This window comes from Streptomyces sp. NPDC002386, from assembly GCF_053593175.1.
In genome coordinates this window covers 395,905-852,763 of record NZ_JBSFBX010000001.1, presented here as the reverse complement: position 1 = coordinate 852,763, position 456,859 = coordinate 395,905, and the positions used below count along the sequence as shown (strand labels likewise).

Here is a 456,859-nt window from a genome sequence, read left to right as displayed (position 1 = left end):
CGACCGCCTTCAACGGGCGTGACGGCGTGCAGTCGGTGCAGGACCAGAAGGGCATCCTGGACAACCTCTTCCAGTTGCTGAACCTGATGAACCGGGCGGCGCTCGGCGTGATGGCGCTGATGCTGCTCGTGGCGCTGCTGCTGATCGTCAACACCGTGCGCGTGTCCGCGTTCAGCCGTCGGCGTGAGACCGGGATCATGCGTCTCGTCGGCGCCTCGGGCTTCTACATCCAGGCGCCGTTCATCATGGAGGCCGCGGTCGCCGGACTCATCGGCGGCGGCCTCGCCTGCGTCTTCCTGGTCGTCGGGCGGTACTTCACGATCGACCACGGCATGGCCCTGTCCGACAAGCTCACGCTGATCAACTTCGTCGGCTGGGACGCGGTGTTGACCAAGCTGCCGCTGATCCTCGCCACCAGTGTGCTGATGCCCGCCCTTGCGGCGTTCTTCGCGCTGCGCAAGTACCTGAAGGTGTGACGCATCCCAAGAGGGCCGTACGGGCGTCCGCCCGTACGGCCCTTCGTCGTTGTCCTAGACTCACCGCCATGTCAGGCCGTGACCCGTTCTGTCAGCCCCGCCGCACCGGCCGTGGGGCCGCCCTGACATTGGTCTTCGCCTGCGCGCTGGTCGCCGGGGCCGCGACCGGGTCCTTCCCGGACACCGGCCTGGGCGCCCGCTCCGGCCCCAAGTCCGCCTCGGAGCCGGTGCCTTCGGCCACCCGTCACGAGGCGGTGCGGCGGGCCGCCGCGAAGGCGATGGCCGACGGCAAGTCGCCCATGGAGGCCGCCGAGCGGGCCGTCAGCCGCAGCGGGGACCGCTGGGGAGCCGTCTACTCCGAGGGCGAGTACCAGGAGTTCCAGGAGGCCCTGGACGGCCAGTACACCGGCACCGGGCTGTGGGCGCGGGCCGAGCCGGACGGCCGGATCGAGGTGACCCGGGTGCAGCCCGGCTCGCCCGCCGCCGGCGCCGGGATCCGCAAGGGCGACCGGCTGCGCAGCGTCGACGGCACGGAGGTGGCCGGCCGGCCGGTCACCGACGTGGTCTCGTTACTCCGCGGCGACGCCGAGGACGCGGCCGCCGGCACGACCGTGACGCTCGGCCTCCAGCGCGGCACGCGCGCGTGGACCGAGACCCTGCGCCGGGCCAGGCTGTCCACGGACCCGGTGACCGTCAGCGAGCTGCCCGGCAGGGTCACCGTCATCAAGGTCGCCGCCTTCACCAAGGGCTCCGGCGACTCCGTGCGCGCCGCGGTGCACCGGGCCCCGGCGGGCGCCGGCGTCGTCCTCGACCTGCGGGGGAACTCCGGCGGTCTGGTCACCGAGTCCGTGGAGACCGCCTCCGCCTTCCTCGACGGCGGCCTCGTCGCCACCTACGACGTCGACGGCGCCCAGCGCGCGCTGCACGCCGACAACGGCGGCGACACCGGCCGGCCCCTGGTCACCCTGGTCGACGGCGGCACGATGAGCGCGGCCGAGATGCTCACCGGCGCCCTGCAGGACCGGGGCCGCGCGGTCGTGATCGGCACCCGCACCTTCGGCAAGGGCTCCGTCCAGATGCCCACCGAGCTGCCCGACGGCTCGGTGGCCGAGCTGACCGTGGGCCACTACCGCACCCCGTCCGGCCGCGCGGTCGACGGCCGGGGCATCACCCCCGACCTGGACGCGGGGCCGCAGGCGCTGCGCCGGGCGCAGACGGTCCTGGGCGGTCTGGGCGACCCCTCGTAGCGCCCCTTTAATGCACTTCCCCCGCACCCCCTCCATGGTGCGAAAATGGTCGGCACTATGGCTAAGGAAAAAGGGCGCAAGCTGATCGCGCAGAACAAGAAGGCGCGGCACGACTACCTCATCCTCGACACGTACGAGGCCGGTCTCGTGCTCATGGGCACCGAGGTGAAGTCGTTGCGCCAGGGGCGGGCCTCGCTCGTCGACGGCTTCGTGCAACTGGACGGTCACGAAGCGTGGCTGCACAACGTGCACGTGCCCGAGTACAGCCAGGGCACCTGGACCAACCACAGCGCCCGGCGCAAGCGGAAGCTGCTGCTGCACCGCGACGAGATCGCCAAGCTCGAGGCGAAGTCCCAGGAGACGGGTCACACGATCGTGCCCCTCGCCCTGTACTTCAAGGACGGCCGGGCCAAGGTCGAGATCGCGCTGGCGAAGGGCAAGAAGGAGTACGACAAGCGCCAGACCCTGCGTGAGAAGCAGGACCGGCGTGAGGCGGACCGCGCGATGTCGGCCGTGCGGCGCAAGCAGCGGGCCTAGTCGCCGGACCGGCGCGACCGGCGGGAATAGGCTGGCACCGACCCGCGTTGGTCACGTACGATGGCAACGCACCCCGTCGAGGGTGCGAGCCCCCTCTCCGGAGGGATTGAAAAATCAACATGGGGATGATCGGTTTCGACAGCGGCTGTCGAAGCAGGGGAAGCGTGTCGAGGAAGCGGCCATGATCTCGTAAACCACAGGCCGAAAACAATAATCGCCAACACCAAGCGCGATTCCTCCCACTTCGCCCTCGCTGCCTAATTAGCAGCTAGCGAAGCTCTTACGGGAGTGTCAGCCCGGGCCTGTTCCCGTCCCGGATCCTGGCATCGACTAGGGGACTAAACCTTGATCCCGGTCACGGGGTGAAGAGGGAAATCAAACAGTGACTGAGCCCGTCGGCGACTTGTTCGCGTGATCGCTGGGGCCGAGAAAAGCGAAGCGAACTGCACACGGAGAAGCCCTGGTTCCGCACCGTTGGACGCGGGTTCGATTCCCGCCATCTCCACTCATCCCATGTGGGCAAGGCCCTGTCGCTTCCGAGCGGCGGGGCCTTTGTCATGCGCTCTGCCGGGCGAGCCGGGTCAGTGTGGCCGTGACCAGGGCCCGGGCACCCGTGTCCAGGGTCGGCTGGAGGACCGGCGCGAACCGGGAGCTGTGGTTGACCGGGATGTCCTGCGCCAACACCCCGCAGAGAGTCCCGTTGGCGAACACTCCGCCCAGGTCCAGCACCCGGGTCAGCTCGGTCAGATCCTCCGGGGACAACCAGCCGGCCACGCATCAGCACCTCCCTCCCTAACCCTCGCCGTCGACCCGACCATCGAACCAGCCGGAGCGCCCACCCGCCCGGTGAGCGCCCGCCTACCGGGCCGCCGCCCGCCCGGCCGCCCCGGTCCGGAGCCGCGACGAGCCGATCGCCAGGGCCACGGCGGCCGCGATCGCCGGCACCGCGAACCCCGTGGCCGGTGAGCCGTGCTCGGCCGCCCAGCCGCCGGCCGCCGAGCCACAGGCGATGCCGGTGAGCAGGCCGGTGACGACGAGGCTCATGCCCTCGTTGAGCCGGTCGGCCGGGGTGCGGGCCTGCACCAGGGTCATCGCGGTCACCATCGTCGGCGCCGTCGCCATGCCCGCCACCAGCAGCGCACCCGCCAGGACGACGAGGGAGCCCGTGGTGGCGGCGGCCAGCCAGGGCAGCGTCATCAGGACGGCCATCGCGAGCAGGCAGCGGGGCAGGCCGAGTCCAGCCGGTTTCAGGGCCCCGTACAGCAGGCCGGCCGCGCACGAGCCCGCCGCCTGCAACGCGAGCACCAGGCCGGCCGCCGCCCGGTGCCCCTGGGCGTCGGCGTACGCGATCGTGACGACCTCCATCGAGCCGAACACCATGCCGGTCGCCGCGAAGCAGGCCAGCAGCGCCGCAATCCCCGGGCTGCGCAACGGTGACCGGGCCTTGGAACGGGCCGACGGCGGCGGCTCGGTCGCCCGCTGCGCGGTGAACAGCAGCATGCCGGCCAGCAGCAGCACCGACCCGGCGAGCGTGCCCGCCTCCGGGAAGAACGTGCCGGTCAGGAAGGCGGCCAGCACCGGGCCCAGCATGAAGCACAGCTCGTCGGCGGCCTGCTCGAAGGAGTTGGCGGTGTGCAGGGCGGCGGGGTCGTCGCGCAGCAGGTGGGCCCAGCGGGCGCGGGACAGGCCGCCGATGTTCGGGGTGGCGGCGGTGGCGGCGTAGGAGGCGAACAGGGTCCAGTCCGGGGCGCCGAAGCGCACGCACAGCAGCAGGGCGAGGCTGCCCAGCACGGCCGTGAGGGTGGCCGGTACGGCGACCCGGGCCTGCCCGTGCCGGTCGACCAGCCGCGCGATCCACGGCCCGGCAACGCCGGTCGCCGCCAGACCGGCGGCGGTGACGGCGCCGGCCAGCGCGTACGAGCCGCGGGCCCCGGCGATCATCACGACCGCGCTCACGCTGAACATCCCCATGGGCAGCCGGGCGACGAGGTTGCCCGCGGTGAAGGCGCGCGTGCCGGGACGGGAGAAGAGCACCCGGTATCCACGGAGCTGCCCCGTTCCCCCGTCCTCGCGCTGCTCGTCCGGTATCCGGCTGTCCTCGGTGGTCTGTTCGGTGGTCTGTTGCGGCATGGCTCCACGGTGGCCCGGAGTGGATCACCCGGTCCAACACCTTCTCGGCGCCGACTCACGCGTCCGCGTTGTGAATCGAGGTTGTAGATTCGCCGCCATGCCCGCTCCCGCCGCCATAGAACCGCGCCTGCTGCGCGCCTTCGTCGCCGTCGCCGAGGAGCTGCACTTCACCCGGGCCGCGGCCCGTCTGTACGTGGCGCAGCAGGCGCTGAGCCGTGATGTGCGGCGGCTGGAGCGCGAGCTGGGCGCCGAGCTGTTCGTGCGGACCACCCGGCAGGTGACGCTCACCGCGGACGGCGAACGCCTGCTGCCGCACGCCCGGCGGGTCCTGGCCGCCCAGGACGATCTGCTCGCCGCCTTCGGCCAGGCCCGGCCGCTGCTGGTCGACCTCAACTCCGCCGGCCTGCTCACCGGCCGCCGGGTGCTGCACCGGGCCCGCGAACTCGCCCCGGACTGCGAGCTGATGGCCCGCTACGAGAGCGGTCTGACCGGAGCGGCGGCCGAGGTGCTGGCCGGCCGGCTGGACGTCTCCTTCGGGCGCTTCGCGGGCCTGGACCCGGCGCTGCGGACCGGGCTCGAACAGCAGCCGGTGCGCTACGAGCCGATGGCCGTCGTCCTGCCCGACGACCACCCGCTGGCCGACCTGCCGGAGGTCCCGCTGGCGGCGCTGGCCGGGGAGACGGTGTACGCCGGCGCGGGGAACCCGCGCACCCGGGAGTGGACCGACCTGGCACTTCACCTCTTCGAGGGGCGCGGCATCCGACTCGCCTCACCCCTTCCGCTGCCGGTCGGCGACGAGGAGTTCGAGCGGATCATGGCGAAGACCCGGAACGTGATCCTGGCCGTGGTGGACTTTCCGGCCATGCCCCGTTCGGTGCTGCGGCCGCTCGTCGATCCGGTCCCGCTCTCGCCCGTCTCGCTGGTCTGGCGCAAGGGGCTGGTACATCCCGGGCTGACGGCGCTCCGCAGGGCCGCGAGCGACATCGCGCGGGCCGAGGGATGGCTGCGGCGGCCGACCGACCGATGGATTCCAGCCGCTGATGATCGTGTGATGAGCGTCCCGGCTCCGGCCGGGTGCGACCTCTCAGCCGCCCCCGCCGCGAGGTGAGAGCAAAGTTCCCTACCGGTCACCCACAGCCACAGCCAGGAAACGCGCCCTCCCTACCTTCGGGACTCATCACCGCGAACCACCGAGTCCCGGAGCACCGTGGAGGCGTCATGACAGGTCCGGACCCCAACCGTCGCAGCGGTCGCTGGATCGAGCGCTGGGATCCCGAGGACGAAAGCTTCTGGAGGGCGACCGGGGAGAAGGTCGCCCGGCGGAACCTGTGGTTCTCCGTGCTCTCCGAGCACATCGGGTTCTCGGTCTGGACCCTGTGGTCCGTGCTCGTGCTCTTCATGGGCCCCGAGTACGGACTCACCCCCGCCGACAAGTTCCTGCTGACCTCCGTCGTCACGCTGGTCGGCGCGGTCGTGCGGGTGCCGTACACGTTCGCCGTCGCCGTCTTCGGCGGGCGGAACTGGACGATCGTCTCGGCGAGCCTCCTGCTCGTGCCGACGGTCGCCGCGTTCGTGGTGATGGAGCCGGGGACCTCCTTCTCCACCTTCCTGCTGGTCGGGCTGCTGGCCGGCATCGGCGGCGGCAACTTCGCCTCCTCCATGACCAACATCAACGCCTTCTTCCCGCTGCGGAAGAAGGGCTGGGCACTCGGGCTGAACGCCGGGGGCGGGAACATCGGTGTGCCGGTCATCCAGCTCATCGCCCTCGCGATCATCGGGGCGAGCGGCGGGCCGCGGGTCCTGCTCGGGATCTACATCCCGCTGATCGTGGTCGCCGCCGTCCTCGCCGCGCTGTTCATGGACAACCTCGCCTCGGTGAAGAACGACACCGGCGCCGCCAGGGACGCGGCGAAGGACGGCCACACCTGGATCATGGCCTTCCTCTACATCGGCACCTTCGGCTCGTTCATCGGCTACAGCTTCGCCTTCGGGCAGGTGCTGACCAACCAGTTCGGGCGCACCCCGCTGCAGGCCGCCTACCTCACCTTCATCGGCCCGCTGCTCGGCTCGCTGATCAGGCCCGTCGGGGGCTGGCTCGCCGACCGGTACGGCGGGGCGCGGATCACCCTGTGGAACTACGTCGGCATGGCCGCCGCCACCGCCGTGCTCGTCGTGGCCAGCATGGAGAAGTCGCTGGCGCTGTTCGTGCCGGTCTTCGTGGTGCTGTTCGTGCTGAGCGGGCTCGGCAACGGGTCGACGTACAAGATGATCCCCGGGATCTTCCAGGCCAAGGCCCTCGCCGGGGGACTCACGGGCGAGGCGGCGGCCGCTCACGGACGGCGGCTGTCCGGGGCCGCCATGGGCCTCATCGGGGCGGTCGGCGCGCTCGGCGGTGTCGGCATCAACCTCGCCTTCCGCCAGTCCTTCCTGTCCTACGGCTCCGGCACCGGCGCCTTCGTCGCCTTCCTCGTCTTCTACGGCGCCTGCTTCGCGGTGACCTGGGCCGTATACCTTCGCGGTTCGGCCACCCGGGCCGCATCCGGCACCACCGCCGAGGCGAAGCCGCAGCTCAGCTACGCCGAGGTGTGACGTAACACCGCGGACATCGAGCCGAACCGAGCCTGTCACGCGCCCTTGACAGGCTCGTTCGGCACGCGGGCAGGCCCTAGGGGGCGTCTCCCCGGTCTTCGTGGGTCCGCGACGCCCGGCACGGCGCCTCGCCGCACGGCCGAACCGCCCGCGTACGCCCGGTACGAGGGCGACTCGACCGCACGCCGAGGCGCCGCACCGGACGCCGCGGCCTGATCCACGAAGATCGGGGAGACGCCCCCTAGGAGAGCCATGGACGACGAACAGCAGCACCCCGAACACGGGCCCCTCGCCGGGTTCACCGTCGGCGTCACCGCCGCGCGCCGCGCCGAGGAACTGGGCGCGCTGCTCCAGCGCCGCGGTGCCGTCGTGCTGCACGCGCCCGCCCTGCGCATCGTGCCGCTGGCCGACGACGGCGAACTGCTCGCCTCCACCAAGGAACTCATCGACCAGGTGCCGGACGTCGTCGTGGCCACCACCGCGATCGGCTTCCGGGGCTGGATCGAGGCGGCCGACGGATGGGGGCTCGGCCGGCCGCTGCTCGAACGTCTGCGCGGCGTGGAGCTGCTGGCCCGCGGGCCCAAGGTGAAGGGCGCGGTACGGGCCGCGGGGCTGACCGAGTCGTGGTCGCCGGCCAGCGAGTCCATGGCCGAGGTGCTGGACCGGCTGCTGGAGGAGGGCGTCGACGGCCGCAGGATCGCCGTACAGCTGCACGGCGAGCCGCTGCCGGGGTTCGTGGAGGCGCTGCGGGCCGGGGGAGCGGAGGTCGTCCTGGTGCCGGTGTACCGGTGGATGCCGCCGGAGGACATCGGGCCCGTCGACCGGCTGCTGGACGCCGTCGTCGCACGCGCGGTCGACGCGCTCACCTTCACCAGCGCGCCCGCCGCCGCGTCCCTGCTGTCGCGGGCCGAGGAGCGCGGGCTGCTCGGCGAGGTGCTGGGCGCGCTCGGCCACGACGTGCTGCCCGCCTGCGTGGGCCCGGTGACCGCGCTGCCGCTGCAGGCGCGGGGCGTGGACACGGTGCAGCCGGAGCGGTTCCGGCTCGGGCCGCTCGTACAGCTGCTGTGCCAGGAACTGCCCGGGCGGGCCCGGGCGCTGCCCGTCGCCGGGCACCGGGTGGAGATCCGGGGGCACGCGGTGCTGGTGGACGGGGAGCTGAAGCCCGTGCCGCCGGCCGGCATGTCGCTGCTGCGGGCGCTGGCGCGGCGGCCGGGCTGGGTGGTGTCCCGAGCCGAACTGCTGCGGGCGCTGCCGGGGGCGGGGCGCGACGAGCACGCGGTGGAGACGGCGATGGCCCGGCTGCGTACGGCCCTCGGCACGCCGAAGCTGATCCAGACGGTGGTCAAGCGGGGCTACCGGCTGGCGCTGGACCCGGCCGCGGACACGAAGTACGCGGACGACTGAGGCGGGGCTGGACACGGAGGCGCCGGGGAAGCCGCCGCGAAGACCGTCAGAAGGGTTCCGCACGCCGGGCGGCACGGGCACTGTGAAGGGGAGCGACGCAACCGTTCCCCTGTCCTAGGCGGTGGCAGGCACATGACGCTGAGTACGGCCCCGGCCCCGCACGAGCCGCGGTTCGAAGCAGGGCGGATCTGCCTGGACCTTCTCGCGACCACGCATCCGGCCGAACGGCTGGGCGGGGTCGAGTCGTTGCGGTCCTGGATCACCGGTGCCGGACTGGTGCCGCCCGGTACCCCGCTGGAGCACGCCGACGCCTCCTGGCCGGAGCGGTTCCGGGAACTGCGCGCCGACGTCGCGCAGTTGCTGCGCGGCACCGGCGCGGCGGACCCGCGGCCCCACGACGGCGCGCTCGGCCGGCTCAACGAGGCCGCCCGCGCCGCGCTCCCGGCCCCGCGCGCGGTGCGCCGCGCCGACGGCTCCCTGGTGCGCGAGCTGGTCCGGGCGCCCGAGTGCGCCGCGCTGCTGGCGCTCCTCGCGCGGGACGCGGTGGAACTGCTCACCGACCCCGTGGCACGGGCCGCGGTCCGCGAGTGCGAGGGTGACAACTGCCCCCTGGTGTACCTGGACACCTCCCGCGGACGCCGGCGCCGCTGGTGCTCCAGCGAGGTCTGCGGCAACCGGGAGCGGGTGGCCCGGCACCGGCGGCGGGCGGCGCTCGCCCGCGCGTGAGGGCCCCGGAGGGCCCGGATCGCAGGTGATTTCGGTTACACCGCGTTTTCGTTGGCGCCTACACGGGTAGCTCACGGCCCCTTCGTCGGTGTGTCGGAAATGTAAAGATCACGCGGTGGGAATGTGCACTCAACCCCCCTCGTCACGTCACCTCGGAGAAATCTGTCGCTCCGGTTTGAACACCGGGCCCCTTCCTTCCGTACGGGTGGGCGAGCGACCGACTGGGGGAACCCCCGGACACCGGAGGTGGGCGTGCGCAAGGATGCGGCCGTGGCCAATGAACGTGGATCGAGGGCCCGACATCGCATGTCCTCACAGCCCTCGGAACCTGATGAGGAGCTGATGCGTGCGCTGTACCGCGAGCACGCCGGACCTCTGCTCGCGTACGTCCTCAGGCTGGTCGCCGGAGACCGGCAGCGCGCCGAGGACGTGGTGCAGGAGACGCTCATCCGTGCCTGGAAGAACGCCGGTCAGCTCAATCGGGCGACCGGTTCGGTACGCCCCTGGCTGGTGACGGTCGCGCGCCGCATCGTCATCGACGGCCACCGCAGCCGGCAGGCCCGGCCGCAGGAGGTCGATCCGTCGCCGCTGGAGGTCATCCCCGCGGAGGACGAGATCGACAAGGCGCTGTGGCTGATGACGCTGTCGGACGCGCTCGACGACCTGACCCCGGCGCACCGGGAGGTCCTCGTCGAGACGTACTTCAAGGGACGTACGGTCAATGAGGCGGCCCAGACGCTGGGCATCCCGAGCGGCACGGTGCGCTCCCGGGTGTTCTACGCCCTGCGGTCGATGAAGCTGGCACTGGAGGAGCGGGGGGTGACGGCGTGATGAGCAGTGGATACGGAGGAATGCAAGGATTCGGCCCGGGTGGTCCGGGTATTTCTGGACCCATGAGCCCCAGTCAGGGATCTTCGGTGCCGAGCGAGCACGAGACCGTGGGCGCGTACGCCCTCGGGCTGCTCGACGACGCCGAGGCAACCGCTTTCGAGGCGCATCTCGCCACCTGCGAATGGTGCGCCCAGCAACTGGACGAGCTGGCCGGGATGGAGCCGATGCTGGCCGCGCTGGCGGATCTGCCGGGTTCCGGCAGCACCCCGGCGATCGGCGAGTCGCTGTCCGCCAGGCCGAGCCCACGGCTGGTGGAGAAACTGGTCGACGAGGTCTCCGAGCGCCGGGCGCAGAAGCGGCGCAAGGGCTTCTACCTGGTCGCGGCCGCTGCCGCGCTGATCATCGGCGGCCCGGTGGCCGTCACGGCGATGAGCGGCGGCGGCGACTCGGGGCAGACGGCCACGCCGCTCGCGGCCACCGCCCAGACCACGTTCGAGCAGCTCCCGGACAAGGTCAGCGGAAGCGACGGCACGACGGGCGCCACCGCGACCGTCGCCATGGGGGAGAAGGACTGGGGCACCTCGGCCGTCCTCGAACTCAAGGGCGTCAAGGGACCGCTCAAGTGCTCGTTGGTTGCCGTCGGCAACAACGGCGACCGCCAGACCCTGGGCTCCTGGTCCGTCCCCAAGTGGGGCTACGGCATCCCGGACGCCAAGACCCCGGAGTCCCGCAAGCCGCTGTACATCGGCGGCGGCACGGCCCTGAAGCCCGACGAGATCGACCACTTCGAGGTGACCACCTTCGACGGCAAGAAGCTCGTGCAGGTGGATGCGTAGTCACGTAGCTTTGCCGGGTCCCCTTCGCGTACGGTTGACGGCTGCCCAGCACGTCAGAAGGGGGCCCGGTGGCCGCTCAGGTTCAGCAGTCCGCGGTCGGCTCGGTACACGGCGCACAGGACTCCGTGCGTGACCGAGAGATCAGCGTCGAACAGGAACATCTGGACCGGGTGTACCGGCGGCTCGAGGAGAAGATCCACGAGGCCGAGTTCCTGATGAACGACGCGGCCAAGCGCGGCCAGGTGGGCACACCGGGCGCGCTGGCCGAGCGGGACGCCCAGGTCTTCCGGGCCGGCATCCATCTGAACCGGCTCAACAACGAGTTCGAGGACTTCCTCTTCGGGCGGATCGACCTGCTGCCCGGCAAGGACGGCAGGAAGGGCCCCGACGGCGCCTACACCGCCGTCGAACCCGCCGAGGGCGCGATCCGGGCCGACAACACCGCCGACATCGCCGAGACCCTGCACATCGGGCGGATCGGCGTGCTCGACGCCGACTACGCCCCGCTGGTCATCGACTGGCGTGCCCCGGCCGCCGCCCCCTTCTACCGGTCCACCCCCAGGGACCCCGGCCGGGTCGTGCGCCGCCGGGTCATCCGCTCCAAGGGCCGCCGGGTCCTCGGGGTCGAGGACGACCTGATGCGCCCCGAACTGCGGGCGTTCCTCGACGGGCAGGCGCTGCCCGTCATCGGCGACGGCGCCCTGATGGCCGCCCTCGGACAGGCCCGCAGCCACACCATGCGGGACATCGTCTCCTCCATCCAGGCCGAGCAGGACCTGGTCATCCGCGCCCCCGCCGCCTCCGTCACCTACGTCGAGGGCGGCCCGGGCACCGGCAAGACCGCGGTCGCCCTGCACCGCGCGGCCTATCTGCTCTACCAGGACCGCAGACGCTACGCGGGCGGCATCCTGATCGTCTCGCCGACCCCGCTGCTGGTGGCCTACACCGAGGGCGTGCTGCCCTCGCTCGGCGAGGAGGGCCAGGTCGCGATCCGTGCCATCGGCTCGCTCGTCGACGGCGTCGAGGCCACGCTGTACGACTCCCCGTCCGTGGCCCGCGCCAAGGGCTCGCACCGGATGCTGAAGGTGCTGCGGAAGGCCGCCCGCGGCGCCCTGGAGCTGAACGATTCGCCGGAGCGGCTCCGGGTCGTCGCCTTCGGGCGCCGCCTGGAACTGGAAGCCGAGGAGCTGGCGCACATCCGCCGCACCGCCCTCGGCGGCACCGCCCCCGTCAACCTGCTGCGCCCGCGCGCCCGCAAGCTGCTCCTGGACGCCCTGTGGGCCAGGTCCGGCGCGGCCGGCCGGCACACCGACCCGGAGCTGGCCGCCGAACTGCGCTCCTCCTTCGACGAGGACGTGGCGGGCGAGGATTCGTTCATCGCCTTCCTCGACGCCTGGTGGCCCGAGCTGACCCCGAAGGGGGTCCTCGCCGCCATGGCGGACGAGAAGCGGCTCGGCCGCTGGGCGCGCCGCATCCTCAACCCCGGCGAGGTCCGCAAGGTCGCCCGCTCGCTGCGCCGGGAGGGCTGCTCGGTGCACGACGCGGCCATGCTGGACGAGCTCCAGTCGATCCTCGGCGCCCCGGCCCGGCCGCGCAGGAAGCGCGAGCTGGACCCGCTGGACCAGCTCACCGGCCTGGAGGAGCTGATGCCGGTGCGCGAGGAGACCCAGCGGGAGCGGGCCGAGCGCCTCGCCCAGGAGCGCACCGAGTACGCGCACGTCATCGTGGACGAGGCCCAGGACCTCACGCCGATGCAGTGGCGGATGGTGGGCCGCCGCGGCCGGCACGCCACCTGGACGGTCGTCGGCGACCCCGCCCAGTCCTCCTGGTCCGACCCGGACGAGGCCGCCGAGGCCCGCGACGAGGCGCTCGGCACCCGCCCGCGGCGCCGCTTCCAGCTCACCGTGAACTACCGCAACCCCGCCGAGATCGCCGAGCTGGCCGCCAAGGTGCTCGCCCTCGCCATGCCGGGCTCCGAGGCGCCCTCCGCCGTACGGTCCACCGGGGTCGAGCCGCGCTTCGTGACGGCGGCCGGCGGATCCGGCACGCCCGCCCGGGACTCCCTGGAGAAGACCGTACGCGCGGAGTCCGAGCGGCTGCTCGGGCTGGTGGACGGCACGGTCGGGGTGGTCGTCGCCATGAACCGGCGCGAGGAGGCCCGCCGCTGGCTGGCCGGGCTCGGCGACCGGGTGGTGGCGCTCGGCAGCCTGGAGGCCAAGGGCCTGGAGTACGACGCCACCGTCGTCGTCTCACCGGCGGAGATCGCCGACGAGTCGCCCGCCGGGCTGCGCGTGCTGTACGTCGCGCTGACCCGGGCGACCCAGCAGCTCACGGTGGTCTCCGGCGAGCGGGACGAGCCGGACCCGGCGGGGGTGCCGGATCTGCTGAGGGACTGATTTCCGAGGAAGTCCCCGCGCCAGGAATGGCCTTCGGCATCCGTTTGTTAGCCTTGACGTGGCACCGGCCCGATCCAAGCCCCCGGGCCCAACCTTCGTCCCTCAGAGGGACCACTTGCCGCGAGGCGAGCATGGCGGGTCGGTGTCATGAACGTGAGAGAGGCCCACGTCCGATGTGACGTGGGCCTCTTTCTTTGCCCGATCATCTCTCGTATTGTGGAAGTTGTTTTCCGAAAAGGCGTGCCGCCGTGAACACAACGTCCGCAATCCGGGGCGACTACCACGTACTCGGTGGTAGGTGCGACGATCGGACGGCACTACACGCGACACGGTGAAAGCAGAGGAAGTCGGCCATGGCAACGGCGCCCAGCGTCTCCTACTCGATGACCATCCGGCTGGAGGTGCCCGCGAGCGGAACCGCCGTCTCGCAGCTCACCAACGCCGTGGAGTCCTCCGGAGGCTCGGTCACCGGCCTCGACGTCACCGCGTCCGGCCACGAGAAGCTCCGTATCGACGTCACCATCGCGGCCACCTCCACGGCCCACGCCGACGAGATCGTGGGCAAGCTCCGGGGCATCGAGGGTGTCACCCTGGGCAAGGTCTCCGACCGTACGTTCCTGATGCACCTCGGCGGCAAGATCGAGATGGCGTCCAAGCACCCCATCCGCAACCGTGACGACCTGTCGATGGTCTACACGCCCGGCGTGGCCCGCGTCTGCATGGCGATCGCCGAGAACCCCGAGGACGCCCGCCGCCTCACCATCAAGCGCAACTCCGTTGCGGTCGTGACGGACGGTTCCGCCGTGCTGGGCCTCGGCAACATCGGCCCCAAGGCCGCGCTGCCCGTCATGGAGGGCAAGGCGGCCCTCTTCAAGCGCTTCGCCGGCATCGACGCCTGGCCGATCTGCCTGGACACCCAGGACACCGACGCCATCGTCGAGATCGTCAAGGCGATCGCCCCCGGCTTCGCCGGCATCAACCTCGAGGACATCTCCGCCCCCCGCTGCTTCGAGATCGAGGCCCGGCTGCGCGAGGCCCTCGACATCCCCGTCTTCCACGACGACCAGCACGGCACCGCGATCGTCGTCCTCGCGGCCCTGACCAACGCGCTGCGCTGCACCGGGAAGGCGATCGAGAACATCCGGGTCGTGATGTCCGGGGCCGGCGCGGCCGGTACGGCCATCCTCAAGCTGCTGATCGCCGCCGGTGTGAAGAACGCCGTGGTGGCGGACATCCGCGGTGTCGTCCACGCGAGCCGCGAGGACCTGGTGGACGCCCCGGCCGACTCGCCGCTGCGCTGGATCGCCGACAACACCAACCCGGAGAACCTCACCGGCACCCTGAAGGAGGCCGTGCGCGGCGCCGACGTCTTCATCGGCGTCTCGGCCCCGAACGTCCTCGACGGCGACGACGTGGCCGCCATGGCCGACGGCGCCATCGTGTTCGCGCTCGCGAACCCCGACCCCGAGGTCGACCCCGCGATCGCCCGGCAGACGGCCGCCGTCGTGGCCACCGGCCGCTCGGACTTCCCGAACCAGATCAACAACGTACTGGTCTTCCCGGGTGTCTTCCGCGGCCTGCTGGACGCGCAGTCCCGTACCGTCAACACGGAGATGATGCTCGCCGCCGCGAAGGCGCTCGCCGACGTGGTGACCGAGGACGAGCTGAACCCCAACTACATCGTTCCGAGCGTCTTCAACGACAAGGTCGCGGGCGCCGTGGCGGGCGCGGTGCGCGAGGCCGCGAAGGCGGTGGGCGCGGCGTCGTAGGCGCCGTACCGTATGGTGCAGGGGCTGTGAGGATGGACACGGCAGCCCCCGCACCGGCGCGTCGTGGAACCCCCCACCGGCGGGCGCCCTCTAGGGTGACGGCCGAGCAGGCGCTTTTCGTGTGACTCCCTAGGGTGTTCTCACGACTCCTACGGGTGCCGGATTGGCATTACCGCCGCAGGTAGGGGCAGGATGCGTCTTTGGGCGCGAGCGCATCGGCATCGATCTCACCTCACGCCTCAACGGCAAGAAGAACACGGGAGTAACAACATGAACCGCAGTGAGCTGGTGGCCGCGCTGGCCGACCGCGCCGAGGTGACCCGCAAGGACGCCGACGCCGTTCTGGCCGCGTTCGCCGAGGTTGTCGGCGACATCGTCTCCAAGGGCGACGAGAAGGTCACCATCCCCGGCTTCCTGACCTTCGAGCGCACCCACCGTGCCGCTCGTACCGCGCGCAACCCGCAGACCGGCGAGCCCATCAACATCCCGGCCGGCTACAGCGTCAAGGTCTCCGCGGGCTCCAAGCTCAAGGAAGCGGCCAAGGGCAAGTAAGCGCTCCGCTCAACGGGTGCTTCGGCCGAAGTCGTCGAAAAGGGCGGCCCCCCTCGTACCGAGGGGGGCCGCCCTTTTGCTTTCGGCCGCCGTCTAGCCGAGTGCCTTGCCCGGCAGCTCGACCTTCGCGCCCAGTTCCACGAGCTTCTCCATGAAGTTCTCGTAGCCGCGGTTGATCAGTTCGATGCCGTGGACGCGGGAGGTGCCCTCGGCGGCCAGGGCCGCGATGAGGTACGAGAAGCCGCCGCGCAGGTCGGGGATGATCAGGTCGGCGCCCTGGAGCCGGGTGGGCCCGGAGACGACCGCGGAGTGCAGGAAGTTGCGCTGGCCGAAGCGGCAGTCGGAGCCGCCCAGGCACTCGCGGTAGAGCTGGATGTGGGCGCCCATCTGGTTCAGCGCCGAGGTGAAGCCGAGCCGGGACTCGTACACCGTCTCGTGGATGATGGACAGGCCCGTCGCCTGGGTCAGGGCGACCACCAGCGGCTGCTGCCAGTCGGTCTGGAAGCCCGGGTGCACGTCCGTCTCCAGCGCGATGGACTTGAGCTGCCCGCCCGGGTGCCAGAAGCGGATGCCCTCGTCGTCGATCTCGAAGGCGCCGCCCACCTTCCGGTAGGTGTTCAGGAACGTCATCATCGAGCGCTGCTGGGCGCCCCGGACGTAGATGTTGCCGTTGGTCGCCAGCGCCGCCGACGCCCAGGAGGCGGCCTCCAGGCGGTCCGAAAGGGCGTGGTGGGTGTAGCCGCCCAGCTTGTCCACACCGGTGATGCGGATCGTGCGGTCGGTGTCCATCGCGATGATCGCGCCCATCTTCTGCAGTACGCAGATGAGGTCCTCGATCTCCGGCTCGACGGCCGCGTTGGACAGCTCCGTGACGCCCTCGGCCAGCACCGCGGTCAGCAGCACCTGCTCGGTCGCGCCGACGGACGGGTAGGGCAGCCGGATCTTCGTACCGCGCAGCCGCTGCGGCGCCTCCAGGTACTGCCCGTCGGCCCGCTTCTCGATGGTCGCGCCGAACTGCCGCAGCACGTCGAAGTGGAAGTCGATGGGCCGGCCGCCGATGTCGCAGCCGCCGAGGCCCGGGATGAACGCGTGGCCCAGACGGTGCAGCAGCGGGCCGCAGAACAGGATCGGGATACGGCTGGAACCCGCGTGGGCATCGATGTCAGCGACGTTGGCGCTCTCCACGTGCGTCGGGTCGAGCACCAGCTCGCCGGGTTCCTCACCCGGACGGACGGTGACCCCGTGCAGCTGCAGCAGGCCGCGCACGACACGCACGTCACGGATGTCCGGAACGTTGCGCAGTCGGCTCGGCGCACTGCCCAGCAGGGCGGCGACCATGGCCTTCGGTACGAGGTTCTTCGCACCGCGGACACGGATCTCGCCCTCCAGCGGGGTTCCGCCGTGGACAAGCAGGACATCGTCGTTGACGGTCATGAATCTCGCGTTCCGATGAGTCGGGCAGGGGCCGGCCGATCACTTTGCGCAGGGGCCGGAGAGACAGGGTAATCGCCTATTACCCCCGTCCTGTAAGCCCAAGTACCGCCCAGCCGCGTCATGGCTGTGTCACAACACGAACCGTTCACCGCCGGGCACAAGGGGTCACCGGCGCGGGCGCGCCCCCGTACGCCCTGAGCTGCGTTCACTCGCGCACCCCGATTGGCTCCCCACAGTGGGCGAAGATGCGGGATCATGTCTGGCATGACCGAGGTGTCCTCGCTCACAGGGCGGCTGCTCGTGGCAACCCCCGCCCTGGCGGACCCGAACTTCGACCGTGCGGTCGTGCTCCTCCTCGACCACGACGAGGAGGGCTCCCTCGGTGTCGTCCTCAACCGCCCCACCCCGGTGGGCGTGGGCGACATCCTGGAGGGCTGGGCCGATCTGGCCGGTGAGCCCGGAGTGGTCTTCCAGGGCGGTCCGGTCTCCCTGGACTCGGCGCTCGGCGTCGCGGTCATCCCGGGCGGCACGAAGGGGGACAGCGCCCCGCTCGGCTGGCGGCGGGTGCACGGCGCGATCGGTCTGGTCGACCTGGAGGCCCCGCCGGAACTGCTCGCCTCGGCCGTCGGCTCGCTGCGGATCTTCGCCGGTTACGCGGGCTGGGGCCCCGGCCAGCTCGAGGACGAGCTGGTGGAGGGCGCCTGGTACGTCGTGGAGTCGGAGCCGGGTGACGTGTCCTGTCCGGAGCCGGAGACCCTCTGGCGCGAGGTGCTGCGCCGCCAGCGCAACGAGCTGGCGATGGTCGCCACGTATCCCGACGACCCGTCGCTCAACTGATGCCCCCGCGCTTCAGTACCCTTGGCGACATGAGCACTCTCGAGCCCGAGCGCGGGACTGGTACGGGGACCCTCGTAGAGCCGACGCCACAGGTGTCCCACGGCGACGGCGACCACGAGCGCTTCGCCCACTACGTCCAGAAGGACAAGATCATGGCGAGCGCCCTCGACGGCACCCCCGTCGTGGCGCTGTGCGGCAAGGTGTGGGTGCCCGGCCGCGACCCGAAGAAGTACCCCGTGTGCCCCATGTGCAAGGAGATCTACGAGTCCATGGGCAGCGGTGGCGACGACAAGGGCGGCGACAAGTAGACGGCCGTCCGTCGTCCGCCTGACGAACCTCGGGCCCCCGGGACGCGCCGCAGACGCGGACCCGGGGGCCTTTGTGCTTTTCGGCCGTCAACTGGTCCAGACCTCTTGTCGGCATGCTCATGTCGGCAATAGCCTCCTCGAAGTCGCGCACGGCGAAGAATGCGCCGCGCCACGCGCGGTTCCCCCGTAGGAACGCTTTCCTTCCTCAAGGACCGATGTGACTGACAAGGCGGATCTGATCCCGGCTCCGGCGCGCTGTTCGCGGAACACCGCCGGGCACACCCGCATCGGCGCCGGCACCGCGCTGGAGGCGCGGCCCGGCACCGAGGGCGTCGCGCGGTGGCTGCGGGCCACCGTCGGCGCGGCGACCGGTCTGCCGCTGCCGGAGGCGGACGGCGGGGACGACCGCGTCGTGCTGAGCATCGAGCCCGGGCTGCCCCCCGAGGGCTACCGTCTCGTCGCCGACGGCTCTCCGGTGCGGATCCAGGGCGGCAGCGCGGCCGGTGTCTTCTGGGGCGCGCAGACCTTCCGTCAACTGCTCGGACCCGACGCGTTCCGCCGCGCGCCGCTGCGTCCCGGCCGGGATTGGCACCTGCCCCGGCTCACCGTCGAGGACGCCCCCCGGTTCGGCTGGCGCGGGCTCATGCTGGACGTCGCCCGGCATTTCATGCCCAAGGAAGGCGTGCTGCGGTACCTGGACCTGATGGCCGCGCACAAACTCAACGTCTTCCACCTCCATCTGACGGACGACCAGGGCTGGCGGATCGAGATCGCCCGGTATCCGCGGCTCACCGAGATCGCCTCCTGGCGGGCGCGGACGAAATTCGGCCACCGCGCCTCACCGCTCTGGGAGGAGAAGCCGCACGGGGGTCACTACACCCAGGACGACATCCGGGAGATCGTCGCCTACGCCGCCGAGCGGCATATCACCGTCGTCCCGGAAATCGACGTACCCGGCCACTCGCAGGCCGCCATCGCCGCGTATCCGGAACTCGGCAACACCGATGTCGTGGACACCTCCGCCCTCACCGTCTGGGACAACTGGGGGATCTCCGAGAACGTATTGGCGCCCACCGACACCACCCTCCGTTTCTACGAGGGGGTGTTCGAGGAAGTGCTGGAACTGTTCCCCTCCGAGTTCGTGCACATCGGCGGCGACGAATGCCGCAAGGACCAGTGGCGCCGGTCGCCGGCCGCGAAGAACCGGATCGCGGAGCTGGGGCTCGCCGGCGAGGACGAGCTGCAGTCCTGGTTCATCGGCCACTTCGACTCCTGGCTCGCCGCGCGCGGGCGCCGCCTCATCGGCTGGGACGAGATCCTGGAGGGCGGACTCGCGCCGGGCGCGGCGGTGTCCTCCTGGCGCGGCTACGGGGGCGGCGTCGCGGCCGCCCGGGCCGGGCACGACGTCGTCATGTGCCCGGAGCAGTACGTCTACCTGGACCACCGGCAGGCGCCCGGGGACGACGAACCCGTGCCGATCGGCTTCGTGCGCACCCTGGAGGACGTCTACCGGTTCGAGCCGGTGCCGGCCGAACTCGCCGCCGACGAGGCCCGGCACGTGCTGGGCACCCAGGCCAACGTCTGGACCGAGGTGATGGAGGACGCCGCGCGCGTCGACTACCAGGCCTTTCCCCGGCTCGCCGCCCTCGCGGAGGTCGCCTGGAGCCGGCTGCCCGCCCCGGCGGAGCGGGACTTCGCGGACTTCGAACACCGGATGGCCGCCCACTACCGGCGACTTGACGCCCTCGGCGTCGGCTACCGGCCGCCCACCGGGCCGCGGCCCTGGCAGCGGCGCCCCGGCGTCCTCGGCCGCCCGGTCGACGGCACGCCCCCGAACCGCTAGGAGCCGCCGGGCACCTGGGCCGCCCCCCCCCGGAACAGGTGCCCGTAGAACGAATGACGGAAAACGTCGTGGAGCCACCGAAGAGTGGCAATCGGCGCCCACCGGCGATGCCGTGCCAAAACGGAATATGTCGCCGATGAGGTGGGCGAATGCCTCCTAGCGGACCCCCGCGTCCGGCCCTTGCGAAGATGTGCCAGAGTTGCCACGTCCGCCCTGTGAGCACGTACCGTACGGCCACACAGGTGGGACCAGGTGGGGCAGCGGGAAGGGGCAGCCGGTTTGACCACGCACGCACCGCAGGCGGCGCAGGCCGTCACGCTGCCCACGACACTGGACGAGGCCGTGGCGGCCCTCACCGCCATGCCCACCGCCGTCCCCGTGGCGGGCGGCACCGACCTCATGGCCGCCGTCAACTCCGGCCAGCTCAGGCCCGCCGCCCTGGTGGGCCTCGGACGGATCAGCGAGATCCGCGGCTGGCAGTACCAGGACGGCCACGCGCTGCTCGGCGCCGGCCTCACGCACGCGCGCATGGGCCGCCCCGACTTCGCGGCCCTGATCCCGGCGCTCGCCGCCGCCGCGCGCGCCGCCGGGCCGCCGCACATCCGCAACGCCGGCACCCTGGGCGGCAACATCGCCTCGGCCGCCCCCACCGGCGACGCGCTGCCGGTGCTGGCCGCCCTCGAGGCCACGCTGATCATCGCGGGCCCGAACGCGGCCCGCCGGGAGATCCCGGTCTCGCACCTGCTGGCCGGCGTGGAGATGCTGCGCGGCGGCGAACTCATCGGCTACGTGCGCGTGCCGCTGCTGCACGCCCCGCAGGTCTTCCTGAAGGCGACCGGGCGCACCGGCCCCGGCCGGGCGCTGGCCTCGGTGGCCGTGGTGCTCGACCCGGCCCGGCGCGGGGTGCGCTGCGCCGTGGGCGCCATAGCGCCGATGCCGCTGCGCCCCCTGGACGCCGAGCAGTGGGTCGCCCAGCTCATCGACTGGGACAACGACCGCGCCCTCGTACCCGAGGCCCTGCAGGCCTTCGGGGAGTACGTCGCCGCCGCGTGCATCCCGGACCCGGCCCCCGAGCCGGACGGCTCCGTGGTCCCGCTGCCGCCCGCCGTACTGCACCTGCGGCGCACCGTCGCCGCGCTGGCCCGACGAGCACTGGGGAGGGCGCTGTCGTGACCGACGACCAGCACGGAGAGGGCACCCCGCAGGGCGGCGGCCGCTGGGACCCGCTGCCCCAGGGTGACTACGACGACGGCGCCACCGCCTTCGTCAAGCTCCCCGAGGGCGGCATCGAGGCTCTGCTCGCCGGCGACAGCCCGCTGGCCGCCCCCGGACACGGCTACGTCCCGCCGCGGATAACGGCGGCGCCCCCCGAGGGCCCCGCGGACGCCTGGCCCGCGCCCGACGGCGGCGGCCGGTGGCCCGAGCCGAACGCCGTGCCCCAGGAGCCGGGCAGCGGCGACCGGTTCACGTACCAGCCCGCGGCGACCCAGCAGTGGACCTTCGAGGAGCCCGCGGCGCCGCCCGCCCCCGGACACGACGTCACCGGACAGTGGTCCATCCCGGTCGCCGGCGGTGATCTCCCCGACGAGTCCGGCGAGTTCACCACGTCCTCGCTGGTCGAGCAGTGGGGCGGCACCCCGCCGGCCACCCTGCCCGGCGGCGCGCCCGCGCCCTGGGCGACGGAGGCCCCCGCGCAGCCGTGGGGGGAGCCGGAGCCGGACGCCGCGCCCCGCGCCGCCGACGCCTTCCCGGCGGCGGAGTTCGCGCCCCCCACCGCCGAAGCCTCCACCGCCCCCGAGTTCGCGCCCGAGCCGCCCCACGACCCGGCCCCGGCCGCGCAGGCCCCTGAGGGCCCCGCCGACGGCCCGGAACGGCCCGCCGGGCCCGCCGGTCACGAGACGGCCCCCGAGGCCCCGCAGACGCCGGACACGGCCACGGCGCCGGGCCCCGCGGACCCGGTGGACGGGACCGGCGCGCCCGAGGACACCGGACCGGCCGCGGACGCGCCGCCGGCCCAGGACCCGGCGGACGACGGAGACCCGGCCGTCCGGACCGCGGACCGGGAGGACGCGCCCGGGGACGAGCCCGCCGCCCTCCCGCCCCACGACGACCACCCGCTCGCCTCCTACGTCCTGCGGGTCAACGGCGCCGACCGGCCCGTCACCGACGCCTGGATCGGCGAGTCCCTGCTGTACGTCCTGCGCGAGCGGCTCGGTCTCGCCGGGGCCAAGGACGGCTGCTCGCAGGGCGAGTGCGGTGCCTGCAACGTCCAGGTCGACGGCCGCCTGGTGGCGTCCTGCCTGGTCCCGGCCGTCACCGCGGCCGGCAGCGAGGTGCGCACCGTCGAGGGCCTGGCCGCCGACGGACGGCCCTCCGACGTGCAGCGGGCGCTCGCCCGGTGCGGCGCCGTGCAGTGCGGCTTCTGCGTGCCCGGCATGGCGATGACCCTGCACGACCTCCTCGAGGGCAATCCCGCGCCGACCGAGCTGGAGACCCGCCAGGCCCTGTGCGGCAACCTCTGCCGCTGCTCCGGCTACCGGGGCGTCCTGGACGCCGTCAAGGAGGTCGTCGCCGAGCGCGAGGCGCACTCCGGCGCCGACGAGGGACCGGACACCGACGAGGCGCGCATCCCGCACCAGGCGGGCCCGGGCGCCGGCGGTGTCAACCCGGCGGCCTTCGAGTCACCGGGGCTCTTCGACAGCCCCGGCACCTTCGGCACACCGGGACCGCACGACCAGCAGTACGGCCAGGACGGAGGCCAGGCGTGACCAACGAAGCCGCCACCGCGACCGCCACCGCGGCGGCGCCCGCCGCCGACCCCGAGCCGCTGCCGCACGGCCTCGGCGCCTCGCTGCCGCACGCCGACGCCCGCGCCAAGACCGAGGGCACCTTCCCCTACGCGGCCGACCTGTGGGCCGAGGGGCTGCTCTGGGCCGCCGTGCTGCGCTCCCCGCACGCGCACGCGCGCATCGTCTCCATCGACACCACCCACGCGCGCGAGATGCCCGGCGTACGCGCCGTCGTCACCCACGAGGACGTCCCCGGCACCCCCCGCCACGGCCGGGGCACGCCGGACCGCCCGGTGTTCGCCTCCGAGGTCGTACGGCACCACGGCGAGCCCATCGCCGCCGTCGCCGCCGACCACCCCGACACGGCGCGGATGGCCGCCGCGGCCGTCATCGTCGAGTACGAGGTGCTCGACCCGGTCACCGACCCCGAGCACTCCTTCGAGGCCGAACCGCTGCACCCGGACGGCAACCTGATCCGGCACATCCCGCTGCACCACGGCGACCCGGAGGCGGCCGGCGAGATCGTCGTCGAGGGCCAGTACCGCATCGGCCGCGCGGACCCGGCCCCCATCGGCGCCGAGGCCGGCCTCGCCGTGCCCCGCCCCGACGGCGGCGTGGAGCTGTACCTGGCGTCCACCGACCCGCACACCGACCGCAACACGGCCGCGGCCTGCTACGGCCTGTCCCCGGAGCGGGTGAAGATCGTCGTCACGGGGGTGCCCGGCGCCACCGCCGACCGCGAGGACCAGGGCTTCCAGCTCCCGCTCGGCCTGCTCGCCCTGAAGACCGGCTGCCCGGTGAAGCTCACGGCCACCCGCGAGGAGTCATTCCTCGGCCACGCCCACCGTCACCCCACCCTGCTGCGCTACCGCCACCACGCGGACGCCGACGGCAGGCTGGTGAAGGTCGAGGCGCAGATCCTGCTCGACGCGGGCGCCTACGCGGACACCTCCGCCGAGGCCCTCGCCGCCGCCGTCTCCTTCGCGTGCGGCCCGTACGTCGTCCCGAACGCCTTCATCGAGGGCTGGGCCGTACGCACCAACAACCCGCCCTCCGGCCACGTGCGCGGCGAGGGCGCGATGCAGGTGTGCGCCGCCTACGAGGCGCAGATGGACAAGCTGGCCAGGAAACTGGGCCTGGACCCGGCCGAGGTCCGCCTGCGCAACGCGCTCGCGACCGGCGACGTCCTGCCCATCGGCCAGACCGTGACCTGCCCGGCCCCGGTGGCCGAACTCCTCCAGGCGGTCCGTGACTTCCCGCTGCCCGAACTGCCCGTGGACACCCCCGAGGAGGAGTGGCTGCTGCCCGGCGGCCCCGAGGGCGCGGGCGAGCCGGGCGCGGTGCGCCGGGGCGTCGGCTACGGCCTGGGCATGGTGCACATGCTCGGCGCCGAGGGCGCCGACGAGGTCTCGACGGCGACGGTGAAGGTGCACGACGGCGTGGCCACCGTGCTCTGCGGGGCCGTGGAGACGGGTCAGGGCTTCACCACCCTCGCCCGTCAGATCGTCCAGGACACGCTCGGTATCGACGAGGTGCACGTGGCGCCGGTCGACACCGACCAGCCCCCGGCCGGGCCGGGCTGCCGCGGCCGCCACACCTGGGTGTCGGGTGGCGCGGTGGAGCGGGCGGCGAAGATGGTCCGCACCCAGCTCCTGCAGCCCCTGGCCCACAAGTTCGGCATGTCCACCGAGCTGCTGCAGATCACGGACGGCAAGATCACCTCCTACGACGGCGTGCTGTCGACCACCGTCACCGAGGCGATGGACGGCAAGGAGCTGTGGGCCACCGCCCAGTGCCGTCCGCACCCCACCGAGCCGCTGGACGCCGCCGGCCAGGGCGACGCCTTCGTGGGCCTCGCCTTCTGCGCGATCCGCGCGGTGGTGGACGTCGACATCGAGATCGGCTCGGTCCGGGTGGTGGAGCTGGCGGTCGCCCAGGACGTCGGCCGGATCCTCAACCCCGCCCAGCTCACGGCCCGTATCGAGGCGGGCGTCACGCAGGGCGTGGGCATCGCCCTCACCGAGAACCTGCGCACCCCGCGCGGCCTGATCCGCCACCCCGACCTGACCGGGTACGCCCTGCCGACCGCCCTGGACGCGCCGGACATCCGGATCGTGAAGCTGGTCGAGGAGCGGGACGTGGTCGCGCCCTTCGGCGCCAAGTCGGTCAGCGCGGTCCCGGTGGTCACGTCCCCGGCGGCGATCGCCTCCGCCGTCCGCGCGGCCACCGGCCGCCCCGTCAACCGCCTCCCGATCCGCCCGCAGGCGGCCGTGGTGACCTCGCAGTGACCGCGCCCCCGCGCGCGGCGACGGCCGTGCGCGGGCAGGGCGGGCAACGGATCCGGCCCGTCCGGCGTCCTTCCTGGTGAGGGCCGTTGTCAGTGGTGCGGCGTAGTGTGCCGAGCAGTCGGGGGCACCCGCCCGGGCATCGCGCACGACGGCGCACGCACACAGGCACGCACGGGGACGATCGCGGGGGAGCGATGAGCACGACCGACGCCGGTATCCCGGCGATCACACTGACCGAGGCGGAACTGGGCCGGCACATCACCCACGCGCCCACCCGGGGACTGCTCACGGGCCCCGGACTGCCCGTGGACACCGCCCTGTTGACCTTCTCCCCGCTGCGCGCCCACGGCCTGCGCACCCTCGGCGACGCCACCGACGGCCCCTTCCGGCTGGCGGAGGAGCTGCGCGGCCGCCTGGTGATCGGCGAACTGCTGAACCCGGCCGGCATGGAGCGCGAGTCGATCCTGCTGGACGGCGACACCGGCGAGCTGACCACGGCCTGCCTCGTCGGCCCGTCCGCCCCGCGCCCCTTCGCCCCCTCGCTGGCCACCCTGCTGCGCTTCGCCGCGGTCACGGAGGAACTGGCGGGCCTGCGCGGCCGTTTCGCGTCCCTGGCGGGCACGTACGGCCCGAGGACGGCGACCGAGGCGTCGCGCCGCCTGCTCGCCCTGTTCGCGGAGGGCACGGACGGCCGGGTCCCGCCGTACTGGAAGGCCGCGGCCCTGATCCGCCCGCTGGCCCTCGTCGCGGGGCCGGGCACCACGTCCGGCCTGACCCTGGACGTTCCGGCCCGCCTGCTGGAGCAGGAGTTCGGCCACGGCCGGGTGGCCCGGTTCGAGGAGGTCGACTTCCCCGCCACGCTCACGCACGAGCCGACCCGCCGCTTCCTGCGCGAGACGGGCCTGCCGGAGGAGGCGGTCGTCTTCCACGCCGACACCGACGTCCCGCTGCCGACGCTCACCGAGTACTTCACCACCGAGCGCTGCGACGACTACCCCCTGGACGCCCTCCCGGCCCACGCCGGTCACCTGATCCGGCTCGGCCACCTCGTCGAGGACCACAGCCTGGTCGTCGACGGCAGAACGGGCGCGGTGCTCACGTTCAGCGAGCCCGAGGCCACGCTCCACCCCCTGAACACCGACGTGTCCACCCTGGCCTTCACCCTCTGGCTCCTGCACCACGAGCGGACCATCGACGAGCACCTGTCGAACGAGCTGACCACCGAGGCCTACGACCACCTGGCCGCGGCCATGATCCGCACCCTCACCGCGGTCGACCCCGCGGCCACCCTGCCGGACACCGCCTGGCACTACTGGACGCAGCTGTTCCAGGACGAGGCGGGCGGGGTGCTGTAGCTGGAGACCGTGGCGGGAATCGAACCCGCGTAAGTCGCTTTGCAGGCGACTCCCTGAACCACTCGGGCACACGGTCGTGTCGTGCTGTGAGAAGAACGTAGGGCGGGCCGGGGCGCCCGCTCAAGCAGAACCGCGGCCCCGCAACGGGACTGCCACACGCCGTTCATGAAGCCCGGGCCGGGGGTCTACGACCAAGGTCGGAGCACGGGCGGGACCACCGACAGGGGTCAAACCCGGCCGTGGACCTTACTCTGTCGACCATGAGTGCCCTCGAGTCCCGTGACACCGCTGTGGTGAGTGACGCCGTCGACACGGACGGCGGTGGTGTGCTGAGCCGGGAGCACCGGGCGCTCAGTGTCGGGATCGTGTCCGTCGTGCTGCTCATCGCCTTCGAGGCGACCGCCGTCGGGACCGCGATGCCCGTGGCGGCGCGCGAGCTGGACGGGCTGGCGCTGTACGCGTTCGCGTTCTCCGGGTACTTCACGACCAGCCTGTTCGGGATGGTGTTCGCCGGCCAGTGGTCCGACCGGCGCGGGCCGCTCGGCGCGCTGACCACGGGGATCGCCGCCTTCGCCGCCGGGCTCGTCGTCGCCGGGACCGCCGGGACGATGTGGGTGTTCATCCTGGGCCGGGCCGTGCAGGGCCTCGGCGGCGGGCTGGTCATCGTGGCGCTGTACGTCGTCGTCGGGCGCGCCTACCCGGAGCGGCTGCGGCCCGCGATCATGGCGGCCTTCGCCGCCGGGTGGGTCGTACCGTCCATCGTCGGCCCGCTCGCCGCGGGAGCGGTGACCGAGCACCTCGGCTGGCGCTGGGTGTTCCTCGGCATCCCCGCGCTGGTCGTCTTCCCGCTCGCCCTCGCGCTGCCGCAGATACGCCGCCGGGCGGCGGGCCCCGTGGACGGCACCGACGGCGCCGCCTCCTTCGACCGGCGCCGCATCCGGCTCGCCCTCGCCATCTCCCTCGGCGCGGGACTCCTGCAGTACGCCGCCCAGGACCTGCGCTGGCTCTCGCTGGTCCCCGGTCTCGCCGGTGCGGCGCTGCTCGGGCCCGCCGTCCTCGGACTGCTCCCGCGCGGCACCTACCGCGCCGCGCGCGGGCTGCCCTCCGTCGTGCTGCTGCGCGGGGTGTCCGCCGGGTCCTTCATCGCCGCCGAGTCCTTCGTCCCGCTGATGCTGGTCACCCAGCGGGGGCTGTCCCCGACGCTGGCCGGCTTCTCGCTGGCGGCCGGCGGGGTCACCTGGGCGCTGGGCTCGTGGGTGCAGTCGCGGCCGCGCGTGGAGCCGTACCGGGAGCGGCTGATGACGGCGGGCATGGTGCTGGTCGCCGCCGCGATCCTCACCGCGCCGAGCGTGCTGCTGCACTCCGTCCCGGTCTGGATCGTCGCCGTCGCCTGGGGCTTCGGCTGCTTCGGCATGGGGCTGGTGATCTCCTCCACCAGCGTGCTGCTGCTCCAGCTCTCCGCGCCCCGGGAGGCCGGCGCCAACTCCGCCGCGCTCCAGATCTCCGACGCCCTCTCCAACGTCGTCCTCCTCGCGGCGACCGGCGCGGCCTTCGCGGCCCTGGGCGGTGGCGGCGCGGCGGCCGCGTCCGCCTCGGCGGCCGGCGGGTCCCACCCCGCCGCCTTCGCCGCCGTCTTCCTGCCGATGACGGCGGTGGCGCTGGTGGGGGTGTGGGTGACGCGGCGGCTCCGGACTTCTGACTGACACTGGCTGGTACCGCGTAGTACCGTGACGGCATGGCTGGACTGAACCTGCGGTTTACAGACGAAGAGCTCGACGCGCTCAGGGAGCGTGCGGCGGCGGAAGGTCGCAGCATGCAGGCCTTCGCGCATGACGCTGTGGTCGCGGCCATAAACGAACGTTCACGGTTGTTCAACGAGGCGGCCGAGCATGTGCTGAAGGCCAGTGCCGAGCTGAACCGGAGGCTCGCCTGATGCACTACCTCACGCTCCCGGAGTTGCTGAATCTCGCCAAGCGGCTCGGGGCGGAAGAGGTGCGCGACTACGGACTTCTGGACTCGGCGCTGGCGCGACCCCAATCGAGCGTGTTCGGGCAGGATGCCTACCCGGACGTGTGGCAGAAGGCCGCAGCACTCATGGAATCCCTCGCTCGCAATTACGCCCTCGTGGACGGCAACAAGCGCATCGCCTGGTACGCGACCTGGGTGTTCCTGCACATGAACGGGCATCCGCTGGACGCGGACTTCGACGTGGACGAGGCCGAGCGCTTCGTGCTGGACGTCTGTCAGGGCGCCCTGGACGTGCCCAAGACCGCGGCTCAGTTGCCGGGCTTCGCGCGCCGACTGTGACGTGAGTCCCACCCGGGGGCGACCCGGCCCCGTTCGCGCGTCGGGTGTGCCGGGCCGCCGGTAGGGTGGCCCGGTTGTCATACGTAGCCGAGCCGCCCGACCGCCTGATCCACGGAGACCGTGACTACCACCGCCGCTTCCGCCGCACACTCCCACCACCTCTCGCCGGCCTTCCCCGGCCGGGCTCCCTGGGGCACCGCAAGCAAGCTGCGTGCCTGGCAGCAGGGGGCGATGGAGAAGTACATCCAGGAGCAGCCGCGTGACTTCCTCGCGGTGGCCACGCCGGGCGCCGGCAAGACGACCTTCGCGCTGACCCTCGCCTCCTGGCTGCTGCACCACCACGTCGTGCAGCAGGTGACCGTGGTCGCGCCGACCGAGCACCTGAAGAAGCAGTGGGCGGAGGCCGCGGCCCGGATAGGGATCAAGCTCGACCCCGAGTACAGCGCGGGCCCCCTCGGCAAGGACTACGACGGCGTCGCCGTCACCTACGCGGGCGTCGGCGTCCGCCCGATGCTGCACCGCAACCGCGTCGAGCAGCGCAAGACCCTGGTGATCCTCGACGAGATCCACCACGCCGGTGACTCCAAGTCCTGGGGCGAGGCCTGCCTGGAGGCGTTCGAGCCCGCGACCCGGCGGCTCGCGCTGACCGGTACGCCGTTCCGGTCCGACACCAACCCGATCCCCTTCGTCACGTACGCGGAGGGGCAGGACGGGATCCGCCGGTCCGCCGCCGACTACACCTACGGCTACGGCAACGCCCTCGCCGACCACGTCGTCCGGCCGGTCATCTTCCTCTCGTACAGCGGCAACATGCGCTGGCGCACGAAGGCCGGTGACGAGATCGCCGCCCGGCTCGGCGAGCCGATGACCAAGGACGCGGTCAGCCAGGCCTGGCGCACCGCCCTCGACCCGCGCGGCGAGTGGATGCCCAGCGTGCTGCGCGCCGCCGACCAGCGGCTGACCGAGGTGCGCAAGGGCATCCCGGACGCCGGTGCCCTGGTCATCGCCTCCGACCAGGACTCCGCCCGCGCCTACGCCAAGCTCATCCGGGAGATCACCGGCACGAAGGCGACCCTCGTGCTGTCCGACGACGCCGGCGCCTCGAAGCGGATCGACGACTTCAGCGGCGGCGACGACCGCTGGATGGTCGCGGTGCGCATGGTGTCCGAGGGCGTCGACGTGCCCCGGCTCGCGGTCGGGGTGTACGCCACCACCATCTCGACCCCGCTGTTCTTCGCGCAGGCCGTCGGCCGTTTCGTGCGGTCCCGGCGGCGCGGCGAGACCGCGTCCGTGTTCCTGCCGACCGTCCCGGACCTGCTGACCTTCGCCAACGAGATGGAGAAGGAGCGGGACCACGCCCTCGACAAGCCGAAGAAGGAGGGCGAGGAGGACCCGTACGCCGAATCCGAGAAGGAGATGGAGGAGGCGAACAAGGAGCAGGACGAGGACACGGGCGAGCAGGAGCAGTTCTCCTTCGAGGCGCTGGAGTCCGAGGCCGTCTTCGACCGGGTCCTCTACGACGGCGCCGAGTTCGGCATGCAGGCCCACCCGGGCAGCGAGGAGGAGCAGGACTACCTGGGCATCCCGGGCCTCCTCGAGCCCGACCAGGTGCAGATGCTGCTGCAGAAGCGGCAGGCCCGGCAGATCGCGCACAGCCGCAAGAAGCCGGACACCGAGGCCGACCTGCTGGAACTGCCCGCCGAGCGACGGCCGGTGGTCAGCCACAAGGAGATGATGGAGCTGCGCAAGCGGCTCAACACCCTGGTCGGCGCCTACGTCCACCAGAGCGGCAAGCCGCACGGCGTCATCCACACCGAGCTGCGCCGGGTGTGCGGGGGACCGGCCAGCGCGGAGGCGACGGCGGGGCAGCTGCGACAGCGGATCGCCAAGGTGCAGGAGTGGGCCACACGCATGCGGTAAAAGCCTGGGGTACGTGCGTATGCGGACGAATTCAGGCAGTCCGGATCCGGCCGTGACCGGATTCTGGACGGAGGCTTCCGCTCAGCGAACCGGCTTCGCTACTGTCCGGCTACGCACACGCCCCGTGGCAGCGCCGCCGCGGAGCGCAGCCGTGAAGCGACATGGCCCGGAGCCGCCGGGCGTCCTGCCGATCGGCGGCCTCTGAAGCGCGTCGCCGTCGGGACTCGGTGTCGCATCCGTCGCTCCGGTGTCCGCCGACCTCACCGCCGAAGGAGTGGGCGTCGTGACCGCGGAGACCTCCCAGACGCTCGACCGGGGACTGCGTGTCCTCAAACTGCTGGCCGACACCGACCACGGGCTGACCGTGACCGAGCTTTCCAACAAACTGGGCGTCAACCGGACCGTGGTGTACCGCCTGCTGGCCACGCTGGAGCAGCACGCGCTCGTACGGCGTGATCTGGGCGGGCGTGCCAGGGTCGGGCTCGGGGTGCTGCGGCTCGGCCGGCAGGTGCATCCGCTGGTGCGGGAGGCGGCGCTGCCCGCGCTGAGGTCGCTCGCCGAGGACATCGGGGCGACGGCGCATCTGACCCTGGTCGACGGGACCGAGGCGCTGGCCGTCGCGGTGGTCGAGCCGACCTGGACGGACTACCACGTGGCCTACCGGGCCGGTTTCCGGCATCCGCTGGACCGCGGGGCCGCGGGCCGGGCGATTCTCTCCGCCCGGCTGTCGCCGCAGGCCGACCCCGGATACACCCTGACCCACGGGGAGCTGGAGGCCGGTGCCTGCGGGGCCGCGGCGCCCCTCGTCGGGGTGACGGGGGTCGAGGGCAGCGTGGGCGTGGTCATGCTGGCGGACTCCGTGCCGGAGCGGGTGGGGCCACGGGTGATGGACGCGGCCCGGGAGGTCGCGGAGGCGCTGCGCTGAGCTGTGGTGGGCCGCCACCGAGGGGTCACGTAGATTGATTGCGTGCTCTCACGTCTCACGCGTCGCCAGGCCGTCGCCGTCTGCGCCTTGCCCGTCGTGGCCCTGATCGCCACGGCGGTGTTCGCGCCGCTGCCGTTCTCGGTGGCGCAGCCCGGGATGACGGCGGACGTGCTCGGCAAGAACCGGAACGCACAGGTGATCACCGTCTCGGGCGCACCGGCCCGGGACACCGGCGGGCAGTTGCGGATGACGACCATCGAGGCGACCGGCCCGGACACCCGGGTGTCGCTCGCGGACGTGCTCGGCAACTGGTTCCGCACCGACCGGGCCGTGATGCCCCGGGACGCGGTGTACCCGAGCGGGAACAGCGTCAAGGAGATCGAGAAGTACAACGCCAGGCAGATGCGGCAGTCCCAGGACGCGGCGACCCAGGCGGCGCTGAAGTACCTGGACCTGAGCCCCGACAAGGTCAAGGTCCGGCTGAAGCTCGCCGATGTGGGCGGGCCCAGCGCGGGGCTGCTGTTCACCCTGGGGATCATCGACACCCTGGACGGCGACGGCCACGGCGGTGATCTGACGGGCGGGCGCACCATCGCCGGTACCGGCACGATCGACGCGGCCGGCAAGGTCGGTGCGGTGGGCGGGGTGGCCCTGAAGACCCAGGCCGCCCGGCGGGACGGGGCGACCGTCTTCCTGGTGCCGAAGGCGGAGTGCTCCGACGCCAAGTCGGAGCTGCCCGAGGGGCTGCGGCTGGTCCCGGTGACCACGCTCCAGGGCGCGGTGAACTCCCTGGTGGCCCTGGAGAAGGGCAAGGGCGGGATCCCGAGCTGCTAGCAGGCGGCCGGGACCGGCCTGGGGGCGGCGGCGAGCCGCAGGCCGAGCTCGACCAGCGTCCAGCCGACGCGGGCACGCAGTTCGACCGGGGGCCTGGCCTCGGCGGTGAGGTGGTGCGCGGCGGCGGCCGCGCGCAGGTCGGTGGCGTGGTGCTGGGCAAGCCGGATGGTGAGCTGCATGGCGGGGCCTCTCGGTTCGTATCGGTTCGTCTCAGTCGGATTCGACGGGGAACAGGTGCGTGTGGATGCGCACCTGCTCGGAGCCGGGCGTGTCCGTGCCGGTCGCCCGGCCCCGGTACTCGTCGACCAGGGCGTGCATCCGCTCGACCAGCTCGGCGGCCAGGCCGGGCGTGAGCCGTAGCGTCGCGTCGCTCATGTCGGAGCCCCGGGACCAGTCCGCCGACCACTGGTCGCGGGTGCTGAGCCAGGTGGACAGCTCACGGGCGTGGGTTCCGGCCATCTCGTGCAGGAACGCCTCGGCCAGCCCGCGTACTTGCGGTCCGGCGCCCTCGAAGTCGGCGCTGTCGAAGACCAGTCCCTGGTCCACCGCCTGCCACCAGCGTTCCCGCCCCTTGCCGTGTCCGGGGGCGTCCTCGACGAAGCCGTGGGCGGCGAGCTGGCGCAGGTGGTAGCTGGTCGCTCCGCTGGACTCGCCGAGTCTCTCGGCCAGTTGGGAAGCGGTGGCGGGACCGCGTTGGCGCAGGTTGTCCAGCATCTGCATCCGCAGCGGGTGTGCCAGTCCCCGCAGGGAGCGGGCGTCCAGCCGGCGTTGTGCGCGTTCCTCGTGCTCCGTCATGCGTACAAAGGTAGCGATGCAAAGCTCTCTTTGCAACACCTCTTTTGCATCGAGTTCTTTGTACGCCGGTCCGGGGTGACCCGGCCGGCGGAACCCCTACTTCACGAACCCCTCCGCCTTCATCCAGTCCAGTGCCACCTGGTGCGGATCCTGACCGTCGACGTCGACGCGTGCGTTCAGCGTCTGCGCCACCGAGTTGTCCAGCCTGGCGTTGACCGGTTCGATGACCTTCGCGATGGCCGGCCACTTCTCCAGCACCCGGCTGTTGACCACCGGCGTCGCGTTGTAGTTGGGGAAGAACTTCTTGTCGTCCGCCATGACCGCCAGGTTCATCGACTTGATGCGCCCGTCGGTGGTGAACACCTCCCCGTAGGTGCACGCCCCCTTCGCCACCTGGGTGTAGATGATCCCGGTGTCCATCTGCGTGACGTTCTTCGCCGGCACGCTCATCCCGTACGCCTTCTCCATGCCGGGCAGCCCGTCCGCGCGGTTGGCGAACTCGCTCTCCACGCACAGGGTGACGGCCCCCGGGTCCCGCTTGGACAGCTCGGCCACCTCGGACAGCGTCCGGGTGCCGTACTTCTTGAAGTTGGCCTGGTTCATGGCGAGCGCGTAGGTGTTGTCGAGCCTCGACGGCTCCAGCCAGGTCAGCCCGTTCCTCAGGTCCGCCGCCCGCACCGCCTCCCACTGCTTGCGCGGGTCGGGGATGGGCCGGCTGTTGCCCAGGTAGGTGATCCAGCCGGTGCCCGTGTACTCGTACTGCGCGTCCGCGTCCCCGTTCTTGACCGCCTCCCGCGATCCGATGGAGCCCTGGATGCCGGTCCGGTCCAGGACGTCCGCGCCGGCGGCCTGGAAGGCGATCCCCATGATCGCGCCGAGGATGAGCTGCTCGGTGAACTCCTTCGAAGTGACGGTGAGATGGGCGCCCTTCAGCGGCTCGCCCGCCCCGATGGACCCCGGCCGGACGTCGTCGACCATCGGGGACCCGCTGGTCAGACCGCAGCCGGACGGCACGACGAGCAGCGCGGCCAGCAGCAGCGGCACCCGGCGCCTCATGCTCCCGCCTCCAGACCGCGCGGCCGGAGCATGACCTCCGCCAGCAGCGCCAGCCAGTCGACCAGCAGGGCGAGGGCGATGGTGAGGAGGGCGCCGAGCACCAGCACCGGCATGCGCTGGGTGGTGATGCCGGTGGTGATCAGCACACCGAGCCCGCCGCCCCCGCCGAAGGTCGCCAGCGTCGCCGTACCGACGTTGAGGACCAGCGCCGTACGGACACCCGCGAGGATCAGCGGGACGGCGAGGGGCAGCTCGATCCGGGTGAGGACCCCGAGCGGGGACATGCCGATGCCGCGGGCCGCCTCCAGCAGCGTGGGGTCGTTGGCCTTCAGACCGGCGATGGTGTTGGCCAGCACCGGCAGCACGGCGTAGACGATGATGCCGATCAGGGCCGCCCTCGTACCCGTCCCCAGCGCGATCACCAGCAGCGCCAGCAGGCCGATCGCCGGGGTCGCCTGGCCCATGTTGGCGATCGTCATCGCGAGCGGGGTCGCCTTCCGCATGGCCCCCCGGGTGAGCAGGATGCCCAGCGGGATCGCGATGATCAGCACGAAGAACGTCGAGATCACCGTCAGCTGCACGTGCTGCCACAGCGCCTTGGAGACCTGGCCGCCCGAGAGCGCGTTCCGCGAGATCGTGTCGAGGTCCGCCTGGCGGAACCACAGCCAGGTCGCCAGCAGCAGCAGGACCAGGAACGCGGGCAGGACGGTCAGCTGCTGCCAGGTCAGCCGGCGCCCGGGCGGGCGCCGCCGGGGCGGCGGGGCCTCCTGCTCCGCCCCGTCCTCGTCGGGGAAGGGCGGGCCGTCGGCCTCCGGCTCGCCCCCGGGCCGCTGCTCGGTGCTCACGCCTTCGTCTCCCCTCCGTGCCCCTCCTGCTCAAAATGGGTCTGCTGGCTTCGTGCCTCCTCCAGCTCGGCCTGCGCCTCCATGGCCTCCAGGCGGTCGGCCTCCAGCAGTTCGTGCACGGAGTTCATCAGCGTCTCCATGTCCACGACGCCGATGTAGGCCCCGCGCCGCCCGGTCACGGCCACCCGTCCGGCGTTGTCCGTGAGCACCGCCTCCAGGGCGTCCCGCAGGGTCGCGTCCCGGGTCACCGTGTCGTGCACCAGCGTGCCCGCGCGGGCCAGCGAACCGCGGGCCCGCATCAGGTCGCCGCGCCGCAGCCACTTGTAGGGGCGGCGCCGCTTGTCGAGCAGCAGGATCTCGTTGGTGCCGCCGCCGCGCAGCAACCCGAAGATCTGCTGCAGCGGGGTGTCCACGGTCACCGTCGGGTACTCCCGCATCTCCACGTCCCGGACCCGGGTCAGGTTGAGCCGCTTCAGGGCCGCGCCCGCGCCGACGAATCCGGAGACGAAGTCGTCGGCCGGGTTGGTCAGGATGGCCTCCGGGGTGTCGAACTGGGCGATGTGCGAGTGCTCGCGCAGCACGGCGATCCGGTCGCCCAGCTTGATCGCCTCGTCGAAGTCGTGGGTGACGAAGACGATCGTCTTGTGCAGCTCGCGCTGGAGCCGGATCAGCTCGTCCTGGAGGTGGTCGCGGGTGATCGGGTCGACCGCGCCGAACGGCTCGTCCATCAGCAGCACCGGGGGATCGGCGGCCAGGGCCCGGGCCACGCCGACGCGCTGCTGCTGGCCGCCGGAGAGCTGGCGCGGATAGCGGTCGTGGAACTCGCCCGGGTCCAGCCCGACGAGGTCCAGCATCTCCTCGACCCGGTCGCGCACCCGGCCCTTCGGCCAGCCGACCATCCGCGGCACCAGGGCGATGTTCTGCGCCACCGTCATGTGCGGGAACAGACCCGAGGACTGGATGGCGTAGCCGACCTTGCGGCGCAGCCGCACCGGGTCGATGCGGGTGACGTCCTCGCCGTCGATGCGGATGCGCCCGCCGGTCGGCTCGATCAGCCGGTTGATCATCTTCAGCGTCGTGGACTTGCCGCAGCCCGACGGCCCGACGAAGATCACCGTCTCGCCGGCCCGGATCTCCATGGTGACGTTGTCCACGGCGGGCTGCGGGTTGCCCGGGTAGAGCTTGGTCAGGTTCTCCAGCTCGATCGTGGCGCCGTGGGTGGAGGTCGTCTCAGCCACGGATTCCCCTGGGAATGGTCAGCCGGCCGAGCAGCACGTACGCGGCGTCGAACAGCAGGGCGAGGATGACGATGCCGATCGTGCCGGCGAGCACCTGGTTCAGGGCGTTCTTGCTGCCCAGCGAGGCCAGCCCGCGGAAGATCTCGTTGCCCAGGCCGGGGCCGGAGGCGTAGGCGGCGATGGCCGCGATGCCCATCAGCATCTGCGTGGCCACCCGGATGCCGGTCAGGATGGGCGGCCAGGCCAGCGGCAGCTCGACCCGCAGCAGCCGCGCCGTCCGCGACATGCCGATCCCGCGGGCCGCGTCCACCAGCGCCGGATCGACCCCCCGCAGGCCCACGATGGAGTTCCGCACGATCGGCAGCAGCCCGTACAGGGTCAGCGCGATCACCGTGGGCGCCACCCCGAGGCCCACGATCGGGATGAGCAGGCCGATCATCGCGAGCGAGGGGATGGTCAGGAAGGTCGCCGTGGTCGTGGTGGCCAGGTTCCCCGCCCAGTCGGAGTGGTAGGTGGCGACCCCGATCAGCACGCCCAGGACGGTCGCCACGACCATGCACTGGAAGACCGCGCTGGCGTGCTGATAGCCGTCCGCGAGCAGTTGCTGGTGCCGGCTGCCCAGGTACTCCCAGAAGCTCACGCGCGCTCACCCCGGTTCGTCGGACCCTTCCCGGCCGTCCGGGCCGCACGCGCCCGCCCCGGCTCACTCGCCGTCGGCGGCCTGCTCCACCAGCGGGATGATCCGCAGCGGAACGGGGTTCTCCATGACGATCGCCGTGGAGGCCCGGACGATGCCATCAAAACCGACGACCCGGTCGATCACCCGCTGGAGATCGGCGTTGGACCGGGCCACGAGCCGGCACAGCATGTCCCCGCTGCCGGTGGTGGTCAGCAGCTCCAGCACCTCCGGCACGGTCGCCAAGTGCGCCCGGACGTCGGCCCCTTGACCCTGCCGGATCTGCAGCGTGGCGAACGCGGTGACGGGGTAGCCGAGGGCCGCCGGGTCCACCTGGGGACCGAAGCCGCGGATGACTCCATTCGACTGAAGCCGGTCCAGACGCGCCTGCACCGTCCCCCGGGCGACCCCCAGCCGCCGGGACATCTCCAGCACGCCGATCCGCGGCTCCCGCGCCAGCAGCACGATGATCCGGCCGTCCAGGCGATCGATCGCCACAGCACCTCCCGGGGATGGTCATCCTGTACAGAAAGCCCGCCGAGGCGGCCACTGAGCTGAACACATTGCCCAGTGATTCCGCGAACTATTGCGCACCTTGCGGGTCCGGTCCACCCTTCCGCTATGACGCAGACCACAGACCACACTCCCGACACCGCACGGCAGGCCGACCCCTTCCCGGTCAAGGGAATGGACGCGGTCGTCTTCGCCGTGGGCAACGCCAAGCAGGCCGCGCACTACTACTCCAGCGCCTTCGGCATGAAGCTGGTCGCCTACTCCGGACCGGAGAACGGCAGCCGCGAGACCGCGAGTTACGTGCTGGAGAACGGCTCGGCACGGTTCGTCCTCACCTCGGTCATCAAGCCGAGCACCCCCTGGGGCCACTTCATCGCCCAGCACGTGGCCGAGCACGGCGACGGCGTGGTCGACCTGGCCATCGAGGTCCCGGACGCGCGCGCCGCCCACGCCTACGCCGTCGAGCACGGCGCCCGCTCGGTCACCGAGCCGTACGAGATGAAGGACGAGCACGGCACCGTCGTCCTCGCCGCCATCGCCACCTACGGCGAGACCCGCCACACCCTGGTCGAGCGCACCGGCTACGACGGCCCGTACCTGCCCGGTTACGTGGCGGCCGAGCCGATGGTCGCGCAGCCCGCCCAGCGCACCTTCCAGGCCGTCGACCACTGTGTCGGCAACGTCGAGCTCGGTCGGATGAACGAGTGGGTCGAGTTCTACAACAAGGTCATGGGCTTCACGAACATGAAGGAGTTCGTGGGCGACGACATCGCCACCGAGTACAGCGCGCTGATGTCGAAGGTCGTCGCGGACGGCACCCTCAAGGTGAAGTTCCCGATCAACGAGCCCGCGATCGCCAAGAAGAAGTCCCAGATCGACGAGTACCTGGAGTTCTACGGCGGCGCCGGCGTCCAGCACATCGCGCTGAACACCAACGACATCGTCCAGACCGTACGGACGATGCGCGCGGCCGGCGTCCAGTTCCTCGACACCCCGGACTCGTACTACGACACCCTCGGCGAGTGGGTCGGCGACACCCGGGTGCCCGTGGACACCCTGCGCGAGCTGAAGATCCTCGCCGACCGCGACGAGGACGGCTACCTGCTGCAGATCTTCACCAAGCCGGTCCAGGACAAGCCGACCGTGTTCTTCGAACTGATCGAGCGGCACGGCTCCATGGGCTTCGGCAAGGGCAACTTCAAGGCCCTGTTCGAGGCGATCGAGCGGGAGCAGGAGAAGCGGGGCAACCTGTAACGGCGTCCCTCAGGACATGTCGTCCGGCGGGGGCTCGTCGGGAACCTCCCCGAGCCCCCGCAGGGCCTCTCCCGCCGCCTCGGCCCCGAGCGGCGAGAAGTACGGGTTGATCCGCAGCGCCTCCCCGAGGTGCCGCCGGGCCGGCCCGTCCAGCCCCAGCTCGCGTTCGATCATGCCCCGGTGGTACGCGTAGGGGGCACTGATCACGCCGCCGCCCTTCGCCTTGTCCGTCGCGGCCGAGGCGTACTTCAGCGCCTCCGTGTCCTCGCCGGCCCGGTGCAGCGCCCAGCCGAGCGCGTCGGCCACCTCGATCCCCGGCTGGCGCCGCCACTCCTCCCGCAGCCGCTCCACCGCGTCCTCCGGGTCCGCGTGGTCCGCCTCGAACTGCCCGATCAGCAGCTCCTCGTCGACCCCGCCCGCCACCGAACGCCGGACCCGCTCGCGCAGCAGGGCGTAACTCTGCTCGGCGTCCTCGTACCGGCCCAGCGACTCGTACAGCTCGCCCAGTTCCAGCGCGTCCCGCGCGTCCGGCTGCCGGGCCAGGGCCGCCCGGTACGCGGCCACCGCCTCGTCGGTACGGCCCAGCGCGGCCAGTACCCGGCCCTTGCCGGACAGCGCCGCCCGCCGTCCCGGCTCCAGCCGTACGGCCGCCTCGAAGTGCCGCAGCGCGTCCTCCCGGTCGCCCCGCTCCCAGGCGAGCTGCCCCACCCCGGTCAGGTACGCGGCCTGTTCGGCGGGGGTGCGGGCGGCGGCCGCCGCGTCGGTGAGCTGGGCCACGGAGTCCTCGCGCCAGCCGCGGTCCCGGTAGACGGCCGAGGCCCGCGCCATCACCGCCGGCCGGTCGGCAGCCGCGGTGCGCAGGCCCAGCAGCTTGTCCAGCGCGCCCCGGGCCGCCTTGTAGTCGCCGAGCCCGGTGTAGGCGTCGATCAGCGGCGGATACGCCGACCAGAGCTTCGGGGTCAGCTTCAGGGCCTGCTCGCCGTACCGCTTCCCCGCCGGGAAGTCCCGCCGCGCGTTGGCCAGCGCGGCCAGGCCGCCCAGCGCCGCCGCCCGCTCGGCCGGCCGGGTGCCGGCCACCTCCAGCGAGGTCCGCAGCGCCCGGTCCGCCTTCGGGAAGTCCGCCGCGCCGTCGGCGTTCCGCCCCTGCTGCACGTACGCGGCCCCCAGGACCGCCCACGCCCGCGCGTCCCGGGGCCGGGCCCGCACCGCGCCCTCCTGCCGCCCGATGAACGCCGCCAGGTCCGGCGGCGCGGCCGGGACCCCGGAGGTGACCGCGGCGGCCGTCAGCGCCGGCGCCTGCGCCCGCGGGCCCGCGGCGGGCGGTGCCGCCCGGTGGTGCGCGGGCCGCGGCGGCAGCAGCACCAGCGCCCCGCCCGCCGCGGCGGAGCCCGCCAGCACGGTGACCAGCAGGCGGCGCAGCAGACGCCGGGTGCGGCGCGGCGGGGGCGGCTCGGCCACCAGGGACGTACCGGGGGCGGAGCTGCCGTACGGTCGGATCTCCATACCGCTCACTGTGCGGCAGCGCGGCGGGCACATCCGGGTGGCCCAAGGACGGCACGGACGGGGTTCACACCGATGGCCCCCGAGTGTCACGCTGTGATCGTGAGCCGTATCGAAGCGCCCCGCGACGAAGTGACGAGCAACCTCACCGACCGGCTCCTGGCCGGCCTGCCCCCCGAGGCGGTCCTGACCGATCCCGACGTCACGGCCTCCTACGCCAACGACATGGCGAGCTTCTGCCCGTCCGGCGCCCCGGCGGTGGTCGTGCTGCCGCGCACCGTCGAGCAGGTGCAGCACGTCATGCGGACCGCGACCGAGCTGCGCGTCCCGGTCGTCCCGCAGGGTGCCCGCACGGGCCTGTCCGGCGGCGCCAACGCCACCGACGGCTCCATCGTGCTCTCCCTGACCCGGATGGACCGCATCCTGGAGGTCAGCCCGGTCGACCGGATCGCCGTCGTCGAACCGGGCGTCGTCAACGCGGCGCTCTCCCGCGAGGTGGACAAGTACGGCCTGTACTACCCGCCGGACCCGTCCAGCTGGGAGACGTGCACCATCGGGGGGAACATCGGCACGGCGTCCGGCGGCCTGTGCTGCGTGAAGTACGGGGTGACGGCCGAGTACGTGCTCGGCCTGGACGTCGTCCTCGCCGACGGCCGCCTGATGTCCACCGGCCGGCGTACCGCCAAGGGCGTGGCGGGCTACGACCTGACCCGCCTCTTCGTGGGCTCCGAGGGCTCCCTCGGCATCGTCGTACGGGCCGTGCTGGCGCTGAGGCCGAAGCCGCCCCAGCAGCTCGTCCTGGCAGCCGAGTTCGCCTCGTCGGCGGCCGCCTGCGACGCCGTCTGCCGGATCATGGAGGGCGGGCACGTGCCGTCCCTCCTCGAACTGATGGACCGTACGACCGTCAAGGCGGTCAACGACCTCGCCCACATGGGTCTGCCGGAGACCACCGAGGCGCTGCTGCTGGCCGCCTTCGACACCCCGGACCCCGCCGCCGATCTCGCCGCCCTCGGCGCGCTGTGCGAGGCGGCCGGAGCCACCCAGGTGGTCCCCGCCGAGGACGCCGCCGAGTCCGAACTCCTGCTGCAGGCCCGGCGGCTCTCGCTGACCGCGCTGGAGGCGGTCAAGGGCACGACGATGATCGACGACGTGTGCGTGCCCCGTTCGAGGCTCGGCGCGATGCTGGAGGGCGTCGAGCGGATCGCCGCGAAGTACGGCCTCACCATCGGCGTCTGCGCGCACGCCGGCGACGGGAACACCCACCCCACCGTCTGCTTCGACGCCCAGGACGTCGACGAGTCCCGGCGGGCCCGGGAGTCCTTCGACGAGATCATGGCGCTCGGCCTGGAACTCGGCGGCACCATCACCGGCGAGCACGGTGTGGGGGTGCTCAAGAAGGAGTGGCTGGCGCGGGAGATCGGGCCGGTCGGCGTGGAGATGCAGCGCGCGGTGAAGGGCGTCTTCGACCCGCTCGGCATCCTCAATCCGGGCAAGCTCTTCTGAGCCGCCGGGCGTCACCCGGCGAGCAGCTCGTCGAGCGCCTCGTCGATGCCCAGCCGCTCGTCCTCGGTGCCCGGCGGCACCGCCCGCAGCGTCCGCTCCAGCCAGGCGGACACCGGTGTGGCCGGCAGCTCCAGCAGGGCGTCGCCGTCCGGTGAACTCAGTGCGATCAGGACGACGCCGCGGCCCTCGGCCTTCGTCGGCCACACCCGCACGTCCCCGTGCCCGCACGGCCGGAACACCCCCTCCACCAGGAGCTCCCGGGCGAACGTCCACTCGACGGGGTGCTCGGAGGTGGTGTGGAAGGTGAGGTGCACGGCGTAGGGGTCGTCGGACCGGTAGCCCAGCCGGGCCGGTACCGGGACGCTCCGCTCGGTCGACAGGACGAGCTGGATCTCCAGCTCCCGTTCCACCACGGTCTGCTGCATGACCTGTGTTTCCTCTCTCCTCCGGGGCCGCTTCGAACGGGCCCGTACCGGGGGAGAGGGGGCAGGGGCGCGGCCATTACGCGGGTTCGGGGAAGTTTCTCCGGCCGCGTGCGCGATCCGTGGACGGCGTTGCCCGGAAAGGGGTGGGTACGGCGGGACTGGCGGTGCGGCATGCCCCGGTCTGATAGATGTGGAGCCCCTTACCACCCCCGAGCAGATACGGGACGACGGACATGAGCGCCCCAACCCCGGCCCCCGGTGACGACAGGCCCCGCGAGGGCTACTACCCGGACCCGTCCATCCCCGGCTACGTCCGGTACTGGAACGGCGCCTCCTGGGTGCCGGGCACCAGCCGGCCGGCGCCGCGGGACGGCGAACCGCTCAACCCGCCGCCCGGGTTCCAGCAGTCGGTCCCGGCCGTGGAGGAGACGGGCCCGCACTTCTTCGACGAGGACCCGCAGCCGGCGCCCGCCGCCGAGCGGCCCGACCAGCGGCAGGCGTCCGCGTGGGGCGCCGACCCGAGGCTCCCCGCGGACACCCCGTCCCAGCCGGCCGGGCACGCCGCCCGTACCGACGGCACGGCGTCGATCCCGCCGGCCGAGGACGAGCCGGACCCCGGCGGCACCTTCATCTTCCGCCGTCCGGTGCCGGGCCCCGCGGCCGTCCGGGACTCCGGCACCATGACGTTCCGCCAGGTCCCCGGCCAGGGGCAGAACCCGGCCCAGGGACGGCCGTCGTCCGGCGCGCCCGCGGCCTCCGGCCCGGAGACGGGCGATGCGGCCGGCACCTCGGGCGCCCCCGGTTTCGGCCCGGCCGCCACGGGTTCCGGCGACCCGGCCTCCGGGGGCTTCGGCGGCCAGGGTCCGGCCGGGGCGCCGCAGGCGGGGCCGGGAGGCGCCGCCGGCACGGGTGCGCAGGGCCCGGCCGGGGGACCCGGCTTCGGCGCCGGGAAGGCCGCCGCCGCGCGGGCGGCTTCGGCGCCGGCCCCGCAAGCGCCCCAGGCCCCGGCGGCCGCGGCTCCTGCCGTACCGCAGCAGGCCGCGGCCCAGCCGGCCGCGCCGCAGCAGGCCGTGCCCCAGCAGTCGGCACCCCGCCGGCCCGGCGGTTCCGGTACCCCGCTGACCGCCGGGCCCGGTGGGGGGCAGGCGTCCTGGGCGCAGCAGGTGCACCGGTTGGCCGGGGGAGCGGACGAGCAGCCCGTGGCGCCCTGGAAGCCGCCGGTCGAGGACCTGTTCCAGGCGGCGGCCCGCCGGCAGGCCGCCGCCCGCCCGGCCGGCCTCGGCAAGCGGTTCGCCGCGCGTCTGATCGACAACCTGGTCCTCGGCGCCGTCACCGCGGCCGCCGCCGTGCCGCTCGGCACCCAGGCCGCCGACCACATCCAGGACAAGATCGACGCGGCCAGACTGTCCGGGCGCACCGTCACCGTCTGGCTGATCGACGGCACGACCGGCACCGCGCTCGGCATCGTCCTCGGCGTCCTGCTGGTCTTCGGCGTGCTGTACGAGGCGCTGCCCACCGCCAAGTGGGGCCGCACGCTGGGCAAGAAGCTGTGCGGGATCGAGGTCCGGGACATCGAGGGCCACGAACCGCCGGGGTTCGGCGCGGCCCTGCGCCGCTGGCTGGTCTACAGCGTTCCCGGTCTGCTCGGCATCGGCCTGCTCGGTGTGCTCTGGTGCCTGTTCGACCGGCCCTGGCGCCAGTGCTGGCACGACAAGGCGGCCCATACCTTCGTCGCGGACTGACCGGACCGACCGGACCCACGCGGACCGGCGCGGCCCGAAGCGGACCGGCGAGGCCCCCGTCACCCGTACGGCCGCCCGCCGGATGCGGCGCCGGTCCGTTCGCGGTCCACTCGGGCACATGAGCAGTGAACCGCCCCCCGGCTCCGGAGCGGAGCCCCCTGAGGACGACCCGTTCAGGAAGCGGCCCCCGTCGGACCAGGGGGCGGGCTCGCCGTACGACAGCCCGTACGGCGACCGGCAGCCCCCGCCGCCCGGCGGAGGGCAGCAGCCGCCCCCCTACGGCGGGGGCGAACCCCCCGGTGGCGGCGGCCCCTACGGGGGCGGGCCCTACGGCGCGGGCGGCCCCTACGACGCAGGGCCCCACGGTGCCGGCGGCCCCTACGGCGGCGGCCCGTACGGCGGCCCCGCCGACCCCCTCGCCGGCATGCCCCCGCTCGCCGACAGCGGCAGGCGCACCCTCGCCCGCATCATCGACATGATCCTCGTGGGCATCGTCGTCTGGCTGGTCACCTGGCCCCTGGGGGTGCACCAGTACGACGTGAACGGGAACCGGATGGAGGTCGGCCGGTCCCTCTGGCAGTCCTTCGTCGCCGCCGTGCTCTACGTCGCCTACGACACGATCCTGATCGCCAAGTCGGGGCAGACCCTCGGCAAGAGGTGGCTCAAGATGCGGGTGGCCAACCTGAACGACGGCGCCACGCCCTCGACGCAGACCTCGCTGATCCGCGCCCTGGTGCTGTGGCTGCCGTTCGCCTTCTGCTGCGCCTGCGTCTGGACGGTGATCTGCGGCGGCTGGAGCTACTTCGACAAGCCGTACAAACAGGGCCTGCACGACAAGGCCGCCAAGACGGTGGAGGTCGACACCCGCTGAGGCGCGGGGTGCTCGTACGACGGCGGCGGGTCCGTGGACGGCCACGGACCCGCCGCTCACGTGTGCGCCGTTCAGAGCGTGGTCGGGACCCGCTCGCTCTTCCGCGCCGGCTCGGCGGGCGCCACGTCGCCGCGCGCCCCGGGCAGGGGCACCGTCATCGCGACGAGCAGCCCCAGGGCGAGCGCGGCCAGCGCGATGAAGGCGATCGCGAGGCCCGAACTCGCCTGCGACAGCAACAGCATGGCGAGTGTCGACAGGATCACGGTGCACGAACCGTAGGCGAGCTGTGCGGCGGTCGGACGAGGCATGGCAATCGTGTCCTCGGAACATCTCGGGGGATTCGGGGTGCCGTTCGACTCTCTTCGCGGTGCATGCCCGAGCAGCGCGCCCGGTAAGCATGACCTAACCCACGGTACCGGTGCACAGGGGGCGCACGGAGTCATGGGGCCCCGGAAGCGGACGGTCCCGCGCGCCCGTCGAACGACGCCCGCGGACGTTCGCAAAGCGAACCTCGTCTCCGCATAGTGCACTTGTCCTGCTCAAGTCAAGGTCTGTTTTTTCTTCTAAACCTCTAGTCAAATGACGTCACTTGATACACGCGTTGAACGTGCGCGCACGGAACTCTCCATCAAATGGGAACCCCCTGTCCGTGCGCGCGGCGCGGGGGAGGAACTCAAGTGACCAGCAGACCCTGGACGTTCAGAGCAGCCGCCATAGGTGTGGCGCTCGCGACGGCCTCCGCCACCTACGCGACCTTCGCGGTCGCCGAGGCGAGCACCCAGGCCCCGTCGGCAGCCGCGAACCGGCACGACCCGGCCCCGGTGAAGCAGAAGGCCCACGACCTGGACGGCCCGCTGAGCAAGACGCAGCGCGCCCAGCGTCAGGAGGCCCTGAACCAGATCATTGCGGGCAAGGCGAAGGCCAAGGACCGCAACGGCTCGAAGGTCGTCCAGCTCAAGAGCAAGAAGGGCGACAGCAAGTACGTCGAGCTGAGCCGGGAGAAGACCGACAAGATCTTCACCATCCTGGTGGAGTTCGGCGACCAGACGGACCCCAAGTACGGGGGCACCGCCGGTCCGCTGCACAACAAGATCGCCAAGCCGGACCGCAAGAAGGACAACTCGACGGCCTGGCAGCAGGACTACAACCAGAAGCACTTCCAGAACCTCTACTTCGGCACCGGCTCGAAGACGGAGTCGCTGAAGAAGTACTACGAGAAGCAGTCCTCGGGCCGCTACTCGGTCGACGGCGAGGTCTCGGACTGGGTCAAGGTCCCGTACAACGAGGCCCGTTACGGCAACAACGCCTGCGGCCAGACCAACTGCTCCAGCGTGTGGAACGTCGTCCGCGACGGCCTCAACGCCTGGGTCGCCGACCAGAAGAAGGCCGGCAAGTCCGACGCCGCCATCAAGGCGGACCTGGCCAAGTACGACCAGTGGGACCGCTACGACTTCGACGGCGACGGCAACTTCAACGAGCCCGACGGCTACGTCGACCACTTCCAGCTCGTGCACGCCGGTGAGGACGAGTCCGCGGGCGGCGGCGCCCAGGGCACGGACGCCATCTGGGCGCACCGCTGGTACGCCTTCGGCACCGACGCCGGCGCCACCGGCCCCAGCGACAACAAGCTCGGCGGCACGCAGGTCGGCGACACCGGTGTCTGGGTCGGCGACTACACCATCCAGCCGGAGAACGGCGGCCTCGGTGTCTTCGCCCACGAGTACGGCCACGACCTCGGTCTGCCGGACGAGTACGACACCGCCGGCGGCGACAACTCCACCGGCTTCTGGACGCTGATGTCCTCCGGTTCCTGGCTGGGCACCGGCAAGGAGTCCATCGGCGACATGCCCGGCGACATGAACGCCTGGGACAAGCTGCAGCTGGGCTGGCTGAACTACGACACCGCCAAGGCGGGCGTCAAGTCCTGGCACAAGCTGGGCGTCGCGGAGTACAACACCAAGTACCGCCAGGCGCTGGTCGTCTCGCTGCCGAACAAGGCCGTGAAGACCGAGATCGTCACCCCGGCCGAGGGCGCCACCCAGTGGTGGAGCGGCAGCGGCGACGACCTCAAGAACACGCTGACCCGCTCCGTGGACCTCACGGGCAAGACGTCGGCCACCCTGTCGCTCGACGGCTGGTACGACATCGAGTCCGAGTACGACTACCTCTACACCGAGGTGTCGACCGACGGTGGCGCCAACTGGACCGCCATCGACGGCACGGTGGACGGCCAGGCCATCCCGCGTGACGCCTCCGGCAAGCCGGCCCTGACCGGCACGGTCGACAGCTACAAGAAGCTGTCGTACTCGCTGGACGCCTACGCCGGCCAGAAGGTGCAGCTGCGCTTCCGCTACCAGACCGACGGCGGTGTGGCCCTGAAGGGCTTCACGGCCGACGAGATCACGGTGACGGCCGACGGCACGCCGGTGTTCTCCGACAACGCCGAGTCCGCGGACGCCGCTTGGACCGCCAACGGCTTCTCCCGCGTCGGCGCGTCCTTCACCAAGGACTACAAGCAGTACTACCTCGCCGAGAACCGCCAGTACGTCTCGTACGACAAGACCCTCAAGGTCGGCCCGTACAACTTCGGCTTCTCGTCGCGCCCGGACTGGGTGGAGCACTACCCGTACCAGAACGGCCTGCTGATCTGGAAGTGGGACACCTCCCAGGCGGACAACAACACCAACGTCAACGGCCACCCGGGCACCGGTCTGATCCTGCCCGTGGACGCGCACTACAAGGCGCTCAAGTGGTCCGACGGCACGCTGCTCCGCAACCGGATCCAGGCCTACGACTCGACGTTCGGCCTGGACGCCACGGACGGCATCACGCTGCACAAGGCCGACAAGGCCCTCAAGATCAAGTCGCAGAAGGGTGTGCCGGTCTTCAACGACCACACCAGCACCTACTACGACGCGTCGAACCCGACCGGCGGTGTCAAGATCACTGACACCAACACCAAGATCAAGATCGTCAAGCAGAGCCACGGCGGCACGACGTTCGAGCTCGAGGTCGGCCCGGCGGTGAAGTAGCGGATATATCCGCAGGTCAGAAGCGTATCGGCGGTGACCCCCTGGCGGGTCGCCGCCGATCGTGTTTAGGTGCGTCCTGTGGCTCGCTTATTGACACCGACGGAAACGGGGATGTGACCGCATGGCCGCAGGAGGCTTCAGCAAACTGCCGAACGGCACGGTGGTGGTGGCACTCAACCTGCCCAGACCCGACCCGGCCGGCGGCTCCGCCGGGGTACGCGTCCTGGTGCACGCCCAGAACCGCGCACGAGCCCTGACCAGGCTCCGCAACCTGGGTCTGCGCGCGATCTACCTGCGGGGCAACACCGCCCCGCCGACCCCCGACGAGATCACGGCGGTGCTGCACCACCCCGACGGCCTGATATGGCGCACGGCACCGGACAACGGTGTCACCGTGACCGAGCTGTGGCACCCGATCCGTGCCCTGCTGCGCGCGCCGGCGGTGGCCCAGCGCGGCTGAGCACCCCGGCCGGGCGGCGGACGGGGGCGGGCTAGCCGCCGACCACCGGCTTGCCGGTCAGCTCCACGCCGGCCTCGCGCAGCTCCTCCAGGGCCCGCTCCGTCGTCTGCGGGGCCACGCCCGCGGTCAGGTCGAGGAGGATCTGCGTGCGGAAACCCTCGCGGAGCGCGTCCAGCGCGGTGGCCCGTACGCAGTGGTCGGTGGCTATGCCGACCACGTCCACCTCGTCGATGTGCCGGGCGCGCAGCCACTCGGCCAGCGGGACGCCGTTCTCGTCGGCCCCCTCGAAGCCGCTGTAGGCCGCCGAGTACGCGCCCTTGTCGAACACGGCGTCCACCGCCCCGGAGGCGACGGCCGGCGCGAAGTTCGGGTGGAAGCCGACCCCCTCGGTGCCCGCGACGCAGTGCGCGGGCCAGGAGTGGACGAAGTCGGGGTCGTCGGCGAAATGGCCGCCCGGGGCGATGTGGTGGTCACGGGTGGCCACCACATGGCGGTACCCGGTGCCCCCCGCCTGCCCGATCAGCTCGGTGACGGCGGCGGCCACGTCGGCGCCGCCGGCCACCGCCAGGCTGCCTCCCTCGCAGAAGTCGTTCTGCACGTCTACGACGATCAAGGCGCGGCGCATGGTGGGTGTCCTTCGACTGTCCGGTTGAGTAACTGAGCCTAGAGACTTCACGGTCCCCGCGGGAGGGGGCCGACGGGCGGGGGAGCGGCGGGCGTCCTGCTTTAGCTACCCGAGAGGCCCTGCGCGTACTCCGTCGGGAGGACGGGCTCGCCCCGGGAGAGCTGCGTCGCGGACAGCGGCAGGGCGGCGCGCGCCGCGATGTGCCGGTCGCGGGTCACGTCCAGCGGCTCGCGGGCGACGACGTCGCCGTCCTCGACCAGCCGCACCAGGAGCTGCTGTCCGGCCAGCTCGTCGGGGACCGGTCCGGTGCCCACGACCTCGGCCTCCGCGACGCCGTCCCGGTCCAGCCTGCGCGCCGCCCACTTGCGGCCGCCCACGGAGACCTTGCCCCCGCTGGACTTCTTCGCCACCGGCACCATCGGCGCCGCCGGGTCGGCGGAGTCGGCCCGTGCGACCAGCTTGTAGACCATCGAGCAGGTCGGGTGCCCGGAGCCGGTCACGAGCTGGGTGCCGACGCCGTACGCGTCCACGGGCGCCGCCGCGAGCGAGGCGATCGCGTACTCGTCCAGGTCGGAGGTGACGACGATCTTCGTGCCGGTGGCGCCCAGCTCGTCGAGCTGGTGCCGTACCCGGTGCGCGACCAGCAGCAGGTCCCCGGAGTCGATGCGCACCGCCCCCAGCTCGGGACCGGCCACCTCCACCGCCGTGCGGACGGCCTCGGCGACGTCGTAGGTGTCCACCAGGAGCGTGGTGCCCCGGCCGAGGGACTCCACCTGGGCCTGGAAGGCGTCCCGCTCCCGGTCGTGCAGCAGGGTGAAGGCGTGCGCGGAGGTGCCGACGGTCGGGATGCCGTACCGGAAGCCGGCCGCGAGGTCGGAGGTGGTCGCGAAGCCGCCGACGTACGCGGCCCGGGAGGCGGCCACGGCGGCCAGCTCGTGGGTGCGGCGGGCACCCATCTCGATCAGCGGCCGGTCGCCGGCGGCGGAGGCCATCCTGGACGCGGCGGCCGCGATCGCCGAGTCGTGGTTGAGGATGGACAGGATCACGGTCTCCAGCAGCACGCACTCGGCGAAGGAGCCCTCGACCCGCAGGATCGGCGAGCCCGGGAAGTACACCTCCCCCTCGGGGTAGCCCCACACGTCACCACTGAAGCGGTAGCCGGCGAGCCACTTCAGGGTCTCCTCGTCGACGATCCCGCGTTCCCGCAGGAAGCCGATGACGCCCTCGTCGAAGCGGAAGTTCTCGATCGCGTCCAGCACCCGCCCGGTGCCCGCCACCACGCCGTAACGGCGCCCGTGGGGCAGCCGCCGGGTGAAGACCTCGAAGACGCTGCGCCGCTCGGCCGTACCGGCCTTCAGGGCGGCCTGCAGCATCGTCAGCTCGTACTGGTCCGTGAAGAGCGCCGTCGAGGGAACGTCCACCGGCAGCCCAAGGTCCGCTGTGTTCATGACTGGGATGCTACCCCCATTTCGTCAGTGTGACGAATACTGTCGCCCGTGGCAGCATGGGCGGTGTGACGTCACCCGCGCCCGTAGAGATCGAACGCACCGAGTCGGCGGAGGAGGTCTTCGCCGTACCCGAGCCCGACGTCCCCTGGGTCACGATCGTGCACAACGACCCGGTCAACCTCATGAGCTACGTGACCTACGTCTTCCAGAGCTACTTCGGCTACCCGAAGGACAAGGCCACCAAGCTCATGCTCGACGTCCACCACAAGGGCCGGGCGGTCGTCTCCAGCGGTAGCCGCGAGGAGATGGAACGCGACGTGCAGGCGATGCACGGCTACGGACTGTGGGCCACCCTCCAGCAGGACCGGAAGTAGCGATCCCCTCCATGCCCGGAACCTTCGAACCGATTCCCGGTGGCGGCGCGGCCGTCGCGCTCGACGTTGTCGAGATCTCCATCATCCGGTCGCTGGCCGTGCAGCTCCTGGAGCTCATCGGTCCCGGCCCAGCCGAGGACGCCGGCGCCGACCCGCTGGCCGGGCTGTTCGCCGACGGGCCGAGCGAGCCGCCCGCGGACCCGGTCCTCAGAAGGCTCTTCCCCGACGCCTACGGCGACCCCGAGCGGGAGCCCGCGTCGCGGGCCGAGGCGGAGGAGCGGCAGGCGCACTCCGCCGAGTTCCGCCGCTACACCGAGAACGACCTGCGCGCCGGCAAGCGGGAGAACGCGCTCGCGGTGATCCGCACCCTGGACGCGCTGAACGCCTCGGACGAGGGCGGGGCGGTCCTCAAGCTGTCCCCGGAGGAGTCCCGCTGGTGGCTCGGCGCCCTCAACGACCTCCGGCTGGCAATCGGCGCCCGGCTGGAGATCACCGACGAGGACGACACCGAGCTGCTCTACCGGCTGCCGGACGAGGACCCGCGCAAGCCGATGGTGATGGCCTATCTGTGGCTGGGCGGGCTCCAGGAGACGCTCGTGACGACCTTGATGCTTTGATCGTCCCGATTTCGTGTTCGCTCAAAGAACACTCAAATCCGGATAACGATCGCGTCACCAATGTGGCCGGTTTTCACGCATTAGGGCGCTCTTTGTCCGCTTCTCCCTGTGTGGTGCGTCACAACCGCCTCCTGTGCCCGATATTGCGGCCGTGATAAATCTTCACGACCGCCCGGCCGACACCACCCATGTCCGGCCGGGTGCGCCACCGAGCCGGCAACCGCCGGCCAGGCACGGGCGGGCTCCCTGAGCCCGGCCCAGCTCCATCAATCCGGGGGGATCGAAACCCGATCCGAGGCCGACGAAAGGCCCGGGTCGGCATGGAGAAAGGCGCACCACACATGGCCTCCGAGAGGGTCACCGAAACCCCCGAAGAGGGGTACGAGCGCGGGCTCGGCAGCCGTCAGGTCCAGATGATCGCCATCGGCGGCGCCATCGGCGTCGGCCTGTTCCTGGGCGCCGGGGCGAACATCGCCAAGGCCGGTCCCAGCCTCATCCTCATGTACGCCCTCGCCGGCGTGATCATCTTCTTCATCATGCGGGCCCTGGGCGAGCTGCTGCTCTACCGCCCCGTCTCCGGCTCCTTCGCCGAGTACTCCCGCGAGTTCCTCGGCCCGTTCTTCGGCTACTTCACCGGCTGGACGTACTGGCTGATGTGGGTGGTCACCGGCATGGCCGAGCTGACGGCCGCCGCCATCTACGTCAACTACTGGTTCCCGGCCGTCCCGCAGTGGGTCACGGCACTGGTCTTCCTCGTGGTCCTGTTCGTGGCCAACCTGATCTCGGTCAAGCTGTTCGGCGAGATCGAGTTCTGGTTCTCCATGGTCAAGGTCACCGCCCTGATCGGCATGATCGTGATCGGCCTCGGCGTGCTCACCTTCGGCTTCAGCGCCGCCGGTGACACCGCGCACGTGGCGAACCTCTGGCAGTTCGACGGCTTCTTCCCCAAGGGTGTCGGCTCGTCGCTGATGACCCTGCAGGGCGTGATGTTCGCCTACCTCGCCGTCGAGCTGGTCGGCGTCACCGCGGGCGAGTCGGAGAACCCGGAGAAGACCCTCCCGAAGGCGATCAACACCCTGCCGTGGCGCATCGCCCTGTTCTACGTGGGTGCCCTCACGGTCATCCTGTGCGTGGTCAAGTGGACCGAGTTCGCCGAGGGCGTCAGCCCGTTCGTGAAGGCGTTCGCCGTCATCGGCATCCCGGCCGGCGCCGGCATCGTCAACTTCGTGGTGCTCACCGCGGCCCTGTCCTCCTGCAACTCGGGCATGTACTCGACCGGCCGCATGCTGCGCACCCTCGCCGACAACGGTGAGGCCCCGCGCGTCTTCGCGAAGCTGTCGGCCACCAAGACCCCCGCGCTCGGCATCACCGTCTCGATGCTGTTCATGGGTATCGGCGTGGTCCTCAACTACGTCGTCCCGGAGAAGGCCTTCGGCTACGTCACCTCCGTCGCCACCGCGGCCGGCATCTGGACCTGGCTGATGATCCTGGTCAGCCACGTCCTCTACCGCCGCGCGGTCGACGCGGGCCGGCTGCCCGCCTCCTCCTTCCCGGCGCCGGGCGGCGCGGTGTGCTCGTACATCGCCATCGCGTTCCTGCTCTTCGTCACCGGTCTGATCGCGTACGACGCCGACTCCCGCGTCTGCCTGTACGTGATGGCGGGCTGGGCGGTCGCGCTCGGCGTCGGCTGGATGGTCCTGAAGACCCGTACCCCGCAGATCGCGGACCGCGACGAGCAGGCGTACGAGAAGGTCGGCTGACCACCGCGGAAACCTTCCCTCAGGACGTCCGGCCGCCGGGGGTACTCGTGGCAGTCCCGGCGGCCACCGCTCAGGGCGTCCAGCATGTGGGCCGCTCCGTACCACACCTCGGTACGGAGCGGCCCCTCTGCTTATCCTGACCCCCATGCTGACCATCACCCAGGCCCTGTACGACCAGATCGTCGCCCACGCCCGCGAGGACCACCCCGACGAGGCGTGCGGCGTCGTCGCGGGGCCGGTGGGCGCCGGCCGCCCCGAGCGCTTCATCCCGATGCTGAACGCGGCCCGCTCGCCCACGTTCTACGAGTTCGACTCGCAGGACCTGCTCAAGCTCTACCGCGAGATGGACGACCGCGACGAGGAGCCGGTGATCATCTACCACTCCCACACCGCGACCGAGGCCTACCCCTCCCGCACCGACATCGGCTACGCCAACGAGCCCGGCGCCCACTACGTCCTCGTCTCCACCGCCGACACCGACGGCCTCGGCGACTTCCAGTTCCGCTCCTTCCGCATCCTCGACGGCGAGGTCACGGAGGAGGAGGTCAAGGTCGTGCAGGCGTACTGACCGACGTGCCGGCAGGTCCCTCCGGGTGCGCCCGAAGCCACCCCGAACGGCGCGCTGATCTCGGAAGTCTCAGCCAGTGGCCGGCGACCTTCCGAAGTGTGGGACGACACTCCGAGAGCGGGGGCGGGAATCGATACGATGACCTCATGGTTATCCGAGACGTGAGCGACAAGACGCCGGGCATGCTGCTCGTGGCGCGGCTGCACGTCGACCTGTGCAGGCTGGCCAGCGCCATCTGTTGACGCACCACCCCCCTGCCGCCGTACGGCCGTGAGCCGACGGCGTCCCACCCCGCGTACACGAGACGCCCGCGCTGTCGCGCCCACCGACCTGACTCATTCCGACAGGAGCCCTGACGCCATGGCCATCGAGGTCCGCATCCCGACCATCCTCCGCACGTACACCGACGGCCAGAAGGCCGTGGAGGGCACCGGGGACACCCTCACCGAGCTCTTCGCCGACCTCGAGTCCCGGCACCCGGGCATCCAGGCCCGCATCGTGGACGGCGAGCAGCTCCGCCGGTTCGTGAACGTCTACCTGAACGACGAGGACGTGCGCTTCCTCGACGGCATCTCCACCAAGCTGGCCGACGGCGACAGCGTGACGATCCTGCCGGCGGTCGCCGGAGGTTCCGCCGCGGCGGAGCCGCGTCCGACCGGGGTGGCGGTCGGGCGGCGGGCGGGAACGGTCTGATCCCCCATGCGCTACGACTCCCCGCTGGCCGCGGTGGGCAACACCCCTCTGGTGCGCCTGCCGCGGCTCTCGCCGTCGGACGACGTCCGGATCTGGGCCAAGCTGGAGGACCGCAACCCGACCGGCTCGGTCAAGGACCGTCCCGCCCTGCACATGATCGAGCAGGCGGAGAAGGACGGCAGGCTGACCCCCGGCTGCACCATCCTCGAGCCCACCTCGGGCAACACCGGCATCTCCCTCGCCATGGCCGCCAAGCTCAAGGGCTACCGCATGGTGTGCGTGATGCCGGAGAACACCTCGCAGGAACGTCGTGACCTGCTCGGCATGTGGGGCGCCGAGATCATCTCCTCCCCGGCCGCGGGCGGCTCCAACACCGCCGTGCGCGTCGCCAAGGAGCTCTCCGCCGAGCACCCCGACTGGGTGATGCTCTACCAGTACGGCAACCCGGACAACGCGGGCGCCCACTACGCCACGACCGGCCCGGAGATCCTCGCCGACCTGCCCTCCGTCACCCACTTCGTCGCGGGCCTCGGCACCACCGGCACCCTCATGGGCGTCGGCCGCTACCTGCGCGAGCACAAGCCGGACGTGAAGATCGTCGCCGCCGAACCGCGCTACGACGACCTGGTCTACGGCCTGCGCAACCTCGACGAGGGCTTCGTCCCCGAGCTGTACGACGCCTCGGTCCTCACCACCCGCTTCTCGGTCGGCTCCGCCGACGCCGTCACCCGCACCCGTGAACTCCTCCAGCAGGAGGGCATTTTCGCGGGTGTCTCCACCGGCGCCGCCCTGCACGCGGCGATCGGCGTCGGCAGGAAGGCCGTCAAGGCCGGCGAGAGCGCCGACATCGTCTTCGTCGTGGCCGACGGCGGCTGGAAGTACCTCTCCACCGGCGTCTACACCGCCGCCACCACCGAAGAGGCCATCGAGACCCTGCACGGCCAGCTCTGGGCCTGAGGGCTGTCCGGCCATTCGCGCCTGCCGCGCTCAGGGCGGACGACGGGAATGGTCAGACAGGCCCCAGGTCTCCCCGCCGTGCGGGGAATTTCGCCCTCCGTATGCGGGATCCGTCCGCGCCGGTGGTACGTCACATCCGTAACAGCGGCCGGACGGCCGGCCACGGACGAAAGGCGGACCCCATGCGTCGAACGACGACCCTCGCCCTCGCGGCAGCCGCGCTGCTCCTCGCGGGCTGCGGCTCACAGAGCGGTGGGGACGGCGGGGACGACACCGGGGGCGGCAGCGGCAAGGTGTCGCCGTCGGCGAGCGGCTCACCGTCCTCCGGTACCTGTGTCTCCCACGCGGAGCTGACCGCCGCCGACAACGGCCACACCGTTTGCCTGACCAAGGGCGGTGAGCTGCGGCTCACCCTCGACGGGACCAAGGACCGCCCCTGGAAGCCGGTCGCGGCGAGCGGCCCCGCCCTGGAGGCGATCAACTCGGGCTTCGTCATCCAGCCCGGCGACGCCACCGCCGCCTACCGGGCGAAGGCCGCCGGCACCACGAAACTGACGTCCTCCCGGCCCATGTGCCCCGAGCCCACGGCCTCCGGCCAGGTCTCCTGCAAGGGCGTCCAGGAGTGGGCGGTCACGGTGACGGTCCGCCAGTAGCCGTACGCCCCCGCTCAGCCCGCGAGGTGGCGGACCTGGTCCCACAGGACCGGGTCGACCACGCCCACCCGGCGCCGGAAGTCGCCCACCGGCACCTCCCGCAGCTCATCCGTCTGCAGGAAGCTGGGCCGCCCGTGCGCGTCGCCGACCGCGCCGGGCGGCAGCGGGATCACCCCGGCCCGCTCGTCGTGGTACTTGCTGGTGATCTTCGCGACCGTGGCCCGGTTGCCGCGCACGGCCAGCACCAGGCAGGGGCGGTCCTTGGACTCCGCCCGGTCCTCGTAGGGCACGTTCGCCCACCAGATGTCCCCGGGGTGCGGGCGCGTCAGGGCCCGGTCCCGGGGGCCCGGGCGTCCGGGCGGCCGCAGCCTGCGTCCGCCGGGCCGCCGGCCCCGCCCCCAACCGTCGACGAGCGTGGCGACCAGTGCGAGCAGTACGACCGCCGCGAGCGCCAGCCACCAGGACGTGTCCATGAGGACGACGTTACCGGCGCGCGCCCGGCAACGCGCGCCCTCCTCTGTACTTATGCGCTCCCGGACCAGCCGAACCGGTGACAGCACAGGTGAGTTCGCCCACAACGGCCCCTGGCGGAGGAGCGACCCGCGCTTTTGCGCCTTACGCTCGACGGACCGCACGACCCCCCTTCGCCATGCCCCGGCCCGTTGTGCCGGCTCCCCGCCCGCCGTCTTTCGCCAACGGAGGTTTCTGCTTCATGAAGCTCACCGTCGTCGGCTGCTCGGGGTCGTTCCCCTCCGCGGAATCGGCCTGCTCGAGCTACCTCGTCGAGGCCGACGGCTTCCGGCTGCTCCTCGACATGGGCAACGGCGCCCTGGGCGAGCTGCAGCGCCATTGCGGTCTCTACGACCTCGACGCGATCTTCCTGAGCCATCTGCACGTCGACCACTGCATCGACATGTGCGCCTACTTCGTCGCGCGCTACTACCGCTTCGACGGCGGCCGCTGCGCCCCGATACCGGTCTACGGCCCCGAGGGCACCGAGCACCGCCTGACCACGGCCTACGCCGACACCCCTTCCGCCTCCTCCATGAGCGAGGTGTTCGACTTCCACACGGTCAAGCCGTCCACGTTCGAGATCGGCCCGTTCACCGTGCACACCGACCGGGTGCGGCACCCCGTGGAGGCGTACGGGATCCGGATCGAGCACGGCGGCAGGGTGCTGACGTACTCCGGCGATACGGGTGTCACCGGGACGCTGGACGAGCTGGCCCGGGACGCGGACCTGTTCCTGTGCGAGGCCGCGTTCACGTACGGCAAGGAAGACATCCCGGACCTGCACCTCAACGGCCGCGAGGCCGGAGAGACGGCGGCCCGCGCGAACGCCCGCCACCTGGTCCTCACCCACATCCCGCCCTGGACCGACCCCCAGCTCAACGCGGCCCACGCCCGCGAGGTCTTCCCCGGCCGGGTGGACCTGGCGGCACCGGGGACGACGTACGAGATCTGACCCCCGGCGCACACGAAGAGGCCCCCGGAGCCGTGGCTCCGGGGGTCTTCGTCGTGCGGGGGAGGCTACTTGGCCTCCGCCTTCTGCAGTTCCGCCAGCTCCTCGTCGGACTCGCGGCCCGGCGTCGGCAGGTTGAACCTGATGATCGCGAAGCGGAAGATCACGTAGTAGACGACCGCGAAGCACAGGCCGACCAGGACCAGGCCCCAGGGGTTGGTCGCGATGCCCAGGTTCAGGCCGAAGTCGACCACGCCCGCCGAGAACCCGAATCCGTCCTTCATGCCCAGCGCCCAGGTCAGCGCCAGCGAGACGCCGGTGAGGACCGCGTGGATGGCGTACAGGACCGGCGCGATGAACATGAAGGTGAACTCGATCGGCTCGGTCACGCCGGTCACGAACGAGGTCAGCGCGATCGAGAACATCATGCCGCCGACGACCTTGCGGCGCTCCGGACGGGCGCAGTGCACGATGGCCAGGCAGGCCGCCGGGAGGCCGAACATCATGATCGGGAAGAAGCCGGTCATGAACTGTCCGGCGGACGGGTCGCCGGCCAGGAAGCGGGCGATGTCGCCGCTCTTGCCGTGGTAGTCGCCGGCCTGGAACCAGGGGAAGGAGTTGAGCAGGTGGTGCATGCCGATCGGGATCAGCGCGCGGTTGGCCACACCGAAGATGCCGGCGCCGACCGCGCCCGACCCCACCAGCCACTCACCGAAGTTGTGCAGACCCGTGCCGAGGACCGGCCAGATGTAGCCGAACACGATGCCGAGGATCAGACCGGCGAAGGCCGACAGGATCGGGACCAGGCGGCGGCCGCCGAAGAAGCCCGCCCAGTCGGGCAGCTTGGTGCGGTAGAAGCGCTGGTAGATCAGGGCGACCACGATGCCCATCACCACACCGCCGAGGACCTTGGCGTCCACCGGGGCGTCCGTCATGACGACCTTGCCGTCGACGGCGGTCGCCACCTTCGGCAGGTTCTTGTCGGTGAACGTGCCGAGCACGTTCTTGAAGACCAGGTAGCCGACGACCGCCGCGAGCGCCGTCGAGCCGTCCGACTTCTTGGCGAAGCCGATGGCGATGCCCACGGCGAACAGCAGCGCCATGTTGTCGAGGATCGCGTTCCCGCCGGCGGCCATGAACCCGGCTATCTTGGTCAGGAACGTGGGGAACGACGGGCGTCCCAGCATGTCGGTGTTGCCGAGACGCACCAGGAGGGCGGCGGCCGGCAGGACCGCCACCGGCAGCATGAGGCTGCGGCCGATGCGCTGCAGCACAGCCATCGCGCCGGCGCCCTTCTTCTTCTCGGCCGCGGGAGCGGCGCTGGCCGTGGTCACAACTTCCTCCATGTGGGCATGGCGCCGCCCGTGCGTGGGGGAGGGAGGACGGCGGCGTCTCTGGTCTACACCACTCAGTGGTGTAGACCTGTTGTAGCACGATGAAGGCGGTGTAAGGAACCCGCGATTCCCGTTACCGTCGCGCTACTCGCCGTGCCCCTCACGGGCGCCTATGCCTTGGTGACGTCCTCCACCTCCTCCGCCCGCTCCCGCCCCGGTGTCCTCAGGTCGAACCTGGTGATCGCGAAACGGAAGACCGCGTAGTAGACCGCCGCGAAGCACAGGCCGATCGGGATGACGAGCCACGGCTTCCTCGCCAGGTGCCAGTTGATGACGTAGTCGATCAGGCCCGCCGAGAAGGCGAAGCCGTCGTGCACGCCCAGCGCCCACGTCACAGCCATCGAGACCCCCGTCAGCACCGCGTGGATCGCGTACAGCGCCGGCGCGACGAAGAGGAAGGAGTACTCGATCGGCTCGGTGATGCCCGTCACGAACGACGTCAGCGCCACCGACAGCATCAGCCCGCCGACCTCCTTGCGCCGCTCCGGCCGCGCGCAGTGTGTGATGGCCAGCGCCGCCGCCGGCAGCGCGAACATCATGATCGGGAAGAACCCCGAGGTGAACTGCCCCGCGTTCGGGTCGCCCGACAGGAACATGTTGATGTCGCCGTGCACCACCGTGCCGTCCGGCTTGGTGTAGCTGCCGAACTGGAACCACAGGGGCACGTTCAGGAACTGGTGCAGCCCGATCACCAGCAGCGCCCGGTTGGCGACACCGAACAGCCCGGCGCCCCACGGCCCCGCCTCGCGCAGCCAGTGGCTGAAGCTCTCCAGGCCGCTGCCGACCGGCGGCCAGACCCACAGGCACAGACCCGCGAAGAGGATGGCCACGAACGACATGATGATCGGCACCAGCCGGCGGCCGTTGAAGAAGCCCAGCCAGTCCACCAGCCGGGTGCGGTGGAAGCGGGCCCAGAAGAAGGCGGCCAGCAGGCCCATCACGATGCCGCCGAAGACCCCCGGGTTCTGGAAGGTGAAGGCCGTCACCGATCCGTCCGTCACCTGGCAGCCGACGTGCTCGACCGCCTTCGAGCCGGCGGGGCAGTCCTCCGGGAACTCGTGCAGCACGCCGTAGTAGACGAGGAAGCCCGCCACCGCCGCGAGCGCCGTCGAGCCGTCGGCCTTCTTGGCCATGCCGATCGCCACACCCACGCAGAACAGCAGCGGCAGCCCCAGCGAGCCGTCGAGCAGCGCCCCGCCCGCGCCCAGCATCACCTTGGAGACCGCGGTCCAGCCGAGGCCGCCCTCGCCGACCACGCCCGGCTGGGCCAGCCCGATCAGGAGGCCCGCGGCCGGCAGCACCGCGATCGGCAGTTGCAGACTGCGCCCCATCTTCTGCAGGCCCTGGTACAGCCGGTGCAGCCGGACGCGCGCGGGGCCGGCCGTGTTCTCGGAGCTGTCGGCGCTCATCGGCGTCCTCCCTGAACCCCTCGGCCTCGGACACCGGCCCGGCGCCGAACCCCTCGGCACACAAGCCGGTTTGGCTACCGTCCCCCAGGTGGTGTAGACCAGTCGCGGACGGTTCCGCTGTGGTGATCGCCATCATTGGGCACGTACCGCACGGCCGCTCGCGAAGATGGGCCAACTGTGGGTTACTGCGACAAAGCGGTTCGGATCAGGGAGAAGCAACATGGCCAGCAAGGCTGAGAAGATCGTCGCCGGCCTCGGCGGCATCGAGAACATCGAGGAGATCGAGGGCTGCATCACCCGGCTCCGCACCGAGGTCTCCGACCCCTCGCTCGTCGACGACACCGCCCTGAAGGCCGCCGGCGCCCACGGCGTCGTCAAGATGGGCACCGCCATCCAGGTCGTCATCGGCACCGACGCCGACCCGATCGCCGCGGAGATCGAAGACATGATGTGAGCCTCCCGGTTCACCTGGAAGGGGCACTTCCCGAGGCGGGAGGAGCCCCTTCCGCGCGTACGGCTAGGCTCGTCCGCATGTCTCGAATCGACGGCCGCACCCCCGAACAGCTCCGCCCGGTCACCATCGAACGCGGCTGGAGCAAGCACGCCGAGGGCTCCGTCCTCGTCTCCTTCGGCGACACGAAGGTCTTCTGCACCGCCTCGGTCACCGAAGGCGTCCCGCGCTGGCGCAAGGGCAGCGGCGAGGGCTGGGTCACCGCGGAGTACTCCATGCTGCCCCGCGCCACCAACACCCGCGGCGACCGCGAGTCCGTCAAGGGCCGGATCGGCGGCCGCACCCACGAGATCTCCCGGCTCATCGGCCGCTCCCTGCGCGCCGTCATCGACTACAAGGCGCTCGGCGAGAACACCATCGTCCTCGACTGCGACGTCCTCCAGGCCGACGGCGGCACCCGGACCGCCGCCATCACCGGCGCCTACGTCGCCCTGGCCGACGCCGTCGCCTGGGCCCAGGGACGCAAGCTGGTCAAGGCCGGCCGGCAGCCGCTCACCGGAACCGTCAGCGCCGTCTCCGTCGGCATCGTCGGCGGCGTGCCCCTGCTCGACCTCTGCTACGAGGAGGACGTGCGCGCCGAGACCGACATGAACGTCGTCTGCACCGGCGACGGCCGCTTCGTCGAGGTCCAGGGCACCGCCGAGGCCGAGCCCTTCGCCCGCGACGAGCTCAACGCCCTGCTCGACCTCGCCGTGGCCGGCTGCGGCCGGCTCGCGGCGGCCCAGCGGGACGCCCTGGCGGCCACCCTCGCAGAGTAAAGGGACCGCCAAAAAAGCCGGTACCCGGGGGCAACCCCCGCATCCTTCCCGGCGTCCGTATGGGTACGGGCGCGCGGTCCACCACCGTGCGCCCGGCCAGCCGGACCAGGGGAGGGACCCACACCATGGCCGCCAGCCGACGCCGAAGCCGGCTCACCGCCGTCGCCGCCGCACTAGCGACCGCCGCGCTCACCGCCGGCCTCACCACCGGCTGCGACGCCGTGACCAAGGCCCTGGACTGCGTGCAGACCGCCGACTCCATCGCCGACAGCGTCACCGACCTCCAGCAGGCCGTGGAGAACGCCGGCGACGACCCCACCCAGGCCGACGCCTCCCTCGACTCCATCGAGAAGAACCTGGACAAGATCGGCGACAAGACCGACGACGCCGACGTCAACAAGGCGGTCGACGACCTCTCCAAGGCCGTCGGCAACGTCCGTACCGCCATCGCGAACGGCGACCACGCCCCCGACGTCAGCCCCGTCACGGACGCCGCGGGCGAACTGACCAAGGTCTGCACCTCGTAGCCGCGGACCGCCGGGGCCGGGGGAGCACGCTCAGCGCCCCCGCGCCCGGACCGGCGTCCGTCGCCCGCCCGAGCCGCCGGCCAGGCCCTAGGGGGCGTCTCCCCGATCTTCGCGGCGCGCCCGGTGCAGTTCGTGCCGGGTCCCCTTGCGCTCCAGCCGCTCCTGCCTGCGCTGCTCCTTCAGCCGCCGGCGCTCGGCCCGGGTCACCTTGCGCTCGACGCCCACCCCGCCCCAGAAGGCGAAGCCGCCGATGACGACCCGCGGGGCGCCCGGCTCCGGCGGACCGTCCTCCCTCGGGTGCTCGAAGCCGCCCATCACGCCGATGCCCCGCACGATCACCTCGACGCCCGGCGGCACGATCACCTGCACCCCGCCCATGATCGCCACGCAGTTGATCTCCACCTCGCGGTCGGCGAAGTCCGCCTCCCTGAGGTCGATCTCGCCGCCGCCCATGAACGCGAAGCAGTTGAACCGCTTCGGCACCGTCCAGCGGCCCCTGCGCTCGAAGCCCGACAGCACCGCGAAGGCGCCCGTCGGGGAACCCTCGCCCCCGACGATCCGGCCCGCCCAGCCAACCCGCTCCGCGGGCGCCTTCGAGAAGGAGACGGGAGCGGGCGCCGCCGCGCCGCCGGCCGGCAGATCGCGGGTGATCGGCGTCAGCTCACCGTAGGTGCGCGCCTGGTACGTCGCCTCCAACCGCTCCTCGAACTCCCCCATGTCCAGGCGCCCTTCGGCGAGGGCGTCCCGCAGGACCTCGGCCACCCGTTCACGGTCGGCGTCGGACGCCCGGAGGTCCGGACTTGCGTCGTCGGTCATGGCAGCAGCCTACGAGACCGCCTTCTCGGCGTACATCTTCGCGATGACCGCCTCGATGTCCGGCTCCCGCACCGACAGGTCCACCAGCGGGTACTCGGCCGCGATGTGCGCCACCAGCGGCGCCGCCGACTGCCCGGCCGGGAACGCCAGCCACTGCCGCGGCCCCGCCACCCGCACCACCCGGCACGACGGCGCCTCGATCGGCGGCAACTCCCGTTCCAGGTCCACCACCAGCGTCCGCTCACCCTCGCCGGCCTCGTGCAGCCCGGCCAGGGCGCCGTCGTACATCAGCCGCCCGTGGTCGATCACCATCACCCGCGAGCACAACTGCTCGATGTCCTGCAGGTCGTGCGTCGTCAGCAGCACCGTCGTGCCGCCCCCGGCGTTCAGCTCCTTCAGGAAGCCCCGCACCTTGGCCTTGGACACCACGTCCAGACCGATCGTCGGCTCGTCCAGGTACAGCACCTCCGGATCGTGCAGCAGGGCCGCCGCGATGTCCCCGCGCATCCGCTGCCCCAGCGACAGCTGCCGCACCGGCACGTCCAGCAGGTCGCCCAGCTCCAGCAGTTCGACACAGCGGTCCAGGTTCTCCCGGTAACGGGCGTCCGGGATCCGGTACATGCGGTGCGCCAGCCGGTAGGAGTCGATCAGCGGCAGGTCCCACCACAGCGTCGTGCGCTGCCCGAACACCACACCGATCCGGTGCGCCAGCCGGGTCCGCTCCCGCGACGGGTCGATCCCCGCCACCCGCAGCCGGCCGGCGCTCGGCATGAGGATCCCGGTCAGCATCTTGATCGTCGTCGACTTCCCGGCTCCGTTCGGGCCGATGTACCCGACCATCTCGCCGCGCGCCACGGTGAACGAGAGCGAGTCCACCGCCCGCACCAGGCGCCGCTCCCGCTTCATGAACCCGGTCTTCCGGCGCACCTCGAAGACCTTCTCGACCCTGTCCACCTCGATGAACGCGTCCACCGTCAACTCCCTGTACTCCGATACGACCGAAGGCCCGCCCGCCACGCCAGCCCCGCCGCCGCGCAGCACACCGCCGCCACCAGCGGCGGCGCGAAGGCCGCCCACTGCGGCAGCCCGCCCAGGGGATACGGCCGCCCCAGCACGTAGGCGGCCGGCACCCAGTTGACGAAGGCCAGCGGGAACATGAAGGTCACCCCCCGCACCAGCTCCTTGCCGAACACCGTCGGCGGGTACTGCAGCAGCGTCTGGCCGCCGTAGGTGAACGCGTGCTGCACCTCGGACGCGTCCTGCGCCACGAACTGGAAGGCCGCCCCCGCCACGAACACTGCGGAGAAGATCACCCCGCCGCAGACCAGCATCCCCGGCACCATCAGCGCCTTGACCGGTGTCCAGGCGATGTCCGAGGCGACGAGCGCGTAACCCAGCACCAGCGCTCCCTGGGCGATCCGGCCGACCCGGCGCAGCGCGAACCGGTCGGCGGCGACCTGCGCCAGCACCGGCGCGGGCCGCACCAGCAGGGTGTCGAGGGTGCCGTCGCGCACCCGGCGGCCCAGCCGGTCCGCGGAACCGATCACCAGGTCCGCGATCCCGAAGGACGTCGCCGACAGCCCGTACAGGAACGCGGTCTCGGGCAGCGAGTAGCCGCCGAGGACGTCGACCCGGGAGAACATCAGCATGATCGTCACGAAGTCGAGGCCGGTCACGACCAGCCCGCCGAACGCGGTCAGCGCGAAGGACGCCCGGTAGGTCAGCGTGGAGCGGATCCACATCCCGGCGATCAGCCGGTAGGCGCGCACCCCCTCGGCCAGTGGCCTGTACTCACCCACCCTGGACCACCACCCGCCGGGCCGCCGCCGTCTGCACCAGCCGTCCCACCGTCAGCAGCACCACCGCCCACGCCGCCTGGAAGAGGAACGACGGCAGCGGGTCGGCCGTCCCCATCAGCACGTCCGCCGGCACCTGGACCTGCGCCGCCCACGGCAGCGCCCGTACGACCTCGCCGAGCGTGCCGGGGAAGGCGTTCAGCGGCAGGGTCATCCCCGAGCAGAAGATGCCGGTCACCATCAGCACCTGCAGGGCACCCGTGCCGTCCATCAGCCAGAACCCGGTCAGCGCCACCAGGTAGCGGATCCCGAAGCTGACGATCATCGCGAGTGCGACCGAGACCAGGAACGCCAGCCACGTCCCCAGATCGCCGGGCAGCGCCGTCGGGAAGACCAGTGCCCCGAAGGTGAACGGGATCACCCCGCGCCCGAGCAGCTGGAACAGCGCCCGCCCCAAATCGTTCGCCAGCCACCACACTTGCAGGTCGACCGGCCGGTACAGGTCGATCGCGACCTCACCCGTACGGATGCGTTCCATGAACTCGGTCTCGAAGCCGCCCCCCTGGATCGCGAGCGTCGCGTACAGGGCCTGTCCCAGCCAGACGAACGTGACGGCCTGGGCCTGGTCGTAGCCGCCGAGGTGCGGCTTCTGCTCCCACAGGGCCAGATACGTGTAGACGAGGATCAGCCCGAAGACCGTGTTGGTGAACACCCCTGCCGCAGTGGCCGCCCGATACGTCGCGTACCGTCTGAATCCCCCCGTCGCGACAGCGGCGTACAACCGTCCCGCGCCCACGTCAGTCAACCTCCCCGGACCGCTCGACACCGAAGCGCAGGAGCCTAGTCCGGCGGTCCGGGGACCGGCGACACATTTTCGTGCCGGAAGCGTGCCGTAATCCGGGAACGGATCGCCAGGTGCGAGAGTCTTCAAACTTGGGGCACAGAAGGCGTACGAGGCGTACGGGAAACGTACGACGCGAAACAGGAGTCCGTGCACGACATGAGCGACGAGCCGCAGCCGCAGCAGCCGACCAAGGGCGGGGCACCGGGACAACCGCTGCCGGCTGCAGGGCCCGCACGATCCGGTGAGGCCGCCGGGGACACCCGACCCGGAGACGGTGACGACCGGGACCGGGGCAGCAGCGAGGACCGCCCGGGACCGGACCAGGGCCAGGGACGGAACCGGGGCCGGGACGGTTCGGCCGCCGGGCCGGGCCGGACCGGCCGCGAGGAGCGGGCCGCGTCGCCGGCCGACGGCACCTCGGGCGGTAAGCCGTCGCCGGGTGCCGGCGTGGACCAGGCCGCTCGGGCCCGCCGCGCGGCGCTGGCCGCCCAGATGGGACGGGCCGGCCGCGCGGGCGACGGAGGCACCGGGGCCGGGGCGCCCCGTGAGCCGCAGGGCGGCCTGCCCGCCCAGCAGGCGGGACAGTCGCGTGAGCCCGGAAAGCCGGAGGGCGCGGAGGGCGGCCGTCCCGGGGTGCCTCCGCGGGCACCGGGACAGGGTGAGGATTCCCGCAGGCCGGGCGCCGAGGGTGCTCAGCGTTCCAATGTTCCCCAGCAGTCGGGCAAGCCGCAGGGGTCCGGCAGGTCCGAGGGCTCCAACGGCTCCGAGGGAGAGGCGACCGGGCGTTCCGCCGGGTCCTCGCGTCCCGGCGTGCCCCAGCAGTCCGGGCAGCCGCGGGTGCCGGGGAAGTCCGGCCCGTCGGGGCAGCCGGCCCCCGCGGGGTCCTCGGACTCCGAGGCGCCGTCGGCCGAGCGGTCCGCGGGGTCCCGACGTCCCGGAGTGCCTCCGCAGGCGCCCGGTGAGGCCGAGGGCTCCCGCGAGCCGGGGGCCGGGCGGTCCCCGGGGTCCCGGCGTCCCGGGGTGCCTCATCAGTCGGGGCAGTCGCAGGAGCCGGGGAAGTCCGGGGGCTCCGAGCAGCGGGCGGCCGGGCGTTCCGGCGCGCCTCGGCGTCCCGGGGTGCCCGGTCCGGCGGGGGAGCCGCGGGATTCCGCCGAGTCCGGGGTCACCGGGGACCCGGCGGCCGGGCGTTCCGGCTCCACTCAGCGTCCCGGGGTGCCCGGTCAGGCGGGGCAGTCGCAGGGGTCCGCCAAGTCGCGGGGCCCGGAGAAGTCCGCGGAGCCCGACGCGGCCGAGAGCACCCAGGTGCTCGGGCGCGTCGACGCGTCCCGTGCCTCCGCCGCCGAGGGAGCCGAAGCGGCCCGCAGGCGCGGCGCCGGGAAGACGTCCGGTGGCCCGCAGGGGTCCGGTGACGCCGCCCAGGTACCCGAGACGACGCAGGTCCTCCGCAAGGTCGAGGCGCCCACCACGGCAGAGCGGAACCGCCCGGGCGACGGCACCACCACGCGCGGCGGCGCCGGGAAGGGCCCCCGGGCGGCCATGGCCGGCGGTGCCGCCGCGGCGGCCCAGGGCGCCCAGGCCGCGATGGCGAGTGGCGGCGCGGCCAAGGCCGGGGCCGCCGGAGCCACCGCCACCAGCGGGAACACTCCTGCCACCGAAGCCCCCGCCACCGCCAACGCGGACAGCGGCGGCGGAGCCGGTGGCGGAGGCGGCAAGGGCAAGAAGCCCAAGCGGCCCAAGCGGACCGGCTGGCGTCGCCTCGTCCCCACCTGGCGCATGCTGCTGAGCACCTTCGTGATCGGCGTCCTGCTGATCATCGGCCTGTTCTTCCTCGGCTACTCGCTGGTGCAGATCCCGTCCGCCAACGCCCTCGCGACCAAGCAGAGCAACGTCTACCTCTACGCCGACGGCTCCCAGCTCGCCCGCGACACCCGCGACAGCAAGGTCAACCGCGAGAACGTCAGCCTCGCCCAGGTCTCCAAGGCCGCCCAGCACGCCGTACTGGCCGCCGAGGACCGCGACTTCTACACCGAGTCCGCCGTCGACCCCAAGGCCATGCTCCGCGCCGGCTGGAACACGGCCCTGGGCAAGGGCAAGCAGTCCGGCTCCACGATCACCCAGCAGTACGTGAAGAACTACTACCTGGGCCAGGAGCAGACGGTCACCCGCAAGGCCAAGGAGTTCTTCATCTCGATGAAGCTGGACCGCGAGAAGTCCAAGGACGACATCCTCGAGGGCTACCTCAACACCAGCTACTTCGGCCGCAGCGCCTACGGCATCCAGGCCGCCGCACAGGCCTACTACGGCAAGGACGCCGCGGACCTCGACCCGGCCCGCTCCGCCTACCTCGCCGCCCTCGTCAACGCCCCCAGCGAGTACGACGTCGTCGCGCACCCCGAGAACAAGCCCGCCGCCGTCGCCCGCTGGAACTACGTCCTGGACGGCATGGTCAAGGAGGGCTGGCTCGGCAAGGGCGAGCGCACGGGCCTGAAGTTCCCGATGCCCAAGGAGCAGACCCTCCCCAACGGCCTGTCCGGCCAGCGCGGTTACCTCGTCGACGCGGCCAGGCAGTACCTGATCAACAACGACATCGTCACTTCCGACCAGCTGGAGGCCGGCGGCTACCGCATCACCACCACCATCCAGAAGAACCGGCAGAACGCCTTCGTCAAGGCCGTCGACGACCAGCTCATCTCCAAGCTGGACAAGAAGAACCGCAAGGCCGACAACTACGTCCGCGCCGGCGGTGCCTCCGTCGACCCCAGGACCGGCAAGGTCGTCGCCATGTACGGCGGCATCGACTACGTGAAGCAGTACACCAACGGCGCCACCCGGGGTGACTTCCAGGTCGGCTCCACCTTCAAGCCCTTCGTGTTCACCTCGGCCGTGCAGAACAGCTCCACCACCCAGGACAGCCGGCCCATCACCCCGAACACCATCTACGACGGCACCAGCAGGCGCCCCGTGCAGGGCTGGACCGGGGGCGGCTACAACCCCGCCAACGAGGACGAGAAGTCGTACGGCGACATCCCCGTCCGCAAGGCCACCGACCTCTCGGTCAACGCCGTCTACGCCCAGATGGCCGTCGACGTCGGCCCCGCCAGGGTCAAGCAGACCGCGGTCGACCTCGGCATCCCCGAGGGCACCAAGGACCTCCAGCCCTACCCGTCCATCGCCCTCGGCACCGCCACCGCCAGCGTCCTGGACATGGCGGAGGCGTACGCCACGCTCGCCAACCACGGTCAGCGCGCCGCGTACACCATGGTCGAGAAGGTCACCAAGGACGGCACCCAGCAGATCGAGCTGCCCCAGCGGCAGACCAGGCGGGCCGTCACCCGCGAGGCCGCCGACACGACCACGTCGATCCTGCAGAGCGTGGTCGACAACGGCACCGCCGTCGCCGCCCAGGCCGCGGGCCGCCCCGCGGCCGGCAAGACCGGCACCGCCGAGGAGGACACCGCCGCCTGGTTCGCGGGCTACACCCCGGACCTGGCCACCGTGGTGTCCGTCATGGGCCAGGACCCGGTCACGGCGGCCCACAAGTCGCTGTACTACGCCCTGGGCCAGCCCCGGATGAACGGCGGTGGCCCGCCCACCGCCATCTGGGCGCAGTACACCCGCGACGCGCTGAAGGGGAAGCCGGTCAGCGACTTCGACCTCCAGCTCCAGCCCGGCGCCGACCAGACCCAGGCCCCCGTCGACCCCTCCGGCGACCCCGGCACCGGAGGCCAGGACGACGGCGGCACCACCGGCACGCTCACCGACGGCGGCACCACCGGCGCCACCCCGACGACCGACGGCGGCACCACCGGCGGCACCCCCACGACCGACGGGGGCACCACCGACGGCGGGACGACGACCGACGGGGGCGGCACCACCACGGACGGGGGCACCACCGACGGCGGCGGAACCACGACGGGCGGGGGCACCGACGGCGGCCCGACGACAGGCGGGGGCACGGACACCGGCGGCGGCACACCCGGCGGCAGTACCGGAGGCCTGGACACGGGCGGGGGCACCGACACCGGGGCCACCGGCGGCCAACCGTAGGACCGCCCGTCAGTGACCGCTGGTCGCCTTGAGCCCCACCACGGCGACCAGCAGCAGGCAGACGAAGAAGACACGGGCGGCGGTGACCGGCTCACCCAGGACCACCATGCCGAGCACCGCCGCCCCGGCCGCCCCGATCCCCACCCACACGCCGTAGGCCGTACCGATCGGCAACGACTTCGCCGCGTACGACAGCAGCACCATGCTGGCCACGATCCCGGCACCCGTGAACACACTCGGTACGAGCCGGGTGAACCCGTCGGTGTACTTCATCCCCACCGACCAGGCCACTTCCAGCAGCCCGGCGACGATCAGCAGAACCCACGCCACGACGACACACCTCCGGCAGACGGAACCCATTCCTGGTGCGTCGTCTTTGCCTGCGTCCCGGTACGGCGCGTCTCGTCGGGCTCCTTCGAACATAGCAAAGCGACGGCGGGAGGGCCGGTGACCGTGGTCACCGGCCCTCCCGCCGTCGCCGGATCCTGCGGTACCCGGACCTCAGAGGTACAGGCCCGTGGAGTCCTCCGTGCCCTCGAAGCGGTCCGCGGCCACCGCGTGCAGGTCCCGCTCCCGCATCAGCACGTACGCGACGCCCCGCACCTCGACCTCGGCCCGGTCCTCCGGGTCGAACAGCACCCGGTCGCCCGGTTCCACGGTCCGCACGTTCTGACCCACCGCGACCACCTCGGCCCAGGCCAGCCGGCGTCCGACCGCCGCCGTGGCGGGAATCAGGATTCCGCCGCCCGACCGCCGCTCGCCCTCACCCGTCTCCTGCTTGACCAGCACCCGGTCATGCAGCATCCGAATGGGCAGCTTGTCGTGGTGGGGGGTGCTCTGCACGTTTCTGTTGGCGCTCACGCTTCGAACCTACCTGCCTTCGGCACGCCCGTACGAGCCCGGGGCGCCGCGCCGCTCAGCGGCCGCGCCGCCGCACACCCAGCGCCAGCAGCCCCACCAGCCCCACGGCGACGAGCGCCACCGGCACCACCCGCTCGAGGCGCGGCGCGCCCTCCTCGTCCACGAACTGTGCCCTGACGTCACTCACGACCCGGTTGACCTGGACATACGCCCGTCCAACCGTGTGGTCGAGGTTGGCGACGACCTTGGCCTTGGCGTCCCCGACGATCGTCTTCGGGTGCACCCGCACCCCGATCTCGTCGAGCGTCTCGGCCAGTACTTCGCGGCGGCGCCTGATGTCCGCCTCGATCTCTGCCGGGGTTCTGGTGTCCGACGTGTCCGCCACCGTACGGCCTCCGAAGTCTCCTGATGCTGTCCTGGACAGTCTGTCAGTTCCCACCCGGGCCGCACCGCAACGCCCCCCGTTACGCTGGACCGATGAGCGAGCGACTCCAGCCCGGCGACGTGGCCCCCGCCTTCACCCTCCCCGACGCCGACGGCAACCCGGTGTCCCTGTCGGACCGCAAGGGCCGCAAGGTCATCGTCTACTTCTACCCCGCGGCGCTGACCCCAGGCTGCACCAAGCAGGCCTGCGACTTCACGGACAACCTCTCCCTCCTGGCCGACGCCGGCTACGACGTCATCGGCATCTCCCCGGACCAGCCGGAGAAGCTGGCCAAGTTCCGCGAGAAGGAGTCCCTGAAGATCACCCTCCTCGCCGACCCCGAGAAGACGACCACCGAGGCCTACGGCGCCTACGGCGAGAAGAAGAACTACGGCAAGACCTACATGGGCGTCATCCGCTCCACGGTCATCGTCGACGAGGAGGGCAAGGTCGACCGCGCCCTCTACAACGTCCGCGCCACGGGTCATGTGGCCAAGATCATCAAGGACCTGGGGATCTGACCCCGAGGGACGTCCCGGGGTGCCCCGGGGGCTCGTTCCCGCCGTCCTGACGGCCCGCACCGGAGCCTCCGTTGCGGGCCGTTCGCATTTCCCGCTCTCAACTCGCGGTGCAAACGCCCCACTTCGCTCGTCGACCCCGGCAAACTCTTTGACCTCCGGTTGCGTCCGTGCTTAAGGTGCGTACCAAGTTCGGCCCGCCTGACCAGGCATGACCGGGCATCATCGACGACCGGGGGGACACGTCGCCATGGGGGTCCGTATCGTCACGCCTCCCCGTAGGTCGAGTTCACGCACGCCGTTCCGAGCCGAACCGTTCTGCTGACGCTCCACCTGTGCAAAGGGGAAAAAGATGCGCAAGATCATGCGTGCCGTCCTGACCGGCGGCGTGGCCGCCGGCATCGCTCTGACGTCCACCGCCGCCTACGCCGACACCACCTACACCGAGTACGCGGCGCCCGGCTGCGGAGCCAAGTCCGTCTTCAAGACGTACGGCGACCACCTGTACATCACGGACACCGAGGCGGACGGTCACTCCGCCGTGGGTGTCATCGAGAGCGGCACCAAGTACTTCTACTGGAACTCGAACGGCAACGGTACGACCCGGCACGTCGACCTCGACCTGCCCGAGAACATCGCGATCGCCCTCGGCGCGATGACCGGTGACTGGCAGGGCACCCCGACCGGCGGCCTGGACTTCTCCTGCCTCAGCACGCAGACGATCATGACTTCGTGACGACGCGATGAGGGCACGACACCTCGCGCGGCTGGGCGGCCTGATCGCGACGCCCCTCCTGCTGGCGGCCTGCGCCACGCACGATCCGGGCACGGCGGAGGCGAGCCGTGCGCCGATGCCCACCATGGGCTCGGCCGTCGGTGAGAAGCTCACGGCGGGCATCGAGGGCGCCAGGAAGGCCGGTCTGGGTGTCACGTTCATCGACACGACCGACCGGCACCGGTCCATCGACCTGGACTCCGCGGCGCGCTACACGATCTGCTCCCAGCGGCCGGACCCCGCCATGCGGGCCGTGAAGTTCTACGTCGTACCGAGTTCCAGCCGGTGCCCCAGCGGCACCGGTGGCGCCGGTTAGCGTTCCCGGACCTTCCGTCGCGCGGCCCTGGACACCTGCCGCGCAGGGGGCGGACGGCGCACGGCGCGGCACAGTAAAGTAGGCCGCGCCTCAGGCGGCCGTGATGGAACTGGCAGTCATGCTGGGTTTAGGTCCCAGTGGGTTCACACCCGTGTGGGTTCGAATCCCACCGGCCGCACCGCCCCCCACCTTCGAACCGAAGGCGGGGGGCGTTTCGCATGTCAGCCCAGCAGTTCCCGGACGACCGGCACCAGCGCCCGGAACGCCTTGCCCCGGTGGCTGATCGCGTTCTTCTCGTCGGCGCTCAGCTCCGCGCAGGTGCGGCTCTCGCCGTCCGGCTGGAGGATCGGGTCGTAGCCGAAGCCGTTCGTGCCGGCCGGGGCGTGCCGCAGGACGCCCCTGAGCTGCCCCTCGACCACCCGCTCGGTGCCGTCCGGCAGGGCCAGCGCCGCCGCGCAGGCGAAGTGCGCGCCGCGGTGCTCCTCCGCGATGTCGGAGATCTGGGCCAGCAGGAGGTCCAGATTGGCCTTGTCGTCGCCGTGGGCGCCCGCCCAGCGGGCGGAGAAGATGCCGGGGGCGCCGTTCAGGACGTCGACGCAGAGCCCCGAGTCGTCGGCGACGGCGGGGAGGCCGGTGGCCCGGGCCAGGGCGTGGGCCTTGAGGAGGGCGTTCTCCGCGAAGGTGACGCCGGTCTCCCGGACATCGGGGATCTCGGGGTAGGCGTCGGCGCCGATCAGCTCGTGGGGGAGGCCTGCTTCGGCGAGGATGGCCCTCAGTTCGGTGATCTTTCCGGCGTTGCGGGTGGCGAGGATCAGGCGGGTCATGGGGGCCAGTATCCCTTGGCGGACCCGGCCCCCACGCCGTCAGGGCCTGCTGGCCGCCGGCGGTGCCGAGGGCCCCTGGGGGCCGCGGGCCGGACGCGCCGCCGCCTTGGCCTTGCTCGCGGCCGCGGTCAGCGGGCGGGCGATGTCCTCCAGGGACCGGCGTTCGGCGTTCACGGCGAGGAACGCCGCGACGAGACCGGCCGCGCACATCAGCCCGGCACCGATCTGGAACGCCAGCACGGTGTCGCCGACCTTGCCGGTGTTGGTGAGGTCGGCGAAGAGCAGCGGGCCGCTGATGCCGCCGGCCGCGGTGCCGAGGGCGTAGAAGAAGGCGATCGACATGGCCCGGGTCTCCATCGGGAAGATCTCGGAGACCGTCAGATAGGCGCTGGAGGCACCGGCGGAGGCGAAGAAGAGCACCGCGCACCAGCAGGCCGTGAGGGTGCCCGCGCCGAGGGAGCCGCGGTCGAAGAGCCACGCCGTGCCGAACAGCAGCAGGCCCGACAGCAGGTACGTCGACGAGATCATCACGCGGCGGCCGACGGTGTCGAAGAGATGGCCGAGCAGCAGCGGGCCGCAGAAGTTGCCGACGGCGATGACGGCGAAGTAGTAGCCCGTGTGGTCGGCCGGCACGTCGAAGAACTTGGTCAGGATGGCGCCGAAACCGAAGGTGATGGCGTTGTAGAGGAACGCCTGGCCGATGAAGAGGGAGAAGCCGAGGACGGCGCGCTTGCGGTACCGGCCGAAGACGGTGCGCGCGATCTCCAGGAAGGTGACGCTCTTGCGCTGGTGGATCTCGAGTTCGCCCTCGGGCCGGGCGAGGGGCTCGCCCTTCTCCTCCTGGACCCGGCGTTCGATGCCGGTGACGATCTCCTCCGCCTCCTGGTCCCGGCCGTGGATGAGCAGCCACCGCGGACTCTCGGGAACGTGCCGGCGGACGAGCAGGATGACCAGGGCGAGGACGGCGCCGAGCGCGAAGGTGAGGCGCCAGCCGACGTCGGCCGGGAGCAGGTCGGTGTTGAGGGCGAGGATGGAGAGCAGGGAGCCGCCGACGGCGCCGAGCCAGAAGCTGCCGTTGATCATCAGGTCGACACGGCCCCGGTAGTTCGCCGGGATCAGCTCGTCGATGGCGCTGTTGATCGCCGCGTACTCGCCCCCGATGCCGAAGCCGGTCAGGAACCGGAACACGAAGAACCACCAGGCCTCGGTGGACACCGCGGTCAGCGCGGTCGCCGCGAGATACACCGCGAGAGTGATCATGAACAGCTTCTTGCGGCCGAAGCGGTCGGTGAGCCGGCCCCAGAACAGCGCCCCGACGCAGGCGCCGGCCACGTAGAGCGCGGCGGCGACGCCGGTGATCTGCCCGGAGCTGATGCTCAGCCCGCTGCCCGGTTCGGACAGCCGGCCGGCGATGTTGCCGACGACGGTGACCTCGAGGCCGTCGAGGATCCAGACGGTGCCCAGGCCGATGACGATCGACCAGTGCCACCTGGACCAGGGCAGGCGGTCGAGCCGGGCGGGGATGTTCGTGGTGATGGTCCGGCCGCTCTGCGATGCCGGTTCTGCGGCTGTGCTCATGGGCTCCCCTCAACGCCGAAGGACGGGGTACGGATGCCCTCGCGGCGCCGGAGTAGGCCCTGGGCGGGTCCGGGGCGGGCCGGCCTCAGGCGCCCACGGCACGCGTGACGACGTAGATGAGCAGGCCCGCGAGCGAGCCGACGACCGTGCCGTTGATGCGGATGAACTGGAGGTCGCGGCCGATGTGCGCCTCGATCTTGCGGGTGGTGTGCTCGGCGTCCCAGCCGGCCACGGTGTCGGTGATCAGCGAGGTGATCTCCTTGCGGTACGTGGTGACGACGTGCACGGCCACGCCCTCGACCCAGCCGTCGACCTTGTGCTGCACCTTCGGCTCGTTCGCCATCCGGGTGCCGAGCGAGAGCAGCGCGGCCCGTACCCGCATCCGCAGCTCGCTGCGCTCGTCCCCGGCCGCCGCGACGACCATGGAACGCACGGCGGTCCACGCGGAGGCGATCAGGTCCTGTACCTCGCCGCGGCCGAGGATGTCGCCCTTGAGCCGTTCCACCCGACCCCGGGTGTCGGTGTCGGACTGCAGGTCGGAGGCGAAGTCGGTGAGGAAGCGGTCGAGGGCGCCGCGGGCCGGGTGGGAGGGCATGTCGCGCATCTCGGTGACGAAGCGCAGCAGTTCCTTGTAGACGCGGTCACCGACCTTCTTGTCGACGAAGCGCGGGGTCCAGCCCGGCGCCCCGCCCTCCACGGCGCTCATCACGTCGGCCCGGTGCAGTTCCAGCCAGTCGTGGGCGCGGGCGACGACGAGGTCGACGACGCGGTTGTGGCCGCCGTCGGCGACGATCCGCTCCAGCATCTTGCCGAGGCCGGGCGCGATCTCCTGGACGTCGGCCCGCCGGGTGACGGCCTCCGTGACGACGGCCTGGACGTCCCGGTCGCGCATGACCGTGAGCGCGCCGCGCAGCGCGGTGGCGAGTTCGGCGGTGACCCGGTCGGCGTGCTCGGGCCGGGAGAGCCAGGTGCCCAGCCGGCTGCCGATGCCGACGGCGCGCAGCCGCTGCCGTACGACGTCCTGGGAGAGGAAGTTCTCACCGACGAACTCGCCGAGGGAGACCCCGAGCTGGTCCTTCTTGGTGGGGATGATCGCGGTGTGCGGGATGGGCAGCCCGAGCGGGTGCCGGAAGAGCGCGGTGACGGCGAACCAGTCGGCCAGCGCGCCGACCATGCCGGCCTCGGCCGCGGCGGCCACGTAGCCCGCCCAGGGGCCCGCGCCCTGATGCGTGGCGATCCGCGCGAGCACGTAGACGAGGGCGACGAACAGCAGCAGCCCGGTCGCGGTGAGTTTCATGCGCCGCACGCCCCGGCGCCGTTCCTCGTCGGCCGGGGTGAAGGCGTTCATGGTGCGGTGCGACACCGGCTCCTGCGCCGCCGTCCGGTCCGCTGTTCGTGTCTCGGTGCGTTCCATCAGCTCCACCCGTACTCCGCCCGTGCGGTGATCCCGCGCACAATTGTCCCTTCCTGACCGACTCCCGGAACGAAACAGGAGTTCCCGGCGTCTGTCTGTAGGGGGTTTCGGGCAGGGTCCTGTCAGGTCTCCCGAGCCCATGACGCATCATGGGTTCATCAAGATCGGAGCCCCGGGCTCCCATCTCCCGAGGAGAACAACGCAAGCATGACCAAGCGTCATGGTTATGCCGTACTCAGCGCGCTGGTCGCGCTGATCGTGGCCGTGTGTGCAGCCATCTACGTCACGGTGGCCACGGACGACGGCACCCCCAGCAGCACTTTCGCCGGCAGTCGCCCGCGCCATGGTTCCTCCGTCGCTCCCGCGTCGACCGGCACCTGGGTCGGTGCCTGGTCCACGGCGCCCGTGGGCGGCGAGCCCGGCACCGAGACCACCGGCCTGGCCGGCCGTTCGGTGCGCAACGTCGTGCACGCGAGCACCGCCGGAACGAGTGCCCGCATCACGCTGTCCAACCTCTACGGACAGTCCCCGCTGACCATCACGCACGCCTCCCTGGCCGTGGCGCTGGGTCACGACACCGCCGAGGCCGACGCGGAGACCATGCGGCGGCTGACGTTCAACGGCGCCCCGAGCGTCGTGATCCCGGCCGGTGGCCAGGTGCTCAGCGACGCCGTGCGCGTGGTCGTCCCGCACGACTCGGACGTGCTGGTCACCACGTACTCGCCGACCCCGTCGGGCCCGGTCACGTACCACCCGCACGCCCAGCAGATGTCGTACGTCGCCCAGGGCGACCGCACGGAGGACGCGACGGGCACCGCGTACACCGAACAGACGCCGTACTGGCGCTATCTGACGGCCGTTGACGTGCTGAGCAACGAGGCGACGGGCACGGTGGTCGTCTTCGGCGACTCCATCACCGACGGCATAACGTCCACGGTCGGCGCCAACCGCCGCTGGACCGACGTCCTCGCGGGCCGGCTGCACACGGCGGTCGCGGGCGGTGAGGCCCTGCCGCGCTACGGCATCGTCAACGAGGGCATCAGCGGCAACCAGGTCCTCGCGGACGGGCTGGGCCGGCCGGCGGAGAACCAGAGCGGCCTCGGCCGCTTCGGCCGGGACACCCTGTCCCGGACCAATGTGAAGGCCGTCGTCATCGACCTCGGCATCAACGACATCATCCGCAACCCCGCCCTCGCCGACCCGGACAAGATCACCGAGGGGCTGCGCACCCTGGTCCGCCAGGCGCACGCCCGCGGGCTCAGGGTGGTCGGCGCGACGCTCATGCCGTTCCGCGGCCACCGCGGCTGGACACCGGCCCGTGACGCGGTGCGGCAGCGGGTCAACGCGGAGATCCGGTCCGGCCGTGTCTACGACTCGGTCGTCGACTTCGACCAGGCCCTGCGGGACCCGTACGACGCGCGCCGGCTGCGCCCCGAGTACGACTCCGGTGACCATCTGCACCCCAGCGACCTGGGCTTCGCCAAGATGGGCGGCGTCTTCGACCTGAGCGCGCTGAAGGGCGCGGGCCAGGCGGAGCTGTAACGGACGGGCCCGTGGGGGCGCGTCCCCGCCGCGAGCGACCCCGCGGCGGGGCCGGGCGCGGCGCCAGGGCGGCACGACGGGGAGCGTCTGCCGCCGTAGGGCGTCGATGCCGCCCCGCCCGGGTTCGCCCCGCCCCGACTGCCCGGCCGGTGGGCCGGTCTCAGCCGCGCCGGTCGGCGACGGCCCAGGAGGCCAGGGCGACGGCGCCCGCGACACCGAGGACGGACGGCCAGGCACCGACCTTCCTGGCCAGCGGGTGGGACCCGGCGAACGCGGCGACGTAACCGGCGGTCAGCGCACCGGCGGCCTTCCCTCCGGCCTGCCTGCGCCACTGCTGCGCGGCGGCCGCGCCCGCGGCGGCCAGGACGACCCCGCCGAGCTGCCGCTTCCCTGTCCAGCGGGCGACGCCGTACCCGCCGACGAGTCCGGTCGCCGCGACCACCGCGCTGGGAACCCTGGCCATGAGCTGCCTCCACCTACGTCGATACGTTCTGGTCTGCTTCGTCTGCCTTTGTTGCCTGGTCCGAGGCTAACGCGCGCCCTTTCGGCTCCATCAAGCTGAGTCGAGGCTTGTCAACTTTCCGGCTCCGAGCTATATAAGTAGTCGAAGGGCATCGCACCCAGCACCTGACGAGAGGAGTGAGCCGTGATGCTCATGCGTACCGACCCGTTCCGCGACCTCGACCGACTCGCGCAGCAGGTCTTCGGCAGCGCGAACACCCCCGCCGGCCGCCCGTCCGCCATGCCGATGGACGCCTACCGCTCCGGTGACGAGTTCCTGGTCCACTTCGACCTTCCCGGCATCGACCCCGAGACGATCGAGCTGGACGTCGAGCGCAACGTCCTCAACGTCCGCGCCGAGCGCCGCGGCCCCGCGCCGGAGGGCGCCGAGATGATCGTCGCCGAGCGCCCCACGGGCACCTTCACCCGTCAGCTCTTCCTCGGCGAGACCCTCGACACCGAGCGCATCGACGCCTCGTACGAGTCCGGCGTCCTGACCCTGCGCATCCCGGTGGCCGAACAGGCCAAGCCGCGCCGCATCCGGATCAGCGGCGGCGACAGCGGCCGCAAGCAGATCACCGGCTGAGCGCGCCCAGGACGCGTTCTGCGCGCCCCGTGGCCCCGAGCGGGGGTCACGGGGCGCCGCCGTGCGCCGGCGCCCGCCCGCCGCGTCGGGGCGGATGCCGCCACACGAGCCGCACGCGCTGCACGGACCGCATGCCCCCACATGCCGCACTCTGGCCGAATTCCGGCTCATGCACGCCGCGTTACGGGGTACCGGGCTCCCGGTGCCCGAAGTGTCCCGGAGGAGGATCCACCACGATGACCGTCACGACCCCGCAGCCCAGAACGACCATCCCCGCCCCCGTCCCCGCCCCTGCCGCGGCCCCGTCGCAGCGCCCGCTCGCTCCCGAGGCCGGCGCCGACGCCGCCCGCTGGGAGGCGCTCACCGAGGCGGTGCGCGAGGCCGGCCGGTATTCGACGGCGGCCGAGGCCGAGCGCGTCACCCGTACCGTGCTCACCGCCCTGGGCGGGCACGTGACCGGCGAGGAACGAGTCGCCCTCGCCCAGGCCCTGCCCAGGCAGGCGGGCATCCTGCTCGCCTCCCAGATCCCGGCGAACACCCCGCTGTCCGCACGCGAGTTCGTCGAGTCCGTGGCGGACCACCTCGAGGACGCCACCCCGGCGACGGCCCGCTGGGACGTCAGCTCGGTCCTCGGCGTCGTGGCGGACACCGTCGGCGAGCCGCTGACGACCCGGGTCCTGGCCCAACTCCCGCCCGGCTACGCCCTGCTGTTCGGCCGCGCGGACCTGGCGGCGGCTGCATAGACCTCCGCCCACGCTCCGGCCCCCACCACGCCTCTCCGGGCGCCGCCCCGATCCGTCGTTGGTCCGGCGACTGCCGACAGCGGCGCCCGGCAGCCAGCCGTACGGCCCAGAAGCCAGAAGCCCGAAGCCAGGGGCCAGGGACCAGGGGCCACAATTCGGGGGCCGGAAGACGAACGGACGCGCGGCCGGACGACCGGGCAGCCGCACGACCGGGCTGCCGGACGCGATCGGGCGGCCGGTCGGTCAGACCCGTTCGAGCGCCCGGTGAAGCCCGTCGGGCAGCTCCACGGAGATCGCGTCCCCGGCACGTACGACGCCACCCACCCTCACCACCCCCATGACCCCGGCCCGGTACCGGACGTGCCCCTCCGCGTCCCGCCCCACGACCTGCTTCAGCAGCCCCCGCTGGAAGCCGTCGATCTGGCGGCACGGATTGCGCAGCCCGGTCACCTCCACGACGGCCTCGTCCCCGATCCGCAGCACCGCCCCGGTGGGCAGCCCCAGCAGATCGATCCCCCGGGTGGTGATGTTCTCGCCCAGCTCCCCGGCCGCCACCCGGAACCCGCTCGCCCCGACCTCCTCGAACAGCTCCTCGTGGATGAGGTGCACCTGCCGGAGGTTCGGCCGGGTCGGGTCCCGGGCGACGCGCGACCGGTGCCTCACGGTCACCCCCGCGTGCACGTCCCCCTCCACCCCGAGGCCGGCGAGCAGGGTGATCCGCTCCCGGTTGGGCTTGGTGAAGGAGTACTCGCCGTTGCTGCTCACGGCAGCGACAGTCGCGCCCATCGCGGCCCCCGTCTCGGCTCTTCGTCGCGGGATCCACCGGGAGCCCAGCGGTGGCGCTGGACACCCGGCGGTGCGGCGTACTTCGGGCCCCGGCCGTGCGACCGGCCCCGGCGTACCCCCAGCCTCCGTCACGACGCACACCCGCGCCACCGAGTTCGTCCGGATACCTGACACGGGCTCGGGTACCCGCATCGGAGCACGTCCCATGGCCGAGTCCGGCACGAGGTGACAGCAACGGAGACCCAGATGAAGGCCAGCCGATCAGCAGACCCGCAGACCGCCGGGCCGGTCGCAGCGGAACCGGCGTCCGCTCACGTCCTGTCCGGACGCTACCGGTTGGGCGCGAGAATCGGATCGGGAGGCATGGCCGACGTCTACGAGGGTCTCGACACGCGCCTCGAGCGGCCCGTCGCCGTCAAGGTCTTCCGGCCGGGGCCGGGCCCGCAGACCGAGGACCGGCTCACCGCGGAGGCCGTCCTCCTCGCCGGCCTCCAGCACCCCGGACTGGTCACGGTCTACGACTCCGGCCGCGAGGACGACCGCACCTATCTGGTCATGCAACTCGTCGAAGGCCCCACGCTGCACAGCCTCCTGGGCGGCGGAACCCTGCCCGAGCGGCGTGTGACGGCCCTCGGTGCCGCCCTCGCACGGGCGCTCGCCCACGTCCACCGGGCCGACATAGTGCACCGCGACGTCAAACCGTCGAACGTCCTGCTCGACTCGGCCGGCGAACCCCACCTGGCCGACTTCGGCATAGCGCGCCTGGCGGACGCCACCCGTCAGACGGCACCCGACGTGCTGACCGGCACCGCCGCGTACCTGGCGCCCGAGCAGGTCGAGGGCGGGTACGTCGGACCGCCCACCGACGTATACGCGCTCGGCCTGGTCCTGCTGGAGTGCCTGAAAGGTGGACTGGAATACCCGGGCACCCCCCTGGAGGCAGCGGTCGCCCGTCTCCTTCGCGCACCCGAGATACCCGCCTGGGTCTCCCCGGACCTGGCGGCCCTGCTCCGCGCCATGACCGCCAAGGACCCCGAGGACCGCCCCGACGCCGGACAGTGCGCGCGGACCCTGGCGGCCCTGGACGTCTCCGGCGCCCCGGACTCCCTCCCCTCGACGGCACCCTCCGTGGTCAGCCCCGGGACGCGGGCATCCGCGGCGATCCGCCCCGCCCGCACGGAAGGCCTGAGGACGGCGGCGAGGATCCGCCCCGCCCACGCGGCCGGACCGCCCGCCGCCCACGGCCACGCCCATGCCGACCGGCCCCCGCACAACCGCCGCCTGGCGGTGGGCACCGCCCTCGCCGCCCTGTCCGTGGCCCTCGGCACGACCCTCGCCTTCGCCCCGGGCACCAGCGGAACCGGCGACGACCGCGCCGACACGGCCTCCGCCGCCGCGACCTCCGGTCACCCGCCGCCCGGCAAGGCGACACCCGACGACAAGGCGGGCGCCGCAACGCCGGCCGGCGCCCGGCCCGACGCGAGGACCCCCGGCCCACCCGCTCCGGCCGCCACCTCCCTCGGCCCCCACATCCAGCCCATCTCCAGGACCCTGCCCCCGGCCGACCGGTCGACCCAGGCGCACCACACCCCGTCCGGCGGCAAGGGCGCCAACCCCCGCGGCCCCGCCGCCCACCACCCCCGCCACACGCAGCACCCGCCCCACGCCGCCCCGAACGCCCCCGGCCGGAGCGACAAGTCTTCGCGGCGCTGAGCGCCGGACAGCGAGGAGTGAGGCCCCGCGAGGCCGCGCCCGCGGCGCGGTGGAAATCCGGTGGACACGGCCGGCGGCCGCGTCCTAGCCTCGCCGAGGTTCCGAAGACCCGTACGTCCGGATGAGGTGCTTTCGATGACGGTCCAGGCAACGACGGCCCGCGGCAACAGGCCGTCCCCCGTACCTTCCACGACCTCATCGGACACAAGGAACCCCGACAGTGGATCTTCCACGTGAATTCACCATCCGCGAGAGCAGCCACCGCATCCACAACCCCCTCACCAGCGAGAAACTGGCTGCTCTGGGGCAGGCGCTGCACCTGACCCCCGGCACCCGTGCACTCGACCTCGCCAGCGGTTCGGGCGAGATGCTGTGCACCTGGGCGCACACCCACCGCATCACCGGGACCGGGGTGGACATCAGCACCGAGTTCACGGCCAGGGCCCGCGCCCGGGCCGCCGAACTCGGCGTCGCCCGCCAGGTGGACTTCGTCCACGGCGACGCGTCCGGCTACGTCGCCGACGAACCCGTCGACCTCGCCGCGTGCATCGGCGCGACCTGGATCGGCGACGGGATCACCGGCACCATCGATCTGCTCCGCCAGAGCCTCCGCCCCGGCGGCATGCTGCTCATCGGCGAACCGTACTGGCGCCGCGACCCGCCCGACCAGAACTGCGTCGAAGCGTGCCACGCCCGCACCGAGGAGGACTACCGGTCGCTGCCGGATCTCATCGAGCGGTTCGGTGAACTGGGCTACGACGTGGTCGAGATGATGCTCGCCGACCAGGACAGCTGGGACCGCTACCGGGCGGCCCAGTGGCTCAACATCCGCCGCTGGCTCGACCGGAACCCCGACGACGAGTTGGCCCCCGAACTGAGAGCGGAACTCTCCCGGGAACCGGTCAGCTACGCCCGGTACGAGCGCGAGTACCTCGGGTGGGGGGTCTTCGCCCTGCTTGGCCGCTGAGGGTCGGGGCGGGGTCGGGGTCGGCGGGTTGTCGCCGGCCCCGACCGGTTGGCGGCTCAGCCGGGTCACCAGCCGCGCACCTGCCATGTGACCGCGCCGGCTCCTAGCCAGCGGCCACTGCCGAATAGGTCCAGACGTCCGCCGGAAGGTCGTGCTCCAGGCGCCAGGTGATCGCCATCGGCTTGCTGCCGGTGTGGCTCTCGTAGGCGGCCGGGCCGAGGAGCATCCACGGCTGGGGCTTGCCTATGTCGGTGCTCTTGTAGCGGCGCATGAAGAGCAGGACGTGGCTGCCACGCTGCTCGTGGTGTCGGTAACGCAGGCCGGTACGGCTGTTCTCCGCCGTCGAGTTCTGGGACTCCCAGTGGAAGAGTGCCGGGCTCAGCGCGTAGTCCTTGTAGCGGACGGTGGGTGAGAAGTCCTTCTCGTTCTTCTCCAGCGTGATGAGCAGGGCATCCGTCTCCAGTTCCTCGACCCACTGCACGCCCTGGGCAAAGGAGCGTGGCATCTGCCCGCCGAAGCGGGCCACTCCGAGGGCGGCAAGGATCTCGGAGCGGTTGTACGCGCTGTGGACCCTCAGCGGAACATTGCTGAGACGTCCGGACAGCGGGATCGGGAAGTGGTCCGCCTGCTCCATGACGTGCGACAGTACCTGCCGCAACTCGTCGCGGAACGCCCGCTGAGCGCGTAGCGACTCAAGGCCCTCATGGAAGCTGGTGAACCCGCCCGCGTTGTCCCACAGGTTGAAGAACAGCATGCGGGCGTACGTCTGATCAGGCGGAGTCAGCTCCTCGTAGGACGGGGCGCCGTCTTCGAGGAGACGCAGATAGGCCGCTGCCCGCTCCGGGTCGTCGACGTGGAGGAACGCGTGGACCCGCTTGAGCAGCGCCGCCTCCCCGGCTGTCGAGCCCTCTTCGAGCAGACCGGCTCGCCGAAGGACGGTGGTCCAGGAGTTGTCACTATTGTAGAGCTCCTTGACCTCCCGGCGGCTCTCGCGAAGGTAGTCGGCGAGACGGCGAGTGCTGTACGCCTTCACCTCGTTCACCAGCGTCTTCACGGTGGCGCCCAACTGCGTACGGATGTTGTCCAGGACGAGGTCCTTGGACTTGCCCTCCAGGATGATCTGGCAGCCGGACGGCAACTGCGGGAAGTCGTGCTCTATGTGATCGACGAGCCGGTTCCGCGAGAGGTTGGTCAGTGCCCGGAACTGCTCCTCGAAACGGAACTCGGCACGGTGCTGCCCGATGAAGTCGAGGACGGTGAGCACGGGCTTCGTCTCGGTGCGCCGCAGTCCTCGTCCCAACTGCTGGAGGAAGACGGTGGCGCTGTTGGTGGGGCGGAGGAGGAGCAGAGTGTCCACGTCGGGGATGTCCAGCCCCTCGTTGAACAGATCGACCGAGAAGATCACCTGAAGCTTCCCCTCGCGCAGCTCGGAGAGGGCGCGGGCGCGCACTTCGGCAGGGGAGTCACTGTCGAGCGCCGTGGCCCGGAAGCCGGCCCGGCGGAAGAAGTCGGCCATGAAGTGGGCGTGGGCCTTGGTGACGCAGAAACCCAGTGCCCGCATGGCGCCCGGGTGGGAGACCTTGTCCCTGATCTGCTTCACGACGATCCGGGCACGGGCGTCGTTGCCCGTGTAGAGGTTGCCCAGTTCCCGGTCGGCGTACGTGCCCTTCTGCCAGCCAAGATTCGTCAGATCCGTACCGTCCGGAATGCCGAAGTAGTGGAAGGGACAGAGCAGGTCGTTCTCCAGGGCCTCCCACAGTCGCATCTCGGCGGCGATCCGGCCGTCGAAGAACTGGTCCTGAACGTTTCGACCGTCCATCCGCTCGGGCGTCGCGGTGAGGCCCAGCAGCTCCCGCGGAGTGAAGTGGTCGATGACCCGCCGGTACGTGGCGGCGGTGGCGTGGTGGAACTCGTCGATGACGATGACGTCGAAGTGTTCGGAGGCCAGTTGCTCAAGCCGTGAGACGTTCAGTGACTGGACGCTCGCGAACACGTGCTCCCAGGCGCGGGGTTCCGTGCCGGCGTGCAGCAGTTCGCCGAACGAGGCGTCGTCCAGGACCTCGCGATAGGTGCGCAGCGACTGCCGAAGGATCTCCTTGCGGTGGGCCACGAACAGCAGCCTCGGCCTGTCGCTCTTCGAAGGTCCGCACAGGCTCCGGTAGTCCAGGGCTGCCATCACGGTCTTACCGGTGCCGGTCGCCGCGACCAGGAGGTTGCGGTGACGTCCTCGGATCTCCCGTTCGACGCGCAGCCGCTCCAGCATGTCGCGCTGATGTGGGAAGGGCCGCACCTGGAGACCGGAAAGGTTGATCCTCAGGCCGGCGGCGGACGTGCCGCCGCCGGCCTGGGCCAGTGCCCCGTCAAGGCGCTTCGCGTGCAGATCGGGGTCGTACGTCTCGAAGGCGGTGTCGTTCCAGTACGCGTCGAAGGTCGCCTCGAACTTGTCCAGCACCGCGGGTGTCGCGATCGAGGACAGACGGACGTTCCACTCCACGCCGTCGAGCAGTGCGGCTCGGGAGAGGTTCGAGCTGCCGACGTACGCCGTGTCGAAGCCCGTCCTGCGCCGGAACAGCCACGCCTTGGCATGCAGGCGGGTCGAGCGGATCTCGTAGTTCACCTTGACGGTGGCACCGAAGTCGCGGACCAGACGGTCGAGCGCGTGGCGGTCGGTGGCGCCCATGTACGTGGTCGTGATGACGCGGATCGGTACGCCTCGCTCCTTGGCGGCGCGCAGAGCGTCCTCGAGAACACGGATGCCGTACCACTTCACGAAGGCGCAGAGCAGATCGATGCGGTCGGCCGTGGCGAGTTCGGCCCGCAGTTCCGAGCCCAGACTGAGGTCTTCCGGCGAGTTCGTGAGCAGCGACGTCTCGGAGAGCGGGGTGAGCGGCCGGATCGCGTACGCCCCAGGTGCCTCCTGCTCGGCCAGGGCGAGCAACTGCCGTGGGCCTTCCGCGACCTTCCTGACCGGCTCGGGTTCGCCCTGCTCAGGAATGGCGGTGCTCAGGGACGTCAGGATCTGGTTGGCGAACCGAACCTGCTGGGCCGGCGGGAGCTGATGGAGCTTGCGGGCGACCACCTCCCCGATATGACGGGCAAGCACGTGCGGCGCGGACTCCGCACTGACTTCCGCGTCGATGGCCTTCCACCCCAGGGCCTCTAGCTGCCCCAGCGTCTCGCTCACGTCGTCGGTAATCAGCTGTTCGTACACGCCAGCGACCGGCTGCACCTGTCCCCCCGGCTCCGCCACCTCGACCCCCTCGATCACTTGCGAAGTGCATCTGTTTTAACAGGGGGCACTGACAGACGTCCTCGCCTACAAAAGGGAGAAAACCCCTAAAGCAACTCCGAAGACCATGGAAAGCACACACCAAACCAGGTTCGCGGTAGGCGAGTACGACTTCGCCGTGCGGACCACCACCGTGCGCCGCGGGTCCTCCGGGTCGTAACGGAGGATCACAGGCGTGCCGCGGTACAGGGCGTTGGGGGAGTCGGGGTTCAGGGGGACCTGGCGGTAGGTCCGGGTGGCGGGGGCCGAGGGGTTGCCCGGGGGTGGGGCCTGGTAGCGGACCTGAGGCGGGTGGTAGGACGTGCCTACCCGGCGGGGGGAGTTGGCCACCTCGCCCCGCGTCCGGACGCCCCGCACGCCGAGCCGGTCCAGGGATCGGCGGGCGCGCAGGGCGGCGCGGGTGCCGTGGGCGCCGACGAACGTCCAGAAGGCGGCGAGGAGGAGGGAGAGGGTCAGCCAGGGTTGGGGCATGGCCGGGTCCGCCCCCTCCGTCTCGTTCCGACAGGCCGACCTTCTAGACGGCTACCGCGGGGTCCGGCGTTCCGTGGCACTCCCCGTACGCATGCCCCGAGCCGCACCAGCAGTGCGCGGTCCGCTGCGGGGGCCAGGCCACCGCGCGGCCGCGCGCCGCGAGGGTCGTGGCGTACTGGGGCAGGAGGGTCGCGTCGGACGGGCTCGAGCCCTCAGAGGCGGCGAAGGCCTCGTAGGACGGGACCGTGCCGGTGACGATGCCCAGGTTGGGCGTGCCCGAGGAGGCCAGTTCGCGGAGGGAGGCCTCTATGGTCGCCAGGTGGGCGTCGTGGGAGGGGTACTCCGCCGCCAGGTCGGCGTAGGCCGACAGCAGTTCCGTCAGCTCGGGGGCCGGCCAGTGCAGGACCGCCACCGGGAACGGGCGGGACAGGGCCTCGCGGTAGGCGCCCAGTTCGGCGTTGAGACGGGAGATCTCCGCGGCCAGCTCCGCCGGGTTGTCCGAGCCCAGGGACCAGACCCGCTTCGGGTCGTGGAGTTCGTCCAGCGGGACCGGGGAGGCGTGCAGGCCGTCCGCGAGGGTGTCCCAGTCGTCGTGGGGCAGGCCCAGCATGCGGCGGACGCGGTGGCGGCCGTAGAGCAGGGGGTGCGTGCCGTACGGGGGCTCCGCGCCGTCCGGGAGGAGGAGGGACGCCGCCTGCGTGAAGGTCTGCTCCGCCGCCTCCAGCTCGTCGTGCGACTCCAGGGACTCGGCGACGATCACCCAGGGGGCCGGGTCGCGGGGCGCGGACGCGCGGATGCCGTCGATGATCGCCCTGGCCTCCGCCTCGTGGTCGTACTCCCACAGGTTCGAGGCCTTCAGGGCGCGGACGAGGTGGGGGTTCTCCAGGCCGTCGGCGGAGGACAGCAGACGGTCGTAGAGCGTCGTCGCGGCGGGGCGGTCGCCGGACAGTTCCAGATGGGCCGCGGCGCGCAGGAGCAGGGCCTCGGTGTCCTCCGGGTACAGGCCGGCGGTCCGCTCCAGGCGTGCCGCTTCGGCGGTGTGGTCGACGTTCTCGGCAGGCGTGTCGGGGCGCATGGGTGACACCGTACTGCCGACCGGTGACACAGGTGGAGTACGTGGTCACCCGGCGCCGTCCCTCGTCCTCACATTCCGGTCATGCCGCCCCCGGTGAGGGCCGGGGCCAGCGACGGAACCCAGAAGACGGCGACGGCCAGCGCGAGTGAGGCGACGCCCACGGCGCGGGCCACCAGGTGGCCGGCCGGGGCCAGCTTCTCGACGGAGATCACGGCGGCCAGGACCACCATGGCCCACAGGTTCATCACGCCGAAGGCCGCCAGCACCACCATCAGCGACCAGCAGCACCCCAGGCAGAAGGCCCCGTGGTGGAGTCCGGCGCGCAGATCGCGCGAGGGCGCCGGGTACGAGGCGTAGCGCATGATCATCCCGACCGGCGAGCGGCACCTCGCCAGGCAGCGGTCCTTGAGGGGTGTGAGCTGGTAGACGCCGTTCACCGCGAAGACGGCCGCGGCCACCGCGGTCCCCGTCACGGCGGGCAGGCTCGTCACCCGGCCCAGGGCGGCGGCGAGGCCGTAGGCGGGCAGCCCGGCCGCGGCCCAGACCAGCAGGTAGGCGACGGTGAAGACGGCCATGCGCGGCGTCCGGTGGACGGTGATGGTGCGGGCGTACAGCCCGGCGACGGGCGCCGTCGCTGGCAGCATCATGGCCGCCATCATCAGCGTCCACACGGCCAGGAAGGCGGGCAGGCCCAGACCCATGGTTCCGGGCATCGCCGGCGTGCCGCCCCAGCGCGTCACCAGCCAGACCCAGGCGGCGGCCGCCGGGACCAGCAGCAGCGCGGAGGGGGCCGCCGTGCGGCCGACGGCGACCGGCCGACCGGTCACGCGGACCACGTGAAGGGCGCCGAGTGGGCGTTGCCGCCGGAGAAGTCCCAGGACCGGCCGTGGACGCCGGTGCCCGTCGCGCGGCTGGACCTGGCGATGGTCAGCGTGCTGTTCACCGGGTGGAACATGCCGGTGAGGCCCATGACCGGACCGTCCTCGCCGAACTGCGGTGCGACCTGGTCCTCGATCTCGATGTCGATGGCGTCACCCACCCGCGCCGAGTGGCGGCGGCCGTCGTCGCGGTAGTCGATGGGGAAGCGCTCCATGCCGAGGACCTCGCCGATGAGCGGGGTGAGCGCCGCCATCGGCCCCCCGGCGTGGCCGGAGAAGACCTTGCCCAGCGCCTCCGCCTGGCCGTCGTCGGCCGAGGCGTCGAGGTACAGCGCCACCTGCCAGCCGCCGTCGGCCATGACCCGGGGCGCGTCGATGAAGACGGCGACGTTGCGGCCGGCGACGTCGACGCCGTCCACGTTCCCGCTGTCCACGTGGAAGGCGAAGGTCACCTGGCAGCGCTCGTGGTCGGCCGGTGCGGTGAGGCCCGAGGTGGTACAGGGGCACACCACGTCGCAGTTGCAGCTCTCCAGGTACGTGCCGTTCAGATTCCAGGGCATGGCTCACGCCTCCCTCGTCACGTCCCCCGCGGTTATGCGTCCCCCTGGGTTCCACGTCACCCGTGGAACGCGCCGGAGGGCCCGTACGGTCGCGGCGCCGCTCCCCTCCCAGGCTATTCCCGGGAGTCCCCGCCCCGCAGGTCCGCCGTCGGCCCGGGGGCCGTGCCAACGGGCCGAGCATGGGACGGAGAACACGGCACGCGGAACGCGGAACCATTGTGGGGAGTGCGGGCGTTGTGATGAACAGGGGCCGGAAGCCGGTTCCGGCAGAGGGGACAGGGGGGTGCCGTGACCAGGGACAGCCGCAGCCGCGTCGCGCGTCCTCTCGCGCCTGCCGTTCTCCTGCTGACGCTCGTGCACCTGCTCGTGCTCCAGGCCGCACTCCTCGACACCGGCAGTCTGTCCGCCGCCGTCGCCCTCGCCGCGACGGCCGCCGCCGGGTCCGCGCTGGTCGCCTGCTCGCTGCTCGCCGGCCGCTGCGCGCCCGCCGTCCCGCCCCACGGGGTCCGCACCGCGATACGCGACCGGGCCCGCCGTACGGCCTTCCTGCCCCAGAGCGACCCGGACGCGGCGGGACGCCGCCGGCCCCGGGCACCGGGACACGCCCTCGCGACGATCCGCGCGTAGGGCACCCCTTCACTCACCTTCACCGACGAGACCGCCGGTCCCCACCGGTGCCCTCGCGCGGGTCGTCATGCCGCCCTGTCCTCTCCGGTCACACCGGCACCGACGCATCCCGTCCCGAAGGGTCCACCCATGTCCGTCTTCGCCCGTCTCGTCGAGCAGCTCGCCGACCTGCTCCAGCCGCTCTTCCACGCCTCCGCCGCGGCCGCCGCGATCATCCTGTTCACCGCTCTGGTACGGCTTCTCGTACACCCCCTGTCCCGGGCCACCGCCCGTGGCCAGCGGGCCCGCGCCGAACTCCAGCCGCGCATCGCCGAGCTGCGCGAGAAGCACGCCGAGGATCCCCGGCGGCTGCAGAAGGCGGTGCTGGAGCTGCACGCCGAGGAGAAGGTCTCGCCGCTCTCCGGCTGCCTGCCCAGCCTGCTCCAGCTCCCCGCCTTCTTCCTCCTCTACCACCTGTTCTCGAACACCACGATCGGCGGCGCGAGCAACGAACTGCTGACCCACTCGCTGCTCGCCGCACCGCTCGGTGGCCGCTGGGCCGACACCCTCGCCGATGGCGGGGTGTTCGGGGCGGCCGGGCTCGTCTACCTCGCTCTCTTCGCCCTCGTCGCGGCCGTCGCAGCCTTCAACTACCGGCTCACCAAGCTGATGGCGGCGAAGAACCCGGTCGCGGCGGCCGCCGGGGACGGCGGGCAGGTGCCGGGGCTCGCGGCGGTCGGCAAGGTGATGCCGTTCATGTCCTTCTTCACGCTCGTCACCGTGGCGGTCGTACCGCTCGCGGCCGCGCTCTACGTCGTCACCAGCACGACCTGGAGCGCGCTGGAACGGGCCGCGCTGTACCGGTGAGCCGGGGCGTTGTGGACGGCGGGGTTACGGTCCAGTACCTGAACAGGGTCTTGTGGAGTGGACAGGCGACTTGGAGGATCGACCAGTCCTGCGATGGCTGCACCCATCCGCCGGGCGCCCGCGATCGAGGGAGATTGTGACCATGAAGCTGCTGCGAGTCGGTACTGCCGGAGCGGAGCGCCCGGCGCTGCTCGACGCCCAGGGAACCCTGCGCGACCTGTCGGGGATCGTGGACGACATCGACGGCGCGCTGCTCGCCGACGACGGCGCGCTCGGCCGCGTCCGGGCGGCGGCCGAGGCCGGTGAGCTGCCCGCGCTGGACGCGGCGGGGCTGCGGATCGGACCTCCCCTGGGCCGGATCGGCAAGATCGTGTGCATCGGGCTCAACTACCACGACCACGCCCGGGAGACCGGCGCGGAGCCGCCCGGCGAGCCCGTGATCTTCTTCAAGGCGCCGGACACGGTCGTCGGGCCGAACGACACCGTGCTGGTGCCGCGCGGCTCCGGCAAGACCGACTGGGAGGTGGAACTGGCCGTCGTCGTCGGACGTACGGCCCGCTACCTGGAGTCGGCCGAGGAAGGGCTCGCGCATGTCGCCGGGTACGCGGTGGCGCACGACGTGTCCGAGCGGGAGTTCCAGATCGAGCGGGGCGGAACCTGGGACAAGGGGAAGAACTGCGAGACGTTCAACCCGCTGGGCCCCTGGCTGGTGACGGCGGACGAGGTCCCGGACCCGCAGGCGCTCGCGCTGAGGCTGTGGGTCAACGGGGAGCTGAAGCAGGACGGCACCACGGCCGAGCAGATCTTTCCGGTGGGGGAAGTGGTGCGGTACGTCAGCCGGTTCATGACGCTGTACCCCGGCGACGTCATCAACACCGGTACCCCGGCGGGGGTCGCCCTGGGGCAGCCCGACCCGAAGCCGTTCCTGCGGGCCGGGGACGTGGTGGAGCTGGAGGTCGAGGGGCTGGGGCGGCAGCGGCAGGAACTGAAGGACGCGTAGGCGCTCCGCTGGGTTGGGTCTTGGGTGCGGGTGGGTTGTGGCTTGTTGCGCAGTTCCCCGCGCCCCTGGGTGTTGAGGCTCGGGGGTTGGGTGCGGGTCGTTTGGGGTTGATCGCGCAGTTCCCCGCGCCCCTTTCGGGTGTTGAGGTTGGGGGTTGGGTGCGGATCGGTCGTGGCTTGTCGCGCAGTTCCCCGCGCCCCTGTGGGGGTGTTCGGGTGGGGTTCCGGGCGCGGGTGGGTTGTGGCTTGTCGCGCAGTTCCCCGCGCCCCTATGGGGGTTTCTCCGCGCCCCTTGGGGGGTGCTGGGGTCAGCGGAGTAGGTCGGACAGGTGGCGCCAGGCCTGGCGGGGGAGGGTGTTTCGGTCGTCGCCGTCGATGATCTGGAGCGCCACGTGGTCGGCGCCCGCCTCGTGGAAGGCGTTGATCCGGGCGCGGATGCGGTCCTCGGGGCCCCAGGCGTAGAGGGCGTCGACCAGGCGGTCGCTGCCGCCGGCCGTCAGGTCGTCCTCGGTGAAGCCCAGGCGCTGGAAGCTGTTGGTGTAGTTGGGCAGGGTCAGGTACATCGCGAGGTTCTCGCGGGCCAGAGTGCGGGCCGTGGCCGAGTCCGTCTCCAGGATGACCTTGAACTCCGGTGCCAGCAGCGGCTCTTCGCCCAGGATCTCGCGGGCCCGCGCCGTGTGCTCGGGGGTGACGAGATAGGGGACCGAGCCCGCCGCCCGGTCGCGGGACAGCTCCAGGGTCTTCGGGCCCAGGGCCGCCAGTACCCGGCGCCCGGCCGGGACACCGGCCTTGTCCAGCCCGTCCAGGTAGGCGACGAGCGCGGAGTACGGGCGCCGGTACTGCTCCGCGAGCTTGGCGTGGCTCACGCCGAGGCCGAGCAGGAAGCGGCCGGGATGGGCGGACTCCACCTCGGCGAAGGCGGCCGCGCTCTCCTCGGCCTCGTACTGCCAGATGCTCTGGATGCTCGTGCCGACGGCCAGCCGGGACGTCGCTGCAAGGAGCGGGAGGGCGTGCCGGGGCGCGCTGCTGCCGCCCAGCCAGGCCGCGCCGTAACCGAGTCGCTCCAGTTCCGCGGCGGCCTCGGCGATCTCGCCGTGCCGGGACGGGTCCTCCGAGCGCAGGCCCACGCTCCAGACGCCGTACCGGCCGACGGTCTTCCTGGCGGTGCTCGCGTCGTTCGTCGACTCGCTCATCGGGTCACTTCCCTCCGGACGGGTGGCGTGCCGTGATCATCGTGCACGTCGGTCCCAACCGGAGGGAGCGGCGCGGTAATCCCGCCGGCGGGCTACTGGCCGAGGAACCGCTCCAGCGCCTCCACGACGAACCGGTGGTCCTGGAGCTGTGGCAGGCCGGAGACCGTCACCGTGCCGACGACGCCCACGTTCTCGACGTTGACCGGGAAGGCGCCGCCGTGCGCGGCGTAGGTGTCGGCGTCCAGGCGGGAGGACTCCTCGAACGTGGTGCCCTTGGCCCGGAAGCGGGCGCCGACCAGGTACGAGGAGGCGCCGTAGCGCTCCACCACCCGGCGCTTGCGGAGGATCCAGGCGTCGTTGTCGGGCGTGGAGCCGGGCAGGGCCGCGTGGAAGAGCTGCTGGCCGGCGCGGTGGATGTCGATCGCGACCGGGGCCTGGCGTTCCCGGGCCAGCTCGACCAGGAGCGAGCCGAGCGCCCACGCGTCGTCGTGGGTGAACTGCCGGAAGACCAGGCGGCGTTCCTGCGCCTCCAGCTCCTCCACACTCGGGGTGACCTCGGGGGCGAACTTCGGGGTGATCTTGGGGTGGTGCATCAGAGGGTCACCGTCACCTTGTCGCGGGCGGACCGGCGGGCCGCCTCCAGTACGTCGAGGGCGGCGGCCGCCTCGACGGCGGGCACCGGGTTGGATCCCGCGCCGTTCAGGGCCGCGGCCACGGCCGCGTAGTAGGCGGGGTAGTCGCCGGCGAGGGTCGGTACGGGGCGGCCGCCGCCGGTCACCGGGGACTCTCCGGCACCGAGCCGCCCCCACAGGGACTCGGGCTCCGTACCCCAGTCGGCGCCCGTGCCGGGGCGCTCGTCCGCGCGCAGGGCCGCCTCCTGCGGGTCCAGGCCGTACTTGACGAAACCGGCCTGTGAGCCCAGCACCCGGAAGCGCGGGCCGAGCTGGGCCGTGGTCGCGGAGACGTGGAGGTGGGAGCGGACACCGTTCGCGTGGGTGAGCGCGATGAAGGTGTCGTCGTCGGTCTCCGCGCCCGGACGGCGGATGTCCGTCTCGGCGTACACCTCGGTGACCGGGCCGAAGAGGACCAGGGCCTGGTCGACGACATGGCTGCCGAGGTCGTAGAGCAGACCGCCGATCTCCGCCGGGTCGCCGGACTCGCGCCAGCCGCCCTTCGGACGCGGGCGCCAGCGCTCGAAGCGGGACTCGAAGCGCCAGACGTCGCCCAGTTCGCCCTTCTCCAGCAGGTCCCGCAGGGTCAGGAAGTCGTTGTCCCAGCGGCGGTTCTGGAAGACCGACAGCAGCAGGCCGCGCTCCTCGGCGAGGGCGGCCAGCTCCCGCGCCTCGGCCGCCGTGCCCGCGACCGGCTTGTCCACGACCACCGGCAGGCCTGCCTTCAGGGCGGCCGTGGCGAGCGGGACGTGCGTCCTGTTCGGGGAGGCGATGACGATCAGGTCCAGCTCGCCGGCGCGGCCGAACAGCTCCTCGGGGGTGCCGGCGACACGGACGTCCGGGAACTCGGCGCGGGCCTGCTCCTGCCGCTCCGGGTTCGAGGTGACCACCGTGTCCAGGGTGAGGCCCTCGGTGGCCGCGATGAGCGGGGCGTGGAAGACGGAGCCTGCGAGGCCGTAGCCGATCAGGCCGACGCGGAGGGGGGTACCAGTCATGCCCTCTACTTTCGCAACGCTGTTGCCAAAGTGCAAGCGGAGAGGACAATGGGGGAATGGGTGGCGTGAACAGCGTGAGCAGGACGAAGAGCGGACCGGTCGGAGCGAATCTGTTCGCCGTGCGGTCGCACAACACCGCGCTGGTGCTGGATCTGCTGCGCGGTGCCGGGACGGCGGGGATCAGCAGGCTGGAGCTGGCCGAGCGGACCGGGCTGACCCCGCAGGCCGTCAGCAAGATCACCGCGCGGCTGAGGGAGACGGGGTTCGCGGCGGAGGCCGGACGCAGGGCGTCCACCGGGGGCAAGCCGCGCACCGTGCTGCGGCTGGTGCCGGATGCGGGCCACGCGGTGGGGGTGCACCTGGACCGGGACGAGCTGCGGGCGGTGCTGGTGGACCTCGACGGGGCCGTCGTGGGCGAGCGGTGCGCCGCGCTGGACCTCGGAGGCGGGGCACAGGCGGTGCTGGGGGTGGTCGCGGGCGAGGTGTCGGAGCTGGTCGGGGAGGTGCTGGGAGGTCACGGCGGCTCCACGGGCCCGCCCGCGGGACTCGACGGTGCCGGCTCGCTGCTCGGGGTGGGCGTGGCGCTGCCCGGGCCGCTCGATCACGCGCGGGGGGTGCTGCACCGGGTCACCGGGTTTCCGGAGTGGGACGGGTTCCCGCTGCGGGACGCGCTGGTGGAGCGGCTGGGGGTGCCGGTGGTGGTGGACAAGGACACGAACGCGGCGGCGCTGGGCCTGTCGGTGGGGGTGTGCGGTGGTGCGGGGGCCGGTCGTGTGGGGGGCGCGGACGGGTCGTTCGCGTATCTGCACCTCGGCACGGGGCTGGGAGCGGGGCTGGTGATCGGCGGGGACGTGCACCGGGGGGCGCGGACCGGGGCGGGGGAGTTCGGGCACCAGGTCGTCCAGCTCGACGGGCCCGCGTGCGAGTGCGGGGACCGGGGGTGCGTGGAGGCGCTGTGCCTGGGGGCCGTGGCGCGGGGTGAGGTGCGGGAGGCCGCGCGGGTGCTGGGGGTGGGGGCGGGGAATCTGGTCGGGCTGCTCGACATCGATCTCGTGCTGCTCGGGGGGCGGACGGTGGCGGGGGCGCCGGAGGTGTTCGTGGAGGGGGTCGCTGAGGTGCTGGCAGCTCGGGCTCGGCGGGAGGGGGTGGCCGAGGGGTGTGTGCCGGTGCGGGTCGTCGGTGGGGAGCGGGTCGTCGCCGAGGGGGCCGCGCAGTTGTTGCTGGCGCCGGTTTTCGGGCGGGCGGCGGCTTAGGAGGCGCCGGGGGGCGTTGCGGTCGGCGGTGCTGTGGGTGGGCGGTGTCGGTCGGTGCCGGCTCCGGAGGTGTTCCGATCGCCCGCGCTCTGCTGGGTGCTCGGTGCCGGTGCGGGCCCCGGGGGTGTACTCGCCCGCGCTCGCGGGGTGCCGCTGCGCCCACCCGTGCCGCCCCGGGCGGCACGCATGCCCGCAGCCGGGTGAAAGGTGGTGGGGATCGGACGGGGGTGCGGAGTGGCGGGGCGGGTTTGGTGGGGGCTTCCGGGATGGTCATGTGTTCATGCGACTGTGTGCGTGCGTGTCCCTGTCCCTGGGTCTTGCCGCAGGCGCCGTGTCCGTGCCGGTTCCGTCGGCCGCTGCCCAGGCGGACGCGACGTGTGCGGCGTCCGGCGACCGCGCCTTTCCGCTGGCCACCCGCATCCACGGCGGGCCCGGCGCCTACGAGGCGGGCGGTGGATTCGGCACCTGGTACCTCGACCTCACCAACTCCACCGGCCGGACCTGTACCGACCTCCATCCGGTCGTCGTGCTCGTCGACGACAAGCGCGCCCTGAAGCCGTCCCAGCCCAAGCTGGAGTTCTACGACGGCACCCGCGCCCTGCCGGTCGCCTTCGAGAGCACCGACGCCCAGGAGCTGGTCGGCGTGCTGGACGCGGAGGGGTTCGACGGGTTCACCGTGCCGCCCGGCAGGACCGTCACCGTCAAGCTCAGGCTCTCCCTCACCTCCGACGCCGTGTCCGACCAGGTCACCGCGAACGCCGCCGTCGTCCAGCGCCGGGGCGAGGACGGCGACTGGGTCGGTGAGTCCAACGCCTACCGCTTCTCCGTCGCCGGCGGGGCGGACGGGCGGCAGCAGGACGAGGAGCAGCAGGAGGGGAGCGGGACTCCGACGCCGGGAGACGGTGACGCGAGCGCCGGTCCGGACAGCAGTGCCAGTCCGGGGGGTACGGCGAGCCCGGACGGCAGCGCCAGCCCGGAGGCGGCGGCGACCCCGGTCAGCTCCACGGACACCGGGACCGAGCCCCGGCCGACGGTCAGCGGCGCCGATCCGGGTACCAGCGCGCTGCCCTTCACCGAGGCCGCGCAGCAGGCCGGAGAGCGGGCCCGGGAGCTCGCGCGGACCGGGATCGGGCTCGCCCACGGGCTGCTCGCGGCCGTCACCGCGCTCCTCGTGGTGGGCGGCGCGGCCTTCCTGGTGGCCCGCCGGCGCCGCTGAGGGAGGGCTCCGCCCGCCCGCTCCACTGACCTGCGACCTGCCAGGGTCAAGATCCCGGCCACCTGATTAGGCTGGTGGCGTCGGTACGCCGTGGTTCCGGCGCCCCCGTTCTTGACCGTACGCATGTCAGGAGACGCACAAGCATGGCAGACCGCAAGCCCATCGAGTCGTGGCTCACCGACATGGACGGCGTCCTGATCCACGAGGGGGTCCCGATCCCCGGTGCCGACGCCTTCCTGAAGAAGCTGCGCGACTCGGGGCGGCCCTTCCTGGTGCTCACCAACAACTCCATCTACACCGCGCGCGACCTGCACGCCCGGCTCCGGCGGATGGGCCTGGACGTGCCGGTGGAGAACATCTGGACCTCCGCCCTGGCCACCGCCCAGTTCCTGGACGACCAGCGGCCCGGCGGCAGCGCCTACGTCATCGGCGAGGCCGGTCTGACCACCGCGCTGCACGACATCGGTTACATCCTCACCGACCACGAGCCCGACTTCGTGATCCTCGGCGAGACCCGCACGTACTCCTTCGAGGCCCTGACCAAGGCCGTGCGGCTGATCAACGACGGTGCGCGGTTCATCGCCACCAACCCCGACAACGTCGGCCCGTCCACCGAGGGCGACCTGCCCGCCACCGGCTCGGTCGCCGCCCTGATCACCGCGGCGACCGGCAAGAAGCCGTACTTCGTCGGCAAGCCCAACCCGCTGATGATGCGTGCCGGGCTCAACGCGATCGGCGCGCACTCGGAGGCCTCCGCGATGATCGGTGACCGTATGGACACCGACGTCCTGGCGGGCCTGGAGGCCGGGATGCGCACCTTCCTGGTGCTGAGCGGTGTCACGCAGCCGGCCGACGTCGACCGCTATCCGTTCCGCCCCTCGCAGGTCGTCGACTCCATCGCGGACCTGGTCGACCTCGTCTGAGGCCCGCCCGAGCCGGGGACCGAGCGGGCCCGAGCCCGGTGCCGAGTGGGACCGGGCTCCGGCCCGAGCGGACCCCGTGCGGACCCTGGTGAGGTCCTGAGCTGGGCTTTTCATATCGAACCCCACCCGTTCGGAGTAATCGCGCACCTTCCGAGGATGCGTAGGCGCGCGGTACGGGGGAGCCTCCCAGTATCTGGAGGTTCACGATGGGCTCACAACGCCTCACTCTCTGTTCCGGGACTCTCTGCGCCGGACTGGTCGCCGTCATCGCCTTCACCACGGCCGCCTGCGCGACCGACCGAGCCCAGGGAGTCGCCGACCGGGGAGTCTCCGACCAGGGCGTCTCCGTGACCCCGGTCTCTCCGGCCCCCGGCACCGATGTGTCCCTGCACGTGCGCGGCTGCAGCGCGTCGCGGGCCGTCGCCGCGTCGAAGGCGTTCGTCGCCGATGCCCGGCTGACGTCCGACATGGGCATCCTGAGCGGTGACACCCGTGTGAGCGCCTCGGTCGCGCCGGGTGTCTACGACGTGCGGGTCACCTGCGCCGACGTGGCGCTCAACAGCAGGATCACCGTCGGGCGCAAGGCCGCGGGCCTGTTGCAGCAGGGGGACGGCACCGGCGGCACCGCGCAGACCGGGGACCCGTCGGGCACGGTCGGCACGGCCGCCTCGCCCGTCGCGCCGGTCGCCGCGGGCGGTGGCGGTACCGCGCACTTCGCCACGGTGGCCACCGACGGGTCCGGCCCGGGCGCCGGCCAGACCGTGACCGGCCTGGCCCTCGCCGGGATCGCCGCGGCCGCCGTCGGGCTGCGCAGGGCCCGCCGGAGCCAGGGCGCGGACTGAGCGCGGGCGGCGGCCATGTCCGAGGAGTACGGCCACAGTTCGGCCGCCGGACGCCTGGTCACCGTCCTGGCCTGGACGCTGCTGCTCTTCGGGCTGTGGCTCTGGGGCAGGGGCGTCACCGGCGTTCCGCAGACCCCTGCGGGGCCCGCCACGGGCGACGTGGCCGGGATCGGCCGTGCGGACGTAGTCCGGCTGCCGCCCGCGGCCGAGCCGCTCACGGCAGCGGTCCCGCAGCGCCTGGACATCCCCCAACTGGCCGTCACCGCGCCGGTCGTGGCCCGGGGGCTGGACGCGCGGGGCGCCATCGAGCCGCCCCCGTTCGACCAGCCGGGAGTGGTCGGGTGGTACGGCGCGGGGACCAAGCCCGGCGCGGTGGGGACCGCGCTGCTGGTCGGACACGTCGACACGGAGACCCGGCCCGCCGTCTTCTACAAGATCAGCACGCTCAAGCCCGGCGAGAGCGTCCGGGTGGTCCGTGCGGACGGCCGGGTCGCCCACTTCACCATCGAGGACGTGCGCGTCCTGCCCCGCGACGGCTTCGACGCCAAGACGGCCTACGGCCCCCGGAAACCGGGCCGCGCCGAACTCCGGCTGATCACCTGCGGAGGCACCTTCGACCGGGCGAGCCGCAGCTACACGGCGAACGTGGTCGTCTCGGCGTACCTGACCGGCACCGGCCCGTGACCGCGGCCCCCGTCGCCTGAGCGGCCCCCGGGCGCCCCCTCCGGAGGGACCGTGCGAGCGGCCCCCGGCGGACGCCCGGCAGGCCCCGGCCCCCAGTCGGAGCCGCCTCCCGACCGGCTGCCCGAGCCGGGCACCGGGCGCCCCGGCCCCCCGCCCCCACGCCCGAACGACCTCGTGACCGGCGCGGGCGGTGTGCCACGATTGGCACTCGGAACGATGCGCCCAGGGGGGAAATCGCATGCACGACAGCAGGGGGGTCCGTACCGCGGCACGGGTACGGGCGTCCGCGGTGGTGCTGGGGGCGGCACTGCTGGCCGCCGGCTGCTCGTCCGGCGGGGACGGATCGGACGACGCGAAGGCCGACATCGGCCAGCGGCCCAAGTCCACCGACCCGTTCTGGGTGAACCCGGACGGCAACGCGGCCCGCCAGCTCGTCGCCTACCAGAAGGCCGGCAGGAAGCCCGAGGCCCAGCGGATCCGCCGGATCGCCGAGCAGCCGACCGGGGAGTGGATCGGCCCCGAGAACCCCGAGCAGGAGGCCCGCGGCTTCACCGAGGCCGCCGCGAAGGCCGACCGCACCGCACTGCTCGTCCTCTACAACATCCCGCACCGCGACTGTGGCCAGTACTCCCAGGGCGGCGCCACCGACGGGGACGGCTACCGCGCCTGGATCGACGGGGTGGCCCGGGGCATCGGCGACCGCGCCGCCACCGTCGTCCTCGAACCCGACGCCGTGCTGCACCTCGTCGACGGCTGCACCCCGGACGAGGTCCACGAGGAGCGCTACGACCTGCTCAAGGGCGCCGTCGCCAGGCTGAAGTCGCTGAAGAACACCAAGGTCTACCTGGACGCGGGCAACGCCGGCTGGGGCCACCCCGACCAGATCTTCCAGCCTCTGCGCCAGGCCGGCGTCGACCAGGCCGACGGGTTCGCCGTCAACGTCTCCAACTTCTACTCCACCGAGGACTCCATCGCCTACGGCAAGCAGCTCTCCGCGAAGGTGGGCGGCAAGCACTTCGTCGTCGACACCAGCCGCAACGGCAACGGCCCCTACACGGGCGGGGATCCGGCGCAGCGGTGGTGCAACCCGCCCGGCCGGGCGCTGGGGCGGACCCCGACGACCAGGACGGACGACCCGCTGGTCGACGCGTATCTGTGGGTCAAGCGCCCCGGGGAGTCCGACGGCACCTGCAAGGGCGGGCCGAAGGCGGGCCAGTGGTGGGCCGGCTACGCCCTCGGGCTGGCCGGGGCGGGCACGCGGTAAGGCGGGCCCACGGCACGGCGGAAGGGGCGCCCTCCGGTGCGGAGGACGCCCCTTCGGGACCGCGGGTCGCTGCTGCGCCCCTCGGAAGCGGCGGGACGCGGCTCAGGGGACCTTGACCCACTGCGCCTTGCTGGGCGTCCCCTGGCCGTCGTCGACGAACAGCATGTACCAGCCGGACTGCACCAGGTTCCGGTTCTTCGGCACCGTCACGGTGATCCGGTCGCCGGACGTGGTGAAGTCCAGCGCGATGGACCGCTGGTCCACGTCCGTCACGTGCGTCGAGGCGCTCGGCCGGATCAGCCGCACCTTCTTGATGCCGGAGGCCTGCGCCGAGGTGAACGTCCCCGAGGCGCCCCGCGCGATGGTCTGCGGTCCCCCGCCGAGCGACGGCCGCGAACCCCGGTACAGATACGGCGGGGTGTAGATCTCGATCCGCTGCTCGAACTTGCCCGGCTTGGTGTCGGCCGCGTCCGCGTACAGCGAGTCGGACCCGAAGAACATCACCCGCCCGTCCGGCAGCAGGATCGACCCGGAGTGGTAGTTGCGGCCCACCAGCGGATCGGCGACCTCGGTGAAGCTGTTGCTGTCCGGGTGGTACATCCGGGCCTGCAGGATGTCGGAGTCGCCGCGCCCCCGGTAGTCCTCCGAGCCGCCCGACACCAGCACGGTGTCGTCGGGCAGGATCGACGTCTGCGGATACCGGGTGCCCTTCGCCAGCTCCGGCCCGTCCACGAACGCGGGGTGCCGCGCCTTGAGATCGATCAGCCGGGTCTTCCTGCTGGACAGCTTCGACTCGCCGACCCCGCCACCGCCGACCACCATGAACTTCTCGTCCTGGGCCGGAGGCAGCAGCACTGTCCCGGACGTCTCCATCATGTCGGCGTCACCGAGCCCCGGCAGCTTGGTGAACTTGTTGGTCCCCACGTCCCACACGCCGGGCTTGCGGCCCACGTTGTCCGGCCCGTAGCCGGCGTTGGAGCCCGAGTAGAAGACCTTCCCGTTCTGCATCAGGAACAGCGCCGGGTACGTCGGGAACTGCCGGAGCTTCGAGGTGTACGACCACTTCCTGGTCTTGGGGTCGAAGATCTCGTTCTTGCCCGGCACCAGCTGCCCGATGTCGTCCAGCCCCGAGACGCTGAGGACCTTGCCGTCCGACAGGGTGGTGAGCGTCGGGTACCAGCGGGCCTCGTTCATCGGGTCGACCTTGATGTACCGCTCGGCGACCGGGTCGAACTCGTAGGCGTCGCGGATGCCCTGGAAGTCCTTCTTGTCGAGGGCGAGCTTCTGCGCGATGCCGTACGTGTTGCGCGCGTCGGCGCCGCTCAGCCCCTGGATGCGGTAGTTGTCCTGGGTGCCGGTCTCGTACTTGCTGCCGCTGCGCTGCGCCTCGACGTAGATGCGTCCCAGGCCGGGGTCGTTGCGCAGGAAGACACCGGTCTGCGGGTCGAAGACCTTCTTCGCGCGGGGTACCAGCACCGGGTCCTTGGAGACGAACGTCCTGCCGTTGGTCCTGCCGCTGAACCGGGTGCCCGCCGGCAGCGTGATCGGCTTGTCCGGGTTCTCGTTGTGGACGATCATCAGGCCGCCGGCCTTGGTGACGTCGCCCTTGAGCTTCTCGTACCGCTTGGTGCCGCCCGCGATCAGCAGGTTGCCGTTGGCGAGCTGCGTGTGCCCGGTGCAGAACAGGTCGGTGGGCGTGGGGATCTTCTTGATCGTGCCCTTGACCGGGTCCCAGATCCGGGTGTCGAACTGCTTCTTGTCGAAGTTGTCCTGGTTGTTGCCCGAACCCGCGACGAGCAGCACCTTGCCGGTGTGCAGCAGTGCCGCGTGGATGGTGTCCTGCCGGTACTCCGGTGGGAACTCGACGATGTCCCACTTGCCGTTGGAGGCCTTGTACTCCGGCTTGTTGATCTTGTACTGGTGGTACTGCTCGGTTCCGAAGCGGTAGAGCCACGGCCCGTTCATCCCGGCCAGCGCGACTACCACCGCCGTGCCTATCGCGAGTCGACGAGCACGGCGGCGGCCGGCCTGGTCCTTCATTCCTTACGTCCCCCAAGTCCACCAAGGGCGATCTGCATGGTCTGGTCGTTGCCCGCGGCCGGGCCGGCGTGGCCGGTCCGCTGCTGCGGGACCTGCGGCGGCCGGGCCGCGTACCCCGGGGGCACCGCGTCCTGCGGCTCGGCCGCCGGGACGGGTGCGGGCACGCCCGCGGCGTGCCGGGGCCTGTTCCTCTGCTGCCGCGTCTGCTGCCGCAGTTCGTGGCGCCAGACGAAGATCGGTGTCGCGGTGATGAGCAGGGCGAACGAGGCCCACGTGATCATCGCCGGGTGGGAGTGCCCGAGGCTGAGGCCCGCGACGATCGAGCCGCCGAAGATCGCGATGAAGTACCAGTGGTACCGGAAGGTGCCGAACCAGGTGTCCGGGCTGGCCGAGTCGCCCTTGGGCGTGACCACGAACTTGCTCTTGCGGCGCAGCACCGAGTCGATCAGCGCCTTGGCGTACAGCGGCGCGGACAGCGCCGACATCACCATGCCGGCCACACCGCCGGAGCCCTCCGGCTCGTGCGGGGAGACGTTGTGCCGCCGGTTCCAGATGTACAGGCCGATCTGGAGCGCGGAGGCGTTGCCGTAGAGCATCAGCCACACGGTCGGGTCGATGTTCACACCCGAGGCGCCCAGACCGAGGAACAGGGCGCAACTCAGCGCCGCGAGAATCCAGTTGAGGGCGGACATCGGATAGAAGATGATCATCATCGTGTAGTTGAAGAGCTTGCCGGGCGGCAGGCTGAAGAAGCCCTTCCAGTACTGCTTGAGGATCGTCTCGTAGGTACCCCGCGACCAGCGCATCTGCTGGGTGAAGAAGTCCGTCCAGGCGTTGGGTCCCTCACCGACCGCGAGCACGTCCGGGGTGTACACGGACTTCCACTTGCGGCCGGTGGCCGGGTTCTTGGCGCGGTGCATCTCGAACCCGGTGGCCATGTCCTCGGTGATCGAGTCGTACAGGCCGCCGATCTGCTTGATCGCCCTGATGCGCACGGCGTTCGAGGTGCCCACGAACATCGGGGCGCCGTACCGGTTGCCGGCCCGCTGGATGAGCGCGTGGAAGAGGAACTGCTGCGACTCGGCGGCCTTGGTGACGAAGGTGTCGTAGTTGCCGTACACCTGCGGGCCGATGACGAAGCCGACGTCCGGGTCGCGGAAATAGCCCAGCATCCGCTCCAGGTAGTTGGGCAGCGGGACGTGGTCGGTGTCGACGGACGCGAAGAAGTCGTAGTCGCCGCCGTGCGCCTCCAGCCAGGCGTTGTAGTTGCCGTGCTTGGTCTTGGCGCGGTGCGGGCCCTTGGCCTGGTTCCACCGGGCGACGCCCTTGCGGGAGAAGTGGTGGACGCCGAGCCGGGCGCAGACCTCCTTCACGGCCGGGTCGTCGCCCTCGTCCAGCAGCCAGACGTGCATCAGACCCCGGTGACGGAGCTTCACGGCCGCCTCCAGCGTCTTGGTCACCATCTCCAGCGGCTCCTTGCCGGGCACGAAGGAGGTGAGGAAGGCGACGCGCGTGCCGGTCTCCGGCACCACCGGGACCGGGTCGCGGGCGACCAGGGTGGCGTGCGCGTTCGACAGCACGTTCATGCAGCGGAAGAACTCGATCAGGCCGATCGCGACCAGCATCACGATGTCCAGCGCGGGCAGGAAGTCGTAGGCCGGGTAGTCGCGTTCGGTCCAGTGCTCCGGCTGGAGCAGCCAGAACAGCAGCACCAGCGAGAGCACCGGGGCCGCGCCGAGCATGAGCGCGGCCCGTACGCGGTGCGGTTCCTGCGAGAGCAGCGAACGGTACTGCACCTGGTAGGGCTTCGCCGGGTCGGGCTGGGTGAGGGGACCCGAGAGGCGGCTGTAGTGCTCGTAGTCGTATCTGGGCAGGCTCTTCCTTATTCGGCGGAACTGGCCGGTCCGATGCGTCACCGCACGAAGCTGCGTGGTCTGTGACGGGTCGTCTTGTCGTTCGTGGCTCTGTCCGGCGCCCGTCGGCGTCGACGTCATGAGTCATCCCCCCACACGCGAGTCACCGCGTGTTTCGTCGGTCTTCTACCGCCCGGTCGGGGTCCCCTCGGCCGTCACAGGCGGACACAGTGGTGGTCGCGGTCACCATGTCCTGCACACCTTATAGACACGGGATCACGCCCTTCCGGTTGCATGATGCCCCCCTCGGCATCCGCTCACTGAGCGGGGCCCCCTCCCCGCCGGCCGGCAACCGGTTGCTTCCCCGACAGCCGCTGACGCGCGGCTTCGTGGCAGACAGGGTTCTACGGCGTCCAGCGTGATCGCAAGACGGGAAACATGGAGTTCACCGGTCAAACCCGCTGGTTGTGTCGCGGGTGTTGTTCGGGGGGCTCGGGTGCGCCGGTGGGGGAGAGCCGGGCGCGGACATGGCCGAAGTGGTCCCGTATGGCCTCCTCCGCCCGCAGGGAATCGCCGGACCTGACCGCGTCCAGGATCTCCCGGTGCTGCCGGCAGGTGACCCGCGGGTCCTGCGGCACCTCCAGCAGATCCCGCCGGACGCGGTGGAAGGCGTCCCAGAACGCCTCCAGCACCTCGCTCAGCAGCACGTTGTCCAGCCCCCGGTAGAGGGCGGCGTGAAAGGCGCGGTCGGTCTCGGCGAGGCCCGCCCCTTCGGCGGCCTCCTGATCCATACGGGTGACGAGGGCTTCCAGTTCAACGAGGTCGGACTCCGGCAGCCGCCCGGCCAGCCGCGACACCAGTCCGGTCTCGACGGCCTCGCGCAGTTCCAGGAGCTGCAGCAGGGAGTCCTCGCCCCGGTAGTGCCCGGCGACCGTGCGGAAGGCGAGCCCCTCGATCATCGGGGCGAGCGACATCGGCCCCACGTAGGTGCCGAACCCGTGCCGGATCTCCACGATGCCCATCGCCTGGAGCGCCTTCAGCGCCTCGCGCACCGAGTTCCGGCTCGCCCCGAGGAGCTCCCTCAGTTCGGGCTCGGTCGGCAGCGGGGCGCCCGAGGGCAGCCGTCGGTCGACGATGAGCTTCTTGATCCGCTCCTGCAGGTCCCGGGCCGCCATGGCGAGAGGGTATCCGGCCAATCGGGGGGAGGGCCGGGTTCCGGTTCAGGGCGCCGGTCACCGCGGCGCGGGGGTGCGGGTGGCGGAGCCCCCGCGACGCGCGGCGAAGCCGCACAACAACAGAGATGGCGAGGTGGTTCGCGCCGTAACGCGAACTGCCTCGCCATCGTCATTGTGCGCCGCCAGGGACTCGAACCCCGGACCCGCTGATTAAGAGTCAGCTGCTCTAACCAACTGAGCTAGCGGCGCCTGCTGACGAGAGAACTCTACCCGACCGGCGCGGGTGCTCCCGACCATGTGCTGCGCACGGGGGAGCCGGTCATACGGGATGTACATCATTCGGACCGTCAACATGCGCACCGGGACGACAGTTGTGAAACTGATCAACGTGCACCTTGGCGGACATTTCCCCCCGAATGTGAGGCAGATCGCATGACGGCTCCGGCGTTCGAAGAGGTCGACCCCGGGCGCGACTGCGACTGTCCGGCCTGCGTCCACGCGCGGCGGGCCGGCCCCCGTCCGCTGTCCGGGCGCCTGGGCGGCCACCTGGCGGCCCGGGGGGTGGTGATCGTGGCCGCCGCCGCGTCCGCCGCGCTCGGCGCGCTCACCCCGGCCGCCGCCCTCACCGCGCCCCAGTCCCCGCACCGGCCCGGCGACCCCGGGGACGGCGAGCCGGCCACCCCGCAGGGCGCCAAGTCACCGCTGCACGGTCCGGCCGGCCCCCTGCCCGATCCGGCGACCACGCCGCCGGCCGCCCCGCCCCCCGCCACCCGGACCCAGATCATCAACCGGGCGAAGGTCTGGGTGGCCGCGCAGGTGCCGTACAGCATGGAGGACTACTGGACCGACGGTTACCGGCAGGACTGCTCGGGCTATGTGTCCATGGCGTGGGGGCTGGGCTCCAACGAGTGGACCGGCAGCCTCGACCAGTACGGCGTGAAGATCACCAAGGAGGAGCTGCTGCCCGGCGACATCCTGCTCTTCCACAACCCGGACAACCCCGAGAGCGGCTCCCACGTCGTGATCTTCGGCGGCTGGACGGACTACACGCACACCTACTACACGGTCTACGAGCAGACGCCCCCGCACGCCCGCACCCAGGCCACGCCGTACCCGTACTGGAGCAACACCTCGAAGTACGTCCCCTACCGCTACAAGGGCGTCGTGGCGGACACCGCGGGTGCCCAGGCGACGAGCGACGACAAGGCGCCGCGGCCGGTCACCGGCCGGGCGGGCCCGTCCCGGCCCGCCTCGCACGGGGTGCCCGGCTATCCCGGCCGGGCCCGGTTCCGCCCGGGCGAGGCCAACCCGTACGTGACCGAGCTCGGGGAGCGGCTGGTGCAGAAGGGGTTCGGCCGCTTCTACCCCGGCGGGCCCGGTCCGCGCTGGGGCGACGCGGACCGGCGGGCCGTGGAGGCCTTCCAGCGCGGCCAGGGCTGGCGCGGCGGTGCCGCGGACGGCTACCCGGGCCCGGAGACCTGGCGCCGCCTGTTCTCGTAGGCACCCGTTCCCCCGTCGTCCCGGCCGCTCGTCCCGCCGGGGTTCCCGTCCGTCCCGACCGTCCCGTCCCACCCTTTCTCACTGTCATGACGCATCTGGCGCGGAGGCTGGAGCACGCATGAGTACGACCACGTCACACACGTCGGAGTCCGAGGAGCAGCCGGAGAGCGGACGCCCGACGGGTGGCACGGCCACCCGTCCGGCCCGGCTGATCCAGAACGAGGCGACCACCGAGATCCCCGTCCATCTGCTGTTCCGCGACGAACCGGAGGCGATGTCGGTACCGGTGCGGCCCGCGGTGGTGGCCCGCCGGCAGGGCACCGGCGAGCAGCCGCGGCTGCGGCGCCCCGTCCCGGCCCGCAGCCGTACGGCGCCGCGGCTCGACCCGGAACTGGCGGAGCGCCCGGCGCGGGTGCTGCCCGGTCTGGCCGGGGTGCTGGCCGGGGCGGGCGGGCTCATGGGCGGCCTGGTCACCTCGTGGTGGGCGGGCGTCCTGCCGCCGCTCGCCGCGGGGGCGCTGCGTCTGCCGCCGTACACCGGCGCCGGGCTCGGTCCGGCGCAGTGGGCGGCGTTCGCCGGGTCCGGGGCGCTCGGTGCGCTCGGCTTCGGCGGGCTGGCCCGGGGCCGCACCGGACAGGCCCGGCTGCTCGGGCTGTTCGGCCGCTACCGGGGAACGGTCCGGCGCACCGGCCTGCTCTGGGTGAACCCGCTGCTGCGCCGCCGCCGGGTCGATGTGCGGCTGCGGCACTGGCGCAGCGAGGTGATGCCGGCGTCGGACGCCAACGGCGTGGCGCTGCGGGTGGTGGTGCTGGTGGTGTGGCGGGTGCGGGACACCGCGCGGGCCGTGCTCGGCATCGACGACCACGAGACCTACCTGCGGGAGTGCGTGGAGGCGGCGCTCGCCCGGGTGCCGGTGGAGATGCCGACCGGGGCGGGCGGCGGGGTGGCGGCGGCCGGGGAGGCGCTGACCCGTCTGGTGGTGGCGGACGCGGCGCCGATCGGGCTGGAGGTCTTCTCGGCGCAGCCGGTCCGGGTGGAGTACGCCCCCGAGGTCGCCGCCGCGATGGACCGGCGCCGGATCGCGGCGCTGGACGCCCGGGAGCGGGCCGGGATGCTCAACTCGGTGGTGGACTCCGTGGAGGACACGGTGACCCGGCTGACCATGCGTGGCCTGGTCGAACTCGACGACTACGAGCGCAAGGTGCTCGTCCGGGACCTGACGGTGGCGTTCTGCTCGGGGCGCGGGGAGCGAGTCTGACCGGTCGCCGGATCGGTCCGGACGCCTCTCTTGATATGGACACAGTCAAGTCACGGCAATAATCTGGGACTTGGTCTAGACCTACTGCACGGCTCAGCTCGGCTCAGTGAACATCCCCCACGTTCTCCAGGAGCGGCAGCATGCGCACCAAGACCAAGTTGACCGCAGTCGTGCTCGGTGCGGCGACCGCCGGAGCCTTCGCGCTCTCCACCGGCGGCGCCAGCGGGCACGGCTACACGGACCTCCCCATCAGCAGGCAGAAGCTCTGCCAGAACGGCACCGTGACGAACTGCGGCTCCATCCAGTGGGAGCCGCAGAGCGTCGAGGGCCCCAAGGGCTTCCCGGCCGCCGGACCCGCGGACGGCCAGCTCTGCAACGGCGGCCTCAGCCAGTTCGCCCAGCTCAGCGCACCGAAGACCCCGTCCGGCGCGGCCTGGCCCACCACCCGGGTGACCGGTGGTCAGTCGTACACGTTCCGCTGGCAGTTCACCGCCATGCACGCCACGACGGACTTCAAGTACTACGTCACCAAGCCGGGCTGGAACCAGAACCACGCCCTGTCCCGCTCGGATCTCAACCTCACCCCGTTCCTGACGGTGCCCTACAACGGCCAGCGCCCGCCGGCCACGCTCAGCCACAGCGGCACCCTGCCGTCCGGTCTGAGCGGTCACCACGTCGTCCTCGCGGTGTGGACCGTCGCCGACACGGGCAACGCGTTCTACGCCTGCTCCGACGTCACCTTCTGAGCATCGTTCCGGTACAGCACGGAAACTGAGGTTCCCTTGAGGCCGGCCGGCCCTACCGCCGGGTAGGTTCCCGCCACGCCGTTCGACCGACGGCGGCGTACCGACCTCGGGGGAACCTCATGATGGAACTGCTCTTCTACGTCGTGCCCTGTCTCATGATCGCGGGCTTCGGGTTCGCCGCGTACCTGCTGCTGCGCCGCGCCCGGCGGATCAGCAGGACGTGGAAGCACGGGCTGACCGCGGAGGCCCGCTGTCTGCGGATGTACACGACGACCAGCGGGGGCGGCGGGGACACGTCCGTGCGGACGACCGTCCACCACGTCTACGAGTTCACCACCCGTGACGGCCGCACCCGGCGATTCGAGGAGGAGGACGGTCCCGCGACCGTCCTCGAGGGTGACTTCGTCACCGTGCGGTACCTCGCGGAGCAGCCCCACCGGGCCACCGCGCTCCCGCCGTCCCGTGCCAGGCTCGCCGTCGGCACCGGCTTCGGGCTGGCCTTCCTCGGGGTGTGCATCGCCTTCTGCTCGGTCTTCGTCGTCGTGGCCCACGTCATGTTCACGGAGGCGGGCGGCCTGATGCCGTGATCCGTGCGGGCCGGCGGTGGACCGCACCCCGGCTCCGGGCGCGCCGGACACGCCGAAGGGCCCCTCGCCGAGGCGAGGGGCCCTTCATCTGTGCGCCGCCAGGGACTCGAACCCCGGACCCGCTGATTAAGAGTCAGCTGCTCTAACCAACTGAGCTAGCGGCGCATGACTCCCGCCTTCCGCTTACCGCGGCCGGCGACGAAGAAAATACTACCTGGTCCCGGGGGGTGCTCCTGACCACCCGGGAGCGGCTAGATCGCGAGGGAGAGCAGCACCGGCGCCGCGCTCCGGTTCAGGGTGTCCGCGGCCTGCTTCAGGCGGTGCGCGTGCTCCACCGGGAGCGAGAGCGCCAGGCAGCCGACCGTCGAGCCGGCGGTGATCGGGACGGCGGCGCAGACCGTGCCGATCGCGTACTCCTGGAGGTCCAGGACGGGCACCGTCGGCGGCTGCGACTCCAGGCGGGAGAGCAGCAGCTTGTCGCTGGTGATGGTGCGCGAGGTGAGCCGGGCCATCTTGTGCCGGGACAGGTGGTCGCGGCGGGCGTTGTGGTCGAGCTGGGTCAGCAGGCTCTTGCCGACGGCGGTGGCGTGGGCGGAGAAGCGGAAGTCCACCCACTCGTTGACCGCGGGCGTGCCGGGTCCGGCGGCGTACTGGGTGACCGTGACCTCGCCGTCCACGTACCGGCTGATGTAGACGGCGGCGCCCACGGAGTCCCGCAGCCGGTCCAGGGTGTGCTGGAGCTTGTCCCGCAGGGCGCCCTCGCGCTCGTGCGCCGAGGTGAGGCGGCGCAGGGTCTCGCCGGTGACGTACGCCCCGTCGGTGATCTGCTCGACGTAGCCCTCGCGGCGCAGCATGCGCAGCAGCGCGGTCAGCCGCTCGGGGTCCAGGGCGGTGCGGTGGGACAGCTCGGCCTCGGTGACGCCGGCGGGATGACGTGCCACGGTCTCCAGTACGCGCAGCGCGTCGTGGGCGGAGTGGTACGGAGCGGTCGGCTCGTTCATCAGCGCCACGGTGTCCCCCTGGCTCGCTCTGTGGCCGTGATTCCGGTCGGTCGGATCGATACCACGATAACGGGCAAAGGCCCGGCAGGGAGAGGGTGTTGGCGAGATTGTGCCGCCCGCACGCCCCTCCCATCTGGGACTCAGACCCTCTGGCATATGCCAGGGTCATCGCCCAGCGTCGGGACCTCGGCTGTTGCCGTTTTCACGGCGGAGGGTCACAGCACCGCGCTGAGGAATTCCCGCGTACGCTCCTGCTCCGGATCGCCGAAGATCCGCTCCGGCGGCCCCGACTCGATCACCCGGCCGGAGTCGAACATGAGCACCTGGTCGGAGATGTCCCGGGCGAAGTTCATCTCGTGGGTCACGCAGAGCATCGTGATGTCGGTGGTGCGGGCGATGTCCCTGAGCAGGTCGAGTACGCCCGCGACCAGCTCGGGGTCGAGTGCGGAGGTCACCTCGTCCAGCAGCAGCACCCGCGGCCGCATCGCCAGCGCGCGGGCGATCGCCACTCGCTGCTGCTGTCCGCCGGAGAGCATGGCCGGCCGCGCGTCGCACTTGTCGGCGAGCCCCACCAGCTCCAGCAGCTCCCGGGCGCGTGCCTCGGCCTCGTCCTTCGACAGGCCCAGCACCTGCACCGGCGCCTCGGTGAGGTTGCGCAGCACGGTCATGTTCGGGAACAGGTTGAACTGCTGGAACACCATCCCGATCTTCTTGCGGGCCTCCCGGACCTGCTTCTCCGGGGCGGGGAACAGCCGCTCCCCGTCCACGGTGATGGTGCCCTCGTCCGGCTTGGTGAGGGTCATCAGCAACCGCAGGATCGTGGTCTTGCCCGACCCGGAGGGGCCGATCAGCGTCACGTGCTTGCCGGCGTCGACGGAGAAGTTCAGCCGGTCGAGCACGGTGTTCGTCCCGAAACGCTTGGTGACCTCCTCCAGACGGATCAGCTCACCCCCGGCCGTGAGAGGGCCGGAGCTCGCGTCGGGTTCTTTCATCAGGGGGTCAGCGGACAAGACGTCGCTCCAGGGCTCGCAGAAGAAGGGAGGCCACGTAGGAAATGAGGATGAAGGCCACACCGATCACGGTGAGCGGCTCGGTGAACTGGAAGTGCTGCTGGGAGAAGAGCCGGGCCCGGCCGAGCATCTCCAGCACGGTGATCACCATCAGCATCGGCGTGTCCTTCAGCATGGAGATCACGTAGTTGCCGAGCGCGGGGATCACCCGGCGGATCGCCTGCGGCAGGATCACCGCGGTCCAGGTGCGCCGCCGCGGCAGGTTCAGTGCCGTCGCCGCCTCCCACTGGCCGACGGGCACCGCCTCGATGCCGGCCCGGTAGACCTGCATCGTGTACGTCGAGTAGTGCAGGCCGATCGCGACGACGCCGGTGGCCAGCGCCGAGAAGGTCAGGCCCCACTCGGGCAGCACGTAGAAGAGGAAGAACAGCTGGACCAGCAGCGGGGTGTTGCGCACGAACTCCGTGACCACCCCGACCGGCCAGCGCACCCACCGGGACGGCGCGCGCATCAGCAGCGTCCACACCAGTCCCAGGGTGAAGGAGAGCAGCGAGCCGAGGACCAGGGCCTGCAGGGTGACCAGCAGTCCGTGCCAGAAGTCCGGCATGAAGTCGCCGACGGCGTTCCAGTCCCACTTCATGCGACACCCCCGCCGACACCGGTGGTCTGCGCCCGCTTCAGCTCACGCGCCGACGACTCCGTCCCCGGGTCCTTGCCGACCCCGGCCTTCAGCCGCTTCTCCAGTCCGCGCATCAGCCTGGTGAGCACGAAGGCGATCGCGAAGTAGATCAGCAGCACGTACGTGTAGATCTCCGCGCTCTGCTGCAGCGCGAGCCGCACCAGGTTGGCGCTGAACGTCAGATCGCCCATGCCCATGACGGACACCAGCGCGGTGCCCTTGAGCAGCTCGATCAGCAGGTTGGAGAACGACGGGATCATCTCCGGCACCGCCTGCGGCAGGACGATGAGCCGCAGCCGCTGCCAGGGCGTGAAGCCGAGCGCGATCCCGCCCTCCCGCTGCGCCGGGTCGACCGCGTTCAGCGCGCCGCGCACGATCTCCGAGCCGTACGCGCCGTACGTCAGCCCGAGCGCCAGCGTGCCCGCCCACAGGGGTACGAGCTGCCAGCCGAAGGCGACGGGCAGCACGAAGAACACCCAGAAGATCATCACGAGGGCCGACGTACCGCGGAACACCTCGGTGTAGAAGCCGGCGAGGAAGCGCACGATCCACAGCCGGTGGGTGCGCGCGACGCCGACGACGAAGGACACCGCCGTGGCCAGCAGCGCGCTGAACACCAGCAGCTGGACGGTGGTCCATATGCCTTTCAGTACCAGATCCCAGAGCCCCGAGGTCATCCGCCGCACAGCTCCTTCGCGGTGAGGTCCGTCATCTCGGCCTCGGTGAAACCGAAGGGCCGCAGGATGCGGAACAGCTCCCCGCTCCGCTTCAGCTTGCGCAGCTCGGCGTTGAACGCGTCGCGCAGCCTCGTCTCGGTCGGCCGGAACGCGAACGCGCCCCCGTCGACGTGCGGCTTGCCCTTGACCTTCGGGGCGAACGGCTTGGTCGCCTCCGCCTTGGCGGACTTCTTCACGACCTCACGGGCGGTGAGCGCGGTACCGGCGAAGACGTCGACCCGCCCGGCCTCCACGGCGTTCAGCCCGGCCACCTGGTCGGGGACGATCAGGATGTCGCTCTCCTTGTAACCGGCCTCCACCGCGTACGCGATCTCGGCGTACCCGGTGCCGGTGGCGAACCTCGCCTTCTTCTCCACCACGTCCTGGTAGGAGTGCAACCCCTTCGGGTTCCCCTTGCGGACGATGAACGCATCCAGCATCTGGTAGTCCGGATCGGCGAAGATCACCTGCTCGCAGCGTTCGGGATTGACGTACATGCCGGCGGCGACGACGTCGAACTGCTGGGAGTTGAGACCGGGGATCAGCGAGCCGAACTCCGTCGGCACCGGCTGCACCCGGTCCACTCCGAGCCGCTTGAAGACCGCCTTCGCCAGCTCGGGCGCCTCACCGGTGAGATGACCGTCCCGGTCGATGTACCCGAAGGGGATCTCACCGGCGATCCCGAGCCGTACGACCCCCTGCGCCCGCAGCCGGTCGAGCAGTTCACCGCCGTTCTCGTCCGATGCCGAGGCCACCCGTGTGCAGCCCGTGGCACCCAGCGCGCCCACCGCACCGACCGCCGCGACGCCCGCGAGCAGAGAACGCCTGCTCTGTCTGTGTTTTGACCGGAATATGTGCGATTCGTTCCCAAGTGGTGGAGCCATGGCGGCGCGGCTACCCAGACGCATCCGCCCTATGCACCCTTGTTTCATGGCCGAACGATTCGTCACAGTCTCACTGGACCGACGGGGCGTGCGCTGCACGGCACGCCTCCTGGACGACCGCGCGCCCCTGACCTGCACGGCGGTGTGGGAGGCACTGCCACTGGCGGGCGACGTGTACCACGCCAAGTACGCGCGCAACGAGATCTACGCCCTCTTCCCGCCCTTCGCCTCCACCGAACCCCCACTGGAGAACCCCACGGTCACCCCGATTCCCGGTGACCTCTGCTACTTCTCCTTCGCCGGTGCCGAACTGGGCACCCGGGCCTACGGCTACGACCGCGAGGTCCGCCCCGGCACCACCCTGGTCGACCTGGCCCTGTTCTACGAACGCAACAACCTGCTGCTCAACGGCGACGTGGGCTGGGTGCCCGGGATCGTCTGGGGCCAGGTGACGGACGGCCTCGACCGGATGGCCGAGGCCTGCAACGACCTGTGGCGGACCGGGGCGGCGGGGGAGACGCTCAGCTTCCGCCGAGCGTGAGCCGCGCCCCGTAGAGCGCGTGGGCCGCGCGCAGCACCAGGTCGTCGCGGTGCCGCGCGGCCACGATCTGCAGACCCACCGGCAGTCCGTCGCCGTCCGCACCGACCGGGACGGTGGCGGCGGGCTGCTGCGTCAGGTTGAACGGGTAGGTGAACGGTGTCCACCCGGTCCAGCGCCGCAGCCCCGAGCCCGGCGGCACCTCCCGGCCCGCCTCGAACGCCGTCAGCGGCAGGGCCGGGGTCAGCAGCAGGTCGTACCGCTCGTGGAACAGGCCCATCCGGCGGCCGAGGTCCGTCCGGACGTCCACCGCCGCCAGGTAGTCCAGCGCGCTCGCCCGCGCGCCCGGGACGCAGATCTCCCGCAGGCCCGGGTCGAGCAGCATCCGTGTCCGCGGCGGCAGGTGCTCGGTGACCCGGGCCGCGCCGGCGAACCACAGGGTGTGGAAGGCCTCCACCGGGTCGCTGAAGTCCGGGTCGGCCTCCTCGACGTAGGCGCCGAGGTCCGCGAGCCCGGCCACCGCCCGCCGTACCGCGGCGGCGACCGCCGGCTGCACGGCCACCTGACCGCCCAGGGTGGGCGAGTACGCCATCCGCAGCCCGCGCACCCCGCCGTCCAGCGCGCCCCGGAACGAACGCGCCGGGGCGGGCAGCGCCGACCAGTCGCGCGGGTCGGGCACGCCGATGACGTCCAGCATCAGCGCCGCGTCCGCCGCGTCCCGGGTCATCGGGCCGACGTGCGAGAGCGTGCCGAACGCGCTCGCCGGGTACAGCGGCACCCGGCCGTACGTCGGCTTCAGCCCGAAGATCCCGCAGAACGCGGCCGGGATACGGATGCTCCCGCCGCCGTCCGTGCCCAGCGAGAGCGGGCCCGCGCCCAGCGCGACGGCCGCCGCGCTGCCGCCGCTGGAACCGCCCGCGGTGCGGGACGGGGCGTGCGGATTGCGGGTCACACCGGACAGCGGGGAGTCCGTGACGCCCTTCCAGCCGTACTCCGGGGTCGTCGTCTTGCCGATGAACACCGCCCCGTGCTCGCGCAGCCGTGCGACCGAGGGCGCGTCCTCGTCCCACCGTCCCCGCTCGGACACGGCCTTCGAGCCGCGCAGGGTCGGATGGCCGCGCAGCAGCAGGATGTCCTTCACCGTCACCGGCACCCCGTCCAGCAGCCCGGCCGGTTCACCGCGCCGCCAGCGCTCCTCGGACTCCCGGGCCCGCGCGTAGGCCTCCTCCTCCAGGAGCCGTACGAACGCGTTGACCTCCGGCTGGATCCGCCGGGCCCGTTCCAGCGCCTGCCCGGTCGCCTCCACGGGCCCGAACTCGCCCTTGCGGTAACCGTCGAGGAGCTGTACGGCGGTCAGGTCGGTGAGCTGCATGGACCCTCCTGGTGGGTCAGTGACCGGGCACGTATCCGCGCTTCTTGTCGACCACGTTCAGCAGTGACCTGCCCGCCGCCCACCGCTCGTACAACTCCACGAACTGTGAGCCCAGTTCGTCCCGCCAGCCGACCGTGTCGCCGCTCATGTGCGGGGAGACGACCAGTCCCGGAAGACCCCACAGCGGGCTGTCCGCGGGCAGCGGCTCGGCGGTGAACACGTCCAGCGCGGCGCCCGCGATCCATCGTCTGCGCAGCGCCTGCGCCAGGGCGTCCTCGTCGACGAGCTGCCCGCGGCCGACGTTCACGAAGACCGCCGAGGGCTGCATCACGCCGAACCGGCGGGTGTCGAACATGTGGTGCGTCTGCTCGGTCAGCGGCGCGGCGGCGATCACCCAGTCGGCACGGGCGATCAGCCGGTCGAGGTCGCCGGGCCCGTGGACGCCGGTGCGCGGCACCCGGCCGACCAGGGCCGTGGTCACGTCCAGTGCCTTCAGGGTGCGCGCGATCGCCCGCCCGATCGGCCCCGAACCGACCACGCACGCGCGCGTGCCCGCCACCCGGCGGGTCTCCCGGTGCCGCCAGGTCCGCTCCCGCTGCAGCTCCAGGGTGCGCGGCAGATCCTTGGCGACCGCCAGCACCAGCGCGGCCACGTACTCCGCGATCGGCTGGTCGAAGATCCCGCGCGCGTTGGTCACCACGGTGTCGGACGCGGCCAGCTCCGGGCACATCAGATGGTCCACCCCGGCGCTCGCCGTGTGCACCCAGCGCGGCCGCGGCCCCTCGCCCGGCCAGGCCTCGCGCACCGCGTGCGAGGTGAAGTCCCACACCAGCAGCACGTCCGCGTCCGGCAGCCGGGCGGCGAGGCCGGCCGCGTCCGTGTGCTCGATCCGGGCGCGGCCGGTCAGCCGGCCGAGCCGGGGCGGCGGGTCGGCGTCCAGCACGAGGAGAGTGGGCAGAGTCGACGTCATACGGGGCGGCTCCGAGCGTCTGACATGCGCGGATTGACCACGCTCGCACCCGAATCTACCTTCGTCAACACGGGCGTATCCAGCGACCGTTGCCCTCGTCTCCCCGCGTGAGGCAGGTGTGCCATGGACGTCTCCTTTCTCGGCGGTCCCCGCCCCCAGCGCGGTGTCGGGGTCGTGGCCCCGTTCGACTTCGCGCTGGACCGCGAGCTGTGGCGCTGGGTGCCGGACGGGGTGTCGCTGCATCTGACCCGTACCCCGTTCGTGCCGGTCGAGGTGAGTCTGGACCTCGCCCGGCTGGTCAGCGAGCACCAGACCCTCGGCGAGGCGGTGCGCGCGCTGAACGCCGTCGCCCCCGAGGTCGTCGCCTACGCCTGCACCTCGGGCAGCTTCGTCGGCGGCAGGGCCGGGGAGCGGGCGATGTGCGCGGCGATGAGCCGGTCCGGCGAGCTGCCGTCGGTGACGACCTCCGGAGCGCTCGTGGAGGCGCTCGGCGAGCTGGGGATACGGCGGGCCGCGCTGGTCACCCCGTACACGGTGTCCGTCACCCGGGCCCTGGAAGCGTTCGTCGCCGAGGCCGGCGTGCGGGTCACCGGGTGCGCCTTCATGGGGCTGACCCGGCACATCTGGCGGGTGCCGTACCGGGACGTGGTCGCGATGGCCCGGCGCGCGGTCCGGCCCGGCTCGGCCGACGCGCTGTTCATCTCCTGCACCAACCTCCCCACGTACGACGTGATCCCCCAGCTCGAGGCGGAACTGCGCATCCCCGTGCTCTCGGCCAACCAGGTCACGATGTGGGCGGCGCTGCGCCGACTGGGTACCCGAGCCGTGGGGCCCTATCAGGCGCTGCTCGACGAGACGGCGCGTGACTGGCCCGCACTGCCCGAAGAGACACAGGAACACGGAGAAGGGCTGACATGACTGCACTCGGATTCCTCTACCCGGGCCACTCCGGGGAGGACGACTACCCGCGCATCGAGCAGCTCCTGGGCAGCGACATCCGGGTGGACCTGGTGCACACCGACATCGGGGAGGACGCGCACCGCGTCGACGCGCTGCGCGAGATGGGGTCGCCCGAGCGGCTCGCCGCCGGTATGGAGCTGCTGCGGCTGAGCGGCGCCGAGACGGTGGTGTGGGCGTGCACCAGCGGCAGCTTCGTGCACGGCTGGGACGGGGCCCAGGAGCAGGTGCGGTCACTGGCCCTGATGGCCGGGATGCCCGCCTCCTCCACGTCCTTCGCCTTCGTGCACGCGGCCCGCGAGCTCGGTGTGAAGCGGGTGGCCGTGGGCGCGACGTACCCGGAGGAGGTGGCCGCGCTGTTCACGGACTTCCTGCGGGCCGGTGGACTGGAGGTGGTCGCGACCCGGTCGTCCGGGATCGTCACGGCGGCCGAGGTCGGCACCTGGGGCGAGGAGGAGGTGCTGACGCTGGCCAGGGCCGCGGACGTCGCCGACGCCCAGGCCGTGCTGCTGCCGGACACCGCGCTGCGCACGGCCGCCCACCTCGGCCTGCTGGAGAAGTCCCTGTCCAAGCCGGTGCTCACCGCCAACCAGGTGACCGTGTGGGAGGCGCTGCGCCTGGCCGACCGGCGGGTGAACGCCCCCGAACTGGGCACGCTCTTCACCCGCGAGCCGATCGTCCAGGCCTGACCGGGAGCGGGGGCCGGGAGGGGCCCCGGAATAAACGGGGACAGCCTCCTGTTGGCCCACGCTGGACAGCTCACGGCCAGAAACAGGAGGCACACACCGTGTCGGCAGACGAGATCCGGGGCACGACGCACGGCACCGCCCCCGTCCCCCTCTCCGTACTGGACCTGGTGACCGTGGGCGCGGGCAGCACCGCCACCGAGGCGCTGCGCACCAGCGTGGAGCTGTCCCGGTTCGCGGAGTCCCGCGGGTTCCACCGGTACTGGGTGGCGGAGCACCACTCCATGCCCGGCGTCGCCTCCTCCTCGCCCGCGGTGATCCTCGCCCACCTCGCCGCCCACACCGACCGCATCCGGCTCGGCTCGGGCGGCGTGATGCTGCCCAACCACGCGCCCCTGGTGATCGCCGAGCAGTTCGGCACGCTGGAGGCGATGGCCCCCGGGCGGATCGACCTGGGCCTCGGCCGCGCCCCCGGCACCGACGGCGCCACCGCGGCCGCGCTGCGCCGCACCGACGGCCTGAACGAGGGCGCCGACGACTTCCCGCAGCAGCTCGCCGAGCTCCTCCGCTTCCTGGACGACGACTTCCCCGACGGGCACCCCTACCGGCGCATCCACGCCATCCCCGGCCCCGTCCAGGGCAGCACCCCCGGCGGTGTGCAGTCCGCGCACCGCCCGCCCGTCTGGCTGCTCGGCTCCTCCGGCTTCAGCGCCCGCCTCGCCGGGATGCTCGGACTGCCCTTCGCCTTCGCGCACCACTTCTCCGCGCAGAACACCATCCCGGCGCTCGACCTCTACCGGCAGACCTTCCGGCCCTCCGAGCTCCTCGACCGGCCCTACGCCCTCATCGGCGTCTCGGCGCTCGCCGCCGACGACGAGCGGGAGGCCCGCCGGCAGGTGCGGGCGACCGCGCTGAACATGATCCGGCTGCGCACCGGCCGGCCCGGTCTCTTCCCCGACCCCGACGAGGCCGAGAAGTACGAGTTCAGCCCGATGGAGGAGGACTTCGTGGCGTCCTGGGGCGGCAACATCGTGCACGGCACGGCCGACGAGGTCCGCACCGGCCTCGACGACCTGCGGGGGCGCACCGGCGCCGACGAGCTGATGCTCACCACGCACGCCCACCGCGGCGAACTGCGCCTGCGCTCCTACGAACTGATCGCCGACGCCTACGGTTTGCCCACCGCGTAGTCCTGGGTCCCGAGCAGCTCGGAGATACGATCCGGCGGCACCGGACGGGAGTACAGCCAGCCCTGCCCGGTGTCGCAGCCGATCCGGCGCAGCCGGGTGGCCTGCGCCGAGGTCTCCACGCACTCGGCGGTGACGGTCAGGCCGAGCCGGTGGGCCAGCTGGATCATCGCCTCCACGATCACCTCGTCGGCCGGGTTGGGCGGTACCTGCGGTGCGTCCTTGGCCGCCTCCTCGTACTGGAAGCCGCGCACGAAGGAGCCGTCCAGCTTCAGGACCTTCACCGGCAGCCGGCTCAGGTACGCCAGGTTCGAGTAGCCGGTGCCGAAGTCGTCGATGGCGATGCGCACGCCCATGTCGCTGAGCGCCTGCAGGGCCTGGAGCGGCCGGCCGGCCGAGCCCATCACGGCCGACTCGGTCAGTTCGAGCTGGAGCAGGTGCGGGGCGAGTCCGGTCTCGGCGAGGGTCTGGGCCACGTCCGCCACCAGGTCGGAGTCCCACACCTGGCGCACGGCCACGTTCACGCTGACGAAGATCGGCGGCTCGTCGGGGTGGTCGAGCTGCCAGCGGCGGGCCTGCCGGCAGGCGGTCGCGAGCGCCCAGCGGCCGAGCTGCACGATCGAGCCGTCCTCCTCGGCCAGTGCGATGAACCGATTCGGCGTCAGCGTGCCGAACTGGGGGTGGTGCCAGCGCACCAGCGCCTCGACACCGCTGAGCCGTCCGTCCTCCATGCCCACCAACGGCTGGTACTCCAGGGCGAATTCGCCGCGCTCGATGGCGGGGCGCAGGGTGGAGGAGAGGGCCTGGCGGGTCATGCGGTGCGCGTTGCGCTCGGGGTCGAACAGGGTCCAGCGGCCCTTGCCGTCCGCCTTCGCCCAGTACAGCGTCGTGTCGGCCGCCTGCATCAGACCGGTCGCGGTCGTGCCGGCCGCGTGCCGCTCGACGACGCCGATGGAGGCGGTCAGCGACAGCCGCTGCCCGGCCAGGTCGAACGGCTCCTCCAGGGCCTTCAGCGCGGACTCGGCGAGATCGGCGACCTGCTCGGTTCCGGTGGAGTCCTCGACCAGCAGGGCGAACTCGTCGCCGCCGAGCCGCGCCACCAGCGGGGTCCCGGCGCGGGCGTGGCCGGCCTCGTCGGCGACCCGGGTCAGGCGTTCGGCGACCGTCGCGAGCAGCCGGTCGCCGACCCGGTGGCCCAGGGTGTCGTTGACGGCCTTGAAACCGTCGATGTCCAGGTAGCACAGGCCGATCCGGCCGGTGCCGCTGTGCTCGTAGGCCTCCGCATCCAGCGCGGCCGTCAGGCGCTCGAAGAACAGGGTGCGGTTGGGCAGCCGGGTCACCGGGTCGTGCATCTCCAAGTGCCGCAGGCGGGACTGGAGTTCGCGGCGGGCGCTGATGTCGGTGGCCGAGACCAGTACGCCCGGTCCGCCGTCGGCCAGCGGGGTCACGGTGACCTGCACCCACACCGAGTGCCCCTCGGGGTGCTTGATCCTGCGGGTGCAGCGCAGCTTCGCCTGCCGGCCGCGCAGGACCTCGCGGTAGGCGTGCCAGGTGCGGGTGTCCGAGGCCAGGTCCACCAGATCGGCGGCGGCGCGCCCGGTCAGCGTCCGCGGGTCGGCGCCGAGGAGTTCGCCGAGGGCGGCGTTGGCGCCGACGACGAGGCCCTCGGGGTCGACGACCGCCATGGACAGCGGGGCGGCCGCGAAGACACGGTGGTAGATGGTGTGATCACTGTCTGTGACGGCTGACCGGTCGAGGTCTGCCGCGGGCGTCGGCCCTTCGGACGTTCCGCTCACCGCTCGCTCCCGCAGTGCACTCGATCTCTGTCCGTGCCGGAAAGTGTGCCGATCATAGAGGCTGGCCCTTGGGCCTTCCAGCCACTTGCCAGTGTCCCGGACAGACCACAGGTTCTGACAGATCGTTTCTGCCCGCACCTGGACGGGTTCTTCAGGCCCTCGACCAGTTGTGACGTTCCGTGAGTGTTTCGGGGTGTCGGCCGCCGGTGCGCGCGCCGCGCAAACGGGCGCACTCACCCTTCTGGTTCAGGCAAACAGGACGAATCGCAATAATCTCCCACACTCTGGATGCGGTGTCCCGCGAACCGCCTCCGGAGGTCATTTCCGTGCCCAAGCTGCGCAGCACCGCCGCCGTGGCCACCACGATGTCGGCGCTCGCCGCCACCTCGATCCTCACCGGCCCGTCGGTCGCCGAGCCCTTCTCGACGACCCCCTGCGCACTGCACCGGACCGAGGCCCACCACTCGGAGGGCGTGGACACCTGGAACAGTGCCTACCCCCGGCCGGCCGGGACGCTCGACGCCGTCATGATCTTCCTGTCGTTCCCGGACGCCCACCCGGAGACCACGCCCGAGGAACTGGCCGCCGACCACTTCCCCGCCACCAGCCGGTTCTACGAACAGGCGTCCTACGGCAGATTCACCCTGCGCCCGCACCCGCTGAAGCACTGGCTGCGCATGCCGAGGCCGTCGACCGCGTACGCCATAAGGCGTGACTGGAGCGCCGCGGACCGGGCCGCCTACCTGCGCGACGCCTTCGCCGCGGCCGACGGGGAGGTGGACTTCTCCCGCTACGACGTGGTCTATCTCGTCGCCGATCCGGACGCGCCCGGTGTCGACTCGGACGCGACGAAGGTGGTCAACCTCCAGACGCCGATGCGGGTCGACGGCACCGACGTCCGCCGGGTCGTCACCGTGTTCGAAAAGCATCCGCCGGACCGCCTGGTGCTGGCCCACGAGACCGGGCACGTCTTCGACCTGCCCGACCTGTACCACCGTCCGGTCGACGGCAAGGGTGACTGGGACACCTATGTCGGCGACTGGGACCTGATGGGCAGCCAGTTCGGACTCGCCCCGGATCTGTTCGCCTGGCACAAGTGGAAGCTGGGCTGGCTGGACCCGCGCCAGGTGGCGTGCGTCCGGGGCACGGGCCCGACCCGGCTGACCCTGGAGCCGCTGACCGCCGGGGCCGGTGCGGGGGCGGGCGGAACGGGTGCCGGCGGGCCGGGTGCCGCGGGTGCCGCGGGCGCCCCGGCGTTCGGCCTGGGTCACGGGACCAAGCTGGCGGTGGTGCGCACCGGCCCGGACAGCGCGCTCGCGTTCGAGGCGCGCGGGCCGGCCGGGAACGATCAGGCGGCCTGCCGGCAGGGGGTGCTGGTGTACCGCGTGCGCAGCGGTGAGGCGTCCGGCGGCGGGCCGATCGAGGTGGTGGACGCCCATCCCGGCACCGAGGCCTGCTGGGAGAACTCGGTCTACCCGCCCCTGGCCGACGCCCCTGTCGCCCTCGGTGAGAGCTTCACGGTGCCGGGCGAGGGTGTGAAGGTCGAGGTGGAGGAGCGGACGACGTCCGGGGCCTGGACGGTGAAGATCACACCGGGGCTGGTCGGCTGACGTCTTGAGAAACGCCGGGTACGGCCGCCCTCTGGGGGTGTGGGTGGCGGAGCCCCCACGACGCGCGGCGAAGCCGCGCAACAACAGAGATGGCGAGGTGGTTCGCGCTTTACGCGAACACGCCTCGCCATCGTCATCGTGCGCCGCCAGGGACTCGAACCCCGGACCCGCTGATTAAGAGTCAGCTGCTCTAACCAACTGAGCTAGCGGCGCCTGCTGACGTCGTAGACATTAGCATCATGGTCGGCGGGAGGAAAAATCGATATCCGCACCGCCGCGCGGGCCGCCCGTACGGCCGCCCACAGGACCACCTCGGGGCCCGGCAGCCAGGGGTGGCGGGTGTCCGGCGCCACCAGCCAGCGGGAGCCGGCCGAGTCGGCGCCGCCGCCGGTCAGGGCCGGGACGGTCACCGCGTCACCGGTGCCGTGACAGAGCAGCGGCGGTACCGCCGCGGTGCGGTTGGACCCCCACTCCTCCCAGGTCAGCAGCGAGGGAAGCCGCTGGGCCGTACCAGGGGCGGTGAACAGCAGCATGCGGCCCCGGAACACCGCCACCGGCCCGGAACCCGCCCCCTCGTCCCACAGCCGGTCCAGCATCCGGCGCCCGAAGATCGCCGGGGCGCTCACCACGTCGAACACGGTGCCGCAGGGCAGCACCAGCGGGGCGTCGGGCCGCTCGCGCCAGAGGGCGAGCGTGCTGCGCGGGTACGTGACCGCCGAGGCGAGCCAGGAGGCTCCGTCGGCCGTGGCACAGGTGACGTTCGGCGTGCTGCTCATGCCAACCAGATTTACCCGCCGTGAGTGGGCGGTTCTCCTGAGTTGCGGAAATTCGGGACGGGAGGGGGCGGAGAGGAGTATCTTGCCCGCCTGGCATATGCCGGGCGGGATTGGTCAGATCGGATCGACGGACGGCCGGCCCTCGGTGTCGGCGCCGCGCATCAGGTCCCGGCCGAACTCGACCATCTTCTTGGCGTAGTCCTCGGTCCACTCCGCGCGTCCGGCGATGTCCGCGGGGGTGAGCCGGTCGAACCGGCGCGGGTCGGCGAGCTGGGCCGCCGCGACGGCCTGGAACTCCATGGCCCGGTCGGCCGCCGCACGGAACGCCTGGGTCAGCTCCGTCGCCCGCGCCAGCAGCTCCCGCGGGTCCTCGATCGACTCCAGGTCGAAGAAGTGCTCGGGATCGGTGGCCGCCTCCGCCGGCTCGAAGAGCAGGGGCGCGGGGCGTAGCCGCGGTTCGTTCCTGCGCGGCGTGGGCTCCGCCATGTCGCGTCTCCTCCATACGGTCGGTTCGCTGGGCACCGCCTTCGTGCGGCCCACCGTCCATTGTCCCGCGCCCCCGCAAGAGGCCCTCGGGAGCGATCCCCGCGGCCATCGCTCCACCCGGCGCTGGGCCACGTGGGTGACAGGGCGGGGTCGTGGGGGGTCATGGGCGCCATTCCACCCGGTGTTCGGCCAGGTGGGCCAGGACCGCGTGATTCGCCTCCCACCCGTCCGGGCTGTGTTCACCGGCCGCCTCCGGCGGCGTGCCGGACTCCGTCCGGCGGGTGGGCGGGACGGCTCGTGGGGCGGTCATGGGCGCCATTCCACCCGGTGTTCGGCCAGGTGGGCCAGGACCGCGTGATTCGCCTCCCACCCGTCCGGGAACTTCACCAGCGTGCCGAGCTGGACCGGCTCCGTGGACGGGTAGGCGTCCAGGAGGTCGCCGACCCCCGCGCGGCACACCACGACGCAGGCGTGGCGATGGCGGGAGGCCAGTACGCACAGGCGGCCGGTCTCCAGGTGGAAGGCCGTGGCGTCGGGGCGGCCGGAGAGCGGGTGGAGGACGACCGTGACGTCGTACTCGCGGCCCTGGAGCCGGTTGGCGGTGTCGACCGTGACGTCCGGGACGCCGAGTTCGGCCAGGGCCGCGCGCACCGCCGCGGCCTGGTCGCGGTGGGCGGTGCCGACGGCGACGCGGTCGGCGGTCAGCGGGGTCGCGTCCGGTGAGCGTTCGGACACCGCCGCGCCGCCCCGGTCCAGCAGACGCCGTACGACCGCCGCCACCGCCCGTACCGCCTCCGGGTCCGTGCGCGGGGTGTGGCGGGCGGGCAGCTGCAGCAGGCCCCAGCCGGACACGGCCGCCTCGTCGATCACCCGGTCGGGACCGGAGCCGTCGGAGGGGACCGCGAACGTCAGCCGGCGGTCGCCGTGGCCCGTGCCGCTGCGGAACGGCGTGTAGGGGTAGAAGGCGTCCGAGACCAGCGGGGCCGCCGACGCCGGCAGCCGCCAGGACACCGGCAGGCGGTGCTGCGGAAGCTCCGGGTTGTGGGCCAGCAGAGTGGTGACCGCCGAGGCCGACGGGTCGTACGACAGCCCCGCCCACTGCTCGCCGCCCACGATCGAGAACGGGTCGAGCTGCCCCGGGTCGCCGACGAACAGCGCCCGCTCGAACAGGCCGGCCACGGCCAGCAGCGAGTCCGAGCGCATCTGGTACGCCTCGTCCACGATCGCGTGCCGCCACGGCTCGTCCACCTTGACGTGCGCCCACTTCGCGGCGGTGGAGACGACGACCGGGAGGCCGTTCAGATCGGCCGCCTTCGCCGACGTGCGGACCCGCGGCAGGTCGTCCAGCGCCTTGTCGTACGGGTCGGCGTCGCTGCTGTGCAGGCGGCCCACGGGAAGGTCCGGGTCCTTCTCCGCGAGCCGCAACACCAGGTCGTCCACCTGGGCGTTGGTCTGCGCGACCACCATCAGCGGGCGCCCGGCGGCGGCGAGTTCGAGGGCCGCGCGCACCACCAGGGTGGACTTGCCCGCGCCCGGCGGGGAGTCGACGACCACGCCCCGCTCGGTGCCGTGCAGGGTGTCGTGGAGGATCGCCTCCGTGGCGCGTGCCGCCGCGGCTCCGGGGTCGAAGTCGACGGTCGTCACAGCACGTCCTCCTCGGTCACGGTGTCGGGCGCCTCGGGCGCCGCCTCGCCCGGCGGGCCGCCGTGCGTCCAGGGGGTCTCCTCCGGGTCCGGCAGCTTCGCGCCGCCGCGCTGCTCGTGCTCGAACAGCGTGAAGCAGACCGCGTCGCCCTTCTCCGGCACCGAACCCGGCTCGGGCTCCTTGCCGCGGCCCATCTTGTCCACGATCCGCAGGACGAGCACACCGTCCTCCGGGGCGCCCTCGTACCCGACGAACTCCGCCGCCTGCGGCTTGCCGCCCAGCCGGCGGAACACCTTCGCGCGCTCCGCCAGATGCGGCCGGTCCTCCGTGCGGACCGTCACCAGGGGGCGCGGGCTGGGCCGCTTGCCCTCGCTGTACGCCATGACGGCGTCGGTGACCTCGCCCGCGAAGGCCTCCCCGGCCAGCCGCCGCCCGGCCATCACCAGCGGATCGTCCAGCGCCTCCTGGGCCTCCAGCCGGGCCTGCTCGCGCTCGCGCGTGGCCAGCTTGTTGGCCGCGGTCACCGCGTCGTCCCGGCGCGGCTGCGGGGGTTCGCCGGCCAGGACCCGGTCGCGGTGGCCGGTGAACGACCAGCGGTCCCGCGTCCACCGCTCCTCGACGTGCGCGCCCTCCGGCAGCGCTCGCAGCAGGTCCAGCCCCTGCCACACCGAGTCCCAGGTCGGCCGTACGCGGCTCTCCACCAGATCGCGGACGTGCTGCTCGGCCGCGGACAGCGCGGCCAGCCGCTCGTCCGCCTGCACGGCGTCCTCGGCGGCGGCGAGGGCCGTACGGGCCCGGTCGTAGCGCTCGATGGCCGGGGCCAGCAGCTTGTTGTCGAACGCCGGATCGGTGGCCGGGCCGGCCGGCGGGCAGTGGAGCTGTCCCTCGTCGTCCCGGGCCAGCTCGGCCCACCGCGCGGCCTCCGCGCCGGTGCGTGCCCGCCGGGGCTCCTCCGCCGAGCCCGACGGCGGGGGAGGAGCGATCCAGGCGAGCAGGGCCCCCAGGTGCTGGTCCTCCAGGCCTGACTGGCCGGTCGCCCAGTGCCGGGACAGCACGTCGGTGAGGGCCAGCAGCAGGGAGGAGCCGGGCACCCGGGCCCGTTCCCCGTAGTGGGTCAGCCAGCGGCCGAGCAGCGGGACCCGGGGCGGCGCCGGGTGGGGCGCCTCCGGGTCCTGCTCGGCGGTGCGGCGGAACCGCATGGAACGGCCCAGCAGCCGTACGAAGTCGAGGCCGGCCCGGCTGGGCACGATGAGCTGGGGCGCGTCGGCGCACAGCTCGACCTCGACCTTGACCCGCTTGCCGGTCTCCGGGTCGGTCTCCGTGCGCTCGGCCGCCTCCACGTCCCCCGCGTAGGAGTCGAGGTACGGCAGGACCACGTCCGCCAGTTCGGCGAGGAACGCGAAGCGCAGGTCGCGGTCGCGGGGCTGCGGCACGACCAGCAGCCGCGGCGCGTCCCGGTCGGTGCCGACCAGCGCGCCCAGCGGGGCCCCGGCCTCACCGGCGGTGGTGAGCGGCACGAACACCAGGGGACGGCCGGACAGCCGACGGTGGCGGACGGTCGCCGCGGGCTGGGCGCGGCCGGTGCTCACGGCCTCGAGGCGGGCCAGGGTCGCGATCAGTGACACGCGGCCGCCACCTCCCGGCCGGCTGCCTCGGCCAGTGCCTCCGCGCGCAGGGCGGCCGCCCGGCGCAGGGCCGCGACCGCCGGGTCGTCCGGATCGCCGCTCTCGCCGCGGGCCGCCGAGAGGACGTCCTCGACCGTGGTCAGACCGCCGAGTTCGGCGCGCAGCGGGCGGCCGAGGCTGGTCACGGCACCGTCCGCGCGGGAGCGGTCACGGCAGTGGAAGGCCAGTTCGCAGGTGGACAGGCACTCGGGCGCGTACGCCGCCGGGACCGACTCGACGGCCGCCGTCAGCTCCTCGGCGGGCCGGTCCGGGGCGAAGCAGGTGCCCTCGGGCAGGGTGCCGGCGATGTCCTCCACGCGGGTGAGCCGGGCGAGCTGCCGGGCGGTGACCGCGCGCTGCTTGCGCACGTCGACGGCGGAGGCGGTGGGCAGGTTGGAGAAGTCCCTGGGGCAGACCAGCAGCACCCGGTGCCGCACCCGCGGGGCCGGGTCGAGCCGGGCGGCGACGTCCTCCAGGGCCAGCACGTACACCGCCGACTGCCGGGCGGCGGCGCCGACCTTCGCGGGGTCGGCCGAGCCGTCCAGCATCGGGAAGGACTTGATCTCCACGACCGTCCAGCTGCCGTCCGGGTGCACCACCACGGCGTCGGGCTCCAGGAACGCGAGCGAACCCGCCACGTCCAGCGCCAGCATCGGGTGGTCCAGCAGCGTCCAGCCGCCCGCGTCCACGGCCTCGCGCAGCGCCAATGCGGTCCGGGCCGTACGCCCCTCGGGGCCGTGCGCGGACAGGTCGGGAACCGAGGCCCCGGCGGGCGGTTCGGCGCCCGGATCGAGCCGGGAGTGGACCAGCCGCAGCAGCTCCGCGCCGCCGTCGGCCTTCACCTTCGCCTCGAACGCGTTGCCCCGGGTCAGCGCGAACTGCGACTGACCGAACCCGGACGGCGCGCCCAGCCGGTCGGCCAGCACCGCCTTGTCCACCCCGGCGCCGTCCAGGATCGCCCGCCTGCTGCACCCCGGGTTCGCGGCCAGCGCCGCGAGGGCGCGCGCGTCCAGGGCCTTGGCCGGTACGTCGGGACCGCGCAGCTCAGCGAGCCGCTGCCGGAGCCCCTTCTCCCGCGTCGCTGGGGGAGGCGTCCGGTTCGGCGGCGGAAGCGAGCTGCGACTCGCGCTGCCGTGGAATTCGCTCACCCGCGGAAGTCTGGCATCCGACACTGACAATCGGGGAACCGGCGGCCGCCGCGGGCCGCGGTGCCCGGGCGGCGAAGCGGGCCCGGAGCAGGTCGGTGGCCCGCATCAGGCGCGGCGCCAGCAGCAGGCCCACGCCCATCACGGCCACGCCCGCGACCGCGTCGAGGAAGTAGTGGTTGGCGGTGCCCATGACCACGACGGCGGTCAGCAGCGGGTAGGCGACGGCGAGGATCCTCGTCAGGCGCGTGCCGCCGTACCGCCAGAGCACGACCCCGCACCACAGGGCCCAGCCGACGTGCAGACTCGGCATCGCCGCGTACTGGTTGGTCATGCCGCCCATGCCGCGCGGCGCACTGGCCTCGCCGCCCCACCAGCCGTACGAGCTGTAGTGGGCCATCGTGTCGACGAAGCCGTATCCCGGGGAGAGCAGCCGGGGCGGGCAGGTGGGCAGCAGGGTGAAGCCGATCAGGCCGATGAACGTGGACGCCATCAGCCAGGTCCGGGCCGCCCGGTAGTGCTCGGTACGGGACCGGAACAGCCACACGAGGACGGCCGGCGTGACGACGTAGTGCAGGGAGGCGTACCAGAAGTCGGCCGGTATCCCGAGCCACGGCTCGCGCGTGAACAGCCGGTTGAGCGGGTGCTCGGCGTTCAGGTAGAGGGCCTTCTCCAGGCGCAGGATCGCCAGGCCGTGGTCGACGGCGGACGAGACGTCGCCCCGGGCGAGCAGGCGGCCGGCCGAGTAGCAGCCGTAGACCAGCAGGATCAGGGGCAGCTCGGTCCACCACCGCAGCCGGGCCCGCTGGGTCACCTCGATGCCCGGTGTGTCGGTCTGCGGCATCCGATCGCCCTCCCCCTTCTGCTGCGGCGCGCCACGGCGGCGCCGTGCCACTTTACGGTGTCCGCATCCCGGCCACGCGGGCGCTTCAGCCCTCAAAGACGCGGGTACCGCCCGCCGGGTTGCCCGTGGCCCGGCTGAGCGATGATGGGAGTACCGCGTCTTCCGCCCAAGATGCCCAAGAGCTGTTCCACCCGTCCCCGAAAGGTCTCCCATGGCACCGCGCATCCTGCTGGCCCGGCACGGACAGACGGAGTGGTCGCTGTCCGGCAAGCACACCGGCAGGACCGACGTACCGCTGCTCGAGGAGGGGCGGCGCGGGGCCAAGCTGCTCGGCGAGCGGCTGCACCGCGCTCCGCTGGACGGGTTGCCGGAGGCCGAGGTGCGGACCAGTCCGCTGGTGCGCGCGCGTGAGACGTGCGAACTGGCCGGGTTCGGTGAGCGCGCCGCCGTCTGGGACACGCTCATGGAGTGGGACTACGGCGCCTACGAGGGCATGACCCCCGCCGAGATCCAGGCCGGCCGGCCCGACTGGCTGATCTGGCGGGACGGCGTACCCGAGGGCGAGAGCCTCGCGGAGGTCACCGCGCGCGCGGACGAGGTGGTGGAGTGGGCCCGGTCGGCGGACCGGGACGTGCTGGTGTTCGCGCACGGGCACATTCTGCGGTCCATCGGGGCGCGTTGGCTGGGGCTGCCGCTGGCGTTCGCGGGGCGGATACGGCTCAACCCGACCTCGCTGTCGGTGCTGGGGTGGGCTTACGGGGAGCCTGCCATCGAGAGCTGGAACGACGTGGGGCACCTGGCCGGGTGACCAGGCGCCCGGTGCCGTGGCCGCGGGTCTACCCCCGCCCCGCCCTGGGGGTCGAGGCGTGGCGGTCCAGGAAGTCGGAGACTCCCGAGGCGCGGCGGTGCGGGAGCAGCACCCGGGCCGTGCCCGCCAGCATGGTCTGGATGCGGGAGGACTGGACCTGGGTGAGCAGGTCCAGGACGCGCAGGCCCGCCGCCGCCGCCTCGTCGGGGCGGCCCTCACGGGCCAGGTCGTCGGCCAGTTCGGCGGTGTAGAGGGCGATGTTGCGGGTGAAGTGGGGGTCCTGGAGACGGGCCGCCCGGCGGGCGTGCCGGGACGCGCGCCGCCAGTCGCCCAGCGTCGACCAGCACTGCGCCTCCAGGCCCTCCAGCTCGGCCTCTCCGTAGAAGCTCATCCACTCGGGGTCGGCGTCCGAGTGGCCCCGCTCGAAGAGGGCCTGCGCCCGGGCCAGCGCCTGTTCGCAGCCCGTGCGGTCGGCGAGCCCCGCCCAGCCGCCCGCCTCGCGCAGCGCGAGCAGGGACATCAGCCGCGGCGAGCCCAGGGGAGCCGCGGCCCGGCGTGCGGCCTGCGCGGCGCGCACCGCCTCCCGGGGGCGGCCGGCGTCCCGGGCCAGGAACGCGGTGTTGCAGAAGGCGTGCGCCTCCAGGGCCGGGTCGCCGGTCATCCGGGCGGTGGCCAGTGCTTCGGCGTAGTGCGAGCGGGCGTCGTCGAAACGGCCGGAGTCATGGGCCAGCCAGCCCACCGAGATGGCCAGTTCACCGGCGCCCGAGTGCAGGCGCTCGGCGGTCGTCTGCCGGGTCGCGCCCGCGTCCAGAAGCGCGTAGGCGGCGCGCAGTGGTGCGGCCGCGCGCTGGTACAGGCCGTCCGCGCCGTGCCGGTCGTCGAGCAGCCGGATGCGGCGGACGGCCTCCTCGAGCGCGGCCGCCTCGGGGGTGCCGACGCGGCGCGACGGGCGGACCGCCGCGGTGGCGTCGAAGGTGAGCCCCAGCGGGCCCAGCGTGGCGGCGGCCACGGTGGCGCCTCCGCCGGTCATGAATGCGCGACGCAGCACGTCGCTCTCCTCGTGGTTCAGGGGGTGGTTCTCGTACGGCTCGTGCGGGTCGTACGGGTCCTGCGTGTCATACGGCTCATGGGCCCCCCGCGTCTCAGTGGTACCGAAAGCCGGGGGTGTCCCGGAGGCCGTACGTGCCGCGCGCCCGCGGACGGACGAGCGCGGCGCGAAGCCGAGGTCGCTGAGCGTGCGGCCGGGGAACATGTGCAGGAACACCCGTTCGTACGCGTAGTTCGGGCAGCGGATCTCACCCGCCTCGACCCTGCCGACGTAGCGCGCGTCACAGCTCACCCGCTCGCCGATCTCGCGCGCGGCCCGCCGCACCAGCGCCGCGAACTCGGCCGGTGAGTGCCGGCCGCGCAGCTGCCGGAAGGCGAGGTTCGGCCGTGCGGGCCGTTCGGACTGTGACGCGGTCTCCGTTGACGACGCCATGGCCGGGTCCTCTCGTGCGAACCGTCGAACCAAGCCGGATCCGAGGTGGATTCGGTCTGAGTTGTCCGTGTGACACCCTGGTTCCGGCGGGCAAGAACGTACCCGCTGTGTCGGACCCGCCACGCAGTGTTTGGCTACAAAACGGATATCTCACCCACGATCTGCCATGAACTGCCATCCTTTGCGGCGCACTTGTGCCGTAGCCGTTGACGGGCTCGCGCGTTGGACTCCACGGACCGCAAACGTGCAGCGTGGTGGAGGCCGGCATGGAGACCAGCCAGAGCAACGATCCCTGTACACCGGGCGCGCCACCGTCCGCGTCGGGGAGTGACGCGACCTGCGACCTCGTGACGGTGCCGGCCCGTCAGGGACTGGAGGCCGTCGACATCCTGCGACGCGGCGCGCCGGAGAACGTGGGTCCCGTCCTGCACGACGACGGCTGCGACACCCTCGGCTTCCTGGTCCCCGCCGGCACCGCCGCCTGCTGGGACGTGCCGGGCAGCACCTGCACGGAGACCGACGGACGCGGACTGAGACTCAACCCCGAGCCGCCGGTGGAGGGCTCGGACTGGCTGCTGCCGCCCGGCGAGGCCGACCTCGCGACCGATCCCGCGGTGCTGCGCCGGGCCCTCGGTGAGGCGGCCCGGATGATCGAGGCGGCCGACAACTGCCGGTGAGGCACCCGCTCGGCACGCCTGCGAAAATGGCCCCATGGGCAGGTCGAGAACCAGCCGGCGCAGACCGGCCGACGCGCAGGCCGTCACGGAATCCGTCGACGGCGGGCTCGCACAGCTCGTGCCCGACCCCGACCGCCCCCGGGCCCGGACGCTGCTGATCGACGGGGCGCCCCAGTCGCACGTGGACCTGGACGACCCCGCGTACCTCTCCTTCGAGTACCAGCGCCGGCTCGGTCATGTCATCGACCTCGCCGCGCCGCCCGGCCGGCCGGTGCAGGCCGTGCATCTGGGCGGTGGCGCCCTCACGCTCGCCCGCTACGTCGCCGCCACCCGGCCGCGCTCCACCCAGCAGGTCGTCGAGCGCGACGCGGCCCTCGTCCAACTGGTGCGGCGGGAGCTGCCGCTCGACCCGAACGCGCGGATACGGGTGCGCTCGACGGACGCCCGCGAGGGACTGGGCAGGATCCCGGACGGCTGGGCCGACCTGATCATCGCCGACGTCTTCAGCGGTGCCCGGACCCCCGCCCACCTCACCTCCACCGAGTTCCTGGACGAGGTCCGCCGGGTCCTCAAGCCGTCCGGTGTCTACGCCGCCAACGTCGCCGACGGGCCGCCGCTCGCGCACCTGCGCGGTCAGATAGCCACCGTCGCCGCCCGCTTCCCGGACCTCGCGCTGATCGCGGACCCGGCCGTGCTGCGCGGCAAACGCTTCGGCAACGCCGTCCTGGCCGCCTCCGGGCTGCCGCTGCCGCTCGCCGAACTCACCCGCCGCGCCGCCTCCGACCCGCACCCCGCCCGGGTCGAACACGGGGGCCGGCTCACCGACTTCACCGGCGGCGCCGCCCCCGTCACGGACGAGGCGGCGGTGGCCTCCCCGGCCCCGCCGCCCTCGGTCTTCCGCTGACCGACCGGCCGACCTGCCCACGGCCCCTCAGTACGTGCCCACTTCGACGCGCGGCGGGCCGTCGTGCCAGGTGCAGAACACCGACACCCGGTCGGCGTCCCGGCTGAACTCCACCCGGATCCAGCTCTCCGTCTTCCACACCTGCATCGACCAGCCGGTGCCCGGCGTCGCCGAGACGAGCGTCGCGTCGGCCGTGCCCAGGTCGAAGACCGCCCGGCCGCCTTCGGTGCCGTAGGCCTTGACCCGGCCGGAAGCGGTGGGACCGGCGGAGGCGGACGGGGAGGCACCGGCGGTACGGGACGGGGTCCGGGAGGGCGTGCGGGCCGGCTGCCCGGCCGGCGGGCTCTTCGGCCGGGGCGGCCGGGCGGTGGGCGAACCCACCGGTTTCGAGCCCCGCGTGGTGGTGTCGGCCGCCGTGATCGGCAGGGCGCGCGGCGGGTCGTAGGCCGTGCCGGCCATCACCGTGTGCACACCCCACCACGACAGCGTGACCGCCGCGCCCGTGGCGAGCAGCCAGGCCAGTACGTGTACGAGTCCTCTGCGCATCGCGGCCATACTGCCCCAGGGGCACCGTGGTGCGCACTCGTCCCCGGTCATCCACAGGCGGGGCACCGGCGTCGGCCGCATGGCGTACGGTGCGGCGCATGGCAAGTGTGCTCGTGGTCGAGGACGACCAGTTCGTGCGCTCGGCGCTCATCCGGCACCTGACCGACGCCGCCCACACCGTGCGCAGCGTCGGTACGGCACTGGAGGCGCTGCGCGAGGTCGCCCATCTCCGTTTCGACGTGGTCGTCCTGGACCTCGGACTGCCCGACCTGGACGGCTCCGAGGCCCTGAAGATGCTGCGCGGCATCACGGACGTGCCCGTCATCATCGCCACCGCGCGGGACGACGAGGCGGAGATCGTCCGGCTGCTCAACGCGGGGGCGGACGACTACCTGACCAAGCCGTTCTCCGTCGAGCACCTGTCGGCCCGCATGGCGGCCGTGCTGCGTCGGGCCCGGGCCGCCGGCGGCGAGGCACCGCCCTCCAGCGTCCTGCGGGTCGGCGGGCTCACCGTCGATCCGCTGCGCCGCCAGGCCGAACTGGACGGGACCCGCCTCGACCTGACCCGCCGCGAGTTCGACCTGCTCGCCTTCCTCGCCGGCCGTCCCGGCGTCGTCGTGGCCCGCAGGGAACTCCTCGCCGAGGTCTGGCAGCAGTCCTACGGCGACGACCAGACGATCGACGTCCATCTGTCCTGGCTGCGCCGGAAGCTGGGGGAGACCGCGGCCCGCCCGCGCTATCTGCACACCCTCCGGGGTGTCGGCGTGAAGCTGGAGCCGCCCGGGGAAGGGGAGCCGACGCGATGAGATGGGCTCTGGTCAAGGTGTGCCTGGCGGTCACCACCATGGTCGTGATCGCCTTCGCGGTACCCCTCGGACTGGTCGTGAAGGAGATGGCCCGCGACCGGGCGTTCTCCAACGCCGAACGGGAGGCCGCCGCGGTCGCCCCCGCGCTGTCCATCACCACCGACCGGGACAAGCTGGAACGGGTGGTGGCGTCGGCGGGCGCCGACTCCGGGATGGCCGTGCACCTGCCCGCCGACGGCCGCCGCGGAGCACTGGACCTCGGCCGCCAGCGCGCCGCCGGCGAGGACATCGCCGCCGTCCGGAAACTGGGCCGCGCCTCCACCACCTCCGTCTCCGGCGGCTCCACGCTGCTGCAGCCGGTCGCGCTCGGCTCCGGCGCGATCGCGGTCGTCGAGGTGTACGTGCCCGAGTCCGAGACGAGCAACGGCGTCGGCACGGCCTGGGCGGTGCTCGCGGCGGTCGGTCTCGCGCTGATCGTCGGCTCGGTCGCGGTCGCCGACCGGCTCGGGGTGCGCGTGGTGCGGCCCGCCCAACGGCTGGTCGAGAGCGCGCACGAGCTCGGCGAGGGCAATCTGGGGGCCCGGGTGCCGGAAGACGGGCCGGCCGAACTGCGGTTCGCGGCGGTCGCGTTCAACTCCATGGCCGACCAGGTCGTGCAACTGCTGGCCAACGAGCGCGAGCTGGCGGCCGACCTGTCGCACCGGCTGCGCACTCCGCTGACCGTGCTCCGGCTGAACGCGGCCTCCCTCGGCGCCGGGGCCGCCGCCGAGCAGACCCGGGCGGCCGTGGCGCAGCTGGAAGGCGAGGTCGACACCATCATCCGCACCGCCCGGGAGGCCAAGCCGCAGACGGTGGCCGCCGGTCCGGGCGCCGGCTGCGACGCGGCCGAAGTGGTGCGCGAGCGGATGGAGTTCTGGTCCGCGCTGGCGGAGGACGAGGGCCGCAAGTGGCGGGTGGCCGGGGTCGAGCGGCCGGTGCGCATACCCGTGGCCCGCGCCGATCTGGCCGCCGCCCTCGACGCGCTGCTCGGCAACGTCTTCCGGCACACGGCCGAGGGCACCGCCTTCGCGGTCGACGTGCACAGCGCGGAGGACGCGGTGATCGTGCTGATCTCCGACGCGGGCCCCGGCATACCCGACCCCGACGCGGCGATGGCCCGCGGCCGCGGCTCCGGCAGCGCGGGCTCGACCGGGCTCGGCCTGGACATCGTGCGCCGCCTCGCCGAGGCCACCGGCGGTGACGTGCGCATCGGCTCCTCGGTGCTGGGCGGGACCGAGGTGCGGATCTGGTTCCAGATCGACGGCCGGAAGCCCGCCGGCCGGGGACACCGGGGGAGTGTGCGCCGACGCCGCCGGACGGCGGGCGCCCGCTGACGTTCCGTTCGCACCGGACCACGGATTGGTCTCGACCTTTAACCGTCCCCGATCCCTTCCTTAAGCGCACCCTAAGGACTACGACGGCCGTCCCCATCGGCCCGTTTGCCCGTTTCCGGCTCGCTAGCGTGCTGCCGCACCCCACCCCCCGTGAACAGCGAAGGCAGGCACGCGCATGAGCACGCACCGGCGCAGGATCAGTGGCAGGAACAAGGCGATCGGCTCCGTGGTGGCCGCGGCGGTGATCGGTGGCGGCGCCCTCCTGCTCACCGGTACGGCGAACGCGGCCGGGGTCAACGCCGCGTACACCAGGACCAGCGACTGGTCGACGGGCTACTCCGCGCAGTACGTCGTCACCAACAACAGCGGCCGGACGGAGAAGACCTGGACGCTGGAGTTCGACCTGCCCGCGGGCGCGAAGCTCGGTTCCCTGTGGAACGCCGAGGCCGGCGTCAGCGGTCAGCACGTGACCGTGAAGCCCGCGAAGTGGGACACCGAGGGCCTGGCCGTCGGCAAGTCGGTCACCGTCGGCTTCGTGGTCAACGGCACGGGCGACCCGACGGGCTGCCGGGTCGACGACGCGCGGTGTTCCGCGGACGACGGCGCCACCCCCGAGCCGAGCGGCCGCCCGACCCGGACCCCGACCCCCGGCGCCACGCCGAGCCAGAGCACCACGCCGAGCCAGAGCACCACGCCGAGCCAGAGCACCACGCCGGCCCCGAGCGCGACCCCGACCCCCTCGCAGAGCACGGGCACCGGCACCACCGCCTCGGCCGGCTTCGCCCCCTACGTGGACACCTCCCTCTACCCGGCCTTCGACCTCCTCGCCGCGGCCGACGCGACCGGCGTGAAGAACTTCAACCTCGCCTTCGTCACCGACGGCGGCGGCTGCACTCCCAAGTGGGGCGGTGTCACCGACCTCACCGGCGACGTGGTGGCCGCGCAGATAGGCTCCCTGCGCGCCAGGGGCGGTGACGTCCGGGTCTCCTTCGGCGGCGCCTCCGGCTCGGAGCTGGCCACCACCTGCTCCTCGGTGGACGCCCTGGCGGCCGCGTACGGCAAGGCCGTGGACGCCTTCAAGCTGACCAAGGTCGACTTCGACGTCGAGGGCGGCGCGCTGCCCGACACCGCGGCCAACACCCGCCGGGCCCGGGCCATCGCCAAGCTCCAGGCCCAGCACCCGGACCTGGACGTCTCCTTCACCCTGCCGGTGATGCCCGAGGGACTGACCCAGGACGGCGTGAACCTCCTGTCCGACGCCAAGTCGAACGGTGTCAGGATCGACACCGTCAACATCATGGCGATGGACTACGGGCCCGCGTACAGCGGTGACATGGGCACCTACGCCGTGCAGGCCGCCACCGCCACCCAGGCCCAGGTCAAGAGCGTGCTGGGGCTGTCCGACCCGGCCGCCTGGAAGACGGTCGCGGTCACCCCGATGATCGGTGTCAACGACGTCTCCACCGAGGTCTTCAAGGTCGACGACGCCACCCAGCTCGTGGACTTCGCCAAGTCCAAGGGCCTCGGCTGGCTCTCCATGTGGTCCGCGACCCGCGACAAGCAGTGCGACGGAGGCACCAAGCCCACCGCAGACGCCACCTGCAGCTCCGTCACCCAGGACAAGTTCGCCTTCGCCAAGGCCTTCGGCGCCTTCAACTGAGCCGGGCACGACGGCATGACGTGGGCGCGGCACCCCCTATCCGGGTGCCGCGCCCACGCCGTCCGGCGGTCCGGGCCGCCGGACGGTCCCTCAGACCGCCGGCTCCACCGCCGTCGGCAGCGCTCCCGCCCGGGCCACCTGGCCGTACCAGCGGGCGCTCGACTTCGGGGTGCGCTCCAGCGTCGCGTAGTCCACGTACACCGCGCCGAACCGCTTGTCGTAGCCGTACGCCCACTCGAAGTTGTCCATCAGGGACCACAGGTAGTAGCCGCGGACGTCGGCGCCGTCGGCGATGGCCCTGCGGACCGCGGCCAGGTGGCCGTGCAGATAGGCGACGCGCTCGGGGTCGTGCACCCGGCCGTCGGCGTCGGGCTTGTCGTCGTAGGCCGCGCCGTTCTCCGTGATGTACAGCGGCAGGCCCGGCGCCTCGCGCGAATAGCGCATGATCAGCTCGTGCAGCCCGGTCGGGTCGACGGTCCAGCCCATCTCGGTCCGCTCGCCCGGCGTCTGGTGGAACAGCACGTCGTCGGCGGCCGGCCAGGGGGAGTGCGCTCCGGCGCCGTGACCGTCCGCCCGCGGGCCCGCGGCCCTGCCGTCCGCCGCGGAGACCAGGGTCGGGGTGTAGTAGTTCAGGCCCAGCGCGTCCAGCGGCGACCTGATCGCGCGCAGGTCCCCGTCCAGTACGAACGACCAGTCGGTGACCGGGGCGGTCTCGGTGAACAGGGTCTCCGGGTAGGCGCCGTGCAGGACGGGGCCGTGGAAGACGCCGTTGGCCAGGTTGTCGATCCGGCGGGCCGCCGCCAGATCGGCCGGGCTCTGGGAGAGCGGGCGCACCACCGAGGAGTTCAGGCTGAGCGCGATCTCGCCGCGGGCCGGCAGCACAGACCGCAGGGCCGCCGCCCCCAGGCCGTGCGCCAGGTTGAGGTGGTGGGCCGCGCGCAGGGCGGCCGCCGGGTCGGTGCGCCCGGGGGCGTGCACGCCGGAGCCGTAGCCCAGGAAGGCGCTGCACCACGGCTCGTTGAGGGTGATCCACTGATCCACCCGGTCGCCGAGCGCCTCGCCGACCAGCCGCGCGTACTCGGCGAACCGGTGGGCGGTGTCCCGCTCCGGCCAGCCGCCGGCGTCCTCCAGTTCCTGGGGCAGATCCCAGTGGTAGAGGGTGATCGCCGGTCTGATGCCGTGCGCCAGCAGCTCGTCCACCAGGCGGCGGTAGAAGTCCAGGCCCACCTGGACCGCCGGGCCCCGGCCGGTCGGCTGCACCCGGGACCAGGAGACGGAGAAGCGGTAGGCGGTCAGGCCCAGCTCCGCCATCAGCGCGACGTCCTCGCGGTAGCGGTGGTAGTGGTCGACGGCGACGTCACCGGTGTCCCCGCCCGCGGTCCTGCCGGGGGTGTGGCTGAAGGTGTCCCAGATCGAGGGAGTTCGGCCGTCCTCCCGCACCGCGCCCTCGATCTGGTACGCGGACGTCGCGGCGCCCCAGAGGAACGCGGGAGGGAAGGGCGCGGACGGCAAGGGCTCTGTCATGGAGGGACTCCCCGGATCGGCTGCGCCCCATTGTGCATGGGAGCGCTCCCATGCGGAAGCCCCCACCCTTCCCGGTACGGGCTCTCACAGCCGGCGCCCGGCTCGCGGCAGGCTCGTCGCAGAGCCTGCCCCGGGCTCCGTCCCGGCGGCCCGCCTCAGGTTCCGTTTCGCCGCCCGTGCCCGATTCCGTTTCCCGGCCCGCGCCCGGTTCCGGTTCACGGCTCGCGGCCGCATCGCGCGGCGGCGCCGCCGCTCAGGCCGACTCCCGCACGACCAGCCGGGTCGGCAGGACCACCTGGCGGCGGCCGGCCCGTCCCGCTATCTCGTCCAGCAGCAGGTCGGCCATGGCGCGCCCCATCTCCTCCATCGGCTGGCGGACGCTGGTCAGCGGAGGGTCGATGTGCCGCGCCACGATCGAGTCGTCGAAGCCGACGACGGCCACGTCGTCCGGGACCCGCCGGCCCGCGGCGCGCAGTTCGAGCACCGCCCCGGAGGCCATCACGTCGGAGGCCGCGAACACCGCGTCGAGCCCGGGGCGCCTGCGCAGCAGCTCACGCATCGCCGCGCGCCCGCCCTCCTCGGTGAAGTCGCCCGGCTCGATCAGTTCCTCGTCCACCGCGACCCCCGCGGTCCGCAGGGCCTCGCGGTAGCCGTCGAGCCTGGTCCGGGCCGCGTCCATGTCCAGGGGCCCGGTGATGGTGGCGACCGTGCGCCGCCCCCTGCCGAGCAGGTGCTGGACCGCGCTGCGGGCGCCGCCGCCGTTGTCCGCGCGGACATGGCCGAGCGGTTCCGGATCGCCGCGCCGCCCGGCCAGCACGGTGGGCACGGACAGTTCGTCCAGCAGGTCCGGGAGGGTGTCGTCGCGGTGGACCGCCACCATCAGGACGCCGTCCACCCGCTGGGCGGTCAGGTACGAGGCCAGGCGCCGGTGTTTCCTGCCGTCCCGCGCGAGCACCAGCAGCAACTGCATCCCGGCGTGGGTGAGCCGGGTGGAGGCGCCCTTGATGATCCCCGAGAAGTACGGCTCCGCGAACAGCCGGCTCTCGGCCCCCGGAACGACCAGGGCCACGGCGTCGGTGCGGGCGGTGGCCAGGGAGCGCGCGGCGCGGTTGGGGACGTAGCCGAGTTCGGCGATCGCCTGCTCCACCGCGGCCCGGGCCCGGTCGCTCACCTGGGGGGAGCCGTTGAGCACCCGGGACACCGTGCCACGGCCGACACCGGCCCGAGCGGCCACGGCGTTCAGCGTCGGGCGCCGGACGCCGAGTGCTTCGGGCGGCTGGGCGTGGCTCATCGTTCACCTTCCGGTGTGCGGCAAGGGCGTGCCTCATTGTGTCCCAGTGCGGGGCGGGACCGGCCGCCCCGTTCGGGCCGTCCGCCGGGCCGGAGCGAAGATCATCCCTGTGACCAGCGTGGATCCACCGGGAGGCGGTCGGATGTCCAGAGTGGGGCAGGGGATTTCGTGACACGTTCACGTGACGTCTGGGACACGCTCAGGCAACAACGCTGTTTTCAAGTCTTGACACCCGACCCCCACAGCAAGGAGTCTTCCGGCATGCCGCGTGGGAGCGGTCCCACGGAAGGTTCCGGGGCTCGACTCGCGCGGATCAAAGCACTGATGGCCTTTCCCTCTACCTCGCATGACACACCGTTGACCAGCGCCTTTGCACCGCACGTCGCGTGCTGTGAGCCGGCCGCTGCTCGAAATCGAGAGGGCAGGTCCGGACCGCCGAGCCTTGGCGGTCTGTTTCCTGGGGTCCCGTTTCCCACCGGAACAAGGAGTAGTGGAATGCGCATCACCGGTACCGACGGCGGAGGCGGTCGCCGTCGCAGAGCGGCGGCCCTCGCCACCACGGTCCTGACGGCATCGGCCCTGCTGCTGACGGGCTGCAGCAGTGACGACGACTCGGACGCCTCGGCCGACGGCTCGATCACCCTCACCGTGGCCGACTTCGGGCAGTTCGGCTACAAGGAGGCCGGTCTGTTCGCCAAGTACCACGAACTCCACCCGAAGATCACGGTGAAGGAAGAGGTCACCGCCAACGAGCAGGACTACTACCCCAAGCTTCTTCAGCAGCTGAACACGGGCAGCGGGCTGGGAGACGTCACCGGTGTCGAGGTCGGCCGGATCAAGGAGGTCGTCGACACCCAGGCGGACAAGTTCGCCGACCTGAGCAAGTCGATCGACGTGAACGACTGGGTCTCCTGGAAGGAGAAGCAGGCCACCACGAAGGACGGCAAGGTCGTCGGCGCCGGTACCGACATCGGCCCGATGTCGCTGTGCTACCGCCGTGACCTGTTCGAGAAGGCGGGCCTGCCCACCGACCGCGAGGACGTCGCCAAGGCGATAGCCGGCGGCTGGGAGGACTACCTGAAGCTCGGCGAGCAGTACAAGAAGAAGGCGCCGTCCGGCACCTACTTCATGGACTCCGCGAGCGCCATGTTCAACGCGGTCGTCAGCTCCTCGGACAAGCAGTACTACGGCACCGACGGCAAGCCGGTCTACAAGGACAGCGCCTCGGTGCAGCAGGGCTGGGACCTCTCCGCCGAGGCCGCGTCCAAGAAGCTGACCCACGGTCTGCCGCAGTTCACCGACGCGTGGACGGCGGCGCTGCGCAAGGGCAGCGTGGCCACGGTGGCCTGCCCGGCGTGGATGGCCGGCCAGATCTCCACCAACTCCGGTGACGCCTTCAAGGGCAAGTGGGACATCTCCCGCGCGCCCGGTTCCACCGCGGCCAACTGGGGCGGCTCCTTCCTGGCGGTCCCGCAGGGCGGCAAGCACGTCAAGGAGGCCACCGAGCTGGTCAAGTGGCTGACGGCGCCCGAGCAGCAGGCGGCCGTGTTCAAGGCGATCGGCGTCTTCCCGTCCAACAAGGGCGCCTACGACCTGGCCGACGTGAAGAGCGCGAAGCTCCCGTACTTCAACGACGCCCCGATCGGTCAGATTTACGCGGAGGAGGCCAAGTCCATCCCCGAGGCGGTGCTCGGCCCGAAGGACGCCGTCATCAAGGACACGATCTCGACGCAGATCAACAACATGGAGCAGCGGGGCACCAAGCCCGCCGACGCGTGGAAGGCCGCGACCGAGTCGATCGACAAGGCGATCGGCTGACGAGCGCCGGGGCGGGCCGGTCCCCAGGACCGCCCGCCCCGCGCCCGCGCGTCCGGCCGGGTCCCGCCGCGCCGGTGCCGTGACCGCGAGGGCCCACCGGTGGCCGGGCGGCGACGCGGCACCGCCGACGCGGCGGCAACCGGCGTCCGGCGCCCGGGCGGTGGATCCGGTGCCCGGCACCGGAGGCGGACCCGGGCGCCGGCCCGGTCGGCGCACCGTCGAGGCGCCGGTCCGCGATCCGCGTCCGTGAGCCGCGCCCGGCGTACCGGGCCGGCCGGACCGGATCCGGGCCGCCGGGCCCTGGCCGCCCGGCCGGGCGGCTCGGTACCGTACCGGCCGCCGTGGCGCGCGGGACGGGGGCCGGCGCGCGGTCCGGCGGACGCCGCGCCCGCCCCGTATCCGGCCGAAACCCTGCAGATAAGGACTCCTCCGTGGCAACAGCAACCCCCACCCGGGGCGCGTACAGCCCGCCGCCCGGCGGTTCCGGCGCCGTGTCCGACGGACCCGGCCCCCGCACCTGGCGCAGCCGGCTGTGGCGCTTCGACGACCTGGCGTCGCCCTACGCCTACATCGCGCCCTTCTTCCTCATCTTCGGAGCCTTCGGGCTCTACCCGCTCCTCTACACCGGCTGGATCGCCCTGCACCGGGTGGAGATGACCAGCCTCGGCCAGTCCGAGTGGGTCGGCTGGGACAACTTCTCCAGGATCCTCCAGGACTCGGAGTTCTGGACCGCCGTCGCCAACACCTTCGTCATCGGCGTCATATCGACCGTTCCCCAGCTCCTCGTGGCGCTGGGCCTGGCCCATCTGCTCAACTACAAGCTGCGGGCCAGCACGTTCTGGCGGACGCTCATCCTCACCCCGTACGCCACCTCGGTGGCGACCGCGGCACTGGTCTTCGCCCTGGTCTTCCGCGCGGACGGCGGCATCCTCAACTGGGTGCTGCACTTCGCCGGCATCGACAACATCGACTGGGGCAACGGCGAGTGGACGTCCAAGATCGCCATCTCGGTCATCGTGATCTGGCGCTGGACCGGCTACAACGCCCTGATCTACCTGGCGGCCATGCAGGCCGTGCCGACCGATCTGTACGAGGCCGCCTCGATCGACGGCGCGTCGCGCTGGCAGCAGTTCCGCAAGGTGACGATCCCCTCGCTGCGGCCGACGATCCTGTTCACCATCGTCATCTCGACCATCGGCTCCATGCAGCTGTTCGGCGAGCCGCTGCTGCTGCAGGGCGGAACGCTGGGGTCCATCGGCGGCAGTGAGCACCAGTACGAAACCCTCAGCATCTACCTCTTCAACTACGGCTGGAAGCTGGGGCACCTGGGTCCGGCCGCCGCCGTGGCCTGGGCGATGCTCGTCCTGCTGCTGCTGATCGCCCTGATCAACTGGATCGTCGGCCGGTTCGTGCGCAAGAGCGCGGCCTGACGGGAGCGACTTCGATGACCACGACCAGTCCCATCAAGACCGCGGCCGACCTCACCCCGGCCCCTCCGTCCGCCCCCGGCAGCGGCGGCCGCGCCCGCCTCAAGCTCGGCGCCGGCCAGCAGCTCAAGGGCGGCCCCTTCACCTACGCGGCCCTCGTCGTCGTCGGCCTGGGATCGATCTTCCCGCTGTACTGGACCCTGGTCGCCGCCTCGCACGACCAGCAGCGGGTCCTGGACAGCCCGCCGCCGCTGCTGCCGGGCGGCAGACTGTGGAGCAACCTCCAGGCCGCCTGGGAGCAGGCCAACCTGGGCAAGGCCATCGTCAACAGCGTCGTCGTGGCCGGCTGCATCACCGCGGCGACCCTGTTCTTCTGCACGCTGGCCGGCTACGCCTTCGCCAAGATGCGCTTCCGCGGCCGCGGCTTCCTGATGACCGCGGTCATCGCCACGCTGACCATCCCGCCGCAGCTCAGCGTCGTCCCGCTGTTCATGATGATGTCGGACATCGGGTGGGGCGGGAAGCTGGAGTCGGTGATCTTCCCGACCCTCGTCGGCGCCTTCGGCGTCTTCTTCATGCGCCAGTACCTGCTGGAGGCCCTGCCCTACGAGCTGATCGAGGCGGCCAAGGTGGACGGCGCGACCAACTTCCGCATCGTGTGGAGCGTGGTCCTGCCCGTGGCCCGGCCCGCCATGATGGTGCTCGGGATGCTCACCTTCGTGCAGGCGTGGAACGACTTCTTCTGGCCCTTCCTCGCCCTGAACCAGCAGAACCCCACCATCCAGGTGGCGCTCGGCCAGCTCAGCGCCTCCTACACCCCCGACCAGAGCATCGTCATGGCCGGCGCGCTGATCAGCACACTTCCGCTGCTGCTGGTCTTCGTGGTCTTCGGCAAGCAGATCGTCGGGGGCATCATGTCGGGCGCCGTCAAGGGCTGACGGCACAGCCGTCCCGGGCAGCAGACCGACCTTTACACACGCCACTTTGGGAGCGCTCTCACCATGACCGCTGTACGACCCGAGCCGACGACCCGGCCGGCCGCGGACCTCTCCTTCCCGCCCGGCTTCGTCTGGGGCGCGGCCACCGCCGCCTACCAGGTCGAGGGCGCGGCCGCCGAGGACGGACGCACGCCCTCCATCTGGGACACCTTCAGCCACACGCCCGGCAGGGTGCGCAACGGCGACACCGGCGACATCGCCGCCGACCACTACCACCGCTACCGCGACGACGTGGCGCTGATGAAGGACCTCGGCCTGCAGGCGTACCGGTTCTCCGTCTCCTGGTCCCGGGTGCAGCCCACCGGGCGGGGGCCCGCCGTCGAACGCGGCCTGGACTTCTACCGCCGCCTCACCGACGAACTGCTCGAGGCCGGCATCACCCCCGTCGCCACCCTCTACCACTGGGACCTGCCGCAGGAGCTCGAGGACGCGGGCGGCTGGCCGCAGCGCGACACCGCGCAGCGCTTCGCCGAGTACGCCGAGACGGTGGGCCGGGCGCTCGGGGACCGCGTCGGGGTGTGGACCACGCTCAACGAGCCGTGGTGCTCGGCCTTCCTCGGCTACGGCTCCGGCGTGCACGCGCCCGGCCGCACCGACCCGGCAGCCACCCTGCGCGCCGCCCACCACCTCAACCTCGCGCACGGCCGGGCGGTCGGTGCGCTGCGCTCGGTCCTGCCCAGCACGGCGCAGCTCTCCATCACCCTCAACCTGCACCAGGTGAGCCCGCTCACCGACGCCCCCGGCGACCTGGAGGCGGCCCGCCGCATCGACGCGGTCGGCAACCGGATCTTCACCGGCCCGATCCTCGACGGCGCCTACCCCGAGGACCTGCTCGCGGACACCGCCCGCATCGTCGACTGGGACGAGCTGGTGCGCGCCGGCGACCTCGCCGAGATCTCCCGCCCGATCGACGTGCTGGGCGTCAACTACTACTCGCCGACCGTGGTCTCGCACCCCGCCGACGGCGCCGGCACCACCAAGAACGACGGTCACGGGGCCAGCGACCACTCGCCGTGGACCGGCTCCGAGGACGTCTCCTTCCACCTCGCCAACGACGAGCTGACGGCGATGAACTGGGCCATCGACGCCAACGGCCTGCACACCCTGCTGGCCGGCACGGCGGCGGCGCACCCCGGACTGCCGCTGATGGTCACCGAGAACGGCGCCGCCTTCGACGACTACGTCTCGCCCGAGGGGAAGGTGAACGACCCGCAGCGGATCGCCTATCTCCGCGGCCACCTGGAAGCGGTCCGGCGCGCCATCGCCGACGGCGTCGACGTCCGGGGCTACTTCCTGTGGTCGCTGCTGGACAACTTCGAGTGGTCCTACGGCTACTCGAAGCGGTTCGGCGCCGTCTACGTCGACTACGGCACCCAGCGCCGCATCCCCAAGGCCAGCGCCCACTGGTACAGCGACGTGATCCGCCGCAACGCGCTGCCGGACGCCGGCCCGCGGATGTGACGTCCGCCCGCCGCCCGGCCGGGGGAGCCGCCGTCCCGGCGGCACCCCCCGCGCCGTGGAGCCGGTCCGCCCACCGGGGGCCCGGCTCCACGGGCACCGCGGGCGCGGGATGATGAGAGCGGGTGCTGTGGGATCTCGGTTACATTCCTGGCCGGACGGTAGCGGACAATCCCCCGGCCGGTCGGTTGTGAGCGGGAGGCGGAGACCATGCCAGTCAACGGAGAGCGGAGCCGGAGCAGTCGGCGGCCGACGCTGGAAGAGGTCGCCGCGCGTGCCGGTGTCGGCAGGGGCACGGTCTCACGGGTGATCAACGGCTCGCCCCGGGTGAGCGAGGCGACCCGCGCCGCCGTGGAGGCGGCCGTCGCGGAACTCGGCTACGTGCCCAACACCGCGGCGCGCGCCCTCGCGGCCAACCGCACCGACGCCATCGCGCTGGTGGTGCCGGAGCCGGAGACCCGCTTCTTCTCGGAACCGTACTTCTCCGACATGCTGCGCGGCGTCGGTGCCGAACTCTCCGACAGCGAGATGCAGTTGCTGCTCATCTTCGCGGGCAACGACCGGGAGCGGCAGCGCCTCGCGCAGTACCTGGCCGCCCATCGCGTCGACGGTGTCCTGCTGGTCTCGGTGCACGCCGACGACCCCCTGCCGGACATGCTGTCCCAGTTGGAGATCCCCGCGGTGATCAGCGGCCCCCGCTCGGCCGCCGAGACGCTGACCTCGGTGGACTCGGACAACTACGGCGGCGCCCGGTCCGCGGTGGAGCACCTGATGTCCCGGGGCCGTCGCCGGATCGCCCACATCACCGGCCGCCTCGACGTCTACGGCGCCCAGCGCCGTGTCGACGGCTACCGCGACGCCCTGCGCGACGCGGGCCTGCCCGTGGACGAGGGCCTGATCGAACCCGGCGACTTCACCGACGAGGGCGGCCGGCGGGCCATGACGACCCTGCTCGAGCGCCACCCGGACCTGGACGCGGTCTTCGCGGGCTCCGACGTGATGGCGGCGGGCGCCCGGCAGGTGCTGCGGGAGGCGGGCCGCAGCGTACCCGGCGACGTGGCCCTGGTCGGCTACGACGACTCGGCCATCGCCCGGCACATGGACCCCCCGCTGACCAGCGTCCGCCAGCCGATCGAGGAGATGGGCCGCGCCATGATCGACCTGCTCCTCACCGAGATCGCCGGCCGGCGCCCGGCCACCCCCCGCGACCCGCGGCGCCACCACGCGGTACTGCCCACGGAACTGGTGGACCGCGCGTCGTCGTGACCGTCCGTCCTTCCGGGCGGGTGGCGTCCGTCGCCCGCCACAGGAGGCCGCAAAAACGAATCAGCCGGTGACTTCGTCTTCGGACGGAGTCACCGGCTGATTACTCAGGGTGAGTGACGGGACTCGAACCCGCGGCATCCTGGACCACAACCAGGTGCTCTACCAGCTGAGCTACACCCACCATGACCGGTAGTCCGAGGATTGCTCTCCCCGACCGGCCGAGAAGAAGTCTACAGGGTCCGAAGGGGTGCTCGCGCACGCCTTTTCGCGCGGGTCCCGAGCGGACCCCGGGGCACTGTTCGCGCGGTCCTACCGCGCGGGCAGGACGTGCTTGGCGGCGATCGCCCGGGCGGTGTCGGAGTCCGGGCCGGGCTGCGGGACGAAGACGGCCTCGCGGTAGTAGCGCAGCTCGGCGATCGACTCGCGGATGTCGGCGAGGGCGCGGTGGTTGCCGTTCTTCTCCGGGCTGTTGAAGTAGGCCCGGGGGTACCAGCGGCGGGCCAGCTCCTTGATCGAGGAGACGTCGACGATGCGGTAGTGGAGGTAGTCCTCCAGGGTCGACATGTCGCGCAGCAGGAAGCCGCGGTCGGTGCCGACGGAGTTGCCGCACAGCGGGGCCTTGCCGGGCTCCTTGACGTGCTCCCGGACGTAGGCGAGCACCTGCGCCTCGGCGTCGGCCAGCGTGGTGCCGCCGGCCAGTTCCGCCAGCAGCCCGGACGCGGTGTGCATCTCGCGCACCACCTCCGGCATCGTCTCCAGTGCCGAGTCCGGCGGGCGGATGACGATGTCCACCCCTTCGCCGAGCACGTTCAGCTCGGAGTCGGTGACGAGGGCGGCCACCTCGATGAGCGCGTCGTCGGACAGCGAGAGGCCGGTCATCTCGCAGTCGATCCACACCATGCGATCGTTCATGTGTCTTACCTTACGGCGCGCCGCCCCGCGCCGGACCGGGCGTGCGGCGACCTTGTCGGTGTGCGCGCGACGGGACGACGGCGGAAGAGGGACGGAGCCGTGCTCCGCCCCTCCCTTGCCGCTCCTCGCTCAACTCCCGCTGCGCGGTCCCGGCAGCAGGCTCACCGCCTGCCGGCGGCTCTGCATCGGCACCCCGCTCTCGCGGTCCGGGTGCAGCACCGGCGGCGCGTGGCCGACCGGCCCGGGATGGGCCAGGCCGGGCCCGCCCGGTCCGGGCTGCATCGGGATCTCCGTCTCACCCGGCCGTTCGCCCTGCGGCCGGCGGGCCCGGTAGGCCGCGCGGTAGGCGGCCGGGGACGAGCCGAGCTGGCGGCGGAAGTGCCCGCGCAGCGCGACCGGGGAGCGGAAGCCGCAACGGCCCGCCACCTCGTCCACGGAGTAGTCCGACGTCTCCAGCAGCCGCTGCGCCTGGAGCACCCGCTGGGTGATCAGCCACTGCAGCGGCGCGCTGCCGGTGAGCGAGCGGAACCGGCGGTCGAACGTGCGGCGGCTCATGTAGGCGCGTGCCGCCAGGGTCTCCACGTCGAACTGCTCGTGGAGGTGTTCCAGCGCCCAGGCGACGACCTCGGCCAGCGGGTCGGCGCCGATCTCCTCGGGTAAAGACCTGTCGAGGTAGCGCTCCTGGCCGCCCGACCGGCGCGGCGGGACCACCAGGCGCCGGGCGAGCGCGCCGGCCGCCTCGTTGCCGTGGTCCGTCCGCACGATGTGGAGACAGAGGTCTATCCCGGCCGCCGTGCCCGCCGACGTCAGGACGTCGCCGTCGTCGACGAACAGCTCCCTCGGATCCACGTGCACCGACGGATAGCGCTTGGCCAGCGTCGGCGCGTACATCCAGTGGGTGGTCGCCGGACGGCCGTCCAGCAGGCCCGCCGCCGCGAGGACGAATGCGCCCGTGCACAGCCCGACGATGCGGGCGCCCTCCTCGTGGGCCCGGCGCAGCGCGTCGAGCGCCTCCTCCGGTGGTGGCGAGGTGATCGAGCGCCAGGCCGGTACGACGACCGTCCCGGCGCGTGAGATCGCCTCGAGCCCATGTGGCGCGGTGAGTTCCAGGCCCCCCGTGGTCCGCAGCGGGCCCTCCTCGCCGGCGGACACCAGCAGTCGGTAGCGCGGTACTCCGGCGTCCTGGCGGTCGATCCCGAACACCGAAAGAGGTATGGAACTCTCGAAAATGGGGCCGCCGCTGAACAGCAGCACCGCGACGATCTCCTTGCGGCGTCGCCCGGACAGTTTCCGGCCCGCGGCTTCCGGCGTGGCAGTGGAGTCGTGGCTCATCCTGCTAAGCCCCCCTCGGTGGTCGCGGCTCCTCGGTTGTGTCGCTCCTGCACGTTTCCCCTCGGTCCTGCACGAGTCCCCCGCCGTAAGACATCAAGATCGAATCTACTGGCTACCGCGGTCTGACGGTGGCCAGTTCGACACGCCGGACATTGTCGACATGACAACTTGGCGTGAAGCATTCGATCACGAAGCGTTGCACTCGTGGGGCGTGCAGGGAAGTGCGCCTTGTCGCAGTGGCCAAACCGCGTAGGGTGCGGAGGCCGGCCCGGACCCTTTCCGTGCAGGTGGAACGGGGGTTGGGGGGTGGTCGGCACCCCTTCTGAGCGGTATCCGGAAGTTGGCCGAAAAGAAGCGTTCGAGGGTACGGAAACCGGTCAGTCGACCGGTGTCTCTCCCCGGGTGTGACGCCCGCCTCTTTGCGCGCCGCAACGTTCGGACCGGCGTAGCAGCACCCGGCAGGCGGCCGTGACGGCGGCGAGTCCGAAGGCGGTGCCGGCCGCCCCGGCGAGCGAGGTGCCGTACCAGACGAGGACCACGGGAACGAGGACGCAGCTGAAGGCCGCCCAGCGGATCACTTCGCTGGTGGTGTCCGGGGCGGGACGCGGGTCGGTGGTGGATCTCGGTCCGGGCAACTCGTACTCCCTGTGGCGGTGGCTCACGGAGATCAACGCCCGTTCGATCGGTCGGTCACCGGCCGCTGCTCCGTTCACGCTGTGCAAACCGCCTGTACGAGGCAGCAACCATTGCGTTACGGGCGCCGCTCGTGCATGCTCCGGGGAACCCCCACGGACATTCGGGGTCCCCGCTTACGGAGCGTGCGCGGGAAACGAGCGTAGGAGGCGTGTCGCCGTACCCTTGGGGGTATGGGGTTGGGAAGACGAATCCCGGACACAGCTCCGCCGCTCGATGTCACTCCCATCCACACAAGGATCACAACGCCGAGACAGCCATGGCCGGTCACGAATTCTTCGAACCCGCGGACCGCAAGCGGCCCGTCGCCGATCCCACGGCGGCCGAGCCCCTGGCGGTGCCAGAGCCACGCCCGTCCTGCGACCCCGCCTTCCTGCACGGCGTGGTCGTCGGCTTCGACGGCTCGACCTCCAGTGAGCGTGCCCTCGCCTACGCGATCGGCATGGCCCACCGCTCCGGCTCGGGACTGATCATCGTCCATGTGGCCAACCGGCTGCCCACCACCGTGTGGGCCGGCTGCGAGCCGCCCGTTTTCGTCGACGTCCCGGACCACCGCACCGAGGTGCTCGGGCTCGAGCTGGCCTGCGCGGACTATCTGGCCGAGGTGCCCTGGATCCTGGTCGAGCGCGGCGGTGACATCTGCCACGAACTCGAGGAGGTCGGGCGGGAGTACGAGGCCGACGCGATCGTGGTCGGCACCACCCACGGCATCGTGGGCCGGATCTTCGGCTCCGTGGCCGGGCGGCTCGCCAAGCGGGCGCAGCGGCCGGTCATCGTCATCCCCTGACGCGGCTCCCCGCCGACGCTCCGTCAACTTCCTTCGTACGGCGCGAAACTACCCGCGCGTAGAGGTGTTTGTGCCCTTGTGAAGGGCATACATCGGTCAGCGCACCGAGGCGTGTCGCGAGCCGGCGGGTGACGGCCGCCGGCTGATCACGGCGACACGGGAACGGACCCCCGCGTACGAGGTGGCAACGCGGGGGTCCGTTCTGCGCGCCGTCGAGCGGCGGGAGCGGCTACTCCACCGTGACGGACTTCGCCAGGTTCCTCGGCTTGTCGATGTCCCGGCCCAGGGCCTTGGCCGTGTGGTACGCCAGCAGCTGGAGCGGGATGCCCAGGAGGATCGGGTCCAGCTCGTCCTCGTTCTTCGGGACCACGATGGTCCGGTCGGCCTTCTCCTGCTCCTGGTGGGCCACCGCGAGGATCTTGCCGCTGCGGGCCTTGATCTCCTCCAGGGCCGCGCGGTTCTTCTCCAGCAGGTCGTCGTCGGGGACGATCGCGACCGTGGGCAGGGCGGGCTCGATCAGGGCCAGCGGGCCGTGCTTCAGCTCGGAGGCGGGGTAGGCCTCGGCGTGGATGTAGGAGACCTCCTTGAGCTTCAGGGAGGCTTCGCGGGCCACCGGGTAGCCCCGGACGCGGCCGATGAAGAGCATGGAGCGGGCGTCGGCGTAGCTCTCGGCGAGCTGCCTGATGTCCTCCTCCTGCTTGAGGATCTCGGTGATCTGCTCCGGCAGCCGGCGCAGGCCCTCGATGATCCGCTTGCCGTCGCGCACCGAGAGGTCGCGGGTGCGGCCGAGGTGCAGGGCGAGCAGGGCGAAGGCGACCGTGGTGTTGGTGAAGCACTTCGTCGAGACGACGCAGACCTCGGGACCGGCGTGCACGTAGATGCCGCCGTCGGCCTCGCGGGCGATGGCGGAACCCACCACGTTGACCACGCCGAGCACCCGGGCGCCCTTGCGCTTCAGCTCCTGCACGGCGGCGAGCACGTCGTACGTCTCACCGGACTGGGAGACGGCGACGTACAGCGTGTCGGGGTCCACGACCGCGTTGCGGTAGCGGAACTCGGAGGCCGGCTCGGCGTCGGCGGGGATGCGGGCCAGCTCCTCGATCATCTGGGCGCCGATCATGCCCGCGTGGTACGAGGTGCCGCAGCCGAGGATCTTCACGCGGCGGATCCGGCGCGCCTCGCGGGCGTCCAGGTTGAGGCCGCCGAGGTGCACGGTGGAGAACCGCTCGTCGATGCGGCCGCGCAGCACCCGGTCCACGGCGTCGGCCTGCTCGTGGATCTCCTTGTGCATGTACGTGTCGTGGCCGCCCATGTCGTACGACGCCGCCTCCCACTCCACGGTGGTCGGCTCGGCGCTGGTGCGGGTGCCCTCGGTGGTGTACGTGCGGAAGTCGTCGGCCTTGAGGGTGGCCATCTCGCCGTCGTCCAGCGTGACGATCTGCCGGGTGTGGGCGACCAGGGCGGCGATGTCCGACGCGACGAACATCTCCTTCTCGCCGATGCCGAGGACCACCGGGGAGCCGTTGCGGGCCACCACGATGCGGTCGTTGAAGTCGGCGTGCATCACCGCGATGCCGTACGTGCCCTCGACCAGGCGGACGGTCTCGCGGACCTTGTCCTCCAGCTTCTCGGCCGTGGAGCGGGCGATGAGGTGGGTGAGGACCTCGGTGTCGGTCTCGGAGAGGAACTCGACCCCGTCCGCCTCCAGCTTGCGGCGCAGGTCGGCGGCGTTGTCGATGATGCCGTTGTGCACGACGGCGACCTTGCCGTCGGCCGACATGTGCGGGTGGGCGTTCACGTCGGAGGGGGCGCCGTGGGTGGCCCAGCGGGTGTGGGCGATACCGGTGGTGCCCTTGAAGCGCGCCGGCACCTTGGCCTCCAGGTCGCGCACCCGGCCCTTGGCCTTGACCATCCGCAGGCCGGCCGTCTTCGGGGACGTGACGACGATGCCCGCCGAGTCGTAGCCGCGGTACTCCAGGCGCTGCAGCCCTTCGAGGAGCAGCGGAGCCACGTCACGCTTGCCGATGTATCCGACAATTCCGCACATGTAAAGGTATCTCTCAGTCTGGCGTCTCAGCCGTAGACCATGCGGCGCAGCTGCCTGAGCGTCAGCTCCGGCGGCGCCACCGCCCGGTATTTCAGGTCCGCCTCGATCCGGTCGAAGATCGCCGTGTTCGTCAGGCCCTGGGCCTGCAGCTCGCGGTGGCGGCGACGGACGTAGTCCTGCGTCGTCTCGTCGAAGTAGGCGAGCACGTCCTGCACCACCCGCAGCGCCTCGCCCCTGCTGAGGGGCGTGGAGCGCGTCAGGTGATCGACAAGTTCCTCGTGCACCCGGTAGATCCTGGGGTAAGAGCGCGAGTTTCGCAAGAATCCTGCCCGATTCCGGGCAGGAGGCTGTTGGAAGTCTTATGGGGCTCTGTTTGCGGGCTGTCCATCCTGTGTCCCGCGCCTCGTTGCCCGGCCGGACGAGTTTCAGACGTCATGGACATTCCTCGTATGGGAGTACCCGAGAGGCTGGCCGCGCGCATGAGCACGGCCGAGCAGCACGAGTATCTGCGCGCCAGGTTCTCGCGGCGCACGATGATCAGGGGCGGTGCCGTCACCCTGGGCGCCGTCACCGGCGGTGTGTTCGTGTCGGGCGCCGGCGCCCGGGCCACGGTGCCCACCCCGCGCACCGCGCCCGCGGCCGAATCGGTCGACGGCTCCCTGGTCGCGCCCTTCGGCCGCCATCTCGCCTGGGGCAACGACCCCCGGACCGAGATCAGCGTCTCCTGGCAGGTGCCGGTCGCGGTGCGGAGGCCGTTCATCCGGGTCGGGGTCCGTCCCTGGGACCTCTCCCGCCGGATCGACGCCGAGGTCCGCACCCTGTACACCCCGGCCGGGGTCGGCGCGAGCGGCGACCACACCCAGTACTACCTGCACGCCAAGCTCACCCACCTGCGCCCCGGCCGGACCTACTACTACGGCGTCGGCCACGACGGCTTCGACCCGGCCGAGCCCCACCTGCTGGGCACCCTGGGCACCTTCACCACCGCCCCCGCCCACAAGGCCCCCTTCACCTTCACCGCCTTCGGCGACGAGGGTGTCGGCTATCACGGCCTGGCCAACAACGCCCTGATCCTCGGCCAGAACCCCGCCTTCCACCTGCACGCGGGCGACATCGCCTACGGCGACCCGGCCGGCCAGGGCAAGACCGGCGACACCGGCTTCGACTCGCGCACCTGGGACCAGTTCCTGCACCAGACCGAGTCGGTCGCCAAGCAGGTCCCCTGGATGCCCGCCTACGGCAACCACGACATGGAGGCCTGGTACTCGCCCAACGGCTACGGCGGCGAGGACGCCCGCTGGACGCTCCCCGACAACGGCCCGGACCGCGAGAACCTGCCCGGCGTCTACTCCTTCGTCTACGGCAACACCGCCGTCATCTCGCTCGACGCCAACGACGTGTCCTTCGAGATCCCCGCGAACCTGGGCATATCCGGCGGAACTCAGACCACCTGGCTGGAGACGCAGCTCAGGAAGTACCGCGCCGCGAAGGACGTCGACTTCGTCGTCGTCTTCTTCCACCACTGCGCCTACTGCACCTCCACCGCGCACGCCTCGGAGGGCGGTGTCCGCCAGGAGTGGGTGCCGCTGTTCGAGAAGTACACCGTGGACCTGGTCATCAACGGCCACAACCACCAGTACGAGCGCACCGACGTCATCAAGGGCGGCCAGGTGAAGGAGTTGCCGATCGGCGGCACCGCCCATCCCGAGACCGACGGCGTGGTGTACGTCACCGCCGGCGCGGCGGGCCGCGGTCTGTACGCCTTCTCCGCCCCGGACTCCTACGAGGGCCACGAGCACGAAGTCGACTCGGTCGCCTCCTTCGTCAACACCGAGGAAGGCAGGCGGAACGAGACGGTCACCTGGTCCCGGGTACGCTACCTCGACTACTCCTTCCTCCGCGTGGACGTCACGCCCGCCGCGAAGGGCCACCGGACCACGCTGACGGTGTCGGGCATCGCCGAGACCGGCCGGCGGATCGACCACTTCACGGTGGCCCGCACGGCGAAGTAGGCGGCCCGCACGGCGAAGCGGGGTCCGGACGGCCGCACCGATGGCCCAACCGCCGTTCCGGCGGATGATTTCTGCAGGGCGGGGATTGATTCGCCGGATCTGCGGGAGAGTGGTCTTTACCACTCGTGAAGGGAGCGCATGTGAGACGGCACCAGGGCACGACTCCCCGGCTGACCCGCGTCCTCGGATCCCTGCTGCTCGTCGCGGCGGCGGGGTTGACCACCGTCGGCGCGGCCCCGGCGCCGGCGGCCGCCGCGGCGGCCACCCCACTGGCCCGGGTGGTCCCGGCGCCCGCCGAGACACGGCCCGGCGGGCGTCCGTACCCCGTCACCTGGGCCACCGGTGTCCGCGTGGACGGCTCGGACGAGGTCCGCCGGATCGGCGAGTACCTCGCCGGCATCCTGCGCCCGTCCACCGGCTACCGCGTGCCCGTCACCGAACAGGGCACCGGCGGCATCCGACTCCACCTGAGCGGGGACGAGTTCGGCGCCGAGGGCTACCGGCTGACCAGTGGACCCACCGGCGTCACCATCACCGCGAGCGCTCCCGCCGGCCTCTTCCACGGCGTCCAGACCCTGCGCCAGCTCCTTCCGGCGTCCGTCGAACGCAAGAGCGTCCAGCCCGGTCCGTGGCGGATCGCCGGCGGCACCGTCGAGGACCGCCCCCGCTACGCCTACCGCAGCGCCATGCTGGACGTCTCCCGGCACTTCTTCACCGTCGGTCAGGTCAAGCGCTACATCGACGAGCTGGCCCTGTACAAGATCAACACCCTGCATCTGCACCTCAGCGACGACCAGGGCTGGCGCATCGCCGTCGACTCATGGCCCCGCCTGACCACCTACGGCGGCTCCACCCAGGTAGGCGGCGGCAAGGGCGGCTACTTCACCAAGGCCGACTACCAGGACATCGTCCGCTACGCCGCCTCCCGCTACCTGGAGGTCGTGCCCGAGATCGACATGCCCGGCCACACCAACGCGGCCCTCGCCTCCTACGCACAGCTCAACTGCGACGGCACCGCGCCCCCGCTGTACACCGGCACCCAGGTCGGCTTCAGCTCGCTGTGCGTGCCGAAGCAGGTGACGTACGACTTCGTGGACGACGTGATCCGCGAGCTGGCCGCCATCACCCCCGGCCGCTATCTGCACATCGGCGGCGACGAGGCGCACTCCACCAGCCACGCCGACTACGTGAAGTTCATGGACCGGGTGCAGCCGGTCGTCGCCAAGTACGGCAAGACGGTCATCGGCTGGCACCAGCTCACCGGGGCCACCCCCGCCAAGGGCGCCCTCGCCCAGTACTGGGGCCTGGACGGCACCAGCGCGACGGAGAAGGCCCAGGTGGCCAAGGCCGCCCAGAACGGCACCGGCCTGATCCTGTCCCCGGCCGACCGGGTCTACCTCGACATGAAGTACACCGCGAGCACCAGGCTGGGCACCAAGTGGGCGGGCCTGGTGGAGGTGCGGCGCTCCTACGACTGGAACCCCGGAAGCTATCTGCCCGGCGCGCCGGCCTCGGCGGTCCGCGGGGTCGAGGCGCCGCTGTGGTCGGAGACCCTCACCAAGTCCTCCGACATCGAGTACATGGCCTTCCCGCGTCTGCCCGGAGCGGCCGAGCTGGGCTGGTCCCCGGCGGCCACCCACGACTGGGACACCTACAAGGTCCGGCTCGCGGCCCAGGCCCCGCGCTGGGACGCCCTCGGCATGAGCTACTACAAGTCGCCCCAGGTCCCCTGGCCGGCGGGCTGAGCACGGCACGACGGGCACCCCGCGGGACCGTACCGCGGGGTGCCCGTCGTGCCGTCAGGACATCAGAACCCGGCGACGGGGTTGTCCAGATGCCCCACGAGCTGCAGCGCTCCGGACGGATCGGCGAGGTCCACCATCTGCCGGTTGTCGCGCAGCTGGAGCCGGTTGAGGCAGGACAGCGCGAACCGGGGGGCGAACACGTCGTACCGCTCGAACCGGTCGGCCAGTTCGGGCGCCGACCGCTGGTACTCGCGAACGACCTCGGCGACCGTCCGCCAGAAGCCGTCCTCCGCCAGGATCCCCTCGGCGGCGAGGTTCGACGCCAGGAACCGGAAGAAGCAGTCGAACACGTCCGTGAAGACCGACAGCAGCTTCTGGTCCTCGGGCACCTCGGCACGGATCCGCCGCACCTGCGGCGGCAGCACCGCGTCGGGGTCCATGACGACGATCTCCTCCGCGATGTCCTTGAAGATCGCGCGTTCGACCACCCCGTCCCGCAGCACGAGGATCACGTTCTCGCCGTGCGGCATGAAGGCCAGGTCGTAGGCGTAGAAGCTGTGCAGCAGCGGGGTGAGGTAGGCCCGCAGGTAGCGCCGCAGCCACTCGGCGGGCGGCAGGCCGGAACGCTCGACGAGGGCGCCGACGAAGGACGCGCCCGCGTCGTCCACGTGCAGCAGCGAGGCCATGGTGGCCAGTGACTCGCCCTCGCGCAGGGACGGCACCGGACTCTCCCGCCACAGCGCGGCCAGCATCTTCCGGTAGGGCGAGTAGCGGTCGGTGGCCCGCTCGTACTCCAGGTGCCGGTAGCCGACGGCCGCCCGCTCCCGGATGACCGACAGACCGGTGGACCTCAGCACGGGATCGTTCTCGACGAGCTCGGCGAGCCAGTCGTTGATCGCCGGGGTCGCCTCCATGTAGGCGGCCGAAAGGCCGCGCATGAAACCCATGTTGAGGACCGACAGGGCCGTCTTCACATAGTGCCGGTGCGGGTCGGAGGTGTTGAAGAAGGTCCGTATGGACTGCTGGGCCAGGTACTCGTCGTCGCCCTCGCCGAGGCACACCAGATGGCGGCGGGCCACCTCGGCGGCGAAGGTGACGGCGAGCTTGTTCCACCACTGCCACGGGTGCACCGGGATGAGCAGGTACGCGGCGGGGTCGAGTCCCTGGCCGGTGAGGGTGGCCCGGAACCGCTCCAGGGCCGCCTCGCCCAGCTCCGCCCGCAGGAACGACTCGTACTCGACGCCGGCCCCCGCGGTGAACGCGGCCCGCGAGCGGTGCGCGGCCAGCCACACCAGGCGGACCGGGCTCGCGGTCTCCGGGGCGTAGGACAGGTACTCGTGGACGCCGAAGCCGAGCCGCCCGTTGTTGGCGACGAAGCAGGGGTGGCCCTCGGTCATCCCGGTCTCGATGTCCTGGAAGGAGCCTCGGGCGAGCTCCGCGGAGGTGACACGGGGCTTGGTCAGCTTGTAGCAGGTGCCCGCGAGGGTGGAGGAGATCTCCTCCAGGTAGACCGGCAGGATCTCGTCGCTCAGCCCCAGGGCGCCGCGCATCTCGATGAAGAAGTCCAGTGCGGCGAGCGGGAGTTCGGCGCCGTCACGGTGCCGCGTGATCGACTCCGCGTCGACCTGCCAGTGGTCGAGGGCGCGGCGGACCGCGGTGAACCGGTACCGGGTGAGCCCGTCGTCGCTGCGGACGGCGTACCCCTCGCCTTCCGCCTCCGGGTTGAGCAGCCGTTCGTGGGCGAACTCGGCGAGCGCCTTGCGCAGGAGCAGCCGGTTGGCCCGCTCCCAGCGCTCGGGGGAGAGGTGGGCGACGGCGTCGGCGGGGTTCACGCGGACACCGCCTTCAGGAACCGCTCGCGCGTGCAGAAACTCAGCAGCGCCCGCTTCTCCGGTTTCTGGATCTCGCGCTCGGGCACGAACCCGACCGCCTCGTTCAGGGCGTGCACCGCCTTGTTGGCCACGTCGGGCTCGACCACGACCCGCCGGGTCTGGGGGTCCTCGAAGAGGTGCGCCATCACGGCGGTGATGACGGCCCTGGTGAACCCGTGCACCGGGGTGTCGGTGGGAGCGACCAGGAAGTGCATGCCGACGTCGCCCGGCAGCGGCTCGTACAGCCCGGCCAGCTCGCGGTGGGCCGGATCGTACTTCTCCATGAGGAAGACCGGCTCCCCGTCGCGCAGCCCGAGGAGGGCGTGGTGGTGCTCGTCGGCCGCGATCTCCATGTAGGCCCGCTCGACGTCCTGCGGTCTCGCGTCCCGCATCATCCAGAACGCGGACTTGGGGTGGGTGACCCAGCCGTGCAGCAGCTCGGCGTCCCTCAGCGGGTCGAGGGGCCGGAGGGTGAACGTCATGGTGTCGCTGGTCATCGGGTCTCCTTCGTGGATACCCCGGCTTCCAGGCCGGGGAGGAATCGAAGCTCCCGCGTAGCGGGGCAGGGAAAGGCGAATGGTCGCCAGGGCGATTCGGCGTCCATGGCCACCGGCCGACACCCGCCGTCACATGGAAACTGATAGAATGTGAGGCATGACGCAGCAGGTCAAGCGGGCGTTCAAGCACCGCTTCTACCCCACGAACGAGCAGGCGGCAGAGCTGTCCCGCACGTTCGGCTGCGTCCGCCTCGTGTATAACAAGGCGTTGGAGGAGCGCACTCGCGCGTGGTACGGCGAGCAGCGCCGCGTCTCCTACGTGCAGTCGTCGGCGGCGCTGACGCAGTGGAAGAAGACCGAGGAACTGGCCTTCCTGGCGGAGGTGTCCTCCGTCCCTCTTCAACAGGCCTTGCGTCACCTTCAGGCCGCGTTCGCCAACTTCTTCGCCCAGCGAGCGAAGTACCCGCGCTACAAGAGCCGGAAGAAGTCCCGAGCGTCGGCCGAGTACACCCGCAGCGCGTTCAAGTGGCGTGACGGGAAGCTGACACTGGCGAAGACGGCCCAGCCACTGGACATCCGCTGGTCGCGTCCCCTGCCCGAAGGCGTGGAGCCGACGACCGTGACAGTGTCCCGCGACGCGGCCGGGCGTTGGTTCGTGTCCCTGCTGTGCGAGGACACCATCACGCCCGCGTCCGCCACCACGCAGGCCGTCGGCATTGACGCCGGGATCACGTCCCTGGTGACGCTGTCCACCGGGGAGAAGATCGCCAACCCGAAGCACGAGCGCCGCGACCGCGCCCGCCTCGCCCGCGCACAGCGCGAGCTGTCGCGGAAGGCGAAGGGCTCGGCCAACCGCGAGAAGGCCCGGGTCAAGGTCGCTCGCGTCCACGCGCGGATCGCCGACCGGCGCCGCGACTTCCTGCACAAGCTGTCCACTCGGCTCGTCCGTGAGAACCAAACGGTCGTGATCGAGGACCTCACCGTCCGCAACCTGCTGAGGAACCACTCGCTCGCGCGAGCCGTCTCCGACGCGTCGTGGACGGAACTTCGCTCCATGCTGGAGTACAAGTGCGCCTGGTACGGGCGCGAACTCGTCGTGATCGACCGCTTCTTCCCCAGCTCGAAGCTGTGCGGGGTCTGCGGCACGGTCCGCGAGAAGCTGCCGCTGAACGCCCGTGAGTGGACGTGCGACTGCGGCGCCGTGCATGACCGCGACGTGAACGCGGCACGCAACATCCTGGCCGCCGGGCTGGCGGCGTCTGCCTGTGGAGACGGTGTAAGACCTCAACGGGAGTCCTCCCGGACGGGGCGGTCGTCGGTGAAGCAGGAACCCCAGCGGGCGACCGCTGGAATCCCGCGCCCTTAGGCGGGGGAGGAAGTCAAACGGCGAACTCCTGGAAGGCGATGGTCTTCTCGACCGGGTAGTACTCGGTGCCGAGCAGCTCACGGATGATGTACGCGTTCCGGTACGCGCCCATGCCCAGGTCGGGGCTGGTGACGCTGTGGGTGTGGACGCCGGCGTTCTGCAGGAAGACACCGCGGCCCGTGACGTCGATGGCGTAGTTGCGGGCGACGTCGAAGCGGCCGTGGCCGTCGAAGTTCAGGCGCTCGCGCACCGGCTCCAGGAAGGCCGGCGGCCGGTAGTGGTAGCCGGTGGCCAGCACCAGGCCCTCGGAACGGATCTCGAAGTCCTTGCCCTGCTCGTCCTGGTGGAAGCCGAGCGTGTACGCGCCGTCCTCGTGACGGGCCTCGTTCAGCGTGGAGTTGGTGAGCAGCCGGGTGGGCACCGGGCGGTCGCCGCTCTCCACGTCCTTCTGGTAGAGCAGATCGAAGATCGAGTCGATCAGGTCCGAGTTGATGCCCTTGAACAGGCCCTTCTGCTGCTTCTCCAGCCGGTAGCGGGTCTCCTCCGGCAGCGCCCGGAAGTAGTCGACGTAGTCCGGGGACGTCATCTCCAGGGTCAGCTTGGTGTACTCCAGCGGGAAGAACCGCGGGGAGCGGGTGACCCAGTTCAGCTCGTAGCCGTGGACGTCGATCTCGGACAGCAGCTCGTGGTAGATCTCGGCGGCGCTCTGGCCGCTGCCGACGATCGTGAGTGACTTCCGGGCCTGCAGGTCGGCCTTGCGGTGCAGGTAGCGCGCGGTGTGGACGACGTCGTCGCCGAGGTCCCGGCAGGCCTCGGGGACGAACGGGACCGTGCCCGTGCCGAGGACCAGGTGCCGGGCGCGGAACGTCTCCCCGGCCGCGGTGCGGACGACGTACACCTCGTCCTCGTACCTCACCTCGGTGACCGTGGTGCCGAAGCGGACGCTGCCGAGCTTGCCGGCCGCCCAGCGGCAGTAGTCGTCGTACTCGACGCGCAGCGGGTAGAAGTTCTCCCGGATGTAGAACGGGTACAGCCTGCCCTTCTCCTTCAGGTAGTTGAGGAAGGAGTACGGGGAGGTGGGGTCGGCCAGGGTGACCAGGTCCGACATGAACGGGGTCTGCAAATGGGCGCCGTCCAGGAACATGCCGGCGTGCCACTCGAAGTCGGGCTTGGAGTCCAGGAAGACGCCGTTCAGTTCGGCGATCGGCTCGGTCAGGCAGGCGAGGCCCAGGTTGAAGGGGCCGAGCCCGATCCCCACGAAGTCGTACGGGGCGGTCGGGGCTTCAGGACGCGCGGTCAAGGGACTCTCCCAGGTACTGCTCGGCGTGGCCGGCGATCAGGTCCAGGACGGCGGCGATGTCGGCCACCGTCGTCTCGGGGTTGAGCAGGGTGAACTTCAGGTAGTGGCGGCCGCCGACCTTGGTGCCCGCGACCACGGCGTCGCCGGAGGCGAACAGGGCCTTGCGGGCGTACAGGTTGGCGCGGTCGATCTCGGCCGGGTCGGTGACCGCCGCGGGGACGTAGCGGAAGACGAGGGTGGACAGGCCGGGCTCGACGACCACGTCGTAGCGGGGGTCGCCGGCGAGCAGCCGCCACCCCTGCCGGGCCAGTTCGCACACCTCGTCGAAGAGCTGACCGATGCCGTCGGCCCCCATGGTGCGCAGCGTCAGCCACAGCTTGAGGGCGTCGAAGCGGCGGGTGGTCTGCAGGGACTTGTCCACCTGGTTGGGGATGCGCTCCTGCACCATGCGGCGCGGGTTGAGGTACTCGGCGTGGTAGGTGGCGTGCCGCAGGGTGGCCGCGTCCCGGACCAGCACGGCGGAGGAACTCACGGGCTGGAAGAAGGACTTGTGGTAGTCGACGGTGACCGAGTCGGCGCGCTCGATGCCGTCGATGCGGTCCCGGTGCTTCAGCGAGGCGAGCAGCCCGCAGCCGTAGGCCGCGTCCACGTGCATCCAGACGCCGTACTGGGCGCAGAGTTCGGCGATCTCGGGCAGCGGGTCGATGGAGCCGAAGTCGGTGGTGCCGGCGGTGGCGACGACGGCCATGGGCACGAGGCCGTCCCGCGCGCAGCGCTCCAGCTCGTGGGCGAGCGCCACGGTCTGCATCCGCTTGTCGTGGTCGACAGGGACGGTGACCACGGAGTCCGGGCCCAGGCCGAGCAGCTTCGCGGACTTCCGGACGCTGAAGTGACCGGCCTCGGAGGCGAAGACCCGCAGTTTCCCGAGGCCGTCGCTCTTCGCCTCCTCGCGGGCCAGCAGCAGCGCCTGGAGGTTGGACTGGGTGCCGCCGGAGGTGAACACGCCGTCGGCGCCCGGGCCGAGGCCGATGCGGGCGGCCGTCCAGTCCACGAGCCTGCGCTCGATGAGGGTGCCGCCGGCCGACTGGTCCCAGGTGTCCAGGGAGGAGTTGACGGCGGAGAGCACCGCCTCGCCGAGCACCGCCGGGATGACCACCGGGCAGTTGAGGTGGGCGAGGTAGCGCGGGTGGTGGAAGTACACGGCGTCGCGGAGGTAGAGGTCCTCCAGCTCGTCCAGCACCGCGGCGGTGTCGCCTAGCGGCCGGTCGAGGTCGATCGCGTCGACGCGGGGGGCGAGGGCGTCGACGGTGACACCGGTGAACGGACGTTCGGTGGTGGCGAGTTTGGCCGCCACCCGCTCGACTCCTTCGGTCACGGAGCGGCGGTAGTGCTCCGCCGTGAGGCCATTGAGCAGGTGCGAGCGCATGTGGGGGTCCTCCGAGGGGACTGTCCGTGCGGGATGGAAGAAGGCGAGATCCGTTTGACTTAGGTTAGCCTAACCTAAATTGATCACGCGAGGGCATACCTCCGCAGTGACCGGGGTCACGGGGGGAGCGGGTGGCGTCACTCCGATGCGCGGAGCTGTTCCTCCGTCATGCCTCGCCGCCAGTAGCCGACGAAGGTGACGCGCCGCCGGTCGACACCGCGTTCGCCGACGAAGTGCCGGCGCAGCTCCCTGACCCGGCCGGACTCGCCCGCCAGCCACACGTACGGCGCCTCGGCGGCGGGCAGGCCGGCGGCGCGCACGGCGTCGACGGCCGTCGGGCAACCCCCGTGAGCGCGGGGGTGTGCAGGGCGAAGTCGATGTCGATCTCGTCGGGGTCGCGGCGCAGGGCCCGGAGTGTGTACGACCGCATCACGGCCCGTACGTCGTCCGGCAGTTCACGCCGGCCCTGCCGCCATCCTCCGCCGCTCTCGGCTTCGCTCGAGCGGGGGGACCCCCATCCCGGTTCGAGGGGTACGGCGGGTTCGGCCTGCCCCGGGTGCGGCAGGAACAGCGACAGGGACTGGTCGCGCCCGTCGGAGTGGAAGGCGTGCAGATCGTCCCCGGTGAAGGTGACCCGGACCAGAGACGGCCCCGGCCGCCTCGTCCGCACGACCTGGAGGGAGAAGAAGCGTAACGGGGCGGCCACGGCCGTCGTCATGGGGGGCTCCTGAGGTTGCCGTTCAGGAATAGGGGTTGTCAGCGGACCTTCTTGGCCTTCTCCAGTGCCTCGGCCAGGCCGGTGAGCAGCGGTACGCACTTGTCGTAGGAGAGGATCGGCTCGGGGGAGCGGGCGATGACCTGTCCCGCCTTGACGGCGGGCAGCTTCCTCCAGGTGGCCTTGGTGATGCCGGCCGGCTGGATGGCCGAGGAGCGGTCGTCCATCATGATGATGTCGGCCGGGTACTTGTCGACGTTCTCCCAGCTCAGGGACTCGTACCAGCCGCCGCCCTGCTTCTTGGCGCTCTCCGGGGGCTCGACGAAGTTCACGCCGAGGGCCTTGAAGTACTCCAGGTCGACGGAGAGGTTGGTGCCGGAGACGTAGAAGAGCTGGTCGCTCGCGGAGCCGACCAGGACCTTGATGCCGGGCTTGGCCCTGGCGGCGGCGCGCAGCCGGGCCGAGGCGTCCTCGAACCGCTTCTTGGCGTCCGTCACCTTCGCGGCCTTCATGTCCGCGCCGAGCGACTCGGCCAGCTTCCACATGCGCTGGAGCGGCTGGGTGAGCTGACGGTCGTAGACGGAGACGCCGACGCCGGGTGCGAGCTGGGCGATCTTCTTCTTCGACTCGTCGGGGACGTACCAGAGGGTGCCCGCGTCGTCGAACACGGTGCTGATGAGCACGTCGGGGGCGAGGGCCGCGTACTTCTCGATGTTGAACTGGCCCCAGGTGTTGCCGAGGACCGTCACCTTGCTGATGTCCATGTCGCCGGCCTGGACGTCGGCCTTGCCCGCGGTGGTCCTCGTGGGGCCGAAGACGCCCTTGACCTGGATGCCGTAGTCGTACAGCGCGGCGGCGACGCCGGTGAAGGCGACGATGTTCGCGGGGACCCTGTCCAGCTTCACCGTCGTGCCGCGGTCGTCCGTGAAGCTCCAGGAGCCGGACCCGCCGCCCTCGGCCCGCCCGTCGGGCCCCGCGTCCTTGCCCTTGTCGTCACCGCAGGCCGCGAGCGCGGCGCCGAGTCCGAGGACGCCGCCCGCGGCGAGCAGACCGCGACGGGAGAAATGCGTGGAACGGGCTTGGGGCATGGGTATGGCTGCTTTCGACCGGGGCGTGGCCGCCCGCCGGACAAGTTCGAAGGTAGGTTAGCCTAACCTCAGTAGATGTCCAGGGGTGGGGCCCGCCGGGCCGGGTGACCGCCTGTCAGCCTCCGCCCTGTGCCGCCGGCGCCGGTCAGAATCGGTAGTCGGTGATGACGGCGTTGCCGTAGACGTCGTAGACGGAGGCGTGGCCCTGCCCGGAGTGCTTCCAGCCGGCGAACGCCTTGACGATCGCGGCGGCGGCCGCCCGCGGGTCCGGCGCCGAGGACGTGCCGCCGCCGATGTCGGTGGAGATGTAGGCGTCGCCCTTCCGCTCGTTCCACTCGCCGAGGATGCGCCGCACGAGCGGGGCGGTGGCCTTCTGTTGAGCGGTGCCGTGTTCCCGGACCCAGTTCCGGAACTCCCCGGCGGTCTTCTTCGACCGCGCCGCGTCCGTGTCCTTTGGCAGCTTCTCCATGACGCCGACGCCGTCCGGCCGGGCGGAGTCGCCGGAGGAGCACGCCGCGGTCCCGCCGACGAGAACGGCGCCGAGCACGACGGCGGCGGCGATGTGGGAGGTGCGCTTCACGGGGACTCCATTTGATTCACGGACGCGGAACGCGATGGCGTCGGCCCCGTCGTTCCGGTTTCCGGGGTGGCTGTGGTCGGTTTCTCCTGCGGGCAGCGGGAATGCGGGCACGTCGAAACATCCGGGCGGCCGGTGCGAAACCGTACGGCCGGGATGAAGGCGTGGTGACCGTCGGTGCGGCGCGTGGCGCACCGAATGCACGCGTCACGTCAACGGAATGCCGCGCACGACGAATCGCTCCCCGTTCTCCCTTTCCGGTCCCGCGTCTCCCCGGTGGTCAGCCGAGCGGTCATGGGCAAAGGTCCGGAATGGGAACGGAATCTAACATGATCGTCAAGTTGCGGGCAATCAAGGGCCTTTGAGGTGGCGTCAAGTGCGGAAACGGCGAACGCGGGGCGCCGGCGAAACCGCTCGCCGGTGCCCCGCGTTCCTCAGCGGTGGGAGACGCCTCAGCCGATCAGGCCCAGCTCGCGGGCCACCAGCATCCGCTGCACCTCGCTCGTGCCCTCGCCGATCTCCAGGATCTTGGAGTCGCGCCACATCCGGGCCACCGGGTACTCGTTCATGAAGCCGTACCCGCCGTGCACCTGCGTGGCGTCGCGGGCGTTGTCCACGGCGACGGTGGAGGAGTACAGCTTGGCCATCGCCGCCTCCTTCTTGAAGGGCTCGCCGGCCACCAGCCGGTAGGCGGCGTCCCGCCAGGCCAGACGGGCGGTGTGGGCCTTCATCTCCATGTCGGCGATCTTGAACTGGATGGCCTGGTTGGCGCCGATCGGCCGGCCGAAGGCGTGGCGTTCCTTCGCGTACTTCACCGACTCGTCCACACAGCCCTGGGCCAGCCCGGTCGCGAGCGCCGCGATGGCGATACGGCCCTCGTCGAGGATGCGCAGGAACTGCGCGTAGCCCCGGCCCTCCTCGCCGAGCAGGTTGGCGGCGGGCACCCGGACGTCCTGGAAGGACAGCTCACGGGTGTCGGAGGCGTTCCAGCCGACCTTGGAGTAGGGCGCGGCGACCGTGAAGCCGGGGGTGCCGGACGGGACGATGATGGCCGAGATCAGCGGCTTGCCGTCCGGCTTGCGGCCGGTGACCGCCGTGACCGTCACCAGACCGGTGATGTCCGTGCCCGAGTTGGTGATGAAGCACTTCGTGCCGTTGATCACCCACTCGTTCGTGTCCGGGTCCAGGCGGGCCGTGGTGCGGGTGGCGCCGGCGTCGCTGCCGCCGTCCGGCTCGGTGAGGCCGAAGGCGCCCAGGATCTCGCCGGAGCAGAGCCGGGGCAGCCACTCGCGCTTCTGCTCCTCGGTGCCGAAGAGGTGGATCGGCATGGCGCCCAGCGAGACGCCCGCCTCCAGCGTGATGGCGACCGACGAGTCGACCCGGGCCAGCTCCTCCAGGGCGATGCCGAGCGCCAGGTAGTCGCCGCCCATGCCGCCGTGCTCCTCCGGGAACGGCAGCCCGAACAGGCCCATGCGGCCCATCTCACGGACGATCTCGTACGGGAACTCGTGCCGCTCGTAGAAGTCGCCGATCTTCGGCGCCACCACGTCGTGCGCGAACTCCTCCACCGTACGGCGGAGTTCCTCGAGCTCGGGGCTGAGACGGTGGTCCATGCTGATCACTGGTCCTTGTGGGAGAGAGCGCGGACGGTACGGGACGGGCTGGGCCGGCCCAGTTGTTCGGCCATCCACACGCTGGTGGCGGTCAGACGGCCGAGGTCGACCCCGGTCTCGATGCCGAGGCCGTGCAGCATCCATACGAGGTCTTCGGTGGCGAGGTTGCCGGTCGCGGACTTCGCGTACGGGCAGCCGCCGAGGCCTCCGGCGGACGCGTCGACCGTCGTCACGCCGTGCTCCAGGGCCGCGTAGGTGTTCGCGAGCGCCTGGCCGTAGGTGTCGTGGAAGTGCACGCCGATCTCGTTCGTCGGCACGCCCTCCTCGTTCAGCAGGGCGAGCAGCTCAAGGACGTGGCCCGGAGTGGCGACGCCGATGGTGTCGCCGAGGCTCAGCTCGTCGCAGCCCATGTCGCGCAGCGCCGTGCAGACCCGGGCCACCTGGTGGAGCGGGACGGCACCCTCCCAGGGGTCGCCGAAGCACATCGACACGTAGCCGCGCACCTGCGCGCCCGCGTCCTTCGCCTGCCGCACCACTGGTTCGAACACGGCCAGCGACTCGTCCACGGTGCGGTTGAGGTTGGCCTTCGCGAAGGACTCCGTGGCGCTGGCGAACACCGCGATCCGCCGGGCGCCGAGCGCCAACGCCCGTTCCAGGCCGCGCTGGTTCGGCACCAGCACCGGGAGTTCGACGTCGAGGTCCGAGACGAGCGGGAACAACTGCTCGGCGTCGGCGAGCTGAGGCACCCACTTGGGGTGGACGAAGCTGGTCGCCTCGATCGTCGTCAGTCCCGCGCCGGCCAGGCGGCGGACGAACTCCGCCTTCACCGCCGTCGGCACGGACGTCTTCTCGTTCTGCAGCCCGTCGCGCGCCCCGACCTCGTGGATCCGCACCCGCGCGGGAAGATCCTGGGCCGGTACGACCATGGGCAGTCCCTCGGCGCTCACTCCGCGTCCTCCTTGGGCGTGATGACGGCCAGGACCTGGTCCATGGCGACCGTCGAGCCCGGGGTCACGTCCAGCTCGGCGACCGTGCCGGCGTGCGGGGCGGAGACGACGTGCTCCATCTTCATGGCCTCGACCACCAGCAGGCTCTGCCCGGCCGCGACCTCGTCGCCGACGGCGACCTTCACCACCGTCACCGTGCCCGGCATGGGCGCGGTGAGCGAGTCGGCGCCCGCGTGCGCCGACCGGGTCAGGGCGGCCTCCACCGGGTCGTGGTCGCGCACCTGCCAGGCGTCGCCGTCGCGGCCGATCCAGTCACCGGCCCGGCGGAAGGTGTGCCGGACGCCGTCGAGGGTGACGGACACCCGGTCGCCGGTGACGGTGTGCGTGCCGCGCGGGGTGTACGCGACCGCCTCCTGCGTCCGCAGGTGGACGACGGGTCCCTTGGGCGTGCCGCCCAGCCGCCAGCCGTTCGGCACCGAGAAGGGGTCGACCCAGCCGTCGCCGGCCGGCCGCAGCGCCTCCAGCCGTACGGCCGCCGCCGCCTCGTACACCTCCTCCGGCACGTCCGTGGTGACCAGCTCGTCGACCACCCGCTCCACCAGCCCGGTGTCCAGCTCGCCGGCCACCACCGCCGGGTGCGCCAGCAGCCGCCGCAGGAAGCCCGCGTTGGTCTGCACGCCCAGCGTGACCGTCTCGGCGAGAGCGGAGCGGAGCCTGCGCAGCGCCGTCTCCCGGTCGGGGCCGTAGGCGATCACCTTGGAGAGCATCGGGTCGTAGAGGCTGCCCACCTCGGTGCCCTCGCTGAGCCCCGAGTCGGTGCGCACGCCGTCGCCCTGGGGCTCGTTCAGCAGCCGCACCGTGCCGCAGGAGGGCAGGAAGCCGCGCGCCGGGTCCTCCGCGCAGATACGGGCCTCCACCGCGTGCCCGGTCAGCCGGACGTCCTCCTGCGCGAAGCCGAGCCGTTCCCCGGCCGCCACCCGCAGCTGCCACTCCACCAGGTCCAGCCCGGTGATGAGCTCCGTGACCGGGTGCTCCACCTGGAGACGGGTGTTCATCTCCATGAAGTAGTACGACGAGGGGTCGCCGCCCGGCACGATGAACTCCACCGTGCCCGCGCCCCGGTAGCCGCAGCTGCGGGCCGCCTGCACGGCGGCCTCGCCCATCGCGGCCCGGGTGGCCTCGTCGAGGAGCACGCTCGGCGCCTCCTCGATGATCTTCTGGTGCCGCCGCTGCAGCGAGCACTCGCGCTCGCCGAGGTGGACGACGTTGCCGTGCCCGTCGGCCAGCACCTGGATCTCGATGTGCCGGGGGCGGCCGACCCACCGCTCCACCAGCAGGGTGTCGTCGCCGAAGGAGGCACGGGCCTCACGGCGGGCGGCCGCGATCTCCTCCTCAACAACGGCGATGTCCCGCACCAGCCGCATGCCCTTGCCGCCGCCGCCCGCCGAGGGCTTGAGCAGCACGGGCGTCCCGATCCCGCGGGCGGCGTCGGCCAGTTCGGCGTCCGTGAGGCCGCTGCCGCTGGAGCCCGGCACGACCGGGACCCCGGCCGCCTTCACCGTCTCCTTGGCGCGGATCTTGTCGCCCATGAGCGCGATCGCGTCCGCGGGCGGGCCGATGAAGACCAGTCCCGCCTCCTCGCAGGCACGCGCGAAGCCGGCGTTCTCGGCCAGGAAGCCGTAGCCGGGGTGCACGGCCTGGGCGCCGGTGCGGGCGGCGGCCTCCAGCAGCCGCTCCACCGACAGATAGCTCTCGGCGGCGGGCGCCGGACCGATCCGTACCGCCGTGTCGGCCTCCCGGACGTGCCGCGCGTCGGCGTCGGCGTCGGAGAAGACCGCCACCGAGCGGACGCCCAGCGAGCGCAGCGTACGGATGACGCGTACGGCGATCTCGCCCCGGTTGGCCACCAGCACTGTGTCGAACACGGTTCCCCTCCTCACATCCGGAAGACGCCGAACTGGGGGTCTCCCAGTGGCGCGTTGGCACAGGCCGTCAGGGCGAGTCCCAGCACCTGACGGGTCTCCATCGGGTCGATCACGCCGTCGTCCCACAGGCGGGCGGTGGCGTAGTAGGCGTTGCCCTGGCTCTCGTACTGGGCGCGGATGGGGGCCTTGAAGGCCTCTTCGTCGTCGACGGCCCAGTCCTCGCCGCGCGCCTGCATCTGGTCCCGCTTGACCGTGGCGAGCACGGAGGCGGCCTGCTCGCCACCCATGACGGAGATCTTGGCGTTGGGCCACATCCACAGGAAGCGGGGGGAGTAGGCCCGGCCGCACATCGAGTAGTTGCCGGCGCCGTACGAACCGCCGACGACGACGGTCAGCTTCGGCACGCGCGTGCAGGCCACCGCCGTGACCATCTTGGCGCCGTGCTTGGCGATGCCACCCGCCTCGTAGTCCCGGCCGACCATGAAGCCGGAGATGTTCTGCAGGAACACCAGCGGGATGCCGCGCTGGTCGCACAGCTCGATGAAGTGGGCGCCCTTCTGGGCGGACTCCGAGAACAGGATGCCGTTGTTGGCGACGATCCCGACCGGGTGGCCGTGGATCCGGGCGAAGCCGGTGACGAGGGTCTGCCCGAACTCGGCCTTGAACTCGGCGAACCGCGAGCCGTCGGCCACGCGCGCGATGATCTCCCGCACGTCGTAGGGGGTGCGGGAGTCCACGGGCACGGCGCCGTACAGCCCGGCCGGGTCCACCTTGGGCTCCACGGCCGGGGTGACCTCCCAGGGGAGGGACCGCCGCGCGGGCAGCGTGGCGACGATGTTCCGCACGATCCGCAGGGCGTGCGCGTCGTCCTCGGCGAGGTGGTCGGTGACGCCGGAGGTCCGGGAGTGCACCTCGCCGCCGCCGAGCTCCTCGGCGGTCACGACCTCGCCGGTGGCCGCCTTCACCAGCGGCGGGCCGCCCAGGAAGATCGTGCCCTGGTTGCGGACGATGACGGCCTCGTCGCTCATCGCCGGGACGTAGGCCCCGCCGGCCGTGCACGAACCGAGGACGGCCGCGATCTGCGGGATGCCGGCGCCGGACATCCGCGCCTGGTTGTAGAAGATCCGCCCGAAGTGCTCGCGGTCCGGGAAGACCTCGTCCTGCATCGGCAGGAACGCCCCGCCGGAGTCGACGAGGTAGACGCACGGCAGCCGGTTGTCGAGGGCCACCTCCTGCGCGCGCAGGTGCTTCTTCACCGTCATCGGGTAGTACGTGCCGCCCTTGACGGTGGCGTCGTTCGCGACGATCACGCACTCGCGCCCGCTGACCCGGCCGATACCGGCGATCACGCCGGCGGCCGGTGCCTGCCCGTCGTACATCCCGTCGGCCGCGAGGGGAGCCAGCTCCAGGAAGGGCGATCCCGCGTCGAGCAGCGTGTCCACCCGGTCCCGCGGCAGCAGCTTGCCGCGCGCGGTGTGCCGGGCCCGCGCCTTCTCGCCCCCGCCGAGAGCGGCGGCGGCCAGCCTGCCGCGCAGTTCCCCGACGAGCGCGAGATGAGCCTGTTCGTTGGCCCGCCAGGCCTCCGACGCGGGATCTGCCGCGCTGTGAAGCTCCGGTGCCTCTTGCATCCTTGCGGTCCCCTCACCCAGTGGTGACTGTTAATGAGCGTTAACCATTTCCTTCAGGTTAACGACCGCTAACCTCGCTGTCTAGAATTGGTGGCATGGTCACCAGAACCGACGCCCCCACCCGTCGCGAGCAGATCCTCAAGGAGGCTGCCCGGCTCTTCGCCGAGCGCGGCTTCCACGGCGTCGGGGTGGACGAGATAGGCGCCGCGGTCGGCATCAGCGGCCCCGGCCTGTACCGCCACTTCCCCGGCAAGGACGCGATGCTCGCGGAGCTGCTGGTCGGCATCAGCGGCCGGCTGCTGACGGGGGCCAGGCTCCGGCTGGCCGAGGCGGACGGGGGGACGGGGGCCCCGGCGGTCCTGGACTCGCTCATCGAGGGCCACATCGACTTCGCCCTCGACGACCGCCCCCTGATCACCCTCCACGACCGCGAGCTGGACCGGTTGCGCGACAGCGACCGCAAGCTGGTGCGGCAGCTCCAGCGGCAGTACGTGGAGCTGTGGGTGGAGGTGGTGCGGGAGGTCTACCCCGCACTGACCGAGCCCAGCGCCCGCTCGGCGGTCCACTCGGTCTTCGGCCTGCTCAACTCCACCCCGCACCTCGGCCGCGCCGGCACCCTGCCGGGCCGGGCCGCCATGGCGGCCCTGCTGCACCGGATGGCCCGGGGGGCCTTCGGAGCGGCCGGGACGGCCGAGGACTGAGCCGCGGAGGCCGCTCCCGGCCGCCGGGTGGTCAAGGTCACCCTGGACGACTGAACGTACCCGCCAGTATCTTGGGCTCTGAGCAAGCGCTTAGACATGCCCGAATGTCATGCCGAGGTACGTGGAGGTGGCGGCGTGCGCCGTACGGTGTTCAACGAGGATCATGAGGCGTTCCGGGAGACCCTTCGCGCCTTCATCGAGGCCGAGGTCGTCCCCGTCTACGACGAGTGGTTCGCCGCCGGCCAGGCGCCGCGCGACTTCTACCACAAGCTCGGCGAGCTGGGCATCTTCGGGATCAACGTGCCCGAGGAGTTCGGCGGCGCCGGTCTGGACAGCCACAAGTTCGAGGCCGTCCTCTACGAGGAGACCGCCCGCGCCGGTGTGCAGTTCGGCGGCTCCGGCGTGCACGTGCTGCTCGCCCTGCCGTACATCAAGATGCTGGCCACGGACGAGCAGAAGAAGCGCTACCTGCCGAAGTTCGTCTCCGGCGAGGAGATGTGGGCCATCGCGATGACCGAGCCGGGCACCGGCTCCGACCTCGCGGGCATGAAGTCCACCGCCAAGCTCTCCGAGGACGGCACGCACTACGTCCTCAACGGCGCCAAGACCTTCATCACCGGCGGTGTGCACGCCGACAAGGTCATCGTCTGCGCCCGTACGGCCGCGCCGACCGCCGAGGACCGCCGCCACGGCATCTCCCTGTTCGCCGTGGACACCAAGTCCGAGGGCTACTCCATCGGCCGCAAGCTGGACAAGCTCGGCCTGCGCACCTCCGACACCGCCGAACTCGCCTTCGTCGACGTCAAGGTGCCGGTCGAGGACCTGCTCGGCGAGGAGAACAAGGGCTTCTACTACCTCGGCCACAACCTGGCCTCCGAGCGCTGGGGCATCGCCTTCGGCGCCTACGCCCAGGCCAAGGCCGCGGTCCGGTTCGCCAAGCAGTACGTGCAGGAGCGCACCGTCTTCGGCAAGCCGGTCGCCCACTTCCAGAACACCAAGTTCGAGCTGGCCGCCTGCCAGGCCGAGGTGGACGCCGCCGAGGCCGTCGCCGACCGCGCGACCGAGGCCCTGGACGCCGGTGAGCTGACCCCCGCCGAGGCCGCCTCCGCCAAGCTCTTCTGCACCGAGGTCGCGCACCGCGTCATCGACCGCTGCCTCCAGCTGCACGGCGGCTACGGCTACATGAACGAGTACCCGATCGCCCGCCTGTACGCGGACAACCGCGTCAACCGCATCTACGGTGGCACCAGCGAGATCATGAAGACGATCATCGCCAAGGACATGGGTCTGTAAGGTCCCCGCAATCACTGGCGGGTACAACCACCTCATGAGCCAGGCACTTCAGGACCTCCTCGATCTGCTCGACCTCGAGCAGATCGAGGAGGACATCTTCCGCGGCCGGTCCCGCTCCGCCGTCGTACCCCGCGTCTTCGGCGGGCAGGTCGCGGCGCAGGCGCTGGTCGCCGCCGGGCGTACGGTCCCCGGGGACCGGGCGGCCCACTCCCTGCACGCGTACTTCCTGCGGCCGGGCGACCCCGGCGCGCCGATCGTCTACAGCGTCGACCGCATCCGCGACGGCCGGTCCTTCACCACCCGCCGCGTGGTCGCCGTGCAGCACGGCAAGCCGATCTTCCATCTCTCGGCGTCCTTCCAGACGTACGAGGAGGGGCTCGACCACCAGGCCGCCATGCCGGCCGCGCCCGACCCGGCGGCGCTGCCCACCTCCCAGACGCGGATGCGCGGTTACGGCCATCTCGCGCCCGAGGTCGTGGAGCGCTTCCTGGAGGCCCGCGAGGCGATCGACCTGCGCTACGTGGACGAGCCGCCGTACGGCAGGTTCGGCGAGCCGCGCGAGCCGCACTCCCAGGTGTGGTTCCGCACCAACGGCAAGCTGGACGACGACCCGTTGCTCCACGTCGTGCTCGCCACCTACGTCTCCGACATGACCCTCCTCGACTCCGTGCTGCTCGCGCACGGTCGCGGCGGCTGGGCCGTCGGGGACGTCGTCGGGGCGTCGCTGGACCACGCGATGTGGTTCCACCGGCCGTTCCGCGCCGACGAGTGGCTGCTGTACGACCAGGAGTCGCCGTCCGCGCACGGCGGCCGGGGCCTGGGCCAGGCCCGCATCTACACCCAGGACGGACGGCTGGCCATCTCGGTCATCCAGGAGGGCGTGGTCCGCGTCCCCCGCTGACCCCGTCCCGCCGGCGAGGCCCGCTCGTGCCCCCGCACCGGGCGGGCGCGGGCGGGCCTCGCCGCGCCGGTCAGTCCCTGCGGATGAGCTCGGGGTCGACGCGCCGCCCCACCAGCGGCAGCGTGCCCAGCGTCGCGACGACGACCACGCCCAGCGCCGCGCACACCAGCACGGGGATCCCGGCGAAGTCCCAGAAGACCTCGCCGCCTCCGGTGATCAGGTAGCTGGACTCGGCGAGCTTGCCGGTGACCAGCGCGAGCGCGAGGCCGATGGCGAGCGGCAGCACGACCTGGACGCTCTGCACCGCGCGCAGCGTGCGGCTCCTCGCCCCGATCAGCGTGATGGCGGTGACCTGCGCCCGGCGCTCGACGGCCCGGTCGGTGACGGAGACCAGGAAGGCGGCGACACCGATCACCAGCCCCATGACCATGCCGAGCACCAGCAGCGTCTCGATGACCGCGATCTGCTGCAGGCTGTCGACGTTGACGCCGACCGGTTCTACGGAGACGGTGGGCGCGGCTGTTCCGATGCCGTCCAGGACGGCGCGGACGACGTTCGGGTCGGAGTCGCTGTTGAGCACGAGCTGCGCGGACGCCGGGCGGGCCCCCGTGGGCAGGGTGGAGGGCGGCACGATCACAGACGCGTCGCCGACCGCGGAGGGGTCGTACGGGCGCACGACGGCGGCGGCGGACGGGACCGTGAGGGACAGCGTGAGGTGCCGCTGCCCCTCACGCAGCCGGAAGGGGAAGGAGGCGCCGGGCCGGATGTCCGGATCGGGGGAGCTGTTCGGATTCACGAGCCGCATGACCCGTCCCTCCCGGCAGCCCTCGACGCTCCGCACCAGCCGCGTCAGTTGGGTGCAGGTGGCGATCAGCGCGGTGGCCTGCGGCGGAATGCCGGAGTCCGTCGGCTTGCTCCAGGACACCATCGTCAGGGCGTGCGCCCGCACCCCCGGCACCTCGGTGAGCCGCTCCTGCTGCCCCTCGGACAGGCCCGCGAGCGGCACGGAGTAGTCCTGTACGGGATTGCTCGGCCTGCTGACCTGCTCGAATTCGATCAGCACGCCCTGTGCCAGCGAGGCCGCGAACACCAGCAGCACCAGGCCGGTCACGACCCGCATGGTGCTGCCGGGCTCGACCTCGTTGCGGCGCATGGCCAGACTGAGCGTCAGGGACTGGGTGGTGCCGGCCACCTTGCGGGCGAGGAGGTACGACAGCCAGGGCAGGGCCAGTACGAGCCCCATCCCGGTCAGCAGCACTCCGCCCACCAGGAGGAGGCCGAAGACACCGTTGCTCGTGGCGGGATGGTCGGTGAGGCCGGTCGCGCAGAAGCCCGTGACGATGCCGAGCCCGGTGACCAGCAACAGGCCGCCCCACTTCGAGGGAGGCTTCGGCACGGCCGTGCGGCGCACCGCCAGCGGGTTGGCGGCGGCGCTGCGCGCGCTCGCCCGGCCCACGAACCAGGCGAGGGCCGGGCAGCCGAGCAGGCAGACCACCACGGTGGTCCAGGACAGGGCGCCGTCGGCCGGGTACCAGCGCAGCGCGGGCAGACCGGAGCGGGACATGACCTGGTTGAGGAGCCAGTACTCGCCGAGCCCGAGCAGAACGCCGAGCAGCGCGGCGGCCACCGTCTCGGCGGCGTTGACGCGCTGGGTGCCCTTGGTGCTCAGGCCCAGCAGCCGCAGCGACGCCAGGCGCCGGGTGCGGCTGGCGGCGGAGAGCCGGGCGCACACCGAGAGGAAGACAGTGAGCGGAAGCAGGACCAGAGTGGCGAGGGCGAAGCGCAGGTTGGTGAGCGTGGAGGGCTCGACGACCGAGACCGGGGCGTAGGAGTAGCCGAAGGACTGCAGCGCCCCGGTGTCCGCGTCGTGCGCGATCTTCGCGCGGGTGGTGCCGACATATGCGTACAGCTCGTCAGGGTCCGCGAGACCGGGGGCGCCGATCAGGCCCTTCTCCCGGCCCGGCAGCAGCCCCTTGATGCCGGGTTCGGAGTGCAGCAGGTCGTGCAGGCGGGGGGAGAGGTACAGCTCGCCGGGGGCCGGGAGCGCGTCGAGGCCGGGCGGCGGCTGCTGGTACGCGCCGCCGCGGGCGACGAACACCCGGGTGAACGGCCTGGAGCCGTGCGGATCGCGGCGCTCCAGGACGAGCGCCGAGCCCGCCGCTGCCTTTCCCACGGACGTCGTCTGCGGCTCACGGGCCGCAGCCCGTCCGTCGTGCGCGTCCAGGACGGCGGGGATCGTCAGCACCAGGGCGAGACAGCACACTCCGAGGGAACTGCCCACCGCCACGAGGAAGAAGCGCAGGCGGTTGCCCCGTCCGGCGCCGAACAGCAGCCGCAGTCCGAGCAGGAACTCCCTCACGCGGCACCTCGCGGGGAGAGCACGCCGTCGGCCATGGTGTAGTGGCTGTCGGCCCGTGCGGCGACGGCTGGATCGTGCGTCACCAGCACCACGGCGGTGCCCTGGGAGCGCGCCAGGTCGAGGAACTCCCGCAGAACGGCGTCGGCGTTGGCGCTGTCCAGCGACCCGGTGGGTTCGTCGGCGAAGACCACCGCCGGGCGGTGCACCAGGGCACGGGCCACCGCGACGCGCTGACTCTGACCGCCCGACACCTGTGCGGGCCGCCGCTCGCGCAACTCTCCGAGCCCGAGCCGTTCCAGCACCCGGCCGGCTTCCGCCAGGGCGGCCTTCTTGCGCTTCCCTGCCAGGCGCAGCGGCAGTGCCGTGTTCTCCTCGACGGTCAGCTCGGGCAGCAGCTCGCCGTACTGGAAGACGAAGCCGAAGCGCTCGCGGCGCAGCGAACTCATCTCCTCGTCGTCGAGGGCTCCGAGCACCGTCCCGTCGAAGCGCACCTGCCCGCGCGCGGGCGGCAGCACCCCGGCCAGGCAGTACAGCAGCGAGGACTTGCCCGAGCCGCTCTGCCCCGTGACGGCCGCGACCTCGCCTCGCGCGATCGAGAGATCCACGCCGCGGACGGCGAGGTGACTGCCGTAGGAGAGCTCGACGCCCGAGGCGGAGAGAATGTGTGACGTGGTGATGACTTCCCCCAGAAGTGGAAGAACCCAGGCTCGCACCTGGGCCCGGGACTCGCCGGTGTACCGCTACGGCCGCTTGTAGTGCTTGGTCACGGAGCAGTTGTCCGGGTGGAACGAGTTGTCCAGGGGGACGGTCTCAACTTCGCTCCGCCCGTTTTCAGCGTCGGAATCGTGTGCCAAGAGGCGGCGAAACGCGGTTTCTGCCCCCGTGGCGAACAGGGCTGCCGGTTTCCGCATGTGTTCTCCCGTTTCAGTTGTGTGATTCCTGGTGGTCAGGCCAGGAACTCGTAGAACGTAGCCGCAGGCGCCGTCGGGTCAGCTCGAATTTGGGTGAGGTATGGCGGTGTTTGGGGCTGTAGTTCCGGGCATACTTTGCCGTCACCTTGCCTGCCGCTGAGCGGAATATGATCTTCCGAGGTTTTTTCGAAGTTGCGGAAAATAGTTGCCTGCTCAAAATGACGTGTGACGCATGGGGGACTAGGCTCTGGAGTGAAAGCCGCAGTGCACGACATGCCCGGCCGGCGAGGTATCGGATGAGCCCGGACCTCAGCCGCGGCACCCCAGGACGCGATCGCGTACGGGCCACAGGCGCCGGCAAGGTGACGCACGTCGTGCCACATCAGATGCTGCGGTGCACTCTCCGACCGCCCCGCTCTCCCTCTTGATTCGCGGCGGCGGCCATCCACCCAGGGATGGAAGGGTATTTCCCATGCGAGCACAGCGCGCGAGGCGCCTTGTCGCCATCTCCGCCACAGGCCTGCTGCTGGCCGGCGGGGCAGCGGTCGGCACGGCGGGTACCGCCTCGGCCTCCGACAACGGCAACCACGGTTCCTACAGCCACAGCCGGGACTGGGGAGGCAACGACCACTACAACCACCACGGCAACTGGTGGTGGGACGACGACTACGGCGACTACGGCGGCTATGGCGGCTACGGCGACCACGGTGACCACGGCGGCTATGGTCACGGCGACCACGGTGGCTACGGCGACCATGGTGGCTACGGTGGCCACGGCGGCAATGGCGGCTACGGAGGTCATGGCGGCCACGGAGGTCATGGCGGCCACGGAGGGCGCTGAGCCGACCACCACCTGAGACAAGGATGTGCGGCCCCGGGCACGGAGCCGCACATCCGCCTTGCCCAGGGTCAGTCGATGCCCGCCGCCGCCAGCAGATACGCCGTCATGGGGTCGTAGTGGCGCGGGCTGACGACGTGGTCGTCGAGCGGGACCACCACCTGCACGGTGCCCTCGGACTCGGCCAGAAACAGTGCGGGATCGTTGCAGTCGGCGTACCCGGCGGAGTCGACGCCGTGCTGTCCGGCGTACCCGGCCCAGCCGTGGTCGGCGACCACCAGGTCCGGCAGCGGGCGTCCCTCGCGCTCAAGCCCGTTCAGAACGGCCCGCATCGGCTCGCCGGAGTGCGTGTGCCACAGCGAGGCGCCGTGCTCCAGGACGGCCACGTCCGCGAACTGCATGACGTAACCCTCGTCCGTCTGCAGCCCGTCCGGGATGACCACGATCTCGCAGCCTGCCGCGCGCAGCGCCGCGGCCGTGGCCCGGTGCACGTCCAGCAGGCCGCCCGGGTGACCGGTGGCGAACAGCACCCGCTGCCGTCCCTCGGCCGCCTTGCGCAGCCGGGCGGCGAGCCGGTCCAGCGCGTCCACGGTCAGCTCGGGGTCGATGGTGTCCTGCCCGTACCGGTACTCGGGGTCGTCGTTGACGCCCACCCGCTCGGCCATCACCGCGAGCACGTCCTGCTCGTCGGCCCAGCGGTCGCCCAGCTCGAGCCCCAGCCAGAAGTTGCGCTCGCCGTTGGCCAGCCTGCGGTAGTGGGAGAGGTTGTTCTCGCGGGGCGTGGCGACGTCCCCCGCGATACGGGTCCTCACCAGGTGGTCGACGAGCTGGGCGCGGCTGGGTGTCCCGGGTATCGGCATGCCTCCCATTGTGAGGGCAGCCGGGCGGGCGCGTCCTCGGCATACCGCACGCTGGGACTTGGATCACTGGGATCCACCGCGGCATCCGGCCCCCGCGCCCCGCTCAGCCCTGCCGCAGCGCGAACCACAGCTCCATGCGCACGTCCGCGTCGTCCAGGTCGGCGTCCAACAGGGCGGCGCAGCGGGCGATCCGCTGCCGCACGGTGTTGCGGTGCACGTCCAGCGCCACCGCCGTACGGTCCCAACTGCCGTGCAGCGACAGCCAGGTGCGCAGCGTCTCGGCGAGCGCGGCCTGGGCGCCGAGCGGCGCGAGCAGGGCGCGGGCGTGCGCCCGGGCGTCCGCGCGCGGCACCAGGTCCGCGAGGCCCGCCCGGGCACCGTGCCGGACCAGCGGGACACGGGTGGCGCGGGCGCGGGCCAGCGCGCGGGCCGCCTGGGTGTCGGCGGCGGGCCACTCCCCGGGGCCGGCCGCCGCGCTGACCCCGAGGGTCCAGCCCGGCTGCGGCACGGGCTCCCGCTCGGCGGGCGCCAGCACCCGTACGACGTCACGGTCCACGTCCACCAGCGGCGATCCGAGGGCGGCGCCCAGCGCGGAGGCGGCCACGGCGTCCGGTGACTGGGCCTCCGGCCGGGCGTGCACGACGATCCAGTGGCCGTCCCCGAGCAACGGCGCCACGTCTTCCGGGGGCGTGCCGAGCAGCAGCCGCACGAGCGCGGCCGACCGGGCCGCGCCGGACCCGCTCTGGTGCTCGCCGGTCAGCAGGGAGAGCAGCACGGCGGCGACGGAGGCGATGGTGTGGTCCCCGGGTCCGCGCTGTCCGGCGGCCACGCCGAGCACGAACCCCTCTCCGGCGCCGAGGGCGTAGGCGGCGAGGTGGGTGTCGCCGAGGGTGTCGGCGGCGGAGGAGGGCACCGGCCGGGAAGGAGCCTGAGCCGGTACGGCGGCCGCGGCGGCACCGGGCCGCCGGGCCTCGGCGGCGGGGCGTACGGCCCCCGCGGAGGCGGCCGTTCCGCCGGGCGGGGGAGCGGCGGAGCGCTCGCCCGCCCGGCGGGCCGTGCCGGCCTGCCCGCCGTCGGCGGGTCCGCCCGCGGCGTCGGCCGTCGGGCCGCCGGCGCCGGTACGGACGGATCCGGTGCCGCCCGCCCCCGGGCCGTCGGTGCCGGACCCGGACCGCCCGGCTCCGCCGTCGCCCTCCGGTGCGCGGTCCGGCTCCGGGCCCCGCGGAGCGCTGGGCCGGACCACCTCGGTCAGCTTGGCCAGGGCTTCCCGCACCTCGCCGGAGACCGTCCGGCCCGCCTCCGCGACGCCGGTGCCGTCCGGGCCGTAGAGGATCGCGTGGCCGCCCAGGCGCTGGGCGAGCTGGCGCAGCACCGAGGGCACCGGGTCCGGGCGGGAGGCCGCCGCCGCGAGGCTCTGCTGGGCGTCGGTCACTCGGCGCAGCTCGGCCAGCCGGGCCTGTGCCATGAGCTGCCAGACCGCGCGGGCCACGCCCGAGAAGGTGGTCCGGGGCGGGACTTCGAGCAGCGGCAGGTGCTGTGCCTCGCAGGCCGCGATCAGGGCGGGCGGCACGTTGTCGTGCACCGGGGCCAGCCCGAAGCCGAGGGCCGCGCCGCCCGCGGCCACGATCCGGGAGACGTAGTCGTCGAAGTACGTGCCCGTCTCCGCCCCCTGCGGGATGTGCACCCCGGCGGTCAGCAGCAGCTCGCCGCCCAGCAGATACGGGTACGGGTCGGCCATCTCCGAGGTGTGCGCCGCGTGGATCACCAGGGACGGGCCGGACGGGCCCGCGATCTGGCGCAGGGCGAGGTCCTCCCGGGACAGCAGGGCCGACAGCGCGATCGGCGGGGTCGGTGGGACGGCTGGGGCGACCGGATCCGGCATGGTGTGCGTTCCCTCCATCCAGCCCCGTTCATATGGATGAAACGTACACTTCGCAGTCGCTTTCCGGCCACCTAGTGTCAGGTCAGACCGGCAGCCGCGGGTACGGGCGGATGTCCCCGCGATCCGCTGCCGTCACGTCCCCATTGCAACCCGCACGACACGCCACCGGATGTGCGCGAAGGAGGGCCCCACATGGCCGTCGACTACACAGTGATCGTCGTCTATCTCGCCGGCATGCTGGCCATGGGCTGGTGGGGCATGCGCCGCGCCAAGTCCAAGAGCGAGTTCCTGGTGGCCGGCCGCCGTCTCGGGCCCGCCATGTACTCCGGCACCATGGCGGCGATCGTCCTCGGCGGCGCGTCCACCATCGGCGGTGTCGGGCTCGGCTACCAGTACGGCCTCTCCGGCGCGTGGATGGTCTTCACCATCGGTCTCGGCCTGCTGGCCCTGTCCGTCTTCTTCTCGGCGCGCATCGCCCGTCTGAAGGTCTACACGGTCTCCGAGATGCTGGACCTCAGATACGGCGGCCGCGCGGGCGTGATCTCCGGTCTGGTCATGTGGGCCTACACCCTCATGCTCGCGGTGACGTCCACCATCGCGTACGCCACCATCTTCGACGTCCTCTTCGACATGAACCGCACCGTCGCGATCATCCTCGGCGGCTCGATCGTCGTCGCGTACTCGACGCTGGGCGGCATGTGGTCGATCACCCTCACCGACATGGTGCAGTTCGTGGTCAAGACGATCGGCGTGCTCCTGCTGCTCCTGCCCATCGCGGTGGTCAAGGCGGGCGGCTTCTCCGAGATGAAGGCCAAGCTGCCGACCTCGTACTTCGACCCGCTGGGCATCGGCGGCGAGACGATCTTCACCTACGTGCTGATCTACACCTTCGGCATGCTGATCGGCCAGGACATCTGGCAGCGCGTGTTCACCGCCCGCGGCGACAGGACGGCGAAGTGGGGCGGCACGGTCGCCGGCACCTACTGCCTCGCCTACGCCCTCGCCGGCGCGGTGATCGGCACGGCGGCCAAGGTGCTCTACCCCAAGCTGGGCAGCCCGGACGACGCGTTCGCCACCATCGTCAAGGACGAGCTGCCCGTCGGCGTGCGCGGCCTGGTGCTGGCCGCCGCCCTCGCCGCCGTGATGTCGACGTCCTCCGGCGCCCTGATCGCCTGCGCCACCGTCGCCAACAACGACATCTGGTCGCGGCTGCGGGGCGTGGTCAGGCCCTCCGGCGAGGAGCACGACGAGGTCCGGGGCAACCGGGTCTTCATCCTGATCATGGGTGTCGGGGTGATCGGCACCGCGATCGCGCTGAACAACGTCGTCGAGGCCCTGACGGTCGCCTACAACCTGCTCGTCGGCGGCCTGCTCGTGCCCATCCTCGGCGGCCTGCTGTGGAAGCGCGGCACCGCGCAGGGCGCGCTGGCCTCCGTGGCCGTCGGCGGCCTCGCCGTGATCGGCCTGATGGCGGGCTACGGCATCCTCGCCAACGAGCCCGTCTACTACGGCCTGCTCGCCTCCCTCGTCGCCTACCTCGCCGTCTCCCTGGCGACCAGGCCCACCGACGAGGCCGTCCTCGCCGCCTGGCGGGAACGTCTCGCCGGCCGCTCGCCCGAACTCGCGTCCGAACCGGTGGCGGCTCACCAGTAGAGTCGTACGGAAAGCATGAAAGCGCTATGAAGCGCCAGAAAGAAGGCATTTGACCATGAGCAGCAACGAGACGCCCCGCGGCCCCGTCGACTCCTCCCGCGTCCCGCGGTACGCCGGTCCCGCCACCTTCGCCCGGCTGCCCCGCCTCGACGAGGTCGGCACCGCCGACGTCGCCGTGGTGGGCGTGCCGTTCGACTCCGGCGTCTCGTACCGGCCGGGCGCCCGCTTCGGCGGCAACGCCATCCGCGAGGCGTCCCGGCTGCTGCGCCCCTACAACCCGGCGCAGGACGCCTCGCCCTTCGCCCTCGCGCAGGTGGCGGACGGCGGCGACATCGCCGTGAACCCGTTCAACATCAACGAGGCCGTGGACACCATCGAGGCCGCCGCCGACGACCTCCTGGGCACGGGCGCCCGCCTGATGACCCTCGGCGGCGACCACACCATCGCGCTGCCCCTGCTGCGCTCGGTGGCGAAGAAGCACGGCCCGGTGGCCCTGCTCCACTTCGACGCCCACCTCGACACCTGGGACACCTACTTCGGCGCCGAGTACACCCACGGCACCCCGTTCCGCCGCGCGGTGGAGGAGGGCATCCTCGACACCGAGGCGCTCTCCCACGTCGGCACCCGCGGCCCGCTGTACGGCAAGCAGGACCTCACCGACGACGAGAAGATGGGCTTCGGCATCGTCACCTCGGCGGACGTCTACCGCCGCGGCGCCGACGAGGTCGCCGACCAGCTCCGCCAGCGCATCGGCGACCGCCCGCTGTACATCTCCATCGACATCGACTGCCTCGACCCGGCCCACGCCCCGGGCACCGGCACCCCGGAGGCGGGCGGCATGACCTCCCGCGAGCTGCTGGAGATCCTGCGCGGGCTGGCGTCCTGCAACCTGGTGTCGGCGGACGTCGTGGAGGTCGCCCCCGCGTACGACCACGCGGAGATCACCTCGGTGGCGGCCTCCCACACGGCCTACGAACTGACCACCATCATGAGCCGCCAGATCGCGGCGGCCCGGAAGGACGCGTAAGCGAAGTGACTCACGACCACGACCTGGTGCTCCGCCCGACCGAGGCACAGATCTCGACCGCGCTGAACCCTCCCTCCGGGCGCACCGGCGGAGACCTGGTCGTGGAGACACTGGCCGGGCTTGGCGCGACCACCGTCTTCGGCCTGCCCGGCCAGCACGCCCTCGGCATGTTCGACGCGCTGCGCCGCTCGTCGCTGCGCTACATCGGCCTGCGGGTGGAGAACAACGCGGGCTTCGCGGCCGACGCGTACGGCCGGGTCACCGGTGAGGCGGCCCCGCTGCTGCTCTCGACCGGCCCGGGCGCGCTGACCTCGCTGGCCGCGCTCCAGGAGGCCGCGGCGGCCTCCGCCCCCGTGCTGGCGATCAGCAGCCAGATCCCGACCGCCGGGCTGGGCGGCGGGCGCCACGGCTACCTGCACGAACTCCCCGACCAGTCGGCCTCGTTCCGGGGCGTGGTCAAGTCGGTCCACACCGTCCGCACCCAGTCCCAGATCCCGTCGGCGATCGCCGAGGCGTGGAAGTCGGCGCTCACCGCTCCGCACGGCCCGGTGTGGGTGGAGATCCCGCAGGACGTGCTGCTCTCCCCGACCCCGCTCCCGGTGGTGACGGCGATGGACGCCACCCCGGACGACCTTCTCCCGCGCCCCGAACTGACCGCGGTGGCGGCCGACCTGCTGTCCCGCGCGGCCCGCCCGGCGATCATCGCGGGCGGCGGGGTCGTACGGTCGGACGCCTCCGGGAAGCTGCTCGCGCTGGCGGAGAAGCTGGACGCGCCGGTGGTGACGACCTTCGGCGGCAAGGGCGCCTTCCCCTGGACCCACCCCCTCTCCCTCCAGTCCTGGCTGGAGGACCGCCACACCACCGACTTCCTGGAGGACGCGGACGTCCTCCTGGTCGTCGGCTCGGGCCTCGGCGAACTCTCCTCGAACTACCACACGTTCAAGCCGCGCGGCCGGGTCGTCCAGATCGAGGCCGACCTCGGCAAACTGGAGTCCAACCACCCGGCCCTCGGTATCCACGCGGATGCCCGCCTCGCCCTCCAGGCCCTGCTGGAGACGGTGGAGGAGCGTAACGACGAGTCGGCGCCGCGGCGGGTACGGGAACTCCTCGCCAAGGTCGCGGACCGCATCGCGGGCCAGGAACTCACCCTGGAACAGGACGTGCTGACCGCCGTCCGCCGCGCGCTGCCCGCCGGCTCCCCGTCCTTCTGGGACATGACGATCCTGGCCTACTGGGCCTGGTCGGCCTTCGATCCCCGGGGCACCAACTCCATGCACTCCGCCCAGGGAGCCGGCGGGCTCGGCTACGGCTTCCCGGCGGCCCTGGGCGCGGCGGCGGCCGACCCCACCCGCCCGGTCCTCGCGGTCTCCGGCGACGGAGGCGCCCTGTACTCGATCGCCGAACTGGCCACCGCCCGCCAGTACGACCTGCCGGTCACCTGGCTGATCGTCGACGACGGCGGCTACGGCATCCTCCGCGAGTACATGAACGACGCCTTCGGCCAGGCCACGGCCACCGAGCTGGCCCGCCCGGACTACGTGGCGCTGGCGGAGTCCTTCGGGGTGCCGGGAGTCCTGACGACCCCGGAAACCCTGGAGACGGACCTGGCGAAGGCGCTGGCGGCACCGGGCCCGTCGGTGGTCGTACTCCCCGCCCTGCTGCGGATGTTCGCGCCCACGCACCTGGGCGGCGACGACTGAGAGCCGCCGGCCCGGGGGTCCTCGGGGAAAGACGTCAGTTCAGCAGGCCGGGGAACTTCTCGCGGTACTCGGCCAGCTGGGCGTCGTAACCGGCACGGTGCTCCGCCAGCTCGTCGTCGTTGATGTTGCCCGGCGGGACCGGTCCGGCCGTCAGAAAGCCCGGTATCGACCGGAATATCTCCGACGCGGCCTTCCAGTGCTCGCCGCCGCAGTGCCGGCGGGCCGCCGTGAGCATCTCGTACAGGTCGCCCCTGACGCGCCGGATGCGTATCTCCGGGCTGTCCTTCGCGTTCGGCGCCGCGTCCGGGGTGAGGAGTTCCCGGTCCACCCGGGCGAGGAGACGCAGCACGGCCAGTGCCGCGAACAGGCGCCCGGACTGCTTCAGTCGACCTTCCGTCTGCGGCATGGGAGGAGTATTGCCACCCCCGTGACCGGCCACACGTACAACCGTCCTCCGCCCCGGTGAGTCAACGCATGCATGACTTCCCGCACATCCGTACGCACCGGAGCGCTGGCGGCCGCCCTCGGCGCCGTGGTGCTCATACCGGCGGTCGCCGCCACCCCGGCCGCGGCGGCGACCGCGCCCACCGTCAGCTGTACGTCCGCCAAGGCGGGCCTGGCCGACAAGCTGAAGAAGGACATCACCGCGGCGCTCGCGAACCGCAGGGGCACCGTCGCGATCGGTCTCTACGACCGGTCCACCAAGACCACCTGCACCCTGCGCGCCACCACCGCCTACGACTCGGCGAGCACCGTCAAGGTCACCGTGCTTGCCACGCTGCTGTGGGACGCCAAGAAGCACGACCGGTACCTGACCGACCGTGAGGCCTCGCTCGCCAAGGCCATGATCACCAAGTCGGACAACAGCGCGACCAGCACGCTCTGGAAGCAGCTCGGCCTGACGAAGATCAAGGGCTTCCTGTCCGCCGCCGGGATGACGAGGACGGTCCCCGGCGCGAACGGCTACTGGGGACTGACCCAGGAGAACGTCACCGACGAGCAGAAGCTGCTCAGGCTCGTCACCGCCAGGAACACCGTGCTGAGCGACAACTCGCGCGCCTACATCCTCAAGCTGATGAACCAGGTCGTCTCCTCGCAGCGCTGGGGCACGCCGGCCGGGGCGCCGTCCACGGTCACCGTGCACGTGAAGAACGGCTGGCTGGAGCGCGCCACGCACGGCTGGCGGGTGCACAGCCTCGGCACCTTCAACGGCGGCGGCCACGACTACATGATGTCCGTGCTGACGCAGGACAACAGCACCATGAGCTACGGCGTCACCACCATCCAGAACGTCGCCAAGGCCATCCACAAGGACCTGGTGCCGACGACGGCCGCCGTGGCGCGCTACACCCCGACCGGCACGCCGAGCGAGGCGTACGTGGCGGTGCCGCCGCAGGGCTGAGGCGACTCCACTACCCGTGGGTAACGTTCGCGGTGCCCGGCCCCGCTTTGTTGCAGGGGGATGAAATCCGCACGCCCCGGCGTTGGTGCCTTCCGGTAGAGCAGGACGACAGGAAGGCACCGGCGTGGCAGCGCAACGGGGATGGGCACGGCGACTGGCGGGCTACGCCTGGCGGTATCCGAAGGACGTGGTCCTCGCCCTCGGCTCCTCCCTCGGCGGCATGGCCGTCATGGCCGTCGTCCCGCTGTTCACCAAGGTGATCATCGACGACGTGATCGGCGCCCACACCCGCTCCATGGCCGTCTGGGCCGGGGCCCTGCTCGGCGCGGCCGTCCTCGTCTACGTCTTCACCTACATCCGCCGCTACTACGGCGGCCGGCTCGCCCTCGACGTCCAGCACGACCTGCGGACCGAGATGTACGGCACGATCACCCGGCTCGACGGCCGCCGCCAGGACGAGCTGTCCACCGGGCAGGTCGTCGGCCGCGCCACCAGCGACCTCCAGCTCATCCAGGGCCTGCTCTTCATGCTCCCGATGACGATCGGGAACGTCCTGCTCTTCGTGATGTCCCTGGTGATCATGGCGTGGCTGTCGCTGCCGCTGACCCTGGTCGCCCTGGCCGTGGCCCCGGCCCTGTACGCCATCGCCAAGCGCAGCCGCAGCAAGCTCCACCCCGCCACCTGGTACGCCCAGGCCCAGGCCGCCGCCGTGGCCGGTGTGGTGGACGGCGCGGTGAGCGGCGTCCGGGTGGTGAAGGGCTTCGGTCAGGAGGAGCAGGAGACCGGGAAACTGCGCGAGGTCGGCCGCCGGCTCTTCGCGGGCCGGCTGCGCACCATCCGGCTGAACAGCAGGTTCACCCCGGCCCTGCAGGCGGTGCCCGCCCTCGGCCAGGTCGCCATGCTCGCCCTCGGCGGCTGGCTGGCCGTACGCGGCCACATCACGCTCGGCACCTTCGTCGCCTTCTCCACCTACCTCGCCCAGCTCGTCGGCCCGGTCCGCATGCTCGCCGTGGTGCTCACCGTCGGGCAGCAGGCCCGGGCCGGCACCGAGCGCGTGCTGGAGCTGATCGACACCGAGCCGACCATGAAGGACGGCACGAAGACCCTCCCGGCCGACGCGCCCGCGACCGTCGAGTTCGACGACGTGTCGTTCGGATACGACGGCGCCCCCGGCAGCGGGGACGGCTCCGTTCTCGACGGGCTCAGCTTCGAGATCCGGTCCGGCGAGACCCTGGCCGTGGTCGGCTCCTCCGGCTCCGGCAAGTCCACCGTCTCCCTGCTCCTGCCGCGCTTCTACGACGTCACCCGGGGCGCCGTCCTGATCGGCGGGCACGACGTGCGCGAGCTGACCCTGGACTCGCTCAGGTCCGCGATCGGCCTGGTGCCCGAGGACTCGTTCCTCTTCTCCGACACCGTCGGAGCGAACATCGCCTACGGCCGCCCGGACGCCACCCGGGAGGAGATCGAGGCCGCCGCCCGCGCCGCCCAGGCGGACCGGTTCATCGGCGAGCTGCCCCAGGGCTACGACACCAAGGTCGGCGAGCACGGCCTGACCCTCTCCGGCGGCCAGCGCCAGCGCGTCGCGCTCGCCCGCGCCCTGCTCACCGACCCCCGCCTGCTGGTCCTGGACGACGCCACCTCCGCCGTGGACGCCCGCGTGGAGCACGAGATCCACGAGGCGCTGAAGCACGTGATGGAGGGCCGGACGACCCTGCTCATCGCCCACCGCCGCTCCACCCTGAACCTCGCCGACCGCATCGCCGTCCTGGACGGCGGCCGGCTCGCCGACCTCGGCACCCACGAGGAACTGCAGGAGCGCTGCGCCCTGTACCGCCGGCTGCTGACCGACCCCGACGAGCTGGGCGGCGTCTCCCCGGGCCACACCGGCCCCGCCGCGCCGCAGGAGGACACCAGCCTCCGCGAGGAGCTGGACGCCGAGTTCGACGCCGAGGCCGGCATCACCCCCCGGCTGTGGACGGGTGAGCGCCGGCCCAGGGACGCGGCCATGGCCGGCACCCCCGCCACCCCCGAACTCCTCGCCCAGGTCGAGGCACTGCCCCCGGCCACCGACACCCCCGACGTCGACGAGGCCCGCGCGGTGCGCGCCGAGCAGTCGTACGGCCTGCGCCGCCTGCTGCACGGCTTCGGCCTGCCGCTGCTGGTCAGCCTGCTGCTGGTCGCCGTGGACGCGGGTGCGGGCCTGCTGCTGCCGGTGCTGATCCGGCACGGCATCGACCAGGGCGTCAGCAGGGCGGCGCTCGGCGCGGTCTGGGCGGCCTCACTGCTGGGCCTGCTCACCGTGCTGGTGCAGTGGACCGCGCAGATCGGCGAGACCCGGATGACCGGCCGCACCGGCGAGCGCGTGCTGTACGCCCTGCGGCTGAAGATCTTCGCCCAGCTCCAGCGGCTCGGCCTCGACTACTACGAGCGCGAGCTGACCGGCCGGATCATGACCCGGATGACGACGGACGTCGACGCCCTGTCCACCTTCCTGCAGACCGGCCTGGTCACCGCGTTCGTCTCGGTCGTCACCTTCTTCGGCATCATGGCCGCCCTGCTGGTGCTCGACGTACAGCTCGCCCTGGTCGTCTTCGCCACCCTGCCCCCGCTGGTCGTCGCCACCTTCTTCTTCCGCCGGGCCAGCGTGAAGGCCTACGAACTCGCCCGTGAGCGGGTGTCGGCGGTCAACGCGGACCTGCAGGAGTCGGTGGCCGGACTCCGGATCGTGCAGGCCTTCCGGCGCGAGCCGGACGGCGCCCGGAGGTTCGCCGAGCGCAGCGACAGCTACCGCGCCGCCCGTATCCGAGGCCAGTGGCTGATCTCGGTGTACTTCCCCTTCGTCCAGCTGCTGTCCTCGGTCGCCGCGGCCGCCGTGCTGATCACCGGCGCCGGCCGGGTGGAGGCGGCCACGCTGACCACGGGCGCGCTGGTGGCGTACCTGCTCTACATCGACCTGTTCTTCGCCCCGGTCCAGCAGCTCTCCCAGGTCTTCGACGGCTACCAGCAGGCCACCGTCTCCCTCGGCCGCATCCAGGAGCTGCTGCGCGAGCCGACCTCCACCGGCTCCGCCGCCGAACCCCGCGAGGTCGCCTCCCTGCGCGGCGACATCGCGTTCGAGGACGTGCGCTTCGCCTACGGCGCCGAGGAGGAGGCGCTGACCGGCATCACCCTCACCATCCCGGCCGGGCAGACGGTCGCCTTCGTCGGTGAGACCGGGGCCGGCAAGTCCACGCTGGTGAAGCTGGTGGCCCGGTTCTACGACCCCACCTCCGGCCGGGTCACGGCCGACGGCACGGATCTGCGCGCCCTGGACCTGACCTCGTACCGGCACCGCCTCGGGGTGGTCCCGCAGGAGGCGTACCTCTTCCCGGGCACCGTCCGGGACGCCATCGCCTACGGCCGCCCCGACGCCACCGACGCCGAGGTCGAGGCGGCGGCGCGGGCGGTCGGCGCCCACGAGATGATCGCCACGCTCGACGGCGGCTACCTGCACGAGGTCGCCGAACGCGGCCGCAACCTCTCGGCCGGCCAGCGCCAGCTCATCGCGCTCGCCCGCGCCGAACTGGTCGACCCGGACGTCCTGCTCCTCGACGAGGCCACGGCCGCCCTGGACCTGGCCACCGAGGCCCAGGTCAACCAGGCCACCGACCGGCTGGCGGGCCGCCGCACCACGCTGGTGGTCGCGCACCGGCTGACCACGGCCGCGCGCGCCGACCGGGTGGTGGTCATGGACCACGGCAGGGTGGTGGAGGACGGCACCCACGACGAACTCCTGGCCCTGGGCGGCCACTACGCCGAGCTGTGGCGGACCTTCGTCGGCCGGTCCGAACCGGAGGAGCCGGTGGGCGCCACCCGCTGAGCACCCCGGAGGGCGGGCCCGCCGACGACCGTGCAACCATCCGACACATGTCCTGCGTCCGTACATCAGTACGGTCGTCGGTGACGTATGCCGGGGACGTACGACCGCGGTACGGGGAGGACGACGATGGACTGTGGTGCCATACGCCGGCGTCTGGTGCTCGGCGCGGCCGCGCTGGCCGCCTCCGGCGCGCTCGCGCTCGCGGTGCCCGGCGCCGCCCAGGCGGCCCCGGCCGGCTCCTGCGCCGGACACGAGGTACGCACCCTGCCCTTCAGCGCCGGCGTCGTGCACGTCTACAAGCGCAACGGCTACGTCTGCGCCGTCACCGTCGCCCGGCACCCCGGTGCCAGACGACTGATGTCCGTCAGCGTCCAGGCCCGCGGCAACCGGCCGGTCGTGGACGCGGGCCGGTTCAAGCACCACGCCGGCCCGGTGACCGTGCACGCCGGACAGCGCTGCGTGTGGGTGCGGGGCTCGGTGGGCCGCGCCACGGTCAGCTCCGGCTGGTTCCTGTGCTGAACTCCCGCGATCCCGGGCCCCTGAACCCCTGATCCGTACGGCCATCTGACCGCAGATCGCCCCAAATCGCACAACCCCCTCTGGTGTCACGGCAGTTGCTCCGCTAGCTTCCGGCGCACATCTGTCTCACAGGGGAGAGTGCGCATGCGCAAGGCGCTCAGATGGCTGCTGGCGCTCACGGTCTTCATAGGCACGCTGAGCACAGCGGGCGCGGCCACCGCCGCCCAGTCCGAGCCCGACATCAAGGACCGGCTCCTGGCGATACCCGGCATGAGCCTGGTCCAGGAGAAGCCGTACCCCGGCTACCGGTACTTCGTACTGAACTACACGCAGCCGGTCGACCACCGGCACCCGTCGCAGGGCACCTTCCAGCAGCGGATCACCGTGCTGCACAAGGACACCAGCCGCCCGACGGTCTTCTACACCGGCGGCTACAACGTCTCCACCACCCCGTCCCGCCGGGAACCCACCCAGATCGTGGACGGCAACCAGGTCTCCCTGGAGTACCGCTTCTTCACCCCGTCCCGGCCCGCGCCGGCCGACTGGTCCAAGCTGGACATCTGGCAGGCGGCCAGTGACCAGCACCGGGTCTACCAGGCCCTGAAGCCGATCTACTCCGCCAACTGGCTGGCCACCGGCGGCTCCAAGGGCGGCATGACGGCCACCTACTTCGAGCGCTTCTACCCGCGCGACATGGACGGCGTGGTCGCCTACGTCGCCCCCAACGACGTCGTCAACAAGGAGGACTCGGCGTACGACCGGTTCTTCGCGGGCGTCGGAACCAAGGAGTGCCGGGACCGGCTGAACGCCGTCCAGCGGGAGGCGCTGGTGCGCCGCGAGCCGCTGGAGAAGAGGTACGCGCAGTACGCCGCGGACAACGGCTACACCTTCGACACCATCGGCGGCCTGGACAAGGCCTACGAGGCGGTCGTCCTCGACTACGTCTGGGGCTTCTGGCAGTACAGCCTGCTGAAGGACTGCGACACGATCCCCGCCGACGCGGCGACCGCGGCCGACGACGCGATCTGGGACTCGGTCGACACCATCTCCGGCTTCTCGGCCTACACCGACCAGGGCCTGGAGACGTACACGCCGTACTACTACCAGGCGGGCACCCAGCTCGGCGCGCCCACCATCCACTTCCCGTACATCGAGAAGAAGCTGATCCGCTACGGCTACCAGCCGCCGCGCAACTTCGTGCCCCGTTCCATCCCCATGCGCTTCCAGCCGGAGGCGATGCGGGACGTGGACGGCTGGGTCCGGCGGCACGCCCGGCACATGCTCTTCGTCTACGGCGAGAACGACCCCTGGGGTTCGGAGCGGTTCCGTGTCGGCGCGGGCTCCCGTGACTCGTACGTCTTCACCGCCCCCGGCATGAACCACGGGGCCAATGTGGCGGGCCTGGTGCCCGACCAGAAGGCGCTGGCCACGGCCCGCATCCTGGAGTGGGCGGGCGTCGCGCCCGCCGCCGTCCGGGCGGACCCGTCCGCGGCCAGGCCGCTGGCCCGCCACGACGCGAAGCTGGACGTACGGGACGTGGAACGCGAGCCCGGCCTGCGTCCCTGATCCACCGGTGCCGGCCGCTCCACACGGAGGGGCCGGCACCGCCGGGGCGCCCGACCCGCGCCGGGCGCCCCGGTGTCACCTCCGCCAGAACAGGTGGTGCGTCACGCCGCTCGGGCTGGGCACGACCTCCAGGTGGAAGCGGTCCAGCAGCTCCTCCGGCGACTCCCAGAGCCGGAGGCCCGAACCGAACTTCACCGGCGACACCGCCACGTGCATGGTGTCCACCAGACCGGCGTCGAGGAACTCCCGGACGGTGGTCACCCCGCCGCCGAGCCGGACGTCCCCGCCCCGCGCCGCCTCGCGCGCCTGCTCCAGGACCGTCGCCGGGTCGCCGTCGACGAAGTGGAACGTGGTGTCCGACAGCGTGAACGAGGGGCGCCGGTGGTGCGTCATCACGAACACCGGCGTGTGGAAAGGGGGTTCGTCGCCCCACCAGCCGCGCCACTCGTAGTCCTGCCAGGGCCCGCGCTGCGGCCCGAACTTGTTGCGGCCCATGATCTCCGCCCCGATGCCGTTGGCGAAGTCCCGCGTGAAGTAGTCGTCGAGCCCCCGGCTGCCCCCGGGGTCGGTGCGATTGGGCCAGCTCGCCGTCGCGCCCGCCCAGCCGAAGAGGCGCTCGGCACCGGGCAGGCCGAAGGGCCGCTCGAAACTCTGGTCCTCGCCGGCGGCGATCCCGTCGCTGGACACATTGAAGTTCTGCACCCTCAGCAGTTGAGCCATGGTTCCTCCCGCGTCGTCGGCAACTGTGGTGCAGACTCCCCGCGCCGGCGGAACTCACCGGTGCGGCGGGAAGAACTCACCCGTGCGGCCGTCCGCCCGCGCGGACCCCGCGGCCGTCCGACGCCCGGACCGCCGGCGGGTCCGCGGTGCGGTGCCGGCTCCGGACCCGAGGCCGGCGCACCCTCTCCGCCGCACCGGGCCGGGCGGCCGCCGCCGTCGGCGCGCCCCCTCCCGACTGCCGGCTGCGGCCTCACCCCGGCTTCCTGTGCGTTCCCTTGACGGAAAGAAACTTCCCGGATATTGGTGGCTCCTTGGAAGTTTCCTTCAGCGGTTGTCCTCCGGAAGGAGCACGCGTGCACCACAGCAGCACGGGAAGCACGGGAAACACCCCGCGGCCGTCCAGACGGACCGTTCTCGCCGCCACCGCGGGCATCACCGCCGCGCTGACCGTACCGGCCACCGCCCACGCTGCCGCCTCCGGCGACACCAGGCTGCGCGCCCTCATCTCCCGCATGTCGCTGGAGGAGAAGGTCGGCCAGCTCTTCGTGATGCGGGTCTACGGCCACTCCGCCACCGCCCCCGACCAGGCCGACATCGACGCCAACCTCGCGGAGATCGGGGTCCGCACGGCCGCCGAGCTGATCGCGAAGTACCGGGTCGGCGGCATCATCTACTTCACCTGGGCCCACAACACCCGGGACCCGCACCAGATCGCCGACCTGTCCAACGGCATCCAGCGCGCGTCCCTGGAGCAGCCCCGGGGCCTGCCGGTGCTCATCGCCACCGACCAGGAGCACGGCATCGTCTGCCGGGTCGGCGCGCCGGCCACGCTGTTCCCGGGCGCCATGGCGATCGGCGCGGGCGGCCGCCCCGCCGACGCCCACACCCTGGGCCGCGTCTCCGGCGCCGAACTGCGCGCCATGGGCATCAACCAGGACTACAGCCCCGACGCCGACGTGAACGTCAACCCGGCCAACCCGGTCATCGGCGTCCGGTCCTTCGGGGCCGACCCGGAGGCGGTGGCCCGGCTGGTGGCGGCCGAGGTGAAGGGCTACCAGGCCTCCCGGGTCGCGGCGACCGCCAAGCACTTCCCCGGCCACGGGGACACCGCCGTCGACAGCCACACCGGCTTCCCGGTCATCACGCACAGCCGCGAGCTGTGGGAGCGGCTGGACGCGGTGCCCTTCCGGGCGGCGATCGCGGCGGGCATCGACTCGATCATGACCGCGCACCTGCAGTTCCCGGCCCTGGACGACGCCGGTGACCCGGCCACCCTCTCGCACCCCATCCTGACCGGCATCCTGCGCGGCGAACTCGGCTACGACGGCGTCGTGGTCACCGACTCGCTCGGCATGGAGGGTGTACGCACCAAGTACGGCGACGACCGCGTGCCGGTGCTCGCCCTGAAGGCCGGTGTCGACCAGCTCCTCAACCCGCCGTCGCTCGACGTGGCGTGGCACGCGGTCCTCAAGGCCGTCCAGGACGGCGAGCTGACCGAGGCCCGGCTGGACGAATCGATCCTGCGCATCCTGCGGCTGAAGGCCCGGCTCGGACTCCTCGACCGGCCGCCCTACGTCACCGGGGCCGGCGTCGACCGCACGGTGGGCACCAAGGCCCATCTGGCGGCCGCCGACCGGATCGCCGAGCGCACCACGACCCTGCTCGTCAACGAGGACCGCGTCCTCCCGCTCGACCACCGCGACCGGCCCAGGGTCCTCGTCGTCGGCGCCGACCCGGCCTCCCCGTCCGGCACCACGGGACCGCCCACCACGGTGCTGGCGGCCGCCCTCACCGAACTCGGCTTCACCGCCACCGCCCTGTCCACCGGCACCGCGCCCTCCGCGACGGTCATCGGCAAGGCGGTGACGGCCGCGCGGGACGCCGACGCGGTGGTCGTGGCCACGTACAACGTGACGGCGGCAAGCAGCCAGCGGACCCTGGTGGAGCAGTTGCTCACCACCGGGAAGCCGGTGGTGGCCGTCGCCGTACGGAACCCCTACGACGTCGCCCAGCTCCCCGCCGTCAAGGGATTCCTGGCGACCTACTCCTGGACCGACGTCGAACTGCGCGCCGCCGCACGGGTGATCGCCGGCCGGGTGGGGCCGCACGGCAGGCTCCCGGTGCCGGTGCAGCGGGCGGACGATCCGGCGCGGGAGCTGTATCCCCTGGGGTACGGGCTGACGTACTAGACGTAAGCACCCCGCCGGACGCACTCGCCGGTGGACGGCGGAACCCCGCCGTCCCACGGCACTCGGCCGGGCGAGCCCGACGGGTGACGGACCCGGCCGGCTCGCCGCCCCGCCCCCCCCCCGGGGGGCCGGCCGTCTCCGGCGTCAGGACCGGCCCGGTGGGCGGGGCGGCGGACGACGTCGACGAGGAATGCGCCTTGCGTGTCCGCCGTGTCCGGCGTGGCCCTGGTTCGGGGTCACGCCGGACGGGGGTGCCCAGGGGAGCCCAGCCGTCCTCAGTGGCGCGGGGAAGCGGCCGTGCCCCTCTCAGGATGTCTCCGGAACGGTGAGTTTGCCGGCCCCCGACCGCAGTTCGGGGGTGGCCGCCGCGACCGCCGCCACCGCGAGGACGCACATCAGGCCGCCGCTGACCAGGGCCGTCGCCCCGGAGCTGAAGCCCGCGAGCAGGCCGCCGCGCACGTTGCCGAGGCTGGGGCCCGCCTGGCCGACGATCTGCTCGGCCGCCGTGACCCGGCCGAGCAGCGCGTCCGGGGTACGGGTCTGCACGATCGTGGAGCGGGAGACGACCGCGGTGGCGTCCGCCGCCCCCGCGACGACGAGCAGGGCGAGACCGGCCCAGGGGCTGCTCGACAGCCCGAACAGAACCAGTGCCACGCCCCAGGTGCCGGAGGCACACAGCATCACCGCGCCGGGCTTGCCGAGCCGGGTCAGTGAGCCGGACAGGGTCGTCGCGGTGACGCCGCCCACCGCCAGGGCCGACAGGAACAGGCCCAGGGTGCGTGGGTCGTCGCCGAACCGTTCGGCGTTGACCAGCGGGAACAGGCTGACCGGGAAGGACAGCACGGTGGCGGCCAGGTCCGTGATCAGCGCGCCCCGCACCACCCGGTGCCCGGCGAGGAACCGCAGCCCGTCCAGCACCCCGTGCACTCCCGCCCGCGACGGCTCACCCTCCGGCGGCAGCGCGGGCAGCCCGAAGGCACCGTAGAAGGCGAGCCCGAAGCTGAGCGCGTCCAGCAGGTAGCAGGTGCCGATGCCCAGCCGGCCCAGCAGCACACCGGCCAGCGCCGGGCCGAGCAGCATCATCGTCTGGCCGGTGACGATGTTCAGGGCCAGCCCGGCGGCCACCTGCTCCTGGGGCAGCAGCCGGGGGACGAACGTGCCGGCCGCCGGGGCGCCGAGCGCGCCGAACGTCGACTGCACGGCGACCAGTGCGAGGACGACCACCACCGGGACGTGCCCGGTGAAACCCTGCACGGCCAGCAGCAGTGAGCAGGCGGCCTGGCCCACGGTGGCGGCCAGATAGATCCGGCGCCGGTCCGCCCGGTCCACCCAGGCACCCGCGAACAGCCCGAACACCACCAGCGGCAACGCCTGCGCCAGCCCGACCGCGCCGGTCCACGCCGTACTGCGGGTCATGTCCCACACCTGGTACATGACCGTCACCATGGTCATCATCCCGCCGAGCACGGACACGGTCCGGCCGATCAGCAGCCGCCGGAAGACGGGGGAGGTGCGCAGCGGCGTCACATCGATGAGCGAGCGGCGAAGTCTCATGAGAGAGAACGGGAACGCGAGGGCTGCACAATCACCGGGGGAGGCTAACCGCCCCCGCCGACCCCGGCCAGCGATTTAACCGCCGCCCGGCGGCGAGAAGGGGCTCCACCGGGGGCCGCCGAACCGGCTCACCGAGAGCGACGAGCCGGCCGGGACCCCGCCCAACCGCCCGGCGCGGCCGCCCGGCGCGGGGTGTCCACCCACGGAGTGGGCGGTGAGACGCGCGTGCCGGGCGGCCGTGGACGGGGCCGGTTCCGCTAGGGGGCGTCTCCCCTAGGCCGCCTCGCCGAGCAGGCGTACGAGGTGGTCGCGGCCCGCGGCCAGCAGGTCGGGAAGCGGGGCGGCGGACTCGTGCCAGCGCTTCTCGTACTCCCAGCACAGCCAGCCGTCCCAGCCGTTGCGGCACAGTACGTCCACGCATTCGGTGAGCGGCAGGACGCCCGCGCCGAGCGGCAGCGGGGTGCTGTCCTCGGCCGAGGAGATGTCCTTGACCTGGACATAGCCGAGGTGCGGGGCGAGCGCCGCGTAGCTGTCGGCGGGCTGCTCGCCGCCCAGCCAGGTGTGCATCACGTCCCACAGCGCGCCCACCTGCCGGTGCCCGACGGGGCCCAGCACGCGGATCAGGTCGGCGCCGGTGCGGTGCGAGTCGTGGGTCTCCAGCAGGATCCGGACGCCGAGCGCGGCGGCGTCCTCGGCGGCGGCACCGAGCCGCCGGGCCGCGAGGGCGTCGGACTCCTCGCGGGGCCGGTCCGGGTCGGCGCCGGGGAAGACCCGGACGAACGGGGCGCCCAGATCGTGGGCGAGTTGCAGGAGTAGTCGGATGTCGTCGAGGACGGGGGTGTCGTCGCCGGGCGCGGCGACGCGTGTGTATCCGGCAAGGCCGAGCAGTTCGATTCCGGCCGCTTTGAACAGCGCGGCCGTTTCCGTCCGCTCGGCGGGGGACAGACCCGGGTGCACGGGCTCCTCGGGATGGGCGCGCAGTTCCACACCGTGGTAACCGTGCGCGGTCGCGAGCGCCAGGACATCGGGGACGGGCAGCCCGGGGACACCGAGAGTGGAGAACGCCAGCTTCATGCTCGGACCCTACTCGTCAGGTGCCCGATCCGCGGAGATCCAACCGCCAGTCCTGGCCGACCAGATCCTTGCCGAAGGAACGGTGCGGTTTCTCGGCGACGAGCACGAAGCCGTGCCGCTGGTAGAGGCGCCGGGCCCCGCTGAGCACGTCGTTGGTCCACAGCACCAGGTCCCGGTAGCCGGCCTCGCGCGCGAAGGCGACGACGGCGCGCACCAGCCGGTCGCCGATCCCGTGCCCGCGTGCCGAGGGCTCGACCAGCAGCAGCCGCAGCCGCGCGGTGTCCGGAGCCGAGTCCCGCACACACATCACGCACCCCACCGCCCGGCCGTCCAGCTCGGCGATCCACACCCGCTCCAGACGCGGGTCGTGGTCCTCGGCGAAGTCGGCGACGATCCGCGCCACCAGCCCCTCGTACTCCGCGTTCCAGCCGTACTCGGCCGCGTACAGAGCGCCGTTGCGCTGCACGATCCAGCCGAGATCACCGGCCACCGGCGCGCGAAGCACGCCGTCGCCTTCGTCGGAAACCCTCGAAGCCACGCCCCCGAGCCTAGGCCCCCGAAGAAATACCGCTCACCTCAATGGGGGCGCGGAACTGCGCGACCAGCCCTCACGGACCCGCACCCGCCCGGCGCCCGAGCGACTGGGCACCCAATAGTCACCGCTCACCCCAGAAGGGGCGCGGGGAACTGCGCGACCAGCCCCACCCACCCGCACCCGCCGAACCCCCCAAGCCCCCGAGCGACTAGGCGCCCCGCGACCCCCCGGAGGACCCCCGCGGAACCCCGGAGGACCCCCGCACCATCAACTCCCCCCGCACCGAAGCGATCCCCCCGGGCGGAGCCTCCTCACGGCCCATGGCGATGCGCCCCGCCCGCGCACCCGCCTCGGACAGCGGCAACCGCACCGTCGTCAGCGCAGGCACCGCGTCGACGCTGAACGGCAGGTCGTCGAAGCCGGCCACCGAGACGTCCTCGGGGATCCGCAGCCCCGACTCCCGCAGCGCGGCACACGCGCCCAGCGCGACGGAGTCGTTCGCGGCGACGATCGCCGTCAGTGACGGGTCCCGGCGCAGCAGCTCCAGCGTGGCCTCGTGACCGGACCGGCGGTCGTAGCGGCCGTACACCGTCCACCGCGGGTCCTCCTCGACCCCGGCCGCCTCGAGCGCGGCGCGGTGGCCCTCCAGCCGGTGCCGGGTGGTGGTGCGCTCCTCGGGGCCCGCGATGTAGCCGAGCCGCCGGTGCCCGAGCCCGATGAGGTGGTCCGTCAGGGCGCGGGCGCCACCTCGGTTGTCGAAGGTCAGCGCGACGGCGTCGGTGTCCGCGGCCGGCGGCCGCCCGCACAGCACCACCCGGGTCCCGGCCTCCGCCAGCTTGCGCAGCTTGGCCGAGACGGCCGCCGCGTGCGGCTCGCTCTCCACGGCCCCGCCGGTCAGCACCACCGCCGCGGCCCGCTGCCGCTGCAGCAGGGTGAGGTACGTCAGCTCCCGCTCCGGTGAACCGCCGGTGTTGCACACGACCGCCAGCCGCTCACCGCCCGCCCGGCCACCCGGCCCCCCGATCTCGGCCTGTATCGCGCTCGCCATGATCCCGAAGAACGGGTCCGCGATGTCGTTGACGAGGATGCCCACGAGGTCGGAGGTGGCCGCCGCCAGCGCGCTGGCCGGGCCGTTGAGGACGTAGTCCAGCTCGTCGACCGCCCGCAGCACCCGATCCCGGGTGGACGCGGCCACCGGGTAGTTGCCGTTCAGTACGCGCGAAACCGTCGCGGGGGAGACCTGTGCGCGGGCCGCCACGTCCGCCAGGGTCACCGTCATCTCGTCGTCCTCCGGTCGCGCGGGCTGTCGCGCATTGGTGCTCGTACGTCCTCGTAGACAGGCCGGGCACGGTCACGGTTCCGTGCGTGCCGAGCAGACCATAAGGCCAACCAGGCGGTTTGTTCGCCCCCTCGAACAACTCGAAGAGGACACGGTCTTGTCCTGACGACGGTGCAGAGGCTAGCTTCTCGTCGCAGAAAGCGCTTGCTGCCCTGGCTGATGACGACGACGCCGGCCCCGCCGACCAAGGCCGTACCGGCGTTACGAAGGGGACTCACGTGACACGCAAGACGGTGCGCATCGCCATGAACGGCGTGACCGGACGCATGGGCTACCGCCAGCACCTCGTCCGGTCGATCCTCGCCCTGCGCGAGCAGGGCGGCCTCGACCTCGGCGACGGCACCGTGCTGTGGCCCGAGCCGATCCTGCTCGGCCGCCGCGAGCACGCCCTCCGGGAGATCGCCGGCCGGCACGGTCTGGAGCACGTCTCCACCGACCTGGACGCGGTGCTCGCCGACCCGGGCGTCGACATCTACTTCGACTCCCAGGTCACCTCCGCCCGCGAGGACGCCGTCCGCAAGGCGATCGCGGCGGGCAAGCACGTCTACACCGAGAAGCCCACCGCCACCGGACTCGACGGCTCGCTCGAACTCGCCCGGCTGGCAACGCAGAAGGGCGTCAGGCACGGCGTCGTCCAGGACAAGATCTTCCTGCCGGGACTGCTCAAGCTGAAGCGGCTCGTCGACGGCGGCTTCTTCGGCCGGATCCTGTCCGTCCGGGGCGAGTTCGGCTACTGGGTCTTCGAGGGCGACTGGCAGGAGGCCCAGCGCCCCTCCTGGAACTACCGCGCCGAGGACGGCGGCGGCATCGTCGTCGACATGTTCCCGCACTGGGAGTACGTCCTGCACGAGCTGTTCGGCCGGGTGACCTCCGTCCAGGCGCTGGCCACCACCCATGTCCCGCAGCGCTGGGACGAGAACGGCAAGCCCTACGACGCGACGGCGGACGACGCCGCGTACGGCGTCTTCGAGCTCGAGGGCGGCGCGATCGCCCAGATCAACTCCTCCTGGGCGGTGCGCGTCAACCGCGACGAACTGGTCGAGTTCCAGGTCGACGGCACCGAGGGCTCCGCGGTCGCCGGCCTGCGCGGGTGCCGCGTCCAGCACCGCTCGGTCACCCCCAAGCCGGTCTGGAACCCGGACGTCCCCGCCACCGAGGTCTTCCGCGACCAGTGGCAGGAGGTCCCGGACAACCAGGAGTTCGACAACGGCTTCAAGGCCCAGTGGGAGCTGTTCCTCAGGCACGTGCACACCGGCACCCCGTACCACTGGGACCTGCTGGCCGGCGCCCGCGGCGTCCAGCTCGCCGAGCTGGGCCTGCGGTCCTCGGCCGAGGGCCGCCGTCTCGAGGTGCCGGAGATCTCCCTGTGACCATCCGACTCCCGGCCGCGGACGGGGCCCTGCGGACCTACGAGCCCAGGACCGAGCCGCTCACGCTCACCCCCGGCACCCCGCTCACCTCCCGCACGGTCTTCTCGGCGGCGCACGTCGTGGCCGACCCGTTCGCCGACACCACCCCCGACTCGCCCGCCGCCGTCGACTGGGACGCCACCCTCGCCTTCCGGCGCCATCTGTGGTCCCACGGTCTCGGTGTCGCCGAGGCGATGGACACCGCCCAGCGCGGCATGGGCCTGGACTGGGCGGGCGCCGCCGAGCTGATCCGCCGCTCGGCGGCGGAGGCCCGGGCGGTGGGCGGCCGCATCGCCTGCGGCGTCGGCACCGACCAGCTCACCGGCGGCACCCTCGCCGGCATCCGCGCGGCCTACGAGGAGCAGCTCGCGGTCGTCGAGGAGGCGGGCGCGCAGGCCGTCCTGATGGCGTCCAGGGCACTGGCGTCCGCCGCCCGCGGCCCCGAGGACTACCTGGAGGTCTACGGCCACCTCCTGCGCCAGGCCACCGAGCCGGTGGTCCTGCACTGGCTCGGCCCCATGTTCGACCCGGCGCTGGAGGGCTACTGGGGCTCGTCCGACCTCGACGCGGCCACCGAGACCCTCCTGGAGGTCGTCGCCGCCCACCCCGGCAAGGTCGACGGCATCAAGGTCTCCCTCCTGGACGCCGGGCGCGAGGTCGGCCTGCGCCGCCGGCTCCCGCGGGGCGTCCGCTGCTACACCGGCGACGACTTCAACTACCCCGAGCTGATCGCGGGCGACGAGCAGGGCTGCAGCCACGCCCTGCTCGGCGTCTTCGACCCGCTCGGTCCGCTGGCGGCGGAGGCGGTACGGGTCCTGGACACGGGCGACACCGCCGGCTTCCGCGCCCTGCTCGATCCGACCGTGGCCCTGTCCCGTCACCTCTTCCAGGCCCCGACCCGCTTCTACAAGACCGGAGTCGTGTTCCTGGCCTGGCTGGCCGGTCACCAGAGCCACTTCATTATGGTGGGCGGCCTGCAGTCCGCCCGCTCCCTGCCGCACTTCGCCCGCGCCTACGAACTCGCCGACGGTCTGGGCCTGTTCCCCGACCCGAAACAGGCCGAGGAGCGCATGCGGAACCTGCTGTCGCTGTACGGGGTGAACCAGTGAGCACCGGTCTCGCCCGCACCGATCTCGCCCGCTTCTCCATCAACCAGATGACGGTCAGGCAGCTCTCCCTGCCGGAACTGGCCGACGCCTGCGTCCGGTTGGGCGTGCCGGGCGTCGGCCTGTGGCGCGAACCCGTCCGGTCGTACGGCGTGGAGGCGACCGCCAAGCTGGTCCGGGACGCGGGTCTGACGGTCACCACCCTGTGCCGGGGCGGCTTCCTCACGGCGACGAGCCCCGGGGAGCGGGCGGCGGCCCTCGCCGACAACCGCCGGGCGATCGACGAGGCGGCCGCCCTCGGCACCGACACCCTCGTCCTCGTCTCCGGGGGCCTGCCGTCCGGCTCGAAGGACCTGCGGGCGGCCCGCGAGCGCATCGCGGAGGCCCTCGCGGAACTCGGACCGTACGCCGGGGAGCACGGCGTACGGCTCGCCATCGAACCGCTGCACCCCATGTACGCGTCCGACCGCTGCGTGGTCTCCACCCTCGCCCAGGCCCTGGACCTCGCCGAGCGCTTCCCCGCGCACCAGGTGGGCGTGACCGTGGACACCTACCACCTGTGGTGGGACGACCGGGCGCCCGGGCAGATCGCCCGCGCCGGCGCGGGCGGCCGTATCCACACCTTCCAGCTCGCCGACTGGACCACTCCGCTTCCCGAGGGCGTCCTCAACGGCCGCGGGCAGATCGGCGACGGCGCGATCGACATGCGGGAGTGGAAGGGGTACGTGGAGTCGGCCGGCTACACCGGACCCATCGAGGTCGAGCTGTTCAACGAGGGACTGTGGGCCCGCGACGGCCGCGCGGTGCTGGCCGAGACGGCGGAGCGGTTCGTCGCCCATGTGATCCGGTGAAAAAAATTCCGGATCCCGTACAACCCTCCTTCCGCATCCCGTGTCGAACTCGTCGTCCGGAACTTCTGGGGAGGGAACCCGGGGGGGATTCGAGGAGTTCCGGCACGGAGGGGAAAGCCGAGGGGGTGCGCCCGGTCGACGGACCGGGCGCACCCCCTCGAAACGTCCGGGCGCCGCCGCCCGAGGCCCCGGAACCCGGGGTACTAGAAGAACACCCCGCACCGCAGCAGCACGTTCGCGTACGGCCGCGCCTCCCCGGTGCGCACCACCAGCCGGGCCCCCGCCGACAGCGCCTTCAGCCGCTCGTGCGGCACCAGCGCCAGCTCCGGGAAGTGGCCGTCCAGCAGCGCGCCGGCCGCCGGGTTGGCGGCCCGCACCTCCTCGGCGGCCGTGGCCCCCTCCACCACCAGCTCGGCCAGCAGCCCGTCCAGGACCTCCGCGAACGAGGGCACGCCCGCGCGGAAGGCGAGGTCCACCACGCGCGGCCCGTCCGGTATCGGCATGCCCGCGTCGCACACCAGCACCCCGTCGCCGTGTCCCAGCGCGGCCAGCGCACCGGCCAGATGACGATTGAGGATCCCCGCCCGCTTCACCGGTCACCGCCCCGCTCACCGAGCGCCTCGGCCTCGGCCGCCGTCGGGTACGACTCCTGCGCGCCCCGCCGCGTCACCGCCGCCGCGCCCACCAGGGCCGCGTAGGCCGCCGCCGCCGGCAGCGCCGCGCCCGATCCCAGCTTCCAGGCCAGGGCCGCCGTGAACGCGTCGCCCGCGCCGGTCGTGTCCACCGCGTCCACCCGCACCGACGGCACCCGGGTCACACCGGAGGAGTCGCACACCAGCGCTCCGGCCGCGCCGAGCGTCACCACCACCGAACGGGGTCCCCGGGCCAGCAGCAGGGGTGCCCAGTCCGCCGGTTCACCGCTCGCGCCCCGCGCACCGAGGAGCACCCGGGCCTCGTGCTCGTTGACGATCAGCGGATCGCAGGCCGCCAGCACCTCCGCGGGCAGCTCGCGCGGCGGGGACGGGTTCAGCACGAACCGGCTGCCGTCCGCCAGGTTCCGCACGACCTCCACGACCGTCTCCAGCGGGATCTCCAGCTGCGCCGACACCACCCGCGAGGCGCGCAGCAGACCGGCGGCCCGCCGCACGTCCGCCGGGGTGAGCCGGGCGTTGGCACCGGGCGACACCACGATGCTGTTGTCCCCGGACGGGTCGACGGTGATCAGCGCGACACCGGTCGGCGCCCCGCCCGCCAGCACGCCCGCCGTGTCCACCCCGGCCGCCCGCTGCGCGTCCAGCAGCAGCCGGCCGTGCGCGTCGTCGCCGACCCGGGCCAGCAGGGCCGTACGCGCGCCGAGCCGGGCGGCCGCGACCGCCTGGTTGCCGCCCTTGCCGCCCGGATGGACGGCCAGGTCGCCGCCCAGCACCGTCTCGCCGGCGGCCGGCCGCCGCTCGACCCCGATCACCAGGTCGGCGTTGGCCGAACCCACGACCAGGAGGTCGTAGTCGTACATGGAATTGACTCCCCTGAGAGATGACCGGGGCGGGCGGTCCCCGAGGACCGCCCGCCCGCTCGCCGATGTCAGCCGGTGAACCCGGCCACGTTCTGCTTCGTGACCACCTTCACCGGCACCTTGACGGCAGCCCCGACCTTCTTGCCCTGGACCGCCTTCAGCGCGTTGTCGACCGCGATCCGGCCGAGCTGGCTGGGCTGCTGCGCCACGGACGCGTACAGCGTGCCGCCCTCGACCGCCTTCAATCCGTCCGGGGTGCCGTCGAAGCCGACCACCTGGACCGACCGGCCGGCCTTGGCGCCCAGCGCCTTGATCGCGCCGAGGGCCATCTCGTCGTTGGCGGCGATGACGCCCTGCACGTCGGGGTGGGCCTGCAGCAGGTTCGACATCACGTCGAGCCCCTTGGTCCGGTCGAAGTCGGCCGGCTGCTGGGCCAGGACCTGGATGCCCGGGTAGGACTTCAGCCCCCGGGCGAAGCCCGCCGCCCGCTCGCGCGCGGCGGAGGTGCCCGCCTGGCCCTGCAGGATGACGATCCTGCCCTTGCCACCGAGCTTCTCGGCGACCGTCTTCGCGGCCAGTTCACCGCCTGCCACGTTGTCCGAGGCCACCAGGGTGTCCACGGTCGCCTTGTTGACCCCGCGGTCCACGGCGACGACCGGGATCCCCGCCTTGCCGGCGGCCTTCACGGAGTTGCCGGCCGCGTCGGAGTCCACCGGGTTGACGATGATCGCCCCGAGCCCGGAGCTGGTGAAGTTCTGGAGCTGGTTGGCCTGCTGGGAGGCGTCGTTCTGCGCGTCGGTGACCGTGAGGTCCACGCCCAGCTTCTTCGCCTCGGCCTGGGCGCCCGCCCGGATCTGCACGAAGAAGGGGTTGTTGAGGGTGGACAGGGACAGGCCCATCTTCGGGTTCGTGGACGAGGAGGAGCCGTTGTGCAGGAACGAGGTCGCGCCGACGATCGCCACGGTGACGACCGCCGCGAGCGCGTACGTCCCCGCCTGCCTGCCCTTGCCGCCGGGAGAGGCGCCGGCCGCCGCCGGGGCCGCCCCCGCCTTGCGGCGCAGCGTGTCGAAGAGGACGGCCAGCGCGATCACGACGCCGATGACGACCTGCTGCCAGAAGGCCGAGACGTTCAGCAGGTTCAGGCCGTTGCGCAGCACCGCGAGGATCAGCGCGCCGATCAGCGTGCCGGACGCCTTGCCGGTGCCGCCCGCGAGCGAGGCACCGCCGATCACGACCGCGGCGATCGCGTCCAGCTCGTAGCCGTCGGCGGCCTGGGGCTGCGCGGAGGACAGCCGGGAGGCGAGCACGACACCCGCGACGGCCGCGAACACGCCGGACAGGGCGTAGATGGCGAGCTTCTGCCTCTTCACCCGCAGGCCGGACAGCCGCGCGGCCTCCTCGTTGCCGCCGATCGCGTACATCGAGCGGCCGATGTAGGTCCGGCCGAGCACGAGGGCGGCGATCAGGCCCATCACGATCATCACGAGGACCGGCACCGGCAGCCAGCCGCCGAGCGTGTCCCCGAGGTGCGAGACGGAGTCGGGGAAGGGGATCGGGGAGCCGCCGGAGATCACCAGGGACAGACCGCGGGCCACCGAGAGCATGGCGAGCGTCGCGATGAACGGCGGGAGCTTGCCGTACGCGATGAGGAAGCCGTTGACGAGTCCGGCGGCGATGCCGGTCACGACGGCCAGCAGTACCGCCACGACGACCGGTACGCCGTGCGACGTGGCGGTCCAGGCGAGCACGGTGGCCGACAATGCCGCCACCGAGCCGACCGACAGGTCGATGCCCGCCGAGACGATGACGAAGGTGACGCCGAAGGCGAGGACGGCGGTCACGGCCGCCTGGACGCCGACGTTGAGCAGGTTGTCGGTGGTCAGGAAGTCGCCCGACAGCGCCGACATGGCGATGACGAGGACGATCAGCGCGGTCAGCGCGCCGTTCTCCAGGAGCAGCCGGCGCACCGCCGTGGCGCCACCGGCGCCCGTCGTGCTCTTGAGCGTGTCAGTGGCCACGAGCGGCCTCCCTGTCGGTCGTGGGGTTGCTGACGGCGAGTGCCATCACGGAGTCCTGGGTGGCCTCGTCGGCGGACAGTTCGCCCGCGATCCGGCCCTGGGCCATCACCAGCACCCGGTCGCTCATGCCGAGCACCTCGGGCAGATCGCTGGAGATCATGAGTACGGCGGCACCGGCCGCGGTCAGTTCGTTGATGAGCTGGTAGATCTCGACCTTGGCGCCGACGTCGATGCCGCGCGTCGGCTCGTCGAGGATCAGCACCTTGGTGTCCGCCAGCAGCCACTTGCCGATGACGACCTTCTGCTGGTTGCCGCCGGACAGGGTCCGCACGTGCTGACCGAGTCCGGCCATCCGCACGCCGAGCTGCCCCGCGATCCTCGCGGCGGCCTCGCGCTGGCCCTTGAGGTCGACGAGTCCCGCGCGCGTGGCGGCGCGCATGGTGACCAGGCCCAGGTTCTCCTCGACCGACTGGTCGAGCACCAGCCCCTGGCCCTTGCGGTCCTCCGGGATCAGTCCCACGCCGGCCGCCATGGCGGCGTTGACGTCGTGCCCCTTCAGGGCCGTACCGGCGACCTTCACGGCCCCCTTGTCGTACCGGTCCGCCCCGAACACCGCCCGGACGACCTCGGTACGGCCGGCGCCGACCAGCCCGGCGACGCCGACCACCTCACCGGCGTGCACCTCGAAGCTGACGTCGTGGAAGACGCCGTCCCGGGTCAGGCCCTCCACGCTGAGCAGCGCGTCGCCCCGGTCGGCCCGTTCGCGCGGGTACTGCTGCTCGATGGAGCGGCCCACCATGAGCCGGACCAGCTCGGCCTCCGGGGTGGCGGCCGGGACCTGTCCGACGCTCCTGCCGTCCCGGATGACGGTGACCCGGTCGCCGAGGGCGGCGATCTCCTCCAGGTGGTGGGTGATGAACACGATCCCCACGCCGTCCTCGCGCAGTTGGCGCACGATCCGGAAGAGCTTGTCGACCTCCTCGGAGGTGAGCACGGCGGTCGGCTCGTCCATGATCAGTACGCGCGCGTCCAGGCTGAGCGCCTTGGCGATCTCGACCATCTGCAGGCGCGCGATGCCGAGTTCGCGCACCCGCGCGCGGGGGGACACGTTCACGCCGACCCGCTTCAGCAGGACCTCGGCGTCGGCCTCCATCCGCTTCCGGTCGATCATCCCGAACCGGCGCGGCTGCCGGCCGAGGAAGATGTTCTCGGCGACCGTCAGGTCGGGAACGAGGTTGAACTCCTGGTAGATGGTGGCGATCCCGAGGCGTTCGGAGTCCTGCGCACCGTGGATGCGGACCTCCTCGCCGCCGACGACGATCCGCCCGCCGTCGGGCGTGTAGGCGCCGGAGAGCATCTTGATCAGCGTGCTCTTGCCCGCGCCGTTCTCGCCGAGCAGCACATGCACCTCGCCCCGGCGCAGGGAGAAGTCGACGCCGTCCAGCGCCACCACGCCGGGGAAGGTCTTCCGGATGCCCTCGATGCGCAGCAACTCGTCCTGGTCGCTCACGACTCGCTCCTGTTCGTTACGGGGTTCTCGGCGGGGGGCGCGCCGCACGAGCGGCGCACGACGAGACGGGCGGGGAGGGTGACGGACTCGCCGGGCCGGCCCTCGATGCGGTCCACCAGGGCCCGGACGGCCGCCCGGCCCAGCTCGCCCGTGGGCTGGGCGATCGCGGTGACCGGCGGATCGGTGTGCACGAACCAGCGGATGTCGTCGAACGCGGCGAGCGCGATGTCGTCCGGGACGCGCAGCCCGCGCGCGCGGATCGCGTCCAGGGCGCCGAGCGCCATCAGGTTGTCCGCGGCGAAGACCGCCTCGGGCGGCTCCGGCAGGTCGAGGAAGCCGTCGGTGACCCGCCGGCCGCTCTCGGCCTGGAAGTCGCCCTGACCGGTGTAGGCGTCCGGCAGGTCCAGCCCGTACTCGGCCAGGGCGGCCCGGAACGCCTCGACGCGTTCGCTGCCGGTGGTGGTGGCCGCGGGTCCGGAGATGATCGCCAGCCGCCGGTGCCCGAGCCCGTACAGGTGCGCGACGAGATCCCGCACGGCGCGCTGCCCGTCGGCCCGCACCACGGGCACCTCGACGCCCGGGATCCACCGGTCGACGAAGACCATCGGCGTCCCCGCGCGCGCGGCGTCCAGCATCAGCGGGGAGCCGCCGTCGGTGGGGGAGACCAGCAGGCCGTCTATGCGCCGGTCCAGCAGGGTCCGCACATGGTGGTCCTGAAGGTCCGGCCGCTCGTCCGCGTTGCCGATGATCACGCTGTAGCCGAGCGCGCGGGCCTCCTCCTCGACGGAGCGGGCCAGCTCGGTGAAGTACGGGTTCATGACGTCGCTGATGACCAGGCCGAGGGTGCGGGTCTGGTCGGTGCGCAGGGAACGGGCGACGGCGTTGGGACGGTAGCCCAGCGCCTCGACGGCGGCCAGCACGCGCATGCGTGCGTCCGCGCTGACCGACGGGTGCTCGTTCAGGACGCGCGACACCGTGGCGACCGAGACGCCCGCCGCGGCGGCGACGTCCTTGATGCTCGCCATCGCGGGCTCCACCTCCTTGTGGAACTCATGGAATCGATTACATCGACATGCACGAAGGATTGGAATCGATTACACGGACGTAAATCAACCCCCCGCCGGGTTCCTGAGACCGGATCGTGATGTCAGACCCGGCCGGTACCTTCGGGTCATGGCGCAACAGGCGGGGAACCCCACGGGCGAACGGCGGCTCGCCGTGCTCGAAGGCGTGCTGGAGCGGATCACCTACGCCAACGAGGAGAACGGCTACACCGTCGCCCGCGTCGACACCGGGCGGGGCGGCGGGGACCTCCTGACGGTGGTCGGCGCGCTGCTCGGCGCCCAGGTCGGGGAGTCGCTGCGGATGGAGGGCCGCTGGGGCTCGCACCCGCAGTACGGCAAGCAGTTCGTCTGCGAGAACTTCACGACCGTCCTGCCCGCCACCGTCCAGGGCATCCGCCGCTACCTGGGATCCGGGCTGGTCAAGGGCATCGGCCCGGTCTTCGCCGACCGCATCACCCAGCACTTCGGCCTGGACACCCTCGCGATCATCGAGGACGAGCCGAAGCGGCTGATCGAGGTCCCCGGCCTCGGCCCCAAGCGGACCAAGAAGATCGCCGACGCCTGGGAGGAGCAGAAGGCGATCAAGGAGGTCATGCTCTTCCTCCAGACCGTCGAGGTGTCGACGTCCATCGCCGTGCGGATCTACAAGAAGTACGGCGACGCGTCCATCTCGGTCGTGCGGGAGCGGCCCTACCGGCTGGCCGCCGACGTCTGGGGCATCGGCTTCCTCACCGCCGACCGGATCGCCCGGTCCGTCGGCATCCCGCACGACAGCCCCGAGCGCGTGAAGGCGGGCCTGCAGTACGCGCTGTCGCAGTCCGCCGACCAAGGCCACTGCTTCCTGCCGGAGGAGCGGCTGATCGCGGACGCGGTGAAGCTGCTCCAGGTCGACACCGGCCTGGTCATCGAGTGCCTCGCCGAGCTCGCCGGGCCGCCCGAGGAGGGCGAGGACCCGGGGGTCGTTCGGGAGAGGGTGCCCGGGCCCGACGGCGAAGCGGAACCCGTGACCGCCGTCTACCTGGTGCCCTTCCACCGCGCCGAACTCTCCCTCTCGGCCCAGGTGCTGCGGCTGCTGCGCACCCCGGAGGACCGGATGCCCGCCTTCCGGGACGTGGCCTGGGACAAGGCGCTCGGCTGGCTCAAAAGCCGTACCGGCGCCGACCTCGCCCCCGAGCAGGAGGCCGCCGTCCGGCTCGCGCTCACCGAGAAGGTCGCCGTGCTCACCGGCGGCCCCGGCTGCGGCAAGTCCTTCACGGTCCGCTCCATCGTGGAACTGGCCCGCGCCAAGCGCGCCAAGGTGCTGCTCGCCGCGCCCACCGGGCGAGCCGCCAAGCGGCTGGCCGAGCTGACCGGAGCCGAGGCCTCCACGGTCCACCGGCTGCTGGAGCTCAAGCCCGGCGGCGACGCGGCCTACGACCGCGACCGCCCGCTGGACGCCGATCTGGTGGTCGTGGACGAGGCCTCGATGCTGGACCTGCTGCTCGCCAACAAGCTGGTCAAGGCCGTGCCGCCGGGAGCCCACCTGCTCTTCGTCGGCGACGTCGACCAGCTGCCCAGCGTCGGCGCCGGGGAGGTGCTGCGCGATCTGCTCGCCGAGGGCGGCCCGGTGCCCGCGGTGCGGCTCACCCGGGTCTTCCGGCAGGCCCAGCAGTCCGGCGTCGTCACCAACGCGCACCGCATCAACGCGGGGCAGCACCCGCTCACCGACGGGCTGAAGGACTTCTTCCTCTTCGTCGAGGACGACACCGAGGAGGCCGGCCGGCTCACCGTGGACGTGGCCGCCCGCCGGATCCCGGCCCGGTTCGGCCTGGACCCGCGCCGGGACGTGCAGGTGCTGGCGCCCATGCACCGCGGTCCGGCCGGGGCCGGCACCCTCAACGGGCTGCTCCAGCAGGCCGTCACACCGGGCCGGCCGGAGCTGCCGGAGAAGCGGTTCGGCGGCCGGGTCTTCCGCGTCGGCGACAAGGTCACCCAGATCCGCAACAATTACGAGAAGGGGGAGAACGGTGTCTTCAACGGCACCGTGGGCGTGGTGACCTCGCTCGACCCGGTCGACCAGCGTCTGACGGTGCTGACGGACGAGGACGAGGAGGTCCCGTACGACTTCGACGAACTGGACGAACTGGCCCACGCGTACGCGATGACGATCCACCGGTCGCAGGGCAGCGAGTATCCCGCCGTGGTGATCCCCGTCACCACGGGCGCGTGGATGATGCTCCAGCGGAACCTGCTGTACACGGCGGTGACACGGGCGAAACGGCTGGTGGTACTCGTCGGTTCACGCAAGGCGATAGGACAGGCGGTGCGCACGGTGTCGGCGGGCCGGCGCTGCACGGCTCTGGACCACCGGCTCCGCGGTTCCTGAACGCCTCCGACCAGCGGCTCCCGCCCGCATCGAAAAAAATGATCGATCAAATGAGTCGTGAAGGTCACAGAGCACTTCCGGTTACCCGCCGAAGCGGGCAGGATGAGCAGGTTGGCGGCACTGAGTGCCGCCGATGGGCCCAATGGTCGACCCCGAGTGCACTCTCCTGAGCCAAATGGGGGATGGTAGAGACAGTCAGGGCACCTCGAAGATGAGGCACTACGTCGGTGAGGGAAGACGTGAGCGACAACTCTGTAGTACTGCGGTACGGCGACGGCGAGTACACCTACCCGGTGGTCGACAGCACCGTAGGTGACAAGGGCTTCGACATCGGGAAGCTCCGCGCCCAGACCGGTCTGGTGACTCTGGACAGCGGTTACGGCAACACGGCCGCCTATAAATCCGCCATCACCTACCTCGACGGTGAGGCGGGCATCCTCCGCTACCGCGGCTACCCCATCGAGCAGCTGGCCGAGCGCTCCACCTTCCTTGAGGTGGCCTACCTGCTGATCAACGGTGAGCTGCCGACCGTCGACGAGCTGACGACGTTCAAGGGCGACATCACGCGGCACACCCTGCTGCACGAGGACGTCAAGAACTTCTACAAGGGCTTCCCGCGCGACGCCCACCCGATGGCCATGCTGTCCTCGGTCGTCTCGGCGCTGTCCACGTTCTACCAGGACAGCCACAACCCGTTCGACGAGAAGCAGCGCAACCTCTCCACGATCCGCCTGCTCGCGAAGCTCCCGACCATCGCGGCGTACGCGTACAAGAAGTCGATCGGTCACCCGTTCGTCTACCCGCGCAACGACCTCGGCTACGTCGAGAACTTCCTGCGCATGACGTTCTCGGTCCCCGCGCAGGAGTACGAGCTCGACCCGGTCGTCGTCTCCGCGCTCGACAAGCTGCTGATCCTGCACGCTGACCACGAGCAGAACTGTTCGACGTCCACGGTCCGCCTGGTCGGCTCGTCGCAGGCGAACATGTTCGCGTCGATCTCGGCCGGCATCAACGCCCTGTGGGGCCCGCTGCACGGCGGTGCCAACCAGTCCGTCCTGGAGATGCTCGAGGGCATCCAGGCCAACGGCGGCGACGTCGACTCCTTCATCCGCAAGGTGAAGAACAAGGAGGACGGCGTCCGCCTGATGGGCTTCGGCCACCGGGTGTACAAGTCCTTCGACCCGCGCGCGAAGATCATCAAGGCCGCCGCGCACGATGTGCTCTCGGCCCTCGGCAAGTCCGACGAGCTGCTGGACATCGCGCTGAAGCTGGAGGAGCACGCGCTCTCCGACGACTACTTCGTCTCGCGCAACCTCTACCCGAACGTCGACTTCTACACCGGTCTGATCTACCGGGCCATGGGCTTCCCGACCGAGATGTTCACGGTCCTGTTCGCCCTCGGCCGTCTGCCGGGCTGGATCGCCCAGTGGCACGAGATGATCAAGGAGCCGGGTTCCCGCATCGGCCGCCCGCGCCAGATCTACACGGGCGTGGTGGAGCGCGACTTCGTTCCGGTCGAGGAGCGCTGAGCACCTGCCGGACCAGGGGTGCCGATCCGGTGCCCCGCCCGCCGCACAGGGCCCGCCGTCATGGGTGGGCCCGGAACCGACGGTGACGAACGCAAACGGAAGGCGCCCTGACGCCGGTCCCCCCACGGGCCGACGACCAGGGCGCCTTCCCATGTCCCGGTGCGGATTCCCCCCACGGGATCCGGCCGGGCGCTTGGAGAGGACAGCGCCTGAAATCGCTGTCTGAACACGACGGGCGGAACCCGCCGTGCTCCAGTGACGCGCTGCGATCTGCCGGGACAACGCACGCTGGGAGGGCCGCTCAAAGCTTCCCGGTGTACGTGCCCCGGCAACGCATCTCTGAGGAAGTCCCCCAAGACATCCCCAGATGTCAGTCAGCGCCCCCCAAGACGCTGGTCTGACATCGCCAACTTAGACCTTCGAACCCCTTCGATGGTTACGTTCGCGTCACTGTGATCTGCGTCTCTTGCATTTGTCCTTTAGGTGCGCAAGAGCCCCGATACGGCGATCGGGGCTCAAGCGTAAGGATGATGCGCGAGCCTTGTGAAGAGCTTATGTGAGGCGCGCGCCCGACTCCAGGGGGGCTGCCACTTCAACTGTGACTAACCGCCGGTAACCCCGGGTGAGTTCAGTGGAAGCCGCGCAGTCGCAGACTGTTGGTCACCACGAACACCGAGGAGAAGGCCATCGCGGCACCCGCGATCATCGGGTTCAGCAGGCCCGCGGCGGCCAGCGGCAGTGCGGCCACGTTGTAGCCGAAGGCCCACACCAGGTTGCCCTTGATGGTGGTGAGGGTGCGCCGGGAGAGCCGGATCGCGTCCGCCGCCACCCGCAGGTCACCGCGGACCAGGGTCAGGTCGCCCGCCTCGATCGCCGCGTCCGTGCCGGTGCCCATGGCCAGCCCCAGGTCGGCGGTGGCGAGCGCGGCCGCGTCGTTGACGCCGTCGCCGACCATGGCCACGGTCCGGCCCTCGTCCCGCAGCCGCCGTACGACGTCCACCTTGTCCTCGGGGAGCACCTCGGCGATCACCTCGTCGATGCCCACCGCCCGGGCGACCGACTCGGCGACCGTGCGGTTGTCCCCGGTGAGCAGCACCGGCGTCAGTCCGAGCGCGCGCAGCTCGCGCACCGCCTCGGCGCTGGTCTCCTTCACCGCGTCGGCGACCGCGAGCACTCCGCGGGCCCGGCCGTCCCAGCCGACGGTGACGGCCGTGCGCCCGTCCCGCTCGGCCGCCTCCCGGGCGCGTGCCAGCGCCTCGGGCAGCTCGTCGTACAGCCGCCCCACGGCCACCTCGCGGCCCGCCACACGCCCGCGTACGCCCCGCCCGGGGACGTTCTCGAAGTGCTCGACGGCCGGCAGCGCTCCGGCGCGTTCCTCGGCGCCCGCGGCGATCGCCCGGGCGACGGGGTGCTCGGAGGCGTGCTCCAGGGCGCCCGCGAGCCGCAGCACCTCCTTCTCGTCCTCGCCGACGGCGGTGTACACCTCCTGGAGCGTCATCCGTCCGGTGGTGACCGTGCCGGTCTTGTCCAGGACGACCGTGTCGACGCGGCGCGTGGACTCCAGTACCTCGGGGCCCTTGATCAGGATGCCGAGCTGGGCGCCCCGGCCGGTGCCGACCATCAGCGCGGTCGGGGTGGCGAGGCCCAGCGCGCAGGGGCAGGCGATGATCAGGACGGCGACCGCGGCGGTGAACGCGGCGACCGTGTCCCCGGTGACGCCCAGCCAGACGCCGAAGGTGCTGAGGGCGATGAGGATGACCACCGGGACGAACACGGCGGAGATCCGGTCGGCCAGCCGCTGCACCTCGGCCTTGCCGTTCTGCGCGTCCTCCACCAGCTTCGCCATTCGGGCGAGCTGGGTGTCGGCGCCGACCCGGGTCGCCTCGACCACCAGCCGGCCGCCCGCGTTCACGGTGGCGCCGGTGACCCGGTCGCCGGGGCCCACGTCCACCGGCACCGACTCGCCGGTCAGCATGGACGCGTCCACCGCGGAGACGCCCTCGGTGACGGTTCCGTCGGTGGCGATCTTCTCGCCGGGCCGGACGACGAACCGGTCGCCGACGGCCAGCGAGGACACCGGGACCCGCACCTCGCGCCCCTCGCGCAGCACGGCCACGTCCTTGGCGCCCAGCTCCATCAGCGCCTTCAGGGCGGCCCCCGCGCGCCGCTTGGAGCGGGCCTCCAGATAGCGGCCGAGCAGGATCAGCGCCACGACTCCGGAGGCGACCTCGAGGTAGATGGTGGAGGCGCCGTCCATGCGCGAGACGGTGAACCGGAACTCGTCGTGCATGCCGGGCATGCCGGCGTCGCCGAAGAAGAGGGCCCACAGCGACCAGCCGAAGGCGGCCAGGGTGCCGACCGAGACGAGCGTGTCCATGGTCGCGGCGCCGTGCCGGAGGTTGGTCCAGGCGGCCCGGTGGAAGGGCGCTCCGCCCCAGACCACGACCGGCGCGGCGAGGGTGAGCGAGAGCCACTGCCAGTTGTCGAACTGCAGGGCGGGCACCATCGCGAGCAGTACCACCGGGGCGGCGAGCAGCGCGGAGACCAGCAGGCGGTGCCGGAGGGCGCCCAGTTCCGGGTCCGGGCCGGCGGACTCGGGGGCCTCGGCGGCCGCGGGTTCGGGCTCCGGGGGCGGGGGTTCCTCGGCGGTGTAGCCGGTCTTCACGACCGTCGCGATCAGGTCGGCGACCTGGACGCTTCCGGGGTAGCTGACCTTCGCCTTCTCGGTCGCGAAGTTCACGGTGGCGCTCACCCCGTCCATGCGGTTGAGCTTCTTCTCCACCCGCGCGGCGCACGAGGCGCAGGTCATCCCGCCGATGAGCAGCTCGACCTCGGAGGTGTCGCCTATCGCGCTCGCCGGTGTGGCGGTGGTGCTGGTCATGTCCGGACTCCAGACATCGGACCGGGCCGTACGGATCCAGTATCAGCTGGTCGGAACGGCCCGGTCGGGGAAGGGAGGGGTTTTTTTGTCAGGCCCGGCCGGCGAGCTCGAACCCAGCCTCGTCCACGGCGGCGCGGACGGCCTCGTCGTCGAGCGGGGCCGCGGAGACGACGGTCACCTCACCGGTGGACGCGACGGCCTTCACCGAGCTGACGCCCGGGATCTCGGAGATCTCGCCGGAGACGGATCCCTCGCAGTGGCCGCAGCTCATGCCGGTCACCTTGTAGACGGTGGTGACGGAGCCCGAAGTGTCGGTCTGGGCGGTCATGTCGTTACTCCTCGTCGGGGCAGGTGGGGCCGGAGGGACTCACGGTGGGGTCCCCATGCTCACCACACTATACCCCTAGGGGGTATTTCTCCAAGCGTCTCCGGAGCTCAGCGACCACACCCAGGCGACGCCGAGCAGGGCCACGAGTGCCAGGCCGCCCGCCGAGAGCAGCGTGAACAGGTGCTCCTGCCCGGCGCCGGTCCGCGGCAGGTACGGCTGCCCGAACGGCCCCGGGGCGACGGCCTCGGTCCCGTACACCCGCGTCACCAGCCGGCCGGCGACCCCACGTGTGGCGTCCCACGCAGCGTGCAGCACGCAGACGCCGAGCCACGTGCCCACCACCGGCGCGGCGAGGCGGAAGTGCCCGTTCGGACGGCGCTGGGACAGCAGCGCGGCGCCCGCGATCGCGGTCCACAGCCCGTGCCCGAGCGGGGCGAGCAGTTCGCGCGGGAACTCCGTCTCCAGCACCACCCGCAGATCGGCGGCGTCGGAGAGGAGCACCGCGTCGAAGGCGCAGGCGCAGCTCTCCACCGCCGCGAATCCGAGGCCCACGGCCGCGCCGAGCACCAGGCCGGCCCGCGCCCCGCGCAGGCCCGGCTGCCGGCGCAGCGCGAACACCAGGGCCCCGAGCTTCGCCGCCTCCTCGGCCAGGGCGACACCGGTGAACCGTCCGAGGGAAGGGTGGAGCAGGTGCGCCTCCATCAGCACGGCGCCGGGCACCCCGAGGGCGCCGCCGGCCAGGAAGCAGCCGAGGACCGCGCTGACGCCCAGGTCCCGGCCGTGCCGCTCGTACGCCCACAGCACGAAGACGACGGGGATCAGGAAGCCGCCGAGCAGGACGAGCGCGGGCAGTGGCGCGACGCCGCGCGTGGTGTACGCCGCCACCGCGGTCAGCCCCCACAGGGCGAGCCCGCCCTTGAGGCAGCGCCGCCACAGGCCCGCGCCGATGCGGGGAAACGGTGGAGGCGGCTGCTGCGGGCCGGGGATGCGGGCCCGGGGCCTGCCGGGCGGCGGGGAGTGGGTCACGTGGGTCCCCCTCGGACTGCTGCGGGGCGATTCATCCGCACCCTACGCAGGTGTGCCTTTTGTCGCAGTCCGGGTGACCCTGTGGGGTCAGGCGCGGCCGAGCCGGTCGCCCACCAGGGGTTCGAGGTAGCGGACGAGCACGTTCTTGACCTCCCGCACGTAGGCCGCGCGCTCGGCGCCTTCGTGGGCCAGGACCAGTTCGAGGCCGGCCTTGTAGATGCCCAGGCAGACGTGTGCCGTACGGGTGAGGTCGGCCGGCGGGGCCTCGGGCAGCAGCGAGGCGAGCAGGCCCTCGACACGGCCGATCAGGGTCGCGTGCAACTGGTCGTGCGCCTCGGTGATCCCGCCGGGCAGGTCGGGGCCGTGCATCAGCGCGAAGAACACCGGGTGCTCGGTGTTGAAGGCCATGAACCGGTCGACGGCCGAGCCGATCGCCTCCTCCAGCGGGGTGGCGGGGTCGACGGGGGCCAGGGCCTCGCCGTAGGTCTCCCGCATCTCGTGCATCAGGCGGTCGCCCAGCTCGATCGCGATGGCTTCCTTGTTGGGGAAGAACTGGTAGAGCGTGCCCGGCGAGACGCCCGCCTCGCGGGCGATGGCGTTGGTGCTGGCTGCGGTGTAGCCGGTGGTGCAGAAGACCTGGGCGGCGGCCTGGAGGAGCTGGGCGATACGGCGCTCGCCGCGTGCCTGACGGCGGCGCGGCTGCTCGTTCTCCGAGGTGTCGGACACGCGTTATCCCCAGCCCTTCGAAGGCGATTGACAAACGCGAGTGGTCGCTCGCATTCTTATGAAACGCGAGCGATCTCTCGTGTTTGCCAGTTTATGGCAATGACCGACCCATGCCGCCTGCCTGCACGGACATGGGTCACGGTGAAGGGGACACCGCACGATGACCGAAGTCAACAAGGCGGCGCGCGACGGGGACGGACCTCCCCGGACCGGCGGCTGGACGAGGTTCGTCACCGCCCGCCCGCGCCTGTCACTGCTGGTGGCCCTGGTGCTGACCGCGCTCGCCGTGCTGGCAGGCGGCGGGGTCGCGGACCATCTGGGCAGCGGCGGCTGGGAGGACCCGGCCGCCGAGTCGACCTACGCGACCAGGGCGCTGGAGCGCGAGTTCCCCGACTCCCAGCCCAATCTGCTGCTCCTGGTCGACGCGGGCCGCGCCTCCGTCGACGACCCGGCGGTCGCCTCCGAGGCCCGCGACCTGGCCGAGCGACTGGCCGGGGAGCCGGGCGTGACCGGCGTCGGCTCCTACTGGCAGGCCGGTCCCTCGGCGGCGCCCGGCCTGCGCGCGAAGGACGGCCATGAGGCGCTGATCGCCGCCCGCATCACCGGCGACGAGAACGCGATGGGCCGCACACTGGACCGCCTGGCGCCCCACTACCGGGGCGCGCACGGCCCGGTGCGGGTGAAGGTGGGCGGCATCGTCGCCGTCCGGCACGAGATGCAGACCATCATCAAGGAGGACCTCACCCGTGCCGAGATGATCGCCCTGCCGATCACGCTGGTGCTCCTGGTGATGGTCTTCGGCAGCGCCGTGGCGGCCCTGCTGCCGCTGGGCATCGGCATCGTGGCGATCCTCGGCACCAACGCGGTCCTGCGCGGCCTGACCGCCTTCACCGACGTCTCGGTCTTCGCGCTCAACCTCACCACGGCCCTCGGCCTCGGCCTGGCCATCGACTACGCCTTGTTCATCGTCCGCCGCTACCGGGAGGAACTGTCCGGCGGGGCCGAACCCCTGACAGCGGTCGGCGCGACACTGCGCACGGCCGGCCGCACGGTGCTGTTCTCCGCCCTCACGGTGGCGGTCTCCCTGGCCGCCATGATGCTCTTCCCGCAGTACTTCCTGCGGTCCTTCGCCTACGCCGGCATCGCCGTGGTCCTGCTGGCCGCCGCTGCCGCCCTGATCCTGCTTCCGGCGGCCCTGATTCTGCTCGGTCACCGGGTCAACTCCCTGGACGTGCGGCGCCTGTTCCGCCGCGACCGGGAGAGCGCCGGCTCCGGCACCGAGGCGACCGGCGGCACCGGCTGGGCGCGCACCGCCACACTGGTGATGCGCCGCGCCCCGCTCTTCGCGGTCGGCACCAGCGCCCTCCTCGTCGTCCTCGGGCTGCCCTTCCTCGGCGTGAAGTTCGGCACCGCCGACGACCGCCAACTGCCCTCGGGCGCCGAGTCCCACGTGGTGCAGCAGCACCTTCGCGACGGCTTCCCGGGCACCCCCGGCGGCGGACTCGAGATCCTCGCCGAGGGCGGCGCCACCAAGGCCCAGTACGCCGCCTACAAGCAGCGGGTGGCCGCCCTGCCCGAGGTCGTCCGGGTCGACGGCCCCCTGATCGAGGGCGACACGGGCTACTTCACGGTCCAGCCGAAGGGGGAGGCCGTCGACACCGCGGCCCAGAGTCTCGTCGGCGACCTCCGCTCGCTGAAGGCCCCCTTCGACACCAAGGTGACCGGAACGGCCGCCGTCCTGGTCGACTCCAAGCACGCGATAGGCGAACGCCTGCCCTGGGCGGGGGCGTTCATCACGGTCGTCACCCTGCTGCTGGTCTTCCTGCTCACCGGGAGCGTGCTGATACCCCTGCAGGCCGTGGTGCTCAACGCGCTCAGCCTGACGGCGATGTTCGGCGCGGTGGTCTGGGTCTTCCAGGACGGGCATCTGTCCGGTGCGCTCGGCTTCACCAGCCCCGGCTCCATCGAGACCACCCTGCCCGTCCTGATGTTCTGCGTGGCTTTCGGACTCTCCATGGACTACGGCGTGTTCCTGCTCTCCCGCATCAAGGAGGAGTACGACCGCACCGGCGACCACAACGAGGCGGTCCGCCACGGGCTCCAGCGCACCGGCGGGCTGATCACCGCGGCGGCGGTCATCCTCGCCGTGGTGATGGTCGCCATCGGCACCTCCCGGGTGACCAACACCAAGATGCTGGGCCTCGGCATCGCGCTCGCGGTCCTGATGGACGCGATGGTCGTCCGCAGCCTCCTGGTCCCGGCGATCATGCGGCTCACCGGCCGCGCCACCTGGTGGGCCCCCGCCCCACTGCGCCGCTTCCACCGGCGGTTCGGACTCAGCGAGGGCGAGGCGCCGGCGCCCGCGCCGGAGAAGGAGACGGCCGGGGTGTGAGCCGACGGCGGGTGTGAAGCGGCGTCATCGCGTGCGAAGGTGGGCCGCATGAGAGCGGTGGTGTTCGAGAAGTACGGGGAGCCGGCCGAGGTGCGCGAGGTGCCGGACCCGGAGCCGGCCGAGCACGGGGTCGTGGTGCGGGTCGAGGCGACGGGGCTGTGCCGCAGCGACTGGCACGGCTGGATGGGCCACGACCCGGACATCACCCTGCCGCACGTCCCCGGGCACGAACTCGCCGGAGTCGTCGAGTCGGTGGGCGCCCGGGTGACCGGCTGGCGGCCCGGCGACCGGGTCACCGTGCCGTTCGTCTGCGCCTGCGGAAGCTGCCCGTCCTGCGCGGCCGGCGACCAGCAGGTGTGCGAGCGCCAGACCCAGCCCGGCTTCCATCACTGGGGGTCCTTCGCCCAGTACGTGGCCCTCGACCACGCCGACGTGAACCTGGTCGCGGTCCCGGACTCGATGGCGTACGGCACGGCCGCCGCCCTCGGCTGCCGCTTCGCCACGGCCTTCCGTGCGGTGGTGCGGCAGGGCCGGCTGGCGGCGGGGGAGTGGGTAGCGGTGCACGGCTGCGGCGGGGTCGGGCTGTCGGCGGTGATGATCGCGGTCGCCGCGGGAGCCCGGGTGGTCGCGGTGGACGTCTCACCCCGGGCGCTCGAACTGGCCCGGTCGTTCGGCGCGGCCGGGACGGTGGACGCCTCGGCCGTACCGGACACGGCGGCGGCCGTGAGGGAGCTGACCGGCGGGGGAGCCCATCTCTCCCTGGACGCCCTCGGCTCACCCGCCACCTGCGCAGCCTCCGTCGGCTCCCTGCGCCGCCGCGGCCGGCACGTCCAGGTGGGCCTGCTGCCCTCGGCGGACGGCACCACCCCGGTCCCGCTGGCCCGCGCCATCGCCCTGGAACTGGAGATCCTCGGCAGCCACGGCATGGCCGCCCACGCCTATCCCGGAATGCTGGAGCTGGTCGGTTCCGGGGTGCTGCGGCCGGACCTGCTGGTGACGCGGACGATCCCGCTGGACGCGGCCCCGGCCGCCCTCGCCGCCATGGGGACGGCGCCGGGTCCGGGCGTGACCGTCATCGAGCCGTGGCGCTGAGCGCGGCCCACTCACGGTCCAGGATCGCCATGATCACCTCGTCGGCCCACTCACCCTCGCGCACCTGCACCTCCCGCCGTACGCCCTCGACCACGAATCCGGCCTTCTCGTAGACCCGCAGCGCGCGGTGGTTGTGGGCCCAGGCGGCCAGTTCGACCCGGTGCAGACCGAGCGGCCCGAAGCCGTGGGCGACGATCAGCCGGGTCGCCTCGGTACCGATGCCGCGACCGCGGCCCCGGGGCCCGATGAGGGTGCGGAAGGTGCAGCTCCGGGCGGCCGCGTCGTACTCGTACAGCACGACCTCGCCCAACACCTCACCGGTCTCCGGATCGGTGACGGCGAGATCGAGGCGGTCAGGGGCGGTGGCCCGGGAGCCGTACCAGGTGCGCAGCCGCTCCGGGGTCAGTTCGGTGGAGGGCTCGAAGGTGAAGCGGACGACCTCGGGGTCGGCGACGATCTCCCCCATGGCGTCGGCGTCGGCCTCGGTGAACGGCCGGAGAACGGTCCTGCGGCCGGTCAGTACGGGTTTGACGGAGAAACTCATGGGGCGACTGTGCCCCACGCGGTGGGTGGGGCACAGGTGGTTTTTGGCGCTCAGTCCGCTCTTCGGCCCCGGTTGCCCGGCCGGGAGGCGACCCAGGCGCGGACGGTGTCGGCGTACCAGTACGGCTTGCCCGCCTCCACCTGGTCCGGAGGCGGCAGCAGACCGTGCTTGCGATAGGACCGCACGGTGTCCGGCTGCACCCTGATGTGCGCCGCGATCTCCTTGTAGGACCAGAGCCTTCGGTCGGTCATGCGTCGTACCTCCCCGCGCGCGCCGCGGCGCGGCCGGGGGACGGCCGTCGGGGGAGCCGGGCGGTGCGCTGGTGATCACCAAGCCTGTGCCCGGTGAACGACACCGGGAGGCGGCGGGCAAGCGGCTGTTGGCCGGGTGTGACCGAGAACCCGCGTAGGTGCGACATCTGTGACAGGAAGGGGGAGTTTGTGACACGGCCGCAGCAAAGGGGGCGCCTGTTGCGGCCGGTTCGGACGGCGAGGGGTGCGAGGGGTGCGAGGAGGGCCGGGGAGGCGGGGCGGCGGCCCGACCGTGTGAGGCTCAGGCTCCGCAGGACCTCAGGAACGCCCGGGTGCGCCGGGCGATCGGCAGCGGCCTGTCCGGGTCGCACGGGTACATGTCCTGCTCGACGATCGCGAACAGATCGGTGTCCAGCCGTCCGGCGGCCTCCAGCACCGGCCCCAGTGCGGGCACTCCGGACGGCGGTTCGCACATCACCCCCCGGGCGACCGCCGGCCCGAACGGCGTGCCCTTGGCCCGCACGTCGGCGAGGATCTCCGGGTCCACCTGCTTGAGATGCAGATAGCCGATCCGCTCGCCGTAGGTCTCGATCAGCTTGACGCTGTCGCCGCCGCAGTACGCGTAGTGCCCGGTGTCCAGGCACAGGGACACGAGATCCGCGTCGGTGCCGTCGAGGAACCGGGTGACGTTCTCCTCGGTGTCGATGTGCGTGTCGGCGTGCGGGTGGACCACGACCGTGAGGCCGTACCGCTCCCGGACCTCGCGCCCCAGCCGTTCGGTCAGCGAGGTCAGGTCGCGCCACTGCCCGGCGGTCAGCGTGTCTGGCTCCAGCACCTCGCCCGTCCGGTCGTCCCGCCAGAACGACGGGATGACGACCAGGTGGCGGGCGCCCATCGCCCGGGTCAGGGCGGCGATGCCGGAGACGTGTTCCCAGGTCCTCTCCCAGACATCGGCGCCGTGGTGCAGGCCGGTGAAGACCGTGCCGGCCGACACCTTCAGGCCGCGGCGGCCGGTTTCCTCGGCGAGCACCGCGGGGTCGGTCGGCAGATAGCCGTAGGGGCCCAGCTCGATCCACTCGTAGCCCGAGCCGGCGACCTCGTCGAGGAACCGCTGCCAGGGCACCTGCCGCGGGTCGTCCGGGAACCACACGCCCCAGGAGTCGGGCGCCGAACCGATCCGGATGCGGGAAAGTGAGGAGGGTGACAAGGACGTCATGGCCGTCAGCCTGCGGGCGCCCGGAAAGCGGTGTCAAGCTGTCGTCCGAATGTCCGGACAAAAGATTGACAGGGTTCGTCTGACAGGACTAGAAAGCCCGGGAAGAGATACGCGGGGTGAACCGGACAGCGCGGAAGGGAAGCCGATGGCGTACGACCTGATCACCATGGGGCGGATCGGAGTGGATCTCTACCCGCTGCAGACCGGCGTGCCGCTCGCCCAGGTGTCGGCCTTCGGCAAGTTCCTCGGCGGATCGGCGACCAACGTCGCCGTCGCCGCCGCCCGGCTCGGCCGCCGGACCGCCGTGATCACCCGCACCGGTGACGACCCGTTCGGCACCTATCTGCACGAGGCCCTGCGCGGCTTCGGCGTTGACGACCGCTGGGTCACCCCGGTCCCCGGACTGGCCACGCCCGTCACCTTCTGCGAGGTCTTCCCGCCGGACGACTTCCCCCTCTACTTCTACCGCCGCCCGAAGGCGCCCGACCTGGAGATCGACGCCGGCGACCTGGACCTGGACGCCATCGCCGCCGCCCGGATCTTCTGGGTCACCGGCACCGGCCTGAGCGAGGAGCCGAGCCGCACGGCGACCCTCACGGCCCTCGCCCACCGGGCCCGGTCCGGCACGACGGTCTTCGACCTCGACTGGCGCCCCGTTCTCTGGAACGGCCCGGCCCGGACCGATCCGGACGTGGCCCGGCCCTTCTACACCGAGGCGCTGCGGCACACCACGGTCGCCGTCGGCAACCTCGACGAGGTGGAGATCGCGACCGGGCTGCGCGAACCCCACGCGGCCGCCCGCGCCCTGCTGGCCGCCGGGGCCGAGATCGCCGTGGTCAAACAGGGACCCAAGGGCGTCCTCGCCGTCGACCGGGCGGGCGGGTGCGCCGAGGTCCCGCCCCTCCCGGTCACCGTCCTCAACGGACTCGGCGCCGGGGACGCCTTCGGCGGCGCCCTCTGCCACGGCCTGCTGGCGGGCTGGGACCTGGAGACGACCATGCGGTACGCCAACGCGGCCGGCGCCATCGTCGCCTCCCGTCTGGAGTGCTCCTCCGCGATGCCCGCCCCCGACGAGGTGGCCGCCGCGCTCGAGGCCGGAGCGGTGCTGTGAGGGCCGGCCGCGTGGCGGGGACGCACACCGAGGGCGGGTCGGGGACCCGGCTGCCACCGGTCGACGTCGCCGAACTGGTCCGCGTCCGCACCCACCGCCCCGAGGCCATCGCCGAGGCCGCCGCCCGCCGCGTCCGGCGCCCGCTGCTGGGCACGAGCGGCCGCCTGATGATCGTCGCCGCCGACCACCCGGCCCGCGGCGCGCTCGGCGTCGGCGACCGCGCTCTCGCCATGGCCAACCGCGCCGACCTGCTGCAGCGGCTCCGCCTCGCACTGTCCAGGCCCGGCGTCGACGGCGTCCTCGCGACCGCCGACGTACTGGACGACCTGCTGCTGCTCGGCGCCCTCGACCACAAGGTCGTCCTCGGCTCCATGAACCGCGGCGGACTCCAGGGCGCCCGCTTCGAACTGGACGACCGCTTCACCGGCCACCGCCCCGAGGACATCCAGCGCCTCGGCTTCGACGCCGGCAAACTGCTGCTGCGCATCGACTACACCGACCCGGGCTCGCTCACCACCCTGGAGTCCGCCGCCCGCGTCATCGACGACATGGCCGCCCGCCGGCTCCCGGTCTTCGTGGAGCCGTTCATCACCAGCCGCACCCCCGAGGGCCGGCTGGTCAACGACCTGTCCGCCGAAGCCGTCACCCGGTCCGTCGCCATCGCCTCCGGCCTCGGCGGCTCCTCGGCCTACACCTGGCTGAAGGTGCCGGTCACCGAGAACCCCGACGACATGGCCCGGGTCATGGAGACCTCGACCCTGCCGGCCGTCCTCCTCGGCGGCGACGTCGGCGACTCCCCCGGGGAACAGGTCGCCGCCTACGAGAAGTGGCGCGGCGCGCTCCGACTTCCCACCGTGCGCGGCCTGGTGGTGGGCCGTTCGCTGCTGTACCCGGCGGACGGCGATGTGGCCGCCGCCGTGGACACCGCCGCCGGACTGCTGCGGGGGGCCGCATGACCGGCACCGGACTGCACCTGCCCCGGGGAACCGCCGGGAACGGCGGGTACACCCTCGACATCGGCCCCGGGCGCGCCGGCTGGGAGTACAGCGCCCTGCGCGTCGTGGAGCTGACACCCGGCGGCAGCCATACGTTCACCACCGGGGGCAGTGAATGGATCGTGCTTCCGCTGCGGGGCGGATGTACCGTGCGAATCGAGGAAGACGAGTACCAACTCCTGGGCCGGGAGAGCGTTTTCACCGGGGTCTCCGACTTCGTGTACGCGCCTCGCGACGCCCGGGTCCAGATCGCCTCCGGCGCGGGAGGCCGCTTCGCCCTGGCAGGAGCGAAGTGCGAGCGACGACTCCCCGCCCGCTACGGCCCCGCGCCGGAGGTCCCCGTCGAACACCGCGGCAGCGGCACCTGCGCCCGCCAGGTGCGCAACTTCGCGGCGGCCGACACCTTCGACTGCGACCGGCTGATCGCCGTGGAGGTCGTCACCCCCGGCGGCAACTGGTCCTCCTACCCCTCGCACAAGCACGACGAGTACGTGCCGGGCGAGGAGTCCCGGCTGGAGGAGATCTACTACTTCGAGATCGACGGCCCGAACGGGTTCGGCTACCAGCGCGTGTTCCCCTCCCGAGAGGGCGGCTCCGACGTGCTCGCCGAGGTCCGCTCCGGCGACGCCGTCCTCGTCCCCGACGGATGGCACGGCCCGTCGATCGCCCAGCCTGGCCACGACATGTACTACCTCAACGTCATGGCGGGGCCCGGCGAGACGCGGGAGTGGCGGATCCGCTTCCACCCCGACCAAGCAGAGACCACAGGGGGCTACCGATGACGATCCGGCTGACCGTCGCCCAGGCACTCGTCCGCTTCCTCGCCGCCCAGCACACCGAACGCGACGGCGAGCGGCGGCGGCTGATCGGCGCCACCTGGGGCATCTTCGGGCACGGCAACGTCGCCGGGCTCGGCCAGGCGCTGGTCGAGTACGCCGAGGTCATGCCGTTCCACCAGGGCCGCAACGAGCAGGCCATGGTGCACGCGGCGGTCGGCTACGCCCGCCAGTCCAACCGCCTGTCCGCCCACGCCGTGACCACCTCCATCGGCCCCGGCGCCACCAACCTGGTCACCGGCGCCGCCCTGGCCACCGTCAACCACCTCCCGGTCCTGCTCCTCCCCGGCGACGTCTTCGCCGCCCGCCCCGCCGACCCGGTCCTGCAGCAGCTCGAGGTGCCGTACGCGGGCGACCTCTCGGTCAACGACACCCTGCGCCCGGTGTCGCGGTACTTCGACCGGATCACCCGGCCCGAGCAGCTCGTCCCGGCCGCGCTGCAGGCCGTGCGGGTCCTCACCGACCCGGTGGAGACCGGCGCGGTCACCCTCGCCCTGCCGCAGGACGTGCAGGCGGAGGCGTACGACTGGCCCGAGGAGTTCTTCGCCGAGCGCGTGTGGGTGGTACGGCGGCCCGGCGCGGACCCGACCGAGCTGGCCGAGGCGGTCCGGGCCGTCCGCCGGGCGCGCAGGCCGCTCGTCGTCGCGGGCGGCGGCGTCCACCACAGCCGCGCCGAGGAGACACTCGCCGAGTTCGCGGCGGCCACCCGCATACCGGTCGCCTCCACCCAGGCCGGCAAGGGCTCCCTGCGCCACGACCACCCGCAGGACGTCGGCGGCGTCGGCCACACGGGCACCGCCACCGCCGACGAACTGGCCCGCACCGCGGACCTCGTCATCGGCGTCGGCACCCGGTACACCGACTTCACGACCGCCTCCGGCACCCTCTTCGAGAATCCGGACGTCCGTTTCCTGAACCTCAACATCGCGCCCTTCGACGGCCACAAGCTCGCCGGGCTCCCGCTGGTCGCGGACGCCCGCAGCGGCCTGGCCGAACTGACCGAGGCGCTGGTGACGCACGGCCACCGGGCCGCCGGTTCCTACGTCACCGAGTACACCGAGGACAAGGAGCGCTGGGAGCAGCGCGTGGACGCCTGCTTCGAGGCCGACGAGCCCGACGTACGGCCGACCCAGCCGCAGGTCATCGGCGCTCTCGACGCCCTCGTCGACGAGTCCGACATCATCGTGAACGCGGCCGGCTCGCTCCCCGGCGACCTGCACAAGCTGTGGCGGACCAGGTCCCGGGACCAGTACCACCTGGAGTACGGCTACTCCTGCATGGGCTACGAGATCCCGGCGGCGATCGGCGTCAAGCTCGCCGCGCCCGGGCGGAACGTGTGGGCGCTGGTCGGCGACGGCACGTATCTGATGATGCCGACGGAGATCGTGACCGCCGTCCAGGAGGGCGTCGCGATCAAGGTCCTGCTGGTGCAGAACCACGGGTACGCGTCGATCGGCGGCCTGTCGGAGTCGGTGGGCGGCGAGCGGTTCGGCACCGCCTACCGCCACCGCGCGGCCGACGGCACCTTCACCGGCGCCCCGCTGCCCGTGGACCTCGCCGCCAACGCGGCCAGCCTCGGCATGCGGGTGCTGCGCGCGCGGACCGTCCGCGACCTGCGGTCCGCGCTCGCCGAGGCGCGCGCGGCCGACACTCCCACATGTGTCTACGTGGAGACCGAAACGTCCGACACTGTGTCGGGCGCGCCTCCGGCGCAGGCCTGGTGGGATGTTCCTGTGGCCGAGACCGCGACCCGATCGTCCGCGGTCAAGGCACGTGAGCTGTACGAACGGCACGTCTCGACCCGACGCCGCCATCTGTAGAAGGAGTCTTAGGGCATGACGAAGATCGTCAACCACTGGATCGGCGGCAAGACCGCCGAAGGCGCGTCGGGTACGTACGGGCCGGTCACGGACCCGGCGACCGGCGCGGTCACCACGAAGGTCGCCTTCGCGTCGGTCGAGGAGGTGGACGCGGCGGTCGCCGCCGCCAAGGACGCCTACACGACCTGGGGCCAGTCCTCGCTGGCGCAGCGGACCAACATCCTCTTCAAGTTCCGCGCGCTGCTCGACGCGCACCGGGACGAGATCGCCGAGCTGATCACCGCCGAGCACGGCAAGGTGCACTCGGACGCTCTGGGCGAGGTGGCGCGCGGCCTGGAGATCGTCGACCTGGCCTGCGGCATCAGCGTGCAGCTCAAGGGCGAGCTGTCCACGCAGGTGGCGAGCCGGGTGGACGTGTCGTCGATCCGGCAGCCGCTGGGTGTCGTCGCGGGCATCACCCCGTTCAACTTCCCGGCGATGGTCCCGATGTGGATGTTCCCGATCGCCATCGCCTGCGGCAACACGTTCGTGCTGAAGCCGAGCGAGAAGGACCCGTCGGCGGCGGTCAGGCTCGCCGAGCTGCTCGCCGAGGCCGGACTGCCCGACGGCGTCTTCAACGTCGTGCACGGTGACAAGGTGGCCGTGGACCGTCTGCTGGAGCACCCGGACGTCAAGGCCGTCTCCTTCGTCGGCTCGACCCCGATCGCCCGCTACATCCACACGACGGCCTCCGCGGCCGGAAAGCGGGTGCAGGCCCTCGGCGGCGCCAAGAACCACATGCTGGTCCTGCCGGACGCGGACCTGGACGCGGCCGCCGACGCGGCGGTCTCCGCGGCCTACGGGTCGGCCGGCGAGCGCTGCATGGCGATCTCCGCGGTCGTGGCGGTCGGCGCGATCGGCGACGAGCTGGTGGAGAAGATCCGCGAGCGGGCCGAGAAGATCAGGATCGGCCCCGGCAACGACCCGGCGTCCGAGATGGGCCCGCTGATCACCGCCGCCCACCGCGACAAGGTCGCCTCCTACGTGAAGGGCGCCGCGGACGACGGCTGCGAAGTGGTGCTGGACGGCACCGGCCACACCGTGGAGGGCTACGAGGACGGCCACTGGATCGGCATCTCGCTGCTCGACCGGGTGCCGACCGGCGCGAGCGCCTACCGGGACGAGATCTTCGGCCCGGTGCTGTGCGTGCTGCGCGCCGACACGTACGAGGAGGGCGTCGCCCTCATCAACGCCTCGCCGTTCGGCAACGGCACCGCCGTCTTCACCCGGGACGGCGGCGCGGCCCGCCGCTTCCAGCTCGAGGTCGAGGCCGGCATGGTCGGCGTCAACGTCCCGATCCCGGTCCCCGTGGGCTACCACTCCTTCGGCGGCTGGAAGGACTCGCTCTTCGGCGACCACCACATCTACGGCAACGACGGCACGCACTTCTACACCCGCGGCAAGGTCGTCACCACCCGCTGGCCCGACCCGGCGGACGCCCCCGCGGGCGTCGACCTGGGCTTCCCGCGCAACCACTGAGCGACCGCCGGGAACACCCCGTCGGGCCGTCCGGATACCGGACGGCCCGACATTTTTTTGTCGCGCTGCCTGCGGTTCCCGTTTTCGAGGATCAAACGGGCAAGCCATGAGGGATCTGTCGGATGCCTTCGAAAGCAAGGTCATCAATCCGGTTGGCTTACTGAATGATCTGTTGCGTGATCAGTGCCTGCGAAACTGATGTGAACTGCATCGCTTTACGAGTGCGGAATCCGAAGGTGAACCCCCATTGACGCGGCGGTTTTCGAAGGGGTTCTCTAAGCAGCGCCGGGAGCGGACGAGACGAACGCAGACGAGCCGCCGGAGGCGATAGCGCTCCCGACCCCCACCCTCAGTCGCACCAGTCGATCGGAACCCCGCCGCATGACCGACACGCTCCGCCCTGTCGACACCGCCGTCGCAGACGCTCCCGGCATCTCCGACGGTCCCCGCAAGCTCAAGCGTTCCATCGGCGTCGTCGGCGGCACCCTGCTGACGCTCTCGTGCGTCACGCCCGCCTCCACCCTCTTCGTGGTCATCCCGGACCTGTTCGGCTCCCTCGGCACCGCCACCGCCCTGACGATCGCCATCGGCTCCCTCCTCTGTATCGCCGTGGCGTTCTGCTACTCCGAGCTGGGCACCCTCATCCCCAGCGCGGGCGGCGAGTACGCCATGGTGTCGACGATGGCCGGGCGGCTCGCGGGCTGGCTGGTCTTCGTGCTGTCCCTGCTGGTGGTCATGATCGTCCCGCCCGTCATCGCGATGGGCACGGCCGACTACCTGGCCCCGATCGTCCACCTCGACCCGTCCCTGACGGGCGCCGGCGTCATGCTGCTCGCCACCCTCGCCGGACTGCTCGACCTGCGGGCCAACGCCTGGATCACCGGCATCTTCCTGGTTCTCGAGGTCATCGCGGCCGGCGTGGTCGCCCTGCTGGGCTTCTCGCACAGCCACCGCGGCGTCGGCAGCCTGGTCTCCATGCAGGTGGCCGGTCCGAGCGGCCACACCGACCCGGTGACGGCCATGCTCGTCATATCCGGGCTCGCCATCGCCCTCTTCGCCACCCAGGGCTTCTCGACCGCCGTCTACCTCTCCGAGGAACTGGAGCACCCGCGCCGCAACGTCGCCCGCACGGTGCTGGCCACCCTCGCCATCTCCTCGGTCGTCATCATCGTGCCGGTCGCCGCGATCACCATGGGCGCCTCCGACATCAAGGAGCTCACCGGCGGCGACATCAGCTCCATGGTCACCGCCTGGTCCAACTCCGCGGTCGGCACCTTCGTGAGCCTCTGCGTGGCCCTCGCGATCATCAACGCGGGCATCGTCATGGTCATCCAGAACTCCCGCGTCCTGTTCGCCTCCGCCCGCGACAAGGCCTGGCCCGAGCCGGTCAACAACGTCTTCTCCAAGCTCGGCCGCTTCGGCTCCCCCTGGGTCGCCACCCTGGCGGTCGGAGTCCCCGGCGCGCTGCTCTGCTTCGTCAACCTGGACACCCTGTACGGCGTCACCGGCGTCTCCGTGACCGGCATGTACATCCTCGTCGCGGTCGCCGCCCTGCTGTGCCGCCGCGGCCACCACAAGCACACCCCCGCCTGGCGGATGCCGCTGTGGCCCGCGATGCCGGTCCTGCTGATCGTGGTCCTCGCCTACATCCTCACCCAGCAGGAGGCGAGCTACCTGCTGTGGACCGGCGGCATCACCGCGGTCGCCACCCTCTACTGGGCCTTCTACCTCCGCCCGCGCCGCGACACCCGCTGGCTCGTGTCGATCCCGGAGGACGAGCAGGACTGACGGCTCGGCCGAAGTCCCGCGTCACCACCGAGCACGCCCCGTCGTCCTCGCCGCCCGCACCCCGACAGGCGGCGAGGACGGCGGCGTTCCCGCGCCCGGCGCCGCCCCGGTACCGCGCCTGGAGTACGGGGGAGGGGGCCCGTACGCCGCAAGGAGGGCGGCGGTTCACCCCCTGGGCCGCATGCGCCGTCGGTGGCGGCCCGTACCGTTGATGCATGGATCTTCGAGTGCCCGTACCGCGGGGACCGCTGAAGGGGCCGCGCCGGCTGCTGGCCGCCGCGGCCGCCGTCGTGGTGCTCGCCGGCGCCGGGACCTGGTCGGCCGTCGCGTCCGACGACCCGCCCCGGGTGCACCGGACCGACCGGGTCATGACCATGGCCGACGGCACCCGGCTGGACACCTCCTACTTCACCGGCGCCTCCGCCGGCCGCCGCCCCGCCGTCCTGCTCGCGCACGGCTTCGGCGGCAGCAAGAACGACGTGCGGCAGCAGGCCGAGGACCTCACCCGCGCCGGCTACACGGTGCTGACCTGGTCGGCCCGCGGCTTCGGCCGCTCCACCGGGAAGATCGGCCTGAACGACCCGGAGCACGAGGTCGCCGACGTCTCCCGGCTCATCGACTGGCTGGCCGGGCAGCCCCAGGTCCGCCTCGACGGCAGGGGCGACCCGCGGGTGGGCGTCACCGGCGGCTCCTACGGCGGCGCGATCTCCCTGCTCGCCGCCGGCCGCGACCGCCGCGTCGACGCCATCGCCCCGGCCGTCACCTACTGGAACCTCGCCGACGCCCTCTTCCCGGACGGCGTCTTCAAGAAGCTCTGGGCCGGCGTCTTCTTCAACACCGGCGGCGGCTGCGCCCGGTTCGAGCCCGCCCTGTGCCGGATGTACGACCGGGTCGCCGAGTCCGGCACCCCGGACGACGCCGCCCGCGAACTGCTCCGGGAACGCTCGCCCGTCGCGGTCGCCGACCGCATCGAGGTGCCCACCCTGCTGGTCCAGGGCCAGACCGACTCCCTGTTCACCCTCGCCCAGTCCGACGCCGCCGCGAAGGCGATCCGCGAGAACGGCGCCCCCGTGGACGTCGACTGGATCGCGGGCGGGCACGACGGCGGCGACATGGAGGACGGCCGGGTGCGGGGGCGGGTGACCGCCTGGTTCGACCACTACCTGAAGGGCGACGGGTCCACCGGCACCGGCCCCGCCTTCCGCGTCACCCGCACCGGCGGCGTCGACTCCACCGACGGCACCGCCCTGCTGCGCGGGGCGAGCGCCGGTGCCTACCCGGGCCTGCGCGACCACCCGCGCGCGATCGCCCTGACCGGCCGCGAGCAGCACGTGGCCAACCCGGCCGGCGCCAGCCCGCCCGGCGTCTCCGCGCTGCCCGGCCTGGGCGGCTCCGGCGGCCTCTCCCAGCTCTCCGCGCTCGGCGTCGGGGTCTCCCTCGACTTCCCCGGCCAGTACGCCCGGTTCGACTCGGCCCCGCTCACCCGCGACCTGCGGATCACCGGCTCGCCGACCGCCACCGTCCACGTCACCTCCACCACCGACGACGCCGTCCTCTTCGGCAAGGTGTACGACGTGGGCCCCGGCGGCACCCGGCAGGTGCTGCCCTCCCAGCTCGTCGCGCCCCTGCGGATCACCGGCGCGAAGGCCGGCAAGGACGTCACCGTCACCCTCCCGGCGATCGACCACGAGGTGCGCAAGGGCCACCGGCTCCGCCTGGTCCTCGCCTCCACCGACCTGGGCTACGCCTCACCGGCCGCCCCGGCCACGTACACCGTCTCCCTCAGGTCGGACCTGAGCGTGCCGACCGCGCCCGCCCTCACCACCGCGGCGGCGCCGCTGCCCGCCTGGGTGTGGTGGCTGCCGCTGGCCGGGGCCCTGGGCGCGCTCGCCCTGCTGCTCACCGGCCGCCGCCCCACGACCGCCCCCGCGCCCGACCCGGCGCTCGCCGACGTCCCGCTGCAGATAACGGACCTGAGCAAGCGGTACGCCAGGTCCACCGACCGGTACGCGGTGCGCGAGCTGTCCTTCCGCGTGGAGAAGGGCCAGGTCCTCGGCCTGCTCGGACCCAACGGCGCGGGCAAGACCACCACCCTGCGCATGCTGATGGGCCTCATCGGGCCCGACGACGGGGAGATCCGCGTCTTCGGCCACGCCGTCCGGCCCGGCGCGCCGGTGCTGTCCCGAGTCGGCGCCTTCGTGGAGGGCGCGGGCTTCCTGCCCCACCTGTCCGGCCGGGAGAACCTGGAGCTGTACTGGCGGGCCACCGGCCGCCCGCCCGAGGACGCCCGTCTCGACGAGGCCCTGGAGATCGCCGGCCTCGGCGACGCGCTCGCCCGCGCCGTGCGCACCTACTCCCAGGGCATGCGCCAGCGCCTGGCCATCGCCCAGGCCATGCTAGGCCTGCCCGACCTGCTCATCCTGGACGAACCCACCAACGGCCTCGACCCGCCCCAGATCCGCGAGATGCGCGAGGTGATGATCCGCTACGCGGCCGCCGGCCGCACCGTGATCGTCTCCAGCCACCTCCTCGCCGAGGTCGAGCAGTCCTGCACCCACCTGGTGCTGATGGACCGCGGCCGGCTCGTCCAGGCGGGACCGGTGCGGGAGATAGTCGGCTCCGGCGACACGCTGCTGGTCGGCACCGGCACGCCCGTGGACGAGCCGGTGGTGGAGAAGGTCACCGCCCTGCCCGGCGTGGCCTCGGCCGTCCGCACCGAGGACGGGCTGCTCGTCCGTCTCGAACCCGGCGGCACCGCCGAGGAACTGGTCGTGGAACTGGTGCGCCTGGAGGTGCCCGTCGCCTCGGTCGGCCCCCACCGGCGCCTGGAAGACGCCTTCCTCACCCTGATCGGAGGTGCCCCGTGAGCACGCTCACCGAGCCCGTCGAGGCCGCCCCCGGGTACCGCGCGGGCCGTACGCTGCCGCTGCGTGTGGAGCTGGTCCGCCAGCTCAAGCGGCGCCGCACGCTGATCATGGGCGGCGTCCTCGCGGTCCTGCCGTTCGTGCTGCTCGTCGCGTTCGCGATCGGCGGCGAGCCCTCGGGCCGCGACGGCCGGGTCACGCTGATGGACACGGCCACCGCGTCCGGCGCCAACTTCGCCGCGGTCAACCTGTTCGTCTCGGCGGGTTTCCTGCTGGTCATCCCGGTCGCCCTGTTCTGCGGGGACACGGTCGCCTCCGAGGCGAGCTGGTCCTCCCTGCGCTATCTGCTGGCCGCGCCCGTGCCGAGGACCCGGCTGCTGCTGTCCAAGCTCGCCGTGGGGCTCGGGCTGAGCCTCGCCGCGATGGTGCTGCTCCCGGTCGTGGCCCTGGCGGTCGGCACGGCCGCCTACGGCTGGGGTCCGCTCCAGATCCCCACCGGCGGCGCGCTGGACCCGGGCACGGCGGCGCAGCGGCTCGTGGTGGTCGTGGCCTACGTCTTCGTGTCCCAGCTGGTCACGGCGGGACTGGCGTTCTGGCTGTCGACGAGGACGGACGCCCCGCTCGGCGCGGTCGGCGGCGCGGTCGGCCTGACGATCGTCGGCAACGTCCTGGACGCCGTGACCGCCCTCGGTCACTGGCGGGACTTCCTGCCCGCGCACTGGCAGTTCGCCTGGGCCGACGCCGTGCAGCCGGACCCGGAGTGGTCCGGCATGGTCCAGGGCGCCGCGATCTCCGTGACCTACGCCGTGGTGCTGTTCGCCCTGGCCTTCCGGGGCTTCGCGCGCAAGGACATCGTCTCCTGAGCGCGGCCGGACCGGCCGCCGCGCGTACCGTTGACGTTTCCTTACTTACGAGTAAGTTGACCCGGCAGTAAGAACCTTCGCCACAGCCGCGACCGGGAGCCGTCATGGGCGTACGCAGGGATCTGAAGCGGGCACGGCGGCGCGCCGACCTGGCGGCACGCGGGTCGGTGGAGGTCGTCAGGGACTCCGGGGGCACCGTGCGTGAAGTGCGGGCGGCACCCCTGGCGGCACCGCTCACCGGCGGCTCCATGGCCGACCTCCCGTTCACCCACGCGGCCGGGACCCCGGACGCGGTGCTCCTGCGCCGCCGCGCCGAGGAGACCTGGCGTCCGGTGACGGCGGCCGCCTTCGCCGCGGAGGTCACCGCCGTCGCCAGGGGGCTGATCGCCGCCGGTCTGGAACCGGGCGGCCGGGTCGCGGTGATGTCCCGCACCCGCTACGAGTGGACGGTCCTGGACTTCGCGATCTGGGCGGCCGGCGGCCAGTCCGTGCCCGTCTACCCGACCTCCTCCGCCGCCCAGGTGGAGTGGATCGTCCGGGACTCCGGCGCCCGGTACGTGGTCACCGAGACCGCCGAGAACACCGCGACGGTCCTCGCCGGCACCGCGAGCCACGCCCGCCGGCCCCGCGTCTGGCAGCTCTCCCCGACCGGGGACACCGGGACGTCCGCCGTGCCGGGCGGCACCTTCGCCGACCTCGTCGCCCTCGGCCACGACGTCGGCGACGACGAGGTCGCCGAACGGCGCGCCGCCCTCACGCCCGACACCATCGCCACCCTCTGCTACACCTCCGGCACCACCGGCCGCCCCAAGGGCTGCGTCCTCACCCACGCCAACCTGCACGCCGAGGCCGCGAACACGGTCGAACTGCTGCACCCGGTCTTCCAGGCGGTCACCGGACGGACCGCCTCCACCCTGCTCTTCCTGCCGCTCGCCCACATCCTCGGCCGCACCCTGCAGCTCGCCTGCCTGATGGCCCGTATCGAGACCGGCCACTTCCCGAGCGTCAGGCCCGACGAACTGCGCCCCGCGCTGAAGGAGTTCCGGCCCACCTTCCTCGTGGGGGTGCCGTACCTCTTCGAGAAGATCCACGACACCGGGCGCGCCACCGCCGAGAGGATCGGCCGCGGCGCCTCCTTCGACCGCGCCGAACGGATCGCCGTGCGCTTCGCCGAGGCGTACCTCAGGAAGTTCCTCGGCACCGGCAAGGGCCCGGGCCCCGGCCTGTACGCCGCCTGGGCCCTGTACGACCTCCTGGTCTACCGGCGCATCCGCGGGGAGCTCGGCGGCCGCATGCGCTACGCCATCAGCGGCGGCTCCCCGCTGGACCGCGACCTCAACCTCTTCTTCAACGGGGCCGGAATCGTCGTCTACGAGGGCTACGGCCTGACCGAGACCACCGCGGCCGCCACCATCGTGCCCCCGCTCACCCCCCGCCCCGGCACGGTCGGCCTGCCCGTCCCGGGCGTGGCCGTACGCGTCGCCGACGACGGCGAGGTGCTGATCAAGGGCGGAGTGGTCTTCGGTGGGTACTGGAACGACCCGGCCGCCACGGACGCCGTTCTGGCCGACGAGTGGTTCGCCACCGGCGACCTCGGCCGCCTCGACGAGGACGGCTACCTCACCATCACCGGCCGCAAGAAGGACATCCTGGTCACCTCCGGCGGCAAGAACGTCTCCCCGGCCGTCCTGGAGGACCGGCTGCGCAGCCGCTCCCCGGTCGGCCAGTGCCTGGTCGTCGGGGACAACCGGCCCTTCGTCGCCGCGCTGATCACCCTCGATCCGGAGGCGGTGGCGCACTGGCTGACGGTGCGAAAGCTCCCGGCGGACACGCCGCTCGCCGAACTCGTCCACGACGAACGGCTGCGCCGCGAGGTGCAGAAGGCGGTGGACCACGCCAACGCGGCCGTCTCCCGCGCCGAGTCGATCCGCGCCTTCGCCTTGGTCAAGGGGGAGTTCACCGAGGAGAACGGGCTGCTGACCCCGTCGCTGAAGGTGAGGCGGCACGCGGTGACCGCCGCCTACGCGGAGCACATCGAGGCGCTGTACCGCGGCTGAGCACGCACGACGGCGGCGGGCACCGGAAGCAACCGGTGCCCACCGCCGCGAAGGGTGCGCTCAGCCGTTCCCGGTGCCGTTGCCGGACACGGCGGAGATGTCGTCGAGCACGTGCGACAGCGGCTCGTCGCCCTTGGCCTGCGTCGAGTTCTCGGTGCACTGCTGGGTCTGCGGCGAGGACAGGACCGGGATGTCCTGCACGCCGACGTTCCCGATGAGCGCCAGCACGGACTGCGCCTGGACCTTCGCGGGCAGGCCGACGCACGGCTTGTTCAGCGAGCCCTGGACCAGCGAGAGCTGCGGGCTCTGGTCACCGAAGGTGGCGGAGTTGCCGAACGTCGACTCGGCCTCGTTGCCGCTCAGCGACGTGGTGCCGTGGTCGTTGCCGATGGCGAGGGCCTGCGGGGCCGCCACGCCCGCGAGACCGGCGACGGAGGCGGCGACGGCCGCGGTCGCCCACAGCTTCTTCATGGTGGTTCCCTTTCGAGACGCGTGCTCCGCAAGGAGCCGCGGGAGAGTCGGCTGGAGGGGGAGGTCCCGGGTCACTTGTTGCCGGTGCCGTTGGCGGACAGCGCGGAGATGTCGTCCAGGATGTGCGACAGCGGCTCGTCACCCTTGGCCTGTGTCGAGTTCTCGGTGCACTGCTGGGTCTGCGGCGACGACAGCACCGGGATGTCCTGCACGCCGACGTTGAGCGCGGAGGCGATGGACTGCGCGTTGAGCTTGGCAGGCAGGCCGACGCAGGGCTTGTTGAAGGAACCCTGGATGAGCGCCAGCTGCGGGCTCATGGAGCCGTAGGTGGCGGAGTTGCCGAATGCCTGCGAGGCGCCGTTGCCGCTGAACGACGTGGTGCCGCTGTCATTGCCGGTGGCCAGGGCCGGCGACGCGGCGGTGGCGGAGAACCCGACGACGGAGGCGGCGACCGCGGCAGAGGCCAGAACCTTCTTGATCACTTGCGATTCCCTTCAGAAGACACCCCGTCCACCGGAGCCCCCTGGTCAACTCCCCTTCGGTCGCCGGGTTGCTCCCCTTCACTCCGATGGCCTACGCCACCCTCCGGGGCCCCGACCGGCCGGTCCCGCGGCGATTTCACGGGACGCGCGACGCCGGGCACACCGATCGGGTGACGCCCCGCAACCAATGGGTGCGGGCCGGGTTGATGCCAGCGCAGGAACGTGCGTCATGGCGAGAAGCCACGAAAGGAAAGCGAAATGCTGAAGAAGGCAATGGCCGCGGCGGCGGTCGCCGTGTCCGTCGTAGGTGTGTCGGCGGCGGCCGCCCCCCAGGCGCTTGCCATCGGCAACGACCACGGCACCACGTCGCTCAGCGGCAACGAGGCCAAGGAGACGTTCGGCAACAGCGTGACCTCGGGCAGCCAGAGCCCGCAGGCCACCCTGGTCCAGGGCTCGCTCAACAAGCTCTGTGTGGGCCTCCCGGCCAAGGCCGACGTCCAGTCCCTCCTCGCCGGCGTCAACGTGGGCGCGCAGGACATCCCCGTCCTGTCCTCGCCGCAGACCCAGCAGTGCGCCGAGAACTCGACGCAGGCCAAGGGCGACGAGCCGGTCTCGCACGTCCTGGACGACATCTCCGTACTCGCGGGCAACGGCGCCGGCAACAACTGAGCCGGCCGAACCCCGAGACCGCCCGGCGGGCACGCGGACGTCCGCGTGCCCGCCGGGCGGTTTCTCATGCTCCCGCGCGCGTGGAAATGGGCCGATGTCGGCCAAGGTGTCAATTCTGTGGGGGCGTTCGAGTGAATTGACGGGTGGTATGCGTTCCGTAGTTTCTTCCGCTGTCTATTCCTCGTTTTACAACTGCCGGTCATGGTGCGAGCCGTTGAAGCTGTGCTCGCTCGACCGAAGCCGCTCGTGGGTTTCGGCCGTCAAAAGGGCATGACCGCAGAGAAGGGAAAGTCTCATGAACAAGAGCGCTGTTGTGCTCGTCGGCGCGATCCTGGCTCTGGGTGGGGCGGCCCCCGCGTTCGCGGACTCCGGCGCGGAGGGCGTCGCCGCGAACTCGCCGGGCGTTGTCTCGGGCAACACCATCCAGGTGCCGGTGCACGTTCCGGTCAACGCCTGCGGCGACTCGGTGGACGTCATCGGGGCGCTGAACCCGGCGCTCGGCGCCAAGTGCGACAACGACTGAGTGCAGTAACCCGACGCCTCAGCCCACCGGCTGTGTCGTGGCCGGCCCCGGACCTCTTTTCTCGTTCCGGGGCCGGCTTTCCCATTTCTACGAGCAGGAAGACAACGACATTGCGACAGACCCTCAGCAAGGGCGTGATCGTGGCCGCCGCCGCGACGGGCATGCTGTCCTTGTACGGCGGCCTGGCACTCGCCGACTCGGACGCGCACGGCGCCGCACGGCAGTCGTCCGGGATGGTCTCCGGCAACACCGTCCAGGCCCCGGCCGACACCCCGGCCGACGTCTGCGGCGGCTCCGCGAACGGCACCGCCGCGCTGAACCCCGTCTCCGGCTCCTGTGCCGGCGGCCACGAGTCCGGCGGTGACGGGGACAAGGGCAGGGGCGCCACCAACGCCGACCCGGAGGACGAGGCCGACTACAGCGACGACGTGGCCCAGGCTCCCGCGCCCAACAAGGGAAACGATTCATCTGCGTCCTCGCACGGCGAGGAGGACAAGGCCGACGGTCCCTCGAAGGAGGAAGAGGAGCACTCTGCCGAACCCTCGTACGGGCACGAGGAGCCCGGCCAGGCGCCCTCGTACGGCGATGAGGAGCACTCCTCCCCGTCCGCGTACGGGGAGGAGAAGCCCACCAGCGCGCCCTCCTACGGCAAGGACGAGCACTCGGCCCCGCCCTCCTACGGCGACGACGAGCCCACCCAGAAGCCTTCGTACGGCGACGACGAGCCCACCCAGAAGCCCTCGTACGGGGACGACGAGCCCGCTCCGAAGCCCACGTACGGGGACGACGAGCCCACCCAGAAGCCCTCGTACGGCGACGACGAGCCCTCTCCCGAGCCGTCGTACGGTCAGGACGAGCCCACCCCGAAGCCCTCGTACGGGACCGACGAGCCTTCACAGAAGCCGTCGTACGGGGACGACGAACCCTCTCCCAAGCCGTCGTACGGCGACGACGACCATGCGAAGCCGCCCTCCTACGGCGACGACGACCACTCGACGCCGCCCTCGTACGGCGACGACGACACGCCTCCGCCCTACGGCGGCCACGGGCATCACCACCACCATCACGGAGGCAGGCCCCACCTCCCGCACACCGGTGGCAACGCCGAAGCCATGATCGCGGCCTCGGCGGCGAGCGCCGCGCTGATCGTGGCCGGGACCACCCTCTACCGCCGGGGCCGCCGCGCAGCGTCCCGTCGCTGACGTGCCGGGTGCCGGGTGCCGGTGCCCCCGTGCCCGGCACCCCGGCTGTTCGGCCGTACGGGGGGTGCGGCCACCTGTAAGACGTAACCGCGTTGGCGGAGCCCCCGTTCGTATGACTGGGTGTCAGTAACAGCAGCCGCCGGGCGAGCAGGCGGGCGTGCGGGAGAGGGAGGATCCCGGCATGGCTCCACAACGGCGAAGGGCCCGGTACCGGCTGACGCTGATCGCGGCCGGGATCACCGTCGCGGCGGTCCTGGCCGCGGGACCCGCCCCCACCCCGGTGACCTCCGCACCGGCGCCACCCGCACCCACGGCGCCCCCGTCCGCGGCCGGCGCACCCACGGCCTCCGCACCGGCGACGCTCCCCGGCGCGGCCTCGCCCCAGCCCACGAAGGGGGCCGCCGGGATCGCTCCCTTCGGTGCCTTCCTCGACTCGGGTCCGCTCGGAGTGGCCCGGATGTCGGGGCTGCGCCGCTGGCTCGGCGGCACCGAACCGAAGGTCGCCCACACCTATCTGCCCGGCGGCAGCTGGACCGACATCGAGGCCCCGCCCGGCTTCCTGGACGCGTGGGCGGCGTGGCGGCGCGCGCAGGCCGACCGCACGCTCGTGCTCAACGTGCCGATGCAGGAGCGCAACGAGGAGAACGTCTCCGACGAAGAGGTGCGCGAGCTGCTCCGGCAGGGAGCGGCCGGGGAGTTCGACCAGCACTTCCGGACGCTGGCCGAGCGGCTGGTGGAGTCGAAGGTGCCCGACACCGTGCTGGTCCTCGGCTGGGAGATGAACGGCATCACCTACACCCACCGCTGCGGGCCGGACCCGGCGGCCTGGAAGACGTACTGGAAGCGGATCGTCAGGACCATGCGGTCGGTGCCGGGACAGCGGTTCCGGTTCGACTTCACCCCGAGCCGCGGCCGGGACGCCGTTCCCTGGACCGAGTGCTACCCCGGGGACGACACCGTCGACATCATCGGCATGGACGCCTACGACCAGCCGGCCGGGCTGTCGTTCGACGAGCAGGTGAAGGAGCCCTACGGGCTGCGGCAGCACGTCGACTTCGCCAAGGCCCACCACAAGCCCGTCTCCTACCCGGAGTGGGGGCTCTTCCGCAACGGCGACGACACCGCCTACATGCGGGGCATGCTGGCCTGGATCGAGGAACACAAGCCGCTGTACAACACACTCACGGACTACTGTCCGCACGGCGTGTGGCAGTGCGCGCAGAACCCCCGCTCGTCCCAGGTCTACCGGTCCTTCCTGTACGGCCGCGGCGAGCAGCCGGCCGCTCCGGCACCGACGGCCTCCACGCCGGCCCCGCAGCCCACGAGGTCCACCGCGCCCGCACCGGAGCCGGCCGGCGACTGCCCGGCCCCGGACCCGCACGACTGGCTGGAGAACTGGCTCGGCCGGAAGTTCTGCCTCGACTGGTGAGCCCGCGGCCGGCGGGCCCCGGCGTCAGCCCGACGGCCGCTCCCGCCACCGGCGCAGCACGCTGCCGCCGCGCCGCCGGGCGGACGCGCCGAACAGCGTGGCCGACAGCAGCGGCGCGGTCCGCCGCCGGGCCATCAGCAGCCGCTGGTTGGCGACCGGTTCGGGCCGCCAGTGCATCTTGTACGGCTCGTTGCCCCGCAGCAGGCTCAGCGTGCCCGCTCCGTCCGCGCCGCCGGTTTGCGCGGCCTGCTCGCTGCAGGCGTCCAGCAGCATCACGGCCACGTCCGCCTTGCTCTCCCGCAGCCGCGGATGCGCGCCGTACAGGTAGCCGCCGGCCAGGCTCCGGGACCGCAGCGTCAGGTCGACGGCGAGCACGTCGGCGCCGATCCGGAACTCGGTGACGACCGCGTTCCCGGAGCGGACCAGCTCGGGGACCGCGCGCACCAGATGCTCGCGGAAGCGGGGCAGCATGTGCTCGGCCGTCACCTTGCGCTCCTGCCACTGCAGCCGGTGCAGTTCCAGCATCCGGTGCAGCGCCGCGGCCGCCTCGTCCGGCCGGGCCACGTGCCGCTCCACACCCAGCGACGTGTGCCGCCGCAGTTGCGCGCGCACCCGCTGGGCCCGCTTCGTGGGCAGCCGGGCGGCCAGTTCGGCCAGCGGGACGGCGGGCAGTTCCAGGCACAGCGAGTCGCGGATGGTGCGGCGCGGTCCGCGCCAGCGGTCGTAGACCCGCTCCACCGCACCACCGGGCCGCACCTCGCGGAAGTCGACCAGGGCGGTGCGGGCCGCGTCCCACAGGCCGTCGGCGAGGGCGTCGGCCGCGGGCCCGTCGTCGGCGTCGTCCAGCAGCACGTCCCCGTAGTCGGAGATCGCCCCGCCCAGCGGCACCAGCGCGGGCAGCGGGCGGTGGACCAGCATCAGCGGCGCCGCGCCGACCAGTTCGTCACCGGAGCGCACCAGCAGCACCCGGAGGCGGCCCGGGCCGCCGTAGGAGCGCCACCACGAGTGCAGCCAGGCGTGGTGCTGGAACGGCGTCGCGGTGGCGCACCGCTCGTACAGCCGCCCCCAGGCGGGGGCCAGCGCGGCGAAGGCGTCCGCGTCGGTGACCAGGTCGGTGGTGTGGGCCCGGACCGCCGGGCAGAGGGCCGTCACAGCTGGCCGTGGGCGTCGGAGGCGAGGGCCGGGCCGGGGACCGACGCCGGGCGCAGCTCGGCCCCGGCCTCGTCCTCGGGCCGGCGCCGCGGCCGCACCAGCAGCACCAGGGCGCCGAGCAGTCCGCCCGCGCTCGTCCCGACCAGGCCCGTGACCACGGGGGAGGCCGAGGTGGGCGCGGTCGGCCGCGGGGCCCGGGAGAACTGCACCAGCTCGACATGCGTGTCGGCCTTGGTGGCGTTGGCGTGCTGGGCGAGGGAGCGGGCGACCGCGTTGGCCATGTCGGCGGCCTTGGCCGGGCGGCCCGAAGTGGCGGAGACGGCCACCATCGGGGCGTCCGGCGAGGTGGCCGTGCGCACGCTGCCGCGCAGGGTGTTCACCGGCACCCCGGCCCACACCTGCGCGTCGCCGAGCACCGCGAGGTCGGTGGCGACCCGGCCGTAGGCCTGGGCGAAGCCGACCGCGGCGGCGGAGTCGGAGCTCTCGGTGGGCACGGCGATGACGTAGCTGGTGGCCGTGTACACCGGCGGCTTGAGCACGCCGTACGCGCCGCCGGCCAGCCCGCCCGCGAGGACGCCGGCCGCCACCAGCGACCAGGGCGGGAGCGCGCGCAGGCGCCGGAAGCGGGCCGGGCGGGAGTGCCGGGTGGGATTCTCGGTCATGGCGAGCTGACTCTCTCGGGAGATCGGGACCTGGGGAACGTGCCGGCGAGCGCCGCCGTGTAGACGTCCATGAGCCGTGCGGCGCTGCGGGTGATGCAGTAGTGGCGGGGTGCCTCGGGAGCGGTGCGGGGGCCGGGCCCGGCGGCGCGCACCCCGGCGAGCGCGCGGGCGTAGGCGTCGGCGCCGCCCGTGACGCGCAGCGCGTCCGGGGCGGCCTCGGGCGGCAGGTCCTCGACGGCCGGGCAGGAGGCGTAGCGCACCGGCAGCCCGGCCGCCAGCGCCTCGACGACGGCCAGCCCGAAGGCCTCCTCCGTGGACGGCGCCGCGAGCACGTCCATCGCCGAGGTCAGCGCGGGCAGTTCGGGACCGGGCGAGCCGTCCGGGGCGTAGGGCCGCTCACCGGTGAACAGCACCCGGCCGGTGACGCCGGCCCGCTCGGCGGCCCGGCGCAGGGCGGCCTCCTCCGGGCCGCCGCCGACCAGCAGCAGCCTGCAGTCGTCCGGGAGCTGCGCGAGGGCACGGATCAGGACGTCGAAGCGCTTGCCGGGAGCGAGCCGGCCGACGCCGCCGATGACGAACGCGTCGTCCGGCAGCCCGAGCCGGGCGCGGGTGAGCCGCCGCCGCACCGGGTCGAAGCGGAAGCCGTCCAGGTCGATGCCGTTGGGCACCACGGCGATGCGCGGCCGGGGCACCCCCCACAGGGCGAGGCGGTCGGCGACCGTGGGGGAGACCGCGACGGTGGTCCGGCCCAGCCGCTCGCCGGCCAGGTACAGCGCGCGCACGCCCGCCGTGAGCGGCCGCCCCTCCATCTGGGAGTCGCCGAGGGAGTGTTCGGTGGCCACCACCGCGCGCACCCCGGCCAGCCGGGCGGCGAGCCGGCCGTACAGACAGGCCCGGTAGAGATGGGTGTGCACGAGGTCGTAGCGGCCGCGCCGGATGACGCGGGCCAGGCGGGGCAGCGCCGCCACGTCCCGGTTGCCGCTCATCCCGAGGTGCGTCACCCGCACCCCGTCGGCGGCCAGCCCGTCGGCCACCGGCCCGGGGTTGGTCAGCGTCACCACGTCGCACCGCGCGGGCAGGTGCCGCAGCAGCAGCCGCAGTTGCTGCTCGGCGCCGCCCACCCCGAGCCCGGTGATGATGTGCAGCGCCCTCACCGCGGCCCCTCCACCGGACGGCGGCGCAGCCGGTGCAGCCGGTACTTCAGCGACAGACGCAGATCGGTGTCGTGCTCCCCGACGTACACCCGGGGGAGGGCGTACGGGCCGGTCAGCGCGCCGGGGGCGATGGCGCAGGCGTAGTCGTAGCCGGCCTCCCGCACGGCCTCGGCGGCGCGGGCGTCGACCCTGCCGTACGGATAGCAGAAGCCGGTGACCGGAGCGCCGGTCAGCGTCTCCAGCAGGGCCCGGCTCTCGACGGTCTCGGCCTTGAGGGTGAGGTCGTCGGCCCGGGTCAGGTCGACATGGGTCAGACCGTGCGAGCCGATCTCCACACCCGCCCGGGCCGCGCGCCGGATGCCGTCGGCGGTCAGCAGCGGCTTGCGCGGGCCCAGCGGGTCCCACGCGTTGTCGCCGCCGAGCCGCCCGGGCAGCGCGAACAGGGTGGCCGTGCACTCCCAGCGGGCCAGCACGTCGGCCGCGCCGGTGAGGAAGTCGGCGTAGCCGTCGTCGAAGGTGAGCCCGACCAGGCCGCGCCCCTGTCCGCGGGCCCGGGCGGCGAGCAGTTCGCGCACCGACACCCCCCGCAGGCCGCGGCCGCGCAGCCAGCGAAGCTGCCGCTCCAGCCGGCCGGGCGTGACGGTGATCCGGTACGGGTCGTCGGCGCGGTCGCCGACCGAGTGGTACATGGCGATCCACGGGACGCGGCCCGGTCCGGCGGCGGCGCGGCGGGGCGACTCAACGGAGGACGGCATGGGCGAGCCTTCCGGCGAGGGTGCGGACGAATCGGATGGCGAAGGTGCAGCCCTGGGCGCCCAGGGCGTGGCCGAGCAGGACGAACACGACGGTCACGGTGGTGCCGCCGGCCAGCAGGCCGGCGAGCGGGGCGGCGGGCAGGCTCGCGGCGAACGCCCCCGCGGCGGTGGCCGCCGCCGCGGCCCGCAGCGGCCGGCTCAGCTCGCGCAGCACGCCCCGGGCCCGCACCGGCACGCTGCGCGAGGCCGGCCCGGACAGCAGCAGCACGGCGGTGACGGTGATCCCGGCGGCGTTGGCGGCGGCGATGCCGAGGACGCCCCAGGAGCCGATGGCGCAGGCGCCGGTCCAGGAGGTGACGACGATGCCGGCGGCCATGGCGGCGAGCGGGTACCAGGTGGCGCGGCCCGCCGAGAAGTGGGAGCGGACCAGCACGCCCGTCAGGGTCTGGCCGAGCAGGCCGAGGGCGTACACCCGCATGACGCCCGCGGTGGCGGCGGTGTCGGCGGCGGTGAACGCGCCGCGCTGGAAGAGGAGCTGGATGATCTGCGGGGCGCAGGCGAGAACGGCCGCGGTGCCGAGCAGGACCAGGGCGGCGGCCACCGCCAGATCGCGCTCCACCCGCGTCCTGGCGCGCTCGGTGTCGCCGTCCGCGAGGGCCCGGGCCACCACCGGGAAGGTGACCGTGCACAGCATCATCGACAGCATCATCGGGATCTGCGCGACCTTCTGCGCGTAGTTCAGGTGCGAGATGGCTCCGGCGGGCAGTTGCGAGGCGAGGAACCGCTCGATGAGCACCTGCGACTGCCGGCACAGCCCGAACAGCAGCACCGTGGCCATCAGCGTGACGTCCACGGGCCGGGCGGCCGCGGCGTCCCCGGAGGCGGCTCGCGTCACCGTGCGATCACGCAACCGGCGGACCAGGTCCGGAAGTTGGACCAGGACCATCAGGCACCCGCCGGCCGCGACCCCGAACGCCGCCGAACGCACCCCCCAGTGGCCGCCGAGCGCGAACATCGCCGTGATGACGGCGATGTTGTACACGACGTAGATCGCGGCCGGGGCCAGGTAGCGGCCGTGGGCCCGCAGCGCCGCGCTGCAGTACCCGGCGAGCCCGAAGCTGAGCACGCAGGTCGCGGTGAGCCGGGTGCAGTCGACGGCGAGGGCGGGGTCGGGCAGCCCGGGCGCGAGCACCCCGACCAGTTGCGGCGCGGCGGCGGCGAGCAGCGCGCCCACCGCCGTGAAGGCCAGCGACAGCCGGGGCAGGCTGCCCGCCACCAGGGACCGCACGGGATCGCCGGGGGCGCCCTGCGCACGCCGGGCCAGGGCGGCGCTGAACGCCGGGATCAGCGCGAACGCCAGCCCTTCCTCGATGAGCAGCGTGGCCGCGAACTCCGGCACGGTCCAGGCGACCAGGAAGGCGTCGGTGTCCCGTCCGGCCCCGAAGAGCCGGGCCAGTGACTGGTCGCGTACCAGCCCGAGGAGGGCACCGGCGACCGAGAGGGAGGCGGTGACCAGGGCGGCGCGGGCTAGGAAACGGGGGACGGGCGGGGCGTGTCCGGGAGCGGCGGCGGACTCCCGGCCGGTCTCTGGAGCGGTTCCGGACGCCGGGGCGGTGCCGGCTCCGGCTGCGGTCCCGGCCTCGGCTGCGGTTCCGGCCTCGGCCCTGGCTTCGGCTCCGGGCGTGGCGTCCGCTCCGGGCGTCGCGTCCCCTCGTACGGCCGTCCGCGCGGCCGGTACGGACAGCCCGCCCGCCGGTCCCGCACCGGCGGATTCCGCCGCCGGCCCGGCCGGCCCACCGGCTTCGGGTTCCGCCGCCGGCCCGGCGGGTGCCCGGGGGTCCCGAGGTTCGCGGGACGGGATCGCCGTCACCGCGCGGCCGCCTCTCCCGGCTCCGGGTCGCGTTCCGCCGTGGCGGTGCCGGACAGCGCCCACCAGGCGGCCAGTCCGAGGCACACCGCGGTCAGCACGGTCGAGGGGCCGCCGATGTCGGCGTAGGCGAAGTCGACGAGCTGCCAGACCAGCAGTCCGCAGGCGACCAGCGCGCACTCCCGGCCCCCGCGCGAACGCCGGGTCCGCCACTGGTTCCGCAGCGCGCACACCAGCAGGGCCAGCCAGCCGCCCGCCAGCCCCAGCAGCCCGAGAAGGCCCTGCTCGCCGAGGACCAGCAGGTACATGTTGTGCGGGGAGAGCAGCGGCTGGCGGCGGAAGGCGGCGCCCGCGCCCGCGGTGTCGCTGCCCGAGGACAGCGCGAGCGAGGCGTGGCCGTCCCGGTACTCGGGGAAGCCCTTGAGACCGACGCCGGTCAGCGGATGATCCCGCCACATGTCGGTGGCCGCCGCCCACATGGTGTACCGGTCGGTGACGGACTGGTCGGGCGCGTCGGCGACCTGGGCGATGCTGTCGAACCGCTCCTGCAGCATCGCCGTGCCCACCCCGAACCCGCCCACCAGGACCACGCTCGCGGCCACCGCCGCCGCCCCCACCCGCAGCGCCCGGCGCGGACCGGCCAGGGCGAGCTGGACGGTGACGGTCACGACGGTGGCGATCCAGGCCCCCCGGCTGAAGGACAGGGCGAGCGGCGGCAGCAGGGCCAGGGCGCAGGCCGCCGCGGTCCACCGCTCGCGCCCCGTGGCCCGGCCCAGCGCCAGGCCCACCGCGCAGACCAGCCCGAAGGAGACCACCGTCGCCATTCCCATCACGTCCGACGCCCCGAAGGTGCCCACCGCGCGGACGTCCTCGCCCTCGTACGACGCCCCCGTGCCGGTGACGTACTGGTGCACCCCGAGGATCCCCTGCCACAGCGCGAGCGCCACCAGCGACCAGGCCAGCAGCCGGAAGTCGCGCCGGTCGCGGATCAGCAGGAGGACGGCGGCGGGTACGAGGACGAAGATCTGCAGGTAGCGGCCGAGGCCGGTGATCCCGGCGCCCGGTGACACCGCGCCCATCGCGGCGAGTGCGAGGCCGGCGACCGGCAGCCCGAGCACGACGGCGGCGGTGCGGGACAGCGGGCGCCGGCGCCCGCGCAGGAGCCGTACCGCGCAGTGGGCGACGACCACGGCGGACACGGCGTCGGCCGGGCCCGCGCCGCCCTCGCCGCCGGGCTGGCCCGGCAGCGCGAGCAGCGCGACCACGGCCACGGCGGACAGCACCGGTGAGGGCCGGAACGGGCGGTGGAGCGGCAGGGCGAGGCTCATCGGTCAGCTCCCCGCCGACCGCACGAGCGCGACCGCGGTGCGCAGCATGATGCAGACGTCCTGCCACAGCGACCAGTTGTCGATGTAGGCGTTGTCGAAGCGGGCCCGGTCCTCGATGGAGGTGTCGCCCCGCAGGCCGTTGATCTGGGCGAGCCCGGTGATGCCGGTCCGCATGCGGTGGCGGTCCGCGTAGCCGGGGTGGGCCTGGCTGAACAGGGAGACGAAGTAGGGCCGTTCGGGACGCGGCCCGACCAGGCTCATGTCGCCCCGGAACACGTTCCACAGCTGTGGCAGCTCGTCCAGCGACGTCTGCCGCAGGAAGCGGCAGAAGCGGCGCATGTCGCGCTCGCCCGCCACGCTCCACCGGGTGGCCGCCTCGTGCTGGTCGACCGGGCGGTGGGTGCGGAACTTCAGCAGGGTGAAGGGGCGGCCGTCCTTGCCGATGCGCTCCTGCCGGAACAGCACCCCGGGTCCGTCGGTGAGCCGGAGCACCACCGCGCACACCAGCAGCAGCGGGGAGACCGGCACCAGCAGGGCCCCGGACACCAGCACGTCCAGCAGCCGCTTGCCGAGGTCCCCGCGCCGCCCGGAACCCGGGTCCAGGCCGCGCACCGCGAACCCGGCGAGCTGGTCGCCGGACCCGTGCGCCGGGCTCTCCGGGTCGACCTCCCACACCGTGCAGCCCGCGTCGAGGAGCATGCGCAGCAGCGGTGCCCGCTCGGTGCGTACGGCCGGTGCGACGGTGAGGACGACGCCCACGCCGTTCTGGATGAGCGCCCGCCCCACCTCCTCGTCCGTGGTGAGCACGGGCAGCCCGCCCCGGCCCTCGTGGTGTCCGGCGACGACGCCCACCGGCCGTACCCCGCAGCGCGGATGCCGCAGCAGGGCCGCGGCCACCCGCTGGGCGGTCGCGGCGGGGCCGATGACCAGCGCCGGGCGCGGGCGGCCGGCCAGGACGGCGCGGCGCCGCCAGTGCACCGCGCCGCGCCCGGCGCAGGCCACGGCCGCGTGCAGCGTCCAGCCCAGCAGCAGGCTGCGGGCGGACAGCGCCAGAGCGGGGTCGCAGGCCGCCCGCAGCGTGGCCACGGCGAGCCAGGTGACCGCGATCCGGCCGCAGACGGCGGGCAGTTCGTCGAGTACGCCGAGCACCGGCCGCGCCGCACGCGGCCGCAGCAGTATCGTGCCCGCCACCAGGAAGGCGGCCATTAACGGGCGGTGGAAGACGCCTTCCAGGGCCAGCGCGCCCGCGCACGCGGCGAGCACGTCGGCGGCGAGCAGGGGCAGCGGCGAGGCGGGCCGCGCGGGCGGCCGGCGCACCGGGATCCGGGACCCGCCGGTGGCGCGGGCGGGCAGCACCGAGAGGGGCGAGAGTCCGTGGTCCCATGGCTGGCCGCCGGTGGAGGGGACGGTACTTTCCGCGGTCACGAGAGGATGGACTCCCTGCGCTCGAAGGACACGGGTGGCCGGGGTCCGAGGAGTTCGCGGTAGAGGTCCGCGACCCGCTCGGCGGTGTTCCGCACGTCGTGCGTGGACAGGACATGACGGCGCCCCTGGTCCGCCAGGGCGGCACGCAGGGGGGCGTCGGCGAGCAGCAGGGCGACGGCCCGGCCCAGGGCGACGGGGTCCGCCGCCGGCACCAGACACCGGGGCGCGAGGGCCGGTGGCAGGCTCTCCCGGGCGCCGTCGACGTCGGTGAGCACGACGGGCCGCCCACAGGACAGCGCCTCCAGCGGGGCGAGGGCCATGCCCTCCCAGCGCGAGGGCAGGACCACCAGGTCGGCGGCCCGGTACCAGGGCACGGTGTCGGCGACCGCGCCCGCGAAGCGGACGGAGGGGTGCGCCCGCGCGCGCAGCGCGTCCCGGTCGGGTCCGTCGCCGACCAGCACCAGCCGGGCGTCCGGCGCCGCGCGCCGGACCTGCTCCCAGGCGCGCAGCAGCACGTCCTGGCCCTTCTGCCGGCACAGCCGCCCGACGCAGACGACGAGCGGTGCGGACGGATCGAGGTCCGGCAGGAGCGCGGCGCGGGTGGATTCGGTGGGCGTGGCCGCGGTGGGCGCGGGGGAGAAGCGGGCGATGTCGATGCCGTTGGGGATGACGGCGTACGAGGCGTGCACTCCGGCCCGCACGCCGGTCGCGCGCTCCGCCTCGCTGACGCACACCACCCGGTCGGCCCACCGGGCGCCCCGACGTTCCCAGCGCAGAGCGAGGCCCGCGGTCACTCCGCCGACGGCCTCGAACGACCATGCGTGCGGCTGGAACACGGTCGGGATGCGGCCGCGTACCGCCAGCCGGGCGGCGAGCCCGGCCTTGGCGCTGTGCGCGTGCACCAGTTCGGGCCGCACCTCTTCGATCAGACGTGCCAGCCGCCGTACCTCACCGGCCAGCCCCGGCCCCGGTGACCGCGCGGCCCGCCAGGGGCGGAATCCGGCGCCCATCCTCCGCAGTTCCGCGCCCAGTTCACCGCCGGGACAGCCGGCCGTGACCCGTACGCCGGAGGCGAGCTGAGCACGTGCCAGGTCGAGCACGACACGGGCGACCCCGCCGTCGACGGGCTGCGCGAGATGCAGAACCCGCGGCCGAGGATCGGGTGCCGGCTGGTGCATTCTCGGGTTCCTCGCTCACAGGGGCGCTCGGGGCTGAGAGTTGGTACGCGTGTCGTGCCGGCGCGTCCACGGCCACGAGGTGTGCGCCGGTCCACGCCACGTCCCGCTGAACAACGAGCCGGAAGCCCGGCTGGTCACCACCGCGCCGCCGAGCCGGGCCTGCTTCGAACACTTCTGCGCGTTGGCGAGTCGGGGTACGCCGTACGGCCTCCCCGTACCTGGTGGAGAGGGCAGCAACTCTATGCGGCATGTGGATTAATCGGAAGAAACCGGACATGTGTGTCGGAATGGTGAACGGGTGCTTCGGCGGCACATCACCCCTTTGGCGGCGGAACCCCGGCGGCTGCCACGCGTTGACACAGCGCTGGGCATCCCGCCCGGATGTTTGTGTCGATCCCAAGGAGCACTTCTCCATGTCGCGTATCGCGAAGGGTCTGGTTCTGACCTCCGCCGCCGTCGCGGCCGTCGCCGGCGGTGTCGGCGTGGCCGCCGCCGACTCGGGTGCGGACGGCCTCGCCGCCAACTCCCCGGGCGTGCTGTCGGGCAACGTCATCGAGGCCCCGATCCACGTGCCGGTCAACGTCTGCGGCGACACCGTCGACGTCATCGGCCTGCTGAACCCCGCGTTCGGCAACGGCTGCGCAAACGACTGACACCCAGGCGCATCCCCTTCGCCGGCCGCCCGCCCGTGCAGCACGCACGGACGGGTGGCCGGTTCGCGTTCCGCCCTCCCCCGGATGCTCCACCCGGGCGCCGAGCGGTTGCGGTACGCCATCGGCGGTTCAACGGTGGGCTGAGACCCCAGCCCCATCGAAAGGAACCCGCATGCGTGTGCTGCCCCCACGGCGTCTCGCGTCCGCCACCCTCTGCGCCGCCCTCCTGGTCGGCGTCGCCGGCTCCGCCGCCGTCGCCACCGACCTGGCCGGAGAGCGCACCCAGGCGGGTTCCCGCTCGGCCGTCCCCGGCGCCGAACCGCTGCTCGCCCGGATCGAGGCCCTGAGCGGCACCGGCGCCGTCCCCGCACCCGTCAGGGAGCTGCTCGAACGGTCGCTCCACAAGGGCCGGCTGACCCCCGCCGAGGCCCGACGGCTCGGCGAGGCGGCCAAACGCTCCGTCACCGAGGCGGCCACCGGGACTCCGGCGACCGCCGCCACACCGGCCGCGCCGACGAACGCTCCGGCACCCTCCATGGACCCCACGCTGTCCACCGCCGCGTCGCCCTCCATGGCGGCCGTACCCGGGGCGGCCACGCCCTCCGCGGCGACGGGTCCCGCGGCTCCCGCCACGCCCGCGCTCCCCGCCGACGGCACCATGAGCCAGACCCTCGGCATGCACGTGCCCGCGCCGGATCCGCTGGCCGCCGACGGTGCCGCCCGGGTGGCGGCGCCCACCGCCCGGGACGCCGCGAGTGACGTGCTCGCCACACTGACCGGCGCGATCGACGCCCTGGTCAAGGCCGTCGTCGCCGGCCTCGACGACGTACTGCCGGCCGCCACCGGCGTGGTGAACGGCCTGCTGGGCCTGCTCAAGCCGCTCCTCCCCGGCACCGGGACACCGACCCTGGCGCTGCCCAGCGTGCCCGCCCTGCCCAGCCTTCCGGCGGTCCCGGCGCTGCCCACCGGGTGACCCTTTACCCGCCTCCGCCTCGGCCGTCCCGCGCACCGGCGCGGGACGGCCGAGGCGTCTTCCTACCCGAGGGCATCTCATATGCCTTTTCGCGACGGGGTTTCCGGTCCGACGGCAACTCGTTAGGCAGGACGTCAGAATTCCCCGGGGTGACGCGAGTTGCCGAAGGAAGGAACACGATGAAGTCCCTCAAGGCCGCCGCTGTCGTTGCCGGTTCCCTGGCCCTCGCCGGCGCCGCCGCACCCGCGTTCGCCCAGAACTCGGCCGACCTCAGGCCCACCAGCCTCAACGGCGCCGTGGACACGATCGCCCACCACCCCCTCACCGTGCACGACGTGATGCCGCTCAAGCACCAGTCGGACGCCCTCAGCACCGAGAACAAGGACTCCGTCCTGCACACGGTCAAGGACGCCACCACCACCGTGAACCAGCAGAACCCGCTGCTCGGCGGCATCCCCCTGCAGGGCTGACACACCGGCCACGCGACGAAGGAGGGCCGGTCCCGCACCACGCGGGACCGGCCCTCGGCGCGTTCGAGACCGCTTCCCTCGATCGTGTGGAGCGGTACCCGGCACTGGGCCGAAGGGGTGAGAGGCCCCCGAACCATGCCGTACCCCGTCGGTAGGGTCGCGCGGTGACCTCCACCTCAAGCGCGCCTCCCGCCCGCCTCGCCGACCTTGGCACGCTCGTCGTCCTGGCCTGGAGCGGCGAGGCACCCGACGGCACCGACATGCCCTATCTGCTGGGCTACTCCCTCGGGGACGCCGAGGGCGGCCCGGAGGCGACGTCCGCCGCGGTCGAGCGGTTGCTGGTCAGCAACGGGCTTCCGGTCGGCCAGGACGTGATCGACGGCGCCAGACGACCCAGCCTGCCCGTCAGCCTGCTCGTCGAGGCGGGACAGGCCGTCGTCACCATGCCCCAGCTGGTCGCGCAGGCCGACGCCCCGCCGGAGTGGCTCGCCGCCGTCGCCGCACGCGGCTACGCCTACCTGGTCTTCACCACCCGCGCGTGGCCCGAGGGCGCGCCCGGCAAGGTGGTGGAACCGGCCGTGCTGGCCGCGTTCGCCGGTGCCGAGGAGACCCTCACGGCCGCCGCGCACATCGTCCTGCCTGCCCGCCGTCTGCGTGGCTGATGCCGTGGGCCCGGTCCATGGGCCAGGCCGACTAGCCGATGAACGACGAGCCCAAGAATAACCGGATGATGAATGACGAGCGCATGAGCCCATGAACCGAAGAACGCACGAATGACGAAACGAAGAGTGATCGGCTGACGAATGACGAGCCGATGACCGACGAGCTGATGAATGAAGACCCTAGGAACGAAAACCCTAGGAAGGAAAGTCCTAAGAGCGAAAACCCGAAGAGCGAAAACCCCAAGAGTGAGGACCTGATGAGTGAAGAACCGATGAGCCGACCGGTCGCAGGGCGGCCGGCTGGGGCACCCGGCCGTATTCCGCGCGCCGCGTACCGCCGGATGGCCCTCATCGGTGACTCGGCCCGGGTCCTGTCGGTTACCGATACGGACATCTGATCCCGATCGAGGAGTGAGAGATGGTCGTCGGTGCCGGAGGCGTCGCGGTGGGGGCGAATCAGCAGGTCGCGGCAGGCGGCCGCAGAGTCTCCCGCAGAGAGGCGGCCCGGGCGCTGCTCGGCACCGGCGCCGCCCTGGCGCTCGCCCCGGTCGTCGCCGCCTCCCGCCCCCTGCCGGCCGGGCCCGGTCCCGGGGGCAGCTCCTTCGACGAGACCTACCGGGGCCGCCGCATCCAGGGCGCCCTGGTGCCGATCGCCGGGCGCCGCAAGGCCGACGGCGACTGGGAGGTCACCATCGACGGGCACCCGCTGCACCTCATGCGCCGGGCCGACGGCACCTGGCTGAGCATGGTCGACCACTACGGCTCGTACCCGACCGCGCTGGAGGCGACCCGCGCGGCGGTCGACGAGATCGGCCCCGGGCAGCAACTGCGCGACCTCGCCCCCGGCCCGGCCGTCGGCGAGATGGCAGGGCACCACATGGGAGGGCGTCATGGCGTACGTGCGTAAGGACGTCAGCACGCTGACCCGCACCGAGCGCCGCAGGTTCGTCAACGCGCTGCTGGAGCTGAAACGGCGCGGCGAGTACGACGAGTTCGTGCGCATGCACATCGACCACTACGCCGCCGACGGCGAGACCGGGCTGCGCTCCGCCCACATGGCCCCGTCCTTTCTGCCCTGGCACCGCCAGTTCCTGCTGGACCTGGAGCGGGCGCTGCGCCGGGTGGACTCCTCGGTGACGGTGCCGTACTGGGACTGGACCCGGAACCGTACGCGGACCTCCGTGCCGTGGACGGCGGACCTGCTCGGCGGCAACGGGCGGCGCTCCGACCGGCAGGTGACGACCGGCCCGTTCGCCTACTCGGCGGGGCACTGGACCATCAGGGTGGGGATCACGGACGGCAAGTACCTCACCCGGGACCTGGGCCGGGCCGCGAACCCCATCGCGCTGCCCACCAGGAGCCAGTTGCAGTGGGCCCTCGACGATCCGGTCTACGACGCCCGGCCCTGGGACTCGACGGCCACCACGGGGTTCCGCAACAAGCTGGAGGGCTGGGGGCCCGGCAGCGGCAGCGCGTCCTGGCGCAACCACAACCGGGTGCACCGCTGGGTCGGCGGTGTGATGCTCGGCGGCGCGTCCGTCAACGACCCGGTGTTCTGGCTGCACCACGCCTTCCTCGACCTGCAGTGGCACCGGTGGCAGCTCGCCCACCGCAGCCACCGCTACCTGCCCGCGAGCCCGCCACCTTCGGGCGACCGGCAGCACGGGCGGATCGTCGCACGGCACCAGAAGCTGCCGCCCTGGGACGTGACACCGGACCAGCTCGAGGACCTGAGCGGGATCTACCGGTACGCGTGAGCGGAGCGCGGACACGGCAAGAGCCCCGGCGCTCGAGGTGCCGGGGCTCTTCGCTGTCCGTGCGGCCGGATCAGTTGCCGTAGGCGCCGGGGCCGGGGTTGCCCGGGGTGACCTTGTGGTCGCCGCCGTTGCCGCAGACGTTGCCGAACGCCGGGTTCAGCGCGCCGATGACGTCGATCGTGTTCCCGCACACGTTCACGGGGACGTGCACCGGAATCTGGGCCGTGTTCCCCGACAGCACGCCGGGCGAGTCGAGGGTCCCGCCCCCGGCGCTCGCGTCGGCCAGGGCGAGGCCGGCGCCGCCGATCACCACGGCACTCGTGCCGAGGGCGACAGCGGCCGCCTTCGCGATGCGAGACATCAGGTTCTCCTTCTGGTCGGGGGTGCGGCAGCAGGACCAGCCGCCGCACTCCCCGTTCAACGGACCGGCAGCGGGCTGGTCACGCCGACCGGACGCGGATCACCCGTTCAACGGGGGCGCACCGGCCGCCACGGCGGGAGCAGAACGCCGGCCGCCGTACCCCGGGACGTCAGGGCAGCCGCCGTACCGGGGACCCGGCCAGGTAGGCCTGGATGTCCTCCACCGCCTGGCCGTAGTACGTCGCGTAGTTGGCCCGTGAGACATAGCCGAGGTGGGGCGTGGCGAGGAGGCGGGGCGCGGTGCGCATCGGGTGGGACGCGGGCAGCGGCTCGAGGTCGAAGACGTCGACGCCGGCCCCGGCGATCCGGCCCCCGCGCAGCGCGGCCAGCAGGGCGTCCTGGTCCACGATCGCGGCGCGGGAGGTGTTGACCAGGTAGGCGGTCGGCTTCATGAGGGCGAGTTCGGCCGCGCCGACCAGACCGCGCGTGCGCTCGCCGAGGGCCAGATGGACGGAGACGAAGTCGCTCGTCGCCAGGAGGTCCTCCTTGGAGGCGGCCGGTTCCACCCCGACTTCCTCGGCCCGCTCCCCGGTCAGGTTCCGGCTCCAGGCGCTCACCCGCATGCCGAAGGCGAGCCCGATCCGCGCCACCCGGCTGCCGATCCTCCCGAGGCCCAGCAGGCCGAGCCGCTGCCCGTGCAGATCGGCGCCGACGGTGGACTGCCAGGGCCCGCCCGAGCGCAGCGCCTCGCTCTCCTGGACGATCCCGCGGGCCAGGCCCAGGAGCAGTGCCCAGGTCAGCTCCACGGGAGGCGTCGACGAACTGGCCGTACCGCACACGGTGACCCCGTGCGCCTCGGCGGCGGTGTAGTCGATGACGCTGTTGCGCATCCCGGAGGCGACGAGCAGCCTCAGCCGGGGCAGGCGGGCGATCAGCGAGCCGGGGAAGGGGACGCGTTCGCGCAGCGTGACGACGATGTCGTAGTCGGCGAGGGCCGCGGCGAGGGCCTCCTCGCCCTCCAGGTGCTCGCGCAGCGCGACGACCTCCACCTCGTCCCCGAGCACCGACCAGTCGGCGGAGGCGGTGGCCACCCCCTGGTAGTCGTCCAGCACCGCGCAGCGAAGTCGCACGTGACCTCTCCCTTCCCCGCCGCGACTGTACCCGCCGGTCGAAGGCCCGAACTCAGTCGAATAGTCAGGGAAACGGAATCTGAACTGCTTCTTTCGATCCGGTGTACAACTCTTCGTCCTCTTGCTGAGTCGAACTGACGAACAACGGCGTTTGCCCCCAACGTGCACGCCTGCCCGGAAGAGGAAACCTTGCCCATGACGATCCGTCGGTTGTGCGGTGCCCTGCGTGTGCGCGGGGTGACCGAGCTGCTGCTCGTGCTCCTGCTCGGCGCGGGCTTCGCGGCACTGCCCGTCTTCGCGCTGCTGCCCGACTGGCGAGCCTTCGCCGTGGCGTCGGCGGTGACGTACGTGGTGGACGAGGTGCTGCACTCCAGGGCTCCGGGATTCGTGCGCAGGCTCGCCGCGCTGCAGCTCACCAGGCCGCTGCGGTTCGCGGTGCGCACGGTGATGCTGCTCGCGCTGGCCAGCCGGATGGACGCGCCGGAGGCGGTCCTGGTGGCGGCGCTCGCCGTCTTCAGCGCCCACTTCGCGATGATGATGCTGTACACGGCGGTGCACCACGCGATCCGCCAGCGCCGGGTGCTGCCGCTGGTCGTCCGCAACCTCGACATGGGCGGGCTGCCCATACCCAAGCAGCCGCCCGCCCTCCTCTACCGGCGGTTCCTGCGCAAGCTCCTCCACCTCGACCTGCCGGCCCACGCCGGACTCCTCGCCGCGCTGGCGGCCGGCTCCTGGCAGCCGGCGTACGCGGCCTTCGCCGTCACCGTCGGCGTGACCACCGCGGCCGTCGTCCTGCTGCTGGAGCAGTACCGCAAGGTCCGCCGCATGCCCGCGAAGGACGAGGTGTTCGCCGAGGTCAACCGGCAGCTCGCCGGATACCGCCCCGAGGTGGCGCTCTACTTCAGTTTCGCGGCCGTCTCCCGCGACTTCATGTACCAGGTCAACATGTGGATCGAGACGCTGGAGCAGCTCGACATGCGCCCGGTGATCATCCTCCGGGAGCGGGCCTCGTTCCGATACCTCAGCCGGACCTGGATCCCGGTGGTCTGCGTGCCGAAGGCCGACGACCTGGCCGAACTCGAACTCTCCGGTGTGCGCGTCGTGCTCTACCCGGGCAACGCGGGCAAGAACGTGCACATGCTGCGAGTGGCCGAGGCCAAGCACGTGTTCATCGGCCACGGCGACAGCGACAAGCTCGCCAGCAGCAACCGGGTCAGCAAGGTCTACGACGAGATATGGGTGGCCGGCCGGGCCGGCCGCGACCGCTACCAGCGGGTGCGGCACGCCATCAGCGACAGCGCCATCGTGGAGGTGGGCCGCCCCCAGCTCTCCCCGATCCGGCTGCACGCCGACCACATCCCCGGCCCGCTGCCCGTCGTCCTGTACGCGCCGACCTGGGAGGGCTGGAGCGACGACGACTGCCACACCTCGCTGATCCCGATGGGCGTCCGCCTGATCGAGAAGCTCCTCGCGGAGAACGTCCGCGTCGTCTACAAGCCGCACCCGCTCACCGGCAAGCGCTCGGCCGAGGCGGCCCAGGCCGACAAGGAGATCCGCGAGCTGCTGCGCGCGGACAACGAGCAGCGCGGCGCCGCCGAGGCGGAGGCCGCGGTCGCCGCCGCCAAGCCCCGCCTCAAGGAGATCCAGGCCCGCCTCGACGAGCTGGCCGGCCGGCACGGCGGCGACGACGCCGAGCAGATGCGCGAGGCCCGGGTGCCGGACCGCGCGGGGGCGGCCGAATGGCAGGAGCTGCGCGCCGAGTGGCACCGCATCTTCTGGGAGACCCGGGGCCCGGTCCGCCACAACGTGATCCTCAAGCAGCTCCCCACCCTCTACGAGTGCTTCAACCAGGCGGACATCCTCATCAGCGACGTCTCCTCGGTCGTCGCCGACTTCGTGGCCAGCCTCAAGCCGTACGTCCTGACCAACGCCCACGACCTGCCCGACCACGAGTTCCGGGCCGCCTACACCACGGCCGGCGGCGCCTACCTCCTCGACAGCGAGTGCGCCCGCCTGACGGAGATCCTGGACTCGGTCCGTGCCCCGCACACCGACCCCATGGCCCTGGACCGCCGCACCCTCAAGGAGTACGTCCTGGGTCCCGACCACCCGACCTCCATGGAGCGCTTCAACGCGTCCGTGAACGCCCTGGCGGCGAAGGCGGCGGCGGAGCGCGCGGAGGAGACGGCTCCGGAACTGGCGGCCTGAGCGGAAGACCCGGCGGACGGGGCGCTGATGTACTCGGGTGGACCTGAGTACCAGCGCCCTGTTCGCGTACCGGGGCGGGCCGCGACGCTGAACCCATGAGCAGAGAACCGCGGAAGCCCGCCCAGCAGCTGTTGTCGATCCTCGTCCTGGCCGGCGTGTCGATGGCGTTGTGGGCGGCCTGGCTGGGCTGGGACCAGCACCGGGACGTCCACCCCGACGGCTCGACGACCGGCCCGTACGAGGCGTGGCAGGTCATCGGGCTCGTCCTGTCACTCCTGGCACCGGTGTGCTGGGCAGCGTTCCGGCACCACGACGCGGCCGCGGTGCTCGGCACCTCGGCCGGCCTCACCATCGCCGCGTACTACGACTGGTCGGACGACTCCAGCGGCCTCTTCGTGGTCGGCGTGGGCATGGTGCTGATCGGAAGCCTCGTCGCGACCTCCGTCGTCTGCGCCGTGATCAACGCGGCGACACGGGACGGCCGGCGGGCCGGCGTCTGAGCGCGCGTCAGAGAGCGGCCAGCAGACCGTCGAGCGGCGCCGGTGCGCGATCGGCCTCGAGCGCCTCCACCAGCACTCGGCCGTAGTGGATCTTCCGCCCCTTCTTGGTGCCGAAGAAGCGCCGCAACTGCTGCTGCGCGGTACGGCCCTGCTGCGCGGGCTGACGCAGAAAGGTCCGCAGGGCCCGCTCGTCGCCCTCCGCCCGGACGAGCTCCGCCACCCGCGTCACGCCCAGGGCGCGGATGAGCTCGTCCTCCAGATCCGCCGCGCAGACGAAGAACCCCTGCCACGCGGCACCGGCCCGCTCCAGCCCACGGACGTAGAAACCACGTTCCGCCTCATCGCACAGACCCGTGAGCCGCAGCCCCAGCCCGGGCGGCCCGAGAACCCGGGCGAAATGCCCGACACTCATGGCACCGCCCATCGACACCACGCAAACCCCTTCGGCCGCCAGATCCCGCCCCCGGCGCGCCGCGAGAGCACCGACCGCGGCGACATCGCTGGGCCCTTCGAGCAGCACGGCCACCCGCACGGACAACGGCCCGGCCAGCTCCCGCGCGGGCTCACCGTCCCCACCGGCCGCCCACACACCGACCGCGTCCCGGAACGCCCCCATGTCAGCCACGCCCCGAGTCTCCGCCTCCGCGGGACCGGACCGCCAGGCAATTTAGCCCACGGTGGCGCACGGCTCCTGAGCCCGTGAGTTCCTGAGCGCTCGAGTTGCCGAGCCGGTGAGCCTCTGCCGCCGTACGAGATCCGCCGGGCGATGGTGCCCGCCTGGCGCCCGGCCTGCGGCAGGCGGGCCCGTATCCGAGCCGTGAAGGACGGATACGGGCCGCGCGTGAGGACGGGTGCGTCCCGGCGAGTTCCGGTCAGCCGGTCGAGCTGTGGGCCGGCGTCACGGGAGGCCGTACTAGAACTTGCCGCTGCACTGCAGCGGGTACAGGTCGCTGTCGAAGCGCACGCACACGCGGTACTTGTACTCCGGACCGCCGAGCATGTTCGACCAGTCGGTCTTGCCGTAGTTGGGCGTCCTCACCGACAGGGACTTGAGCAGCTTGCCGTCGAGGCTCCACTTCTCGATGGTCGCGGTCGAGTCGTAGACCGACGGGTCCGCGTTGTTCTTGACGCGTACCCAGCCGGCCAGGCAGTCGGCCGACCAACGCAGTTCCGCCACGCGGCCGTTGCTGTTCACCGTCCGCTTGGTCGAGCTGCTGTCGTCGCACTTGTAGGTGGCCGGGCCCTTGTTGTCGCACCCGGCACCGGAACAGCCGGCGGCGTACGACGTACCGGCCAGCGGAACCATCGACAGCGTCGCCGCCGCCACACCGACGAGCGCCAGTCTGGCTGTGGTCTTGCGCATGACTGAGTTTCCCCCTCAGGAGTGAGCGGTGTCCGGACACCCCGTTCGGCGCTGGGCCGTCACGCCGGAACCGCGATGGAGCGCAACTGGCTGGTCAGTGCCGTGTGCGCTGTCGGCCGATGATCTTCCCGCCGACCAGGTGAGCCTGATCCACATCGGACACTCCAGTCAACGAAATTCTTCCCAAACCTCAGCTATCAGGGCATGTTGGCCGAAAAGTGACTGGCCGCGGACGGCATCGAACACGGCCGCATGGACCTCGGACATCGCACGGAAGGCGAGCCGGCAGTGGCCACAAGGGGGTTGTCGGTGCCAGGCACTAACGTGCCCCGGGACACCCGACGATCTTCGTACACCCGAGGAGCCGCGATGCCCGGCGAGGCAACCGAGTCGCCCGCGAAGGACCTGCGCTCACTGATACCGGAGTACGCGAGTCTCGCCCGGGAAACCGTCCTCCTCAACCCGGAGCCGGGCGACCCCGGTCCACGGGAGAGCTCGCTCGGTGGCGAGTTGCTCTGGCCCGCGGACGAGCCGTGGCCGTACTGCGCGCAGGAGGACCACTGGACGTTCGGAACCGACTGGCGCAACCGCACCGAGATCGTCCCGGGCGCGGTGCCGATGGTGCCGGTCCTCCAGCTCTTCGCAAGGGACGTGCCGGGCCTGGAGTTCCCGGAGGGCAAGGACCTGCTGCAGCTCGTGTGGTGCGCGCTGATCCACGAGCAGGACCCCGGGCCGGTGATGCCGAGGCTGTACTGGCGCAACGAGGCGGAGGTCGTGAGGGGAGGGCTGCTGTCGGAGATCCCCGAGGCGGGCGAGGGCGAGTACGACGAGGACCACATGCCGGCACCGTCCACGCTGTCCCCGGCCGTCGCGCAGGACTACCCGAGGTGGCTCGATCTGCCCGGGGACGTCCGGGAGACCTGGGAACCCCGTCTCCGGCTGCCGTCGGGCGGCTCGAAATGGCCACCGGACTCCAACATCATCGGCACGAAGGTCGGCGGCTGGCCCGCCTGGACCCAGCCCGCCGACTGGCCGAACTGCGAGGGCGGCCACCGCATGGAGCACCTCCTGACCATCACCGGCGACATCCAGCTCGGCGACTGCGGCGGCGTCTACTTCTTCCACTGCCGCCGGTGCCCGGGCCAACCGTGGGATTGGCGCTTCGACTGCCACTGAGCGGCGAGGCTCGAGCCGCCGCGGCTGTACGTAGGGTCTGCCCCACCTCGTGTTCGGGGGCCCGCCGGAGTGCCTGGGGCCGACCGTCCGTGATCCGCTGTTCGCACGTGACACACATCGGTCGTGCGAGAGGGGACGGTCGGTTGAAGACCCGGATCGGGTACGCCGCATGGATCGTGGGCGTGGTGCAGTTCTTCGTGATCCACCTGGTCGTCGAGTCGGCCTGGGCGAGACCGTACAGCTGGGCCCGCAACAACATCAGCGACCTGGGCAACGCTCGCTGCGCCATGCAGCCGGATCCCGAACCGCGCTACATCTGCTCCCCCGAGCACGGTCTGATGAACGCCTCGTTCATCGCCCTGGGCGTACTGCTCGTCGTCGGCGTCGTCCTCACCGGTGCCGCATGGCGCAAGGGCGTCACCGCGATCGCGGCCCGGTTCCTGCTGGCCTGCGCCGGCGTGGGATTCACGCTGGCCGGGCTGGCACCTGCGGACGTCCACGAGAACCAGCACATCCTGGGCGCCCTGCTCATCATGGCGCTGGGCAACACGGGTCTTCTGCTGGCGGGAGCCGGCCTGGCACGCGAGGTGCCGAGTCCACCGCGATGGACGGCAGTCCTGCTGGGCGCGGCGGCGGTCACGGCCTTCGGCCTCTATCTCTCCCACCACTATCTCGGACTCGGCATGGGCGGCATGGAGCGAGTAGCGGCATTCCCCCTCCTCGCCTGGACCCTGGCGGCCGGCACCCTGGCCCTGACCCGCCGAACCCCCGACGACACCGAGCCCCACCCACCCGCACCGGCAACAAGCCCTGCGGAGCGCGAGGACGCAGCCTCACGCCCCCGACAGGATTCGAGCCAGTGGCCAAGCACTTGAGGATGCGCGACTCGTTGGGCACGGGCCTTTCGTCCTCGGCCTGTCCGGGGGCGGCTCGGAGACTCTTCCATGACCTGACCGACCGTCGGGCTTCGTCGATGGCCTAGAGATGACCTGCCGGCGCCGGCCGCGCACCTGGCGACCCGCGCCCGGCGTGTCGGTGGGCGGCTGCCGGCCGAAACGGCGACTGAAAGTCGCGGGCGACCGGGCTGCCGGACGCCGGCCGATCTTCCCGCGGCCGCGATCTTCGACACGTTTTCGCCACGGCCGCCCGCGAAACCCGGTGACAGCCACGTAGCCCCGGAGCCCGCCCTTGATCACCAGGGGCCCGACCGGGGCTTCGTCGTGTCGGCCGGCGCCCGTCCTGAGCAGCGAAAAGCCCTCCCGAGGGGAGGGCTGAGGGAGAGCGCCCCCGGCAGGACTCGAACCTGCGGCCAAGCGCTTAGAAGGCGCCTGCTCTATCCACTGAGCTACGGGGGCCTGGTGGCGGGACAAGGATAAAGCTCCTTGTTCCCTGACCCTGTCGCTTCGCCTCCGTGGCTCGATGTGGAGGTTCGGTGAAGCGGTCCTGATAATCGCAGGCAGGTACGAATCGTGCACCGCTTTTGGCCTCCGACGCACCGGGTGTTGTGCACTCGTTATGCCTGGACTGTGCCCTCGTACCAGTCGTCCCTTACGTCCGTTGTGTTCCATCGGCGCGCTGAGATGTCCATATGCTTCAGAATTCCCCTAAAATTGGGCATTCTTCACATGTGGTGACCTTGGACGTTCGGCCTCAGCTGCTCGACACACTCTCCGCTCTGCGCGACCGTGTCGCCGCCGCACGCTTTCCGCTCCCCCTGGCCGGGGCCCCACGCGCGCGTGCGAACCGTGACGAGCTGCTCGCGCAGCTCGACGACTACCTGGTGCCCCGACTAAGGGACCCCGGCGCCCCTCTGCTGGCAGTCGTCGGAGGGTCGACCGGGGCCGGCAAGTCGACCCTCGTGAACTCCGTCGTGGGGCGCCGGGTCAGTCAGGCGGGCGTGCTCCGGCCGACGACCCGGACACCGGTCCTGGTCTGCCATCCGGAGGATCATCACTGGTTCAGCTCGATGCGCGTGCTGCCCGACCTCACGCGCGTGTGGGGACACGAGCCGGACGCGGGAGACGACCTCCTGCTCCCCGGCGAGGCTCCCGCGCGCGTGCTGCGCGTCGAGACCGCCGAGAGCCTTCCGCGCGGACTCGCCCTGCTCGACGCCCCCGACATCGACTCGCTGCTCTCCGACAACCGGGTCCTGGCCGCCGAGCTGATCTGCGCCGCCGACATCTGGATCATGGTCACCACGGCCGCCCGCTACGCCGACGCCGTGCCCTGGCATCTGCTGCGCACGGCCAAGGAGTACGACGTCACCCTGGTGACCGTCCTCGACCGTGTGCCGCACCAGGTGGTCTCCGAGGTCTCCCGGCAGTACGGCGCCCTGCTCACCAAGGCCGGGCTCGGCGACGTACCGCGCTTCACCGTGCCCGAGCTGCCCGAGTCGGCCTGGGGCGCCGGTCTGCTGCCCAGCACCGCGGTGGCCGCCCTGCGGACCTGGCTCGTGCACCACGCGCAGGACGCCGCGGCCCGCGAACACGTCATGGCCCGTACGGCGCACGGCCTGCTCGACTCGCTCAAGTCGCGTATGCCCGAGCTGGCCGCCGGTGTCGCCGCCCAGTACGCCGCCGCCCTCCGGCTCACCTCCGCCGTGGAGAGCGCCTACGACGGCGAGCACGCGCGTGTGCGGGGCCGGCTGCAGTCCGGGGCCGTACTCGCCGGGGACGCCCTCAAGCGCTGGCGTGCCTTCCCCCTGGACTGCACGGCGGGTGAGCTGCTGGACGCCCTCGTGGAGAGCCTCGGCGCGCTGCTGCTGTGTGCCGTCACGGCCGCCGACGAGCGCGTCGACGAGGCGTGGCGGCGCGAGCCCGGCGCCGCCGCCCCGGTCCTCGCCGACCGGCACCCCTCACCGGAGAAGGCCGAGCACCGCATCGGGCTCGCGGCCCGTCGCTGGCGACGTGAGCTGGAGGAGTACGCCGAGGACGAGGTGCGCGACATCGAGCGCAACACCGCCCCCGACTCCGAGAGCGTCGCCGCGCTGGTCGCCACCGCGCTGCTGGGCGGAAGCCGGGCGCGTACCGCGGGCGAGCGGCTGGCCGAGCGGATCGGTGCCCATGGGGCGCTGCGGCTGCGCGACCGGGCCGAGCGGCTGCTCAACGACACCGTCGACCGCGTCGTGCACGCCGAACGCGAGCGGCGCCTGGCTCCGCTCGACGCCCTGGACCTCCGTGCCGAGCCCCAGGCGGAGCTCATCGCCGCGCTGTCCGTACTGCAGAAGGAGAGGTGAACGGTGACAGCCGTCACTGACCATGATCACACGGACCACAGGGACCACAGGGACCACACCGATCACATGACTCACATGGACCGCATGACGCACGTGGGCCCCTCCGACCACGCCGGTCCCCCTGCTGCCGGCACGGACGGCCGAGCGGGGGGAGAGGGCGACACGGCCGCCGGCCTGACGCCGGCCGGCGGCGGCTCCGCGCACGCGACCTCCGGCCCGGTGCGCGGCGCGGACGCCGGTGACGACACCGGAACCGGTCCCGGGGCCGGGGAACGGCGGGACGAGCGGGGCCCGGAGACGGCCGGCCGGCCGCACGCGCGCGTGCCCGCGAAGCGCTCCGACCGCGGGGAGGGCGAGCCCGCCCCTGAAAGCGGCGAAGAGGCCACCAATCCCGCGGGACACCGGGAGACCGACGCGCACGCGCGTACGGCGGAGGCGCGGATGGACCGGTGGGACGCCGGCGAGCCGCACGCGCGCGCGAACGCCACCGGCAACGGGGCCGGCACAGAAACCGACGGCGGCTCGCACGGCCTCACTGAGGACGAGGCGAAGGCCGCTCCCGACATGGACGCCGACGCGGCCGACGCCTGGGACGACGGACTCATCGCCCGCAGGGTGACGGAGGGCGGCGAGCGCGTCTCCGTCCTCGACAAGCCCGTGCGCGCCCCGGGCACCCACACCCCAGCGCCCCTGGCGTACGACGGCCCCCTGCGCTCCCGGCTCGACGCGCTGCGCGAACTCGTCGGCCTGTCCCGCGCCCGCCTCGACACCCGCACCCTCGCCGAGGCGGGCCGGGTCCTGGACGAGGCGGCCGCCCGTCGCAAGCTCTCCGGCGGACACACGGTCGTCGCCATCGCGGGCGCCACCGGCAGCGGAAAGTCGCAGCTGTTCAACTCCCTGGCCGGGGTGGCCATCTCCGAGACGGGGGTGCGGCGCCCCACCACCGCGGCGCCCATCGCGTGCAGTTGGAGCGACGGCGCCGCGGGCCTCATCGACCGGCTCGGCATCCCGGGCCGGCTGCGCCGGCGCCCCCTGCAGAGCGCGGAGGCCGAGGGACAACTGCGCGGACTGGTCCTGGTCGACCTGCCCGACCACGACTCCGCGGCCGTGGAGCACCGCGAGCAGGTCGACCGGATCCTGAAACTGGTCGACGCGGTCATCTGGGTGGTCGACCCCGAGAAGTACGGCGACGCCATGCTCCACGAGCGCTATCTGCGGCCCATGGCCGGCCACGCGGAGGTCATGTTCGTCGTCCTCAACCAGGTGGACCGGCTGCCCGGTGAGGCCGCCGACCAGGTACTGGACGATCTGCGCAGGCTGCTCGACGAGGACGGTGTCGCACTCGGCGAGTTCGGGGAACCGGGTGCCACCGTGCTCGCGCTGTCCGCCCTCACCGGCGACGGTGTCGGCGAACTTCGGGAAGCGCTCGGTCACTTCGTGATGGAGCGCGGCGCGGCGGCCCGCCGGGTCGCGGCCGATCTGGACGCGGCCGCCGCCCAGTTGCGGCCCGTCTACGCCACCGGCCGGCGCGTCGGCCTCAGCGAGGAGGCGCGCGAGGAGTTCGCCGCCCGGCTGGCCGACGCGGTGGGGGCCACCGCGGCCGGCGAGGCCGCCGAACGCGCCTGGCTGCGGAACGCCAACCGGGCCTGCGGTACGCCCTGGCTGCGGCTGTGGCGCTGGTACCAGAGCCGCGGCGGGCCCAGTACGGGCCGGATGGCGGTACGCCACCCGGCCGACGAGGAGGCCACGGCCCGCCAGCGCGTCGAACAGGCGGTCCGCACGGTGGCCGACCGGGCCTCGGCCGGCCTGCCCACGCCCTGGGCGCAGGCGGTGCGGGAGGCCGCCGTGCGCGGCTCGCACGGACTGCCGGAGGCACTGGACGATCTGGCGACCCGGGCCGGACTGCCGCCGGGACGGCCGCCCCGGCCGGGCTGGTGGCCGGTGGCCGTGCTGGTCCAGGCGGCCATGACCCTGCTCCAGGTCGTGGGCGGGCTGTGGCTCGTGGGGCAGATCGCCGGAGTCATGGCACCCAACCTGGGCGTCCCGGTGCTGCTGATGGTGTGCGGGATCGTCGGCGGGCCGTTCGTCGAGTGGGGCTGCCGGATGGCGGCCCGGGGACCCGCCCGCCGGTACGGCCAGGACGCGGAACGAAGACTGCGGGAGGCGTCCGCCAGCTGTGGCCGGGCCCGGGTGCTCGACCCGGTGGCGGCGGAACTGCTGCGGTACCGCGAGGTGCGGGAGCAGTACGGCCGGGTGGTGCAGACGGGAGTAGGGGTGGGCTGAGGCCTGGACGGTGCGGGGGAGTCCGTGGGCCCACCTCCTGACCCCGGCCTCTCCCTCACCCGTTCGGGTGGCGGGGTTTTCCACAGCTCGGGGGTGGTCCACAGCGCTCAGCGGGCCCGGCCCGGCGGAGGCAGTCTGTTCCCGCGGCGATCGTGCCGCGGGGCAGACGCCGCCGTACGGGACGGGCCCGTACGCATGTCCGCCCGGCCGTGAGCGGCCGGGCCCAGGGAGGGGTTCGCGATGAACGAGACCGTGGTGTGCGTGGTGGGCAACGTGGCGACGCCGCCGCTGTACCGGGAGACGGCGGCCGGGCCTTCGGCCCGGTTCCGGCTGGCGGTGACCGCGCGCTACTGGGACCGGGAGAAGAGTGCCTGGACGGACGGGCACACCAACTTCTTCACCGTGTGGGCCAACCGCCAGTTGGCGGTCAACGTGGCGGCCTCGGTGGAGGTGGGGCAGCCCGTCGTCGTCCAGGGCAGGCTGAAGGTGCGCACCCAACCGCGGGACGGGCAGCAGGGCCGCACATCGGCCGACATCGACGCGGTGGCCGTCGGCCACGACCTTGCGCGGGGGACCGCGCTGTTCCGCCGCGCGGCCCGGCAGGAGACGCCCGCGGCGCCCCGTCCGGAGCCGAACTGGGAGACACCGGCCACCGGGACCGTGGACGAGCGATCCGCTCAACCAGCTCTGGTCACAACATCGGTGACGTGACGTCAGCGGCGACGGCGTCGCCGCTGAGGCCCTGAAGCGACTGTCGCGCCTTGTCGACGGGCCGCCACCGAGCGTGCCGAACAGGCCGGTGAGGGCGATGTATTTGTCGACAAGCCCGGCCCGCGTGCCGTGCCGGCGATAACGATTCCGGATCGGATCGCCCCATGTGACGATCCGACCGGCAAGCGCGGTCCCTGTGATCCATAGGATGCCGGGCATGCCCCTCGGGGCAGCCGATTCTGCTGGTGGGACCGTCCCCCACATCCAACGGGTCCTGCTCGAAGGGGAATTCTGTGCTTGCTGCGTTCACTGGGTTCACTCGGTTCCGCGTGGCCCGCCTCGCGGCCGTGACGCTCGCGTCCGGCCTCGCGGCGACCACCGTGCTGTTCGGCGCGGGTGCGTCCGCGGCCGACGAGACACCGCAGACCCAGGGCGGCGCGACGGCGACGATAGGCGGCCTGAAGACGTACGGCCAGGCCGTGATCCACGAGGACGGCGGCGACCAGCAGGTGTCCGCGGGCCTGTTCGAGATGTCCGTGGACGGCGGCGGCACCCTGCAGACGTACTGCGTCGACATCCACAACCCCACCCAGCGCGACGCCCATTACCAGGAGACCCCCTGGAGCGGGACCTCGCTGGGCGCCAACAAGGACGCCGGCAGGATCCGCTGGATCCTGCAGAACTCCTACCCCCAGGTGAACGACCTCGCCACGCTCGCCAAGCAGGCGGGCGTGAGCGCCCTGAGCGAGCAGGACGCGGCCGCCGGCACACAGGTGGCCATCTGGCGGTACTCGGACGGGGCGAAGGTCGACGCCGTGGACCCGCAGGCCGAGAAGCTCGCGGACTACCTGGAGAAGAGCGCCCGCGGCAGCACCGAGCCGCAGGCCTCGCTGACCCTGGATCCGCCCTCCGTCTCCGGGCGCCCGGGTGACCTGCTCGGACCGGTCACGGTGCACACCAACGCGCGCAGCGTGACGGTCGGCGCGCCGGCGGGCGTGGGCGCCGGCGGGGTTCGGATCATCGACAGGACCGGCGAGGTGATCACCTCGGCCAAGAACGGCAGCCAGCTGTTCTTCGACGTTCCCGAGGGGGCGGCGGACGGTTCCGCCCAGCTGACCGTCCAGGCCTCGACCACCGTCCCGGTGGGACGCGCCTTCGCGTCCGAGAGCCGCAGCCAGACCCAGATACTGGCCGGCTCCAGCGAGTCCACGGTCTCCGCGACCGCGGGCGCCACCTGGGCGGACAAGGGTGCCATGGCGGTGTCGGCCCGGAAGAACTGCGCCAAGAGCGGCGTCGACATCACCGCGGCCAACAAGGGAGACCAGCCCTTCACCTTCGAGCTGATGGGCTCCGAGCACACCATCCCGGCCGGGACCACCCGCACCGTGACGGTCCCGCTCCAGGAGGACCAGTCCTACGACTTCACGATCACCGGCCCGAACGGCTTCAGCCACCGGTTCACCGGGGTCCTCGACTGCAAGACCCAGGGCACGGTCACCACCGAGTCCACCCAGACCCTCAGCGAGCCCAGCCCCGCGACGGTCGGCGGCAACAGCACGGCTCCCGACACCGACCTCGCCGCCACGGGCAGTTCCGCGATCACCCCGATGATCGCCGGGGTGGCCATCGGACTCGTCGTGATCGGTGGCGCGGTGCTGGTGATTCTGCGCAGGAAGGAAGCGGCGGCGGGCGAGTGAGCTCCGGCCGCGCCGTTTCCTCCTGACCCCGCCTGTCGGGCGCGCCGCTTGACGCCGCCCGACGGGCAGGGTGACGCCGCTCTGCGCGCCGCCTGACGCCGCCGGTCAGCCGACGCGCGGTGCGCCCTGACCCGCCCCGCTCTCCCCGGGCTGCGCCACGCACATGGCCCAGATGGCGACGCCGGAGAAGGCGATCATCAGGGTGGACCAGAGCGGGGAGTAGGGCAGGGACAGGAAGTTGGCGAGGATGATCAGTCCGGCGATGGCGATGCCGGAGATCCGCGCCCACTTCGCCGTCTGGAACAGTCCCAGGCTGATCACCACGGCGACGGCGCCCAGGATCAGGGTGACCCAGCCCCAGCCGGTCAGGTCGAACTGGAAGACATAGCCGCGCGTCGTGATGAACACGTCGTCCGCGGCGATCCCCATGATGCCGCGGAAGATGTCGATCACTCCGGCGATCATCAGCATGACGGCGGCGAAGAGCATCAAGCCGCTGGCCCAATGCTGCTTGCGGGCCTGTGTGGTGTGTGTCGTGGTCATTTCTGGGCCTCGATCGGTTGCGTCCGGCGATTGCGTCCGGCGATCAGTGAGGGCGCTTCCCTTCGTCCTTCCCCCGGCCTCGGACGACGTTTCCGAATCCACAGTGCGCCTGCGTTCGACCGGCGACATCACTCGGCCCGGGTGATTTCGCTCCGCCCGTCAGGCTCGGCGCGCGCAGCCACAGGGGGGTGCCTACGCTTGTTGCGCAACCGCCGTGCACTCAGGGGGGTCCGCATCCAGCGGATGGCGGCCGAACTCCTGGGGCGTCACCGCATGAACGACGGCAGGAAGACATCCCACCCGTCACCGCGCGCCCTCCTCCGGCGTGCGGACCAGATGTGGCAGGGCGCGTTCCGCAGGTTCGAGGAGAGCGGGCCGGGCCGGCTGTGGGTCCGGCTCTCGGCGGTCGACTTCTTCGGGCACTCGTTCCAGCTGGCCGCGCTCGCGCTCCTGTGCTTCTTCCCGTTCCTGATCATCCTCACGGCGGCGGCGGGGCAGGACACGGCCGCGGTCGTCGCCGGCTGGCTGGGGCTGAACGAGCAGGCGGCCCAGGCGGTGGCCACTCTGTTCGCGCCCACCACGACCTCCTACACCCTGACCGGGACGAGCGCCGTACTGCTCCTGCTCGGCGTCCTGGCCGTGGCGGGCACCCTCCAGAGCTGGTACCGGATGCTGTTCGACATCCCGGAGGACGCGAAGTGGAAGACCACGGCCCGGCTCACCTGGCTGGCCGGACTGTTCGCCTACGCCGCCGCGCAGGCCGCCTTCGGCAGGATCCTGCACGGCTGGCTCCTGACCGGCCTGACCGGCTTCCTCTGGGCGGTCGCCTTCTGGTGGGCCAGCATGTACGCGCTGCTCGCCGGGAGGGTGCCCTGGCGGGCCCTCCTCCCTCCCGCCCTGGTCACCAGCGTGTGCTGGACCGGCCTGGGCGTCTTCTCCACCCACTACTTCTCCGCGGCGATCGTGGCGAACGAGCAGAAGTACGGCCCCATCGGCGTCGTGATGGTCATCCTGTCCTGGCTGGTGGCGGTCGGCGTGGTGATCCACCTGGGCGCGATCGTCGGCCGAGCCCTCCAGTGACCCCCGGGCCACCGAGCCGCGGGCAGAGCCAGGACGGCCCGGCTCTGCCCGGCGCCTTGGGAACGACCAGGTCACCGGCGTGCGGACACCCGGTCGGCCGGCTCGCCGGCGAAGACCGTCACCCGGCAGCCACGACCTCGCCGGCCGTGACCAGAGGGGCATTGGGGAGCAGTGCGGCGAGGTTGTCGCGCACGAAGTCCGCCGCCCGCTTGACCGACTCGTCGGCCCCGGCCCGGTCCTCGTAGACGCTGGTGGAGAGCATCACTCCGCCCCCGGCGTCGACCCAGTAGTAGGCCACGAAGCCGGGGACCTGGCGGAGGAGGGGGATGAATCCCTCGTCCACCCGGCGTCCCGCCTCCGCGGGATCCGTCACCCCTTCGTACCGCCGGACCACTGCGTACATAGCTGATCTCCTCCTGGCTCCCGGGGACGCTCTGCCCGAAGCGACATACCCGCCGGCACGGGCCTCCCGCTCACGGCACGCCCGGAAGGCACCCGGACAGACGCACGGATCATCCGAACCGCGCATCACGGGTGCCCGCGGTCGGCCGAGGGCGGTCGAGGGTGACGAGGGGGCGCCGTCGACAGCGCGGAAAGCCCAGGTCAGGGCTGCCGGGTCATACGGGTTTCCGCCTGGGGGTGGCGGTACGGCAAGATAGTTACTTGCCGCGAGAGGGCATGAAAAGGCCCCTCACCAGCAGGTTTCCCACCGATGAGGGGCCGTCTCAGGCAGCCTGGGCCGTCTCTGGGCCGTCATGAGCGTGACCGGCGGCCCGGTACATCGCGGAGATGGCTTTCCGGGTCCGCGTCTCGCTGGACGGCATGAGGTGTGTGTAGACCCGAAGCGTGAACCCCGGATTGCTGTGCCCCAGGTACAGGCTCAGGGCCTTGATGTTCTCCCCGGCGTCCAGGAGCACCGAGGCGTAGAAGTGCCTCAGGGCGTGCATTCCGTGCTCGCGGGCCGCCGCGTAGCGCTGCCCTTTCTCGGGGGCCGGGATGATGCCGGCGGATGCCAGCGCGGGCTTCCACGCCTGATCGTTGAAGCCCTGGCTCCAGATGGCAGCACCGACACCGCTCGTGAAGACGAGCCGGTGTGTGACCTTGGGGCCAGTCGGGGTCAGCCAGGGCAAGGTCACGTCGACCGGCGGCACGGGTACGGCCCCGAAGGTCGAGCACCAGGACCAGGACGCCGAGCACGGCCGGGGCCTGGGCATGGTCAGCGTCATCGCTCACCGGGTCGTCGTGCACGACAGCGACCAGGGCCACACGCTCACCGCGGAGCTATACGCGGACGCACTGCGGGTAGGTCATCCGTGCTGAGTCATGAAACCCGCCGCGGCTTCTGGTGCGAGTGCTGGACAGAAGACCTCACCGAGCAGCGGGGGCCGGCACTCCTGGCATCCTTCGACGCCTACTCGGCACCACAGGCCGACCAATGGGTGGCGGTCGCACTCCGCACGATCTCACCAGCCTTGGACCCGGACGCTTCCGACGAGGCGTGGGAGTGGCTGCACGACGGCCGCGCCGAGACCAGACGAGCCCTACTGCGGTCGGAGCCCTGCACGGTGTCAGTCATACACGCTGGCACCCACGTCACTTGGACCATCCGACCGGTGACCTACCTACCGCTAGCCCATCGAACAGAGCTCCCGCCCTGCGCCTATGAGTTCAGCCCCAGAACCAGGGTGTCCGCTATCAACTGAGACTGAAGGCCCGGCCTCGTACCTGAAGCCGGGCCTCAGGCATGCTCGGACACATGAGCGCCTACAGCAGCGACCTGGATCTGACGGTCACCGACGCCACCGACAACGGCGTCGAAGTGGACGTGGCAACGAACCTGCTGAACGGCACCGTGCGGCTGTCCGTGCTGTGGACCCAGGAGATCTACCTGCACCCCGACGGTGCCGAATAGGTAGCCCAGTCACTGCTACGAGCTGCCGAACACGGCCGCCGCATCGCGGAAGCCCGAGACTCGGGAACTGACCAAACCACCAGCCATAGGGACTGAGTTACAACTTTCTCTACTGGTTCAAGGCGGCTCGCTCCGCTCCCCGAGCGCAGGCCCGGCCCCCGGCCGGGCCTGCGCTCCTGTCTCCGCCCCGCTCCAGCCCGGCCGGCACCCGTCCCGCGCTTTACAGCGATCAGTCGCTTGAAGTCAGGGCGGGAACACATCCTGGCTGTGGCGGTCGGCTCCACAGCTCAAGACAGCCACTGGGCGTGAGCCTCGAAGACCTTCCGCGTTGGGTAGATCGCTGAACCCCACACTCGGCTTCGGCGGAAGACATATGCGAGGGCGCGTGCGGGCCACAAAGGGCACGGACCCTTTGTGTATCTGCCTTTAAACGGCGCCTCCCTTAGCGCCTGGCGCTCTCACGAAGACTTGGTGACGATGTTAGCCGAGTAGAAAACTGTAAAGGGCGGGCAGTACACCTTCGACCAGCCGCTGGTAACCCAAGCAACCGCCTCGACGTCGACTTTGCCGCCGCCGTCAACGCGGCTGCAGAGGGCGCCGGCCTTGTAGTGACCACCGTTGCTGTGGGAGCACTTCGCCATCGCTCCATTGTCGTAGTTGGTCTGGTAGGTGCAGCCGGTCGGCCAGCCGGTTGCCGCACTAGGCGCTGCCGAGGCTGCTCCCTGGAAGCCGAAGGAGAGGGCGGCTACGACGCCACCCGTGAGGAGAAGCGACCATTTCTTCATTTTGGTGTACCTTTCGCTGCGACTGAATTCAGAGGTGTGTCGTGCGCGGGAGACTGACGCGTCGCCCTCAGGTCACCTTGGTTTCGACGCCAGCACTCGAAGCTCTGGTCGAGCCGGCGCAGTAGGCCTTGGACCACCCACCCGTCCGCCAATCGCCTTCAAACACCTTAATGACCCCAGTGTCCGGGTCCTTGCACAGCGCGAAAGCACGGTAGTGGCCGCCGTTACTGCTGCTACATTCGGCGACTGTGCCCCATGGGCCGGCAACTTGGTAGTGACATCCCGAAGGACGCCCAGTTGCCGCAGCAGAGGCATTAGGTGTCACCACACCCAACACTCCAAGGGTCATGACAGCACCCGCAAATGCTGCTCTCACCTTTTGACTCACGGTTTCCCCCTTCAAGGGTGATTGGTCGAGCGAGAGTCTTCCATGCGTACCTAGGTAACATCAGGGCACCGGGAAAAATTTGAGGAAGTTCTGAGCCTACAAAAAAGTTCGACGTTGAATAAAATGCACCTGCGACTGCTCGGGTGGCACGCAACAAGCCATTTTAAGTCTGCCGTCTGCACATTGCAGGAATCTCCTGGCCGAATTGTGGCTCGCTAAGCCAAGCGCCTGACCGGCGTTTCCGCTGGCCACTAGACCATTTCTGGCCAATTCAGAAGTCACCTAAAGGTGGAGGTCCAATCCGGACTACTTCGGGGACGAAGTGACCGTCCATCGTGATCGCGTTCGGATGAAGAGGTCATCCTCAAAGGTCTCACCGCTACGCTTCCGCCGGCGCCGATTGCCCCGGTCGACGGCACGGCAGCGTGGCTGAGGCCGGTGGGGGTCCAGCGAGGCATACGCGTGCGTGGTCGGGCGGCGCACCCGCCATCGTGGCTGACTGTCGTTGGCTGAGGCCCAGACGAAACCCGTATCCAACCCTCAGCAGGGGACACCACGCGGCAAGGGCTGGGCGTCCTGGGCGCCGTGACGAACTGTCTCTGGGCCGTCCAAGGCCGCTCGGCAGTGGCCGATGATGGCCAACGACGACCACCAGGAGCACGAGCCCATCGCTTTCCCGTTTCATACCCGTCACCCTCACCGGGATCCTGCTGTACAGCAGCCGGGTACAGCAACCACAGCAATCGGCCCCACCCCGTAGCGCCCCCTTGAGGCCAGAACGCAACCTGTATGACCGTCTCCGACCCATCTCTCTAGAGCTACGGATCAGAAGGGCACACGGCTGGCGGCGTCACGGTCGCCAGCCGCTGTCACGCTGGATGGGTCGTAGTAACGGTCGCCCAGGGGCCGAGCCTGCCTCTTATGAGCACTGTCATACTCCCCGCGTGACCCGCGACCAGGAGCTTGCCGAGCCGATCGATCCCGCGGAAGTACTGGCCGCGACGCACTGGGGTGCCTTGCAGCATGCTTATGGGCTGGCTGACGACGTCCCCGAGATGCTGATCGGGCTCACGGGCCTGGATGAGGGCGTACGGTCTCGGGCGCTGGACGACTTGCATCACGTGGTTCACCACCAGAACACCCTGTATACCGCTACGGCCCCGGCCGCCCTGTATGTGGCGGGGATTCTCAGCGATGAGCGCTCACTCCGGTCCGTCCAGAAGGACTCTCGCAGCTTTCCCGGGCCGATGCGTGCCGAGCTGCTGGGATGGCTTGACTCCGTGGCGAATGAGGCAGACGACGAAGCAGCAGCGATCAGTCGCCGTTTCGGCTTCCCTCCGGAGGACTACCCGCCGTTCGTCGAGATCTGCCGCATTCGACCCCAGCTCTTCCGTGCCACGTCCGCGTTTCTCGACGACCCTGACATCCACGTGCGCGAGGCAGCCGTCTCCACTTGCATCCCGTTGCTGGACGACCCGCGCCTGCTCCACCACCGAGTCGCCTTGGCGCCTCTCTTGCGGGACGTGCTGGCCGCAAGTGCGCTCTGGCAGTATCGCGAGCGGTCGATCGAGGCCCTGACGACCTGGGGTGAGGAGACCGCCGGGACGGAGGTCCGACACGAGCGGTACTCGTTCTGCGACTCGGAGCTCAAGCCCTCACCGTGGACCGACGAGCCGTGGAACGGTTACGACACCGATCCCCCTTTCTGATGGGCCTTCCCAGCCACGCCGCCGACAGAGGACCGTCTCAGTTTCCGTCTCATTCAGCGACGGACACCACCGTTCAGGTCCGTCCGGCCCGCGGCTCGTGATGAGCGCCCGGACGGTCATGAACGCAGGTGAATGCCCTGGCACGGCCCCTGGTGGGCCACCAACAGACTTGGAAAGCGTGCGTCTGCCTACTAGGTAGGGGGTGCACGGTCGGCTCTGGCAGGTCATCCGCTGGCCATCGACGAAGCCCGACCGTCGGTTAGGTCCCGGACGATTCTCCGGGCCGCCCCCAGACAGACCGGGGATGCAACCATTCACTTCAGAGCTGGAACCCCCGGAAGCCGACCGCGCGCTTGAGACCATAGACGCCAGCACTGACAACCGACTCGCCAGCGATCGACCGTCGAGCGGTGAGTGTCTAACTGCGTGACAACGCCGACGAACAGCGGCGGACGAGCGCGGACGTCAGCGGACCATCAGCGCAGGTGAGAGCCGCACCAGCCCAAGGCGGCACCGGCCTCCAAGTTGCTTCGGGACGAAGCAGTTACGGCCCCAAGCCCTGGTCGCAGTGCTTCCACCGTCTGGGTTTGCTCGCGTAGGCCAACAGCGCCGCTAACGTCAGTGGTGACTGCCTTGGCGCGCGCCTGATCGGTCGGCGCACCGAGGGTGGCCAACGGTTGCTTCCGTACCCGCAAGTGAGCACCCCTGGAGAGCTCAGCCAACTCCTCGGCAGGCCAGGTTCTCTCGTGAGAGAGTGCTCGGGCTGGATGCGCGGAGAAGTCGCAGTGACAAGAGATTGCACAGGTCAGACGCTCCCATCGACATCACTGCAGGTGCCCTCTATGTGAGCCAGAGTAGCCAATCTCAGCGAGAGTATTGACTGTCGTCGGTAATTGAGTACTCTCGTGGCTACAAGAACCGCCTGACTAGGGGGGTAAGAGTGGTTACCGAGGACCCCAAGGGAACGCCTCGTTCCCTGCGGATCAGCTTTGAGTTCCAGATCCCGCGAGGGTTGCGGTCCAATGTCCGCGACGCGAGTGTCCAGCGAGCATTGGACACGATCGCGGATCGCGTGATCGGCCTCGCGGAAACGCTAGTTCCTTGGGCCGCCCAGGTGGTCGTGAGGAAGCAGTGGGTCTACAACTGGACCGACTACGACGAGACCATCGCGCTTCCCGAGACCGACAAGAACTGCCTGCCGTAGAGCTCTGCGCTGAACCGCCGACCCAACGGACGGCCTCTGACATCCACAGCTGACATCAACAGTGCCGGACCGGGGGTGCACCAGCATCCCTGTCCGGTGGTCACGTCAGTCGCCGACGGCAGTCGGAGCAGTTTCGGATCGAACTCCTAAAGCGGGTGTCCCCTGCTTGAATCCTGGCCCCGCGCATACAGCTACGCCGTCACTTTTTACTGAATCCGGTTGCCTGCGCTGCCTTGATCTGCTCTCGGAAGACGGCGTACATCGTGGGGCCTTTGACTTGGCCCGCCGGCCTGCCGAGTCCGTAGTACCGGTCGATGAACCAGGTAAGCCGCTCTACGTCGTTGCCCTCGGCTGTCACGTTGTCCAGGTGGTCGAGCCATCCAAGGACGGTCTCATGCGCTGTCAGATACAAGTCCCTCAAACTCAAGTCTCGGCCTCCGCCACCGGAGCGAAGCGACCCGTCGCCGGACCAATTGCCCTTCATCATCACGCCGAGGTACCAGTTCACCGGATTGCGGCTTTGCTTCCTGCTGTTGCAGTCGTGGCAGGCTGGTACCAGGTTTGAGATGTCGTCTGCCCCGCCGTCAGCAAACGGTATGAGGTGGTCCATCGTCTGAGCTTCCTGACTGTCGCAGTACGCGCACCTCCCCTCATTGGCGCTGAGTACCGCTAGCCACTGCCAGACCATGAAGCGACGGCGTCGTCTCCCCACCCTCAGTCCTTCCAGACTCCGTCCGGTCTCTTGCAGACCAGGACGAATAGCGTCCCCTCATGATCGCGCAGGGAAGGTCGAGTCGGCTGCGCGGACTCGGAGGTCTAGAGACCTGCCAGGCCACCGGAGGCAGGCGCCGCCCCAGTGCTCGATCCGGGCCGTCTCTGGACCGTCCGAAGCCACCACCAGAGGCCGACGATCATCGATGACGACCTCTAGGCCGCTTCCTTCGGATTATCTCGCCGACCCTCACCATCACCGCCGTTTGATCCAACTCCCGGACGGAGAGCCCTCCCTGGTCGTACCGTCACCACACAGGCCAGCGCCACCCCGAACGGGAGGAAAAGGAGACCGTGACCAAACCACGCCTGTCCCTCGAAGAACACGAGGACCTCGGCCGCACTCTCGCGGCCATCCACACCGAACTCGTCCACCGCGTCACTCAGCTTGCCACCGCCTACCCGAGGAGCGGTGTGGAGGGCGAGCCCTACCACAAGCTCAGGGCCGCCGAACAAGCACTCAACCAGGCTCGGGCGAGCCTCGATCACGCTCTCTTCCGGGACCATCCGCGCACCGGGGAAACGACGATCTACTACCCGCATCCCGAGGACCGGGGCGTGACGCTGCCGACCGGTGGGCGACACCTGTAGGACGTCGAAGGTCACGACCAGTCGGGGCCCGTCCGAAGCGAGCCCCGGCCGTAACCACCAGTCTTCCCAGGCTCAGCTAGAAGAGTGGAGACGGCGCAGACCAGGTCATTCCACCGGTTTGAAGTTCGTCTTGCCGGGCCCCAGCCTTAATGCAGCGCGGCCTGCTGACATCCATCGCTGACGTTAACGTCGGCGAATGGCCCCGGAGCCCAGCGAGCGGGCGTGAGCTGGACAGCGCAGGCGGAAGTGGATCAGAGCATCCGCGAATCGAACTCCGAAAGCGGTGATCAACGCGACTGCTGTACAGCAGCGAAGTACAGCAACCACCGTAACCACAGCCGACCGTCGGGAACCGTCCATGACCGGCTGACCAGCCCACCCGACCTCCATAGCCACCCACCCGAGAGTTCGGGACGAAGGGGTCATCGCCCAAGGTGCCACTTATCCGCTTCGCCGTAGCGCCGCTCCGGCCGGCGGGGCACAGCTAGGTTGCCGAGCGCGCCGAAGCTGGGCCGTCTCTGGGCCGTCCGACGCCGCTCGACAGTGGCCAACGACGACCAATGACGACCACCAGGCGCACGTGCCCACCGCTTCTGAGCAGCGAAAACGCAGGTCGCCAAGATCCCCGGCAAGACCCAGGGCAAGAAGACATCTCAGGTTGCGTCGCCTGGCGGATCCGGCAGGTTGTGCCACGCGTGACAGCATCCGCCGGCACAGTACAGCGTTCGCCTGCGGGCGTCGGCGATGCTGAAGAGGGCGACCAGCAGGCGGAATGACTTGGTGAGTTCGTAGGCCGGAAGTGCTTCCATTCCAAAACGCCACTTCGTGAGCATCACTGCCGGCGTGTGAGTAGGGCGGATACCGGAACGCGCGATGCTCTCTGGCACGTCCTCTTCGCGGGCGCGTGCCTGCCCGCAGAACAGCACCAGGGCGTGCAGAACCTTGCGTTGGTCACCCTCTGAGAGACTCTCGAACCACTCGACGCCCTCGTCCACAGGTCTGAGGTCCTGTGCGAGCTCGTTCAGGATCACTTCGTGTGCGTACAGCAAAGACTTCCACCCCCATGGTTCAGACCGACGGTACGCGCACGGCCACCCGTAGGCGGCATGGTTCCCCGCGCCCTGATGACACAGCCGGTTGACGCAGGCAGCAGGCTCCCCAGTCGAACCCGCGCAGCGCCCTCAGGGTGGTCCGCATCCCGAGTGAGTGTCTAACTGCGTGACCACGCAGACGAACAGCAGCGGATAACCGCGGACGCCTGTGGACCGTTGCACCAGGTGAGAGCCAGATCAGCCCAAGGCCACACCCCCGCCGTAGTTGCTTCGGGGCGAAGAAGCCCCGAGCTAAAGGCCATCGCGCTCGATGAGCGAGCCGTCAGGGCTCATGGTGAAGAAGCGCGGCGGGCCCATGGCTTCCATGGCCCTCTGCAGCGCCGCTTGCTGCTCCGCGGGATCAGGGCCGTGCGGGTCCCGGACCCGGAATCCGTGCAGGTGGATGTCGTCCGCGTCAATGTCGTCCGGTTCGGGGTGGCCCTCCAGGACGAAGCCGCAGAGTGCTCGCAGTGCGTCTTCGCCAAGATCCAAGGGGTGGAACGGCAGTGGGTACGGCTCTTCGTCCTCGTCCGGCCAGGGGATGACGTCGGCCGGGCGTTCCCCGGACCAGTAGGGCAGCTCGAAGGGGAGTGGTTCGCCGATGTTCTCGATGATGCCGCTGTCGGGGGACAGGCTCAGGGAGCGGACGAGCCGGCCGTCCTCCCATACGGCGAACGCGAGCCAGTCCACGACGCTGTGCATGGCGTGCAGCACGAGCCGTCGGCCGGCGCTTGCCGCCACGAGGTGCTCCGGGAGTTCCGAGGGAACGTCGATCATCACCCTCTGGTCACCGATGAACTCCAGGCCGGGCCAGCCGGCCGCGTAAGCCGTCCCCTCCGGCGGGTAAACGCCGCTGCTGAGCTTCGAGCCCTCGCTCTCCTCGATTTCCCAGCCTGGGTAGAGCCGCCGCATCATGTTGGCGGTCTGTTCCAGATCCGCTGTGCCCACTTCGCGCAGCAGCCCCGGCACGTCGCCGTCGGCGTACACCAGAAATCCCGTCTTGGCTCCCAAAGCCCCTCCCCAGGGTGTTGCCCTCGCTGGCGGATGCACGGTAGCCGCCCACACCGACAACGAAGCCGACTCGGTCCGCGCGGGTCGGGCTGGGCCGTCCCTGGGTCGTGCGAGGGCGCCCAAGGCCGACCAAGGGTGACCAACAGTGACAGGCGAAGCGCAGCCCGCAGCCGCGAAACCCCAGGTCAGAGCCGCCCAGCCAGACGCGTTTCCGCCTAGGGGTGGCGGTACGGCAAGATGGGGTGTATCTGCCCACTGCCAGATTTCAAGCTGCCGGACGGTTTCTCTTGGCTGAGTTCATTTACACCATGCGCAAGGCGCGCAAAGCGCACGGCGACAAGGTGATCCTCGACGACGTCACCCTGAGCTTCCTGCCGGGAGCGAAGATCGGTGTCGTCGGCCCGAACGGTGCCGGTAAGTCGACCGTGCTCAAGATCATGGCCGGTCTCGAGCAGCCGTCCAACGGCGACGCGTTCCTGACGCCGGGCTACAGCGTGGGCATCCTGCTGCAGGAGCCGCCGCTGAACGAGGAGAAGACGGTCCTGGAGAACGTCCAGGACGGTGTCTCCGAGATCAAGGGCAAGCTCGACCGGTTCAACGAGATCGCCGAGCTGATGGCGACCGACTACTCCGACGCGCTGCTCGACGAGATGGGCAAGCTGCAGGAGGAGCTGGACCACGCCAACGCCTGGGACCTCGACGCCCAGCTGGAGCAGGCCATGGACGCCCTGGGCTGCCCGCCCGGCGACTGGCCCGTCACCAACCTCTCCGGTGGTGAGAAGCGCCGCGTCGCGCTCTGCAAGCTGCTGCTGGAGCAGCCCGACCTGCTGCTCCTCGACGAGCCCACCAACCACCTCGACGCCGAGTCCGTGAACTGGCTGGAGCAGCACCTGGCCAAGTACCCGGGCACCGTCGTGGCCGTCACCCACGACCGGTACTTCCTGGACAACGTGGCCGGCTGGATCTGCGAGGTCGACCGCGGACGCCTGCACGGCTACGAGGGCAACTACTCCAAGTACCTGGAGACCAAGGCCACCCGTCTGAAGGTCGAGGGCCAGAAGGACGCCAAGCGGCAGAAGCGGCTCAAGGAAGAGCTGGAGTGGGTGCGGTCGAACGCCAAGGGGCGTCAGGCCAAGTCCAAGGCCCGTCTCGCCCGGTACGAGGAGATGGCCGCCGAGGCCGACAAGATGCGGAAGCTGGACTTCGAGGAGATCCAGATCCCGCCGGGCCCGCGCCTGGGCAACGTCGTCGTCGAGGTCGACAAGCTCAACAAGGCCTTCGGTGAGAAGGTCCTCGTCGACGGCCTCAGCTTCACGCTGCCGCGCAACGGCATCGTGGGCGTCATCGGCCCGAACGGCGCCGGCAAGACCACGCTGTTCAAGATGATCCAGGGTCTGGAGACCCCGGACTCCGGCGACATCAAGGTCGGCGAGACCGTCAAGATCTCCTACGTCGACCAGAGCCGCGCGAACCTCGACCCGAAGAAGACGCTGTGGGAGGTCGTCTCCGACGGTCTCGACTACATCAACGTCGGACAGGTCGAGATGCCGTCCCGCGCGTACGTGTCGGCCTTCGGGTTCAAGGGACCGGACCAGCAGAAGCCGGCCGGTGTGCTCTCCGGTGGTGAGCGCAACCGCCTCAACCTGGCCCTGACCCTGAAGCAGGGCGGCAACCTGCTGCTCCTCGACGAGCCCACCAACGACCTCGACGTCGAGACCCTCGGCAGCCTGGAGAACGCGCTGCTGGAGTTCCCCGGCTGCGCCGTCGTCGTCTCCCACGACCGGTGGTTCCTGGACCGGGTCGCCACGCACATCCTCGCCTACGAGGGTGAGTCGAAGTGGTTCTGGTTCGAGGGCAACTTCGAGTCGTACGAGAAGAACAAGATCGAGCGGCTGGGCGCGGACGCCGCGCGTCCGCACCGTGCCACCTACAAGAAGCTGACCCGGGGCTGATCGGTCTTGCGCCACATCTACCGCTGCCCGCTGCGCTGGGCGGACATGGACGCGTACGGCCACGTCAACAACGTGGTGTTCCTCCGCTATCTGGAGGAGGCCCGTATCGACTTCCTGTTCCGCCCGGACAAGGAGTTCAAGCAGGGGTCCGTGGTGGCGCGCCACGAGATCGACTACAAGCGGCAGCTCGTCCACCGGCACCACCCGGTGGACATCGAGCTGTGGGTCACCGAGATCCGGGCCGCGTCCTTCACCATCACCTACGAGGTGAAGGACGGGGACCTGGTCTACGTTCGGGCCTCCACCGTCATCGTGCCGTTCGACTTCGAGGCACAGCGGCCGCGCCGGATCACCCAGGAGGAGCGGGAGTTCCTCCAGGAGTACACGGACGCCGCCGAGAACGCGGAGACCCCGGGGGAGGCCGTCGCCGCATGACGGTCCTGCACCTCGCCGACGAGACGGAGGCGGCCGACCTCGCCGCCTTCCTCTCCCGGCTGCTCCACTACGACCGTGGAGCCGCGGTGCGCCTGCAGGCGGCCGGGACGGCGCTCGCCGTGTTCGGCCGGCCGCCGTCCTTCGAGGTGCTGACGATCCGCGCGGTGCGGCTCGCCAAGCCGTACGAGAACGGGCTCGACGTCACGCTCGACGTCACCGTCTCGGCCGGTGAGTTCCTGGAGTCAGTGGACGAGCGGGCCGCCACGGCCGCCGTACCGGCCGCCGTCACCGGACCGCCGTGGGCCGGCGTGCTGCCCCCGCGCGGCGGCTGGCGGCCCGAGCCGGGGCTGCCCGTGCCGGACGCGCTGCGCACGACGGTCGCCGCGGCCGTCGCCGAATTCCGTTCCCGCACGGAGGAGTTGGCGCCGGAGCGGCGCACCCGTGCGGAGCTGGACCGGATCGGGCGGGACATCTGGGCCCGGGAGGTCGGGAACACCCCGCTTCCGGTGCGGGCCGTGCACGCGGCCCAGTCCCTCGGCTTCCTGCGGCCCGGGGCCGGTGCGGCCGACACCGGGCTGTTCTCCTCCGGGGCGTGGCTGCGGCTGCGGACGCCCTACGGGTCCGTCGCGGTGCGGCGGGCGGGGCTCGGCACGCTGGGTGTCAGCGTGCGCTGAGGCGTGTGACGGGGGTCCGGGCGGCTCTCCGGGGCGTCGGGCGCCCAGGGGGCGGTGCCTGTCTCAGGTGCCTCCGGCTCCGGCTCCGGCTTCGACCGCGGTTTCCGATTCGGCTTCGGTTCCGGTTCCGGCTTCGACTGCGGTTTCCCATCCGGCTTCGGCTCCGGTTCCGGCTTCGACCGCGGTTTCCGATTCGGCTCCGGCTCGGTCCGGTCGCCGGCTGTTTCCCTGTGCGGTCACCTCCCGTCGCTGTCGTCCGGCCATACCCCGATGTGGTCCGGTTCCAGTTCCAGGGCCACGCGGTCGCGCATGTTCAGGGCCCGGGTGTACTCAGCGGGCAACTGGAGGCGGCCCGCGCGGTCGAGCATGGCGTACTCGCGGGCGACCACCGTCTCGTGGCCGGTCGTGGCGTCCACCTCGCTGCGGCGCAGCACCTCGGTGGAGGTACGGCCGTCCCGGATGGCCACCGTGCGGCGCACCTCGCCGGCCACCGCCTGGTCGTGGGTGACGATGACGATGGTGGTGCCCAGGGTCTCGTTCGCGGTGCGGAAGGCGTCGAAGATCTGCGCGCCGGTGTGCGAGTCGAGTTCACCGGTGGGTTCGTCGGCGAGCAGGACCGCGGGGGCGTTCGCGAGCGCCACGGCGATCGCGGCGCGCTGCTGCTGGCCGCCGGACATCTCGTGCGGGTGGCGGTCGCGGCAGTCGGCCACCTGCAGCAGGTCCAGCAGTTCCAGGGCTCGTTCGGCGCGGGCGCGGCGGCGCATGCGGGTACCGGAGAGCTGGAGCGGGAGGGCCACGTTCTGGGCCGCGGTGAGGTACGGCAGGAGGTTGCGGGAGGTCTGCTGCCAGACGAAGCCCACCACCTCGCGGCGGTAGGCGAGGCGGTCCTTCGCGGTCATGGTGAGCAGGTCGCGGCCGGCGACGTTCGCTCCGCCGGCGGTGGGGGTGTCCAGGCCGGCGAGGATGTTCATGAGGGTGGACTTGCCGCTGCCGGAGGCGCCCACCAGCGCCATCAACTCGCCCTCACGGACCAGGAGGTCGAGGCCCTGGAGGGCCTGGACCTCGATGCCGTCCGCGGAGAAGATGCGGACCAGGCGGTCGCACGTGATGAGGGCGTCGTGCCCGTAGGCGGGGCTGTCGCGGGACTCCGTGACGCGGGTGGTGAGGTCGGCGAGGGTGGTGTCTTCTGCCGTGGGGTCGGCTGTCATGGGGTCTCCTGCTCGGGTGCCCTGCGCTGCCGGGGGGGGCGGGGGTGTTTCGCGTGCCGGTGTCCGTGGGGTGCGCGGTGCCGGTGCGGGCCGAGGGGGTCTCGCTCGCCCGCGCTCGCGGGGTGCCTCCTCCACTCTTGGCTTCGCCGAGCGGGGACCGCCGTCGCCCACCCGTGCCGCCCCTGGCGGCACGCACACCCGCAGCTGCGTAGGCGTGCGTGCCAGCGGCTGCGTAGGCGTGCGTGCCAGCGGCTGCGTAGGCGTGCGTGCCAGCGGCCGGGAAGGCGCGCGTGCCCGCGGCTGCGTGGGCGCGCCCGCCCGCGGCCACCGGGGCGCGCCTGCCCGCGGCCGGCGCCGTCACTGGGGGTCTCCCGCCCGTAGTTCTCGGGCCGAGCTCCGGCGGGTGGTCCACCAGGCCTGGGTGACGGCGACTCCCGCCGCCAGGGCCACGACCGCGAGGGCCGGGAGGGTCAGGGACCAGGCGTCCGGGCGGAGGACGGCCCTGCCCACCGGGGTCTGGGACGAGGCGAGGGCGATGGTCGTCAGGTCGATGCCGGGGGAGAGGACGTGAATGGCGGCCCAGCCGGTCAGCGTGCCGCCGGCCGCGGCGAGGAGGGCCTGCGGGAGCGACTCCAGGACGAGGAGGCGGCGGCCCTGGGCCCGGGTGAGCCCCATGGTGCGCAGCCGGGCGAGGAGCGCGGCGCGTTCCGGGGCCGCCCGCAGCAGCGCGAGGAGCAGGGCGAGCACGGCGAGGCCGGCGCCCGCCGCCACCGCCGCCGTGTAGACGTGCCCGGCGCCGCTCTGCAGGGGCGAGTCGGCGTATCCGGCGCGCTCCTCGGTGAGGAGCCGGACCGTGGCCGAGGCGGGGGCCGTGCGGCGCAGCGCCGCGGCGTCCGGGCGGGCACCGGTCAGCAGCAGCGTCGTCGGCCGGGCGGCGGACGACGGTAGCCCGGCGCGGTCCACGACCAGGAAGTCTCCGGCGGGCGCCGCCGGGGTGCGGTCGCGGACGGCGGTGATGAGGACGGTGATCGTGCTGCCGTCCGTGAGCCGCACCAGGAAGGGCCGCCGGATGCCGTAGTTCCGTGCGACGGCCCGGGAGGCGACGGCCGGGACCGAGTGCGCGTCCGAACCCTTCAACTGCCCTGCCGTGACGGCGCCGAGGCCGGTACGGGCCGTCAGCTCGGCGTACGCGGGCGGGTCCACGCCCACCAGCGGCACGGTGGCCACGCCGTCCGTCGGGGTCGCCTCGTAGGTGATGGCCGCCGGGGTCACCCCGCGCACCCCGGGCAGGGCGCGGACCCGGGCGGCCAGGCCGTCCGGCAGCGCGGTGGCCGAGTCCAGGCGGGCGTCGGCCCCGACGGTGAGCAGGGCCGCGTGGTCCCGGGCCTCGGCCACGCCCGCCAGGACGGAGCCGCCGAAGGCCGCCGTGGTCAGAGCGGTCAGCAGGGCCAGCAGCGGCAGCACCGAGGAGGCGCGGGTGCGGGCGGCGCGGGCCAGGGACAGCGGGGCCACCGCGCCCCGCAGCCGGCCGGCCGGGCGGGCCAGGCGGCGCAGCAGCAGCGGGTAGAGACGGAGCAGCAGCAGGGCCGCGATGACGCCGGTCAGTACCGGTGCCAGGGACACCAGCCGGCCTGCCGAGGCGCCCCTGTCGCGCAGGGTGGCCACCGCCCCGGCCGCCAGTGCCAGCAGGGTCAGTTCGGCGACCGTGCGGCGGCGGGAGGGGCGCACCGAGGCCATGTCCTCCCGGGGGCCCGTCAGCCGCACCGAGCGGTGGGCGAGCACGGCGTGCAGCGGGAGGGCGGCGCAGGCTGCCAGGGTGACGGTGAGGGCGGCGGCGACGGCGTACCCGGCGCGGGCGCCCGGGAGGAGGACGAGTGCCGCCGTGAGGCCCAGCGCCCCGGCCGGCACGGCGACCACGGCGGTCTCGGCCAGCAGCCGGCCGGTGAGGCCGGGCAGGGAGACGCCTCGGGCGCGCAGCAGGGCGAGCTCGGCACGGCGCCGGTCGGCGGCCAGGCCGCCCGCCATGAGCAGGACGACGGCGGCGACCGTGGCGGTGCCGGCGGCGGCCACCCCGACCAGGGGGGAGATGCCCGACCGCAGCCGTCCGAAGGCGACGGCCACGTCGTCCAGACCGGAACTCACGTCCAGGTCCGGATCGGTGAGGGAGCGGGCCCGCCGCAGGCCCGGGCCGGACTCCAGCGACGCGACGCCGGACCGCAGCCGGTCCAGCCCATGGGCCTGCCCGCCGCCGGTGTCCGGAGCGAAGTGCCAGTAGCGGAAGGGGTTCCTGCCGCTGCCCAGCACGGCGAGGGTGGCCTCCGGCGGGAGCAGGAGGGCGCCGTGCCAGTAGGTCTGCGGCGGGCCGGGCTCGGGCAGCCGTTCCAGCGCGGGCGTGCGCAGCAACGGCACCGTCGACCAGTAGGCGCCGGCCGGGTCGCGCGGGGCGAGGATTCCGGTGATCCGGACGGAGAGGGGGCCGCCGAACCTGGGCACGTGGATGACCGAACCCGGCTTGATGTGCAGGGTTTTGGCGGTGGCGGCGGAGACGGCGGCCTCGGCCTCGTCCCCGTCCGGCCGGGCCGGGGCCCGGGGCAGCCGGCCCGCGCTGACGCGGGCGTGTCCGGCCAGGCCGCTCTGCGCGACCAGCGTGACCTTGGCGGGCAGGCCGGTCGGGCGGGGGAGCCACGGTTCGAGCACCGCGGTGCTGTCGTCGGTGGAGGTGCCGTAAGCCGACTGGGCGCGGTCGACGGGCACCGAACCGTCCACCACGGGCAGCAGTTTCCCGAACTGCCGCTCGAGGACCTCGGGGCTGAACGAGACGTCCAGGTCCTCACCCAAGACGCCGCCCTCCGGTATCGGCGCGGTCGCCCTCAACGTGGTGCGCTCGGGGCCCGCCTGGGCGAGGGAGTGGCGCAGGCCCGCGTCCTCGTACCGGTCCACCGCGCGCGGCAGCGCTCCGGCCAGGCAGGCGGTCAGCACGACCAGCAGCGCGAGCGCCAGCGCGGCACCGGGAGCGGCCCGCAGCCGGGTCCGCACCCAGGGCGCGACCACGGCCGGTACGGAACGCACGTCACTCACCCCCCTGTTCACGCAGTGCCCGGGCCGGATCGGCCCGGCGCAGGGCCGTCACCACGGCCACCGCCAGCGGCGCGGCGGCGACGCCCGCCAGCAGCAGCGCCACCTGTCCGGGCGGCAGCAGCACCAGCAGCCCGGGTACCGGCCGGGTGGCCTCGCCGGTCAGCACGATCAACGGCAGTACTCCACGGGCCAGTACGGTGCCCAGGACGGCGCCCACCACGAGGGCCAGGCCCACCAGCACGGCGAGTTCGGCGGCGACCGTCCGGGCCAGCCGGCGGCGCGGGGCGCCGAGGGCGCGCAGTACCGCGAAGTCCGCCTCGCGTGCCCGCAGCGAACCGGCGGCGCCCACCGCGAAGCCGACCGCGGCGAGCGCGGCGGCCACCACGGCGGCCGCGGTGAACGCGGCCGTGGGTCCGGCGCCGAAGGGGTCCTCGCGCAGCTCGGCGGCGATCTCGTCGCGGACCACCACCTGTTCCGGGTCGACGTCCGGCAGCGCCCGGACCGAGGCGGCCACCCGAGCCGCGTCACCGGGCGCGGTCCGCAGCCACCACTCGTCGGGGGTGGCGTTCTCCCCGTACCGCGCCTGCAGCGCCCGGTTCGCGGCGCGCAGGTCGACCAGCACCGCGCCGCCGTCGTGCTCGGCGGCGGCCGGGGTTCCGGTGGTGGGCAGCGCCCGTACCGACCGGACGATCCGCACCGGCAGGCTCTCGCCGCCGACGGTGACGTCCAGGCGCTGCCCGGTGCGGGCGCCGGCCGAGGTCAGGAACCGGTCGGTCGCGACGGCCCGCACCTCGGGCGGCGCGGGCCGTGCCACCTGGAGCCGCACGGACAGCGAGGCGACCGTCCACATGTCGGCGTCGGGCAGGTAGCCGGTGCCGTAGGAGAAGGCCAGGGGGCGGGTGGAGACGGTCCGGGGCCGGGCGGGGTCGGTGCGCGGGGACGGGACGGCCGCGCCGCCGGTCTCCACGGCCGTGGTCCAGGACGCCGGCAGGGTGATCGGGTGCCGGGTCCCGTCGGTGCCCTCGGCGGTGAGGTCGCGGACCGTGAACCGGTGCCGCTCGGCGCGCTCGGCGGGCTGGGGCATGTCGAGCCGGAGCCCGGTCAGCAGGGCCGGGCCGTCGGCGGAGCCGAGGCCGAGGACGAGGGTGTGGGGGCGGCCGTCGGCGGGCAGCAGCCCGGCCGGCAACGAGTACGGCACTCCGGCCGCGTCCTCCAGCCGGACCGTGACCTCGGCGGTCGTCCCGGGTCCGGTGGAGCTGCGCAGGCTCGCCGTCAGCCGCAGCCGGGCGGTGTGGGCCGGCACCCGGGCCCCCACGGGGGAGTCCTCGGGCGTCAGCCCGGCCAGCAGCTCCGGCACGGGTTCGTCGGCGAGGTCCGGGCGCATCAGCAGCGCGTTCGCCGCGTGCGCGGTGTCCAGGGCCAGCACGGTCGCCGTACGGTCACCGGACAGGCCCTGCTCGCCGCGTGCGACGGGCACCGCCCCGCGGACCCGCGGCAGGGCCGCGTAGGCCTCCGTGCGCCCGAGTCCGCCCTGCCCGGCGTCCAGCACCCGCACCGGTGCCCCCGCGCGGAAGTCGGCCTGGTCGTCCTGCGAGCGGTTCCAGGAGGCACCCTGACCGATGGCCAGCATGCCGAGCGCGACGGCGAGCACCAGCAGCAGCACGGGTCCCGCCGCGCGCGCGGTGCGGCGGCTGAACTGCCAGCCGGCCAGCGCCGCCGGCAGCCCCCGCCCGGCCGCCGCCCACCGTTCCGCGAGCCGTGCCACCGGCGGCAGCAGCCGCAGCGTCAGCACGGTTCCGGCGAGCAGCGCCAGCGCGGGCGCGGCGACCAGCAGCGGATCCACGCCGAGCGACCCCGACCGGTCGGTGGCGAGGCCCCCCGAGCCCTGCTGGTGCACCTGCCAGTACGCGACGCCGGCCACGGCGAGCAGGCCCAGGTCGGCGCCCGCGCGGAGCGGGGTGGGGACGAGGCCGCCGCCCGCGCGGCGCGGCCGGGCACCGCGCGGGCCCGCCGAACGGCGCCCGCGAAGGCGGACGCGCGGTCGGTGCGTCCGGCCGGACTCCGCGCCGCGCCGCCCGCGACGTCCGGACGGTTCCTCGCCGGTGCCCGTCAGCGCCGGGAGGGTCACCGTCAGCGCGCAGCCCAGGGCCACCGCCACCGCCACCAGCCACACCCCGGGGCTCCCGGCGGGCGGGAGGTCGAGACGCAGATCGAGACGGGCCAGCGGGCCGTGGGCGGTGAGCAGGGTGGTGAGCGGTCCGGCGAGGAACGGCGCACAGAGGGCCGCGGGGAGGGCGAGCAGCAGGGACTCGGCCCCGGCGAGGGCCGCGATCCGGGGGCGGGACGCGCCGCGCGCCCTCAGCAGCCTGGTCCCGGCGGCCCGTTCGGCGCTCAGCAGCCGGGCCACCAGCAGCAGCGCGTACCCGCCGAGCAGCACCAGCTGGAGCGCGACGATCAGCAGGGTGGAGCGGGCGACGAGCAGCGAGCGGTCGATGCGGTCCAGCACGTCCGGCAGGGAGGTCGTCACCGCCGTCGCCCCGCGCAGGGCGGTGGCCTTGCGCAGCCGCCCGCTTCCCGTCCCCACGGCCTCGCGCAGTTCCCCCGTGCGCCCGGTCGTCATCGTGTCGAAGCCGGCCGACGCCAGCCAGGACGTACCGCCGGTGCTCACCCGCCCGGCGGCGAGGACCGAGGGATCGGCGAGCAGCGGACCGTACGTGGTGAAGCCGGCCTTCTTCACACCGCGGCCGAGCAGGTCGTCTAGCCGCCAGTACGGCGCGCTCGTGGTGCTGGGCCGGTACAGCCCGGTGACGCGCACCCGGACCCGGCCCTCGCCGAGCCGGTCGGCCAGGGTGAGGCGGTCGCCGGGCCCGAGCCCGAGCGCCCGGGCGGCGGTCTGCGGGACGGCCACCTCGATCTCGCCGGTCGTCCGCCCCGGGAGCCGTCCGGCGGTGGGCCGCACCTGGGTGTGGTCCAGGGCCGCGAAATAGGTCAGGTCCGGGTCGCCCGAGCGCCGCGCGGCCGGCCGCAGGGACCGGGGCAGCGCGTACGGGCCGGAGCGGCGCAGCGTGCGCACGGTCACCGGCAGCCCGTCGAAGGTCCTCCGGGCGCCCTCGCGTACGGCGGCGTCGGCGGCGGCCCGCTCCCCGACGGGGACGTCGGCCTTGACGACAAGCGCCGTGGCGGAGCCGTTGCGCGGGTCGTTCAGGACATGGCGCAGCGCGGCGTCCCCGATCGCGCCGGAGTAGGCCGTGAGCGTGGCCAGCACGGCGGTGGTCAGCAGCACCGTGAGCAGGGCGGAGCCGAGCAGCAGGCGGTGTGCCCGCGCGCGTGAGACGACGAACCCCGTCACCCGACCCCCGTGTCGTCCGGACTTCCGCAAGCGCTCTGTCGATCTCGGGTGATGCTCGCAGAGGGGACCGGTCGCGGGTAACCGGTTGCCGACCGGTCTATACCGGATCGTGACCGGAATGCGGCGCCGAACGACCGGAATTCGGGGTTCAGTTGGTCATTCGGGGGTGTTGATCATCGACTGCGCCGCGTACGTCAGGTAGTTCCACAGCGTCCGCTCGTGCTCCTCGGCCAGGCCCAGCTCGTCGACGGCGACCCGCATGTGCTTCAGCCAGGCGTCGTGCGCGGCGCGGTTCACGGTGAACGGCACGTGCCGCATGCGCAGCCTCGGGTGGCCGCGGTTCTCGCTGTAGGTGGTGGGGCCGCCCCAGTACTGCATGAGGAACAGGGTCAGCCGCTCCTCGGCCGGGCCCAGGTCCTCCTCCGGGTACATCGGCCGCAGCAGCGGGTCCCCGGCGACCCCCTCGTAGAAACGGTGGACGAGCCGGCGGAAGGTCTCCTCCCCACCGACCTGCTCGTAGAACGTCTGCTCCTGAAGCGTGCCGCGCCGAATCTCATTCACCCGTCCATGGTCTCAGACCCGGTGACTTGGGACTCCAGGCCCAGGGCCCCGTCCGCCCGGGCCTCCCGGGCGCCTCGCGCCCCTACTGTGGGGGTATGGGCGCCTACGACACCGGGATCGAACGTCTGGCCACCGTGGCGCGGGCCGCGATGGTGCGGGAGATCGACGCCGAGGGGGCCTGGGACGAGGACCCGGTGTGGCGGGAGGCGTTCGCGACGGTGCCCCGGCACCTGTTCGTGCCGTACTACTACGTCGGGGTCAGGGGCGGCTACGAACGCCGCTGGGGCCAGAACCCGGACCCCGAGGCCCGGGAGCGCTGGGTGCGCGGCGCCTACGACGACACCCCGCTGGCGACCCGGCTGCGCGACGGCGAACTGCTCTCGTCCAGCAGCCAGCCCTCCCTGATGGCGCTGATGCTGGCCGCGCTGCGCGTGGAGGACGGCGACCGGGTCCTGGAGGTGGGCGCCGGCACCGGCTACAACGCCGCCCTGCTCGCCCACCGGCTGGGCGACGACGGCCTCGTCACCACCGTCGACCTCGACCCGGAGATCACCGAGTCGGCCCGGCAGCACCTGGCCGCGGCCGGGTACCGCCCGGCCGTCGTCACCGGCGACGGCGCGCGGGGGGTGCCGGAGCGGGCGCCCTTCGACCGGATCATCGCCACCTGCGGGCTGCCCACGGTGCCGGGCGCCTGGCTCGTCCAGTGCCGGCCCGGAGGCCGGATCCTGACCCCGCTGGCCACCGGCCTGCTCGCCCTCACCGTCCGCGACCCCGGGCACGCCGAGGGCCGCTTCCTGCCGACGGCCGCCTACTTCGTGCCGCTGCGCGGCGCGGGCCGGGCGGAACCGGAGGCGGTGTCCCTGGACGGGCTGCCGGGCCGGGCCCGCGAGCAGGAGCCGTTCCGCTTCCTGCTCGACCTGACCCGGGGCGCGCTGGACCCGCGGGAGGCCCACGCGCTCTGGGAGCGCGAGGGCTGCCCCGACCGTGAGCGCTACGGCGTCACGGTCGGCGACGGACACACCCGGGCCTGGCTGGACGACCCGGCGGGGCCGTACGTCTGGCCCCTCCCGTGAGGTGCCTCAGCCCCTGCGGACGGTGATCGTCGTCCAGGCGCCCACGTGCACCCGGTCGCCGTCCTGCAGCGGCACCGGCACGAACGGCTGGATCGGCTCGTCGGAGCCGTTGACCGTGGTGCCGTTCGTCGAGTTCTGGTCGACGACCGCCCAGTTGCCGTCCGGCTGCTGCACCAGCACCGCGTGCTGGTGCGAGACGCCCGGGTCCTCCGGCGGCACCGACAGGTCGATGTCGGGGGTGTCGCCGGTGGAGTGCCGGCGGCGGCCGATGGTGACCTGGTTGCCGCTGAGCGTGCGCTGCTGCTCGGGCGAGTATGCGGGCAGGTTCAGGCCCGCGGCCTCGGGGCCGGAGCGCTGCATCATCGCCATGAAGTAGTCGCGGTCCGGGCCGATGGTCGCGGTCCAGGTGGCCGGACCCTGCGGACCCTGCGGGCCCTGCGGGGCCTGCGGGAAGCCGTGACCGGGCGGTGCCTGGGTGGCGCCGGGCTGCGGGTAGCCGTAGCCGCCGCCGGGGCCGTTCGGGCCGCCGGGGCCGCCGGGGCCGCCGGACGGCGGGGAGATCACCCAGTCGTCCTCGCCGCCGCCGAAGGGGCCGCCACCGGCCGGGGGCCGGCCGGTCTCCTGCGGGAAGGCGGGTGCGCCGGGCTGCTGGAAGGCCTGCGGCGGACCGCCGGCCGGACCGCCGGGACCCGCGGGCGGGGTCGGACCGGGCGGGGGCGGCACGGGACGCGAGGGGTCCCCGCCGAAGCCGGACGGGCCGGGGCCGCCGGGCTCACGGCCGAAGGGCGGCGGGCCGCCCGGGCCACCGGGACCGCCACCGAAGCCGGAAGGACCACCCGGACCGCCGGGACCGCCCGGGCCCTGCTGCCCCGGTACGCCGCCGAACGGCTGCTGACCGGCGGGCGGCCGCCCGCCGCCGAAGCCGGACGGGCCGCGCTCACCGGCGAACGGCGTCGGACCCGACGGCTCGCTGCCGAAGGACGGGATCGGCTCGGCGGGCCGGTTCACCTGGGAGGGACGCGAGCCCTGGTACTCGTACGAGTCACCGCCGCCGTACGTCGCGCTCGGCGGCTCGAAGCGGGGCTGCGGCGGGCGCGGGGCGGCCGGGGTGTAGGACGTGGCCGTGTTGGTCAGGAAGTTCCACCGGCACTCCTCGCAGAACGGGGCGCCGCCCTCACGGGGCGTACGGCACTGCGGGCACAGCTCCGGCTCGTGGCCGGGCGGGCGGCCGCCGGTCTGCGCGCCCTGCGGCGGGAAGCCGTAGCCGCCGCCGGGCGGGGGCGGCGGAGGGGGCGGGGGTACGGCACCGGCCATGCGGTGACCGCAGACCTCGCACCAGTCGTCGGAACCCGACTGGTGTCCGTTCGGGCAGGTCGGCATGTCGGCGCTTCCCCTTCTCCTGAGGGTCCTCCGGTACGTCCGGATCTCTTCTGGCTGTCCCGCGGTCTCCCGCGGGTCACTTCTTTACACGAACAGTCTTCGTGGACCGGGTCTCGAGGGTCATCTCGTCGGCCTCCGCGACCTTCGTCTTCAACCGCACAGTACCTGTCGCGGCGTCGACCACGTCCACCACCTTCGAAAGGAGTTTCGCGGTATCCGCGTTGCCCGAGACGCTCGCGAGCTGAACGGCACGCCCCAGTTTGGCCGTTGCGCGCTCGAAATCGCCCGCTTTGCGAAGGTCCAGACCCTGCTGGATGGCCTGGGCCAGCTCGGCCTGCCCGGTGTAGTGGGCGACCTGGGGGTTGATCGAGGTGGAGGCCGCCATGTCGTCGGTCCACACCGCCCTGACCAGCCCCTGACCGCCGAGGTTCCGCACCTGCCCGTCCGGCTGCGGCACGACCAGGGAGATCCGGGCGGCCAGCATCTCCTGGCCGAGACCGGCCGCCGGGACCTCCACGCACAGGTGGTAGTCGCGGGACTCGTCGCCCCAGGAGCCGGTGGGATAGTCCCCGGCCCGCGGTCCCGCCTCGGTGCGGCGGCCCGTCAACTCCTCGACGGCGGGCGCAACTTGCTTGACGAAACGGAGGTTCGCGCCGACCGGGGTCCACACCCGCAGGGCCACGTCGGCGACCTCCTTGCCCATCGCCGTCTCCATCATCCGCGTGAAGTCGGCGGCCAGCCCCGCCGGGTCGGCGACGATGTCGGCGGTGCCGAGCAGGGCGGAGGCGATGCCTGTGACTTCTTTCACTTCCCAGTCGGTGCCCACGCCACGCGCGTCACAGGTGAACCGTCCGGCGCACTCGTCCAGCGCCGCCCTCAGGTCCTGCGGCGACTCGTGCTCGTTGCGGCCGTCGGTCAGCAGGATGCCGTGCCGGATGGCCACGTCCGCCGAGGACAGCAGCCGGTCGGCGAGCCGCAGCCAGGTGCCGATGGCCGTGCCGCCGCCCGCGCCGAGCCGGCGCAGCGCCTGCTTGGCCTGCTCGCGCGTGGTGGCGTCGGCGACCGCGAGCCGCCCGCCGCCCGGATAGACCTCCTTGGCCACGTGCGTGCCGCCGACCACCGCGAAGTGCGTCCCGTCGCGCAGGGTGTCGACCGCGGCGGCCGTGGCGTCCCGGGCGTTGCGCATCTTGGCCGGCGGATAGTCCATGGAGCCCGAGCAGTCGACCATGACGACGACGGCCGCCGAGGGCCCCTGGCCGGGCGCGTACAGGTGCGGGGCCGTGACGGCGCCGCCCACCGTGCCGCCGCCGGTGGCGGTCACGGTGACGATGGCGTTGACCTCACGGCCGCCCTCGGGCAGGTACTCGTTCTGGTAGACCTCGACCGAGAACTGCGGCACGTCCGGCTTGGCGAAATTGGCCATGGCTGTTCAGATCCCCCTGTTTACGCCCCGCTGACGCGAGGCGGTGCCGGTGAACGGACCGGTCCCCTCCGGTCCGCCGGGACTTCCCCGTGGTGGTGCGGCCTCAGGCCGATCCTGCCCCCTGCGGCGGCGTGGGGAACGGCACGACGGCCACTGTTACGTTGTCGTGGCCCCCGCCGTCCAGGGCGTGGCCGACCAGGACCCGGGCGCTGTGCAGCGGACGGGCCGCCGCGTCCGCGGGGAGGACCTCGGCCATCTCCTCGGCCGTCTCGGCGTAGTTCCACAGGCCGTCGGTGCACACCAGCACGACTCCGGGCCGGTCCGGCTTGAAGGCGGCGGTGTGCGGTTCCAGTTCGTAGGCGTCCGCGCCGAGCCAGCCGGTGATCGCGTGGGCGCGCTCGTCGGCGTACGCCTGCGCCTCGCTCATCAGGCCGGCCGCGACCATCTGCGCGGCCCAGGAGTCGTCCTCGGTGAGCCGGGCCGGGGGCGCGGAACGGTCGTCCGGCACCCAGTAGACACGGCTGTCGCCCACCCAGCCGACCACCAGCAGCCCGCCCGTGACGATCGCGCCGACGATGGTGCACGCCGGGGAGTTCTGGTGCGGGTCGTGCTCGCGCGCCGCCTCGGGCTCCTCCGCGAGGGAGTTGACGGCCTGTGCGGCGGCGACGATCGCCTCGTGCATCGCCGCCTGCGGGTGGGTGCCGTGCGGCAGGGCGGCCAGCAGGGTGTCCACGGCCGCCTGCGAGGCGGCCATCGACGCCTCGTCCGGCCGGGTCGCCGAGGACACGCCGTCGCACACGATGGCCAGCGCCGCCGGGGAGCCGTCGGGCAGCGCGGTGTGGGCGACGCCGAAGGCGTCCTCGTTGCGGTGGTGGCGCAGGCCCCGGTCGCTGACGGCGGCGACCGGACCCGACTCCCGCTCCATGCGGTCGCGTTCCTGGGGCTGGGCGTGCCCGCAGTTCTCGCAGTAGCCGTCGTCGTCCACCCGGCCGGCCCGGCAGGCCACGCAGACCTGCGCGGGATCGGCCGTGCCGGGAGCGGCGGCCGGACCGGCCGGCGCCGAGGACGGGACGGGACCGGCCGAGGCGCGCGGGTCGGGGGCCTGCAGCGGGTACTCGTCGGGCTCCGGTCGCCGGTCGAAGCGGACGCCGGGCGCGGCCGGTTCCTCGTGGTGCAGCGCGTTGCCGCCCGAGTCGGTGCCGGGCAGGTCGGTCGCCTCGTGCGCGGCCGGCTGCGTGCTGTCGGAGCCGGGCGGTTCGGGCGCGGGCCAGTCCACGCCGTCCCCGGGACCGGCGGAACCGGTCATGGTGAGGGTCGGGTGGTCCCGCGGCGCTGCGGGCACGACGGACAGGTCGTATCCGCACGCGCCGCAGAAGAGGTCACCCGACTCGAGCGGTTCGGCACAGCTCGGGCACTTCGTCAGTGCGGCCTGCTGGGGCATCTGCGACATCAACTACACCCACGTCCGGGGGCGGTAACGGTTGGCCCGTTCCACCAGCTCGATCCTCTCCTCGCCGCCGGGCGCCAGCCTGGCCAGCGTGCGGTACGCGCGTTCCAGGCCGAAGCGCAGGCCCCGTTCGTCCAGACCGCTGCCGAGCACCATCCGTCCGCCGGCGGCAGGCGGGACGGTGTCCCGGCCTGTGGAGAGTACCCAGTCCAGCGCGCTGCCGAGCACTTCGGCGGACAACTGCTCGCGGCGCGCCGGGTCCAGACCGTACGCGTCCAGCGCCTCGACCTGCCCGGCGGCGGCCGTCAGGTCGTCGAGGAACGGTACGTCGCCGGCGCTCGGTGTCCGCCCGCGCAGCCGGGCCCGGACGGCGGCGACCCGGGCGGCCGTGCAGTGGACGGACGACTCGGGCACCGACTCCAGGGTGTCCACGGCGCCGCGCCGGTCACCGGCCGCCAGCCGCACCCGGGCCAGCCCGAAGGCGGCGCTGACGAAGCTCGGGTCGGTCGACCACACCAGGCGGTAGTACTCGGCCGCGTTGTCCAACTGGCCCAGCACCTCGGCGCACAGACCGAGCGCCAGCTTGGGGGCCGCCTCGCCGGGGAAGGCGTCGTAGATCGCGTCGAAGCCCAGCGCGGCACCTTCGAAGTCCCCGGTGGCCAGCGCGGCCACGCCCCGGTACCAGACCACCCGCCAGTCGTCCGGCCGTTCACCCTCCAGTTCGCGCAGGGCCGTGAGGGCGGCCGGATGGTCGCCGCTCTCCAGCCGGGCCCTGACCTGCCGCAGCCGCGACTCCACGCTCGGCGCGGGCGCCGCGTCCAGGGCGCTGATCAGCTCGGCCGGCGCGGACGCCATGAGCCCGGCCAGGAAACCGGCGTTGGGGTCGTTCGGGTCGACCAGCGGTACCGGCAGCGCCAGGGCCGCGGCGGGCGTGTCCACGGACCGGACGACGGCCGGCGCGGGCAGCGCGGGGGCCGGCACGGCACCGCGCGCCGGACGCGCCCCGAGCAGCGACACGTCCCCGTGCGCCCTGGGGAACAGCTCCGTGTCGACGACCTTCACCTCGGGCCCGAACAGCGTGGACAAGGCGGGTCTGGCCTGCCCGGACTGCAGGGAGACGACCTCGCGGAGCACGCCGGTCAGCTGCTCGGACATCTCCTGCGCGGAGGCGAACCGGCGGGCCGGGTCGGGGTCGGTGGCGCGGACGAGGAGCCGGTAGAAGGACTCGTAGCGGTGGAAGACCTCGATGTTGTCCGGGTCGGGCAGGGAGTCCACGAAGACGTTCGTGTAGCCCTGGAAGTCGAAGGCGAGGACGGCGAGCGTACGGCCCACCGTGTACAGGTCGCTGGCCACCGACGGGCCGACGTCCGCGACCTCCGGCGCCTGGTAGCCGACCGTGCCGTAGATCGCCGACTCGTCGTCGTCCATGCGGCGCACGGCACCCATGTCGATCAGCTTGAGCTGGTCCTCGGTCTGGATGGCGTTGTCGACCTTGAAGTCGCAGTACAGCAGGTTGCGGCTGTGCAGGTGGCCGAGCGCCTCCAGGGCCTCGATGCCGTACGCGCAGGCCTGCTCCACCGGCAGCGGGTCACGCCTGCCGTCGGGCGTGCGACGGGCGTTGGCGATCTCCTTCAGCGACTTGCCGCCGACGTACTCCATGACGATGTAGCCGTCGAGGGAGCCGGTGCGCTGGTCGAGGTGCTCGACGAAGTTGTAGATCCGCACGATGTTGGCGTGCTCGATCTCCGCGAGGAACCGCCGCTCGGAGATCGCGGCCGCCATCGCGTCCTGGTCGCCGGTGTCCAGCAGGCCCTTGAGCACGACCCATCGGTCGGACACGGCGCGGTCCACGGCGAGGTAGACCCAGCCGAGGCCGCCGTGCGCCAGACAGCCCGCGACCTCGTACTGGCCGTGCACGATGTCGCCGGACTTCAGCTTCGGCACGAACGAGTACGGGTGCCCGCACTTGGTGCAGAACCCCTCCGTGCGCCCCTGCCGCTCGCCCCGGGCGCGCCCCACCGGCGCCCCGCAGTCGGACCGCGAGCAGAACCGCTTGCGCTCGGGCACCTCCGGGTTCTCCAGCACCATCGCGCGCGGGTCGGGCCGCGGCACCTGCGGCACCGAGACCAGCCCGGCGCCGAGCCGTCCGCGGGTCGAGGTGCCGGAGGACGAGCCCGAGCTGCGCACCGACACCGAGCGGGCGCTCGAGCCGCCCGACAGGGAGCGCGACAGCCGCCCGGACACCGAGCGCCGCGACCGCGACGACTGCGAGGAGGTGCGTGAACTGCGGGAGCCGGTGCGGGAACCGCCGCTCGCCGCCGAGCCCCTAGTGACGCCCGTGGCCGGCGAGCCGACCATGCCTCCCGACGACACGACCGGGGCGAGGCCGCAGGTGTCGCAGTACAGCTCGCCGCCGCCGACGTCCTCGTAGGAGCCCTCGCAGCCGGGCCGCTGGCACGTCCGCTGTGCCTGACTCATGACGGTTCACCTCTACGGTCCTCGGGTCCGCCCTGACGGGGGACGCCCGGTGCGCCGAGCAGCTCGGCCGCCGCCTGCTGGTAGCGCAGTACGGCCTGTTCGGCGACGCGCAGGTCGCAGGGGGCGCTCCACAGCATGCGCCGGGCCGCGTCGTACCGCTCGACCAGCAGCGGGTCCTCGGCGAGGCCGTTGCGGGTGGTCTTCGCCCGGTACGCGTCCAGCCGTCCGCGCAGCTCGGCGCGGACCGCGAGCGGGGCGGTGACGGCGGTCAGCGACTCACGCGCCCGCAGCAGTTCGTCCTCGGCCTTCTGCTCCAGGGACTCCAGCAGCGGGGAGAGCCGGTGCCACTGCGCGTGCCGCCGGTACTCGGCGGCCGCGGCGAGCTGCTCCTGGAGCGCGGTCGGCGGCCCGCTGACCACCGGGACCTCGGTCGCGGCGATCTTCGCCAGCACCTCACCGCGCGCGGTGCGCGCCTCGGCGAGGGTGCGGTCCGCGCGGGAGAGCACGTCCCGCAGCCGGATCAGCCGCGCCTCCGCGTCCTGCCGGACCGTCAGCACCGCGTCGATCTCCCGCCGCACGTCCTCCAGGGCGCGCGCCTCGCGGTCGTACACCGTGGTGTCCGGGCGGCCGCCGCCGGGCGCCGAACTGCCCTCGGCCCGCACCCAGAAGGCGAGCGGGTCGGAGACCACGTCCGCGCGCAGCGCGGTCAGCGTGCGCGTGATGCGCTCCAGGTCGTCACCGGCCGGGTGCTCGCCCGGGCGGACGCCGACGGAGTGCGCGAGCCTGCGGGTGCGCTGGAGCTCCGCGGCGAGTAAATCGATCCGGGCGGGCAGGGCCGACCAGACCGCGTCGGCGGTGACGACGAGGTCGAGCGAGGACGCGTACAGCTCGTTCATCCGGTCGACCAGGGTGGTGAGCGAGAAGCTCTCGCTCAGCTTCGCGGCGGCCGTGGGGCCGGTGCCCCCGGGCACGGTGACGGACGCGCCGCGCAGCAGCTCGGTCAGCTCCGCCAGGTCCTCGCGGCTGGACCAGCGGCGCCGGGCGCGGATGTCCCGGGCGGAGCGCAGCGCCGCCGTGTAGGCGTCGAAGTACGCCCACAGCAGGGTGATCGACGCCTCCGCCGCCTGCCAGCGCTGCCGGGTGACGCCGGTCAGCTCGGCGCCTTCGAGGAGTCTGCGGCCCGCGTGGTCCTGGAGGGCGAGCAGCGAGGTCTCGATCGCCTCGTGCTCCGCGCCGAGCCGCGCCAGCGCACGGTCCACCTCGTCCCGGTCCATCACCGGCCCGGCGGGGTCCGTGACGCCCATCGATCACCTCTCGCTGCTGTGTGGTTGGCCTGGGTCGGGTCGGGGTCAGCTCTTGCGCAGGTACTGCGGCGCGGGCGGCTTGGACGGGTCCGAGTCCTTCCCCAGTGTGGCCGACAGCCACCTGTCGTACGACGCCTGCCAGCCGTCCTCGCGGTAGTCGACCAGGATGCGGTTGACCCGGCGTACCAGATCGGTGGCGTCCTTCTTCATCGCCACGCCGTAGTACTCGGTGGTGAACGCGTCACCCTTCAGGGCGACCGTCGGGTCCTGGGCGGCCTGGCTGGCGGCGAGGGCGCCGTCGGTGACCACCGCGTCGACCTCGCCGAGCTGCAGCCTTACCAGGCAGTCGAGTTGGTTGGGGACGGTGGTGGAGATGTCGGTGGAGGCGGGCAGGTCGCCCGCGTCCCGGTCGGCCTTCAGCTTGCCGTAGGCGGTGGAACCGGACGCCGTGCAGATCCTCTTGTGGGCGAGGGTGCCGTCGTAGCCCTTGACGGTGGAGGACTTGGGGGCCAGCACCTGCTGCCCGGTCTTGAAGTAGGGCGCGGAGAACGCCACGTCGGCCAGGCGCGCGCAGGTGATGGTCATCGTGCGGACCACCATGTCGACCCGGCCGTCCTTGATCGCGGGTATGCGCTGGCTGGTCGGGATGGCCTTGAACTGCACCGCGTCCGGGTCGCCGAGGATGTCCTCGGCGATCCTGTGCGCGAGGTCGATGTCGAAGCCCTCGAGCTGGGCGGTCTCGGTGTTCGGGTTGCGGTAGCCCCAGTGGTAGCTGTTCTGGTCGACGCCGACGACCAGCTTGCGCTTGGCGCCCGTACGGGCCTTGATGGCGTCGATGGTCGGGCCGTCCGCGCCGGACGGGGAGAGCGTCTGCTTCTGCGCCTCGGAGTCCTCGCAGTCCCCGGCCCGCGCCTGGCTGCCGCTGGTGACGCCCGGGCCGGCGGTCCGCGCGCCGTCGTCGTCCTGACGCGGTTGCGTCCACGGCAGGAGCAGCGCGAAGGCCAGGGCCAGCACGCACAGCACCGCCATCGCGCCGACCCCGCCCCAGCCCCGCAGGGAGGCCCGTACACGGCTCGCGTACATCGTCACGCCCCCTGTCACCGGTACTCCGAAAGCCTGCGCCCGACGCCGGCCACCGCGGCCGCCGCGCCGAGCACGCCCAGCACGGCGGCGCCCACGGACAGCCCGGTCATCGCGTCCCGCCCGTCACCGGCGGCCCGCTGGAACTCGGTCTGCTCGTGGCCTATGGCCAGGGCGAGATTGCGGTCCACGCTGTCGAAACAGGCGCCGGTGGCGTCCGCGCCGCCGATCACCTTGTCCAGCGCCTGCTGGTAGTTGCCGTTCTCGTCCTCGGTGCGGGCCGAGGCGTGGCGCTGCTTCCACACCGCCATGTTGCCCTGGGCCGCCTTCACCGGCCCGGTGCCCGCGTCGTCGTCGGCGAGCCGGCGGGCGTCGGTGAGGCCCTTGGCGAGCACGCCCATGTCCCGGTCGAAGTCGTAGTAGTAGGCGTCGTACGTCTGTCCGTCCACCGTGACGGTCTCCGCGCCGCGCGCCACCAGGCTCAGGTTCTCGTTGCCCCGCGCCTTCAGGGACGCGATGCGGGCGTCGTGCAGGACGTTCAGCGAGCGGACGCCGTTGTCGTAGGAGCCGTTCAGGCCCGACCTGGCGAGCGTGTGCCCGGCGACCAGCCACAGCAGCGCCACCGCGGTGGCGGCGGAGGCGGCCACCAGGCCGTGGTTGAGGACGCGGTTGGTGTGCCGGTAGGTGCGGTGCTGGGCCCAGCCGAGCGCGGCCAGGGCGAGCACGCCGAGCGCGATCGCCGCCCACGGGTAGGGTGTCGCGTCCCCGTAGTCGGCGTTCAGCCGCTGGTTCTCCTTCTTGTAGAGGTCCTCCGCCGCCGGGAGCATCTCCTTCTGCATCTTCTCGTTCGCGTACCGCAGATAGGCGCCGCCGACCGGATAGCCCTGCCGGTTGTAGGTGCGGGCGCGCTCAACGAGCCCCTTGTACTCGGGCAGCAGCTTGTTCAGCCTGGCGACGGACGCCTCCGACGGCGAGCCCGGCTCGGAGTTGGCGGCGGCGGTGACCAGGCCGGCGGCGGCGGTGCGGATGTCCTTCTCGTACCGGTCGCGCGAGTCCGCGGTCTCCTGACCGCCCGCCAGGAAACCGCTGGAGGCGGCGGTGTTGGCGTCGGCCAGCGAACGGTAGATGTCGGCGGCGCCGGAGCTGAGCGGCTGGCTGCTGTGCAGCACGTCGTCGGCGGCGGCCGCGCGTTCGGCGGTCTGCCAGGCGGTCACCGCGCCGAACGCGACGACCAGCACGGCGAGGACGGCACCGATGACACGCAGCCGGCCCGGCTCGGTGGTCGCCGCGGACCGCAGCCGGTCGACGCCCTCGGCGAAGGCGGTACGGCGGGGAGCCGGGGGCGGGCCCGGCCGGGCGGCCGGAGCCGGCGGCGCGGGCTGCGGGGGGATCGCGGGCACGACGGCGCCCGCCGATGGCGGTGCCGTGCTGCTCTTCGGCGGGTGTGTCACCTGACCTCCCCCGTGGTCATCCGTTCGCCGCCCAGTATTGCGGCCCGGACCGACATCCGCACCGGCCTTCGCTGGATCTTGATCGGATCGCAGTGTCCCCTGCCCATGAACACGCCGTGGGCACCTGTTCGGTTCCAGCGGCCACCTGCCCCGGAGCGCCCCGGCGGGGGTCAGCGCCGGCCGGTGTCCCAGTGGGCCCGGGCCCGTTCAAGTGCCTCCTCCTCCGCGCCCAGACGGTCCAGGCCCAGGAGGGCCGCGCCCAGCACCGGGGCGGCCGTGACCACGCGGACGTCCGCCTTGGGGGCGCGGGACGCCAGCAGGTCGCGCACCCCGTCGTCGAGCCGGGTGTGACCGGCGCTCAGCACGCTGCCGCCCAGCAGCACCGGGGTCTGTTCGCCGAGCAGGTCGAGCCGGGTCAGGGCCACCGCGGCCATCGTCGCGACCTCCTCGGCGAGGCGGTCGACGAGGGAGCGGGCGATCCGGTCCCCGTGCGCGGCCGTGCGGAACAGCACCGGCGTCAGCTCGTGCCGCCGGCCGTGCTCGACCCGCCCCAGGTGCAGGGCCTCGATCAGCGCGTACATGGACCCCAGCCCGAAGTGCGCGGGCAGGGCGCGGGCCAGCTCCGTCGCCTCCCCCCGGCCGTCCTCCGCGCGGGCCGCGTACCACAGGGCCTCCTCGGCCAGGCCCCAGCCGCCGCCCCAGTCGCCGGAGATCCGCCCGATGGCCGGGAAGCGGGCGGTGCGGCCGTCGGGGCGCATGCCGACGCAGTTGATGCCCGCACCGCACACCACGGCCACGCCCCGGGGTTCGGGCACCCCCGCCCGCAGGACGGCGAAGGTGTCGTTGCGGACCGCCACCGAGGCGGCCCACGCGCGCTCGCCGAGCGCGGCCGCCAACTGCTCCTCCTCCACCGGCAGATCGGCGTTCGCGAGGCAGGCGGAGACGTGCGAGGCGGTGGTCACGCCCGCGTCCGCGAACGCCCGCGCGACCGGTTCGGCGAGGGCGTCCACCGCCGCCCCGACACCCACCACCGGCGGACGGAATCCGCCGCCGCGGGCCGTGGCCAGCACCTCGCCCCGGGCGGTGACCACGGCCACGTCGGTCTTGCTGTTGCCCGCGTCGATGGCGAGGACGGTCGGGATCAGGCCCACGCGAGGTGCTCCCGGTTGTGCGCGACCAGCAGGTCGGTGAGGGCGTCGGCGTACTCGTACTGCCCGATGAGCGGGTGGGCCAGCAGGGCGCGGAAGACCCGGTCCCGGCCGCCCCGCAGCGCCGCCTCCAGCGCCAGTTCCTCGTACGCCGTCACGTTCGCCACCAGGCCCGCGTACAGCGGGTCGAGGTCCGGCACGGCCAGGGGCGCGGCACCGGACGGGCCCACCGCCGCCTGCACCTCGATCACCGCGTCGTCCGGGAGGAACGGCAGGGTGCCCCGGTTCAGCGTGTTGACCACCTGGTACGGGCTTCCCGTGCCGCCGCCCAGCAGGGCCGCCGCCAGGTCCACGGCCGCCTCCGAGTAGAAGGCGCCACCCCGCTTGGCGAGCAGCGCCGGCTTCTCGTCCAGGGCCGGATCGGCGTACATCGCCAGCAGCTCGCGCTCCATGGCCGCGACCTCCGCCGCCCGCGAGGGCTTGGTGCGCAGGTCCCGCACCACCTCGTCGTGGGCGTAGTAGTAGCGCAGGTAGTAGGAGGGGACGACACCCAGGCGGTCCAGCAGGGGCCGGGGCAGGCGCAGGTCGCCGGCGATGGCGTCGCCGTGCCGGGCGAGCAGTTCGGGCAGCGCGTCCGCGCCCTCGGGGCCGCCGAGCCGCACCCCCGTCTCCCACGTCAGGTGGTTCAGGCCCACGTGCTCCAGGTGCACGTCCTTCGGGTCGGTGCCCAGCAGGGCCGCGAACTTGCGCTGCAGCCCGATCGCCACGTTGCACAGGCCGACCGCCCGGTGCCCGGCCTCCAGCAGGGCCCGGGTGACGATGCCGACCGGGTTGGTGAAGTCGATGATCCAGGCCCGCGGGTTGGTGCGGCGCACGCGCTCGGCGATGTCCAGCACGACCGGGACCGTCCGCAGCGCCTTGGCGAGGCCGCCCGCGCCGGTCGTCTCCTGGCCGATGCAGCCGCACTCCAGCGGCCAGGTCTCGTCCCGCTGCCGGGCAGCCTGGCCGCCGACCCGGAGCTGGAGCAGCACGGCGTCCGCGCCGTCCACGCCCGCGTCCAGGTCGGAGGTGGTGACGATGCGGCCGCCGTGGTCCTGCCGGGCGAAGATCCGGCGGGCCAGGCCGCCCACCAGCTCCAGGCGTTCGGCGTCCGGGTCCACGAGGACGAGTTCCTCGACCGGCAGGGCGTCCCTGAGCCGGGCGAAGCCGTCGATCAGTTCGGGGGTGTAGGTCGAGCCGCCGCCGACCACGGTGAGTTTCATATGCGGTTAACCCTTGACTCCGGTGAGGGTGACGCCCTCGACGAACGCCTTCTGGGCGAAGAAGAACACGAGGATCACGGGGGCCATGACCAGCACGGTGGCGGCCATGGTGAGGTTCCAGTCGGTGTGGTGGGCGCCCTTGAAGGACTCCAGGCCGTAACTCAGTGTCCAGGCACCGGGGTTCTCCGAGGCGTAGATCTGCGGGCCGAAGTAGTCGTTCCAGGCGTAGAAGAACTGGAAGAGGGCCACCGCGGCGATGCCGGGCCGCGCCATCGGCAGCACCACCCGCACCAGGGTCCTGAGGTCGCCGCAGCCGTCCACCTTCGCCGCGTCGACGTACTCGTTCGGGATGGTCATCAGGAATTGGCGCAGCAGGAAGACGGAGAACGCGTCCCCGAACGCCATCGGGACGATCAGCGGCCACAGGGTGCCCGACAGGCCGAGCTGCTTCGCCCAGAACAGGTACATCGGGATGACGACCACCTGCGGGGGCAGCATCATCATCGAGATCACCAGCATGAGTGACAGATTCCGGCCCCGGAAGCGGAACTTGGCCAGCGCGTACGCCACGGGGATCGAGGACGCCACGGTGAGCACGGTGCCGAGCCCGGCGTAGACCAGGGTGTTCCGCCACCAGGTGAGGAACCCCGGGGTGGCCAGGACCTTGTGGTAGTTGCCCCACTCCCAGGTGTGCGGGACCAGATCCCGGCTCAGCGCCTGGCTGTCGGTCATCAGGGAGGTGAGGACCACGAACACGAAGGGGAGGGTGAAGAAGAGCGCGGCGGCGACACCGAGGGAGTGCACCGCGATCCACTCCAGCAGCGCCCGGCGACGTGCCGTGCGCTCGGCGCGCGGCACGGCCGGGGGCGTCCTCAGGGGCTTCTCCAGTACCTGGGTCATGGTCAGTCACCTGCCTGGACGAGGCCGCCCCGGCGCCGCATCAACAGCGCGGTGAACGCCATCGACAGGGCGAACAGGACCAGTGCGACGACACACGCCGAACCGTAGTCGAAGCGCTGGAAGCCGAGGTTGTAGACGAGCTGGGGGAGGGTGAGCGTGGACTTGTCCGGGTAGCCGGGCTCGAACTGGGTGCCCGCGCCCTGGATCACGCCCGAGGCGACCTTTCCGGCGATCAGCGGCTGCGTGTAGTACTGCATCGTCTGGATCACGCCGGTGACCACGGCGAACATCACGATCGGGGAGATGTTCGGCAGGGTGACGTAGCGGAAGCGCTGCCACGCCGACGCGCCGTCCAGTTCGGCCGCCTCGTACTGCTCCGCCGGTACGTCGAGCAGCGCGGCCATGAAGACGACCATCAGGTCGCCGATGCCCCACAGGGCGAGCAGCGTCAGGGCCGGCTTGGACCAGGCGGGGTCGTTGAACCAGGCGGGCGCCGGGATGCCGATGCTCTCCAGGGCCGAGTCGACCGGGCCCGTGCCGGGGTTGAGCAGGAAGGCGAAGGCCATGGTCGCGGCGACCGGCGGGGCCAGGTAGGGCAGGTAGAACAGGGTGCGGAAGACACCGGCCCCCGTCCTGATCCTCGTGATGAGCAGCCCGATCCCGAGCCCGAAGACGACCCGGAGCGTCACCATCACCACGACCAGCCACAGGGTGTTGCGCAGCGCGGGCCAGAACAGGGGATAGTGCGTGAAGACGTAGGTCCAGTTCTTCGTGCCGCTCCACGTCGGCGGCCGGAAGCCGTCGTAGTGCATGAAGGAGAAGTAGACCGTCGAGATCAGCGGGTACGCGAAGAAGACCGCGAAGCCGATCAGCCAGGGCGACATGAACGCCGCCGTGCGCAGCGCCGCCCTGCGGCGCCTGGAGCCCAACGTGGTGGCCGCCATGGCTACTTCGCCTGCGCGATGTCCGTGTCGATCTGCGCGGCCGTCTTCCTCAGGCCGGCCTTCAGATCGGTGACCTTGCCGCTCTCGTAGTCGTACCCGAACTGCTGGATCGTCACCAGGTACACACCGCCGTTGACCGAGGCGGGGGTGGTGGTGGAGTGCGGGTCGGCGGCGATGTCCAGGAAGGTCTTGAACCGCGGGTCGTACCGGAGCTTCGGCGACTTCAGCGCGGCCAGGGTGGAGGGCACGTTGTGGATGTCGTTGGCGAAGCCGACCACCGCGTCGGTGTCCGTGGTCATGTACTTCACCAGCTCCCAGGCCGCGTTCTGCTTGTGGCTGGTGGCGGCGATACCCGTGATGGTGCCGGTGATGTAGCCCTTGCCGTACTGGTCGGCCTGGTCGTCCGGGACGGGCAGCGGGGCCACCCCGATCTCGAACTTCGGCTTGGCCTCCGCGGCCATGCCCAGCCGCCACTCGCCGTCGAGCTGCATGGCAACCTGTCCGGTGTGGAAGGGGTGCCTGGCGCCCCACTCGTCGCCGAGCGTGGCCCGGAACCTCTCCAGCTTCTGGAATCCGCCGAGTTCGCCGACGAGCCGCTTCTGGAGCGTGAAGCCCTGTTCGAAGGCGGGGTCGTCGGCGAGGTCCGACTTGCCGTCCTTGCCGAAGTAGACCGGGGAGAACTGGGCGAAGTAGTGCTCGGTGGTGGACTCCCAGCCGTGGTAGTTCGGCATGAAGCCGAGCTGCTCGTACCCCTCGCCCCGCGTGACGGTCAGCTTCTTGGCGTCGGTCTCGAACTCCGACCAGGTCTTCGGCGGGGCGGTGATGCCGGCCTTCCGGAACGCCGTCCGGTTGTAGTAGAGGCCGTAGGCGTCGCCCAGCAGCGGAGCCGTGCAGCGGTCGCCGTCGAACCGGGTGTACTCGTTCATCGCCTTCGGGAAGGTGGTCTCCGGGTCGATGCCCGCCTTCTCGAAGAACGGGTTCAGGTCGATCAGCGCGCCCGACGAGCAGAACTTGCCGACGTTGTTGGTGGTGAAGGAGGAGATCACGTCGGGGGCCCGGTCGCCGCCGGCGCGCAGGGCCTGGTTGATCTTGTCGTCGGTCATGTTGCCGACGACGTTCACATGGATGTTGGGGTGCGCCTTCTCGAATCCGGCGACCAGCGACCTCACCGCCTTGACCTCGTTCGGCGCGCTCCAGGCGTGCCAGAAGTTGATCGTCGTCTCCTTCGAGGCGTCGTCGGTGGCGCCGGAGCCGGACTGGCCGGTGCAGGCGGTGGCGAGCAGGGCGAGGGCGGCGGTCAGGGCGAAGGCCGCTTTCCGGGCGGTTTCGGGTACGGCTGTGGGCATGGCGAGGTCTCCCTGGGACGGGGTGGGTGTGGAGGGAGTGCTTCGGGGTGGGGCTCGGGCGCTCAGCGCGAGGTGTCGAAGACCTCGTCGCGGGTGGTCGCGAGCGCGGACTCCAGCGCGCCGCGCAGCACGGGGTGTTCCGTGACGTCGCCGACGACCAGCCGGGGGCGGGCCGCGGCGAGTTCCTCCAGTTCGGCCTGGACGAGGGCGCGCAGCACCTCGCCGCCGGCCGTCAGGGCGGAGCCGCTGAGGACGACGAGTTCGGGGTCGAGGACGGAGACCAGCGAGGCGAGGCCGGTGGCCAGCCGGGTCGCGTAGGTCCGCAGCAGTTCCCGGTACGGGCCGCCGGCGTGGTCGGCCGCCCGCGCCAGGAGGGTCGCGGCCGCGTCGGTGTACCGACCAGCCGGCACGTCGGCGACACCGAGTTCACGGGCCAGCTTCGGTACGGCCTGGGAGCCGGCCAGCTCCTGGTAGCCGCCGCTGTTGGCCTTGGTCACCTGGCGCACCAGCGGGGTGCCCGGCACCGGCAGGAAGCCGACCTCGCCGGCGCCGCCGGTCCAGCCGCGGTGCAGCCGCCCGCCGAGCACCAGGGCGGCGCCCATGCCCTCCTGGTTCCACAGCAGGACGAAGTCCGCGTGGCCGCGGGCCGCGCCGAGGCGCTGTTCGGCGATGGCGACGAGGTTGACGTCGTTCTCGTACTCGACCGGCATGGGCAGCGCGGCGGCGAGTTCGTCCAGCAGGCTGGGGGAGTGCCAGCCGGGCAGGTGAGAGGCGTAACGCAGCCGGCCGGTGCCCGGATCGAAGGCGCCCGGGGTGCCGATGACCAGGCGGTGCACGTCGGACCGGGCGAGCCCCGCGGCCTTCACGGCGCCGTCGAGGGCCTCGGTGACCTGCTGCACGACGGGCCGGGCCGGACGCCGGCCCGGGGTGGGCAGCTCGTACTCGCCGACCGTGCGGCCGGTGACGTCGGCGACGGCGGCGCGGATGCGGTACGGGCTCACATCGAGCCCGGCCGCGTGGGCGGCGACCGGGTTCACGGCGTACAACTGGGCGTTGGGACCCGGCCGGCCCTCGCTGGTGCCGGTGACCCGGACCAGTCCGGCGGCCTCCAGGCGGGCCAGGAGCTGGGACGCGGTCGGCTTGGACAGACCGGTGAGCTTGCCAATGCGGGTGCGGGACAGCGGCCCGTGCTCCAGGAGGAGATCCAGCGCGGCGCGGTCGTTCATGGCGCGCAGGACGCGCGGGGTGCCCGGCGTACCGGGGGTTCCTGCCATGCGGTCGACACCTGCCTTTCCAGCTGCCCAGCTTTTCAGCGACCCGGGCACGACGTCCAGCCTTGATCAACGGGCGCCCGGGAAGATCACTGTTAGGAAACTTTCCTATTGGCGTGGGAGGAACGTAAGCCCAGGACGAAGAGGGCGTCAATAGACGACGCCCCCGAGGCAACGGAGTCGTTACCTCGGGGGCGTGGGGTCCGCGCGCCCGCGGCGCCGCGTGGTGCGTTACTTGGCGGGCGGGGCCGGGCGCTGGGAGGCGATCGGGGTCGCCGCCACCGACTGCGGGGACTCGGCGTTCGCGTACACCGACGGCGCGGCCACCGCGGCGGCCGGATCCGGGGCGTCCTCGACGTCCTCCACGGCCGTCGCGCCGCCCACGATGCGGATGCTCGCCGCGTCGAAGGCGCGCTTGACCCGCCAGCGCAGCTCGCGCTCCACGGCCACCGCCTTGCCGGGCATGGTCCGCGCCGTGAGCCGCACCACCATGGAGTCGATCAGCACGCTGTCCAGGCCCAGCACCTCGACCTGGCCCCACAGCAGCTCGTTCCAGGGCTCTTCCTTGCTCATCTTCTCGGCGACCTCGTCCAGGATGGCCTTCACCCGGTCCAGGTCCTCGCTCGCCCGCACGGTCACGTCGACCCCGGCGGTGGCCCAGCCCTGCGAGAGGTTGCCGATCCGCTTGACCTCGCCGTTGCGGACGTACCAGATCTCGCCGCCGTCACCGCGCAGCTTGGTCACCCGCAGTCCGACCTCGATCACCTCGCCGGACGCCACACCCGCGTCGACGGTGTCGCCGACGCCGTACTGGTCCTCCAGGATCATGAAGACACCGGACAGGAAGTCCGTGACCAGGTTGCGGGCGCCGAAACCGATCGCCACGCCCGCCACACCGGCCGAGGCCAGCAGCGGCGCCAGGTTGATCTTGAACGTGGACAGCACCATCAGCGCGGCCGTGCCGAGGATCAGGAAGCTGGCCACCGAGCGCAGCACGGAGCCGATCGCGGCCGCCCGCTGCCGGCGCCGCTCGACGTTGACCAGCAGCCCGCCCAGCGCGCTGCCCTCCGAGGCCTGCGCCGCCCGGGTCATGCGGTCGATCAGCTTGGTGATCGCCCGCCGCACCACCGCTCTGAGCGCCACGGCCACGACCACGACCAGCACGATCTGCAGGCCCATGGCCAGCCAGGTCGACCAGTTCTGCTCCACCCAGCTCGCGGCGTTCGTCGCGTGGTCCTGGGCGTCCTGCAGGGTGGGAACGGGCGGCGCCGTCGAACCGGAGGGGGACGGCGAGGGGGACGCACCGGCGGCCGCAAGGACGACGGGCAAGGACACGGCGGGTACCTCCAGGGCGCTGCGCGGTCCGCTCCGGCGGGGCGGTCAAGGTCTTCGGGATCACGAAAAGGTCACCGGACGGACAGAACCAACACACTAACGGGGCAGCGTGTGTGCTCCGCGCCGTTCCGTCCAAGGGAGACGGGTCTCACCTGGGCTTGAACACGCCATGATCCGGGGGACGCATGAGGTGTGGTCGAAAACACTCCCAGCCCGTTACCGGGACATGGTGGCGCGTTCACCAGGCATGAGGGGAGACTGACTGCAGATCGTCCCGGCGCGAGCCACGCGCCGCCGACGCCCAAGGAGGCACCCGTGCCGCACGTCCTGGTCCTCAACGCGTCGTACGAGCCGCTCGGCGTCGTACCGCTCCGCCGCGCGCTCGTCCTCGTCCTGGAGAACAAGGCCGTCTCCCTCGAGGAATCCGGCGCCTTTATGCACAGCGCGACCGTCACAGTCTCCGCACCCAGCGTGGTCCGGCTGAAGCGTTTCGTGCGGGTTCCCTACCGGGGGCCCGTTCCTCTCACCCGCCGGGCGCTCTTCGCGCGCGACGGGGGCCGGTGCATGTACTGCGGTGGCGTCGCAACCAGCGTCGACCACGTCATCCCGCGCAGCCGCGGGGGCAAGCACGTCTGGGACAACGTGGTGGCCTCGTGCCGCCGCTGCAACCACGTGAAGGCCGACCGTCACCTCGTCGAGATCGGCTGGCGGCTGCGCCACAAACCCGCCCCGCCCACCGGTCTGGCCTGGCGCATCATCGGCACCGGCCACAGGGACCCGCGCTGGCTGCCCTACTTGCAGCCGTACGGCGCGGACGACGCCATGGCCCGGATCGACGGCATCTCAGCCTGACGGTTCCGGGCCTTCACGCACCCCGTGGCCGGACGGCCGGCCCGTCCGGCCACTGCGGCGCGGCCGCCCTCCGGGCGGACGACGGAAATGGTCGGACAGCCCCTAGCCGCGGGGTCCTTCGGCACGCGCCCCGCGCGCCGCGTACAGCGCGGCGCCCACCACGAACACGGTCAGCGCCGCGGCCCAGGCGCCCGGTTGCGCGCCCGGCTGCATCGGCCACGCCCACACCGTGACCGCGCGCCCGCGCGCCCCCGAGGAGGCCAGGTAGACGGCCGTCACGTAGCCGAAGGCGGGCAGCCAGCTCAGCCGGGCGCCCAGCAGGACGGCCGCGGCGGCCGTGACGCCGGTGCAGCCCAGCGTGTTGCGGACGACCGCGGGCGGCCCGAAGGTCTCCGCGTGCCCCAGCACCGCCAGCGGCAGCACCAGCGCCGCCAGCGCGGTCAGCGCACCGAGCTGCACCAGCCGCCGCGGCCACCAGGGCCGCACGGCCGTCCGGTCCAGCTCGTCGGACGCCGAGTACAGGCTCGCGCCGATGACGGCGGCCGCCAGCAGCGGGGCCAGCGCGACGACCGGCACCCGGCGGTAGGGGTCGAGATAGGCGTCCAGGCGGTCGGCGGCCCACACCGCGAAGACCGTGGTGCCGGCCAGCGCGAGCAGGGTGAGGGGCAGGGCGCGGGAACGGGCGTAGAGGAGGGGACCGGTCACAGCGCGGGCACCCCCCGCACGTCACAGGTGCCCGCCGTCGCGAAGTACGCCGACAGCCAGTCCCGGCGCTCCTCCTCGCCCATCGCGGCCAGCGCGGCCCGGGCGGCGAGGCGCTTGCGCAGGCCGGCGCGGTGAGCCGCGTCGCCGCGGGCGTCGATGTCGTCGAACGTCTTCCGCGCCGGGCTGGGGGCGAGGTACCCCGCCACGGCGTCGTCGGCCAGGGACATCCGCTCCGTGGGGTGCAGGCAGTCGGGGCGCCGCTGCAGGGCCGCCGTCGCCTCCCACGCGAACTGCTCCGGATCGGTGAGCCGGCCCCGTACGACCGACCAGCCCAGCGGTGTGAGGCCGGGCAGCTGGGCCTCGGCGTCGTGCGACTCGTGGTCGCGTTCCTCCCACCGCACCGGCAGGTTCCGCACCCCTTCGAGCCTGCCCGTGATGCCCGACAAGGCGTCCGTGACCTGCGGCAGCATCCCCGCGTACCGCGCGTTCACACAGACCGCCGGCGTGGTGGAGGTGTCGCAGACCTGTCGGCGCGCGAGCGGGGTCTCGTGCCACAGGCCGTCCCCGGTCTGCGTCAGCACCGCCCCCGCGGCCACCGCGGCGGCCAGCGGCAGCAGGGCGGTCACCCGGCGCCGCGCGGCGTACGCCAGCACGGCCGCGAACGCCAGGCCCGCCGTCCACACGGCCATCGAGAGCGGCTGCCACCACACCGGGACATCGGTGTCCATGATCGGGAACGCCGGGTCGAGATGCCGCGCGGGCCCGGAAGTGCTCGCCGACAGCACGCCAAGCCCCACGTACCCGGCGATCGCCAGCAGTGGTGCGGCCAGCCGGGTGGGGACGACGCGGCCCACCACGTGCCCGAGCAGCGCGGCCGCCGCCACCGCGACGGTGTCCCCGGGGAGCAGCCCGGGGTGCGGGCGGTCGCCCTGCGCGTAGGGCCAGGTGGCGAGCATCGCCAGGCCCGCCGCGGCCAGGTAGCCGGCGGCCGTCCAGAGCGCGACGGGCAGGGCCGCGGCCAGGAGCCGGGCGAGGGGTGACCGGACGACCGTCCCCCACAGCTCCTCGGTACGGCGTCGCCGCTCCCGCCCGCCCTGCCAGCAGCCCGCCGCCGCGGCCAGCGGCCCGGCGATCAGCCCGGTGACGTGCGTCTGGGCGGCGGTCTCCGCCCAGCCGCCCTGCCAGCGGGCGGCGGAGCCCGCCAGCAGGACGCCGAGGGTCAGCAGCACGGCGGCCCCGGCGCAGGGCGCGAATCCGCGCAGGACCTCCGCGCGCAGCGGACGGGGTGCCGGTGCGGCGGGTGCCCTCCGGTCGGTCAGGAGGCTCATCGCACCGACTCCCTCGTCCCCGCGCCGTCGCGGTGGGCCCGCAGCGCGGCCGTGTAGCCGCGCTCGATCGGGTGGTCGCCCGGACCGTCCGAGGTCTCGCCCATCAGCGTGAGCGAGTGCGGGGTGCCGCGGTAGGCGATCCGGCCCGCTTCGAGCAGGGTGACCTCCGTGCAGGCGGCGGCCACGTCCTCCACCAGGTGGGTGGAGACCACCACCGCGGCCGAGGCGCCGAGTTCGCGCAGCAGCTCGCGGAACTCCACCCGCTGTTCCGGGTCGAGACCGGCGGTGGGCTCGTCCAGCAGCAGCACGCTCGGCTCGTTGACGATGGCCTGGGCGATGCCGACCCGGCGGACCATGCCCCCGGAGAGGGTGCGGATCTTCGCGTCGGCGCGGTCCGCGAGTCCGACCCGCGCCACGGCGTCCGCCACGGCGGCCGGGACGCGTGCGGCGGGCATCTCCTTCAGCCACGCCACGTACGCGACGAACTCCCGCACCGTGAAACCCGGGTAGTAGCCGAACTCCTGCGGCAGATAGCCCAGCCGGCGCCGTACCGCGGACCGCCCGCGATGGCCGGCGGTGTCCTGGCCGAGGATCTCCACCCGCCCGGCGGACGGCCGGGCCACCGTGGCCAGGACCCGGATCAGCGAGGTCTTCCCGGCACCGTTCGGGCCGAGCAGCCCGTGCACACCGGTGCCGAGGTCCAGGTCCACGCCGTCCAGCGCGAGGTTCTTCCGGTGCCGGACCCGCAGGCCGGACACGAGCAGGGAACTCAAGGGGTCTCCAGAGGTGGTGTGCCCGGGCGGGGCGGCCGGGACGGCCGGGGCCCGGGGGCGGACAGCCCGGGTCCCGGGGCCGTGGGGCCCCGGTCCGGGCGGTGTCCGCCGGGTCGGTTCGAGTGGTCGTGCGGGGTGCCGTCAGGGGGCGGGCGGTACGGCGGGGCCCGGGATCACCGGCGGAGCAGGCGGTCGTAGGCCGGACGGCGGGCCGCGAGGAGGGCGCCGCTCAGGACGGCCGCCGCCGCCCACGCGCCCTGCGCCCCCGCGCCGTCGAAGCAGCGGGAGAGCTGCTCGGCCAGAGGCGTGGTGGCGGCGCCCGGTGCACCGGCCACGGGCACGCCGACGGCGCACAGCCAGCCCCCGGCCGTGACGCCGGCCGCCGCACGGCAGCCGGTGAAGGAGGCCAGGGCCAGCGTGCCCAGGGTCAGCGCCAGCCCCGGCAGCAGCCAGGCCGCGGCGGCCGGGGCGCCGGAGGCGGGCAGCAGCAGCCCGGTCAGGGTCAGCAGCGGCAGACTCACCCCGAGCACGGCGGCCGTCCGGGTCAGCGCCAGCCGCAGCCCGCCCGCCGGGCTGGCCGCCGCCACCTCGTACAGCGGGTCGGCGTGCGGCCCGTAGGACAGCGCGACCCCGGCCACGGGCACCACGGGCGCGATCGCCAGCAGCAGCGCCCGCGCCCCGGGCACGACGCCCCCGTACTCCAGGGCCACCGCTCCCACCGCGACGAGCAGCACGGCCGGCAGCCACGCGCCCCGCACGGCGGGCCCGGCGGCCCAGAGCAGCCGGGCGAGCCGGGACAGCGCGGGGGCCGGTCGCGCCGCGGAGCGCGCCGCCCCCGCGGGCGCCGCCCCCAGCACCGCCCTGCGTACCTCGTCCAGCACCGTGCCCGCCGCCGTGCCGCGCACCGCCCGCGACACCAGCGCCGCGCATCCCGGGCAGCTCTCCAGGTGCCTCTCCAGGGACCACGCGTCCGGCTCCGCGAGGGAGCCGTCGGCGTAACGGGCGACGAGGCCGGCGTCGGCGTGCCAGACGTGCGCGTTGCCGTGGGTCATGCCGTACCTCCCAGCGGGGACGGGTTCAGATGCGCCAGCGCGGACCGCAGCTCCGTACGGGCGCGCCGGGCGCGGGACTTGACGGTGCCCTCGGGTATGCCGAGCAGCCGGGCCGCCTCCCGGGTGCTCAGTCCGTCGACGACGGTCGCGCGCAGCACCTCGCGCAGCTCGGGGGAGATCCGGTCCAGCGCGGCACCGACGTCCCCGTACTCGAGACCCGCCAGCACCCTGTCCTCTGCGGAAGGCGCGGCGCTCCGCTCAGGGGCGCCGTCCGCCGACTCCAGCGGCACGCCCGACACCCGCGCGGCCCGCTCCTGCGCCCGCCGCGCGTCCACCAGCCGCCGTGCCGCGATCGTCCACAGCCAGCCGCCGGTCTCCTCCCCGCGGTGCCCGGCCGCCGAACGCCACACGGTGACGAACGTGTCCTGCAGCACCTCCCGGACGACCTCCGGATCGGCGCAGCGCCGGGCCAGCCGCGCGTGCAGCCAGCCGGCGTGCCGGTCGTACAGATCGGCCATGGCCGCCGGATCGCCCGCCGCGACGGCCCGCAGCAGTGCCGCGTCCCCGTCGCCGTCCTTCTCCCGCTGGCCCCCCACGGGGCGGAACAGTCTCACACCCCCTCTATCGATCACACCCCCCGCATCGGTTCACGGGGTGCGCACACGCGTACCCGGGCGGTGTGGTGAGTGGCTTCGGCGTCGCGGGGTAGGCCTGCCCTGACCACCGCTAGCCGCGGCAAGCGATCCAGAGAGAAGGAGGCCCCCGTGGCCGCACCTGCTCATCCCACCATCCCGGCCCAGTGGAAACCCTTGGCGGAGCCGTCCGCCGAGACCGACGACGCGCGGCTGTGCGTCTTCAGCGCGGAGAGCGCCTGCGTGGAGGCGCCGCTGACCAGTGAGCCGCCCCTGCCCGACGCCGAGCCCCTGACCAGCGAGCCGCCGCTCGCCGAGGCCGCCCCGCTGACCAGCGAGTCCGACCCGGTCCCCGACTTCTTCGGCGCGGGACTGTAGATGGCCGCGGCCGCCGACGAGGATCTGGCCCGGCTCGCCGCACTGCACGGGGTGGACACCTCCTACCGCCCCGCACCGGACCGCACGGTCCACGTCCCCGCCTCCGCCGTGGTGGCCGCCCTGGCCGCCCTCGGCGTGGACGCGGGCACCCCCGACGCGGTCCGCGCCGCGCTCGCCGAACGGGAGCGCGAGCTGCGCGAACGCCTGCTCCCGCCGACGGTCGTGCACTGGGCCGGCGACCCGGACGGCCCGGCCGCCCTCGCCGCGCTGCCCCCCGGCACCCGCCTCACCGTCGAGACGGAGCAGGGCGAGACGTGGGACACGGCCGAAGGGCTGCCGCTCGGAGCGCACCGGGTCACCGCCGCGGCGCCCGACGGCCGCACCGGGCACGCCCATCTCGTCGTCGCCCCGGACCGGCTGCCGACCCCGGCCGCCCGCTCCTACGGCCTGCTCGTCCAGCTCTACTCGCTGCTCTCCCAGCGCTCCTGGGGCATGGGCGACCTCGGTGACCTCGCCGAGCTGGCGGGCTGGGCCGGACGCACCGCCGGCGTCGGGTTCGTGCAGGTCAACCCGTTGCACGCGGCCGTGCCCGGCGCCCCGACCGACCCCTCGCCCTACCGGCCCTCCTCCCGCCGCTTCCCCGACCCGGTCCACCTGCGCGTCGAGCTGATCGACGAGTTCGCCCACGCCGAGGACCAGGACCGCCTCCGCGGCCTGCTGGAACGCGCGGCACGGCTGCGCGCCGACGTCCTCGACAAGGGCGCCCTCATCGACCGGGACGCGGTCTGGGAGCTGAAGCGGGAGGCGCTGGAACCGGTCCTCGCCGTCCCCCTCGGACCGGGCCGGCAGGCCGCCTACGACGCCTTCCGCGCCGAGGAGGGGCAGGCCCTGGAGGACCACGCCACCTGGTACGCGCTGGCCGAGGCGCACGGCTCCGACTGGCACCAGTGGCCCGCGGGCCTGCGCGACCCGCGCTCCGCCGAGACCGCCCGAGCCCGCGCCGCGCTCGCCGACCGCGTCGCCTTCCACTCCCGGCTCGCCTGGCTCACCGACGGCCAGCTCCGCGCCGCCCAGCGCGCCGCGCGGGAGGCCGGCATGCCCGTCGGGATCGTGCACGACCTCGCCGTCGGCGTGCATCCCCAGGGCGCGGACGCCTGGGCGCAGCAGGACCACTTCGCCGCCGGGATGTCGGTCGGCGCCCCGCCCGACGCCTTCAACGCCCACGGTCAGGACTGGGGGCTGCCGCCCTGGCGGCCCGACCGGCTGGCCGCCTCCGGCCACGCCCCCTACCGTCATCTGCTGCGCGCCCTGTTCCGCTACACCGGCGCCCTGCGCATCGACCACGTGATGGGCCTGTTCCGGCTCTGGTGGGTGCCCCAGGGCAGCCCTCCCACCGAGGGCACCTACGTCCGCCACGACGCCGAGGCCATGCTCGCCCTGCTCGCCCTCGAGGCCTTCCGGGCCGGGGCGGTGGTGATCGGCGAGGACCTGGGGACCGTGGAGCCCGGGGTGCGCGAGAAGCTGCAGCGGCGCGGGGTGCTCGGCACCTCCGTGCTCTGGTTCGAACGGGACTGGGAGGGCGACGGCCGCCCGCTGCCCCCGGAACACTGGCGCGCCGACTGCCTGGCCACCGCCACCACCCACGACCTGCCGCCCACCGCCGCCCGGCTCACCGGCGACCACGTCGGTCTGCGTGACCGCCTGGGCCTGCTCACCCGTTCCGCCGCCGAGGAGAGCGCCGAGGCGGCCGCGGACACGGCGGAGTGGCTCGCCCTGCTGGGCAGCCTCGGCCTGCTCGACAGCCCGGTGGCCGGGCCGCCCGGCAGCGACGAGGAGGCGGAGATCCTGGGCGTCCACCGCTTCCTGCTGCGCACCCCGGCCCGGCTGGTCGGGGTCTGGCTCCCGGACGGCGTCGGCGACCGCCGCCCGCAGAACCTGCCCGGGACCTGGGACGAGTACCCGAACTGGCGGCTGCCCGTCGCCGATTCGCAGGGCCGCCCGGTGACGCTGGAGGAACTGACGGCCTCGCCCCGGCTCCGGGCGCTGCTGGACGTGCTCAGGGCGGAGACGGGGCGGTGAGGGCCGCGTAGGGGACCCCGGGCGCGCGGCCGTTCGGGTGGTTCGCTAACTTGAGAGTGTGGACAAGAAGAACGCCCTGCGCGCCGGCGCCCTGGCCGCCGGTACGACGCTGATGATGCTGCTCATGTCGTCCCCCGCGCTCGCGCTGACCCGCGACGACGGTGACGACCCCGGCCCCGGCCTGAGCGTCATCCAGACGCTGGGCCTCTACGTGGTGGCGCCGATCGCCCTGTTCGTGATCATCGCGGGCCTGGTGATGGCGCTCGACAAGTCCCGCGCCAAGAAGGACACCACGACGTCCAACATCAACGTGAGGGGCGAGGCCAAGGCCTGACCGGCCGCCCCGTCCCGCCGAGGGCGCCGTCCTCACCTCCGGTACGCGCACACCGCGTGTACCCGGTGAGGCCGGCGCCCTCGGCGTTTCCCGGCGGGCTCAGGGGCCGGGCGCGGTGAGGTACCGCTGCACGGTCGGCCCGAGCCGGGCCACCACCTCGCCGGCGACGCCGCGCACGAACAGGCACCCGGGTCCCGGACGTCGCCCCGGCCGGCGGCGGCCGCGTGCCTCGGGGGCCGGCCGGCCGCCTAGCGCGTCCCGGAGAGCAGCTCCCGCAGCAGGCCGGCCAGTTGGCCGGCCTGTTCGTCGTCCAGGTGGGACAGGGCCTCCGTCTGGACGGCGAGGCCCGCGCCGACCGCCCGGTCGATGACGTCCAGCCCCTTCTCGGTCAGGGTCACCTGGAGCCCGCGGCGGTCGTGCGGGTCGGGGGAGCGGCGCAGCAGGCCGGCCCGCTCCAGTTTGTCCAGGCGGCCGGTCATGCCGCCGGTGGTGAGCATCAGGGTCGCCGAGAGCTGGCGCGGGGACAGGGTGTAGGGCTCGCCGGAGCGGCGCAGGGTGGCCAGCACGTCGAACTCACCGCGGGAGACGCCGTAGGGCTCGTAGGCCTTCTCCATGAGGTCGCCCATGGCGCGGGAGAGGCGGTGGATGCGCCCGAAGACCTCCATCGCCCGGGTGTCGAGGTCGGGGCGGACCGCCGCCCACTGGCCGATGATCGCGTCGACGGGGTCGTGGGGCTGCTGCCGGCCTGCGTTCATGTGCTGAGTATCGCCACTCGGGACAGTCGTCGGCAAGAAAGTGGCTTGACGGTAAGTAGCTTGGCGCTAAGCTACTTACTACTTGCCGAATTCCGTGAAAGGGCCCGTGATGAAGCGACCCACGACCGTCCTGCTCACCGCCCTCGCCCCCGTCTCCTGGGGCACCACCTACGCCGTCACCACCGAGTTCCTGCCGCCGGACCGGCCCCTGTTCACGGCTCTGGTGCGCGCCCTGCCCGCCGGGCTGCTGCTGCTCGCCCTCACCCGGGTGCTGCCGCGCGGCATCTGGTGGGCGAAGGCGGCGGTGCTGGGCGCGCTGAACATCGGTGCCTTCTTCCCACTGCTGTTCGTGTCGGCGTACCGGCTGCCCGGCGGGATGGCCGCCGTGGTCGGCTCGGTCGGGCCGCTGTTCGTGGTCGGTCTCTCGGCGCTGCTGCTGCGGGAGCGGCCGGCCGTCCGCACCCTGGTCACCGGTGCCGTGGCCGCGCTCGGCGTCAGCCTCGTCGTGCTCAGGGGGGCCGGTGCCCTCGACGCCGTCGGGGTGCTCGCGGCCGTCGCCGCCACCGCCTCGATGGCCACCGGGACCGTACTGACCCGGCGCTGGGGCCGGCCGGACGGCGTGGGCCCGCTCGCCCTCACCGGCTGGCAGCTCACCGCCGGCGGCCTGTTCATCGCGCCGGTCGCCCTGCTGGCCGAGGGGGCCCCGCCCGCGCTCGACGGCCGCGCGGTCGGCGGCTACCTCTACCTCGCGCTGGCGAACACGGCCGTCGCCTACTGGCTCTGGTTCCGCGGCATCGGCCGGCTCGGCGCCACCCGCGCCGGTTTCCTCGGCCCGCTCTCCCCGCTGACCGCCGCCGTGACCGGCTGGGCGGCCCTGGGGCAGGCGCTCACCCCCGTGCAGGTGCTCGGCATGGCCCTGGCGTTCGCGGCGACGGCGGCCGGGCAGCTCGGGAGCGGGGCGGTCTACGGGCGTCTCACCTCGTACAGGAAGCACCCGTACTCCACCGCCCGCACGTGCACCAGCGCCACCTCCGGGTCGGCGAAGGCCTCCGTGAACGCCGCCCCGTAGGCGTCCGCCTCCTCGACCAGGCGGCCGCCGAGGATGCGGCCGTCCGCGGAGTAGCGGCGCAGTGTGCGGCGGGCGTCCGTGAACGGGAGCGCGTCGCCGTCCGGTCCGGCGCAGTCGCCGGCGTGGATGAAGACGGGGCCCTGCTCGTCGTAGGCTCCCGGGTCGGCGCCCGTCGCGGCCGCCCAGCGGCGCAGGGGCGCGTACGACACCAGGGCGACGCGCTCGCCCGGCGCGCTGCGGCGCAGGCAGCAGCGCAGCGGTGCACCGCCCTCGGTGTCCTCGAAGGGGGACATGGGGCGGGCCGCGTCGTCCGAGAGGCGCAGCTCCGCGAGGGCCGCGGGCGGCAGGGGCCGTGCGGTGTAGGTCGTCATACGGCCAGCGTGGCCCGCCGACGGCGCCGCGCACCGGCGGAATCCGGACGTCGAACCCGGCGCACCGGCCGCACCGGCCGCACGGAAACCACATGGAAGAGGGCGCCCGGTGCGAGACCGGGCGCCCTCGTGGCCGTGACCGTGTTACGCGGTCGCCGCGTCCGCCGCCTGGGCCCGCAGCGCGCGCTCGACGCCCGAGCGGGACTCCGAGACCAGCCGGCGCAGGGCCGCGCCGGGCTCGGCCGCGGCCAGCCAGCCGTCGGTCCTGCTCAGCGTCTCCTCGGAGATCTGCACCGCCGGGTACAGACCGACCGCGATCTGCTGGGCCATCTCGTGCGAACGGGCGTCCCAGACGTCCTTGAGGACCTCGAAGTACCGCTCCGCGTACGGCGCCAGCAGCTCCCGCTGGTCGGTCTGGACGAAGCCGCCGATCACGGCCTCCTGCACGGCGTTCGGCAGCTTGTCGGAGTCGATGACCGACGCCCACGCCTCCGCCTTGGCCTCCGGCGTCGGACGGGCCGCCCGGGCGGTGGCCGCGTGCCGCTCACCGGCCGCGGTCCGGTCCCGCTCGTACTCCGCCGCGATCTCCGCCTCGTCGAAGCGGCCGACCGCCGCGAGCCGCTCCACGAACGCCCAGCGCAGCTCCGTGTCGACGACCAGGCCGTCGATGGTCTGCGAGCCGTCCAGCAGCGCGTCCAGCAGGTCGAGCTGCTCCGGCGTGCGGGCCGTCGCCGCGAACGCCCGCGCCCAGGCGAGCTGGTGGTCGCTGCCCGGCCCGGCCGAGCGCAGGTGGGCCAGCGTGGCGTCGGTCCAGCGGGTCAGCAGGGTCTCACGGGCGGCCGGGTCGGCGTACAGGTCGATCGCCAGCTTCACCTGGCGCTGCAGCGACTGCACCACGCCGATGTCGGACTCCTTGCCGATGCCGGACAGCACCAGCGACAGGTAGTCCCGGGTGGCCAGCTCGGCGTCGCGGGTCATGTCCCAGGCCGAGGCCCAGCACAGGGCGCGCGGCAGCGACGCCTCGAAGTCGCCGAGGTGCTCGGTGACGGTCCGCAGCGACTCCTCGTCCAGCCGGACCTTCGCGTACGACAGGTCGTCGTCGTTGAGCAGCACGACGGCCGGCCGGGGCCGGCCCGCGAGCTGCGGCACGGCCGTCAGTTCGCCGTCGACGTCCAGCTCGATCCGGTCGGTGCGCACCAGCTTGCCGGCGCCGTCCAGGTCGTACAGGCCGATCGCGATGCGGTGCGGGCGCAGCACCGGCTCGCCCTGGGCGCCGGCGGGCAGCGCCGGGGCCTCCTGGCGGACGGCGAAGGAGGTGACGACACCGTCCGCGTCCGTCTCGATCTCCGGGCGCAGCACGTTGATGCCGGCCGTCTCCAGCCACTGCTTCGACCAGGTCTTCAGATCGCGGCCGGAGGTCTCCTCCAGGGCGCCCAGCAGGTCGGACAGGCGCGTGTTGCCGTACGCGTGCCGCTTGAAGTAGGCCTGCACGCCCTTGAAGAACTCGTCCTCGCCGACGTACGCGACGAGCTGCTTGAGCACGCTCGCGCCCTTGGCGTACGTGATGCCGTCGAAGTTGACGAGCACGTCGTCCAGGTCACGGATGTCGGCCATGATCGGGTGCGTGGAGGGGAGCTGGTCCTGCCGGTACGCCCACGTCTTCATGGAGTTCGCGAACGTCGTCCACGCGTGCGGCCAGCGGGAGCCGGGCGCGGCGGCCTGGCAGGCGATGGAGGTGTAGGTGGCGAACGACTCGTTCAGCCACAGGTCGTTCCACCACTCCATGGTGACCAGGTCGCCGAACCACATGTGGGCCAGCTCGTGCAGGATCGTCTCGGCGCGCACCTCGTACGCCGCGTCGGTCACCTTGGACCGGAAGACGTACTGGTCGCGGATGGTGACCGCGCCCGCGTTCTCCATCGCGCCGGCGTTGAACTCGGGCACGAAGAGCTGGTCGTACTTCTCGAACGGGTACGCCAGCCCGAACTTCTCCTGGAACCAGTCGAAGCCCTGCCGGGTGACCTCGAAGATGGCGTCCGAGTCCAGGAACTCGGCCAGCGACGGGCGGCAGTAGATGCCGAGCGGCACGCTCTGCCCGTCCCGCTCGTACACGCTGTGCACCGAGTGGTAGGGACCGACGATCAGCGCCGTGATGTACGACGAGATGCGCGGCGTCGGCTCGAAGACCCAGACGTTGTCCTGGGCCTCCGGCGTCGGCGAGTTGGAGATGACCGTCCAGCCCTCCGGTGCCTTCACGGTGAACTGGAAGGTGGCCTTCAGGTCGGGCTGCTCGAACGACGCGAAGACCCGGCGGGCGTCCGGCACCTCGAACTGGGTGTACAGGTACGCCTGCTCGTCCACCGGGTCCACGAAGCGGTGCAGGCCCTCGCCGGTGTTGGTGTAGGCGCAGTCGGCGACGACGCGCAGGATGTTGCGCCCGTCCAGCAGACCGGGCAGCGCGATGCGCGAGTCGGCGAACACCTCGGCGGGGTCGAGCGCGTCCCCGTTCAGGGTCACCTCGTGGACGGCCGGGGCCACCAGGTCGATGAAGGACGTGGCGCCCCTGGTCGCCACGTCGAAGCGCACCGTGGTCACGGACCGGTAGGTGCCGCCCTCCTGCGCGCCGGAGAGGTCGAGATCGATCTCGTACGAGTCAACGGTGAGCAGCTTCGCCCGCTGCCGCGCCTCTTCGCGAGTCAGGTTTGTGCCAGGCACGCGGTCATCTCCTCGTTATGTGTGGGTTGCGCCATCCTTCCATGGCGGCCACGGGGAAAGCGATGAGCCCGGGCATGCGAAAGGGGCGGTCACGCGCACGTGACCGCCCCTTTCGCACCGGGTGCCTACTTCTCGGACAGCTCGGCCGCCACCAGCTCCGCGATCTGGACCGCGTTCAGCGCGGCGCCCTTGCGGAGGTTGTCGTTGGAGACGAACAGCGCCAGGCCGTTGTCCACGGTCTCGTCGCGGCGGATGCGGCCGACGTACGACGGGTCCTGGCCGGCCGCCTGCAGCGGGGTCGGGATGTCGGAGAGGGCGACGCCCGGGGCGCCCGCGAGCAGCTCGGTCGCCCGCTCCGGGCTGAGCGGCCGGGCGAAACGGGCGTTGACCTGGAGGGAGTGGCCGGAGAAGACCGGGACGCGCACGCAGGTGCCGGAGACCTTCAGGCCCGGGACCTCGAGGATCTTGCGGGACTCGTTGCGCAGCTTCTGCTCCTCGTCGGTCTCGTTCAGACCGTCGTCGACGATGGAGCCGGCCAGCGGGAGCACGTTGAAGGCGATGGGGCGCTTGTAGACCTGCGGCTCGGGGAAGTCGACCGCCGCGCCGTCGTGGGTCAGCCTGTCGGCCTCGGCGGCCACCTTCTGCACCTGGCCGTGCAGCTCGGCCACGCCCGCGAGGCCCGAGCCGGACACCGCCTGGTAGGTGGCGACGACCAGCGCCTCGAGGCCGGCCTCCTCGTGCAGCGGCTTCAGGACCGGCATCGCGGCCATCGTGGTGCAGTTCGGGTTGGCGATGATGCCCTTGGGCCGGTCGGCGACGGCGTGCGGGTTCACCTCGGCGACGACCAGGGGCACCTCGGGGTCACGGCGCCAGGCCGAGGAGTTGTCGATCACCACGGCGCCCTGGGAGGCGACCTTCTCGGCCAGTGCCTTGGAGGTCGCGCCGCCCGCGGAGAAGAGCACGATGTCCAGGCCGGAGTAGTCGGCGGCCGCCGCGTCCTCCACCGTCACGCCGTCCAGCACGGTCCCGGCCGAGCGGGCCGAGGCGAACAGGCGCAGCTCGGTGACCGGGAAGTTCCGCTCCGCGAGGATCCTGCGCATGACCGTGCCGACCTGACCGGTGGCTCCGACGATTCCGACCCTCACGGCGACTCCCTCTGTGTGTCTGTTGCTGCTTGCCTTCGCATGACCGGGGCTTTTCCATCATGCGGCCAGTCCCGGTCCACCTGTCCAATTCTTTGCGGTGCCTGCCCGGAAAGTGGGACACGATCATGTGGCGTCCGGTTCCGGACCTCCGTCGTGCACCGCGCTGAGCTGCAGATGTTTCCCCGGCGGCGGCCCCGCGCCGGAAGCTGTGCTGTGCCGCCCCTGCCCGCCGGGCCTCCGTCCACACGGCGGTGTGACGTACGCCTCCCGGGTCCCCGGCGCCCGGCCGAACGTTTCCGCCCCCTCGTGCGTCGTAGGGGCAAACGCGTGAGGGGGTGGCTTGTGCTGCGCGGAGGGGCGCGCCGCGACCAGAGGGCGTACGCCGGTGCGGACCGTACCGGCGGGGACCCACTGGACGCGGCCCAGGAACGCCGGGTGCGGGCGGTGCTCGCGCTCGGCGGGGTGCCGCAGGCGGACCTGCCGGACGGGGTGCAGCAGGTCCGCCTGCGGCTGCTGGAGCGGGCCGCGAGCGGGCGCGAGGCGCCGCGGGACGTGTCGGCGTGGGCGGCGGTGGTCGCCTCCAACCTCGCCATGGACTGGCACCGGGCCAAGCGGCGCCAGGAGCGGCTGGGGGAGCGGCTGGCGTCCCTGCGCGAGCCCGCGCACCCCTCGGGCGAGGAGACCAGCGTGCTCTCCCTCGCCGTCGCCCGGGGACTGGACGAGCTGCCCGACGCCCAGCGCCAGGTCCTGATCCTGCGCTTCTTCGCCGATCTGCCGGTGCGCGGCATCGCCGAGGAGCTGGGCGTTCCCGAGGGCACGGTCAAGAGCCGGCTGCACACGGCGGTCCGCGCCCTGCGCCGGCGACTGCACGAGGACGAGGTGGTGTGAGATGCCCGCCGGACACGAGGACACCGGGGAGCACGGCGGCATGGACGCCCTGATGGCCGCGATCACGGGCACCCCCCTGCCGCCGGACGCCCACGACGACCCGGCCATCCTCGCGGAACACCGTTCGGCCGAGGCGGACGTGGCGGTGCTCAAGGAGCAACTGACGTGGCTAGCCGAGGCCCTGACGGGGGAGCCGCGGCCGGAGCCGCCGGCCCCCGCGCGGGGGCCGGCGGCCGCGGACGAGCGTGGCGGTGCCGCGTCCGGGCCGGCCGCCGCCGGCTCCGGTCCGGACGGGCCCCCCGCCGCCGGCTCCGGCCGCCCGCGGAGCGTCAGGCGGCCGGGCGGCGCCGGACGGCCCGCGCGGGCGGGTGGTGTCCGGCGCGGGGTGCGGGTGGTGCTCGGGTCGGTCGCCGGGGTGCTGGCCCTCGGGCTGGTGGCGGGGCTCGGCTGGGTGGTGGTGCGGTCGGGCGGCGGAGCCTCGATGAGCTCGGACAAGAGCGCCGACGCGAAGAGCCGGGCGGATGCCCCGGCCCAGGCCGCGACCGGCCCGGTGCTCTCCTGCTACCGGCTGCTCGCCGAGGGCACCGTGGAGCGGGTGGACCGGCGGACGCGGGCCCCCCGGATCCGCGTCGTGCTCACCGTGACCCGTTCCTACCGCCCCGCCCACGGCCCGTCGGAGGTCTCCTTCCTCCTCGACGACGCCGCGAGCCCGGCCCCGCGCCAGGGACAGCACGTGCTGGCCGGGGTGGACCGGGGCGGGCAGGAGGCGACCCTGTGGGCCGTCGGCGACGCCGGGGTGGCCGCGGAACGCGCCCGGATCAACGGCACCGCGCCCGGGTCCGCGCCCGCCCCCTGCGACGAGCCGTGAGCGGGGCACCGTGAGGCGGTGGCGCCGGACTCTCGTCGCGGTGGCGATGCTGCTGCTCGCCGTGGTCGCGGCCGCCGTCCTCGTCGTGTCGGAGCACGGGCACGCGGACGTGGACCCCGCCTGCGGAACGGCCGGGACGGACTGCGCCGAGGGGTGGTGACCCGGCGCACGGCCGAGGACCTGACCCGGTGCACGGCCGAGGGGCGGGCGCCCGTGTCCGGACACCCGCCCCTCGCCTGCGATCACCCCGTTACGGCGTGACCTTCTCGATCTTCACGCTGCCGGTGCCCGCGGCCGTGCCGCGGCCGTTCACCAGCTGCACCTGGCCGAAGAACTCGCGGCCCGCGGGGGCCTCGGCGGCGGCGGTGACCTGCCCGCTCACCGTGGCCGAGTCGCCCGTGCCGAGCTTGACCACGGCCGAGCCGTCGACCGTGACGTTGCCGAGGGTGCCGGCGAAGAACACGTCCCGGTAGTCGTACGCGGTCGAGCCGGAGGGAACGGAGTAGCCGACGACCTTGACGGTGTACGTGCCGGCGGCCGGGGACGGGACGGAGACCGCCTCCTCGGAGTCGCCGTCGGCGGACTGCGCGACCTGCGTGCCGTTCGCGTCGTACACGGTCAGGTCCAGGTCGGCGGCCGCGTCGGAGACACCGCCGATCGCCACGTCCAGGGACTTGGCGCCGGCCGGGACGTCCACCGTGGTGGTCTGCGTCTCGCCCTCCTTGATGGCCGGGCGGGCCGACTTGGCGGAGCCGAGCGGGCCGCCGACCAGCTTGCCGTCGAGCGCCGCGTACTTGTTGGTCACCTTCCAGGAGACGGTGGCCGGCGTGCCGACCTTCGCCTCGGGCACGGTCACGGTCTCCGGGTCGAAGACCGCGCCGAGCACGGTGACGTCCAGCTTGTACGGGTTGTCGAGCAGCGGGGAGGTGCGGCGGGACTCGACCTCGACCTCCCAGACGCCGGGCTGCGGGTCGGCGTAGGAGCGGACGTCCGGCTTGCAGCCGTTGCCGTCGAGGTAGTTGTTGTAGCAGTACGGGGTGCTGGTGTTGTCCACCGGAGTGCCGTACGGGTGGATCGAGATGAACCGGGTCTGGCTCTTGTCCTTCAGCCCGCCGATCGCGACCTCCAGCGACCTGGCACCCTCGGGCACGGTCACGAAGTACGACCGGGTGCTGTTGCGCTGCACCGAACCGGACGCGGAGTAGGTGTAGTTCACCGGGGAGGCGACCACGACCGTGGTGAGGATCTGCTTGTCGACCCCCTCCGTGCGCGGGTCGTCGACGTCCAGGATCGCGCTCTTGAGGCCCGCGGAGCCCGGGGCCGCCTGGACCTTCACCGTCACCGGCTGGTTCAGCGGCAGCCGCACGTCGTCGTCACCGACGATCCGGAAGGTCCGGCCGGCGTTGTTCTCGAAGCTCAGCTCGTGCCGCAGGGCACGGTCCGGGCCGGAGGTGCGGGTGACGGTGACGTCGTACGTCTTGCGCTGGCCGGCCTTCAGGCCGCCCTCGCGGTCGTACAGACCGGTGCCGAAGCCCGGGGTCTTCAGCGCGTAGTCGATCGCGGTGTCGACCGGGGCCTTCACGGTGTAGTCGTGGGCGGCGGCGCCGTCGCGGATCGCGTCCCAGGCGTCCAGGATGTCGATGAGACCGGCGCCCTCCTCGTAGGCCTGGACGCCGCCGATGTGGTCGGCGGTCGAGGTCAGTGCCGTGCGCAGCTTCGCGGGCGTCAGGTCGATGCCCTTCTGCTTCGCGGCGCTCAGCAGCAGCGCGCTCGCGCCCGCCGCCTGCGGGGAGGCCATCGAGGTGCCCTGGAGCATGGAGTAGCCGGCCGGCAGCGAGTAGCCCGCCTCGGCGACCGGGGAGCCCGGCAGCCAGGTCTGGGTGGTGTTGATCGAGGCGCCCGGGGCGCTCAGGGTCGGGGTGAAGCCGCCGTCCTCACGCGGGCCGCGCGAGGAGAAGGGCATCATCGCGTACCTGGTCTCCACGGCCGAACCGTAGTTGGCGGCCCAGGTGTCCTTGGAGATGGTGGCGCCGACGGAGATCACCTTGTCGGCGAGACCGGGGTCGCCGATGGTGTTGGCGCCGGGCCCGGAGTTGCCCGCGGAGATCACGAGCTGGACGCCGTAGGTGTCGATGAGCCGCGTGTACAGCTCGGCGCGGGCGTTGTTGCCGTCGTTCAGTGCCGGCAGACCGCCGATGGACATGTTGACGATGTCGACACCGCGGTTCGCGACGAGGTCGATCATGCCCTCGGTCAGCGCGACGTTGGTGCAGCCGCCGCTCCAGGTGCAGGCCCGGGAGGAGACGATCTTCGCGCCCGGGGCCGCGCCGTTCATCCGCCCGCCGAACAGGCCGTTGGCGGAGGTGATGCCGGCGACGTGCGTGCCGTGCTCGGACTCGATGACGCCGATGTTGACGAAGTCGGCCTTCTTGCCGACCCAGTCGCCGCCGTACGGGTCGGTCGGCACGTCCTTGCGGATCTGGACGACGAACGGCTGCCGCTCGACCACGTCGGTCTTCGGGTCGTCGGTGCCGAAGTACCCGACCTGGTAGCCGTCCCTGTACGGCTTCATCGGGGTGTCGTCGGTGAAGTCGAGGTTGTTGTTCAGGTCGACGCGGACGGTGCCGGCGGCCGGGTCGTAGAGGACGCCCCAGACGTCGGTGGTGTCCCCGTCCCGGTTGGCGTCGCCCTTGGCGTCGCCGCCGGCCGTCGACGACTCGCGGAACAGGTTGACCTGGTAGTCGCCCACGGGCGCCTTCCAGGTCGCGCCGCCGTAGGCGAACGACGGGCCGCTGACCGGGTTGGTCATCCGGCGCCAGGTGCCGTCGCCGTCGATGATCGGGTCGGTGGCGGTCACCCAGTCGGTGATCTTCCGCTCGCCCGTGGTGGTCTTCTGCAGCGCCGGGTGGCCGAGGTCCACGCCGGAGTCGAGGATGCCGATGGTGATGCCCCGGCCGTCCGCCTTCGGGTGGTCCCGGACGAAGTCGACGGCACCGGTCTCGAAGGACGGGTTGTACGGGTTCTCGGCCGGGGTGCTCTTGCCCGGTCCGGAGTAAGTGCCCGCCGGTCCCTTGCTCTTGGCCCCCTGGGCGGTGTCCGCCGCGGGCGTCGGGTCGTCGAGCGCGATCTCCTGGCGCAGGTCGATCGCGTGCACCGAGGACAGCTTCGCGGCGGCCGCGATCGCGGAGTCCGCCTTCGCGGTCGGGACGGTGGCGCGGACGTAGCCGAGCCTGTCGTAGGTGCGGCCCACCGAGCCGCCCTTGACCGCGTCCAGCTCCGAGGCGACCTGCTCGGTCTGCCCGGGCGCCGTGGCGATCATCATCGTGACGTTCTTGTCGCCGTCCGCCTTGGCCTCGGCGAGCCGGTCGGCGTCTTCCGAACCGAGCTTGTCGTGGGCGGACTTGACGGCGGGATCGGCCGTGGCGGGCGGCGCGTCCGCGCCGAGGGCCAGCGGTACCGGCCCGGCCGCGGAGAGGGCGGCCACCACGCCGACGGCCACGGCTATGCGGGCCAGGCGTCTCGGGCCGGATATCGGGTCGCGCTCGGGGGTGTGGGTCATCGGCATCCCTTGCAGGTGAGTTACCAGTGCCGGACGAGCGCACAGCTTTACCCAAGGCAAGGGAATTTGGGGACCGTTGACCTGAACGTAATCAATGTATGGGGAAAACCCCCGGTGGGATTTGGCGGGATGAATCCCGTCGTGTCCCGGATTGGCTCAACTCTCCTTGGAGCGGGCGTAATGCCGGGACGCCTTGGCGCGGTTTCCGCACGACGCCATCGAGCACCAGCGGCGGGTGCCGTTCCGGGAGGTGTCGAAGAAGTGCAGGACGCAGGCCTCGTGGGCGCAGCGCCGGATCCGGTCCGGGGCCCGGTCGAGCAGGTCCAGGTAGTCGCGGGCGGCGAGCCAGGCCGGCGCCCAGGAGGGGTCGGTGAACTCCGGCTCCTCGAAGGCCCCCTCGCCGGTCAGCCGCGCCCTGATGCGCCCGTGCGCGAGCACGGCGTCCACCAGCGGCGCGCCCTGCTCCAGTGACCCGTCCACAGCGGCGGCGAGCGCCTCGCGCGCCTGCCGCAGATGACGCAGTACGTCCGCGTCGGCCGGGTGTTCGCCGTCCAGCCCGTTGTCCGCGAGCCACCGCGCGAGGCCCTCGGTGCCGTCGAGCAGGTCCTGGGTCACGCCCTCCCTGTTCCACCGGGTGTTGAGCAGGTCGAGCGCGAGGGGCTCACCGGTGAGCGGGCGGGGTTCGCGGGCGGTGGGCATGAGGGGCTCCTTCACTGCTAACCGGTCAAGCGTACGTGACCGGTTGACGCTGCGCAGCCTAACCCTCTAATGTTACTTACGAAGGTTAGACAACCCGAAGGGGAGAGCCATGAGCCTGCGCACCGGCCACACCGGCCTGAACGTCACCGACCTCGACCGTTCCCTCGCCTTCTACCGGGACGTCCTGGGCTTCGCGCTGCTCGCCGAGGGCAAGGAGGACGACCGCCGGTACGCGTTCCTCGGCGAGGCCGGGGGAGAGGGGCCCGTCCTCACCCTCTGGCAGCAGGCCCGCGATTCCTACGACGGCGGCCGGGCCGGGCTGCACCACCTCGCCTTCACGGCCGGCTCGGTGGACCGGGTCCGGGAGTACGAGGCGGCGCTCAGGGCCGCCGGGGTGGAGTTCGCCCACGAGGGCGTCGTCGCCCACCGGGAGGGTTCGGCCTCGGGCGGGATCTTCTTCCACGACCCGGACGGCATCCGCCTGGAGATCTCCGTCCCGCACGGCGCCGAGGGTGCGCCCGCCCCGCATGCCGCCGCCCCCACCTGCGGCTTCTTCTAGGACTCGCGCCATGAGCGTCTATCACGCCGGTTCCCGCGCCGTGCAGGACCTGGTCGGCGTGCGGGACCGCGCCGACCACGTCGGCCGCTCCCTCGGGGCGGACATCAAACAGGTCGCGGCGGTTTTCCTGGAGCTTCAGCCACTGCTCGTCGTGGGCGCCGCCGACCCTGCCACCGGCCGGGTGTGGGCCTCACCGGTCACCGGCACCCCGGGCTTCGTCCGGGCCACCGGACCCCGGCAGATGTCCGTCACGGCCGGGGTGCTCCCGGCCGACCCGCTAGCGTCGGCCCTGACCACGCCGGGCACCTCCGTGGGCACCATCGCCCTCGATCCGCGCACCCGGCGCCGGATGCGCCTCAACGGCCGGCTCCGGCCCACACCCCGCGGGTTCGCCGTCGGGGCGGAACAGGTCTTCGCCAACTGCCCCAAGTACATCCAGCGCAGGGAGACCTTCGAGCGGGTGCCGGACCGCGCGCCGGGCACACCCCGTCCCCTGGACCGGCTCGGCGAGGAGCAGGCCGGGCTCGTCGCGGCGGCCGACACCTTCTTCCTGGCCACCGTGCACACCGACGGCGCCGACGTCAGCCACCGCGGCGGCAACCCCGGCTTCGTCCGGGTCGTCTCACCGAGCGAACTGGCCTGGCCGGACTACCCGGGCAACGCCATGTTCCGCAGCCTCGGCAACCTGCACGCCGACCCGCGTGCCGGACTGCTCTTCCTGGACTGGACTACCGGCACCACCCTCCAGCTCACCGGCTCGGCCCGCACCGGCTTCGGCGCCGGCGGTGAGCGGACCGTCCGCTTCACCGTCACCCGCGCCGTGCACACCCCGGCCGCCCTGCCGCTGCGCTGGTCCGCGCCGGAGTATTCACCCGCCAATCCGGACAACCCGCGCTAACGTCCGGGCATGCGAGAGAAGTTGAGGGTGGCGGCCTACGCCGTGTGCGTCCGTGACGGACAGATCCTGCTGGCCCGGTCACCCGCCCCCGGCGGCACCCACGAGTGGGTGCTGCCGGGGGGCGGCATGGAGCACGGCGAGGACCCGTACGACACCGTCCGGCGCGAGGTCGCCGAGGAGACCGGCTACCGGGTCGAGGTGACCCGGCTGCTCGGCGTGGACTCCTCCCGCCACGTCTTCCGCGGCGGCCGGCCGCCGCGCCGCACCGACCACCAGGGGGTGCGGATCGTCTACGAGGCCGAGATCACCGGCGGCGAACTCCGCCACGAGATCGGCGGCTCCACCGATCTCGCGGCCTGGCAGGACCTGGACGCGGTGGCCGGCCTCACCCGGATCCGCCTCGTCGACGTGGCGCTGCGGCTGTGGCGCGAGCGCCCGGAGACCGGACATCTCGGACCCGCGGCCCATCCCCTACCCCGGCAGATGAACGAGGAGTGACCGTCCCCCGGCCACCCGCGTTCCACTCCATGACCGCGCTCCGCGCCCCGTGATCCACGTACGGTGATCGGTGTCGCGCGTTGCCACCCTGTTCACGCACAGGTCATCCCCGGTGCCAACCATCCAGAGCGAGCGGGGCGTTCGCGCCTGCGACGGCCCGCGACCACCGCCGACGCGTTCGCACCCGGGGAGATCGCGCCATGTCGCGCATACGCTCTGTCGCCACCTCCACGCAGGGGGTCCACCGCCGTACCGTGCTCGCCGCCGCCGGAGCGGTCTCGCTCTCCGCGGGGGTCGGCTACGCCCTGCGCCCCACCGACAGCCAGGCCGCCACCACCGCCGAGCAGCCCGTCGCCACCTCCCGCAGGGCGGCGCCGGCCCCGCTCGCCCCCTACACCAGGGGCACCACCCTCGCCTCCGTCGCCGCGCCGCTGAGCGGCTCCGGCTACCGGCGGCTCGGCGACGGCCCCGGCTGGAAGCGGGTCGTACGGGACGAGCTGGCCGCCCCCAAGTCCGGCCGCGCGGGCCGCCGTACCACCCTCGCGGCGTTCGTGCAGTTCACCGACCTGCACCTGATGGACGTGCAGCACCCGCTGCGCCTCGAGTTCCTGCGCGCCCACGACCCGCACGCCTGGCGCCCGCACGAGGCGCTCACCGTGCCCGGCGCCGTCTCCCTCGTCGAGCGGGTCAACGCGCTGCGCGGCGCCCCCGTCACCGGCGCCCCGCTGCACTTCGTGATGACCACCGGCGACAACACCGACAACAACGCCCACTCCGAACTGGAGTGGTTCATGAAGGTGATGAGCGGCGGCCGCATCACCCCGGACTCCGGGGACCCGCGCCACTACGAGGGCGTGCAGAACAGCGGCCTGAAGCTGTACTGGCAGCCCGGCTCCACCGCGCGCGACGGCGACAAGGCGCTCGGCTTCCCCTACCTGAAGGGCTTCCTGGCCGCCGCGACCCGCGAGGTCCGCAGCCCCGGCCTCAACCTGCCCTGGTACTCCACCGTCGGCAACCACGACTCCCTCCCGCTCGGCTGCTACGGCTCCCACGGCGACCCCTACCTCACCGAGGCGGCCATCGGCGGCCGGAAGCTGATGAGCGTCTCCGCCGCCGACGCCAGGAAGCTGCAGGACACGATCAAGAAGGCCACCGACCCCAAGGGCGTCGGCTACCGCGACTTCCTCAAGGCCCACGCCCGCTCCACGCGCCAGGTCACCCCGGACGAGAAGCGGGCCCCGTACACCCGGGCCGACTACCTCAAGGCCCATCTCGACCCCGCCCACCAGGGCCTCGGCCCGGCCGGCCACGGCTACTCCTCGGCGAACCTGGACGCGGACACCCAGTACTACGCCTTCCGCGTCTCCGAGGACGTCATCGGCATCAGCCTGGACACCACCGACCCCGGCGGCCACTACGAGGGGTCCGTCGGCACCGCCCAGCTCAAGTGGCTCGACCGGACGCTCAAGGACAACAAGGACTCCTACGCCGTCGTCTTCAGCCACCACACCAGCAGGACCATGACCAACACCCGCCCCGACCCGGCCCGCCCGGGGGAGCGCCGCCACAACGGCGCCGAGGTGGTCTCGGTGCTCTCCTCCCACCCTCGGGTGCTCGCCTGGGTGAACGGCCACATCCACCGCAACGACATCACCCCGCACCAGGCCTCCGGCGGACGCTCCTTCTGGGAGATCTCCACCGCCTCGCACGTCGACTTCCCCCAGCTCGCCCGGGTCGTCGAACTCGTCGACAACAAGGACGGCACGCTCTCCGTCTTCACCACCCTGGTCGAATCCGCCGCCCCGCACCGAACCGATCACGCCGACCTCTCGCAGACCGGCCTCGCCGCCCTCTACCGTGAGCTGTCGTACAACGCCCCGGGCGCGAACAGGGCGCTCGCGGGCGACGCGGTGGACCGGAACACGGAACTGGTGCTCAAGAAGGGCTGAGAGTCACTCAACCGGGTTACGGGCAGGCACGATCGCGCGCACTGACGGGTATCTCCCCCCGACCGCACCGAACACCACACGTTGGGGGACAGCATGCGCGTCCGCACCGCCCTGGTGGGCACCACCGCCCTGCTCCTGTCGGCGGCCCTGGCGGGTCCGGCCGTCGCGGCCGGACCCGCCGCGTCCGGCCGCGACGCCGGCGGCCACCAGGCCACCCGCCGGGCGATCGAGGCGGCGGTCGCGGCCGGTGTGCCCGGGGTGACCGTCACCGCGAAGGACGCCCGGGGCACCTGGTCGGCGACCGCCGGCGTGGGCGACGTCGTCACGGGCGCGCCGCGCTCGGCCGCCGACCGCTACCGGGTCGGCAGCGTCACCAAGACCTTCGTCGCCACCGTCCTGCTGCAACTGGAGGCGGAGGGCCGGCTCACCCTGGACGACACCGTGGACACCTGGCTTCCCGGCCTGCTGCGGGGCCACGGCCACGACGGCCGCCGGATCACCCTCCGGCAACTGCTGAACCACACCAGCGGCGTCTACAACTACACCTCCGACGCCGAGTTCGTCCGCGCCTACTTCCTCAGGGACGGCTTCTTCCGGCACCGCTACGACACCCTCACCCCGCGCGACCTGGTGGCGACCGCCATGCGGCACGAGCCCGACTTCGCGCCGGGCACGTCCTGGAAGTACTCCAACACCGACTACGTCGTCGCCGGCATGGTGATCGAGAAGGTGACGGGCCACTCCTACGCCACCGAGATCCGGCGGCGGCTCATCCGGCCGCTGCGGCTCACCGCCACCTCGCTGCCCGGCACCCGGGTCACCGTCCCCCGGCCCAGCGGCCGCGCCTACTCCAAGCTCGCCCTGACGGCCACGGGCCCGACCTACGACGTCACCGAGCTCAACCCCTCCATCGCCTCCGCGGCGGGCGAGATGATCTCCGACTCGGCGGATCTCGGCCGCTTCTACTCCGCGCTGCTGAGCGGGAAGGTGCTCCCGCCCCGGCAGCTCAAGGAGATGAAGACCACCGTGCGGACCGACGGCTCCGCCAACGCCGGTTACGGCCTGGGCCTGATGGACACCAGGCTGAGCTGCGGCGTGCACGTCTGGGGCCACGACGGCGGCATCCACGGCTCCGCCACCTCGGCGGTGACCACGGCCGACGGCCGGCACTCCCTCGCGCTCAACTTCAACGGCGACTGGGTGGGCGGCACCGACACCGTCACCGAGAAGGAGTTCTGCGGAGGCTAGCCCTCCGCGCCGGCCGGCCCTCCGGGGGCCGGGGCTACCGCGGCAGCACCACGACGTACGCCGCCGGATCACGGTCGCCGGACGCCATCAGGGCCGTCCGGACCACCGCCGCCTGCTGCTCCATGGACTCCCTGAGCTTGCGGGGGGTGATGTGGACGACCGTGATCCCCAGCCGCTCCAGGTGCTCCCGCTTGCGCGCGTACTCCGACCACATCGCGTCCTCGTCCTGCCGGGGCGCGCGGGTGTCGAGCTCCACCGCGACCGCCTGCTCGGGCCAGTACGCGTCCAGGCCGCCGAGGTGGGGCCCGCCGGGCAGGCGCAGGTCCACGTTCCACACCGGGTCGGGCAGTCCGTGCTCGCCGACCATCCGGTACAGCCGGTCCTCCGCGACCGTCCGGCCCTCGGCCACCAGCGAGTCCACCGCGCCCACCACGTGCGGGCGGTTCAGCAGCTTCGCCCGGGTCAGTTCGCGCACCACCGCCGCGGGCTCGCAGTGGCCGTCGCGCACCGCCTCGGTCAGCAGCCGGCGGACCGCGCCCGCGTCGGTCAGTCCCGCCACCGCGTCCGCCAGCGCGCGCGGCACCGGAGCCACCGGCAGGCCCGTCACCGCCACGGGCGTGGGCAGGTCCGGGGCGCGCAGCACGCGGACGTAGCCCGTGGTGCGCAGCCGGCGCAGCCGCGGGACCAGGACCTCGACGTGGTCCAGGGAGAGCAGGGGCGGGGTGGCGGAGAAGCCGTACAGGGTGAGCGCCGCCAGACCCGTGATCATCGTCTCCGGGTACACCGGGCGGTGCGGGTCGCCGGCCGTGGGCTGCGTGGGGACGCCCGGCGCCGACTCCCGCGCCGCGTACAGCAGCGCGCCGTGCAGCCGCTCCTCGCTGGTCGGCGGGCCGGGGTGGAGCAGGACCACGTTCGGCAGCAGCAGCTGCCAGGTGCCGCCGGGCCGGCACTGCTCGTTCAGCTCGGCCGTGGAGACCCCGTGGGAGCGGAGCTGAGCGGCCGTCATGATGCGCCGGCGGACGTCGGGGAGGTGGCGCAGGGTGCGGGGGGAGAGCGGGGTGTCGTGCGTCATGGCGTCGACGTTCCCGCGCCGCGTCCCTCCTGTAACCGCTGTTACACGTCCGTCGAGAAATGCGGACAACGCGGTATTAAAGGACGGGTGTTCGGGTGCCGAGTAGGGACCGGAAACCCCTGGTCCGATCAGGTGCGGACCAGGGGTTACGGCTGCTATTGACTGAATTCCGTAACGGTCACCGAAAGCGGAATCCGTGGCCAAGGATCAGTGGCCGGCCGCCGCCGCGTCGCACTCCTGTCCGCGCAGCGCCCGGGCCAGGTCGTCCCGTGCCTCCAGCACCAGCCGGCGCAGCGCCGGGGCCGCGTCCGCGTGCGCCTCGAGCCAGGCGTCGGTCGCCTCCAGCGTCTCGGGCCGGTCCTGGTGGGAGGGGTACAGCCCGCGCACCACGTCCATGCCGATCTGGATCGACCGCTCGCGCCACACCCGGTCGATCACCGCGAAGTACTTCTCCGCGTACGGCGCGGTCAGCTCCCGCTGCGAGGGCAGGCCGAAGCCCGCGATGGTCGCCTCCACGAGCGCGTTGGACAGCGTGTCGGACTCCACCACCTGGGCCCAGGCCTGCGCCTTCACCGCCGCCGACGGGCGGGCCGCCAGACAGCGGACCTGGTGCCGCTTGCCGGACGCCGTGTCGTCGCGGGCCAGTTCGGCCGCCAGCACCGCCTCGTCCGCCACCCCGTGCGCCGCCAGCGGCTCGAGGAACGCCCAGCGCAGCTCCTGGTCCACCGCCAGCCCGTCTACCGTCTCCGTGCCGTCCAGCAGGCCCTTCAGCAGGGCGAGGTCCGCCTCCGACGAGGCCACCGCGGCGAAGAAGCGCGCCCAGGCGAGCTGGTGCTCGCTGCCCGGCCCGGCCGCCCGCAGCTCGCGCAGCGCCCCCTCGGCCACCAGCCGCTCGCCGGCCGCCCGCCACTGCGGCGCCACGTAGTGCACCAGCGCCGAGTTCGCCCAGGCGTGCAGCATCTGGAGCACGCCGATGTCGGACTCGCGGCCCGCGAACCGCAGCACCAGGCCGACGAAGTCCCGGGCCGGCAGCAGGGCGTCCCGGGTGAGGTTCCACAGCGCCGACCAGCACAGGGCCCGGGCCAGCGGGTCGGTGAGCGCGCCCAGGTGCTCGCGCAGGGTGGCCAGCGAGGTCTCGTCGAAACGGACCTTGCAGTACGTCAGGTCGTCGTCGTTGACCAGCACCAGCTCCGGCGCCTGGGCGCCGGCCAGCTCCGCCACGACCGTACGCGGGCCCTCGACGTCGGTCTCCACGCGCGCGTACCGCTCCAGCGCGCCCTCGGGCGTGCGCCGGTACAGGCCGACCGCGACCCGGTGCGGACGCAGCTCCGGGTGGGCCTCGGGCGCCTCCTGGAGCACGGCGAGCTCGGCGATCCGGCCGCCCTCGGTGTCCAGCAGCACCTGCGGGGTCAGCGAGTTGACGCCGGCCGTCTGCAGCCAGGACCGGGCCCACACCGTCATGTCCCGGCCGCTGGTCTCCGCCAGCACCGACAGCAGGTCGCCCAGGCGGGTGTTGCCGTAGGCGTTGCGCTTGAAGTAGCGGCGCGCGCCCTCGAGGAAGGCGTCCTGGCCGACGTACGCCACGAGCTGCTTGAGCACCGAGGCGCCCTTGGCGTAGGTGATGCCGTCGAAGTTGAGCTTGGCGTCCTGCAGGTCGCGGATGTCCGCCGTGATCGGGTGCGTGGAGGGCAGCTGGTCCGCGCGGTAGGCCCAGGCCTTGCGGCGGTTGGCGAAGGTGATCCAGGCGTCGGTGAAGCGGGTCGCTCCGACGTTCACGAACGTGCCCATGAAGTCCGCGAAGGACTCCTTCAGCCACAGGTCGTCCCACCACTCCATGGTGACCAGGTCGCCGAACCACATGTGGGCCATCTCGTGCAGGATCACGTTGGCCCGCGCCTCGTACGACGCCTGTGTCACCTTGCCGCGGAAGATGTACTCCTCGCGGAAGGTCACCAGACCCGGGTTCTCCATCGCTCCCAGGTTGTACTCGGGGACGAACGCCTGGTCGTACTTCCCGAACGGGTACGGGTAGTCGAAGTGGTCGTGGAAGAAGTCCAGGCCCTGCTTGGTGACCAGGAAGACGTCCTCGGCGTCGAAGTGCGGGGCGAGCCCCTTGCGGCACATCGCGCCGAGCGGGATCTCCAGCTTCGTGCCGTCCTCGAAGACCCGCTCGTAGTGGTCCGTCACGTAGTGGTACGGCCCCGCCACCACGCAGGTGATGTACGTCGAGATCGGCTTGGTCTCCGCGAACCGCCAGACACCGTCGGTGAGTTCACCGGCGCCGTTGCTCCACACCGTCCAGCCCTCGGGCGCCCGCACCTCGAAGCGGTACGGCGCCTTCAGGTCCGGCTGCTCGAAGTTGGCGTACACCCGGCGGGCGTCGGCCGGCTCGTACTGGGTGTAGAGGTAGACCTCGCCGTCCTCGGGGTCGACGAAGCGGTGCATGCCCTCACCGGTGCGGGAGTAGGCGCACCGGGCGTGGACCGTCAGCTCGTTCTCCTCGGCCAGGTCCTCCAGCAGGATGCGGGAGCCGTCGAAGACCGCGCCGGGGTCCAGGTCCCTGCCGTTGAGCGTGACCGAGGTCACGCTCGGCGCGATCAGGTCCGCGAAGCTCGACGCGCCCGGCTCGTTGCAGCGGAACCTGATCACCGTCACGGAGTCGAAGGTGCGCGGCTCGGCGCCCCCGTCCCCGACGGCGGACCGCAGGTCCAGCGCCACCTCGTAGCCGTCCACCGACAGCAGGGCGGCCCGCTCCCGGGCCTCGTCGCGGGTCAGATTCTCACCGGGCACGTCGTGGCACTCCCTCGTGGTCGCTTGGACACCTCACAACAGGACCGATCCTGCCATGCGCACCTGACACGGCACATCAGGGGAAACCCTCGACACGGCCGGGGCGGGAATGGCGGGAGCGGCGGGGCTGTTGCCGCTTCAAAAGACCTTCGCTGAGGAGAAGCATGTCCGAGACCGCGACCCCCTCCGGCAAGACCCCCGTTGATTTCTGGTTCGACCCGCTGTGCCCCTGGGCCTGGATGACCTCCCGCTGGGTGCTGGAGGTCGAGAAGGTGCGGGACATCGAGGTGAGCTGGCACATCATGAGCCTCGCCGTCCTCAACGAGAACCGGCTGGACGAGCTGCCGGAGGAGTACCGGGACATGCTCGCCACCAAGGCCTGGCAGCCGGTACGCGTGGTCACCGCCGCCTGGCAGAAGCACGGGGCGGACGTCCTCGGCCCGCTCTACACCGCGCTCGGCACCCGCATCCACAACAACGGCGAGGGCCCCACCGTGGAGGCCGTCGCCGGCGCGCTCGCGGACGTCGGCCTGCCGGCCGAGCTGATCGAGTACGCCGAGCAGGAGGACTTCGAGTTCGACGCCGAGCTGCGCGCCTCCCACAAGGAGGGCATCGAGAAGGTCGGCCAGGACGTCGGCACCCCGGTCATCGCGGTGCCGGGCCCCGACGGCGAGCAGATCGCCTTCTTCGGCCCGGTCGTCACCCCCGCCCCGAAGGGCGAGGAGGCGGCCCGCCTGTGGGACGGCACCCTCGCGGTCGCCTCCGTCCCCGGCTTCTACGAGATCAAGCGGACCCGCACCAAGGGCCCGGACTTCAGCAACCTGTAGAGCCCGCGCACAGCAGGAGGGCCCCCGCGAGTCACGTCCTCGCGGGGGCCCTCCCCCATCCGCCCGCCGTCGTGAAGGGTGAGAAGACGATCACGAGGCGGGACGTTCTCAGGGGATGAGCGGCAGCACGTCCGCGCGCGACCTGGCGGCCTCGTGGCGCCGGGCCACGTCCTGCCAGTTCACGACCTGCCACATCGCCTCGACGAAGTCCGCCTTCTGGTTGCGGTACTGCAGGTAGAAGGCGTGCTCCCAGGCGTCGAAGACGAGGAGCGGGGTCGAGCCCTGACCGACGTTGCCCTGGTGGTCGTAGACCTGCTCCACGATCAGCCGGCCGCTCAGCGGCTCGTACGCCAGTACGCCCCAGCCCGACCCCTGGGTGGTGGCCGCGGCCTTGGAGAGCTGTGTCCGGAAGGCGGCGAAGGAGCCGAACGACTCCTTGACCGCCTCGGCCAGCTCACCCACGCCGTCCGCCGCGAGGGGCTCGCCGCCGCCCTCCTTCGGGCCGGTCATGTTCTGCCAGTAGATCGAGTGCAGGATGTGCCCGGAGAGGTGGAAGGCCAGGTTCTTCTCCAGGCCGTTGACACCGCCCCAGGCCTCCTTCTCCCGCGCCTCGGCGAGCTGCTCCAGCGTGTCGTTGGCGCCCTTCACGTAGGCCGCGTGGTGCTTGTCGTGGTGCAGCTCGATGATCTCGGGGCTGATCACGGGCGCCAGCGCGGAGTAGTCGTAGGGCAGGTCGGGCAGCGAGTACACGGGCATGGGCGGGTTCCCCTCCGAACCTTATTGCAAGTCTCTTGCAACTACACGCTAGCAACAACAAGGCGCGGGCAACACAAAGGCCCCCGCGTGTCGTACGCGGGGGCCTTCGGGGTGGCGCGGGGCGGGGCGGGTCAGCTCCTGGTGCGGGCTCGCTGCCAGGCGTAGCCCACGGCCGCGAGGAACAGCGTCATGCCGCCGGTGGACAGGAGCTGGAGGCGGGTGTCCGGCTCCCGGGCCATGAGGACGAAGATCGCCGCCATGCCGGCCAGGGCGACCCAGGTGAGGTACGGGAACGCCCACATCCGCACGACCAGCTTCTCCGGCGCCTCCCGCTCGATGCGGCGGCGCAGCAGGAGCTGGGAGACCGCGATGAAGATCCAGACGACCAGGATCACCGCGCCGATCATGTTCAGCAGCCAGGGGAAGACGTCGTCCGGCCGCCAGTAGCTGAGCAGCACGCACCCGAAGCCGAAGACCGACGAGACGAGGACGGCGATCCGCGGCACCCCGCCGGAGACCTTCGCCAGCACCTTCGGGCCCTGGCCGCGCTCGACCAGCGAGTAGGCGATGCGCGAGGAGCCGTAGATGTTGGCGTTCATCGCCGACAGCAGTGCCACCAGGATGACCACGTTCATCACCTGGTCGGCGCCGGGCAGGCCGATCTGCCGCAGTGCCGCGACGTAGGGGCCGTCCGTCACGACCGACTTGGCGTTCCACGGGACCAGGGTCACGATGACCGCCATCGAACCGATGTAGAACAGGGCGATCCGCCACATGGCGGTGCGCACCGCGCTCGCCACGCCCTTGACCGGGTCCTGGGACTCGGCCGCCGCGATGGTGACCGTCTCCAGGCCGCCGTAGGCGAAGACCGAGGCCAGCAGGCCGACCACCAGCCCCTCGCTGCCGTTGGGCAGGAAGTCGCCGAGGTGGGAGGTGCCGGGGGAGCGGGTGCCGGGCAGGACGCCCGCGATGGCCAGTCCGCCGAGGACCAGGAACAGGCTGATCGCGCCGACCTTCAGCGCCGCGAACCAGAACTCGAACTCGCCGAAGTTCTTCACGGCCGTGAGGTTCGCACCGCAGAACACCAGCATGAACAGGGCCACCCAGGGCCACTGCGGGGTGTGCGGCAGCCAGCCCTGCACGATGTTCGCCGCGCCGATGCCCTCCAGGCCCACCGCGGTGCACAGCAGCACCCAGAACGACCAGCCGGCGGCGAACCCGGCCCACGGCCCCATGGCCCGCTCGGCGTGGGCGGAGAACGACCCCGAGGACGGGTAGGCGGCGGACATCTCGCCGAGCATCCGCATCACCAGCATCACCAGTACGCCGGAGACGGCGTAAGCGACGACGATGGAGGGTCCGGCGGCCGCGATACCGGCGCCGGAGCCGACGAACAGGCCGGCGCCGATCACTCCGCCGAGGGCGATCATCGACAGGTGGCGCTGCTTGAGACCGTGGGAGAGGGAGTCGCCGGACCGCTGCCGCGGTGGCGTCTCGAGGGTGCTGTGGGGCATGGGCGCGGCTCGTCCAGTCATCGGCGGGCAAAAACCCGGCCAGTCTGGGCGGCCCGTTCGCTCCGGCGAAGGGGCCGCCCAGCATCCGGACACGCGCTGTACGAAGGGTGAGACTCCGGTTACGCGGCGACCGGCGTGTAGTGCGAGGCGTCACCCTCGATCGAGTAGCTCTCCTTGCCCTCGACACCGACCGGGACGTCACCGGCGGCGGTCACCCGGTGCAGCCGGCGCGGCCGCCCGTCGTAGTTGTCGATGGCGTAGTGCTGGGTGATGCGGTTGTCGAAGAGCACGAGCTGGTTCGGCGACCAGCGGTGGCGCAGCACGTTCTCCGGGCGGGTGACGTACGCCTGCAGCAGGTCGAGGATCTTGCGGGACTCGCCCACCGAGAGCCCCACGATCCGCTGCGCGAACCCGCCGATGAACAGGCCCCGCTCACCGGTCAGCGGGTGGACGCGGACCACCGGATGGGCGGTGCGGTACTTGATCGACGTGAACCGGGCGCGCTGGGCGGCCTTCTCCTCGTCGATCGCCTCGTCCGGCACCGCGTAGTCGTAGTCGTTGGTGTGCTCGGCCCACAGGGTGTCGGCGAGCCGGCGCAGCGGTTCGGGCAGGTCGCGGTACGCGCCCGCCGCGTTGGCGATCAGGGTCTCCCCGCCGTACGGCGGGACGGTGATCGAACGCAGGGTGCTGGCCTGCGGCGGGTTGAGGACGAAGGTGACGTCCGTGTGCCAGTGGTTGGCGCGGCCCCGTTCGCTGTCCACGGGCAGCACGTTCGGGGAGCCGTCGACGGCGCCGACCGTCGGATGGGCGGTGGTGAGGTCGCCGAGGTGGCGGACGAAGGCCTGCTGGCCGGCGTCGTCCAGGCGCACGTCGTCGAAGACGAGCGCCTTGTGGGCGTTCAGCGCCTCGCGGATGCCGGCGACCTCCTCGGCGGCGAGCGGCCGGGAGATGTCGACGCCGGAGACCCGGGCGCCGATGCGAGCGGTGACCTTGGTGATCTCGAGAGACATGTGCGGTGGTCCTTTCAGACGAGGGCGGGCGTCAGGTACTGGTTGGCGGGGCGGGGCAGTCCGTAGCGCTCCCGCAGGGTCTGCCGGGGGCCGTAGTCGGTGCGCAGCAGGCCGCGCTCGCGCAGGATCGGCACGACGTGCTCGACGAAGGCCTCCAGGCCGGAGGGCAGCACGGCGGGCATGATGTTGAAGCCGTCGGCGGCGCCCTGGGTGAACCAGGTCTCGATCTGGCCGGCGACCTGTTCGGGCGTCCCGGCGAAGGTGAGGTGCCCGCGTCCGCCCCCGAGCCGTCCGATGAGCCGGCGTACGGTCAGCCGCTCGCGGCGGGCCAGCTCCACCACGAGGGTGTAGCGGCTCTTGGCGCCCTCGATGGCGGACTCCGGCGGCAGGTCCTCTGGCAGGTGCCGGTCCAGGTCGAGGGTGCCGGGCTCCAGGTGCAGCAGGTTCTCCAGCCGGGCCCGGCCGTGCTCGGGGACGATGTGGTCCTCCAGGAGCTGCTCGCCGGCCCGTGCCTCGGCCTCGGTCGAGCCGAGCACCGGGACGATGCCGGGCAGCACCTTGACGTGCCCGGGGTCCCGGCCCGCCCCGGCCGTGCGGGACTTGAGGTCGGCGTAGAAGGCCTGGGCGTCCGCGAGGGTCTGCTGGGCGGTGAACACCGCCTCCGCGTACCGCGCGGCGAAGTCCTTGCCGTCCTCGGAGGAGCCGGCCTGCACCAGCAGCGGGTAGCCCTGCGGTGACCGCGGCACGTTGAGGGCGCCCTCGACGCCGAAGTACGTCCCCTTGTGCCGGGGCGGGTGGATCTTGCTGTCGTCGCCCCAGACGCCGGCCGCCTTGTCGGCGACGATCGCGTCGTCCTCCCAGCTGTCCCAGAGCTTGAGGGACACGTCGAGGAACTCGGCGGCGCGGGCGTACCGCTCGGCGTGCGCGGGTTCGGCGTCCAGACCGAAGTTGCGGGCGGCCTCCCGGCCCGCCGTGGTGACGATGTTCCAGCCGGCCCGGCCGCCGCTGACGATGTCCAGCGAGGCGAACCGGCGGGCCAGGTTGTAGGGGGAGTTGTAGGAGGTGGAGGCGGTGGCGATCAGCCCGATGTGCTCGGTGGCCGTGGCCAGCGCGGTGAGCAGGGTGAGCGGTTCCAGGGCGCCGGCCGGGCGCTGGGCGAGGTTGCTCCACAGCTGCGGGCCGTCGGCGAGGAAGAGCGAGTCGAAGGTGCCGCGCTCGGCGATCCGGGCCAGCCGCACGTAGTGGGCGAGGTCGACGTGCGCGTACGGGTCGCTCTCCGGCAGCCGCCACGACGCCTCGTGGTGGCCGGTGTTCATCAGGAACGCGTTGAGGTGCAGCTCTCTCGTGGTCACTCGTGGTCCTCCGTGACACCGAGCGCGGCCAGCAGCCGCTCGCGGTACTCGCCCAGCACCGGCTCCCGGTAGGAGCGCGGGTGGGGACGGTCGATGGTCAGGTCGAGGCCGATCCGGCCCCGGTCCAGGACGAGGACCCGGTCGGCGAGCACGATCGCCTCGTCCACGTCGTGGGTGACGAGCAGCACCGAGGGCCGGTGCCGCTTCCACAGCTCGCGCAGCAGGTTGTGCATCCGGATCCGGGTCAGCGCGTCCAGCGCCCCGAACGGCTCGTCCGCCAGCAGCAGTTCCGGTTCGCGGACCAGGGAGCGGGCGAGGGCGGCGCGCTGCGCCTCGCCACCGGACAGCTCGCCCGGCCAGGCCCGCTCACGGCCGCCGAGGCCCACCTCCGCCAGGGCGGCCCGGCCGCGTTCTTCGGCGTCCTTGCCGTCGGTGCCGAGCAGGACGTTGTCCAGCACCCGGGCCCAGGGCAGCAGCCGGGAGTCCTGGAAGACCACCGACACCCGCTCCGGGGCGCTGAGCCGCCCGCTGCCCGCCACTCCGTGATCGAGTCCGGCGACGGCCCGCAGCAGGGTCGACTTGCCCGAGCCGCTGTGCCCGAGCAGGGCCGTGAACTGGCCTGCGGGCAGGTCGAGATCGATGTCGTCGAGGACGGTCCGGCCGCCGAACGACCGGGTCAGGCCGCGCAGTCGTACCGCGGGCCGGGTCAGCTGCTCAGTGTGCGGCGCCACGACAGCACCCTCCGTTCGATGAGTCGGACCACGCTGTCGGAGATCAGGCCGAAGACGCCGTAGATCAGCAGGCCGACCAGGATGACGTCGCTCTGGCCGTAGTTCTGCGCCTGGAACATCAGGTAGCCGAGGCCGCTGGTGGCGTTGATCTGCTCCAGCACCACCAGGCCCAGCCAGGAGCCGGTGACGCCGAGCCGGAGACCCACGAAGAATCCGGGCAGCGCCCCGGGGATCACCACCCGCCGGACGAAGGCGAACCTCGACAGGCCCTGCACCTCGGCGAGTTCGACGAACCGGGTGTCGATACCGGACAGCGCGGCGTGCGTGTTCAGGTAGACGGGGATGTAGACGACGATCGCGATGATGGCGATCTTGAAGGTCTCGCCGATGCCCAGCCAGAGGATGAACAGCGGGATCAGACCCAGGGTCGGGATCGCCCGGTTGAGCTGCACGGTCCCGTCGATCAGCGCCTCCCCGGCGCGGCTGAGCCCGGAGACCAGCGCGAGCAGCACCCCGGCGGTCAGGCCGATCGCGAAGCCGTAGGCGGCCCTTCTGAGCGAGGTGAGCACGTCCGTGGGCAGCGTGCCGGCGGTCCACAGGTGGCCGGCGGTCCTCAGCACCGTCCAGGGCGCCGGTATCGCGCCCGGGTCGAGCGCGCCCGCCGCCGAGGCGACGGCCCACAGGGCGACGACGGCGAGCGGGCCGGCGAGCCGGGCGGCGGGCAGCCGGCGCCCGGGGGAGAGCCGCCGGCGCCGGCGGACCTGGGGCAGTTCCTCAGCGGCGGCCGGTGCCGCCACGGCGGTCGTGGTCGTGGTCACGGCGCTCACCTCCGGTACTCCGCCGGTACGGCCCGGGCGGCGATGGCCTCGAAGCGGTGGTCGAAGAGCGAGGAGACGTCGAACTTCTTCACGAACCCGCCCTCGGCGAGCAGATCGGCCGTCTCCTGCTCCCACCTGATCGCCTCGTCCCAGCTCGGCGGGAACAGCGGCTTGTTGGCGAGCGCGGTGATGGACTTCGCCTGGTCGAGGGTCAGGTTCTGCGTCTTGACGTAGAACTCCTCGTTCCACACGTCCGGGTGCTCGTAACTCCACACCTGGCCCCGGGCCCAGTGCGGGATGTACGCGGCGACCGCGGCGGCCTTCGCCGGGTCCGCGAGCACGGACCGCGGCGCCCACAGCAGGTTGAGCAGGTCGACGACGTCGGTCCTGATGACGCGGGCGCCCTTGTCCCCGTACTGCTTGAGATAGGCGGGCGCCTGGCTGTTGCCGAGCGGCGCCACGTCGACCTGGCCGGACTGCAGGGCGGTCAGGAACTGGTTGCTGGTCAGCGGGACCAGCGTCACCTGGTCGTACTTCAGGCCCGCCTTCTTCAGCGCCCGCAGCAGCACGACACCCTGGGCCTGGCCCTGCGAGAAGGCGAGCTTCCTGCCGCGGAAGTCCTCGGCCGTGCGGATGTCGCTGCCGGGCTTCGTGGCGAAGAGGTAGTTGGGCTTGCGGGTCACGTTGATCGCCACGATCCGCGCGTCGAAGCCCTGGTAGTGCGCCTGGATCGGCGGGATGCCCGCGTTGTTGGCGAGATCGAGGGACTTGGCGCGGAAGGCGTTGATGACGTCCGGGCCGGCCCCGATGTTGAGCCAGTCGGACACCTCGAACGGCAGCGCGGGCAGCTTGGCCAGCTTGAACTGGAGCTGCTGGACGTTCTGGTAGGAGGAGATCTTCAGGCTGGTGCCGGCCGGGACCTTGGCCGCGAGGGGGCGGGTGAGGGCGCCCTCGGTGTCGGCGGCGGCACTGCCGCCCGCGCAGCCGCCGAGGCCCGCGACGGCGGCGGACGCGCCGAGCAGGGAGGTCAGGAACAGGCGGCGGTCGAGGCCGGTGACAGGCGGAGCAGACATGGGAGGACTCCCTGGGTACGCACAGCGGAAAGGCAAGCCGTAAGGCAGCCGGAATTACCGGCGGAAAGCCGGAAGAAAAGCTCATGGGAGAGCTTGTGGAAAGAGAACTCACGCAGACGGAAACACGCGCTTCATGCGCGGCAACATGTCAGCAACAGAGGGTGCGACAGCTCGTGAGCGGGTTCATGACCAGCATGTTCGTCGCCATCTCCGCCCCCTGTCAACATTCCGAGTTTCTGAATTAAATAGCCTCAGGTGACACGCCCAGCGGATCCCGGAACAGCACGTCCAGCATCACCGAGCCGCCTGCCAGCGCGAGCACCGAATCCGGGAAACTCGTCGGCAGCACGGACGCCGCGCGCCGCATCCCGGCCGCTTCCCGCAGCGCGGTCAGGCAGTCGTCGAAGCGCATGGAGCCCACCTCGGTCACCACGACCGTCTCCGGGTTGAGCACGTCCAGCAGCAGCCCGGCCGCCCGACCCGTCGCCCGCGCCCGCTCCACCAGCAGCCGCCGGGCCACCGCGTCACCGGCCGCCGCCGCGGCCACCACGTGCATCGGGTTCTCCGAGTCGCTCACCCCGGCCGCCCGGGCCCGCCGGCACAGCGTCCGCTCGCTCAACTCGGCCTGCAGGCAGCCCGTACGGCCGCAGACGCAGGGCTCGGTGCCGCCCGGCACCGGAAGGTGGGCGATCGCACCGGCCTGCGAGCGGGGCCCGTGGTGCACCTCGTCGTTGGTGGCGAACGCCGCGTCGACCATGTTGCCGACGAACAGGTGCAGCACGCTGCGGCTGCCCCGGGCCCGCCCGAACAGCCGCTCACCGCTCACCAGCGCCCGCGCGTGCCCGTCGACGTGGACGGGCAGGCCGGTGCGGTCCGCGAGCGGCTTCCGCACCGGAACCTCGCGCCAGCCCAGGAGTTCGTGCTCCACGACGGTGCCGGACTCCCGGTCCACCCAGCCCCCGGCGGCGACACCGACCCCCAGCGGCCGGCGCTCCGGCGCCCGCGCGAGCAGCGCCGCCAGCGCGTCGGCGGCGCGGGCCAGCACCCGTCCCGGGTCCGGCCGTTCGTGCTTCAGCTCGCGCCGGGCGACGACCCGGCCGCGCAGATCGAGCAGCGCGACCGTGGTGTACGGCACGGCCACGTGCACCCCGCCGACCACGAACCGCCCGGTGTCGAGGTCGACGGGGACGTGCGGCCGCCCCACGCCGTTCGAGCGGCGCGGCGCCGCCTCCTCACGGAGCAGCCCGAGGCCCGTCAGCCGGGCGCAGTGCTCGGTCACGGCCGCGGGGGACAGCCCGGTCAGCCGGGCGACGGTGCTGCGCGCCACCGGGCCGTGCTCCAGCACGGACCGCAGCACGACGCTGGCGCTCGTGCGCCGCCGGTCGCTGTCGGCGGCGCGGGGAACGGGTGAGACAAGGGTGGATGCCGCGGTACGGGGCATGGGGGACCGTCCTCGGGAACGGGGCCGACACGTCTCGGAGGGCGAGGCGCGCCGGGGGTGCGCCCTACCCCGGACGGTGACAGGTGGCCGTGCCCTGCCGTCGCAGGTCGACGTAGCGACGCGACGTGAAGTACCGGGCCTGGGCAACCATGCCGGAAGCGTAGGGCAGGAAGGGGGAATCCGACCAGTCCACCAGGGTTCGTTGGCGGGGTTCCACAGTCCCGCCGGCGGCCCGCCGAGTGAGCCGCGCATCCCCGCCTCAGTGACCGTTGTCACGCCGTACCGGGTGTAACCGCCACCCTTTGTCGGGTGCCCACCAAGCCCTCGTTCCCCCCTTTGTCGATCGCTGACGGTGATCACCGCGAGGCCGCCGGGATAGCGTCACGGTGTCCCATCTGCCCTCGCCCCACGCGGAGTCCCCATGAGCACCGCCACCGCAACCGTCCGCCCCGGTGAAGTCCTTTCCGACCTGCTGCCCGCCTCGCGGACCCGCGACATCGCGCTGGTGCTCGGCGGTGCCGTGCTCACCGGCCTCGCGGCCCAGATCGCGGTGCCCGTGCCCGGCTCCCCGGTGCCGGTGACCGGCCAGACCTTCGCCGCGCTGCTCGTCGGCACCGCCCTCGGCGCCCGCCGCGGCTTCCTCTCCCTCGCCCTGTACGCGCTCGCGGGCGTGGCCGGCCTGCCGTGGTTCGCGGAAGGCGGCTCCGGCGCGGGCGCCGTCTCCTTCGGCTACGTCCTCGGCATGCTGCTCGCCTCCGCCGCCGTCGGCGCCCTGGCCCGCCGTGGCGCCGACCGCTCCCCGCTGCGCATGGCGGGCACCATGGTCCTCGGTGAGGCGATCATCTACGCGGTCGGCGTGCCCTACCTGGCCCTGGCCGCCCACCTGTCCTTCTCCCAGGCCGTCGCCGCCGGCCTCACCCCGTTCCTGATCGGCGATGCCCTGAAGGCGGCCCTCGCCATGGGCGCGCTGCCCGCCGCCTGGAAGCTCACCGGCCGGCGCTGACGCCCCGCCCCTGCGGGGGCCGGGCCCGCGAACGACGAAGGGGAGGGAGTCCCGTGCGGGACTCCCTCCCCTTCGTCATGGCCGTGGGCCGGGTGCGGTCAGCCGACCGACACCTTCTCCGCCGTGTCCTCCACGGCCGGAGCAGGCCGGCGGCCCGCGATCTTCTGCTTGACCAGGGAGGCCGCGATCACGACGGCGGCCACCAGCAGGGAGAGCTCGACGGTCGTGCGACCGCTGCTCTCACCCTCGGTGTCGGTCAGCATGTAGCCGAAGATGCCGATGATCAGGATGGCCGTCGCCCAGGTCAGGTACGGGTACAGCCACATCTTCACGACGAGCTTCTCCGGCGCCTCCCGCTGGATGATCCGCCGCATCCGAAGCTGCGAGAAGCAGATCGCCAGCCACACGAACAGGGCGACCGCGCCGCTCGAGTTGAGCAGGAAGAGGAAGACCGTGTCCGGGAACTTGTAGTTGAAGAAGACGGCGGCGAAGCCGAAGAGCACGGACGCGAGGATCGCCGCCCGCGGCACACCGCGGGACGTGGTCCGCGCGAACGCCTTGGGCGCGTCACCGCGCTGGCCGAGCGAGAAGGCCATCCGGGAGGCCGTGTACAGACCGGAGTTCAGGCAGGACAGCACCGACGTCAGCACGATGAAGTTCATGACCTGGCCGGCGTGCGGGATGCCCAGCGAGCCGAGGGCGGCGACATACGAGCCGTCCTTCTCGATGGCCGGGTCGTTCCACGGCAGCAGCGTGACGACGATCAGGATCGAGCCCAGGTAGAAGACGCCGATACGCCAGATGATGCTGTTGGTCGACTTGGTGACGGCGCGCTGCGGGTCCTCGGACTCGCCGGCCGCCAGGGTCGCGATCTCGCTGCCCATGAAGGAGAAGACGACCAGCAGCACACCCGTGAGGATCGCGCCGGGGCCGTGTGGCAGGAAGCCGCCGTGCGAGGTGAGGTTGGCGAAACTCGCCTTGTCGGTGTGCGCGCCCGGCAGTACGCCGAACACGGCCAGCAGGCCGACGACGATGAACGCGCCGATCGCCACGACCTTGATGCCGGCGAACCAGAACTCGAATTCGCCGTAGGAGCCGACCGAGACCAGGTTGGTCGCGGTCAGGACGAACATCACGATGAGCGCCCAGCCCCATTGCGGCACGGCCGGGATCCAGCCCTCGAGGATCTTCGCGCCGGCGGTGGCCTCCACGGCCAGCACGACGACCCAGAAGAACCAGTAGAGCCAGCCGATGGAGAAACCGGCCCACGGTCCCAGCGCACGGTCGGCGTGCGCGGAGAACGAACCGGAGGTGGGGTTGGCGGCGGACATCTCGCCGAGCATGCGCATCACCAGCACCACGAGGGTGCCGACGAGGGCGTACGACAGAAGGATGCCCGGTCCCGCGGTAGCGATACCGGTACTGGAGCCGACGAAGAGGCCGGCTCCGATGACGCCACCGATCGCGATCATCGTCAGGTGGCGGTTTTTCAGTCCTGCTTGAAGGCCCGAACCAGGGGTCATGGACGGATTTCCTTTACGCCAGGTGGAGCTGCCCGCACGAGCGGTGTACGAGCCGGTCCAGTGAATCCGAGGTGAACAGATTCAGGAACCTCTGAATCCAGATTGTTACTTGAGGTTCTCTTGAGGATCTATGGCCGGATTCACATTCCGTCCTTGTCACACCCGCGGCTGCTTCCCGGAAACCGGCGTGTCACACTCGTCCCATGCGCGTGTATCTCGGCTCCGACCATGCGGGCTACGAACTCAAGAACCACCTCGTCGACTGGCTCAAGGCGGCGGGGCACGAGCCCGTCGACTGCGGGCCCCACATCTACGACGCCCAGGACGACTACCCGCCCTTCTGCCTGCGCGCGGCCGAGCGGACCGCCGCCGACCCCGACGCGCTCGGCATCGTGATCGGCGGCTCCGGCAACGGGGAGCAGATCGCCGCGAACAAGGTGAAGGGTGTGCGCGCCTCGCTGGCCTGGAGCGAGGAGACGGCCGGCCTCGGCCGCCAGCACAACGACGCCAACGTCGTCGCGGTGGGCGCGCGCATGCACAGCACGGAGGAGGCGACGAAGTTCGTCGAGGTGTTCCTCAACACCCCGTTCTCCGGTGACGAGCGTCACATCCGCCGCATCGACATGCTCGCCGGCTACGAGACGACGGGCGACCTGCCCCCGATCCCGGCCCACCACCCGCAGCAGTAGCGCCGTCGGGGCCCGGTCCGGTGCCGGGCCCCCGCGGCCTCTCCACCGGCCGGGACGGGCCGGCGGCAGGAAAGGACACCTCAGCCGTGCCAGAAGGGCACACCATCCACCGGCTGGCCCAGGACTACGCGGAGCGCTTCCAGGGCACCGCTCCCCGGGTGACCAGCCCCCAGGGCAAGTTCTCCGACGCGGCGGACCTGCTGGACGGTGCCCCCCTGACCGGCACCGAGGCCCACGGCAAGCACCTCTTCCTCCGGTTCCGGGACGCCGACTGGGTCCACATCCACCTCGGCCTCTTCGGCAAGGTCGCCTTCGGCCCGGCCCCCGCGCCCCCGCCCACCGACACCGTCCGGCTCCGGCTCGCCACCGGCACCGACTACGTCGACCTGCGCGGCCCCACCACCTGCGCGCTCGTCACCGACGCCGAGAAGCGGGCCGTGCACGACCGCCTCGGCCCCGACCCGCTCCGAGCGGACGCCGACCCCGACGCCGCCTACCGGAGGATCTCCCGCAGCCGCACGACCGTCGCCGCGCTGCTGATGGACCAGAAGGTCATCGCCGGTGTCGGCAACGTGTACCGGGCCGAGGTCCTCTTCCGGCACGGCATCGACCCCTACCGTCCGGGCCGGGACCTCACCCCGGCCGAGTGGGAGGCGATCTGGTCGGACCTGGTCGCGCTCATGCGCGAGGGCGTGCGCCACAACCGCATCGACACCGTCCGCCCCGAACACACCCCCGAGGCCATGGGCCGCCCGCCCCGCGTGGACGACCACGGCGGCGAGGTGTACGTCTACCGCCGGGCCACCCGGCCCTGTCACATCTGCGGCACCGGCATCCGCACCGCCGGCCTCGCCGCCCGCAACCTCTTCTGGTGCCCCACCTGCCAGAAACCCTGACCGGAGGCACGAGCGGGGCTCAGCCCCTCCCGGTCAGAAGCCGTGCGGCAGCCAAGGCGCCACCGGCGAGCCGAACGCCACCGCCGCCTCCGCCAGCGCCCCCGGCCGCAGCTCCCGCACCCGGCCGGCCGCCGCCAGCGACAGCAGCGACACCCCGCCCAGGTACGCCGACCCCAGCTCCCGCACGGACAGCTCCAGGTCGGCGGCCTCCCGGGTGCGCTCGCAGGACGCGCCCTTGGCGTCGCCGGTCAGCCGCCAGCGCCCCGCGTTCCAGGGGCAGAAGGCGTCCTCCACCTCGAACACGACGTCCACCGGCGCCTGGTAGGTACGGGCCGACAGGGCCGCACCGACCTCGACGAGCCGGAGATGGCAGGCGTCCCGGAAGCGCGGCCGGCAGCGCCGGATGTCGGAGACCAGGTACTGCCAGGCGTCGTCGACCGGCCGCCCGCGCACGTTCAGGGTCGTCATCAGGTCGATGTCGAACAGGAAGCGCCACAGCGCCGCGTCGGTCGCCGGGTCCAGCGCGGCCAGGTCCTCCAGCGACACGGTGCCGTCGTGCCCGCTCGGACCCCAGCCGAGCTTGGTGCGGAACCGGGCGAACCCGGTGACCGCGCCGTCCCGTTCGGCCACCACGCACTGCAGCGCCGACGCGCCGTCCCGGCCGCTCGCCGGGTCGACCAGACCGGCCTGCTCCCAGTTCGGCTGCCGGGCGAGCATCCCGGGCCTGCGGGGCACCAGTGCCGCGTACACCGCCTCGCACTCGGCCAGCACCTCGGCGGGCTGCGCGTACCGCAGCCGCACCTCCCCGCTGCCCGCGACCGGGGCCAGGGCCACCCGGGCCGTGTCGATCTCCGCGTGCAGCTGGAAGGTCGCCGCTCCGTACCCGAACCGGCCGTAGATCGCCGGCTCGGAGGCGGTCAGCGCGGCGAGCGGCTCACCGAGCGCGCGCACGTCGTCGAGCTGGCGGCGCATCATCGAGGTCAGCACCCCGCGCCGCCGGTGCGTGGCGGAGACGCTCACCATGGTGACGCCCGCGGTGGGCACCTGCGAGCCGCCGGGGACGGTCATCCGGAAGCTGAACGCCCCGGCCGTCCCCACGAGCGTGTCCCCGTCCCGGGCGGCCAGCGATCGGTCGAACTCGGTGACCGACCGGTCCAGTTCGCGCTCCTCCGCGGAGGTCTCGCCGGCGCCGAAGGCGCGGATCAGGTGGTCGAACCATCCGCCCCACTCCTCGGGGCGCAGCACTGTCAGCTCGGTCACACGCTCGGTCGCCATGGGCCATGCCTACCAGCGCGTCCCGGGACGAGCCAGCGAATTTCTCCCAGGCGGCGGCGCGAACGCCGTTCGTGCCGTTCACTGTGAAGTCGAACCGCGAAGCGGAGCCTCGCACGGGGGACAAGTGGGACCTCCCGTGCCAAGGGGCTGGTCCGATGGATAGGGTCCCGAACTGATGGCAGCAGGACGAGCGCGGCGCTCGAAGGCCGAGACGTTCACGGCCCGGTGGAAGATGCAGTGGCACCGGGTCCGCGTCGGCCTGCGCAGAAGCGCCGTGGACTACTTCCGCGGTGACGGCTCGGACTGGATCGCGCTCGTCGGCCTGCTGCTCACCATCCCCGTCCTGACGGCACTGACACTCGGCAACTCGGTGTGGTTCTCGCCGGGCGCGCTGGTGCTGCCGATCGTCGCGGGCGGCCTGGTGCTGCGCCCGGCCAGCCTGCTCGGTCTGTACGCCACCGCCGCCACCGCGCTGATCGTGGAGTCGGTGCGGCTCGGCCCGTACACCGAGGGACCCTCGCGGGTCACCCCGGGCGTGGTCCTGGTGGTCGCCGCGTGCGGCTTCTTCGGACTGCTCACCGCGCAGTTCCGCAGCCGGGTCGGCGTGCCCTGGCGGCGCGGCGGCACCATGCTGTTCGACCTGCGCGAGCGGATCCGGGTGCAGAGCACGCTGCCGAAGCTGCCGCAGGGCTGGCACCACGAGATGGCGCTGCGCCCGGCGGGCGGCCAGTCCTTCTCGGGCGACTTCGTGGTCGCGGCCCGCACCAACGGGGGCCGCACCCTGGAGGTCGTCCTCACGGACGTCTCCGGCAAGGGCATGGACGCCGCGTCGCGCGCCCTGCTGCTGTCCGGCGCCTTCGGCGGCCTGCTCGGCTCCCTGCCGCCGCACGCCTTCCTCCCGGCCGCCAACGGCTACCTGCTCCGCCAGGACTGGGACGAGGGCTTCGCCACCTCCATCCACCTGGTCCTGGACCTGGACTCCGGTGACTACGAGCTGTACTCCGCGGGGCACCCGCCGGGCCTCCAGCTCAGCGCGGGCAGCGGCCGCTGGGAGGAGAAGGCCGCCGAGGGCCCGCTGCTCGGGGTCTACGACGGCGCGCAGTTCGACTCCATGAAGGGCTCGCTGCGGCCCGGCGACGTGCTCATGCTCTTCACGGACGGCCTGGTGGAGACCTCCGACCGGGACATCGTCGAGGGCATCGACCGCCTCACCGGCGAGGCCGACCGCTATGTGGCCGGCGGCTTCCACGGCGCCGCCTGGCACCTCATCGAGGCGGTCGCCAAGGACGTCAACGACGACCGGGCCCTGCTGCTGATCTGCCGCGACGCCACGCAGGCTCCCCGCTGACCCGCTACCGGACGCCCCGCGCACCGGGGACACTGGGGCGATGAACGGGACGCCACTCGGCCCCGGCGAGGTCGAGAGCCTCGCGCGGGCCGCGCACGAAGGACAGACCGACAAGGCGGGGCGGCCGTACGCCGAACACCTCGCGGCCGTCGCCGAAGGGGTACGGGCCCGGGGCGGGGACGCCGAGCAGATCGCGGCGGCCTGGCTCCACGACGCCGTGGAGGACGGCGCGCTGAGCGAGGAGTGGCTCGAGGGGGCGGCCCTGACGGAACGGACCAAGGCCGTCGTGCGCGCCGTCACCAAACGGGCCGGCGAGGAGCCCGGAGAGTACGCGCGGCGCATCCTCGCCACCCCGGGCGCGCTGCTGGTGAAGGAGGCCGACCTCGCGCACAACGCCGACCCGGCCCGGCTGGCGGTCCTGGACGAACCGACCCGGAAACGACTGACCGAGAAGTACGCGCGGATGCGGGCACTTCTCGGTCTGGGCCAGGGCGGGGCCGGGTGCTGAGCGGGAGACCTAGGCGCTGACCTTCTCGCGCTCGCGCTCCTTCTGCTGGCGTTCGCGGGCCAGTTCGGCCGCGTCCTGCTTGAACGCCCAGGACATCTTCGGCTCCATCGCGAACCGGAACAGCCGCCGCACCGGAGCGGTGCACAGCAGCGTGACGACGGCGGCCGCGACCAGGGTGACCAGGATCTCGCCGAGCGGGTGGTGCAACGCGGAGTGGTCGAACCAGCCGCGGTAGTCGGCGAACTTCACCAGGAAGCCGTGCAGGAGGTAGCCGTACAGGGTGCCCGCGCCCAGGGCCGTGAACCACATCCTGCGGCGCGGCACCCAGGCGAAGAAGCAGGCCGTCAGCAGCAGCGAGCAGCCCATCATCGCGAGCACCATCACCGGGCCGATCCACCACGGCGCGCCCAGCTCCTGCGCGGAGTCACGGTGGTAGAACCACGCCGTGTTCATGCGCGGCACCGCCCACCAGCCGAACGCGAGCGCGGCCGCGAACACCGGCACCGAGGCGACCCGCACCCAGCGCCGGCGCACCATGTGGAAGTGCTCGGGCTTCATGCACAGGCCGAGCACGAAGTAGGGCAGGAACTGCAGCACGCGCTGGAGGTCGAGGTCGTCACCGATGCTCGGGGCGACGCTGGCCAGCATGGCGATGCCGATGGCCACCGGAAGCGGCCAGCGCACCAGCTTCCACACGGGCGTGGTGAGCCGCCAGACGAACAGGGCGACCAGGAACCAGGTCAGGTACCAGGGATCGAGAAGGCTGATCTCCTCGTCGGAGTGGTCGACGAGGTTCTTGAAGAGCGGGTACGCCGTCTCGAAGAGGACGTACGGCACGGCCACACCGGTGATCAGCCGCTTCAGCCGGTCCGGACGCATGTCGAAACTGCGCGAGAAGAAGCCGGAGATGATGATGAAGGCCGGCATGTGGAAGGTGTACACGACCGTGTACAGGCCTTCCAGGATGCGGCTGTCGCCCTTCAGCGGCTCCCAGGCGTGGCCCATCGCGACCAGCACGATGGCCAGGTACTTGGCGTTGTCGAAGAACGAGTCGCGCTGTTTGCCCGGTCTGTCCACCGGCGTCCGCCCCTTCTGCTCGCTCATCGGGGTACGCGGACCGGGCACTCCGTCGGCCGGCGACTGTGCCGGGGGGAGTGGTCTGCGGTTCTGGCCGGGGGACGAGGCGGCTTCAAACATCTCAGGCACCCTAGCGTCGACTGCGGGATTCCGTAAAACCCCGCCTGTTATTCCTGGTTATCGCGTTCGGGTACCCGTTGATTTACATAACTTGCCTGCCCTGTCCACGTGATGGTGGGCACAGCGACACCCCATGTTCGCCCCCGATGTACCGATTCATCCTGACTAATTGGGTCATACGACGTCTCTGTGTCATCAATTCGAATTACCTGCGCATGTGATGTGTGGACATGGAAACCAAGCTGCGCAATTCCCTGTGCCGCAGGTGCCGGTGTGCGCGTCGAATTACTGTGCGGGGTCTCGTCGGCGGCGGACCGGCACCCCACGTTGCGTCACGGCCCGCATACAAGGGCCGGGTTGGTGGCACGATGGTTCTGGCTGGGGTGCGCGGGGCCGCGTCCCAGGGCCGGGAGAGCGGACCGACCGAAGGTGTGATCAGTTGTGGCCATTTCACTGTCCGTGGTGCTGCTGTTGGCGATCATCCTTGTGGTGCTGATCCGAGGGGGGAACATCAAGGCCGGCCCGGCCATCGTCGCCGTCCTCTTCGGCTTCTTCCTCGCCTCGACCGGCATGGCGCCGTCGATCAACCGCTTCATGAACTCGATAGCGGAGACGATCAACCAGATCAGCTTCTGATCCTCGCCCGCACCTCCGCCCTGCCCGAGCGCGGCTTTGGCCGCGCCCGACGGGTGGGCAGGCGCGCGGGCGAGGCCGCCCGAGGTGCGGCGGTCACTGCGCGGTGGGCGGCGGGGCCTGCGCGGAAAACGATCAGGGCCGGGTGGGGGGAGTGACCCTCGCACCCGGCCCTGAGCCGTGTGGAGCGGGCGACGGGAATCGAACCCGCGTAGCTAGTTTGGAAGACTAGGGCTCTACCATTGAGCTACGCCCGCGACAAGGCGCCGCCGGTCTGCGACCGTGGCACTGGAGAGCATCGTAGCGGGTCGCCCGCCGCGGAGGCCAACGTGTTGGACTGCGGCGATGCCGTACGCGCGGCGGCGGTGAAACCGGCCGACGGAATCGGCCGGGACATGTACCCTACGTGTCGCACCAGACGGGGTGTGGCGCAGCTTGGTAGCGCGTCCGCTTTGGGAGCGGAAGGCCGTGGGTTCAAATCCCGCCACCCCGACCACCGGCTCACGGCATCCTGATGATCGCCTTTTGGGGCGCTGACCGGCTGCGGTTACTATGCAAGCTGCGCGCCCGTGTGTCCCGGCCCACTCGGCCTACGAACTCCTCCGGGCGGCGAAATCCGCCGGACCAGTCTGGCTCCGGCAGAAACCAAGAAGTCAGCCACAAGGAGACCGAACCGTGAAGAGCGCCGTGGAGACCCTGAACCCGACCCGGGTTCGGCTCACTGTCGAGGTGCCCTTCGAGGAGCTCAAGGACAGCCTCGACGCGGCGTACAAGAAGATCAACCAGCAGGTCACGGTGAAGGGCTTCCGCAAGGGCAAGATCCCGGCCCGCGTCATCGACCAGCGGTTCGGCCGCGGTGCGGTGCTGGAGGAGGCCGTCAACGACGCGCTCCCGAAGTTCTACACCGAGGCGGTCAACGAGGCCGAGCTGAGCCCGCTGGGCCAGCCCGAGGTCGACATCACCGACCTGAAGGACGGCGAGACGCTGAACTTCACCGCCGAGGTCGACGTCCGCCCGGCCCTGGAGATCCCGGACTACTCCGGCATCGAGGTCGAGGTCGACGCCGTCGAGGTCACCGACGAGGACATCGAGAAGTCCGTCGAGCAGCTCCGTGAGCGCTTCGCCTCCACCTCCCCGGTGGAGCGCGCCGCCGAGGACGGCGACGTCGTCACCATCGACCTGCAGGCCAAGGTCGACGGCGAGGTCCTCGAGGACGGCGTCGCCGACGGCGTCTCCTACACCATCGGCTCCGGCGAGCTGCTGGACGGCATCGACGACGCCGTCAAGGGCCTGTCCGCCGGCGAGGAGGCCACCTTCACCTCCGAGCTGAAGGGCGGCTCGGCCGCGGGCAAGGAGGCCGAGGTCACCGTCAAGGTCACCCAGGTCGCCGCCCGCGAACTGCCCGAGCTGGACGACGAGTTCGCGCAGCTCGCCTCCGAGTTCGACACGCTGGAGGAGCTTCGCGCCGACAGCCGCAAGCGCCTGGCCAACATGAAGCAGTACGACCAGGCCACCCAGGCCCAGGAGCGCGTGCTGGAGAAGCTCCTCGAGCTGGTCGAGGTCCCGGTCCCCGAGAAGCTGCTCGAGGACGAGATCAACACCCGCAAGCACAACCTGGAGCACCACCAGCTCGGCCAGATGGGCCTGGACCTCGACAAGTACCTGGAGATCCAGGGCAAGACCGCCGAGGAGTTCGAGGCCGAGACCCGCGAGGCTGCGGTCAAGGGCATCAAGACCCAGTTCGTCCTCGACGAGCTGGTCAAGAAGGAGAACCTCAACGTCAACCAGGAGGAGCTCACCGAGCACCTCATGCGGCGTGCGGCCTCCTCCGGCATGTCCCCCGACCAGTTCGCCCAGGCCGTCGTCGAGGGCGGCCAGGTTCCGCTGCTCGTCGGCGAGGTCGCCCGCGGCAAGGCCCTGGCCGTCGTGGTCGACGCCGCCACGGTGAAGGACACCAACGGCGAGGTCGTCGACCTGGACGACGAGGAGGAGGAGACCGAGGCCGCCGAGGCGTCGGAGACCTCCGAGGAGAACGCCGAGGGCTGAGCGCCCACACGGCGCCTCACGAGCGCGTAGGACGGGCCCCCGGGGAGTGTGCTTCCCGGGGGCCCGTGCCGTTATCCCCCGGGATCCGCGCCCGGCCCCGCGGCACGGCCGCTACGCCCCCGGCGAACACTGTCATCTCCGGGATTCCCCGAGGGGACCTGAGCGTTAGGGTCCATGAATACGGGGGCAGGGGAGTCTCCTGAAACCCCCAGCCAAGCCTCCGGCAGGACGACGTGAGACGGCCCGGCGCCGTCGTAAGACGAGCAGGTGGATACGTGACGAATCTGATGCCCTCCGCCGCCGGCGAGCCTTCCATCGGTGGTGGCCTCGGCGACCAGGTCTACAACCGGCTGCTCAACGAGCGGATCATCTTCCTCGGTCAGCAGGTCGACGACGACATCGCCAACAAGATCACCGCACAGCTGCTGCTCCTCGCCGCGGACCCCGACAAGGACATCTACCTCTACATCAACAGCCCGGGCGGCTCGGTGACGGCCGGCATGGCGATCTACGACACCATGCAGTTCATCCCGAACGACGTGGTCACGATCGGCATGGGCATGGCGGCCTCGATGGGCCAGTTCCTGCTCACCGGCGGCACCGCGGGCAAGCGGTTCGCCCTGCCGCACACGGACATCATGATGCACCAGGGCTCCGCGGGCCTGGGCGGTACGGTCTCGGACATCAAGATCCAGGCCCAGTACCTGCTGCGCACCAAGAAGACCATGACCGAGCTGACCGCGCTCCACTCCGGCCAGTCGGTCGAGACGATCCTCCGTGACGCCGACCGCGACCGCTGGTTCACCCCGGAAGAGGCCAAGGAGTACGGTCTCATCGACGAGATCATCAGGAACGCCTCGGGTGTTCCGGGAGGCGGCGGCACCGGTGCCTGACCGGCCCGGCCACGCCACGCACCGCCGAGACACCAGCCCCCCGAACGCCACCAGGACGGTGAACACCCTCATGAGCAACTTCCCCGGCGCCGCCAGCGGCATGTACGAAGGGCCCCGGCCCGACAGCCGCTACGTCATCCCGCGCTTCGTCGAGCGCACCTCCCAGGGCATCCGCGAGTACGACCCGTACGCGAAGCTCTTCGAGGAGCGCGTGATCTTCCTGGGCGTCCAGATCGACGACGCCTCCGCCAACGACGTCATGGCGCAGCTGCTGTGCCTGGAGTCGATGGACCCCGACCGGGACATCTCGATCTACATCAACAGCCCCGGTGGTGACATGACGGCCCTCACGGCCATCTACGACACCATGCAGTTCGTGAAGCCGGACATCCAGACGGTGTGCATGGGCCAGGCGGCCTCCGCCGCGGCCATCCTGCTCGCCGCCGGCACCCCGGGCAAGCGCATGGCGCTGCCGAACTCGCGCGTGCTGATCCACCAGCCCGCCGGCTCCACCGGCCGCGGTCAGCTCTCCGACCTGGAGATCATCGCCAACGAGTTCACCCGGATGCGTGAGCAGCTGGAGAACATGCTGGCCAAGCACTCCAACCGGGCGATCGAGCAGGTCCGCGAGGACATCGAGCGCGACAAGATCCTCACTGCCGAGGAAGCGCTCGAGTACGGCATCGTCGACCAGATCATCTCCACCCGGAAGATGAACAACGAATCGGTCCGCTGACACCGGGCGGCGTACGCTCAGGCCCCCTTGGCAGGGTTCACGTCAAAGTGAACCCTGCCAAGGGGGACCCGAACACGGGGCCCGGCAAGGTACCGTCGGACATAAGGCAGCACCAGGAGCCGCTGGACTCGAAAGCGTCCAGTCGTCTCCCAGGCGAAGGGGAAGCACACCGTGGCACGCATCGGTGACGGCGGCGATCTGCTCAAGTGCTCGTTCTGCGGCAAGAGCCAGAAGCAGGTCAAGAAGCTCATCGCAGGTCCCGGTGTGTACATCTGCGACGAGTGCATCGATCTCTGCAACGAGATCATCGAGGAGGAGCTCGCGGAGACCAGCGAGGTGCGCTGGGAGGAGCTTCCCAAGCCCCGCGAGATCTACGAGTTCCTCGAGGGCTACGTGGTCGGCCAGGAGGCCGCCAAGAAGGCCCTATCCGTCGCGGTGTACAACCACTACAAGCGGGTCCAGGCGGGCGAGAACGGCGGCGCCCAGGGCCGTGACGACGCCATCGAGCTGGCGAAGTCCAACATCCTGCTGCTCGGCCCCACCGGCTCGGGCAAGACGCTCCTCGCGCAGACCCTGGCCCGCATGCTGAACGTGCCCTTCGCGATCGCCGACGCGACGGCGCTGACCGAGGCGGGCTACGTCGGCGAGGACGTGGAGAACATCCTCCTCAAGCTGATCCAGGCGGCCGACTACGACGTCAAGAAGGCCGAGACCGGGATCATCTACATCGACGAGATCGACAAGGTCGCCCGCAAGAGCGAGAACCCGTCGATCACCCGTGACGTCTCCGGCGAGGGCGTCCAGCAGGCCCTGCTGAAGATCCTCGAGGGCACCACGGCCTCGGTCCCGCCGCAGGGCGGCCGCAAGCACCCGCACCAGGAGTTCATCCAGATCGACACGACGAACGTCCTGTTCATCGTGGGCGGTGCCTTCGCCGGCCTGGAGAAGATCATCGAGTCCCGGGCGGGCGCCAAGGGCATCGGCTTCGGCGCCACGATCCACTCCAAGCGCGAGCTGGAGGCCAAGGACCAGTTCGAGGACGTCATGCCCGAGGACCTGGTCAAGTTCGGCATGATCCCCGAGTTCATCGGCCGCCTGCCGGTGATCACCTCGGTGCACAACCTCGACCGCGAGGCCCTGCTCCAGATCCTGGTCGAGCCCCGCAACGCCCTGGTCAAGCAGTACCAGCGCCTCTTCGAACTCGACGGCGTGGAGCTGGACTTCGAGCGCGAGGCCCTGGAGGCCATCGCCGACCAGGCCATCCTCCGCCAGACCGGCGCCCGCGGCCTGCGCGCCATCATGGAGGAGGTCCTCATGTCGGTGATGTACGAGGTCCCGTCCCGCAAGGACGTCGCCCGCGTCGTCATCACGGCCGACGTCGTCCACTCCAACGTCAACCCGACCCTGATCCCGCGGGACGCCCGCGGCCGGGGAACCGGGGAGCAGAAGACGGCGTAGCCGCCGCTGCGGAACACGCGAAAGGGGCCCGGTCACCAGACCGGGCCCCTTCCGACGCTGTCGAGGGCGAGTCGAGATCCGCCCGCCGCGTCATCAGGCCTTGACGCGAACCGCGTTGCGGAACTTGGCGGTCAGCTCGGCGTCGGCCGCCGGGTCGCTGCTCCGGCCCGCGGCGAGGTTCGCGATGTCCATCGGCATGACGAATCCGATGGTGCTGTGGTCGCCCCAGATGCAGATCGTCATAGTGACGTCCTTCGGCCCGCCACTGGTCGAGTCGGTGGGAGCCTTCGCCTGCTGGCACTTGAGGACCGCGCCGTCGAGACCGGCGGGCTCGTACGACTTCGGCTCACCCTGGAGAGCGACGTCCTTGCTGTCGCTGTCCTTCTGGGACTCGCTCTTCATGTAGGCGAACATCGCGTCGACGGTCTTCTCGGGATCGTCGATCGTGCCGTAGACGCCGCCGAACTGGACCATCTTCTGGCTCAGCGGATTGTCGACGTCCCCGGACTTGTACCCGGCGCTGACGTCGTGGGGGTCCTGCACACCCCACTTCTGCGCGTCCTTCATGTCCTTGTCGGTCATCGTGCCGGTGTCGCCCTTGGACTTCTTGTACTCGCCCAGCACCGTCGCCGGCGTCGTCAGCTTGTGGGGGCCGTCGTCCGCGACGTCCGAGCCGCCGCTGCCGCCCAGTGCGAAGGACGCGCCCACCGCGATCGCCGCGACGACGGCCACCGCGCCGATGATCAGGCCCGTCTTCTTCTTGCCGCCGCCCGGGGCGGGCGGCTGCGGGACGCCGTAGGGCTGCTGGGGGTAGGTGCCCGGCTGCTGGCCGTACGGGCCCGGCTGCTGCGGCGCACCGCCCTGCTGCGGGTAGCCGTACCCGGGCTGAGGCGGGACCGGGGGAGTCTGCTGGGGGTAGCCGTAGCCGGGCTGGGGCGGGACCGGGGGAGTCTGCTGGGGGTAGCCGTAGCCGGGCTGGGGCTGGGGTGCCTGCGGCTGCTGGCCGTAGGGACCCGGCTGGCCGTAGGGCGGCTGCTGGCCGTACGGGCCCGGCTGGTTGTTGCTCATTTCTGGGTTCCCCCTCGGATGTTTACGCGTTCCTGACATCCTGACGCAGGCGCCGGGGACACACGGCACCGGGGGCCGCACCGTTACAGAACAAACGCGTTTCGGGACCGCCCCGTGACACCCCTAAACTGACCCCCGTGACCGAGAACGCTCAGCAGCAGCCACCCGCGCCCGACTCCGAACTGCCGACCCAGTACGCGCCGGCCGATGTAGAGGGGCCGCTGTACGAGCGCTGGGTGGAGCGGGGTTACTTCGAGGCGGACGCGAAGAGCGACAAGCCGCCGTTCACCGTCGTCATCCCGCCGCCGAACGTCACCGGCAGCCTCCACCTGGGCCACGCCTTCGAGCACACGCTCATCGACGCCCTCACGCGCCGCAAGCGCATGCAGGGCTTCGAGACGCTGTGGCAGCCGGGCATGGACCACGCCGGCATCGCCACCCAGAACGTCGTCGAGCGCGAGCTGGGCAAGGAGGGCAAGTCCCGCCACGACCTCGGCCGCGAGGCCTTCGTCGAGCGCGTCTGGCAGTGGAAGGGCGAGTCCGGCGGCCAGATCTCCGGCCAGATGCGCCGCCTCGGTGACGGCGTCGCCTGGTCGCGTGAGCGCTTCACCATGGACGAGGGCCTCTCGCAGGCCGTCCAGACCATCTTCAAGCGGCTCTACGACGACGAGCTGATCTACCGCGCCGAGCGCATCATCAACTGGTGCCCCCGGTGCCTGACGGCCATCTCCGACATCGAGGTCGAGTACCAGGACGACGACGGCGAGCTGGTCTCCATGAAGTACGGGGAGGGGGACGACACCATCGTCGTCGCCACCACCCGTGCCGAGACCATGCTCGGCGACACCGCCGTCGCCGTGCACCCCGAGGACGAGCGCTACAAGCACCTCGTCGGCAAGCTCATCAGGCTCCCGCTGACCGAACGCTCCATCCCGGTCGTCGCGGACGAGCACGTCGACCCCGAGTTCGGCACCGGCGCCGTCAAGGTCACCCCGGCCCACGACCCGAACGACTTCGAGATCGGCCAGCGGCACGACCTGCCGTCCCTCACCGTGATGGACGAGCACGCCGTCATCACCGCGCACGGCCCCTTCCAGGGCCTGGACCGCCTCGAGGCCCGCTCCGCCATCGTCGCCGCGCTGCGCGCCGAGGGCCGGATCGTCGCCGAGAAGCGGCCCTACGTCCACTCCGTCGGCCACTGCTCGCGCTGCAAGACCACCATCGAGCCGCGCCTGTCCATGCAGTGGTGGGTCAAGGTCGGTCCGCTGGCCAAGGCCGCCGGTGACGCCGTCCGCGACGGCAAGGTCAAGATCCATCCGCAGGAGATGGAGAAGCGGTACTTCGACTGGGTCGACAACCTCCACGACTGGTGCATCTCGCGGCAGCTCTGGTGGGGCCACCGCATCCCGGTCTGGTACGGCCCGAACGGCGAGGTCGTCTGCGTCGGCCCCGACGAGCGGCCGCCCGGCACCGAGGCGGAGGGCTGGAAGCAGGACACCGACGTCCTCGACACCTGGTTCTCCTCCGGCCTGTGGCCGTTCTCCACCCTCGGCTGGCCCGAACAGACCGAGAGCCTCGCGAAGTTCTACCCGAACTCCGTCCTGGTCACCGGCTACGACATCCTCTTCTTCTGGGTCGCCCGGATGATGATGTTCGGCCTCTACGCCATGGACGGCACCCCGCCGTTCCACACCATCGCCCTGCACGGCATGGTCCGCGACCAGTTCGGCAAGAAGATGTCGAAGTCCTTCGGCAACGCGGTCAACCCGCTGGACTGGATGGACAAGTACGGCTCCGACGCGCTGCGCTTCACCCTCGCCCGCGGCGCCAACCCGGGCGTCGACGTGCCCATCGGCGAGGACTGGGTCCAGGGCTCCCGCAACTTCGCCAACAAGATCTGGAACGCCACCCGCTTCGCGCTGATGAACGGCGCGACGGTGGACGGCCCGCTGCCGGACCCGGCGAAGATGTCCGCCACCGACCGCTGGATCCTCTCCCGCCTCAACTCGGTCGTCGCCGAAGTCGACGCGTTCTACGACGACTTCCAGTTCGCCAAGCTGTCCGACGCCCTCTTCCACTTCGCGTGGGACGAGGTCTTCGACTGGTACGTCGAGCTGTCCAAGACGACGTTCCAGGCGGGCGGCGAGGCGGCCGAGGTCTCCCAGCGCGTCCTGGGCGAGGTCCTCGACGTCACGCTCAGGCTGCTGCACCCGGTCGTGCCGTTCGTCACGGAGACCCTGTGGACCACCCTCACCGGTGGCGAGTCGGTCGTCATCGCCGAGTGGCCGGCCGACAGCGGCTTCCGCGACCGCGCGGCCGAGCAGGAGATCGAGACCCTGCAGTCCGTCATCACCGAGGTCCGCCGCTTCCGCGCAGACCAGGGTCTCCAGCCGGGTCAGCGGGTCCCGGCCCGGCTGACCCTGGACGGTACGGCGCTGGCCCCGCACGAGGCCGCCATCCGCCAGCTGCTGCGCCTGCAGCCGGAGGGCGAGTCCTTCACGGCCACGGCCACCCTGCCGGTCGCCGGCGCCGAGGTCGCCCTCGACCTGTCCGGCACCATCGACGTGGCCGCCGAGCGCAAGCGCCTGGCGAAGGACCTGGCCGCCGCCGAGAAGGAGAAGGCCCAGTCCACCGCCAAGCTCGGCAACGAGGCGTTCCTGGCGAAGGCCCCGGAGAACGTGGTCGACAAGATCCGTACCCGCCTGGCCAAGGCCGACGAGGACATCACCCGCATCCAGGCCCAGCTGGACAGGCTCCCGCAGGCGTAGCGACGCGGCCGGCGCGCGGGCGCCGGTCCGCGCGAACGGCACCCGAAGGCCCCCGGAACCCACAGCTCCGGGGGCCTTCGCCCGCCCATGTCACCGCGCCTCCGTAGACTGGCACCGTGAGCGACCACCCCGGCACCAGCGACACCCCCGACCCCCTCGACGGCTTCGACGAGATCATCGAGGCCGAGACCACCCGCGACCCCGACCTCGCCGTGATCGAGGCCGGCAGCCGCACCCTGCGCACCCAGGGCGGCCCGCCCGAGGCCGGCGTACCGGCCCGGCCGGAGGACCCCGAGGTCGACAGGGCCCTGCGCGAGGTCGAGACGGAGCTGGCCACCCGCTGGGGCGAGACCAAGCTGGAGCCCTCCGTCAGCCGGATCGCCGCGCTGATGGACGTCCTCGGCGAGCCGCAGCGCTCGTACCCCTCGATCCACATCACGGGCACCAACGGCAAGACCTCCACGGCGCGCATGATCGAGGCCCTGCTCGGCGCCTTCGAGCTGCGCACCGGGCGCTACACCAGCCCGCACGTGCAGTCGATCACCGAGCGGATCAGCCTGGACGGCGCGCCGATCGCCGCCGAGCGGTTCATCGAGACGTACCAGGACATCAAGCCGTACATCGAGATGGTGGACGCCTCGCAGGAGTACCGGCTGTCCTTCTTCGAGGTGCTCACCGGGATGGCCTACGCGGCCTTCGCGGACGCCCCGGTCGACGTGGCCGTGGTGGAAGTGGGCATGGGCGGCTCCTGGGACGCCACCAACGTGATCGACGGCGACGTCGCCGTGATCACCCCCATCGGCCTCGACCATACCGACCGGCTCGGGAACACGCCGGGGGAGATCGCGCAGGAGAAGGGCGGCGTCATCAAGCAGGGCGCGACCGTGATCCTGGCGCAGCAGCCGGTGGACGCCGCGCAGGTGCTGCTGAAGAAGGCCGTCGAGGTCGACGCCACCGTGGCCCGCGAGGGCCTGGAGTTCGGCGTGACCTCCCGGCAGATCGCCGTCGGCGGCCAGCTCCTCACCCTGCGCGGGCTCGGCGGTGAGTACGAGGAGGTCTACCTCCCGCTGCACGGCGCCCACCAGGCGCACAACGCGGCCGTGGCGCTCGCCGCCGTGGAGGCGTTCTTCGGGGTTGGCGCGCAGCGCGCGGAGCGGCTGGACATCGACGCGGTGCGCAAGGCCTTCGCGGCCGTCTCCTCGCCGGGGCGCCTGGAGGTCGTGCGGCGCTCTCCCACCGTCGTCCTGGACGCCGCCCACAACCCGCCGGGCGCCGAGGCCGCCGCCGAGGCCGTGCGGGAGGCGTTCGACTTCAGCCGGCTGATCGGTGTGGTCGGGGCGAGCGGCGACAAGAACGTGCGCGGGCTGCTGGAGGCCTTCGAGCCGATCTTCGCCGAGGTCGTCGTCACCCAGAACTCCAGCCACCGCGCCATGGACGCGGACGAGCTGGCCGCGATCGCCGTCGAGGTGTTCGGCGAGGACCGCGTCCAGGTCGAGCCGCGGCTGCCCGAGGCCCTGGAGGCCGCGATCACGCTGGCCGAGGAGGAGGGCGAGTTCGCCGGCGGCGGGGTGCTGGTCACCGGCTCGGTCATCACGGTGGGCGAGGCCCGCCTGCTCCTGGGAAAGGGCTGAGGAGTCCGTCGTGCGTACGCTCTGTTCATCGACGCTGATCGGCGAGTTCTTCGTCATCGGCTTCGCCGCGCTCGTGGCCATGAAGGACCCGGACCTGTCCACCTCCACGGTCTGGCTGGTCAGCGGCATCGCCATGGTTCTGTGCGTGCTGCTGTGCGGCATGGTGACCCGGCCGGGCGGTGTCGCCCTCGGCTGGGCGCTGCAGCTCGCCCTGATCGCCTCCGGGGTCTTCGTCCCGACGATGTACTTCATGGGCGCGGTGTTCGCCGCCCTGTGGTGGGCGTCGGTCCACTACGGGCGGAAGGTCGACGAGGCGAAGGCCAGACTCGCGGCCCAGGGGGAGTCCGCGGACCCCGGCCCCTCTACACCTGACGCTGCGTAACGGCGACGGTGACACGCCCTGTAACCTCGTGCCACCGCACATGCCAGTCGTAAGGAGCCCCTCGTGAGCCAGCGCACCCTCGTCCTCCTCAAGCCCGACGCCGTCCGTCGCGGCCTGACCGGCGAGATCATCAGCCGTATCGAGCGCAAGGCCGGCTGGCAGATCACCGCGCTGGAGCTGCGCACCCTGGACCAGGACACGCTGGAGCAGCACTACGGCGAGCACAAGGGCAAGCCCTTCTACGAGCCGCTGGTCGAGTTCATGGCCTCCGGCCCTGTCGTGGCGCTGATCGTCGAGGGTGAGCGGGTCATCGAGGGGCTGCGCGCGCTGGCCGGCCCGACCGACCCGATCGCCGCCGCGCCCGGCTCCATCCGGGGCGACTACGGCGTGATCGTCCGGGAGAACCTGATCCACGCGTCCGACTCGGAGGAGTCCGCCGAGCGCGAGGTGAAGATCTTCTTCCCGGGCCGCGCCTGAGCGTCCACCTGGCGGAATTTCCGCGAATTTTTCTGAGGGGCCGTCAGGTCCGCTCGGAGTCCTGACCTGGGACGGCCGTACCTTTTCGGCCGTCCTTCGGCATATGCGTTGCCGATCGGGGGAACGTGTGCCCCCGATGGGCCGTCTCCAGAAGCGGGGCGGCGCGCCATCTGATGACAATGGCGGAGACCCTCGCGCAGTGTTCGCGCAGGCGCGTTTACGATGGAAGCCTTCACGTCACAGCACCCGCCTCGCCGACCTGATATGCCCTCAAAGGCGCAGGAAGGCCAGATGAATCCGGATGGGGAACTCAATGTCGTTCATCGGCCGTGACATGGCTGTCGACCTCGGGACCGCCAACACGCTGGTGTACGTCAGGGGTCGCGGCATCGTGCTCAACGAGCCGTCCGTCGTCGCCATCAACACCAACACCGGTGGCATCCTCGCGGTCGGTGCCGAAGCGAAGAAGATGATCGGCCGCACGCCGGGCAACATCGTCGCCGTGCGTCCGCTGAAGGACGGCGTGATCGCCGACTTCGAGATCACCGAGCGGATGCTGCGCTACTTCATCCTCAAGATCCACAAGCGGCGGTACCTCGCCCGGCCCCGGGTCGTGGTCTGTGTGCCCTCGGGCATCACGGGCGTCGAGCGCCGCGCCGTCATCGAGGCGTCCTCCCAGGCCGGTGCCCGCCAGGTGCACATCATCGAGGAACCCATGGCGGCCGCCATCGGCTCCGGTCTGCCGGTCCACGAGGCCACCGGCAACATGGTGGTGGACATCGGCGGCGGCACCACGGAGGTCGCGGTCATCTCGCTCGGCGGCATCGTCACCGCGCAGTCCATCCGGGTCGCGGGCGACGAACTGGACAACGCGATCATCCAGTACATCAAGAAGGAGTACAGCCTGCTGCTGGGCGAGCGCACGGCCGAGCAGATCAAGATCACGATCGGTTCCGCGTACGAACTCGACGCCGACGAGCACACCGAGGTGCGCGGCCGCGACCTGGTCTCCGGGCTGCCGAAGACCGTGGTCATCTCCGCCGCCGAGGTCCGCAAGGCCATCGAGGAGCCGGTCAACGCCATCGTCGACGCCGTCAAGACGACCCTCGACAAGTGCCCGCCGGAGCTGTCCGGCGACATCATGGACCGGGGGATCGTGCTGACCGGCGGCGGCGCCCTGCTGCGCGGCCTGGACGAGCGGCTGCGGCGCGAGACCGGAATGCCGATCCACATCGCCGAGGACCCGCTGGACAGCGTGGCGCTCGGCTCCGGCAAGTGCGTCGAGGAGTTCGAGGCGCTCCAGCAGGTACTGGACGCCCAGCCCCGCCGGTGAGGCCGTTCCCGGGAGCCGCCCGGCCGGGCGGCTCCCGGGAATCCGCCGTACGGGACGATCCCTCGCGTGCGGCGGGTCGTTGACACAGATGCACAAGTACCCGCAAATGGACCCCCAGGATTTGCGCTTCACCATCGGCGCACCACCGGGGGTCCCCGAATTCCACTCGAGGAAGGGCACGGCCGCCGCACGTGAGGGACACGAAAGAGAGCCGGCTGCTCCTGGTCCTGCTGATCGCCATCGCGTTCGCGCTGATCACGGTGGACATCCGAGGGGGCCGGAACTCCCCTGTCGACGGCGCCCGGCAGGCCGCCGCCGCGGCGTTCGGCCCGATCGAGAACGGGCTGTCCTCGGCGGTCGACCCGGTCGGCGACGCCGTCTCCGCCGTCCGTGACTCCGGTACCCGCCACGACCGGCTCGCCACACTGGAGAAGGAGAACGCGGCCCTCAAGGCGAAGCTCGGCAGCGACGACCGCAACCGCAGCCGCCTGAACCAGCTCGACAAGATGCTGAAGGTCGCGGGCGAGGGCCAGTACGGCATCAAGGGCGCCCAGGTCATCGCCATAGGGTCGGCGCAGGGCTTCTCCTGGACCATCACCATCGACGCCGGCGCCAACGACGGCATCGAGCGGGACATGACCGTGCTGAACGGCGACGGACTCGTCGGCCGGGTCACCACCGTGGGCCCGGACACCGCCACCGTGCTGCTCGCCAACGACCCCGACTTCACCGTCGGCACCCGTATGGAGAACAGCGACGAACTCGGCTTCGCCTCCGGCCAGGGCGACCGCCCGCTGCGGGTGGAACTCCTCAACGGCAAGGCCGAGGTGAAGAAGGGCGACCGGCTCGTCACCTTCGGCTCGCAGGCCGACAAGCCCTTCGTGCCCGGCGTCCCGGTCGGTGTGGTCTCCCGGATCGACCCCTCCGGCAGCGGCCTCACCCGCACCCTCTACGTCACGCCGTACGTCGGCTTCACCAAGCTCGACGTCGTCGGCGTGGTCGTCCAGGGCCCGAAGCGGGACCCGCGCGACGAGGTCCTGCCGACCAAGCCCAAGCCGACACCGACGCCGACCGTGACCGTCACGGTCAGCCCCTCGGCCCAGGCCGGCGCGCCCGACACCAACGAGCAGCAGTAGGAGCCGAATCCCATGCGTCTCAACCGGATCCTGCTCTCGGCCGCGCTGGTCGTCGTCGCCCTGGTGATCCAGGTGAGCGTCCTCGCCCGCCTGCACCTGCCGGGTGCCGTCCCCGACCTGCTGCTGCTCACCGTCCTCGGCCTGGCCATGGTGTACGGCCACGTCGGCGGCGCCCTCGTCGGCTTCGGCGCCGGACTGCTCGCCGACCTGGCCCCGCCCGCCGACCACGCGGCCGGCCGCTACGCCCTGGTGCTCTGCGTCATCGGCTACTTCGCCGGACTCATCAAGCCGGAGAACGGCCGGCTGAAGTCCGCCACCGGCCCGATGGCCGTCGTGGTCGCCGCCGCCGTCGGCTCCACCCTGCTGTACGCGGGCGTCGGCGCCCTGGTCGGCGACACCGCCGCCCGCCATGTCGGCCTGCCCGGACTGCTGTTCTCCGCCGCCCTGTACGACCTGCTGCTGGCCCCCTTCGTGGTTCCCGCGATCATGTGGCTGGCCCGCCGCTCCGACAACGACCCGCTCGCGGAGACCAGCCCCGCCACGAAGGGCGGCGACATCTCCTCCGGCTGGCTCTCCTCCGGCACCGGCCTGCGCATCGGCGGTCAGCGCGGCCTCGGTTCCCTGAAGGCCAAGGCCCGCACCCGCTCCACCAGGGTCGGCCGCATCAAGGGGGTCAAGCGGCTGTGAACGCGCCAGAGTTCACCCGAACGGGGCAAGACCGACGGAACGGCGCCGCACCGGCGGATCGTTCACCATTCGTCGGCGCACACACGTCAGCGCACTGAGAGGGGGAGACAGCCGCAGTGACCAACATTCCCGAGACCGGACGGACCCCACGGGTCCAGATCCGCCTCGTCGTCATCCAGATCCTCGTCCTCTCCCTCCTCGGCACCCTCGGCGGCCGCCTGTGGTACCTGCAGATCCGGGAGGGTGCCGCGTACCAGAAGGAGGCCTCCGGCAACCACGTCCAGCAGGTCGTCGATCCCGCCGTGCGCGGCGACATCCTCGACGCCCGGGGCGTGCCGCTCGCCGACAACGAGACCCGCCTGGTCGTCTCCGCCTCCCGCACCGACCTGCTCAAGCAGGCGGACGACGGCAAGGCCGTCCTCACCAAGCTGGCCGGCGTCCTCGGCATGGAGGCCGCCGACGTCATGAGCAAGGTCCGGCTGTGCGACGCCGAGACCCCGCAGCCCTGCTGGAACGGCTCGCCCTACCAGCCCATCCCGATCACCGACGAGGCCACCGCCAAGCAGGCCCTGCAGATCCGCGAGCGCGCCGAGGACTTCCCCGGCATCACCGCCGAGCCGGAGGCCGTGCGCCGCTACCCGGGCCCGGGCAAGTCCAACACCTCCCAGGTCCTCGGCTACCTCTCGCCGGTCACCGACGAGGAGATCCAGAAGGCCAAGGACACCGACTCGCCCTACCTGCGCTCCGACATGGTCGGCCGCTCCGGTCTCGAGCGCCAGTACGACAAGGCGCTGCGCGGCAAGGCGGGCGTCACCCGCTATGAGGTGGACAACCTCGGCCGGGTCATCGGCAAGGCCCACTCCGACGCGGCCGAGTCCGGGTCCACCCTGGTCACCAGCATCGACTCCCGGGTGCAGCGCGTCGCCGAGTACGAGCTGGACAAGGCGATGAAGGTCGCCCGCCAGCAGTACGACAAGATCACCGGCGAGAACTACAAGGCCGACTCCGGTGCCGTCGTGGTCATGGAGGCCAAGACCGGCCGGATAGTCGCCATGGCCTCCGCACCGACCTACGACCCGAACGTCTGGGTCGGCGGCATCTCCGCCAAGGACTACAAGGCCCTCACCGGCAAGAACTCCGACTACCCGCTGCTCAACCGGGCCATCCAGGGCCAGGCCGCACCCGGCTCGACGTTCAAGGTGGTCTCCACGGCCGCCGCGGTCGAGGCCGGCTACCCCTTCGACGGCCGCTACCCCTGCACCAGCTCCTACTCCGTGGGCAGCCAGGTCTTCAAGAACTTCGAGGGCGAGAACTTCGGCCCGATCTCCCTCGGCCGCGCCCTCGAGGTCTCCTGCGACACCGTCTTCTACGGTCTCGCCGACCGGGAGTGGAAGCGCGACGGCGGCATCAACCCGAAGAAGGGCAAGCCCAAGGACTACTTCTACAAGGCCGCCCACCAGTTCGGCCTGGGCAAGGAGACCGGCGTCGACCTGCCCAACGAGGTCACCGGGCGCGTCCCCGACCGCCAGTGGAAGCTCGACTACTGGAAGGCCAACAAGGACGCCTGGTGCAAGTCCGGCAAGAAGGACGGCAGCTACGTCGAGAAGATCGCGTACGAGAACTGCCTCGAGGGCAACAAGATGCGCGAGGGCGACTCGATCAACTACTCCATCGGACAGGGCGACACCCTGGTCACCCCCATCCAGGAGGCCGCGATCTACGGCGCCGTCGCCAACGGCGGCACCATGTACCAGCCCACCATCGGCAAGGCGATCGTCAGCGCGGACGGCAAGAGCGTCACGGAGATCAAGCCGAAGAAGAACGGCAGGCTCCCGGTCTCCCAGGCCACCCTCAAGGGCATGAACGACGCCTTCGCCGGCGTCATCACCCGCGGTACCGCCGCCTGGAAGTTCGGCGGCTGGCCCCAGGACAAGATCCCGCTGCACGCGAAGACCGGTACCGCCGAGGTCTACGGCAAGCAGACCACCTCCTGGCTGGCCACCTATTCCAAGGACTACACGGTGATCATGACGATCGCCCAGGCCGGTACGGGTTCCGGAGCCTCCGGTGAGGCCGTGCGCAACATCTACAGCGCGCTCTACGGCGTCGCCGGCGACGGCTCCGTCGACAACAAGAAGGCCCTGCTGCCCGAACCGCAGAAGAGCCTTCCCAAGGTCCGCCCCGACGGCACCATCGCCTCTCCGAAGGTCGCCGGCGACCCGGCCAAGGACGTCGAGGCATCCCAGAAGGACAACCCCAGCAACGACGACGGCCAGACCCCGGCCACCTCGCCCTCGCCCACCACGGGCAACCGCGACACCCGCAGACGCCGCCGCGGGAGGGGAAGCCGGAGGATGCGCACATGACCAGCTCCAACAGCTTCTCCGTCTCCGGTTACGGACCCGAGCGGGCCGGCTGGACCAGGCTCTTCGCCCGCGACTCGCTGGCCCGCAGGCTCGACTGGCCGATACTGCTGTCGGCACTCGCCCTCTCGGGCATCGGCTCCCTGCTGGTCTACTCGGCCACCCGCAACCGCACCGAGATCAACCAGGGCGACCCGTACTACTTCCTGCTCCGGCACCTGATGAACACCGGCATCGGGCTGGCCCTGATGATCGCCACGCTCTGGCTCGGCCACCGGGCCCTGCGCAACGCCGTGCCGATCCTCTACGGCCTGTCCGTCTTCGGCATCCTCGCCGTGCTGACCCCGCTGGGCTCCACCGTCAACGGCGCCCACTCCTGGATCGTGCTCGGCGGCGGCTTCTCGCTGCAGCCCTCGGAGTTCGTGAAGATCACGATCATCCTGGGCATGGCCATGCTGCTGTCGGCCCGGGTCGACGCCGGGGACAAGACGTATCCCGACCACCGCACGGTCCTGCAGTCCCTGGGGCTGGCCGCAGTGCCCATCCTCATCGTGCTGCTCATGCCCGACCTCGGGTCGGTCATGGTCATGGTGGTCATCATCCTCGGCGTGCTGCTCGCCTCCGGCTCCTCCAACCGCTGGGTCTTCGGCCTGATCACCGCCGGCACCGTCGGCGCGATCGCGGTCTGGCAGCTGCACATCCTGGACGAGTACCAGATCGCCCGCTTCGCCGCCTTCGCCAACCCCGACCTCGATCCGGCCGGCGTCGGCTACAACACCAACCAGGCCCGCATCGCCATCGGCTCCGGCGGTCTCACCGGCGCGGGCCTCTTCCACGGCTCGCAGACCACCGGCCAGTTCGTCCCCGAACAGCAGACGGACTTCGTCTTCACGGTCGCGGGCGAGGAACTGGGCTTCGTCGGTGCCGGACTGATAATCCTCCTCCTCGGCGTCGTGCTGTGGCGCGCCTGCCGCATCGCCCGCGACTCCACCGAGCTGTACGGCACGGTCGTCGCCGCCGGCATCATCGCCTGGTTCGCCTTCCAGGCCTTCGAGAACATCGGCATGACGCTCGGCATCATGCCCGTCACCGGCCTGCCCCTGCCCTTCGTGTCCTACGGCGGCACGTCGATGTTCGCGGTGTGGATCGCGGTCGGCCTCCTGCAGTCCATCAAGGTGCAACGTCCGATGTCCGCGTAACCGAACCGCACGAAAGGGGACTGAGCAGGCGTATCGCGGCTAGATTCTGTTCATGGCGGATACGAAACGCGAGATCGAGCGCAAGTACGAATCCGATGAGAGCGGGCTGCCCGACCTGACGGGCGCCGGCAAGGTGGCGGGCGTCCTCGACATGGGCGTGGTCGAGCTGGACGCCACCTACTACGACACCGCCGACGAACGCCTGGCCGCCGCCTCCCTCACCCTGCGCCGCCGCACCGGCGGCTCGGACGACGGCTGGCACCTGAAATTCCCGGTCGCCCCCGGCGTCCGCGACGAGATCAGGGCACCGCTGTCCGACACCGTCCCCGAGGAACTGGCCGCCCTGGTCCGCTCCCGGGTCCGCGGCGCCGAACTGGTCCCCGTCGTCCGGCTCCGCTCCGCCCGCGACGTGAGCCACCTGGTCGACGCCGACGGCACCCTGCTCGCCGAGGCCAGCGTCGACACGGTCACCGCCGAACGGCTCAACCGGGCCGGCGGCACCACCCGGTGGACCGAGATCGAGGTGGAACTGGCCGACGACGCCGACCCGGCCCTCCTCGACAAGGTGGACAAACGTCTGCGCAAGGCGGGCGTACGGCCGTCCGCCGCACCGTCCAAGCTGGCCCGGGCGCTGGAGCGGACCGGCGGCACCCGCACCCGGTCCGCCAAGCCCGCACCGCCCGTGACCGCCGGCGACCACGTCCTCGCCTACCTGCGCGAACAGCGCGACGAGATCCTCGACCGCGACCCGGCCGTCCGCCGGGACATCCCGGACTCCGTGCACCGGATGCGGGTCGCGACCCGCCGTATGCGCAGCACCTTCCGCACTTTCGGCACGGTCCTCGACCCCGCCGTCACCACCCCGGTCGCCGCCGAGCTGAAATGGCTGGCGGGCGAGCTGGGCGCCGACCGCGACCAGGAGGTACTGGCGGAGCGCCTCACCACCGCCCTGGACGAACTCCCCTCCGAGCTGGTCCTCGGCCCCGTGTCCCGGCGGGTCGCCTCCTGGGCCGACGCACGGCACGGCAGCACCCGCGGCCACCTCATCGCCGTCCTCGACTCCGCCCGCCACCAGGCCCTGCTCGACACCCTCGACGCGCTCCTCGCCGACCCGCCACTGCGCGGGAAGGCCGCCGGGAAGCCCGCGAAGGTGATCGCCAAGGCCGTGCGCAAGGATCTCGCCAAGGTCACCCGCCTGATCACCCACGCGCTCGACCTGCCGCCCGGCCAGGAACGCGACGTCGCCCTGCACGAGGCCCGCAAGAAGGCCAAACGCACCCGCTACGCCGCCGAGGCCGCCGTCCCCGCCCTCGGCGCCCCGGCCGGCTCCCTGGCCAAGTCGATGAAGTCCCTCACCTCCCTGCTGGGCGACCACCAGGACAGCGTCATGGCCCGCCACGCCCTGCGCGAGTTCGCCGCGGTCGCCCACGCGGCGGGGGAGAGCACCTTCACCTACGGGCTGCTGTACGGCCGGGAGGAGCGGCGCGCGGCGGCGGCGGAGGCCGAGCTGCCGGGCCTGTGGGCGAAGATCAAATCGGGGGCGTCCGTCTGAGCGTACGGGGGAGCCCTCCGGGCGGGTTACGCTGAATGGTCACCCCTGTCAGCTCATGAAGGTTCGCGAGATGCCTGTCGAGTCGGTTTTCCCGCAGCTCGAAGCTCTGCTCCCCCACGTGCAGAAGCCGATCCAGTACGTCGGCGGAGAGCTCAACTCCACCGTCAAGAACTGGGACGAGTGCGATGTCCGCTGGGCGCTCATGTACCCGGACGCCTACGAGGTCGGACTGCCCAACCAGGGCGTCATGATCCTCTACGAGGTACTCAACGAGCAGGAGGGCGTCCTCGCCGAACGCACCTACAGCGTGTGGCCGGACCTCGAGGCGCTGATGCGGGAGCACGGCGTCCCGCAGTTCACCGTGGACACCCACCGCCCGGTGAAGTCGTTCGACGTGTTCGGCCTCAGCTTCTCCACGGAGCTGGGCTACACGAACATGCTCACGGCGCTCGACCTCGCCGGGATCCCCCTGGAGTCGAAGGACCGGGGGCTGGACGACCCGATCGTCCTGGCCGGCGGCCACGCGGCGTTCAACCCCGAGCCGATCGCCGACTTCATCGACGCGGCGATCATCGGCGACGGCGAGCAGGCCGTTCTCGACATGACCCGCATCATCCGCGAGTGGAAGGCGGAGGGCCGCCCCGGCGGCCGTGAGGAGGTCCTCCTCCGCCTGGCGAAGACGGGTGGCGTCTACATCCCCGCGTTCTACGACGTGGAGTACCTCCCCGACGGCCGTATCGGCCGTGTCGTGCCCAACCGGTCCGGCGTCCCGTGGCGTGTCTCCAAGCACACGGTCATGGACCTGGACGAGTGGCCCTACCCCAAGCAGCCCCTGGTCCCGCTCGCCGAGACGGTCCACGAGCGGATGTCGGTCGAGATCTTCCGCGGCTGCACCCGCGGCTGCCGCTTCTGCCAGGCCGGCATGATCACCCGCCCGGTGCGCGAGCGTTCGATCACCGGCATCGGCGACATGGTGGACAAGGGCCTCAAGGCGACGGGCTTCGAGGAGGTCGGCCTCCTCTCCCTGTCCTCGGCGGACCACTCGGAGATCGGTGACATCGCGCGGGGCCTGGCCGACCGGTACGAGGAGGACAAGATCGGCCTGTCGCTGCCCTCCACCCGCGTCGACGCCTTCAACATCGACCTGGCGAACGAACTGACGCGCAACGGCCGCCGCTCCGGCCTCACCTTCGCCCCCGAGGGTGGCTCGGAGCGCATCCGCAAGGTCATCAACAAGATGGTCTCGGAAGAGGACCTGATCAGGACCGTCTCCACGGCCTACGGCAACGGCTGGCGCCAGGTGAAGCTGTACTTCATGTGCGGCCTGCCGACGGAGACCGACGAGGACGTCCTGCAGATCGCCGACATGGCGACCCACGTGATCCAGAAGGGCCGCGAGGTCTCCCGGTCGAACGACATCCGCTGCACGGTCTCGATCGGCGGTTTCGTCCCGAAGCCCCACACCCCCTTCCAGTGGGCGCCCCAGCTCTCCGCCGAGGAGACCGACGCCCGCCTCGAGAAGCTCCGCGACAAGATCCGCGGCGACAAGAAGTACGGCCGCTCGATCGGCTTCCGCTACCACGACGGCAAGCCCGGCATCGTCGAGGGCCTGCTCTCCCGCGGTGACCGACGCATCGGCGCCGTCATCCGCGCGGTCTACGAGGACGGCGGCCGCTTCGACGGCTGGCGCGAGCACTTCTCCTACGACCGCTGGATGGCGTGCGCGGACAAGGCCCTCGCCACCTTCGGCGTGGACGTCGACTGGTACACCACCCGCGAGCGCACCTACGAGGAGGTCCTGCCCTGGGACCACCTCGACTCCGGCCTGGACAAGGACTGGCTCTGGGAGGACTGGCAGGACGCCCTCGACGAGACCGAGGTCGAGGACTGCCGCTGGACGCCCTGCTTCGACTGCGGCGTCTGCCCCCAGATGGACACCTCCATCCAGATCGGCCCGACCGGCAAGAAGCTGCTGCCCCTGACGGTCAAGAACGCGGGTCCGGCGCCGGCTGCCGGCGGTCACACGCACTGAGTCGCGCGCACCGGGCGAGGACGGGGGACGTGCCGCTCCCGGCCTCCGCCGGACGGCGTGACCCGACGAGCCCCCTCCCCGACCGGGAGGGGGCTCGGCCGTGTGCGCCCGTCTCTCTCCTCAGCCGCCGCCCTGCGCCACGCGCAGGTGGATCGGGCCGCGCAGGATGGGGCTGCGGCGGTACGGCGGCGGGTCGGTGACCAGGCTCGGCCGGTCGAGGCGGCGGACCAGTTCGGTCAGCGCGATCTGGGTCTCCCGCCGGGCCAGCGGGCCGCCGAAGCACAGGTGGATGCCGCTGCCGAAGCCCAGGTGCTGGTTGTCCCGGCGGTCGGGGTCGAAGCGGTCGGGATCGTGGAAGCGGTCCGGGTCACGGCTGCCCGAGGCCAGCATGAGCATGATCTGGGAGCCCTTGGGGATGACGGTGTCCGCGACGGTGATGTCGCTGTACGCCGCCCGCCACGGAATGATGTGCACCGGGGGCTCGTAGCGCAGCAGTTCCTCCACCAGCGGTACGACGAGGTCCGGGTCGTCGCGCAGCCGCCGCAGCACCTCCGGGTGGCGCAGCAGGGTGAGCATGCCGTTGGTGATGAGGTTGACGGTGGTCTCGTGGCCGGCGATCAGCAGCAGGTTGGCGGTGGCCACGATCTCCTCGTCGGTCATCCGCCCGTCCGGGCCGTCGTCGTTGGCCAGCCGGGCCAGCAGGTCGTCTCCCGGCCGGCCGTGGCGCTGCTCCAGCAGGCCGCCGAGATACTGGCGCAGGTCCTGACGGGCCCGCAGACCCTTCTCCAGCTTCTCCTTCGGGTCGGTCTTCGGGTCGTAGGCGATCGCGTCGATGATGTCGTTCACCCACAGGTGGAACCTCGGCTCGTCCTCGCGCGGCACGCCGAGCAGGTGGCAGATCACCGTGACGGGGAACGGGTAGGCGAAGTCGTCGACGATGTCGATCTCCTCCTTGTCCGCGCAGTCGTCGATCAGCCCGGTGACGACGGCGGACAGGTCCGAGTCCAGGCCGGCCACCAGCCCGGGGGTGTGCGGGGGCCCGAAGTGGCGCATCGCCATGCGCCGCAGACGATCGTGCTCGGGCGGGTCCATGTTGATGAACGCCGGCGTGGTGGATCCCTCGGCCGAGGGCATCGGGTGGGTCAGATTGCGGACGTCGGAACTCAGATGCGGGTCGTGCAGCAGGTCCGCGATCTCGCGGTAGGTGCTGACGACGTAGCTGCCGTCCTCCTGCCGGGCCACCGGGGTCCGGCGCAGTTCGGCGTACAGCGGGTACGGGTCGGGCCGGGAGGAGTAGTCGAGTATGCGGTGGAGGGTGTCGGGCATCTCGGTCGTCGTCATCGCGCTCTCCCTCCTACCGGTGGTGCTGCTGCGCGGCCGTGACGCGCCGCTCGCCGGGGTCGTGACCGGTCACGACCACGGTGGCGCCCTGGGCGAGCAGTTGGGGTCCGGGGAAGTCGACGGGTACGGGCTTCATGTCGAGGGGCTGGTCGGGCGTGGAGCCCGGCGGCGGGAACGGAGCGGCCGTCTCGATCAGCCGCCGGTAGTGGTCGATCCACTTCGCGTTGTTGAAGGTGACCGCCGCGGTGACGCGGCCCCGGTAGCCGTACGCGGCGACGAAACGGCGGTCGGCGACCGACCCCTGGGCGACGACGACCTCGTCGGCGAAGGTCGGTACGCCGACGGACTTGATGTTGACGCCGAACTGGATCGACCAGAACACCGGCAGGGTCAGGTGGGGCCAGCGGTCCGCCTGGCCGCTGACCATGTTGTGTGCCGCGACCTCGGCCTGTTCCACGGCGTTGGCCCAGTGCTCCAGCGAGATCAGCCGGTACTCGTAGACCGGATTCGGGCAGCGTGCCACGTCTCCGGCGGCGAAGATGTCGTCGGTGATCAGCCCGTCCAGGGTGAGGGCGCGGCAGCCCGTGTCGCAGGCGATGCCCCAGACACCGGCGGCCAGCCCGGAGCCCCGCAGCCACTCGGTGTTGCGGATGCCGCCGAGCGCCACCACGGCCACGTCGGCGTCGACCGTACCGCCGTCGTCGAAGTGGGCCCGGCGGAAGTGCCCTTGCGCGTCGCCCTCCAGCCGGGTGACCTTGACCCCGCAGCGCAGATCCACGCCGTGGGCGCGCTGCATGTCCGCCGCGACCTCACCGATCATGGCGCCGAGCGCCCCGACGAGGGGGGACGGCGCGAGCTCGGCGACGGTCACCGGTATGTCCCGCTCACGGCAGATGGAGGCGATCTCGGAACCGGTGAATCCGGCACCGATGACCAGCACGCGGGACGGACCTGCGGCGAGCGCCTGCCGCAGGCCTTCGGCGTGCTCGCGGGTGCGCAGGACGAACACGCCGTCGAGGGCCGCCTCGCTCTCGACGAACCAGGGCCGGGCCCGCACACCGGTGGAGATCAGCACCCGGTCGAAGGGGATCTCACGTCCGTCGGCGAGACACACGTGGTTGGCCGCCAGGTCCAGCCCGCTCGCGGGCACGCCCAGCAGCCACTCGGCGTCGACGTCGCGGCGTCGGGGGAGCGTGGTGTTTTCGGCCGGGACCCACCCGCTCAGTACCTGCTTGGACAGCGGCGGGCGGTCGTAGGGCTCGCCCCGCTCGTCCCCGATCATGGTCAGCGAGCCGGTGAAACCCTCGTCCCGCAGGGTCTCCGCGGCCCGCAGGCCCGCCAGTGACGCGCCGACGACCACGATGCGGCCGTCACGCCTGAACGCTCGCAGGGTGTCGGCGCTGGTCATGATGCCGACGCCTCCACCGGTACGTCCCGGCCCTCGCGCCGTCCCTCCAGCCGGTCGACCAGGATCGCCTGGACCGGACAGGCCGCCGCGGCGCGCAGCACCTGTTCACGGCGGGCGTCGTCGGGCCGCGGGTCGTACATCAGCGCTTCTTCGCCGTGCATCCGGAACGCGTCCGGAGCCAGGAACGCGCACTGCGCGTACCCCTGGCACCGGGAAAGATCAACGACAACTCTCATCCCGACCTCCACAGGGACTTCGGACTGCGGACCCTGGAAGCCGGCTCCACCGCGGCACGCACAGCGCGGGACAGACATCGACGAGTGGACGCGGCGCTCGGCCGCCCCGCGAACCGCGAGGGGGCGCACCGCGCCCGTCGGGTCTCTGCAGCAGGAACTGATCGTCGTGAACAGGGGGAACGGCGCCTGTGAGACCGCCCGGAGAACCTGGCCCTGCCGTTGAGAAAAAGCCTAGCCCCAGCACATTTCACCCGCACACCGGGCCGGGAGTTGACTCGCGGGTTCGCGTTCCTCACCCGCTCGGCGACGTCCGGGTGCCGTGGCCGGCCGCCGTGGCGAGTATGGAACGGGTGCCGGGCGTGCCCCTGAGGGCGGGCGAGTGCGAGGTAGCTGGATCATGGCGCATCGGAGTCGCGGAAGAACGCTGTGGCGGCGGTCCCGGGTGGGCGCCGCGGCGGTGTACCTGGGTGCGCTCGCGGCCGCCCTGCCGGGTTGCACCGCAGTCGACGCGGCCACCTCCAGTCCCTCCGCCGACGCGTCGCTCGCCCCGACGCCGCCGAAGCAACCGCCACCCCAGTTGACCCGGGCGCAGGTGGACACGGCGGTGGGCCGGCTCGACGGCCTGGTGCGGGACGCGATGCGGAAGACGGGGGTGCCGGGGGTCGCCGTGGGCGTGGTCCACCGGGACGAGGTCGTGTACGCGAAGGGCTTCGGCGTCCGTGAGCTGGGCCGGAGCGAGAAGGTCGGTCCCGCGACGGTCTTCCAGCTCGCCTCGTTGTCGAAGCCGCTGGCGTCCACCGTCGTCTCCGGGGCCGTGGGCCGCAAGATCGTCGGCTGGGACGACCGGATGGCCGTCCACGATCCGGGCTTCGCCCTCAAGAACCCGTACGTGACGGCGAACGTGACGGTCGCGGACCTGTTCTCGCACCGCAGCGGACTGCCCGACCACGCCGGTGACCTGCTGGAGGACCTGGGCTACTCACGCGACTACATCCTGGGGCACCTGCGGCTGGAGCCGCTGACCCCGTTCCGCGCGAGCTACGCCTACACCAACTACGGCTTCACCGCGGCTGGGGTGGCGGTGGCCGACGTGGCGGGGAGGAGCTGGCCGCGGCTGGCGGCGGACACGCTGTTCAAGCCCCTGGGCATGGACCACTCCAGCTACGAGCGCGCCGACTACGACAAGGCCGCCGACAAGGCGTCCGCCCACGTCGAGGCCGACGGCCGCTGGAAGCCATCCACCACCGAGAACGCCGACAGCCAGGCACCCGCGGGCGGTGCGAGTTCGAATGTCGACGACCTCACCAAGTGGATGCGCCTGCAACTGGACAACGGCGCGTACGGAGGGAGGCGGCAGATCGACCCGGCAGCCCTGGACCGGACCCGCATCCCGCACTCCGTCGCCATGGACCCCCTCGCGCCGGCCGGTGAGCCGGGCTTCTACGGGCTCGGCTGGAACGTCGGGTACGACGAGCGCGGACGGCTGCGCCTGAACCATTCCGGCGCCTTCGACCTCGGCGCCGCGACCGAGGTCACCCTGCTGCCGGGCGAACGGCTCGGCATCGTGGTGCTGACGAACGGCCAGCCCATCGGTGTGCCCGAGGCGGTGGCCGCCGCGTTCTTCGACATCGCCCAGAACGGCAGGCAGACGGTCGACTGGCTGGACTTCTACGGGAAGGTGGTGCGGGCCGCCGCCTACACCGGCGTCTCCCCGACCGACTACGCCGAGCCGCCCGCCGACGCGAAGCCGGCCAAGGCCGCCGGTACCTACACGGGCACCTACGCGAACGACTACTACGGACCCGTCACCGTCACCGGCGACGGCAGGGGCGGGCTGAGCATGACGCTGGGCCCGCGCGGGATGTCGTTCCCCCTGAAGCACTACACCGGTGACACCTTCAGCTACCTGACCCGGGGCGAGAACGCCGCCGGCCTGTCCGGCGTCACGTTCCACACCGGTTCCGGCAGGGCCACGAGCGTCACCGTCGAGCACCTCGACGCAGACGGACTGGGCACCTTCCGCCGCTGACCGGCGGGCCGCACCGCGCGTACCGGCTTCCCGCCCCGCTGGTGCGAGGCCGGGCTCCGGGCCGTCCCCGAGCCGCCGCCCGGATGCCCGACGCCGCTCACGGCGCAAGGATCGTGTGGGGGAGCGTGCTCCGCCCCGCGGAGACCCCCTGTCACCGGTTGCTCGGTGTCCGGCCGAGCTGGGGGAAGACGCCCGTTCCGGCGTTCCGACCGGAGCACTGCCATGTTGACCAAGCACATACTGAACCGCCCTGATCGTTCCGAGGAGGCGGCGGCGCGTCCCGTCACCGCCGCCGATGCCGGCCTGCTGCTCATCAGACTGGCCTTCGGCCTGCTGATGGCAGCCCACGGGGCCCAGAAACTCTTCGGGCTCTTCGGCGGCCCGGGTCTCACCGCGACCGGCAGGGGCTTCGCGGGCCTGGGCTACCGCCCGGGCAGGCTCTACGCCGTGATCGGAGGTCTGTCCGAGTTCCTCGGCGGCCTCGGTCTGGCTGTCGGGCTGCTGACACCGCTGGCCGCCGCCGCCCTGATCGGCGTCATGATCAACGCGATGGTCACGGTGACCGGCGCGCACGGCCTGTGGGAGGCGGACGGCGGTGTGGAGTACAGCGTCTGCATCGCGGTCGTCGCCCTGGGCGTGGCCGCCATCGGTCCCGGCCGGCTGGCGGCCGACCGCCTCTTTCGCTGGGGAGGGGGCGGCTGGAAGGAGGCGGCCTTCGCCCTCGGCCTGGGCGGCCTCGGCGCCGCGATCACGCTGAGCCTGTGAACCGCGCCGGCCCCTCCGCCCCCGGCACACGGCGGCGCGCTCCGGCCCTCGGGCCACGACCGGCCACCTGCGGCGGAGAGTGAACTCCGCATGATCGCTTCGCCGTTCGACGCGTCACACGTCCCGCTGAAATGACGGCGACACGGCGGCCGCCGCTCGCGCGTGGCTCCCCCTTCATCAAGCTGGTGTCTTCTGCGAAGGAGACGCCACCGTGCGAATTTCTGACATCCAGCGCTGCGACGTCCGGCCCGGACGACTCGTCGAGTGGACGTTCAGCCCTGCGACCGTCGAGGCCGCGGCGGTGCTGCCGCCGGACCCGCGACCGCCGGCGTACATCCAGGAGTCGCACATCCGGACGGCCCGATCGGTGCGGGAGGACGGACTGTTCGTACCGACCTGGCTGGGCACCGCGTTCGACCTGCCGGGGCCGGCCGACCTCGACGCGCTGGAACGGGCGCTGCGCCGCTGGACGTTGCGTCACGAGACACTGCGCAGCGGATTCCGCTGGGCCGACGAGGAGATGCACCGTTTCACCCTCGACGAGGACGACGTGTCCCTGCACCGCCAGGTGGTGGGCGACTTCGCCGACACCAATGCCCTCGTCCGGTACCTGCAGGACCGATTCGACGTGGCGGCCGACGCGCTCGGCTGGCCGAACCTCATCTACGCGGCGGTCGTCCGGGAGGACTCCACCAGCGTGTACATGGCCTTCGACCATACCAACGTCGACGCCTACTCGCTCCAGCGCATCCCCGGCGAGATCCGCGAGTTGTACACCGCGGACGTCACGGGGCGGCCCGCCGCCGGCACGCCCCCGGGTAGCTACGTCGACTTCTGCGAGCAGGAGCGGACGAGCGCGGACGGGATCGACGACACCCACGCGATCGTCGACCGCTGGCGGGAGTTCATCGGCCGGTGCGACGGGCGGCTCCCGGAGTTCCCCGTCGACCTCGGCCTGCGGCCCGGTGACCCGCTGCCCACCCAGAAGCTGGTGTGCGAGCCCCTCGTCGACGCGGACGCCGCCGCCGCGTTCGAGGACTACTGCAGGCCCTACGGCGGCAGCCTGGTGGGCGTCCTGGCCGCGACGAGTCTGATCGTCCACGAGCTGGGCGGGCAGCCGGTCTACCGCACGGTCGTACCGTTCCACACCCGGCTGAAGTCCGCGTGGTCGGACTCCGTCGGCTGGTACGTGGGCGGCGCCCCGATCGAGGTGCCCGCGGCACGGGACCTCGACGGCGCGCTCGCCACGGTCCGCGCCGAACTGCGGGCCAACCGGTCGCTGGCGCGCATCCCGCTGGCCCGCGTACTGCGCCTGCTGGGCGCGGACTTCCGGCCGACCTCGCCCGACATGTACTCGATCGTCTCGTACGTGGACGCCCGGCCCACACCGGGCTCGGACCACTGGGCCGAGCAGAACGCGTACGGGCTGATCCGGGTGTCGTACGGCGACCAGGTGTGCGCCTGGGTCAACCGCCTGCACGAGGGCCTGTGGTTCGCCTGCCGCTACCCGGACACCGAGGTCGCCTACAAGAACGTCCGGCTGTATGTGGAGGCGCTGCGGGACCTGATCCTGTCCGTGCCCGCGCACCGGCGTCTGCGGGTCGCGGAGCCGGCCTTCCTCTGACGAACTTCCGTCGACCGCACCCGAGTTCGGCAACCCGGCGCCCCGTGAGGTCAATTGGCGTCCTCGCGGTGACCTCTGCGGGGCTATCCGGCCCCGGCCGGACCGGCGATGTGGAATGTCGCACACCGCTACTGCTAGTGTCTGGCCAGTCACGCTAGGCAATCAATTTCGTTGTTCAGGCAAAGGACCGAGGGTTCCATGCGCAAGTTTCAGCAGGTCGTGATCGCAGCAGTGGCGGCCGGTGGCCTGTCCGCCATCGGCGTCGGCACGGCGGTCGCCGACACCTCCGACAACGGACCGAAGGTGTCCGACTCCTACCGCCCGTACCAGGAGTGCAGCCCCCAGACGGTGGCCGAGAACAGCATCCCTGTCGGTGTGCTCGGGATCGCCGGCACCCTCGACACCACCTGTGGCCAGTACAACACCGCGTTCAACGGCTGAGTCCGGTCCGGTGCGGCCGGTTCCCGGGCGCCCCCTGCAGAGAAGGACGCAACACATGTTCAGCAGGATGAAGATCGCGGCTGTCTCGGGGTTCGTCGGCGGCCTCGCGGTGGCCTGCGCCGGCGTCACTCCGGCGTTCGCCGCGGCGGGTCCGGCGCCCTGTTTGCCCGACCTCCAGGGCAACATCAGCTGTTCGCAGCGGATCACGGGCGAGGTGCCCGAGGACGGCGTCATGCCCCACCAGGAGACCTGCGCGCCGGTGCAGCCCGTGCGGCTGCCCGCCGCTCTCGGCACCGGGGTGACCCGGGTCGGACCCGAGATCACCTGTGCTCCCACGACGATGGGCGTCGCGCCCGAAGAGGGCGACGGGGAGAAGGGGTTGTTCGGCCTGATGTCCTGAGTGCCGGGAGGCCGCCGCCGCTCGAGTTGCGGATGCGACATGGGGAGTGTAGATCCTCGGCAACTACGTAGAGTGTGTATATCCTCACACCACGTAGTCGATCCGGGCGTTCCGTCCGGGTAAGAAAGGGTCAATCCATGCGCAAGTTTCAGCGAGCTGCAATCGTAGCGGCGGCGGTGGCCGGACTGTCCGTCCTCGGGGCCGGGGCCAGCTTCGCGGGCGAGAACGACGCGCCTCCGGCGATCAGCGCCGTGGCCAACTCGTCGGCCAACGCCGTCGCCGTCGGCGGTGGCTACTACGTCCAGCCGCAGGGCCAGCCGGAGGAGCAGCCGCAGGCCCAGCCGCAGGAGGAGCAGCCGCAGGGCCAGCCGCAGGAGGAGGAGAAGAACTCCGAGCCCGAGCAGGGTTACGGCGAGCACGGCGAGGACCAGTAACGACGTACCGCGTCGAGCGGTGTCCTCGTGACACCGCGGCGAAGGCAGCCCGGGTGCGCGCCGGCCGTAACGGCACGCGCCCGGGCTGCGGTCATCCCGCCCTCGGTCGCGCCGGGCACCAAGTCCGGCCGCCGAAGGCGCTGTTCAGATTTGCCGGCCCGGGTGCGCGCCAGTCGCAGGCGCAGGCGTCCGGGCTGTCGTCATGAGAGAGGAGACACAACACATGTTCAGTGCAAGGAAGATCGCAACCGCCTCGGGGCTCGCGGGAAGTCTTGCCGCGCTCTGCCTCGGCGCCGGCCAGGCGCACGCCGCCGGGCTTCCCGGCGGCTGCCAGAGCACCGCGCAGGGTGGCACCGTGTGCGTCCAGAAGAACGATTCCCGTGTCGACAAGGACGGCACGCACGTCATCCAGCAGAAGCAGGACTGCTCGACGGTCGACCGCCCGAACGTGATCTTCTCGGGGGACGAGGCCACCGGCGAGGAGTCCGCGAGCACCGGGCAGGTCGTGGACTGCTCCAACACGGCGAAGCTCCCCAAGGGCTTCAAGAAGCCGCATTTCGACTTCTGAACGCCGTCGGCACGGAGCGTGCGCGGGGTGAACGGCAAGCCCCGGTGTCCCGATCGCGGGTCGGGACACCGGGGCTTGCCGTTCGGCCTGTCGGCGGCCGGTACCGGGGGGAACGCCGATGGTCCCGGCGCGCAGCGTGGGCCGCGGTGCCGGGACCATTCGCTCCGTGGCGTCGGTACGCCGGAGCCGGGCTCAGAAGGCGGAGTTGTTGCAGCCCATGGTCGAGCCGATCTCGGTGGCCTGCGCACCCGGGTTGCCCTCGCCGTTCAGCAGGTTGCCGCCCAGGCCGTTGGCGATGCCGACCTCGCCGAGGATGTCGGCGTTGAGGTCGTGCGAGGTGCAGGTGCTGCTCTGCTGGATGTTGAACTCGTCGCCGCTCTTGCCGCCCCAGCCCTCACCGGCGTGGGCGGCACCGGCGCCGAGGAAGGCGGTGCCGGCGATGGTGGCGATGAGGAGGGCGGTCGTGCGGAGCTTGCGCATGTGATCTCCCGATGCGTGAGAGGGGGTGAGGTTCGTGGGGAACGTCATCGGTCCCGGCACCGGGCGCGTGGCCGCGGTGCCGGGACCGTTCACACTCCGGCGTCGGTGCGCCGGACCGGGGCTCAGAAGGCGCTGTTGTTGCAGCCCATGGTCGAGCCGATGTGGGTGTTCTGGGCGCCCGGGCTGCCCTCGCCGTTCAGGCCGTTGCCCAGCAGGCCGTCGAGCAGGCCGACCTCGCCGAGGAGGTCGAGGTTCAGGTCGTGCGACTTGCAGTTCGAGCTCTGCGTGATGTTGAACTTGTCACCGTGCTCGCCGCCGTGGCCGCCCGCGGCCTGGGCCGTGCCGCCGACGAGTCCGATGCTGCCGATGGCGGCGACCAGGACGGCGGCATTACGAAGCTTGCGCATGTCATCTCCGGTGGAGTGGGGGTGCGATCTGTGGCAGATCGACGTTTTACAGTTACGGGAGATTAGTGCGAAATATCCCAAAACGGGCGACGACGCGCCGCTCTGCTGGTCGCACGCTGGAAAAACCCTTATTCCGCATCGGATATGACGGACCGTCGGAAACCGGGGCGTGTGGACCCAGGCGGCGCGCCGGCGTCCCGACGTCAGTACTGCTGGGCGCTGGCCAGGGAGTTCGACTGGCTGTTGGCCTGGGTGCAGTCCACACCCCGGGTCTGCGCGGCGGCGAGCAGGGCGACCGGCACGTTCGCGTCGAGCAGGTTCTGCGGGCTGCACTCCTGGTACGGACGGAACAGGTTGCTCTGGCTCACCGCGCCGCCCTGGTTGACCGTCTGCGGGGCGCCCTGCGGGGCCTGCTGTGCCTGGGGCGAGATCTGGGGACTGATCTGGGGGTTCAGCTGGGGGTTGACCTGCGGGGCGACCTCGGTGCCGCGCTGCGGGGCCGCCTCCTGGCGCTGGGCCGGCGAGCCGTAGGTCTGCGCGGTCGCCTGGGACGAGGTGGCCGAGGCGGCCTGGGCGTCCGGCTGTGAGACGGGTGGCGGAACGGTCCCGTTGTAGGCGACGGGGGCGGCGGAGCTCGGGCCGGCGCCGACGGCGGACAGACCGCCCGCAGCTGCGATGACGAGCGCGACGTGCTGAAGCTTGCGCATGGAAATCCTCGGCCCTTCGTTGACCTGTGCGCGGAACCTGGTGGAACGTGACGGGGCGGCGCACGGCCTTCGCTGTCCCGCCGCCCGGTGCGGCGCGACGGCTGTGGTGGACCGTCGCGTCCGGCCCGTGGGGAACGAGACGACGAAGGCGGCGGATACGGCCGCCGGCGCGGGGTCACCCATTCGACGCAAAGGCGATGGACCGGCATATGCCGTAATTCCGCGTCCGGGGATGTGGCAAACGGGTGACAGGCCTTCGGACGCCGTGACCACGGCGCGGAAATCCTCGTTCCGACGGGGAGAAGGCAGCGACGTGGACTCGTGGACTCGAAGGGCGAGGAATTTCGCTGCCCGCTCCCACACGACGTCCGTGTGCCGGTCAGAAGTAATGCTGCTGACGGTGCGGTGTGAATATCGCACCGATTTCACGCGGGACGGCACCGAACGCAATTGCTTTCCCTTTTCAGGTATCGAAGGGCCGAGGGTTTCATGCGCAAGCTTCACAAGGCCGCGCTCGTTGTAGCGGCGGCCGGCGGTCTGTCCGTCATCGGCGTGGGCGTCAGCCATGCCGATTCCCCAGTCGGGCAGGGCAGCGCCGCTCCGGCGCCGAGTCCCGATCAGCAGGCCCCGCAGGCCTATGCCCCGGCCCCCGCTCCACAGCAGGCGCCGCAGGCCTACGCGCCGGCACCGGCTCCGGCGCCGCAGCAGGCCCCCCAGGCCTACGCGCCGGCCCCGCAGGCCTACGCCCCGGCCCCGGCGCCGCAGCAGGCGCCCCCGGCCTACGCGCCGGCCCCCGCACCGCAGCAGGCCCCCCAGGTCTACGCGCCGGCCCCGGCCCCGCAGCAGGCTCCGCAGACCGGCTACGCCTCGGCGTCGGCCGTGTCGCACGGCTCGGCCCAGGCCACCGCGGCGCCGTACGCGCAGCAGCAGTACCCGCAGCAGCCCTACGCGCAGCCGGCGCCGTACCAGCAGCAGCCCTACCAGCAGCCGGCGCCTTACCAGCAGCCCGCTCCGGCCCAGCCGGCGCAGGTCGTCCCGCAGGTCATGCCCCAGGTGATGCCGCAGGTCGCGCCGCAGGTGGCCATGCCCCCGGCCGTCAGCCAGGAGCCCCCGGCGCATGTCGCCCCCCAGGTGAACCCGCAGGTCAACCCTGAGGTGAACCCGCTCGTCAACCCGATCATCGCGCCCCCGAGCGCCCCGGGGCTGTCTCCGGTCGGCCTCGGTCAGATCGCGGCCCCGCCGGTCGGCCAGCTCGGGCTTCCCCGACTCGGCTGACCGCCCTGCCGCGGGGCCCCGCGGTCACCACCCGATCCACCGATCCGTAACCGTCGCAGATTTCGACCCCCCAACAACGGAGAACCCATGCGCACGTTCCACAAGGCGGTCCTCGTGGGCGCCCTGCTCGGCACCGTCGGCTCGTTCGGCGCCACCACCGCCTTCGCACACGGCGAGCCCGGCCACGACATCGACGTCACGCAGGGCGTCGAGTGCCGCTCGCACGACATGAACATCGAGGTGCTCGGCAGCGTGGGTGCCCTCACCGGCGCCGCGGGCAACCTGCTGAACGGCGAGGGCAACCCCGGGGCGCAGCAGAGCCACCTCGGCTCGGACATGGGCTGCAACAACCAGGCGTTCTGACCCGACCAGGTCAGCGGCGGACCGGCCCGGGCCGCCCGCGGGGCGTCCGCGAATCACGGATTCGCGGACGCCCCGCGCTGTTGCGGGGTGAGTGGCCCGGCGTTGGAATCGAGTGTGTGGCATTTTGGCGGCGCGGAGTCCGCCGACCGCCCCGCTCCCGGGACGGGCGCCGGTCGCAAGGGGCTCAAGAACGACGCGCTGGGCCTGTTCTCCTCGGTGGTCATCGGGCTTGCCTCCACCGCCCCCGCCTACAGCCTCGCCGCCACACTGGGCCTGATCGTCGCGGCGGTCGGCCTGCAGGCGCCGATCGTCATCGTGCTGTCGTTCGTCCCGATGCTGCTGATCGCTTACGCCTTCCGGGAACTCAACGCGAGCAACGCCGACTGCGGAACGACCTTCACCTGGGCGACCCGCGCCTTCGGCCCCCGCACCGGCTGGATGGGCGGCTGGGGCATCGTCGTCGCCAACGTCATCGTCATGGCGAGCCTCGCCGAGATCGCCGGCACGTACAGTTTCCGGCTGGTGGGCCTGGACGGGCTCGCCGAGGACCGATTGTGGACCACCGTCGCCGGCGTCGTCTGGATCGTGGTGATGACCACGGTCTGCTACGTCGGCATCGAGTTCTCCGCCGCCGTGCAGCGCTGGCTGCTCTGTCTCGAAGTCGGGATGCTCGTCGTCCTCGCCGTCGCCGCGCTGGTCAGGGCCTACACCGACGCCCCGGCCACCGCGATCCACGTCTCCGCCTCCTGGTTCAACCCCTTCGAGGTGTCCTCGGTGAAGGCCCTCACCTCGGGTCTGCTCGCCGGGGTCTTCATCTACTGGGGCTGGGACACCGCCGTGTCGATCAACGAGGAGACGGTCGACAGCACCCGGATCCCCGGCCGCGCGGCGGTCCTGTCCACCGTGCTGCTGCTGGTCCTGTACGCGCTGGTGTCCACCTCGGCGCAGGCGTTCGCCGGGACCAGCGGCTCGGGGGTCGGGCTGGGGAACGCCGACAACTCGGACGACGTCTTCTCCGGGCTCGGAGAGGCCGTCTTCGGCAGCGGTGACACGGGTCTCGTGCTGTCGAGACTGCTGATCCTCATGGTGCTGACCTCGGCGCTGGCGTCCACCCAGACCACCATCCTGCCGCTGGCCCGGACGGTCTTCTCGATGGCGGTCCACAAGGCCGTCCCCGCCCGGTTCGCGCGGGTGCACCGCAGGTTCCTCACCCCCACCTGGTCGACCGTCGGGATGGGCGCGGTCTCGATCGCCTTCCTCGTGATGCTGACCTCCTTCAGCGGGAACGTGCTGGCCGACTCGATCGACTCGGTCGGCCTCGCGATCACGTTCCACTACGGCCTGACCGGCTTCGCCTGCCTCTGGTACTACCGCAAGATGCTGGACCGGAGCACCAAGGACCTCGTCTTCAAGGGCGTGCTGCCGGGCCTGGGCGGCCTGATCATGCTCGCCCTGTTCCTCTACGCCACCTGGGTCTACGCGTCCCCCGGGTACGGCGCGACCAGCGTCGACCTGCCGCTCTTCGGCCCCACGGGCGGGGTCACCGTCATCGGTCTGGGCGCCCTGCTGCTCGGTCTGCTGCTGATGCCGGTGGTCACCCGCGGACACGGGGTCGCCCTCAAGCTCCAGCGGAGCCTGCTGCCGCGCCGCCTGCCACCGCACACCGCCCTGGACTCGGCGAGCCGCTACCTGCCCGCCGACAACGGGTCAGGCATCGGCGGCGACTGGTACGACGTGATCCCCCTGTCGGGCACCCGGGTCGGCCTGGTCGTCGGGGACGTGCTCGGGCACGGCCTGGGCGCCGCCGCCACGATGGGCCGCCTACGGACGGGGGTGCGCGTCCTGGCCCGTCTCGACCTGACCCCGGACGAGCTGCTGTCCCGCCTGGACGACCTGGTCGAGCAGACCGCGTACGAGCGCGGGAACGGCCACGGCGGCCCGAGCCCCCCGAAGTCGCACGCCGACGAGGCCAGGGGCGTGACCTGCCTGTACGCGGTGTACGACCCGGTGTCCGGGCAATGCAGCCTGGCGCGCGCCGGGGATCCGGTGCTGGCGGTCGTCGACCCGCACACCGGCGCGGTCAGCTGTCCGGAGCTGCCCCCCGGACCACCGCTGGGCATCGGCGGTGCGCCGTACCAGAGCGCGGAGCTGCGGCTGCCCCCGGGCAGTGTCGTCGCCCTGTGCACGGACGGCCTGCTGCAGGCCACCTCCGGCCGGGCCGCCGGGCTCACGCGGCTCTCCGGGGTCCTCGCCGGTGACCGGACGTCCCTGGACCAGCTCTGCGACCGCGCGGTGACCGCCCTGCTGCCCGGGCCGGTGGACGTGGACGCCACGCTGCTAGTGGTCCGCACCCGGCTGCTCGACCGGAGCCAGTTCACCCAGTGGGAGCTGCCGCCCGATCCGGCCGGCGTGGCCGGCATCCGCACCGCCGTCGGCAAGCAGTTGCGGGACTGGGGGCTGGAGGACCTGGCGTTCACCACCGAGCTCATCGTCAGCGAACTGGTCACCAACGCCATCCGCTACGTCGGCGGCCCCATCCAGGTGCGCCTGATCCGCGACCGGACGCTGATCTGCGAGGTCTCCGACACCGGCCACACCACCCCCAATCTGCGCCACGCCGCGAGCGACGACGAGGGCGGCCGGGGCCTGTTCATCATCGCCCAGATGACCCACCACTGGGGCACCCGCTACACCCCCACCGGCAAGACCCTCTGGACCGAGCAGGACCTGCCGTCGCCGGACGGCGAGTCCCCCGGGGTTCCGGGGGACTGAGCGGCCCCGGGCGCCCCCGCCGGCCGGCTTCTCGACCGGAGAGGGCGCCTCGTGCCGTTCGGACCGGGACGGCAGCGCGAAAGGCCCGCCGGAGGGATCCGGCGGGCCATGTCCAGGCTGATGTCCGCTCAGGCGGCCTGGGCGTACTTCGGGTTCGGGCCGTACTGGTTGGTCTCCGGCTTGCCCTCGGTGGCCAGGAAGACGATCAGGATGATCGTGCCGACCAGCGGGACGAGGGCGATCAGAATCCACCAGCCCGAGCGGCCCGTGTCGTGCAGCCGGCGGACGGCGACACCCAGGCCGGGCAGCAGGGTGGCGAGCGCGTAGATGATGCCCAGGACGCTCGAGCCGATGGCCTGGTCGACGATCGCCAGCACGATGCTGATGATGATGTTGAACAGGAAGAACATCCAGTATTCCTGCCGCCGCGCGCGGCCGCTGAATACGGCGTACTTCTTCAGGACGTCGATGTACCAGTGCATGTTTGTCCCCCCAGGTGAAAAAGCTCAGTTGGCCCTCCATCGAACCAGTCACGGTGACCGGAAACCATGTCTTTGGCGTGGGCGGGTCAATGTGTTACCCGGCTGTGGTCGTTCGGTGACAGGGGAGTCCCGGCGGCGGCGACACGGGCCTCCAGCCAGTCGAAGACGCGCTGTTCGAACAGGGCCCGGCCCAGGGGCTCGCAGTGCAGGTGCGCACCCTCCTCCTCGGTGAAGCGCACCAGGTGTTTCGGGCCGGGCAGCAGATCGAACAACTCCCGCGAGGCACCGGGCCAGAAGTGCTCGCCGTCCGGGTCGGTGATCAGCAGCGGGGTGGTGATCCGGCCGGCGACGGGCGCGACGTCGTACCGGGAGACCTCCGCCAGCAGATCGGACGGCGATTCGATGCCGTACGGCTTGGCCCGCCAGCGCCATGTCGCGGCGAGCGCCGGGTCCTGGCTCAGCCCCTCCCCGAGGAAGCCGTCGAAGGCCTCGCGGTCGCCGGACTCCCACAACTCCCGCAGTTCCGGGCCCAGGTTGTGCCACCAGCTGTCCACCACGCGGACCACGCCCGGGTCGACGACCGCGGCGGCGATCCGGTGCTCGAAGGCGAGGGCCCGCGGCACCCAGTACCCGGCCTGGCTGATGCCGGCCAGGACGTTCCGCCGCGCGTCGACGTCCGGGCGGGAGCGGAGGAAGTCCACGACCGGGGTGACGACGTTCTCCCAGTCCGGCCGGAAGGTCGTCCCGCGTTCGAAGAGCGTCGACTGCTGCCCCGGCCCGTCGAAGAGCAGGACCCGGTAAGCGCGGGCCACCGCGGGCGCGCCCAGCAGCGCCCAGGCGGAACTGACCGGTCCGTCGCTGCCGTTGTTGGCGATCAGCGTCGGCAGCGGACCGGTGGCGCCGGGCGGGCCGACGAGGTACGGACAGGCCGTGACGGCACCCCCGCGTACGTCCCCGACCGCGCCTCTCACGGTAGGGGCCGCGTGCCCGCCGTGCACGACGAGCGGCGGGCGACCGGCCACGGGACCATGGGGGAGGGGGCGCGGGTCCCGACATCCGACGGGAGGACTCCCATGGCGCAGCAGACGGCGACGAAGGCGCCGACACAGAAACCCGTGGGCACGGGCGGCGTGTTCTTCTCCTTCGCCCCCTGGATCATCTTCGGAGTGGTCGCCAGCCCCAGCACCTGGGAGTACGCGGCGCTCGCCGCGCTGATCGCCGCGATCGTGCTGTCGGGGAAGGACATGCTCCGGGGCAGGTTCTTCCTCCTGGACATGGTCGGCATCGTGTTCTTCGCGGTCATCACGGTCCTGGCGCTCGCCCTGGACCGTTCGCAGCTCATCTGGCTGGAGACCTACGCCCAGGTCATCTCCAACGGTGTCGTGGCCGCCGTCGCGCTGGGCTCGCTGTTCGGCGATCCCTTCACCGCGCAATACGCCCGCCAGCAGACACCCCGCGAGTACTGGGACTCGCCCGTCTTCGCGCACATCAACCGGGTGCTGACCGCGGCCTGGGGCGTGGTCTTCGCCCTCATGGCGCTCTCCACCTGGCTGGCCATCCGGAACCCGTCCATGGACGACTGGTTCAACTGGGTCGTCCCGATCGTCCTGCTGGTCGGGGTCATCAAGTTCACCGAGCGCTACCCGGAGTCGTACAAGGCACGCGTGGCCTAGGGGGCGTCGCGGACCCGTGAAGATCGGGGAGACGCCCCCTGGCGCATCCGCGGGGGCGTCCGCTGCGTCCGTAGGGGTATGGACCTCGACAAGCCGCCCGCCCAGCCGCCGTACCCGGAGGGATGCCTGGCCGTGGCGATCCGCGTGCCGGTGCGGGTCGTCGTGCTCGTGCTGGTGGTGCCCGTGCGGCTGGTGTGGGACGCGCTGACCGTCGCCGGGCGCTTCCTGGCCCGCACGGTGCTGCGTCCGCTCGGCCGCGCGCTGCGGTGGCTCGGCCGGGCCCTGTTCGTGTGGCCCCTCGTCGCGCTGTGGCGGTGGGTCGTGGTGCCCGCCGGGAAGGCGCTGGGGTGGCTCGGGAACGTGCTCGTCGTCGTGCCGGCGTCATGGCTGTACCGGCACGTGCTGACGCCCCTCGGGCGTGGCCTCGCCCGGGTCGCCCGGGTGACCGGAGCCGCGCTCCGGTGGCTGTACGCGCGCGTGCTGGCTCCCGTCGGGCGGGGGATCGCCCGGCTGCTGAAGGGCGCCGGCCTGCTGCTCGCCGCGGCCGGGACGGGGGTGTGCGCCGTCGTGGCCCGGCTGGGGTGGTATCTGCTGCTGGTCCCGGCGCGGTGGCTGTACGCGCGCGTGCTGGCTCCCGTGGCGCGGGCCCTGGCGTGGCTGGTGACCGCCGTCGTCACGGGGACCGGCGCCGTCCTGTACTGGACGGCCCGCGTCCTGCTCGTGCTGCCCGCCCTCGCCCTGTGGCGCTGGGTGCTGGTGCCCGTGGGCCGGGTCCTGGCCGTCGTCGCGCGGGAGACCGGGGCGGCCCTCGGGCACGCCTGGCGGATCGCCGGGCGGATCTCGCGAGCCGTCGGGCGGGTGCTCGGGGCCCTCGTGCGGTGGATCCTCGTGGAACCGCTGCGCTGGGTGTACCGGACGGTCCTCACCCCCGTCGGGCACGCCCTCCGGGACCATGTGCTGCGGCCCGCCGCCGGGGCGGCGCGCGTGGTGGGGCGGACCGTGCGGCAGGCGCTGGCCACCGCCCGGGACACCGTGCGGCAGGCGCGCGCGGACCTCAGGCGGACGCTGCTCGGCGAGCCCCGGCCGCCGGCCGCCGTGGACCGGCGGGAACCCGGGGGCCGCGCGGCACGTACTCTTGGTAGGAGTACCACCGCACTCACGAAGGACTAGGACACTGGGCAAGCGACAGCCCGAAGGCCCGCCGCCCGCACCCGCGGTGCAGCGCATCCGACTGCGCTACACCAAGCGCGGCCGCCTCCGGTTCACCAGCCACCGTGACTTCCAGCGCGCCTTCGAGCGTGCGCTGCGCCGCGCCGAGGTGCCCATGGCGTACTCGGCGGGGTTCACACCGCATCCGAAGGTGTCGTACGCCAATGCCGCACCCACCGGCACGGGCAGTGAGGCGGAGTACCTGGAGATCGCGCTGACCGCGGCGCGGGACCCCGAACCCCTGCGCGTCCTCCTCGACGAGTCGCTGCCCACCGGGCTGGACATCGTCGACGCGGTCGAGGCACGGACCTCGGGACTCGCCGACCGGCTCACGGCCTCCGTGTGGGAGCTGCGGCTGGACGGCGTCGACCCGCTCGACGCCCGGCGCGCGGCCGCGGCCTTCATGAAGGCCGACGCCGTCGAGGTGCAGCGCATGACCAAGAACGGCGTCCGTACCTTCGACGCCCGCCCGGCGGTCGCGAACCTGGAAACGCGCAGTTCGCGGGCTGATGGGCCGACCGACCAGCCCTGTGCGATACTGCGGCTGGTTGTTCGGCACGTGACGCCTGCCGTACGACCCGACGACGTCCTGTCCGGTCTCCGCGCCGTGGCCGACCTGGCGCCGCCGGTCCCCGCAGCGGTGACCAGGCTGGCGCAGGGGCTGTTCGATGAAGAGACCGGCACGGTGACCGACCCGCTCGCGCCCGACCGCGAGGCAGCCGAGGCCCTGACGGCCGCACCGGCCGCCGCCGCGACGACGCCGACGCCGGAAGGTTCCGCGTAGGGACGGACGTCGTAGCGCCGCCCTCGGACTCGGGAGCCACCTGGGTCGGGCAGCGCACCGACCAGAAGACTTTCGCCAGGCCGTACCGACAAGGCGTACGGAACCGGCGAGACAGGACACAGAGTGCTCCCGTGCGGCGCCCGCGCCCCGGACGGCGGTCACCGCGCATCGCGCGGACCGCGGACGTCAACGGTGAACGGTCCCTCGGGACCGGCGCCGGACCAGGCGCGGCGCCCGGGAGCCTGACGGGAGAAACGCCCGCATGCTCGAACCGACCGAACCCAACGAGGGTTCCGAACTGAACACGCCGAGCGACACCCTGCCGCCGCGCAGGCGTCGCCGTGCCGCTTCCCGCCCGGCGGGCCCGCCCGGCGCGGCCGAGGCACCCGCCGAGGTCACCGTGCCGGCCATACCGGCCGCGGAAGTGGACGAGATCGCCGAGGCGGAGGACGTGGCGGCCCCCGCCGCGGCCGAGGAGCCCGCGCCCCCCGCGCGGACCCGCCGCCGGGCCACCCGTCGCGCCGCCGCGCCGGCCGGGGCACCGGCCGCCGCCGAGGCCGCCGAGACGGTCGTACCGGCCACCGAGGCCGCCGGTTCCACCGAGCCGGCCGAGGCCGTCGAGGACGCCGGCACCACCGAGGAACCCGCACCGCCGCGTACCCGCCGCCGGGCTACCCGCCGTGCGTCCGCGCCCGCCGGAGCCCCGGCCGAGACGGAGGCCGTGGTGCCCGCCGCCGAGACCCAGCCCGCCCAGACCGAGGCGAAGACGGAGGAGCCCGCGGAGTCCGAGGCCGCCGCCCCGGCCCGCCCGCGTCGCCGTGCCACCCGGCGCGCCGCCGCGCCCGCCGGTGAGCCGAAGGCCACCGAGACCCCCGAGGCCGCTCCGGCCGCCGCCGAGGCCGCCCCCGTCGCGGAGGCCCCGGCCGCCGCGGAGACTCCCGCCGCGACGGAGGAGGCCGCACCCGCCGGCCGTACCCGCCGCCGCGCCACCCGCCGCGCGTCCGCGCCCGCCGGTGCACCGGCCGCCGCCGAGACCGCCGAGACCGCCGAGGCCGCCGAGGCCGTCGTACCGGCCGCCGCCGCTCCCGCCCCCGAGGCGGAGGCCGCCGCGGAGGAGCCCACGGCCGCCCCGGCCGCCGAGGAGGCCGCTCCGCGCCGTACCCGCCGCCGCGCCACCCGCGGTGCCGCCGCGCCCGCCGCCGAGGAGGCCACCGCGACCGCCGAACCGCCCGCCGAGGAGACCAGGGCTCCCGAGGCGCCGAAGGCCCCCGCCGCCGAGACCCCCGCCGAGGAGGGCGGCCCGCGCCGCCGTCGCCGGGTCGTCCGGCAGGCCGCGACCGGATTCGCCGCGCCCGCGCGGACCGAGGCCGACGAGGCCGGGTCGCCGCGCCGCCCGGCCCGGCCCGCCGTCGCCGTGTTCCAGGCGCCGGTGTTCGCCGAGCCGCAGTTCCAGACCCCGCAGCGGGCCGCCGCTCAGGCCGCGGCCGAGGCCGCGGGCGCGGAGGAGCCCGAGGAGGAGACCGAGGCGTACCCGGAGGAGCGCGCCGAGGCCGGCGCCCGCCGTCGCCGTCGCCGCCGCGGTGCCGCCGCCGAGGAGACGCGGCCCGCCGAGGCCGAGGAGCCGGAGGAGGCCGAGGCGGCCGCCGAGGACCTCGCCGAGGGTGACGAGGGCGACGAGGCCGAGGGCTCCGAGGAGTCCGGTTCGCGCCGCCGCCGTCGCCGGGGCGGCCGTCGCCGTCGCCGTGGTGACGCCGCCGACGGCGAGGCCGGTGAGGGCGCGGACGCCGAGTCCGACGAACTGGCCGCCGAGCAGGCCGCGCAGGACGCCGAGGACACCGCCGAGCAGGAGGACGAGGACGCCGAGGAGGCCCGGGACGAGGAGTCCGGGGGCTCCAGCTCCAGCCGTCGTCGGCGCCGTCGCCGTCGCCGCGCCGGTGAGAGCGGCGGCGAGGCCGAGTCGGGCACCGACGACCCGGAGCGCACGGTCGTCAAGGTCCGCGAGCCCCGCAAGCCCGCCGAGCCGTCCGACGAGGTGCAGTCCATCAAGGGCTCGACCCGTCTGGAGGCCAAGAAGCAGCGCCGTCGCGAGGGCCGCGAGCAGGGCCGCCGGCGTGTCCCGATCATCACCGAGGCCGAGTTCCTGGCCCGCCGCGAGGCCGTCGAGCGTGTGATGGTCGTGCGCCAGCACGGCGAGCGCACCCAGATCGGCGTGCTCGAGGACGACGTGCTGGTCGAGCACTACGTCAACAAGGAGCAGTCGACCTCGTACGTCGGCAACGTCTACCTGGGCAAGGTCCAGAACGTGCTGCCGTCGATGGAGGCCGCCTTCATCGACATCGGCAAGGGCCGCAACGCCGTCCTGTACGCCGGTGAGGTCAACTTCGGGGCGCTCGGCATGGGCAACGGGCCGCGCCGGATCGAGGCCGCCCTCAAGTCCGGCCAGTCGGTGCTCGTCCAGGTGACGAAGGACCCCATCGGTCACAAGGGCGCCCGCCTGACCAGCCAGGTCTCCCTCCCGGGCCGCTACCTCGTGTACGTGCCCGAGGGCTCGATGACCGGCATCAGCCGCAAGCTGCCCGACACCGAGCGGGCCCGGCTGAAGACCATCCTCAAGAAGATCGTCCCCGAGGACGCGGGCGTCATCGTGCGCACCGCCGCCGAGGGCGCGAGCGAGGACGAGCTGCGCCGTGACGTCGAGCGGCTCCAGGCGCAGTGGGAGGAGATCCAGAAGAAGGCCAAGAGCGGCAACGCCCCGACGCTGCTCTACGGCGAGCCGGACATGACCGTCCGGGTCGTCCGCGACATCTTCAACGAGGACTTCTCCAAGGTCGTCGTCAGCGGCGACGAGGCGTGGCAGACCATCCACGGCTACGTGTCGCACGTGGCGCCCGACCTCGCCGAGCGGCTGTCGAAGTGGACCAGCGAGGTCGACGTCTTCGCCACCTACCGGATCGACGAGCAGCTCGCCAAGGCGCTGGACCGCAAGGTCTGGCTGCCGAGCGGTGGTTCGCTGGTGATCGACCGGACCGAGGCGATGGTCGTCGTCGACGTCAACACCGGCAAGTTCACCGGCCAGGGCGGCAACCTCGAGGAGACGGTCACCAGGAACAACCTGGAGGCGGCCGAGGAGATCGTGCGCCAGCTCCGGCTGCGCGACCTCGGCGGCATCATCGTCATCGACTTCATCGACATGGTGCTCGAGTCCAACCGGGACCTGGTGCTGCGGCGCCTGCTGGAGTGCCTGGGCCGGGACCGGACCAAGCACCAGGTCGCCGAGGTGACCTCGCTGGGCCTGGTGCAGATGACCCGCAAGCGGGTCGGCCAGGGCCTGCTGGAGTCGTTCTCCGAGACCTGCGTCCACTGCAACGGCCGCGGTGTCATCGTCCACATGGAGCAGCCGGTCGCGGCCGGAGGCGGCGGCGGTGGCGGCAAGCGCAAGAAGCGCGGCCGGGGCGGCGACGCGCAGGAGCACGTGCACGAGACCGCCGCCGTGGCGGTGGAGACCGGCGAGGCCGTCGAGCCCGAGGTGGAGACCGCCGTCGAGGTGGCCGCCGAGCTCGCCGAGCCCGTCGCGCTCCCCGGACCGGACTTCGCGCCGGACGAGGAGCTGTACAGCAGCGTCGCCGAGGCGGAGGCGGCCGCCGGCCGCGGCCGTTCCCGCCGCCGCGCGAGCCGCCGGGCCTCGGCACCGGCGGGTGCGCCGAAGGCGGAGAAGGCCCCGAAGGCGGAGAGGGCCGCGCAGGCCCCGGAGCCCGAGAAGGCCCCGAGCACGGAGGCGGCCGTGGCCGCCGCCGCGCCGACCGCCCAGGACGTCACCGCCGAGGAGGCGGCCGCGCGTCCGGTGCGGCCCGAGCCCGCCGCCGAGGCGCTGGCCGAGCCCATGGCCGCCGAGGACCAGACGGTTCCGGAGCCGAAGGCCGAGCCCGCCGCCGAGGAGGCCGCGCCCAAGGCCCGTACGCGTCGCCGGGCCACCCGGAAGGTGTCGGCGCCCGCCGGTTCCCCCGCGGGAGCCGAGGCCGCCGTGCTGACGGTGTCCGAGACCGCGCCCGCCGCCCCGGTGGAGCAGCCCGCCGCCGAGGCCCCGGCCCCGGCCGCGGAGGCGGAGAGCGCGGCCCCGGCCCGCCCGCGCCGCCGTGCCGTGCGCAAGGCCACCGCGCCGACCGCGTCCGAGGAGACGGCCGTGACGGTCGTCCCGTCGGCCGCGCCGGAGGAGACCCCGGCCGAGGTTCCGGTGACCGAGGCGCCGGCCGCCGAGGAGACCGTCGAGGAGGCGGTTCCGGCCAAGAAGGCGGCCCGCAAGACCGCCAAGAAGGCCACCGCGAAGAAGGCGGCCACCAAGAAGACCGCGGCCAAGAAGACGGCCGCCAAGAAGACGACGGCCAAGAAGGCGGCCAAGACCGTCAAGACGGCCGCCGCCAAGACGACGGCGAAGAAGACCACCACGGTCCCCGCCGGCGACGAGGGCTGACGCCCTCGGGTGTGGGGCCGGTCCACGTGACCGGCCCCACACCCGCCGGGCCCGGTTTGACCCCTTCGGCCGTGGCCCCGTAACCTTGACCGTCGGCGTGTCGACTGGCACGCCACATCCCCGTAAACCTCTTCCTCCCGGGTGCCTCGGTGGCCGGGAGAGGCTGTCCGTGTTCATGCCCGGCCGGCTGGACTGCGGGGGTGCCGTTCCCGAGCGAGAGAGTGAGATCCGCGTGTACGCCATCGTGCGCAGCGGTGGTCGCCAGCACAAGGTTGCTGTCGGCGACATCGTTGAGGTTGACAAGATTTCCACCGCCAAGGTTGGCGACACGGTCGAGCTCTCGACCCTGCTCGTTGTCGACGGCGACGCTGTGACCAGCGACCCGTGGGTGCTGGCCGGCATCAAGGTCCAGGCCGAGGTCGTGGACCACCACAAGGGCCAGAAGATCGACATTCTGCGCTACAAGAACAAGACGGGCTACCGCCGTCGCCAGGGCCACCGCCAGCAGTACACGGCGATCAAGGTCACTGAGATCCCCGCGGCTGCGAAGTAAGGGACTGAGGAGAAATGGCACACAAGAAGGGCGCATCGTCCACCCGGAACGGTCGCGACTCCAATGCCCAGCGGCTCGGCGTGAAGCGCTTCGGCGGTCAGGTCGTCAACGCTGGTGAGATCCTGGTCCGCCAGCGCGGCACCCACTTCCACCCGGGCGCCGGCGTCGGCCGTGGCGGCGACGACACGCTGTTCGCGCTGCAGCCGGGTGCGGTGGAGTTCGGTACCCACCGTGGCCGCAAGGTCGTGAACGTCGTTCCGGTCGCCTGACCCGAGCGTTCCGTTCGAACCTTTCGCGAGGCGGACCTCACTTCCCGGTCGGGAAGGCGGGTCCGCCTTTCGCGTGTTACGCAAGAGACATCACCGTAGTTCTGGAGGCATGAACCATGACCACCTTCGTGGACCGCGTCGAGCTGCATGTCGCCGCGGGTAACGGAGGCCACGGCTGTGCCTCCGTCCACCGTGAGAAGTTCAAGCCGCTCGGCGGCCCGGACGGCGGCAACGGCGGCCGTGGCGGCGACGTGATCCTGACTGTCGACCAGTCGGTCACCACGCTGCTCGACTACCACCACTCCCCGCACCGCAAGGCCACCAACGGCAAGCCCGGCGAGGGCGGCAACCGCTCCGGCAAGGACGGCCAGGACCTGGTCCTGCCCGTGCCGGACGGCACCGTCGTCCTGGACAAGGCCGGCAACGTGCTCGCCGACCTCGTCGGCCACGGCACCTCGTTCGTCGCGGCCCAGGGCGGCCGGGGCGGCCTCGGCAACGCGGCGCTGGCCTCCGCCCGCCGCAAGGCGCCCGGTTTCGCGCTGCTCGGCGAGCCCGGGGACCTCCAGGACATCGTCCTGGAGCTGAAGACGGTCGCGGACGTGGCCCTGGTCGGCTACCCGAGCGCGGGCAAGTCCTCGCTGATCTCGGTGCTCAGCGCGGCCAAGCCGAAGATCGCCGACTACCCGTTCACCACCCTGGTGCCCAACCTGGGTGTCGTCACGGCCGGTTCCACCGTCTACACCATCGCCGACGTGCCGGGCCTGATCCCGGGCGCCAGCCAGGGCAAGGGCCTCGGCCTTGAGTTCCTGCGCCACGTCGAGCGGTGCAGTGTGCTGGTGCACGTGCTGGACACCGCCACCCTGGAGTCCGACCGCGACCCGGTCTCCGACCTCGACATCATCGAGGAGGAGCTGAAGCAGTACGGCGGCCTCGACAACCGTCCCCGCATCGTCGTCCTGAACAAGGTCGACGTGCCCGACGGCAAGGACCTGGCCGAGATGGTCCGCCCCGACCTGGAGGAGCGCGGCTACCGCGTCTTCGAGGTGTCGGCGGTGGCGCACATCGGCCTGAAGGAGCTGACCTACGGGCTCGGCGAACTGGTCGCCGGCGCGCGGGCCGCTAAGCCGAAGGAGGAGGCGACGCGGATCGTCATCCGGCCCAAGGCCGTGGACGACGCGGGCTTCACCGTCACCCGCGAGGAGGTCGGCGGCGAGCCGCTGTTCCGGGTGCGCGGCGACAAGCCGGAGCGCTGGGTGCGGCAGACCGACTTCAACAACGACGAGGCCGTCGGCTATCTCGCCGACCGGCTGAACCGCCTCGGTGTCGAGGACCAGTTGATGAAGGCGGGCGCCCGCAACGGCGACGGCGTGGCCATCGGTCCCGAGGAGAACGCGGTCGTCTTCGACTGGGAGCCGACCGCCATGGCCGGCGCCGAGATGCTGGGCCGGCGCGGTGAGGACCACCGCTTCGACGCCGCCCGGCCGGCCGTCCAGCGGCGGCGCGACAAGCAGGCCGAGCGGGACGAGGCGCTGCGCGAGTACGACGAGTTCGACCCGTTCGAGTAGGACCGGGCGGACAGGGAGCGGTGAACGCCGGGAGAGGTCCCGGCGTCCGGCGGGGCGGACCCGGCGCTCCCGGGTGAGCCGGAACCGTGCGACCCGGAAGGGGACCGATGTCCCCTTCCGGGTCGCACGGTTTCCACGGCCGGCCTCGGCCGGGGACGTCCGAGCAGACGGCCGGGCCGCTGATCGGCGCCCCTCCGGAGGGCTCCGGCGCCGGTGCTCGGCACCGCGTTCGCGCGGACCGGGCGTACGGTCCCAACTCCACTGCTGAGCAATCTTTCTGACTCCCCGTGACCCGTCGCGGCATCACCACGTTCTCCACGTGGTCCCGGTGCCGTGGCGGGTCTTCTGTTGTCCGCCTACTTGTCACACATGCGCTTGCTGCCGTTCGGCGGCCGGGCCGTCCGGCCGTGGGAGCTTCCGAGGGTCCGCGAGTGAAGCCCAAGAGGCCCGTGTGGCAGGGGAGTCAGCCGAATGACCGGAGCAGCACCGCAGTCCGACCGCCGCCGCTTCCTGACCGCGGGTGCCGCCGTCCTCGGCGCCGCGGCCTCCGCCCAGCTCTGGCTGCCGGGCACCGCCCGCGCCGCCGGAAACCCGCTGCCCGACGGCCTGTTCACCCTCGGTGTCGCCTCCGGCGACCCGCTGCCCGACGGCGTCGTGCTGTGGACCCGGCTCGCCCCCGACCCGCTGAACGGCGGCGGGATGCCGGACGAGATCGTCCCGGTGGAGTGGGAACTCGCCGAGGACGAGCGGTTCCGCCGGACCGTCCGCCGGGGCACCGCCCAGGCCCGGCCCGAGTTCGGGCACAGCGTGCACGTGGACGTACGGGGGCTGCGCCCGGACCGCCGGTACTGGTACCGCTTCCGGGCGGGCGGACAGCTCTCGCCCTCCGGCCGGACCCGCACCGCGCCCCACCCGCACCAGCGGGGCGGCTCCCTGCGCGTCGCGCTCGCCTCCTGCCAGAACTGGCAGCACGGCTACTTCACGCCGTACGCCGACATGCTCGTCCAGGACCCGGACATCGTCCTCTTCGTCGGCGACTACATCTACGAGTCCACCCCGTCCGCGACGGCCGTACGGCGGCACGAGGGCACCGGGGAGCCGTACACCCTCACCGAGTACCGCAACCGCTACGCCCAGTACCGCACCGACCCCGACCTCGCCGCGATGCACGCGAACGCCCCCTGGGTGGTCACCTTCGACGACCACGAGGTCGACAACGACTACGCCGGCGAGGTCCCGCAGGACCCCGGCAAGCAGTCGCACGACGCGTTCACGTCCCGGCTGACCGCGGCGTACCAGGCCTACTACGAGCACATGCCGGTCCGCGCCACCGCCGTCCCGGACGGCCCGCACATCCAGATGTACCGCCGCCTGGACTTCGGCCGCCTGGCCCGGCTCAACGTCCTGGACACCCGGCAGTTCCGCAGTGACCAGGCCACGGGCCAGGCCGGTGCCGAGGACCCGTCGCTCACCATGCTCGGCGCCGGGCAGAAGCGGTGGCTGCTGGACGGGCTGCACGGCTCACCGGCCCGCTGGAACCTCGTCGCCTCGCAGATCATGATGGCCGAGACCGACCTGCTGCCCGGCGACGGCAAGCTCTGGTACTACGACGCCTGGGACGGCTACCAGGCCGAACGCAACTCCCTGCTGGAGGAGTTCGCCGCCGTGCGCAACCCGGTCGTGCTCAGCGGCGACCGGCACCTGACGATGATCAGCGATCTCAAGAAGGACTTCGCCGACCCCGGGTCCGCGGTCGTCGGCGCCGAGTTCGTCGGCACCTCCGTCTCCAGCAACGGCGACCAGGACCAGGCCGCCTTCCACGCCCAGTGGGACCCGCTGAAAGCGGACAACCCGCACTGGAAGGTGATCGACGCCCACCGCGGCTACCACCTCTTCGACATCGCCCGCGACGGTCTCGACGCCCAGGTGCGGACCGTCGACACGGTCCTGACGCCGAAGTCCGCCGCGAGCACCCTGGCGCGGCTGCGGGTGGAGGCGGACGAGCCCGGCGTGCGGACCGTGTGACGCGGCCCGCCCGCCGGCGAGGATCACCGCGACCGCCGAGGGCTGATGCGCATCTTCGGGACACTGCTCGGGCTGCCGGAGAATCCTCTGCGGCCGGTCCGGACACCGCGAATCGATCCCTTACCCTGCCCGAGACCGAAATGCTGCGGAATCTTGATGTCGAATTCCGCGGCAATGGGCTGCCCGGCGAGCTGTATTCCCGGCTGGTCCGCAACGGCGCCGTGACGCATATGAAGAACATGTGCGCTCCCACGCCCGCCGACGTGAGGAGCGCCACCCCCCGCCGGGCGGCCGAGGCGGCGGCCGCGATCGGCGCCTCGGCGGGGGAGCGGATCGGCGCGCTCGGCGCCCGGTTCCTCGGCGACCCGGGGCCGCTGTCCATGGTGCCCGAACAGCCGGTACCGTCCTCGCGGGCGGTGCGCACCGGACGCCGTCGAAGGAGCTCGTACGGGTCCTCGGCCACCGCTGTCCGAAACGGCTGTGGCGCCGCCGAACACCCCTCCCGCAGGGGTCTGTGAGGGGCCTGTGGACTTACTCACAGCAATTCCACGGAGGTTCACGGCGGCCCTCGCCCAATCACCTGGGGCGCAAGGTGAATGACAGGTGGCGCGCACATATGCATGGGACGTCACTCACCTTGCACAGCGGTTACCCGAAGTGGGACCATTTCGAACGTTCCCTGTCGCCCCAAGGTAGGTCAGCCTGTGTCACAGCACATAGCCAAGCCCCGAACCACCGCAGTCGTCCTGGCCGGTGGCACCGGTCAGCGGGTGGGTCTTTCGATCCCCAAGCAGCTGCTGAAGATCGCCGGCAAGGCAGTCATCGAGCACACGCTGAACACTTTCGAGAACGCCGACTCGATCGACGACATCATCGTGCTGATGGCGCCCGGTTATGTGCCGGACATCGAGAAGATCGTCGCCAAGGCCGGCTTCACCAAGGTCAAGAAGGTCATCGAGGGCGGCTCGACCCGGAACGAGACCACCGAGCGCGCGATTTCCGCCCTCGGTGAGGGCCTGGCCGAGGGCGAGGACGTCAACGTCCTCTTCCACGACGCCGTGCGCCCCCTGCTCTCGCAGCGCGTCATCGACGACTGCGTGACCGCGCTGGAGCGCTTCCAGGCCGTGGACGTGGCCATTCCGTCCGCGGACACCATCATCGTCACGCGCACGCACGGCGAGGACGGCGAGTTCATCACCGAGATCCCGGACCGCTCCCGGCTGCGCCGCGGCCAGACGCCGCAGGCGTTCAAGCTGTCCACGATCCGCCGCGCCTACGAGGTCGCCTCCGGTGACCCCAACTTCCAGGCCACGGACGACTGCTCCGTCGTGCTCAAGTACCTGCCGGACGTGCCGATCCACGTCGTCGCGGGTGACGAGTACAACATGAAGGTGACCCAGCCGGTCGACGTCTTCATCGCCGACAAGCTGTTCCAGCTGGCCTCGACGGCCGCCCCGGAGCAGAACGGCGAGGAGGCCTACCGCGAGCTGCTGACCGGCAAGACGGTCGTCATCTTCGGCGGCTCCTACGGCATCGGCAAGGACATCGCCGAACTCGCCGAGTCCTACGGCGCCTCCGTGTACGCGCTGGGCCGCTCCACCACCGGCACCCACGTGGAGAACCCGGAGGAGGTCGACGACGCGCTGTCCAAGGCGTACGCGGAGACCGGCCGGATCGACTACGTGGTCAACACCGCGGGCGTGCTGCGCATCGGCAAGCTCGCCGAGACCGACAACGCCACCATCGAGGAGGCGCTGAAGGTCAACTACCTGGCCCCGGTGCAGATCGCGCGCTCCTCCTACAAGTACCTGTCGGAGACCAAGGGCCAGCTGCTGCTCTACACCTCCAGCAGCTACACCCGCGGCCGCGCCGAGTACAGCCTGTACTCCTCCACCAAGGCCGCCATGGTGAACCTCACCCAGGCGCTGTCCGACGAGTGGGCGTCCGAGGGCATCCGCGTCAACTGCATCAACCCCGAGCGCACCGCGACCCCGATGCGCACCAAGGCGTTCGGCCAGGAGCCGGCCGGCTCGCTGCTCTCCTCCGAGGCGGTGGCCCGCACCTCCCTGGACGTGCTGCTGTCGGAGCTGACCGGCCACGTCATCGACGTCCGCCAGCAGGACCCGACCGCGGGCGCCGCCAAGGCCTCCGGTTTCGAGCAGGCTCTGGCCACGGTGCTGGACCGTCAGGACGGCGTGTAATAATCGCGGTAAATAGCTTTTGGGAATTCAGGCCTCTGCGCTCGCTCATTCACTGGGCGTCCACAGAGGCCTGAGTCCGTACACCTCTTGAATCGGTAAGGCCCGCGATCCCCGCTCGATTCCGGCAATACCGAACAAAACCGGCACTCCCCCCTCCCAGAGCAGGTTTCTCCGTGATATCCACCGCTATTCGCGTCGCCCGGGTGGGCAGCGCGGCCGAGCTGGCCGCGGCGGCCCTCATGATGCTGGGCTTCCCCTGCCTCATGCTGGCCGCGCTCCTCCCCAGCGTGTACGCCTTCGTGGTCGCGGCCGCCGTGACGTACCTGGCGGACCACTTTCTGCACCGCAAGGGCAGCTATCTGATCAACCGCCTGAGCAAGGTCCGGGCCGGCCTGTCGATCCGCTTCCTGATCCGGCAGCTGCTGCTCATCCTGCTGCTGGCCCGGATGTCCCTGGCGGACAACCTGGTCTTCTACGCCGCGGTCGCCTGTTTCATCGCCTTCTACGGTCTGCAGGCCCCCCACGGCGCGCTCGTGACGCTGATCCGCAACCGCCGCCGGATGCCGGTCGCCACCCGCAACATCGACCTGAAGTCCCGCATCCGCATCCCCGACGCGCCGCCGCGCCGCCTGCTGCACCGCTCCGCGGAGAAGATGCTGCACCTCGACCTGTTCGCGGTCGCCGGCCTCCTGGTCGCCGCCGCGCTGGACGACGCCCTCGCCGGCTTCGTCGGCGCCGGGGTCACCGTGGCCCTGGGCTGCCTCTACGTCGCGGTGCTGCTGCCGTACGTGCGCGGCCGGCGGACCCCGCCGAGGGCCGATGCCGTCCTCGCCGCCGTGGACGACTGGCTGGCCGCCTACAAGCCGGAGACGGTGCTCTACTTCTCCGGCTCCAAGGACTCCGCCTACCAGGTCAACATGTGGCTGGAGACGATGGAGCAGCTGGAGACCCGGCCGCTGATCATCCTCCGCGAGCGCGCCATCCTGAACAACCTCGCCCCCACCACCGTCCCCGTCATCTGCGTGCCCGGAGGGGTGCACCTGATGAACCTGGACCTGTCGACGGTGCGCGTCGCGCTCTACGCGGCCAACGTGGGCAAGAACATCCACCTGCTGCGCGTGCCCACCATGAAGCACGTCTTCATCGGCCACGGCGACAGCGACAAGCTGGCCAGCGTCAACCCGTACAGCAAGGTGTACGACGAGGTGTGGACCGCCGGCCGGGCCGGCCGCGACCGCTACGCCATCGCCGACGTCGGCGTCCGCGACGAGGACATCGTCGAGGTCGGCCGTCCGCAGCTCGCGCCGATCACCACCTGGCAGGGCGTGCCCGAGGGCCGCATCCCGACCGTGCTGTACGCCCCCACCTGGGAGGGCTGGGACGGCAACCCCGGCAACACCTCGATCGTGCTGGCCGGCGAGAACATCGTGCGCAAGCTGGTCGAGGCCGACCCGCCGGTGCGTGTCCTGTACAAGCCGCACCCCTTCACCGGGACTGTCAGCGCCCAGGCGGGCGCCGCGCACCGGCGCGTCACCGTCCTGGTCGAGCAGGCCGCCGCCGAGCGCGCCGCGGACTCCCGCTTCACCGCCGACACCGCCGCTCAGGAGCGGGCCCGGGCCGAGCTGGCCCGGATCGAGGCCCGCCTCGCCGAGCTGGCCGGCGCCGGCGGCGACAAGGGCGACGAGGCCGAGGCCACCCGCGACGGGATCGTCGACGTCGAGCGGCACCGGGAGATCGCCCGGCTGCGCGCCGAGTGGAACGCCGCCTACTGGGACTCCTTCCCGGCGTACGAGCACAAGGTCATCACCGGTGCCGAGCCGCGCCTGTACGACTGCTTCAACGTATCCGACGCGATGGTCTCCGACATCTCCTCGGTGGTCTCCGACTTCATCGCGAGCGGCAAGCCGTACGCGGTCACGGACTCCGGCGAGCTGGGCGTGGAGGAGTTCAAGCGCCAGAACACGGCCGTGCGCGCCGCGACGATCCTGTCCAACAGCGCGGCCGAGCTGGGCGGGCTGCTGGAGGCGGTCCGTGTCCCGTCCGCCGACCCGCTGGCCGGGGACCGCAAGGAGCTCAAGCAGTACCTGCTGGGCCCGGACGAGCCGAAGTCGATCGACCAGTTCAACACCGCGGTCGCCGACCTGGCGCTGAAGGCCGACACCCGCAACGTCGGCCAGCAGTCGCGGGTGGGGGCGGCCAACGTCGACCCCGCCGAGGCGGCCGAGCTGACCACCGCGCTGCCGGGCCAGCGCACGGCCTCCGCCGGTGAGACGGACGATGTGAACGCGGTCTGACGACCGAGCCGCCCGCAGGGCCGGTCCCCGGAGAACCCCGGGGACCGGCCCTTTTTCACGTCTCCCTTACCGCACCCCTGCCGCAAGGATGAGCAGCTCTTACCGGCCGTGCGTACCTTCGGTTGCGGCCGCCCCGCCCCGTGTGGCGTGCCTCACTCATCACTCGGCGTCAGGCAACCGCTTCCGACGGGACCCCGTCTAACAGGTTGCGAATGATGTGATTCGGGGGAAATGTTCTGTGACCAAGGGGGAACCGTGACCGTCGTGACGCAGCCTGATGTGACCGTGATCATCGGTGCGTACGAAGCGATGCCGTATCTGGTCGAGTGCCTGGCGTCGGTCGAGGCGCAGACCATCGGCCCGGACCGGATGGAGGTCATCGCGGTCGACGACGGCTCGACGGACGGCACGGGGGAGTACCTGGAGGAGTTCGCGGCCCGCGCCGGGATGCCGGTCACCGTCGTCCGCCAGGAGAACTCCGGCAGCCCCAGCGGCCCGCGCAACGTCGGCCTCGGCAAGGCGGCCGGACGCTACGTCTTCTTCCTCGACGCCGACGACCGGCTCGGGACCGAGGCCCTGGAACGCATGGTCGCCATGGCCGACCGGAACGGCACCGACGTCGTCCTCGGCCGGGTCGAGGGCGTCAACCGCACCCCGCCGAGGTCCATGTTCGGCCGGACCCTCGAACGGACCGACGTCTTCTCCTCCAACATCAAGTTCACGCTGAGCGCACAGAAACTGTTCCGTCGCGCACTGCTGGAGCGGCACGGCATGCGGTTCGACGAATCGCTGTGGACCGGCGAGGACGCGCTCTTCACCCTGGAGGCCTACCTCCGGGCGGACGGCGTCTCCGTGCTCGCCGATCACACCTGCTACTACCTGGTGGGCCGCGAGGACGGCAAGCACGTGACGAAGACCGGCAGCTACACGCTGCGCTTCGACTCCGCGCGCGCCCTGATGAAGCTGATCGCCGACATGGTCCCGGCCGGCCCCCGGCGCGACGACCTGATGGTCCGGCCCTTCCTGATCACCCTGCTGCCGCAGTTCGGGCCCAAGTTCCTCAAGGACACCGAGGAGGTCCGCCGGAACAAGCTCGAACTGGCGAAGCCGCTGATGGATGCCTACTGGACGCCGGGGGTGGCCCGCCGGCTGAAGGTCCACGAGCGGCTGCGGCTGCACCTGGTGGCGGAGCAGCGGACCGAGCCGCTGATCGAGGTGGTGGAGTTCGTACGGGCCGGGAAGCAGGCCGCCGCGCTGCTGGAGAAGCGCGGCACCCGCCTCTACCTCGCGTACCCGCACTTCCGTTCCGGGACGGAGGGCATCCCCGACGACGTGTATCTCGCCGAACCCCGTGAGGCCCGCGCCTTCCCGGGGTACCGCGAACCGGCCGCCCGCTCCCTCCCGCGCCGGGCGCTGCGCAGGATCAGGCGGCTGCTGCCGAGCGGCGGCGTCGGCGCGGCGGCGGCCTGACGACCGCCGGTGCCGCGCCGACGCGCCCCGCTACTTGCCCGAGTGCAGCGCCCGGCCCACCACACGGCGGGCGCGCCGGTAGACGGAGGCCGCGGGCGCGGGGACGGCGTCCTTGACCCGCTTCGACCGGGCCAGCTCCCGCCGCAGCCGGTCGTTGTCCCTGGACAGCTCGCCGACCTGGGTGTGCAGCCAGCCGAACCGGGTGGTGAGCGAGGACAGGTCGGCGTCGTTCCAGGGGCGCACGCCCGGCGGGAACGCCAGCGACCGCATCCGCTCCTCGAAGGCCACGCCGCCGTCGCCGTGCGTGAAGGTGTTCTGCAGCCCGTTCTTGTCCAGGAAGCGGGTGAACCGCTCGAAGCGCTCGGCGTGGTTGCCGGTCAGCCCGCTGAAGTCGGCCTGCTCGTACAGCCGCGCCGGGTCAGCCGCCGCGGGGTCCTTGGCGACCTTGTCCAGGCGCTGGTGCGGGATCTCGAAGTAGCGGCACAGCTCCAGCGTGCGCGAGTCCCCGCACAGCACCGTCGCGGGGGTGCCGGCGAGCAGCGCCGCGATGTTGCCGTGGATGCGGGAGCCGAAGGAGAAGTCGAACGGGCGCAGCTCGTCGATCCAGGTGATCGGGTCGACGTACACCCGCACCTTGTCCTCCCGGTACATCGGGTGGTCCGGGTGCGTCGGTATCGCGGTCACCGCGGCGTTCGGGTCCGACATGTCCCGCCAGTGGAGCTGCCGCGCGTCGCTGAGGTTCTGGCCGATGAAGCGCAGGTTGGGGTAGTGCTCGTGGGTGCGGCTGATGATCCGGCCCAGCCCCTGCTTCTTCACCGCGCTGTGCGAGCCGTTGATCGCGATCCGCGACTCGGCCGTCAGGGCGGGAAGCTGCTTGCGCACGTCGAGTTCGCGGCCGTACATGAACAGCGACGGACAGCCGATGACCTCTACGTCCTTGAAGCCCATGTCCCGCAGGTACGTCTCGGTGAACTCACCGCGCACGCCGATCGAGGCGCTCCGGTCCAGCACCGCCGAGCAGAACGCGCGCACGGTCGGCTCGATCCGCTTCAGCCGCGCCGCGTCGTAGCCCACCCCGGTCTGCGCGCCCACACCGAGCACCACCACGGGGATGCGCAGCTTGGAGATGAGACGGGTCAGCCGCTGCAGCGCCACCTCGAAGGACGGGCGGAAGGCGTTGGCGAGCGGCACGACGAACGCGTCGTACTCCGCGTTGATGCGCGCCGCCGCGGCCACCTCGGTACGTCCGCCGTTCGAGATCACCTCGGTGTCCGGTGTCTCGAGGATCTTGTGCGCGGCGTCCTGGAAGATCAGGTTGCCGGAGTTGGTGGCGATGACGTCCTGGTGGAGGGCCTGCTCCACGGAGAAGACGTCATAGGGACTCTTGCCCGATCGGAGGAGGATGCGCTTCTGGGGGCGAACGGTAGGTGACACAACAGTCAATTTAAATTGGTGAAGGGTTTAATTTCTATAGGCAACGGGTACAACCTTTTTGCCGTAAGCGAACTGTGAGCAAACGGTTACCGTGTGCCTGTCCGCAAACTGGACCGATGCGCACCCCACGGCCCCCTTCGCGTAGATTGCCGCACAGGCAGCGTGGCCGCTCAAGGCATCCGGTACGGGGCGAGGGGACAGCAGGCAAGGTGACCGAGGCAAGGCAGGCCGTTGGTGCGGCCCGCAGGATCGTAGTCAAGGTGGGCTCCTCCTCGCTGACCACCGCCGCGGGCGGTCTGGACGCCGACCGGGTCGACGCCCTCGTCGACGTCCTCGCCAAGGTGCGCAGCGGAGGCGAGCGGGAGGTCGTACTGGTCTCCTCCGGTGCCATCGCGGCCGGACTCGCCCCGCTGGGGCTGCGCCGCCGCCCGAGGGACCTCGCCCGCCAGCAGGCCGCCGCCAGCGTCGGCCAGGGTCTGCTCGTCGCCCGCTACACCGCTTCCCTCGCCCGTTACGGGGTCCGGGTCGGCCAGGTGCTGCTGACCAGCGACGACATGAGCCGGCGCGCCCACCACCGCAATGCCTCCCGCACGCTGGACAAGCTGCTGGCGATGGGCGCCCTGCCGGTCGTCAACGAGAACGACACCGTCGCCACCGACGAGATCCGCTTCGGCGACAACGACCGCCTCGCCGCCCTGGTCGCCCACCTCGTCCACGCCGACCTGCTGGTGCTGCTCTCCGACGTCGACGGCGTCTACGACGGGGACCCGAGCAAGCCCGGCACCTCGCGGATAGCGGAGGTGCGGGGCCCCGGCGACCTCGCCGAGGTCGAGATCGGCAGCGCGGGCAAGGCCGGGGTCGGCACCGGCGGCATGGTCACCAAGGTCGAGGCCGCCGGGATCGCCGCGGCCGCGGGCATCCCGGTGGTGCTCACCAGCGCCGTCCACGCCGCGGAGGCGCTGAACGGCGGCGACACCGGCACCTACTTCCACCCCAGTGGCAAGCGCTCCGCCGACCGGCTGCTGTGGCTCCAGCACGCCTCCACCCCGCAGGGCTCCCTCACCCTCGACGACGGGGCGGTGGAGGCTGTCGTGAAGGGGCGCAAGTCGTTGCTGCCCGCCGGCATCGCCGCGGTGGAGGGCGACTTCAGCGCCGGCGACCCGGTCGAGCTGCGTGACGGCGGGGGGCACGCGGTGGCCCGGGGGCTCGTCAACTTCGACGCCAAGGAGATCCCCCTCCTGATCGGACGTTCGACCCGGGAGCTGGCGCGCGAGCTGGGTCCGGCGTACGAACGCGAGGTCGTGCACCGGGACGACCTGGTACTGGTGCGCTCGTCGCACGCGTGAAGCCGGTCCCGGAACGGGGCGTACGGAACGCTCCCGGTGGGGGACGTTCCGTAAAACCGCCACATGGAGCCCGGCGGCCTGCTCAACTTTCTCTCGGGGACATGTTGATGGGACACGTTCCGTCAAGGGTCATGCGAGAAGGAGGCCGTCGTGAGACGAGCGCGCCCCGGGACGGCGTCCCGCGGTGCTCTGACGAGCGTCGCGGCCGGAGAGACCTACGAGCGACGTGAGGGACCCAGGGACCTGCCCAGGCTGTGGCACGTCACCCTCAGCGTCTCCGGGGCGGAGGTGCCGCTGCCCGATCTGCGGCGCGCCCTGGAGCAGCTCGCCCACGACCACCCCTTCCTGCTGACCAGCAGATACGCGGGCGACCACGCGGAGATCCGCTACTGGGAGGAGGCCCGCGACCTCCATGACGCGGCAGCCGTGGCGCTGCGGCTGTGGGGCGAGCACCGGCAGACCGCCGGACTGCCCGCCTGGGAGATCGTCGGCCTGGAGGTCATCGACCGCGAGACGTACCACCAGCGCATCGCCGAGGGGTACGGCCCCGCGCCCGCGACTCCGGTGGGAGTGCACCCGTTCTGAACGGCCGCCCGGGGCCGCGGGGCCCCGGCTCCACGAGTGAGGTCGACGGCGGGATTCACCCCCCTTTGACCCGTCTCGCGGTGTGGGACGACGGCTGAACGGCCCGGTGCCGCGCACTACCCTTCCCCCATGACCACGCTCTCGCCGTACGACTCCATGTCCCCGGTCACCCAGGCCGCCTACCGGGCCAAGGCCGCCGCCGCCGATCTCGCGCCGCTCCCGCGCGCCGTGAAGGACGACGCGCTGCTCGCCATCGCCGACGCCCTGGAGGTCCGGACCGGCGAGATCGTCGAGGCCAACGCCAAGGACGTGGCCAAGGCCCGGGAGAACGGCACCAGCGAGTCCGTGGTCGACCGGCTCACCCTCACCCCCGAGCGCGTCCGCGCCATCGCCGCCGACGTCCGCGACGTCGCCAAGCTGCCCGACCCGGTCGGCGAGGTGGTGCGCGGCTCCACCCTCCCCAACGGCATCGACCTGCGCCAGGTCCGCGTCCCGCTCGGCGTGGTCGGCATCATCTACGAGGCCCGGCCGAACGTCACCGTGGACGCCGCCGCGCTGTGCCTCAAGTCCGGCAACGCCGTCCTGCTGCGCGGCTCGGCCTCCGCCTACGAGTCCAACACCGCCCTGGTCCGGGTGATCCGGGACGCCGTCGGCGGCGCCGGGCTGCCCGCGGACGCCGTCCAGCTCGTGCCCGGCGAGAGCCGCGACTCCGTCCGCGAGCTGATGCGCGCCCGCGGGCTCGTCGACGTGCTCATCCCGCGCGGCGGCGCCTCGCTGATCCGGACCGTGGTGAGCGAGTCCGTCGTCCCCGTCATCGAGACCGGCACCGGGAACTGCCACGTCTACGTCGACGCGCAGGCCGACATCGACATGGCGATCGACATCCTGATCAACTCCAAGGCCCAGCGGGTCAGCGTCTGCAACGCCGCCGAGACCCTCCTGGTGCACCAGGACATCGCCGCGGAGTTCCTGCCGCGGGCCCTCGACGCCCTGGCCGAGGCCGGGGTCACCGTGCACGCCGACGAGCGCGTGCTGGCCCACGCCAAGGACTCCAAGGCCACCGTGGTCGAGGCGACCCCGGAGGACTGGGAGACCGAGTACCTGTCGTACGACATCGCCGCCGCCGTCGTGGACTCCCTGGACAAGGCCGTCGAGCACATCCGGCTGTGGACCTCCGGGCACACCGAGGCGATCGTCACCACCTCCCAGCAGGCGGCCCGCCGGTTCACCCAGCTGGTCGACTCCACCACCGTCGCCGTGAACGCCTCCACCCGGTTCACCGACGGCGGCCAGTTCGGCTTCGGCGCGGAGATCGGCATCTCCACCCAGAAGCTGCACGCCCGCGGCCCGATGGGCCTGCCGGAGCTGACCAGCACGAAGTACATCGTCACCGGCGACGGGCACGTACGCCGCTGACACCGGCCGCGGGCACGCCGGCGGGCGGGCCTGGCGGAAAGGCGTCTCGGCAGGCGGATGAATTTCCGTACCGTCTGCCCAAATTGACCCCCCAGGTCTACTCTGGATCCGTGCCGGAGGACGTGGGGGGCACGCCGTTCTCGGACGGCTGGGAGCCCGACGACGACCAGGACCGCGGGGTGTCGGACGAAGAGTTCGCCTCCGTGGTCTTCGACGAGGCCTTCGTGCAGGCGGCCGTGGTGCACGAGCCGACCGCCGTCGAACGCCTCCTGGCCGCCGCCCAGGCCAGAGCCGAGGCCTCCGAGGCGGAAGCCCGCCGCGCCCGCGCCGGAGGCGACCGCTACGACGACGGCTACGGCCTCGACGGCGCCGGATTCGGTCATGATCAGGACGACGACGAGTTCGACGACGACCATGCCCACGGCGACCAGCACGGCTCCTTCTGGCCCTACGGCAAGCAGGTCCGCTGGCACCGGCCCGTCGCCTGGCTGCTCGCGCTGGTGATGGGCGTCGGCATGGTCGCGCTGGCCTTCGCCGCCGTCTACCGGGGCGCCTCCTCCGGCACCCGCGACCGGATGCCGTCCCCCGCCTCCACCGGCCTGGAGCAGGGCGCGGCGGCACGGCCCTCCGCCCCCGCCGGCACCGCACGCCCCGCGGTCTCGGTGATCCCGCGATCCCCCTGAAAGCCGCCCCGCGTTTCTGGTGAGAACCTGTCAGAAGTTGTCGCGCAGCGGTGCGTTTACCGGAGGCCCCCGAGACCTACCCTGAAAGTATGGGCGGGCCTGGAGACCCACCGGAGGGGACACCCGAGGGCGGCCCCGCAGGTGGCGAGGACGAGTACCGATCCGTCGTGTTCGACGAGTCGTTCGTCCGCGCTGCCCGCCTCCAGGAGTACTCCGCACAGGAGCGCATGACCGACCACTCACCCGCCGTGCGCCGCCGCCCGCCGCTGCGCCGCGGGCTGACCCGGCAGCTCCTGATCCTCCTCCTGCTGATCGCCGTCGCCTTCGGCACCGCGGTCTACATGGGGGTCCGCCACCCCTACGGCTCCCCGCAGGCCCGGCCCACCGTCGAACCCCTGCGGATGACCGTCATCCCGCTGGTCCCGCAGGGCAGGGTGCCGGGCGCCACCGACGCCGAGCACCTGTACGCGCACAGCCCGGCCGCCCAGTTCGAGGTCGGCGCCGCGGGAATCCCGCTGCCCGCCTCGCGCAGCACCGCGCACTTCTCGGACAGTCAGGTCACCGCCGCCCTCAGCATCGCCAGGAACTACCTGGTCCGCTCCTCCCTCGACCCCGACGTGCTCACCGGCCGCCAGGTCCGCCCGGTCCGGGCCCTGCTCGACGCCGACCAGCTCGCCCAGTTCGACCGCGGCTTCGACCACCCGGCGGCGGACGGCCGCCACGCCCCCACCGGCTGGCTGGTCCGAATCGACCCCTCCCGTGCGCGCCTGGCCGACGACCGGATCCGCGCCCAGGGCACCCTGCGGGCCGCCGAGACCGACGCGGCCACCCTGGAGATCAGCGCCGACACGATCTTCGTCTACGCCCTGCGCCCGGCCGGTGCCGCCGCCGACGCGGCCGCGTCCCTCTTCACCGTCCGCCGCGAGCTGGCCTTCCGCTTCACCCGCGACGACCTGCGCGTCGGCCAGCTCCGGCTGTCCGGCTCCTACACCCAGGCCGGCCCGCTGTCCTGCGCCGAGGACGCCACGTCGTACCTGCGCCCCCTGCTGCCCGGCCAGAGCGCCCGGGGCGGCGGCCCGGCGGGCACCAACCCCTACGCGGCGGACAGCACCACGGCCCTGTGCGGCACGCTGGCCGACGCGGCCCAGCCGAAGGTCTGACACCGGAGGCCGGACGTGTCCGGCCTCCGGCTCCGGGGCCGGGGGGCCGGCTACTGCCCGTCGTGCCCGGAGGTGCCCCGCGGCCCGTCCGTCCCGTCCGCCGGTCCGCCGTCCGGTCCGTCCTTCGGCGGGGCCGGGCTCCGGAAGCCGTCGAAGCCGCGGCGGACCCGGCCGCCGATGTCACCGGCGCCGCCCGCGAGGTCCGTGACCAGCTTCATCAGCGGGTCCTTGGACGTCTTCACATCGCTGGCGTAGCTCGCGGCGGACTCCCGGAATGAGTCGCTCACCGAGGCGTCCTTGTCCTCGCTGCGCCGCGGGTAGTGGCCGTCCATCAGGCGCTGGTGGTCCCGGGACTCCGCCCACTTCTTCAGCTCCGCGGCCCGGATGGTGGCGAAGGGGTGCGAGCGGGGCAGCACGTTCAGGATCTTCAGCACCGAGTCGCGCAGATCGCCGCCGGCCTCGTACTCCTCGGCCTGCTCCAGGAACGCGTCCACGTTCATCTCGTGCAGGTGGTTGCCGCCCGCCATCTTCATCAGGCCGCGCATGGAGGCCCGCAGATCCTGCCCCACCAGCAGCCCGGCCCGGTCCGCCGACAGCTCCGACTTGCGGAACCACTCCCTGAGCGCGGTCACCAGCGCCATGACCGCTATGTTGCCCAGCGGTATCCAGGCCACCTTCAGGGCCAGCGTCGTCAGGAACAGCAGGATCGTGCGGTACACCGAGTGACCGGACAGCGCGTGCCCCACCTCGTGCCCGACGACCGCCCGCATCTCCTCCTCGTCGAGCAGCTCGACCAGGCCCGTGGTGACCACGATGACCGGCTCGTCCAGGCCGATGCACATCGCGTTCGGCTGCGGGTCCTGCGTGACGTACATCGGCGGGACCTTCTCCAGGTCCAGGATGTAGCAGGCGTCCAGCAGCATGGTGTGCAGGTGCGCGAACTGCCGCTCCGAGACACGCACCGAGTCGGACAGGAACAGCAGCCTCAGGCTCCGCTCCGGCAGCAGTCCGCTCAGCGCCTTGAACACGGTGTCGAAACCGCTCAGCTTGCGCAGCGCCACCAGGGCCGACCGATCGGCCGGATGCTCGTAGGCGCGCGAGGAGATCCCCGGGAAACGCCTGCGCTGCCTGCTCGGCACGTGCTCGTGCCCGGTCTGCTCACGGCCGTCGTCGGACATGTCTTCCCCCATGTGCGTGTCAGTGCCACTGTCGCCCCCGAGGCAGGGGCCAGCCTAGGCGGAGTTACCGTGGACGGGCAGTACAGCGAAGGAGACCACGTCATGGAGTACCGCCCCCCGGCCACCTGGCTGACCGAGGCCGCCGGCGCCGCCGCCCAGCAGCACGGATCGGGCAACCTGCTCCGGATCGTTCTGATCGTGATGTTCCTCGGCTGCGCACTGACCGCATGGCTCCTGCTGCGCGGCTACAAGCAGAAGGACGACTGACCGGCCGCCGGAGTTCCCCGCCCGCGGCGCGCTCGACGCCCCGCGTCCGCCGCAACGGCGGAGTCGGGGTGATCGCCGCCGGGCCGCCCGCTTACGATGAGCCGACATCTCCATCCCGCCCACACGCGATTGGTCCTGCCGATGAGCCTCCACCTCGCCGCCGCCCAGCTGGTCACCCTCGCCGCCGAGGGTGGGGAGCACGGCGGCAACCACAACAGCCTGAACCCGGCGGTCACCGGCGGCGGCGCCCTGATCGTCCTGCTGCTCCTGCTGTGGATCACCACCCGCTTCAACCGCGACCGCTGAACCGGGACCCCGTCCCCGGCCAGGGCCCCCGGACCGGGCCGGTAGGGTCTGCACGCATGGAACAGCAGGACAAGCCCACCGGTCCGGTGCGCACCCCGGCGCCACGTCCGGGCAGCGGCCCCGCCCACCCGGGCAAGCGCCGCCTCGGCGTCATGGGCGGAACGTTCGACCCGATCCACCACGGGCACCTCGTGGCGGCCAGCGAGGTCGCCGCCCAGTTCCAGCTGGACGAGGTGGTGTTCGTGCCCACCGGCCAGCCGTGGCAGAAGTCCCACCGGAAGGTGTCCCCGGCCGAGGACCGCTACCTGATGACGGTCATCGCCACCGCCGAGAACCCGCAGTTCTCCGTCAGCCGCATCGACATCGACCGCGGCGGCCCCACCTACACCGTGGACACCCTGCGCGACCTGCGGGCCCTCAACCCCGACACCGACCTGTTCTTCATCACCGGTGCCGACGCCCTCGGCCAGATCCTCACCTGGCGGGACTCCGAGGAACTGTTCTCCGTCGCGCACTTCATCGGCGTCACCCGCCCGGGCCACCACCTGACCGACCAGGGGCTGCCCGAGGGCGGAGTCTCGCTCGTCGAGGTTCCCGCGCTCGCCATCTCCTCGACGGACTGCCGCGCGAGAGTCGCCAAGGGCGACCCCATCTGGTACATGGTGCCGGACGGAGTCGTGCGTTACATCGACAAGCGCGAGCTGTACCGCGGCGAGTGAGCCGAGAGGGGCCACCGGTGAACGACCGATACGACGCGGATGACGCCGCCCAGGGCGCCGCCCCGTACGAACTCGTCGGCTACGACGAGTACGGGCAGCCCGTTTACCGGCAGATCCCGGCACAGCAGACGCCGCAGCAGGCCTACGACCCGTACGCCCAGCAGGGCTACGGCTACGACCCGTACGCGACGGGCCCCCAGCAGCCCCAGTCCTACGACGCCTACGGAACCGGCCGGCAGCAGCCCGCCACCCCCTCCTACGACCCCTACGGCTCTCAGGCCCCGTACGACGCCTACGGCGCCGGTGCCCAGGAACCCGCCGCCCCGTACGACCCGTACGGGCAGGCGGCGACCAGCGGGCAGCACCCGCGGGTCGCCGAACAGACCGCCTACATCCCGCAGCAGGCCGGCCCCGGCGGCACCACCGCCCCGCGGGAGCCCGAGGCCCCCGAGCCCCCCGCCGCCCCCGGTGAACCGGACGGCGGCGGCGACCAGTTCGCCTTCGTCGAGGAGCCCGACGGCGACTCCGAGGACGTCATCGACTGGCTGGCGTTCACGGAGAACCGCACCGAGCGCCGCGAGGAGGCCCGCCGCCGCGCCCGCAGCCGGATCACCGCCCTCGTGGTCGTCCTCGCGCTCGTCGCCGTGGGCGGCGTGGGCTATCTCTGGTACGCCGGGAAACTGCCCGGCCTGTCCTCCTCCGGGTCCAAGCCGGGCACGGCCACGCCGGTGGGCGCCCAGAAGCGCGACGTGATCGTCGTCCACCTGCACAACACCGGGAAGTCCGGCACCTCCACGGCACTGCTGGTCGACAACACCACCACCAAGCAGGGCACCACCGTGCTGCTGCCCAACTCCCTCGCGCTGAGCGGCGACGACGGCTCCACCACGACGCTCGCCAAGTCCGTGGACGACGACGGCGCCTCCGGCACCCGCGACCAGCTCGACACCGTCCTCGGGACCAGCATCCAGGGCACCTGGCGCCTGGACACCCCCTACCTGCAGAACCTCGTCGACCTGGTCGGCAACATCGACGTCGACACCGACACCGACGTGCCCGACCCGGATGCCAGGAAGAAGGGATCCGCCGCGCTGGTCCACCGGGGCAAGGCGCAGACCCTCAGCGGCAAGATGGCCGTCGCCTACGCCACCTACCGCGCGTCCGGCGAGTCCCAGAACGCCCAGCTCGAGCGGTTCGGGCAGGTCATGCAGGGGGTGCTCCGCAAGCTCTCCTCGGAGCCCGCGGCCGCCACCACCACCGTGCAGACCCTGGCGCAGATCCTCGACCCGCCGCTGACCGACAAAGACCTCGGCTCCTTCCTCGCGGGCCTCGCCGACCTCGCCAAGGGCGGGGACTACCGGACGGCCCTGCTGCCCGTGCAGAGCGACGGCACGCTGAGCGCCGCGACCGGCGACAGCGTGGTCAAGAACATCCTGGGCGGCACCGCCAAGAGCCCCGACGCGGGATCGGCGGTGCGGGTCTCCGTCCAGAACGCCACCGGCGTGAAGGACGACACAGAGAAGGCCCGCGTCGTGCTCCTGAACGGTGGTTTCACCTTCCTGGAGGGCGGCACCGCGGCCGGCGCCCGGACCACCTCCCAGGTGCTCTACGCCGACGCCGCGGACAAGGCGGACGCCGCCGAGGTGGCCAAGACACTGGGCCTGCCGGCCGGCTCCGTGGCCAAGGGCACCGTGTCCTCCGGCGCCGACGTCTCGGTCGTCCTCGGCGCCGACTACCGGCCCGCCTCCTCCTGACCGCGGCCCGGGCACCCCACGCGACGCCGTAATCGCGTGGGGTGCGCCAGGCGGTCCGTGAGACCCTTGAGGTCAACAGACCGCCGACCGAAAGCCGCGTAGTGACCGCCACCGATCGTTCCCTCGACCTCATCAACACCGCCGCCCAGGCGGCGGCCGACAAGCTCGCCCACGACGTCATCGCCTACGACGTCAGCGACGTGCTGTCGATCACGGACGCATTCCTGCTGGCCTCCGCGCCGAACGACCGCCAGGTCCGGGCGATCGTCGACGAGATCGAGGAGCGCCTGCTCAAGGAGCTCAGCGCCAAGCCCGTTCGCCGCGAGGGCGACCGCGAGTCCCGCTGGATCCTGCTCGACTACGTCGACATCGTCGTCCACGTCCAGCACAGCGAGGAGCGGGTCTTCTACGCCCTGGAGCGGCTGTGGAAGGACTGCCCCGAGCTCGAGCTGCCCGCCGACGCCAAGGCCACCCGCGGCAAGGCCGAGGAGCACGCCAAGCTGCAGGCCGCCGAGGCCGCGGAGGAGCCGGACGGGGACTGGCGATGAGTGCCACCGGCGAAGTGACCGACCGCAGGGGCCGGGGCCGCCGCATCATCCTGTGGCGGCACGGCCAGACCTCGTGGAACGTCGAGCGCCGCTTCCAGGGCAGCACGGACGTCGAGCTGACCGAGACCGGCGTCGGCCAGGCCCGCCGCGCCGCCCGGCTGCTCGCCTCCCTCGCTCCCGACGCGATCGTCTCCTCCGACCTGCGACGGGCCGCGAACACCGCCGCGGAGCTGGCCGCCCTCACCGGGCTCGACGTCACCCGTGACGAGGGCCTGCGCGAGACCTACGCGGGCGTCTGGCAGGGGCTGACGCACGACGAGATCATCAGCCGCCACGGCGAGGAGTACGCCGCCTGGAAGCGCGGCGAGGCGGTCCGCCGCGGCGGCGGTGAGCTGGAGACCGAGGTCGCCGACCGGGCCGCCCCGGTCGTGCTGCGGCACGCCGACAAGCTGCCCGAGGACGGCACCCTCGTGGTGGTCAGCCACGGTGGCACCATCCGCACCACCATCGGCCGGCTCCTCGGGCTGCAGGCCCCGCACTGGGAGAGCCTCGGCGGCCTGTCCAACTGCTGCTGGTCCGTGCTCGGCGAGGGCGCCCGGGGCTGGCGCCTGCTGGAGCACAACGCGGGCACCCTCCCGGAGCCCGTCCTCGGCGACGACGACTGAGCGGCTCCCGGGGCCGCGTTCCCCACCCGGGGGCCCGGATTTCACTTTCCGGCAGGTCACAGGCTAAAGTTCTTCTTGTTCGCCCCGCCGAGCGGGGCGAAACACCATGCGGCTCGCCGCGTGGGACAAGGGGCTATAGCTCAGTTGGTAGAGCGCCTGCATGGCATGCAGGAGGTCAGGAGTTCAATTCTCCTTAGCTCCACGGATCGACACTCTGTCGAGTTGTCAGAGATCGGTGATGAGGATCCCGTCCCCCTCGGGGGGCGGGATCCTCTGTGTTCCGGCGACTGTTGCGCGCGACCCACCGGATGGCCTGTTCCTCGCGTTACCGGCTGGTCCGGCTGACCCGGCGGGGCGATGTTGTGCAGACTGGTCCCGTTCCGGCTTGAGTCACCCGGGGTCCCGCGGGCGTATACCTCCACGGAGGCGTTCCCGGCGGGCGCGCGGACACCGGTGGACCCGGCCGTGAGGGGCGCCGTGTCCGGACCGGTACCGAGGCGTCGCTGACCGTATTGGCCCGGCCGTGGCAGAATCAAACGGCCGGAAGGGGGCGCGGCCCGACGGGAGGAGTAGCGATGCCTGCGAGCATCCTTGGGGAGGTCGGCCACCTCCTCGGTGCTGCGTTGATACGGGACACGACCACCCGGCTCAGCTGCCCCTCCTGCGGTTCCGGGCATGTGGCGCAGGTCCTCGGCGACAATGGCGGTATCTCCTACGTGTGCACGGCCTGCGGCCACAGCTGGAGCTGATCGATGGGTGCACACAGGCGAAAGTGCGACTGGTGCGGCAGTGGTACGCCGATCGTCCGTGACATGGAGCCGATCAATCCCGACTACCAGTACTGGTGCGAGGAATGCGCGCGGGCGCTGATCATAAAAGGCGACCCGATCGAGACGTACCGCGAGCTGGAGGGCGAGCCGATCTACGGCCGTCTGCTCGAGGAGCACTGCACGCTCAAGAGGTTCTACTCCTTCGTCACCGCTTGACGTATCGCTGACCCCTGCCGCCGCCCCGGCAACGATGTCGAGCCCCCGGCCAGCGCCAGGCACAGCGCCGCGGTCCCCGCGTAGAGGGCCGAGAGCGTCATCTGGACGCCGTTCTGGTGCAGTTCGGGCCGTGCCGGACCGTGCGGCACCCACCAGGGGACGTACGCGCAGAACACCAGGGCCGTGCCCGCGGCCGCCACCCGGTGCCCGCGCGTCCACAGCAGCAGCACCAGGGGTACGCACCACACCCAGTGGTGCGTCCACGACACCGGGCTGACCAGCAGCGCCGTGACCGCGCAGCAGCACACGGCCCAGGCCCGCAGCCCGCGCAGCTCCGCCCGCACCGCCACCGCGAGCCCCACGGCCGTCACCACGGCCGCGCAGGCCGTCCAGGCGGCTCCCGGGTCCGGAGTGTGCAGCAGACGCGCCAGCACCCCGCGCAGGGCCTGGTCGGCGGTGTCCTCGGCGTGCCCGACCCGGTCCGAGCGGAACACCGTGTCCGTCCAGAAGCGCCACGAGTCGTACGGCAGGACGGCGGCCGCGAGCAGCGTGGCACCGGCGAACGCGACGGCCGCCCCGCGCGCGTGACGCAGCCACGGCTCCCCGTCACCGCCCCGCAGCCGCGCCACGACCCCCGTGGTCAGCAGGAACACCGGGAACAGCGCCGGCGTCAGCTTCACCGCGGCGGCGAGCCCGAGCCCCACGCCGGCCCAGCGGCCGCGGCCGTCGGCGCGGTGGCGGGTCAGGTCCCGGAGCACCACCGTGGCCAGCAGCAGGTTGACCTGGCCGTAGCGCAGCGTGGTCCACACCGGCTCGCACCAGACGGCCGCCGCCGCGACCCACCAGACCGTCTCCGCGCGCGTGTGGCCGACGAGTCTCAGGGACAGCCGCACGAACACCAGCAGCAGGACCAGGTTCCCGGCCGTGGCCAGCGTGCGCAGGACCGCGGTGCCCGGCAGCGTCAACGCCGTGAACAGCAGGGCCGCGAACGGGGGATAGGTGGTGGGCAGGTGCGCGGCGGTCGCCCGCAGCGCGTACAGATCACCGCCCGCGCGGACGGTGGCGCCCTCGGCCCGGTACACCATCAGGTCGATCATCGACACGTGCGCGGCCCGCTGGGCCAGCCAGAACGCGGTGAACGACACCAGGCACGCGCCCGCCGCCACCGGTACGCGACGCCGGGCTCCGGGGAACGCTGTCAGGGTCACGAAAGCAGACATTAGCCTCCGTACGGGAGCCAAACGGAAACCGATTTGGTACTGCACCCCGGGGAGCGTGTAATGTTGGCGTCGCCGCCGGGGAAACCGGGCGGAACAAAGCAAGGGGCTATAGCTCAGTTGGTAGAGCGCCTGCATGGCATGCAGGAGGTCAGGAGTTCAATTCTCCTTAGCTCCACAGAAATCGAAGGCGGACCATCCGAATGGATGGTCCGCCTTCGACGTGTTTCCTGTCACGTTCCTCGTCGCGGACGTGTCCGCCACCGCGGCCGGCTCGTACGCGCGCGTGTGCTCCGGCAGACGCGCGCGGGGGGACCCGGTTCGGATCCCCCCTCCGTCACGCGCGGCCGAGTCGTCAGCGGCCGAGGGCCCGCCGGCCCCGGCCCTGGGAGAGGACGGGCAGATTGCGTGACGGCGCCTGGCCGCGGGTGTCCTCCTCGATGCGTAGCGCCAGGGCGGGGCAGCGGCGCACCGCGCGCAGCGCCTTCGCCTCGGCGTAGCGCGGCACCTGAGCCTGCGCCACCGTCGGGAAGCCGTCCGCGCCGAGTTCGAAGACCTCGGGGAGGATGTCGGCGCAGAGGCCGTGACCCCGGCACAGCGTCCAGTCGACGTGGATCTTCTGGCGGCTCCCGCCCGTCTCCTCGGGTCCCGCGCCGCCCGCGATGCCCGAGGGGGCCCTGCCCCCCTCGAAGAGCGGCAGCACGCCCTCCACGGGCCGTCCGCAGCCGTTGCCGAGGACGTGCGCGGCCAGGTCGTCGGTGAACGCCTTGATGGTCGACTCCAGGAACATCGCGGAGCCGTCGGGGTGCGAACACGCCCCGCGCCGCTTCACGTTCTTCGCGACCTGCTTCAGTGCCTCCAGGGCGGCCGGTCCGCCGCCGTTCAGGATGTCCTCCAGGCCGCGCGCGGCGGCGGGCAGCCCCAGGTAGCAGGGCCCGCACTGGCCGGCGCTCTCCTCGGCCAGCCACTGGGCCACCCGCAGCGACTCGCCGAGCGGGCAGGTCTCCTGGCTGATCGGCAGGATCGCGCCCGCCCCCAGCGAACCGCCCACCGCGTCCAGCGAGTTGCGGGAGACGATCGCCTCGTTGACGGTCGCGGCGTCGATCCACTTGCCGTGGTAGCCGCCGGTCAGCACGCCCTGCGGCACCGGCGGGGCACCGGCCAGCTGCAGGACGTAGCGCAGCGGCACGCCGGTGGGGACCTCGAGCACCATCGGCCGGGCGACCGCTCCGGAGACGGTGAGCATGACGGTGCCCGGCTCGTCGTACAGGCCGGTGTTGCCGTAGCGCTCCGGGCCGATGCGGGCGGCGATGGCGAGCTGCGCGAACGTCTCCGCGTTCGACAGCAGGGTGGGCGCACCGCCGACGCCGCTCTGCGAGGCGCTGATCTTGCGGCCCGGCGGGATGGCCGGCCCGCCGTCGACCGAGCGGATCAGCGACGCGGCGGCGCCGGTGACCATCCGGACCGGGTTGCGCTGCACCCACGCGCGCAGTGCCGACCTGCGGCTGTTGCTCAGGCCGCGTTCGGCGAGCGCGGCCTCCATGGAGCGCTGGGTGGACTCCCGGGTGACGCCGATCACGAGGGTGCGCGCGCCGAGCGCCTCGGCGCACAGCAGGGCGCCGTCCAGGATGAGGTGCGGGGCACGGTTGATGAGCACCGTGTCCTTGCGGCAGGCCGGTTCGTCCTCACTGCCGTTGACGACGACGACCGGCCGCACCCCGCGCTTGATCGCCGACTCGGCGACCGAGCGCAGCTTCCTGTGGAAGGGGAAGCCCGCGCCGCCCCGGCCCTTGAGGTTGATGCGCTCGGCGAGCTGGGCGAGCTGCTCGCCGCCCAGCGGGTCGAGCGGCCCGTGCACCTTGAGGTGCATGGGCAGGTCGAGCCGCTCCACAAGGTCGAAGCCCGAGGTCAGCTGGGGAAGGCCGACCACGCGGACTTCCGGGACGTCGGGCAGGGCCTCGTTCACCTATAGCCTCCGGAAGGCGTGTTCCAAGGTTCGCCCGAACCCGGCGTGTCGTACATGCCGGGGTTTGTTTCGGTGGCGGGACCGCTGTTGAACGTGTCACCCGAGTTGTACGTCCCGTAGGCGGCGTTCGTCTCACCGGTGTCGTACACGTCACGTCCGCCGTATCCGCCCGTGCCCGGATTGCCATAGGCCGGGATGTTGTATCCCGTGTCCTGGAGCGGGTCGTACGCCGACGGCGGGGCCTCGCCGACCGGCGGCGGGGACGGGATCGGCCAGCTCCCCGAGGTGCTGGACGGCCCGTCCACGCGCGGCATCGCCTCCGTGGCCTGCATGTCCAGCGGCAGGTCCATGCGCGCGGTCCGGTCGGCCGTGTACGGCTGCTGCGGCCGGCCCGGCGTGGACACCGCGCGGTAGGCGGCCGCGAAGCCGGAGGCGGGCTCGGCGGCCGGCGCGGCGGGGGTCTGGTACAGCGGCCCGGGGCCGGCCGGCGGGCCGGCGGGCGACGGCCTCTGCTCGCGCCGGGACTCGAAGCCCGGCAGGGCGGACTCGCCGGCCCGGGAGCGGCTCGCGTCCAGCTCGTCCAGCCCGCGCCGCTCCGAGCTGCCCAGCACGGCGACGAGCCGGTCGGCGACCCTGCGCTTGACGGGGCGCGGGGCCGAACGCAGCGCCAGCGCGCCCATGACGCCGAGCAGGGACAGGCTGTAGAGGATCACGAAGACCGGCTTGGCCTGGCGACCCGCGTAGAGCCCGTGCACCAGCGCCGCGCACCAGGCCGGATAGGCCAGCATGTGCATCGCCCGCCAGCGGGCGGCGACCGGGGCCGGCGTGGCGAAGTTGCTGCGCAGGGCGCCGGTCACGCCCACGAAGATCATCAGCAGGCCCGCCAGCGAGCCCAGGCCGATCAGACCGCCGCTTCCGGTGACGCCGAGCGAGAACGGGATGACCGCGGCGATCAGCTTGGTGTGGTCCAGGGCGATCTTGGTGGTGATGTGCAGCAGCAGGAACGCGATGGAGGCGACCGCGGTGGTCCGGTGCACCGCCTGGCCGACGATCCGCTGGCGCGTGTTCAGGAAGATCCGGTCCTGGGCGAACAGCCCCCAGATCACCGAACAGCTCAGCGAGACCAGGGACAGCACGCCCGCTCCGAAGTTCAGGAACTCCTGGAACTGGCTGCCTCCGACCAGCACGATCACGGGTATGAGCAGCAGGACGACGGCGGACGCCACCCCATAGGCCGACCGGCCCGGCTTGGGGAGCGAGCTGTTACTACGACGAGGGTTCATGGGGGCAACTCCGAGCAGTTTCGGGAAAGCGGTCCCGCTGCCGAACTCTAAGTGGCGCCATACCGATCAGTAGGAGCTTTGAGTTATTGCGTTGTTATCAAAGGACAATGGGACTGGGACGGTGTCCCTTAGTGGCTGTTACGCGAAGTAATCTCTGACCTTGGTTCAGTTGCGGGCGGGCGATGTGACATGTCCACCAGGCATACGGAAGCGCGTCGCGGCTTGCTCAAGGGCTGCGGTACCCTAGCGCCATGCGTGCCGTACGCCTTCTGCTTAGCGGGCCGCGCTGATCAGTACCGACCCACCGGTCGAACCGTGTGGTCGGCATCGGCGCGGCGTCCCCTCCTGTGCGAGGGGATTTTTCGTTTCCTGAGTGTCACAGCCGCAGGCAGCCGCAGGCAGAGACGATCGATGGAGCTTTGAGGATCATGAGCGAGACGAACCCCGCTGCCACCGCCGAGGTGGCCGCGCCGCACCGCTACACGGCCGCCATGGCAGCCGAGATCGAGGCACGCTGGCAGGACTTCTGGGACGCCGACGGCACCTACGCGGCGCCGAACCCCAAGGGTGATCTGGCCGGCGACCCCGAGCTGGCGGCCCGGCCCAAGAAGTTCATCATGGACATGTTCCCCTATCCCTCGGGCGCGGGCCTGCACGTCGGTCACCCCCTGGGCTACATCGCCACCGACGTCTACGCCCGGTTCCAGCGGATGACCGGCCACAACGTCCTGCACACCCTGGGCTTCGACGCCTTCGGCCTGCCCGCCGAGCAGTACGCCGTGCAGACCGGCACGCACCCGCGCGTGTCCACCGAGGCGAACATCGAGAACATGAAGGCCCAGCTGCGCCGGCTGGGTCTGGGCCACGACAAGCGCCGGTCGTTCGCGACGATCGACCCGGAGTACTACAAGTGGACCCAGTGGATCTTCCTGCAGATCTTCAACTCCTGGTACGACGACGAGGCCGGTGCGGCGCGCCCGATCTCCGAGCTGGTCGCCCGGTTCGAGTCCGGTGAGCGCGCGGTGCCCGGAGGGCGCCCCTGGAACGAGCTGAGCGCCGTCGAGCGCGCCGAGGTCCTGGGCGAGTACCGCCTGGCCTACGCCTCCGACGCCCCGGTCAACTGGTGCCCCGGGCTGGGCACCGTGCTGGCCAACGAGGAGGTCACCGCCGACGGCCGCTCCGAGCGCGGCAACTACCCGGTCTTCAAGGCCAAGCTGCGCCAGTGGAACATGCGCATCACCGCCTACGCCGACCGGCTGCTGGAGGACCTGGAGGCGCTGGACTGGCCCGAGGCCATCAAGCTGCAGCAGCGCAACTGGATCGGCCGCTCCGAGGGCGCCCGCGTCGACTTCCCGATCGACGGCGAGCGCATCACCGTCTTCACCACCCGCCCCGACACCCTGTTCGGCGCGACCTACATGGTGCTGGCCCCCGAGCACCCGCTGGTCGAGAAGTTCACCCCGCAGGCCTGGCCCGAGGGCACCCACCAGGTGTGGACCGGCGGCCACGCCACCCCCGCCGAGGCCGTCGCCGCCTACCGCGCGCAGGCCGCCTCCAAGTCGGACGTCGAGCGGCAGGCCGAGGCCAAGGACAAGACCGGCGTCTTCATCGGCGCGTACGCCACCAACCCGGTCAACGGCGAGCAGGTCCCCGTCTTCATCGCCGACTACGTCCTGATGGGCTACGGCACCGGCGCGATCATGGCCGTCCCGGCGGGCGACCAGCGCGACTTCGAGTTCGCGCGCGCCTTCGAACTGCCGATCCACTGCGTCGTCGAGCCCACCGACGGCCGCGGCACGGACACCTCCACCTGGGAGGACGCCTTCGGGTCGTACGAGGCGAAGATCATCAACTCCGCCAACGACGACATCTCCCTGGACGGCCTGGGCGTCACCGAGGCCAAGGCCCGCATCACCGACTGGCTGGAGCGCCGGGGCATCGGCGAGGGCACCGTCAACTTCCGTCTGCGCGACTGGCTGTTCAGTCGCCAGCGCTACTGGGGCGAGCCCTTCCCGATCGTCTACGACGAGGACGGCGTCGCCCACGCGCTGCCCGAGTCGATGCTGCCGCTGGAGCTGCCCGAGGTCGAGGACTACAGCCCGCGCACCTTCGACCCGGACGACGCCGACACGCAGCCCGAGACCCCGCTGTCGCGCAACGAGGACTGGGTCAACGTCACCCTGGACCTGGGCGACGGGCCGAAGAAGTACCGCCGCGAGACCAACACCATGCCCAACTGGGCCGGCTCCTGCTGGTACGAGTTCCGCTACCTGGACCCGCACAACGACCGGCAGCTGGTCGACCCCGAGATCGAGCGGTACTGGATGGGCCCGCGCGAGGGCCTGCCGCACGGCGGTGTCGACCTGTACGTCGGCGGCGCCGAGCACGCCGTGCTGCACCTGCTGTACGCGCGCTTCTGGTCCAAGGTCCTGTTCGACCTGGGGCACGTCTCCTCCGCGGAGCCGTTCCACAAGCTGTTCAACCAGGGCATGATCCAGGCCTACGTCTACCGCGACAGCCGTGGCATCGCCGTGCCGGCCGCCGAGGTCGAGGAGCGGGACGGCGAGTACCACCACCAGGGCGAGAAGGTCACCCGCCTGCTGGGCAAGATGGGCAAGTCCCTGAAGAACGCGGTGACTCCGGACGAGATCGCCGCCGAGTACGGCGCCGACACGCTGCGCCTGTACGAGATGGCGATGGGCCCGCTGGACGTGTCGCGGCCGTGGGACACGCGCGCGGTGGTCGGCCAGTTCCGGCTGCTGCAGCGGCTGTGGCGCAACATCGTCGACGAGAACACCGGCGAGGTCACCGTCACCGACGCCGAGCCGGGCGAGGAGACGCTGCGTGCCCTGCACAAGGCGATCGACGGCGTGCGCCAGGACCTGGAGGGCCTGCGCTTCAACACGGCCATCGCCAAGGTGACCGAGCTGAACAACCACCTGACCAAGGCCGGTGGCGAGCTGTCCCGCTCGGTCGCCGAACCGCTGGTGCTGCTGGTCGCCCCGCTGGCCCCGCACGTCGCCGAGGAGCTGTGGCGCAAGCTGGGCCACACCGACTCGGTCGTCCACCGGGACTTCCCGGTCGCCGACCCGCGGTACGTGGTGGACGAGACCGTGACCTGCGTCGTGCAGGTCAAGGGCAAGGTCAAGGCCCGTCTGGAGGTGTCGCCGGCCATCTCCGACGAGGAGCTGGAGAAGGCGGCGCTGGCGGACGAGAAGGTCGTCGCCGCGCTGGACGGCGCGGCGATCCGCAAGGTGATCGTGCGCGCGCCGAAGCTGGTGAACATCGTTCCGGCGTGACCGTGCGGCCGTGTGAACGCGGCGGGGCCGGGGGATCGGACACCTCGGGGTAGTCCCCTACGGGCAGGTTCGGGGTTTCACCGGAACCCCGGACCTGCCCGCTGCGTTTACCGTGGAGAGCACAGCGGCGAACGCCGCACCGGGCTGAGGAGGAGCGGCATGGAAACAGTGATCACCGTGTTCGCCCTGCTGTTCCTGGTCTTCATCGGGCTCGGCGCGTACGCGACCGTCAAGGCGGTCGGCGCGGCCAAGCGCGGCGTGGACCGCACGATCGCGCAGGCCCGCCGCACCGTGGAGGACCACACCCTGCGGGCCAAATCCATCGCCCAGGTCGGCCCGGCCGGCGAGATCGCCCAGCTGCGGCTCGCGCTGCGCAGCTCGATGCGCGCCACCCAGGAAGCGCTGCACGCGGGCGTGGCCGAGGACGAGTCGCTCCGCGAGTCGCTCGGCCTCTTCCAGCGGCTCAGCGCGCACGGACAGGAGCTGGACGCCGACCTCAAGCGCCTGGAGTCCGAGCCGGACCGGACGACACTCGCCGCGCACCTGCCCGAACTGCGCCGCCGCACGGAGCGAGTCACCCGCTCCGCGGACTCGCTCCGCTGGGCGGCCCGCGACCGGGCCCACCGCTTCGCCGAGGACGACCTGGACGCGCTCAGCGCCCAGATCGACGTCGAGACGGGCGCCCTGCGGCACTGGACGCAGACCGAACCGCAGCAGGCGCCGCCGTGGCCGGACGCCCCCGCCGCCGACGGCACCACCGGCCGGCAGCCCGGGACCGACCCGCGAGCACCCCGTTCCGCCGAGGCACCGGCCCCGGCCGCGCTCACCCCGCCCGCACCGCGCCAGGCCTACCCCTGGCAGAAGAAACCGCGCCCGGAGAGCACCACTTGACCGGACCGCTCCGGGACCGGCGGACAGGGGCCGGTCTGCCGTACGGGCACCATGGCGGGTAACCTCCAGCTCATGTCCCGCCATGTCGCGATCGTCACCGATTCAACGGCCTACCTGCCGCCACGGACGATGGAGCGCCACGGCATCACCGCGGTACCCCTGACCGTCGTACTCGGCGACCAGGCGCTCGAAGAGGGCACCGAGATCTCGACCCGCTCCCTCGCCCAGGCCCTGCAGAAGCGCCGCCCGGTCACCACCTCCCGGCCCAGCCCGCAGATGTTCGCGGAGACCTACCGCAAGGTCGCCGCGTCCGGCGCGAGCGCCATCGTCTCCCTGCACCTGTCCGCCGAGCTGTCGGGCACCTACGACGCCGCGGTCCTCGCCGCGCGCGAGGCGCCGGTCCCGGTGCGGGTGCTGGACACCGGGATGATCGCGATGGCCCTGGGGTTCTGCGCCCTGGCCGCCGCCGAGACGGCGGAGGGGGGCGGCACCGTGGACGAGGCCGTCACCGCCGCCGAGAAGCGGGCGTCCGGGACCTCCGCCTACTTCTACGTCGACACCCTCGACTATCTGCGCCGCGGCGGCCGCATCGGCGCCGCGCAGGCACTGTTCGGCTCCGCGCTGGCCGTGAAGCCGCTGCTGCAACTGGCGGGCGGCCGCATCGAACCCCTGGAGAAGGTGCGCACGGCGTCCCGGGCGATCGCCCGCCTCGAGGAGATCGTCGCCGACCGGGCGGGCGGCGCCGAGGTGGACATCGCCGTTCACCATCTCGCCGCGCCCGACCGGGCGTCCGCCCTCGCCGACCGGCTGCGGGCCCGGGTGCCCGGTCTGGCCGACCTGCACGTCAGCGAGGTCGGCGCGGTGATCGGGGCGCACACCGGGCCCGGGCTGCTGGGCGCGGTCGTCTCGCCGCGCTGAGCGGGCGCCGCCCGGCGGCTCGCCGGTGCGGGGCGTGCCCGGGCGGGCGGGATCGCGCGGGATCTCCATCACTCGTGCGAGTGATGGAGATGTCCACAACGGGGCGGCGATCCACGGAAATCGCCCAAGATCATCGCTGATCGGAGAGATGCCCGATCCTCGTCGCATGGCACTTCGATCACGTTCACGCACCGCCACTCCGACCAGCGGACCGGGCCGTGGCCCCGCCTCCGACGGCCGCGTCCGACGCCGCTCCGCCGACCGTCCCCGCACCCGTCACCGCACCCCCGCACCGGCCGAGGAACTGCGCCGCCGCGCGGAACTCCTCTTCGGTGAACGCGCGGTGCACTGGCCGGAGTCGGGTAACGCCCCGCCGGACGGGCCCCCCGCGAACACCGAGAGGATGACGGGGCTCGCGTCCGGACCGCGGCCGCTGAGCACGGCACCCCCTGCTCCGGACGCGATCGCCGAGGCCGCCGTTTTCGGACCCGAGCCGCCCGCCGCGGCCGACGACCCGGACCCGGGCGGCGTCGACGACACACAACCGGCCGACTACCCGGGCCGGTTCGAGCCCGAAGGGCGGCTCCCGCCCACCCTGCGGGAGCGGACCGGGCTCGCTCTGCGGGAGCGGTTACCGGTCTGGCTGCAGACGCGGTGCGGGGTGGAGCGGCGGGGCGTGCTCGCGCTGGCCGTGGTGCTCGTGGCGGCCGCCGTGTTCGCCGTCCAGCACTTCTGGTCGGGACGCACTCAGACGGTGAGCGCTCCTCAGGTGGTGCGCGCCGGGGCGCCGTACGCCGGCAGGGACGAGACCGTGCGGTCCAGCCGGTCCACCGGCGCCTCATCCGCGAACGCCCCCGCCACGGAGGCTTCGACGGGGCCCGCGGCGGAGATCGTCGTGGACGTCGGCGGCAAGGTCCGCAGGCCCGGAGTCCGGCGGCTTCCGGCCGGCTCCCGGGTGGCCGACGCGCTGCGCGCGGCGGGCGGGGTCCGGCCGGGGGTGAGCACCGAGGGACTCAACCGGGCCCGCTTCCTGGTGGACGGCGAACAGGTGCTGGTCGGCGTGGCCGCGGGGACGGCGGCGGCCCCGCCCGGGACGGCCAACGGCGCGGGCGGAGCGGCGGCGGGCGCGGGACCCGCGGCCCCGGTCTCCCTCGGCACGGCGACCGTGGACCAGCTCGACACCCTGCCCGGGGTCGGTCCGGTGCTGGCCCAGCGCATCATCGACTACCGCACCCGGCACGGCGGTTTCCGCTCGGTGGACGAACTGCGCCAGGTCAACGGCATCGGCGACCGCCGGTTCGCCGACCTGCGCGCGCTGGTGCGGCCATGAGCGGGGGAGGAGCCGGGCCGGGACGACCGCGGCCCGCCGGGGAGACCGCCGGGGAGCAGCGCGGGAACGGCCACCCGGGCGGGCCCGAGGCGCCGGCCGACCTGCGCCTGGTGCCGTCCGCCCTCGCCGCCTGGGGGACGGCCGCCGTGGTGCTCGGTGCCTCTGCGGCCTGGAGCGCCGTCCTCGCGGTCGGCTGCGGGCTCGCCGGGGCCGCCCTGCTGGCGGCGCGGTGCCGGTCCGCTCCCGGCCGGTTCGCCCGGTCCCGTGCCCCGGTCGCCGCCGTGCTCCTGTGCGTGGCCGCGGCCGCCGCATCCGCCGGACTGCACGGGGCGGACGTACGGCGGGGCCCGGTGCCGGAGTCGGCGCGGCGGTTCGCCACCGTGACCGCCGAGGTCGAGCTGAGCGGCGACCCCTGGCTCAGCAGACCACGGGTGCGGGGCGACCACGCGGCGCCCGTGGCGGTACTGGCCCGGGCGGAGGTGCGGCGCGTCGAGCGGGACGACGGGAGGACCGTGCGGACGCGGAGCCCCGTCCTGATGGTCGTGGACCGGGACGTCCCGGCGCCGAGAGCTCCTCCCGGTGCGGACGCGGCCGCCGCCCGGGGGCCGCGCGGGGCGCGCCAGGCCTGGCTGGGGCTGCTGCCGTCCACCCGGCTGCGGGTGGCCGCCCGGCTGGCGCCCGCCCTGACGGACGGGGACCGCACCGCGGCCGTGCTGCGCGTACGCGGCGATCCGGAGCCGGAGATCGTGGCGGGGCCGAACGGTCCGCAGCGGCTGGCGGGCCGGCTCAGGGCCGGGCTGCGCGAGGCGACCGGGGAACTGCCCGCGGACGCCCGGGCGCTGCTGCCCGGGCTGGTCGTCGGCGACACCTCACGGATCACGCCTGAACTCGACGAGGCCTTCAAGGAGACGGATCTCGCGCACACGCTCGCCGTCTCCGGCAGCAACCTCACGATCCTGCTCGCCCTGCTCCTCGGGCCGCCGGGCCTCGCCCAGCGCGCCGAGCGCCGTGGACTCGCCCCCCGCCTGGGGCTTCCGCTGCGGGCGACCGCGCTGCTCGCCGCGGCGCTCACGCTCGGTTTCGTGATCGTGTGCCGGCCCGACCCCAGCGTCCTGCGGGCCGCGGCCTGCGGCACGGTCGCCCTGCTCGCCCTGGCGACCGGACGCCGCAGATCCATGATCCCGGCCCTGGCCACCGCCGTGCTGCTGCTGGTGCTGTACGACCCGTGGCTGGCCCGCAGCTACGGGTTCCTGCTCTCCGTGCTGGCCACCGGAGCGCTGCTGGTGACGGCGCCCGCCTGGAGCGAAGCGCTGCGGCGGCGCGGGGTGCCTGCCCGGCTCGCCGAGGCGCTGGCCGCGGCCGCCGCCGCGCAGGCCCTGTGCGCGCCGGTCGTGGCGCTGCTGTCGGCCCGGGTGAGCCTGGTGGCGGTGCCCTGCAATCTGCTCGCCGAGGTGGCGGTCGCCCCGGCCACGGTGCTGGGGTTCGCGGCGCTGGCCGTCGCACCGGTGGCGATGCCCGCGGCCAAGGCGCTGGCGTGGTGCGCCGGCTGGCCCGCGGGCTGGATCGCGAAGATCGCCCGGACCGGCGCGGCGCTGCCCGGCGCGGGAGTGGACTGGCCGGCGAGCCTGCCGGGGGCGCTGCTGCTCGCGGCGGTCACCGTGGCCGTCGTGGCGGCCGGGCGGAGGCTGCCGCGGCACCCCGGGTGGTGCGCCGCGCTGGCCGCGCTGCTCCTGCTGGCGGTGGTCCGGCCGGCACCGCTGACCCGGGTGATCACGGGCTGGCCGCCCCCGGGCTGGCGGTACGCCATGTGCGACGTCGGGCAGGGGGACGCCACCGTGCTCGCGGCCGGTGCCGGGACCGCGGTGGTGGTGGACGCCGGACCCGATCCGGAGCCGGTGGACCACTGCCTGCGGGCACTCGGCGTGACGCGGGTGCCGCTGCTGGTCCTGACCCATTTCCACGCCGACCACGTCACGGGTCTGCCCGGTGTGCTGCGGGGCCGTTCGGTGGCCGCGATCGAGACCACGGACTACCAGGAACCGGCAGACCAGGCCGAGTTCGTCGGGAAGGAGGCGGCGCGACGGCACATCCCGCTCGTCACGGCGGTGGCGGGGGAGGAGCGGCGCATCGGTGCGCTGAGCTGGCGGGTGCTGTGGCCTCCCGGGGCTCCCGCCCCGGGCCGGACAACGGCACCGGAGCCCGACGGCCCGAACGACGCCAGTGTCGTCCTGCTCGTGCGGTCCGGAGGGCTGCGGCTGCTGCTGCTCGGCGACCTGGAACCCCCGGCCCAGCAGGCCCTGTTGCGGTCACCGGCCGCGGCCGGGATCGCGGGAGTGGACGTGCTGAAGGTGGCCCATCACGGCTCGGCGTACCAGGACCCGGACCTGCTGCGGCTGGCCGCCCCGCGGGTGGCGCTCGTCTCCACCGGCGCCGACAACCCCTACGGCCACCCGGCACCGGTGACCGTGGCCGCGCTGCGGGCCGGCGGGGCGACGGTGCTGCGCACCGACCGGGACGGGGCGGTCGCGGTGGGCGGCGACGGCGGTACGGAAGGGGAGGTGCGGGTGACGCGGGACTGAGCGGCCGGTGTTCGCCCAGACTGGGCACATGAACTCAGCCCAGGCAGACGCCTACCTCCGCCGGATCGGGGCCGCGCGCCCGCAGCAGCCCACCGCCGGGGCACTGCGCGAGTTGCACCTGCGCCATCTGCTGACGGTCCCCTTCGAGAACCTCTCCATCCACCTGGGTGAGGAGATCGTCCTGGAGGAGGAGCGGCTGCTGGACAAGGTGGTCGGACGGCGGCGCGGCGGCTTCTGCTACGAACTGAACGGCGCCTTCGGGGCGTTGCTCGCCGCCCTCGGCTACGAGGTCGCGCTGCTGGCGGGGCGGGTGTACGGGAGCGAAGGGCGCCTCGGCATCCCGTACGACCATCTCGCGCTGCGGGTGCGCGCGGCGGACGGCACCGACTGGCTCGCCGATGTCGGGTTCGGGGCGCACAGCCACTTCCCGCTGGCGCTCGCCGACCGCGGTGAGCAGACGGACCCCGGCGGGACGTTCCGGGTCACGGAGGCCGGTCCGGACCCGGCCGGTGTGACCGGCGCGGCCCCGGACGCGGCCCGGGTGACCGGTGCCGGGGCGGGCTCGGCGGCCGGGGGCGCGGACCTGGACGTGCTGCGGGACGGCGGCCCGCAGTACCGGCTGGAGACGCGGCCGCGGGCGCTCGGGGACTTCACGGGCGGGGCCTGGTGGCACAGCACCTCGCCGCGTTCGCACTTCACCCGGTCCCTGGTGTGCTCACGGGTGACCGAGGACGGCGGACGGATCACCCTCGGCGGACGCGTGCTGACCACCACGTCACCCGGCGGGAGCAAGGAGACACGGGAGCCGGCGACGGACGAGGAGGTGCTGGCGCTTTACCGGGAGGTGTTCGGGATCGAGCTGGCCGCCGTGCCGGCGGTGCGGCAGGGGGACCAGGCGGGCTGACCAGGCGGGCTGACCAGGCGGGCTGGGCAAGGTCGGCCGGACCGGCCCGTGCCCGGTGCCGGACAATGTGTCCGTGAGCGATGTGAGACATGTGCTGGTGCTGCCCGACCGCGACACCGCCGAGGAGGTGGCCGAGGCGCTCGCGGAGCACTTCGGCATCGACGAGGATCCGCGGCCGGTCCGGGACGCGCTGGCCGGGGAGGACGACGCCGAGGACGCCCAGTGGCTGCTGGCGCTGCGCGACGAGGCCGGCCGCCTCGACCCCGCCGAACTGGACGAGTTCGCGGGCCGGTGGGACGGCTGGCGCGAGGAGCCGTGACCCCCGGCCCCGCTCGGGGCGCGGGCCGGGGTCCGGACGGGGGAGGGGCCGGGTTCCGGTCCGGGTGCGCGGGCCGGTCCGCTGTCGGTGCCGCGTGGGATGCTGTAGGCGATGGCCAGAAAGACTGCGAATGACGACCCTCTCGCCCCGGTGACCCTCGCCGTGGGCCAGGAGGACCTGCTGCTCGACCGTGCCGTGCGGGAGGTGGTGGCCGCCGCCCGGGCCGCCGACGCCGACACCGACGTACGGGACCTGACGCCGGACCAGTTGCAGCCCGGCACGCTCGCCGAGCTGACGAGTCCCTCGCTCTTCGCCGAGCGCAAGGTCGTGGTCGTACGCAACGCGCAGGACCTCTCGGCCGACACGGTCAAGGACGTGAAGGCGTACCTCGGATCGCCCGCGGAGGAGATCACCCTCGTGCTGCTGCACGCGGGCGGCGCGAAGGGCAAGGGGCTGCTGGACGCCGCGCGCAAGGCGGGCGCGCGGGAGGTGGCCTGCCCGAAGATGACCAAGCCGGCGGACCGGCTGGCCTTCGTGCGGGGCGAGTTCCGCTCGCTCGGCAGGTCGGCGACGCCGGAGGCCTGCCAGGCGCTCTGCGACGCCATCGGCAGCGATCTGCGGGAGCTGGCCTCCGCGGTGTCGCAGCTCGTCGCCGACGTCGAGGGGACGATCGACGAGGCGGTCGTCGGCCGGTACTACACCGGGCGGGCCGAGGCCTCCAGTTTCACGGTCGCCGACCGGGCCGTGGAGGGACGGACGGCGGAGGCGCTGGAGGCGCTCCGCTGGTCGCTGGCGACCGGCGTGGCCCCGGTGCTCATCACCAGCGCGCTGGCCCAGGGAGTCCGGGCGATCGGCAAGCTCTCCTCGGCGCGCGGCGGCCGGCCGGCGGACCTCGCGCGGGAGCTGGGCATGCCGCCCTGGAAGATCGACCGGGTGCGCCAGCAGATGCGCGGCTGGACACCGGACGGCGTGGCCGTGGCGCTGCGCGCGGTCGCCGAGGCCGACGCGGGCGTGAAGGGCGGCGGTGACGACCCCGAGTACGCGCTGGAGAAGGCGGTCGTGACCATCGCCCGGGCCGCGCGTTCCCGAGGCCGGGGCTGACGACAGGCGCCCACCGTGCCGGAGGGCGGGCCTGATCCAGTCGCCCCGTGGCCGTCGGCGAGGAGAATCGTACGTATCGGCCGTACCTCGCCGACGCACTGGAAGGTGGCGATCGCCATGGCTGAGCACCCCCACGCGACCCTCGTCCGCGAGGTCTACGACGCCTTCCTCCGGGTCGACCTGGATACCCTGCGCGGGCTGATGACGGCGGACGTCACGCACCACGTGCCCGGCAGCCACGCGCTCTCGGGCGACTTCAAGGGCCAGGACGCGGTGATGGGCATGTACCGCAGGCTCTTCCAGGAGACCGGCGGCAGCTTCCGCGCGGAGCTGCGTCACGTGTTCGTCGACGGCCGGGGTCATGCCGTGGCCCTGCACCACATCACCGCCGAGCGGGAGGGCAGGCGCCACCGCGTGGACGGCTGCCTCGTCCTGCGCATCGTCGGCGACAGGATCACCGACATCGACGAGTGCGTCGACGACGTCGACAAGGAGAACGAGTTCTGGGGCTGAGGCCCGGGGCATGCCGAAGGCCCCGCCGCCCGCCCTGGGGAAGGGAGAGCGCCGGGGCCTTCGGATCAGACTCTGGGATCCGCACCCGCGTGGCGAACGCAGGCCGCGTGCGGATCCGGGGTGCCGGACGGGAGCGGATGAGAGAGGGCCCGCTCTGGGTCCTTCCGGCGGTCAGATCAGATCAGAAAGGAGGTTCAGCCCTGGAGGGACGCGACCTTGGAAGCAAGCGCCGACTTCTTGTTGGCGGCCTGGTTCTTGTGGATGACGCCCTTGGAGACGGCCTTGTCGAGCGCACGCGCGGCAGCGCGCTGCAGCTCGGTGGCCTTCTCGGTGTCACCCGCGGCAGCGGCCTCACGGGCCTTGCGGATCGCGGTCTTCAGGGAGGACTTGACGGCCTTGTTGCGCAGCCGAGCCTTCTCGTTGGTCTTGATCCGCTTGATCTGGGACTTGATGTTCGCCACGAAGGAGCCTTTTCAGGTTCTGGTGCGGGGCCGCTCGGGTCCCGTACCGGTGATCCAAAATTTCCTGGACGTGCCTCGCGCTGAGAGGGCATGAGGCACAGCCATCTACAGTACCAGTGGCCCTGCGGGCGGCCCAAAACGGTCCTCGGTCCCTCCGCGTGGGACCATGGAGACTACGTATCGATCCGACCCGAGGCATAAGGCGCCTCAAGAGACAGGACCCTGCGTGCCCGCGACCCCTAACCATGTGCCCGAGCCGAGCCGTACCGCCCCGGCGCTGATCCGCAATTTCTGCATCATCGCGCACATCGACCACGGCAAGTCCACGCTCGCCGACCGGATGCTCCAGCTGACCGGTGTGGTCGAGCAGCGGCAGATGCGTGCTCAGTACCTCGACCGGATGGACATCGAGCGCGAGCGCGGCATCACGATCAAGTCCCAGGCGGTGCGTCTGCCCTGGGCCCCGACCGAGGGCCCCGACCAGGGCACGACCCACATCCTCAACATGATCGACACCCCGGGTCACGTCGACTTCACCTACGAGGTGTCGCGGTCGCTGGCCGCCTGTGAGGGGACCGTCCTCCTCGTCGACGCCGCCCAGGGCATCGAGGCGCAGACCCTCGCCAACCTGTACCTGGCGATGGAGAACGACCTCACGATCATCCCCGTGCTGAACAAGATCGACCTGCCGGCCGCGCAGCCGGAGAAGTTCGCCGAGGAGCTGGCGAACCTGGTCGGCTGCGACCCGGACGACGTGCTCAAGGTCTCCGCCAAGACCGGCCTGGGCGTCGACGCCCTGCTGGACAGGGTCGTCAAGGAGATCCCGGCGCCGGTCGGGGTCGCCGACGCCCCCGCCCGCGCGATGATCTTCGACTCGGTCTACGACTCCTACCGCGGTGTCGTGACGTACGTCCGTGTCATCGACGGCCAGCTCAACAAGCGTGAGCGCATCCGGATGATGTCGACCGGCGCCACGCACGAACTGCTGGAGATCGGGACCAACTCGCCCGAGATGCTCCCCGCCGACGGTCTCGGCGTGGGCGAGGTGGGCTACCTGATCACCGGTGTGAAGGACGTCCGCCAGTCCAAGGTCGGTGACACCGTCACCAGCCAGGCCAAGGGCGCCACGGAGGCGCTCGGCGGCTACAAGGACCCGAAGCCCATGGTGTTCTCGGGCCTGTATCCGCTGGACGGCTCCGACTACCCCGAGCTGCGCGAGGCCCTGGACAAGCTGCAGCTCAACGACGCCGCGCTGGTCTACGAGCCGGAGACGTCCGCCGCCCTCGGCTTCGGTTTCCGCGTCGGCTTCCTCGGCCTGCTGCACCTGGACGTGATCCGGGAGCGGCTGGAGCGCGAGTTCGGTCTCGACCTGATCGCCACCGCCCCCAACGTGGTCTACCGGGTGCTCATGGAGGACGGGACCGAGTACACGGTCACCAACCCGAGCGAGTTCCCCGAAGGCAAGATCAGCGAGGTCTACGAGCCGGTCGTGCGGGCCACCATCCTCGCGCCCACCGAGTTCATCGGCTCGATCATGGAGCTGTGCCAGACCCGGCGCGGCACCCTGCTCGGCATGGACTACCTCTCGGAGGACCGGGTCGAGATCCGCTACACGCTGCCGCTGGCGGAGATCGTCTTCGACTTCTTCGACCAGCTGAAGTCCAAGACCCGCGGCTACGCCTCGCTGGACTACGAGCCCACCGGCGAGCAGACGTCGAGCCTGGTCAAGGTCGACATCCTGCTGCACGGCGACAAGGTGGACGCCTTCTCGGCGATCACCCACAAGGACGCGGCCTACGCGTACGGCGTGCGGCTCGTCGCCAAGCTGCGCGAGCTCATCCCGCGGCAGGCCTTCGAGGTGCCCGTCCAGGCCGCCATCGGCTCCCGGGTCATCGCCCGCGAGACCATCCGCGCCATCCGCAAGGACGTCCTCGCCAAGTGCTACGGCGGTGACATCTCCCGTAAGCGGAAGCTGCTGGAGAAGCAGAAGGAAGGCAAGAAGCGGATGAAGATGGTGGGTTCCGTGGAGGTTCCGCAGGAAGCCTTCATCGCCGTCCTGTCCAGCGATGACAGCGCGGGGTCGGCCAAGGGCAAGAAGTAACCAGGGGTTACAGCCGGTCACGTCCGCAAACCGGACACGGAGGGGCCCGTCGTGCGAAAGTGCGGCGGGCCCCTGTGCGTGTGCGACGTCGCTCTGCGTGGAAAGTGACAGGCCGATGCCCCTTACGCAGCGGCCGGTCGCCCCTTAACCTGATCCCTGCTCGATAGTTACTCGCGAGTTAAACAACGAGTCCCAACCCCACCGTGAGTCAACCCAGCCGCACCTGAGCCAGCCGCACCGTCGCGGGCCCCGGAGGATGTCGTGAGCGACACACAGACCCTGATCGAGAACCGTCCGCCGTCCGTGGCGGCCCTCTTCCTGGAGCGCGTGGCGGCCACACCGGAGGCCGAGGCCTACCGCCATCCCGTGCCCCCGGCCTCCGGGGAGGGCCCCGACGACTGGAAGTCGCTCAGCTGGGGCGAGGCGGCCGAGCGGGTCTACGCCATCGCCGCCGGCCTCATCGAACTGGGCGTCCAGCCGGAGCAGCGTGTCGCCCTCGCCGCCTCCACCCGGGTCGAGTGGATCCTCGCCGACCTCGGCATCATGTGCGCGGGCGGTGCCACCACCACGATCTATCCGCAGACCAACGCCGACGAGTCGGCGTTCATCCTCGCCGACTCCGACAGCCGGGTCCTGATCGCCGAGGACGCGGCCCAGCTCGCCAAGGCCGCGGAGAAGCGCGCCGAGCTGCCCGCGCTGACCAAGGTCGTCGTCATCGACCCGGCCGGCGTCGAGACCAGCGACTGGGTGACCACCCTCACCGAGCTGGAGCAGCGCGGTGCCGCCTACCTGGAGAAGCACCCCGAGCTGATCAAGGAGCGGGTCGGCGCGATCACCAGGGACCAGCTCGCCACCCTGATCTACACCTCCGGCACCACCGGCCGCCCCAAGGGCGTGCGCCTGCCGCACGACAACTGGGCCTACATGGCCAAGGCGATCGCCTCGACCGGCCTGGTCAGCGGTGACGACGTGCAGTACCTGTGGCTGCCGCTGGCGCACGTCTTCGGCAAGGTGCTCACCTCCGGGCAGATCGAGGTCGGGCACGTCACCGCCGTCGACGGACGCGTCGACAAGATCATCGAGAACCTCCCGGTGGTGCGGCCGACGTACATGGCGGCCGTGCCGCGCATCTTCGAGAAGGTCTACAACGGCGTCGCGGCCAAGGCCCGCGAGGGCGGCGCGGCCAAGTACAGGATCTTCCAGTGGGCCTCCGAGGTCGCCCGCGAGTACGCCAAGGTCTCGCAGGACAACTTCCGGCGCACCGGCGCCCACTCGGTGCCGTTCAGCCTGGGCGCCAAGCACAAGGTCGCCGACACCCTCGTCTACGGCAAGCTCCGCGAGGCCTTCGGCGGCCGGCTGCGCGCCTGCGTCTCCGGTGCCTCCGCGCTCGCCCCCGAGATCGGCTTCTTCTTCGCCGGCGCCGGCATCCACATCCTGGAGGGCTACGGCCTCACCGAGTCCTCCGCGGCCTCCTTCGTCAACCCCGGCGAGGCGTACCGCACCGGCACCGTCGGCAAGCCGCTGCCCGGCACCGAGGTCCGCATCGCCGACGACGGCGAGATCCTGCTGCGCGGCCCCGGCATCATGGACGGCTACCACCAGCAGCCCGAGAAGACCGCCGAGGTGCTGGAGTCCGACGGCTGGTTCCACACCGGTGACATCGGCGAGCTGTCCCCCGACGGCTACCTGCGCATCACCGACCGCAAGAAGGACCTCATCAAGACCTCCGGCGGCAAGTACGTCGCGCCGGCCGAGGTCGAGGGCCAGTTCAAGGCGGTGTGCCCCTACGTCTCCAACATCCTGGTGCACGGCGCCGACCGGAACTACTGCACCGCCCTCATCGCCCTCGACGAGATCGCGATCCAGCAGTGGGCCAAGGACAACGGCCTCGACGGCAAGTCGTACGCCGAGGTGGTGGCCGCCCCGCAGACCGTCGAGATGGTCGACGGCTACGTCAAGGAGCTCAACGAGGGCCTGCAGCGCTGGCAGACCATCAAGAAGTTCCGGCTGCTGCCCCGTGATCTCGACGTGGAGCACGGCGAGATCACGCCGAGCCTGAAGCTGAAGCGGCCGGTCGTGGAGCGGGAGTACAAGCACCTCATCGACGAGATGTACGCCGGGACCCGGGAGTCCTGACGCCGTGAAGGGAGGACGGCGGGGGCCCCACCGGCGGTGCGGCCCCCGCCGTCGTTCCGACTGGCTTCGCATCCCGCCCGGAACTGACCGTCTTCCTGCGCCTCGGTAGCACAGTTCCCTTGCGTTGCCGCCCGCTTCGGTCACTCACCGCATTGGCTCGCGTCCTGTCTGTCACCCTGGCCGCATGGACATGGCGGCCATACCGACGCAGCGGGAGAACGACACCCACGCCCCGGTGGTGCGCGGGCACGCCGGCCTGCCCGGCAGCCCCCTCGCCCCGGGCTCCGCGCGCGCCCTGGTGCGCGCCGCGCTCGCCGACGTCCCCGGGGTGTCCCGGCGGTTCGTCGACGACGCCATGGCCGTCGTCAGCGAGCTCGTCACCAACGCCGTCGTCCACGCCGGCACCGACATCGAGGTGGACTGGCGCCTGGAGGCGACCGGCGCCCTCGTGGTCGAGGTCGGCGACCGCCATCCGGCCCGCGCCCCGCGCGACCCCGGCACCGGCGAGGCACCGTACGAGATGTCCGAGTACGGGCGCGGACTGCGCCTGATCGCCGTCCTCGCCGAGTCCTGGGGCGTCACCTACCGCCGGGGCGGGAAGACCGTGTGGGCGCGGCTGCGCCCCGGCGGCGAACCCCTGGACGGACCCGCCCCCGATCACGCCCTGGACGTCGCCGAGGTCCTCGCCCCGCGGCCCCGGGGCGCCGGACGCGACCGGGACTGGCTCGGCCGGGGCGCGCTGTCCTTCCTCGCCGAGGCCTCCGACCTGCTCGCCGGACAGCTCGACGAGAACCTGGTCGCCGCCCTCACCGGCCGCCTGATCGTGCCCCGGCTCGCCGACTGGTGCGCGGTGTGGCTGGAGGACGAGGCGACCGTACGCGGCGGCGACGGCGGCGCGCCCGCCCGGGTCTGGGTGGCCGGCGAGGACCGCGCCGAGGAACTGCACCGCGCCCTGGAGAAGGACCCGCCCCGGCCGCCGGAGGGCCTGAGGCCCGACCCCGAGCCCTACCCCTGGCCCGGTGAGGCGCTCGGCACCCACGGCACGGCCCTCGCCTTCCGCCTCATCGCCGGCGGCCGCCCGCTCGGCACCCTGGTCCTCGGGCGGTGCGGACAGCCCCGGTTTCCCGCCGAGGTCACCGGCCTGGTCGAGGACCTGAGCCGCCGGGTGGCCCTCGCCATCGGCGCGGCCCGGCAGTACGCCCGGCAGGCCACCATCAGCGCCGTCCTGCAGCGCGGGCTGCTGCCCGGAGCGGTCGCCGAGATCCCCGGGATGAGCAGCGCCCTCGTCTACGAGCCCCGCGACAAGGGCGGCCCGAGCGGCGACTTCTACGACCTGTTCCCGGCGGGCGACGGCCGCTGGTGCTTCGCCGTGGGCGACGTCCAGGGCAAGGGCCCGGAGGCGGCCGTCGTGATCGGGCTCGCCCGGCCGTGGCTGCGCCTGCTCGCCCGCGAGGGCTACCGGGTCGCCGACGTCCTGGACCGGCTCAACCAGCTCCTCCTCGACGACGCCACCGAGGCCGCCGACGCCGCGGCCCGCGCGCTGGTCGCGGCCGGCGGCCGGCCGGTGGCCGCCGGGGACGGACCGCAGACCCGCTTCCTGTCCCTGCTCTACGGCGAGCTGACGCCCCACGCGGACGGCGGCGTCCGCTGCACCCTCGCCTCCGCAGGGCATCCCCTGCCGCTGCTGCTGGACCCCGACGGCCAGGTGCGCACCGCCGCCCGCCCGCAGACCCTGCTCGGCGTCGTCGAGGACGAGACCTACACCAGCGAGACCGTCGAGCTGCGGCCCGGCGACAGCCTGCTGTGCGTCACCGACGGCGTCACCGAGCGGCGCTCGGGCTCCCGCCAGTTCGACGACGGCGACGGGCTCGCGCGGGCCCTGTCCGGCTGCGCGGGCCTGAACGCCGAGGAGATCGCCGAGCGGATCCGCCGCCTCGTGCACGACTTCGGCGGCGGCCAGCCCGAGGACGACCTGGCCCTGCTGGTGCTCCAGGCGGGGTGAGTCCCGCCGTACGGGACAATGGGGGACATGCCTTCCGCACTCCCCGACGGTGAGCCCGTCCCCGACGACGGCGCGCTGCCCGCCTCCGCGCTCGCCGGGGCCCCCGATCGCCCCCTCGGGTTCTACCTGCACGTCCCGTACTGCGCGACCCGCTGCGGCTACTGCGACTTCAACACGTACACCGCCACCGAGCTGCGCGGCACCGGCGGCGTGCTCGCCTCCCGGGACAACTACGCGGACACCCTGACGGACGAGATCCGGCTGGCGCGGAAGGTGCTCGGCGACGATCCCCGCCAGGTCCGCACCGTCTTCGTGGGCGGCGGCACGCCCACCCTGCTGGCCGCCGACGACCTGGTCCGCATGCTCGCGGCGATCCGGGACGAGTTCGGTCTGGCGCCGGACGCGGAGATCACGACCGAGGCGAACCCGGAGTCGGTCGACCCGGCCTACCTCGCCACCCTCCGCGAGGGCGGCTTCAACCGGATCTCCTTCGGCATGCAGAGCGCCCGGCAGCACGTGCTGCGGATCCTGGACCGCACGCACACCCCCGGCCGTCCCGAGGCCTGCGTGGCGGAGGCCCGGGCCGCGGGCTTCGAGCACGTCAACCTGGACCTGATCTACGGCACCCCGGGGGAGAGCGACGACGACTGGCGGGCCTCGCTGGACGCGGCGATCGGCGCGGGCCCCGACCACGTCAGCGCCTACGCCCTGATCGTCGAGGAGGGCACCCAGCTCGCCCGCCGCATCCGCCGCGGCGAGGTCCCGATGACGGACGACGACGTCCACGCGGACCGCTACCTGATCGCCGAGGAGAGGCTGTCCGCCGCGGGCTTCGACTGGTACGAGGTCTCCAACTGGGCCACCTCCGAGTCCGGGCGCTGCCTGCACAACGAGCTGTACTGGCGGGGCGCGGACTGGTGGGGCGCCGGACCCGGGGCCCACTCGCACGTGGGCGGGGTGCGCTGGTGGAACGTCAAGCACCCGGGCGCCTACGCGGCGGCCCTGGCCTCGGGCCGGTCCCCGGGCGCGGGACGCGAACTGCTCTCGGACGAGGACCGGCGGGTGGAGCGGATCCTGCTGGAGCTGCGGCTGCGGGAGGGCGCCCCGCTGTCCCTGCTGAAGCAGGACGGCCTGGCGGCCTCACGGCGGGCCCTGGCGGACGGCCTCCTCCAGGAGGGCCCGTACGGCGCGGGCCGCGCCGTCCTGACCCTGCGCGGCCGCCTGCTGGCGGACGCGGTGGTACGGGACCTGGTGGACTGATCGCTCCGGCGCCCGGCGCCCGCGAGGGCGTCAGACCTCGCCGTCGCCCGTGACGAAGTCGATCAGTTCCTCCACCCGTCCCAGCAGATCCGGCTCCAGGTCCTTGTAGGACCGCACCCGGGACAGGATGTGCTGCCAGGCCGCGCCCGTGTTCTCCGGCCAGCCCAGGGACCGGCACACGCCGGTCTTCCAGTCCTGGCCGCGCGGGACGCGGGGCCAGGACCGGATGCCCAGAGCGGCGGGCTTCACCGCCTCCCAGACGTCGATGTACGGGTGCCCGACGACCAGCGCGTGCTCGCTCGTCACCGACTGGGCGATGCGCCACTCCTTCGTGCCCGGCACCAGGTGGTCCACCAGGACACCCAGCCGCGCGTCCGGGCCCGGCGCGAACTCCGCGACGATCGACGGCAGATCGTCCACGCCCTCCAGGTACTCCACGACCACGCCCTCGATGCGCAGGTCGTCGCCCCACACCTTCTCGACCAGCTCGGCGTCGTGCCGGCCCTCGACGTAGATGCGGCCGGCGCGGGCCACGCGCGCGCGTGCGCCGGGAACGGCCACCGAACCGGACGCCGTACGGGTGGGCCGCGCCGGACCCGACGGCGGCCGCACCAGGGTCACCACCCTGCCCTCCAGCAGGAAACCGCGCGGCTCCAGCGGGAACACCCGGTGCTTGCCGAAGCGGTCCTCCAGCGTCACCGTGCCCGCCTCGCAGCCGATCACCGCCCCGCAGAAACCGGTCCCGGGCTCCTCCACCACCAGTCCCGGCTCCGCCGCGACCTCCGGCACGGGCTGGGACTTCTTCCACGGCGGGGTCAGATCCGAGGTGTACTGGCGCATTCGGACGACGATAGGAGAACCGGCGGCCCTGTGCTCATGACACGCCGAAACGCGCCGCCAGCTCGTCCCGTTGACGCCGGACGAACGCCGCGTCCACCACCGCTCCGTGACCGGGCACGTACAGCGCGTCCTCACCGCCCAGGGACAGCAGGCGGTCGAGGGCGTCCGGCCAGCGGGACGGGACCGC

At 72.2% G+C, this 456,859-nt stretch carries 399 protein-coding genes, 11 tRNA genes, 1 other RNA gene, 5 pseudogenes and 1 riboswitch (2 of these 417 running past the window's edge); of the genes and pseudogenes, 230 read left to right on the top strand and 186 right to left on the bottom strand.

What is annotated here, in order from left to right; genetic code table 11:
• The 4 genes from ftsX to ssrA form a co-directional block, all read left to right on the top strand.
• A protein-coding gene (ftsX, locus tag ACWCPN_RS03860) for a permease-like cell division protein FtsX (protein WP_199210754.1) crosses the window boundary here: on the top strand, positions 1–476 show its 3' portion. 442 nt of this gene lie to the left of the window's left edge; only the last 476 of its 918 coding nucleotides appear in the window; its start codon lies off the left edge, out of view; the stop codon is at positions 474–476.
• Between the two features lie 68 nt (positions 477–544).
• On the top strand, positions 545–1,723 hold the full coding sequence (locus ACWCPN_RS03855) for a S41 family peptidase (RefSeq protein ID WP_451202212.1): 1,179 nt from the start codon (positions 545–547) through the stop codon (positions 1,721–1,723).
• 57 nt (positions 1,724–1,780) lie between these two features.
• Positions 1,781–2,260: an SsrA-binding protein SmpB gene (smpB, locus tag ACWCPN_RS03850; RefSeq protein WP_199210752.1), complete on the top strand. Its 480-nt coding sequence runs from the start codon at positions 1,781–1,783 to the stop codon at positions 2,258–2,260.
• 121 nt (positions 2,261–2,381) lie between these two features.
• Positions 2,382–2,768: a transfer-messenger RNA gene (gene ssrA / locus ACWCPN_RS03845) on the top strand.
• 47 nt (positions 2,769–2,815) lie between these two features.
• Here ssrA and ACWCPN_RS03840 read toward each other — a convergent pair.
• The gene (locus tag ACWCPN_RS03840) at positions 2,816–3,034 is read right to left on the bottom strand and encodes a hypothetical protein (RefSeq protein WP_451202210.1); all 219 of its coding nucleotides are present in this window, start codon (positions 3,032–3,034) and stop codon (positions 2,816–2,818) included.
• Between the two features lie 84 nt (positions 3,035–3,118).
• Complete coding sequence (locus ACWCPN_RS03835) at positions 3,119–4,390, bottom strand: MFS transporter (protein ID WP_451202208.1); 1,272 nt, start codon at positions 4,388–4,390, stop codon at positions 3,119–3,121.
• Between the two features lie 97 nt (positions 4,391–4,487).
• On the opposite strand from ACWCPN_RS03835, the gene ACWCPN_RS03830 reads away from it, so the two are divergent.
• The 9 genes from ACWCPN_RS03830 to ACWCPN_RS03790 all read left to right on the top strand — a co-directional run bounded on the left by ACWCPN_RS03830 (position 4,488) and on the right by ACWCPN_RS03790 (position 15,493).
• Positions 4,488–5,498 carry a LysR family transcriptional regulator gene (locus ACWCPN_RS03830; protein ID WP_451202207.1) on the top strand — a complete coding sequence of 337 codons (1,011 nt, stop codon included), beginning with the start codon at positions 4,488–4,490 and terminating at the stop codon, positions 5,496–5,498.
• Positions 5,499–5,608: 110 nt separating this feature from the next.
• Positions 5,609–6,979 carry a nitrate/nitrite transporter gene (locus ACWCPN_RS03825; RefSeq protein ID WP_451202206.1) on the top strand — a complete coding sequence of 457 codons (1,371 nt, stop codon included), beginning with the start codon at positions 5,609–5,611 and terminating at the stop codon, positions 6,977–6,979.
• 252 nt (positions 6,980–7,231) lie between these two features.
• A complete protein-coding gene (locus ACWCPN_RS03820) occupies positions 7,232–8,383 on the top strand; it encodes a uroporphyrinogen-III synthase (RefSeq protein WP_451202205.1) in 1,152 nt (383 codons plus the stop codon).
• 132 nt (positions 8,384–8,515) lie between these two features.
• The gene (locus ACWCPN_RS03815; RefSeq protein ID WP_365126844.1) at positions 8,516–9,109 is read left to right on the top strand and encodes a CGNR zinc finger domain-containing protein; all 594 of its coding nucleotides are present in this window, start codon (positions 8,516–8,518) and stop codon (positions 9,107–9,109) included.
• A gap of 246 nt (positions 9,110–9,355) precedes the next feature.
• Complete coding sequence (locus ACWCPN_RS03810) at positions 9,356–9,940, top strand: sigma-70 family RNA polymerase sigma factor (protein WP_037932079.1); 585 nt, start codon at positions 9,356–9,358, stop codon at positions 9,938–9,940.
• Between the two features lie 62 nt (positions 9,941–10,002).
• Complete coding sequence (locus ACWCPN_RS03805; protein WP_365126846.1) at positions 10,003–10,776, top strand: anti-sigma factor family protein; 774 nt, start codon at positions 10,003–10,005, stop codon at positions 10,774–10,776.
• Positions 10,777–10,844: 68 nt separating this feature from the next.
• Positions 10,845–13,172, top strand: a complete 2,328-nt coding sequence (locus ACWCPN_RS03800; RefSeq protein ID WP_451202203.1) for a HelD family protein — start codon at positions 10,845–10,847, stop codon at positions 13,170–13,172.
• A 353-nt stretch (positions 13,173–13,525) separates the two neighbouring features.
• A complete protein-coding gene (locus ACWCPN_RS03795) occupies positions 13,526–14,941 on the top strand; it encodes a malic enzyme-like NAD(P)-binding protein (RefSeq protein ID WP_451202202.1) in 1,416 nt (471 codons plus the stop codon).
• A 270-nt stretch (positions 14,942–15,211) separates the two neighbouring features.
• A complete protein-coding gene (locus ACWCPN_RS03790; protein ID WP_067001509.1) occupies positions 15,212–15,493 on the top strand; it encodes an HU family DNA-binding protein in 282 nt (93 codons plus the stop codon).
• A 93-nt stretch (positions 15,494–15,586) separates the two neighbouring features.
• Here ACWCPN_RS03790 and murA read toward each other — a convergent pair whose 3' ends face one another.
• Positions 15,587–16,927, bottom strand: coding sequence for a UDP-N-acetylglucosamine 1-carboxyvinyltransferase (gene murA / locus ACWCPN_RS03785; protein WP_451202201.1), 1,341 nt, complete (start codon positions 16,925–16,927; stop codon positions 15,587–15,589).
• Between the two features lie 264 nt (positions 16,928–17,191).
• Between murA and ACWCPN_RS03780 the strand changes: the two genes are divergently transcribed.
• The 7 genes from ACWCPN_RS03780 to ACWCPN_RS03750 all read left to right on the top strand — a co-directional run bounded on the left by ACWCPN_RS03780 (position 17,192) and on the right by ACWCPN_RS03750 (position 26,347).
• Positions 17,192–17,764, top strand: coding sequence for a YqgE/AlgH family protein (locus ACWCPN_RS03780; RefSeq protein ID WP_451202199.1), 573 nt, complete (start codon positions 17,192–17,194; stop codon positions 17,762–17,764).
• Between the two features lie 29 nt (positions 17,765–17,793).
• Positions 17,794–18,072, top strand: coding sequence for a DUF3039 domain-containing protein (locus ACWCPN_RS03775; RefSeq protein WP_143638399.1), 279 nt, complete (start codon positions 17,794–17,796; stop codon positions 18,070–18,072).
• A gap of 217 nt (positions 18,073–18,289) precedes the next feature.
• A complete protein-coding gene (locus tag ACWCPN_RS03770) occupies positions 18,290–19,915 on the top strand; it encodes a beta-N-acetylhexosaminidase (protein WP_451202197.1) in 1,626 nt (541 codons plus the stop codon).
• A gap of 279 nt (positions 19,916–20,194) precedes the next feature.
• Positions 20,195–21,088 (top strand): FAD binding domain-containing protein, encoded by an 894-nt coding sequence (locus tag ACWCPN_RS03765; RefSeq protein ID WP_451202195.1) that lies wholly within the window; start codon positions 20,195–20,197, stop codon positions 21,086–21,088.
• Entirely contained in the window at positions 21,085–22,683 is a 1,599-nt protein-coding gene (locus tag ACWCPN_RS03760) for a 2Fe-2S iron-sulfur cluster-binding protein (protein WP_451202194.1), read from the top strand. Before ACWCPN_RS03765 ends, ACWCPN_RS03760 begins: the two co-directional genes overlap by 4 nt.
• Positions 22,680–24,992, top strand: coding sequence for a xanthine dehydrogenase family protein molybdopterin-binding subunit (locus tag ACWCPN_RS03755; protein WP_451202192.1), 2,313 nt, complete (start codon positions 22,680–22,682; stop codon positions 24,990–24,992). The genes ACWCPN_RS03760 and ACWCPN_RS03755 overlap by 4 nt, the downstream gene beginning before the upstream one ends.
• Positions 24,993–25,186: 194 nt before the next feature.
• A complete protein-coding gene (locus ACWCPN_RS03750) occupies positions 25,187–26,347 on the top strand; it encodes an SUKH-4 family immunity protein (RefSeq protein WP_392401521.1) in 1,161 nt (386 codons plus the stop codon).
• A 1-nt stretch (position 26,348) separates the two neighbouring features.
• Here the strand turns inward: ACWCPN_RS03750 and ACWCPN_RS03745 are convergent.
• A tRNA-Cys gene (locus ACWCPN_RS03745) sits at positions 26,349–26,423 on the bottom strand.
• A gap of 184 nt (positions 26,424–26,607) precedes the next feature.
• Here ACWCPN_RS03745 and ACWCPN_RS03740 point away from each other — a divergent pair.
• From ACWCPN_RS03740 to ACWCPN_RS03715, 6 genes are all read left to right on the top strand, one after another.
• The gene (locus tag ACWCPN_RS03740; RefSeq protein ID WP_451202190.1) at positions 26,608–28,050 is read left to right on the top strand and encodes an MFS transporter; all 1,443 of its coding nucleotides are present in this window, start codon (positions 26,608–26,610) and stop codon (positions 28,048–28,050) included.
• A 32-nt stretch (positions 28,051–28,082) separates the two neighbouring features.
• Positions 28,083–28,280: a hypothetical protein gene (locus tag ACWCPN_RS03735; RefSeq protein ID WP_451202188.1), complete on the top strand. Its 198-nt coding sequence runs from the start codon at positions 28,083–28,085 to the stop codon at positions 28,278–28,280.
• Positions 28,280–28,654, top strand: a complete 375-nt coding sequence (locus ACWCPN_RS03730; RefSeq protein WP_451202186.1) for a type II toxin-antitoxin system death-on-curing family toxin — start codon at positions 28,280–28,282, stop codon at positions 28,652–28,654. The genes ACWCPN_RS03735 and ACWCPN_RS03730 overlap by 1 nt, the downstream gene beginning before the upstream one ends.
• Positions 28,655–28,774: 120 nt before the next feature.
• Entirely contained in the window at positions 28,775–30,574 is a 1,800-nt protein-coding gene (locus ACWCPN_RS03725; protein ID WP_451202184.1) for a DEAD/DEAH box helicase, read from the top strand.
• A 283-nt stretch (positions 30,575–30,857) separates the two neighbouring features.
• The gene (locus ACWCPN_RS03720) at positions 30,858–31,499 is read left to right on the top strand and encodes an IclR family transcriptional regulator (RefSeq protein ID WP_365126867.1); all 642 of its coding nucleotides are present in this window, start codon (positions 30,858–30,860) and stop codon (positions 31,497–31,499) included.
• Positions 31,500–31,541: 42 nt separating this feature from the next.
• Complete coding sequence (locus ACWCPN_RS03715; protein WP_451202182.1) at positions 31,542–32,333, top strand: S16 family serine protease; 792 nt, start codon at positions 31,542–31,544, stop codon at positions 32,331–32,333.
• Here ACWCPN_RS03715 and ACWCPN_RS03710 read toward each other — a convergent pair.
• From ACWCPN_RS03710 to ACWCPN_RS03680, 7 genes are all read right to left on the bottom strand, one after another.
• Positions 32,330–32,512, bottom strand: coding sequence for a hypothetical protein (locus ACWCPN_RS03710; protein WP_451202180.1), 183 nt, complete (start codon positions 32,510–32,512; stop codon positions 32,330–32,332). The two genes, ACWCPN_RS03715 and ACWCPN_RS03710, sit on opposite strands and share 4 nt — an antisense overlap.
• A 31-nt stretch (positions 32,513–32,543) precedes the next feature.
• The gene (locus ACWCPN_RS03705; RefSeq protein WP_451202178.1) at positions 32,544–33,128 is read right to left on the bottom strand and encodes an ArsR/SmtB family transcription factor; all 585 of its coding nucleotides are present in this window, start codon (positions 33,126–33,128) and stop codon (positions 32,544–32,546) included.
• Positions 33,129–33,224: 96 nt separating this feature from the next.
• On the bottom strand, positions 33,225–34,184 hold the full coding sequence (locus ACWCPN_RS03700) for a glycine betaine ABC transporter substrate-binding protein (protein WP_199210738.1): 960 nt from the start codon (positions 34,182–34,184) through the stop codon (positions 33,225–33,227).
• Positions 34,181–35,029 (bottom strand): ABC transporter permease, encoded by an 849-nt coding sequence (locus tag ACWCPN_RS03695; RefSeq protein WP_392291800.1) that lies wholly within the window; start codon positions 35,027–35,029, stop codon positions 34,181–34,183. Before ACWCPN_RS03695 ends, ACWCPN_RS03700 begins: the two co-directional genes overlap by 4 nt.
• The gene (locus ACWCPN_RS03690; RefSeq protein WP_451202175.1) at positions 35,026–36,267 is read right to left on the bottom strand and encodes a betaine/proline/choline family ABC transporter ATP-binding protein; all 1,242 of its coding nucleotides are present in this window, start codon (positions 36,265–36,267) and stop codon (positions 35,026–35,028) included. Before ACWCPN_RS03690 ends, ACWCPN_RS03695 begins: the two co-directional genes overlap by 4 nt.
• Entirely contained in the window at positions 36,260–36,907 is a 648-nt protein-coding gene (locus ACWCPN_RS03685) for an ABC transporter permease (RefSeq protein WP_199210735.1), read from the bottom strand. The genes ACWCPN_RS03690 and ACWCPN_RS03685 overlap by 8 nt, the downstream gene beginning before the upstream one ends.
• A 63-nt stretch (positions 36,908–36,970) precedes the next feature.
• Positions 36,971–37,441: an Lrp/AsnC family transcriptional regulator gene (locus tag ACWCPN_RS03680; RefSeq protein ID WP_199210734.1), complete on the bottom strand. Its 471-nt coding sequence runs from the start codon at positions 37,439–37,441 to the stop codon at positions 36,971–36,973.
• Positions 37,442–37,564: 123 nt separating this feature from the next.
• Here ACWCPN_RS03680 and hppD point away from each other — a divergent pair, with 123 nt between their 5' ends.
• Entirely contained in the window at positions 37,565–38,710 is a 1,146-nt protein-coding gene (gene hppD / locus ACWCPN_RS03675) for a 4-hydroxyphenylpyruvate dioxygenase (RefSeq protein WP_451202172.1), read from the top strand.
• A gap of 9 nt (positions 38,711–38,719) precedes the next feature.
• On the opposite strand, the gene ACWCPN_RS03670 is transcribed toward hppD, so the two are convergent.
• Entirely contained in the window at positions 38,720–40,213 is a 1,494-nt protein-coding gene (locus ACWCPN_RS03670) for a tetratricopeptide repeat protein (protein WP_451202170.1), read from the bottom strand.
• A 93-nt stretch (positions 40,214–40,306) separates the two neighbouring features.
• On the opposite strand from ACWCPN_RS03670, the gene ACWCPN_RS03665 reads away from it, so the two are divergent.
• Positions 40,307–41,713 (top strand): FAD-binding oxidoreductase, encoded by a 1,407-nt coding sequence (locus ACWCPN_RS03665; RefSeq protein ID WP_451202168.1) that lies wholly within the window; start codon positions 40,307–40,309, stop codon positions 41,711–41,713.
• Positions 41,714–41,724: 11 nt separating this feature from the next.
• Here ACWCPN_RS03665 and ACWCPN_RS03660 read toward each other — a convergent pair whose 3' ends face one another.
• Positions 41,725–42,138: an SsgA family sporulation/cell division regulator gene (locus tag ACWCPN_RS03660; RefSeq protein WP_199210731.1), complete on the bottom strand. Its 414-nt coding sequence runs from the start codon at positions 42,136–42,138 to the stop codon at positions 41,725–41,727.
• A gap of 233 nt (positions 42,139–42,371) precedes the next feature.
• On the opposite strand from ACWCPN_RS03660, the gene ACWCPN_RS03655 reads away from it, so the two are divergent.
• Both ACWCPN_RS03655 and ACWCPN_RS03650 read left to right on the top strand, forming a co-directional pair.
• Positions 42,372–43,880 (top strand): RDD family protein, encoded by a 1,509-nt coding sequence (locus tag ACWCPN_RS03655; RefSeq protein ID WP_451202166.1) that lies wholly within the window; start codon positions 42,372–42,374, stop codon positions 43,878–43,880.
• Positions 43,881–43,998: 118 nt separating this feature from the next.
• Positions 43,999–44,751: an RDD family protein gene (locus ACWCPN_RS03650; protein ID WP_451202164.1), complete on the top strand. Its 753-nt coding sequence runs from the start codon at positions 43,999–44,001 to the stop codon at positions 44,749–44,751.
• Positions 44,752–44,822: 71 nt separating this feature from the next.
• On the opposite strand, the gene ACWCPN_RS03645 is transcribed toward ACWCPN_RS03650, so the two are convergent.
• A complete protein-coding gene (locus ACWCPN_RS03645; protein ID WP_451202162.1) occupies positions 44,823–45,059 on the bottom strand; it encodes a hypothetical protein in 237 nt (78 codons plus the stop codon).
• 369 nt (positions 45,060–45,428) lie between these two features.
• On the opposite strand from ACWCPN_RS03645, the gene ACWCPN_RS03640 reads away from it, so the two are divergent.
• Together ACWCPN_RS03640 and ACWCPN_RS03635 are read left to right on the top strand one after the other, a co-directional pair.
• On the top strand, positions 45,429–47,783 hold the full coding sequence (locus tag ACWCPN_RS03640) for an immune inhibitor A domain-containing protein (protein WP_451202160.1): 2,355 nt from the start codon (positions 45,429–45,431) through the stop codon (positions 47,781–47,783).
• 121 nt (positions 47,784–47,904) lie between these two features.
• Positions 47,905–48,243 carry a hypothetical protein gene (locus ACWCPN_RS03635; RefSeq protein WP_451202158.1) on the top strand — a complete coding sequence of 113 codons (339 nt, stop codon included), beginning with the start codon at positions 47,905–47,907 and terminating at the stop codon, positions 48,241–48,243.
• Between the two features lie 31 nt (positions 48,244–48,274).
• On the opposite strand, the gene ACWCPN_RS03630 is transcribed toward ACWCPN_RS03635, so the two are convergent.
• Positions 48,275–48,868 carry an isochorismatase family protein gene (locus ACWCPN_RS03630; RefSeq protein WP_451202156.1) on the bottom strand — a complete coding sequence of 198 codons (594 nt, stop codon included), beginning with the start codon at positions 48,866–48,868 and terminating at the stop codon, positions 48,275–48,277.
• Positions 48,869–48,969: 101 nt separating this feature from the next.
• Positions 48,970–50,316 (bottom strand): nicotinate phosphoribosyltransferase, encoded by a 1,347-nt coding sequence (locus ACWCPN_RS03625; protein ID WP_451202154.1) that lies wholly within the window; start codon positions 50,314–50,316, stop codon positions 48,970–48,972.
• Positions 50,317–50,372: 56 nt separating this feature from the next.
• On the opposite strand from ACWCPN_RS03625, the gene clpS reads away from it, so the two are divergent.
• From clpS to ACWCPN_RS03585, 8 genes are all read left to right on the top strand, one after another.
• Positions 50,373–50,690 carry an ATP-dependent Clp protease adapter ClpS gene (gene clpS, locus ACWCPN_RS03620; RefSeq protein ID WP_199210726.1) on the top strand — a complete coding sequence of 106 codons (318 nt, stop codon included), beginning with the start codon at positions 50,373–50,375 and terminating at the stop codon, positions 50,688–50,690.
• A gap of 11 nt (positions 50,691–50,701) precedes the next feature.
• Positions 50,702–51,307, top strand: a complete 606-nt coding sequence (locus ACWCPN_RS03615; RefSeq protein WP_451202152.1) for a DUF2017 domain-containing protein — start codon at positions 50,702–50,704, stop codon at positions 51,305–51,307.
• 341 nt (positions 51,308–51,648) lie between these two features.
• Complete coding sequence (locus tag ACWCPN_RS03610; RefSeq protein WP_199210724.1) at positions 51,649–53,067, top strand: amino acid permease; 1,419 nt, start codon at positions 51,649–51,651, stop codon at positions 53,065–53,067.
• Positions 53,068–53,212: 145 nt separating this feature from the next.
• On the top strand, positions 53,213–53,635 hold the full coding sequence (locus tag ACWCPN_RS03605; RefSeq protein ID WP_359544293.1) for a M67 family metallopeptidase: 423 nt from the start codon (positions 53,213–53,215) through the stop codon (positions 53,633–53,635).
• Positions 53,636–53,781: 146 nt separating this feature from the next.
• Positions 53,782–53,877: a putative leader peptide gene (locus tag ACWCPN_RS03600; RefSeq protein ID WP_351665262.1), complete on the top strand. Its 96-nt coding sequence runs from the start codon at positions 53,782–53,784 to the stop codon at positions 53,875–53,877.
• Positions 53,878–53,995: 118 nt separating this feature from the next.
• On the top strand, positions 53,996–54,328 hold the full coding sequence (locus ACWCPN_RS03595; RefSeq protein WP_451202149.1) for a MoaD/ThiS family protein: 333 nt from the start codon (positions 53,996–53,998) through the stop codon (positions 54,326–54,328).
• Between the two features lie 6 nt (positions 54,329–54,334).
• Positions 54,335–55,285, top strand: a complete 951-nt coding sequence (locus ACWCPN_RS03590) for a PLP-dependent cysteine synthase family protein (RefSeq protein ID WP_143638453.1) — start codon at positions 54,335–54,337, stop codon at positions 55,283–55,285.
• A gap of 182 nt (positions 55,286–55,467) precedes the next feature.
• On the top strand, positions 55,468–55,938 hold the full coding sequence (locus tag ACWCPN_RS03585) for a hypothetical protein (RefSeq protein WP_199210720.1): 471 nt from the start codon (positions 55,468–55,470) through the stop codon (positions 55,936–55,938).
• A 14-nt stretch (positions 55,939–55,952) separates the two neighbouring features.
• Here ACWCPN_RS03585 and ACWCPN_RS03580 read toward each other — a convergent pair whose 3' ends face one another.
• Entirely contained in the window at positions 55,953–56,411 is a 459-nt protein-coding gene (locus ACWCPN_RS03580) for a type II toxin-antitoxin system PemK/MazF family toxin (RefSeq protein ID WP_199210719.1), read from the bottom strand.
• 239 nt (positions 56,412–56,650) lie between these two features.
• Here ACWCPN_RS03580 and ACWCPN_RS03575 point away from each other — a divergent pair, with 239 nt between their 5' ends.
• On the top strand, positions 56,651–57,403 hold the full coding sequence (locus ACWCPN_RS03575) for an MBL fold metallo-hydrolase (protein WP_451202147.1): 753 nt from the start codon (positions 56,651–56,653) through the stop codon (positions 57,401–57,403).
• A 65-nt stretch (positions 57,404–57,468) separates the two neighbouring features.
• Here ACWCPN_RS03575 and ACWCPN_RS03570 read toward each other — a convergent pair whose 3' ends face one another.
• Positions 57,469–58,734, bottom strand: coding sequence for a PTS transporter subunit EIIC (locus ACWCPN_RS03570; RefSeq protein ID WP_365126901.1), 1,266 nt, complete (start codon positions 58,732–58,734; stop codon positions 57,469–57,471).
• Between the two features lie 170 nt (positions 58,735–58,904).
• Positions 58,905–60,203, bottom strand: a complete 1,299-nt coding sequence (locus ACWCPN_RS03565; RefSeq protein ID WP_451202145.1) for a PTS transporter subunit EIIC — start codon at positions 60,201–60,203, stop codon at positions 58,905–58,907.
• 220 nt (positions 60,204–60,423) lie between these two features.
• On the opposite strand from ACWCPN_RS03565, the gene ACWCPN_RS03560 reads away from it, so the two are divergent.
• The 3 genes from ACWCPN_RS03560 (at position 60,424) to ACWCPN_RS03550 (ending at position 61,999) form a co-directional block, all read left to right on the top strand.
• A complete protein-coding gene (locus ACWCPN_RS03560) occupies positions 60,424–60,657 on the top strand; it encodes a glucose PTS transporter subunit EIIB (protein WP_199210715.1) in 234 nt (77 codons plus the stop codon).
• 77 nt (positions 60,658–60,734) lie between these two features.
• Positions 60,735–61,472 carry a ribonuclease PH gene (gene rph / locus ACWCPN_RS03555; protein ID WP_451202143.1) on the top strand — a complete coding sequence of 246 codons (738 nt, stop codon included), beginning with the start codon at positions 60,735–60,737 and terminating at the stop codon, positions 61,470–61,472.
• 125 nt (positions 61,473–61,597) lie between these two features.
• Positions 61,598–61,999 carry a prefoldin domain-containing protein gene (locus ACWCPN_RS03550; protein WP_365126903.1) on the top strand — a complete coding sequence of 134 codons (402 nt, stop codon included), beginning with the start codon at positions 61,598–61,600 and terminating at the stop codon, positions 61,997–61,999.
• Positions 62,000–62,086: 87 nt separating this feature from the next.
• On the opposite strand, the gene ACWCPN_RS03545 is transcribed toward ACWCPN_RS03550, so the two are convergent.
• The 4 genes from ACWCPN_RS03545 to ACWCPN_RS03530 are packed head-to-tail and all read right to left on the bottom strand — an operon-like array spanning position 62,087 to position 65,407.
• Entirely contained in the window at positions 62,087–62,815 is a 729-nt protein-coding gene (locus ACWCPN_RS03545) for a DUF1707 SHOCT-like domain-containing protein (RefSeq protein ID WP_451202142.1), read from the bottom strand.
• Positions 62,816–62,824: 9 nt separating this feature from the next.
• Positions 62,825–63,793, bottom strand: coding sequence for an ABC transporter ATP-binding protein (locus ACWCPN_RS03540; protein ID WP_365126908.1), 969 nt, complete (start codon positions 63,791–63,793; stop codon positions 62,825–62,827).
• Positions 63,790–64,557 carry an ABC transporter permease gene (locus ACWCPN_RS03535; protein ID WP_365127101.1) on the bottom strand — a complete coding sequence of 256 codons (768 nt, stop codon included), beginning with the start codon at positions 64,555–64,557 and terminating at the stop codon, positions 63,790–63,792. The genes ACWCPN_RS03540 and ACWCPN_RS03535 overlap by 4 nt, the downstream gene beginning before the upstream one ends.
• Before the next feature lie 49 nt (positions 64,558–64,606).
• Positions 64,607–65,407 carry an ABC transporter permease gene (locus ACWCPN_RS03530; RefSeq protein WP_451202140.1) on the bottom strand — a complete coding sequence of 267 codons (801 nt, stop codon included), beginning with the start codon at positions 65,405–65,407 and terminating at the stop codon, positions 64,607–64,609.
• Positions 65,408–66,991: 1,584 nt separating this feature from the next.
• Here ACWCPN_RS03530 and ACWCPN_RS03525 point away from each other — a divergent pair.
• Positions 66,992–69,502, top strand: coding sequence for a transglycosylase domain-containing protein (locus ACWCPN_RS03525; protein WP_451202289.1), 2,511 nt, complete (start codon positions 66,992–66,994; stop codon positions 69,500–69,502).
• 9 nt (positions 69,503–69,511) lie between these two features.
• Here the strand turns inward: ACWCPN_RS03525 and sugE are convergent, their stop codons facing one another.
• The 3 genes from sugE to ACWCPN_RS03510 all read right to left on the bottom strand — a co-directional run bounded on the left by sugE (position 69,512) and on the right by ACWCPN_RS03510 (position 70,748).
• A complete protein-coding gene (sugE, locus tag ACWCPN_RS03520; RefSeq protein ID WP_451202139.1) occupies positions 69,512–69,832 on the bottom strand; it encodes a quaternary ammonium compound efflux SMR transporter SugE in 321 nt (106 codons plus the stop codon).
• Positions 69,833–69,866: 34 nt separating this feature from the next.
• A riboswitch (guanidine-III (ykkC-III) riboswitch) is annotated at positions 69,867–69,936 on the bottom strand.
• A gap of 67 nt (positions 69,937–70,003) precedes the next feature.
• Positions 70,004–70,306: a GroES family chaperonin gene (locus ACWCPN_RS03515; protein WP_199213532.1), complete on the bottom strand. Its 303-nt coding sequence runs from the start codon at positions 70,304–70,306 to the stop codon at positions 70,004–70,006.
• 112 nt (positions 70,307–70,418) lie between these two features.
• Positions 70,419–70,748 (bottom strand): DUF3618 domain-containing protein, encoded by a 330-nt coding sequence (locus tag ACWCPN_RS03510; RefSeq protein WP_199210710.1) that lies wholly within the window; start codon positions 70,746–70,748, stop codon positions 70,419–70,421.
• A 92-nt stretch (positions 70,749–70,840) separates the two neighbouring features.
• On the opposite strand from ACWCPN_RS03510, the gene bcp reads away from it, so the two are divergent.
• From bcp to ACWCPN_RS03490, 4 genes are all read left to right on the top strand, one after another.
• A complete protein-coding gene (bcp, locus tag ACWCPN_RS03505; protein ID WP_451202138.1) occupies positions 70,841–71,308 on the top strand; it encodes a thioredoxin-dependent thiol peroxidase in 468 nt (155 codons plus the stop codon).
• A 349-nt stretch (positions 71,309–71,657) separates the two neighbouring features.
• Positions 71,658–72,041 (top strand): hypothetical protein, encoded by a 384-nt coding sequence (locus ACWCPN_RS03500; RefSeq protein WP_199210708.1) that lies wholly within the window; start codon positions 71,658–71,660, stop codon positions 72,039–72,041.
• A 7-nt stretch (positions 72,042–72,048) separates the two neighbouring features.
• Positions 72,049–72,396 carry a hypothetical protein gene (locus ACWCPN_RS03495; RefSeq protein ID WP_199210707.1) on the top strand — a complete coding sequence of 116 codons (348 nt, stop codon included), beginning with the start codon at positions 72,049–72,051 and terminating at the stop codon, positions 72,394–72,396.
• 94 nt (positions 72,397–72,490) lie between these two features.
• Positions 72,491–72,574: transfer RNA gene (locus tag ACWCPN_RS03490), tRNA-Leu, on the top strand.
• A gap of 43 nt (positions 72,575–72,617) precedes the next feature.
• On the opposite strand, the gene rdgB is transcribed toward ACWCPN_RS03490, so the two are convergent.
• The 3 genes from rdgB to ACWCPN_RS03475 form a co-directional block, all read right to left on the bottom strand.
• Positions 72,618–73,220 carry an RdgB/HAM1 family non-canonical purine NTP pyrophosphatase gene (rdgB, locus tag ACWCPN_RS03485; RefSeq protein ID WP_199210706.1) on the bottom strand — a complete coding sequence of 201 codons (603 nt, stop codon included), beginning with the start codon at positions 73,218–73,220 and terminating at the stop codon, positions 72,618–72,620.
• Positions 73,221–73,259: 39 nt separating this feature from the next.
• On the bottom strand, positions 73,260–74,798 hold the full coding sequence (locus ACWCPN_RS03480) for an MFS transporter (protein WP_365126918.1): 1,539 nt from the start codon (positions 74,796–74,798) through the stop codon (positions 73,260–73,262).
• An 85-nt stretch (positions 74,799–74,883) separates the two neighbouring features.
• On the bottom strand, positions 74,884–76,146 hold the full coding sequence (locus ACWCPN_RS03475; RefSeq protein ID WP_451202287.1) for a DUF445 domain-containing protein: 1,263 nt from the start codon (positions 76,144–76,146) through the stop codon (positions 74,884–74,886).
• Between the two features lie 273 nt (positions 76,147–76,419).
• Here ACWCPN_RS03475 and ACWCPN_RS03470 point away from each other — a divergent pair, with 273 nt between their 5' ends.
• Complete coding sequence (locus ACWCPN_RS03470) at positions 76,420–77,754, top strand: SGNH/GDSL hydrolase family protein (RefSeq protein WP_451202137.1); 1,335 nt, start codon at positions 76,420–76,422, stop codon at positions 77,752–77,754.
• A 160-nt stretch (positions 77,755–77,914) separates the two neighbouring features.
• Here the strand turns inward: ACWCPN_RS03470 and ACWCPN_RS03465 are convergent, their stop codons facing one another.
• Complete coding sequence (locus tag ACWCPN_RS03465; protein WP_451202136.1) at positions 77,915–78,217, bottom strand: hypothetical protein; 303 nt, start codon at positions 78,215–78,217, stop codon at positions 77,915–77,917.
• A gap of 186 nt (positions 78,218–78,403) precedes the next feature.
• Between ACWCPN_RS03465 and ACWCPN_RS03460 the strand changes: the two genes are divergently transcribed.
• Both ACWCPN_RS03460 and ACWCPN_RS03455 read left to right on the top strand, forming a co-directional pair.
• Positions 78,404–78,841 carry an Hsp20/alpha crystallin family protein gene (locus tag ACWCPN_RS03460; protein WP_199210702.1) on the top strand — a complete coding sequence of 146 codons (438 nt, stop codon included), beginning with the start codon at positions 78,404–78,406 and terminating at the stop codon, positions 78,839–78,841.
• A gap of 236 nt (positions 78,842–79,077) precedes the next feature.
• Positions 79,078–79,584 carry a DUF2267 domain-containing protein gene (locus ACWCPN_RS03455; RefSeq protein WP_451202134.1) on the top strand — a complete coding sequence of 169 codons (507 nt, stop codon included), beginning with the start codon at positions 79,078–79,080 and terminating at the stop codon, positions 79,582–79,584.
• A gap of 243 nt (positions 79,585–79,827) precedes the next feature.
• On the opposite strand, the gene ACWCPN_RS03450 is transcribed toward ACWCPN_RS03455, so the two are convergent.
• A complete protein-coding gene (locus ACWCPN_RS03450) occupies positions 79,828–80,370 on the bottom strand; it encodes an MOSC domain-containing protein (RefSeq protein ID WP_451202133.1) in 543 nt (180 codons plus the stop codon).
• Positions 80,371–80,733: 363 nt separating this feature from the next.
• Here ACWCPN_RS03450 and ACWCPN_RS03445 point away from each other — a divergent pair, with 363 nt between their 5' ends.
• Positions 80,734–82,083 (top strand): protein kinase domain-containing protein, encoded by a 1,350-nt coding sequence (locus ACWCPN_RS03445; protein WP_451202132.1) that lies wholly within the window; start codon positions 80,734–80,736, stop codon positions 82,081–82,083.
• Between the two features lie 220 nt (positions 82,084–82,303).
• Complete coding sequence (locus ACWCPN_RS03440; protein ID WP_451202130.1) at positions 82,304–83,050, top strand: methyltransferase domain-containing protein; 747 nt, start codon at positions 82,304–82,306, stop codon at positions 83,048–83,050.
• A gap of 103 nt (positions 83,051–83,153) precedes the next feature.
• Here the strand turns inward: ACWCPN_RS03440 and ACWCPN_RS03435 are convergent, their stop codons facing one another.
• The 5 genes from ACWCPN_RS03435 to ACWCPN_RS03415 form a co-directional block, all read right to left on the bottom strand.
• Complete coding sequence (locus tag ACWCPN_RS03435) at positions 83,154–86,300, bottom strand: DUF3427 domain-containing protein (protein ID WP_451202285.1); 3,147 nt, start codon at positions 86,298–86,300, stop codon at positions 83,154–83,156.
• A gap of 66 nt (positions 86,301–86,366) precedes the next feature.
• On the bottom strand, positions 86,367–86,810 hold the full coding sequence (locus tag ACWCPN_RS03430; RefSeq protein ID WP_451202129.1) for a hypothetical protein: 444 nt from the start codon (positions 86,808–86,810) through the stop codon (positions 86,367–86,369).
• Between the two features lie 43 nt (positions 86,811–86,853).
• Positions 86,854–87,885 (bottom strand): SEC-C domain-containing protein, encoded by a 1,032-nt coding sequence (locus ACWCPN_RS03425; protein WP_451202128.1) that lies wholly within the window; start codon positions 87,883–87,885, stop codon positions 86,854–86,856.
• A 68-nt stretch (positions 87,886–87,953) separates the two neighbouring features.
• Positions 87,954–88,712 carry a DUF2182 domain-containing protein gene (locus tag ACWCPN_RS03420; protein WP_451202126.1) on the bottom strand — a complete coding sequence of 253 codons (759 nt, stop codon included), beginning with the start codon at positions 88,710–88,712 and terminating at the stop codon, positions 87,954–87,956.
• Entirely contained in the window at positions 88,709–89,323 is a 615-nt protein-coding gene (locus ACWCPN_RS03415) for a DUF1326 domain-containing protein (RefSeq protein ID WP_451202125.1), read from the bottom strand. Before ACWCPN_RS03415 ends, ACWCPN_RS03420 begins: the two co-directional genes overlap by 4 nt.
• A gap of 288 nt (positions 89,324–89,611) precedes the next feature.
• On the opposite strand from ACWCPN_RS03415, the gene ACWCPN_RS03410 reads away from it, so the two are divergent.
• The 3 genes from ACWCPN_RS03410 to ACWCPN_RS03400 all read left to right on the top strand — a co-directional run bounded on the left by ACWCPN_RS03410 (position 89,612) and on the right by ACWCPN_RS03400 (position 91,796).
• A complete protein-coding gene (locus ACWCPN_RS03410) occupies positions 89,612–89,950 on the top strand; it encodes a DUF6412 domain-containing protein (protein WP_365126943.1) in 339 nt (112 codons plus the stop codon).
• A gap of 129 nt (positions 89,951–90,079) precedes the next feature.
• Complete coding sequence (locus ACWCPN_RS03405) at positions 90,080–90,796, top strand: YidC/Oxa1 family membrane protein insertase (RefSeq protein ID WP_451202123.1); 717 nt, start codon at positions 90,080–90,082, stop codon at positions 90,794–90,796.
• Positions 90,797–90,938: 142 nt separating this feature from the next.
• Entirely contained in the window at positions 90,939–91,796 is an 858-nt protein-coding gene (locus tag ACWCPN_RS03400) for a fumarylacetoacetate hydrolase family protein (protein ID WP_392291776.1), read from the top strand.
• Positions 91,797–92,103: 307 nt separating this feature from the next.
• Here the strand turns inward: ACWCPN_RS03400 and ACWCPN_RS03395 are convergent, their stop codons facing one another.
• The 3 genes from ACWCPN_RS03395 to ACWCPN_RS03385 all read right to left on the bottom strand — a co-directional run bounded on the left by ACWCPN_RS03395 (position 92,104) and on the right by ACWCPN_RS03385 (position 94,654).
• Positions 92,104–92,988 carry an LLM class F420-dependent oxidoreductase gene (locus ACWCPN_RS03395; protein WP_451202121.1) on the bottom strand — a complete coding sequence of 295 codons (885 nt, stop codon included), beginning with the start codon at positions 92,986–92,988 and terminating at the stop codon, positions 92,104–92,106.
• Positions 92,989–93,080: 92 nt separating this feature from the next.
• A complete protein-coding gene (locus tag ACWCPN_RS03390; RefSeq protein ID WP_451202120.1) occupies positions 93,081–93,581 on the bottom strand; it encodes a heme-degrading domain-containing protein in 501 nt (166 codons plus the stop codon).
• Positions 93,581–94,654: a Gfo/Idh/MocA family protein gene (locus ACWCPN_RS03385; RefSeq protein ID WP_451202119.1), complete on the bottom strand. Its 1,074-nt coding sequence runs from the start codon at positions 94,652–94,654 to the stop codon at positions 93,581–93,583. The genes ACWCPN_RS03390 and ACWCPN_RS03385 overlap by 1 nt, the downstream gene beginning before the upstream one ends.
• 56 nt (positions 94,655–94,710) lie before the next feature.
• Between ACWCPN_RS03385 and ACWCPN_RS03380 the strand changes: the two genes are divergently transcribed.
• The 6 genes from ACWCPN_RS03380 (at position 94,711) to ACWCPN_RS03355 (ending at position 100,836) form a co-directional block, all read left to right on the top strand.
• Positions 94,711–95,907: an ROK family transcriptional regulator gene (locus ACWCPN_RS03380; protein ID WP_451202118.1), complete on the top strand. Its 1,197-nt coding sequence runs from the start codon at positions 94,711–94,713 to the stop codon at positions 95,905–95,907.
• Between the two features lie 337 nt (positions 95,908–96,244).
• Positions 96,245–97,123 (top strand): hypothetical protein, encoded by an 879-nt coding sequence (locus tag ACWCPN_RS03375; RefSeq protein WP_451202117.1) that lies wholly within the window; start codon positions 96,245–96,247, stop codon positions 97,121–97,123.
• Positions 97,124–97,266: 143 nt separating this feature from the next.
• On the top strand, positions 97,267–98,046 hold the full coding sequence (locus ACWCPN_RS03370) for an HAD-IIA family hydrolase (protein WP_365126959.1): 780 nt from the start codon (positions 97,267–97,269) through the stop codon (positions 98,044–98,046).
• Between the two features lie 206 nt (positions 98,047–98,252).
• Positions 98,253–98,888, top strand: a complete 636-nt coding sequence (locus ACWCPN_RS03365; RefSeq protein WP_451202116.1) for a hypothetical protein — start codon at positions 98,253–98,255, stop codon at positions 98,886–98,888.
• Positions 98,889–98,903: 15 nt separating this feature from the next.
• Positions 98,904–99,572 (top strand): class F sortase, encoded by a 669-nt coding sequence (locus ACWCPN_RS03360; protein ID WP_451202115.1) that lies wholly within the window; start codon positions 98,904–98,906, stop codon positions 99,570–99,572.
• 238 nt (positions 99,573–99,810) lie between these two features.
• A complete protein-coding gene (locus ACWCPN_RS03355) occupies positions 99,811–100,836 on the top strand; it encodes a glycoside hydrolase family 6 protein (RefSeq protein ID WP_451202113.1) in 1,026 nt (341 codons plus the stop codon).
• A 102-nt stretch (positions 100,837–100,938) separates the two neighbouring features.
• Here ACWCPN_RS03355 and ACWCPN_RS03350 read toward each other — a convergent pair whose 3' ends face one another.
• The 5 genes and pseudogenes from ACWCPN_RS03350 to ACWCPN_RS03330 form a co-directional block, all read right to left on the bottom strand.
• A complete protein-coding gene (locus ACWCPN_RS03350; RefSeq protein ID WP_451202284.1) occupies positions 100,939–102,030 on the bottom strand; it encodes a kelch motif-containing protein in 1,092 nt (363 codons plus the stop codon).
• Between the two features lie 144 nt (positions 102,031–102,174).
• A pseudogene (locus tag ACWCPN_RS03345) lies at positions 102,175–102,414 on the bottom strand (galactose oxidase); the annotation flags it as partial.
• A gap of 458 nt (positions 102,415–102,872) precedes the next feature.
• The gene (locus tag ACWCPN_RS03340; RefSeq protein WP_451202112.1) at positions 102,873–104,870 is read right to left on the bottom strand and encodes a glycosyltransferase family 2 protein; all 1,998 of its coding nucleotides are present in this window, start codon (positions 104,868–104,870) and stop codon (positions 102,873–102,875) included.
• A gap of 311 nt (positions 104,871–105,181) precedes the next feature.
• Positions 105,182–105,904, bottom strand: a complete 723-nt coding sequence (locus ACWCPN_RS03335; protein ID WP_451202110.1) for a FadR/GntR family transcriptional regulator — start codon at positions 105,902–105,904, stop codon at positions 105,182–105,184.
• Between the two features lie 175 nt (positions 105,905–106,079).
• Positions 106,080–106,153, bottom strand: a tRNA-Lys gene (locus tag ACWCPN_RS03330).
• 183 nt (positions 106,154–106,336) lie between these two features.
• Here ACWCPN_RS03330 and ACWCPN_RS03325 point away from each other — a divergent pair.
• The 4 genes from ACWCPN_RS03325 (at position 106,337) to ACWCPN_RS03310 (ending at position 109,995) form a co-directional block, all read left to right on the top strand.
• Positions 106,337–107,404 carry a peptidoglycan-binding protein gene (locus ACWCPN_RS03325; RefSeq protein WP_451202109.1) on the top strand — a complete coding sequence of 356 codons (1,068 nt, stop codon included), beginning with the start codon at positions 106,337–106,339 and terminating at the stop codon, positions 107,402–107,404.
• A gap of 118 nt (positions 107,405–107,522) precedes the next feature.
• A complete protein-coding gene (locus ACWCPN_RS03320; RefSeq protein WP_451202108.1) occupies positions 107,523–108,662 on the top strand; it encodes an SPFH domain-containing protein in 1,140 nt (379 codons plus the stop codon).
• 140 nt (positions 108,663–108,802) lie between these two features.
• Positions 108,803–109,408 (top strand): lytic polysaccharide monooxygenase auxiliary activity family 9 protein, encoded by a 606-nt coding sequence (locus tag ACWCPN_RS03315; RefSeq protein WP_199210684.1) that lies wholly within the window; start codon positions 108,803–108,805, stop codon positions 109,406–109,408.
• 122 nt (positions 109,409–109,530) lie between these two features.
• Positions 109,531–109,995, top strand: coding sequence for a hypothetical protein (locus ACWCPN_RS03310; protein WP_451202282.1), 465 nt, complete (start codon positions 109,531–109,533; stop codon positions 109,993–109,995).
• Between the two features lie 91 nt (positions 109,996–110,086).
• Here ACWCPN_RS03310 and ACWCPN_RS03305 read toward each other — a convergent pair.
• The 6 genes from ACWCPN_RS03305 to ehuB all read right to left on the bottom strand — a co-directional run bounded on the left by ACWCPN_RS03305 (position 110,087) and on the right by ehuB (position 114,285).
• Positions 110,087–110,160 (bottom strand) — tRNA-Lys (locus ACWCPN_RS03305).
• An 86-nt stretch (positions 110,161–110,246) separates the two neighbouring features.
• Positions 110,247–111,005 (bottom strand): IclR family transcriptional regulator, encoded by a 759-nt coding sequence (locus tag ACWCPN_RS03300; protein WP_451202107.1) that lies wholly within the window; start codon positions 111,003–111,005, stop codon positions 110,247–110,249.
• Between the two features lie 206 nt (positions 111,006–111,211).
• Positions 111,212–111,988 carry an ectoine/hydroxyectoine ABC transporter ATP-binding protein EhuA gene (ehuA, locus tag ACWCPN_RS03295; RefSeq protein ID WP_451202281.1) on the bottom strand — a complete coding sequence of 259 codons (777 nt, stop codon included), beginning with the start codon at positions 111,986–111,988 and terminating at the stop codon, positions 111,212–111,214.
• A gap of 7 nt (positions 111,989–111,995) precedes the next feature.
• On the bottom strand, positions 111,996–112,646 hold the full coding sequence (gene ehuD, locus ACWCPN_RS03290; protein WP_451202105.1) for an ectoine/hydroxyectoine ABC transporter permease subunit EhuD: 651 nt from the start codon (positions 112,644–112,646) through the stop codon (positions 111,996–111,998).
• Positions 112,643–113,362 (bottom strand): ectoine/hydroxyectoine ABC transporter permease subunit EhuC, encoded by a 720-nt coding sequence (ehuC, locus tag ACWCPN_RS03285; protein ID WP_199210681.1) that lies wholly within the window; start codon positions 113,360–113,362, stop codon positions 112,643–112,645. The genes ehuD and ehuC overlap by 4 nt, the downstream gene beginning before the upstream one ends.
• Positions 113,359–114,285, bottom strand: a complete 927-nt coding sequence (gene ehuB, locus ACWCPN_RS03280) for an ectoine/hydroxyectoine ABC transporter substrate-binding protein EhuB (protein WP_199210680.1) — start codon at positions 114,283–114,285, stop codon at positions 113,359–113,361. Before ehuB ends, ehuC begins: the two co-directional genes overlap by 4 nt.
• A gap of 46 nt (positions 114,286–114,331) precedes the next feature.
• Between ehuB and ACWCPN_RS03275 the strand changes: the two genes are divergently transcribed.
• Positions 114,332–114,826: a DUF3830 family protein gene (locus ACWCPN_RS03275; RefSeq protein WP_199210679.1), complete on the top strand. Its 495-nt coding sequence runs from the start codon at positions 114,332–114,334 to the stop codon at positions 114,824–114,826.
• Here the strand turns inward: ACWCPN_RS03275 and ACWCPN_RS03270 are convergent.
• Both ACWCPN_RS03270 and ACWCPN_RS03265 read right to left on the bottom strand, forming a co-directional pair.
• Positions 114,807–116,195 (bottom strand): amidase, encoded by a 1,389-nt coding sequence (locus ACWCPN_RS03270; RefSeq protein WP_451202104.1) that lies wholly within the window; start codon positions 116,193–116,195, stop codon positions 114,807–114,809. The genes ACWCPN_RS03275 and ACWCPN_RS03270 overlap by 20 nt on opposite strands.
• Before the next feature lie 16 nt (positions 116,196–116,211).
• Positions 116,212–117,165, bottom strand: a complete 954-nt coding sequence (locus ACWCPN_RS03265) for a D-2-hydroxyacid dehydrogenase (protein WP_451202103.1) — start codon at positions 117,163–117,165, stop codon at positions 116,212–116,214.
• Between the two features lie 123 nt (positions 117,166–117,288).
• Between ACWCPN_RS03265 and ACWCPN_RS03260 the strand changes: the two genes are divergently transcribed.
• The 3 genes from ACWCPN_RS03260 to ACWCPN_RS03250 all read left to right on the top strand — a co-directional run bounded on the left by ACWCPN_RS03260 (position 117,289) and on the right by ACWCPN_RS03250 (position 119,998).
• Positions 117,289–118,083 carry a maleate cis-trans isomerase family protein gene (locus ACWCPN_RS03260; protein ID WP_451202102.1) on the top strand — a complete coding sequence of 265 codons (795 nt, stop codon included), beginning with the start codon at positions 117,289–117,291 and terminating at the stop codon, positions 118,081–118,083.
• Positions 118,080–118,811: a maleate cis-trans isomerase family protein gene (locus tag ACWCPN_RS03255; protein ID WP_451202100.1), complete on the top strand. Its 732-nt coding sequence runs from the start codon at positions 118,080–118,082 to the stop codon at positions 118,809–118,811. Before ACWCPN_RS03260 ends, ACWCPN_RS03255 begins: the two co-directional genes overlap by 4 nt.
• Positions 118,812–118,909: 98 nt before the next feature.
• Complete coding sequence (locus tag ACWCPN_RS03250) at positions 118,910–119,998, top strand: LLM class flavin-dependent oxidoreductase (RefSeq protein WP_451202099.1); 1,089 nt, start codon at positions 118,910–118,912, stop codon at positions 119,996–119,998.
• Here ACWCPN_RS03250 and ACWCPN_RS03245 read toward each other — a convergent pair.
• The gene (locus tag ACWCPN_RS03245; RefSeq protein WP_451202097.1) at positions 119,977–121,791 is read right to left on the bottom strand and encodes a putative bifunctional diguanylate cyclase/phosphodiesterase; all 1,815 of its coding nucleotides are present in this window, start codon (positions 121,789–121,791) and stop codon (positions 119,977–119,979) included. The two genes, ACWCPN_RS03250 and ACWCPN_RS03245, sit on opposite strands and share 22 nt — an antisense overlap.
• A gap of 320 nt (positions 121,792–122,111) precedes the next feature.
• On the opposite strand from ACWCPN_RS03245, the gene ACWCPN_RS03240 reads away from it, so the two are divergent.
• Positions 122,112–123,401: a M6 family metalloprotease domain-containing protein gene (locus ACWCPN_RS03240; RefSeq protein ID WP_451202279.1), complete on the top strand. Its 1,290-nt coding sequence runs from the start codon at positions 122,112–122,114 to the stop codon at positions 123,399–123,401.
• A 139-nt stretch (positions 123,402–123,540) separates the two neighbouring features.
• Here ACWCPN_RS03240 and ACWCPN_RS03235 read toward each other — a convergent pair.
• From ACWCPN_RS03235 to ACWCPN_RS03200, 8 genes are all read right to left on the bottom strand, one after another.
• Positions 123,541–123,614, bottom strand: a tRNA-Lys gene (locus tag ACWCPN_RS03235).
• The gene (locus ACWCPN_RS03230) at positions 123,605–124,177 is read right to left on the bottom strand and encodes a bifunctional DNA primase/polymerase (protein ID WP_451202096.1); all 573 of its coding nucleotides are present in this window, start codon (positions 124,175–124,177) and stop codon (positions 123,605–123,607) included. The genes ACWCPN_RS03235 and ACWCPN_RS03230 overlap by 10 nt, the downstream gene beginning before the upstream one ends.
• A 114-nt stretch (positions 124,178–124,291) precedes the next feature.
• Positions 124,292–124,663: a hypothetical protein gene (locus ACWCPN_RS03225; RefSeq protein WP_199210672.1), complete on the bottom strand. Its 372-nt coding sequence runs from the start codon at positions 124,661–124,663 to the stop codon at positions 124,292–124,294.
• A gap of 160 nt (positions 124,664–124,823) precedes the next feature.
• Positions 124,824–124,973 (bottom strand): hypothetical protein, encoded by a 150-nt coding sequence (locus ACWCPN_RS03220; protein ID WP_451202095.1) that lies wholly within the window; start codon positions 124,971–124,973, stop codon positions 124,824–124,826.
• Complete coding sequence (locus tag ACWCPN_RS03215; protein ID WP_451202094.1) at positions 124,970–126,307, bottom strand: AAA family ATPase; 1,338 nt, start codon at positions 126,305–126,307, stop codon at positions 124,970–124,972. The genes ACWCPN_RS03220 and ACWCPN_RS03215 overlap by 4 nt, the downstream gene beginning before the upstream one ends.
• On the bottom strand, positions 126,304–127,932 hold the full coding sequence (locus tag ACWCPN_RS03210; protein ID WP_451202093.1) for a hypothetical protein: 1,629 nt from the start codon (positions 127,930–127,932) through the stop codon (positions 126,304–126,306). Before ACWCPN_RS03210 ends, ACWCPN_RS03215 begins: the two co-directional genes overlap by 4 nt.
• Positions 127,923–129,119: a hypothetical protein gene (locus tag ACWCPN_RS03205; protein ID WP_451202091.1), complete on the bottom strand. Its 1,197-nt coding sequence runs from the start codon at positions 129,117–129,119 to the stop codon at positions 127,923–127,925. The genes ACWCPN_RS03210 and ACWCPN_RS03205 overlap by 10 nt, the downstream gene beginning before the upstream one ends.
• Positions 129,016–129,960: a phosphatase PAP2 family protein gene (locus tag ACWCPN_RS03200; protein WP_451202090.1), complete on the bottom strand. Its 945-nt coding sequence runs from the start codon at positions 129,958–129,960 to the stop codon at positions 129,016–129,018. Before ACWCPN_RS03200 ends, ACWCPN_RS03205 begins: the two co-directional genes overlap by 104 nt.
• Positions 129,961–130,171: 211 nt before the next feature.
• Here ACWCPN_RS03200 and ACWCPN_RS03195 point away from each other — a divergent pair, with 211 nt between their 5' ends.
• On the top strand, positions 130,172–130,768 hold the full coding sequence (locus ACWCPN_RS03195) for a histidine phosphatase family protein (RefSeq protein WP_451202089.1): 597 nt from the start codon (positions 130,172–130,174) through the stop codon (positions 130,766–130,768).
• A gap of 28 nt (positions 130,769–130,796) precedes the next feature.
• On the opposite strand, the gene ACWCPN_RS03190 is transcribed toward ACWCPN_RS03195, so the two are convergent.
• Positions 130,797–132,248, bottom strand: a complete 1,452-nt coding sequence (locus tag ACWCPN_RS03190) for a hypothetical protein (RefSeq protein WP_451202087.1) — start codon at positions 132,246–132,248, stop codon at positions 130,797–130,799.
• A gap of 266 nt (positions 132,249–132,514) precedes the next feature.
• Between ACWCPN_RS03190 and ACWCPN_RS03185 the strand changes: the two genes are divergently transcribed.
• Together ACWCPN_RS03185 and ACWCPN_RS03180 are read left to right on the top strand one after the other, a co-directional pair.
• Positions 132,515–132,925 carry a hypothetical protein gene (locus tag ACWCPN_RS03185; protein ID WP_451202086.1) on the top strand — a complete coding sequence of 137 codons (411 nt, stop codon included), beginning with the start codon at positions 132,515–132,517 and terminating at the stop codon, positions 132,923–132,925.
• A 34-nt stretch (positions 132,926–132,959) separates the two neighbouring features.
• A complete protein-coding gene (locus tag ACWCPN_RS03180) occupies positions 132,960–133,829 on the top strand; it encodes a spermidine synthase (protein WP_451202085.1) in 870 nt (289 codons plus the stop codon).
• 27 nt (positions 133,830–133,856) lie between these two features.
• Here ACWCPN_RS03180 and ACWCPN_RS03175 read toward each other — a convergent pair whose 3' ends face one another.
• A complete protein-coding gene (locus tag ACWCPN_RS03175; protein WP_451202084.1) occupies positions 133,857–134,375 on the bottom strand; it encodes a hypothetical protein in 519 nt (172 codons plus the stop codon).
• 98 nt (positions 134,376–134,473) lie between these two features.
• Here ACWCPN_RS03175 and ACWCPN_RS03170 point away from each other — a divergent pair, with 98 nt between their 5' ends.
• The 3 genes from ACWCPN_RS03170 to ACWCPN_RS03160 all read left to right on the top strand — a co-directional run bounded on the left by ACWCPN_RS03170 (position 134,474) and on the right by ACWCPN_RS03160 (position 138,214).
• On the top strand, positions 134,474–135,181 hold the full coding sequence (locus tag ACWCPN_RS03170; protein WP_451202083.1) for a response regulator transcription factor: 708 nt from the start codon (positions 134,474–134,476) through the stop codon (positions 135,179–135,181).
• Positions 135,178–136,554, top strand: a complete 1,377-nt coding sequence (locus ACWCPN_RS03165) for a sensor histidine kinase (protein ID WP_451202081.1) — start codon at positions 135,178–135,180, stop codon at positions 136,552–136,554. Before ACWCPN_RS03170 ends, ACWCPN_RS03165 begins: the two co-directional genes overlap by 4 nt.
• Before the next feature lie 175 nt (positions 136,555–136,729).
• Entirely contained in the window at positions 136,730–138,214 is a 1,485-nt protein-coding gene (locus ACWCPN_RS03160; protein WP_451202080.1) for a cellulose binding domain-containing protein, read from the top strand.
• Between the two features lie 90 nt (positions 138,215–138,304).
• Here ACWCPN_RS03160 and ACWCPN_RS03155 read toward each other — a convergent pair whose 3' ends face one another.
• The gene (locus ACWCPN_RS03155; protein ID WP_451202078.1) at positions 138,305–139,738 is read right to left on the bottom strand and encodes a GH1 family beta-glucosidase; all 1,434 of its coding nucleotides are present in this window, start codon (positions 139,736–139,738) and stop codon (positions 138,305–138,307) included.
• A 253-nt stretch (positions 139,739–139,991) separates the two neighbouring features.
• Complete coding sequence (locus tag ACWCPN_RS03150; protein ID WP_451202076.1) at positions 139,992–141,029, bottom strand: LacI family DNA-binding transcriptional regulator; 1,038 nt, start codon at positions 141,027–141,029, stop codon at positions 139,992–139,994.
• Positions 141,030–141,524: 495 nt separating this feature from the next.
• On the opposite strand from ACWCPN_RS03150, the gene ACWCPN_RS03145 reads away from it, so the two are divergent.
• The 5 genes from ACWCPN_RS03145 to ACWCPN_RS03125 all read left to right on the top strand — a co-directional run bounded on the left by ACWCPN_RS03145 (position 141,525) and on the right by ACWCPN_RS03125 (position 147,996).
• Positions 141,525–142,847, top strand: coding sequence for an ABC transporter substrate-binding protein (locus tag ACWCPN_RS03145; protein ID WP_451202074.1), 1,323 nt, complete (start codon positions 141,525–141,527; stop codon positions 142,845–142,847).
• Positions 142,848–143,278: 431 nt separating this feature from the next.
• Positions 143,279–144,277 (top strand): carbohydrate ABC transporter permease, encoded by a 999-nt coding sequence (locus ACWCPN_RS03140; protein WP_199210663.1) that lies wholly within the window; start codon positions 143,279–143,281, stop codon positions 144,275–144,277.
• Positions 144,278–144,291: 14 nt separating this feature from the next.
• On the top strand, positions 144,292–145,212 hold the full coding sequence (locus ACWCPN_RS03135) for a carbohydrate ABC transporter permease (protein ID WP_365127021.1): 921 nt from the start codon (positions 144,292–144,294) through the stop codon (positions 145,210–145,212).
• 63 nt (positions 145,213–145,275) lie between these two features.
• A complete protein-coding gene (locus ACWCPN_RS03130) occupies positions 145,276–146,733 on the top strand; it encodes a GH1 family beta-glucosidase (protein WP_451202072.1) in 1,458 nt (485 codons plus the stop codon).
• A gap of 207 nt (positions 146,734–146,940) precedes the next feature.
• Positions 146,941–147,996 (top strand): LacI family DNA-binding transcriptional regulator, encoded by a 1,056-nt coding sequence (locus tag ACWCPN_RS03125; RefSeq protein WP_199210662.1) that lies wholly within the window; start codon positions 146,941–146,943, stop codon positions 147,994–147,996.
• 108 nt (positions 147,997–148,104) lie between these two features.
• On the opposite strand, the gene ACWCPN_RS03120 is transcribed toward ACWCPN_RS03125, so the two are convergent.
• From ACWCPN_RS03120 to ACWCPN_RS03105, 4 genes are all read right to left on the bottom strand, one after another.
• Positions 148,105–148,177, bottom strand: a tRNA-His gene (locus tag ACWCPN_RS03120).
• Positions 148,178–148,305: 128 nt separating this feature from the next.
• Entirely contained in the window at positions 148,306–148,908 is a 603-nt protein-coding gene (gene orn / locus ACWCPN_RS03115) for an oligoribonuclease (protein ID WP_451202070.1), read from the bottom strand.
• A gap of 129 nt (positions 148,909–149,037) precedes the next feature.
• Positions 149,038–150,240 (bottom strand): helix-turn-helix domain-containing protein, encoded by a 1,203-nt coding sequence (locus ACWCPN_RS03110; RefSeq protein ID WP_199210660.1) that lies wholly within the window; start codon positions 150,238–150,240, stop codon positions 149,038–149,040.
• A 377-nt stretch (positions 150,241–150,617) separates the two neighbouring features.
• Complete coding sequence (locus ACWCPN_RS03105; RefSeq protein ID WP_451202069.1) at positions 150,618–150,875, bottom strand: hypothetical protein; 258 nt, start codon at positions 150,873–150,875, stop codon at positions 150,618–150,620.
• 317 nt (positions 150,876–151,192) lie between these two features.
• On the opposite strand from ACWCPN_RS03105, the gene ACWCPN_RS03100 reads away from it, so the two are divergent.
• Positions 151,193–151,720: a universal stress protein gene (locus ACWCPN_RS03100; protein ID WP_451202067.1), complete on the top strand. Its 528-nt coding sequence runs from the start codon at positions 151,193–151,195 to the stop codon at positions 151,718–151,720.
• A 229-nt stretch (positions 151,721–151,949) separates the two neighbouring features.
• Here ACWCPN_RS03100 and glmS read toward each other — a convergent pair whose 3' ends face one another.
• Positions 151,950–153,767 carry a glutamine--fructose-6-phosphate transaminase (isomerizing) gene (gene glmS / locus ACWCPN_RS03095; protein ID WP_392291740.1) on the bottom strand — a complete coding sequence of 606 codons (1,818 nt, stop codon included), beginning with the start codon at positions 153,765–153,767 and terminating at the stop codon, positions 151,950–151,952.
• A 26-nt stretch (positions 153,768–153,793) separates the two neighbouring features.
• Positions 153,794–154,051 (bottom strand): hypothetical protein, encoded by a 258-nt coding sequence (locus ACWCPN_RS03090; RefSeq protein ID WP_199210656.1) that lies wholly within the window; start codon positions 154,049–154,051, stop codon positions 153,794–153,796.
• Between the two features lie 165 nt (positions 154,052–154,216).
• Here ACWCPN_RS03090 and ACWCPN_RS03085 point away from each other — a divergent pair, with 165 nt between their 5' ends.
• Both ACWCPN_RS03085 and ACWCPN_RS03080 read left to right on the top strand, forming a co-directional pair.
• On the top strand, positions 154,217–155,779 hold the full coding sequence (locus ACWCPN_RS03085) for a fibronectin type III domain-containing protein (RefSeq protein WP_451202065.1): 1,563 nt from the start codon (positions 154,217–154,219) through the stop codon (positions 155,777–155,779).
• Between the two features lie 140 nt (positions 155,780–155,919).
• Positions 155,920–157,524: a beta-N-acetylhexosaminidase gene (locus ACWCPN_RS03080; RefSeq protein WP_451202064.1), complete on the top strand. Its 1,605-nt coding sequence runs from the start codon at positions 155,920–155,922 to the stop codon at positions 157,522–157,524.
• 62 nt (positions 157,525–157,586) lie between these two features.
• Here ACWCPN_RS03080 and ACWCPN_RS03075 read toward each other — a convergent pair whose 3' ends face one another.
• Positions 157,587–159,356: an IucA/IucC family protein gene (locus ACWCPN_RS03075; protein ID WP_451202062.1), complete on the bottom strand. Its 1,770-nt coding sequence runs from the start codon at positions 159,354–159,356 to the stop codon at positions 157,587–157,589.
• Positions 159,353–159,892, bottom strand: a complete 540-nt coding sequence (locus tag ACWCPN_RS03070; protein ID WP_451202060.1) for a GNAT family N-acetyltransferase — start codon at positions 159,890–159,892, stop codon at positions 159,353–159,355. The genes ACWCPN_RS03075 and ACWCPN_RS03070 overlap by 4 nt, the downstream gene beginning before the upstream one ends.
• A gap of 157 nt (positions 159,893–160,049) precedes the next feature.
• Here ACWCPN_RS03070 and ACWCPN_RS03065 point away from each other — a divergent pair, with 157 nt between their 5' ends.
• Entirely contained in the window at positions 160,050–161,258 is a 1,209-nt protein-coding gene (locus ACWCPN_RS03065; RefSeq protein ID WP_451202059.1) for an RNA-guided endonuclease InsQ/TnpB family protein, read from the top strand.
• Positions 161,259–161,271: 13 nt separating this feature from the next.
• On the opposite strand, the gene ACWCPN_RS03060 is transcribed toward ACWCPN_RS03065, so the two are convergent.
• The 9 genes and pseudogenes from ACWCPN_RS03060 to ACWCPN_RS03020 form a co-directional block, all read right to left on the bottom strand.
• On the bottom strand, positions 161,272–162,558 hold the full coding sequence (locus tag ACWCPN_RS03060; protein ID WP_451202058.1) for a lysine N(6)-hydroxylase/L-ornithine N(5)-oxygenase family protein: 1,287 nt from the start codon (positions 162,556–162,558) through the stop codon (positions 161,272–161,274).
• A complete protein-coding gene (desA, locus tag ACWCPN_RS03055) occupies positions 162,542–163,984 on the bottom strand; it encodes a lysine decarboxylase DesA (protein WP_451202056.1) in 1,443 nt (480 codons plus the stop codon). Before desA ends, ACWCPN_RS03060 begins: the two co-directional genes overlap by 17 nt.
• A 137-nt stretch (positions 163,985–164,121) precedes the next feature.
• Positions 164,122–164,702 (bottom strand): annotated as a pseudogene (locus ACWCPN_RS03050) (siderophore-interacting protein).
• 38 nt (positions 164,703–164,740) lie between these two features.
• Positions 164,741–165,787: an ABC transporter substrate-binding protein gene (locus ACWCPN_RS03045; RefSeq protein WP_451202055.1), complete on the bottom strand. Its 1,047-nt coding sequence runs from the start codon at positions 165,785–165,787 to the stop codon at positions 164,741–164,743.
• A gap of 145 nt (positions 165,788–165,932) precedes the next feature.
• Positions 165,933–166,367, bottom strand: a complete 435-nt coding sequence (locus ACWCPN_RS03040) for a hypothetical protein (protein ID WP_451202054.1) — start codon at positions 166,365–166,367, stop codon at positions 165,933–165,935.
• A 449-nt stretch (positions 166,368–166,816) separates the two neighbouring features.
• A complete protein-coding gene (locus tag ACWCPN_RS03035; protein ID WP_199210650.1) occupies positions 166,817–167,977 on the bottom strand; it encodes an acyl-CoA dehydrogenase family protein in 1,161 nt (386 codons plus the stop codon).
• A 5-nt stretch (positions 167,978–167,982) separates the two neighbouring features.
• Positions 167,983–168,924, bottom strand: coding sequence for a hydroxymethylglutaryl-CoA lyase (locus tag ACWCPN_RS03030; RefSeq protein ID WP_451202053.1), 942 nt, complete (start codon positions 168,922–168,924; stop codon positions 167,983–167,985).
• A complete protein-coding gene (locus tag ACWCPN_RS03025) occupies positions 168,921–170,849 on the bottom strand; it encodes an acetyl/propionyl/methylcrotonyl-CoA carboxylase subunit alpha (RefSeq protein WP_451202052.1) in 1,929 nt (642 codons plus the stop codon). Before ACWCPN_RS03025 ends, ACWCPN_RS03030 begins: the two co-directional genes overlap by 4 nt.
• 11 nt (positions 170,850–170,860) lie before the next feature.
• Entirely contained in the window at positions 170,861–172,477 is a 1,617-nt protein-coding gene (locus tag ACWCPN_RS03020) for a carboxyl transferase domain-containing protein (protein ID WP_199210647.1), read from the bottom strand.
• Positions 172,478–172,572: 95 nt separating this feature from the next.
• On the opposite strand from ACWCPN_RS03020, the gene ACWCPN_RS03015 reads away from it, so the two are divergent.
• From ACWCPN_RS03015 to tesB, 3 genes are all read left to right on the top strand, one after another.
• Positions 172,573–173,178: an SACE_7040 family transcriptional regulator gene (locus tag ACWCPN_RS03015; RefSeq protein ID WP_451202050.1), complete on the top strand. Its 606-nt coding sequence runs from the start codon at positions 172,573–172,575 to the stop codon at positions 173,176–173,178.
• 135 nt (positions 173,179–173,313) lie between these two features.
• The gene (locus ACWCPN_RS03010) at positions 173,314–174,471 is read left to right on the top strand and encodes an acyl-CoA dehydrogenase family protein (RefSeq protein WP_359544391.1); all 1,158 of its coding nucleotides are present in this window, start codon (positions 173,314–173,316) and stop codon (positions 174,469–174,471) included.
• 34 nt (positions 174,472–174,505) lie between these two features.
• Positions 174,506–175,372: an acyl-CoA thioesterase II gene (gene tesB / locus ACWCPN_RS03005; RefSeq protein ID WP_451202048.1), complete on the top strand. Its 867-nt coding sequence runs from the start codon at positions 174,506–174,508 to the stop codon at positions 175,370–175,372.
• A 70-nt stretch (positions 175,373–175,442) separates the two neighbouring features.
• On the opposite strand, the gene ACWCPN_RS03000 is transcribed toward tesB, so the two are convergent.
• Together ACWCPN_RS03000 and ACWCPN_RS02995 are read right to left on the bottom strand one after the other, a co-directional pair.
• Positions 175,443–177,731 (bottom strand): FtsX-like permease family protein, encoded by a 2,289-nt coding sequence (locus tag ACWCPN_RS03000; RefSeq protein ID WP_451202047.1) that lies wholly within the window; start codon positions 177,729–177,731, stop codon positions 175,443–175,445.
• Positions 177,728–178,336 carry an ABC transporter ATP-binding protein gene (locus ACWCPN_RS02995; RefSeq protein ID WP_365127059.1) on the bottom strand — a complete coding sequence of 203 codons (609 nt, stop codon included), beginning with the start codon at positions 178,334–178,336 and terminating at the stop codon, positions 177,728–177,730. The genes ACWCPN_RS03000 and ACWCPN_RS02995 overlap by 4 nt, the downstream gene beginning before the upstream one ends.
• Before the next feature lie 778 nt (positions 178,337–179,114).
• Here ACWCPN_RS02995 and ACWCPN_RS02990 point away from each other — a divergent pair.
• Positions 179,115–179,483, top strand: coding sequence for a hypothetical protein (locus tag ACWCPN_RS02990; RefSeq protein WP_451202045.1), 369 nt, complete (start codon positions 179,115–179,117; stop codon positions 179,481–179,483).
• 68 nt (positions 179,484–179,551) lie between these two features.
• Here ACWCPN_RS02990 and ACWCPN_RS02985 read toward each other — a convergent pair whose 3' ends face one another.
• Together ACWCPN_RS02985 and ACWCPN_RS02980 are read right to left on the bottom strand one after the other, a co-directional pair.
• Entirely contained in the window at positions 179,552–180,340 is a 789-nt protein-coding gene (locus ACWCPN_RS02985; RefSeq protein ID WP_451202044.1) for a phosphatase, read from the bottom strand.
• A gap of 103 nt (positions 180,341–180,443) precedes the next feature.
• Entirely contained in the window at positions 180,444–182,222 is a 1,779-nt protein-coding gene (locus ACWCPN_RS02980; protein ID WP_451202043.1) for a helix-turn-helix domain-containing protein, read from the bottom strand.
• A gap of 192 nt (positions 182,223–182,414) precedes the next feature.
• On the opposite strand from ACWCPN_RS02980, the gene ACWCPN_RS02975 reads away from it, so the two are divergent.
• From ACWCPN_RS02975 to ACWCPN_RS02965, 3 genes are read left to right on the top strand one after another with little or no spacing between them, the layout of a single operon-like run.
• Positions 182,415–183,875, top strand: coding sequence for a sodium:solute symporter (locus tag ACWCPN_RS02975; protein WP_451202041.1), 1,461 nt, complete (start codon positions 182,415–182,417; stop codon positions 183,873–183,875).
• A 55-nt stretch (positions 183,876–183,930) separates the two neighbouring features.
• Complete coding sequence (gene speB, locus ACWCPN_RS02970) at positions 183,931–184,902, top strand: agmatinase (protein WP_199210641.1); 972 nt, start codon at positions 183,931–183,933, stop codon at positions 184,900–184,902.
• A 5-nt stretch (positions 184,903–184,907) separates the two neighbouring features.
• On the top strand, positions 184,908–186,602 hold the full coding sequence (locus ACWCPN_RS02965; protein WP_451202039.1) for a thiamine pyrophosphate-binding protein: 1,695 nt from the start codon (positions 184,908–184,910) through the stop codon (positions 186,600–186,602).
• Between the two features lie 34 nt (positions 186,603–186,636).
• On the opposite strand, the gene ACWCPN_RS02960 is transcribed toward ACWCPN_RS02965, so the two are convergent.
• Positions 186,637–187,008, bottom strand: coding sequence for a hypothetical protein (locus ACWCPN_RS02960; RefSeq protein ID WP_451202038.1), 372 nt, complete (start codon positions 187,006–187,008; stop codon positions 186,637–186,639).
• Between the two features lie 72 nt (positions 187,009–187,080).
• Here ACWCPN_RS02960 and ACWCPN_RS02955 point away from each other — a divergent pair, with 72 nt between their 5' ends.
• The 4 genes from ACWCPN_RS02955 to ACWCPN_RS02940 all read left to right on the top strand — a co-directional run bounded on the left by ACWCPN_RS02955 (position 187,081) and on the right by ACWCPN_RS02940 (position 193,948).
• Positions 187,081–188,004 carry a serine hydrolase gene (locus ACWCPN_RS02955; protein ID WP_199210638.1) on the top strand — a complete coding sequence of 308 codons (924 nt, stop codon included), beginning with the start codon at positions 187,081–187,083 and terminating at the stop codon, positions 188,002–188,004.
• Positions 188,005–188,128: 124 nt separating this feature from the next.
• Positions 188,129–191,863, top strand: a complete 3,735-nt coding sequence (locus ACWCPN_RS02950) for an ABC transporter ATP-binding protein (RefSeq protein ID WP_451202037.1) — start codon at positions 188,129–188,131, stop codon at positions 191,861–191,863.
• 126 nt (positions 191,864–191,989) lie between these two features.
• A complete protein-coding gene (locus ACWCPN_RS02945) occupies positions 191,990–192,382 on the top strand; it encodes a hypothetical protein (RefSeq protein ID WP_199210637.1) in 393 nt (130 codons plus the stop codon).
• A gap of 144 nt (positions 192,383–192,526) precedes the next feature.
• Positions 192,527–193,948, top strand: a complete 1,422-nt coding sequence (locus ACWCPN_RS02940; protein WP_451202035.1) for a S28 family serine protease — start codon at positions 192,527–192,529, stop codon at positions 193,946–193,948.
• A gap of 75 nt (positions 193,949–194,023) precedes the next feature.
• On the opposite strand, the gene ACWCPN_RS02935 is transcribed toward ACWCPN_RS02940, so the two are convergent.
• Positions 194,024–194,668, bottom strand: a complete 645-nt coding sequence (locus tag ACWCPN_RS02935) for a dihydrofolate reductase family protein (protein WP_199210635.1) — start codon at positions 194,666–194,668, stop codon at positions 194,024–194,026.
• A gap of 353 nt (positions 194,669–195,021) precedes the next feature.
• Between ACWCPN_RS02935 and ACWCPN_RS02930 the strand changes: the two genes are divergently transcribed.
• Entirely contained in the window at positions 195,022–196,857 is a 1,836-nt protein-coding gene (locus ACWCPN_RS02930; protein ID WP_451202033.1) for a glycoside hydrolase family 3 protein, read from the top strand.
• A 306-nt stretch (positions 196,858–197,163) separates the two neighbouring features.
• On the opposite strand, the gene ACWCPN_RS02925 is transcribed toward ACWCPN_RS02930, so the two are convergent.
• The 4 genes and pseudogenes from ACWCPN_RS02925 to ACWCPN_RS02910 form a co-directional block, all read right to left on the bottom strand.
• A complete protein-coding gene (locus ACWCPN_RS02925) occupies positions 197,164–198,411 on the bottom strand; it encodes an MFS transporter (protein WP_451202032.1) in 1,248 nt (415 codons plus the stop codon).
• Between the two features lie 273 nt (positions 198,412–198,684).
• Positions 198,685–199,485 (bottom strand): sugar phosphate isomerase/epimerase family protein, encoded by an 801-nt coding sequence (locus ACWCPN_RS02920; protein WP_451202031.1) that lies wholly within the window; start codon positions 199,483–199,485, stop codon positions 198,685–198,687.
• Positions 199,486–199,501: 16 nt separating this feature from the next.
• A pseudogene (locus ACWCPN_RS02915) lies at positions 199,502–199,996 on the bottom strand (GNAT family N-acetyltransferase); the annotation flags it as partial.
• Between the two features lie 232 nt (positions 199,997–200,228).
• On the bottom strand, positions 200,229–201,299 hold the full coding sequence (locus ACWCPN_RS02910) for a LacI family DNA-binding transcriptional regulator (RefSeq protein WP_451202029.1): 1,071 nt from the start codon (positions 201,297–201,299) through the stop codon (positions 200,229–200,231).
• A 278-nt stretch (positions 201,300–201,577) separates the two neighbouring features.
• Between ACWCPN_RS02910 and ACWCPN_RS02905 the strand changes: the two genes are divergently transcribed.
• Genes ACWCPN_RS02905 through ACWCPN_RS02895 form a run of 3 tightly spaced genes read left to right on the top strand, consistent with a single transcriptional unit; the run spans position 201,578 to position 204,725 of the window.
• Complete coding sequence (locus tag ACWCPN_RS02905; protein WP_451202028.1) at positions 201,578–202,729, top strand: Gfo/Idh/MocA family protein; 1,152 nt, start codon at positions 201,578–201,580, stop codon at positions 202,727–202,729.
• Positions 202,726–203,877, top strand: coding sequence for a dihydrodipicolinate synthase family protein (locus ACWCPN_RS02900; protein ID WP_451202026.1), 1,152 nt, complete (start codon positions 202,726–202,728; stop codon positions 203,875–203,877). The genes ACWCPN_RS02905 and ACWCPN_RS02900 overlap by 4 nt, the downstream gene beginning before the upstream one ends.
• 47 nt (positions 203,878–203,924) lie before the next feature.
• Positions 203,925–204,725, top strand: coding sequence for a sugar phosphate isomerase/epimerase family protein (locus tag ACWCPN_RS02895; RefSeq protein ID WP_451202278.1), 801 nt, complete (start codon positions 203,925–203,927; stop codon positions 204,723–204,725).
• Between the two features lie 203 nt (positions 204,726–204,928).
• Here ACWCPN_RS02895 and rbsD read toward each other — a convergent pair whose 3' ends face one another.
• The 5 genes from rbsD to ACWCPN_RS02870 all read right to left on the bottom strand — a co-directional run bounded on the left by rbsD (position 204,929) and on the right by ACWCPN_RS02870 (position 210,791).
• Positions 204,929–205,318: a D-ribose pyranase gene (gene rbsD, locus ACWCPN_RS02890; RefSeq protein ID WP_451202025.1), complete on the bottom strand. Its 390-nt coding sequence runs from the start codon at positions 205,316–205,318 to the stop codon at positions 204,929–204,931.
• A complete protein-coding gene (locus ACWCPN_RS02885; protein WP_451202023.1) occupies positions 205,315–206,238 on the bottom strand; it encodes a ribokinase in 924 nt (307 codons plus the stop codon). Before ACWCPN_RS02885 ends, rbsD begins: the two co-directional genes overlap by 4 nt.
• Positions 206,239–206,306: 68 nt before the next feature.
• Positions 206,307–208,256 carry an ABC transporter permease/substrate-binding protein gene (locus ACWCPN_RS02880; protein ID WP_451202021.1) on the bottom strand — a complete coding sequence of 650 codons (1,950 nt, stop codon included), beginning with the start codon at positions 208,254–208,256 and terminating at the stop codon, positions 206,307–206,309.
• The gene (locus tag ACWCPN_RS02875) at positions 208,246–209,766 is read right to left on the bottom strand and encodes a sugar ABC transporter ATP-binding protein (RefSeq protein ID WP_451202019.1); all 1,521 of its coding nucleotides are present in this window, start codon (positions 209,764–209,766) and stop codon (positions 208,246–208,248) included. The genes ACWCPN_RS02880 and ACWCPN_RS02875 overlap by 11 nt, the downstream gene beginning before the upstream one ends.
• The gene (locus tag ACWCPN_RS02870) at positions 209,763–210,791 is read right to left on the bottom strand and encodes a LacI family DNA-binding transcriptional regulator (protein WP_451202017.1); all 1,029 of its coding nucleotides are present in this window, start codon (positions 210,789–210,791) and stop codon (positions 209,763–209,765) included. Before ACWCPN_RS02870 ends, ACWCPN_RS02875 begins: the two co-directional genes overlap by 4 nt.
• A 148-nt stretch (positions 210,792–210,939) precedes the next feature.
• Between ACWCPN_RS02870 and recD2 the strand changes: the two genes are divergently transcribed.
• Entirely contained in the window at positions 210,940–213,195 is a 2,256-nt protein-coding gene (gene recD2 / locus ACWCPN_RS02865; protein WP_451202016.1) for an SF1B family DNA helicase RecD2, read from the top strand.
• 239 nt (positions 213,196–213,434) lie between these two features.
• Positions 213,435–214,724 carry a citrate synthase gene (locus tag ACWCPN_RS02860; protein WP_199210623.1) on the top strand — a complete coding sequence of 430 codons (1,290 nt, stop codon included), beginning with the start codon at positions 213,435–213,437 and terminating at the stop codon, positions 214,722–214,724.
• 628 nt (positions 214,725–215,352) lie between these two features.
• On the opposite strand, the gene ACWCPN_RS02855 is transcribed toward ACWCPN_RS02860, so the two are convergent.
• From ACWCPN_RS02855 to ACWCPN_RS02840, 4 genes are all read right to left on the bottom strand, one after another.
• Positions 215,353–217,605 carry a heavy metal translocating P-type ATPase gene (locus ACWCPN_RS02855; RefSeq protein WP_451202014.1) on the bottom strand — a complete coding sequence of 751 codons (2,253 nt, stop codon included), beginning with the start codon at positions 217,603–217,605 and terminating at the stop codon, positions 215,353–215,355.
• A gap of 88 nt (positions 217,606–217,693) precedes the next feature.
• Positions 217,694–217,933: a heavy-metal-associated domain-containing protein gene (locus tag ACWCPN_RS02850; protein WP_199210622.1), complete on the bottom strand. Its 240-nt coding sequence runs from the start codon at positions 217,931–217,933 to the stop codon at positions 217,694–217,696.
• A gap of 75 nt (positions 217,934–218,008) precedes the next feature.
• Positions 218,009–218,959, bottom strand: coding sequence for a PrsW family intramembrane metalloprotease (locus tag ACWCPN_RS02845; protein WP_451202013.1), 951 nt, complete (start codon positions 218,957–218,959; stop codon positions 218,009–218,011).
• An 87-nt stretch (positions 218,960–219,046) separates the two neighbouring features.
• Positions 219,047–219,685 (bottom strand): TetR/AcrR family transcriptional regulator, encoded by a 639-nt coding sequence (locus ACWCPN_RS02840; protein WP_199210621.1) that lies wholly within the window; start codon positions 219,683–219,685, stop codon positions 219,047–219,049.
• A gap of 160 nt (positions 219,686–219,845) precedes the next feature.
• On the opposite strand from ACWCPN_RS02840, the gene ACWCPN_RS02835 reads away from it, so the two are divergent.
• On the top strand, positions 219,846–222,077 hold the full coding sequence (locus ACWCPN_RS02835; protein ID WP_451202011.1) for an MMPL family transporter: 2,232 nt from the start codon (positions 219,846–219,848) through the stop codon (positions 222,075–222,077).
• Positions 222,078–222,125: 48 nt separating this feature from the next.
• Entirely contained in the window at positions 222,126–223,169 is a 1,044-nt protein-coding gene (locus tag ACWCPN_RS02830) for a zinc-dependent alcohol dehydrogenase family protein (RefSeq protein WP_451202010.1), read from the top strand.
• Here the strand turns inward: ACWCPN_RS02830 and ACWCPN_RS02825 are convergent.
• The 3 genes from ACWCPN_RS02825 to ACWCPN_RS02815 all read right to left on the bottom strand — a co-directional run bounded on the left by ACWCPN_RS02825 (position 223,150) and on the right by ACWCPN_RS02815 (position 225,180).
• On the bottom strand, positions 223,150–223,713 hold the full coding sequence (locus ACWCPN_RS02825; RefSeq protein WP_451202008.1) for a GNAT family N-acetyltransferase: 564 nt from the start codon (positions 223,711–223,713) through the stop codon (positions 223,150–223,152). The two genes, ACWCPN_RS02830 and ACWCPN_RS02825, sit on opposite strands and share 20 nt — an antisense overlap.
• A 50-nt stretch (positions 223,714–223,763) precedes the next feature.
• The gene (locus ACWCPN_RS02820; protein WP_199210618.1) at positions 223,764–223,964 is read right to left on the bottom strand and encodes a helix-turn-helix transcriptional regulator; all 201 of its coding nucleotides are present in this window, start codon (positions 223,962–223,964) and stop codon (positions 223,764–223,766) included.
• A gap of 301 nt (positions 223,965–224,265) precedes the next feature.
• Positions 224,266–225,180, bottom strand: a complete 915-nt coding sequence (locus tag ACWCPN_RS02815; RefSeq protein WP_451202007.1) for a sugar phosphate isomerase/epimerase family protein — start codon at positions 225,178–225,180, stop codon at positions 224,266–224,268.
• A 145-nt stretch (positions 225,181–225,325) separates the two neighbouring features.
• Here ACWCPN_RS02815 and iolC point away from each other — a divergent pair, with 145 nt between their 5' ends.
• From iolC to ACWCPN_RS02770, 9 genes are all read left to right on the top strand, one after another.
• A complete protein-coding gene (iolC, locus tag ACWCPN_RS02810) occupies positions 225,326–226,291 on the top strand; it encodes a 5-dehydro-2-deoxygluconokinase (protein ID WP_451202005.1) in 966 nt (321 codons plus the stop codon).
• A 50-nt stretch (positions 226,292–226,341) separates the two neighbouring features.
• The gene (locus ACWCPN_RS02805) at positions 226,342–227,247 is read left to right on the top strand and encodes a Cgl0159 family (beta/alpha)8-fold protein (protein ID WP_451202276.1); all 906 of its coding nucleotides are present in this window, start codon (positions 226,342–226,344) and stop codon (positions 227,245–227,247) included.
• Positions 227,244–228,068, top strand: a complete 825-nt coding sequence (iolB, locus tag ACWCPN_RS02800) for a 5-deoxy-glucuronate isomerase (RefSeq protein WP_451202003.1) — start codon at positions 227,244–227,246, stop codon at positions 228,066–228,068. Before ACWCPN_RS02805 ends, iolB begins: the two co-directional genes overlap by 4 nt.
• The gene (iolD, locus tag ACWCPN_RS02795; RefSeq protein WP_451202002.1) at positions 228,065–229,942 is read left to right on the top strand and encodes a 3D-(3,5/4)-trihydroxycyclohexane-1,2-dione acylhydrolase (decyclizing); all 1,878 of its coding nucleotides are present in this window, start codon (positions 228,065–228,067) and stop codon (positions 229,940–229,942) included. Before iolB ends, iolD begins: the two co-directional genes overlap by 4 nt.
• A gap of 15 nt (positions 229,943–229,957) precedes the next feature.
• Positions 229,958–231,460 (top strand): CoA-acylating methylmalonate-semialdehyde dehydrogenase, encoded by a 1,503-nt coding sequence (gene mmsA / locus ACWCPN_RS02790; RefSeq protein WP_451202001.1) that lies wholly within the window; start codon positions 229,958–229,960, stop codon positions 231,458–231,460.
• A 381-nt stretch (positions 231,461–231,841) separates the two neighbouring features.
• Complete coding sequence (locus ACWCPN_RS02785; protein ID WP_451201999.1) at positions 231,842–233,248, top strand: APC family permease; 1,407 nt, start codon at positions 231,842–231,844, stop codon at positions 233,246–233,248.
• A gap of 215 nt (positions 233,249–233,463) precedes the next feature.
• Positions 233,464–236,115 carry an alpha/beta fold hydrolase gene (locus tag ACWCPN_RS02780; RefSeq protein WP_451201997.1) on the top strand — a complete coding sequence of 884 codons (2,652 nt, stop codon included), beginning with the start codon at positions 233,464–233,466 and terminating at the stop codon, positions 236,113–236,115.
• Complete coding sequence (locus tag ACWCPN_RS02775; protein ID WP_451201996.1) at positions 236,112–236,975, top strand: ABC transporter permease; 864 nt, start codon at positions 236,112–236,114, stop codon at positions 236,973–236,975. Before ACWCPN_RS02780 ends, ACWCPN_RS02775 begins: the two co-directional genes overlap by 4 nt.
• Positions 236,976–237,079: 104 nt before the next feature.
• Positions 237,080–239,032: an AMP-dependent synthetase/ligase gene (locus ACWCPN_RS02770; RefSeq protein ID WP_451201994.1), complete on the top strand. Its 1,953-nt coding sequence runs from the start codon at positions 237,080–237,082 to the stop codon at positions 239,030–239,032.
• A 60-nt stretch (positions 239,033–239,092) separates the two neighbouring features.
• On the opposite strand, the gene ACWCPN_RS02765 is transcribed toward ACWCPN_RS02770, so the two are convergent.
• Together ACWCPN_RS02765 and ACWCPN_RS02760 are read right to left on the bottom strand one after the other, a co-directional pair.
• Positions 239,093–239,503 (bottom strand): rodlin, encoded by a 411-nt coding sequence (locus ACWCPN_RS02765; RefSeq protein ID WP_451201993.1) that lies wholly within the window; start codon positions 239,501–239,503, stop codon positions 239,093–239,095.
• Between the two features lie 71 nt (positions 239,504–239,574).
• The gene (locus ACWCPN_RS02760) at positions 239,575–239,985 is read right to left on the bottom strand and encodes a rodlin (RefSeq protein ID WP_451201992.1); all 411 of its coding nucleotides are present in this window, start codon (positions 239,983–239,985) and stop codon (positions 239,575–239,577) included.
• 258 nt (positions 239,986–240,243) lie between these two features.
• Here ACWCPN_RS02760 and ACWCPN_RS02755 point away from each other — a divergent pair, with 258 nt between their 5' ends.
• From ACWCPN_RS02755 to ACWCPN_RS02740, 4 genes are all read left to right on the top strand, one after another.
• Positions 240,244–240,654, top strand: coding sequence for a rodlin (locus tag ACWCPN_RS02755; protein ID WP_451201991.1), 411 nt, complete (start codon positions 240,244–240,246; stop codon positions 240,652–240,654).
• A gap of 295 nt (positions 240,655–240,949) precedes the next feature.
• Positions 240,950–241,177: a chaplin gene (locus ACWCPN_RS02750; RefSeq protein ID WP_451201989.1), complete on the top strand. Its 228-nt coding sequence runs from the start codon at positions 240,950–240,952 to the stop codon at positions 241,175–241,177.
• Between the two features lie 110 nt (positions 241,178–241,287).
• Positions 241,288–242,379: a chaplin family protein gene (locus ACWCPN_RS02745; protein ID WP_451201987.1), complete on the top strand. Its 1,092-nt coding sequence runs from the start codon at positions 241,288–241,290 to the stop codon at positions 242,377–242,379.
• 181 nt (positions 242,380–242,560) lie between these two features.
• A complete protein-coding gene (locus tag ACWCPN_RS02740) occupies positions 242,561–243,808 on the top strand; it encodes a glycosyl hydrolase (RefSeq protein ID WP_451201985.1) in 1,248 nt (415 codons plus the stop codon).
• A 24-nt stretch (positions 243,809–243,832) separates the two neighbouring features.
• Here ACWCPN_RS02740 and ACWCPN_RS02735 read toward each other — a convergent pair whose 3' ends face one another.
• The 8 genes from ACWCPN_RS02735 to ACWCPN_RS02700 form a co-directional block, all read right to left on the bottom strand.
• Positions 243,833–244,960: a GNAT family N-acetyltransferase gene (locus tag ACWCPN_RS02735; protein WP_451201984.1), complete on the bottom strand. Its 1,128-nt coding sequence runs from the start codon at positions 244,958–244,960 to the stop codon at positions 243,833–243,835.
• Entirely contained in the window at positions 244,957–245,622 is a 666-nt protein-coding gene (locus ACWCPN_RS02730) for a lipopolysaccharide biosynthesis protein (protein WP_451201983.1), read from the bottom strand. Before ACWCPN_RS02730 ends, ACWCPN_RS02735 begins: the two co-directional genes overlap by 4 nt.
• Positions 245,619–246,776: a glycosyltransferase gene (locus tag ACWCPN_RS02725; RefSeq protein ID WP_451201982.1), complete on the bottom strand. Its 1,158-nt coding sequence runs from the start codon at positions 246,774–246,776 to the stop codon at positions 245,619–245,621. The genes ACWCPN_RS02730 and ACWCPN_RS02725 overlap by 4 nt, the downstream gene beginning before the upstream one ends.
• Entirely contained in the window at positions 246,773–247,531 is a 759-nt protein-coding gene (locus ACWCPN_RS02720) for a polysaccharide deacetylase family protein (RefSeq protein ID WP_451201980.1), read from the bottom strand. The genes ACWCPN_RS02725 and ACWCPN_RS02720 overlap by 4 nt, the downstream gene beginning before the upstream one ends.
• Complete coding sequence (gene murJ, locus ACWCPN_RS02715) at positions 247,515–249,275, bottom strand: murein biosynthesis integral membrane protein MurJ (RefSeq protein WP_451202275.1); 1,761 nt, start codon at positions 249,273–249,275, stop codon at positions 247,515–247,517. Before murJ ends, ACWCPN_RS02720 begins: the two co-directional genes overlap by 17 nt.
• A 122-nt stretch (positions 249,276–249,397) precedes the next feature.
• Positions 249,398–250,726, bottom strand: coding sequence for an O-antigen ligase family protein (locus ACWCPN_RS02710; RefSeq protein WP_451201978.1), 1,329 nt, complete (start codon positions 250,724–250,726; stop codon positions 249,398–249,400).
• Positions 250,727–250,729: 3 nt separating this feature from the next.
• Positions 250,730–252,151 carry an exopolysaccharide biosynthesis polyprenyl glycosylphosphotransferase gene (locus tag ACWCPN_RS02705; protein ID WP_451201977.1) on the bottom strand — a complete coding sequence of 474 codons (1,422 nt, stop codon included), beginning with the start codon at positions 252,149–252,151 and terminating at the stop codon, positions 250,730–250,732.
• Entirely contained in the window at positions 252,148–253,329 is a 1,182-nt protein-coding gene (locus tag ACWCPN_RS02700; protein WP_451201975.1) for a glycosyltransferase, read from the bottom strand. Before ACWCPN_RS02700 ends, ACWCPN_RS02705 begins: the two co-directional genes overlap by 4 nt.
• A 413-nt stretch (positions 253,330–253,742) precedes the next feature.
• On the opposite strand from ACWCPN_RS02700, the gene ACWCPN_RS02695 reads away from it, so the two are divergent.
• The 7 genes from ACWCPN_RS02695 (at position 253,743) to ACWCPN_RS02665 (ending at position 257,844) form a co-directional block, all read left to right on the top strand.
• A complete protein-coding gene (locus tag ACWCPN_RS02695; RefSeq protein WP_199210602.1) occupies positions 253,743–253,982 on the top strand; it encodes a chaplin in 240 nt (79 codons plus the stop codon).
• A 172-nt stretch (positions 253,983–254,154) separates the two neighbouring features.
• Positions 254,155–254,955 carry a hypothetical protein gene (locus ACWCPN_RS02690; RefSeq protein WP_451201973.1) on the top strand — a complete coding sequence of 267 codons (801 nt, stop codon included), beginning with the start codon at positions 254,155–254,157 and terminating at the stop codon, positions 254,953–254,955.
• Positions 254,956–255,134: 179 nt separating this feature from the next.
• The gene (locus ACWCPN_RS02685) at positions 255,135–255,425 is read left to right on the top strand and encodes a hypothetical protein (RefSeq protein WP_365129686.1); all 291 of its coding nucleotides are present in this window, start codon (positions 255,135–255,137) and stop codon (positions 255,423–255,425) included.
• 164 nt (positions 255,426–255,589) lie between these two features.
• The gene (locus ACWCPN_RS02680) at positions 255,590–256,087 is read left to right on the top strand and encodes a DUF5949 family protein (RefSeq protein WP_451201971.1); all 498 of its coding nucleotides are present in this window, start codon (positions 255,590–255,592) and stop codon (positions 256,085–256,087) included.
• A gap of 152 nt (positions 256,088–256,239) precedes the next feature.
• On the top strand, positions 256,240–256,485 hold the full coding sequence (locus ACWCPN_RS02675) for a hypothetical protein (protein WP_451201969.1): 246 nt from the start codon (positions 256,240–256,242) through the stop codon (positions 256,483–256,485).
• A gap of 20 nt (positions 256,486–256,505) precedes the next feature.
• Positions 256,506–256,994 carry a tyrosinase family oxidase copper chaperone gene (locus ACWCPN_RS02670; RefSeq protein WP_451201968.1) on the top strand — a complete coding sequence of 163 codons (489 nt, stop codon included), beginning with the start codon at positions 256,506–256,508 and terminating at the stop codon, positions 256,992–256,994.
• Positions 256,978–257,844: a tyrosinase family protein gene (locus ACWCPN_RS02665; protein WP_451201967.1), complete on the top strand. Its 867-nt coding sequence runs from the start codon at positions 256,978–256,980 to the stop codon at positions 257,842–257,844. The genes ACWCPN_RS02670 and ACWCPN_RS02665 overlap by 17 nt, the downstream gene beginning before the upstream one ends.
• A gap of 70 nt (positions 257,845–257,914) precedes the next feature.
• On the opposite strand, the gene ACWCPN_RS02660 is transcribed toward ACWCPN_RS02665, so the two are convergent.
• On the bottom strand, positions 257,915–258,205 hold the full coding sequence (locus ACWCPN_RS02660; protein ID WP_451201966.1) for a chaplin: 291 nt from the start codon (positions 258,203–258,205) through the stop codon (positions 257,915–257,917).
• Positions 258,206–258,374: 169 nt separating this feature from the next.
• Positions 258,375–259,334, bottom strand: a complete 960-nt coding sequence (locus ACWCPN_RS02655) for a D-2-hydroxyacid dehydrogenase family protein (RefSeq protein ID WP_451201965.1) — start codon at positions 259,332–259,334, stop codon at positions 258,375–258,377.
• Positions 259,335–259,529: 195 nt separating this feature from the next.
• On the opposite strand from ACWCPN_RS02655, the gene ACWCPN_RS02650 reads away from it, so the two are divergent.
• Positions 259,530–261,542, top strand: coding sequence for a hypothetical protein (locus ACWCPN_RS02650; protein WP_451201964.1), 2,013 nt, complete (start codon positions 259,530–259,532; stop codon positions 261,540–261,542).
• A gap of 95 nt (positions 261,543–261,637) precedes the next feature.
• A complete protein-coding gene (locus ACWCPN_RS02645; RefSeq protein ID WP_451201963.1) occupies positions 261,638–262,042 on the top strand; it encodes a hypothetical protein in 405 nt (134 codons plus the stop codon).
• A gap of 7 nt (positions 262,043–262,049) precedes the next feature.
• Here the strand turns inward: ACWCPN_RS02645 and ACWCPN_RS02640 are convergent, their stop codons facing one another.
• Both ACWCPN_RS02640 and ACWCPN_RS02635 read right to left on the bottom strand, forming a co-directional pair.
• Positions 262,050–262,667 (bottom strand): TOPRIM nucleotidyl transferase/hydrolase domain-containing protein, encoded by a 618-nt coding sequence (locus ACWCPN_RS02640; RefSeq protein ID WP_451201961.1) that lies wholly within the window; start codon positions 262,665–262,667, stop codon positions 262,050–262,052.
• A gap of 288 nt (positions 262,668–262,955) precedes the next feature.
• Positions 262,956–263,405: a DUF2690 domain-containing protein gene (locus tag ACWCPN_RS02635; protein ID WP_451201960.1), complete on the bottom strand. Its 450-nt coding sequence runs from the start codon at positions 263,403–263,405 to the stop codon at positions 262,956–262,958.
• Between the two features lie 369 nt (positions 263,406–263,774).
• Here ACWCPN_RS02635 and ACWCPN_RS02630 point away from each other — a divergent pair, with 369 nt between their 5' ends.
• Positions 263,775–264,581, top strand: coding sequence for a DUF1963 domain-containing protein (locus ACWCPN_RS02630; RefSeq protein WP_451201959.1), 807 nt, complete (start codon positions 263,775–263,777; stop codon positions 264,579–264,581).
• Between the two features lie 143 nt (positions 264,582–264,724).
• Positions 264,725–265,456, top strand: a complete 732-nt coding sequence (locus ACWCPN_RS02625) for a DUF998 domain-containing protein (protein ID WP_451201958.1) — start codon at positions 264,725–264,727, stop codon at positions 265,454–265,456.
• Between the two features lie 407 nt (positions 265,457–265,863).
• On the opposite strand, the gene ACWCPN_RS02620 is transcribed toward ACWCPN_RS02625, so the two are convergent.
• Positions 265,864–265,936 (bottom strand) — tRNA-Arg (locus tag ACWCPN_RS02620).
• A 272-nt stretch (positions 265,937–266,208) separates the two neighbouring features.
• On the opposite strand from ACWCPN_RS02620, the gene ACWCPN_RS02615 reads away from it, so the two are divergent.
• The 4 genes from ACWCPN_RS02615 (at position 266,209) to ACWCPN_RS02600 (ending at position 272,507) form a co-directional block, all read left to right on the top strand.
• Positions 266,209–267,816 carry a dynamin family protein gene (locus tag ACWCPN_RS02615; RefSeq protein ID WP_365129675.1) on the top strand — a complete coding sequence of 536 codons (1,608 nt, stop codon included), beginning with the start codon at positions 266,209–266,211 and terminating at the stop codon, positions 267,814–267,816.
• Between the two features lie 66 nt (positions 267,817–267,882).
• Positions 267,883–270,099, top strand: a complete 2,217-nt coding sequence (locus tag ACWCPN_RS02610; RefSeq protein ID WP_451201957.1) for a GTPase — start codon at positions 267,883–267,885, stop codon at positions 270,097–270,099.
• 240 nt (positions 270,100–270,339) lie between these two features.
• Complete coding sequence (locus ACWCPN_RS02605) at positions 270,340–270,810, top strand: single-stranded DNA-binding protein (protein WP_451201955.1); 471 nt, start codon at positions 270,340–270,342, stop codon at positions 270,808–270,810.
• A gap of 293 nt (positions 270,811–271,103) precedes the next feature.
• The gene (locus tag ACWCPN_RS02600; protein WP_451201954.1) at positions 271,104–272,507 is read left to right on the top strand and encodes a Cys-Gln thioester bond-forming surface protein; all 1,404 of its coding nucleotides are present in this window, start codon (positions 271,104–271,106) and stop codon (positions 272,505–272,507) included.
• Positions 272,508–272,612: 105 nt separating this feature from the next.
• Here ACWCPN_RS02600 and ACWCPN_RS02595 read toward each other — a convergent pair whose 3' ends face one another.
• Positions 272,613–273,050 (bottom strand): DUF7144 family membrane protein, encoded by a 438-nt coding sequence (locus tag ACWCPN_RS02595; RefSeq protein ID WP_451201952.1) that lies wholly within the window; start codon positions 273,048–273,050, stop codon positions 272,613–272,615.
• A 273-nt stretch (positions 273,051–273,323) separates the two neighbouring features.
• Here ACWCPN_RS02595 and ACWCPN_RS02590 point away from each other — a divergent pair, with 273 nt between their 5' ends.
• Positions 273,324–274,130, top strand: a complete 807-nt coding sequence (locus tag ACWCPN_RS02590; RefSeq protein ID WP_451201951.1) for a YhjD/YihY/BrkB family envelope integrity protein — start codon at positions 273,324–273,326, stop codon at positions 274,128–274,130.
• Positions 274,131–274,248: 118 nt separating this feature from the next.
• On the opposite strand, the gene ACWCPN_RS02585 is transcribed toward ACWCPN_RS02590, so the two are convergent.
• Together ACWCPN_RS02585 and ACWCPN_RS02580 are read right to left on the bottom strand one after the other, a co-directional pair.
• Positions 274,249–274,533 carry a hypothetical protein gene (locus tag ACWCPN_RS02585; protein WP_199210586.1) on the bottom strand — a complete coding sequence of 95 codons (285 nt, stop codon included), beginning with the start codon at positions 274,531–274,533 and terminating at the stop codon, positions 274,249–274,251.
• A 322-nt stretch (positions 274,534–274,855) separates the two neighbouring features.
• A pseudogene (locus ACWCPN_RS02580) lies at positions 274,856–275,278 on the bottom strand (tyrosine-type recombinase/integrase); the annotation flags it as partial.
• Between ACWCPN_RS02580 and ACWCPN_RS02575 the strand changes: the two are divergent.
• From ACWCPN_RS02575 to ACWCPN_RS02565, 3 genes and pseudogenes are all read left to right on the top strand, one after another.
• Positions 275,262–275,450, top strand: a pseudogene (locus ACWCPN_RS02575) (ATP-binding protein); the annotation flags it as partial. The pseudogenes ACWCPN_RS02580 and ACWCPN_RS02575 overlap by 17 nt on opposite strands.
• Positions 275,444–275,833 (top strand): hypothetical protein, encoded by a 390-nt coding sequence (locus ACWCPN_RS02570; protein ID WP_451201950.1) that lies wholly within the window; start codon positions 275,444–275,446, stop codon positions 275,831–275,833. The pseudogene ACWCPN_RS02575 and the gene ACWCPN_RS02570, both read left to right, overlap by 7 nt.
• Positions 275,834–275,886: 53 nt before the next feature.
• Entirely contained in the window at positions 275,887–276,042 is a 156-nt protein-coding gene (locus tag ACWCPN_RS02565) for a hypothetical protein (protein ID WP_451201949.1), read from the top strand.
• A gap of 458 nt (positions 276,043–276,500) precedes the next feature.
• Here ACWCPN_RS02565 and ACWCPN_RS02560 read toward each other — a convergent pair whose 3' ends face one another.
• Positions 276,501–276,827: a hypothetical protein gene (locus ACWCPN_RS02560; protein ID WP_451201948.1), complete on the bottom strand. Its 327-nt coding sequence runs from the start codon at positions 276,825–276,827 to the stop codon at positions 276,501–276,503.
• Between the two features lie 1,332 nt (positions 276,828–278,159).
• Here ACWCPN_RS02560 and ACWCPN_RS02555 point away from each other — a divergent pair.
• The gene (locus ACWCPN_RS02555) at positions 278,160–278,924 is read left to right on the top strand and encodes a hypothetical protein (RefSeq protein ID WP_451201947.1); all 765 of its coding nucleotides are present in this window, start codon (positions 278,160–278,162) and stop codon (positions 278,922–278,924) included.
• A gap of 940 nt (positions 278,925–279,864) precedes the next feature.
• On the top strand, positions 279,865–280,128 hold the full coding sequence (locus ACWCPN_RS02550; protein WP_451201946.1) for a hypothetical protein: 264 nt from the start codon (positions 279,865–279,867) through the stop codon (positions 280,126–280,128).
• 199 nt (positions 280,129–280,327) lie between these two features.
• Here the strand turns inward: ACWCPN_RS02550 and ACWCPN_RS02545 are convergent, their stop codons facing one another.
• Positions 280,328–280,816 (bottom strand): HNH endonuclease, encoded by a 489-nt coding sequence (locus tag ACWCPN_RS02545; RefSeq protein WP_451201945.1) that lies wholly within the window; start codon positions 280,814–280,816, stop codon positions 280,328–280,330.
• Between the two features lie 377 nt (positions 280,817–281,193).
• On the opposite strand from ACWCPN_RS02545, the gene ACWCPN_RS02540 reads away from it, so the two are divergent.
• A complete protein-coding gene (locus ACWCPN_RS02540) occupies positions 281,194–281,490 on the top strand; it encodes a hypothetical protein (protein WP_451201943.1) in 297 nt (98 codons plus the stop codon).
• A 653-nt stretch (positions 281,491–282,143) separates the two neighbouring features.
• Here ACWCPN_RS02540 and ACWCPN_RS02535 read toward each other — a convergent pair.
• Complete coding sequence (locus tag ACWCPN_RS02535; protein ID WP_451201941.1) at positions 282,144–282,521, bottom strand: DUF5958 family protein; 378 nt, start codon at positions 282,519–282,521, stop codon at positions 282,144–282,146.
• A gap of 312 nt (positions 282,522–282,833) precedes the next feature.
• Positions 282,834–283,592: a DUF6928 family protein gene (locus tag ACWCPN_RS02530; protein WP_451201939.1), complete on the bottom strand. Its 759-nt coding sequence runs from the start codon at positions 283,590–283,592 to the stop codon at positions 282,834–282,836.
• Between the two features lie 287 nt (positions 283,593–283,879).
• Between ACWCPN_RS02530 and ettA the strand changes: the two genes are divergently transcribed.
• Genes ettA through ACWCPN_RS02515 form a run of 3 tightly spaced genes read left to right on the top strand, consistent with a single transcriptional unit; the run spans position 283,880 to position 286,653 of the window.
• Positions 283,880–285,544: an energy-dependent translational throttle protein EttA gene (gene ettA / locus ACWCPN_RS02525; protein ID WP_199210585.1), complete on the top strand. Its 1,665-nt coding sequence runs from the start codon at positions 283,880–283,882 to the stop codon at positions 285,542–285,544.
• 6 nt (positions 285,545–285,550) lie between these two features.
• Positions 285,551–285,979, top strand: coding sequence for an acyl-CoA thioesterase (locus ACWCPN_RS02520; RefSeq protein ID WP_392291666.1), 429 nt, complete (start codon positions 285,551–285,553; stop codon positions 285,977–285,979).
• Positions 285,976–286,653, top strand: coding sequence for a hypothetical protein (locus ACWCPN_RS02515; protein WP_199210583.1), 678 nt, complete (start codon positions 285,976–285,978; stop codon positions 286,651–286,653). Before ACWCPN_RS02520 ends, ACWCPN_RS02515 begins: the two co-directional genes overlap by 4 nt.
• Before the next feature lie 236 nt (positions 286,654–286,889).
• On the opposite strand, the gene ACWCPN_RS02510 is transcribed toward ACWCPN_RS02515, so the two are convergent.
• The 4 genes from ACWCPN_RS02510 to ACWCPN_RS02495 all read right to left on the bottom strand — a co-directional run bounded on the left by ACWCPN_RS02510 (position 286,890) and on the right by ACWCPN_RS02495 (position 294,849).
• Entirely contained in the window at positions 286,890–287,861 is a 972-nt protein-coding gene (locus ACWCPN_RS02510; protein WP_451201936.1) for an ABC transporter ATP-binding protein, read from the bottom strand.
• 357 nt (positions 287,862–288,218) lie between these two features.
• Complete coding sequence (locus ACWCPN_RS02505) at positions 288,219–290,930, bottom strand: FtsX-like permease family protein (protein ID WP_451201934.1); 2,712 nt, start codon at positions 290,928–290,930, stop codon at positions 288,219–288,221.
• A gap of 1 nt (position 290,931) precedes the next feature.
• A complete protein-coding gene (locus ACWCPN_RS02500; RefSeq protein WP_451201932.1) occupies positions 290,932–294,288 on the bottom strand; it encodes an FtsX-like permease family protein in 3,357 nt (1,118 codons plus the stop codon).
• Between the two features lie 156 nt (positions 294,289–294,444).
• Positions 294,445–294,849 (bottom strand): globin, encoded by a 405-nt coding sequence (locus ACWCPN_RS02495; RefSeq protein ID WP_199210581.1) that lies wholly within the window; start codon positions 294,847–294,849, stop codon positions 294,445–294,447.
• 95 nt (positions 294,850–294,944) lie between these two features.
• Between ACWCPN_RS02495 and ACWCPN_RS02490 the strand changes: the two genes are divergently transcribed.
• Positions 294,945–295,922, top strand: a complete 978-nt coding sequence (locus ACWCPN_RS02490; protein ID WP_451201930.1) for a methyltransferase domain-containing protein — start codon at positions 294,945–294,947, stop codon at positions 295,920–295,922.
• A 6-nt stretch (positions 295,923–295,928) separates the two neighbouring features.
• Here ACWCPN_RS02490 and ACWCPN_RS02485 read toward each other — a convergent pair whose 3' ends face one another.
• From ACWCPN_RS02485 to ACWCPN_RS02420, 14 genes are all read right to left on the bottom strand, one after another.
• Positions 295,929–297,302 (bottom strand): FHA domain-containing protein, encoded by a 1,374-nt coding sequence (locus ACWCPN_RS02485; protein WP_451201928.1) that lies wholly within the window; start codon positions 297,300–297,302, stop codon positions 295,929–295,931.
• 76 nt (positions 297,303–297,378) lie between these two features.
• Complete coding sequence (locus ACWCPN_RS02480; RefSeq protein ID WP_451201926.1) at positions 297,379–298,725, bottom strand: VWA domain-containing protein; 1,347 nt, start codon at positions 298,723–298,725, stop codon at positions 297,379–297,381.
• A 103-nt stretch (positions 298,726–298,828) separates the two neighbouring features.
• A complete protein-coding gene (locus ACWCPN_RS02475; RefSeq protein ID WP_451201924.1) occupies positions 298,829–300,175 on the bottom strand; it encodes a PP2C family serine/threonine-protein phosphatase in 1,347 nt (448 codons plus the stop codon).
• A 3-nt stretch (positions 300,176–300,178) separates the two neighbouring features.
• Positions 300,179–302,650: a tetratricopeptide repeat protein gene (locus ACWCPN_RS02470; RefSeq protein WP_451201922.1), complete on the bottom strand. Its 2,472-nt coding sequence runs from the start codon at positions 302,648–302,650 to the stop codon at positions 300,179–300,181.
• Positions 302,647–303,954, bottom strand: coding sequence for a hypothetical protein (locus tag ACWCPN_RS02465; RefSeq protein WP_451201920.1), 1,308 nt, complete (start codon positions 303,952–303,954; stop codon positions 302,647–302,649). The genes ACWCPN_RS02470 and ACWCPN_RS02465 overlap by 4 nt, the downstream gene beginning before the upstream one ends.
• Positions 303,955–303,999: 45 nt before the next feature.
• Entirely contained in the window at positions 304,000–305,037 is a 1,038-nt protein-coding gene (locus ACWCPN_RS02460; RefSeq protein WP_451201919.1) for a glutamate ABC transporter substrate-binding protein, read from the bottom strand.
• Between the two features lie 14 nt (positions 305,038–305,051).
• Entirely contained in the window at positions 305,052–306,485 is a 1,434-nt protein-coding gene (locus tag ACWCPN_RS02455) for a hypothetical protein (protein ID WP_451201918.1), read from the bottom strand.
• Positions 306,486–306,655: 170 nt separating this feature from the next.
• Complete coding sequence (locus ACWCPN_RS02450; protein WP_451201917.1) at positions 306,656–307,636, bottom strand: N-acetylglucosamine kinase; 981 nt, start codon at positions 307,634–307,636, stop codon at positions 306,656–306,658.
• Entirely contained in the window at positions 307,627–308,895 is a 1,269-nt protein-coding gene (locus ACWCPN_RS02445; protein ID WP_451201916.1) for a 6-phospho-beta-glucosidase, read from the bottom strand. The genes ACWCPN_RS02450 and ACWCPN_RS02445 overlap by 10 nt, the downstream gene beginning before the upstream one ends.
• A gap of 6 nt (positions 308,896–308,901) precedes the next feature.
• On the bottom strand, positions 308,902–309,795 hold the full coding sequence (locus tag ACWCPN_RS02440) for a carbohydrate ABC transporter permease (protein ID WP_451201915.1): 894 nt from the start codon (positions 309,793–309,795) through the stop codon (positions 308,902–308,904).
• Between the two features lie 2 nt (positions 309,796–309,797).
• Entirely contained in the window at positions 309,798–310,739 is a 942-nt protein-coding gene (locus ACWCPN_RS02435) for a carbohydrate ABC transporter permease (RefSeq protein ID WP_199210577.1), read from the bottom strand.
• A gap of 2 nt (positions 310,740–310,741) precedes the next feature.
• On the bottom strand, positions 310,742–312,085 hold the full coding sequence (locus tag ACWCPN_RS02430) for an ABC transporter substrate-binding protein (protein ID WP_451201913.1): 1,344 nt from the start codon (positions 312,083–312,085) through the stop codon (positions 310,742–310,744).
• Positions 312,086–312,147: 62 nt separating this feature from the next.
• Positions 312,148–313,359, bottom strand: a complete 1,212-nt coding sequence (locus ACWCPN_RS02425; protein ID WP_451201912.1) for an ROK family transcriptional regulator — start codon at positions 313,357–313,359, stop codon at positions 312,148–312,150.
• Between the two features lie 228 nt (positions 313,360–313,587).
• Positions 313,588–314,691, bottom strand: a complete 1,104-nt coding sequence (locus ACWCPN_RS02420) for a mechanosensitive ion channel family protein (RefSeq protein ID WP_451201911.1) — start codon at positions 314,689–314,691, stop codon at positions 313,588–313,590.
• Positions 314,692–315,006: 315 nt separating this feature from the next.
• On the opposite strand from ACWCPN_RS02420, the gene ACWCPN_RS02415 reads away from it, so the two are divergent.
• On the top strand, positions 315,007–315,543 hold the full coding sequence (locus ACWCPN_RS02415) for an HNH endonuclease (RefSeq protein WP_199210575.1): 537 nt from the start codon (positions 315,007–315,009) through the stop codon (positions 315,541–315,543).
• A 102-nt stretch (positions 315,544–315,645) separates the two neighbouring features.
• Here the strand turns inward: ACWCPN_RS02415 and ACWCPN_RS02410 are convergent, their stop codons facing one another.
• From ACWCPN_RS02410 to ACWCPN_RS02390, 5 genes are all read right to left on the bottom strand, one after another.
• Entirely contained in the window at positions 315,646–316,248 is a 603-nt protein-coding gene (locus tag ACWCPN_RS02410; protein WP_451201909.1) for a hypothetical protein, read from the bottom strand.
• Positions 316,245–317,576 carry a hypothetical protein gene (locus ACWCPN_RS02405; protein ID WP_451201908.1) on the bottom strand — a complete coding sequence of 444 codons (1,332 nt, stop codon included), beginning with the start codon at positions 317,574–317,576 and terminating at the stop codon, positions 316,245–316,247. Before ACWCPN_RS02405 ends, ACWCPN_RS02410 begins: the two co-directional genes overlap by 4 nt.
• Complete coding sequence (locus ACWCPN_RS02400) at positions 317,573–318,334, bottom strand: ATP-binding cassette domain-containing protein (protein WP_451202274.1); 762 nt, start codon at positions 318,332–318,334, stop codon at positions 317,573–317,575. The genes ACWCPN_RS02405 and ACWCPN_RS02400 overlap by 4 nt, the downstream gene beginning before the upstream one ends.
• Before the next feature lie 188 nt (positions 318,335–318,522).
• A complete protein-coding gene (locus ACWCPN_RS02395) occupies positions 318,523–319,401 on the bottom strand; it encodes a zf-HC2 domain-containing protein (protein WP_451201906.1) in 879 nt (292 codons plus the stop codon).
• Positions 319,398–319,997: an RNA polymerase sigma factor gene (locus ACWCPN_RS02390; RefSeq protein WP_451201905.1), complete on the bottom strand. Its 600-nt coding sequence runs from the start codon at positions 319,995–319,997 to the stop codon at positions 319,398–319,400. The genes ACWCPN_RS02395 and ACWCPN_RS02390 overlap by 4 nt, the downstream gene beginning before the upstream one ends.
• 168 nt (positions 319,998–320,165) lie before the next feature.
• Between ACWCPN_RS02390 and ACWCPN_RS02385 the strand changes: the two genes are divergently transcribed.
• The 3 genes from ACWCPN_RS02385 to ACWCPN_RS02375 are packed head-to-tail and all read left to right on the top strand — an operon-like array spanning position 320,166 to position 322,824.
• Complete coding sequence (locus ACWCPN_RS02385; protein ID WP_199210572.1) at positions 320,166–320,411, top strand: hypothetical protein; 246 nt, start codon at positions 320,166–320,168, stop codon at positions 320,409–320,411.
• The gene (gene malQ / locus ACWCPN_RS02380; protein WP_451201903.1) at positions 320,412–322,490 is read left to right on the top strand and encodes a 4-alpha-glucanotransferase; all 2,079 of its coding nucleotides are present in this window, start codon (positions 320,412–320,414) and stop codon (positions 322,488–322,490) included.
• A 58-nt stretch (positions 322,491–322,548) separates the two neighbouring features.
• The gene (locus ACWCPN_RS02375; RefSeq protein WP_199210571.1) at positions 322,549–322,824 is read left to right on the top strand and encodes a hypothetical protein; all 276 of its coding nucleotides are present in this window, start codon (positions 322,549–322,551) and stop codon (positions 322,822–322,824) included.
• Positions 322,825–323,072: 248 nt separating this feature from the next.
• Here ACWCPN_RS02375 and ACWCPN_RS02370 read toward each other — a convergent pair whose 3' ends face one another.
• Complete coding sequence (locus ACWCPN_RS02370; RefSeq protein WP_199210568.1) at positions 323,073–323,579, bottom strand: MarR family winged helix-turn-helix transcriptional regulator; 507 nt, start codon at positions 323,577–323,579, stop codon at positions 323,073–323,075.
• Positions 323,580–323,688: 109 nt separating this feature from the next.
• On the opposite strand from ACWCPN_RS02370, the gene ACWCPN_RS02365 reads away from it, so the two are divergent.
• On the top strand, positions 323,689–324,648 hold the full coding sequence (locus tag ACWCPN_RS02365) for an EamA family transporter (protein WP_451201902.1): 960 nt from the start codon (positions 323,689–323,691) through the stop codon (positions 324,646–324,648).
• Here the strand turns inward: ACWCPN_RS02365 and ACWCPN_RS02360 are convergent.
• From ACWCPN_RS02360 to ACWCPN_RS02350, 3 genes are all read right to left on the bottom strand, one after another.
• Positions 324,543–325,019, bottom strand: a complete 477-nt coding sequence (locus tag ACWCPN_RS02360; protein ID WP_451201900.1) for a DUF1203 domain-containing protein — start codon at positions 325,017–325,019, stop codon at positions 324,543–324,545. The genes ACWCPN_RS02365 and ACWCPN_RS02360 overlap by 106 nt on opposite strands.
• Positions 325,020–325,163: 144 nt before the next feature.
• On the bottom strand, positions 325,164–327,734 hold the full coding sequence (pepN, locus tag ACWCPN_RS02355) for an aminopeptidase N (protein WP_451201899.1): 2,571 nt from the start codon (positions 327,732–327,734) through the stop codon (positions 325,164–325,166).
• A 125-nt stretch (positions 327,735–327,859) separates the two neighbouring features.
• The gene (locus tag ACWCPN_RS02350; protein WP_451201898.1) at positions 327,860–328,879 is read right to left on the bottom strand and encodes an aspartate-semialdehyde dehydrogenase; all 1,020 of its coding nucleotides are present in this window, start codon (positions 328,877–328,879) and stop codon (positions 327,860–327,862) included.
• Positions 328,880–329,221: 342 nt separating this feature from the next.
• Between ACWCPN_RS02350 and ACWCPN_RS02345 the strand changes: the two genes are divergently transcribed.
• Positions 329,222–329,767, top strand: coding sequence for a sigma-70 family RNA polymerase sigma factor (locus ACWCPN_RS02345; protein ID WP_392291850.1), 546 nt, complete (start codon positions 329,222–329,224; stop codon positions 329,765–329,767).
• Between the two features lies 1 nt (position 329,768).
• Positions 329,769–330,635 carry a hypothetical protein gene (locus tag ACWCPN_RS02340; RefSeq protein WP_451201896.1) on the top strand — a complete coding sequence of 289 codons (867 nt, stop codon included), beginning with the start codon at positions 329,769–329,771 and terminating at the stop codon, positions 330,633–330,635.
• Positions 330,636–330,885: 250 nt separating this feature from the next.
• Here ACWCPN_RS02340 and ACWCPN_RS02335 read toward each other — a convergent pair whose 3' ends face one another.
• Together ACWCPN_RS02335 and ACWCPN_RS02330 are read right to left on the bottom strand one after the other, a co-directional pair.
• Positions 330,886–334,194 (bottom strand): S8 family serine peptidase, encoded by a 3,309-nt coding sequence (locus ACWCPN_RS02335; RefSeq protein WP_451201895.1) that lies wholly within the window; start codon positions 334,192–334,194, stop codon positions 330,886–330,888.
• Positions 334,195–334,350: 156 nt separating this feature from the next.
• Positions 334,351–334,893 carry a CGNR zinc finger domain-containing protein gene (locus ACWCPN_RS02330; RefSeq protein ID WP_451201893.1) on the bottom strand — a complete coding sequence of 181 codons (543 nt, stop codon included), beginning with the start codon at positions 334,891–334,893 and terminating at the stop codon, positions 334,351–334,353.
• 109 nt (positions 334,894–335,002) lie between these two features.
• Here ACWCPN_RS02330 and ACWCPN_RS02325 point away from each other — a divergent pair, with 109 nt between their 5' ends.
• The 5 genes from ACWCPN_RS02325 to ACWCPN_RS02305 all read left to right on the top strand — a co-directional run bounded on the left by ACWCPN_RS02325 (position 335,003) and on the right by ACWCPN_RS02305 (position 340,045).
• A complete protein-coding gene (locus ACWCPN_RS02325; protein WP_451201892.1) occupies positions 335,003–335,452 on the top strand; it encodes a VOC family protein in 450 nt (149 codons plus the stop codon).
• Positions 335,453–335,462: 10 nt separating this feature from the next.
• Positions 335,463–336,350, top strand: coding sequence for a pyridoxamine 5'-phosphate oxidase family protein (locus ACWCPN_RS02320; RefSeq protein WP_451201891.1), 888 nt, complete (start codon positions 335,463–335,465; stop codon positions 336,348–336,350).
• A gap of 9 nt (positions 336,351–336,359) precedes the next feature.
• Entirely contained in the window at positions 336,360–336,848 is a 489-nt protein-coding gene (locus tag ACWCPN_RS02315; protein WP_451201890.1) for an NUDIX hydrolase, read from the top strand.
• A 200-nt stretch (positions 336,849–337,048) separates the two neighbouring features.
• Complete coding sequence (locus tag ACWCPN_RS02310) at positions 337,049–338,797, top strand: TIGR03767 family metallophosphoesterase (RefSeq protein WP_451201889.1); 1,749 nt, start codon at positions 337,049–337,051, stop codon at positions 338,795–338,797.
• A gap of 93 nt (positions 338,798–338,890) precedes the next feature.
• Complete coding sequence (locus ACWCPN_RS02305; RefSeq protein ID WP_451201888.1) at positions 338,891–340,045, top strand: serine hydrolase domain-containing protein; 1,155 nt, start codon at positions 338,891–338,893, stop codon at positions 340,043–340,045.
• Positions 340,046–340,079: 34 nt separating this feature from the next.
• Here ACWCPN_RS02305 and ACWCPN_RS02300 read toward each other — a convergent pair whose 3' ends face one another.
• Both ACWCPN_RS02300 and pepN (ACWCPN_RS02295) read right to left on the bottom strand, forming a co-directional pair.
• On the bottom strand, positions 340,080–341,117 hold the full coding sequence (locus ACWCPN_RS02300) for a hypothetical protein (protein ID WP_451201886.1): 1,038 nt from the start codon (positions 341,115–341,117) through the stop codon (positions 340,080–340,082).
• A 207-nt stretch (positions 341,118–341,324) separates the two neighbouring features.
• Entirely contained in the window at positions 341,325–343,907 is a 2,583-nt protein-coding gene (gene pepN / locus ACWCPN_RS02295; protein WP_451201885.1) for an aminopeptidase N, read from the bottom strand.
• Positions 343,908–344,071: 164 nt separating this feature from the next.
• On the opposite strand from pepN (ACWCPN_RS02295), the gene ACWCPN_RS02290 reads away from it, so the two are divergent.
• Positions 344,072–344,734: a mycothiol-dependent nitroreductase Rv2466c family protein gene (locus ACWCPN_RS02290; RefSeq protein WP_365129633.1), complete on the top strand. Its 663-nt coding sequence runs from the start codon at positions 344,072–344,074 to the stop codon at positions 344,732–344,734.
• Positions 344,735–344,842: 108 nt separating this feature from the next.
• Here the strand turns inward: ACWCPN_RS02290 and ACWCPN_RS02285 are convergent, their stop codons facing one another.
• The 8 genes from ACWCPN_RS02285 to ACWCPN_RS02250 all read right to left on the bottom strand — a co-directional run bounded on the left by ACWCPN_RS02285 (position 344,843) and on the right by ACWCPN_RS02250 (position 353,429).
• Entirely contained in the window at positions 344,843–345,490 is a 648-nt protein-coding gene (locus ACWCPN_RS02285; RefSeq protein WP_365129632.1) for a superoxide dismutase, read from the bottom strand.
• A 131-nt stretch (positions 345,491–345,621) separates the two neighbouring features.
• Positions 345,622–347,004: an amino acid permease gene (locus tag ACWCPN_RS02280; protein WP_451201883.1), complete on the bottom strand. Its 1,383-nt coding sequence runs from the start codon at positions 347,002–347,004 to the stop codon at positions 345,622–345,624.
• 119 nt (positions 347,005–347,123) lie between these two features.
• Positions 347,124–348,014 (bottom strand): TauD/TfdA dioxygenase family protein, encoded by an 891-nt coding sequence (locus tag ACWCPN_RS02275; RefSeq protein ID WP_451201882.1) that lies wholly within the window; start codon positions 348,012–348,014, stop codon positions 347,124–347,126.
• Between the two features lie 14 nt (positions 348,015–348,028).
• Positions 348,029–349,366: an LLM class flavin-dependent oxidoreductase gene (locus ACWCPN_RS02270; protein ID WP_451201880.1), complete on the bottom strand. Its 1,338-nt coding sequence runs from the start codon at positions 349,364–349,366 to the stop codon at positions 348,029–348,031.
• Positions 349,363–350,097: an ABC transporter ATP-binding protein gene (locus tag ACWCPN_RS02265; RefSeq protein WP_451201879.1), complete on the bottom strand. Its 735-nt coding sequence runs from the start codon at positions 350,095–350,097 to the stop codon at positions 349,363–349,365. The genes ACWCPN_RS02270 and ACWCPN_RS02265 overlap by 4 nt, the downstream gene beginning before the upstream one ends.
• On the bottom strand, positions 350,073–350,924 hold the full coding sequence (locus tag ACWCPN_RS02260) for an ABC transporter permease (protein WP_451201877.1): 852 nt from the start codon (positions 350,922–350,924) through the stop codon (positions 350,073–350,075). Before ACWCPN_RS02260 ends, ACWCPN_RS02265 begins: the two co-directional genes overlap by 25 nt.
• Positions 350,921–351,988: an ABC transporter substrate-binding protein gene (locus tag ACWCPN_RS02255; RefSeq protein ID WP_451201876.1), complete on the bottom strand. Its 1,068-nt coding sequence runs from the start codon at positions 351,986–351,988 to the stop codon at positions 350,921–350,923. Before ACWCPN_RS02255 ends, ACWCPN_RS02260 begins: the two co-directional genes overlap by 4 nt.
• A gap of 241 nt (positions 351,989–352,229) precedes the next feature.
• Positions 352,230–353,429, bottom strand: coding sequence for an ROK family protein (locus ACWCPN_RS02250; protein ID WP_451201875.1), 1,200 nt, complete (start codon positions 353,427–353,429; stop codon positions 352,230–352,232).
• 421 nt (positions 353,430–353,850) lie between these two features.
• On the opposite strand from ACWCPN_RS02250, the gene ACWCPN_RS02245 reads away from it, so the two are divergent.
• Entirely contained in the window at positions 353,851–354,432 is a 582-nt protein-coding gene (locus tag ACWCPN_RS02245) for a biotin transporter BioY (RefSeq protein WP_451201874.1), read from the top strand.
• A 98-nt stretch (positions 354,433–354,530) separates the two neighbouring features.
• On the opposite strand, the gene ACWCPN_RS02240 is transcribed toward ACWCPN_RS02245, so the two are convergent.
• Entirely contained in the window at positions 354,531–355,955 is a 1,425-nt protein-coding gene (locus ACWCPN_RS02240; RefSeq protein ID WP_392291632.1) for an amino acid permease, read from the bottom strand.
• A 203-nt stretch (positions 355,956–356,158) separates the two neighbouring features.
• Here ACWCPN_RS02240 and ACWCPN_RS02235 point away from each other — a divergent pair, with 203 nt between their 5' ends.
• Entirely contained in the window at positions 356,159–356,644 is a 486-nt protein-coding gene (locus ACWCPN_RS02235) for a ribose-5-phosphate isomerase (protein ID WP_451201872.1), read from the top strand.
• Between the two features lie 86 nt (positions 356,645–356,730).
• A complete protein-coding gene (locus ACWCPN_RS02230; protein WP_451201870.1) occupies positions 356,731–357,540 on the top strand; it encodes an Fpg/Nei family DNA glycosylase in 810 nt (269 codons plus the stop codon).
• Positions 357,541–357,573: 33 nt separating this feature from the next.
• On the opposite strand, the gene ACWCPN_RS02225 is transcribed toward ACWCPN_RS02230, so the two are convergent.
• The gene (locus tag ACWCPN_RS02225; protein ID WP_451201869.1) at positions 357,574–358,815 is read right to left on the bottom strand and encodes a GNAT family N-acetyltransferase; all 1,242 of its coding nucleotides are present in this window, start codon (positions 358,813–358,815) and stop codon (positions 357,574–357,576) included.
• Positions 358,816–358,990: 175 nt separating this feature from the next.
• On the opposite strand from ACWCPN_RS02225, the gene ACWCPN_RS02220 reads away from it, so the two are divergent.
• Both ACWCPN_RS02220 and ACWCPN_RS02215 read left to right on the top strand, forming a co-directional pair.
• Complete coding sequence (locus tag ACWCPN_RS02220) at positions 358,991–360,163, top strand: SpoIIE family protein phosphatase (RefSeq protein ID WP_199210542.1); 1,173 nt, start codon at positions 358,991–358,993, stop codon at positions 360,161–360,163.
• A 40-nt stretch (positions 360,164–360,203) separates the two neighbouring features.
• Positions 360,204–360,671: an HD domain-containing protein gene (locus ACWCPN_RS02215; RefSeq protein WP_199210541.1), complete on the top strand. Its 468-nt coding sequence runs from the start codon at positions 360,204–360,206 to the stop codon at positions 360,669–360,671.
• Between the two features lie 9 nt (positions 360,672–360,680).
• Here ACWCPN_RS02215 and ACWCPN_RS02210 read toward each other — a convergent pair whose 3' ends face one another.
• A complete protein-coding gene (locus ACWCPN_RS02210; protein ID WP_451201867.1) occupies positions 360,681–361,775 on the bottom strand; it encodes an acyltransferase family protein in 1,095 nt (364 codons plus the stop codon).
• A 534-nt stretch (positions 361,776–362,309) separates the two neighbouring features.
• Between ACWCPN_RS02210 and ACWCPN_RS02205 the strand changes: the two genes are divergently transcribed.
• Positions 362,310–362,504 carry a hypothetical protein gene (locus tag ACWCPN_RS02205; protein ID WP_143632335.1) on the top strand — a complete coding sequence of 65 codons (195 nt, stop codon included), beginning with the start codon at positions 362,310–362,312 and terminating at the stop codon, positions 362,502–362,504.
• Between the two features lie 180 nt (positions 362,505–362,684).
• On the opposite strand, the gene ACWCPN_RS02200 is transcribed toward ACWCPN_RS02205, so the two are convergent.
• Positions 362,685–362,758, bottom strand: a tRNA-Gly gene (locus tag ACWCPN_RS02200).
• A 162-nt stretch (positions 362,759–362,920) separates the two neighbouring features.
• On the opposite strand from ACWCPN_RS02200, the gene ACWCPN_RS02195 reads away from it, so the two are divergent.
• From ACWCPN_RS02195 to clpX, 5 genes are all read left to right on the top strand, one after another.
• A tRNA-Pro gene (locus ACWCPN_RS02195) sits at positions 362,921–362,997 on the top strand.
• Positions 362,998–363,176: 179 nt separating this feature from the next.
• Positions 363,177–364,547 carry a trigger factor gene (tig, locus tag ACWCPN_RS02190; protein ID WP_451201866.1) on the top strand — a complete coding sequence of 457 codons (1,371 nt, stop codon included), beginning with the start codon at positions 363,177–363,179 and terminating at the stop codon, positions 364,545–364,547.
• A gap of 287 nt (positions 364,548–364,834) precedes the next feature.
• On the top strand, positions 364,835–365,440 hold the full coding sequence (locus tag ACWCPN_RS02185; RefSeq protein WP_199213517.1) for an ATP-dependent Clp protease proteolytic subunit: 606 nt from the start codon (positions 364,835–364,837) through the stop codon (positions 365,438–365,440).
• 70 nt (positions 365,441–365,510) lie between these two features.
• Positions 365,511–366,176 (top strand): ATP-dependent Clp protease proteolytic subunit, encoded by a 666-nt coding sequence (locus ACWCPN_RS02180; protein ID WP_451201864.1) that lies wholly within the window; start codon positions 365,511–365,513, stop codon positions 366,174–366,176.
• A 171-nt stretch (positions 366,177–366,347) separates the two neighbouring features.
• Positions 366,348–367,634: an ATP-dependent Clp protease ATP-binding subunit ClpX gene (gene clpX / locus ACWCPN_RS02175; protein ID WP_199210539.1), complete on the top strand. Its 1,287-nt coding sequence runs from the start codon at positions 366,348–366,350 to the stop codon at positions 367,632–367,634.
• 93 nt (positions 367,635–367,727) lie between these two features.
• Here clpX and ACWCPN_RS02170 read toward each other — a convergent pair whose 3' ends face one another.
• Positions 367,728–368,702 (bottom strand): hypothetical protein, encoded by a 975-nt coding sequence (locus tag ACWCPN_RS02170; RefSeq protein WP_451201862.1) that lies wholly within the window; start codon positions 368,700–368,702, stop codon positions 367,728–367,730.
• Between the two features lie 137 nt (positions 368,703–368,839).
• Here ACWCPN_RS02170 and ACWCPN_RS02165 point away from each other — a divergent pair, with 137 nt between their 5' ends.
• From ACWCPN_RS02165 to ACWCPN_RS02115, 11 genes are all read left to right on the top strand, one after another.
• Positions 368,840–371,470: a valine--tRNA ligase gene (locus ACWCPN_RS02165; protein ID WP_451201860.1), complete on the top strand. Its 2,631-nt coding sequence runs from the start codon at positions 368,840–368,842 to the stop codon at positions 371,468–371,470.
• A 116-nt stretch (positions 371,471–371,586) separates the two neighbouring features.
• The gene (gene folC / locus ACWCPN_RS02160) at positions 371,587–373,101 is read left to right on the top strand and encodes a bifunctional tetrahydrofolate synthase/dihydrofolate synthase (RefSeq protein ID WP_451201859.1); all 1,515 of its coding nucleotides are present in this window, start codon (positions 371,587–371,589) and stop codon (positions 373,099–373,101) included.
• A 10-nt stretch (positions 373,102–373,111) separates the two neighbouring features.
• Positions 373,112–373,483 (top strand): DUF4233 domain-containing protein, encoded by a 372-nt coding sequence (locus tag ACWCPN_RS02155; RefSeq protein ID WP_199210537.1) that lies wholly within the window; start codon positions 373,112–373,114, stop codon positions 373,481–373,483.
• 63 nt (positions 373,484–373,546) lie between these two features.
• The gene (gene ndk, locus ACWCPN_RS02150) at positions 373,547–373,960 is read left to right on the top strand and encodes a nucleoside-diphosphate kinase (RefSeq protein WP_104780585.1); all 414 of its coding nucleotides are present in this window, start codon (positions 373,547–373,549) and stop codon (positions 373,958–373,960) included.
• Positions 373,961–374,273: 313 nt separating this feature from the next.
• Positions 374,274–375,293, top strand: a complete 1,020-nt coding sequence (locus ACWCPN_RS02145; RefSeq protein ID WP_116151120.1) for a rod shape-determining protein — start codon at positions 374,274–374,276, stop codon at positions 375,291–375,293.
• 191 nt (positions 375,294–375,484) lie between these two features.
• Positions 375,485–376,429 carry a rod shape-determining protein MreC gene (gene mreC, locus ACWCPN_RS02140; RefSeq protein ID WP_451201857.1) on the top strand — a complete coding sequence of 315 codons (945 nt, stop codon included), beginning with the start codon at positions 375,485–375,487 and terminating at the stop codon, positions 376,427–376,429.
• 12 nt (positions 376,430–376,441) lie between these two features.
• Positions 376,442–377,116, top strand: coding sequence for a rod shape-determining protein MreD (gene mreD, locus ACWCPN_RS02135; RefSeq protein ID WP_451201856.1), 675 nt, complete (start codon positions 376,442–376,444; stop codon positions 377,114–377,116).
• 116 nt (positions 377,117–377,232) lie between these two features.
• Entirely contained in the window at positions 377,233–379,482 is a 2,250-nt protein-coding gene (mrdA, locus tag ACWCPN_RS02130; RefSeq protein WP_451201855.1) for a penicillin-binding protein 2, read from the top strand.
• Positions 379,479–380,678 carry a rod shape-determining protein RodA gene (rodA, locus tag ACWCPN_RS02125; protein WP_451201854.1) on the top strand — a complete coding sequence of 400 codons (1,200 nt, stop codon included), beginning with the start codon at positions 379,479–379,481 and terminating at the stop codon, positions 380,676–380,678. Before mrdA ends, rodA begins: the two co-directional genes overlap by 4 nt.
• A 52-nt stretch (positions 380,679–380,730) precedes the next feature.
• Positions 380,731–382,230: a CYTH and CHAD domain-containing protein gene (locus tag ACWCPN_RS02120; protein WP_451201852.1), complete on the top strand. Its 1,500-nt coding sequence runs from the start codon at positions 380,731–380,733 to the stop codon at positions 382,228–382,230.
• Between the two features lie 70 nt (positions 382,231–382,300).
• A complete protein-coding gene (locus ACWCPN_RS02115; RefSeq protein WP_451201850.1) occupies positions 382,301–384,262 on the top strand; it encodes a TIGR03960 family B12-binding radical SAM protein in 1,962 nt (653 codons plus the stop codon).
• A gap of 120 nt (positions 384,263–384,382) precedes the next feature.
• Here ACWCPN_RS02115 and ACWCPN_RS02110 read toward each other — a convergent pair whose 3' ends face one another.
• The 3 genes from ACWCPN_RS02110 to ACWCPN_RS02100 are packed head-to-tail and all read right to left on the bottom strand — an operon-like array spanning position 384,383 to position 387,247.
• Complete coding sequence (locus ACWCPN_RS02110) at positions 384,383–385,603, bottom strand: cytochrome P450 (protein WP_451201848.1); 1,221 nt, start codon at positions 385,601–385,603, stop codon at positions 384,383–384,385.
• A 13-nt stretch (positions 385,604–385,616) separates the two neighbouring features.
• Positions 385,617–387,011 (bottom strand): NAD(P)/FAD-dependent oxidoreductase, encoded by a 1,395-nt coding sequence (locus tag ACWCPN_RS02105; RefSeq protein ID WP_451201847.1) that lies wholly within the window; start codon positions 387,009–387,011, stop codon positions 385,617–385,619.
• Positions 387,008–387,247 carry a ferredoxin gene (locus ACWCPN_RS02100; protein WP_451201846.1) on the bottom strand — a complete coding sequence of 80 codons (240 nt, stop codon included), beginning with the start codon at positions 387,245–387,247 and terminating at the stop codon, positions 387,008–387,010. The genes ACWCPN_RS02105 and ACWCPN_RS02100 overlap by 4 nt, the downstream gene beginning before the upstream one ends.
• Positions 387,248–387,644: 397 nt before the next feature.
• On the opposite strand from ACWCPN_RS02100, the gene ACWCPN_RS02095 reads away from it, so the two are divergent.
• The 7 genes from ACWCPN_RS02095 (at position 387,645) to ACWCPN_RS02065 (ending at position 393,508) form a co-directional block, all read left to right on the top strand.
• On the top strand, positions 387,645–389,276 hold the full coding sequence (locus tag ACWCPN_RS02095) for a serine hydrolase (RefSeq protein ID WP_451201845.1): 1,632 nt from the start codon (positions 387,645–387,647) through the stop codon (positions 389,274–389,276).
• Positions 389,277–389,498: 222 nt separating this feature from the next.
• The gene (locus ACWCPN_RS02090) at positions 389,499–390,041 is read left to right on the top strand and encodes a DoxX family protein (RefSeq protein ID WP_451201844.1); all 543 of its coding nucleotides are present in this window, start codon (positions 389,499–389,501) and stop codon (positions 390,039–390,041) included.
• A gap of 211 nt (positions 390,042–390,252) precedes the next feature.
• Entirely contained in the window at positions 390,253–391,665 is a 1,413-nt protein-coding gene (locus tag ACWCPN_RS02085; RefSeq protein WP_451201842.1) for a condensation domain-containing protein, read from the top strand.
• A 198-nt stretch (positions 391,666–391,863) separates the two neighbouring features.
• Positions 391,864–392,106: a hypothetical protein gene (locus tag ACWCPN_RS02080; RefSeq protein ID WP_199210523.1), complete on the top strand. Its 243-nt coding sequence runs from the start codon at positions 391,864–391,866 to the stop codon at positions 392,104–392,106.
• A 55-nt stretch (positions 392,107–392,161) separates the two neighbouring features.
• Positions 392,162–392,506 carry a hypothetical protein gene (locus tag ACWCPN_RS02075; RefSeq protein ID WP_451201841.1) on the top strand — a complete coding sequence of 115 codons (345 nt, stop codon included), beginning with the start codon at positions 392,162–392,164 and terminating at the stop codon, positions 392,504–392,506.
• Between the two features lie 176 nt (positions 392,507–392,682).
• Entirely contained in the window at positions 392,683–392,940 is a 258-nt protein-coding gene (locus tag ACWCPN_RS02070) for a hypothetical protein (protein ID WP_451201839.1), read from the top strand.
• A gap of 223 nt (positions 392,941–393,163) precedes the next feature.
• On the top strand, positions 393,164–393,508 hold the full coding sequence (locus ACWCPN_RS02065; protein ID WP_199210520.1) for a hypothetical protein: 345 nt from the start codon (positions 393,164–393,166) through the stop codon (positions 393,506–393,508).
• 192 nt (positions 393,509–393,700) lie between these two features.
• Here the strand turns inward: ACWCPN_RS02065 and ACWCPN_RS02060 are convergent, their stop codons facing one another.
• The 3 genes from ACWCPN_RS02060 to ACWCPN_RS02050 form a co-directional block, all read right to left on the bottom strand.
• Positions 393,701–393,988, bottom strand: a complete 288-nt coding sequence (locus tag ACWCPN_RS02060) for a hypothetical protein (RefSeq protein WP_365123745.1) — start codon at positions 393,986–393,988, stop codon at positions 393,701–393,703.
• Positions 393,989–394,110: 122 nt separating this feature from the next.
• Positions 394,111–394,395: a hypothetical protein gene (locus ACWCPN_RS02055; protein WP_451201837.1), complete on the bottom strand. Its 285-nt coding sequence runs from the start codon at positions 394,393–394,395 to the stop codon at positions 394,111–394,113.
• 203 nt (positions 394,396–394,598) lie between these two features.
• The gene (locus ACWCPN_RS02050) at positions 394,599–395,102 is read right to left on the bottom strand and encodes a hypothetical protein (protein WP_365123742.1); all 504 of its coding nucleotides are present in this window, start codon (positions 395,100–395,102) and stop codon (positions 394,599–394,601) included.
• 489 nt (positions 395,103–395,591) lie between these two features.
• Between ACWCPN_RS02050 and ACWCPN_RS02045 the strand changes: the two genes are divergently transcribed.
• The 3 genes from ACWCPN_RS02045 (at position 395,592) to ACWCPN_RS02035 (ending at position 399,512) form a co-directional block, all read left to right on the top strand.
• Entirely contained in the window at positions 395,592–396,377 is a 786-nt protein-coding gene (locus tag ACWCPN_RS02045) for a hypothetical protein (protein ID WP_451201835.1), read from the top strand.
• An 87-nt stretch (positions 396,378–396,464) separates the two neighbouring features.
• Positions 396,465–396,740: a hypothetical protein gene (locus ACWCPN_RS02040; protein ID WP_199210516.1), complete on the top strand. Its 276-nt coding sequence runs from the start codon at positions 396,465–396,467 to the stop codon at positions 396,738–396,740.
• Positions 396,741–396,854: 114 nt separating this feature from the next.
• Complete coding sequence (locus tag ACWCPN_RS02035) at positions 396,855–399,512, top strand: amino acid permease (protein ID WP_451201834.1); 2,658 nt, start codon at positions 396,855–396,857, stop codon at positions 399,510–399,512.
• Between the two features lie 128 nt (positions 399,513–399,640).
• On the opposite strand, the gene ACWCPN_RS02030 is transcribed toward ACWCPN_RS02035, so the two are convergent.
• Entirely contained in the window at positions 399,641–399,994 is a 354-nt protein-coding gene (locus ACWCPN_RS02030) for a DUF805 domain-containing protein (RefSeq protein ID WP_451201832.1), read from the bottom strand.
• A gap of 86 nt (positions 399,995–400,080) precedes the next feature.
• Positions 400,081–400,965 (bottom strand): alpha/beta hydrolase family protein, encoded by an 885-nt coding sequence (locus ACWCPN_RS02025; protein WP_451201831.1) that lies wholly within the window; start codon positions 400,963–400,965, stop codon positions 400,081–400,083.
• Between the two features lie 102 nt (positions 400,966–401,067).
• Between ACWCPN_RS02025 and ACWCPN_RS02020 the strand changes: the two genes are divergently transcribed.
• The 12 genes from ACWCPN_RS02020 (at position 401,068) to ACWCPN_RS01965 (ending at position 418,505) form a co-directional block, all read left to right on the top strand.
• The gene (locus ACWCPN_RS02020; RefSeq protein WP_451201829.1) at positions 401,068–401,667 is read left to right on the top strand and encodes a hypothetical protein; all 600 of its coding nucleotides are present in this window, start codon (positions 401,068–401,070) and stop codon (positions 401,665–401,667) included.
• A 78-nt stretch (positions 401,668–401,745) separates the two neighbouring features.
• Positions 401,746–402,837: a hypothetical protein gene (locus tag ACWCPN_RS02015; RefSeq protein WP_451201828.1), complete on the top strand. Its 1,092-nt coding sequence runs from the start codon at positions 401,746–401,748 to the stop codon at positions 402,835–402,837.
• A 46-nt stretch (positions 402,838–402,883) separates the two neighbouring features.
• Complete coding sequence (locus tag ACWCPN_RS02010; protein WP_451201826.1) at positions 402,884–403,660, top strand: TIGR03936 family radical SAM-associated protein; 777 nt, start codon at positions 402,884–402,886, stop codon at positions 403,658–403,660.
• Positions 403,661–403,922: 262 nt separating this feature from the next.
• A complete protein-coding gene (locus ACWCPN_RS02005; RefSeq protein ID WP_451201825.1) occupies positions 403,923–408,128 on the top strand; it encodes an Rne/Rng family ribonuclease in 4,206 nt (1,401 codons plus the stop codon).
• 232 nt (positions 408,129–408,360) lie between these two features.
• Entirely contained in the window at positions 408,361–408,681 is a 321-nt protein-coding gene (gene rplU, locus ACWCPN_RS02000; protein WP_004931419.1) for a 50S ribosomal protein L21, read from the top strand.
• 14 nt (positions 408,682–408,695) lie between these two features.
• Positions 408,696–408,950 carry a 50S ribosomal protein L27 gene (gene rpmA / locus ACWCPN_RS01995; protein WP_018846648.1) on the top strand — a complete coding sequence of 85 codons (255 nt, stop codon included), beginning with the start codon at positions 408,696–408,698 and terminating at the stop codon, positions 408,948–408,950.
• Between the two features lie 116 nt (positions 408,951–409,066).
• Complete coding sequence (gene obgE, locus ACWCPN_RS01990; protein ID WP_451201824.1) at positions 409,067–410,515, top strand: GTPase ObgE; 1,449 nt, start codon at positions 409,067–409,069, stop codon at positions 410,513–410,515.
• 471 nt (positions 410,516–410,986) lie between these two features.
• On the top strand, positions 410,987–412,540 hold the full coding sequence (locus ACWCPN_RS01985; protein ID WP_451201822.1) for an alkaline phosphatase D family protein: 1,554 nt from the start codon (positions 410,987–410,989) through the stop codon (positions 412,538–412,540).
• Between the two features lie 140 nt (positions 412,541–412,680).
• On the top strand, positions 412,681–413,058 hold the full coding sequence (locus ACWCPN_RS01980) for a hypothetical protein (protein ID WP_451201821.1): 378 nt from the start codon (positions 412,681–412,683) through the stop codon (positions 413,056–413,058).
• Between the two features lie 186 nt (positions 413,059–413,244).
• Positions 413,245–414,741: a D-ribitol-5-phosphate cytidylyltransferase gene (locus ACWCPN_RS01975; protein ID WP_392291607.1), complete on the top strand. Its 1,497-nt coding sequence runs from the start codon at positions 413,245–413,247 to the stop codon at positions 414,739–414,741.
• A gap of 173 nt (positions 414,742–414,914) precedes the next feature.
• Positions 414,915–417,035, top strand: a complete 2,121-nt coding sequence (locus tag ACWCPN_RS01970) for a hypothetical protein (protein ID WP_451201819.1) — start codon at positions 414,915–414,917, stop codon at positions 417,033–417,035.
• A gap of 231 nt (positions 417,036–417,266) precedes the next feature.
• A complete protein-coding gene (locus ACWCPN_RS01965; protein WP_451201818.1) occupies positions 417,267–418,505 on the top strand; it encodes a glycosyltransferase family 2 protein in 1,239 nt (412 codons plus the stop codon).
• Between the two features lie 30 nt (positions 418,506–418,535).
• Here the strand turns inward: ACWCPN_RS01965 and ACWCPN_RS01960 are convergent, their stop codons facing one another.
• Positions 418,536–419,867 (bottom strand): polysaccharide pyruvyl transferase family protein, encoded by a 1,332-nt coding sequence (locus ACWCPN_RS01960; protein WP_451201817.1) that lies wholly within the window; start codon positions 419,865–419,867, stop codon positions 418,536–418,538.
• Positions 419,868–420,148: 281 nt separating this feature from the next.
• Between ACWCPN_RS01960 and proB the strand changes: the two genes are divergently transcribed.
• The 5 genes from proB to ACWCPN_RS01935 all read left to right on the top strand — a co-directional run bounded on the left by proB (position 420,149) and on the right by ACWCPN_RS01935 (position 425,129).
• A complete protein-coding gene (proB, locus tag ACWCPN_RS01955) occupies positions 420,149–421,285 on the top strand; it encodes a glutamate 5-kinase (protein ID WP_451201816.1) in 1,137 nt (378 codons plus the stop codon).
• A 150-nt stretch (positions 421,286–421,435) separates the two neighbouring features.
• Positions 421,436–421,870 (top strand): hypothetical protein, encoded by a 435-nt coding sequence (locus ACWCPN_RS01950; RefSeq protein WP_199210507.1) that lies wholly within the window; start codon positions 421,436–421,438, stop codon positions 421,868–421,870.
• A gap of 129 nt (positions 421,871–421,999) precedes the next feature.
• Complete coding sequence (locus tag ACWCPN_RS01945) at positions 422,000–423,286, top strand: glutamate-5-semialdehyde dehydrogenase (RefSeq protein ID WP_392291603.1); 1,287 nt, start codon at positions 422,000–422,002, stop codon at positions 423,284–423,286.
• A gap of 110 nt (positions 423,287–423,396) precedes the next feature.
• Entirely contained in the window at positions 423,397–423,969 is a 573-nt protein-coding gene (locus ACWCPN_RS01940; protein ID WP_451201814.1) for an SCO2584 family spore wall biosynthesis protein, read from the top strand.
• Positions 423,970–424,058: 89 nt separating this feature from the next.
• Entirely contained in the window at positions 424,059–425,129 is a 1,071-nt protein-coding gene (locus ACWCPN_RS01935; RefSeq protein WP_451201813.1) for an SCO2583 family membrane protein, read from the top strand.
• A gap of 50 nt (positions 425,130–425,179) precedes the next feature.
• On the opposite strand, the gene ACWCPN_RS01930 is transcribed toward ACWCPN_RS01935, so the two are convergent.
• Complete coding sequence (locus tag ACWCPN_RS01930) at positions 425,180–426,307, bottom strand: M48 family metalloprotease (RefSeq protein WP_451201812.1); 1,128 nt, start codon at positions 426,305–426,307, stop codon at positions 425,180–425,182.
• Between the two features lie 102 nt (positions 426,308–426,409).
• On the opposite strand from ACWCPN_RS01930, the gene ACWCPN_RS01925 reads away from it, so the two are divergent.
• The 9 genes from ACWCPN_RS01925 (at position 426,410) to ACWCPN_RS01885 (ending at position 431,552) form a co-directional block, all read left to right on the top strand.
• Complete coding sequence (locus tag ACWCPN_RS01925; protein WP_199210504.1) at positions 426,410–426,574, top strand: hypothetical protein; 165 nt, start codon at positions 426,410–426,412, stop codon at positions 426,572–426,574.
• Between the two features lie 141 nt (positions 426,575–426,715).
• A complete protein-coding gene (locus ACWCPN_RS01920; protein WP_143632228.1) occupies positions 426,716–426,880 on the top strand; it encodes a hypothetical protein in 165 nt (54 codons plus the stop codon).
• A 56-nt stretch (positions 426,881–426,936) separates the two neighbouring features.
• The gene (gene nadD / locus ACWCPN_RS01915; protein ID WP_451201810.1) at positions 426,937–427,599 is read left to right on the top strand and encodes a nicotinate-nucleotide adenylyltransferase; all 663 of its coding nucleotides are present in this window, start codon (positions 426,937–426,939) and stop codon (positions 427,597–427,599) included.
• 17 nt (positions 427,600–427,616) lie between these two features.
• Positions 427,617–429,353: a LytR C-terminal domain-containing protein gene (locus tag ACWCPN_RS01910; RefSeq protein WP_451201809.1), complete on the top strand. Its 1,737-nt coding sequence runs from the start codon at positions 427,617–427,619 to the stop codon at positions 429,351–429,353.
• 101 nt (positions 429,354–429,454) lie between these two features.
• Positions 429,455–429,901, top strand: coding sequence for a ribosome silencing factor (gene rsfS, locus ACWCPN_RS01905; RefSeq protein WP_451201807.1), 447 nt, complete (start codon positions 429,455–429,457; stop codon positions 429,899–429,901).
• Positions 429,898–430,566, top strand: a complete 669-nt coding sequence (locus ACWCPN_RS01900) for a histidine phosphatase family protein (protein WP_451201806.1) — start codon at positions 429,898–429,900, stop codon at positions 430,564–430,566. Before rsfS ends, ACWCPN_RS01900 begins: the two co-directional genes overlap by 4 nt.
• 129 nt (positions 430,567–430,695) lie before the next feature.
• A tRNA-Ala gene (locus tag ACWCPN_RS01895) sits at positions 430,696–430,768 on the top strand.
• A gap of 373 nt (positions 430,769–431,141) precedes the next feature.
• Complete coding sequence (locus ACWCPN_RS01890; RefSeq protein ID WP_451201805.1) at positions 431,142–431,315, top strand: hypothetical protein; 174 nt, start codon at positions 431,142–431,144, stop codon at positions 431,313–431,315.
• Between the two features lie 3 nt (positions 431,316–431,318).
• A complete protein-coding gene (locus ACWCPN_RS01885) occupies positions 431,319–431,552 on the top strand; it encodes a hypothetical protein (protein ID WP_006136074.1) in 234 nt (77 codons plus the stop codon).
• Here the strand turns inward: ACWCPN_RS01885 and ACWCPN_RS01880 are convergent.
• A complete protein-coding gene (locus ACWCPN_RS01880) occupies positions 431,531–432,760 on the bottom strand; it encodes a glycosyltransferase 87 family protein (RefSeq protein WP_451201803.1) in 1,230 nt (409 codons plus the stop codon). The two genes, ACWCPN_RS01885 and ACWCPN_RS01880, sit on opposite strands and share 22 nt — an antisense overlap.
• Before the next feature lie 114 nt (positions 432,761–432,874).
• Between ACWCPN_RS01880 and ACWCPN_RS01875 the strand changes: the two genes are divergently transcribed.
• Positions 432,875–432,947 (top strand) — tRNA-Ala (locus tag ACWCPN_RS01875).
• Between the two features lie 177 nt (positions 432,948–433,124).
• Here ACWCPN_RS01875 and ACWCPN_RS01870 read toward each other — a convergent pair.
• Both ACWCPN_RS01870 and ACWCPN_RS01865 read right to left on the bottom strand, forming a co-directional pair.
• Positions 433,125–434,735, bottom strand: coding sequence for an NADH-ubiquinone oxidoreductase-F iron-sulfur binding region domain-containing protein (locus tag ACWCPN_RS01870; protein WP_451201801.1), 1,611 nt, complete (start codon positions 434,733–434,735; stop codon positions 433,125–433,127).
• Entirely contained in the window at positions 434,732–436,018 is a 1,287-nt protein-coding gene (locus ACWCPN_RS01865; protein WP_451201800.1) for a cytochrome b/b6 domain-containing protein, read from the bottom strand. The genes ACWCPN_RS01870 and ACWCPN_RS01865 overlap by 4 nt, the downstream gene beginning before the upstream one ends.
• A 428-nt stretch (positions 436,019–436,446) precedes the next feature.
• On the opposite strand from ACWCPN_RS01865, the gene leuS reads away from it, so the two are divergent.
• The 9 genes from leuS to ACWCPN_RS01820 all read left to right on the top strand — a co-directional run bounded on the left by leuS (position 436,447) and on the right by ACWCPN_RS01820 (position 447,872).
• Positions 436,447–439,317 (top strand): leucine--tRNA ligase, encoded by a 2,871-nt coding sequence (gene leuS / locus ACWCPN_RS01860; RefSeq protein ID WP_451201799.1) that lies wholly within the window; start codon positions 436,447–436,449, stop codon positions 439,315–439,317.
• Between the two features lie 159 nt (positions 439,318–439,476).
• The gene (locus ACWCPN_RS01855) at positions 439,477–440,208 is read left to right on the top strand and encodes a hypothetical protein (protein ID WP_451201798.1); all 732 of its coding nucleotides are present in this window, start codon (positions 439,477–439,479) and stop codon (positions 440,206–440,208) included.
• 72 nt (positions 440,209–440,280) lie between these two features.
• A complete protein-coding gene (locus ACWCPN_RS01850) occupies positions 440,281–441,126 on the top strand; it encodes a DegV family protein (RefSeq protein ID WP_451201797.1) in 846 nt (281 codons plus the stop codon).
• Positions 441,127–441,292: 166 nt separating this feature from the next.
• Positions 441,293–442,456 (top strand): helix-hairpin-helix domain-containing protein, encoded by a 1,164-nt coding sequence (locus ACWCPN_RS01845; protein WP_451201796.1) that lies wholly within the window; start codon positions 441,293–441,295, stop codon positions 442,454–442,456.
• Positions 442,453–445,035: a ComEC/Rec2 family competence protein gene (locus tag ACWCPN_RS01840; RefSeq protein WP_451201795.1), complete on the top strand. Its 2,583-nt coding sequence runs from the start codon at positions 442,453–442,455 to the stop codon at positions 445,033–445,035. The genes ACWCPN_RS01845 and ACWCPN_RS01840 overlap by 4 nt, the downstream gene beginning before the upstream one ends.
• A gap of 28 nt (positions 445,036–445,063) precedes the next feature.
• On the top strand, positions 445,064–445,939 hold the full coding sequence (locus ACWCPN_RS01835) for an arylamine N-acetyltransferase family protein (protein ID WP_451201793.1): 876 nt from the start codon (positions 445,064–445,066) through the stop codon (positions 445,937–445,939).
• A 73-nt stretch (positions 445,940–446,012) separates the two neighbouring features.
• Positions 446,013–446,258 carry a hypothetical protein gene (locus ACWCPN_RS01830; protein WP_199210492.1) on the top strand — a complete coding sequence of 82 codons (246 nt, stop codon included), beginning with the start codon at positions 446,013–446,015 and terminating at the stop codon, positions 446,256–446,258.
• A 111-nt stretch (positions 446,259–446,369) separates the two neighbouring features.
• On the top strand, positions 446,370–447,359 hold the full coding sequence (gene holA / locus ACWCPN_RS01825; protein ID WP_451201792.1) for a DNA polymerase III subunit delta: 990 nt from the start codon (positions 446,370–446,372) through the stop codon (positions 447,357–447,359).
• 117 nt (positions 447,360–447,476) lie between these two features.
• Positions 447,477–447,872, top strand: a complete 396-nt coding sequence (locus tag ACWCPN_RS01820; RefSeq protein ID WP_451201790.1) for a nuclear transport factor 2 family protein — start codon at positions 447,477–447,479, stop codon at positions 447,870–447,872.
• Between the two features lie 194 nt (positions 447,873–448,066).
• On the opposite strand, the gene rpsT is transcribed toward ACWCPN_RS01820, so the two are convergent.
• Complete coding sequence (gene rpsT, locus ACWCPN_RS01815; RefSeq protein ID WP_199210489.1) at positions 448,067–448,333, bottom strand: 30S ribosomal protein S20; 267 nt, start codon at positions 448,331–448,333, stop codon at positions 448,067–448,069.
• Positions 448,334–448,559: 226 nt separating this feature from the next.
• Here rpsT and lepA point away from each other — a divergent pair, with 226 nt between their 5' ends.
• From lepA to hemW, 4 genes are all read left to right on the top strand, one after another.
• Positions 448,560–450,434: a translation elongation factor 4 gene (gene lepA, locus ACWCPN_RS01810; RefSeq protein ID WP_451201789.1), complete on the top strand. Its 1,875-nt coding sequence runs from the start codon at positions 448,560–448,562 to the stop codon at positions 450,432–450,434.
• A 261-nt stretch (positions 450,435–450,695) separates the two neighbouring features.
• Positions 450,696–452,570 carry an AMP-dependent synthetase/ligase gene (locus ACWCPN_RS01805; RefSeq protein ID WP_451201788.1) on the top strand — a complete coding sequence of 625 codons (1,875 nt, stop codon included), beginning with the start codon at positions 450,696–450,698 and terminating at the stop codon, positions 452,568–452,570.
• A gap of 190 nt (positions 452,571–452,760) precedes the next feature.
• Positions 452,761–454,572 carry a SpoIIE family protein phosphatase gene (locus ACWCPN_RS01800; RefSeq protein ID WP_451202272.1) on the top strand — a complete coding sequence of 604 codons (1,812 nt, stop codon included), beginning with the start codon at positions 452,761–452,763 and terminating at the stop codon, positions 454,570–454,572.
• A gap of 27 nt (positions 454,573–454,599) precedes the next feature.
• The gene (gene hemW / locus ACWCPN_RS01795) at positions 454,600–455,832 is read left to right on the top strand and encodes a radical SAM family heme chaperone HemW (protein ID WP_451201787.1); all 1,233 of its coding nucleotides are present in this window, start codon (positions 454,600–454,602) and stop codon (positions 455,830–455,832) included.
• 30 nt (positions 455,833–455,862) lie between these two features.
• Here hemW and ACWCPN_RS01790 read toward each other — a convergent pair whose 3' ends face one another.
• Both ACWCPN_RS01790 and ACWCPN_RS01785 read right to left on the bottom strand, forming a co-directional pair.
• Positions 455,863–456,672 (bottom strand): DUF3097 domain-containing protein, encoded by an 810-nt coding sequence (locus ACWCPN_RS01790; RefSeq protein ID WP_451201785.1) that lies wholly within the window; start codon positions 456,670–456,672, stop codon positions 455,863–455,865.
• 34 nt (positions 456,673–456,706) lie between these two features.
• Positions 456,707–456,859 carry the 3' end of an MBL fold metallo-hydrolase gene (locus tag ACWCPN_RS01785; protein WP_451201784.1) on the bottom strand. 570 nt of this gene lie beyond the right edge of the window, so 153 of the gene's 723 nt are visible here — the last part of the coding sequence; its start codon lies beyond the right edge, outside the window; its stop codon occupies positions 456,707–456,709.

What these genes read in the sequence shown, in the direction of transcription:
- ACWCPN_RS03590 (WP_143638453.1), top strand. Translation starts at nt 54,335, where the DNA reads ATGCGCTACGACTCCCCGCTGGCCGCGGTGGGCAACACCCCTCTGGTG.
- tesB (WP_451202048.1), top strand. Translation starts at nt 174,506, where the DNA reads ATGAGCCAGGCACTTCAGGACCTCCTCGATCTGCTCGACCTCGAGCAG.
- ACWCPN_RS02685 (WP_365129686.1), top strand. Translation starts at nt 255,135, where the DNA reads ATGAAGTCCCTCAAGGCCGCCGCTGTCGTTGCCGGTTCCCTGGCCCTC.
- leuS (WP_451201799.1), top strand. Translation starts at nt 436,447, where the DNA reads ATGAGCGAGACGAACCCCGCTGCCACCGCCGAGGTGGCCGCGCCGCAC.
- ACWCPN_RS02690 (WP_451201973.1), top strand. Translation starts at nt 254,155, where the DNA reads ATGCGTGTGCTGCCCCCACGGCGTCTCGCGTCCGCCACCCTCTGCGCC.
- ACWCPN_RS02005 (WP_451201825.1), top strand. Translation starts at nt 403,923, where the DNA reads ATGCTCGAACCGACCGAACCCAACGAGGGTTCCGAACTGAACACGCCG.
- ACWCPN_RS02490 (WP_451201930.1), top strand. Translation starts at nt 294,945, where the DNA reads ATGGGCGCCTACGACACCGGGATCGAACGTCTGGCCACCGTGGCGCGG.
- ACWCPN_RS02835 (WP_451202011.1), top strand. Translation starts at nt 219,846, where the DNA reads ATGACCGAAGTCAACAAGGCGGCGCGCGACGGGGACGGACCTCCCCGG.
- ACWCPN_RS02100 (WP_451201846.1), bottom strand. Translation starts at nt 387,247, where the DNA reads ATGAGAGTTGTCGTTGATCTTTCCCGGTGCCAGGGGTACGCGCAGTGC.
- ACWCPN_RS02770 (WP_451201994.1), top strand. Translation starts at nt 237,080, where the DNA reads ATGGGCGTACGCAGGGATCTGAAGCGGGCACGGCGGCGCGCCGACCTG.
- ACWCPN_RS02630 (WP_451201959.1), top strand. Translation starts at nt 263,775, where the DNA reads ATGCCCGGCGAGGCAACCGAGTCGCCCGCGAAGGACCTGCGCTCACTG.
- ACWCPN_RS02080 (WP_199210523.1), top strand. Translation starts at nt 391,864, where the DNA reads ATGCGCAAGTTTCAGCAGGTCGTGATCGCAGCAGTGGCGGCCGGTGGC.
- ACWCPN_RS02670 (WP_451201968.1), top strand. Translation starts at nt 256,506, where the DNA reads ATGGTCGTCGGTGCCGGAGGCGTCGCGGTGGGGGCGAATCAGCAGGTC.
- ACWCPN_RS03660 (WP_199210731.1), bottom strand. Translation starts at nt 42,138, where the DNA reads ATGCAGCAGACCGTGGTGGAACGGGAGCTGGAGATCCAGCTCGTCCTG.
- ACWCPN_RS01925 (WP_199210504.1), top strand. Translation starts at nt 426,410, where the DNA reads ATGGAGTACCGCCCCCCGGCCACCTGGCTGACCGAGGCCGCCGGCGCC.
- ACWCPN_RS02040 (WP_199210516.1), top strand. Translation starts at nt 396,465, where the DNA reads ATGCGCACGTTCCACAAGGCGGTCCTCGTGGGCGCCCTGCTCGGCACC.
- ACWCPN_RS02395 (WP_451201906.1), bottom strand. Translation starts at nt 319,401, where the DNA reads ATGACCCACGGCAACGCGCACGTCTGGCACGCCGACGCCGGCCTCGTC.
- ACWCPN_RS02015 (WP_451201828.1), top strand. Translation starts at nt 401,746, where the DNA reads ATGGACCTCGACAAGCCGCCCGCCCAGCCGCCGTACCCGGAGGGATGC.
- ACWCPN_RS03185 (WP_451202086.1), top strand. Translation starts at nt 132,515, where the DNA reads ATGGAGACCAGCCAGAGCAACGATCCCTGTACACCGGGCGCGCCACCG.
- ACWCPN_RS02280 (WP_451201883.1), bottom strand. Translation starts at nt 347,004, where the DNA reads ATGCCCCACAGCACCCTCGAGACGCCACCGCGGCAGCGGTCCGGCGAC.
- ACWCPN_RS01820 (WP_451201790.1), top strand. Translation starts at nt 447,477, where the DNA reads ATGGCTGAGCACCCCCACGCGACCCTCGTCCGCGAGGTCTACGACGCC.
- recD2 (WP_451202016.1), top strand. Translation starts at nt 210,940, where the DNA reads ATGGCGCAACAGGCGGGGAACCCCACGGGCGAACGGCGGCTCGCCGTG.
- ACWCPN_RS03355 (WP_451202113.1), top strand. Translation starts at nt 99,811, where the DNA reads ATGCACGACAGCAGGGGGGTCCGTACCGCGGCACGGGTACGGGCGTCC.
- ACWCPN_RS03465 (WP_451202136.1), bottom strand. Translation starts at nt 78,217, where the DNA reads ATGGCCAGGGTTCCCAGCGCGGTGGTCGCGGCGACCGGACTCGTCGGC.
- ACWCPN_RS03145 (WP_451202074.1), top strand. Translation starts at nt 141,525, where the DNA reads ATGCGCATCACCGGTACCGACGGCGGAGGCGGTCGCCGTCGCAGAGCG.
- ACWCPN_RS02610 (WP_451201957.1), top strand. Translation starts at nt 267,883, where the DNA reads ATGACTCACATGGACCGCATGACGCACGTGGGCCCCTCCGACCACGCC.
- ACWCPN_RS03130 (WP_451202072.1), top strand. Translation starts at nt 145,276, where the DNA reads ATGACCGCTGTACGACCCGAGCCGACGACCCGGCCGGCCGCGGACCTC.
- rph (WP_451202143.1), top strand. Translation starts at nt 60,735, where the DNA reads ATGTCTCGAATCGACGGCCGCACCCCCGAACAGCTCCGCCCGGTCACC.
- ACWCPN_RS03190 (WP_451202087.1), bottom strand. Translation starts at nt 132,248, where the DNA reads ATGGCGTCGTCAACGGAGACCGCGTCACAGTCCGAACGGCCCGCACGG.
- desA (WP_451202056.1), bottom strand. Translation starts at nt 163,984, where the DNA reads ATGCGCTCGCACCTGCTCAATGGCCTCACGGCGGAGCACTACCGCCGC.
- ACWCPN_RS02330 (WP_451201893.1), bottom strand. Translation starts at nt 334,893, where the DNA reads ATGCCCACCGCCCGCGAACCCCGCCCGCTCACCGGTGAGCCCCTCGCG.
- ACWCPN_RS03150 (WP_451202076.1), bottom strand. Translation starts at nt 141,029, where the DNA reads ATGAGCCACGCCCAGCCGCCCGAAGCACTCGGCGTCCGGCGCCCGACG.
- ACWCPN_RS02895 (WP_451202278.1), top strand. Translation starts at nt 203,925, where the DNA reads ATGACGGTCAGGCAGCTCTCCCTGCCGGAACTGGCCGACGCCTGCGTC.
- ACWCPN_RS02785 (WP_451201999.1), top strand. Translation starts at nt 231,842, where the DNA reads ATGACCGACACGCTCCGCCCTGTCGACACCGCCGTCGCAGACGCTCCC.
- ACWCPN_RS02315 (WP_451201890.1), top strand. Translation starts at nt 336,360, where the DNA reads ATGCGAGAGAAGTTGAGGGTGGCGGCCTACGCCGTGTGCGTCCGTGAC.
- ACWCPN_RS03855 (WP_451202212.1), top strand. Translation starts at nt 545, where the DNA reads ATGTCAGGCCGTGACCCGTTCTGTCAGCCCCGCCGCACCGGCCGTGGG.
- ACWCPN_RS03400 (WP_392291776.1), top strand. Translation starts at nt 90,939, where the DNA reads ATGAAGCTGCTGCGAGTCGGTACTGCCGGAGCGGAGCGCCCGGCGCTG.
- ACWCPN_RS03525 (WP_451202289.1), top strand. Translation starts at nt 66,992, where the DNA reads ATGGCCGGCGGTGCCGCCGCGGCGGCCCAGGGCGCCCAGGCCGCGATG.
- ACWCPN_RS03170 (WP_451202083.1), top strand. Translation starts at nt 134,474, where the DNA reads ATGGCAAGTGTGCTCGTGGTCGAGGACGACCAGTTCGTGCGCTCGGCG.
- ACWCPN_RS02910 (WP_451202029.1), bottom strand. Translation starts at nt 201,299, where the DNA reads ATGACGGTGACCCTGGCGGACGTGGCGGCCCGCGCACAGGTCTCCCCC.
- ACWCPN_RS03625 (WP_451202154.1), bottom strand. Translation starts at nt 50,316, where the DNA reads ATGAACACAGCGGACCTTGGGCTGCCGGTGGACGTTCCCTCGACGGCG.
- ACWCPN_RS03085 (WP_451202065.1), top strand. Translation starts at nt 154,217, where the DNA reads ATGGGAGTACCCGAGAGGCTGGCCGCGCGCATGAGCACGGCCGAGCAG.
- ACWCPN_RS03390 (WP_451202120.1), bottom strand. Translation starts at nt 93,581, where the DNA reads ATGCACCACCCCAAGATCACCCCGAAGTTCGCCCCCGAGGTCACCCCG.
- ACWCPN_RS03360 (WP_451202115.1), top strand. Translation starts at nt 98,904, where the DNA reads ATGTCCGAGGAGTACGGCCACAGTTCGGCCGCCGGACGCCTGGTCACC.
- ACWCPN_RS01800 (WP_451202272.1), top strand. Translation starts at nt 452,761, where the DNA reads ATGGCGGCCATACCGACGCAGCGGGAGAACGACACCCACGCCCCGGTG.
- ACWCPN_RS02110 (WP_451201848.1), bottom strand. Translation starts at nt 385,603, where the DNA reads ATGACGACGACCGAGATGCCCGACACCCTCCACCGCATACTCGACTAC.
- ACWCPN_RS02305 (WP_451201888.1), top strand. Translation starts at nt 338,891, where the DNA reads ATGCGCGTCCGCACCGCCCTGGTGGGCACCACCGCCCTGCTCCTGTCG.
- ACWCPN_RS03180 (WP_451202085.1), top strand. Translation starts at nt 132,960, where the DNA reads ATGGGCAGGTCGAGAACCAGCCGGCGCAGACCGGCCGACGCGCAGGCC.
- ACWCPN_RS03775 (WP_143638399.1), top strand. Translation starts at nt 17,794, where the DNA reads ATGAGCACTCTCGAGCCCGAGCGCGGGACTGGTACGGGGACCCTCGTA.
- ACWCPN_RS02170 (WP_451201862.1), bottom strand. Translation starts at nt 368,702, where the DNA reads ATGAGCAACAACCAGCCGGGCCCGTACGGCCAGCAGCCGCCCTACGGC.
- ACWCPN_RS02665 (WP_451201967.1), top strand. Translation starts at nt 256,978, where the DNA reads ATGGCGTACGTGCGTAAGGACGTCAGCACGCTGACCCGCACCGAGCGC.
- ACWCPN_RS02940 (WP_451202035.1), top strand. Translation starts at nt 192,527, where the DNA reads ATGCGCAAGGCGCTCAGATGGCTGCTGGCGCTCACGGTCTTCATAGGC.
- ACWCPN_RS03595 (WP_451202149.1), top strand. Translation starts at nt 53,996, where the DNA reads ATGGCCATCGAGGTCCGCATCCCGACCATCCTCCGCACGTACACCGAC.
- ACWCPN_RS02885 (WP_451202023.1), bottom strand. Translation starts at nt 206,238, where the DNA reads ATGTACGACTACGACCTCCTGGTCGTGGGTTCGGCCAACGCCGACCTG.
- ACWCPN_RS03670 (WP_451202170.1), bottom strand. Translation starts at nt 40,213, where the DNA reads ATGGAGATCCGACCGTACGGCAGCTCCGCCCCCGGTACGTCCCTGGTG.
- ehuC (WP_199210681.1), bottom strand. Translation starts at nt 113,362, where the DNA reads ATGACCTCGGGGCTCTGGGATCTGGTACTGAAAGGCATATGGACCACC.
- ACWCPN_RS02980 (WP_451202043.1), bottom strand. Translation starts at nt 182,222, where the DNA reads ATGCCGGATCCGGTCGCCCCAGCCGTCCCACCGACCCCGCCGATCGCG.
- ACWCPN_RS03270 (WP_451202104.1), bottom strand. Translation starts at nt 116,195, where the DNA reads ATGCAGCTCACCGACCTGACCGCCGTACAGCTCCTCGACGGTTACCGC.
- ACWCPN_RS03550 (WP_365126903.1), top strand. Translation starts at nt 61,598, where the DNA reads ATGGCCGCCAGCCGACGCCGAAGCCGGCTCACCGCCGTCGCCGCCGCA.
- ACWCPN_RS03475 (WP_451202287.1), bottom strand. Translation starts at nt 76,146, where the DNA reads ATGAACGCCTTCACCCCGGCCGACGAGGAACGGCGCCGGGGCGTGCGG.
- ACWCPN_RS02850 (WP_199210622.1), bottom strand. Translation starts at nt 217,933, where the DNA reads ATGACCGCCCAGACCGACACTTCGGGCTCCGTCACCACCGTCTACAAG.
- ACWCPN_RS03585 (WP_199210720.1), top strand. Translation starts at nt 55,468, where the DNA reads ATGCGTCGAACGACGACCCTCGCCCTCGCGGCAGCCGCGCTGCTCCTC.
- ACWCPN_RS02460 (WP_451201919.1), bottom strand. Translation starts at nt 305,037, where the DNA reads ATGTACGCGAGCCGTGTACGGGCCTCCCTGCGGGGCTGGGGCGGGGTC.
- ACWCPN_RS03425 (WP_451202128.1), bottom strand. Translation starts at nt 87,885, where the DNA reads ATGCGCCCCGACACGCCTGCCGAGAACGTCGACCACACCGCCGAAGCG.
- rdgB (WP_199210706.1), bottom strand. Translation starts at nt 73,220, where the DNA reads ATGACCCGCCTGATCCTCGCCACCCGCAACGCCGGAAAGATCACCGAA.
- ACWCPN_RS03820 (WP_451202205.1), top strand. Translation starts at nt 7,232, where the DNA reads ATGGACGACGAACAGCAGCACCCCGAACACGGGCCCCTCGCCGGGTTC.
- ACWCPN_RS02480 (WP_451201926.1), bottom strand. Translation starts at nt 298,725, where the DNA reads ATGGCCAATTTCGCCAAGCCGGACGTGCCGCAGTTCTCGGTCGAGGTC.
- malQ (WP_451201903.1), top strand. Translation starts at nt 320,412, where the DNA reads ATGGCCGCGGCCGCCGACGAGGATCTGGCCCGGCTCGCCGCACTGCAC.
- ACWCPN_RS02560 (WP_451201948.1), bottom strand. Translation starts at nt 276,827, where the DNA reads ATGAAGAAATGGTCGCTTCTCCTCACGGGTGGCGTCGTAGCCGCCCTC.
- ACWCPN_RS02030 (WP_451201832.1), bottom strand. Translation starts at nt 399,994, where the DNA reads ATGCACTGGTACATCGACGTCCTGAAGAAGTACGCCGTATTCAGCGGC.
- ACWCPN_RS03730 (WP_451202186.1), top strand. Translation starts at nt 28,280, where the DNA reads ATGCACTACCTCACGCTCCCGGAGTTGCTGAATCTCGCCAAGCGGCTC.
- ACWCPN_RS02235 (WP_451201872.1), top strand. Translation starts at nt 356,159, where the DNA reads ATGCGCGTGTATCTCGGCTCCGACCATGCGGGCTACGAACTCAAGAAC.
- ACWCPN_RS02475 (WP_451201924.1), bottom strand. Translation starts at nt 300,175, where the DNA reads ATGTCGCAGATGCCCCAGCAGGCCGCACTGACGAAGTGCCCGAGCTGT.
- ACWCPN_RS02855 (WP_451202014.1), bottom strand. Translation starts at nt 217,605, where the DNA reads ATGACCAGCACCACCGCCACACCGGCGAGCGCGATAGGCGACACCTCC.
- holA (WP_451201792.1), top strand. Translation starts at nt 446,370, where the DNA reads ATGGCCAGAAAGACTGCGAATGACGACCCTCTCGCCCCGGTGACCCTC.
- mmsA (WP_451202001.1), top strand. Translation starts at nt 229,958, where the DNA reads ATGACGAAGATCGTCAACCACTGGATCGGCGGCAAGACCGCCGAAGGC.
- ACWCPN_RS03100 (WP_451202067.1), top strand. Translation starts at nt 151,193, where the DNA reads ATGGCCGGTCACGAATTCTTCGAACCCGCGGACCGCAAGCGGCCCGTC.
- ACWCPN_RS03325 (WP_451202109.1), top strand. Translation starts at nt 106,337, where the DNA reads ATGACGGCTCCGGCGTTCGAAGAGGTCGACCCCGGGCGCGACTGCGAC.
- ACWCPN_RS03830 (WP_451202207.1), top strand. Translation starts at nt 4,488, where the DNA reads ATGCCCGCTCCCGCCGCCATAGAACCGCGCCTGCTGCGCGCCTTCGTC.
- ACWCPN_RS01790 (WP_451201785.1), bottom strand. Translation starts at nt 456,672, where the DNA reads ATGCGCCAGTACACCTCGGATCTGACCCCGCCGTGGAAGAAGTCCCAG.
- ACWCPN_RS03545 (WP_451202142.1), bottom strand. Translation starts at nt 62,815, where the DNA reads ATGACCGACGACGCAAGTCCGGACCTCCGGGCGTCCGACGCCGACCGT.
- ACWCPN_RS02945 (WP_199210637.1), top strand. Translation starts at nt 191,990, where the DNA reads ATGGACTGTGGTGCCATACGCCGGCGTCTGGTGCTCGGCGCGGCCGCG.
- ACWCPN_RS03560 (WP_199210715.1), top strand. Translation starts at nt 60,424, where the DNA reads ATGGCCAGCAAGGCTGAGAAGATCGTCGCCGGCCTCGGCGGCATCGAG.
- ACWCPN_RS02360 (WP_451201900.1), bottom strand. Translation starts at nt 325,019, where the DNA reads ATGACGACCTACACCGCACGGCCCCTGCCGCCCGCGGCCCTCGCGGAG.
- ACWCPN_RS02545 (WP_451201945.1), bottom strand. Translation starts at nt 280,816, where the DNA reads ATGGTCTGGCAGTGGCTAGCGGTACTCAGCGCCAATGAGGGGAGGTGC.
- ACWCPN_RS03015 (WP_451202050.1), top strand. Translation starts at nt 172,573, where the DNA reads ATGGTCACCAGAACCGACGCCCCCACCCGTCGCGAGCAGATCCTCAAG.
- ACWCPN_RS02215 (WP_199210541.1), top strand. Translation starts at nt 360,204, where the DNA reads ATGAACGGGACGCCACTCGGCCCCGGCGAGGTCGAGAGCCTCGCGCGG.
- ACWCPN_RS03110 (WP_199210660.1), bottom strand. Translation starts at nt 150,240, where the DNA reads ATGAGCCACGACTCCACTGCCACGCCGGAAGCCGCGGGCCGGAAACTG.
- ACWCPN_RS03350 (WP_451202284.1), bottom strand. Translation starts at nt 102,030, where the DNA reads ATGAACGAGGCCCGCTGGTACCCGACGCTCACCACCCTGTCGGACGGC.
- ACWCPN_RS02220 (WP_199210542.1), top strand. Translation starts at nt 358,991, where the DNA reads ATGGCAGCAGGACGAGCGCGGCGCTCGAAGGCCGAGACGTTCACGGCC.
- ACWCPN_RS03450 (WP_451202133.1), bottom strand. Translation starts at nt 80,370, where the DNA reads ATGGGCGCGACTGTCGCTGCCGTGAGCAGCAACGGCGAGTACTCCTTC.
- rodA (WP_451201854.1), top strand. Translation starts at nt 379,479, where the DNA reads ATGACCAGCTCCAACAGCTTCTCCGTCTCCGGTTACGGACCCGAGCGG.
- ACWCPN_RS03605 (WP_359544293.1), top strand. Translation starts at nt 53,213, where the DNA reads ATGCTGACCATCACCCAGGCCCTGTACGACCAGATCGTCGCCCACGCC.
- ACWCPN_RS03835 (WP_451202208.1), bottom strand. Translation starts at nt 4,390, where the DNA reads ATGCCGCAACAGACCACCGAACAGACCACCGAGGACAGCCGGATACCG.
- ACWCPN_RS03750 (WP_392401521.1), top strand. Translation starts at nt 25,187, where the DNA reads ATGAGCACGACCGACGCCGGTATCCCGGCGATCACACTGACCGAGGCG.
- ACWCPN_RS03825 (WP_451202206.1), top strand. Translation starts at nt 5,609, where the DNA reads ATGACAGGTCCGGACCCCAACCGTCGCAGCGGTCGCTGGATCGAGCGC.
- ACWCPN_RS02090 (WP_451201844.1), top strand. Translation starts at nt 389,499, where the DNA reads ATGTTGACCAAGCACATACTGAACCGCCCTGATCGTTCCGAGGAGGCG.
- ACWCPN_RS02595 (WP_451201952.1), bottom strand. Translation starts at nt 273,050, where the DNA reads ATGACCACGACACACACCACACAGGCCCGCAAGCAGCATTGGGCCAGC.
- ACWCPN_RS02445 (WP_451201916.1), bottom strand. Translation starts at nt 308,895, where the DNA reads ATGAAACTCACCGTGGTCGGCGGCGGCTCGACCTACACCCCCGAACTG.
- ACWCPN_RS03065 (WP_451202059.1), top strand. Translation starts at nt 160,050, where the DNA reads ATGACGCAGCAGGTCAAGCGGGCGTTCAAGCACCGCTTCTACCCCACG.
- ACWCPN_RS02120 (WP_451201852.1), top strand. Translation starts at nt 380,731, where the DNA reads ATGGCGGATACGAAACGCGAGATCGAGCGCAAGTACGAATCCGATGAG.
- ACWCPN_RS02310 (WP_451201889.1), top strand. Translation starts at nt 337,049, where the DNA reads ATGTCGCGCATACGCTCTGTCGCCACCTCCACGCAGGGGGTCCACCGC.
- ACWCPN_RS02960 (WP_451202038.1), bottom strand. Translation starts at nt 187,008, where the DNA reads ATGCCGCAGACGGAAGGTCGACTGAAGCAGTCCGGGCGCCTGTTCGCG.
- ACWCPN_RS01865 (WP_451201800.1), bottom strand. Translation starts at nt 436,018, where the DNA reads ATGAACCCTCGTCGTAGTAACAGCTCGCTCCCCAAGCCGGGCCGGTCG.
- ACWCPN_RS02340 (WP_451201896.1), top strand. Translation starts at nt 329,769, where the DNA reads ATGCCCGCCGGACACGAGGACACCGGGGAGCACGGCGGCATGGACGCC.
- ACWCPN_RS03315 (WP_199210684.1), top strand. Translation starts at nt 108,803, where the DNA reads ATGCGCACCAAGACCAAGTTGACCGCAGTCGTGCTCGGTGCGGCGACC.
- ACWCPN_RS03395 (WP_451202121.1), bottom strand. Translation starts at nt 92,988, where the DNA reads ATGAGCGAGTCGACGAACGACGCGAGCACCGCCAGGAAGACCGTCGGC.
- ACWCPN_RS02425 (WP_451201912.1), bottom strand. Translation starts at nt 313,359, where the DNA reads ATGGCAGGAACCCCCGGTACGCCGGGCACCCCGCGCGTCCTGCGCGCC.
- ACWCPN_RS03445 (WP_451202132.1), top strand. Translation starts at nt 80,734, where the DNA reads ATGGCCGACGTCTACGAGGGTCTCGACACGCGCCTCGAGCGGCCCGTC.
- ACWCPN_RS02515 (WP_199210583.1), top strand. Translation starts at nt 285,976, where the DNA reads ATGACGGTCCTGCACCTCGCCGACGAGACGGAGGCGGCCGACCTCGCC.
- ACWCPN_RS02365 (WP_451201902.1), top strand. Translation starts at nt 323,689, where the DNA reads ATGAAGCGACCCACGACCGTCCTGCTCACCGCCCTCGCCCCCGTCTCC.
- ACWCPN_RS03200 (WP_451202090.1), bottom strand. Translation starts at nt 129,960, where the DNA reads ATGCCGCAGACCGACACACCGGGCATCGAGGTGACCCAGCGGGCCCGG.
- clpS (WP_199210726.1), top strand. Translation starts at nt 50,373, where the DNA reads ATGGGCGGTGTGACGTCACCCGCGCCCGTAGAGATCGAACGCACCGAG.
- murA (WP_451202201.1), bottom strand. Translation starts at nt 16,927, where the DNA reads ATGACCGTCAACGACGATGTCCTGCTTGTCCACGGCGGAACCCCGCTG.
- ACWCPN_RS02470 (WP_451201922.1), bottom strand. Translation starts at nt 302,650, where the DNA reads ATGAGTCAGGCACAGCGGACGTGCCAGCGGCCCGGCTGCGAGGGCTCC.
- ACWCPN_RS03470 (WP_451202137.1), top strand. Translation starts at nt 76,420, where the DNA reads ATGACCAAGCGTCATGGTTATGCCGTACTCAGCGCGCTGGTCGCGCTG.
- ACWCPN_RS03070 (WP_451202060.1), bottom strand. Translation starts at nt 159,892, where the DNA reads ATGACCAGCGACACCATGACGTTCACCCTCCGGCCCCTCGACCCGCTG.
- ACWCPN_RS03515 (WP_199213532.1), bottom strand. Translation starts at nt 70,306, where the DNA reads ATGCTGCATGACCGGGTGCTGGTCAAGCAGGAGACGGGTGAGGGCGAG.
- ACWCPN_RS02145 (WP_116151120.1), top strand. Translation starts at nt 374,274, where the DNA reads ATGTCGTTCATCGGCCGTGACATGGCTGTCGACCTCGGGACCGCCAAC.
- hppD (WP_451202172.1), top strand. Translation starts at nt 37,565, where the DNA reads ATGACGCAGACCACAGACCACACTCCCGACACCGCACGGCAGGCCGAC.
- nadD (WP_451201810.1), top strand. Translation starts at nt 426,937, where the DNA reads ATGGAACAGCAGGACAAGCCCACCGGTCCGGTGCGCACCCCGGCGCCA.
- ACWCPN_RS02115 (WP_451201850.1), top strand. Translation starts at nt 382,301, where the DNA reads ATGCCTGTCGAGTCGGTTTTCCCGCAGCTCGAAGCTCTGCTCCCCCAC.
- ACWCPN_RS02060 (WP_365123745.1), bottom strand. Translation starts at nt 393,988, where the DNA reads ATGCGCAAGCTCCGCACGACCGCCCTCCTCATCGCCACCATCGCCGGC.
- ACWCPN_RS02320 (WP_451201891.1), top strand. Translation starts at nt 335,463, where the DNA reads ATGAGCGTCTATCACGCCGGTTCCCGCGCCGTGCAGGACCTGGTCGGC.
- ACWCPN_RS03365 (WP_451202116.1), top strand. Translation starts at nt 98,253, where the DNA reads ATGGGCTCACAACGCCTCACTCTCTGTTCCGGGACTCTCTGCGCCGGA.
- ACWCPN_RS03790 (WP_067001509.1), top strand. Translation starts at nt 15,212, where the DNA reads ATGAACCGCAGTGAGCTGGTGGCCGCGCTGGCCGACCGCGCCGAGGTG.
- ACWCPN_RS01965 (WP_451201818.1), top strand. Translation starts at nt 417,267, where the DNA reads ATGTTCTGTGACCAAGGGGGAACCGTGACCGTCGTGACGCAGCCTGAT.
- ACWCPN_RS02730 (WP_451201983.1), bottom strand. Translation starts at nt 245,622, where the DNA reads ATGACCGAGAATCCCACCCGGCACTCCCGCCCGGCCCGCTTCCGGCGC.
- ACWCPN_RS02285 (WP_365129632.1), bottom strand. Translation starts at nt 345,490, where the DNA reads ATGCCCGTGTACTCGCTGCCCGACCTGCCCTACGACTACTCCGCGCTG.
- ACWCPN_RS01840 (WP_451201795.1), top strand. Translation starts at nt 442,453, where the DNA reads ATGAGCGGGGGAGGAGCCGGGCCGGGACGACCGCGGCCCGCCGGGGAG.
- ACWCPN_RS03255 (WP_451202100.1), top strand. Translation starts at nt 118,080, where the DNA reads ATGACTGCACTCGGATTCCTCTACCCGGGCCACTCCGGGGAGGACGAC.
- ACWCPN_RS01845 (WP_451201796.1), top strand. Translation starts at nt 441,293, where the DNA reads ATGGCACTTCGATCACGTTCACGCACCGCCACTCCGACCAGCGGACCG.
- ACWCPN_RS02185 (WP_199213517.1), top strand. Translation starts at nt 364,835, where the DNA reads ATGCCCTCCGCCGCCGGCGAGCCTTCCATCGGTGGTGGCCTCGGCGAC.
- ACWCPN_RS03415 (WP_451202125.1), bottom strand. Translation starts at nt 89,323, where the DNA reads ATGCCCTGGAATCTGAACGGCACGTACCTGGAGAGCTGCAACTGCGAC.
- ACWCPN_RS02440 (WP_451201915.1), bottom strand. Translation starts at nt 309,795, where the DNA reads ATGACCCAGGTACTGGAGAAGCCCCTGAGGACGCCCCCGGCCGTGCCG.
- ACWCPN_RS02765 (WP_451201993.1), bottom strand. Translation starts at nt 239,503, where the DNA reads ATGAAGAAGCTGTGGGCGACCGCGGCCGTCGCCGCCTCCGTCGCCGGT.
- ACWCPN_RS02405 (WP_451201908.1), bottom strand. Translation starts at nt 317,576, where the DNA reads ATGAGCCTCCTGACCGACCGGAGGGCACCCGCCGCACCGGCACCCCGT.
- ACWCPN_RS02430 (WP_451201913.1), bottom strand. Translation starts at nt 312,085, where the DNA reads ATGCCCACAGCCGTACCCGAAACCGCCCGGAAAGCGGCCTTCGCCCTG.
- ACWCPN_RS02485 (WP_451201928.1), bottom strand. Translation starts at nt 297,302, where the DNA reads ATGCCGACCTGCCCGAACGGACACCAGTCGGGTTCCGACGACTGGTGC.
- ACWCPN_RS01930 (WP_451201812.1), bottom strand. Translation starts at nt 426,307, where the DNA reads ATGTCCGACGACGGCCGTGAGCAGACCGGGCACGAGCACGTGCCGAGC.
- ACWCPN_RS03535 (WP_365127101.1), bottom strand. Translation starts at nt 64,557, where the DNA reads ATGTGGATCCGCTCCACGCTGACCTACCGGGCGTCCTTCGCGCTGACC.
- ACWCPN_RS03310 (WP_451202282.1), top strand. Translation starts at nt 109,531, where the DNA reads ATGGAACTGCTCTTCTACGTCGTGCCCTGTCTCATGATCGCGGGCTTC.
- ACWCPN_RS03380 (WP_451202118.1), top strand. Translation starts at nt 94,711, where the DNA reads ATGGGTGGCGTGAACAGCGTGAGCAGGACGAAGAGCGGACCGGTCGGA.
- ACWCPN_RS03160 (WP_451202080.1), top strand. Translation starts at nt 136,730, where the DNA reads ATGAGCACGCACCGGCGCAGGATCAGTGGCAGGAACAAGGCGATCGGC.
- bcp (WP_451202138.1), top strand. Translation starts at nt 70,841, where the DNA reads ATGAGCGAGCGACTCCAGCCCGGCGACGTGGCCCCCGCCTTCACCCTC.
- ACWCPN_RS02985 (WP_451202044.1), bottom strand. Translation starts at nt 180,340, where the DNA reads ATGCCGATACCCGGGACACCCAGCCGCGCCCAGCTCGTCGACCACCTG.
- ACWCPN_RS03495 (WP_199210707.1), top strand. Translation starts at nt 72,049, where the DNA reads ATGAGGGCACGACACCTCGCGCGGCTGGGCGGCCTGATCGCGACGCCC.
- ACWCPN_RS02830 (WP_451202010.1), top strand. Translation starts at nt 222,126, where the DNA reads ATGAGAGCGGTGGTGTTCGAGAAGTACGGGGAGCCGGCCGAGGTGCGC.
- obgE (WP_451201824.1), top strand. Translation starts at nt 409,067, where the DNA reads ATGACCACCTTCGTGGACCGCGTCGAGCTGCATGTCGCCGCGGGTAAC.
- ACWCPN_RS02710 (WP_451201978.1), bottom strand. Translation starts at nt 250,726, where the DNA reads ATGAGCCTCGCCCTGCCGCTCCACCGCCCGTTCCGGCCCTCACCGGTG.
- ACWCPN_RS01920 (WP_143632228.1), top strand. Translation starts at nt 426,716, where the DNA reads ATGAGCCTCCACCTCGCCGCCGCCCAGCTGGTCACCCTCGCCGCCGAG.
- ACWCPN_RS03370 (WP_365126959.1), top strand. Translation starts at nt 97,267, where the DNA reads ATGGCAGACCGCAAGCCCATCGAGTCGTGGCTCACCGACATGGACGGC.
- ACWCPN_RS02105 (WP_451201847.1), bottom strand. Translation starts at nt 387,011, where the DNA reads ATGACCAGCGCCGACACCCTGCGAGCGTTCAGGCGTGACGGCCGCATC.
- ACWCPN_RS03630 (WP_451202156.1), bottom strand. Translation starts at nt 48,868, where the DNA reads ATGCGCCGCGCCTTGATCGTCGTAGACGTGCAGAACGACTTCTGCGAG.
- ACWCPN_RS03600 (WP_351665262.1), top strand. Translation starts at nt 53,782, where the DNA reads ATGGTTATCCGAGACGTGAGCGACAAGACGCCGGGCATGCTGCTCGTG.
- ACWCPN_RS03815 (WP_365126844.1), top strand. Translation starts at nt 8,516, where the DNA reads ATGACGCTGAGTACGGCCCCGGCCCCGCACGAGCCGCGGTTCGAAGCA.
- ACWCPN_RS02605 (WP_451201955.1), top strand. Translation starts at nt 270,340, where the DNA reads ATGAACGAGACCGTGGTGTGCGTGGTGGGCAACGTGGCGACGCCGCCG.
- ACWCPN_RS02635 (WP_451201960.1), bottom strand. Translation starts at nt 263,405, where the DNA reads ATGCGCAAGACCACAGCCAGACTGGCGCTCGTCGGTGTGGCGGCGGCG.
- ACWCPN_RS03035 (WP_199210650.1), bottom strand. Translation starts at nt 167,977, where the DNA reads ATGGACCACCGTCTCAGCCCCGAGCTCGAGGAACTCCGCCGTACGGTG.
- glmS (WP_392291740.1), bottom strand. Translation starts at nt 153,767, where the DNA reads ATGTGCGGAATTGTCGGATACATCGGCAAGCGTGACGTGGCTCCGCTG.
- ACWCPN_RS02990 (WP_451202045.1), top strand. Translation starts at nt 179,115, where the DNA reads ATGCGAGCACAGCGCGCGAGGCGCCTTGTCGCCATCTCCGCCACAGGC.
- ACWCPN_RS03430 (WP_451202129.1), bottom strand. Translation starts at nt 86,810, where the DNA reads ATGCCCCAACCCTGGCTGACCCTCTCCCTCCTCCTCGCCGCCTTCTGG.
- ACWCPN_RS02755 (WP_451201991.1), top strand. Translation starts at nt 240,244, where the DNA reads ATGCTGAAGAAGGCAATGGCCGCGGCGGCGGTCGCCGTGTCCGTCGTA.
- ACWCPN_RS02750 (WP_451201989.1), top strand. Translation starts at nt 240,950, where the DNA reads ATGAACAAGAGCGCTGTTGTGCTCGTCGGCGCGATCCTGGCTCTGGGT.
- ACWCPN_RS03135 (WP_365127021.1), top strand. Translation starts at nt 144,292, where the DNA reads ATGACCACGACCAGTCCCATCAAGACCGCGGCCGACCTCACCCCGGCC.
- ACWCPN_RS03500 (WP_199210708.1), top strand. Translation starts at nt 71,658, where the DNA reads ATGCGCAAGATCATGCGTGCCGTCCTGACCGGCGGCGTGGCCGCCGGC.
- ehuD (WP_451202105.1), bottom strand. Translation starts at nt 112,646, where the DNA reads ATGAAGTGGGACTGGAACGCCGTCGGCGACTTCATGCCGGACTTCTGG.
- hemW (WP_451201787.1), top strand. Translation starts at nt 454,600, where the DNA reads ATGCCTTCCGCACTCCCCGACGGTGAGCCCGTCCCCGACGACGGCGCG.
- ACWCPN_RS03655 (WP_451202166.1), top strand. Translation starts at nt 42,372, where the DNA reads ATGAGCGCCCCAACCCCGGCCCCCGGTGACGACAGGCCCCGCGAGGGC.
- ACWCPN_RS03335 (WP_451202110.1), bottom strand. Translation starts at nt 105,904, where the DNA reads ATGGCGGCCCGGGACCTGCAGGAGCGGATCAAGAAGCTCATCGTCGAC.
- ACWCPN_RS03455 (WP_451202134.1), top strand. Translation starts at nt 79,078, where the DNA reads ATGACCGTCACGACCCCGCAGCCCAGAACGACCATCCCCGCCCCCGTC.
- ACWCPN_RS02935 (WP_199210635.1), bottom strand. Translation starts at nt 194,668, where the DNA reads ATGGCTCAACTGCTGAGGGTGCAGAACTTCAATGTGTCCAGCGACGGG.
- ACWCPN_RS02045 (WP_451201835.1), top strand. Translation starts at nt 395,592, where the DNA reads ATGCGCAAGCTTCACAAGGCCGCGCTCGTTGTAGCGGCGGCCGGCGGT.
- ACWCPN_RS01890 (WP_451201805.1), top strand. Translation starts at nt 431,142, where the DNA reads ATGCCTGCGAGCATCCTTGGGGAGGTCGGCCACCTCCTCGGTGCTGCG.
- ACWCPN_RS03320 (WP_451202108.1), top strand. Translation starts at nt 107,523, where the DNA reads ATGAGTACGACCACGTCACACACGTCGGAGTCCGAGGAGCAGCCGGAG.
- ACWCPN_RS02240 (WP_392291632.1), bottom strand. Translation starts at nt 355,955, where the DNA reads ATGACCCCTGGTTCGGGCCTTCAAGCAGGACTGAAAAACCGCCACCTG.
- ACWCPN_RS02075 (WP_451201841.1), top strand. Translation starts at nt 392,162, where the DNA reads ATGTTCAGCAGGATGAAGATCGCGGCTGTCTCGGGGTTCGTCGGCGGC.
- ACWCPN_RS03125 (WP_199210662.1), top strand. Translation starts at nt 146,941, where the DNA reads ATGCCAGTCAACGGAGAGCGGAGCCGGAGCAGTCGGCGGCCGACGCTG.
- ACWCPN_RS03020 (WP_199210647.1), bottom strand. Translation starts at nt 172,477, where the DNA reads ATGCAAGAGGCACCGGAGCTTCACAGCGCGGCAGATCCCGCGTCGGAG.
- ACWCPN_RS02465 (WP_451201920.1), bottom strand. Translation starts at nt 303,954, where the DNA reads ATGGGCGTCACGGACCCCGCCGGGCCGGTGATGGACCGGGACGAGGTG.
- smpB (WP_199210752.1), top strand. Translation starts at nt 1,781, where the DNA reads ATGGCTAAGGAAAAAGGGCGCAAGCTGATCGCGCAGAACAAGAAGGCG.
- ACWCPN_RS02435 (WP_199210577.1), bottom strand. Translation starts at nt 310,739, where the DNA reads ATGGCGGCCACCACGTTGGGCTCCAGGCGCCGCAGGGCGGCGCTGCGC.
- ACWCPN_RS02095 (WP_451201845.1), top strand. Translation starts at nt 387,645, where the DNA reads ATGGCGCATCGGAGTCGCGGAAGAACGCTGTGGCGGCGGTCCCGGGTG.
- ACWCPN_RS03700 (WP_199210738.1), bottom strand. Translation starts at nt 34,184, where the DNA reads ATGAGGCGCCGGGTGCCGCTGCTGCTGGCCGCGCTGCTCGTCGTGCCG.
- ACWCPN_RS03705 (WP_451202178.1), bottom strand. Translation starts at nt 33,128, where the DNA reads ATGACGGAGCACGAGGAACGCGCACAACGCCGGCTGGACGCCCGCTCC.
- ACWCPN_RS01980 (WP_451201821.1), top strand. Translation starts at nt 412,681, where the DNA reads ATGCTGCGGAATCTTGATGTCGAATTCCGCGGCAATGGGCTGCCCGGC.
- ACWCPN_RS02370 (WP_199210568.1), bottom strand. Translation starts at nt 323,579, where the DNA reads ATGAACGCAGGCCGGCAGCAGCCCCACGACCCCGTCGACGCGATCATC.
- speB (WP_199210641.1), top strand. Translation starts at nt 183,931, where the DNA reads ATGAGCAGCAACGAGACGCCCCGCGGCCCCGTCGACTCCTCCCGCGTC.
- ACWCPN_RS02510 (WP_451201936.1), bottom strand. Translation starts at nt 287,861, where the DNA reads ATGACAGCCGACCCCACGGCAGAAGACACCACCCTCGCCGACCTCACC.
- ACWCPN_RS02820 (WP_199210618.1), bottom strand. Translation starts at nt 223,964, where the DNA reads ATGACCGACCGAAGGCTCTGGTCCTACAAGGAGATCGCGGCGCACATC.
- ACWCPN_RS03165 (WP_451202081.1), top strand. Translation starts at nt 135,178, where the DNA reads ATGAGATGGGCTCTGGTCAAGGTGTGCCTGGCGGTCACCACCATGGTC.
- ACWCPN_RS02180 (WP_451201864.1), top strand. Translation starts at nt 365,511, where the DNA reads ATGAGCAACTTCCCCGGCGCCGCCAGCGGCATGTACGAAGGGCCCCGG.
- ACWCPN_RS01985 (WP_451201822.1), top strand. Translation starts at nt 410,987, where the DNA reads ATGACCGGAGCAGCACCGCAGTCCGACCGCCGCCGCTTCCTGACCGCG.
- ACWCPN_RS03225 (WP_199210672.1), bottom strand. Translation starts at nt 124,663, where the DNA reads ATGGCGGAGCCCACGCCGCGCAGGAACGAACCGCGGCTACGCCCCGCG.
- ACWCPN_RS03645 (WP_451202162.1), bottom strand. Translation starts at nt 45,059, where the DNA reads ATGCCTCGTCCGACCGCCGCACAGCTCGCCTACGGTTCGTGCACCGTG.
- ACWCPN_RS02065 (WP_199210520.1), top strand. Translation starts at nt 393,164, where the DNA reads ATGTTCAGTGCAAGGAAGATCGCAACCGCCTCGGGGCTCGCGGGAAGT.
- ACWCPN_RS02245 (WP_451201874.1), top strand. Translation starts at nt 353,851, where the DNA reads ATGAGCACCGCCACCGCAACCGTCCGCCCCGGTGAAGTCCTTTCCGAC.
- ACWCPN_RS01855 (WP_451201798.1), top strand. Translation starts at nt 439,477, where the DNA reads ATGGAAACAGTGATCACCGTGTTCGCCCTGCTGTTCCTGGTCTTCATC.
- ACWCPN_RS01935 (WP_451201813.1), top strand. Translation starts at nt 424,059, where the DNA reads ATGGGCGGGCCTGGAGACCCACCGGAGGGGACACCCGAGGGCGGCCCC.
- ACWCPN_RS02815 (WP_451202007.1), bottom strand. Translation starts at nt 225,180, where the DNA reads ATGACGTCCTTGTCACCCTCCTCACTTTCCCGCATCCGGATCGGTTCG.
- ACWCPN_RS03740 (WP_451202190.1), top strand. Translation starts at nt 26,608, where the DNA reads ATGAGTGCCCTCGAGTCCCGTGACACCGCTGTGGTGAGTGACGCCGTC.
- ACWCPN_RS01885 (WP_006136074.1), top strand. Translation starts at nt 431,319, where the DNA reads ATGGGTGCACACAGGCGAAAGTGCGACTGGTGCGGCAGTGGTACGCCG.
- ACWCPN_RS02290 (WP_365129633.1), top strand. Translation starts at nt 344,072, where the DNA reads ATGTCCGAGACCGCGACCCCCTCCGGCAAGACCCCCGTTGATTTCTGG.
- ACWCPN_RS03155 (WP_451202078.1), bottom strand. Translation starts at nt 139,738, where the DNA reads ATGACAGAGCCCTTGCCGTCCGCGCCCTTCCCTCCCGCGTTCCTCTGG.
- ACWCPN_RS03480 (WP_365126918.1), bottom strand. Translation starts at nt 74,798, where the DNA reads ATGAGCACAGCCGCAGAACCGGCATCGCAGAGCGGCCGGACCATCACC.
- ACWCPN_RS02255 (WP_451201876.1), bottom strand. Translation starts at nt 351,988, where the DNA reads ATGTCTGCTCCGCCTGTCACCGGCCTCGACCGCCGCCTGTTCCTGACC.
- ehuB (WP_199210680.1), bottom strand. Translation starts at nt 114,285, where the DNA reads ATGGCTCCACCACTTGGGAACGAATCGCACATATTCCGGTCAAAACAC.
- ACWCPN_RS02050 (WP_365123742.1), bottom strand. Translation starts at nt 395,102, where the DNA reads ATGCGCAAGCTTCAGCACGTCGCGCTCGTCATCGCAGCTGCGGGCGGT.
- iolB (WP_451202003.1), top strand. Translation starts at nt 227,244, where the DNA reads ATGACCGGCACCGGACTGCACCTGCCCCGGGGAACCGCCGGGAACGGC.
- ACWCPN_RS03615 (WP_451202152.1), top strand. Translation starts at nt 50,702, where the DNA reads ATGCCCGGAACCTTCGAACCGATTCCCGGTGGCGGCGCGGCCGTCGCG.
- ACWCPN_RS03230 (WP_451202096.1), bottom strand. Translation starts at nt 124,177, where the DNA reads ATGAGCAGCACGCCGAACGTCACCTGTGCCACGGCCGACGGAGCCTCC.
- ACWCPN_RS02590 (WP_451201951.1), top strand. Translation starts at nt 273,324, where the DNA reads ATGAACGACGGCAGGAAGACATCCCACCCGTCACCGCGCGCCCTCCTC.
- orn (WP_451202070.1), bottom strand. Translation starts at nt 148,908, where the DNA reads ATGAACGATCGCATGGTGTGGATCGACTGCGAGATGACCGGCCTCTCG.
- ACWCPN_RS01850 (WP_451201797.1), top strand. Translation starts at nt 440,281, where the DNA reads ATGTCCCGCCATGTCGCGATCGTCACCGATTCAACGGCCTACCTGCCG.
- ACWCPN_RS02650 (WP_451201964.1), top strand. Translation starts at nt 259,530, where the DNA reads ATGACGATCCGTCGGTTGTGCGGTGCCCTGCGTGTGCGCGGGGTGACC.
- ACWCPN_RS03220 (WP_451202095.1), bottom strand. Translation starts at nt 124,973, where the DNA reads ATGACCGCCCCACGAGCCGTCCCGCCCACCCGCCGGACGGAGTCCGGC.
- ACWCPN_RS03340 (WP_451202112.1), bottom strand. Translation starts at nt 104,870, where the DNA reads ATGACGTCGACGCCGACGGGCGCCGGACAGAGCCACGAACGACAAGAC.
- ACWCPN_RS03710 (WP_451202180.1), bottom strand. Translation starts at nt 32,512, where the DNA reads ATGCAGCTCACCATCCGGCTTGCCCAGCACCACGCCACCGACCTGCGC.
- ACWCPN_RS02210 (WP_451201867.1), bottom strand. Translation starts at nt 361,775, where the DNA reads ATGAGCGAGCAGAAGGGGCGGACGCCGGTGGACAGACCGGGCAAACAG.
- ACWCPN_RS03385 (WP_451202119.1), bottom strand. Translation starts at nt 94,654, where the DNA reads ATGACTGGTACCCCCCTCCGCGTCGGCCTGATCGGCTACGGCCTCGCA.
- ACWCPN_RS02870 (WP_451202017.1), bottom strand. Translation starts at nt 210,791, where the DNA reads ATGGCGAGCATCAAGGACGTCGCCGCCGCGGCGGGCGTCTCGGTCGCC.
- ACWCPN_RS03735 (WP_451202188.1), top strand. Translation starts at nt 28,083, where the DNA reads ATGGCTGGACTGAACCTGCGGTTTACAGACGAAGAGCTCGACGCGCTC.
- ACWCPN_RS03780 (WP_451202199.1), top strand. Translation starts at nt 17,192, where the DNA reads ATGACCGAGGTGTCCTCGCTCACAGGGCGGCTGCTCGTGGCAACCCCC.
- ACWCPN_RS02325 (WP_451201892.1), top strand. Translation starts at nt 335,003, where the DNA reads ATGAGCCTGCGCACCGGCCACACCGGCCTGAACGTCACCGACCTCGAC.
- ACWCPN_RS02720 (WP_451201980.1), bottom strand. Translation starts at nt 247,531, where the DNA reads ATGCCGTCCTCCGTTGAGTCGCCCCGCCGCGCCGCCGCCGGACCGGGC.
- ACWCPN_RS03405 (WP_451202123.1), top strand. Translation starts at nt 90,080, where the DNA reads ATGTCCGTCTTCGCCCGTCTCGTCGAGCAGCTCGCCGACCTGCTCCAG.
- ACWCPN_RS02585 (WP_199210586.1), bottom strand. Translation starts at nt 274,533, where the DNA reads ATGTACGCAGTGGTCCGGCGGTACGAAGGGGTGACGGATCCCGCGGAG.
- ACWCPN_RS02225 (WP_451201869.1), bottom strand. Translation starts at nt 358,815, where the DNA reads ATGGCGACCGAGCGTGTGACCGAGCTGACAGTGCTGCGCCCCGAGGAG.
- rpmA (WP_018846648.1), top strand. Translation starts at nt 408,696, where the DNA reads ATGGCACACAAGAAGGGCGCATCGTCCACCCGGAACGGTCGCGACTCC.
- ACWCPN_RS03635 (WP_451202158.1), top strand. Translation starts at nt 47,905, where the DNA reads ATGGCCGCAGGAGGCTTCAGCAAACTGCCGAACGGCACGGTGGTGGTG.
- ACWCPN_RS03580 (WP_199210719.1), bottom strand. Translation starts at nt 56,411, where the DNA reads ATGGACACGTCCTGGTGGCTGGCGCTCGCGGCGGTCGTACTGCTCGCA.
- ACWCPN_RS01945 (WP_392291603.1), top strand. Translation starts at nt 422,000, where the DNA reads ATGACCACGCTCTCGCCGTACGACTCCATGTCCCCGGTCACCCAGGCC.
- ACWCPN_RS02300 (WP_451201886.1), bottom strand. Translation starts at nt 341,117, where the DNA reads ATGACGCACGACACCCCGCTCTCCCCCCGCACCCTGCGCCACCTCCCC.
- ACWCPN_RS02825 (WP_451202008.1), bottom strand. Translation starts at nt 223,713, where the DNA reads ATGAGTTTCTCCGTCAAACCCGTACTGACCGGCCGCAGGACCGTTCTC.
- iolD (WP_451202002.1), top strand. Translation starts at nt 228,065, where the DNA reads ATGACGATCCGGCTGACCGTCGCCCAGGCACTCGTCCGCTTCCTCGCC.
- ACWCPN_RS02975 (WP_451202041.1), top strand. Translation starts at nt 182,415, where the DNA reads ATGGCCGTCGACTACACAGTGATCGTCGTCTATCTCGCCGGCATGCTG.
- ACWCPN_RS03265 (WP_451202103.1), bottom strand. Translation starts at nt 117,165, where the DNA reads ATGACGTCGACTCTGCCCACTCTCCTCGTGCTGGACGCCGACCCGCCG.
- ACWCPN_RS03460 (WP_199210702.1), top strand. Translation starts at nt 78,404, where the DNA reads ATGCTCATGCGTACCGACCCGTTCCGCGACCTCGACCGACTCGCGCAG.
- ehuA (WP_451202281.1), bottom strand. Translation starts at nt 111,988, where the DNA reads ATGAAAGAACCCGACGCGAGCTCCGGCCCTCTCACGGCCGGGGGTGAG.
- ACWCPN_RS03650 (WP_451202164.1), top strand. Translation starts at nt 43,999, where the DNA reads ATGAGCAGTGAACCGCCCCCCGGCTCCGGAGCGGAGCCCCCTGAGGAC.
- ACWCPN_RS02275 (WP_451201882.1), bottom strand. Translation starts at nt 348,014, where the DNA reads ATGTCTCTCGAGATCACCAAGGTCACCGCTCGCATCGGCGCCCGGGTC.
- ACWCPN_RS03195 (WP_451202089.1), top strand. Translation starts at nt 130,172, where the DNA reads ATGGCACCGCGCATCCTGCTGGCCCGGCACGGACAGACGGAGTGGTCG.
- ACWCPN_RS01835 (WP_451201793.1), top strand. Translation starts at nt 445,064, where the DNA reads ATGAACTCAGCCCAGGCAGACGCCTACCTCCGCCGGATCGGGGCCGCG.
- ACWCPN_RS02675 (WP_451201969.1), top strand. Translation starts at nt 256,240, where the DNA reads ATGACCGACGAGCTGATGAATGAAGACCCTAGGAACGAAAACCCTAGG.
- ACWCPN_RS02740 (WP_451201985.1), top strand. Translation starts at nt 242,561, where the DNA reads ATGGCTCCACAACGGCGAAGGGCCCGGTACCGGCTGACGCTGATCGCG.
- ACWCPN_RS03795 (WP_451202202.1), top strand. Translation starts at nt 13,526, where the DNA reads ATGGCAACGGCGCCCAGCGTCTCCTACTCGATGACCATCCGGCTGGAG.
- ACWCPN_RS01900 (WP_451201806.1), top strand. Translation starts at nt 429,898, where the DNA reads ATGAGTGCCACCGGCGAAGTGACCGACCGCAGGGGCCGGGGCCGCCGC.
- ACWCPN_RS02020 (WP_451201829.1), top strand. Translation starts at nt 401,068, where the DNA reads ATGGCGCAGCAGACGGCGACGAAGGCGCCGACACAGAAACCCGTGGGC.
- ACWCPN_RS02700 (WP_451201975.1), bottom strand. Translation starts at nt 253,329, where the DNA reads ATGCACCAGCCGGCACCCGATCCTCGGCCGCGGGTTCTGCATCTCGCG.
- iolC (WP_451202005.1), top strand. Translation starts at nt 225,326, where the DNA reads ATGGCGTACGACCTGATCACCATGGGGCGGATCGGAGTGGATCTCTAC.
- ACWCPN_RS02660 (WP_451201966.1), bottom strand. Translation starts at nt 258,205, where the DNA reads ATGTCTCGCATCGCGAAGGCGGCCGCTGTCGCCCTCGGCACGAGTGCC.
- ACWCPN_RS03275 (WP_199210679.1), top strand. Translation starts at nt 114,332, where the DNA reads ATGGCCGAACGATTCGTCACAGTCTCACTGGACCGACGGGGCGTGCGC.
- mreD (WP_451201856.1), top strand. Translation starts at nt 376,442, where the DNA reads ATGCGTCTCAACCGGATCCTGCTCTCGGCCGCGCTGGTCGTCGTCGCC.
- ACWCPN_RS03045 (WP_451202055.1), bottom strand. Translation starts at nt 165,787, where the DNA reads ATGCCCCAAGCCCGTTCCACGCATTTCTCCCGTCGCGGTCTGCTCGCC.
- ACWCPN_RS02955 (WP_199210638.1), top strand. Translation starts at nt 187,081, where the DNA reads ATGACTTCCCGCACATCCGTACGCACCGGAGCGCTGGCGGCCGCCCTC.
- ACWCPN_RS03575 (WP_451202147.1), top strand. Translation starts at nt 56,651, where the DNA reads ATGAAGCTCACCGTCGTCGGCTGCTCGGGGTCGTTCCCCTCCGCGGAA.
- ACWCPN_RS02695 (WP_199210602.1), top strand. Translation starts at nt 253,743, where the DNA reads ATGTCGCGTATCGCGAAGGGTCTGGTTCTGACCTCCGCCGCCGTCGCG.
- ACWCPN_RS03565 (WP_451202145.1), bottom strand. Translation starts at nt 60,203, where the DNA reads ATGAGCGCCGACAGCTCCGAGAACACGGCCGGCCCCGCGCGCGTCCGG.
- ACWCPN_RS02055 (WP_451201837.1), bottom strand. Translation starts at nt 394,395, where the DNA reads ATGCGCAAGCTTCGTAATGCCGCCGTCCTGGTCGCCGCCATCGGCAGC.
- ACWCPN_RS02780 (WP_451201997.1), top strand. Translation starts at nt 233,464, where the DNA reads ATGGATCTTCGAGTGCCCGTACCGCGGGGACCGCTGAAGGGGCCGCGC.
- ACWCPN_RS03260 (WP_451202102.1), top strand. Translation starts at nt 117,289, where the DNA reads ATGGACGTCTCCTTTCTCGGCGGTCCCCGCCCCCAGCGCGGTGTCGGG.
- ACWCPN_RS02925 (WP_451202032.1), bottom strand. Translation starts at nt 198,411, where the DNA reads ATGAGACTTCGCCGCTCGCTCATCGATGTGACGCCGCTGCGCACCTCC.
- ACWCPN_RS03610 (WP_199210724.1), top strand. Translation starts at nt 51,649, where the DNA reads ATGGCCTCCGAGAGGGTCACCGAAACCCCCGAAGAGGGGTACGAGCGC.
- ACWCPN_RS02335 (WP_451201895.1), bottom strand. Translation starts at nt 334,194, where the DNA reads ATGACCCACACCCCCGAGCGCGACCCGATATCCGGCCCGAGACGCCTG.
- ACWCPN_RS02250 (WP_451201875.1), bottom strand. Translation starts at nt 353,429, where the DNA reads ATGCCCCGTACCGCGGCATCCACCCTTGTCTCACCCGTTCCCCGCGCC.
- ACWCPN_RS03175 (WP_451202084.1), bottom strand. Translation starts at nt 134,375, where the DNA reads ATGCGCAGAGGACTCGTACACGTACTGGCCTGGCTGCTCGCCACGGGC.
- ACWCPN_RS02645 (WP_451201963.1), top strand. Translation starts at nt 261,638, where the DNA reads ATGAGCAGAGAACCGCGGAAGCCCGCCCAGCAGCTGTTGTCGATCCTC.
- ACWCPN_RS02920 (WP_451202031.1), bottom strand. Translation starts at nt 199,485, where the DNA reads ATGAAGCTGGCGTTCTCCACTCTCGGTGTCCCCGGGCTGCCCGTCCCC.
- ACWCPN_RS03805 (WP_365126846.1), top strand. Translation starts at nt 10,003, where the DNA reads ATGAGCCCCAGTCAGGGATCTTCGGTGCCGAGCGAGCACGAGACCGTG.
- ACWCPN_RS02565 (WP_451201949.1), top strand. Translation starts at nt 275,887, where the DNA reads ATGAGCGCCTACAGCAGCGACCTGGATCTGACGGTCACCGACGCCACC.